Genomic DNA, 458,397 nt, shown 5'->3' with positions numbered 1-458,397 from the left:
GGTCGTCCGGGATTCCGGCCCTGATGCCGGGTGCTGCGGCCCTCGCGGTCCTGAGGTCGGCGCGCTCCGGTTCGGTCAGTTCCGAGCCGGGCAGATCGGCGGGACGGCTGCGGGCCTCGAGTTCGCTCAGGTACTGCGGCGGTTCGGTGGTCGGTTCGAAGCGCGGGATGTCGCGCTTCGGGGGTGCGGCCATCGCGGCATCGCGTTCCCGCGTCTTGCGCCGGTCATCGACGTATCCGTAGATGACCACAGTGACGCCGGCCACGAGGATGATCGCGATGCCCCACCAGTCCATGGCCCCAGTGTGCCCGCCTCGTTCTCCGGGCTCGTGGCCGACGGGATGCCGCGCACCGGCAGCCCGGACGGTAGAGTGAGCACGCGCTACGCGCCGGGCCTATAGCTCAATCGGCAGAGCAGCGGACTTTTAATCCGCGGGTTCTGGGTTCGATTCCCAGTGGGCCCACTCTAGTCAGAGGCATATCCGGGTCCTTGCCGACGCCCCTCCTTGAACCCGTTGCTAACACTTTGCTACGCGGAGCCTCCGAGAGCCCTCGCGAAGGCCGCCGCGGCCGCTGCGCCGCCGGACGGGATGGCATGGCTGTAGACCCTCAGCGTGAGGGACGGGTCGGCATGCCCAGCCGAGCCGCGATCACATGGACAGTGATACCGGCACGCAGCAGCGTGCAGGCCTGCGAGTGGCGGCAGCCATGCAACGTGAGCCGTGGAAGGCCGAAGGCGAGGCTGTGCGGGTACTTCAGTCGGCGCGCCACGCGCGTCGCGGAAGGCAGCTTATTGGTCATGGTCGGAGGCTAACCAGAGATGTCCGCCTGACAGGTGGACACGCCCACCCGCATTGTCCAGATGCGGCGCGTCCTCCGAGTGGTGATGCTGGGCATCTCGCTGTGCACAGATGCGCACAACGCCGGGCCCGCTGGCATACTCCCGCCAGGAGTACCCCCGAGGAGCAACAGCCATGGCACGAGTACAGACAGGCTGCCGCGACTGCACGCGGTGCATGAACAGCGCAGCGGGAGACGCTATGCGCAACACAGGCCGCACGCTTGCAGCCGTCGGCACGGTAGGTATGAGCGAACTGGCCAGAGGATTCACCCGCAACTGCGGGGTGTGTGGCCACAAGCTGTCTCTTCATCAGGCGGAGGACTACCGTTCCAAGCGACAACAGGCAGGACTTGGACCCGGCCAGCAGGCTTGGCAGCCGCAGTGGCAGGCACCCGCGGCACCGCCACAGTCTCCTCAGGCGCAGTGGCCACAAGTTCCCGGTCAAGCCCCCTACCCGTACCCGCAGCAAGCAGTTCCACCTCAGCAGCAGATACCGCCGCAGCAAGGGCCTCCGCCTGGCTGGTACCCCGACCAGCAGAATCCCGCGGTCAAGCGCTGGTGGGACGGCTACCGCTGGACTGAGCACACTCAGGGCTAGGCGGCCAGCGGCGAGCCGCCGGTGCCAGGTCACTCCTCGGCAGGACACTGAACCGTGGCGCTGTCCGATTGGCTCAACCTGCTGGGCGCGTTGGTGACTGCGCTAGGCCTGGTCGTGGTGGCCCCCGAGGCACTGGGCACAGTGGCCCGGCAGCTAATGGCGGGGGCTGCTCATCTCGCGCGGCGGGCGCGCGGCCAACTGGCCCGATGGTTCCCCTCTCTGGGCAAGAGCACCTCGGCCACCGTGGGCGCCGTAGCTGCCAGCCTGCTGGGTATCGCGAGTAATGCTCGGGGTCGCATCGGTCCCACTGATATCGGAGACCACGCTCAGCAACTCGACCAACTCAGGCGCGTGGTGGCGGCCATCTACGCCGAACTGGACGAACTGCACGCCGCGCACGAGCAGTTGAAGGCCGAGCAATCCGCTCGGCTCGACGCCCTGACAGCGGAACTAGCGGCGGTGCAGCAAGCCCTGCGAGAGCAGGAGGACGAGCAACGCAAGCTCAATGGCAAAGGCTTCCCGCTGGCCGCTCTCGGACTTCTACCAAGTTCGGTGCCTGTCGATGTGCTGAACGGGCCCACGGGTTGGGCAGTACTGGCCCTGCTCGGGGGTTTTGCCGTCGTGGGCGCCCGCTGGCTGGCGGAGGCGCGCGGGGACATCGCCAAGGGCTGGCGCGAGGCGGCGGCGTCTAGGTGATGACGTAGTACCCGTGCCCTCGTGGGCAGTAGATGGTCCAGTCGGGGCCGCGCCAGCAGCGCGAACAGTGCGCGGTCTTGCACCGCAGGCACCAACCGATGTCAGCGAACGCCTCGCAGGCTCGCACGGGGTCGAACGGCTCGAACAATCCCCGTAGCTCTGCGGCCTCCTGCGCTCCGCCCGGCAGCGGGTCGCACCTCGGGCCGTTCCCGCTTGCTACGCCGGTGTACAGCATGCGCCAGGGTCGGCGGCCATCCGAAGCCGACGCACGGCGTGCCGGTGTCGGACGAGGTGGTGCAGCGGGCAGTGAAATCGCTGCAGGCGTACGAGGAATACCTGGCGGTGATCCCCGGGGCATCCGGCGACGGCGGAGAAGGCGGCATGACCTGGAAGCCAAACGCAAGGGTCTCCTTGCTACGGACTTGCTGACGGACCCGAGGTCACCGGATAGCACGACCCGTCACCAGCCATCACCTGGGCACTCACTTGGATGAACTCCAGAGGACCAGAAAACACGTCCGGACATCGGATGAAACGCCGTTCTCAGACTTTTGATCCGCGGGTTCTGGGTTCGATTCCCAGTGGGCCCACCAGCAGTTTCAGGCTAATGACTAGGTGAAACACTCGAATCGCCCCATCGCACTGGTGGGCAGACGTGATCAGATATACGCAGTCCTGACGCACGCGAAACGCACACGGAACGCACGAAAACGAGGCTGCGATTGCCGATCGGCGGGACTTCGGGTACATCTGCAGGCTGCCTTCAGGCAGGTACCAGGTCATCTACATGGGGCCGGACCTGGCCCGGCACAAGGCGCCGTCGACGTTCGAGAACAGGGACCTGGGGTTGTCGGCTCCGCAACGAGCGGCCGATGATCGAGGACACGGCCGCCGACGAGGTGCGCTGGGTCTCGCCGGCGGAGCGGATCGAGGCCGCGCGCCGCAAAGCCGAGCCCGAGGTGACGTTCGGCGACTACGGCGAGCGGTGGATCGGTGAGTGGCGCAACTCGAAGGGCGAGCCGCTGCGGGCGCTGACCCGTAAGGACTACGAGCAGGTGCTCGTGACCCCCCCTTGTGCCCGCGGCGGCGTGTAGCGGAGATCTCTTCTTGGCAGCGGCTCTGCTGCTACGCCCTCGCTTCAGCGCGCATCCGACGCCAGTGAGCAACGACGTGCCACGCAGCGACGATGCAGGCTGCACCTCCAACAAGCACAAGACCGATCAAGAAGGCCATCGTGAACCGATCAAGCCCCGACCGATCGGCGACGACATCATGGACTATCAGGGTCGCCTGCGCCAGAAACGCGAGACCGATTCCGAGCAGCGTCCAACGGGCAAGAGCTCTACCAATCGCAGCTCCCGCGACAGCAACAAGTCCCAAGCTCAAGACGGCAAGCCCATACAATCCGTCGTAGGGCCCGGCATCCTCGTCCATAGTCATCGTCACAGCCCCAAAGAACCCCAATGCGGCCAACCCAAAGCCAAGGACGACCAGAAAAACACGTCCCCGAAACCCCTCATCAGGATCGTGCGCCGGCGACATGCGGCAAGGCTAGCCGCGACGCCTATGTGCGGCACAACCCAGGCTGCCCGACCCTCCCGACGCCCCGAAACGTGCGCTTCTGCCGATAGCAGTGCCCGGCAAGGGAGGCAGTCGGAGGCGGATCCAGCCGCAGTGGAGTCCAGCAGAGTGGTGTACGACGGGCCCTGAAACGGTGCAATGGTCACCGAACGCCCGGTGGGACCAGTGGCGGCTGCACTCGGCGGCATCCGCAACGGCCTAGTCGCGGACCAAACCGCGGGCACATTTGTCTGTGGGTCAATCGTGTCGTCCGCGGTTTCGGCCACTGCGTCGCGGCGCAGATTTGAGGATCGCGTGGGGTCAAAAGGCCGCTCGGCCGGTGCCTGGAATCCACCCGGATCCCGCCCTCCTCGCCAGGTAGCAAACTGGAACGGAAAGACTCGAGAGACGTTGCTCGTGATCGGCACAGCCCGTTGCCACCGCGTCCTGGATACGAGCCCTGGCCAGCCGCTGATCGCTGCCGGGCGCCTCCGGAACCCGGCGCAGCGACTCGCCGCGGCTACGACGGTCGCACCGGGTAGCGCAGATGTGTCACGCCGGAGCCGGCAGTCACCGTCGGATTGCCCAGGACGGCGGGCGCGCGGTCCAAGTGCTCGAAGAGGCGGATTCCTGAGCCGAGTAGCACGGCGGCGATGTCGATCGCGAGTTCGTCGAGGAGTCCGGCGTTCAGCAGCTGCTGGATGGTGTCGGCGCCGTGCACGGCAACCGCCTTCTCGCCGGCCGCCGCCTTGGCCTGCTGGACGGCGCTGCCGAGGCCGTCGGTGACGAAGTGGACGGTTGAGTCGGGCCGCGGCCACCCAGCGGGAATCCGGTGGGTGAGCACGAAGGCAGGACCCCAGGCGTGGTTGCGCCCCCAGCCTTGTCGAAGGTGCGGCGTCCAGTCAGGACGGCACCTACTCTCAACCCCGCACCCCGGAATCCCTCAGCTTTCGTTGTTGTCCTCGGCCGCCCGGTCGCCGAGCCTGGTCAGGGCATCAACGGTCGGCGAGTCGGGGTCGTCACGGAAGGCCGAGCCGGCCGGGGGAGCTTTCCCGGTCTGGGCCCGCGGGTCCCGGGCCGTCGATACGCTGACAACGCACCGGTCGAAGAACCGGGCTCGAGGTACCGGGGATCGGATCCCGGCCCGGGCAGGGGAACGTGGTGAGATTCCACACTGTGCCGCACCTGTGATGCGCCGCGAGCGACGAGTCAGACCGCCTGCACCTCGGTGATCCGCGAGCAAGGAGCGATGAGGACAATCGATGTTCGCCGTGCTTGAGCAGTTCCCGATGTTGTTCTTCGCCGTACTGCTGGTGCTTGGCGCGCTGCTGGGGCAGGTCCGCCTCGCCGGCGCCACGCTCGGACCGGCCGCCGTGCTGTTCGTCGCTCTCGGGCTGACGGCGTGGGGGATCACCCAGGGCGTGCAGCTGACCGTGCCCGAGGTGCTGGGGACGTTCGGGCTGATCCTGTTCACCTACACGGTGGGGATCATCTCGGGACCCAACTTCTTCGGCTCGCTGCGGCGCGGCTGGCCGGTGATGCTGACGACTGTCGGCTGCCTCGCCGTCGCGGCAGTGGTCGGCGGGCTCGCCGGCCGGGCGCTCGGCCTGCCGACCCCGGTGATCGCCGGGACCTTTGCCGGGGCGCTCACCAATACGCCGGCCCTGGCCGCTGCCGGTCAGGCAGCCGGGGACCCACAGCTGCCGGCGGTCGGATATTCGATCAGCTACCTGTGGGGCGTCGTCGGGATGCTGCTGGCGACGGCGTGGGCGCTGCGCCGGGGGGTGCGGGAGCCGACGACGGCGTCCCCGCGACTGGAGCAGCGGACCGTGCGAATCGATCGGGACGACCGGGTCACGGTCGGCGCGGTGCTCCGCGAGCGGGCCGGTGCGGTGACGGTGACCCGGGTCAAGCACCTGACCGGGCCGATGGTGGTGGCCTCGCCCGACGAATCGCTCGGCAAGGGGGACCTGATCAGCGTGATCGGACCCGGGGATGACCTCGACTCGGTGGCCGACGAACTCGGCCACACCTCGTCGGTGGACATCATCGGTGATCGCACCGACCTCGACTCCAATCGGGTGACGCTGTCCGTTTCCCGGTTCGCCGGCCACGGCATCGCCGCCCTCGGGCTCGGTGAACGCTTCGGCGGGCACGTCTCTCGGGTGCGACGGGGCGACATCGACATGATTCCGACCGCGGACCTCGTGCTGCAGTTGGGCGATCGGCTCCGGGTGGTGGCGCCGCGCGAGCAGATGTCGGCGATCCGCGCGTACCTCGGTGACTCCGAGCGAGGCTTCTCCGACATCAATCCGCTCGGCCTGGCGCTGGGCCTCGCCACCGGGATCGGCGTCGGGATGATCCCGGTCCCGTTGCCCACCGGCACGTTCACCCTCGGGTCCGCGGCAGGGACGCTGCTCGCCGGTCTGGTCTTCGCCCGGATCGGACGCGTCGGAGCCGTCCCGATCTCAATGTCCACCGCGGCCGCGCACGCCTTGTCCGCGCTCGGCATGCTGGTCTTTCTCGCCTACGCGGGCACCAAGGCGGGCGTGCTGTTCGTCGCTGCGATGTCGTCCAGTCTGGGTTGGAAGGTGGCATTGCTCGGCTTCGCGATTACGGTCGTGGCGGCCGCCGGACTGTTGATCGCCGGACGCCTGCAACGCACCGACTGGATCCAGCTCTCCGGTCAGCTGGGCGGGGCCCAGACCCAGCCCGCCCTACTGGCGTACGCGAACACCCGCAGCGGGTTCGACAACCGGGTGTCGCTGGGTTACGTCCTGGTGTACCCGGCCGCAATGGTCGGCAAGATCGTGCTCGCCCAGCTGCTGGTACTGCTGGCCTGATCGCCTCCGGTGCCGTGGTGGGGCCTCGGGCCCACTGCGTCTTCGACGTGTGTGGGGAAGGCCGGTCGCGCTCCCGTCGACTGCTGCTCGGCGAGGACGTTGGACGCCGGGGCTAGGCTCACCGAGACCTTCCGGACGAGCGCAGATCCACCCAACGAGAGGACCCCGATCATGCAGCGGATAGTTCCGAACCTCTGGTTCGACCACAACGCCGCCGAGGCGGCCGACTTCTACACCGCCGCCTTCCGCGACGCCCGGATCGTCGAGACGGTGCGCTACCCGTCCGAGGGGCTGCTCGACTTCCAGGCTGACCTCGCCGGCGAGGCGCTCACCGTCGAGTTCGAGATCGGCGGCTACCGGTTCATCGGCATCAACGCCGGCGCCGAGTTCCGGCCGAACCCGTCGGTGTCGTTCTTCGTGAACTTCGACCCGTCCGTCGACCCCGACGCCCGCGCGCACCTGGACGAGTTGTGGGGCAGGTTGTCCGAGGGCGGCAAGGCCCTGATGGAGCTGCAGGAGTATCCGTTCAGCCCGCACTACGGCTGGATCGAGGACCGCTACGGGGTGAGCTGGCAGCTGATGCTGACCAGCGCCGAAGGCGAGCCGCGTCCGTTCATCATTCCCAGCATCATGTTCGGCGACACGGTGCAGGGCCGCGCCGCCGAGGCGATGGCGTACTACACCTCGGTCTTCGACGGACGCGTCGGCTCGGTGGTCCCGTACCCGGCCGAAGCCGGTCCGATGGCCGGCGCCGTCATGTTCGGCGAGTTCCAGGTACTCGACCAGTGGTTCGCCACCATGGACGCCGCCGGCCAGGACTTCACCTTCACCTGCGGCGTCTCGCTGATGGTGCACTGCGACGGTCAGGACGAACTGGACCGCTACTGGGCGCAACTCAGCGCCGTCCCGGAGGCAGAGCAGTGCGGCTGGTGTGCCGACCGGTTCGGACTGTCCTGGCAGTTGGTCCCGGCGAATCTGGACGAGCTGATGGGCAAGCCGGACGCCTTCGCCACGCTGATGGGCATGAAGAAGATCGAGATCGCCGCGTTCGGCTGACGCCCCATGCTGTCGGGCGGGCCGCGATTCCACTCCTCGGACGCCGATTGCCGGAAAAGTATCCATCGCTACCTACGATCCCGTAGGGTTTGAGTCAACTGTTCTCGAGCGCCGCCCGGGTTTCCTCTGATTGAACGGTCCTGTCGTGAACGATCAACAGAGAGAGACTGCATGTCGGCCACTGATGCCCCTGCGCCCGTCCGCTCGAACCGCGCCGTTGCGGCTCGTGCCGAATGGGAGCGTCGCACCAATAGCTTCACCGAACTCGCCCAGCAGGTACGCACCGCCGGCCTCAACGCCCGGACGACCGGCTTCTATCTCACCCTGTTCGGCGTCCTGGTCGCCGCGCTGGCGGGCGCGCTCACCGGACTCGTCCTGCTCGGTGATTCGTGGTTCCAGCTGCTGATCGCTGTCGCGCTGGGCATCCTCTTCACCCAGTTCGCGTTCCTCGGCCATGAGGCGTCCCATCGCCAGATCTTCGCCACCGGCCCGGCCAACGACCGGTTCGGACGCCTGCTCGCGACCGGCTTCGTCGGGATCAGCTACGCCTGGTGGATGACCAAGCACACCCGGCACCACGGCAACCCGAACCAGATCGGACGCGACCCGGACATCGCTCCCGGCTGGGTGTCGTTCACCGAGGACGACGCCGTGCACGCGACCGGCTTCAATGCCTGGATCACCCGGCGACAAGGGTGGTTGTTCTACCCGCTGATGCTGCTGCTCGGCCTCGACCTGCACCAGGCCTCGATCCGGCGGCTGTTCCGGCCCGGCCGGCTCGAGGGTCGCGCCCTCGAACTGACGCTGATCAGTGTCAGGTTCGCGCTCTACCTCGCGCTGGTGTTCTGGGTGATGCCGGTCGGCCTGGCATTCGCCTTCCTCGGCGTCCAGCTCGGTGTGTTCGGCCTCTACATGGGCATCAGCTTCGCGCCTAACCACATCGGCATGCCGATCGTGCCGCACGGGGCGAAGCTCGACTTCCTGGACAAGCAGGTGATGACCTCGCGCAACGTCTCCGGTGGCTGGTGGGCGACCGCTCTGATGGGCGGGCTGAATTACCAGATCGAGCACCACCTGTTCCCCGGGATGCCGCGTCCGCATCTGCACCAGGCTCGCGTCCTGGTCCGGCAGCATTGCGCGCGCTACCGGGTCCCGTATGTGGAGAACGATCTGGCGGCGGCGCTGACCATCGTCGTGCGCTACATCAACGACGTCGGCTGGGCAGCCCGGCACAGCTTCAGTTGCCCGGCGGCGGCCAGCATGGGACGCGGCTGACCGGAGCCAGTAGGCATGGAAATGGGGACGGGCCGATCGGCCCGTCCCCATCTCACGTCTGGGTTCAGAGGTCAGAGCGCCCGGATGTTGGCGGCCTGCATGCCCTTCTGGCCACGCTCGGTGTCGAACTCGACCTGCTGGCCCTCGAAGAGATCCCGGCGTCCCCGGCCCTCGATCGCGGTGAAATGCGCGAAGACGTCGGCCGAGCCGTCGTCGGGGGCGATGAAGCCGAACCCCTTCTCGGAGTTGAACCATTTGACAGTGCCAGTGGCCATGTCGGTATTTCCTTCTTTGTTGCGCGGATCGCGGACGCGATCCTGGTGACCACCCCGACGGCGCCGGGATGGGAATCATGGATGGGTGGCGCGGCGGTTGCCGCACCGGGTGATCGAGGGCTTATCCGGTGAGCCGGGACGACCGGTTGGTCTGGCTCACCGACTCCGTGCGTGCCCGGAAAGCACGCCGGTGATCGGGCTGCCGATCCGCGCGAGGTTGGGGGTGGTTCGCGCGAGAAACCAGGCTACCACCGTTTGACCAGGCTCGATTCTCGTCGCGTCCGGCGAGTGTGCGATGATGGACGACAGGGCGCGACAATCGCAGCCCGGCATCGCACCACTTTCCGCACCGCGTCCGGCGCATTGACCGCCGACGAGCGCGAGCGGACCTTGGACCGTGGTGAATCCTTCTTCGAAAGCAGTCCTTTCGTGTCACGACATGAATCCGTCCCGGTGACCTTCGCGTCCCTGGGCGTTCCCACCGCGCTCATCGCTCCGCTGAGCGGACGCGGCATCACCGAACCCTTCCCGATCCAGCAGGCCACCCTGCCGGACACCCTTGCCGGCCGGGACGTCCTGGGCCGCGGCCGGACGGGTTCCGGCAAGACCCTGGCCTTCGCCCTGCCGCTGGTGGCCCGACTGGCCCGACTGGTGCCGTCGGCGTCCGGAATCGCCCCGCGGACACGTCCGGGCGCCCCGCGCGGACTGGTGCTGGCCCCGACCCGCGAGTTGGCGAACCAGATCCTGGAAACCCTGGAACCTCTGGCCAAGGCGGCCGGACTACGGGTGATGACCATCTTCGGCGGTGTCGGCCAGGGCCGTCAGGTGCAGCAATTGAAGGCCGGCGCCGACATCGTGGTCGCCACCCCCGGACGACTCGAGGACCTGATCGGTCAGGGCCACGCCCGGCTCGACGCCGTCGCCGTCACCGTGCTGGACGAGGCCGACCACATGGCCGACCTGGGCTTCCTGCCCGCGGTCACCCGCATTCTCGCCGGCACGCCGTCCGCCGGACAGCGGCTGTTGTTCTCGGCGACCCTCGACAACGGCATCGACAAGCTGGTCAACCGGTTCCTGAGCCGACCGCTGGTGCACAGCGTCGACGGGGCCGAGTCGCCGGTGACCGCGATGACCCACCACGTCTTCCTGGTGCCGGACGCGTCCCAGAAGCGGGCGATCGTCCGCGAGCTCGCGGCCGGCACGTCGCGTCGGCTGCTGTTCACCCGGACCAAGCACCAGGCCCGCCGGCTCGCCCGCGAACTGACCGCCGACGGCGTCCCGGCGGTCGAGCTGCACGGCAACCTGTCTCAGAACGCCCGCGAGCGGGGGCTCAAGGCGTTCGCCGACGGCCGCGTCCGCGTCATGGTCGCCACCGACATCGCGGCCCGCGGCATCCATGTCGACGAGGTCGACCTGGTCGTCCATGTCGATCCGCCGGCCGAGCACAAGGCCTACCTGCACCGCTCCGGCCGGACGGCACGGGCCGGCAACGACGGCGACGTGGTCACCCTGGTGCTGCCCGAGCAGCGCCGGGACTTCTCGGCACTCGCCCGAGCCGCCAAGATCACCGCGCAGCCGAAGCCGGTCCGCGCCGGTGACCGGCAGGTCGTGGCGGTGGCCGGTGAGGTGGCCGCGCCGGTGGCGGCGGGGGAGATCCCCAGCGAGGCCGCTCAGTTGGTCAAGGGCGAGTCGGCGCCGTCGGGGGGCGGCCGGTCCAGCCGTGGTGCTGGTTCCGGCGGACGCCGAGGCGGGGGCAATGCCTCCGGTGGCGGTCGCGGGCGTCGCGGCTCCGGTGCCGGTTCCCACCCCGAGGCCGGCGGCAGGCGTGGCGTCGCCCCAGCCGGGTCGTCGGTTAGCCGCGGGGACGCGGTGGTCAAGCTCTCCCGGCAGGGCAGCGGCGGCCGCCGCCGGCGTCCGGGATCGCGGTTGTCGGCCTGAGTCGGCCCGAGTCCCTGGTTGAGCCGTTCGCTGGTTGAGCTTGTCGAGACCTCGGACGGCATGGCCTGTGCGCCTACCGGTTGGGCAGCAACTAGACCGTGATCACGCTGACCAGGCCGAGGTCGGCCAGCACGGCGAAATCGTCGTCCTGGGTGACCACCGGCAGGTTGTTGGCAATGGCCGCGGCGGCTATCCACAGGTCGTTGACGTTGATCCGCCGGCCGGCCTGATGCACCTCGACCCGGAGCCGGGCCCACGCCGCGGCAGCGCTGGCGTCGATCACTACGGGATCGAGTCGGGAGACCTGCTCCAGCGTCCGCAGCCGGGCCGCACGATCGGCGACCGTCCGGGCGGCGAGAACGCCCGCCTCCAACTCGGCGAGCGTGACCACCGAGACCCGTAGTTCCTCGGGGATCCGATCAAGCGCCAGAGGCCGACCGCTCTCCGACGCGATGAAGAGGCTCGTATCGGCCAAGCCGACCGGTGTCGGCGTCACGACGGGTCACCGAGGTCGTCGGTGGTGTCGTCGGAGATCCAGGCGAGGTCAGCGCGTAGCCCCGGATCGGGTAGCGCACCGCTCCGTAGTCGTACCAACTCGGCCCGCGAGAGGGTGCTGGGCCGCAGGTCGAGTGGACGGGTGATGCGCGCCACCGGGCGACCGTTCAACGTGACGGTGACGTCGGTCCCCTCGGCCACCTGTCGGAGCACCGCGGCTGTGTGATTGCGGAGGTCTCGACTGGCGACAGTGGTCATGTGCGCAACTGTAGCAATCTGCGCACACCGGCCCGCTGGGCAGGCGCGGCGGGTATGTCCTATCGGGCGTTGAGACCGGCGAGCGCGTAGTGGCAGAACAGGTCCACCAGCTCCTCGGTCCGGGCGGACTCAGACGCCTCGGTCAGGCTGGGCAGTAGCCCGCGGAACATGCCCACCAGCAATCCGGCGTCCAGTTCGGGGTCGACCTGCGCGGGGACGGCGCCGGCCACCCGTGCTGCCCGCAACTGATCGGCGACGTAGGTCGTCCAGCCGCTGGCCGGGGCCGGGTCGAGCCGCGGGACGCGGTGCTCATCGAGCAGCCGGATCGCCGCCCGGGTCACCGGGTCGGACGCGTAGCGCCGCGCCACCTGCCCCGACACCCAGCGCAGCCTGGACAACGGCTCGGCCTCGACGTCCAGCGACGTCCTGCGGAGCAGCTCCCACGCCTCGAGTTCCTGGCGGACGACGGCCTCGGCCAGTTGCTCCTTGGTGGCGAAATGGAAGTGCACGGTCGCGCGGACCAGTCCGAGCCGAGCGGCGACATCGCCCAGGGTGGTCGCGGCGAACCCGTGCTCGTCGAACTCGGTCGCGGCCGCGATCAGCAGCGCACTGCGGGTTCGCTCCCGCTGTTCCGCACGTGCCATTCATCACCCCCTAGCCGGGGTCAGTTTAGGGGAGGGCGTCCGGGCATGGGACGGGCCCGCCCACCTGGGTGGACGGGCCCGTCTTTTGGGGGTGGCGGCTTCTACAGGACGCGGATGCCGGCTCCGTAGTAGCCCGACCAGCCCGAGTCGGCCCAGGCCCAGCTGTTGCCGTTGTACCAACCGGAGACGGCGTAGCGGCTGCCGTGCACGGCCCACGACTGGGTGTACTCGCCGGCGGTCGAGCGGGCGCTCGCCGAGGAGTAGTCGTACCAGGCGTGCAGGCTGTAGTACACGGTGGCCTGGGCGGGGGCCGCGGCGGCCACCGCGATCCCGGCGAGGGCGGACGCCAGGGCGCCGGCCCGGACCAGCTGCTTGCCGGACTTGCCGAGCTTGCCGCCCGTATCGGCCTTGGTGGGGGTGGTGATGGTCATGGTCGTTTCCTTCGTGGTTGTACCGGATTCCCCGAAGCGATGTGCACGTCGCCAATGGGCTGGAAGCGGATGGCCGATCCGTTTCACTGACTGGCTAGTCAGTCAGTGATTCGAAAGTAACGTCGGCCCCGGAAGGGGTCAAGCAGGTCTGCGGATATTGGTACGTGCAGAATTGCCTAGTATCAAACGGCGCTTTCGCGACTCATCTGTACCCGCGCGCGAAGGCCGCCGCCGTCCCTCGGGGTCAGTTGCAGCCGGCCGCCGTGGGCCCGCGCCACCGCGTCCACGATCGCCAGACCGAGCCCGTGCCCGGGAGCGGGCGAGCTGCGTTCGCCGCGCCGGAACGGCTCGATCAGTCCGGACGCCTCCGCCGCGGAGAAGCTGCGACCCGGGTTCTCGATGACCAGCTCGACGCCGGTCTCGGTGAGCCGCTGATCGACGCGGATGGTCTCGCCCACGGCGGTGTACTTGACGGCGTTCTCGATCAGGTTGGTCACCGCCCGGATCAGCATGGTTTGGTCGCCGGTCACCTCGGCGGCCATCAGCGAGACGTCGACCTGGAGGCTCTTGGCGGCGATCGCCTCGGCCTGCTCGGCCAGGACGCCGCGCACCACCTCGTCCAGTTCGACCGGGCCGGAGTCGGCCAGCCCCTGGCCGGCCCGGGCCAGCTGCAGCAGGGCCGCGATCAGTTGTTCGCTGTGCTGGTTGGCGGCGAGCGCTCGCCGCACATCGGGTACCACCGCGGGGTCGAACCGGCCCTGCAGCAACGGCGCCTCCAGTGCGGTGCGAGTGGCGGCCAACGGCGTCCGGAGTTCGTGGGACGCGTTGGCGACGAACCGCTCCTGGCGTTGGAAGCCGTCCTGCAGCCGCTCGAGCATCGCGTCGAAGGTGTCGCCGAGGGCGGTCATCTCATCGCGTGGCCCGGGCAGCGCGAGCCGGCGGGTGAGGTCGCTGGCGGAGATGTCGGACGCCAGCCGGGTCACCTCGCCGATCCGGGCGACCAGGCGTCCGGACAGCCACCAGGCCAGCGCGGCCGCAGCGACCGCCAGCGCCAGGACCAGCGCCAGCGAGCCGAGCATGGTGTTGCGCAGCACCTCGTCGCGGACGGTCGTCAGTTCGCCACTGGTCGCGACCCCCGGACGGGCGTCGCCCGACCCGGCACCGGACGGTGGGGTGGCGTTCCCGACCGAGACGGTGGAGGTGTGCAGCTGCTGGCTGAAGAAGCCGGCCATCATCGCGTACTGGGCGGCGAGCAGGACGATCCCGCCGACCACGAACGCGGTGGCGATCAGCCAGGTCAGCCTGCCCCTGAAGCTCATCACGAGGCCGCCAACCGGTAGCCGTGCCCGGCCACGGAGTCGATCAGGTCGGGCTGGCCGAGCTTGCGTCGCAGCCCGTAGACGACCACTTTCACCACCCCGCGAGTGCGTTCGTAGGGGTCCTCCCAGACCTCCTCGAGCAGGTCGTCGACGGTGACGAAGCCGCCGTCGGCCTGGGCCAGGCAGGCCAGCACGCCGAACTCCTTCGACGTCACCCGGACCGGACGCCCGCCGCGCTCGACCAGCCGGCGGGCGGTGTCGATGGTGAGATCGCCGACGGTCACCACCGGTGCCGGACGGGTCTCCTGGCGACGGGTCAGGGCACGCATCCGGGCCAGCAACTCGGTGAACGCGAAGGGTTTGGCCAGGTAATCGTCGGCGCCCAGGTCGAGCCCGGCGACGCGGTCGGCCAGGGTGCCGGCGGCGGTCAGCATCAATACCCGGGCCGGGTGTCGCAGCGCCATCAGGGTCCGGCAGACGGCGTCGCCGTCCAGCCCGGGCAGGTCGCGATCGAGCAGCACCAGTTCGACGTCCTGGCCGCCGAGCACCTCCAACGCGGCGTTGCCGTCGCCGGCCTCGCTGATCAGGTAGCCCTCGCGGCGCAGGGCCTCGACCAGGCTCTGCCGCAGGTTCGGGTCGTCCTCGACCACCAGGACACGCATGGCCACTCCTCGGGGGTAGTCGCGGGGTGTGCTGATCATCGTTGGTCGAGCTTGTCGAGACCTCTCCGGCAACGGGTTTCGACACGCTCAACCGCTATACCCCGCATTGATCAGCGCTCTAAGTATGCAGTTGGCGCGGTGAGAAACAGGTGAGGCGAATCATCACCGCGCCCTCACCCTCTGCTGCGTAGAAACGGTGTCAGTCGATCCGAGGAGGCCCCCATGCCACGAATCTCTCACCTGTTGCCGGTCCTGTCCGCGCTGCTGCTGACCGCCTGTGCGCCGGCTCCGAGCAACTCCGGAACCATAGGCGCGCCGGCGCCCTCGCCGGCGGCGAGCAGCCCCGCCGACCGCTTCGCCGCCTGCCTGACCGAGCACGGCGTCGAGGCGATCGTGCAGAACGGACGGGTGCTCACCAGGGCCGCCAAGGGCTCGCAGCCGCAGGTGGGCAATGCCCGCCCGCCGGGGGAGTCCGCGCCGTCCGCGTCCCCGGATGCCCGTCTTGCCGAAGCCGAGACCGCCTGCCGCAAAGCCGTCCCCGACTACCAGCCGCCCAATGACAACGATCCGACGAAGGGCTGATCCAATGTCCCACCGCACCCCCAGCTTCGTCCTGTCCGGCCTGGTCAGCGCACTGATTGTGGCCGTGCTCACCGGCTGCTCGGCTGCCCCAGCGCAACCGTCGGCGTCCACCGGCACCGGGCAACGGCTCGCCCCCAGCCTGGTCGCCCTGTTCCAGCAGACCCTTGAGCGGCAGAAGGCCCGGCTCAGCCCGTTCGAGAAGCAGGTACTCGAACGGGCGATCGCCAACGGCAAGATCGCCGCCGTCGATTATGAGGAAGCCTTCAGCCGGCGCACGGCCTGCATGAAGCAGGCCGGTTACAACGATCAGGTGACCAAACTGCCGACCGGGATCTACCAGATCACCCCGAACCCGCCGGCCGGCGCCGACCCGAAGGCCTGGATCGAGAAGTGGGCGGACACCGACAAGAAGTGCGCGTCCGGGAATCTGATCATCATCGAGTCCCTCTACCGCACCCAGCAGGGCAACGACGAGCTGCTGGCCGATCCGCTCGAGGTCGCCGCCCGCTGCCTGGTCAAAGAGGGGGTCGCGCCCGCCACGTTCACCGCCCGCAACCTTGAGGACTGGCTGACCAAGCAGAACCCGCCGCTGCCGTTCAATGCCAACGACCCCAAGGCCCAGGTGTGCTTCTCCAACGCCGGGATCGCGGTGGGGGTGCCGAAGTGAACGTCCGCAGGGCACGAAGGCTGGGCGGCGTCGGCGTCTTCATCGCCGCGGTCAGCCTGGCGGCGGGTGCCGTCGCCGGAGCCGCGGTGCGTCCCCAGGCAGCACCCGCCGACCTCGCCAAGCCGGTTCCGGTCACCTCGGCGCCGGTCACCGCCGAGAGCTTCGCCGACCCGCGGACGGTGCCGGTGCGGCTCGCGGTCGCGGCCGACCAGCCGATCGCGGCTGGGCGGTCCGGACGGCTCACCGAGACGCTCTGCCGGGTCGAGCGACCGATCCGCTCCGGACGGATCGTGGCCCGGATCGATGACCGTCCGGTGCTCGGGCTGGCCACCAGCCTGCCGCTCTACCGCAACCTGGCGTCCGGTTCGAAGGGACGCGACGTGCGCGCCGTGCAGCGGGAGCTGCGCCGGCTCGGTCACCGGGTCACCGTCGACGGACGCTACCGGGCCGGCACTCGCGCCGCCGTCCGCTCGATGCAGCGCAAGGCGGGAATCGCCAAACCAGACGGCCGGCTGCCGCTGAACAGCCTGGTCTGGCTGCCCGCCGCGCAGGTGACGCCCGCGAAATGCGATGCCCGCAAGGGCGACCAGTCGAACGCCGGCAGCACCCTGTTCACCGTTGCCGGACGGCTCACGTCGGTGAGCTTCACCCGTCCGGACGGACTGGTCCCCGGTGCGCGCACGCTGAGCCTGTACGGCGTGGAGGCGAAGGCCGGCCAGGGCGGGGTCGCCGACCGGAAGTTCCTGGACGCCGTCGCGGCGACCCCCGACTATCAGGCGTACGTGCTGGACGGGAAGAAGGCCGAGGTGACCGCGACGCTTCAGCTGGCCACGCCGGTGAACGCGTCCAAGGTGCCGCCGGGCGCGGTGTTCAGCTTGGCCGGCAACGCCGGCTGCGTCCAGTCCGGCGACCGGGCGATTCCGGTGACCATCGTGGGGGCCGGGCTCGGCGCGGTGCTGTTCACCACCTCTGAGACGCTCACCGAGGTCAACCTAGGCGCCGCGATCACCACCGACAGCTGCCGGCGGGCCGGATGACCGCGCCGGAGAGCCGGCTGAAAGGCGCCGGAGGACGGGCCGGTGGCCGGGCCGAGCCGGCCGGCGCGGGCGAGCCGGCGGAGATCGTGTGGGCGAGCACGCCGACGGCGGCCGAGGCGTCTGCGAGCCGGCCGACGGAGGTCGGGTCGGCGAAGGCCGAGGCGTCCGCGAGCACGCCGTCCGCGGCCGAGGCGTCCGCGAGCACGCCGTCCGCGGCCGAGGCGTCCGATCGCTGGGTGGAGGCGGCTGGCGTCACCCACCGGTTCCCGGGCACCCAACAGCTGTTCCCGCCGCTCGACTTCCGTTTCCTGCCCGGCGAGGTGATCGGGGTGTGCGGGCCGTCCGGTTGCGGCAAGTCGACCCTGCTGTCGATCCTGGCCGGCTGGGTGACGCCCGAGCAGGGCCGGCTCACCCTGCACGGGATCGAGCACATCGGCTGGGTGTTCCAGAATCCGCAGGGACTGCCCGCCCGGACCGCGCTCGACCACGTGGTGTTCCCGTTGCTGGCCCGCGGATCGTCACGCGCCGAGGCCGAGGACGAGGCACTGGCGATCATGGCGCTGTTCCGCATCGACCAGCTCGCGGCCAGGCGATTCGGCGACATCTCCGGTGGCGAGGCGCAGCGGCTGATGCTGGCCCGGGCCGTCGCCACCGGTTCGGACCTGCTGCTGGTCGACGAGCCGACCGCGCAACTCGACCTGGCCACCGCGGCGACGGTGAACCGGACGCTGGCCAACCTGGCCGCCGGTGGCAGCATCGTGGTGATCGCCACCCACGACCCGCAGACCCGGGCGTCCTGCACCCGGGTGCTCGACCTGGCGGCGAGGGTCGCGGCATGAGACTCGGCGGCATCGTCTCGGAAGCCTGGCGGAACCTGGTCTCGGGCACCGCGCGAGCCGGCTGGCTGGCGTTGTGTGCCGCGCTGGTCGTCGCCGGGGTCACCGTCGTTGACGTGTTCTTCGTCGCCGACCTGCAGGCCCGGGCCGCGCGGGTGCATGCGGCGGCAGCGGACGTCCGGGTGCTGACCGTCGACGGCCAACAGGTCGACCCGCAGGCCTGCCGGAACCTGAACCGGACGCCGAACACCACCGCCGGCGCGTTGCGGGCACGCGACCCGATCACCCTGTCCGGGGTGGACTCCTACCCGATCCCGGCATGGGAGGCAACCCCCGAGCTCGGCCGGATCCTCGGCGTCGCCGATCCCTCGGCTGCTGGGGTCTGGCTGTCCACCGAGTTGGCCGGACGCCTCGGCGTAGGTCCCGGCTCGACGCTGGCGACCAGGGAAGGCCCGATGCGGGTCGGCGGGGTCTTTCCCAGCCCCGATGACGGACGCGACACCCGGCTGGCCTACGCCCTGGTGGTGCCGACGACGGCACAGCGCGGCTTCGACGAATGCTGGGCGCGGGTCTGGCCGATGAACCCCGAGGTGGACGAGTTGTTGCGGACGACGACCTTCACACGTCCGGACGACACCAAGACGATCGTGCTGGGCCAGCTGAACAACAACTTCGGCAGCAGGTTCAGCCCGAGTACCGAGTTCGACGCCCGCAGTACCCGCTGGATCGGCTGGTGCGGGGTGGCGGCGGTGTTCCTGCTCGGCCTGGTCGCCGCCCGATCGCGGCGGCTGGAGTACGCCAGCGCCCTGCACGCCAGGCAGCGCAAGCTGGACCAGCTGGCCACCGCCGGGGTGGAAGCCCTGGCCTGGTCGGCGTGTGCGGTGCTGCTGGCCAAGGCCGCGATCGTCGGGGTCGCGCTTGCCATCGCACCGAGCGAAGCCCTGCTGGTCGCCGGACTCCCGGACCCGGTGATCGCCGCCATCCCGCTCGCCGCAACGGCCGGCATGCTGCTCGGGGTCGGCTTGGTCCGCGAACGACACCTGTTCCGCTACTTCAAGGAACGCTGACCCTCGCCGGTCGAGCTTGTCGTGGGTCGAGCTTGTCGAGACCCCGGCCGTGTGGGGAACCCTGTAGTCGTCGACAGGTTCACCTCCCGACCCCGGATGGACACCGTGGTGGCAGACTCGGCGCATGGCGGACGCGTCCACGATCACGCCGCGCGAGCGGGCGGTGCTCGACCTCGTCCGGCGACGGTGGACGAACGCCGAGATCGCCGCGGAACTGGTGCTCTCGGTGCGCACCGTGGAGACCCACGTCTCATCGCTGCTGCGTAAACTCGGCGCCGCCGACCGGCGGGCGCTCGCCCGGGACGACTCCGGTCCTCACCCCGCCCGCGGCGCAACGCCGACGACAGGGTCGGTGCTCCGGTTCGTCGAGGCCAGCGGCGGTGTCCGGCTGGCCGTCGCGGAGAGCGGGAGGCGGGCGTCCACCCTGGTGAAGACGGCGACCTGGCTGACCCAGGTGGACAAGGACACCGAGGCCAGCCCGATCTGGGGGCACTGGGTGCGCGAACTCGGCGCCCGCTACCGGTATGTGCGCTACGACCCGCGTGGCTGCGGACTGTCGGACCGGAACCTCGCCGGGTGTGACCTGACCGATCTCGACCTGTGGATCGACGACCTGCGGCGAGTGGTGGACACCCTCGGCGAGGGCCCGGTGGCGTTGCTCGGAGTGTCCCAGGGCGGTCCGGTGGCGCTCGGCTTCGCAGCCCGCTACCCGGACCGGGTCAGCCACCTGGTGCTGTACGGCACCTACGCCCGCGGCATGCGCTGCCGGGACGACCCGGTGCAACTCGCGGAGTCCGACGTCAAGGTCGGCATGGCCCGGGTGGGTTGGCAGATGGAGAGCGCGGAGTTCCGGGAGAACTTCGGACGCGCTTTCGTGCCCGACGCCGGACCCGACGAGATCGCCTGGTTCAACGACCAGCTGCGGGCTACCACCAGTCCCGAGAACGCGCCGCTGCTCGAGGGTGCCTTCCACGGCCTGGACGTCAGCGACCTGGCCCGCACCGTCACCGTGCCCACCCTGGTGTTGCACGCCACCGGTGACCGCGGCGTCCCGTTCGAAGAGGGACGGTTCCTGGCGGGCCTGATCCCGCACGCCCGGTTCGTCGCGTTGAACAGCCGCAACCATGTGCTCTTGCAGCGCGACATCGCCTTCGCCCAGTTCCTGGCCGAGGTGGAGAACTTCCTGCGGTGAGAGCGGGCGGTCGATGTCGTTATGTCCCAATCATTAGGACATCCGGCCCGGTGACGGGTGGGGATCGTCAGCGTCGAGGCGGTGGTACGCGGGACGGGGGTCGCGGCCCACTTGTCGAGGCGTCGATACGCGAATCCGTCAGGATCGCGGGGGAGCTTTCGCGGCGGCCGCACGGATCTCGGTGACCAGGGTCGGGTAGGGGTCGACCAGCGGCTCACGCTGCGCACGAATCGATTGCATCGTCTCCGCGAGCGGCGCACCCGCGGTGTAGAACCGGGCGCGCGTCTGGCCGTGCGGCTGCAGCAGACCCAGTTGAGCGAGCTGGGCAAGGTCGCGAGTGGCAGTCCGCTCCTCGACCGCGGTCCGCTTCAGATAGGACGGCCGGGTAACCCGCAGGCCGAGCAGCACGTCGAAAAGGGCCTCGGCAGCACGTTCCGGAAGGCTGTGCTTCGCTACCAGTGCGTCAACCTGCCCCCAGAGTCGCTCGGCTTCGGCGAATCGCCGCTGGAGGGTTTGGGCTTGCATGTGGTGTGCCCTGAGATTGAACTGGATCCATAGGCGCGTGTCGCGCTCGGGATGCCAACCGCCACCGCCTGTCGCGGCGAGCACGGCGTAGTAGTCGTCGGTGTTGTGGCCGAGCCATTCCTCGATGCTGCTGAACGTCGGCTCAAGTACCTGATCCTGCGCCAACACCATGGTCTGCAACCCTCGTGCCATCCGGCCGTTCCCGTCTCGGAACGGGTGGATCATCACCAGGTTGAGGTGCGCCATCGCGGCCCGCACCATGGCTTCCCCGTCCCCGTGCTTGAGATCGCCGATCAGCAGGCGGACCAGCCCAGGCACCTCCTCGGGGTCGGGGCCTTCATAGACGTCGCGTTCGGTTCGATCGTCCCGCACGTAGATGGAGGTGGGGCGGTAGCGGCCGGGGGACTTGGCGAGTTCGTGCTCGAGGAGCATGAAGTGCATCGACCGCAGCATGCTTTCGTCAATGGTGAAGCCCGGGTCTGCGGCGACGCTGAGCACATAGGTGAGCACGCGGCGGTAGCCGATGATTTCGGCCCAGGTTCGTTCATCCGCGGTCAACGGTGGTTGGTCCTCGACTGCGGCGGCGGCGTCCTGATCGCTGACGGTGTAGCCCTCGATGCTGTTGGAGCCCTGGATGGCTCGCGCCTGGGCCGTCCGGCGCAACCCCCCGTCCCATCGTTTGGGGACGCGCAACACCGAGGCCAGGCGTTCGCGGATCTGGCCTATCTCAGCGATGACCGCGAGGTCGTCGAGTCCCAGGTCGGCCTGCCGGAAGAGGGCTGCCATCACGATGTCCTTATGTCCGAATCATTAGGACATCCAGGCTAGGTGTTGCCAGGTGATGTCGCAATGATTGAGACATAAGGACATCGGTCTCCCGAGTCCGAGCTCCGGGACCGCCGGCGGAAGGATCGCGGCCGTGACGATGCTCCGTGGTGTCCACGGAGAGCCAGGTTCGGTACCCACCCCGGATGTGTGCCGCGCGGGGGCCGCGCGACAGTGAGGACACGTTCCGCACAGGAGGAGACCACCATGACACTCACCGAGCAACCCGCCCACAACGGCGTCGACGTCGAGACGCTGTTCGCCACCATCGACGCGGTGAAGGCCAACCCGCAGATCGCCGCATTCCGGTTCCGGGCCGACAACCAGTGGCTCAGCGGCACCAACAGCCGCACCACCATCTATACCTTCTATGGGGCGATGCAGGAGCTGACCCACGTCGAACCGCGCAGTTACGACGCCGACCATCCCGCGGTGCTGACCGGCAAGGACCGCGGGTCGACCCCGGTGGAGTTCCTGTTGCACGCACTGGCCGCCTGCCTGACGGCCGGCCTCGCCAACATCGCCGCCGCCCGCGGCGTCCGGCTCACCGAGGTGACCTCGACGGTCGAGGGCGACATCGACCTGATGGGGCTGCTCGGGCTCGACCCGGCGGTCCGCAACGGCTACCAGGGCATCCGGGTGTCGTTCCGGCTGCGCGGCGACGACCCCGACGCGCTGCGCCGGGCCTTCGACCAGTCGGTGGCACGCTCGGCCGTCCTCGACGTGCTCAGCAACGGCGTCCCGGTCGCCATCGACGTGGACGCCGGCTGAGCCGCCCGACGCGAGAAAGGGGACGCGATCATGTCTGGGGAACCGCTGATCGCCGCTGGTCGAGCCTGTCGAGACCGCTCTGACCTCGGGTTCCGACACGCTCGACCAGCGAGTCGCCGCATTGATCAGGGCCGTCCCGGCGGACCAGACGTGGACGTGGTGATCGTGGGCGCCCGGGCCGCTGGTGCGGCGACCGCGTTGCTGCTGGCCCGGGCCGGCCTGTCGGTGCTGGTGGTCGACCGCGAGCGTCCGGGCGCCGACACCCTGTCGACGCACGCCCTGATGCGCGGCGCGGTGGTGCAGTTGCACCGCTGGGGCCTGCTCGGGGACGTGATTCGTGCGGGCACGCCGGCGATCCGCGAAACCACCTTCCACTACGCCACCGAGTCGGTCTGGCTGCCGATCAAACCCGGCGGGGGTGTCGATGCCCTGTACGCGCCGCGCCGGACGGTACTCGACCCGATCTTGGTCGCGGCGGCCCAGGACGCGGGGGCCGTCGTCCGCTACGGCGCGGCGCTGGTCGGCGTCCGCACCGGCGGCGGCCGGGTGACCGGGGTGGAGGTCCGCGATCGTCACGGCCGGGTCGAGACGATCACGGCCGCGATGGTGATCGGTGCCGACGGACGCCGCTCGACGCTGGCGCGCCTAGTGTCCGCGCCGATCACCCACCACGCCGCCCACACCACAGCCTGCGCGTACGGGTACTACCGCGACCTGCCCTGCCGAGGCTACGAGTGGGCGTACCGGACGTCCGGCATGGCGGGACTGATTCCCACCAACGACGCGACGTGTGTGTTCGTCGCCCAGCGACCCGGACGCCTCGCGCGGCACCGGGCCGGACTCGAAGCGGCGGTGGCGGACGCGTCCCCGGACCTCGCCGAGCGGCTGCGCGCCGCCGAGCCGACCTCACCGGTCCGAACCTTCGTCGGCCAGCCGGGATATCTGCGCCAGCCGTGGGGACCGGGCTGGGCGCTTGTCGGCGACGCCGGCTCATGGAAGGACCCGATCAGCGCACACGGCTTGACCGACGCGCTGCGGGACGCCGAACTGCTGGCCGGCGCAGCCGTCCGGGTGCTGGCGGGGGAGGCGTCCGAGGCTGAGGCGTTCGGCCACTACCAGGCGACCCGCGACCGGCTCACCCTGCCGATCCTCACCGGCAGCGCCGAGATCGCGGCCTTGCAATGGGACGACGAGCGAATCAGGTTGCTGCTCCGCGAACTGAACCTGGCGATGAGCGACGAACTGCGAGTGATCGAGAAGTTCGGGGAGGTGCTGATCAATCAGGTCCCGGCTGCGGCGCACCCCGGCTAGCGATCGACGACCCATCATCTCTTGCGCTGTATGACCCGCTACGACCACACGATCCGGGGGCGGTGCCGCTTTGCGCCTTCCTGCATGGCCGCTATGGACGCCGCAGTAGGGCGCGGGCAGCAAGATCGGGGAGGGCCTTGTTGAGCCAGCCGGCTAATCCCTTGAGCACATCCATGGTCGGGTCCGCCCAGTGATATGCGGCCAGATCGAGCTGATCCCCCTGGACTCGCCAGCCGATCCCGTCCATGATCCGTGCGGCCAGGCTGCGCGATCGGTAGAGGTCATCTCCGGCGGCGGTGATGAGCAGCGCGACGAGGCCGGCGTCCTTCTCGTGCGGCTTCCCGAGCGGAATCCGGGACGCGATGTGTCGCAGCAGGGCGTCCGGGTCGTCGACGAGCTTGGCGCCGGCGGCGGTGATGGTGAGTTTCCCGCGAGCCTTCCGGAGCAGGCCGAGCGTGGTCGCCGATGACCGCAGGTGTAGCACGGGGATCGTCTGGTCCTCGCGATTGCCCTTGCCGATCCACTCGTCGTCCATCTCGAGGTCGCGATAGAGCGTGGTCACGATCGCGGGCGGCAAGTATCCGGCGCCGGTGAGGGTGATGCCGGATCCAACCGTCCGCAGCAGGTGCTGGTAGCGGTGGGTCAGTGCGGCGACCTCGGCCTCGGACGGCGGCGGGCCTTCCATCGCGCGTGCGACGAGCCTGGTCAGATCGGCATTGGCTGGTCCCATAACGCGGCGGAACAACTCGCCGATCTCCTCGCGCCACGCGTCCAGTGCGGGCAGATCGGGAGTGTCCAACAGTTCGTTGACCTCGTCGACGCTGAACAGCTCGGGGTCGTAGCCGTCGGGCAGCCAGTCCAGCTTGTGCGCGACCCATTCGGTGTCCATGCCCTCGGTGTCTCCCGCGAGCATGGCCAGCGCTTCCTCATAGCCGGGGACTCCGCCGACGTCCTCGGGCGGGCAGGCGCGGGCGCCAGCGATGCAGGTGGCGACTCGGTCGCCGTCCGTCCACGGTTCGACCTTCTCGAGCCGGATGGTGTGATCCCAGCCGTCGCCGAAGTCGTACTCGTAGTAGAGCCGATCCTTCGGCTTGCCGAGCACCTGGTCGAGGCGGACGTCGGCCTCGAGCGTGCCCTGCTCACCCTCCTCCAGATCGAACGGGGTCAAGAAGGGTGCGGTGCCGCGTTGGAGCGATCCCGGGCCCATGATGAAGTGGTGGAGGTGGCTGTCGGTCCAGCCCATGGCGACCTGGATGATGTCGTGCAGCTGACTCAACGTCAGGTCGCTGGCCAACCGCAGACGCCGCCAGATCGGCGGCTTGGCGCGATCCAGATCGATGCGGACGGTGAACCGAACTCGCTTGGTGCGCTTCGGGAGCAGCTTCGGCTGGCGCAGTGCGAAGGGATCGAATCCGAGGAGTCCGGGCGAGAATCCCGGCCCGGTGAGCGATCGGCTTGCTCCAGGGAACTGGATCACGTTGTCATCGGCTGGCATGCGAGACCTCCTCCGGCGAGCCTATCGACAGCCCGCCAGCCGTCTGCTCGGCGGCCCACGTCAATCGGTAGTCCAACCCAGCTTGACACGCCTGTGTAGACCACTACACACTAGTCCTCGTGCCGGGTGGGCCGAAGGTCGTCGGTTAACTCTGGAATTGTGTGTCCGAGGTTCGAGTCCTCGCTGGTGAAAGCCAGTAGCTCAGGTGGTAGAGCAACAATCTCCGGCGGCCACCACCATGACCACCTGGCACCCACAACAGAATTCGCGAGGTCGGGCGGGCCGAAGATCATCGGTTACCACTTCTAATGGGCGGGTTGCGGGTTCGAGTCCCGCCGTCATTCGTGGCGTAGCTCAATCGGCAGAGCAGCTTCCGGTGGTCACACCACGCCCGCCCGGCCTCGTCATGACAGCGGTAAGAGGATCTCCGTCGATCGAGCTTGTCGAGACCAGGTCCTTCGCGGGTTGAGCTCGTCGAAACCCGGTCGCCGGTCTTCGCTGGTCGAGCTTGTCGAGACCAATTCGTCGAACGGCCGCTGTCCCCGAAACCGCGACGCGGGGACGGGCCGGAGTGGATCGGTTACCTCTACCTTCTCAGGGATGGTCCAGGAGTGGACCAGCCCGGCGAATGCCGGGTCCCGTCCGGTCCGCACGCCACGCCCGTCCCCGCCCGCACACCGAAAGGAGGAACTGAAAATGGACATTCTGCGCATGCTGAACCTGCGCCGGACCCTGCAGAGCGAGGCCGCCGACCCCAAGCAGGTCGCGAACTCGGCAGGCGGCTACGTCTTCGAGTTGGACGACGCCGCGCGGCTGCGCCGGTTCCTCACCCTCGGTGTGGACGGCGGCACCTACTACGCCTCCGACCGTGCCCTGGCGATCGAGAACGCCGCGGTGCTGACCCGGATGGCGGCGTCCGACCCCGAGGGCCTGGTCGCCACCATCGTGGACGTCTCGACCCGCGATGCGGCGCCGAAGCAGAACCCGGCGCTGTTCGCGCTGGCCTACGCGGCGTCCGTGCCCAAGGCGGCTCCGGCGGCGCTGGCCGCGCTGCCGCAGGTGGCCCGGACCGGTACGCACCTGTTCCTGTTCGCCGGTTACGTCGAACAGTTCCGCGGCTGGGGCCGTGGCCTGCGGCGTGCGGTGGCCGGCTGGTACACGTCCAAGGACGCCGATCGGCTCGCCCACCAGGTGGTCAAGTACCGCCAGCGTGAGGGCTGGTCGCATCGGGACCTGCTGCGGCTGGCGCACCCGGCGACGTCCGTGCCGGCGTTGCGGGACACCTTCGAGTGGGTGGTCCGTGGCGCCGTCGGTGCCGAGGTTCCGGCTCTGGTCATGGGTTTCGCGGCGGCGCAGCAGGCATCCGATGCGGCGACCTGGGCACGGCTGGTCCGCGAGTACGGCCTCAGCTGGGAGATGCTGCCCGACCGCGCGCTCACCGAGCGCACGGTGTGGGACGCACTGCTGGACGCCGGCATGCCGCAGACGGCGCTGATGCGTCAGCTGCCGCGACTGACCGGTCTGGGCATGCTGCCGTTGCTGGGTGGCCGGACCCGTGAGGTGGCCGCGCAGTTGGCGGAAGCCGAGCGGCTCAAGCGGGCCCGGGTGCATCCGATGAATGTGCTGGTCGCCCAGCGCACCTACGCCTCGGGCCGTTCGGCCCGCGGTTCGGGGGCGTGGAAGCCGACCCGGCGGATCGTGGACGCCCTGGACGCGGCCTTCTACGCGGCGTTCGGTGCGGTCGAGCCGTCCGGTAAGCGGATGTTGCTGGCGGTGGACGTGTCCGGCTCGATGGGTGTGCCGATCTCTGGCATGCCGATCACGGCTCGTGAGGCGTCCGCGGCGCTGGCGTTGGTGCAGCTGGCGACCGAGCCGGAGTCGAGCGCGGTCGGTTTCTCGGGTTCGTTCGGCATCGGGGGCTACTCGAAGTTGAAGCCGTTGGCGATTTCGCCGCGGCAGCGGCTGGACGACGCCCTGCGGGTGATCGACGCGATGCCGTTCGGTCCGACGGATTGTGCGTTGCCGATGTTGTATGCGGCGGAGCAGGGTCTTGAGGTCGACGTGTTCGTGGTCTACACCGACAACGAGACCTGGTCCGGCAAGGTGCACCCGTACCAGGCGCTGCGGGCGTACCGGGAGAAGACTGGGATTGCGGCCAAGCTCGTGGTGGTCGGTATGACGGCGACTGGTTTCAGCATCGCTGATCCGGATGATGCGGGCATGCTCGACATCGCCGGGTTCGATGCGGCGGTGCCGAACCTGATCACGGAGTTCGCCCGTGGCTGATGCGCTGAAAGGAGGCGGTCCCCCTGCCAGGGGTGCCGCCTCTCGCGCGTCACGCGGCGGGGGAGTCTCGGACGCCCGTGCTGCGCGGGCGCGGGAGTTGCATCGCAAGGCTGCTGAGGCGGACGAGTTGGCGGCCCGGAAGCGGGCTGAGCGGGACGCGTTGATCCGGCGGCTGCGGGAGGAAGATCCGCAGCGGTGGAGCTACGGGGCATTGGCGGCCGCGATCGGGTGCAGTCGGGAGTTGATCGCGCTCGTAGTGAAGAGACGCTGAGTCCACCCTCCTTGAATCGATTCCGCTGCAGGCTCCGTCTCACACCATGTGGACCGGGGTCCGGCTCGCGCAGGTTGGTGACCTCGGTGTCCAGCGAGGGTCGGCCGGCACGCCGATTCCAACGCGGTCCCAGCACGATCCTCAGATCGGTCCCATGTATCAATCGTCACTCAATCCCTAAAGCGGCACCTGGCACATTGATCAGCTCAACCTGAAGTGCTTGCTAAGGGCAACCCGAAGACCGTACCTTTACGGCATGAATGATCCGTTCGCCAGCATCGAGGACGAAGCTCCACAGTCGCCTGCCGAACTTCGTGCCTCACTGCTCGGCGACGCTCGGCGTGGGTACGCCATGGTCCGCAAGATCTTTGTGCAGCAGGCGCGCGAGTCTGGATCGAGGCCGTCTGTTCTGGGTGAGATGGTCCAAGCCCGCCAGGAGACCGCATTGCGCCTAATGCTCCTGATGCTCGCACTGGAGCCGCTTGACGGGCTCACCCTGCCACCAGCTCGCTGGGCAGCGCTGCTCTCCGCGGAGGCCAAACCGTGCACGTCTGACCAGCTCAGCCGTGCCGTCCGTCAACTCGAGAGCCGACATCTGATCGTCCGCAAGGGCACCAGCCGCCTACCTGGATTTGTGCCGCTGCAGGAGGACGGGAGCGGCGCCGCCTATAGCCGCCCCAATTCTGTCAGCTCGAAGGGAGGAAAAGGATTCTTCATCGTGCCGGACGAATTCTGGAGCTCCGGGCTTGTCGACCGGCTACGCCTCCCGGGGGTCGCCATGTTCCTGATCTGCCTTCACGACACGCACCAGCGGCCGGCCTTTCAGGTGACGCTGGAGAAGATGCCCGCCTGGTACGGGATCAGCGAGCGAACCGCGGAACGCGGCTACCACGAGCTTGCCAACCATGGGATTCTGCTCACGCATCCGCAGACCGTCCCTGACCGGAAAGCACCCAATGGAATCCGGACGGTGCTGTGGCGAGCGCTGAGTGAGCCCTACAGCAAGGAGTCCAGGGAGTCGCTCCAGACGAAGACTCGCCAGCGCGTGCAGCAGTTATCAGGGACAAGTGGCGCAACCAGTGAGTCAATTCCGGTTCCAGGATTTACGGTCGATGCAGAGGACCGAAATGAGTAGTCACGGTCTGACCGCCTGGGTCGATGAGTCCGGATCCAACTCATCTCTGGACCCAAACACCTACATCATGGCGGCCGCAATCACCACAGCCGACCAGACGGAGATAGTGCGCGCCTCCATGGCCAGTCTGCTTCTGCCGGGTCAAGTCAAGCTCCATTGGCGCGACGAACGAGCGCGTAGGCAGCGTCAGATCGCGGAGGAGATCGCGGCCATGAGTGTCGAGCATATGGTCGTGGTCACATCGCCCCACGCCAATCGGAGTCTGCCTGAGCGTCGCCGCAGACTAACCCTGGAGGTCTTGTTGCCCGGACTGGCGGAACTCGGGGTCGATCAGGTCGTCTTCGAATCGAGGGGTGCAAGTGATGATCGGAGAGACCGGGTCATGTTAGACCACCTCAGGCAGCAGCAGATCGTCGATGCGTCTCTTCGGATCGACCATCGCGTCGGGCGAGGCGAACCTCTGCTGTGGGTACCCGATGCGCTGTGCGGCATTGTCAGCGCGAACCGCTGCGGCGACGCGACGCTAATCGAACTCGTCGCTCACTGCGTCAGGGTGATCCAGCACGCGCCCAGAACCTGACTCGGTGAGTCTGCTCCCTAGACAGCGCGAAACCCGGGCCCTGTCGTCCGGCAGGAAATCCCGGGTTCACTTCCAAGTCTCACCGCGGTGGACTGGCTACATCACCAATCATGCCAGGCCCCTTGTCATGTGACAAGGTCGGGCATGCCAGATGACTCGTCACATGACAAGGAGAGGACTCCCTGTCCCGGCCCGCAAGGGTGGGTGGGCCGGGCCACTGGTCACGGCGGAAGCATGCTTGGCGGGTGGATGACGACGGTGGTCGCAAGCACATTTGTCGAGCATCGGCAGCGCGCCGCAGCCTTGGGTGCGGCGTGAGTCGTTGACTTCGTCGGCGGATGGGGGGCACGGGTCTGCAGGGCCACCGGACCCCTGCGCCGAGAAGTAGCAGCGCGGAGATCGCAGGCCGGGACAATCCCGGCAAGGACGGTATGCCGATAGGGTGCGAGTCACCCCGCAGGAGAGGCAGATGGACGTATTTGCAGTCCGTGACCAGGTCATCGATGACTATCGGTCGTTCACCACGGCCTCCATCGACATCAAGGATCCGCGACTCAAGGAGTACTACCAGTCGGAGTTGGACCGAGATCGACAGTGGCCCGAGCCGTGGCTCTCGCTCAACCCTGCCTTCGAGGGAGGAGGTCGGATCGATGAGCTGGTCGGCCATGGCTTGCTTCACCCCGAGTGCGAGCGAGTCTTCCGCGTCAAGCGGCACGCCGACGAAGGGAGTGGACCGCTCCTCGACCTCCATCGCCATCAGAGGGAAGCGATCGAGGTTGCACGGTCCGGCAAGAGCTATGTTTTGACCACCGGGACAGGCTCCGGCAAGTCGCTTGCGTACATCGTCCCGATCGTCAACCACGTTCTCAGCCAGCCACGCACGCCGGGAGTAAAGGCGATCATTGTCTATCCGATGAATGCGCTAGCGAACTCGCAGAGAGGCGAGCTGGAGAAGTTCCTTCGCTACGGCTACGGCAACGGGCATGAACCGGTCACCTTCGCCCGTTACACCGGCCAAGAGACTATCGAAGATCGGACGAAGATCCTTGCCAATCCCCCGGACATCTTGCTGACCAACTATGTGATGCTCGAACTCGTTCTCACGAGACCCGAGGAACGCCGTCGCCTGGTGAAGGCAGCGAAGGGTCTGCAGTTCTTGGTCCTGGACGAGCTTCACACATATCGCGGTCGTCAGGGAGCCGACGTCGCGATGCTCGTGCGACGTGTGAGGGAGGCCTGCTCATCTCCCGATCTCCAATGCATCGGCACATCGGCGACGATGGCTTCCGGTGGCTCTCTGGCCGATCAGAAGCGTGTGGTTGCTGGGGTCGCCACGCGCATCTTTGGCTCAGAAGTCACGTCGGACCGTGTGATTGGGGAGACTCTCACGCGGGCTACCTCCGCTGGGGCTGGAAACGACATCGCTGGTCTTGCTGCCATGGTTCGGAGCGGCAAAGTACCCACCGAATATGTTGAACTCGCGGAATCCCCGTTGCCCTCGTGGATCGAGAGTACGTTCGGTCTGACCGAGGATGCGGAGACCGGTCAGATGGTGCGCCAGGTGCCCCGTAGGTTGCGGGAGGATGCCGCACCGCGCCTTTCAGTGCTCACGGACGTCCCTGTGCAGGACTGCGAACACGCGATCAGGGTTGCGCTCCTCACGGGGGCGAACGCGAAGCATCCACGGACGGGGAGGCCGCTGTTCGCATTCAGGCTTCACCAGTTCCTCTCCAAGGGAGACACCCTCTATGTCTCCTTGGAGCCGGAGGCTGCGCGCAAGATCACCTCGCACTATCAGGTCGCGGTCCCTGATGCCCCTGACAAATTGCTTTTCCCGCTCGCCTTCTGCCGTGAGTGTGGTCAGGAGTATGCAGTGGTGCGTAGGCAGGAGCGGTCCGGGGAGATTGCCTTCTTGCCGCGCAGTTCGCGTGATATCAGCGCCGACGATGCGGTCGATGGATACCTCTACATTTCGACTCAGTTTGAATGGCCAACTGATCCGGTTGCCGAGGGGCGACTCCCTGATTCCTGGATAGGTCCTAACAACGATCCCCTGCCCAATCGAATTCGCTATCTACCACAGAGGGTTCGTGTTGATACCAGCGGCCACGTAGTCGACGGCGCATTCGGCATCGCAGCGGCGTTTGTTCCGGGCCCGTTCACTTTCTGCCTCTCTTGTCAGGTTAGTTACGAGCAGACACGCGGTCGTGACTTCTCCAAGCTCGTAGCCTTGGACGCTGAGGGTCGAAGCTCTGCGATCTCCGTCCTCAGTTCGAGCGTTCTCCGAGCGCTGCGTGAAGTCCCGGAGTCCGAGTTGGACGCCGAAGCACGAAAGCTCCTCACTTTTGTCGACAATCGACAGGACGCGAGCCTTCAGGCCGGCCATCTGAATGACTTCGTACAGATCGCCCAATTGCGCGGTGCGCTCTGGCGAGCAATGGGCGACCAACCCAACGGTCTCACGCACGAGTCCGTCGGGCAGGAGGTAGTCAACGCATTGGGCCTCGCCTTTGATGACTATGCCGCCTCTCCTGATGCGGTCTACGCTGCACGGGCTCGCACCGAGCGCGCATTGCGTGATCTTGTCGAGTACCGGCTATATCTCGATTTGCAGCGCGGCTGGCGTATCACCATGCCCAACCTTGAGCAGACAGGGCTCCTGCGCGTCGACTATCTGGCCCTCCCTGAGATTGCGGCCGACCAGAGTCTGTGGGCGACTGCTCCTGAACCACTGCGCGATGCCCGCGATGGGCAACGGGAAGAGTTCTGCCGGATCGTTCTCGACGAGTTTCGCAAGGTGCTCGCGGTTGACGTCGACTGTCTGACCGAAGTCGGATTTGACCGGATCAAGAAGCAGTCCTCGCAGGAGCTCGTCGGTGTGTGGGCGATCCCGGCCAACGAGTTGTACACCATGCCGGGAACCGTCTACCCGTTCGCCAGCCAGCCTGGCAAGGGTCGGAGTGACCTGCATATGACAGGACGATCAGCGCTCGGTCGCTACTTCATGCGTCCCGGCCAGTTTCCCGGTTACGCCGGTTCGATCAATACTGACGATTCGCAGAGCATAATCCAGGCGATCCTTGCGGTGTTGAAGCGCGCCGGACTCCTCACCGAGGTACCTGGCAACTACGGCCGCACGGGCTATCGACTGCGTGCCTCGGCGATCTTCTGGAGAAGGGGTGATGGCAAGACCGCTGCTGCCGACCCCATCCGGAAGACCCACGACGCCGACACTGGCGGTCGGGTGAACACCTTCTTCCAGACGATGTATCAGCGCATCGCGCAGGAACTGCGCGGCCTATCCGCTCGCGAACATACCGCGCAGGTCGACCCAGCCGAACGCGAAGTTCGCGAGCGCGCCTTCCGGAAGGGCTCACTGCCCCTGCTCTATTGCTCGCCGACCATGGAACTCGGCGTTGACATCGCCAGCCTGAACGCGGTCGGTCTCCGCAACGTGCCCCCAACCCCTGCCAACTATGCGCAGCGCAGCGGACGAGCCGGCCGTTCGGGTCAGCCGGCGCTTGTGCTCACCTACTGTGCGACCGGCAACTCGCATGATCAGTACTACTTCCGACGCTCGCGCGAGATGGTTGCGGGGTCGGTCGCGCCGCCGCGTCTCGACTTGACCAATGAGGCGCTCCTGCGAAGCCATATCCACGCCATCTGGCTTGCCGAGACAGGAGAGAGCCTCGACTCCCGCATGACGCAGATCCTGGACGCGGAGGGCCAGCACCCGTCACTTGTTATGCGGCCCGAGCGAACAGTTGCGTTTGCCGATCCTGACGCCAAGCGCCGCGCGATCGAGCATGGCAAAGCCGTCATCGCTCCAATGCTGGCTGAACTGCGCCAGACGGCTTGGTGGCACGAAGACTGGGTCACAGACGTCGTGCATCAAGCGCCGCGCTGCATCGACGAGGCCTGCGAGCGATGGCGTCGCTTGTACTGGGCGGCGCTAGAGGATCAGGAGACTCAGAACCGCATCGTGCTTGAGAGTAACCTCTCGCCTGCAGCCAGAACGGCGGCGTCGATTCGACGCCGAGAGGCGGAGAATCAGCTGCGCTTGCTTCGCAATGAAGATGACCAGACTGGTCACTCCGATTTCTACACCTACCGCTACTTTGCCTCAGAGGGGTTCCTTCCTGGCTACAGTTTCCCGCGGCTTCCGCTCGCTGCATACATTCCTGCCGTCCGTGGCGGGACGACATCACGTGATGGAGGCGACTACCTTCAGCGTCCACGATTCCTGGCCATCTCGGAATTTGGGCCCGGGTCACTGATTTACCACGAAGGTGCTCGGTACGAGGTAAACCGTGTCCAGGTGCCGCTTTCATCGAGTGGTCAAACAGCCGTTGTCGACACGTCCGAAGCGCGGCGCTGCACCTCATGTGGTTACCATCACACCCGGCAACCAGGCCTCGACGTCTGCGAGAACTGCGGGGAGGAACTTGGGGCTGTCACCTATGGGCTCATGCAGTTGACCACGGTCTACACGCGCCGGCGCGAACGGATCTCTAGCGATGAGGAAGAGCGACGCCGTGCAGGCTTCGAACTGGAGACTTCCTACCGGTTCAGCGAGCACGGTGCCCGGGCGGGCAAACTGGTCGCCCACGTGAGTGATGGCTTGGGACCGATCGCGGAACTGGCATACGGGGACACGGCGCTGGTCCGCGTCACCAACCGCGGACGTCGCCGTCGCCGCGATATCAACGAGGTCGGCTTCTACCTCGACCCAGTTAAGGGTCAATGGCTCTCTGAACGCGGCGGTAGGGACCTCGTCGCAGACGATCCGGATGCGGTCTCCGATGATGTCCCGGGCGCACTGCGTGTGATCCCTTATGTCGAGGATCGTCGCAACATTTTGGTTGTGCGACTGGAGACTCAGCTGGCAGACGAAGATGCCACAACCCTGCAGTACGCGCTCGAGCGTGGAATTGAGGCGGCGTTCCAGCTCGAGGATTCTGAGTTGGTCAGCACACCCCTTCCGGACGATCAGCATCGCGGTCGGATGCTCTTCACGGAGTCTGCTGAGGGCGGGGCGGGCATCCTCCGACGCATTCAGGCCGAACCTGACGCCCTTGCGATCGCCGCACGGATGGCACTCGAGATTATGCATTTCGACCCCCGAACGGGCGAGGATATGAGCCGCACCACCACTGAGCGTGAGCGGTGTGAACGCGCCTGCTATGACTGCCTGCTGTCCTATGGGAATCAGTTTGAGCATGGCGTCATCGATAGGATGAGAGTCAGGGATCTCTTGGTCCACATGGCGGGCAGTCGCACCCAGACGTCGTCATCCGGCCTGTCCCGCAATTCCCATGTCGACGCGCTTCTCGCGCAATGTGATACCGAGCTTGAGCGCAATTGGCTGCAGACAGTCGTGAGTGGCGAGTATAAATTGCCGGACGCAGCGCAACCGTTCCTTGGTGACGCACAATGTTGCCCGGACTTCTTCTACCAAGATAGAGGTTTCGCTGTCTTCATCGATGGCCCGATCCACGAACGCTCAGACAAGACCAGCGAAGACCGAGCGGTAGAAGATAGGTTGCTTGAAGCCGGCTATGGCTTCGTCCGCTTCCGTGCGGGCGAGGACTGGCTCGAGACCATACGCGAGCACAGAGCGGTGTTCGGGAAGGGGCGGGACCTGTGACGGCGTTCGCTGTTGGAAGTCTGGTGGCGGCGCGTGGGCGTGAGTGGGTTGTACTTCCCGACAGCTCGGACGACTTCCTCGTGCTGCGACCGTTGGGCGGTTCTGACGATGACATCGCTGGAGTGTTGCCTGCGATCGAGTCGGTAACGCCCGCCTCGTTCCCACCACCGGCCGCGGACGATCTCGGCGATGATGCAAGCGCCAGGCTTCTGCGTAGCGCGCTTCAGATCGGCTTCCGTTCCAGCGCCGGGCCGTTCCGGTCCCTTGCGGGCATCGCCGTCGAACCCCGTGCCTACCAGTTGGTCCCTCTGTTGATGGCGCTACGCCAGGACGTTGTCCGGTTGCTGATCGCCGACGACGTTGGCATCGGAAAAACCGTCGAGGCGGGTCTGGTGGCGAGCGAACTCCTTGCGGCTGGCGATGCAAAAGGCCTTACGGTGCTCTGTAGTCCGGCGCTCGCTGAGCAGTGGGTCGATGAGCTACGGACAAAGTTCCAGCTGGAGGCCGAGTTGGTGCTCGCCAGCACCATCCGGCGTCTGGAGCGCCAGTGCCTCGCCGGAGAGTCGATCTTCGAGAGATTCCCAGTGACGGTGGTTTCCACCGACTTCATCAAGTCTGATCGGCGTCGCAATGAGTTCCTGCGCACATGCCTCGACTTGGTGATCGTCGACGAGGCGCACACATGTGTGGCCGACGGTGGCGCTGGCGGTCGCGCTCGGACGCAACGATACGATCTGGTCCAGGCCCTAGCCGCGGACGCTTCCCGCCACGTCATCCTTGTTACTGCCACACCCCACAGCGGCAAGGACGAGACTTTCCGCAACCTCATTGGGTTGCTACACCCCGACCTGCAGACAGTTGATCTCGAACAACCCCGCGGCCGTGAACTGCTCGCACGCCACTTCGTGCAGCGGCGTCGGGCCGACATTCGGCAGTACCTCGACGAGCAAACGCCCTTCCCAAAAGACCGGCTGTCCAGAGAAGTCGCCTACGAGATGTCCCCGGCCTACCGTGACCTCTCAAGTGATGTTCTCGCCTACGCGCGGGAGACCGTACGCAGCGCGCGGGGTGCTCGGGAGGTGCGGGTTAGTTGGTGGTCAGTGCTCGCGCTGCTGCGGGCACTTGCGTCCTCGCCTCGTGCTGCCGCCCAGACGCTCGCGACGCGCTCGGCAGCCCTCTTGGGTGCCGACAGTGCGGAGGCCGATGCGTTGGGACGCTCCACTGTGCTCGACCTCGCTGATGATGAGACGCTCGAGTCGGTCGACAGTACGCCTGGTGCGGACGCGAGCGAGCAGTCGGGAAGTGCGCAACGCCGACGTCTGCGTGACTTTCAGAAGCGGGTGGAACAGCTGGAAGGCGCGCAGGACCGTAAGCTCAAGGCGCTGACCGCCCAGGTGAAGACCCTTCTGGCCGACGGGTATGCACCACTCGTATTCTGCCGGTTCATCGACACTGCCGAGTACGTCGCTGAGCACCTCACCCGCGCGCTGGGCAGAGGCACCTCGGTCGCCTGTGTCACCGGCACGCTGCCGCCAAGCGAGCGTGTGGCGCGAATCGCAGCCCTTGCCGATGAAGCAGGCCAGCCGGTATTGGTTGCCACGGACTGCCTATCAGAGGGTGTCAACCTCCAGGATCGCTTTCAGGCCGTTGTGCATTACGACCTCGCCTGGAATCCAACGCGCCACGAGCAGCGCGAGGGGCGGGTTGACCGGTTCGGACAGAGATACGACGAGGTGCGGACAGTCACGCTCTATGGCAAGGACAACCAGATCGATGGCATCGTGCTCGATGTCCTTCTGCGTAAGCACGAAGCGATCCGCAAGGCAACGGGGGTTTCGGTCCCCGTACCCAATAACAGTGACGCAGTACTGGAGGCTCTGATGGAGGGCCTGATTCTTCGCGGCGCCGATCACGCCCAGGACACACTGGACTTCGACTACGAGCAGAAGGCCGTCAACCTCGACAAGGAATGGCGGTCGGCAGCCGAGCACGAAAGGCTGTCGCGCACCAAGTTCGCGCAGCGCGCCATCCATCCTGAGGAGGTGGCCGCCGAAGTCGAGGAGATCCGCGCCAATCTCGGCACGCACGCCGACGTGCGGGCCTTCGCCCGCGCGGCGCTCACAGCGCTGAGGGCAACTGTGCGCCCCCACGAGCGCGGGTTCACTGCTGATGTCACGCATGTGCCGAACGGGCTGCGGGACGCACTTCCGGTGCGAGCCAACAGCACTCTGGTCCTGCTTGAGGACTACCCAGTCGGGTGCGGTGAGAACGTGCTACACCGGACCGACCCGGCCGTCGAAGCTCTTGCGACCTACGTCCTCGAAGCCGCGCTCGACCCGAGGCTTCCGGAGACCGCGCGCCCTGCTCGCCGATGCGCCGTCGTCCGTACGGGCGACGTAGAAACGAGGACGGTGCTGCTATTGGTTCGATACCGGTTCCACCTCACCCTGCCGACGAGAGTTGGCGAGCGGAGGGCCGTTGCAGAGGATGTCGCCACGCTTGCCTTCACTGGCCTGGGAGAGGATCGGACGTGGCTGGCGCGCGACAGGGTCGCCGCGCTGCTGACAGCGCGCCCGACCGGCAACGTTGGTAATCCCGCACAGCAGGCCCATGCGGTTCTAGCGCAGGTGCCCACGCTGCAATCCCATCTGGACGCTCACGGTGAAGATCTCGCCGACAGCCTCCGGGCAGCGCATCGCCGGGTGCGTGCCGCCTCCGGAGCAGCGGTGCGCGGCCTCCGCGTCCGCGTGGAGTCGCCGGCAGACGTGCTGGGCGTCTACGTTTTCGTCCCGGTACCCAAGGGACCCACACATGGCTGAATCGTTCGTTGGTGTCCGTATTCAGGGCGGCCTGTTTCCGACGGAACTGTTGTCGCGGCTCTCCGCGGGCCTCCTCGACGGCCAGAAGTCCTCCGACTATCACCTGGCCACTGGCGAATCCGTCCGGGAGGCAGCCAACCGGGCGTGGGCTTACCTCACCGGTGTGTGGGCCGGCTATCGTCACGTGGCGGAGAAGCTGCCCGAGAGTGACCGCGGCACGACGGCGACCCGTGAACGGTGGCTGCTGCTCCTGCTGCGGGAACTCGACTACGGTCGTGTGCCCGCCACCGAGGCAGGCGGTCTGGTCGCCGAGGGAAAGTCCTTCCCCGTGTCCCACACCTGGGAGCACATCCCGATGCACCTTCTAGGCCATCGCATCGAACTCGATCGACGGTCGACCGGAGTTTCGGGCGCGGCGACCTCATCGCCGCAGTCGATGGTGCAGGAATTGCTGAACCGATCCGATCGACACCTCTGGGCGATTCTGTCCAACGGACTAACACTCCGGCTGCTGCGCGACTCCACGTCGCTTGTTGGATCGGCTTACGTCGAATTCGACCTCGAAGCGATCTTCGATGGGGATCTGTTCGCCGATTTCCTTCTGCTGTACATGCTCTGCCATCAGTCCCGATTCGAGGTGCGCGACCCCGAGAAGGGTGCAGCCTCCTGCTGGCTGGAGACCTGGCGCACCAGTTCGATGGAGGAAGGATCCCGAGCACTCAACCTGCTGCGAGACGGAGTGATCGAGGCGATCAAGCTGCTCGGCACAGACCTCCTCGGACACCCCGCCAACGCGGACTTGCGCCAGGGGCTGGCCGACGGGACTCTCCGAGAAGAGGACGTGAATCACGGCCTGCTGCGTATCGTCTATCGGCTCCTCTTCACGTTCGTCGCCGAAGACCGCGGCCTGCTCCTTGACCCGACGGCGACGATGGAGGCACGCAACCGGTACGACCAGTACTTCTCGACCAAGCGGCTACGTCGGATCGCGCAGCGCCGGGCTGGCGGTCGCCACCCTGACCAATGGCGCGCACTTAACATCATCTGGGACGGCCTTGGTGATGCCGAGGGACGCCCCGAGCTCGGCCTCGTAGGTATCGGCGGACTGTTTGAGCAGACCTCGTGGGACTTGTTCCGAAACTCCGAACTGAGTAACCGAGCGCTCCTGAAGGCGGTTCGGCACCTGAGCCTGGTGACCGAGCCCGGATCGAAGATGCGGCGCGCCGTTGACTACCGCAACCTCGGCGCTGAAGAGCTGGGCTCGATCTACGAGGCGCTGCTGGAGTTCGTCCCCTCCTGGGACGGTGGTGCGCGCAGCTACGATCTGCTGTCCGCCGCTGGCAACGACCGCAAGTCCACCGGTTCCTATTACACGCCGACCTCCCTTATCGATTGCCTGCTCGATTCGGCGCTTGACCCAGTACTCGATCGGGCCGAGCGAGAAGCCGATCCCGAGCAGGCATTCCTCTCGCTCACCGTCTGCGACCCGGCCTGCGGATCAGGGCACTTTCTTGTCGCCGCGGCCCGGCGCATCGCCAGGCGCGTGGCCTCGATCCGCACCGGAGACCCTGAACCACCCCCAGAGTGGGTGCGTGAGGCTCTGAGTGACGTTGTGGGCCGCTGCATCTATGGCGTCGATATCAACCCGCTCGCCGTCGAGCTTGCCAAGGTATCGCTGTGGTTGGAGACACTCGATCCTGGCCGTCCGCTGGCCCTCCTTGAGGGGCAGATCAAGGTAGGCAACGCGCTCATCGGGGCCACTCCCTCGCTCGTCCTGGACGGTGTGCCAGACACAGCCTTCGCGGCCATCGAGGGTGATGACAAAAAGCTCACAGCGGTGCTGAAGAAGCAAAACAAGAGTGAGCGCTCCGGTCAGGATGACCTTTTCGGAGCCGAGGCCGACGAGGGAGCCGGCGCGGTTGCTGGGCCTCTGGGCAGCCTGTTGCGATCGGGGAGTGCCTCGTCCCTAGCCGAGATCCAGGCGCGTCGCAGACGTCTTGAGACACTGGAACAAGACCCGGCTCTGCAGCAACAGAGGCTGGTGGCGGATGCCTGGTGTGCGGCGTTTGTCTGGCCCAAGACACCGGGTGGCCCGGACGCCGTCACCGAGTCCGGCCTGCGCGCACTGGAGCGTGGCGATCTTCTGTCGGATGCAACTATGCGGACCATCGTCGAGATCGCAGCCGACTACCGGTTCTTCCACTGGCACTTGGAATACCCGCATCTCTTTGCACCCAGTCCCAGTGAGGGGGGTTCGGGCTGGTCTGGTGGCTTCGACGTGGTGCTGGGCAACCCGCCCTGGGAGCGGGTGAAATTGCAGGAGCAGGAGTTCTTCGCCGTCAGAGACCCACAGGTTGCTGCTGCCCCTAACGCAGCATCGCGCAAGCGCCTGATCGCCAAGCTTGAAGAGACGAATCCGACGCTCTACGAGAACTACCTCGCAGCTCTGCGGCGTGCGAGCGGCGAATCGCAGCTCCTGCGAGTCTCGGGTCGGTACCCGCTGACCGGGCGGGGAGACATCAATACGTACTCGGTGTTTGCCGAAGCCGGTCGGAACTTGGTCGTGCCTAATGGTCGCATGGGGATGATCCTCCCAACAGGTATTGCCACGGACGCCACCACCCAGTACTTCTTCAAGGACCTGGTTCACCGGGGAAGCCTTGCGAGCCTATATGACTTCGAGAACCGGAAGCCCTTGTTCGACGGAGTGGACAGCCGCTTCAAATTCTGTCTGCTGACGCTGGCTGGAGGGGCTCTGCGTGAGAGTCGAGCCAAGTTTGCCTTCTTCGCCCGTGAGCCTTCGGATCTTCTCAAAGAGAATGCTCGCTTCGAGCTGACTCCAGAGGAGATTAAACTCCTGAACCCCAACACCGGCACCTGTCCGATCTTTCGCACGCGTCGCGACGCAGAAATCACGCTGGGCATCTATCGCCGAGTGCCCGTGCTCATCAATGAAAGCGACCCAATCGACGGTAACCCGTGGGGCATTAGCTTCATGCGCATGTTTGATATGTCCAATGACTCGCACCTCTTCCATACGCGGGAAGAGCTCGAAGAAGATGGCTGGACGCTCAACGGAAACGTCTTTGAGCGACCTATCGACGGGGGGGGGGTATCGCTGATGCTTCCGCTCTATGAGGCGAAAATGCTGCATTTGTACGACACGCGCTGGGCTACCTACGAGCCCGACGGCTCCACGAGACTCATGACCGAGGACGAGAAGTGTCGGAGGCTTGCTCCGTTGCCCCGTTACTGGGTGGTTGAGAAGGAGGTTGACGAGAAGCTGGCGGGAAGATGGGATCGTGGTTGGCTCCTGGGCTGGCGGGACGTCTGCCGTGCTACAGACGCTCGCACGGTGATCAGCACATCAGTTCCGCGTGCCGGCTACGGCGACAAGTGGTTGCTGGCGCTGCCTGCAGCGGGTCGGGCTGAGCTTCAAGCAGTCTGGTCATCCTTTGTTCTTGACTATGCGGCACGCCAGAAGATTGGTGGGACTGCGATGAAGTACTTCACGTTCATGCAACTTCCCATGCCGAGTCCCGACACCTTCGAGTCGATGGGGATGCCTTTCGATCGACCGTTCCGGAGCTGGCTCAGCGTCCGAGTTGATCGCCTCAACGCTTGGATCGCCGATGAGTTGGAACGAGCGCATGTCCGTGCTGAATTGGATGCAGCCACCTGTCACCTCTTCGGGCTTGATCGGGACGAGGTCGATTATATATTGGAGACCTTTCCGATCGCGAAGCGCAAGGATAGGGCCGTGCACGGCAATTTCCGCACGAAGGAGCTAATTTTGACTGCCTATGATGCTATGAGCACCGCGCAGCAATCTGGCCGGCAGTACCGCGCTCCGTGGGGAGATACTCGATGACCCAGCAGGTGGAGCGGATGCTGCCGCTCTATGAAGCAAAGATGGTGGGTGCCTTCAACCATCGCGCGGCAGACGTCGTCAAGAGTGTAACGGCTGTAAAACGGCAGAATCAGCCATCCTATCTCCCCGACGCTGCGCTCGCCGATCCGAATCGGCTCGCCTACCCAGCAAGTTGGGTTCACGAGGATGTGATCCCGGAGAATGCTCTTGCGTGCCGTCTAGGGTTCCTCAGGATCTCCAGTCCAACGAATGCGCGGACTCTGATCTCATCGATCCTGCCGAATGTGGCCGCCGGTGACTCTGTGTTCCTTATGAACTGTGAGGACGAGGAGGCTGCAATTCTCCTCGCTGCCCAGATGAATTCGTTTGCGCTAGACTATGTCGTCCGGCAGAAGCTGGCTGGCCTGAACCTAAACTTCTTCTATGTCGAGCAGTTTCCCTTTCTTGCTCCCGATGTCTTTAAGCGAAGGGCGCCATGGGCAGACATGTCACTCGATCATTGGATGATTGAACGAGTTCTTCCCCTAGTGCTGACCGCGGTTGACATGCAGGCTCTGGTCGTAGTGGTGGGTGGGGGCGTCGCTGCCTGGAATCTTGATTCGAGGCAGTTACTCTCCGCGGAGATCGATGCTGCGATGTTCCATCTTTTCACGCTGTCACGAATTGATGTGGACTATATTCTGGATACATTCCCTATCGTGAAACGCAAGGATGAGGCGGCGTTTGGTACGTTTCGAACCAAGGATTTGATCTTGCAGGTCTATGACGCCATGCAGACCGCTATCGATTCGGGAGAGACCTACGCGTCGCCGTTCGACCGCGAGTCGTCTGTCGCGCCCACCACAGAGTGGCGCGAGACCCGTTGAGTTAAGGATTAAGGAGGAGCCCGATGATTGAAGCCACCACGGAACCGGTACGCCGCGGCCTGCTGATTCGTGCCGCTCTCGCGGTGCTCGATCAGGCGGGCGGTCCGCTCAAGCGGGCAGAGGTCATGCGGCGGGTCGCCGAGTCAGTCGAGATGACGTCATACGAGTCGGCGCCCTTTCGAGATGACGAGCCCATGCCACGCTGGGAGAACCACCTCACCTGGGCGAGTACTGACATGCGCGCGGCCGGCTGGATCGACAAGACGTCCGTCGGGTGGGTACTGACCGACGGTGGTCGGGAAGCTCTGGCCTCACACCCGGATGGTGCTGGACTCGCGGAGGAGGCGGGGAGAGCCTATCGAGAGCTTGTGAATGCGCGTCGTAAGGATGCAGATCAGCCGCACTATCTCGCAACGGTCGAGGCTGCTCTCGAGTTCGTCGAACCCGGCCAATGGACCACATATTCGGACCTCGCCGGAGTTGCCGGTACCAACGCACAGACCGTCGGCAATGCGATGGCTGCCACGTCGGTCGACGGTGCGCACCGCGTCGTTGGGAAGGATGGACGACCCAGCACCGGATTCGTCTGGCCCGACGGTCGAGATATCACTCAACGCGAAGCCCTGGAAGCCGAAGGGGTCGAGTTCGACGCGACGGGCGCCGCCAGCGAGGAGCAGCACGTCCGTACTGAGGATCTGCGCGCGTTCCTGGAGGACGCGGGGGTACTCGTGCCGCTTCCGAAGCGCGCGTGGCTGGTGCGTGGGTCGTCGGTCGATGGGCACGATCTGATCCCCACCTGGCGCCGCGACGGATTTGCGTCGCTCCGAGCCGCCAAGTTGCGGGAGGTCGAGCCAAGCATCGGCCGCTCGGAGCTTCGCGACATTGTGTATGAGGACTATTCCCAGACGTCGTATGCAGCCAAAGCTGCGAAGCTGGACGAGTTCCATGCATTTCTGTCCCGCATGCAGCTGGGCGACGTGGTGTGCACAACGAGTCAGGGGCACCTCTACCTCGGCGTAACTACTGGTCAAGCTCAGTATGTGAAGTCAGCGGATGGCTTGTCGAACCTGCGGCGGTCGGTGGAGTGGCTCGGCGAAGGCATTGACTACGGAGATCTGCCAGGTGAAATCAAGGCCCGGCTTCAGATCCAGTACGACGTCGTTGAGATGACGCAACAGTTGGATGCGTTGGAGAGGCTGCTTGGGACAGACGCGTCCCTAGATGAGGCACCTGGTGATGTGCTGACTGCGACCGCCCCACCTCCGCGTGCCGAACTCCGTCTGCCTGCCGCGACCCAGGACCTCGCCGGCAAGCTGCATGTGGATCTGCCCTGGCTGGAGGACTGTATTGAGCTGCTCCGCGATCGTCCGCAACTCATCTTCTACGGCCCGCCTGGGACGGGGAAGACATACATCGCTCAGGCGCTCGCTTCACACCTCGCAGGCGACAACATCCGTCTGGTGCAGTTTCACCCCGCCTATTCGTATGAGGACTTCTTCGAGGGCTACCGGCCCGTGGAAGCGGGAGGATTCGCGCTGAAGCCGGGGCCATTGCGCAAGGTTGTGGACGCTGCTCGTGAGAACCCCTCGACGCCGTACGTGCTCATCATCGATGAGATCAATCGTGGCAACCTTGCCAAGATCTTCGGCGAACTGTATTTCCTACTCGAGTACCGGGACCAACAGGTTGACCTGCTGTATGCCACCGGTGACGATGTGGGTTTCTCTCTCCCTGAGAACGTCTTCATCATTGGGACAATGAACACCGCTGATCGGTCGATCGCGCTCGTGGACGCCGCGATGCGCCGACGCTTCGCGTTCGTCCCGCTGCATCCGTCAGAGCCGCCGACCCGCGACGTGCTACGACGCTGGCTGCTGGATACGAAGCGGGACCCGGTGATCGCGGACCTGCTCGACGAACTCAACGCCCGGATCGAAGACCCCGACTTCAAGATTGGGCCGTCATACTTCATGCGGTCAGCCGTGCACGCTGAGCGTGGACTTGAGCGGGCGTGGCGGACGGCGATTCTGCCGTTGCTGGAGGAACACCATTACGGCGATGGGGTCGACGTTCAGGGGCGCTACGGGCTGGCGACGATACGGTCTCGAGTGCAGGCGCGTGCGACCGCTTCTGAGGAGATGGCCGATGAGCAGCCCGCTGATCCTGCGTGAGGGTGCCACGGCGAAGCTGGTCGAACTTCCCCTCGATATAGCAGAGGCGCTCGTCAGTTCGGGGATCGTGCAGTTGGTTCGGAGCGAGCGCGCTAACTGGTGGGAAGCGTCGGCGCTGAAGCACATTGGTGTTGTAAGCGTCGGCGGCTGGCAGGTAGTGATCCAGCCGAAGATCGAGATCAGCCGGCTCGTGTTCCTGATGGGTTACGCGCGGAACCCGACCTTCTGGCGCAACGACCGCGTCCGCCTCGATGCGGAGTCGGAACTTCCCGAGGCGCTCGCTGACGCCTTCCTGCGTCTTACCCGGGCCGCGGTGGGGCAGGGCCTTCTTAAGGGCTACCGCACAGTCGAGGATTCTCTGCCTGTGCTGCGCGGCCGCATTCGTGAAGCCGACCAGCTACGACGTCGCTGGGGACGAAACCTGCCCTTAGAAGTGCGCTATGACGAGTTCACTGTCGACATCCCGGAGAACCAGCTGCTGCTTGCCGCTGCCGTAAGGCTCCTGCGGACTCCTGGTCTGCACCCGCGTCACCGCGCTGCTTTCCAGCGGCTCCGGACGCAACTCGCTGATGTGACGCTTCCAACGGCCGGCTTGCTGCCGAGGTGGGTCTACAGCCGACTGAATGCGCGGTACCAGCCCGCCCTCGAGCTAGCTTCGTTGATCCTGGCCGGCCAGTCCTTCGAGCAGAGGGTCGGGGACCTTCTGGTCACGGGCTATCTGTTCAATATGGCGACAATCTTTGAGGATTTCGTCGCTGTCGCACTAGCTGAGGTGCTCAAGTACCGCAGCGGCCATACTTGCCGATACCGCACCTACCTCGACGAGGGTGAGCAGGTGCCTGTCGTGCCAGATTTCGTCTGGTTTGAGGGAGGTCTCCCTCGGGTTGTCGTGGACGCCAAGTATAAAGCCGAGAGGCCTAGCGGTTTCCCCCAGGCTGATCTCTATCAGATGTTGGCCTATTGCACGGTCCTCGGTCTTCCAGCGGGTCACCTGGTGTATGCAAAGGGAAACGAGGTTGCCAAAGAGCACGTGATCCGTGGCTCGGGAGTCCGTGTGGTTGTGCACACGGTTGACCTCAGTCTGACACCCGACATCCTTCTCGAGTCCATGGCGGTTCTGGCCTCGAAGCTGAACCACAGAGTACCTATGCCAAAGCCTGTGCGTTGAGGCTACTTGGTCGATGAGTCGAAGGGCTCCTGGGTGCCGGCTGCCGCTTGGCTGGGAGTCGGCGATGGGGGAATCACCGTTACCACACGTACTTGAACATCAAGATAGCGAAGCGCATCGAACTGCTTCACCAGGTTTACTTTGGTGAACGTGAAGAGGGAGTCCACCGTGATGGGGTGATCTTTGCCAATCGCTAGAATGACGTCCTTGATTTCAGCATCCTTTAGCTTTCCGTGACTCTCCTCCTCGATCCTCTTTCGCCACGCAATACGCGCGTTCTCGTCACGAGAGAGAGCATCGGTCGAAACCAGTCCTTGTGCGAGCAGATGGCTGAGATCCGAAGATCTACGACCTCTCTTTACATGGACGAGCGTGCCGGGTGCGACGAATACATCGCACGGCTCGATCCCACCTCGGGAGTGAAGGGGTGTCTTGATCACCTTCTTGTCGAGGCAGTATCCCCCAATCGTCTCGGCCATGCGCTTGTTGTAGACGTCTTCATCCCTCGTCGCCCCAAGGGGGGAGCGATAGCGATGCCGGAGCTGCAAGAATCTCGCGGACGCGACCATCGATGCGTGCGAGGTACTGGTCGTCCATCCGGTACCAGCTTCCGTCGTGCAGGCAAAAGCGCTGACCTTCCTCCTCCACCTCGAACGCAAGCCAGCGACGCAATGGCACCGGTGTGGACACGAGCGTGTTGCGCTGGGGCTCCGCCTCGCCATGCAACTCGATCTTGACCGTCTTGAGAAGACCCAAGATCTTGTCGCGCGGGCTCTCGGCGAGCCAGTCAACGACATCGCCAATATCGGGCGCCTGCTCGAACACGAGCCGCCTGCGATCACCAAAACCAGTCACCTTGATACTCATCACTGGGCCGTAGACGTCAAGACGTTCGTGTGGCCAGGACACTCCCAACCGATGCGTTTCGGTCGATAGCAGGGCGTCGGCTAGCTTCTGGTCGAGTGTAGCCACGCGGCTGTCCTTGGGCTTCAGCGCGATGAGTTGCTCCAGACTCTCGAGACCGGGAAGCACTGACCGCTGTGACAGCGCTTCGAGGGCACTTAGATCTTGTATGAGGTCGTGGGCGGATTTCGCGAGCGGTAGATTCAGAGAATCGGCCGCACGGAGTTGGATGACTTTGCTGCCGACCGTGAGTTCGTCAATGACGGCCTTGGCTTCGATTCTGCTGACGACTTCACCGTACCCATCCACTCCCAGATCTCGGATGGTGCTGCCGTTCGGCATCGAACTTCGATCAACCCGTGCCCGATGGTCCAGAATGGTCTTGGTAAGTGACTTCACCTCGTTCGGGTGGGCGGAGCGAGCGACTATGCCTGATCCGAAGCCAAAGTCGATCTGCTCATGATCGAGGAAAGTGAACCCAGTGCCCCAGGTGAGTGCCCAGATGACATCGTGGGCATCCTGAATCAGGAGCGCCGCTCCCGGTGACCTGTTCTTGAGCGACAAGGTCTGGCCAGCGAGTTGTTGCAGATCCTTCACCCACGTCGCCACTCTCTTGGTTTCGCCTGCAACGAGCCGAGCGGGTCGTCCTTCGATTGAAAGGTCGGTGACAGCGAAGTCATCATCTGACTCGCGGCGCGATTCTGTTAGGGCCGCATCAAGAGTGGTTCCCTCCAGCATCCTGTACAGCGTCGTTCGCTTCGTTGTTGCTTGACTCATGCCCCTTGCTGGCACGATTGAGGCTCGTATATCGCGACGCCGCGCCAGTGAACTGAGGTGCTAGTGGCAGTGGATCTCTGCGTCATGCTTGTCGACTAGACTGGAAGAATCCTGGGATGCGTCGTGGTGGCCGAATTCTCTGGGCGCCAGCCGCGGCGACCGCGAAGCAGCTGCGCCGAACCCGTTTGGATCAAGGACGACAGAGTCTGATGAGTCCCGACTGACGCACACCCTGGAGCCGCAGTGGCGATGAGGGGCGCCGCACGCCGGTCGCGTCGGTGCGAGCAAGTGATATTCGAAGGCGCGACAGGGAGCGGGATCTGACCATCCGCCCGGGGACGAGGGTCAGGGGATTCGTCGAGGTGGGGTGACCGGCAGCGACTTCGGGAGTGCCTTGGGATGGTAGACGGCGACGACCTAGAACCGGCGTTCACCTCAACCAGGCAGGCCGAGTTCCCGCAGAAGGCTCGTGATGGCCTCATGCCCGGCACTATTCGTGTGCTCAGCCACGGCGGCCTGCAGCTGAACCAGGGCCTCTCGCACCGCCCGGTCATCCTCCGTCGCGTCCCGCTCGTATTCCGGATCAAGGAGGTACGCACCGCGTCCGTCGCCGAGACCTGGCACCGCCAGGCGACGCGGTCGAGCAGGATCTCGAGCAGTCGCGCCGCGGACGACACGTCGCTGTCCGCGTGGGCGAGGTGGTGGTAGGTCAGCTGTTCGTGCTTGCGATCGGGCGATTCGCGAAGCTCGATGGCGGTGCCGACCTTGGTGCTCTGGTGCTCGTCCACCGCGAGTTCCCGGACCTTGGCGACGGCCTCCGACATCGCGAGGAAGTCGGAATCGGCGAATCCGAAGCCGACGAACAGCAGGTGGCTGGTGAGCATCAGCGATTGAACCAGGCCGCGCAGCGCCCGGTGCTCGGTCTCCAGCCGTTCGTACTGATCGCGGGTGAGAACGATGGTGTCGGGTGCCTCGAGGTCGCCGTGCAGTTTCAGCAGCCACGGGTGCCCACCCACCGCGAGCTGGCGGGCCAGAACCTGAAGCGGTGGATCGACATGGATCACGGCCGCTGCGTTCTCCAGGCACGGGTCGTAGTTGGTCGTCACCATCGCTCTGGTGCGCAGGTCCGCCAGCAGGGCATGGCTGAGCGCGTGCTTGCGGGTGCGGAACCGTGCGGCGACCTTCTCGTTCAGGTCCTTGATGCCGAGATCCTGAGCCAGCTTCGGGTAGTCGGTGTCCGCATCGAAGGCCAACTCGCGTCCGGCGAGTTCGGTGAGGAGTTCCTTCCAGTCCGGGAAGCCGACGGGTTTGCTGACGCCGGCGCCGGCGAAGACCGACAGTTCTCCCCGTCCGGCCGCCTCGCCGAGTTGGTCGGCCAACGCCCGCTGCTCCTCCAAGAGTGCGGACCAGCCGTCGACTCCGGCGTCGTCCGCCAGTTTGCGTGCCCACTGGGCGCGGCGTAGTCGGAGGTCCGCTGGAGGACGAGTGCCACATCGATCGGGTGGGCGGCGACGAACTCGTGCAGGCGTCCGACGAGTTCGCGGACGACCTCGGCCCGCCGTCCGGGGAACTTGCCTTGACCGACACCCAGGATCGGGAGCGCCACCAGGGGCAGCGACCTGCCTCCGTGGCGGCGTGCCTTGGCGGCGGCAAGGGCCACCGCGCTGATCGAACGGTCCACCATCGCGGGGATGGTCTCCACACCCACGGTGTCCACCAGGACGCGCAGGCCGACGATGTCGTCCGGCATCCGGCTGCGCTTCTTGCCGGTTTCGTCCGGCTCGTTCGGCTGCGGGGTCGGATCGGGCAGGAACGCCAGGCCGTCGGTCAGGGTGACGCCTGCCGGTCGGAACCAGTCCCAGGACGGGCAAGGTTCGCTGCCTGGTTCGACGAACGGCCGCCAGCCGCCCGACACGTTGACGTTGCTGTCGCACGGAATCAGGAACGCGTCGGCCGCGATCCGGCTGAGGTCCGCCTGGACGACGAAGAGATGTCCCTGGAGTGTCATGGCGAGACACTACGGGTGGGAGGTCGAGGTCGCGCATGAGTCGTCGACGACTCCGGCATCAGCGGCCCACGAACGATGTCGAGGTCGTCGTCCTATCAGGCAGTATCAGCTACGCCGAAGTGGAGGGTCCGCATCACTGGTTGTCGGTGCCACCTGCGGTGCGACTGGGCGCCGTCCGTGTGGAAGATGCGTTCTGACTGGATTCCGCCCGTGGCTGCGGGCAGGCGGGGGCGCGACCCTCACGCTGTTCATGGACCGCTACCTCTCCTGCAGCAGGGGTTGGAGCCGGGAATGCTGGTCGGCCGCGGTCGCAGTCAGTGTCCGTCTGTGTACACTTAGAGCACTTAGCTACGGCCGAGAATCCGGGAGGCGACATGAGCAGTGCGCTGACGGAGGACGTCCAGATCCTCCGTTCGAGTCTGGCCAGCGACCAGCCCGAGATTGAGGTGACCCTGCGGCTCCCGCGTGAGAGCGCCGAGAAGGTGCTGGCGCTGCTGGATGCCGAGCAGACCACCGGCGCGGTCGTCGTCCAGGCCAAGCAGGAGTTCACCACGACCGAGGCCGCGAAGATCCTCGGTATGTCCCGGCCGACGCTGATGCGGATGATCGAGCGTCGCGGCATCGAGTTCCGCATGGTCGGCAAACACCACCGTATCCCGGCTACCTCAATCCAGAAGCTGCGTGAGTTCCTCGACGAGGACCACATGGCTGTGGTGGCCGAGTTGGCGAACAAGTACGGGAATGTCGATTGACGATCTCGGTCACGCTCGCTGATGCGAACATCCTGATCTCTCGGACTCTCCGCGACTACTTCGTGTACGCCGCGAAGTTGGGCGCGCTCGACATCCACTGGAGCGACACGATCCTCGGTGAGACCACGCGCAACCTCATCAAGCAGTTCGACTTCACCCAGTGGACGCCGAGGTCTTGGTCGAGCGGCTTGAGGCGTTTTTGCCATCAGCCCTGGTTGAAGTCAAGAGACGCGACGAGGCGCGGGTCGCCAAGGTGGAGATGGACGACAAGGACCGGCATGTCCTCGCCGCCGCGCTGGCTGCCACGCTCTACCACTTCCGTGACCGCGACGGGTTGGAGGTTGACCTCGTCCTGGAGTACGAGGATGGCAAGGTGTTCCTGCTCGAGGTCAAGGCCTCGTCGACCTACCGCGGGGAGCAGACGCGTGGAATACGTACGCTCGCCGACCGGGTCGGCGACAGGTTCCTCGGTGGTGCTGTGCTTGGCCTGTCGCAGGAGTCGCGATGGCTTGGGGACGGAATCTGTGGACTGCCCGTCTCCACGCTCTGGCAACATCCGTGATCGCACCCAAGTCCAGGGGCCGATGAACGGGCACGCGCAGGCCGTCCCTGATGGCTGCGATGGACAAGGCTCGCCTGCCTCACTGACTTACCTCGATGTCACTATCACCGGTGATAGTAAGCCGAAGACTCGCTCGCTTGCTCTGTGCGCGGGCGCATCAGGGCCTCCGAACGCTCGATCCGGCTCCGCGAACCGTTCGGGCAGTGTTCGCAAACGTTCGGGCTCAAGCTCGCGAACCCTCGGGGACGAGCATGGCTCGGACGAGGGAACTTGAAGACTATCCGAGCGAAACTTGCAGAATTTCGGACCGAGGTTTGCAGGCGTCCATAGCGCGTTGGCCGAGCTGACCGTCGCAGGCTCCACGCTGCTTCACAGCAGATGTGACTACATTCGTGGTCTATCCTGATGCAGTGACTACTGTGCCGATCCGTACCGCCAAGGCCCGACTGAGCGAGATCGTCGATCAGGCCATCAAGACCCACGACCAGGTGACCATCACCCGCAACGGTGTCCCGGCCGCGGTGCTGGTCAGTAGCGAGGAGTGGGAGGCACTCCAAGAGACCCTGTTCTGGCTCAGCAAGGGCGCCGAGCGTGATGTCCGTGAGGGAATTGCCGCGTATGAGGCGGGGGAGACGCTCAGCGAGGAACAGGTCCGTCGGCTGCTCGCCGGGGATGGTCAGTGACAGTGCGGGCTGTCGAAAGGCTTGGCACCTGACGTGCCCTATCGCGTCGAACTGTCGCCGAGTGCTGCTCGGGATGTGAACCGGATTCCCGCGAGGTATCCGGCAGCGATCGTTGAGTTCGTCTACGGTCCGTTGGCGGAGAATCCGCATCGTCTCGGCAGCGAACTACGTGGGGAACTCACGGGTTCGCGAAACGCCCGAAGGGGCTCCTATCGAGTTCTGTACACGATCATCGAGGACGACCGAGTGGTTGTGGTGCATCGCGTTGATCACCGCGCCACCACATATCGTCCGCGGGGATAGGTCTGGGTCGGTGCTGGGCGATTCCGGGCGGGAAGGCGGTGTCCACCGGCCGCTGAGTGGCCGTCCGTGCGATTCTTGGCGCACACCCCAAGGAGTTGCACCGTGGCGACCAGTATTCCCGACCAGCCGACGTTCGTGACGCCGTCCGAGCGCGCGGTGTGGCAGAAGGTCCGCGCCCAGCTCAGTGACGACTGCATTCTGCTCGCCAACTACCGGCTGAGCGATCAACACAAGGATCACGCGGCCGACCTGATCGTGCTGATGCCCGGCTCGGGGATCGTGGTCGTCGAGGTCAAGGGCAGCCACGTCTGGGTCGAGCCGGACGGCAGATGGATGATCGAGCGTGGCGGCGCGAAGCCGATCGACCCGGTCGGTCAGGCGCGCGGCGCCCTCTATGCCGTCCGGCGCTACGTCGAGACCGACCCGCGCTGGGGTTCGCGAACCCGGGTCCGGTGGAGTCACCACGTCGTACTGGCCCGGACGGCGCTGGCCGACGACTTCGCCACGCCGCAGTGTCCGCGCTGGATGGTCACCGGGCAGCAAGAGTTGGCCGATCTCGGTGGACGGCTCTGGGACGTCACCTCGCTGCACCGCACAGACGCCCGGCCGCCGTCCGCCGACGACGTCCAGTTGATCCGGGAGATCCTCGTCGGGCGGAACCTCCCGGGTCGTGACCTGGTGGCGATCGCCGAGGACCGTGCCGAGTACGCCGACAGGCTGACCATGGAGCAGGCCGAGCTGCTGCGGGTCACCCGGCTGCTCAACCGGGTCGAGATCCGCGGCGGAGCGGGCAGCGGCAAGACGGTGCTGGCGATCCGGCAGGCGTCCGACCTTGCCAGCGGCCGGATCAGCGGTCAGCGGCAGCGGGTCGCGGTGGTCTGCTACAGCTATGGACTGGCCCACCACCTGCGGCGGGCACTGCTTATCGGATCGAGGTCGAAGCGCCCCGCCTTCGTCGGAACCTTCGAGGACCTTGCCCGCAGCTGGGGCATCGACGTCGCCGGCTCCCGCGACGACTCCGACTATTGGGAGGCCCGGCTGCCGGCGCTGATGGCCGTGCGAGCCGGTGACCTCACCGATGCGCAGCGGTTCGACGCCGTCGTGGTCGACGAGGCCCAGGACTTCGCCGACGACTGGTGGACGCCGCTGGTGCGGGCGCTGCGCGACGAGGCGGCCGGCGGCGTCTACGCCTACAGCGACGAACGGCAGCGGGTGTTCGCCCGGTTCGGACGCCCACCGCTGGCCCTGGTGCCGCTGGTGCTCGACCACAACCTGCGCAACACCCGGCAGATCGCGTCCAGCTTCGTGTCGCTGGCGCCGTCCTCGATGGTGCTGCGGGGCGGCGACGGTCCCGAGGTGGAGTTCGTGGCCTCGTCCGTGGACGGCGCCATCGAAACCGCCGACGACCAGGTGGATCGGCTGCTCGATGAGGGCTGGGAGAGCAAGGACGTCGCGCTGCTCACCGTCGGCGCGCGGCACCCGGTGCAGAAGGAGCGGCAGGAGAGCCTCGGTTTCGCCGCCTACTGGGAGGATTTCTGGGGTGGGGACGACGTGTTCTACGGCCACGTCCTCGGCTTCAAAGGCATGGAGCGCCGCGCCGTCGTGCTCTGCCTCAACGAGGACGGCACTCGCGACCGCAGCAGAGAACGGCTCTACGTCGGGCTGTCCCGGGCGACCGACCGGCTGGTGGTGGTCGGCGATCCGGCAGTCATCGAGCGGGTGGGCGGCCGCGAGGTGCTGGAACGGCTGACCGATCGGCGCTGACCGGGTCCTTGGCTGCCGCGGGCGGACGTTGGCAGGCCCCGGAACCCGGGGAGAGCTCGGCGGTTGAGCAAGCTCGAGTCACGCTGGTGGGGTTCGTCTACCGTTCATCCATGAGCGCGCGGCACTCTCAGCGGGAGGAAGTCACCTACCGGCGCCGCTACGTGGGCACGGTCGAGTACCACCGCAGCCGCTACGGCCACGGCTACGCATCGATGGCCGTCTACCGGTTCGAGTGCGTGGGCGAGCGCAGCGGCCCGGACTACGTGCTGGTGCACGGCATCGGAGTGTCGGCCAAGGCGTACGGACCCACGGCAGTGGAACTGGTCGAGCACAGCGACGTGCTGTTGGTCGACCTGCCCGGCTACGGACGCTCGCCGCGCCCCGACATCGACATGACCATTGCCGACCACGCCAAGGTGCTGAGCGACTTTCTGGCCGACCGCAACCTCGATCATCCCTTGGTGGTGGGCCACTCGATGGGCACTCAGGTGGTTGCCGAACTGGCCGCTGACTACCCCGATCAGATCGACCACATCGCGCTGATCGCGCCGGTGATCGTCCCCGAAGCCCGCTCGCTGCCGGGCGCCGCGCGGCTGCTGCTGCGCAACGGACGGCTGGAGCCGCTCAGCGTCACCGCCATGGCCGTGCAGGACTACCTGTTCGGGGCCGGAATTCCGTACATGATGCAGCAGACCAAGCACCTGCTCGGTGCCCGCATCGAAGAACTGGCCGAACAGATCACCGCCAAGACCCTGGTCATTTGCGGTGACACCGACCCGATCGTGCCACTGGAGTGGGGGCAGTACCTCGCGGCGTCACTGCGGCACGGTTGGTACGAGACGGTGCCCGGTCCGCACGCCACGATGTTCGCGGCCCCGAAGCTGATCGCCGACCTGCTGTACGAGCACGGCCTCCGCTGATTTCGCGGTCGAACTCGGCGCGTGGCCCGACCAATCCGTCCGCCGCAAGCCTCCGAAAGGAAAGGGCTGATCAACGCGGGGTCTGGCTGGCAGAGCCTGTCGATACCCCCGGCCGAGACGTCTCGCCGTCGAGCTCGACCGACGATGTGCAGCGCTTCGCCAATTGCGGCGGGGCACACCCTCGGGCGCGTCCCGCGCTTTGCTGACACCTGCGTCTCGACAATCTCGACGAATAGCTACAGCCTGAATGTCCTGAGCGAACGGAGGAATCACATGGCCAGGTTGATCGCCATCATGTCCATGTCGCTGGACGGCTTCGTGGCCGACCCCGAGGACGGCGTGACCGAAGTCTTCGGCTGGCAATTCACCTCCGGCGACGTCGAGGTGAACACCGGCGGAGCGGACGCCATGACGCTGCGCATGTCGGCGCCGAGTGCAGCCCACTACCTCGGGCTGACGTCCGAACTCGGTGCCGTGCTGACCGGACGCCGGACCTTCGACAAGGCCGAAGGCTGGGGTGGCAACCACGCCTGGGGACCCGCCTTCGTACTCACCCACCACGTCCCGGACGGCTGGCCGCGCGCCGGCTCGGCGGTGCACTTCGTCACCGACGGGCTCGACAGCGCCGTCCAGCAGGCGAAGGACGCGGCCGGCGAGAAGGCGGTGGGAGTGCACGGCGCCGACACCATTCAGCAGTTGCTCAACGCCGGCCTGCTGGACGAGCTCGCGATCGATGTCGCCGCGGTGCTGCTCGGCTCGGGCGTCCGGCTTTTCGATCAGCTGGACGCCGCGCCGGTGCTCGGCGACCCGAGCGTCGTCCAGGGGGTCGGGGTGACACACCTGCGCTACCCGGTGTCGCGGGCGGAGCATCCCTCACCGGGAACCCGATGATGGACACGGCCGACCAGGTCGAGGCCTACCTTGCCAGCCAACCCGAACCCAAGCAGAGCGACCTGCGCCAGCTACACGGGCACGTGATCGCGGAGTTTCCGCTGGCCAGGCTGTGGTTCACCGACGGGACGAACGAGCAGGGAAAGGTGGTCGCCAACCCCAACATCGGCTACGGCGAGTACACGATCCGCTACGCCAACGGTTCCTCGCGGAACTTCTACCGGATCGGTCTGAGCGCCACCGCCACCGGCATCTCGGTCTACGTACTCGGCCTCGACGACAAGACCTACCTATCCCGCAGCTACGGCACCTCGATCGGCAAGGCGAGCGTCACCGGTTACTGCATCAGATTCGGGCGCATTGCCGACATCGATCTGCATACGCTGTATGCCGCCATCCGCGATGGTCTGGCCCGCGATCTGCCGGTCTGACCGGACAACCGCCGGTGCGCTGGACGACCGTCCATGTGGTTGAGTGAGGTAGATGATCAGCACCGAGTTCCCGAGGGATCTGTTCATCACCGCCGCGATCTTCGGCATCGCCGCCTTCGCCTGGGCAGGCTGGGGACAGGAGCGTCCACTGAAGGGCCTGCTCTGGCGATTGCTGCTGAGCCTCGTCCAACTCGGGGGAGCGGTGACCGGCGGTATCGGGATCACCCAGGCGATCCGGAACTGGGGCTCGCCGACCGCGATCGTTATCGGCGGACCGGCCTTCGTCGCCTACATCGTCACCTTCTGGCTGGAGATCGCGGCGATCATCGGGCTTGCGGTCTGGGCGACCCGGCGGCAGCGAAAGGACTTGTACGCACCGTTGGCGCTTGCGGTGGTGGGCGTCCACTTCATCCCGCTGGCGTGGGTCTTCGCCCAGCCGATCTATGCGTGGACGGGTGTGATCACGACCGTCATCGCGGTGGTCGCCTGGCGCATCTCGGACGCGCCGGCGGCGCGCAGCTTCTGGTGCGGTCTGATGGGCGGCGCGACCCTGCTGGTGGTCGGTGCGGCCTGTCTGCTCGCGGCCAGGTAGTGGGTGAGCCTCGGCGTCGGACGGGGTCTCGACAAGCTCGACCAGCGAAAGAGGTCTCGACAAGCTCGACCAGCGGATGCGGGGTCTCGACTAGCTCGACCAGCGACCGTCCACAAGCTCGACCGGCGAGAAGGGTCTCGACAAGCTCGACCAGCGGATGCGGGGGCTCGACCAGCGGAGCGAGCTCGACCAGCGGTGGACCTCAGCTTTGGGACTTGGCCAATCGATAGCCGACGCCGCGGACGGTCTCGATGAAGCGGGGGTGGGTCACCGAGTCGGAGAGTTTGCGGCGCAGGTTGGCGATGTGGCTCTCGATCGAGCGCCGGTCGGCCTCGACCACGTAGCTGTTCACGTCGTTGCGGGTGAAGGCGGCGAGTTCGTCCTTGGTGATCACCCGGCGGCTGCGCTGCATCACCGCCGAGAGCAGGTCGAACTCGGTCCGGGTGAGCTCGACGGGGCGTCCGTGGAGTTCGACCAGGCGCATCTCGGGATGCATCCGCAGTCCGTTGTGGTGCAGCCAGTCCTCGCCCGGCTCGGGGGCCTCCGGCGGCGGGGGAGGCGTGGCCGGGCGCTCCAGGTTGCGGCGCCGGATCATCGCCTCGACCCGGGCCCGCAGCTCGCGCGGCCGGAACGGCTTGGCGAGGTAGTCGTCGGCGCCGGAGTTGAGCCCGGTCAGGGTGTCGATCTCGTCGCGGCGGGCCGACAGCATGATCACGTAGGTCGAGGAGAAGTCGCGGATCCGCCGGACCACCTCGAAACCGTCGATGCCGGGCAGGTTCACGTCCAGCGTGGTGAGCATCGGCTGATGCTGGTGGATCAACTCCAGCCCCAGCACGCCGTCGGTGGCCACGTGGGTGTGAAAGCCGGCCTGAGTGAGGACGACCGCCACCAGGTCGGCGATCTCGGGATCGTCCTCAATGATCACTGCGCTGCGCTCTACCGGTGTGGCCTCAGTCACGACTGTTCCTTACTTCCGTTCCCCGTCGCGCGCGCGACGTAATAGGTCTGCACGTCGACCGCCTTCACCTCGAATTCGGCGACCCGGTTGAGGACGTGCTCCGCGGCCCGGGCCACCGACCGTTCGTGGTCGTTGTACCCGCACATATCGACGGCGTAGATCCCTTTGACCGCCGCCACTCGTTGTGCCAAGCATGTCATCATCCGGGCGAATACGGGGTAGCGCCGCATATCCGGCCGGACCAGGGAAACTCCGCTGTAGAAGATCGCTTTGCGACTCCATTCGTCGGGGTACTGATGCTGGTAGTACTCCGGGCTTATCCACGGCATCGTGGACAGGTCGTCGGTGAGGGTGGTCAGGCCGGCCAGGCCGCCGTCGGCGTCCAGGGCCACGTACTTCCAGATCCGCGGATCGTCGAGTTCGGCGGTGAACTCTGCCTCGGTGAGCACCTGGCGGGCGGCGGCGAGCACCCGCAGCGGGCCGAAGGACTCCTCATAGACCGGCCAGAAGCTGTCCATCAGGTCCGGACGCGGGTGCCGGGTGCAGACGATGCTGAAGTCCCCGTAGTCCCACGGGCCCTCGATGTTGCGTTCGATCGTCTCGATCATGCCGCACCCCAACCGGCGGTGCGGTAGGTCGCCACGACCACTGAGCAGGCCGGCTGTCCCCCGCAGCGCGCCGAACTGAGCACGATGTCCTCGAACGCGAAGGACTCGCTGCGCCCGTTGGCCATGTCGGTCAGGCTGGCGTTGATCATTGTTCGCACCTGCTCCTCGGCGTGCCCGGTGTGTTCGACGAACAGCCCGCGCCCGGAGCCGTCCGTCGCCCGCGACCAGCCGATGCCCGATACCGCGTCGTCACCGCGCTCGGTGGCGAAGGCTGCCGCGTAGACGCAGTAGAGCGCGTCGCCGAAGGTGCCGCGCAGTTGCTGCTCGGGTTTGCAGACGTCGATCACCGATGCCGGCGGAATGATCGAACTCAGCCGGATCAGGTTGTGGTCGGCGACGCCCGCTGAGCGCAGCGCGCTGTCGAATGCCGCCATCGAGGTGCGGCCCTTGCCGCTCCCGGCGGAGACCCGAATGGTGAAGAGACCCGCGGAGCTGGCTCCGGAGGCGTCTTGCTCGGTCAAATTGGTCACGCCTTTCTGTTGCACGACGGTCAACCTGCAATAACTCCCGAGGATGCCTGGACCGGCTCGGGCGGCGTCTGGGCCGGCATCTCCGCGGGCAGCTCGAACCGGAAGGTGGAGCCCTCGCCGAGGGTGCTCTCCACCCAGATCCGGCCGCCCATCCGCTCGATCAGGCCACGGCAGATCGCCAGGCCGAGGCCGGTGCCGCCCTTCTCGCGGGTGTCGCTGGAATCCACCTGACTGAACCGCCCGAAGATGGCTTCCAGCTTGTCCTGGGGGATGCCGCGTCCGGTGTCGCGGACCGCGAACTCGACCAGATCTCCGCGCTGCGCCGCCTCGACCACGACCAGATCGCCGGGGTCGCTGAACCTGATGGCGTTGCCGACGAGATTGATCAGCACCTGCACCAGCCGGTCGCGATCGGCGAGGACGCGACCGGTCGCCGAGCCCAGGGAGAGCTTGATCCGGGCCGCATCGGCCATTCCGGAGGTGGCCAGCACGGCCTCCTGGCAGGGCGCGGCGACTCCGTGCGGGCGGATCGCCAGCGGCAGCATGCCGGTGTCGAGGCGTTCGATCTCGAGGATGTCGTTGACCAGCCGGCCGAGCCGGACGCTGCCCGAGGTGGCGATGTCGATCATCTTCGCCGCCTTGACCGGGATCTCGCCGAAGGCGCCACCCGAGATCAGGCCGAGCGCACCGCGGATGGAGGTCAGCGGCGTCCGCAGCTCGTGGCTGACGAAGGAGATGAACTCCTGCTTCATCCGGTCCATCTCGCGGCGCTGGCTGACGTCGCGGAAGACCACCACGGCGCCGCTGATGATGCCGTTGTCGTCCTGCAGCGGGCTGGCGGTGGCCTCCACCATGATCGTGCTGCCGTCGCCCCGGACGTAGATGTCGTCCTCGCCGGACGCCGTCAGCCCCGACGCGGTGGCCTCGGTGATGTAGCAGCCCTCGATCGGGAACGGGGTGCCGTCCTCCTGCGGGGCATGGAAGAGGTCGTGCGCGTTGGCGCCGACCAGCTGGGCCTCGGAGCGTCCGAGCAGTTTCGCGGTCGCGCTGTTGACCATGGTGATGCGGCCGTCCCGGTCGACGCCGTAGATGCCGTCCGCCACCGAACTGAGCAGCAGTTCGCGCTGGGTGGTGATCTCGCGGAGTTCCTTGGTCCGTTCGAGGACGCGAATCTCCAGGGAGCGCCGCAGCTGTTCGATGTCCATCACCAAGACGATCTGCCGCGCGACCACGGTGAGGATGAGGAAGCCCCAGACCGAGCGGGTCACGGCGGTGTGCTCGCCGTTGTAGCCGACCATCATGTTGGCTGCCGCGGCGACCAGGAACACGGCGAAGAAGACCAGGGTGCTGCGCAGCGAGGACGACTCGGGCGCCTCGGTGAGCTTCGGGTTGCCGGAGTCGGGGTGCAGGGCGGCGAGCCCCGAGAACAGGTAGCCGCCCAGCCAGCCTAGATCCCACCAGCTGCCCAGCGCGGTCGTACTGCCCTGCGTGGTGTTCACCGCATAGGCCATGTCCGAGATCGAGTAGAGCAGCAGTGCGACGCCGACCAGCATCAGCGCCGTCCGGCTCTCGGCGCCGCTGCGGGCGATCAGCAGGATGGCGACGGTCGCCATCAGCAGGTCGAGGAACGGCAGCGCCAGGATCTGGAGCTGGCCGCTGAAGGTGCCGTCCTTGCCGGCCAGCAAGGTCGGGAAGATGGTGGCGCTGGCGATGAACAGCACCGATCCGCCGACGACCAGGCCGTCCATGATCAACCGCGCGACATCGGTGTTGCGCCGGCGCAGCGGCGGGAACAGGGTGAGCCCAACCAGGCAGACGAGCAGGCCGACCAGCAGGATCGGATCGACCAGGTCGGTCCAGTCCAAGCCGGCCGGGCCGGGGCCGGGCAGCAGGCTGATCGTGTTGGCGACCACCGCCGCGCAGATGCCGATCGAGATGAGCTGCCAGGCGCGTCGCCGCCGACCCTGGCTGGAGGCTGACCGGCGCAGCGTGATCGCCGCCGTACCGGCTCCGAAGATCATCAGGAACACCGTGGAGATGACGCCCCGGGTGGACTGGTCCGGGGTCGTCCGGATCAGCATCAGGAACACGAAGGCAAGCAGCGATCCGGCCGTGCACACGACGGCAAAGGGGCGTGACAACGTGGACTTCAACATGGAGGCGGCTCGCAGCAAGGGGGGTGACGCTCACTTAACGGGGCTTTGGCGAGTATAGGGCCGCTCCGGACCCGTTGTCACAACGGGAAGAAGGCGCCGGACGGGCCGCGCCGTCGCCGATTCCGGCGCTGGTTGCCGCGTCCCGGTTCACCCGGGCACGGCGCGGCACTACGATGACCCCCACCATCCCTGGAGGAGTTGTGATGCCCATTCCGTCCGACGCGAATCCCAGGCTGCTGCTTCTAGTGGACGACGACGACGACATCCGTGAGGTGGCCGCCGCTGCCCTCGAGCTGGTGGACGGGTTTCGCGTGGTCACGGCGACGAACGGCCTCGAAGGCGTCCGTCAGGCGCAGCGGCATCGTCCGGACGGCATTTTGATGGACGTGATGATGCCCGGCATGGACGGACTGGCAGACCGCCGAGCGGCTCAAGGCGGATCCGGCCACGGCCGGTATCCCGGTGATCCTGCTGACCGCCCGGGTCGACGGCGACGAGCCAGAGGAGAACATCGCCGGAGTGATCGCGAAGCCGTTCGATCCGATGGCCCTGGGCACCGAGGTGCGACGTCTGCTCGGGTGGCAGGCGTGAGTTCATCGGACGCGATGGCCGGCGCCTACCAGGCACTCGCGCAGCGGGCCTGGGACACCAACCGGGCGCGGCTGAAGGAGTTGACCGCGGTGCTGGACGCCTGGCGCGGCGCCGGCGTCCTCGGTGCGGAGGAACGCGACCGCGGACGGTCGGTGGCGCACAGCCTGCGCGGTTCGGCGGGCACTTTCGGTCACCACCAGGCGGCGGAGGCAGCAGACGAACTGCAGAAGCTGCTGCTCGCCGGGGCCACTCCGCGGTTGGACGACGTGACCGCCCTGGTTGAGCGGATCGACCTCGGGCTGGCCGAACCGCCCGACCTGGACCTCTGACTTTCTCGCAAGCGTGGCCGCCGGACGTGCGTGCGGCAGCCGCCCTGCGACCTCGCCATCAGCCGACCCGCCCGACGACGCTCAGACTGCGGCTTCCTCAGCCGGAGGCCAGCCAGGCCCGGGTCGACGATGCGGAGCGGGTGAGCTCGGCAAACAGCATCCCGGTGTCGGCTTGGTCGCGTCCCACAGCGAGTCGCAAAGCCGCCGCCCGCAGGCTGAGTTCGTCGGCCCCGACCATGTGGCTCGAGGTCTCCAGAGTGAGCAGCCGAGTGATGCACTCGTCCCGTCGGGCCCGCTGGATGGACTCGCCGATTTCGACGATGCGTTGGTCGAGCAGCGCCAGGTAGTTGGCCACGAAGCGGGCAACCGCCGCGTCGTCGCCCAGCTGCTCGCGCATCTCGTCCAAGGCGGAAAAAGCTGAGACACCCGGGGCCGTCGGCACGAAGTCGGGTTGCTTGCCGGCATCCTCCTGTGCCGGCAAGCAACTCACGACGCACCCCCGCGAGATGGTGGGACGGTGCGTCCGGGCTTCCCAGTGGCCCCCCGACCACTGAAAGAAACGACTGCCACCCCCATGTCAGTCCCTCCTTTCGCCCTCCGCGTTCCGATCCCCGATCACCTACGAGTCCCCGGGTGTGAGAACCATCCTGCGGTAGCTGTCTGCAGACGATCTGGAGGCAACCTCAAGATCGGCTCAAGATCGTCCTAGGCTCTTGATTCGAGTCCGGCTAACTACCGAGCGACCGATCGACCCGGAACGAGCCGACGGCCGGGCGACGCACCCCCACGTCGGCCCGGCCGCCGGCCGGCTGAACGGTCGACCGCAGGGCGGCCGGCTCGTTCTGCCGCACCGGCACGGGCCGACCGGCGAACCAGGATCCCCAAGCCGGGCCGTAGCTCCGGTGAGGGGAGAGCCGATCACCGATCGATGACCGCTCCGGTCCGCCATGTGGCTCCGAAAACCGCCTGACTAGGGGCGGCGCCGGTGCATGTAGGTACCCTGCCGAAGCTTGCTCAGGTCGGACTCGGCGATAACTGCAGATTCGCTGAAGATCCGCTGGAGGTTCGCTGGAGCCCCGTCCCGGCACGCGGATCCACACCAGGCCCTCCCTAACTAACTACCTGTGCCCTCCCGCATGTGGGAGGGCACAGGTAGTTAGGGAGGGCCCTGGGGCGAGGGGCCGACGGGTCAGCGCTGGGCGGGCTTGGTGGCGACCAGGACGCCGAGGGTGGCGTAACCGACCAGCAGGTGCAGCGGGGCGACGACCTGGGCGATGGCGGGGCCGAAGACGATCAGGGTTGGAATGGTCACCACGGCCCAGCTCTCGGCGACCAACGGCCAGAACCGGCGGACGCCCTGCCACTTGCCGGCGATCGCGATCCGGATGCCGATCAGGAACATGCCGAACATCGAGAACGGCCAGCACGCGTCCAGCAGCGCCCAGCCGGGCTGGCTCAGGTCACTGATCCCGAGGCCGTCCGCGGCGGTGGACCCGATCGCGAAGGTGAGCAGCACGGTCTCCACGATCAGCGCTGCCTTGGCGATCCGTCCGTTGCCGAGGGCGTTGGTCTGCCACAGCACCCAGAGCAGCGCGAGCACGCCGACCTGGAAGAAGCCGGAGCCGAAGGCGTAGCCGATCACGCCGGTCCGCGAACTCGGGTCGAGGTCGAACAGCACCATCGCGGCCGCCCAGGTAACGGCACCGGCGGTGAGCAGGTAGCCCTGCCGGCGGAACGGGTGGCGGGAGTCCGCGGTGGCCTCGGCCGGCGCGGGGGCGGTCAGGGTCAGGTCGGAGCGGGCGGGTGCCGGCTGCTGCGAGATGGTCATGGTGGTTTCCTCCGTTTGGTTTCGCCGGACTGGCCGGCTTTGCGATGAGGTAACCCTGCTGGGCCCACCGACCCGGCAGGCAGGGTGCGGCGTCCCGATCTGTGCGGGCGGAAAGTGCCCGTCACAACGGGACGCCGGTCCCGGGGCAGCGGGACGCGGCGGCGGAGATAATGCCGGGGTGCCCCTGCGGATGCCCCGGCTCAAGCCACTGCCGATCGCGCTGCTGATCGTCGCGCTCGTGCTGGTCGTGGTCACCGCGGTCTGCCACCTGCTCCGGTTCCGGGCCGGGGGCTCACTCGACCTGGTCAGCCCGACCGCGCCACTGGGCGTGGTGATGGCGGCCTGCGCGGCGGTCATCCTGTCCCGGCATCCCGGTCACCCGCTCGGCCGGATCCTGGCCGGCTTCGGGCTGCTCTGGGCCTTCGACGGCGCGCTCGAGGCCTGGTACGGGCTGGGCATCACTCCACCGTTCGGGACGCCGCCGGACGACCTGCTGGCCGGCACCGCGTTCGCCTACTGGTTCGTCGCCCGCGCCGGGGCATTCCTGCTGGTGGGGCTGCCCTTGCTGCTGGTGCTCTACCCGACCGGACGGCTGCTGGCCGGCGGTTGGCGCTGGCTCGGCGTCGTCACCATCGCGGCGTCCGCGGTGTTGCCGGTGACCCTGCTGGTGATGCCGGCCGCCGTCCTGGAACTGGGCGTGCCGCGTCCGCCGATCGCCGATCCGGACCTGCTCAGCCTGCCGATCCCCGCCGAGATCGGCTTCCCGATGCTGGTGGTCACCCGGCTGATCACGCTGGCGTCGGTGCTGCCCGGGCTGGCTCTGGTGGTGGTCCGGCACCGCGCGGCCACCGGCGTGGAGCGGCGGCAACTGCGCTGGCTGCTCTGGGCGGGTCTGGTCTGCCTTTTCCTGGCGGTGATCAGCCTGCTGGCACCCTCGGGCGCGCTGGCCAGCTACACACTGTTCGCGGCCGTCGCGGCCACCTCGATCTCGGTGACCGTCGGCATCTGTGCGCCCGACCGCTTCGACGTGGACGGCCTGGTCGCCGACACCATCGCCTGGGGCGCCATGGGAGCGATCGTGATCGGTGTCGACCTGGCCGTGGCCGCGCTGGTCACCCAGGCGCTCGGCGAGCATCTCGACCAGCGCGAGGTCACCATGGTGGTCCTGCTGCTCGCGGTGCTGCTGTACGCGCCGCTGCGCGGGCTGGTCTGGGTGCGGGTCCGGCGTTGGCTGCTCGGACGGCGCGGCGACCGCTACCAGGTGGTCTCCGCGCTGGCCGCCCGGCTGGAGTCGAGCGGCTCGGTGGCCGATCAGCTGCCCGCGCTGGTGGCGTCCGTGGCCGACTCGTTCCGGGTGCCCTACGTCGGCGTGGAGGTCTTCGCCCCGGACGGCGGACGGCTGCTCGCCGAGCATGGACGCCGTCCGGACGAGATCACCGAACTGCCGATCGCCTACTCGGGGCAGACCGTCGGACGACTGCTCCTGCCGGTCGGCGGCGGCTTGCGGGCGGTGCTCACCAGGGCCGACCAGGCATTGCTGATGGATGTCGTCCGGCAGGCGGCGATCGCCGTCCGGCTAGGGAGCCTGGCACAGGAGGTGCAGGCCAGCCGGGAGCGGCTGGTGCTCGCCCGCGAAGAGGATCGCCGGCGGATCCGGCGGGACCTGCACGACGGGCTGGGCCCGGCGCTGGGCGGCGTCGGGCTCCGGCTGGCGGCCGCCGAGTCGGCCGTCACGGCCGACCCGGACCGGGCCCGGCAGCTCATCGCCAGCTCCCGCGCCGACCTGCGGGACGCGGTGGTCGAGGTGCGCCGGCTGGTGCACGGGCTCCGGCCGCCGGCGCTGGACGACCTGGGCCTGCTGGCCGCCGTCGAGCAGCAGGCCGACCAACTTCGCTCCGCCGGTCCCGCGGTCGCCGTCCACGCCGAGGGGCTGGACGGGCTCCCGGCCGCCGTGGAGGTGGCCGCCTACCGGATCGTCGCCGAGTCGTTGACCAACGTGGCGCGGCACGCCGCGGCGGGCGCGGTCGGCGTCCGGCTGAGTCGCGAGGCTGATGCCCTGATCGTGGAGGTCACCGACGACGGGGTCGGGATATCGTCGGAGCGGACCGCCGGCGTCGGCTTGCTCTCGGTGCGCGAGCGGGCCGCCGAACTCGGCGGGGAGGCGACCATCGGATGCCCGGCCGGCGGTGGGACCGTGGTCCGAGCCGTGCTGCCGCTGACCGGAGGAGAGTCATGACCGAGCCGATCGCGGTGCTGATCGCCGATGACCATCCGATCTACCGCGACGGACTCGCCTCGCTGCTGGATCCGCTGCCCGGTATCGACGTGGTCGGCCGGGCCGCGGACGGCGTCGAAGCCGTCGAGCAGGCGTTGGCCAGGCGTCCGGATGTGATCATCATGGATCTGCAGATGCCCCGGCTGAACGGCATCGAGGCGACCCGGCGAGTGCTGGCCGAACTGCCCGCGACCGGGGTGCTGGTGATCACCATGGGCGAGGACGAGGGCACCGTGTTCAGCGCGATCACCGCCGGCGCTCGCGGCTACCTGCTCAAGGGAGCGGACGCCGACGAGGTGGTCCAGGCGATCCGGACGGTGCACGGCGGCGGCGTGGTCTTCGGTGCCTCGCTGGCGCAGCGGATCGCCCGGGTGTTCGCCTCCGGGCCGGCAGTCGCAGGCACACCGGCGGTGTTCCCCGAACTGACCGAGCGCGAGCGGGAGATTCTCGACCTGGTCGCCGCCGGGCTCTCCAACAGCGATATCGCCGCCAGGCTTTATCTCTCACCCAAGACGGTGCGCAACAACGTCTCGGCGATCCTGGCCAAATTGCAGGCGCGGGACCGGTCGGCCGCGATCGTGACCGCCCGGGAAGCCGGACTGGGACGTCCCCGCTGATTTCCGGCGAGGCAGGTTTCGTGATGATCGGGCCGCCGCCCCGTTCGCCGCTGTCGTTGCGCTTGTCGTGGCCCCCCATTCCGGCCGGCGGTTTGCTGAATCGGTAGCCGATTGATCTGTCGAGCAGGCATTCCCGAGTCCCGAGATCCGCGATAGCCTGCCCTCCTTACGGGCAACGAGTCGGCGCACCCCCCGGAGCCAATGGACGGCTACCGCGCCGGAGAGCGAGCGGGTGATGGCGACCGGAGCAACCAGGTCCACGATGCCGCGACGACGCCGTCCCTGGGTGGCGTCGGTGCTGGCCTTCGCCCTGCTCGTGGGTACCCAGCTGGCTCAGCCACTGACGGCATTCGCCGACGGTCCGACCACATTCAGCAACAGTGCGGCAATCGCCATTCCGGCGACCGGTTCGGCGAACCAGCTCGGGCCGGCGGGTCCCTATCCCTCGTCGCTGACCGTGGCCGGAATGACCGGTGCGGTCAGCAAGGTCACCGTCACGTTTCACAACCTCAGCCATGGCAGCCTGAACGATGTCGACGCACTCCTGGTGGCACCGTCCGGCGAGAATCTGGTGGTCCTTTCCGACGCGGCCAACGAGAACACCTTCACCGAGGCGTCCAATGCGACTTTGACCTTCGATGACTCGGCCGCCAGCCAGATTCCCGGTGCCGGAAGTGTGCCGACCGGCTCGTACCGTCCTACCAATCGCGCGTTCGGAGCGACCCCGGACACTTTCCCCGCTCCGGCGCCGGCGATCTCGAACGACACCACCCTCGCCGGCGCGTTCACCGGAATCAACGCCAACGGCAGCTGGCGGCTCTTCATCGTCGACGACACCTCCGGCGACCTCGGCCAGATGGCCGGCGGCTGGAGCCTGACCATCACCACCGAAACCGCGGCGGTCGCGACCACGACCACGGTCACCTCCTCGGACGCGACCTCGGCCACCGGCTCGCCGGTCACCTTCACCGCCGCCGTCCGTTCGGACGGCTCAGCCGTCACCGCGGGCACCGTCCAGTTCAGTGCCGACGGCACCAACCTGGGCGCCGCGGTGCCGCTGAACGGCAGCGGCAACGCCACCGTGACCACCTCGTCCCTGGCCGAGGGGAGCCACCTGATCCGGGCCACCTACAGCGGCGCCACCGGCCTGCTGACCAGTACCGGCACTGTGTCCCAACGGGTCGACAACACCACCACCGTCGAGGGGAACCTGTACTGCAACACCGGACCGATCACGGTGCCGAACGCCGGCGCGTCGACGCCCTACCCGTCCAACATCCGGGTGTCGGGGCTGGCCGGGAACGTGACCAAGGTCACCGCCGAGCTCAAAGGGGTTTCGCACACCACCCCGATCGACCTGGACATCCTGCTCTCCGGCCCGACCCCGAGCAAGAACCTGTTCCTGCTCAGCGACGGCGGCGGGCAGAACCCGGCCAGCAATGTGAACCTGACCTTCGACGACGCGGCGGCAGGCACAGTTTCGGCCACCTCACTCACTTCGGGCAGCTACCGGCCGACCCGGATCGCCGACGAGTCGACCGAGAACCTGCCCGCGCCGGCCCCGGCGCTGAGTTCGGCGACCACCCTGGCCACCTTCAATGGGGCCAGCGGCAACGGCATCTGGAGTCTGTGGGTGTTCGACGACGCCACCGGCGACAACGGCTCGATCTCGGGCGGCTGGTGCCTGCGGATCGTCGCCCAGGCACCGACCAGCACCACGCTGACCGCGGCGCCCAACCCGTCCAGCTTCGGCCAGAGCGTCACCCTGACCGCGACGGTGACCAGCGACGGCGACCCCGTCTCGGTGGGCACGGTGCAGTTCGCCGACGGTGGCACCCCGCTCGGCGCGCCGGTAGCGGTCGCATCCGACGGGACGGCGACCCTCACCACGACCGAGTTCAGCGCCGGCACCCATGCCCTCACCGCGAGCTACAGCGGCACCGACGAGTACGCGGACAGCAGCGGAAGCCGTAGCCAGGTGGTGACCAAGGCCGAGACCACCACCGCGCTGATCTCCAGCGCCAATCCGGCGCAGGTGGGGGCGGCGGTCACCTTCAGCGCGACCGTGACCCGCGACGGCAGCCCGGTCGGCGCCGGCTCGGTGACCTTCAGCGTGGATGGCGCCGCCCAGCCTGCCGTCGCCGTGGACGCCAGCGGTGTGGCGACGCTGACCACGTCCGCCCTCGCCGTGGGCACCCACGCCATCGAGGCGCGATACGGCGGCACCGCCAACCTCTCGGTCAGCGACGACGATCTGGACCAGGTCGTCTCCGCGCTCAGTTCGACGACCGTGGTGGTCTCGGCGCCGAACCCTTCGGTCTTCGGCTCGGACGCCACCTTCACCGCCACGGTCACCGCCGATGGAGCGCCGGTGACCTCGGGCACCGTGCAGTTCAGTGAGAACGGGACCAGCTACGGGCCGGCAATCCCGGTTGCCGCCGACGGCACCGCGCAACTCACCGCGAACATGCTTACGGCGGGCACCCACCCGATCACCGCGACCTTCTCAGGCAACGCGACCGTGGCCGGCGGCTCGGGCACCGTCGACCATGTGGTCACCGCGGCGCCGAGCACCGTGACGCTGGTCAGCAGCGCGTCCCCGGTCGACCTCGGTGATCCGGTCACCTTCACCGCAACCGTCCGCTCCGGCGCGACACCGCTCACCTCCGGAACCGTCAGCTTCGTGGTCGACGGCACCGAGATCGGCGTCGATGAGCTGGACGCGAGCGGTGCGGCGAGCTTCACCACGTCCGGCCTCGCCGCGGGAACCCACCAGGTGGTGGCGCGCTTCGAGGGCTCGGCCAATTATGCGCCGGCCGACTCGTTCGCGTTCACTCAAGCGGTGCGGCTGGTGGCCGAGGCGGGCGGTCCGTACACGGTGGCCGAGGGGGAGTCGCTCACCCTGGACGGCGGCGGGTCCTCGCCCGGCGTCAGCTACGCCTGGGACGTCAACGGCGACGGCACGTCCGACGCGGACGGGGCCAGCGTCACCTTGACCTGGGCGCAGCTGGAGGCGCTCGGCATCAATGACGGTCCGGCCACCCGCACGGTCACCCTGCGGGTCACCTCGGGAGCGGTCAGCCTGGACGGCACGGCTGCGCTCACCGTGGTGAACAGCAGCCCGGCGTCGGTGCTCACCGGTGGCCTGACGGCGACCGCGGGGGTGCCGTTCACCATCAAGGTCGGTGCCAACGATCCTTCGTCGGCCGACATGGCTGCGCTGTTCACCTACACCGTCGACTGGGGCGACGGCTCGCCGGTCGAATCGGTGGTGGGCCCGGCGGATCCTCCGGTCACCCATACCTACGCCGTGCCGGGAAGCTACCAGGCCAGCTTCACCGCCACCGACAAGGACGGTGGCACCGGCGCCCCGGCGTCGGTGACCGTCGTCGCGGCGACCGCGCCGCCCACCCCCACACCCACGCCGAGCCAGTCGCCGGTGCCGAGCCCGACCGCGACCAGTCCGGGCGACAATCTGCCGCAGACCGGGACGTCCGCGCAGCCGGCGGTGTTGCTGGGTGGGCTCGGGTTGCTGGCGGTGGGCGCGTTGGTCCTTGCCGGATCGATGATCCGGCGGCGGAGTCGACGGCCGTAACCGGCCTCTGCCCGGTCGAGCCCGACCCGCTGCCCGGGCCTGGCGAGCGAATGCTCGGCCACCGCGGCCACCGCGGACTCAACCCGCGCGGAGGCTCAGGTCGTGCGGGACGTCCGGGTCAGGTAGGCGAGGCCGCGCGGGCTGATCTCATAGCCGACCGGGTGGCTGATCGTCAGGCCGAGGTTCTTCAGCTTGCGGACGTCGATCTTGAACGGGTCGCGCTCCCGGCCCAGCTCGGCGGCCAGATCGGGAGCCCGGGTATGCGGACGGCGCCGGATCAGTTCGAGGGTGGCCAGCGTCCAGGCGCCGTGACTGCTGGCCCGGTCGAGCCGGTCCAGGCGCAGGTCGAGGGCGGCCACGTCCGCGTCGGTCAGGGTGTCGTCGCCGCGCAGCGCGATCCGGGGGTCCTCCCCGGCCCAGGACAACGTGACCCGGTAGGTCGGCCAGTCCGCTTCGCCGGCCAGCCGGCGAAGCACCGAGCCGGCGTCGGGGTGCCCGGCGCGAACCGCGTCCGCATCGCTGATCCGGTCGGGGTCGATCGTTTCCACGGCGTCCACCCGGACCACGCCGGCTGAGGTGCGGAACTCCGACCCGGGGCGGACGTCGGGACGCCGCCAGCGCCGGAAGGCCAGGGTCACCGTGCCCTCCCGGACGCCCGACGCGATCTTCGGGGGCAGCAACATCGGACTATTGTGGCCCCCGTCCGCCGGTCGCGCGAGGCGTCCGGGCCGGGTGAGGGGTTGTGTCGGTGGCGGCTGGTTGACTTCTGCCCAGTCGGCATCGCGCCGCAGATTGAGGGGGTTCGTGCGCTACGTTCATCGGTCTGCCGCGCGTACCGACGAGATCGGCGAGAGGAGGCCCGCCGGATGACCCCCACCAAATACCCGGCCTGGGTACACGAGCTGAGCGAGCGTGACCTGCTGGCGTTGTTCGGCGCCTCGACCCTGGCCCGCGGTCAGTCCTACGCCGACCAGGGCCGGGTCGGCAGCATCGGGGTCGGGTCGGCGCCGACCGGCAGCGTGATCCAGGCCCGGGTCCGCGGCTCGTCCTACCGGGTGTATCAGACGGTCGTGCGGCACGACGTCAGCAGCGGCGAGATCAGCACCAGCTGCAGCTGCCCGGTGCGGCAGCGCTGCAAGCACGCGGCGGCGCTGATCTGGCACATGCGGCTGGTCAACGTGCGGGCGCTCACCCCGGCCTGGCAGCGCGCGCTCACCGAGGTGGTGGCCGGCACGGCGAGCCACGACAACGGCGATCCGCTGGCGATCCAGGTGACCCGGTCGTCCGGCTCGGTGCTGCTGCGCCCGCTGCAATGGGGACGGTCCGGACGCTGGGTGAAGACCGGCATCAACTGGGAGAACCTGCAATACCCCTGGTCGGGGAAGTATCTGGAGCAGCAGCGGGAGGCGCTGGCCGGGCTGGCCCGGACCCGTGACCTGCGGACCAACTCCAGCTACTACTACTCGCGACGCTCCGACGAACTCGACCTCGGCGAGCTGGGCACACCGGCCTGGTACTGGTTGCGCCAGGTGCTGGCGGCCGGTGTCGAACTGGTTCCCGGACGCGACACGCCCCCGGTGCGGGTGGCCGAACCGGCCCGGTTGGCGGCGCGGCTGACCCGCGGTGAGACCGGTCTGCAGCTGCACACGGTCGCAGTCACGGGAGAACTGGAGCGGTCGGTGCCCTACGCCAACCTGCTCGGCGATCCCCCGCACGGTTTCGCGATCGATCACGAGCATGAGCTGCTGCTGGTGCCGTTCGTCGAACCGCTGACCAAGGGCCAGCAGGCGCTGCTGCTGCAGCACGCCCGGCTCGACATTCCGCAGGCCGACGTCCCGGCGTTCGCCACGCAGTTTTTGCCGCCGCTGCGTCGGCTGGTCGACCTCGAGGTCGCCGACGACATCGAGTTGCCGCAGGCGCGGCCGCCCCGGCTGCGGATCGCGGTGGACTTCCTGCCCGACCATCTGGCGACGCTGGCCTGGACGTTCCGCTATCAGGTGGGGGAGACCGACTTCGACGTCGACCTGGAGCCGATCGGCGCGCAGCCGGTGCAACGCGATCCGGACGCCGAGCGGCGGTTGCTCGACGCGCTGCCGTCCGGCCCGTGGCCGATGTCGCCGGTGAGCACCGACGACCGGCCGGTCGAGCGGGCCACCCTGCGCGGGCCGGCGACCGCACAACTGGCCGAACTTGGACTACCGGCACTGCGTGCGGCCGGCGTCCTGGTCGAGGTCACCGGGACGCCCGCGGACTACCGGCTGGCCACCGAGGCGCCCGAGGTGCAACTCGCGGTGTCCGACCCGGCCGACGGCGCGGACTGGTTCAACCTCGACGTCCGGGTCAGCATCGAGGGCGAACCGGTCGAGTACCGGGAGCTGTTCACCGCGCTGGCGACCGGTCAGACCCATCTGATCCTGCCGTCCGGCACCTGGTTCAGCCTTGAACGGCCCGAACTCGAGCAGTTGCGCGCGCTGATCGCCGAAGCCCGCGAGTTGGCGCCTGACGGCGATCCGCAGCTGCGGCTGCGCACCGAGCACGCCGGGCTCTGGGAGGAACTGGTCTCGCTCGGCGTGGTGGCCCAGCAGTCGGCCGAGTGGCAGCGATCGGTCTCGGCCCTGCTCAACCTGGAGGAGTTGCCGGACGTCGAACCGCCGGCCGGGTTGAAGGCGACCCTGCGGCCGTACCAGCTGCACGGGTTCCGCTGGCTGCACTTCCTCTACACGGCGCGGCTGGGCGGAATCCTGGCCGACGACATGGGGCTGGGTAAGACCATGCAGGCGCTGGCGCTGACCTGCGCGCTGAAGGAGGCCGGCGACCTGGACCGGCCGCTGCTGGTGGTGGCGCCGACGTCCGTGCTCGGCACCTGGGCGGCGGAGGCGGCCCGGTTCGCGCCCGGATTGTCGGTGCGGGTCGTCAGCCAGACGGCCAAGAAGCGCGCCGAGTCGATCGAAGAGCTGGCCGACGGCGCCGACCTGGTGGTGACCTCGTACACCCTGCTGCGGCTGGACGAGGACGAGTACACCGCGCAGCGCTGGTCCGCGGTGCTGCTCGACGAGGCGCAGTTCGTGAAGAACCGGCAGGCCCGCGGGCACCAGTCGGTGCGCAAGCTGTCCGCCCGGACCAAATTCGCCATCACCGGCACCCCGCTGGAGAACAACCTGATGGACCTGTGGTCGCTGCTGTCGATCGTGGCGCCCGGGTTGTTCGCCGATCCGGTGCTGTTCGCCGACCGGTACCGCAAGCCGATCGAGTCGGGATCGGAGCCCGAGGCGCTCGCCCGGCTGCACCGGCGCGTCCGGCCGCTGATGTTGCGACGGACCAAGGAGACGGTCGCCGCCGAGCTGCCCGAGAAGCAGGAGCAGGTGCTGTCGATCGAGTTGTCGGCGGCGCACCGGCGGCTCTACGACAAGCAGCTCGCGCTGGAACGCAAGAAGGTGCTGGGCCTGGTCGATGACCTGAAACGGAATCGGATCACGATTCTGGCGGCGCTGACCAGGCTGCGGCAGCTGGCCCTTTCTCCAGCGCTGGTGCTGCCCGATCAGGCGGCGGCCTCGGCCAAGATCGACACCCTGCTCGAACTCGTCACCGAGCTTGCCGCCGAGGGGCATCGCGCGCTGGTGTTCAGCCAGTTCACCGGCTATCTGGGCCTGGTCCGCAAGCGGCTGGACGACGAGGGCATCGGTTACGCCTACCTGGACGGCCGGACCCGCGACCGGGCGGCCCGGATCGAGCAGTTCCGGTCCGGCGACGACCCGGTCTTCCTGATCAGCCTCAAGGCGGGTGGCTTCGGGCTGACCCTCACCGAGGCCGACTACGTGTTCATCCTCGACCCGTGGTGGAACCCGGCCGCCGAACTGCAGGCGATCGACCGGACCCACCGGATCGGCCAGGACAAGCCGGTGATGGTCTACCGGATGGTCAGCGCGGACACCATCGAAGAGAAGGTGGTGGCCCTGCAGGAGCGCAAGCGCGACCTGTTCGCCAAGGTGGTCGGCGAGGCCGGTGACCTGGCCGCGCCGCTCAGCGCGGCGGATATCCGTGGCCTGCTCGAACCCTGATGGTGCCGCTTCGGCAGCAGCAGCGTGCGCCCGGGCGCCGGCACCCTGCCGAATCAGTCGGCTGGGAATAGCAGGTCGCTCAACGAGCGGGCCAACCAGTCCTGATATCGCTCGGGCGGCCAGCCGAGGCGGACGGTGAGCCGCTCGTAGTTCTCACTGCCGATCAGGACCCACAGGCTGTCGCCTAGCTCGCCCACGGGGACGTCGCTTCGGAGCCAATCCCGGGACGCCAGCACGGCGACGATCTCCCGGCACTGTCCGCGGATGAACCGGGCGAGCTCGGTGAGTTCAGCATCGACGACGGGGTCGTCGCCGGCGGCCGAGACGAAGGTGCGCCAGATCCGGAACGTGCTCGCATTGAAATCGGTCACTTGGCCGGACGCACGAGCGCAAATCTCGTCCGGGGTCGCCGCCTCGAAGATCTCGCGAGCCCTCGCGGTCGAGAAGAATCGGTTCTCGTCGGCCTCGCCGAACGTGCGCCAGTGAATCGCTGCACTCAACAGGCTCCGCTTCGAGCCCTGCGCCTGCACCGTCTCCACGGAGACTCCCGCCGATTGAGCGATCAGAGCGAGCGTGGTCCGAGTGAACCCCCTGGTGGCGAACAGCTCGGCGGCGGCCGCCAGCACCCGTTGCCGGGTCTGCGCCGCCTGTTCGGCCCGCAGGGTTGAGGAGTACTTCGCAGCGGCCATATTCGGACCCTTCGCTAATGGTTCATCACTGTGTTATGGTAGTGAACTGTTCGACACCGTATCGAACATCCTACGGGAGGAAGACTCGCATGAGCACTATCGTCATGGCCAGTGTGCCGATCTACGGACACGTCGCGCCGATGATCGGATTGGCCGGTCAACTCATCGAACGCGGACACCGGGTGCGATTCGTCACCGGCGGCCGCTTCGCCCCCCAGGTCGCAGCGATCGGGGCTGAGTTCATTGCACTGCCGGCCGACGCCGACTTCGACGACCGGCTTCTGAACGCCGGCCTGGACAAGTCCGTGCGACCCGACGGCATCGCGGGCTTGCGGTACGACGTGACGAACACCTTCCTCCGGCCCGGCCGCGCTCAATACGACGCGCTCGCCTCGACGATGTCGGAGCCGCTTGCCGCGGTTGTCGTCGACCCGACCTTTGTCGGCGCCGCCCTGCTGGCGGCAGCGCCGAAGGCGACGCGGCCGCCGGTGATCGTCGCCGGCGTACTGCCGCTGACCCTGGACTCCGACTACGTGCCGCCATTCGGTCTCGGGCTGTCGCCGCTCAGGTCTGGGGCAGGCGGCCTGGATCGAGCACGGAACCGAGTGCTTCGTCTCCTCGTGCAGCGCGGGGTCTTCGGCCCCGTGCAACGCGAGTACGACGTGCTGTTCAGTTCGGTGGTCGGGCGCCGCGCCCCGAGCTTCGTGATGAACTGGGTCAGCGGTGCCGACGCGATCATCCAGTTCTCGGTCCCGGCGTTCGAGTATCCGAGGCCGGACGCGACGGTACCGATCCGGTTTGCCGGACCGATGATCCGGTCGACCGCACACGAGCTTCCCTCCTGGTGGCGGGGCCTGGACTCGAGTCGTCCGCTGGTACTCGTCACTCAGGGGACCATCGCGAACCACGACCTGGACGAGCTGATCCGGCCGACAGTTTCGGCTCTCGCCGGATCGGAGGTGCAACTTGTCGTGACGACGGGCGGTCCTCCGGTGAGTCAACTCGGCGCGCTGCCCAGCAATGTGCGGGCGGCGGAGTTCCTGCCCTATGACCAACTGTTCCCGCGGGTGGACGCGTTCGTGACGAACGGCGGTTACGGAGGCGTCCATTTCGCTCTGGCCAACGGCGTCCCCTCGGTGGTGGCCGGCGCCGGCGAGGACAAGCCGGAGGTCGCTGCCCGGGTGGCGTGGTCTGGCGTGGGGGTGAACCTGCGCACCGGCCGGCCCCGACCGGCCGACATCGCACAGGCCGTCCGGAGGGTGCTCGACGAACCTGCCTACCGGCGCGCCGCCGGGGCAGCGGCCCGACAGATCAGCGAGGCGGACGGCGTGGATGCGCTGCTCGACGAGATCGAGCGACTGCGCAGCCATCCCGCCGGGACGGCGCAGCGACATCGCCGGTCGCAGGGCAGCCAAGCGCGAACGCAGTTCGAGCACCAGGGTCGGTCATGACCGGCACGGACACCGGCCCCACCTTCATCCGCTTGGGTGTCGACGAGCAAGGGGACGCGCGATTCGTCGACTGGCGGCCGACAATGCGGCCGGAGCACCCGGGACTGCACGAGCTGAGTGTCTCGGATCGACTGGACGCGTCGTCGGCGGTTGTCGTCCGAGGTCCGGCGGGCGGCGGTCACCCTACACAGCCCGAGTCGAGTCGCCAGCTCGTGGTCGTGCTTTCGGGCTCTTTCGACATCACCGCCACGGGGGAGACTAGGACGGTCACCGCCGGTGACGTCGTACTGGTCGAGGACACCCACGGACGCGGGCACTCCAGTGAGACCCACGACGGCGCGGTCGCACTCATGATTGCGCTGCATCCGGCGAGCAACGCCTGAACCTGTTCGCCGCAATGTCGGCGCGGCCGCTGGCCGCGCCGCTCAGCGCGGCGGATATCTGTGGCCTGCTCGAACCCTGACCTACGTCCGCCGCCTCGCACTTGGCCCGGAGCCACCGATCGGCGACGACTGCGCGACCCCAGCCGGGCGCACGGGCTGCGCCGGACACGCTCCCCGTACGGCCCCCTACCACTTCGCGCACCCGACTTGCCTTTGCACCTATCGGGTGCCGCTCGCTACGCCACCCATCGGTGGCTTGAGGCTCTAGTGATGCGGTGAACTGCCGGGCCAGGCTCGCTGAGACTCCGGGATGAGCGCCGGCAGCACGGTGGGGCTGCCACCGATCGAGGTCACCGTGACGCTCCCGTTCCCCCGCAGCCGAACCGTCGCCGACAGGGCCGCGGCCAGGTTCAGCCGCTGCCACGAGCCTGGGCCGCGGCCCTTCTTGTGCAGTGCCGTCGTGTCCAGCGCGTGACCGGAGTCGATTTCGGTCTGGGCGAGCACCGAGCGGCGTTGGGTGCTGGTCAGCGAGGGGAACGCCGTCCGCAGCAGATTCTCTGCTCCCGCCGGCACCGATGCCGACTGACCGCGGCGCTGAGTCGCGCTGAACCCGTAGCCGAGGCGTTCGGTGAACACCTTCACAGCGCTGCCGCGGTCGATGACGATCTGGGCGGTGCCCCGGGATGGCTTGGCGCCGCCGTAGGGATTGTTGGCGTACGGGGCGTCCGCGGCGATGCAGGCGGCGAGTGCGCGACCGCAGCCCGCTTCGAGGTAGGCCACCAACTCAGCCCGTGCCGGCGCCAGGACCTGGTCGCGGAACGACTTGTCCGACCAGCGCGCGGCGACCGCCGCCTGGCCGCCCATCCGGCCGCCGATCACGTCCAGCGGATAATGGACGCCGAGCACGATGCGGTTGTTGGCAGCCTCCGACGTGCGGGCGAGAATCGACGGGCCCAGTTCCGGCAGCAGGGTCGCCAGGGTCAGTCCGACCGCGTAGGCGGCCCTGGTGTGTCCGCTCGGGAAGGATCCGCTCAGGCACAGGCTCGTGCTGCCGTAGCCGGCGTCCAACCGCACGTCTGAGGTCGCGTAGGTCCTGGTCCGGTCCACGGTGCCGGGGACCCGGGTGATTCGCAGATTGCCCTTGGAGTCTGCCCAGGCCTTGCCCTTGCGCAGCTTCGTCAGCGATTTGGCGTTCACCTTGCTCGGCGCGCAGGATGCGGAGTCGCCGTTGGTCCGCTTGGCCGAGGGGGCGGTCTTCAGGAACGGACGCGGGTAGCTGAACGCCTTCTTCGCCGAGCCGGTGGTCAGGTAGTCGCCGACCAGCCCGTCGGTGGTGTTCAGCAGTCTGGAGACGAGCGGCAGCCTGCCGGTGAGGCGCCCCTGAACATAGAGCTCTCCGAGCCGCTTGCCCAGGCCGTCGGCGATGGTGATCGACTGGTCGTAACCCGAGCGGTCCTTCGCCAGGTACTCGGCGTCCTGTAGCGCGCGGAACCGCTGCGCGGGGGTCGCGTTCTGGTTGATCCAGCTGACCATCCGGTCATTCCAGGCCAGTTGGCCGCTGTTTCGGACCGTGCCCCTCAGCGTGCCGGACGGCCGCCACAAGTCACGGAAGCCGACCAGCAGGCCGGTCAGGCTCGGCTTCTCCCGGTCGCTCGCGTAGCCGGCCGCGTCGGCGGTACCGACCGGGGCGAGCAACGCGAGCCCGACGATGCCGGCCAGTAGCGCCGTGCATCGGGATCGAGCGCCGCGCCGGGGCGGTGTCATCGGCATCGGACCTCCTGCAGGTGTCTCAGGGTAACCCCGGGCCGCCCGGATCGCGCCATCTCTTCATCTTGGGATCAGGCTGCCCGTCCAAGAGCCTCGGACGAGGCGTCCGGGCTGCGACCACGTGGGCCGGCAGTGGCCGGCATGTCCCCGATCCCGCACCGGTGCTCGTATCCGAGACGTCAGGGCCGGTCGTCTGGACGGCCCCCAGCGATCGGGACACGGTGGGGGAGGAGAGGAGCGCACTGAATGAGCATGAGGACGGTCACTGTCGGCATGGGCCCGGTCACCCGCGATCAGGTGGTGGCGGTGGCGCGACGTGACGCGCGGGTGGAGCTCGCGGCAGACGCACGCACCGCTTTGACCGCGACCAGGGCCCGGATCGAGGCGCTCGCGGCGTCCGACCAGCCGGTGTACGGGGTCTCGACCGGCTTCGGCGCGCTGGCCACCCGGCACATCCCGGCCGGGCGCCGGGCCGATCTGCAGCGCAGCCTGATCCGCTCGCACGCCGCCGGCTCGGGTCCCGAGGTCGAGCGCGAAGTGGTCCGGGCGATGATGCTGCTGCGGCTGTCCACGCTGGCGACCGGGCGCACCGGCGTCCGTCCGATCGTGGCCGAGACCTACGCCGCGCTGCTGAACGCCGGCATCACGCCGGTCGTGCACGAGTACGGCTCGCTGGGCTGCTCAGGCGACCTGGCGCCGCTGGCGCACTGCGCGCTGACAGTGATGGGCGAAGGGTTCGTCCGGGACGCCGCGGGCGATCGGCGGCCGTCGTCCGAGGCGCTGGCCGAGGCCGGCATCGAGCCGGTCACCTTCGCCGAGAAGGAGGGGCTGGCGCTGATCAACGGCACCGACGGCATGCTCGGCCAGCTGATCCTGGCCGCCCACGATCTGGCCCGGCTGCTGCTCAGCGCCGACATCGCGGCCGCGATGAGTGTGGAGGCCCTGCTCGGGACGCCGCGGGTGTTCGCCCCCGACCTGCAGGCCCTGCGGCCGCAACCCGGCCAGGCGGTCGGTGCCAGGGTGATCAGCGCGATGCTCGACGGTTCGGGTATTACCGCTAGTCACGCGGACAATGCTGACCACGAGTACCCGATCGTGCAGGACGCCTATTCGCTGCGCTGCGCGCCCCAGGTCAGCGGCGCCGCGCGTGACACCCTGGCGCACTGTTGCTGGGTGGCCGACAACGAACTGGCCTCGGCGATTGACAATCCGGTGGTCACCCTGGACGGCCGGGTCGAGTCCAACGGCAACTTCCACGGAGCGCCGGTCGCCTACGCGCTGGACTTCCTGGCGATCCCGGTGGCCGATGTGGCGTCCATGAGCGAGCGCCGCACCGACCGGCTGCTGGACGTCAAGCGCAGCCACGGGCTGCCGCCGTTCCTGGCCGGCGACCCCGGCGTCGACTCCGGGCACATGATCCTGCAGTACAGCCAGGCCGGCATCGTCTCCGAACTGAAGCGCCTGGCCGTGCCCGCCTCGGTCGACTCGATCCCGAGTTCGGCGATGCAGGAGGACCATGTCTCAATGGGCTGGGCAGGGGCCCGCAAGCTGCGTCGCGCGCTGGACGGGCTGACCCGGGTGCTCGCCGGCGAGATCGTCAGTGCCGCCCGAGCCCTCGATCTGCGGGAGCACGCACCCGCCCCGGCGACCGCCGCCGTCCGCGACCGCGTCCGCGACGTGGTGGACGGCCCTGGTCCCGACCGCTTCCTCGCGCCCGAACTCGAGGCCGTGGTGGATCTGGTCCGTTCCGGCGCCCTGATCGAGGCGGCCGAGTCGGTCACCGGCCCGCTCGGCTGAAATCCGTACGCGGGGGACGGTTCTTTTCGTTCCATTTTCGGTACGCGGGGACGGTTCTTTTCGGTCACTTTCGGTTCGCGGGGACGGTTCTTTCGGTCACTTTTGGTACGCGCGGACAACTGTGGACCGAAAGAACCGTCCCCCCGGGTACCGGTTCGCGTGCCCGAGGTCTTAGCGCAGGCGACGGGTGATCTCCTTGGCGCCGGCGACCAAATGCCCGATCAGTTCGGACGGGTCGCGCAGGGCCATCCGGGACCGCCAGGTGCAGCTCAGCGCAGCCACCGGCTGGTCGTGCAGGTCGAAGACCGGGGCGCCCGCCGATCGAAGGCCGGCAGCGATCAACTCCACCTCCTCCGACCAGCCTTGCGCCTTCTCCAGCGCGAGCGCGGTCCGCAGGTCGTCGACCGAGCGCGGGCCGCGTCCGGTTCGAGAGACGAAATCGCCCGGACGCGAGTACAGGGCGTGCAGCTGCGCCGGGGGAAGGTGGGCGAGGATGGCCCGCCCGTTCGCGGTCAGGTGCGCCGGCAGTAGGACGCCTACGGCAGTGACCAAAGGGGGCTCGAGTTCACTTTGCCGGGGCGGGTGCTCCTTCAACAGGTAGAGCGTGCTGGCGCCGCGCAGAATGCCGAGATGGACGGTGATGCCGGCCGCGGCAGCCACCGAGCGCAGCACCGGCCGGGACATCCGTTCTAGCTGGTCGTGCATGGTGAATGCCGAAGTCAACCGGTAGGCGGCGGCGCCGAGGGCGTAGCCACGGGCCTCCGGCACATAGACGGTGAACCCCCGCTCGGTCAGCACCGTCAGAATGTGGTACATCGACGAACGAGGCAGGTCCAGGTCGCGGGCGATGGTGGACGCGGGCGCGGTACCGGTCCGCTCCGAGAGGTAGCTGAGGATGTCGAGGGCCCGGCCGACCGCCGGAGAGGTGCTCGATTCGGTGGCCATGAGCTCATCCTGCCGCCTCGCACCGCCTTCGTCCGGCTCGACCGGCACAACCTGCTTCACTCTCTGCTGTGTCTCGGATATAAGACCCGTGGCTGTCGACTGCTGAATCGCGACGCGCGGCGTCCGATCCTGGAGGGGAGAGGAGACCACCGATGACCACTTCCGGACCCCGTCCCGTCCGCGCCCCCCGAGGCCTTGAGTTGCGCGCCCGCGGCTGGCAGCAGGAGGCCGCGCTGCGCATGCTGATGAACAACCTCGACCCCGAGAACGCCGAACACCCCGACGACCTGGTGGTCTACGGCGGCACCGGACGTGCGGCGCGTTCCTGGGAGGCGTTCGACGCCATCGTCCGGACCCTCGAGACACTGGCCGACGATGAGACGCTGTTGGTGCAGTCCGGCAAGCCGGTGGGTGTGTTCCGCACCCACGAGTGGTCGCCGCGGGTGCTGATCGCCAACTCGAACCTGGTCGGCGACTGGGCCAACTGGGAGCATTTCCGCGAACTCGAAGCGGCCGGCCTGATGATGTATGGGCAGATGACCGCCGGGTCGTGGATCTACATCGGCAGCCAGGGCATCCTGCAGGGCACCTACGAGACCTTCGGCGCGGTCGGCCGGAAGCGCTTCGGCGGCACTCTCGCCGGCACCATCACGCTGACCGCCGGCCTGGGTGGCATGGGTGGCGCGCAGCCGCTCGCGGTCACCATGAACGACGGCGTCGCGATCTGCATCGACTGTGACGAGAGCCGCATCGACCGGCGGATCGAGCACCGCTACCTCGACGTCAAGGCGTCCGATCTGGACGACGCGATCGCCCAGGCCAACCAAGCCAAAGCCGACCGGCGTCCACTCTCGATCGGGTTGCTGGGCAATGCCGCCGACCTAGTGCCCGAGCTGCTCAGCCGGCATCGGGTCGGCGAGGTCACGATCGATGTGGTCACCGACCAGACCTCGGCGCACGACCCGCTGGCCTACCTGCCGCTGGGCTATGAGTTCGCCGAGATGAAGGACCGTGCGGCCGCCGATCCCGAGCAGTTCACCCGCGATGCACAAGCGGCGATGGCCGCTCATGTGGGGGCAATGGTCGGCTTCCAGGACGCCGGCGCCGAGGTCTTCGACTACGGCAACTCGATCCGCGACGAGGCCCGCAAGGGCGGCTTCGACCGGGCCTTCGAGTTCCCAGGCTTCGTGCCGGCCTACATTCGTCCGCTGTTCGAGGAGGGCCTCGGGCCGTTCCGCTGGGCGGCGCTGTCCGGCGACCCCGAGGACATCCGCTCCACCGACGCCGCGATTCTCGACCTTTTCCCCGAGAACGAGCACCTGAAGCGCTGGATCACCATGGCGCAGGAGCGGGTGTCCTTCCAGGGGCTGCCGGCCCGGATCTGCTGGCTCGGCTACGGCGAACGGCATCGTGCCGGCCTGAAGTTCAACGAGATGGTCGCCGCCGGCGAGATCGGCCCGATCGCGATCGGACGCGACCACCTCGATTCCGGCTCAGTCGCCTCGCCCTACCGGGAGACCGAAGCCATGCTCGACGGTACGGACGCGGTGGCCGACTGGCCGCTGCTGAACGCCCTGGTCAACACCGCGTCAGGGGCGTCCTGGGTGAGCATTCACCACGGCGGCGGGGTCGGCATGGGCCGCTCGATCCATGCCGGACAGGTCTGTGTGGCGGACGGCACCGAACTGGCCGCGCAGAAGCTGGAGCGGGTGCTGACCAACGATCCGGGCATGGGTGTCATCCGGCACGTGGACGCCGGGTATCAGCATGCGGCCGATGTCGCGCGCGAGCGGGGCGTCCGGATTCCGATGTGGGAGGACTGAGGTCGTGAGCCTGCTGATCGACAACATCGGCTCACTGGTCACGAACGACCCTTCTCACAGTGGGTTGTTGGGCGTCATCCCGGACGCGGCCGTCGTGGTTGACGACGGCAGGGTCGCCTGGGTCGGCGCCCGTCCCGAGGCACCGGACGCCGACGAAAGGATCGACGCGGGCGGCCGCGCGGTGCTGCCCGGCTTCGTGGAGAGCCACAGCCATCTGGTGTTCGCCGGCGAGCGGGCCGAGGAGTTCGCCGCCCGGATGGCGGGGCAGCGGTACGCCGCCGGCGGGATTCGCAGCACGCTCGCCGCCACTCGGTCGGCCTCGGACGCGGAGCTGTCGGCGAACGTGACGCGGCTGCTCGACGAGTATCTGCGGCAGGGCACGACGACCGTCGAGATCAAGTCCGGGTACGGCCAGAGTGTGGCCGACGAACACCGCAGCCTGGACGTCGCCCGTAGCCAGAGCCCGTTCACCACGTTGCTGGCGGCGCATGTCACACCGCCGGAGTTCGCGGGACGCGCCGACGACTACGTGGCGATGGTGATCGACGAGATGATCCCGGCGTGCGCGCCGCTGGCGTCCTGGATCGACGTCTTCTGCGAGCAGGGCGCCTTCGATGAGGACCAGTCCAGGGCCGTGCTGACCGCCGGGCAGCGGGCCGGTCTCGGCGTCCGGGTGCATGGAAATCAGCTGCATCAAGGGCCGGGCATCCAGCTCGCTGTTGAGCTGGGGGCCGCGTCGGTGGACCACGTCTGTCACACCGACGACGCAGACATCGAGGCGCTGGCGGCGTCCGAGACGGTGGCAACGCTGCTGCCGGCCGCCGACTTCTCCACCCGCAACAAGTACCCGGACGCCCGTCGGCTCTGGGACGCCGGCGTGACCGTGGCATTGGGCGCTGACTGCAACCCGGGGACGTCCTACACGACGTCGATGCCGTTCGTGATCGCCCTCGCCGTTCGCGACCTGCACCTGACCCCCGACGAGGCGGTCTGGGCGGCGACGGCCGGCGGAGCGCGAGCGCTGCAACGCAGCGACATCGGCGTGCTCAAGCCCGGTGCCGCCGCCGATCTGATCGTCCTGGACGCCTCAAGTCACCTGCACCTGGCCTACCGGCCCGGCGTCCCGCTCATCCGTTCGGTGATGCAGGCAGGGCGCTGGCGCTAACCTGCCCAGCCGGTAGGCGGGGACGGTTCTCTTGGTCACTTCGCGAAGCCGGTACGTGGGGACGGTTCTTTTGGTCACTTCGCGAAGCCGGTAGGCGGGGACGGTTCTCTTGGTCACTTCGCCGAGCCGGTACGCGGGGACGGTTCTTTTGGTCACTTCGGACGTCCGGCGCTGATGCGCGAGTTGCTGACCGACCTGTCCCGGGTCGGGTTACCGGGCACAGACCTCTCGGTTTACCGTCCGGCGGACCTGCCCGCGTGTCGAGCGACCGGGGCAGCTCAGCGCTTCTCGCAGGCGATGCCGTCCTTATCGCGATCAAGACCGCGGTTATGGCTCATCGCCTCTTTGTAGATCGCGGTGGACTTCTTGAAATTCGTGACCCGCTTGCCGCTGGTCTTGTCCCTCGCGCCGGACTTACCGACACCGTGGGGATACCTCTTGTTCAGCGCGGTGCAGTTCTTGTACAGCGCCTTCTTCGATGACTTCGCCTGCAGCAGCGCCACGGTGCCGACCGAGGGCGCAGCCTCCGCGACAACTGGGCTGGCGCCGACTGGCACCACCGCGAAAACGCAGCCGACCGCAACCAATGCAATTGCCTTACGCATGATTCGATTCCCCCCGGAATCCCCGTCCGACAAGCTCTTCGTCGGTACCCAGCCAGGTTAACTGCCACATCAGAGAGCGTTCCATCCGAAAACGTCACCCTTGGGAGTGACCCGAGCGCCCCCTGGGCTTGGTGACCGGGAGTACCGTCCCCGGTGACCAAGAGAACCGTCCCCGGTGACCAAGAGAACCGTCCCCGGTGACCGGGAGAACCGTCCCCGGTGACCGGGAGAACCGTCCCCGGTGACCGGGAGAACCGTCCCCGGTGACCGGGAGAACCGTCCCCGGTGACCGGGAGAACCGTCCCTGGTGACCGGGAGAACCGTCCCTGGTGACCATGGGAACCGTCCCCGGTGACCAAGGGAACCGTCCCCGGTGACCAAGAGAACCGTCCCTGGTGACCGGGGGAACCGTCCCTGGTGATCAAGGGAACCATCCCTGGTAATCGGGAGAACCGTCCCCGGTGACCAAGAGAACCGTCCCCGGTGACCGGGAGAACCGTCCCCGCGGTTCAGCGGGTGGGGGCCGGGGTGGGCTGCGCCTGACCAGTCGGCTGAGTCGGCTGGCCGGTCGCGCTGGGGGAGGCCATGGCGCGGGTGGTGCTGGTGGTCGTCCGGCGTCCGTTGCTGTTGGTGGGCAGGGCGGCGGTGTTGTCGGCCAGCACCACCAGGTCGCCGGCCTTGACCCCGCTGGTGATCTCGATCCAGCCGCCGCCGACGGCGCCGGTGGTGACCGGGGTGGTGGTCGCGTTCTCGGCTCTGGCCTCGGTGACCAGCTGGACGGTGCCCGCCCCGGTCCCGGTGGGGGTGACGGCCGAGACGGGCACCCGGACCACCGCGGTCGCGGTCGTCACCGGAATGCTCACCGACGCCCGCGCGCCTGAGGCGAGGAGGGCGTCCGGGTCCGAGACGGTCACGGTGGTGGAGTACGTGGGGGTGTCGCCGGCGGTGCCGCTGGTCTCGGTCGCGCTGATCGCGGTGATCGTGCCGTGCAGGGTGGTGGCGGATCCGGCCGGCGCGACAGTCACCTTCTGACCCGTCTTCACCAGGGTGCGGGTCTTCAGCGGCAACTCGAACGTCAGCCGCGCGTTCCCCTCGCCGACGACGGTGACCGAACCCCCACTCGCGGACGCCCCGGCAGCCAGAGTGACACTGCCGACGGTGCCCGAGATCGGGGCGACCAGTTCGGCGTCGGCCAAATCGTCCTGGGCGCCTTGCAGGTCTTGCTCAGCCTGCAGCAGCTTCGCCTTCGCCGACGCGACCTGCGCGGCGCTGACCTTCACGGTGCTGCTGGACGCGGTGGTCGAACGGCTCGATCCGGTCGATCCGCTCGGCCGGGACCCGCTGGCGACCAGCCGCTGCACCGTCTGCTGCAGCGTCCGGGTGGCGATCTGCACCTTCGCCCGGGCCTCGCCGCAGGCCTTCAACTCGGCCGCGGTCGGGTCGTTGCGCTCGATCACGTCCGCCTGATCCTTCACGGTCGCCGCCGGCGATGGGGTGGCAGAAGCGCTCGGCGTCGCCGTCGGGCTGGCGGTCGCGGTCGCGGTCGGCGTCGGGCTGGCGGTCGCAGTCGCGGACGGCGTCGCGCTGGCCGAGCGCGTGGGTGCGGGCGTCGGAGTGGTGGGGCTCGCGCCCAGGACCGGCTGGCAGGCCTTGCTCTCGGCCGCCACCGCGTCCGAGATCTGCCGGGTGATCGCCAGCAACGTGGCCGGGTCGATCGTCACCCCGGTGGATGCCTTCGTCACCCCGGCGGATGCCTTCGTCGTCGTCGCCGGCGCACTGGACGCAGACGCACTGGACGCCGACGCACTGGCGGAGGAGGACGATCGCGTGCTCGCACTGCTCGGATGCTCCGCCGAATACAGTGACGCCTTCGCCTGTGCGACAGAGGTCTCGGCCTGTAGCACGGCCAGCTGCAGCGGTCCCTTCTTCAGCACCGCCAGCACGTCGCCGGCCTCGACCGACTTGCCGACGGCTGCCGACACGCTGCTGACCGTGCCGTCGACGGCGAAGCTCGCCGTGGCGGTGTTCGTCCGGGCGATCGTTCCCGAGGTGGTGTAGGTCTGGGTGACGTCCCCGGTGCGGGCCACGGCCGTCACGTAACGCGGGCGTCCGGACGGCGAGGCGAACGCCACCCCGACGCCGACCGCGGCCACCACCACCAGCGCACAGCCGGCGATGATCACCGCCCGCAGCCGCTTGTTCCGGGCCATCATTCACTCCTCAATGCGTCGATCGGCGCCAACTTCGCGGCGCGGCTGGCGGGGTAGACGCCGGCGACCAGGCCGATCCCCAGAGAGACCGCGAGCGCGATCAGGGTGGCCGGCACCGACACCGACACCGCGATGCCGAGTGCCGGCGTGAGCAGCACCGCACCCAGCACGCCGATCGCGACGCCGAGCAGGCCGCCGAGCACGCCGAGAATGCCGGCTTCGACCAGGAACTGTTGCCGGATGACAGCCGGTGTCGCACCCAACGCCTTGCGCAGGCCGATCTCGCGCACGCGTTCGCTGACCGAGACCAACATGATGTTCATCACGCCGATGCCGCCGACCAGCAGCGAGATGCCGGCGATGCCGCCGAGCAGCAGGGTCAGCACTCCGGTGATCGAGGTGGCGGTCTGCACCAGGGACGCCTGGGTGCTGACCGAGAAGTCGGCGTTGTCGGAGGTCACCTGGTGGGTGGCCAGCAGGGCCGTGTGCACCTGTTGATAGGCGGCCGACAGGCTGTCGGCGTCACGTCCGGAGAGGTAGATCGCCGACACGCTGTTGGCGCTGCCCGAACTCGACAACCGTGCCGCGAAGGTGGTCAGCGGCACCACCACGGTGTCGTCCTCGTTGGCCGACAGCGACGACCCCGCCGAGGCCAGCACCCCGATCACGACGAAGGACTGGCCGTTGAGGCTGACGGACTGCCCGACCGGTGAGCCGTTCGGGAACAGCTGCTCGGCGGTGGTCGAGCCGATCACCGCGACCGGCTGGCCCTGGTCGAGTTCGGCGGCCGAGAAGAACCGGCCCGAGCCGACCTCGCGGGCACGCACCGTCTGCCAGGCCGGCACCGTCCCGGTGACCGTGGACGTCCAGGTGGTGGACGCCGACTGCAGCGAGCCGGACGTGGTCGACACCGGTGCGACGGCGGCGATGTCCGGCGCCACCGCCGGATCGGCGAGCATCGCCGCGTCTTGGGTGGTCAGGGTGGAGACCGCGCCGCCGCCACCGCGGAAGCCGCCGCTCGATGTGCTCTGACTAGGGGTGACGATGATCATGTTGGAGCCGAGCGCATTGATCTGCGAGGTGATCTGCTGCTGGGCGCCCTGGCCCAGGCCGACGGTCAGCATCACCGCGGCGATCCCGATCAGGATGCCGAGCATGGTCAGCAGCGACCGCATCCGGCGGGCGTTGAGCGCGGCGACCGCCGTCCGAAGAGTCTCGGTCCACTCCATCACCGGAGCGCCCCCTGGGTGTCGCGGCTGGCCAGGGCGTCAGTGGAACTGAGCAGTCCGTCGCGGATGAACACCCGGCGCCCGGCCCGTCCGGCGACCTCCTGCTCGTGGGTGATCATCACGATCGTCCGGCCGGCGGCGTTGAGTTCGGCGAACAGCTCCAGGATGTCGTCGGTGGAGTGCGAGTCCAGGTTGCCGGTGGGTTCGTCGGCGAGCAACAGCGCCGGATCGGTGACCAGCGCCCTGGCCACCGAGACCCGCTGCTGCTGGCCACCGGACAGCTCGCCCGGCCGGTGCTGGACGCGGTCGCCCAGACCGACCCGGGCCAACGCGGCCATCGCCCGTTCGTGCCGTTGCCCCGCGGGGACGCCGGCGTAGATCAACGGCAGCTCGACGTTGCGCAGTGCCGACAGGCTGGGCAGCAGGTTGAACTGCTGGAAGACGAACCCGATCTTGCGGTTCCGGACCTGCGCCAGCTGCTTCTCCGACATCGAACCGACGTCGGTGCCGTCCAGTTCGTAGCTGCCGGAGGTGGGGACGTCCAGGCAACCGATGATGTGCATCAGGGTCGACTTGCCGGAACCGGACGGCCCCATGATCGCCAGGTAGTCGCCCTCGGCGACAGCCAGGTCGATGCCGCGCAACGCCTCAACCTGGACGGCGCCGGTCGAATAGGTCTTGCGGACGCCGGTCATCGACAGCATCGGGGTCATCGCCCCTGCCTTCCCGTGCCGCCGCCGGGTGGTTGTCCGCCACCCCCGCCGAGTCCGCCGCCGCCGAACCCGCCCCCGAATCCTCCGCCCGGACCGCCCTGGCCCTGGGTGCCGGTGGTGCTGGTCCCGGTCGGCCGGACGAACGTGATCTGAACGCTGTCCCCGGCAGCCAGGCCCTTGGTGATCTCGGTTTCGGCGCCGAACACCCGTCCGACGGTGACCTCGACCGTGGACGCGGTGGTGCCGTCCAGCTTGGTGACGACCGCTTTGCCGTTCTCGGTCCGGATCGCCGCGGTCGGCACGGTGAGCACGTCCGGGTAGCTGCCGATGGTCACCACTCCGCTGGCGGTGGTCCCCGAGAACAGCCCGGTGTGGGTGCCGGACAGGTTCACCACCACCGGGAACGTCGCCGAGCCGTCGCTGGTCGAGGTGGCAACGATGCCGACCGAGGCGACCGTGCCCTTGATCGCCTCAGATGCCCCCGACGGCGTGACTTGGACCGCCTGGCCGGGCTTGAGACTGCCCAGGTCGGCGCTGCCGACCGACCCGGCCAGCTTCCAGCTGGCGGTCGAGATGACGCTGAACTGGGCGGTGCCGGCCGAGCCGGAGTTGCTGGACGAGGTCGATGAGCTGGAGTTGCCGGTGGTGGAGCGGTTCGACGAGGAGGTGGACGCCGAGCTGCCGGAGACGCTGTCGCCCTCCTCGGCGGTGACTGCTGCCACGGTGCCGGCGATCGGCGAACGCAGCACCGCCGCATTCAGATTCTGCTGTGCGCTGGTCAGGGACGCCCGCGCCGAGCGGACCTGGGCGTTGGCCGAGGCGATTGCCGCGGAGCTGCCGTCGTTGTCGACCACCTCGGTGTAGTTGGCCTGCGCGGTGGTCAGATTCGCCCGAGCGAGATCGACTGCGTTGACCAGCTCGGTGTCGTCGACTCGGGCCAGCTTCTGGTTCTTGGTGACCTTGTCGCCGGCCTTCACGTAGACGCGGGTGATGGTGCCCGACACGGCGAAGTTCACGTCCGATTGCTTGCGGGGGCTGAGCGTGCCGTCCACGGTGACCGTGCGGGTCTGGGTGCCGAGGGTGGCCTGGACGGTGCGGGTGATGGCCTGGGCCTGGTTGGTGCGCCCGGGGCGCATCAGCAGGTAGGCGCCGACGCCGCCCGCGATCAGCACCACCACCGCGACCGACAGCCACAGCCATTTGCGTCCTGACAGGCGAAGACGGCGCCGTTTCGTGGACGCCGTCGGCGTTTCAGTGGTCATAGTTCGGGGCATCTCCTCAAGCGGTGGCGCTCCAGAACCTAGGGCGCCAACCTGTGTGAAAGCTGTGCCCGGCTGTCCGCACGCTGTGCGGTTGATCCGGACGGTGTCCGATCGTCCGCCTCGTCGCCCGCGGCGTCCCAAACCCCCTCCCTAACTACCTGTGCCCTCCCGCAGGTGGGAGGGCACAGGTAGTTAGGGAGGGCCTTTCGGCGGCGGGCGGGGGAGCGGGACCAGAACCGGACGGCGGACGACGTCGGGCTGGACGGGCATATACTGACCGGCGATTCGTGCTCCGGGGTCGGTGTAAGTCCGAACCGGCGGTGACAGTCCGCGACCCGCTGCGTGCAGTGGTTGATCCGGTGGAATTCCGGAACCGACGGTGAAAGTCCGGATGGGAGGCAGCACGGACGGCGGTCGTCGACGACGTCCGTCGTCGTTGGCGCATTCTCCTGCGCCGACCCCGGAACGCGTGGACGCGGACCGGAGGAGACATGACACGGCTGAGCCCACAGCGGCGGCGCTTGCTCGCGCCCGCGCTGCTCGGCGTCGTCCTGCTCGCGCTCTGGGCACTCGCGGCCGCGTCCGCGTCCCCGATCCTGCTGCCCGGGCCGGGCCGGGTGCTGGGCCGGCTCCTCGAGGACGCCGTCACCGGCACGCTGTGGCCCTATCTTGCGGTGACTTTCGGCGAGGCACTCGGCGGGTGCCTGCTGGGCACCGCGGCGGCGCTGCCACTCGCGGTGGCGATCCATCGTTCGGTGTGGTTCTCCGATGCCGTCCAGCCGTTCCTGGGCGCCACCCAGGCCATCCCGGCGATCGCGCTGGCTCCGCTGCTGGTGCTTTGGGTCGGTTACGGGCTGGTCCCGGTGATCGCCCTCTGCGCCCTGATCGTGTTCTTCCCGATCCTGGTATCCGCCGTAGTCGGACTGCGAATGGTCGACCGCGAGGTGGTCGACGCCGCCCGCATTGACGGCGCCGGCAGTTTCGCCCTGCTGCGCCACGTCGAGGCCCCGCTGGCACTGCCGTCGCTGCTGGCGGGGTTCAAGAACGGTTTCGCGCTGAGCGTCACCGGGGCTGTGGTGGGCGAGATGGTGATGGGCGGCAGCGGCCTGGGCACCGTGCTCACCGTGCAGCGGGACGCCGTCGACACCGCCGGCATGTTCGCCACCATCGCCTGGCTCTGCCTGATCGCCGCCGGCGCCTATTCGTTGATCACCTGGTGGGAGCGCCGCTCCGCCATCGTCGAAGCCCTGACCTGAGGAGTTCTCATGCACCCCGAAGCACCCATTCCCAAAATCCCGGCACGCCTGCATCGCCGCACCCTGCTGGGCACCGCGTTCGCCCTCGGGCTGGCCGGCTGCGCGGCCCCGGCCGCACCGAGCGGTTCGCCCAGCGCTTCGGCGTCCGCCACCCCGCCCGCGCGGGCCACGATCGGGCTCAGCTACATCCCCAACGTGCAGTTCGCGCCGTTCTACGTGGCGCAGGCACAGAACCTGTTCGCCGGTGTCGGCGCCAGCGTGACCCTGCGGCATCACGGCGCCACCGAGGGACTGTTCACCGCGCTCACCTCGGGCAATGAGGACTTCCTGGTCGCCGCCGGCAGCGAGGCGATGCAGGCGCGCGCCGAGGGCGTGGACGTGATCGCGGTGGCCGCCTACTACAAGCAGTTCCCGGTGGAGGTCATGGTCCTCGGCAACTCGCCGATCCGCACTCTGGCCGATCTCAAGGGCCGCTCGTTGGGCGTACCGGGCCGCTACGGAGAATCCTGGCTGGCCGCCCGGGTGGCGCTCGCCACCGCCGGGCTCACCGAATCGGACGTGAAGATCGTCGAGGTCGGCTACACCCAGGTCGCGGCGCTGACCACCAAGAAGGTGGACGCCGTGGTGGGCTTCCGGACGAACGAGCTGGTGCAACTGCGCGCGGACGGAGCCCAGCCCCGCGCCCTGCCGGTGGCCACCGGAACCGTCCCGCTGGTCAGTACCTGCCTGCTCACCTCGTCCAGCTACGCCAAGGCGCACCCGGAGGTGGTCCGGCAGGTGGTCGCCGGCACCACCAAGGCGATCGAAGCGACGGCGTCCGACCAGAAGGCGGCGATCGACATCTCGGCCACCCAGATCCCGGGCTGGACGGCGTCCGCGCGGTCACAGAACGAGGCCGTCCTGGCCGCCACGGTCGAGTTGATGGCACTGACCGATGGACGCTTCCAGCCGGCCCTGGACGCCGGTCAATGGCAGGCGATGGCGGATTTCCTGGACCGCTCCAAGCTGATCGCGAAACCGGTGCCCGCGGCGGACGCGTTCACCAATGCGTACGGGGGCGCGTGACTCGCTTGCGGGAGTGAGCTCCCGGACGCGCAGCGGCGCGTCTGGCAAGACCCGGCCGTCCGATGGCAGGATGACCCCATGAAGGGCGCACCACCGAACGGATTCGTGCGCGCCCACACCGCATCCGCTTGTCCTGGGGACGGCCGGTTTCGCTGGTGACTTCTCGGGCAGTCACGGGCTACCTGGGCAGGGCCGATCCTGCCCGGGGGGCGAGCGCGACTGGATTGCGGCTCGGACTGGCCCGAGCGGTGGCGTTGACCTGTCTGGCGACCCTGGTGCCCGCCATGTTCATGGCCTTCACCCAGCTGCCGAACCTGCACCCGTTGTGGCTGGCCATCGTCGGTGGCGGGGTGATCGGGTTCACCCTGCTGATGCCCATCTACGCCTGGTCGCTGGGCGACGTCCGCTGGCTGTGCGGTGCCTACGCACTGGTCAACCTGGTGGGCATGGCCACCTGGGTGTGGGCGTGGACGAGTCCACGAACCGCCGTTCATGCGCCCTGGCTGTGGATGTGCCTGGGCGTCGCCGCGGTCTGCGCGGCACTGGCCACGACGGTGAAGATCGGGTTCGCCTACACGGCCGTGGCCGCGCTGATCTTCGGGGCCGTCCGGATGACCCGTTCCGGCGGTGATCGGGACGCGCTCGAGGCGGTCCAGGACGTTCTCACCCTGCTGGTGCTGCCCACCGCGCTGCTGTTGCTGATCCGCTTCTTCGCCCACGCCGTCGACGAGCTGGACGCGACCACCATCGATTCGCAGCGGGTCGAGGCCAATCACGCCATCGACCGGGCGCTTCAGCAACAGCGCACCGTACTGGACGGCATCATCCATGACCGGGTGATGACGACGCTGGTCGCGGCCGTGCAGACCGACCAGCCGCGCGGCGAGGTGGCCGACCTGGCCCGGACCGCTCTGGAGGCCTTGACGGACGCCGGCGCGCCCGCCGACGGTGAACAGCGGCTGACGGTGAGTCAGCTGGCCCGGCTGGTCGAGGACATGGTCGAGCCGGTCTGCCCGCAGGCGAGTGTGGTCGTCGATCCGACCGCGGAGGACTTCGAGCTGAGCGCGTCGGTGGCCAGCGCGTTGGGCCAGGCGGCCCGCGAAGCGGCGTTCAACGTAACCCGTCACGCCGAGGCCGAGACCGTCACCATCACCGTGTCGGCGCGCCGCGAACGCCGGGATCGGCAGGTCCGCGTCGACGTCCGCGACGACGGCAAGGGCTTCGACCTCGACGAGGTGCCGGACAACCGGTTCGGGATCAGGGTGTCGATGAACGAGCGGCTCAGTCGCATCGGGGGCGCGGTCGACATCATCTCCCGACCCGGCGAGGGCACCCTGGTCAGCCTGATCTGGGTGGGGCGCGAGTCGCAGACCGGAGAACCCATCTCGCGGCGGCGGGTGTCCGAGGCGTTGCGCTCGGTGCTTCGGGTCGAAGTCTTCCTGTTCCTGGTCTGGCTGATGGTCGGCGTTCAAGTGCTGGTCGGGTTGCTGTCGGCACTCACCGAACCTGTGGTGAACCCGCTCACGTTGGCTGCCCTGGCGCTGGCGTTGCCGGCCACCGGCCTGGCGCTGTGGCGTGCGGGGGTACGCCGACTCGGCGCCTGGCAGGCGATCCTGGTGGTGGCGTGCCTGGCCACCATTGCGCAGTTGGTGCATATGTCGGTCCCGGCGAGCGAGGCACTCGGCTACGGCCTGTGGCACAGCACGGTGGTGATGGTCTTGTTGATCACCGTGCTGGTGCGTGATCGCCGGGCGATCGCCTGGGTCGGGCTGGTCATCTTCCTCGCGCAGGCGATCCTGTGGACCTACGGCAGCCCGCTGGGTGGCTACGTCGTGCTCAAGGTGGGATTCGGGCCGTTGCTCTGGCTGGCGCTGGCAACGGTGGGTCTGGGCGGCGTCCGGTCGATCGGCGAGCAGCTGGTCCGGGTCCGCAGCGCGTCCCGGAAGAACACGCAAGCGATGGCCGAGAGCTTCTCCACCTTGGTGCTGCGTGAGGTGTGGCTGACCGAACTGCGCGAGCAGATCGGCCCGCTGCTGACCAACCTGGCCGACCCAACGCATCAGTTGAGCAACGAGGAACGTGACGCCTGCCGCGTCCTGGAGGGCCGGCTGCGGGACGCCCTGCGGGCCAGCAACCTCGTTTCACAAGGGGTGTCGGACGCGATCCAGGCCGCCCGCCGACGGGGTGTCGAGGTCGTGCTGGTCGACAACCGGGGCTCCAAGCTGCCCGAGACGGTGCGCCGTGAGACCCTGCGCCAACTCGAACAACTGGTTCGCGCGTCCACCAGCGGACGAATCGTCGCGCGGACGGCACCCGAGGGCTACGCGGACGCGGTCACCATTCTTCGCGTGGACGCCGAGCGTAACCTCACTACGATTGACGAGGCCGGCACAGTGACTGTGAGGAAGACATGACCGATACCGCCATCATCCGGACCGCGATCATCGACGATCACGAGGCGATCCGGCTCGGGGTGGGCGCGGCGCTGCAACACCATGCAGCAGGTCACGTGAGCGTGGTCAGTTCGCACGAAACCGTGGACGAGTTCCTGGCCGACGCCGTGGACGCCGACGTGGTGATGCTGGACCTCTCGCTGGGCGACGAATCCGACCCCAAGGACAATGTCGAGCGGCTGGCCGACGTGGGCTACCGCATTCTGGTCTATTCGATCGCCGACAACATCCGGCTGGTCCGCCGTGCCCTCGCCGGGGGAGCGGACGGCGTCTGCCGCAAAGCCGAACCCATCGCCCAAACCATCGAAGCCCTGGAATCGGTGGCCAACGGGCAGATGGTGTTGTCGCAGGAGATCCTGGCCGCGATCGAATCGGACACCACCTATGTCGCGGCCAGCCTCGGCCCGCGGGAGCGCCAGGTGTTGTCGCTGTATGTGGCCGGCCTGGAGATTCCCGAGGTCGCCCAACAGCTCTACATCACCGAGAACAGCGTCAAGGAATACCTGAAGCGCATCCGGGTCAAATACACCCAGGTGAACCGGCCGGCGAACAACAAACTGGAGTTGTTCCGGCGAGCGATCGAGGACGGGATCATCCCCCCGGTCGAACGCAGGAACTGACCGGGCTCAGTACCAGCCCGCGCCGCTCTTGAAGCCCCAGGCCGCGCACGGCGTCCCGTAGCGCTGCTTGATGTACTTCAGCCCCCATTTGATCTGGGTGGCGGGGTTGGTCTTCCAGTCGTCGCCCTCGGTGGCCATCTTGGTGCCGGGCAGCGACTGAGGGATGCCGTAGGCGCCCGAACTGGGGTTGGTGGCGTTCCACTTCCAGCCGGATTCCTGGGTGAAGATCTTGTTCAGGCAGCTGAACTGATCGGCGCCCCACTCGTACTTCTCCAGCATGATCTGCTTGGCGATGTCGCGCGGGTCGGTCTTCTTCGGGTCGTAGCCGATCTTCTTGACCTTGTCGGCGTAGCGGACCTTCTTCTCGGCGGCTGCTCGGTCCTTCAGGAATTGTGTCGCCTGTAGCGCGCGAGCCCGCGTGGCGATGTCGAGTTGCACCTTGCCGAGAGCGGCCTGGCGGTTGTTGAGCGCACGGGTCAGCTCGGGCAGCGCGGCGGGACGTTCGATGTCCCGGGAGGCCTGCTCGTCGCGGTCGGTCGGCGGGGCCGATGGGCTGGCGGTTTCGATCGGTGCCGGCGGGTCGGCGAGCGCCACGCCGGGGAATCCGGCGGTCAGGGCGAGGGTCGCGACGACCCCCAGCACGGGACGAACGAGTCTTGGCACCAGTCGAGGGTGCCACACGATTCCCGAACGGAGAAACTCGCGGGTGCGGTCCTCGGACAACGCTGAGCCAGTCTTGGGGTGGTCTTGAGGTTCGCACCGCGGGAGCGAGAAGGTCTCGACAAGCTCGACCGACGGAGCTGGCTGGGTTTCGACAGGCTCGGCCAGCGGCGGGCGGGAGGGGCCTCGAGACGCTCGACCAACGCGGACGAACTGGTCTCGACAACCTCGACCGGCAGGCTCCCGAGCTAGAGGCCGCGCAAGAAGTCCGGGTCGTCGTCGGGGGCTCGCGGACGGCGCGGCGGCGGCTGCTGGCGCCGGGGACGTCCAGCGATCAGCCAGGCGACGGCGCCGACACCCGGCAGCAGGATGATCAACGCCACCCACAGCCAGCGCGGCAGCACCCGGACGCGATCGGGGTCGGCCTGAGCGACCTCGACCAGGCAGTACACCACCAGCAAAGCCAGCAGAACCACCGGAAGAACTCGACCCATGGCACCAATCTACCCGCACCTGAGCGGCGGTTAGGGTGAGTGGGTGCGCATGCGGGTGATCGGTGGTCCGGCTGTCCCGGACGCCGTTGCCGGGGTCCTGGGGGACGAGGCGGCGATCGTCGTGGTCGCCGACGAGGCGTCCGTGCCGGAGTCCTGGAACCTCGGTGTCGGCCCGCTCGAATTCCAATCCGGGGTGCTGATCGGCACCTCAGGCTCGACCGGCGAGCCGAAGGGGGTCCTGCTCCCGGCCGCTGCGTTGCGGGCGTCCGCCGAGGCGACGCATCGCCGGCTGGGTGGTGCGGGGAACTGGGTGTGTCCACTGCCGCTGCACTATGTGGCCGGGTTCATGACTGCCGTCCGGGCGAACCTCGCCCGAGCGAGGGTGAGCGTGGTGCCGTCCGACCTCTCCGAACTGCCCATCCAGCAGGGACGCAACTACCTCTCGGTGGTGGCCGCGCAGTTGCACCGCGCCCTCGACGATCCGAGTGTCATGGCGGCGATGACCAGGTACGACGCCGTGCTGATCGGCGGTTCGGCGATCCCCGCGCCGCTGCTCAGCCGGGGACGCGACGCCGGGATCAACCTGGTTGCCACCTACGGCATGGCCGAGACCTGCGGCGGCTGCGTCTACGACGGGGTGCCGCTGGGCGGCGTCCGGGTCGGCATCGGCACCGACGAGCGGATCGAGATCGCCGGCGACTGCGTCTTCTCCGGCTACCGGCTCGACCCGGACGCCACCGCCGCAGCCCTGCGCAGCACTCCCGACGGCGTCCGGACCCTGCGGACGCAGGACCGGGGCAGTTGGTCAGACGGCCGGCTGCAGGTGCTCGGACGACTCGACGAGGTGGTCATCACCGGCGGCGTCAACGTCGACCTGGGCCGGGCGCAGCGGGCTGCCGACACGGTCTTCGGGCCGGGCGGGTTGGCGCTGTTCGGCGTCCCCGACGATCGCTGGGGCACCCTGATCGTCGCGCTCACCGAACTGCCGCTGACCGTGGACGACTGCCGCGCTCAACTGGCCGGACGCCTCGAGCCGTCCGCCTTTCCCCGCCGGCTGCGCCGGGTCGCTGGCCTGCCCCGAACGTCCACTGGCAAGATCGACCGGCGGAGCCTGCACCGGTTGTGGGCCGAAGGGAGCTGAGTGGCGACGGCGGGTCAATGGCTGGAAGGCGCCCGGGTACGGACCCTGCCGGCCGCGGTGTCCCCGGTGCTGGCCGGCAGCGGGATCGCCGCCTTCGAGGACGACTTCGGCGTGCTGGCGGCGTTGCTCTGCCTGGTGGTCGCCCTCGCGTTGCAGGTCGGTGTCAACTACGCCAACGACTACTCCGACGGCATCCGCGGCACCGACGCAGACCGGGTCGGACCGATGCGCCTGGTCGGTTCCGGGGTCGCCACCCCCACCAGCGTGAGAACTGCGGCGTTCGCGAGTTTCGGGGTCGCTGCCGTAGCCGGACTGGGTTTGGTGGTGCTCAGCCAGCTGTGGTGGCTGCTTGTGGTCGGGGTGGCCGCGATCGCCGCGGCCTGGTTCTACACCGGCGGGCGGCGTCCCTACGGCTATCTGGGGCTGGGGGAGCTCTTCGTCTTCGTCTTCTTCGGGCTGGTCGCCGTCGGGGGCACGGCGCTGGTCCAGGTCGGGCACACCACGGCGGCGACCTGGGCGGCGGCGGTCGCCATCGGCGCGCTGGCCTGCGCGATCCTGGTCGCCAACAACCTGCGCGACCTGCACGGTGACGCCGCCGTCGGCAAGCGGACGCTGGCGACTCGGCTCGGCGACCGGGGCACCCGGCTGTTCTTCGTCGGCCTGGTGCTGGTGTCGGTGGTCGCTGTGATTGTGCTGGCGTCGTTGACCACCTGGTGGGCACTGCTGGGGTTGCTCGGGGTGATCCTGCTGGCCGGGCCGGTGCGGCTGGTGCTTTCCGGGGCGACCGGGCGGGCGCTGATCGGAGTGCTGAAGCTGGTCGGTCTAGGGGAACTGGCGATGGCCGCCGGCCTCGCCCTCGGCCTGGCGATCGGGGGCTGAGTGGCCGGCGACGCACGGCTCGTCCACGAGTGGTGGACCTACGATTTGCCGCTGACCACGCGGTTCCGCGGCATCAACCGGCGGTCGGGGATGCTGATCCGAGGCGCCTCAGGCTGGGGCGAATGGAGCCCGTTCCCCGAGTACGCGCGGCCCGAGATCGACGCCTGGTTGCGGGCCGCGGTCGAGGCAGCGACGCTCGGCTGGCCGGACGCCGTCCGCTCCCGGGTGCCGGTGAACAGCATCGTCCCCGCGGTGGACGCCGAACGCGCCGGTGCGTTCGCGCTGTCCGGCGGCTGCCGAACGGCCAAGGTCAAGGTCGCCGAACGCGGCCAGACGCTCGCCGACGACCTGGCCCGGGTGGAGGCGGTGCAGGACGCCTTGGGGGCGTCCGGACGGGTGCGGATCGACGCCAACGGCGCCTGGAGCGTGGACGAAGCTGTCCGGGCGCTGCGTGAATTGGCGAGGTTCGACCTCGAGTACGCCGAGCAGCCGTGCGCGAGTGTCGAAGAACTGGCTGAGTTGCGGCTGCGGCTGGCGCGGTCGGGGATCGACGTGCCGGTGGCGGCTGATGAGTCCATTCGGCGCTCTGGCGATCCCGAGCAGGTCGCGGCGCTGAACGCCGCCGATGTGGCGGTGCTGAAGGTCCAGCCGCTGGGCGGCGTCCGGGCCTGTCTGGAGTTGGCGGAGCGGCTCGGGCTGCCGGTGGTGGTGTCGTCGGCGCTGGAAACCTCGGTCGGCATCGCGGGCGGCGTGGCGCTCGCCGCCGCGTTGCCGGAACTGCCGTACGCGTGCGGGCTGAACACCGTCGCGCTGCTCGCGGCTGATGTGACGGATCGGCCGCTGGTAGCGGTGGACGGCATGATCGAGGTGCGCCAGGTCGCGCCCAGCGGCAATGATTGGCGGGCAGCGGACGAACTGGACCAGTGGTGGCGCCGGCGGCTGTCCGAGACGGAAGAAGGAACCAGGTGAGTTCGTCGGTGTGCGCCGGCACGATCGTGGCGCAGCTGTGCGCGCAGGGCGTGACCGAGGCCGTGCTCGCGCCCGGATCGCGCAGCGCCCCGCTGGCGCTGGCGTTGGCCCAGGCCGAGGCCGACGGACGGCTGCGGCTGCACGTCCGCTTCGACGAGCGCAGCGCCGGCTTCCTGGCGCTCGGGCTGGCGAAGGCATCCGGACGCCCGGTGCCGGTGGTGACCACGTCCGGGACGGCGGTCGGCAACCTGATGCCGGCGGTGCTGGAGGCCCACCACGGCGGCGTTCCGCTGCTGGTGCTCAGCGCCGACCGGCCGGCATCCCTGGTCGGTTTCGGCGCCAACCAGACCACCGATCAGTCCCGGCTCTTCCAGCCGTTCGTCCGCTGGTCGGCGCGGGTGTCCTCGGAGGCTGCGGCGGCGTCCTGGGCTGCTCAGGCGGCCCGCGCCTGCCTGCTCGCCGCCGGGCTGGGCAGCCGGAACCCCGGACCGGTGCACCTGAACGTCGAACTGGACCAGCCGCTGGTGGGGGAGGTCGCGTTGCCGTCGCTCCGGCCGGTCACCCAGGAGCCGGCGGGTGCGGTGAACGCCGCGGCGCTCGCCCCAGGGCCGCGGACGGTGGTGATCTGCGGGGACGCGTCCGCAGAGGTCGGACGGCAGGCCGCCCGGTTCGCGTCCGGAGCCGGGCTGCCGTTGGTGGCCGAGCCGTCCAGCAACGCGCGGGTCGCCTCCTTGCGGACCGGGCGGCTGCTGCTTGGTTCTGCTCTCGCCGACGAACTCGAGCGAGTGGTGGTGTTCGGCCGGCCGACCCTGTCGCGTCCGGTGAACCGGCTGCTGGCCAGGGACGATGTCGAGATCGTCGTGGTCAGCCCCGGTCCCGAATGGCCGGACGCCGGCTGGCGGACGGCGCGGGTGGTGCCGGGGTTGTGCGCCGCCGGGTCGCTGGCGTCCGACGGCTGGCGGGACCGCTGGCAGGCCGCTGATCGTGCCCTGTCGGCGCAGGTCGACGAGGTGCTTGCCGGGCAGGACGTGCTGACCGGGCCGGCGGTGGCGTCCGCCGTCGTGGAATCGGTCGACGACGGCATGCTGATGCTCGGCAACAGCCAGCCGATCCGGGACGCCGACCTGGCCGAGGGCAGCGCTGCCCGGGTGTTCGCGAACCGGGGCCTGGCCGGCATCGACGGCACCATTTCGACCGCGGTCGGGATTGCGTGGGCATCCGAGCGGCCACTGACCCTGCTCTGCGGCGACCTGACCTTCCTGCATGATGGCAACGGGCTGGCCGCCGGGCTGGGCGAGCGCCGTCCGGATCTGCGGATCGTGGTCGCCGACGACTCCGGCGGCAGCATCTTCGCCACCCTCGAGTACGGCGACGCACGCTACGCCGCCGCTTTCGAACGGGTCTTCGCAACGCCCCCCGGCATCGACCCGGTCCGCCTCGCCGAAGCCCACGGCGTCCCGGTCCGCCGAGTGGGTGACCTCTCGGCGCTCAGCGACGCGCTGCGCCGTCCGATCAAGGGTCTGGACGTCGTGGTCGCCACCGTCGACCGGGCCGGCCGCCGCGCGCTCAACGACCAGCTCAACGCCCTCGCCGACCTGATCACCTGACTGGAGTGCCGCGTACCGCCTGGCATGCTCGGACACAGCGACGTCGCCCGTCGATCGGCAGGCGATCACCCCTGGAGGACGCCGTGAGCCGCACCCACGCTGACCGTCGGCCAGACGGCCCGATCCGTGACATCGAGATCCGGACGGCGTCCGAGCACGATCTCGACGGATTGCGCAGCGTCTACCGGCGGGCCTCGCTCTCCAACGCCAGCGACCGGGACGTGCTGCTCGCCAATCCGCAGTACCTGGAGTTCGACGGGTCGGCGCTCGGACGTGGGACGACCACGCTGGCGACAGTCGGCGGCACGATCGTCGGCTTCGTCACCGTCACCCACGACGACCCGGATGACCCGGAGGTCGACGATCTGTTCGTCGACCCGGACTGGCAACGCCACGGGATCGGACGCCTGCTGATGCGCTCCGCCGTCACGACGGCCCGCGCACAGGGGCACCGGGTGCTGGCGGTCACCGGCACTCCGCACGCGGAGGCGTTCTACCGCTCCGTCGGATTCGTCAAGATCGGGGAGGCCGCCACCGAGTTCGCTGTGGCACCCAGGTTCCGGCTGATGCTGGACAACTGAGCCCGCAACTCCCCAGCGGCGTCCGGACGCGGATCGGCTCAGTCGAGCGAACGCAGCCAGTGCCGCACATGCCAGGTGGCCTCGACATCGTCCTCGTTGTACTCCAGCACCCGCTGCCGGGCGGCGGCGCGCGACTCGGTCGTCTCGCCGCCGACCGCAGAGTCGAACCAGGTCTGGCTGTTGAGCCCGCCGGGTGCCTCGTCACGCCAGCGGAAGCCGGCGGCCCTGGTCGCGACGACCTTGAGCCCGAGGCCCTGGGTGCCGAAGAAGTGCGTGCGGATCAGGGTGAACAGGTCGACGAAGTGCAGCCGCGCCCAGGTCACTGCCCAGTCCAGTACCTCGTGCCCGCTCGCCGACGCCAGTCGCAGCAGGCGCACCACCTCGTAGTCGGAGTAGTGGTAGACGCGGGCGTCCACACCGCCCACCAAGTCGCGCAACCACCCCAATGCCTCCGTGGCAAGTTGCTGCTCAGCCGCGTCGTCCAGGGTCTCGAACGCACTGAAGTGCCGGTAGTAGTGCGAGCCGTCACGGGCGTCGCTGACCGCGAAGCCCCACAGGTAGACCCGGTCGTCGGCGGACGTTTCGATATCCAGGTCGATCTCGAGCGTCGCACCAGGGACGTCGATCGTCCCCTCGGTGACCCGGTCGAAGTCGACCCCGCGCTCCATCAGGACGGCGCGTCGCCGGGCCAGCCGCAGTCGGTCTTCGGCACCGAGCCGGTGGGTCACCCGGGGCAGGTAACCGGGCAACAGCGCATCGAGGTCCGCGGCGGCCAACTCGGCCACCGTCGCCACCCCGAGTTCGCGCAGCACCTGGATCTCGAACACGTCCAGCGGCGATTTGGAGATCCGCAGGCTGAGGTCGTCGTCGTCCAGTTGCGGACGGCACACGTCCCACCACTGGCACCAGCCGCACTCCCGGTTGGCCACCGGCAGCAGCGCCGGCGGGTCGCCGGGTTCCAGCGCGGACGCGACCTGGGCGATCTCGATCCGGAAGGTGTGCTCGACGTCGTAGCGAGCCAGCGCCGAGACCGGCTCCGGGGCCGTCACCACCCCGGAGGCGACCGGTTCGGACGGCGTCGCCCGCGGGCTTGGTGGCAGCACCGGTGCACCGAGGTCGACCCAGGACAGTACCCGGCCCAGCCCGGGCAGTTCGTCGGTGCCGACCACGGCGGCCAGCGGTGCGGCGGCAGCGTGCTCCAGCGCCTCCAGCATCCGCCGGTAGTGCGCCAGTTGCAGCAGGTCGTTCAGCCGCCAGGTGTGCCGGAACCGGTGACCCTCGAGCACCTCGCGGCGCAGCGGGTCCGTCAACGACGACCAGGTCAGCCGCGAACCGCCGCCACGCGGATCGGTGACCCGGTGCGATTTGATCTCGGCCGGGTGGTAGCCGCCGGCCGGGTCGCGCAGCAGCAGGTCGGGGCGTCCGCTGCGGTGGGCGTCGAAATCGCGGGGCAGCAGCGGCCCGATCAGCACCTCCACCCCGGACGCCATCGCTGCCAGCGCGGCCTGTTCCTGCTCGGCGCTGGTCCGCTCGGTCAGGGCGCGACAGTCCAGCACCGAGCCGGCGAAGCCGGACACCAGCTGCGCGAGCACGTCGGCCTGGAAGGCGATGCCGCCGTGGAACACCTCGCGCAAGCCCTCGTCCGCGACGGGCAGGCTGAATCCGGGGTGGAAGGCGTTGTGGGTCTTGACCGGACAGCTGCGGGCGGCGTAGGCGTCCAGGGCGAACATCAGGCGCGGCCGCGGTGCAGCGCGACGATGCCCCCGCTCAGGTTCTGCCACTCGACGTCGCGCCAGCCGGCCTGCGCCAGCGCGTCGGCCAGCGCCGGCTGGGTGTGCCAGGCCCGGATCGATTCGGCCAGGTATTCATACGCCACCGGGTTGGACGCCGACAGCCGCGCGACCAGGGGCAACACCCGCAGCGCCACGCCGTGGTAGGCGAGCCGCAGCCAGGCCGCGGTCGGGGTGGAGAACTCGCAGATCACCACCCGGCCGCCAGGTTTGGTCACCCGGCGCAGCTCGGCCAGGGCGGACGCAGTGTCTTCCACGTTGCGCAACCCGAACGAGATGGTGACGGCGTCGAACGCACCGTCGGCGAACGGCAGGGCCAGCGCGTCGGCGTTCACGAAGGCCAACTCGGGCTGCCGCTGCTTGCCGACCTGCAGCATGCCCAGGCTCAGGTCGGCGGGAACCACCAGCGCGCCGGCGTCGGCGAACGGCTTGGACGAGGTGCCCGTCCCGGCGGCCAGGTCGAGAATGCGCTCACCCGGCTCCGGAGCGACAGCGGCCACCGCAGCCCGCCGCCAGACCCGGTCCAACCCACCGGTGAGCAGGTCGTTCACCAGGTCGTACCGGGCCGCCACGCCGTCGAACATCTCGGCCACATCGGCCCGGCGCTTGGCCAGCGTCGCCTTCGCACCCCTCGGATCACCCACGGGCCATAGCCTGCCACGCCCCGCCGACACCACACGCGCAACGGACGCCGCTCCCGCCGGCCGGGTCGGCGCGGACGATTCGGGCGTCCTTGGCAACGTGGGGGAGAATCCTGCCCATGGCCAAACGCAGCACAGTGCTCAAGGTGGCCGGGCTCAGCAAATCGTTCGGCCCGGTGACCATCGTGGACAACTTCAACCTTGAGGTCCGCGAGGGCGAGGCGATCGCGCTGACCGGCCGCAACGGGGCCGGCAAGTCCACCATCCTGCGCTGCCTGGTCGGCGCCGACACCCCCGACGAGGGCACCGTCGAGGTCAACGGCGTCCGGATGAGCGAGACCAACCCGGCGATCCGGCGCGACGTGGCGACCGTCATCGACGACCTGGACTTCTTCCCCGACCTGTCGGTCGTCGAGCACCTCGACCTGCTGGCTCGCGCGCACGGCGTCCCCGATCCCGAGACGGCGGTCGACGAGGTGCTGCATGAGGTGCAGCTGGTCCCGCAGTCCGGGCAGCTGCCCGGCACCCTCTCGTCCGGACAACGCCGACGGCTGGCGTTGGCCACCGCGTTCGTCCGGCCGCGCAAGCTGCTGGTGCTCGACGAACCCGAACAGCGGCTCGACGTCGAGGGCGTCGACTGGCTGGCGGAGCGGCTGGCCGCCGAGCGTAACCGCGGGCTGGCGATCGTGCTGGCCAGCCACGAACCGAAGCTGGTCGATGTGGTCGCCACCCGGATCGTCCGGATCGGTGCGGACGTGGTGGCGGACGAGGTCGGCGCGTGAGCAAGAAGTCCCGCAAGCTGATCCGATCCGCGGCGGCACCCGCACCGACGCCCGCTGCCGAGGTGGCGCCGGCCCAACCGGAGCCGCCGCGGACCTTCTGGTTCCTCCCGGACGCCGCGCCCGAGCCGGTCGACGAACGCGACCTGCACACCGCGATGAAGCAGTGGCGGCACGGCCGCGCCACCCGGTCGATCGGCGAAGCCATCCAGAACGCCTACGTGGCCATCTTCAGCGTGCTGATGATCGGCGCGATGATCGCGAACCTCGTGCTCAAGGCCCAGTCGACGATGGCCAGCTGCGCCACCGACACCTGCATCTCGGCCCGCACCCTGGTGCCTTGGGCAACCTGGTTCGCGGTGCTCGGACTGGCGATCGGGGTGGCCCGGCTGTTCGGCCCGGTCCTGGTCTCGGCGGCTGAGGGCTTCTGGCTGATGGACGCCCCGATCGAGCGGGCCCGGCTGCTGTCCGGACGGCTCCGGCTGGCCACCGTGGCCACCGGCGTCCTTGCTGCGGTGCTTGGCGGGCTGACCGCCGCGTTGAGCGGATCCAGCCTCGTCGAGATCGGGCTCTGGGCGCTCGCGGACGGCCTCGGTGCCGCCGCGGTGACCGCTTTCGCCGCCGCTGAGCAGACCCGGGAACGCGCCGTCGTCACCCGTATCGTCCAGACCGTGCTGGCGACGCTGGCGCTGGCAACGCTGCTACTCACCGTCGCAGTCGCCGCGGGCTGGCTGCCGCTGGCCGTCCCCACCGGCGTGATCACCCTGGTGCCGGCCGCCGCCGCCGCGCTGGCCCTGGTGCTGCTGGTGGTCGAAGTGATCGCCGCCGGACGCCGGCTCAACCTGATCCGGCGGGCCCGGCTGACCTCCGGTGGCTCGCTGGTCGCCGGCATGCAGGGCGCCATGTATGCGCTCGACTTCGGTTTGATCCGCGACATCGTGGTCGAGCGGGCGGCCGTCGAACGCGGCCATGTCACCCCGACCGCCGGACGCGGCGAGGGACTGCAGGCGTTGCTCTGGCGCGACCTGCAGCGGCTGCGCCGATTCCCGCGTCCGCTGGTGGCGCTGGCGGCGTCCGTGGTCGCGCCGTACGCCATGGACGCCCTCGGCCTGACCACGGTGAACCCGTTCGTGTCGGGGTTGATCCTGGTCGCGGTCCTGGTCCCGTTCCTGTCGACGTTGCGGGTGCTGACCCGCACCGGCGGTCTGGCCCGGCTGTTCCCGTTCCGGACGTCCCAGGTGCGCACGACCGCGATGGTGGTACCGCTGTTCTTGGCACTGGCCTGGCAGATCGCGACGGTCCCCGCCTTCGTCGGCATCACCTCCGGTGGAGCCGAGCGTCCGGTTCTGGAGGGGGTGGCGATCGCCCTGGTCACCGGGCTGGCCGGTTGGCTGGGTGCCGTCCGCTGGGTGACGGCGAAGAAAGTGGATTTCAACACCCCGATGGTGGCGACCGAGTCGGGCGCGGTGCCGCCGGCGCTGATTCTCAACCTGTTCCGCGGCCTGGACATGGTCGCGCTGATCACTGCCCCGGTGATGCTCGGGGGCTCGCCGTTGTGGTCGTTCGCGCTGGCCGGGATCGCGTTCATCTTCCTGCGCGGCACGTTCAACATGGACGAGATGAAATCCCAGCAAGAGGTGCTGAACCGAGAGAAGGAAGCCGCCAAGAAGGCGTCCGGGCAGAAGATCAAGGTGCAGCGCCCGACCCGCTGAGGCGCCATCCGTCCACTTCGACCGACGTCGCCTGCGTTAGGGGACATTGCCTGCGTTCAAACACAGGCGATGGACCCGAAGGCAGGCGATGTGGTCGCTGGCGCGCCTAGGACGGCAAGCGTGGCCCTGGAGTCAGGCGCCCTTCGCTTTCGGCCGGCGAGGCCGAGGTAGTCGAAAACCTCGTTGGCGTCCTGGTATCCCCCCGCCGTTCCCGTTCCGGACGTCTCAGGTGCGCACGACCGCAATAGCGGTGCGCTGATTACTGCCGGCGATGCTCGGGGCTCGCCGTTGTGGTCGTTCGCACTGACCGGGATCGGCTCCGGTTGTCCGCAGGGATGGATTAGCATCTAGCTTGTCCAAACACCCCCGATTCGGACTTTCCGGGAGACAACAATGCCCCGCTCCCTGGCGCGCCTTTTCCTGCCCATTTGCATAGTCGCACTAGCGCTGTGCCCACCGATGTCCACGGCACGGGCGCAGAATGCCCCGCTGCCGCTGAAGCCGGCCGCTCCAGCCATGCCGATCGTGCAGGCCCACCGCGGAGGTTCTCCGGCCAACTCGCTGGCCGCGCTGGAAGCCTCGATCAGACTCGGCGTCGGTGAGCTGGAGATCGACGTCCGCCGCACGTTGGACGGCGTGCTCGTGCTCCACCACGATGCGACGACCGGGAAGACCTGTGGCAGTGCAGGGGTGAGCATCGCCGAGACCTCGTGGGCCGTCGTGTCGGGGATCCGCTGCGCCGGCCAACCGATCCCTGCTCTCGACAACGCGTTGTCGCTGGTCAGAGCGTCGCACCAGTCGCTGATGGTCGACATCAAGCGCGCTCCGGGGGAGACCGACAACAGCCTGGCGGACTTCACGCGCCAGGTGGTGACGGCGTTGAAGCGGCACGAGCTGGTCGAACGCACTCGGTTGTCCAGTTCGGAATGGACCGTGGTCGCACCGGCCGCTCACCATGCGCTGCCGTCGATCCGGGTGGCCGCCGGCGAGGTGAACCCGAGCCTGAAGCGAGTCAAGCTGGCCGCCGGCCTGGGGATCGCCGAGTACTCGATTCCGGCTGCTCGCGCCGACCTGTTCCTGGTGCGATTTCCCGCTCGCTACTCAGTGGGCGTGACGCTGTGGGGCATCGACAACGATCAGCGACTTCGCTATGCGGTTGATGCCGGCTCCCGCTACATCACCACCGACACACCGGAATCGGTGGTTCGGCTCCTGCGATCGACGACCGTTTCGCAACTACTGGCGCATCGACGGGTCACCACGACCAAACGGGCGGCAGTCACCGTATTGTCTGCCACGCTCAAACCCAATGCTCGCCGTTACCCCGTGGTGCTGGGCGGCGCGGTCCCGCTGGCGGCCCGCGAGCGGCTGGTGGACATCCAACTCAAAGTGGTGATTACCCAGGGCGACAAGAAGGGCCATCTTCGTATCGGCGGGCCCAACCTCGCCGTCCGCGACGATGTCGTCGTGAAGATGCCGAAAGGATCGAAAACCTTCACCCTTTCTCAGTCGGTGGGGGACAACAACCAGTTGAGGATCTACACCACGAGCGAGACGGCGAAGGTCAAGGTGCAGGTCGTCGGCTGGCGGACGCTGACCTTCTGAGTCGACGAATCGGGGTGATCGCGACCACCTCCGGCGCGCGCCGAGCGACCAGGAGCCGCGGGACGCAAGAAAGGTCGGCTTCGGCGCCGACCCTGTTGGGTCGGTGCGATCGCGGAGGTGCCGTCTCGACGGGGTCACAGGCTCAGTTCAGAGCCTCAAATTCAAAGCCCCAATGCTCCGAGCATGGGCAGCAGTTTCGCCTTCGTCTCGGCGAGTTCCTCCTCGGGGTCGGAACCCTCGACGATGCCGCAGCCGGCGAACAGGTCGATCCGGGAGGCGTCGGCGGCGTCCACCATGCCGCACCGGAGCGCGATCGCCCATTCACCGTCCCCGCGCGAGTCGATCCAGCCGACCGGCCCGGCGTAGCGGCCGCGGTCCAGGCCCTCGAGCTCGGCGATCGCGGCCCGGGCCACCGCGGTCGGCGTCCCACAGACGGCGGCGGACGGGTGCAGCGCCGCCGCCAGCCGGAGTGCGGACGCCTTCTTGTGGGCGACCGCGGTGACGTCGGTGGCCAGGTGAAGCACGTTGGGCAGTTCCAGCACGTAGGGCGATTCCGGCACGTTCATCCCCGAGCACAGCGGCGCCAGCGCCTCGGCGACCGACGCCACCGCGAGTTCGTGCTCGCCCAGGTTCTTCGACGACCGGGCGAGCGCGCCGGCCAGCTTCAGGTCGGTCTCCTCCGAGCCGCTGCGCCGGATCGTCCCGGCCAGCACCCGGGAGGTCGCCAGTCCACGTTCGCGCCGGACCAGCATCTCCGGGGACGCGCCGACCAGGCCGTCCACGCTGAACACCCAGCATCCCGGGTAGCCGTCGGTCAGGGTGGTCACCAGGTGCCGCACATCGATCGGTTCGGACGCCGTGGCGGTCACCGCACGGGCCAGCACCACCTTCTCCAGGCCGTTGCTCTCGATCCGGTGGACGGCCTCGGCGACCCGGCGCTGCCAGCGTTCCTCGTCCGCGACATCGGCGAGCACCCGGACGTCCTTCGGTGGGCGTGGGGACGGGGTCTCGACAAGCTCGACCAGCGGGGTCTCGACAAGCTCGACCAGCGGGGTCTCGACAAGCTCGACCAGCGGGGTCTCGACAAGCTCGACCGACGGGGCCTCGCTGACCACAGTCAGCCAGGCATGACCGTCCCGGCGTCCGACGATCACCCGGGGAACCACCAGCCGCGAGACGCCGGCGGTGTGTCCCGGATCGAAGGTGAACGAGCCGAACGCGACCGGCCCCGAGCCGGCCACGCCGGTCACCTCCGAGCTGTGCTCGACACCGGCCATGAACCGGCTCCACCAGTCGTCGGCCTCGGCCGGCCCGGCCACCTCGACCTCGGCGAATCGGCCGATTCCGACCATTCCCTCGCCGCGCCGCAGCCAAGCCACGGAGCCCTCGTCCACAAGGTATTTTGCCAACATTCCTGGATCGTTAATAGCGATGGTACGGGCGTAAGCGGGGGCCGCGGAGGGCGCTGGGATCACCCGCGCAGCTTAGTCACCGGCACCTCGCGGTCCGGAATGGCTGTCATGTCCTTTCGTGCCTAGACTGGCGGCGGCGCCCCTGGCGCAAGGACCCATATACGACGAGGAGTGGCATGTCCGAGGTACTGGCGGACGTCGTCGTCGTGGGGGCCGGACCGGCCGGGGCCACCACCGCGTGCTGGCTCGCGGACCGGGGTTTGAGCGTCGCGCTGCTCGAGAAGAGCAGCTTCCCGCGGGACAAGGTCTGCGGCGACGGCCTGACCCCGCGAGCCACCAAGCAACTGCTCCGGCTCGGCATCGACGTGTCCGAGGACGCCGGCTGGCTACACAACAGGGGCCTGCGGGTTTACGGCGGACGTGCCGAGCCGTTCCACATCCCGTGGCCGGAGCTGGCCGAGTTCCCGTCCTTCGGCCTGGTCCGCAAACGTGCCGATTTCGACGAGTTGCTGGCCAATCACGCGGTCGGTAAGGGCGCCACCCTCTACCAGCAGGCGAACGTCAACGGCGCGGTCATCGACGACCGCAGCGGTCGGATCACCGGCGTCACCACCAAGGACGGCCGTACCTTCCGGGCCCCGATCGTGGTCGCCGCCGACGGCAACTCCTCCCCGGTGGCCAAGGCGATGGGTCTGCTGAAGAACGCCAAGCGCCCGATGGGCGTCGCCTGCCGCACCTACTTCACCTCGCCGCGGCATGACGACGACTGGATGGAGTCCTGGCTCGAGCTATGGGACGGCAAGCCGGGGGAGTCCGACCTGCTGCCCGGCTACGGCTGGATCTTCGGGATGGGGGACGGCACCTGCAATGTCGGGCTGGGCACCGTGGCCAGCACCGCCACCTCGCAGAAACTGAACTACCGCGACCTGCTGCGCCGCTGGCTCGACAACACCCCGGCCGAGTGGGGCTTCAGCACCGACAACCAGGTCGGCGGGATCGCGTCCGCGGCCTTGCCGATGGCGTTCAACCGAAAGCCCGCTTACACCCGCGGGCTGGTTCTGGTCGGCGACTCCGGCGGCATGGTCTCGCCGTTCAACGGCGAGGGCATTCCGTACGCGATGGAGGCCGGTGAAGCTGCCGCCGAGGCGATCGCCCGAGCCCACGCCGAAGGGGTCGGGACGCCGGCCGCCGAGAAGGCCCTGGCCGGCTATCCGGCGCAGCTCGCCGACGAGTGGGGCGGCTACTTCCGGCTCGGCCAGACCTTCGTGAAGTTGATCGAGCATCCTCAGGTGATGCGGCTGTGTACCCGGCACGGACTGCCCCGGCCGGTTCTGATGCGATTCACCATCAAGTTGTTGGCCCACCTTTACGACACTCGAGAAGGTGATTGGATGGATCGCACGATCCACTCACTGACGAGGATGGTTCCCGCGGCATGACCGGACGGAGGCAAGGATGAGTCCCTACATCCCGATCCTGGGAATCATGGCGCTGGCCGCCGCATTCCTGGTGGTGTCGGTGGTCGCCAGCCTGCTGGTCGGGCCGCGCCGCTACAACCGGGCCAAGTACGACACCTACGAGTGCGGCATCGACGCCACTCCGGCGGCCGTCGGCGGTGGCCGGTTCCCGGTCAAGTACTACATCACCGCGATGATGTTCCTGGTCTTCGACGTCGAGGTGGCCTTCCTCTACCCCTGGGCGGTGGCCTTCGACAACCTGGGCGTCTTCGGCTTCGGGGCGATGATGATCTTCCTGGTCGTGCTCGGCGTCGCCTACTTCTACGAGATTCGCCGCGGCGGCCTGGAATGGGACTGAGCACGATGACGGCACGCGACGCGATCACCGCACGGGGGGTGCGACATGGGGCTTGAGGACAAGATTCCGCAGGGCGTCCTGCTGACCACGGTCGAGGGCATCTTCGGCTGGATGCGGCAGGCGTCGTTCTGGCCGGCCACCTTCGGCCTGGCCTGCTGCGCGATCGAGATGATGACCTACGGCGCGCCCCGTTTCGACGCCGGACGCTGGGGCCAGGAGGTGTTCCGGGCCTCACCGCGGCAGGCCGACCTGATGATCATCTCCGGCCGGGTCAGCCAGAAGATGGCACCGGTGCTGCGCCAGGTGTACGACCAGATGCCGAACCCGAAGTGGGTGATGGCGATGGGCGTCTGCGCCAGCTCCGGCGGCATGTTCAACAACTACGCGATCGTCCAGGGCGGCGACCACATCGTCCCGGTCGACATGTACGTGCCCGGCTGCCCGCCGCGTCCCGACATGTTGATCGACGCCATGTTCAAGCTGCGCAAGGACATCGTGATGAAGCGCCCGATCGGCGCCCACGAACTCGAAGAGATCGAGGCTCAGGAGCGGGCCGCGCTCGAGGCGATGGCGACGCACGAGATGAAGGGCCTGATGCGATGACCACCGACCGGCCCGATCCCGCGGGCAAGCCGGGCGAGCAGGTGCCCGGGGAGGAGAAGACCGTCGATTCCCACGTCGACGGTGCCGACTCCGCCCCCGGCGCCGGTCTCGAGCGCGAGGACGCCCAGCCCGACGAGGCCGTCGACGTCATCGCCCAGGTGGCGGCCGGTGCGCACGTCATCGAGACCCGCAAAGGGATGTGGTCGGACGGCTCCGGCGACACCTCCGGCTACGGCCGGCTGGTCCGGCTGGTCGAGCTGCCGAACGCCGGCCTGCCCAGCGAGGGCTGGTACACCCCGGCCACCGCCCGGCTGTTGCGGCTGGTGCCGGACTCGCTGGTCCGGGTGGTCTTCGACCGCGGCGAGCTGACCTTCCTCGTCGTCCGCGAGAAGCTCACCGAGGTGATGGGCCAGCTGCGCGACGACGCCCAGCTGCGGTTCGAGTTCTGCGCCAGCGTGTCCGGCGTCCACTACCCGACCGACAGCGGCGCCGAACTGCACGTCGCGTACCACCTGCAGTCGATGACCCATAATCGCCGGCTCCGGGTGGAGACCACGGCACCCGACGATGACCCGCACGTGCCCAGCGTGACGCCGATTTACCCGGCGGCCGACTGGCACGAGCGCGAGACCTGGGACATGTTCGGCATCGTCTTCGACGGCCACCCGCACCTGACCCGGATCCTGATGCCGGACGACTGGGTCGGGCATCCGCAGCGCAAGGACTATCCGCTGGGCGGTATCCCGGTGGAGTACAAGGGCGCCACCGTGCCGCCGCCCGACCAGCGGAGGAGCTACCGATGAGCACCACCGACTTCTACGCCCAGCCGGGCGAGGCCACCGAGGGCACCGTCTACACCGCGATGGGCGGCGACTGGGCCGACATCGCCGCCGAGCAGGCCGAGCGGTCCGACGAGATCCTGGTGATCAACATGGGGCCGCAGCACCCGTCCACCCACGGCGTGCTGAGGCTGATCCTGGAATGCGACGGCGAGAGCGTGCTGAGCATCCGGCCCGGCATCGGCTTCCTGCACACCGGTATCGAGAAGAACATGGAATACCGGACCTGGACGCAGGGCACCACCTTCGTCACCCGGATGGACTACGTCGCCCCGATCTACAACGAGGTGGCCTACTGCCTGGCGGTGGAGCGGCTGCTCGGCATCGAAGGCGACATCCCCGAGCGCGCCAACGTGATCCGGGTGCTGATGATGGAGCTGAACCGGATCTCGTCCCACCTGGTCTGCATCGGCACCGGCGGCATGGAGATCGGCGCCCTGACCGTGATGACGATCGGCTTCCGCGAGCGCGAGATGATCCTCGACTTCTTCGAGGCCGTCACCGGGCTGCGGATGAACCACGCCTACATCAGGCCCGGCGGCGTGGCCGTCGACCTGCCCGAGACCGGCATCGCGCAGTTGCGCGAGCTGATCGCCTGGCTGCACAAGCACCTGCCCGAGTACGCCGAGTTCTGCAACGAGAACCCGATCTTCAAGATGCGGATGATCGGCATCGGCCACCAGGACCTGGCCGCCTGCATGGCGCTCGGCGTCACCGGCCCGGTGCTGCGCTCGACCGGCTACAACTGGGACCTGCGCAAGCAGCAGCCGTACTGCGGCTACGAGACCTACGACTTCGAGTCGAAGGCCTGGAGCCCCGAGGACGGCTGGGAGTCCAGCGACAGCTACGCCCGGTTCCGGATCCGGCTTGACGAGATGTGGGAGAGCCTGAAGATCGTCGAGCAGTGCGCCGACCGGCTGGAGGCGTCCCGCGGCGAGCCGGTGATGGTGAACGATCCGAAGATCGCCTGGCCGGCGCAGCTGGCCGTCGGCCCGGACGGCCAGGGCAACAGCCACGAGCACATCAAGCACATCATGGGCGAGTCCATGGAGGCGTTGATCCACCATTTCAAGATCGTCACCGAAGGCTTCCGGGTGCCGCCCGGCCAGGCCTACGTGCCGATCGAGTCGCCGAAGGGCGAGATCGCCTGCCACGTGGTCTCCGACGGCGGCACCCGTCCGTTCCGGGTGCACATGCGCGACCCCGGGTTCAACCACCTGCAGTCGGTGCCGATCCAGTGCGAGGGCGGGATGATCTCCGACGTCGTGGTGGCGGTCGGTTCGCTGGATCCGGTGATGGGTGGTGTGGACCGATGAGCGGCCACGAATTCCAGTCCTGGTTCCCGGAATCGGGCGGCATCGACTACGAGGACGACTCGACCTCGATCAGCGACACCACGATGGACGAGTTGCGCTCGATCGCGGCCCGCTACCCGCAGGCCCGCTCGGCGTTGCTGCCGATGCTGCACCTGGTGCAGAGCGTGGACGGCCGGGTCAGCCCGGCCGGGGTGAAGGCGTGTGCCGAGATCCTCGGCATCACCACCGCCCAGGTCTCCGGCGTGGCCACCTTCTACACCATGTACCGGCGGCGTCCGGCCGGACGGCATCACGTCGGGGTGTGCACCACCGCGTTGTGCGCGGTGCTCGGTGGCGACCACCTGCTCGACCGGGTGAGCGAGCGGCTCGGCATCCATGAGGGCGAGACCACCGCCGACGGCACCTTCTCGCTGGAGCGGCTGGAGTGCAACGCAGCCTGCGACTTCGCCCCGGTGATGATGGTCAACTGGGAGTTCTTCGACAACATGACGCCCGAGAAGGCCGACGAACTGCTGGACGGCCTGGCCGCCGGCGAGGCCGTCCGGTCCCCGCGGGGGGCGACGCTGACCTCGTGGCGGGAGGCTGAGCGGGTGCTGGCCGGCTTCCCGGACGGCCGGGCCGACGAGGGGCCGACCGCGGGCGAGGCGTCCCTGCTGGGCCTGCGGGTGGCACGCGAACGCGGGTGGCGGGCGCCGGACGTGCCACCGCCGATCGCGACCGGCGACGAGTCCGGAGGTGACCGGTGACCGACCTGCTGACTCCCGTGTTGAGCGAGAACTGGGCCGACGAACGGGCCTGGAAGCTGACCAACTACGAACGCCGCGGCGGCTACCGGGCGTTGCGCAAGGCGCTCGGCCAGACCCCCGCCGAAGTGATGGGCGTGGTGAAGGACTCCGGCCTGCGCGGACGCGGCGGCGCCGGCTTCCCGACCGGCATGAAGTGGTCCTTCGTGCCGCAGGACAACCCGAACCCGAAGTACCTGGTGGTCAACGCCGACGAGTCCGAGCCGGGCACCTGCAAGGACATGCCGTTGATGCTGGCCAGTCCGCACACCCTGGTCGAGGGCGTGATCATCGCGTCCTACGCGATCGGTTGTTCCTACGCCTTCATCTACTGCCGCGGCGAGGTGCTGCACGTCATCCGGCGGCTGCAGCAGGCCGTCCGCGAGGCCTATTCGGCGGGCTATGCCGGCAAGAACATCCTGGGCAGCGGCTACGACCTCGAGGTCGTCGTGCACGCCGGCGCCGGCGCCTACATCTGCGGCGAAGAGACGGCGCTGCTCGACTCGCTCGAGGGACGCCGCGGCCAGCCCCGGCTGCGGCCGCCGTTCCCGGCGGTGGCCGGCCTGTACGCGTCCCCGACCGTGGTCAACAACGTCGAGTCGATCGCGTCGGTGCCCTCGATCATCGACCGCGGCGCGGCCTGGTTCGGCTCGATGGGCACCGAGAAGTCCAAGGGGATGACCCTCTACTCGTTGTCGGGCCACGTCCAGCGGCCGGGGCAATTCGAGGCCCCGCTAGGGGTGACGCTGCGCCAGCTGCTGGAACTCGCCGGCGGCATGCGGACGGGCCACGAACTCAAATTCTGGACGCCCGGCGGCAGCTCCACTCCGATCCTGACCGCCGAGCACCTCGATCTGCCGCTCGACTACGAGTCGATGGGCGCGGCCGGCACCATGCTCGGCACCAAGGCGCTGCAGTGCTTCGACGAGACCACCTCGGTGGTCCGGACCACGCTGCGCTGGATCGAGTTCTACAAGCACGAGTCCTGCGGCAAATGCACGCCCTGCCGCGAGGGCAACTGGTGGCTGGTCCAGATCCTGAAGAAATTCGAGGCCGGCCAGGCCGAGCCCGGTGACATCGAGAAGCTGCTCGACATCGCCGAGGACATCGGCGGCCGGTCGTTCTGCGCACTCGCCGACGGTGCGGTGGCCTGCCTGACCAGCGCGATCAAGCATTTCCGCGACGAGTTCGAGGAGGGCATGAAGACCCCCGCCTGGGAACTGTTCCCCTACCAGCGCAGCGCCGTGTTCAGCACCGGCGCCGCCGTGGAAGGAGCGCACGCATGACCGTCACCGCCAAGCCCGGCGAGGTCGTCGCCAGCGACCTGATCAGCGTCTTCATCGACGGCACCGAGGTGCAGGTGCCGAAGGGCACCCTGGCCATCCGGGCCGCCGAGATGATCGGGGTGGCGATCCCGCGGTTCTGCGACCACCCGCTGCTCGAACCGGTCGGCGCCTGCCGGCAGTGCCTGGTCGAGGTGCCCGACATGGGCAACGGCCGCGGCATGCCGAAGCCGCAGGCGTCCTGCACCCTGGAGTGCGCGCCGGGGATGAAGATCCTCACCCAGGAGACCTCGGCGGTGGCCGCCAAGGCCCAGATGGGGATGATCGAGTTCCTGCTGGTCAATCACCCGCTGGACTGCCCGATCTGCGACAAGGGCGGCGAGTGCCCGCTGCAGAACCAGGCGATGAGCACCGGACGCGGCGAGTCCCGCTACGAAGGCGTCAAGCGGACCTTCCCCAAGCCGGTCAGCATCTCGGCGCAGATCCTGCTCGACCGGGAGCGCTGCATCCTGTGCGCCCGCTGCACCCGGTTCTCCGAGCAGATCTCCGGCGACCCGTTCATCACCCTGGTCGAGCGCGGCGCGCTGCAGCAGGTCGGCTACTACGAGGATCACCCGTACAACTCCTACTTCTCCGGCAACGTCATCCAGATCTGCCCGGTGGGTGCGCTGACCAGCGCGTCCTACCGGTTCCAGAGCCGTCCGTTCGACCTGGTCAGCACGCCGACCACCTGTGAGCACTGCGCCGGCGGCTGCCAGTTGCGCACCGACCACCGGCACTTCCAGGTGAAGCGGCGGCTGGCCGGCGACGCCCCCGAGGTCAACGAGGAATGGAACTGCGACAAGGGCCGGTTCGCGTTCAAGTCCGGACGCGGCGCCGACCGGCTGACCCGTCCGCTGATCCGCGAGGACGGCGTGCTGCGGGTGGCGTCCTGGCCCGAGGCGATCGACGCCGCGGTGGCCGGGCTGCGCCGGGCCGGTAACCGGGTGGGCGTGCTCACCGGCGGCCGGCTGACCGTCGAGGACGCCTACGGCTACGCCAAATTCGCCCGCACCGTGCTGGGCACCAACAACATCGACTTCCGGTCGCGTCCGCACAGCGCCGAAGAGGCCGCCTTCCTGGCCGACCGGGTCGCCGGTCAGGTGCTGGACGCCGGACGGCTCAGCTACACCGCACTGCAGGACGCCAAGCAGGTGGTGCTGGTCGCCTTCGAGCCCGAGGATGAGGCCGCGATGGTCTTCCTGCGGCTGCGCAAGGCGGTCCGCAAGTACGGCACCAAGGTGGTCGCCCTGGCGCCGTTCGTCTCGGCCGGCTCACGCAAGCTCAGCGCCCAGGTGATCCCGACCGTGCCGGGCACCGAGGCCACCGTGCTGGCCTCGGTGGTGGCCGACGCCGAGACCATCGTGCTGATCGGCGACCGGGCCGCCACGGTGCCGGGACTGCTCACCGCGGCCGCCGAGTTCGCCGACACCACCGGTGCCCGGCTGGGCTGGATCCCGCGTCGCGCCGGTGACCGGGGCGCGATCGAAGCCGGCTGCCTGCCGAACCTGCTGCCCGGCGGCCGTCCGGTCGGCGAGGTCCGGGCCCGGGTCGACGTCCAGGCCGCGTGGGGGAGTGCGACGCTGCCCAGCACGTCCGGTTTGGACGCCGACGCTCAGCTCGCCGCGGCCCGCAAGGGCGGCCTGGCGCTGCTGGTCGGCGGCCTGGAGCCGTCCGACTTCGTCCATGCCGAGGACGCCCGGCAGGGTTTCGCCGAGGCGTCCTTCGTGATCAGCCTGGAGCAGCGGATCAGCGAGGTCACCGAACGGGCCGACGTGGTGTTCCCGATCGCGCTGATCGAAGAGCGGCCCGGTCACTTCCTGAACTGGGAGCATCGCCGCGGCCGGGTGAACACGGTGATCAAGCAGCCGAACCAGCCGATGACCGACCTGCGGGTGCTGGCCGCGCTGGCCGATGCGCTCGGGCGTCCGCTGGGCGTCCGGACGGCGCGGCAGGCCCTGGCCGAACTCGACGAGCTCGGCGGCTGGGACGGCACCCGGGTGCCGCTGGCCGCGGGCCGGGCGGCGTCCGAGGCCCACCCGCAGGAGCTCGGCGAGGGCGAGGTGGCGCTGGCCACCTGGCGGGAGATGATCGACGGCTCGCGCGCCAACGACGGCGAGCCCGCGCTGCAGGCGACGGCCCGGCCGGTGCTGGCCCGCACCTCACCCGAGCTGGCGGACGCGCACGGGCTGGACGGCTCGGTCACCATCAGCGCCGGTGACGGCTGGCTCACCCTGCCGTTGGAGATCGTGCCGGGGATGGCGTCCGACACCGTCTGGGTGCCCAGCCACGCACCGGGAACGCCGCTGTCGGAACTCGGCCTGGTGCACGGCGCCGGCGTCACCCTGAGTGATCCCGGCGACGCGCCGAGTGAAGAGTTCCGCAGTGAAGGAGGTGCGGCATGATCCCGCTCGATCTTTCCCTGTTCGGCACCGACCCGTGGTGGCTGGTGCTGATCAAGGTCGTGGTGCTGTTCGTGGTGCTGCTGGTCTGGACCATCTTCAACGTCTGGTACGAGCGCCGGCTGGTGGCCAAGATGCAGCACCGGATGGGCCCGATCATGAACGGCCCGTTCGGTCTGGGCCAGGCGGTCGCCGACGGCACCAAGCTGATCTTCAAAGAGGACTTCCGGCCCAAATCGGCTGACCGGATCCTGTTCACCCTGGCCCCGTTGATCGCCGGCACGGCCGCGTTCACTGCCTGGTCGGTGATCCCGTTCGGCGGCGAGGTGGAGATCTTCGGCGTCCGGACCCGGCTGCAGCTGACCGACCTGCCGATCTCGGTGCTGGTCATCCTCGCGGTCGCCTCGGTCGGCATCTACGGCTTCGTGCTGGCCGGCTGGTCGTCCAACTCGCCGTACTCGCTGCTCGGCGCGCTGCGCAGTTCGGCCCAGATGATCTCCTACGAGCTCAGCATGGGTCTGGCGCTGGTCGCGGTGTTCCTCTACAGCCGTTCGATGTCGACCTCCGAGATCGTCGGTGCTCAGGGCCAGTCGTTCGTCTTCTTCGGCCAGGACTGGGGACTGCAGAACTGGTACTTCCTGCAGCTGTTCCCGTCGTTCGCGATCTACGTGATCTCGATGGTCGGCGAGACCAACCGGGCGCCCTTCGACCTGCCCGAGTGCGAATCGGAACTGGTGTCGGGCTACCTCACCGAGTACTCCGGGTTCCGCTACGCCACCTACTTCCTGGCCGAGTACATCAACATGGCCACCGTCTCCGCGGTCGCCACCACCTTGTTCCTCGGCGGCTATCACGCACCGTGGCCGATCAATGCGCTGATCCCCGCGATGGACGTCGGCTGGTGGGGTCCGCTGTGGTTCATGCTCAAGGTGCAGCTGCTGATCTCGGTGTTCGTCTGGCTGCGCGGCACCCTGCCGCGGTTCCGCTACGACCAGTTCATGACCCTGGGCTGGAAATGGCTGATCCCGATTTCGCTGGTCTGGGTGATGCTGGTCGCCACCGTGCGGGTGGCCCGGGCCGAGAACTGGTTCTCCAGCCCGTGGGTGATCGGCAGCACCGTGGTGGTGGTGCTGGCCCTGTTCGCGCTGTGGTGGCTGCTCGACCGGGAACCCGAACCGGAACCGGTCGAGAGCCGTCCGTTCGACCCGTTCGCCGGCGGCTACCCGGTGCCGCCGATGCCCGGCCAGCGGCTGCCCGAGCAGGCCGACGTGCTCTCTGCCGAAGCGGAAAGGAGCGATGCCTGATGGCTTCCCTCGCAGACCAGTGGGCCGGTTTCGGCGTCACCTTCCGGACGATGTTCCGCAAGACCTTCACCCAGGGCTATCCCGAGAAGGGCAAGGTCAAGGTCACCGCGCCCAGGTTCCACGGCCGGCACCAGCTGAACCGCTGGCCGGACGGCCTGGAGAAGTGCGTCGGCTGCGAGCTGTGCGCCTGGGCCTGCCCGGCGGACGCGATCTACGTCGAGGGCGCCGACAACACCGAAGAGGGCCGGTTCTCGCCCGGTGAGCGGTACGGGTCGGTCTACCAGATCAACTACCTGCGCTGCATCCTGTGCGGCCTGTGCATCGAGGCCTGCCCGACCCGCGCGCTGACCATGACCAACGAGTTCAAGCTCGGGGACACCACCCGCGAGAAGATGATCTACACCAAGGAGCGGCTGCTGGCGCCGTTGCTGCCCGGGATGGAGGCGCCGCCGCATCCTCGCCGGCTCGGTCCCGACGAGCAGACCTACTTCCTCGGCCTGCCCAAGACCGGTACCCCCGACACCCGGACGCCGTCGGCGCAGGAGGCCCGATGAGCATCGTCTTCTGGATCTGCGCACCGCTGATGGTGCTCGGCGGGCTGGGGCTGATCCTGTTCCGCAAGGCGGTCTATTCGGCGCTGTCGATGGCGCTGACGATGGTCGGCCTGGCGGTGCTGTACGCGTCCCTGGACGCCCCGTTCCTGTTCGCCATCCAGATCATCGTCTATACCGGCGCGGTGCTGATGATGTTCCTGTTCGTGCTGATGCTGGTCGGCGTCGACACCCCGGACTCGATCGTCGAGACGATCAAGGGCCAGCGCTTGCTGTCGGCGCTCGGCGCGCTCGGCCTGCTGGGGCTGATGGTGTTCTCGATCGGCGGTGCGGTGACCGCCCCGGCCACCACGATGACCCCGGCGACCGCGAGTGCCGGCGGCAACGTGGAGGGGATCGCCCAACTGCTCTTCGGCCGCTACGTCTGGGTCTTCGAACTCACCTCGGCGCTGCTGATCACCGCCGCCGTCGGTGCGATGATCTTCGCCCACGCGCAACGCACCAAGCCCAAGCTGGGCCAGAAGGAGCAGGCGCAGCAGCGGATGAAGGCCTACGCCGCCAGCGGCAGCCACCCCGGCTCGCTGCCCAACTCCGGTGTCTTCGCGACCAGCAATTCGATCGCCACCCCGGCGCTGCTGCCCGACGGCAGCATCTCGGAGGATTCGGTCAGCCGCACCCTCACCGAGCGCGGCATCCAGCTGGACAGCGTGCAGTTCAAGCAGATCACCGCGGACGCCTTCGCGGCGGCCGAGCGGGTCCGCGACGAGGAGGACGAGGAGCTGTGATCGAGGAGTACCTCTACCTGGCGGTGATCCTGTTCGTGATCGGCGCCATCGGCGTGATGGTCCGGCGCAACGCCCTGGTGGCGTTCATGTCGGTCGAGCTGATGCTGAACGCGGCCAACCTGGCACTGGTCGCGTTCGCCTTCCAGCACGGCAGCTTCGACGGCCAGGTGGCCAGCTTCTTCGTGATGGTCGTGGCGGCCGCCGAGGTGGTCGTCGGGCTCGGGATCATCGTCAGCATCTACAAGACCCGCCGCTCGACCTCGGTCGACAACGCGAACCTGCTGAACCAGTGAGGCGTCGAATGCTCTGCACACCGATTGAGACCGGGCCCCGTTGGTTGAGCCTGTCGAAACCGCCCACCGGCGAGGTCTCGACAAGCTCGACCAACGATCACCGCGTCAAGGGAGGACGAGCGTGACCGCGATGGAGGTCGTCGATCCGGTCCTGGCGACCGGGCTGTTCAGCTACGCCTGGCTGATGATCGCGCTGCCGGCGCTGGGCGCACTGCTGCTGCTCGGCTTCGGACGCCTGGTCGGCAAGGCCGGGCCGTACCTGGCGGTGGCGATGATCACCGGCTCGTTCGTGGTCGCCGTGGCCCTGTTCGTCCAGCAGTTCGGCGCGGCCGCCGACCACCGGGCGGTCTCGGTGCCGCTGTACACCTGGTTCGCGACCGGCTCGTGGCAGGTCGAGGTCGGCCTGCTGGTCGACCAGCTGTCCATCCTGTTCGCACTGCTGATCACCGGCGTCGGCGGCCTGATCCACGTCTACTCGCTCGGCTACATGGCCCACGACGAGCGCAAACGCCGCTTCTTCGGCTACCTGAACCTGTTCGTCGCCGCCATGCTCACCCTGGTGCTGGCCGACAACTACCTGGTGCTGTTCGTCGGCTGGGAGGGCGTCGGCCTGGCGTCCTACCTGCTGATCGGGTTCTGGCAGCACAAGCCGTCCGCGGCAGCCGCCGCCAAGAAGGCGTTCGTGATGAACCGGGTCGGCGACCTGGGCATGATCCTGGCCATCTCGACGATGCTGGCGATGTTCGGGTCGTCCGCCTTCATCGACGTCAACCACGGCGCCGCGCATCTGGAGAGCCCGTGGGCCACCGTGATCGGCCTGCTGTTGCTGCTCGGCGCCTGCGGCAAGTCGGCGCAGGTGCCGCTGCAGGCCTGGCTGCTGGACGCGATGGAGGGCCCGACTCCGGTGTCGGCGCTGATCCACGCCGCCACCATGGTCACCGCGGGCGTCTACCTGGTGGTTCGCAGCCACGCGATCTTCGACCTCAGCCCGGACGCGCAGGCGGCGGTCGTCATCGTCGGTACCGTGACGCTGCTGGCCGGCGCCTGGATCGGCACCAGTAAGGACGACATCAAGAAGGTGCTGGCCGGTTCCACGATGAGCCAGATCGGCTACATGATGCTGGCCGCCGGGATCGGCCCGGCCGGCTACGCCTTCGCCATCTTCCACCTGCTCACCCACGGTGCGTTCAAGGCCAACATGTTCCTCGGCGCCGGCTCGGTGATGCACGGCATGAACGACGACGTCGACATGCGGCACTACGGTGCGCTTGCGAAGTACCTGCCGGTCACCTTCTGGACGTTCGCAATGGGTTACCTGGCGATCATCGGTTTCCCGCTCACCGCCGGCTACTTCTCCAAGGACCACATCATCGAAGCCGCCTTCGGCCGCAGCCCGCTGGTCGGCGCGCTGGCCCTGCTCGGCGCCGGCGTCACCGCGTTCTACATGACCCGGCTGATGCTGATGACCTTCGCCGGCCGCAAGCGCTGGCTGGACGGCGTCCACCCGCACGAATCGCCGGCGGTGATGACGGTGCCGCTTATCGTGCTGGGCGCGCTCAGCGTGGTCGCCGGTGCGGCGATGAACTGGTGGATCCAGGAGTGGCTCGAGCCGGTCACCGGCGCCCACCCGCACGAGGTCGCGCTGCTGCCGACGGTGGTGGGCTGGGCAACCATGCTGGTGGTGGCGGCCGGGGTCGCGATCGCCTGGCTGGTCTTCGGACGGCGTCCGATCCCGGCGGTGGCGCCCGAGGGCAACCCGCTGGCGGTGGCCGGCCGCAACGACCTGTTCGGCGACGACCTCAACGACGCGCTGGTGGTGCAGCCGGTGCTGGGCCTGTCCAGGGCCGCGGTGGCCACCGACGCCAAGGGCATCGACGGCTTCGTGCACACCATCAGCACCGCCATCGGCGGGCTGAGCGTGGGCGGACGCCGGGTGCAGAACGGCTATGTCCGCAGCTACGCGCTGACCATGGTGCTGGGCGTCCTGGTGGTCGGTGTCGTGTTGATCCTCGGCCTGGCGGGCTGAGGGAGGAGCTGAGATGAGTCTGCTTACCCTGCTGGGCGTGGTGCCGCTGCTCGGGGCGCTGCTGCTCGCGCTGCCGGTGCGTGGCGCGTCCCGCGTGATCGGCCTCGGCTTCTCGCTGGCCACCCTGGTCATCGCCGCGATGGTCACCGTGCAGTACCTGGGCGGGGCCGACCTGAGCGTGCGGCAGCCCTGGATCGCCGCCTTCGGGGCGTACTGGGCGCTCGGCCTGGACGGCATGGGCCTGTCCATGGTGCTGCTGACGGTCGTGCTGACCCCGCTGGTGCTGATCGCCGAATGGAAGGTCACCGGCCACGGCCGCTGGAACGCGCAGGGCTACGCCGCCATGGTGCTGGCGCTCGAGGGGACGGCGCTGGTCACCTTCCTGGCCGACGACGTGCTGCTGTTCTACGTGTTCTTCGAAGCCACGCTGATCCCGATGTACTTCCTGATCGGCGGCTTCGGCGGGGCGCATCGCCGGGCGGCGGCGCTGAAGTTCCTGATGTTCAACCTGGTCGGCGGGTTCATCCTGCTGGCCGCGGTGATCGGCCTGTTCGCCACCGCCGCCTCGCTGGGCGAGACGCCCAGGTACCTGCTGACCGACCTGGCCGGGTTGCCGATCCCGACCGAGACCGCCCGGCTGCTGATGGTCGGGTTCCTGATCGCCTTCGTGATCAAGGCGCCGATGGTGCCGGTGCACACCTGGCTGCCGTTCGCCGCCGAGCAGGCCACCCCCGGCTCGTCCACGCTGATGGTCGGCATCCTGGACAAGATCGGCACCTTCGCCATGATCAAGTTCTGCATCGGCATCTTCCCCGAGGCCAGCGCCTGGGTCGCCCCGGTGATGATCACGCTGTCGCTGATCTCGATCATCTACGGCGCCGCCGCCGCGATCGCCAGCAAGAACCTGCTGCGGCTGGTGTCGTACACCTCGGTCAGCCACTTCGGCTTCATGGTGCTCGGCATCTACGTGTTCACCACCCAGTCGATCAACGGCTCGATCTTCTTCATGGTCAACCACGGCTTCTCCACCGCGGCACTGTTCCTGACCGTCGGCTACTTGATCAAACGCCGCGGCTCGGCCGAGATCACCGATTTCGGCGGCGTCGAGAAGGTCACCCCGGTGCTGGCCGGGGCGTTCCTGCTGGCCGCGCTGTCGGCGCTGTCGCTGCCCGGCATGTCCACCTTCGTCAGCGAGTTCCTGGTGATCGCCGGCACCTGGTCGCGCACCCCGTGGATCGCCGCGGTCGCCGCCACCGGCATCGTGCTGGCCGCCACCTACGCCCTGCTGATGTACCAGCGGACGATGACCGGGCCGGTCACCGAGGCCACCGCGAAGCACTTCACCCGCGACCTGACCGGCGCTGAGCGCAGCGTGCTGATCCCGGTGGTGACGATCCTGCTGGTCTTCGGCGTCCTGCCCGGCCCGATCGTCAGCCTGGTCGAACCCACCGCGAGGGCGGCGATGGAACGGATGCAGCTGAGCGACCCGGTCGCACCGGCGAAGGGAGAGAAGTGATGACCGCCGTCATCGAGTGGCAGGCCCTCGCCCCGGTGCTGTCGGTGCTGGTGGCCGCGATCCTCGGCATCCTGATCGAGGCAGTGGTGCCCCGTGGGCAGCGGTTCGCCGCCCAGGTCATCCTGACCGTGGTCAGCATCGCCATTGCCGGCGGCTTCCTGGTGCTCAACTGGCGCGCCGGCCTGGGTGGGCCGGTGGCGATGGGCTCGATGATGCTGGACGGCCCCACCTACTTCATCTGGGGCGCTCTGCTGGTGCTGGGGCTGGCGTCCATCCTGATCTTCGCCGAGCGCCGGCTGAACGGCGGGGTGAGCGCCTTCGCGGCGTCGGTGGCCACTGTTCCGGGCAGCCGGGCCGAGGCGGACGCGTCCGCCGCCAAACTTGAGCACACCGAAGTCTTCCCGCTGGCCCTGTTCGCCCTCGGCGGCATGATGGTGTTCCCCGCGGCGTCCGACCTGATCACCATGTTCGTCGCGCTCGAGGTGCTCTCGCTGCCGCTCTACCTGATGTGCGGGATGGCCCGGCGGCGCCGGCTGCTCTCCCAGGAGGCGGCGCTGAAGTACTTCCTGCTCGGCGCGTTCAGCTCGGCCTTCTTCCTGTTCGGGGTGGCGCTGCTGTACGGCTTCGCCGGGTCGTTCGACCTGAAGGCGATCGCGGACGCGGTGCAGAACCCGACCATGGGCCGCGGCATCCTGATCGCCGGCATGGCCATGCTGGGCGTCGGCCTGCTGTTCAAGATCGGCGTCGTCCCGTTCCACAACTGGACGCCGGACGTCTACATGGGCGCCCCCACCCCGGTGACCGGTTTCATGGCGATCTGCACCAAGCTCGCCGCCGTCGGCGCCACCCTGCGGGTCTTCTACGTTGCGCTGTCCGGTGAGCGCTGGTCGTGGCAGCCGCTGCTGGCCGTGCTGATCATCGCCACCATGGTGGTCGGCGCGGTGTGGGGCCTGACCCAGACCGACATCAAGCGGACGCTGGCCTACAGCTCCATCGCGCATGCCGGCTTCATCATGACCGCGGTCGTCGGCGCGTCCACCGGTTCGGCGGCCAGCCCGCTGGACAGCGTCTCCGCGGCGATGTTCTACCTGGTGGTCTACGGACTGGCCACGATCGGCGCGTTCGCGGTGATCACCATGGTCCGCAACCCGTCCGGCGAGGCGAATGCGATCGACAGTTGGTCCGGGCTGGGTCGCAAGAGCCCGCTGCTGGCCGGTATCTTCGCGCTGTTCATGCTCAGCTTCACCGGCATCCCGCTGACCGGCGGCTTCATCGGCAAGTGGGCCGTCTTCGCCGCGGCTTGGCGCGGCGGGTTCGACTGGCTGGTCATCGTCGCGGTGGTGTTGAGCCTGGTGGCGGCGGTGTTCTACCTGCGGATCATCGTGGTGATGTTCTTCGGCGAGCCCGCCGAAGGCGTCATGGTCGGACGGGCCAGCGCCTTCACCTGGCTGCCGATCGCAGTCTCCGCGCTCGGTATCGCCGCGCTGGGGGTCTTCCCCGGCCCGGTCCTCGACCTGGCGACCATGGCCGGCACCTTCCTGCGCTGAACCCCGCGCCCGGTGGGCGAATCGGCCGGGACCGGCGGCGTCCGGGGCATGCCGTAAACTGAGCACGCCTGCCCAAAGTCTGAGCAAGGAGAAGTGTGACTCTCGAGATCGGCGTCGACTCCACGTTCACGCAGTCGGTCGCCGACCGGTTGCAGTCCATCGAGGATCGCCTGGCCGCCTCCGCTTTCGGCGACACGCCGTTCGTCACCGAGGCCGCCACCCACATCATCAACGCGGGCGGCAAGCGGCTCCGGCCGCTGCTGGTGGTGCTGGCGTCCCAGCTGTACGACGGTGCGGACGCCGATGCCGTCGAGCGGGCCGCGATGGTGGTCGAACTGACCCACGTCGCCAGCCTCTACCACGACGACGTGATGGACGAGGCCGACCTGCGCCGCGGCGCCGAGAGCGCCAATCACCGGTGGAGCAACTCGGTCGCCATCATGGTCGGCGACTTCCTGTTCGCCCGGGCGTCCTCGATCGTGGCCACCCTCGGCGTCGAGTACGTGGCCCTGCAGGCAGACACCTTCGCCCGGCTGGTCCAGGGCCAGATCGCCGAGACCCGCGGGCCGTCCGGCGGCGACGACCGGGTCGCCCACTACCTGCAGGTGGTGGCCGATAAGACCGGTTCGCTGATCGCCACGTCCGCCCGGTTCGGCGGCATGGTGGCTGGTGCTCCCGAGCCGGTGCAGCGCGCCCTGGCCGCGTTCGGCGAAGAGATCGGCGTCGTCTTCCAGCTCTCCGACGACATCATCGACATCGCCAGCGACAGCACCGGCAAGACCCCCGGCACCGACCTGCGCGAGGGAGTCTGGACGCTGCCCACGCTGCTGGTCCGGGCGTCCGCCGACCCCGCCGACGCCCGGCTGCGAGAGCTGATCGGACGCCGGATCGACGACCCCGGTGAACTCGCCGAGGCGCTCGCCCTGATGCGTGCGCACCCGGCCCTGGCCGCCGCCCGGGACGAGGTGGACCGCCGCGCCCAGCTCGCCAAGGAGCACCTGGCGGTACTGCCCGCATCGGCCGCCCGCGAGGCGATGTTCGAGTTGTGCGACCAGATCGTCTCTCGTTCGAGCTGATCGGTCCGTCCGGGTCCGTCGCGCTTGCCAGTCTTAGCGTCGGACGGCAGACTCGACCCGATAGCTACACCGAGATTCCCTGCTTGGAGCGCCCATGCCTCGTCCTCACGTCGTCATCATCGGTTCCGGGTTCGGTGGGCTGTTCTCGGCCCAAGCCCTCGCCAAGGCCGATGTCGATATCACCCTGATCAGCAAGACCACCGCACACCTGTTCCAGCCATTGCTCTACCAGGTGGCGACCGGCATCCTGTCCAGCGGCGAGATCGCCCCGGCGACCCGCGACATCCTGCGCAACCAGAAGAACGCCCGGGTGCTGCTCGGTGAGGTCAACCGGATCAACCTCGACTCCCGGATCGTCATCGGCGAGAAGCTCTCCAAGCAGATCATCCTGCGCTACGACTACCTGATCGTCGCCGCCGGAGCCGGGCAGTCGTACTTCGGCAACGACCACTTCTCCACCTTCGCCCCCGGGATGAAGACCATCGACGACGCGCTCGAACTGCGGGCCCGGATCTTCGGCGCCCTCGAGATGGCAGAGCTCAGCCAGGACGCCGCCGAGCGCCGCTCGCTGATGACCTTCGTGGTGGTCGGTGCCGGCCCCACCGGCGTCGAGCTGGCCGGCCAGATCGTCGAGTTGTGCCACAAGACGTTGCCCGAGTCGTTCCGCAACATCGACACCCGGCAGTGCCGGGTGCTGCTGCTGGACGGCGCCCCGGTGGTGCTGCCGCCTTTCGGCGCGAAGCTGTCCGCCGCCGCCAAGAAGGAGCTCGAACGGATCGGCGTCGAGATCAAGCTCGGCGCGATGGTGACCAACGTGGACGCCACCGGCCTTGACATCAAGTATCAGGACGGCAACACCGAACGGGTGGACGCGATCTGCAAGGTGTGGGCGGCCGGCGTCCAGGCGAGTCCGCTGGGCAAGACCCTGGCCGCGCAGTCCGGCGTCGAGGTGGACCGGGCCGGACGCGTGCCGGTGCAGCCCGACCTGACCCTGCCCGGGCGTCCCGAGGTGTTCGTGATCGGCGACATGATGAGCCTGGACCGCCTGCCCGGCGTCGCCCAGGTGGCCATCCAGGGCGGCAAGTACGCCGCCAAGAAGATCATCGGCGAACTCACCGGCAGCCCGGTCACCGAGAAGTTCAGCTACTTCGACAAGGGCTCGATGGCGGTGATCAGCCGGTTCGGAGCGGTCGCGAAGATCAACGACAAGGTCCAGTGGAGCGGCTTCATGGCCTGGCTGGCCTGGCTGGGCCTGCACCTGATCTACGTGGTCGGCTTCAAGAACCGGATCACCACCCTGCTGCACTGGGCGATCACCTTCCTCGGCAGCGGGCGCTCCGAGCGGGTCACCACCGAACAGCAGCTGGTCGGCCGGCTCGCGGTCAAGCAGCTCGGCCCGGCCTTCGAGCCCACCATCAGCGGCATCCTCGACCCCAAGAAGATCGAGCACTAACCCTTTCGCCGTCTCGCCTGGTCGAGCCTGTCAAGACCCGTTGGTCGAGCTTGTCGAGACCTGCTGCGGTCGCGTCTTGGTGGTTGCGTTCCGTTCCGCGGAGTGGGCTGCACCCCGTCCCGCCCAAGGGCGCTGCTCGTCCTACTCTGCTGTTCGTCTGCGGATCCCGGCAGGGGACGAGCGTCGCCTCACGCCCGACCCACCCGGACGGGGTGCAGCCCACTCCGCTTTCAGCGTTTGCGTTCCTGCGTTGGTCGGCCGGGATACCGCTGGTCGAGCTTGTGGAGACGTGGACCGTGGGGACGGTTCTTTCGGTCACTTTTCGGACCGGGGGGACGGTTCTTTCGGTCACCCCTCGGAGTTGCCCACACCGTCTCGACTCGCTCAGATCGGGTTGGGGACGCCGCGGCCGCTGACCACGATGCCGCCAGCGGGCGGGATGTCGACGGTGAGTTCGCTGGGGCGTCCGATGTGGCTGCCTTGGGCGATCGTGATCCGTCCGGACGCCGGCGCCGCACTCAGCGCCCGCAGGTAGCCGCCGACCGCGGCGGCTGCGGCTCCGGTCGCCGGATCCTCGGTGATGCTGCCCACCGGGAACAGGTTGCGCGCGTGCCATTGTCCGGCGGTCTCGCTGTGCAGCACCGTGATAGTCGCCGGCCAGCCGTAGCCGTCCAGGATCGCGCGGGCCTGGGACGGCTCGAAGCCGAAGCTGTCGAAGACGTCCCGCTCGGCCAGTACCACCACCGGGTGCCAGTTGCCGGCGTAGACCTGCAGCGGCGGGAACCCCGGATCGAGGGCGTCCGTGCCGACACCGATGAGATCGAGCACGTCGGCGAGCATCGGTTCGGTCAAGGGCGCAGTTTCCGGTTCGACGCTGGTGAATGAGGCCAGTAGCCCCTGCTCGTCGAGCCGGGTGTCGATCGAGACCCGGCCGACCGGGGTGTCGAACTCGATCGGGCCCGGCTGCTCGACGGTGGCGATCGCCAACGCGGTCGCGATGGTGGCGTGGCCACAGAACGGTATCTCGGCCAGCGGGGTGAAGTAGCGGACGGTACGGACGCCGTCCGCGCCGCGTCCGGTGACGAAGGCGGTTTCGCTGTAGCCCAGGTCGGCGGCGATCCGCAGCATTGCCGCTTCGTCGAGGCCGGAGGCGTTGCGGACCACCCCGGCAGGGTTGCCGCCCCGGGGGTCGGTGGTGAAGGCGGCCCAACGTTCGATCAGCACGCCGTCAGCCTAAACCGCCCGAGAGGTGCCGAGACTCGTGAGATGGCGCGCAATCGTCGGCTCCGGCACGGCGTCAAAGCGTGACGACGGGCAGGATCGCGCGCCATTCCGCGGCGGGCCAGCACCGCTGAACGGTTGGCGTGCGTTGCAGTCGGACGCCGTGACAGGATGACGGCCATGCTGGACGCCGCTACCTACTCCGCGTTGTCGGCGCTGGAGATCACCCGGGAGGTGAACGCCGGGCAACTGTCCGCCGTCGAGGTGGCTGCCGCGGCCCTGGAGTTGGCCGAGCAGCGTGGCCCCCGCTACGGGGCATTCAGCAGCCTGACCCCCGATCGGGCGATGGCGGACGCCGAACGCACCGATGCCCGGATCGCGACTGGCACCCGACTGCCGCTGGCCGGCGTCCCGTGCCCGATCAAGGACCTCAATCAGGTGGCGGACGAGCCCTGGGAGGCCGGCAGCGCGGCGCTGCGGGGCAACCGGGCCAGCGCCGACGACCCGATCGTCGGCTGGTTCGGAGCGGCCGGCACCACCATGATCGGGAAGACGACGGTGCCCGAGTTCGGGCTGCCCTGCTATACCGAGCCCGACACCGGACCGGCCAGCGGTGACGCCGTGGGATCCGACCCGCTCGGCCGGCGGTTCCAGCGGGGGAGCGGCGGCCGCGGTCGCCGCCGGGATCGTGCCGATCGCGCACGCCTCGGACGGCGGCGGCTCGATCCGCGTCCCGGCGTCCGCCTGCGGGTTGGTCGGGCTGAAGGTCAGCCGCGGGCTGATCTCGCCCGGCAACCGGCCGCCCGGACCCGGGCTGGGCACCGACGGCGTCGTGACCCGCACCGTCCGGGACACAGCACTCGCCCTGGACGTGCTGGCCGGCCCCCGCCCGGGCGACACCTACTGGGCGCCGCTGGCGCCCGGCGGCTATCTGGCAGCCTGCGATCGGGCGCCCGAGCGGCTGCGGATCGGGCTGCTCACCACCCCGGTGATCGCCGAGGCGGACGTCCACCCGGCCTGTATCGAGGCAGCGACCTCGGCGGCGCACCGGCTGGAGGGTCTCGGTCACGAGATCGCCGAGGCGCCGGTCCCGTTCGCGGCCGAGCAGTGGCAGGCGTTCGCGGCGGTGTGGGCGGTCGGTGCGCTCGGCATCCCGCTGCCGCCGGAGGCCGACGGCGCGCTGACCCCGCTCACCCGCTGGCTGCGCGACGAAGGCAGGGCGACCACCGGACTCGAGTACGCCCAGGCGTTGGCCGGCATCCAGCTGCTCACCAAGCAGGTCGCCGAAGCCTGGGACGCCTTCGACATCGTGCTCACTCCCACCATGGCACAGCCGCCCGCGCCGCTCGGCAGCCTGCGCGACGACGCCGACCCGGCCGCCGACTTCGCCGCCCAGACCCGGTTCACGCCGTGGACGTCGCTCTACAACCTGACCGGACGTCCCGCGATCAGCCTGCCGCTACACACCGCACGCGTCGACGGACCCGACTCGCCGGAACTCCCGATCGGGGTGATGCTCGGCGCCCGGTTCGGTGCCGAAGACCTGCTGCTAGGCCTGTCTGCCACCCTCGAAGCGGACGCCCCCTGGGCCACGATCCGCTGATGATCCGGCGCAGGCCTCAGCGCCGCCACGTCCGAGGACTGCCCGGCTCGCGTGGACATTCCGTGGTCTTCTCGGTGGCGCTGGCTTGGTCCCGATCCCGGCCCGCCAATCTGATCAACACGAAATGTCTGCACTCGTTGGGCAACTCCACGCTCAGCGCGGCGGCCGAGCCTCGACGAGTGTGGACATTTCGTGTTGGCGGTTCCGGCCTGCGGGGACCGACGCCATGGTCCACGGCCGCCCGGGGAACTGAGCAGGCCGTGGCCGACTACCAGATCTTCACCTGCAGCTCGGGCGCCAGCCACAGCGCGTCGTCGCCGGACACCCCGAACGCGTCGTAGAACTCGGGGAGGTTGCGCACCACCTGGTTGCAGCGGAACTCGTCGGGCGAGTGCGGATCGTTGGTCAGCTGGGTGATCAGTGCCTCCGGCCGCGACTGGTGCTGCCAGGCCCGCGCCCAGGACAGGAACAGCCGCTGCGGCCCGGTCAGGCCGTCGATCGGTGCCGGGTCGTCGTCGCCGACGGCGAGCCGCCAGGCCTGATAGGCGATGGCGAGCCCGCCCAGGTCGCCGATGTTCTCACCGATGGTGAGGGCTCCATTGACGTGGTGACCAGGGGTTTCGGCCGGGGTGAGGGCGTCGTACTGCTCGATCAGCGCCTTGGTCCGCTCTTCGAACGCCGCGCGGTCCTCGGCGGTCCACCAGTCGCGCAGCCGGCCGTCCCCGTCGCAGGTGGAGCCCTGATCGTCGAAGCCGTGACCGATCTCGTGGCCGATGATGGCGCCGATGGCGCCGTAGTTGACCGCGGCGTCCGCGTTCTCGTCGAAGAACGGCGGCTGCAGGATGGCGGCCGGGAAAACGATCTCGTTTCGCAACGGGTGGTAGTAGGCATTGACGGTCTGCGGGGTCATCAGCCACTCGTGCCGATTCACCGGACCGCCGAGCTTCGACCACTCGAAGTCCCGCTCGAAAGCCGCCGAGCGAAGCACGTTGCCGAGCAGGTCGTCGGCGGCCACCTCGAGCCCGGAGTAGTCGCGCCACTCGTCCGGGTAGCCGATCTTGGGGATGAACTTGCCCAGCTTGTCGAGCGCCTGGGTGCGGGTGGCCTCGGTCATCCAGTCCAGGGCGCCGATCGAGTGCCGGTAGGCCTCGACCAGGGTGGCAACCAACTCGTCCATCCGCTGCTTCGCGACCGGCGAGAAATGCCGCTCGACGTACAGCTTGCCGACCGCCTCGCCCAGGCAGCGCTCGACCAGGGTGAGGCCGCGCTTCCAGCGCTCGCGGTTGACCGGGATGCCGTTCAGCGTCGTGCCATAGAAGCCGAACCGGGCCTGGACGAACGCCTCCGGCAGGTACGGTGACAGCGCCGACAGCAGGTGGAACCGGGCCCAGGACCGCCAGGCCGGCACCGCTCGGAACCCAGCAGTTCGACCAGTCCGACGGCATAGGACGGCTGGGCGTCGACCAGCTGCTCAAGCTCGCCGATGCCGGCGGCGCGAAGCATCCGCAACCAGTCGATGCGCTCCGCGAACGGCTCCGGACGGGTCGGGTTGTACATCTGCCGCAGGTCGCGGGTACGCACCTTGTCCCAGTGCCGGGCGGCGATCTCGGTCTCCAACTCGACGATCGCGTCGGCCTCGGACGCGTCCAGCCCGGCCAGCGTGAGGGTCTCGGCGACGTGCGCCCGGTAGGCCGTGAGGATGTCGGCGAACCGCTCGTCGCGGTAGTACTCCTCGTCGGGCAGCCCGAGCCCGGACTGGCCGACGAACAGCGTGTAGCGACTCGGGTCGCCCGGATCGGATTCGACCTCGACGCCGAGCGGGGCACCGGTCTGCCGTCGCACACTGCGGCCGAAGTAGTCCAGAAGCGCCTCGACACTGTCGATCGCGTCGATCTCGGCGAGCAGTGGCCGGACGCCGTTCAGCCCGTGTCGCTCCACCGTGTCGGTGTCCATGAAGGACGCGTACAGGTCCTGCACCTTGGCCGGTTCGGTTCCCGGCGTGGAGCCCGAGAGACCGGTGATGATCTCGCGCACCGCCTCGTCCGCCGCGTCCCGGAGGATCTGCGCGGCCCCGTACGAGGGCTTGTCGTCCGGGATCGGCGTGCGGGCCTGCCAGCGTCCGTTGACGTGCCGGAACAGGTCGTCCTGGGGCCGGACGGCGGGGTCGAGATCGAAGTCAGTCACCCGAGCGATCCTATGGCCCGCGGACCGATGGCAGGTTCGCTGGCCGAAGCCCGGGAACCACCCGCGCGGGGGTTGTGCGGGGCTCGCCGGCCGGGAATGCTACACACAGACCCGATCCCGAGAGGTGCACCATGACTGAGCAGCAGCCCGAGCGCGACACCGACGTCGACGAGGCCGGCACGACCGAGCAGGAGTACGGAAACCTCACGGTCGAGGACGATCCGCAAGGGACCACCGATCCCGCCGATCTCGCCGACACCGCCGGCCCCGACGACGACGGCGGACGCGAAAACCCCTGATCGTCACACGACTCGAGCCCGCCGAGGTAACTCGGCGGGCTCGTGCTGTGTGGCCCGGGACCGAGACACGAGTCCGCGCGAGGCTGTGGATAACTCCGTCTGCATCGGCTTCGCGTCGTAGCATGGCGCAATCGGCTGCAGGTCGGCGGAGGGGAGCATCATGGCCGTGACGAAGAGTCGCTCAACCGAGCAGATCGAGCGACACCTGGTCGCGATCGCGGCTGCCCAGCGGATGGCGGGTGAAGAGCCCACCGCTGAGGACATGGAGGCCGCCCGTCGGGTGCTGGCCGGCGAGGCGACGGCGGATGAGGTGATCGTCGAACGGTTCGAGCAGATCGACAGGAAGTACGGGATCGTTCGCCAGCCACAGTGAGTGACGATGGCTGATCAGTACACCTACCCGGGCAGTCATGTCCTGGTGAACCTGCCCGGCTACACCCGTGCCGATGCCTGGAAGGAGGCGGAAGTCGCGCACGTGTCGGTGCGGCTCGCCGCATTCGTCGAGCACCCGATTGCGGGCGACTTCGATCTCGCTCATCTGCAGGCGATCCACGCCGCTCTGGTGCGTGGCTTCTACAGCTGGGGTGGCCAACTGCGCACCACCGACACCGGCCCGGGCGGTACCGGCATCGCCCACTGCCGGCCCGAGTTCATCCGGGCTGAGGCCGACCGCGTTTTCACTGCGCTCGCCGAGGCCGACCGACTACGTGCACGTGACCGGGACACGTTCTCCCGGGGGCTCGCCTGGACATGGGGTGAGCTGACCGTCATCCATCCGTTTCGCGACGTCAACACCCGCACCCAGTTCACCTTCTTCAACCAGGTGGCGCTCCATGCGGGCTGGCTGATCGACTGGACGATGATCGATCCGTACCTGTTCGGGTACGCCCGCACGGTCGCGATCGTCAGTGACGAGCGAGGCATCGACGCTCTGCTCTTCCCTGCATTGAAACCCCTGATCGGCGGGGTTGCGCCAACCGAGCCGCTGCGACAGGGAGTCGATCGGTTCGTGGCCGGCCGAGCGGCCTGGACGCGTCCGGAGCTTGACCGCGCACTGATCGCCGCCATCGAGCGAAGGGACGCCTCATCCTGAGCCGATAGGGGAGGCATCCGCGCATTCTCGAACTGCCCGCACGTCCGTCATGGATGCTCTCCGCGGTCGCCTGGCGCACTGCTGGCACGATTTCGAGATCGTCACATGGTGGACGTGAAGAAGCACGATTTCGCGCTATAACCCGAAATCGTGGTGCTAACTCTGCATCCTGTGAAGATGCCGAGATCGTGACGGGTGGACAGCCTGAACCAGGGGTGGTGAGTCGCCCGAACCAGTGGTGGGCGGACAGCTGTCCGTGACCGGGTCGACACACTCGACCAGCCACCGCTCAGCGGACCGTCCAGGTGTCCGATCCGTTGATCAGGCCCTGCAACGCGCTCATCCGCTCGGACGGCTCGGGCATCCGCACTTGGTCCCGGGCGCCGTCGTCGAAGGTCGGCCGCTCGACGGACCGGAAGATGCCGATCGGCGACTGCTGCAGGACGCCGGTGTCGGTGAGCCGGGAGAGCGCGAACGCCGCGGTCGGGTCGTCCGCATGCGCGTCGTGGACGACCACCTGGGCCGGGTCGGCGTCCGCGGTGTCCACCACGGCGACCGAGCCGTCGGCGCGCCGGATCACCGAGCGGGAGCCGTCCGGGCCGAAGGTGACCGGCTGGCCGTGCACCAGCCGGATCACACCGGGCGCCTTGGGGCCCTTGAGCTCAAGGAAGGCGTCGTCGTTGAAGATCGGGCAGTTCTGGTAGATCTCCACCAGGGACGCCCCGCGGTAGCCGATCGCGGCGGTCAGCACCTCGGTCAGGTGTGCCCGGTCGGAATCGATGGTCCGGGCGACGAAACCGGCCTCGGCGCCGAGCGCCAGCGAGATCGGGTTGAACGGGTAGTCCACCGAGCCGACCGGGGTCGACTTGGTCACCTTGCCGATCTCGGACGTCGGCGAGTACTGACCCTTGGTGAGCCCGTAGATGCGGTTGTTGAACAGCATGATGGTGATGTTCACATTGCGCCGCAGGGCGTGGATCAGGTGGTTGCCGCCGATGCTCAGCGCGTCCCCGTCGCCGGTGACCACCCAGACCGCCAGGTCCGGACGCGACACCGCCACACCGGTGGCGATGGCCGGCGCCCGGCCGTGGATCGAGTGCATGCCGTAGGAGTCCACGTAGTACGGGAACCGCGACGAGCAGCCGATGCCCGAGACGATCACGGTGTTCTCGCGGCGGATGCCGAGCTGCGGCATCAGTCCCTGGAACGCGGCCAGCACGGCGTAGTCGCCGCAGCCGGGGCACCAGCGGACCTCCTGGTCGGAGGTGAAGTCCTTGCGGTTCAGCGGGGTCAGTGCCAGCGGGACGCCGGCCAACCCGGAGACGGTCGCGGTCATCGTCCGTCCTTTCCGTCAATGATGGCGATCAGGTCCTCGGCCAGCTCCGACAGCGAGATCGGCAGGCCGCGGACGCGGGAGTAGCTTTCGCAGTCGACCAGGTACTTCGCGCGCAGGATGAACGCCAGCTGGCCCAGGTTCATCTCGGGCACGATCACCCGGTCATAGCTGCGCAGGATGTCGCCCAGGTCGGACGGCAGCGGGTTCAGGTGCCGCAGGTGCACGGTGGCGACGCTCCGGCCGCTCAGCCGGACGCGGCGGGCGGCCGCCGAGATCGGACCGTAGCTCGACCCCCAGCCGACCACGAGCACCCGGGCGTCGCCGCTCGGGTCCTCCACCTCGAGCGGGGGCAGGTCGGCGGCGATGCCGTCGATCTTCGCCTGCCGCAGCCGGACCATGTACTCGTGGTTATCGGGATCGTAGGAGACGTTGCCGGTGTTGGCGGCCTTCTCGATGCCACCGATCCGGTGCTCCAGGCCCGCGGTGCCGGGCACCGCCAGCGGCCGGGCCAGCTTCTCGTCGCGGGCGTAGGGCAGGAACGGCCCATCGGCCGGCGGCTCGGTGACGAAGCCGGGGTCGATCGCGGGCAGGTCGGCCAGGTTCGGCACCGCCCACGGCTCCGCGCCGTTGCCCAGGTAGCCGTCCGAGAAGCAGGATCACCGGGGTGCGGTAGGTCAGTGCGATCCGGGTCGCCTCCAGGGCGGCGTCGAAGCAGTCGCCGGGCGACTGGGCGGCGATCACCGGCAGCGGGGCCTCGCCGTGGCGACCGTAGATCGCCTGGAACAGGTCGGCCTGCTCGGTCTTGGTCGGCATCCCGGTCGCGGGACCGGCGCGCTGGACGTCGCAGATCACCAGCGGCAGCTCGAGCATCACCGCCAGCGAGATGGTCTCCATCTTCAGCGCCATACCCGGCCCGGACGTGCTGGTCACCCCGAGCGCGCCCGCGTAGGAGGCGCCCAGTGCGGCGCCGATGGCGGCGATCTCGTCCTCGGCCTGGAAGGTGGTGACGCCGTGGTCCTTGGCCCGCGACAGCAGGTGCAGCACATCGGACGCCGGGGTGATCGGGTAGGCGCCCAGGAACAGCGGCAGCCCGGCCTTGGCGGCACCGGCCATCAGGCCGTAGGACAGGGCGGTGTTGCCGGTGATCTGCCGGTAGGTGCCGGCCGGGGTCGGGGCCGGCGCGACCTGGTAGCGGGCGGTGAACACTTCGGTGGTCTCGCCGTACGCGTGCCCGGCCTTGAAGGCGGCGATGTTGGCGTCGCGGATCTCGGGCTTGCTGGCGAATTTGCGGGCCAGGAAGTCCAGCGTGCCCTGCTCGCCGCGGCTGTACAGCCAGGTCAGCAGGCCGAGCGCGAACATGTTCTTGGTGCGCGCGGCGTCCTTGCGGCCGAGGCCGAACGGCGCCACCGCGGCGACCGCGAGCCCGGTCAGGTCGAGGGCGTGCACCTCGTAGCCCTCCAGCGTGCCGTCCTCCAGCGGGTTCGTGGTGTAGCCCACCTTGGTCAGGTTGCGGTTGGTGAAGTCGGCGGTGTCGGCCAGGATCACTGCCCCCCGGGGCAGGTCGGCGAGGTTCGCCTTCAGTGCTGCCGGGTTCATCGTGACCAGCACGTCCGGACGATCGCCGGGGGTGCGGATGTCGAAGTCGGCGAAGTGCACCTGGAAGCTGGACACGCCCGCGACGGTTCCCGCAGGGGCGCGGATCTCGGCCGGGAAGTTGGGCAGGGTGGAAAAGTCGTTGCCCAGCTGGGCGGTGTCCGAGGTGAACCGGTCGCCGGTCAGCTGCATGCCGTCGCCGGAGTCACCGGCGAAACGGATGACGACCCGGTCGACGCTGCGAACCTCGCTCATGCGGGTTTCGCCCTCCCCTTCTTGTGACAATCCGAGCCAGCTTACTGGTTGGTCGAGCAGGTCAGTCATTCACGGCTTTCGGTCGGGAAAGGGTCAGTGGTTCGGTCAGGGCGGCTCGCCAGCGGCTCACGATCAGCTCCACCAGCAGGGGGTGGACGCCGATCGGCTCGCTCACCGCGTCCGCGCCGGCGTCCTCGATCTGTTCGCTGAACCGGCCCGGGGCCAGCAGATAGGACGCGATCGCGATCCGGTCGTGGCCGGCGGCGCGCAGGGTGGCCACCGCGTCCGGCACGGTCGGGGAGGACGCCGTGACGAAGCCCGCCAGGGCGGGACGTCGCACCGTCCGGGACAGAGTGCGGGTGACAGCCTGCACCTCGGCGACGGCCCGCGGCCGCAGCGACCCGGCGCCGGCCACCACCAGCGCGTCGAACTCGCCGACGGCGTCCAGCCGGTCGAGGACGGCGGGCAGCACATCCGCGCCGACCAGCGGGGTCGCGGTGGCTCGTCCACCCGCGGTGGCGATCGCGGCGGGGATGTCGGAGGTGACGTGGTAGCCCGCGGTCAGGAACGCCGGCACGACGATCGCCTCGCCCCGCCCCGCGACGGCGAGCTCACGCAACGTGTCGGTCAGCGTGGGGGTGTGGATGTCCACCCAGCCGAGCCGGACGTCGGCGCCGCTGGCCTGGGCGACCGCCTCGGCCAGCTCCAGCGAGACCCGGGTACCGAGCGCCGAACGGGTGCCGTGCACGGCCAGCACCAACGGCCGATCGAGGGAGCCCACTAGATCGACCAGTTCAGGGTGGCGGCGTCGAAGTCCTCGGCGCTCAGCTGATCATTACCGGCGTGGGAGCGGATCATGCCGGCGGCCAGGGTGCTGCCCATCTGCGGGTCGATCAGCAGGAACGCGCCGGTGCGCCGCGAGTCGGCGTAGTCCTCGGCGACGATCGGGGCGGCCAGCCGGATGCTCACCCGGCCGATGTCGTTCAGGGTCAGCGCCTCGGCCTCGACCGGGGTCAGGGTGTCCAGGTCGAGCCGGCCCTTGATCTCCTTCACGATGCCCTGCACGGTGCGGGTGGTGTGCTTGAGCAGCACCTTCGAGCCCGGCCGCAGCGCCCGGTCGGACAGCCAGCAGACCAACCCGTCGACGTCCTGGGTGGGCGTCGGGGCGTCCGCTGCCGAGGCGATCAGCTCGCCGCGGGTGATATCCACCTCGTCGGCCAGCCGCAGCGTCACCGACATCGGCGCGAATGCCTCGTCCAGCTCCTCACCGGCCGCGTCGATGCCGACCACCGTGGTGGTCCGGCCCAGCGGCAGCACGCTCACCTGATCGCCGACCCGGACCACGCCCGAGGCGATCTGGCCGGCGTAGCCGCGGTACTCGACGTGCTTGGGGTCGCGCGCGGCGGCTTGCGGACGGATGGTCAGCTGCACCGGGAACCGGAAGGCTTCGGCCTCGACCGGGGTGCCGGACGGCAGTTCCTCCAACAGGTCCAGCAGGCTCGGCCCGTCGTACCAGGGGGTCTGCTCGGAACGCTCCACGATGTTGTCGCCGAGCAGCGCCGACACCGGCACGCAGCGGACGTCGTCGATGCCCAGCCCGGCGGCCACCTCGGCGATCTCGGCGGCGACGGCCGCGAACCGCTCGGCGTCGAAGTCGACCAGGTCGATCTTGTTCACCGCGAACACCAGGTGCGGCACCCGCAGCAGCGCGGCGACGGCTAGGTGCCGACGGGTCTGCTCAAGCACGCCCTTGCGGACGTCGACCAGCAGCACCAGCACATCGGCGGTGGACGAACCGGTCACCGTGTTGCGGGTGTACTGGACGTGCCCGGGGCAGTCGGCCAGCACGAAGGTGCGCTTGGCGGTGGCGAAGTAGCGGTAGGCGACGTCGATGGTGATGCCCTGCTCGCGTTCGGCGCGCAGGCCGTCGGTGAGCAGCGCCAGGTCGACGATGCCGAGTCCCTTCTCCTTGCTGACCCGCTCGACGGCGGCCAGCTGGTCGCTCAGCACCGACTTCGAGTCGTGCAACAGCCGTCCGACCAGGGTGGACTTGCCGTCGTCCACGCTGCCCGCGGTGGCCATCCGCAGCAGCGTCCCGGTGGTCGAGCTTGTCGCTCCGTTGGTCGAGCTTGCCGGTCCGTTGGTCGAGCTTGTCGAGACCCGGCTTTCGTTGGCCGAGCTTGTCGAGACCTGGGTGCCGTCCACAACTGCGCTGCTCATCAGAAGTAGCCCTCCTTCTTGCGGTCCTCCATGGCGGCCTCGGTGAGCCGGTCGTCGGCGCGGGTGGCGCCGCGTTCGGTGATCCGGGTGGCGGCCACCTCGGCCAGCACGTCGGCCACGTCGCCGGCGTCCGATTCGACGGCGCCGGTACAGGACATGTCGCCGACCGTGCGGTAGCGCACGGTCTTGGTCACCACCTGCTCGGACGGCTTCGGCTGCGAGAACTCGCCGACGGCCAGCCACATGCCGTCGCGGTGGAACACCTCACGGGAGTGCGCATAGTAGAGCGCGGGCAGCTCGATGTTCTCGGCCTCGATGTAACGCCAGACGTCCAACTCGGTCCAGTTGCTCAGCGGGAACACCCGGACGTGCTCGCCGGCGCGATGCCGCGGGTTGTACAGGTTCCACAGTTCGGGGCGCTGGTTGCGCGGATCCCACTGCCCGAACTCGTCGCGCAGGCTGACCACCCGCTCCTTGGCCCGGGCTTTCTCCTCGTCGCGGCGTCCGCCACCGAAGACGGCGTCGAAGCGGCCCTCGGCGATGGCGTCCAGCAGCGGCTGGGTCTGCAGCGGGTTGCGGGTGCCGTCAGAGCGCTCGATCAGCCGTCCGTCGTCGATGTAGTCCTGCACCTTGGCCACGATCAGCCGGGCGCCCAGCGACTCGGCGACGGAGTCGCGGAACTCGAGCACCTCGGCGAAGTTGTGCCCGGTGTCGACATGCAGCAGCGGGAACGGCAGCGGTGCCGGCCAGAACGCCTTCGCAGCCAGGTGCAGCATCACCACCGAGTCCTTGCCGCCGGAGAACAGCAGCACCGGACGCTCCAGTTCGCTGACCGTCTCGCGGATGATGTGGATCGCCTCGGACTCCAGCTCGCGCAGTTGGCTGAGCCGCCGCGCGCCCCCGTCGGTCGATCTTCCGCTGGTCGAGCTTGTCGAGACCTCGGCTTCGTCGGTCGAGCTTGTCGAGACCTCTGACTGGGTTTCGACAAGCTCAACCCGCGACGAGGCGGTTTCGGCGGGCTCAACCAGCGACGACCCGGTCAGGTTCAGGCTCTGCAGTGCGGTCACGAAGGGGGCCTCCACGATCTCGGCGGTCTCGGACGGCTGCACGTGCAGGCCGCATTCGGTCTTGTTCAGCCCCGCCCAGCGGCCGGCGCGGGGATCCTCGCCGGGCGCCACCGGACGGGTGCACGGCGCGCAGCCGATCGACGGGTAGCCCTGGGTGAGCAGCGGGTTGGTGGGCACCTGGTGGGTGCTGGCGTAGTCGAGCAACTCGTCGAAGCTCCAGGCGGCGATCGGGTTGATCTTCACCATCTGGTGACCCTCGTCCCACTCCACGAACGCCGTGTTCGCGCGCAGCACGTTGTCCTCGCGGCGGACGCCGGTGACCCAGGCCTCGTAGCCGGCGAGGGCGGCGTTGATCGGCTCGACCTTGCGCATCCCGCAGCAGAGCGCCGGATCGCGGTCGTGCAGCCGGGCGCCGTAGGCGGCGTCCTGCTCGACGACGGTCAGCTTCGGCAGCACATCGACGATGTGCACCGGCGCGGCGGCGGCCAGGGCGTCCCGCGTCGCGACGGTCTCGGGAAAGTGGTAACCGGTCTCCAGGAAGAGCACGTCCACACCGGGCAGGTGCTGGGCGACCAGGTGCGGCACCACCGTGTCGCCGGCCATCGAGCAGGCCACGGCCACCCGTCCGGCGAAGTGCTCAGCGACCCAGGCTGCGGCGTCGTCGGCCGTCCAGTCGGCCGAGCGGGCCTGCGCGTCGGCGACCAGCGCCCGCAACTCGGCGGTGCCGCGCCGGCTGACCGCGACCTCCGCTGTCACCGCAGGGCCTCCTCGTCGCTGCGCTTCACCCAGGTCGAGAAGGTCTCGCCGTCGGCGGCGTCGTCGGCGAACCGGCGCACCACCCGCTCGACGTACTCGGGAAGGTCCTCGGCGCTCACCTTCAACCCGCGGACGGTGCGGCCCAGCCCGGCGTCCTCGCGCTCGGACGTCGCCAGCCCACCACCCAGGTGCACCTGGAAGCCGAACTCGGGCTCGCCGTCCGCACCGGTCAGGATCTGGCCCTTGAGGCCGATGTCGGCGGTCTGGATCCGGGCGCACGAGTTCGGGCAGCCGTTCAGGTTGAGGGTGATCGGCAGTTCGAGCTTGACGTCGCTCAGCCGGCGCTCCAGTTCGTCGATGGTCGCGGTTGCGGTGTCCTTGGTGTCGACGAAGGCCAGCTTGCAGAACTGGATGCCGGTGCAGGCCATCGTGTTGCGGCGGAACGGGCTGGGGTCGGCGTGCAGGCCCAGTTCGCGCAGGGCGTCCACCACGGTGGTGACCTCGTCGCCCGGCACGTCGAGCATCAGGATCTTCTGGTGCGGGGTGAACCTCAGCCGCTGCGAGCCGGCCGCCTCGGCGACGTCCGCGACGCGGTTGAGAATGCTGCCCGAGACCCGTCCGACGGTGGGGGCGAAGCCGATGTACTGCCGTCCGTCCTTCTGCGCGTGGACGCCGACGTGGTCGCCGGCGTACGGCGCGGGAGCGGGCGCGGGACCGTCCGGCAACGCGTAGCCGAGGTACTCGTCCTGCAGCACCTGGCGGAACTTCTCCGGACCCCACTCGGCCAGCAGGAACTTCAGCCGGGCCTTGTTGCGCAGCCGGCGGTAGCCGTAGTCGCGGAAGATCCGGACGACGCCGTGCCACACCTCGGGCGCCTGCTCGGCGGTGACGAAGGTGCCCAGCCGCTCGGCCAGCCGGGGCGCCACGCTCAGCCCGCCGCCGACCCATAGGTCGTAGCCGGGGCCCAGTTCAGGGTGTACGACGCCGACCAGCGAGATGTCGTTGATCTCGTGCACCACGTCCAGGCTGGGGTGGCCGGTGACCGCGGACTTGAATTTGCGGGGCAGGTTCGAGATGTCCGGATCGCCGATGAAGCGTTCGACGATCTGCTCGATCACCGGGGTCGGGTCGATGATCTCGTCGGCGGCGATGCCGGCGACGGGGGAGCCCAGCACCACTCGCGGGCAGTCGCCGCAGGCCTCGGTGGTGATCAGCCCCACGCCCTCCAGGCGGCGCCAGATCTCCGGCATGTCCTCGACCCGGATCCAGTGCAGCTGAATGTTCTGCCGGTCGGAGATGTCGGCGGTGTCGCGTCCGAAGTCGACGCTGATGCCAGCGATGGTGCGCAGCTGCTCGGTAGTGACCGCGCCGCCGTCGATCCGGACCCGCAGCATGAAGTACTTGTCCGAGAGCTCGTCGGGGCCGAGCGAAGCCGTCCGGCTGCCGGAGATGTCCTGGCGGCGCTGGGTGTACAGACCCATCCAGCGGAACCGGCCGTGCAGGTCGTCGACCGGGATCGAGTCGAACCCCTGCTTGGAGTAGATCTGCTCGATCCGGGCCCGCACGTTGAGCGGGTTGTCCTCGGCCTTGAACTCTTCGTTGTGGTTCAGCGGCGCGGTGCCGTCCACCAGCCACTGGCCGTTGCTGCGGCCCTCGCGGGGCGGCCGGACCCTGGCGGGCGCGGTTGTGCTCATGAGAAGAACTCCTGGTAGTGGGGGATCCGGGGCGCCGCCCCGGATCGGGGAGAAAGGCTCAGGCGCAACACATCGCGCTGCCCTGCACGCGCTGCAGGTCGACGTGACGGCGCGTCACGAGCAGAGCAGTCCGAAGCATGCCGTGAAACTACACACTCGGATGGCGACCAGCCGCATCGGCTAGCCGGAAGTCACTCAATAGTACTACTTAATGAGGAGTTGGTAGCGCGGCATCGGCGGGTGCGGCTGTTGGTGGTTCTGGTTGGACGACCGTGTGTGCTGCGGGACGATCGCGCTACTCACTCCCGCGGCGCTCGCTGCGCGTGAGTTCCCTGGCGTTCTTGTTCCAACCTGTTCCCTGGCGTTCTGTTCCAACCTGACCGCCTCGACTACGCGTTCCAGCTCAGACAGTGGAGCTTCGAGGTCGATGAGGTCCGGCAGCAGTCCCATCGGGTCATCTTCGAGTCGTTCGGGTGTGCACAGCCCGACGCCCTTCCGCTTGGCGAGCGATCGAGCTACTCCGGCTGCGCGGCCGACATCGCCGATCGCATAGTCGGCACTGGTCTCGACTCGGAAGGCGGAACTATTGCCAGGAACGCGGCTTGCTGCCGAGTGCTTTCGCGACACCTGATAGCCGAGCACCTTCAATAATAGTTCCGCTGCCCGGTCGGCAATGAGCGAGAGTGCCGCGTCCTGATCGGTAGGGCTCAATTCACTCCAAAGCTCGCATGCTTCGGCGACCCCCCGGGAATGCCATCACTGGGACGCGTGTCGCAGATGCTCTTCACCCTTCCTGTCTACGGACCGTCAATCCCACTGATCCATGGAGCTTCTTACGTAGTATCGCCACCCGAATCTCCAGGGCGCCGAGCAACACTTCCAAGTTGGGTTTCGCGGTTGTTCGAAAGCTCCAACTGTGGCCATCTGGCGTGTCTGTTTTGATCAGCATGAACGCCCACGATGCCTTCTCCTCGGAGTCGAGCGGGTGGACCTTCATGCCGTCGAGGATAGGTATAGTTCCCCCTCGAACTTTCCGGCTTGATTTTTGAAATCGATCTCGAATGTACTACCGCTGAAGTCGCAGGCAACGCTAGAGTACTCCACCTCGCCGGTCAGGCTGCTGCAACTCTGGGTGACCAAGAAGTCCCTCATGTGAGCGTAGCTGGGATGGCGTAAATCGACTGAGGCGCGGTCTCCCGAATCGCAATTCGCGTCGAAGTAGTCCCCTGCTCTCAGAGTTGGAACTTTCTTCGTAAGGTACTCGGAACCAGCTATCAGTGCGGCCTTCCCGGAGGTGCTGCAACCCGGCGGCCCGTTGTAAGCGGATCGCGTGAACGCAAAGAACAAAGCGATGACCACAGTCGTCGACAACGAGATAGCGACGATAGCATTCCCCTCGCGTTCATGTGCGCAGCCTACCAGAACGTATGAAAGCGTACTCGTCTCGCAGCACAGTGGCTTTCGGAGTGTTGCGTGCGCGGAGAACGCCACGCCCTCGAATGTTGTGCTCGAGGCATTCCGCAATCCACCCTCCTAAGGGCTGCCACGCGTGGCTGAGCTCTCGGGCTAGACCACGATGGCTATGTGCTCGGCCGGGCGCCCATGACTTCGCAGCGACCTCCGCTGTCATCGTCGCGGTACGCCACCTTCATCCGGTCTCACGGTCACAAAGCCGTCCGTCCAGCCTCGCTCGTCGAGGTGCTCCTCAACAATCAGCCACCGGACGTCGCCGGCCAGCGTGACAACGCGTCGAAGAGCGACCTCTGCCTCCGTCCTGCTGAGGAATACGCCCCGTAGGTAGCCGGGCGCCTCGAGTAGGGCATCTAGCTCTGCAGGATCGAAGTACAGCGCGAACACGACTCCACTGGTCGACGTAGTGTCCCTATCGGATCTCGACACCGGGGGCCTCCAATAGCTTCCCCAGCTGGAGTTGGACTATCTCGAAATCATTTGGAAACTGAGAGAAGCCTGGTAGGGGCATGGCGTCATCCCGTGCTTGCTGGGCAAGGTGTTGGCTGGTGAAATATCCTAGGATTTTGTCGTCACCACCGAGGGCCAGATCCGGATCGTCGTGATGGTGCAAGAGTAGCCAGATGGTGCGACAATCAGTGATTGTGTCACATTCTAATCTCATCGTCGACGCTCCAAGTGCTTCTTCAGCTTGCTGTAGCCACTTCCGGGACCCCTTCGAGGGCTTGGACATAGGATGCGCAGCAGGGCCCTTTCAACTGTTTCGCCTTTAGTGCGCGGATACCGCGGAGAGGTTACGCCATCAACTTCTGCGGTCGCGTGCTACGCCCAAGGATTGGGATGAGTGTGCCGGGCCGCAGACAGCACCATGTCGCCTGACCGCAGTTGGATCGCCGCCACCCAAGTGTCCGAACCGTCGACATACACAGTTGCCTTCCGGAAGGGGTGCCCATCTGTCGCGTCTGCTTGGGTCTGCCACAACGTCTCCGAACGCTCACGGCGGATTTAAGAGTTTGTGTCGCCCTTCGCTGTAGTACTTCACCTTCGACACATCAGACATCGCGCCCTCCAGATCGCGAGCGAGGGTGAGCCCAAGTGCATCGAGCGAATCAATGTGAGTGGCCAGGCGCTCTCGCTCGACCCTCACGACAGGAATGATTGGCTGGTATGCGTCATTCCACTCCAGGATTCTACTGGAAAGCGATGCAGAAACTTCGAGATCGGCCAGGTCTAGCTGCTCCCCAGTAAACTCGTCCTGAATGGACGGCCGAAGATGGTCGGCCGAGAAAATCAGATACTTGCACTTTGCGGTACACCTAGTTTGGTGAAGTTTGTTCCATCTCGCGCCTGTTGCCATCCTTTGTAAGCCTTCCCCTCGAAGTCGGTTCCATTTGGTCCGCGAGCTTCGTCCGCAGTCGGTCGGAACGTATAGAAGCGTATCCCATCGCACAGCAGTGTAGTTCACAGAGTCTTGCGCGTGGGAAGAACGTCGAGCCCTCCCCTCGTTGTTTATGTCTGCTCTCGTGTCGGGGTTGTTTTAAGGGAGGAATCGGAGCGCCGCATCCAGGATTTCAGCCAGTGGGGAAGTCTCTATCCTAGGGATTCCGAGACACTCAGTTCTTATCTGAAAGCGAAGTCTCTCAGTCGGCGTGCAAGTGGGTCCGGCGCGGGCTCTGCGTGGCTGCTCACCGAGATTTCAATGGGTGCCGTGGGATGCGGTAAGGATCAGGGGTTTACCGCTGGCTGTCGAAGGCGGTATCGACTCCGTCGAGAAGCGTCGATGATCTCAATCTCTCGAATGGCTGCGTCGATCGAAGAATGCACACCGATGTCGCCGTCATCATCGAGTACAACTGGCGGGAGCGGCAACTTATCCATCAATTCGATCCCGCCATCGCTCACCAGTCGTCTATTTGGCCCACTGGATGAGGCATTCCTAATTCCCTTCATCTCGTGATTCACGGCTCAATCGGTTTCGGCGGTGAGTGATGCGAGTCGGCTTGCGAAACAAATCAGAGCATCAGCGAGCTCGATGACGTAGGCAAGCCGCCCATCGGCGCGCTGGCAATCGGCCTCAAGCATTGCAGTCCCCAGCACCACCCACCGCTGGTTGGTCTCGCCGAGATGGACGGATCCGTCAATTTGAATTTCCGTCACGTCGACAAACCTGAATCGATAGCTGGCATGATTGACCACGGTCACGGCGATTTCAAAGGGCTTGTCCTGGGATGAACGCAATTCGACTCAATGCGACTTCACTGTCATAGTCCTCGGCGTCCCACTCTCGACCCTCCGTCAGCTGCCAGCCGTAGGTGAGGCGCTGGGGCTACATTCGAATGACCGGGGAACCAGCGGCTCTCGTGGCTCGGCATTGATCAGATCCTCCTGCGAGCGTTACCGAGCGTGGCCTTTCCGCGACGGAGAAGGCGGAGTGCTGTTCTGGCGTGCTTGCCAGTCATCCGCTCCACCGTCTCCTCTGAGGTCCCTTGTTGGTGACGCGTATCCTATGTACGTGTGGCCCACCCTGTCCATGCCCATTTCCGAAGCAGTAGCGAGTGGTACATTTATTGGATCGGTGCACAGCGTTTCTGTCGTTGGTTCTTGACTTGAGCCGAGCTATCTGTGGGGCCTCCCGCGCCGTCTTCGCTGCGCGCCAGGTCGACGCGGCGGGTGCGATCACGTTGCTCGCCCAGCGTTTGACAGCCAGAGCGGCGACTCGCACGGCCCAGGTTCCGATGCGGGCGCAGAAGAGGCGGCAGGCCGTAATCAGAATCGGGATGAACCAGAAGGCGCGGCCGTCCAAGTCGAGCTTGTTGATGGGGTCCGGTGGATAGGTGAATGCGTTGTCGTTGCCGCCATCAACTGGGTCGATGGAGAGGAATCGTCCGGTGGTCGGGTTGTAGAGCCGGGCGCCCATGAGGGTGAGTCCGCCTACGGTGTCGCTGTGAACCGACCCAGGTTCTTTGCCGCTTCTATGCGGGTTGCGGCTCTTTGGTGAGGGTCGCGTAGTAGGTCGCCTCGTATTCGTCGGGGTTGACCATTCCGAGGCTACCGTGAAGCCTGCGGTTGTTGTACCAGTCGACCCAGCCGGCGGTCGCGTACTCGACGTCCGCGATGGTCTTGTACGGGCCGTCGTGGAAGATCGTCGTACGCACGCACTCGGCCTTGTAGAGGCCGTTGATCGTCTCCATCAGGGCGTTATCGTAGGCGTCGCCGACCGATCCGATCGACGGTGCGATCTGCTCCAGCGCGAGGTGCTCGGTCAGCACAATCGATGTGTATTGAGAGCCCGCATCGCTGTGATGCCGGAGCTGCTTCGGGCCTACAGGGTGGCCTTGCCGGTCGCGTTCCCACAGCGCCATTCGCAGCGGGATCATGACCAGATCGACGTGCTTGGTGGTCTGCGCGTGCCAGGCCACGATGCGTTGGGAGAACACGTCGAGGATGAACGCGACATACACCCAGCCCGCCCACGTTCTGACGTATGTGAAGTCGGTGACCCAGGTGTGATCCGGCCGCGGGGCGGTGAAGTCCCGGTTCAGCAAGTCCCCGGCGCGGATCCCGTCCTTCGCCTGGATCGTCGTGCGGATCGCCTTCGCACGCGTCACCCCGGACAGGCCCAGGGCCCGCATCGCACGATCCACGGCGCCGCGTGAGGCGTCAGCGATCGCGGTGCGTCGGATGAACGCGGTCATCTTCTTGCGCCCATACAGGCCCTCCGGCGTCATCTTCCGACGCTCCACCCCCTCGGCATCGATGACCGTGGTCCAGGTCGCGTCACGGACGGCGTCGACGACCTGCGCGTCGGTGACGGTCCGGATCGATATGCGGCCTTGCCGCCACGCCCGATAGGTGCGCGCGGCGACCTTCACGCCCTGCTCTCGCAGAACGCGGATGATCGACTCGACCGCGTGCCCCTCGGCCCTCGTCCGATCGATGAAACCCATGATCAACGGTTGCGGGGGTCGAGTTCCCCCACGAAGAAAGTCGTCGCCGCTTTCAAGATCGCCACGTCCTCGCGCAGCTTCCGATTCTCCGACTTGAGGCGGCGGATCTCGGCATGTTCCTCGCTGGTCTGCCCGTCCCGGTCACCGGCGTCGATATCGGCCTGCACCACCCACCGCCGCAGCGACTCCGCCCCGACGCCTTCCTGGCGGGCGACGGCCGCGATGGCCTTCGCGTTCGAGGGGTACTCGGCCCGGTGCTCGCGCACGAGCCGGACAACGCGCTCACGCAACGCAGCATCAATCTTCCTCGGCATGAGGAACATCCAATCAACTCAAAAGGATGCGGCACCAAACCTGGGTCGGTTCATAGGTGAATGCCTCTGTGATGCCCCCGCGCGTGGTCGAGGTGATCGCTCCGGTGGTCGCGTGATAGCTGGTCGTGCCGCTGATGGTGGTGTGATCGGTCAGGGCAGTGCTGCTGGAGGCCTCGCGGCCCTGGTAGTCGAACGCGGTGATCGTGGCCCTGGCCCATGTGGAGGCGGTCTCCTCGATCCTCGTGGCGGCGCCGAACACGCTGTAACCGGTCGTGGCGGTTGTCGGCACCGGATGGCCGGTGGATGGGTCGCCGGCGGCCTTCACGACGCAGCTGTTACCGTCCCACTCCGGCTTCGACCGGCAGCTGCTGACCGACGCGGAAGTGTCGGCGGTGTAGTAGACGGTCTTGATGGAGTAGGGGTCGTTGGCGCTTCCGTCGGTGATCGCCGTGCCGCCGGGGGTGCGGCTCTCGATCACCCGCCCGATAGAGTCGTACCGGGTGATACTGGTGGACCAGCCGGAACCGTCCTGATGGAGTGTCCGAGTTGGCGTCTTAAGTAACCACCCGGAGGCGTCGCCAGACACTATGGGGTCGTAACGATAGCGAACCTTCTTGGTGTCCCAGGTGTTGCCGTCGCCCTTGGGCAGGATCCGGTCGGTGACTGCAGTGCGCTCTTCGACGGCGAGTTGGTAGCCGCCGTCCGGCACCCCTGTGGTCGGGCGGCCGGGCATCAGGCTTGCACTGGACTCGTCGTCATAATCGGTGCTGGTCACGGTCCGCGCCACCACCGTGGCCCCGTCCTCCAGCACCACCTCGCGCATCGGTGTGTAGGTCTCCTCCACTCGCGTGCCCGCCGTGTTGAACACGGTCAGCGTGGCGTACTTGTCCGCGGAGGTTGCCGGCTCCGGTTCGGTGAGAGCCAAGGCGCGGCCTTCCGCAGACAAGCTCCAGGTGGTGTTGCCTTGGGCGTCGTAGCGGGTGGAGTCGATCAGCCACTGACCCGCGCCGTAGCTGGCGGTATTGGTCGTCCGCCCGGCTTGGGAGAAGTAGGAGATGGTGGCATAAGGCCAATCAGCCTCGCCGGATGCGCCGGACAGAACGCGGTCAGGTTCAAACACGGCCGTCGCTCCGGTTGGGGCATCGGCGGCCAACTGCCCCCATCCCGCAACCGCGTTCGTGGTGAGGTCGGGCAGTCCGGCACCGGACAGCGGCAAGCCGTAAGCGACGGTCCAGGTCGCGTCGCCGCTGCCCACAGCCGGGTCGAGGGCACGCTTGACGGTCGCCAACCGGCCTTCACCGTCGTAGCCGAAACGCCAGGGCACCAAACTGGGATCGGTGACCTTGGTGACCACTGACTTGGAGTTGATGGTGGTGTACTCGTACAGCGTCTTGCGCCCGATGCCGGCATCGCCGGAGGCGTTCGGTTCCCAGGTTTCGGTGAGGCGGCCCTGGGCGTCGTAGCCGTAAGCCGCGACATCGATGGTCGCCATAGCCGCCGACGAGGTCGGCTTCCCGTCACTACCCGGCTTGGGGTCCCAGGCCCGGTACTGCACTTTGGTGAGCCGCGAGCCCCCGTTGATGGTGGTGTAGGTGAACTTCAGGGCGCGGCAGCCCTTGTTCTGCGTGGCGGCGGTGCAGGTGACGCCCGAGGGGGCGGGGGCGAGGATCCAGGTGATCAGGCCGTTGCTGTCGCGGATGAACTGGACGGTCGAGTTGTCCTCGGGCTCGATCGTCTTGTGCGTTGACCAGACCCCGGCGGTGGTGCGCTGGAACTCGGTGATCGTCCCGTCGTCCTCGGTCAACGTCAGCGTGTGACTGATGCCGGTGCCGCCTCCGGTGGCCAACGTGAGCGTGTCCAGGTTGAGCGCGGTCTCACCGACCCCTTTGTAAGTGCCTGTCTTCAACGCCCCTTTGGTGCCGGTGGAGTGCGCGTACACATCGGACTCGCCCTCCGGGGAGGTGAGGATGAGCGTGCCGTCGATGGCGGTGTTGTCCGTCACCACATAGCCTGCGACGCCGGCGCCTTCGCCGGCGAAGTCGGCAGTCCAACCTGGGCCGAAGACGCCGGCCGGGCCCGCAGGGTCACCGGTGAGGGTCCCGTGGGTGCGGCCGACCGTCAGGTTCCCGCCGGTGCCGGGGACGTCGACATCGGTCTCCGACACCTGATACTCGCCGGTGAACAGGGCCAGTGTTCCGGCCCCCACCTCTTGGGTGGGGTAGGAGCCGCCGAAAGCGTGCGGGATCAGGATGATGCGCTGCAAAGGCGAGGGCATCTCGACACTGCCCGGGTAGGTGAACACCACCCGCACCTGCACCGTCGACGGCACACTGATGCCGGTCTCCTTCGACGGCGTCCAGGTGAGCGGCGGTATCTGCGACATCGGAGTGGAGGCTTGCAGGCTGCCGGTCCAGGTCGCGCCGGTCGACTTCAGTTGCAGCTTGGTCGCGGTCGTCCAGCCTGTGCTGGTGTCACCCTCAACATCGGGGGCGTATCGCCACTCCACTCGCGCACCGGTTGCGCCACTGCCGGCCAACGCCTGCACCGGGAAGGTCGACGTGGAGCGGTCGTCCAGCATCGGCTGCGTTATCGCGGCCGTACCGATACCGAAGGAGAAGGTCGTCCAAGCCGAGGCCAGCCCGGACCGGTTGCGGGCACGGGCCTCGATCTTCACCACGCCCGTCTCCGGCACTGGGATCGCAGCGGTTGTGCCGGAGCCGCTGCTGGCGATCACGGCCGGCTGATCCTCGACGGTGCCGGCCTGAGTGCGGCGCCACTCGAAGTCGGCGACCCCGGTGGCCGTGAAGGTGCAGGTCGTTGTCGGCGCGACCCGGGTGGCATGCCAGGAGTTGGCGGCGTAGCCCGCGCAGCTGATCGAAGGAGCCGATGGTGCAGTGATGTCGACTCCGAGAGTGCGCCACGGCGACCACTCTCCGGCGAGGCCGTGCTCGTCGGTGGCGCGGGCACGCACGACGTATGTCTGTCCGTCGGTCAGTGCTGTGGGCGGCTTGCAGCTCGCCGTGGCACCCGCCGCCACCTGTCCGGTCGTGCATGAGGCTGCCACGGTCGGCGCATCGGTCGATGTCCGAACCTCGAAGGCGTAGGTCACCTTCGAGGCTTCCGCATCGGTTGCCGAGGTGGAGAATGTCGGGGTTGCCGTCGAAGTCCACAGCCCGCCGTCGAAAGTGCGCGAAGCGTTCACCGACACCAAGGCGGCCTGCTGGGGTGCGCTGTTGTAGGTGATCTTCAGATAAGGGACGCGGCCGGCGCTGTTGCACGACGTATGTGTCGGGTCATACTCAAGTGAGCAGAAGCGCCGTTCGTAGGATGGGTCTGTCTTCTTGTCGTTGGGCACATTCAACTGCACGCCGTAGTTGGCGAACCCGCCGCCCGAAGGGCCGTCGGCCCAGGCCTGCACCATGCTCTTCAGATTGGCGTCGACGAACCCGTTCGGGCTCGAGCAACCCTCGCCGCCAACGTTCTTCGTGAGCGAGGACGATGTGCCCGTCGTGGTATCGATCGCGGGCTTGTTCGAGTAGACGGTCGTCGCTTGGTCCCAAGCGCCCACCAACGGATGAATGTTCATCAGCTTCGACGTCGAGCACGACCCGGCGGCGTACTGGTACAGGAACATCGATGCCGCCAGTACCTTCCGGCCGGCGATCGCGCCGGTCGGCCATTGCATGAAACCAAGACCCTGGTTCGGGTTCGGGCTGCCGGCAACCTTGCCGACCACGACCCGATAGGAGACGGTATCCACCGCCGTGTCACCCAGGCGCACCCAGGTGTCCTGCGACGGCAACAACGGTGTGAGGTCCGGGTCGATGGTGATCGGATACACGACGTCGGGGTCGTCCACCAACGACCGTGGCGTGGTCAGTGTCAGATCCTGATCGGTGCGCTGGCCCTTGGCCGCCGTCTGATCAAGGCTGGCCTCGACCCGCACCACCTCGATGGGATCGCCGAACGGGTCGAGCCGAGCGTCCCAGGCCGTCAGCGTGGACGTCTGACCCGCACGCTTCGAGCCATCCGTGAAGAACAGCTGCCCTTCTTCCGTACGGCTCAGCTTGACCCCGTCGGTGCGCACCTGGATCGTGAACTCCGGCGCCGCAGCCTTGGCCGAGTTGATCCGGATCCTTGTCGATACCCCCAATGCGGTGGCAGTCACCAAGAGATCGACACCGTCCGAAACCGCATATGTGGCGGTCGCGCCGTCCACGGTGGGCGTCGGCAGGGCGTCCGGCCATGACCACACCGTCGACCCGCCGCCCGGCAAGTCCAGCCGGGCGAATTCCCGCGACCCGCCGCCATCTATCAGCACCGTTGAGGGTGACGCCTTCGGCGCAAATCCTCCGCCCTTTCGGGATACCAGCGTGTAGTCGACATCCGTCCACTTTCCTTCCACGTCCTTTACCCACACAGGTGCCGCATGCGCCTCTTGTTCAGATGTTCCGTCGGGATTGATCAACACCCGCACGGTCTCGCTGCGCTGCGAGAGATCCTCCACAGCGACGTTGAGTACTCGCGCGGTGACGGCTGCCGACACCAGATCGGGTCGATCCGGCACTCCGTCACCGTCGGAGTCGGCCGCTTTCACCGCTTCCTCCGACGGGGAGGGTGGCGGGGTCTCCGCGCGTGCCATCGGGCTCTCAGTGCCGAAACACAGAGCGATCGACACCGCGGCGGAGACTACACATGTCGCCCAGCGCGGCAATGGGACCCCGGACGCCGAAATAGGCAAACGCAACATGAGGGGCGAAAATCCTAGGCAGGGCACCAGGAGCGACGAAACTGCCCGGGGCTTACGACACGACGCGCTATGTATAACAGGATTCAGGTGCCGGCCGGAAGTGCGGGAGGGCAACTGGCCGAGCCCGACGATGGGTTGACGGGGGGGCCTGCTTGCTGGTCGGGCTGCTCACCGAACCGCGGCCCGACAGGCCAGACCATTAGGCTGACCCAGACGATGTCGCGGACGAAGGATTGCTCGAGTGGGTGAGGTGGACCAGGTCGCAGCCGGGCCACGGCTGCGTCGTCCCACCCGCCAGACCGTCAAAGGCTACTGGACGGATGTCGTCAACGCCTGGCGGGTTCCGGCGGTCAAGCGCGGCCTGCTTGCGACGTCCCTGCTCTTCGTCGGCTCGCTGACCCCTGCCTATCTGCCTCAGAACAGTCCGTGGTGGGAGCCGATCCGCGCGCTCGGCTGGGACACCTGGCCGGCGAAGGTGATCGGCACCGCGCTGGTGGTGACGGCCGTGGTGTTGCTGGTCAGCGCCTGGTTCCGGCTGCGTCCGGGGTTGTACCTCGACTTCAAGCACTGGGCGGTGGGCCTGATCTGGAGCCTGCCGCTGCTGCTCGCGCCGCCGATCTTCAGCCATGACGCGTACTCCTACGCGGCCCAGGGCTGGCTGCTGCACAACGGGCTGAATCCGTACGAGACGCCGGTCAGCGTGCTGCCTGGCGCGTTCGCCGACCAGGTGTCCTGGGTCTGGCGGTACACCGCAGCCCCGTACGGTCCGCTGAGCCTGCAGATCTCGCATCTCATGGTCGTGCTGGGTGGGCTGAATCCCTACTACTCGACACTGTTGATGCGTATTCCGGCGCTGATCGGGGTCGTTCTGATCGTCTACTTCCTGCCCCGGCTGGCGGTCAGGCTAGGTGCGGACGCCCAACTCGCCGCCTGGTTCTCGACCATCAACCCGCTGCTGATCATCGACCTGGTCGGCGGCATGCACAACGACGCGCTGATGATCGGGCTGATCATCGCCGCGCTCTACCTCACCCACCGCCGGCCCGAGTTGTTCTGGCTGGGGGCGATTGTGATCGGGGTGGCGGCCGCGGTGAAGCAGCCGGCGCTGCTGGCCGCCTATCCGGTGGCGCTGATCGGGCTGCCCTGGCAGTGGAACACCCAGCACGTGCTGAACAAGATCGCGCGGGCAGCGATCGCTTCGGTGATCGCGGTGGCCACCTTCGCGGCGATCTCGGTGGCGACCGGACTGAACTTCGGCTGGATGAACGCCATTGACGTCCCCGGCCGGGTGGTGACCCTCGCTCCGCTGTCGCTGCTCGGCGAGGGGATCCGGCTGCTCTGCGTGATGGCCGGACGCCCCGAGCTGGGCACCCAGATCGCCGGCGGCCTGCTGGTGGCCGGGGTGGTGGCGTCCGCGGTGATCGTGGCCTACCTGGCGGTGACGGTGGCGCGGCGGCGTCCGGTCACTTTCCTGTCCTGGTCGTACCTGGTGGTCGCCTTGCTCGGGCCGGCCATGCACTCCTGGTATCTGCTCTGGGGAGGGTTGCTGCTGCCGCTGACCCGTCCGACCGAACGGGTGCAGCGGGTCGCGGTGGTGGTGACCAGCGTGCTGCTCGGTTACGGCGCCGGGAACCTGGCCTGGCGCAACGACACCGGCATCGCACTCGGGCTGGCCGGCCTGGCGCTGATCATCACCCTGCTGGTCCGCTACCTCGACGAACACCGCGGGACGGGAGACCACCGATGAGCGACGATGTCCGATTCGAGATCGCGGACGGGGTGGGCCACGTCACCCTCGACCGGCCGCGGCAGATCAACGCGCTGACCCTGCCGATGCTGGCCGAGATCGGCGACCGGCTGGCCGACTGGGTGGACGCCGACGCGGTCGAGCGGGTGCACCTGAGCGGTGCCGGCGAGCGCGGGTTCTGCTCCGGCGCCGACGTCCGGGCGGTGCGCACCGATCTGGCCGAGCGTGGCGAGGTCGCCGCCGAGGTGTTCTTCACCATCGAGTACGCGGTGGACGCGCTGATCGCGAACTATCCCAAGCCGGTCCGGGCGGATCTCTTCGGCATCACCATGGGCGGCGGGATGGGCCTGGCCGCTCATTGCGACGAGCGGGTGGTGCGGCCCGACAGCCGGCTGGCGATGCCCGAGACCATCATCGGCCTCTTCCCCGACGTCGGGGTGCTCTGGGAGCTCTCCCGCGCGCCCGGCGAACTCGGCACCCACCTCGCGCTCACCGGCAGTGGCGTGGGCGCCGCGGACGCCGTCCTGCTCGGCCTGGCCGACCGGGTGGTCGGCGATGTCTCGCCGGCGGTTCTCCCGGGGCAGCGGGAGTGGATCGACGCGTGCTACGTCGGCGACGACCCGCTCGCCATCGTCCAACGGCTCGAGGAGCATCCGGACGCCGAGGCCAACGAGACCGCCGCGGTGCTGCGCCAACGTTGCCCGTTCGCGGTAGCCGTCAGCCTCGCCGCGATCCGCCGGGCGGCCACCTTGCCCGATGTGGCGGCCGTGCTGGGCCAGGATCTCGCCCTGGCCGTCCCGATGGTGCTGCGTCCGGACTTCTCCGAAGGCGTCCGCGCCCAGGTGGTCGACAAGGACCGCAACCCGACCTGGGCTCCCGAGCGACTGGAGGATGTCGACCCCGCCGAGGTCGCAGCGCTGTTCCGCGACCTCGGCTGACGAGGCCAGTCGACGTGGTGCGCTCGGCGGGGATGCCGGACCCCGGGCGCACGATCTCGGCATCGTGACACGGTGCCCGGCCAGATGCATGATTTCGCGCTGGAGACCGAAATCCTGCGCGCAACGCGCCACCCTGACACGATGCCGAGATCGTGGAGCCACAGGACACCGACCGGACGACGGCCCGCCAGGCTTCGGACAGGTTCAACCTGCGGTGAAGAGCGTAGTCAGGAACGGGTTCTTGAAGAGGCCGGCGGCGTCCAGGCCGTTCAGGGTCGTGGTCTCCCAGGCCCAGTCGTCGGACGCCGACCGCCCGTCGCTGAGGGTGCTGCGGATGTGCGCCAGGAAGTCGGCGGACGTCCAGGCGCCGCCGTCGGCGGTGTAGGCCCAGCCCTTCGACCACTCGGGTAGCAGTCGGCCGGCGGTTCCACTGAAGCGGCCCAGCAGCCAGCTCTCCAACTCGGCGTAGAACTGATCGGCGCCCGGCGTCCCCGGAATGGTCAGGACGTCGAACCAGACCGCGACGTCCCAGCCGTTGGCCCGGTCGGTGCCGTCCTGGCTGAGCGCCGAGATCACCGGGCTCTCCGCGCCGGCGACACCAACCGTCGCCGGGTCGTCCAGCGCCGTGACTCGCAACTCCAGCGCCGAGTTGACCGGATAGCTGCCCCGGGCGGCATAACTGGTCAGCATCGAGGTGTAGTTGGCCACCAGGTCGTGCACGGCCTGCTGCACGTCGGACCGGCGCAGGTGGATCGCGTAGCCGTTCGCGGTCACCCGCAAGGTGGTCGCCTGGATGTAGAGAAGACTGTTCTTGGACGGCCCCCAGATGTCCCGCGACACCGGATACGAACCGGAGATGCCGAGCCAGTTCTTGCCGTCCAGGCCGTTGGCGGTCACCCGGGCGGCCATCTGGCCCACCGACGGGGTCAGTGACGGGTCGCCGTCGACCAGCGAGGTGATCAGGTCCTGCAAACCGTCCGGCACCACGTCCGCGAACGGGTAGTTGAACGGCGTGCTCACCGCGATCGAACCGGACGGCTGGGTCGGGGCCACCTGCCAGGTGTGCAGCCACGGGTTGTCGCTGAACGGATACCAGATCACCTCGACCCGGCCGAGCCGTCCGAGGAAATCGGCGAACGAGTTCGCCGGCACCGGGTCGGACGCGCTGGGCGCCGCGAAGATCGTGGCGGAGGGCAGGTCGGTGATGCTGAGGCAGCGCAGGTTGTAGTTGTCCACCACCTGCAGCGTCGCCTCCAGCACCAGGGCCCGTCCGACGTGGGCGAGCACCGCCTTCGTCGTAGCGTCGCCGCGCTCCATGGTCCGTGCCGCATACCGGGTGCCCGGGTTCGCCGGGTCGGTGCAGACCAGCGTCAGGTCGACCACCTGGTTGCTCAGCGAGCCGTAGCTGGCCGCGAAGGCGTCCGTCGGTGGGCAGGGGATCGCCGTGCCGTGCGCCCCGATCGCCAGGACGCCGCCGACGGTCAGGTCACCGGGCGCCGGCGTGTGCGGGAACGAGTACCCCGGAGCGGTGCCGGTGCCCCCCGGTTGCTGCTCCAGGAAGGTCAGCAGCTCCAGCATGGTGGCACCGGCACCCACCCGGACCCGGGTCGGCAGGCCGTCGCCGGCCGGCAGCAGTTCCATGCCGGCGAAGCCCTTGGTCAGGTCGACCAGCAGCACCCGCTCACCCGGCGACCCGGTCGGTGTCACGGTCAGCGGCGACCAGCCGTGCATCACGCCGCGGGGTCGTAGCTGATAGGCGTTGTCCTGGGCCCAGTTGCAGACCAGCGCCACGTCGTCCGCGGTCAGCGGCGCGCAGGTGAGCATGCCGGGCCGGACGATCTGGCGGTCCCAGTTCTGGTACGGCAGCAGGTTCAGCGGCACCTGGGCGGGGAAGCCCGGCAGGTCGGGCCGCGCGGTCGGCGGATCGAGCGCACCCGCGGTCACCGTCCAGTCCCAGATGGTGCCGTGCACGGTGTAGTGCTGGGTGCGGCCGTTCATCGTCAGCTGGACGGCTTCGGGTTCCGGCGGCGGGCTGTGCCGGGCGTCTCCGGAGACCACCACCAGCGGTCGGATGGTGGCCCCCTCGTGGAACGGCAGGCCGGCGAGTTCGACCGTCGCGGACTGGCCGAGCAGCAGCCGGCTGGACGGGCTCTCCCGGAAGGCGCCGGCGCTGGCGCTGAAGCCCAGAGCCACCCCGGCCGAGTTGGTGAGTGCGATGCGTTGGGCCTGAATCATGGTCGTGAGCCGCGCTCAGAGGTAGCTGATCACGTAGTTGATGGCGGCGTTCCGGGGACGCGTCTCGGCGCCGCCGGTGGCGGACGTCTGAGCACCGGTGGTGCTGTTCTCCGCGTACACCCCCGGGGTCTCCGCGCCGCCGAGGTTGATGATGTGATAGTCGCCGCCGGCGCTGGCGTAGGTGTGGGTGTGGCTCTGCAGGCCGCCGGGCTGCATCGAGCCGACCGCGTCCCCGCTGTTGCCCGGGATCGCCAGGGACGGCTGTGGCGCCGTCCGGGTGGCCGCGTTCGGGTCTACCCCGGCGCCGCCGTCGGTGCCGCGATGGAAGATGCCGCGGTAGTCGGGGATGCAGAAGGTGGTTTTGGTGCCGCCGTAGCAGGTGCCGATGACTTTCTGCAGCGCCTGGTACTGAGGATCGGTATTGCCCAGCGCGCGTCCGTCGCAGGGCAGGTAACCCTGGGCGATCAGCGCGGCTTCGGAGGTCGGGGTGAGCGAGCCGGCGTAGGGGAGCACGGAGCCCACCGGGTACAGCGAGGACATGGGGGTTCTCCTTCGCGGTCAGGCCGTGACGGCCTTGATCAGGTAATTGACATTGATGTTGATCGGACGGCTCTCGGTCAGGCCACCGTTGGCGGCGGTGGTCCAGGTGACCCCGGCGTTGGTCTCGGCGTGATCGCCGATGGCCGTCGCCGCGCAACTCCAGTAGTCGTTGTTGTAGGTGTAGTTGTGGCTGTGGGCGGCGAAGGTGGTCGGTTGCAGCGAGCCGACCTGGTTGCCGGAGTTGCCCGGGTACGGCAGCGACGGCTGCGGCGCCGTCCGGGTCAGGTAGTCCGGGTCGGCGACGGGCAGGCCGGGCACGGGCTGGCCGACCACGCCGCGCAGGAACCGGCCGCGCAGGTCGGGCAGCCGGAAACTCGCCTGGTCGTCGGCGCCGAACATGTTCGACACGGTCGCGTACAGGTTCGGGTAGCTGGCGGCCGGCTGCTTGCCGCCGGTGCAGGGCAGCCAGCCGGCGCCGGCCAGAGAGGGCGCCCAGGTGGCCAGGTCGCCGGCGAACGGCATCACCGCACCGACCGGAACGACGTCCGGTGAGTTGACCGCCTTGATGATGAAGTCGACGTACTGGTTCACCGGCCGGGTCTCGGTGGCGCCGACGGACGAGGTGGTCGATGTGGTCGAGCCGGACAGGCACTCGTGCCCCAGGGTGTGGGTGCTCTTCAGGTAGCTGTTGTAGTAGTTGTAGCCATGGGTGTGCGCCTCCATCGAGTCCGGCTGCACCGAGCCGACGTTGTTGCCGCTGTTGCCGACGTTGGGCAGGTCGGGCCGCGGAGCAGTCCGGGTGGCGGCGCCGGGGTCGCGCTGGTTGGGGTCGCTGCCGTCCAGGCCGCGCAGGAACAGGCCTTTGTACTCGGGCACCGCGAACCCTGAGGCGTTTCCGCCGTAGCTGTTGGCGAGCACCGCGAACAGGTCCGGGAACTGGGCGTTCGGGTACACAGAGCCGTCGCACAGGATCCAGCCTGCGGTGATCAGGTTCAGCACGCCGGCACCGTCGGTGCGTCCGGCGTACATCAGCACGGTGCCTACGGGGGTCGAGGCAGTCATCGGGTCTCCTTCGAGGGACTTGGGGTGGTCAGATGGTCGGAGGTGTGGGGACGGCGACCGTCACCGGCCAGTAGCTCTGCGGGCATCGCTTGGGATCGGCCGGCGCGAGGTTGGCGCCCTGGCACGGGCCGGTCCCGGTCGGGCAGAAGGTGGTGCCGTCGGTCGGCGCCAGGGTGGTCGCCGCCGTCCAGGTGATCGGCTGGATCGGCACATCGATCGAACCCAGCGAGTAGTGCGAGACGATCTTCAGCAGCCCGCCGGACGGCGGTGGCGCGTCCGCGGCGACGGCCGCGTTGGTCAGGTTGGCGCCGTCCAGGTTGCTGCCGGTGAAGTCGGCGCCCTGCAGCGCGGCACCGACGAAGGAGAACCCCTTGGTGTGCAGCTTGCCCAGCAGCGTGCCCTGGAAACCGGCCCCGGCCAGGCAGGCGCCGTCGAACGACACCCCCACCAGGTCCTTCTCGGCGACCCCGCTGAAGTCGAGCTCTGGCAGGAACGCGTTCGCGAAGTCCGCCTCACGCAGGCTGGCCCCGGCGACGGTCGCGGCCTTGCCGAACAGGAACGCGTAGGCGAAGGTGACCCCTTGGGCGTTGGCGTTGCTGAAGTCAGCGTCGAACAGGTAGCTGTAGGCGAAGTTGGCAGGCCCGGACGACGCGGTCGCCTCCAACGGCGACAGCACCGCCCCGTGGAACACCGCTCCGTTGAGGTACGAGCCGGTCAGGTTGGCGTTGCACAGTGACGCCCCGGTGAAGTCGGCCTTGGCCAGGTTCCACTGGATCATGTTGACGAAGTCGAGAATCGTGCCGCGGGCGTTGATCTGCGGCGGCTTCGCCGGCGGCGCCGGGAATTTGTTGATCACCGCGCGGGTCAGGTTGAGCCAGCGCCAGTCCGCGCCGAGCGAGGGGTAGTTGACGGTAGCGCCGGTGAAGGTGATCCAGGCGTCGTCCGCGGCCCCCAACGGCGGCACCAGCGTGGTCGCCGTCAGGTCGCAGCCGACGAACAACGCGTGCCCGAACGTCTTCCCGGTCAGGTTCGTGCCGGCCAGCCGGCAGCGGGAGAAGTCGAACGGCATCGCGGTGACGTTCAGGCAGCTGAAGTCCACCCAGGACAGGTCGGAGCCGTTGGGCACGTTCCAGCCGCCGGGCGGGGTGTAGGTCCAGGCCGGGTTGGTCTGCGCCGACTGCCAAGGCGCCAGGTAGGGCGCGGAATAGCCGGTGCTGGTGGCGACGACCACCCCGCCGCCGCCGTCGGTGGCGAGATTGATCAGGGCGTACCAGAGGTGGTCGGCGGGGTTCTGCCAGAGGAAGGTCAGGTTGGGGCCGAGCCGGAACAGCCCGAACTGTGCGGCCTGTGCCTGGCCGGCGCCGGTGGCGTAGAAGACGGTCCGGGTGCTGCCGGCGACCTGCTCGGACTGGGCGATGACGTACTGGCCGTTGGCCAGCGACTGCAGCAGGAAGCCCTGGCCGGCGGTGCCGGGCGGCAGCTTGTCGGTGTAGGCGTTGAACACCTGCGCGGTGGCCGAGGACGCGTTGGGCACACTGTCCAGACGTCCGTCGGTGTTGACGGAGGTCCAGCCCGTGACCGCCCCGGCGGGCGGTTGCGGGGCGCCCAGATAGGTGGAGAAGCCGAATTGGGAGATGCTCAGGATGTCCATGGCAGTTCCGTTCAGGACGTGGGGCAGAGTCGTTCAGGACGTGGGGCAGAGTCGTTCAGGACGTGGCGAACAGCTGGGTGGCGAACAGGACGCCGGCGGAACTCATCGCGCCGAAGGCGGTGGCGGTGATGCCGGGCTTCAGGTCGGCCAGCGTGGCCGTGACGCCGTTGAGCCGGACGATGGTGCTGGCGTCGGTGGTCACCGTCAGGATCGTCTGCGGTGACTCCTGCAGCGCCAGGGAAGGCGCGTTGATGCTGAGGATGCTGCCCCGGTACGCCTTCACCGGAGGCACCCACAGGCTCACGCTCGGTTCGGGGGTTGCGTCGCCTTCAAGCACCTCGTAGTTGAGCGAGTAGACGTCCCGGATGATGTCGACCGCGATCGCGGCCGCGGCGAAGTGGTCGGTGCGGGCCAGGAACGAGCCGTCCGGCCGGTACAGGTCCAGGTGGTAGTCGTCCGGCGACCTGCCCAGCCCCTCGTAGGAGAGCACGTAGAGGTAGCCCTGGGGTTCGACCGCGACGTCCAGCCAGACCGTCTGTGCGGTGGCGTTGGCGAGCGGCATGGTGGCCTGCTTGGTGCCCGAGCCGGTCGGGTCGAAGCAGGGCAGCGGGTTGCCGCTGGTGTCGAACGCCTGGATCCGGCAGGTGCCCTGCTCAAGCACGAAGATCTGACCCTGCATGCCGAAGGTGATCGCCCGCGGCACCGAGACCAGGCCGACCCGGGTGCCGGGGCCGGCGAACATGCAGGCCTTCGGCGCCGTCTCGTTCGGCCCGCCGGCGGCCGGTACCTGCAGCACATAGAGCTTGCTGTGGTTGACGTCGAAGCTGATCCCGGCGACGTAATCGTTGAAGCCGGCCAGCCGGTCCATCGGGAACGGGAACCGTCCCCAGCTCAGCGACGGGTCCGGGTTCAGGTTCGGCGGCTGGCTGCCGCCGGATTGGGTCCAGACCAGCGACAGCCGGCGCAGATGCGCCTCTTCGCCGAGGTTGGTCGCCGGGTTGCCGTCCAGGTAGAAGTTGAGCCCGGAGCCGTCGTAGGCGCCGGTGCGCTGGTAGGCCAGCGCCGGTGTGACGACGATTCCGGACGCCGCCGCGTACGCGCTCTGCGGGTGCTGCAGCAGGGAGACGTTCTCGACGGTGAACTGGCTGGCGTCCCTCTGATAGCTGTAGCCGAGCATCCCGGCGCTCTGGCTGATGGTCAGGCCGCCCAGCCGGGTCAGTTCGGTGTCGGTGGCGACGGTCGCGGTGGGCTGGACCGCCGGTGGTTCGCTGGTGGTGCCCAGCCACTGCCGGACGCCGCCGCTCAACACGGTCTTCTCGGTGAACTGGTACACCGAGAACTGGTCCAGCGGGGGAGCGTTGTTGGTCACCGTCACACTCACCGTCCGCGTTGCCGGGTTCGGACCGGTGCCGTCCCCCTTGGCGTCGATCCAGGCACTCTGGCCCTGCCCGGCCTGCCAGCCGGTGGGTGAATACATGAAGACGCTGACCTGGATCTGGCCGCCTGCGGGCAGGCTCGAGAACGACAGCTGCAGCGGCTCGCTCCAGGTGGTGGCCGGCATCGCGAAGGTGGTCACCGCTGGGGTCGCGTTCGACGAGAATGCAATTGAGACTTGATAGGTGCCGCCGATCGCCTCCGGTGGGAACTCGTGCATGGCCTCGTCCGGGTTCATCGTCAGGGCCAGGTCGAAGGTGCGGGCGATGTCGGTGGTGAACACGAAGGGTGAGTCGACCACCTCGACGATGGTCTGGCTGAGTTGGGCGACGGTGATCGCGCCGTTGAAGATCAGCGAGGCGATGTCGAGGAAGGGGATCGACTCGACCACCGCGCCGACCGCGATCTGCGCCATCAGGATCACCCCGTAGGCACAGCCGGTCTGCAGCAGGTCCGGCAGCAGGCTCTCGGCCAGGAATTTGCCGATCGCCTCGGCGTCCTGCTGGATCATCGTGTCGGCGTTGAGCTTGGTGTTCATCACCACGCCGACGATGGTCTTGGCCAGGTTGAACATGGTGCCCTTGTGGTTCCAGACGCTCTCGGTGAGCGCCGCGCTGTCGACGGTGGCGGCGTCGTACATCAGCAGGATCATCGGCAGCGCCAGCTCGAACACCGCGGTGAACGAGATCCCCAGCGCGCAGACGTCCTGGTCGTAGGGTCCGCGGCCCAGCCCGCCCCACATGATCCGGACGACGTTGGCGTCCTTGGGCAGGTAGTCGACGGTGAGCGTGCTCGGCGCCGCAGGCACCGGGATGCCGCAGATGGTGCCGGTCGGGCTCACCCAGCTGAGGAACTTCTTGGTGTGGTCGGGTTCGATGAACCCCATCCCGGACCAGATCGGTTCCTTCACGTTGCAGAAGTCGCCCGGCCACTTGGTGTTGACGTAGTAGTGGATCAGGTGGCCCGGCTGGCTGGGGTCGGGTTTGGTGACCTCGGTGTCGCTGGCGCCCAGGTCGATCGGCACCAGGGTCTGCGCCGAACCCTCACCGGAGTATTTGAGGAACTGCACGTAGGCGGACAGGTGCCGCAGCCAGTGATTGGTGCAGTCGAGGGTGAGCTGCCCGGCGTAGTCGGGGTTGTCGGTGTCCTTGCTCATGTCCACCTTCAGCGAGGACGCGTCCACGCTCAGCCCACTGCCCGGCGACAGGTTGGTCACCGTCCAGGTGACGTCGTCGTCGCCGAGGCTCTTCGCCTCCGTGGCCGGGCTGGCGGCGCGCCGCGGTGGTGGCCCCGCTGGTGTGGCGCCGTAGTCGGTGGACGCGACGGCGCTCTGCACGTTCCAGGTGATGCCCTCCAGCTCTTCGGCGTTCTTGGCGGCGGCCAGCGCGGCGCCGAGCGAGCCCGAGAGTGCGGGCTGCAGGGCGTCGATGTTCAGCCGCTGCGAGTACACCCAGTCACCCGGCTGGGAGCCCGAATCGGTGGGCTGCGACGATCGCATCGTCAGCAACCGCTCGATCAGCGGATCGCGTCCCTCACGCCACAGCAGCGGGTCGTTCGCGAGCGATTCGGGCGTCGGCGGCGACGGGTAGAGCAGGTGTTCGGTCGGGCTGAGCATCACCGCGTACGGATCGCTGATCCAGCTTCTCGCCCTGGATCGCGAGTTCGCCGAGTTGCTGGGCGAGGTCGCCGGCGTTCGGGCGGATGCAGGTGTCGAGGATGTAGCTCGGCACGGTGAAGTCCTGCTGGGCGGAGAGGTTCGCCAGGTTGTTGTGCAGGAACAGCAGCGCGCAGGCCAGATCCTCGGTGTCGTTCAGGGGGTCGTCCGCGCCCGGGATCGAGATCGCGAAGGTGACCAGTTGGTTGTAGGTCTGGGTGCCCGGACCCTTCGGCCCGTCGACGGCCACCGGCGTCCGAACCGCTTGGATCACCACACCGTCGGTGGGGCTACTGGCGACGTTACGGACGAAGTGGGTGATCCGGTGCCGAGCGGCGGTGAGCCGGCGATCCCCGCTGACAGCGGCGGCCAGGCTTGCCGCGGTGTGCTTCTGGATGGGGTAGACCCGGCCCCGCTTGTGGAAGGTGTAGCTGCGGTCGGGGTCGAGGTGGGACAGGTCGAATTGATACGTGAGGCTCACGATTCATCGCATTCCGGGGTGCCGCATGATCGCGACCTCGCGGCCGCGGTCATGGAAGGATGGGCGCATTTCTGCAGGCGGTTGTCCGGTCCGCCAGTCGCTTGGAGTCAGGGGGTGGAGCGACTTTTCTTGGCATTCCTTCAGGTATTCGGAATGGCGCGAGACGAGCATGCTCCCGGTCATGGGCGGGCGTCAATACTCCGTCCGAAAGTGACGAGGCCCCGGTCAGCCAGCTGCCTCGTTCCGCCGACCGTTCACGGTTGTGGTGAGGGGTGATGCCGGTTCGCCGGCCTCCATCTCGTGCGGTGGGCGCATTGCCAACTCATTCGCCGGCGAACCGACGAGGGGCCGATATTTCCTTGGGCTAAGTTTGCGATGGCCGATCAGCTCGGCGCGGCCAGTCCGTGGTGTGTCGGGACAATAATGCAGCGTCCGATGATTTCGCCGCATTCTTAGCTCCGATAGAATCTCGTCGGGTGGAACCGGCGTGTTCGTGATCGGCGGGAATCAGCAGCGATAGTCGACGACGACGGGCGAGTGGTCGCTCATCCGCTGCTCATAAGTGGGCTCGCGGTCGGTGCCGCCGGTGATCGCGGCGGCCGCCAGCGCCGGGCTGGCCAGCTGGTAGTCGATCCGCCAGCCGGTGTCCTTGACAAAGGCCTGGCCGCGCCACGTCCACCACGAGTTCGGTCCCTGCCGGTCGCCGTGCAGCCGGCGGACGACGTCCACCAGGGTTCGCGGCGACAACGTCTTGTCCATCCAGGCCCGTTCGTCGGGCAGGAAGCCGGGGTTGCGCTGATTGGCCCGCCAGTTGGTCAGATCGAGCCGGGTGTGGGCGATGTTGAGGTCGCCCATCACCAGGAACTCGCGCCCCTGTCGCGCGGCCCCTCGCCGTGCCCGGGTCAGGTAGGCGCCCAGTGAAGCGAGGAAACGCATCTTGCGTTGGTGCTTCTCCGGGTCGGCGTCCGGTCCCTCCCAGGACGCGCCCTTCGGCACATACAGCGATCCGACGGTCAGCGGCGGTCCGGACGGCGGCTCCAGATCGACCTCCAGGTAGCGGCCCTCATGATCGAAGGCGCGGTTGCCGAAACCCATCCGCACCGCGGACGGCGTCCAGCGGGACAGCACCCCGACCCCGTTGCGGCCGGCCAGCAGCCCCGGATGGTAAGTGAGCCGATGCTCCGGCCAGGCGTCGCTGGGCACCTCGTCGTGCGGGCAGCGGACCTCCTGGACGGCGACGATGTCGGGCTCCCGCCGCGCCAGCCAGTCGCCGAACCCGCGCCGGACGCAGGCCCTGATCCCGTTGACGTTGGCGCTGGCGATCCGCAGGGTGGTGCTCACTGGTGCCACGCTAGCGGGGGTCTGCGACGATGGCCGGCATGGTGTCGGTGTCCTTCCTCGGCTTGTGGACCAATGACCTGCCCGGCATGCGACGGCTCTATGTGGACGGCTACGGACTGGACGTGATCCGCGAGACGTCCAGCAGCGTCTGGTTCGCGCTCGACGACCGGGCCGAACTCCACCTGTACGCGACCTCGGACGACTACCACGCCTTCTTCGGCACCGCACCGGTGCCCGGACTGTTCGTCGACGACTTCAACGCGACGGCGGCGGCACTGGACCGGCTCGGCGTCGAGTGGCTCACCGAGATCGACAGCGCCGACGACCGTCAGTGGCGCCACTACCGGGCCGCCGACGGCAACGTCTACGAGGTGATGGGTCCGCGCCTCGAGCGACGTCCCGGCTGAAGGTCGCGGTTCGCGCCGGCGGGTGCGACCGATTGGCCCGCGGCGGAAACTGGTCGATACTGCCGCCATGGCCACGCTCAGCTACGGAATGATCAGTTCACTCGACGGCTACGTCACCGGCGCCGACAGCAACTTCGCGTGGGCCGAACCGGACGCCGAGGTGCACCAGTTCGTCAACGACCGGGATCGAGGGATCGGCACCTACCTCTACGGACGCCGGATGTGGGAGACCATGAAGGTCTGGGGCGAGGACGACTGGCTGGCTGGCGAACCGGACGTCGTCCAGGACTACGCACAGCTGTGGCGCGATGCCGACAAGGTGGTCTTCTCCAGCACGCTGTCCTCGGTCGAGGAGCCACGGACGCGGCTCGAGCACAGCCTCGATCTCGACGCCATCCGCCGGCTGAAGGAGAGCGCGGACGCCGACCTCACCGTGGCCGGCCCCACCCTGGCCGCCCAGCTGCTGCGCGCCGGCCTGATCGACGAACTCACCATCTACCTGGCCCCCGCGGTGATCGGCAGCGGGGTCCGGTTGCTGCCGGAGGTGACGCTCACCCTGGAGTTGCTCGAGGAACAGCGCTTCGCGTCCGGCTTCGTCTTCCTGCGCTACGCCGTCCGGAACTGATGCCGGCTACCGCTGGTTGAGCTTGTCGAAACCGCCATCGTTGGTTGAGCTTGTCGAAGCCCGCTCGCCGGTTGAGCTTGTCGAACCTCGCGAGGCGACCAGCGCCAGCGCCCTCCTACCGGTAGTTGGCGAACTGGACCGGGAAGTCGTAATCGGCACCCTTGATCAGTTGCTGGCAGGCCTGCAGGTCGTCGCGCTTCTTGCTGAACACCCGCAGTTCGTCGCCCTGGATCTGAGTGCGGACGCCCTTCGGGCCTGAGTCGCGGATCAGCTTGGCGATCTTGCGGGCGTCGTCGCCCGAGATGCCCTGCTGCATGGTGGCGGTCAGCTTCCAGATCTTGCCGCTGATCCGCGGCTCGCCGGGCTTCAACGCCTTCAGATCGATCTTGCGCCGGACCAGCATGGTCTGCAGCACGTCGAGGATTGCCTTCACCCGCTCCTCGCCGGACGCCTCCATGTCGACCACGTCGTCGGCCACCTTGATCGCGGCGTCGGTACCCCGGAAGTCGTACCGGTTGCGGATCTCCTTAGCGGTCATGTTGACCGCGTTCTCCAGCTCCTGCTGGTCGAATTTGCTCACCACGTCGAAGGAGCTATCGCCTGCCATCGTCCGTCCTCATCTCTGCTTCGTCCCGATTGGTCCGCCCGCCGACAGTGTTGCTATGTTTGTCCTCGCCCACCAGCACGGCAGGTTGCCCGAGCGGCCAAAGGGAGCGGTCTGTAAAACCGTCGGCATCGCCTACGTAGGTTCGAATCCTACACCTGCCACCCGCGCGAAGTGGTCTCTGATAAGCCTGGATGGCGAGTTCGAGGCCACTTCTTCGGGTTCGGGCCTACTCTTGTTTCCATGATTGTGGAGCGAAGCGAGCTGCACGAGCTCGTCGACGCACTGCCCGCCGACCAAGTCGTTCGCGTGCTCGCCGACCTTCGTCGGTTGCTGCCCAGTCCTGCCACCGAGCCGGTCTGGCCACCGGTGTTCTTCGGCATGGGGGCCGATAAAGAAGGGCGTACCGATCTCTCGATGAGCGTGGATGAGATCCTCGCTGGCGGGTTCGGTTCGCCCCGTTCATGATCCTCTGCGACTCCGGCCCGCTCATCGCTCTCGCCGAGCGGCTTGATGTCCGCGAGGTCGCGACGCTCGATCAGCGCCACTTTCGAGTGGTTAGACCCAATCATGTGAATGCGTTGACGCTGCTGCCAGAGGCTCGCTGAGCGGCAGGCCTACCGCGCCGTGGCTTCGGTCTGTCCGATCGTGGCGAGCAATGGACGGCGGCAACGTGGGCTCATCGCTTCATCGGGCGCAGGGCCGGGGTGGCAGGTATGGAACGTCGGGAGGACAACGCACTGACGCGTGCCGAGCACGCGCCAGGCGACAATGTCGCCGGACTGCGACCGCATTGCGACATCGCGGCCACCCTCGGGACCTGCCCGGCCAATAGCGTGGACCCGTCAGTTCACGAAGGGATCACCATGACGAACCAGCGCCCCCGGCTCGCCCCAGTCCTCGCCGCCGCACTCGCGCTGCTGCTGAGCGCCGGCTGCAGCGTGGCGGTCACCGGGGAGTCGCCGTCCGCCTCACCGGCCACGACCCAGCCAGCCGCTCCGCCGTCCACGGCTGTGCCGTCGGCGAGCAAGGACGCCGTCCCGGCCGGTGCGATCGCCGTGGACACTCTGGTCACCCGCGCAACTAGGGACGCCGTGCGCACCACCGCGACCATCAAGGGCGACGCCGCCGGCACCCGCCACGACTCGGCGCTCTCGCTCTGGGCAGGCTGCGAGGGCACCCCGGACGAGGTCGTCTTCGGGGTCGGCGGTCACACCGTCTTCCAGGGCCAACTGGGGCTGCGGACGTCCGTCCCCGACGACATCGTGATCGAGGTCTTGATCCTGGCCGGCGGCGACCCCGTCCAGAACATCCGGCTGGACGGCAGCAACCCGACTCCGGCGCTGGTCCCGATCCGCTTCCTGCTCGACGGCAAGAAGACGGTCACCACCCAGACCAAGGTGGTCCGCGGCACCTGCGCCGACTCCGCCGACTCCTACGCGGTGCTGGTGGACGGCTATGTCTCCTGACCGCGCCCGGCTGCTGCTGGTCGACGACGACCCCGGCATCACCTCCGGGCTCAGTCCCATCCTGGAACGCGACGGCTTCGCGGTGACCATCGCCGAGGACGGCGCTGCTGCGCTCGCGACGGTGGCCGCCGGTGGCGTCGACATCGTGGTGCTGGACGTGATGATGCCCGGCCTGGACGGACGCGAAACCCTGCGCCGGCTGCGCCGCGACGGACACACCGTCCCGGTGGTGCTGCTCACCTCGGTGGGGGAGGCAGCGGAACGGGCCCGGGCACTGGACGAGGGAGCCGACGACTACTTGAACAAACCGTTCGACGCCGGTGAGTTGATCTCCCGGGTCCGCGCTGTGCTGCGCCGGAGTTCGGCCGGGAGACCCAGCCTGGCCAGCGCGTCCGTGCTCACCGCGGGCGAACTCACCGTGGATCGCTCTGCCCGCCGCGTCAGGCTGGCCGGACGCGAGGTCGCTCTCACCCCCAAGGCGTTCGCCCTGCTCGACCACCTGATCACCCACCCGGACGAGGTGGTCTCCAAACCGCGGCTGCTCGAGGTGGTCTGGGGCTATGACGACCCGGTCGGCACCCGCGCCATCGATCACCGGATCTCCGAACTGCGCCGGGTGCTGGCCGACGATCCGGCCCATCCGCGCTGGATCCGCACCGTGCCCGGCGTCGGCTACGCCTTCGTCGCCCCGGTCAGCCAGGCCCCGGTCAGCCAGGCCCCGGTCGGCCCGGCCCCGGTCGGCCCGGCCCCGATCAATCCGGGCAGCCGATGACCCCCGCGAACCGGGTCGCGGCGGCGGTCGCCGCGGTCGGACTGCTCAGTTCCCTGATCGTGTGGCTGGTGGTGCCGCAGACCCGGGTGGTCTTCGCCGTCGCGCCCGCGCTGCTGATGGCGCTGCTCACCGTACTGATCGCCGGCACCGCGCTCGCCTTCGGACGCCTCGCCCGCGGAAGGGCGCGCCTGCAGGCCCTGGGTGACCAGCGCGTGGCCATGGCCGCCCAGGAGGTCGAGTCCCGGCTGGGCGCCGAACGTGGACGGCTGCTCGGCCGGATCGACCACGAGCTGAAGAATCCGGTGATGGCCACCAACCTGGCCCTGGACGCGTTGCGTGCCGCCCCACCGGGCAGCCCGCAGGCCACAGACGCCGTCGAGGTGATCGCCACCCAGTCGGCCCGGCTGGGCGCGCTGCTCACCTCGCTGCGCAAGATCGCCGATGTCGAGCACCGCGACCTGGACATCGAACCGGTCGATCTCGGCGAACTGCTCACCGCCGTCCGGGACGCCTGCTCGACCACCCCGTCCGGGCGCCAGCGGCAGTGGTCGCTCAACCTGCCGCAGGCACCGTGGCCGCTGCCCGCCATCGCCGGCGATCCCGACCTGCTCTACCTGGCGCTCTACAACCTGACCGACAACGCCGTGAAGTACTCCAGGCCGGGCGACCGGATCGAGATCAGGGCCGCCGAATCCGAGGGCGGCATCGGCATCGTGGTCGCCGACACCGGCGCCGGCATCCCGGCCGAGGAAGTGCCTGACGTCTTCGACGAGCTGTCCCGGGCGTCCACCGCGCGCGGCATTCCCGGCCAGGGCCTCGGCCTGGCCCTGGTCCGCTCGGTCGCCGGACGGCACGGCGGCCGCGTCCACCTCGACTCCCGGATCGGCGTCGGCACGTCGGTGTCGCTCTGGCTGCCCGTCCGACCCCCCACCCAGAACCCCGAAAGGAAGGCCTGATGTCCACGTCCCGCCTGCTGGTCGGCGCCGCCGCCGGCGCCCTGATTCTGACCGGCTGCTCGGTCAGCGTCAGCGCGTCGCCCTCGGCCACACCGACGGTCGAGACCCCTGTCTCCACCGAACCGATGCCACCGCCCAGCTCCAGCAGCACCGGACCCACGGCGGAGAACGCCGTACCCGGCTACGCCGTCGGCGCCGCACCGCCGGTGCCGCTGTTCAGCCTGCCGGACATCTCCCGGGTGTCCAGCGCCGGCAAGGAACTGCGCGACAAGCTCAAGGTCGAGATCAAGGACGTTCCGGGCGTCAAGGTCACCGCCGTCCGGTGCGGCAAGGACGGCGAGTACAGCAACGCCGACTCCGGCCTGGTGCTCTACGGCGACGGCTCCGGCTCGTACGTCGGGGCCGACGGCAGCTACACCCGCGGCCGGGACGGCTCCGAGACCTCGGTCAGCGACCGTGAGTCGATCACCCGCAACGGCAAAGGCGGCGGCACCTACGTCAGCGGCAAGGTGTCGATCAGCAACAACGGGGACGGCTCCGGCACCTTCGTGGACTCGGCAATCTCGGTCACCATCGACGGCAAGGGCGGCGGAACCTACGTCAGCGCGGCCGAGTCGATCAGCAATGACGGCGACGGCTCCGGCACGTACGTGAGCGGCAAAGTGTCGATCAGTAACAACGGTGACGGTTCCGGGACCTACGTGGACGGCCAGGTGTCGATCAGCAACGACGGCCGGGGGAGTGCTTCCGTGGTCGGGCCGAGCTTCTCCGGGACGGTGCTGGCCGACCCGCTGGCGCCGGTGCCGCCGCTGGGCAAATTCCCGCCGGTGCAGCAGCTGCTGCCCAAGGTCGACATCTGCGGTTTCGTGATCACCCTGGCCGACGGGGTGCTGTTCGACTTCGACAAGGACAACATCCGTTCCGACGCGTCGGCCACCCTGGACCAGGTCGCCAAGGCGCTCACCAAGGTGGGCAACCACCAGATCCGGATCAGCGGGCACACCGATGCCATCGGCACCGACACCTACAACCAGGATCTGTCCGAGCGGCGGGCGTCCTCGGTGGAGCAGGCGCTCCGGCAGCGGGGCGTGTCGGCACCGATGACGGCCAAGGGCCACGGCGAGTCCCGTCCGGTCGCACCGAACGAACTCAAGGGCAAGGACAACCCGGCCGGTCGCCAGCTCAACCGCCGGGTGGAGATCTTCGTCCGCGGCTGAGTGCTGGCCCCGCGCGCCACTCCGCCCCAGACGAACCCGTCGGCCCGGCCCGCCCGCACCCCGCGCTCCCCGAACTATTCAGGGCTCGCCGAACTCGGCGGTGGGCTCTAGTGGTCGTCGCAACACGTGGTGTGGGAGGTGTTGTGGTGCGGAGGCCGGGACGGCCGGTGGGTGGCCGGCTGGGAGGCGGTGTTCGGATCGGTTCTGGGAGGCGTTGCGGGCCGGGGAGACGGTGAGGGACGCGGCCCGCGCCGGCCGTCCGCGCGACCTCCCGGATGTCGCAGCGGCTAGCGGGAACGCCCCCTACACTGACCGCATGCTGATGCAGCGTGGCTTACCCCTGCCCGCGCCGGAGCTTCCGGCCGGGATCACCCTCCGTCCTCAGGTGCCCTCGGACGCTGAGGCGCTGGGCGCGCTGTACTGGGACTCCTACCCCAAGGGTGCGGCGGCGGTCGATCTCGAGGACGCCGTGGAGGAGATGGAGGGCGTCTTCGCAGGTGAGTACGGCACCCCGGTCGACGCGGCGTCCCTGGTCGTCGCAGACGCCGACGGGAACCTGCTCGGCTGCATCCAGACCGTCACCAGCCCGCCCTGGGAAGGCATTCCCGCGGTGCCGTTCGTGATCGAACTCTTCGTCCACCCCGAGCACCGGCGGCGCGGGCTGGGCACCGTGCTGCTGCTCTCGGCCGCCCAGGCCTGTCACGACAGCGGCTGGGAGAGCATGGCCCTGAACGTCCAGGAAGAGACCGCCGCCGACGCGTCCCAGCTCTACCAGCGGTTCGGGTTCGTCGAGATCACCCCGGTCGGCGCGGGCGAGAGCCCCTCGATTTGAGGGCGGCGCGAAACCTCGTGTAGTGTTTCACGCGGTTCAGGCCCCTATAGCTCAGTCGGCAGAGCGTCTCCATGGTAAGGAGAAGGTCTGCGGTTCGATTCCGCATGGGGGCTCTGCGTTTGGGGTTGATGGAACAAACCGCCCATCGTGCCCGTTGGGTACTCCGAACGGGCGGCGGGATAGCTCAGGCGGTAGAGCAAGCGGCTCATAATCGCTGTGTCGCGGGTTCGAGTCCCGCTCCCGCTACCAAGAACCAGCAACTGCACGACGAGAGAGAGCAACGGCCATGGCCAAGAAGCAGTCGGAGATCCGTCCGAAGATCACCTTGGCGTGCACCGAGTGCAAGGAGCGCAACTACATCACCAAGAAGAACCGGCGCAACGACCCGGATCGTCTTGAGCTGAAGAAGTTCTGCCCCAAGTGCCACCTGCACACCGCGCACCGCGAGACCCGCTGAGCGTAGCCACGCCTACCAGGCCGCCCGTCTGACGGGCGGCCTTTTGGCGTGCCGCGATGTTCGTCGATGAACGGCGCGGCACGTACTTCCCCTCTGGTCGGGGGTCGGCCCCTTGGGTGACTCGCCCGGACGCGGTGCCCAGCGAAGTTGTCCGGCCTCGTCCGCTGCGGCCGGCGATCCCTCGGTATGCCCGGCTGACCGCCCCGCGAGACGCATTGCCTCCCTGCGTGCGTGGTCGGAGATCCAGTCCGCGCCGCCCGGCCAGGGAGTGGCGAGGTCGAGATCGCTCACCGATGGTGAAAAGGACTTGCGGATTTCGGGTTGCGACACGAGATCGGCGAGGTTTCCCCCATCGGACGGCGATGTCGAGATCGCCGACCCCCGGCGACCGTGCGAGCCAACCCCTCGGCGACCGTGCGAGCCAAGCCCCCGGCGACCCGGCACCGGCACACGCACTACCCTGTCGCCATGATCAGCGAGATCCACGTCGGGCGGAGTTACCCGCCCACGGCGCCGTACGTCGTCAGCGCCGCCAAGGTGGCCGAGTTCGCCACCGCGCTGGGCGATGCCGGCAATCCGGCCTACTCGAGCCCGGACGCCGTCGCACCGCCCACCTTCGCCGCGGTGCTCTCCTCGGCAGCCTGGGGAGCGATGTTCGACGACCCGGAACTCGAGCTCTCGCTGAGCAGCACCGTGCACACCGACCAGCGGTTCAGGTGGCGGCGTCCGCTGCGGGTGGGGGACGCCGTGACCGCCACGCTGACCATCGAGCGGGTCCGGGCTCGCGGCACCAGCGCCTTCATCTCGATCACCGTCGCATTGGACGCCGACGGCGAGCGGGTCTGCGACGCCGCGTCCACGCTGCTGCACAGCTGGCCCGACCAGGAGGCGGCATGACCCAGATCGAGGCCGGCACCGCCTTGCCCAGCATCACCGCCACCCTCACCCGCGAGACGCTGGTCCGCTACGCGGGGGCGTCCACCGACTTCAACCCGATCCACTACTCCGACGCCGCCGCTGTCGCGCTCGGCCTGCCGGGGGTGATCGCCCACGGCATGCTCACCATGGGCACCGCGCTCCGGGTGGTCACCGACTGGTGCGGCGACCCCTCCCGAGTGCTCAGCTACTACGTCCGATTCGTCAAGTCGATCACGGTCGAGGACACCATCGAAGGAGCCACGGTCACCTTCGGCGGCACGGTCAGCAAGGTTGAGGACGGCGTCGCCACCGTCACCATCGACGCTCTCTTCAACGGCACCAAGGTGCTCGGCGGCGCCAAGGCGGAGGTGCGCGTTGACTGACCTGCTCGCCGGCAGCACCACCCGTCTCGCCGACCACACCACGCTGCGGGTCGGCGGACCGGCCCGCACCTGGATCGAAGCCACCACCGAGGCCGAGTTGGTCGACGCGGTCCGGACGGCGGACGCGGCCGGCGAACCGGCGCTGGTCCTCGGCGGCGGCTCCAACGTCCTGGTCTCCGACGACGGCTTCGACGGAACCGTGGTACACGTCGCCACTCGCGGGATCACCCTGGCCGGCGGCTCCTGCACCATCGACGAACCCGGCGCGGCGATGTGCGGGGGAGCGGTGATCGAGGTCGCCGCCGGTGAGAACTGGGACGACTTCGTCGCCCACGCCATCGCCCAGGAGTGGCGCGGCATCGAGGCGTTGTCCGGCATCCCCGGCAGCGTCGGCGCCACCCCGATCCAGAACGTCGGCGCCTACGGCCAGGAGGTCGCCGACTGGCTGTGGTCGGTGCGCACCTGGGACCGCCGGGCCAACGCCTTCCGCACTTTCGCGGTGGGCGACTGCGGCCTCGGCTATCGGACGTCGCGGTTCAAGGCCGAACCCGGTCGCTACCTGGTGCTCAGCGTCACCTTCCAGTTCCGCCAGGGCACCATGTCGGCACCGCTGCGGTTCGGCGAGTTGAGCCGGCGGCTCGAGACCGACGCCCGCGGACGCGCCCCGATGACCGATGTCCGGGACGCCGTGCTCGAGTTGCGGCGCGGCAAGGGCATGGTGCTGGACGCCGCCGACCACGACACCTGGAGCGCCGGCTCGTTCTTCACCAACCCGATCCTGGACGCCGACCAGGCCGCCGGCCTGCCCGAAGCGGCGCCCCGCTTCCCGGGCCCGGACGGCCGGGTCAAGACCAGTGCTGCTTGGCTGATCGAAGCGGCGGGCTTCCACAAGGGCTTCGGCTCGCCGCCGGCGACGTTGTCGACCAAGCACACGCTGGCGCTCACCAACCGTGGCGGAGCCAGCAGCGACGACCTGGTCGCACTGGCCGGCGAGGTCCGCGACGGCGTCCGGAAGGCGTTCGGGATCACGCTGGTCCCCGAGCCCGTGCTCGTCGGAGTCGCCTTAGACTGAGGGCCATGTCCCTCTTCAGCGCTATTCCGCTTGCCCCGCGCGACCCGATCCTGGGTCTCACCGAGGCGTTCGTCGCCGACACCAACCCGAGCAAGGTCAATCTCGGCGTCGGCGTCTACCAGGACGCCACCGGCAAGCTCCCGCTGCTGGAGTGCATCCGGCGTGCCGAGCAACGGCTGGCCGAAGATCCCAAGCCGCGCGGCTACCTGCCGATCGACGGCCTGCCCGGCTACACCAAGGCGGTCCGCGAGTTGGTATTCGGCGCCGACTCGCTCGCCGTCGCGCAGGGCCGGGTGGTCACCGTCCAGGCCCTCGGCGGCACCGGAGCGCTGAAGATCGGTGCCGACTTCCTGCGTCGCTTCGCCCCGGACGCGAAGGTGCTGATCTCGGATCCGTCCTGGGAGAACCACGAGGCGCTGTTCACCCGGGCCGGCTTCACCGTCGAGACCTACCGTTACTTCGACGCCGCGGCGAACGGCGTCGACATCGAGGGCATGCTGGCCGACCTGACGGCCGCGCCGTCCGGAACGATCGTGGTGCTGCACGCCTGCTGCCACAACCCGACCGGCTACGACCTCACCGCGCAGCAGTGGGAGCGGGTGATCGAGACGGTCACCGCGGCCGGGCTGATCCCGTTCCTCGACATGGCCTACCAGGGCTTCTCCGAGTCGCTGGACGCCGACGGCGCCGTCGTCCGACGGTTCGCGGACACCGGTCTGCCGGTGCTGGTCTCCACCTCGTTCTCCAAGAGCCTCAGCCTCTACGGCGAGCGGGTCGGCGCACTGTCGGTTGTCTGCGCGGACGCCGAGGAGGCCGTCCGGCTGCTGTCCCAGGACAAGATCGTGATCCGGACCAACTTCTCCAACCCGCCCACCCACGGCGCACAGCTGGCCGCCACGGTGCTCACCGATCCCGAGCTGCGCACCTTGTGGGAGGCGGAACTGGGGGAGATGCGCGACCGGATCAAGGCCATGCGGCAGCGCCTGGTGGATGGCTTGGAGGCGGCCGGCATCGCCGACATGGGGTTCATCGCCACCCAGGTCGGCATGTTCAGCTACTCGGGCCTGACCAAGCAGCAGATGGTCGCGCTGCGCGAACAGCACGGGGTCTACGGCACCGACAAGGGCCGGATCTGTGTCGCGGCGCTCAACGAGGGCAACGTCGAGCACGTATGCGCGGCGATCGCCGCCGTCCGGCAGGCCTGAGCCGGGTCGCGGCGGGTGGCCGGTTCGACTCGACTCGGCAAGCCCGCTAGAATCCTTGTCTTGGTGGCCTCACCTCAGTTGGCCCATGCCCACAACGCTCACAAGGCGCTGGGAATGGTGCTCACAAGGCGTCCGGACCGGCGGGGCCGGGCCACCGCGAAGGGCAATAGCTCAATTGGCAGAGCAGCGGTCTCCAAAACCGCAGGTTGGGGGTTCAAGTCCCTCTTGCCCTGCTGGGACACCCGAGTGCGAAGGATGATGTGTGGCGGACAAGGACAATGCCGACGGCGACAACGGCGTTCCGGCTGCCCAGGATCCGGCCCTCGAGGTAGCGCGGACGGCGGCGAGCAGCCGCCCGGTTCGTAAGTCGGCACCGGCGGAAGCCGCGGACGGCAAGAAGGACCACGCGACTCCCAAGCAGCGCTCGGGCGGCACCGCCCGGGCGAAGAAGCGCACCACCCCGGCCGGATTCGTTCGCGAATCCGCTGGCGAACTGCGCAAGGTGGTCTGGCCGACGGCGACCCAGCTGCGGCAGTACTTCGTCGTGGTGCTGGTCTTCGTCCTGCTGGTGATCCTCTACGTCAGCGCGCTCGACCTGCTGTTCGGCTGGGGTCTGCTGCAGATCTTCGGCTGAGCCCGAGAAGTCAACGAGAGAAGCAAATCTGTGTCTGATACGCATGCCACCAACGAGCCCGAGTTCGAGATCGACCTCGGGCCGGCCGATGCCGCCGCACCGTCGGACGACTTCGAGTTGGACCTGAGCATCGACTCCTCCGACGAGGCCGACGACGGCCTCTCGATCGACCTCAGCGAACCCGAGCCCGAGCCGTCCGCCGACGATGAAGCGGACGCCGGCGACGAGGCCGTCCTGGAGGCGCTGCACCAGCAGCTGCGCGGCCAGATCGGTGACTGGTACGTGATTCACACCTACTCCGGCATGGAGAACCGGGTGAAGCAGAACCTCGATTCCCGGGTGAAGACGCTCGGCATGGAGGAGTACATCTTCGAGACCGTGGTGCCCACCGAAGAGGTCGTCGAGACCCGCAGCGGCACCCGCAAGACGGTCACCCGGACGGTGCTGCCGGGCTACGTGCTGGTGCGGATGGAGCTGACCGACGGCTCCTGGGCCGCCGTCCGGCACACCCCGTCGGTGACCGGCTTCGTCGCCCACGCCAACGCGCCGGTTCCGCTTTCGCTCGACGAGGTGCACAAGATGCTGGCCCCGGCCGCGCTGGCCAAGGCCGCCGCCGCGGCGTCCGGCCCGAAGAAGCGGACCCGCAAGGTCGAGGTCGCCGACTTCAAGGTCGGCGACTCCGTCATGGTCGTCAACGGCCCCTTCTCCGGGGTGCATGCGACGATCACCGAGATCAACGCGAACAGCCAGCGGCTCAAGGCCCTGGTGGAGATCCTGGGTCGGGAGACCCCGGTCGACCTTACGTTCAACCAGATCGCCAAGGTTTAGTTCGCGCACCGTTACACAACCAGTTAAGGACCCACACACATGCCTCCCAAGAAGAAGGTAGCGGCCATCGTCAAGGTCGCCCTGAACGCGGGCGCGGCGACCCCGGCTCCGCCGGTCGGCACCGCGCTCGGCCCGCACGGCGTCAACATCATGGAGTTCTGCAAGCGGTACAACGCAGAAACCGAAGCCATGCGCGGCAACGTGATCCCGGTCGAGATCACCATTTACGAAGACCGCACGTTCACGTTCGTCACCAAGACCCCGCCGGCCGCCGAGCTGATCAAGAAGGCCGCCGGCGTCAAGAGCGGCTCCGCGCGCCCGCACACCGACAAGGTCGGCAGCATCACCGCCGCCCAGGTCCGTGAGATCGCCACCACCAAGCTGCCCGACCTGAACGCCAACGACATCGAGGCCGCCGCCAAGATCGTCGAGGGCACCGCCCGCTCGATGGGCATCACCGTCGCCGGCTGACGCCAACCACCGCCGGTCGAGCTTGTCGAGACCGGCACCCCGTTGGTCGAGCGTGTCGAGACCTCGGAACTGAACACCCAACCCAGCGGCAGGACCCACGTCCGGACCGCGCCTGGCAGATCGGCCACACGAGGCCGACATCACAAGGAGACCAGTAATGAAGCGAAGCAAGGCTTACCGCGCCGCCGCCGACAAGCGCGACGCGGAGCAGGCGTACACCCCGGAGGAGGCCCTGGCGATCGTCAAGACCAACGCCAGCGCCAAGTTCGACGAGACAGTCGAGGTCGCGATGCGGCTCGGCGTCGACCCGCGGAAGGCGGACCAGATGGTCCGCGGCACCGTGAACCTTCCCAACGGCACCGGCAAGACGGCAAGGGTCCTCGTCTTCGCCACCGGTGAGAAGGCCGCGGACGCCACCGCCGCAGGCGCCGACGAGGTCGGTGCCGACGAGCTGATCGAGAAGATCACCGGCGGTTACCTCGACTTCGACGCCGTCGTCGCCACCCCGGACATGATGGGCAAGGTCGGACGCCTGGGCCGGGTCCTCGGTCCGCGCGGCCTGATGCCGAACCCGAAGACCGGCACCGTCACGATGGATGTGGCCAAGGCCGTCACCGACATCAAGGGCGGCAAGATCGAGTTCCGCGTCGACCGGCACGCAAACCTGTGCTTCATCGTCGGCAAGGCCTCGTTCAGCCCCGAGCAGCTGAGCCAGAACTACTTCGCCGCCCTGGACGAGGTGCTGCGGCTCAAGCCGTCCTCGTCCAAGGGCCGGTACCTGAAGAAGGTCACCGTGTCGTCCACGATGAGCCCCGGCGTCGGTGTTGACCCGACCCGGACCAAGCCCGCCGAGGTCTGAGCGCGATCCACACCCGGCAACGGCCCGGCGTCCCCCATGGGATGCCGGGCCGTTCCGCGCCCCCCGGCCCGAGCGCGGAGCGACCGGCGGCCGATTTGGCCGGGCCGGACGCCGTGGCATAGACTGAGCGGAGCCGAAGACCGCTGGTGACACCACTCGGTGTCCTAAGGATCAACGATCGCCCGCGCAGGTACTCCAGAACAGCTCGTCACGAGTTCGCCCCGGGTAGCCCTGCGCGCCGGGGTTTTTCCATGTCCGAGGCAGATCAACGGAAGTGGGAAGGAGACTCATGGCGAGCGCCGATAAGGCCGCAGCCGTTGCGGAGCTGAAGGACAGCTTCACCAACGCGGCTGCCGCTGTACTGACCGAGTACCGCGGTCTCACCGTGAAGAGCCTGCAGGAGTTGCGCAGGTCCTTGGGTGAGAACGCCACCTATGCCGTTGCGAAGAACACGCTGACCACGATCGCTGCCCGCGAGGCGGGCATCGAGGGCCTGGAGGCGCAGCTCTCCGGTCCCACCGCGATCGCGTTCATCTCCGGGGACGTCGCCGACGTCGCCAAGGGACTGCGTGACTTCGCGAAGGCGAACCCGCATCTGGTCATCAAGGGTGGCGTCATGGACGGTCGTGTCCTGGACGCCGAAGGGGTCAAGAAGCTGGCTGACCTGGAGTCCCGCGAGGTGCTCCTGGCGAAGCTGGCCGGCGCGATGAACGGCAACCTGGCGAAGGCCGCGGGCCTGTTCGCCGCCCCGCTCAGCCAGGCCGCTCGCGTCCTGGCCGCCCTGTCCGAGCAGAAGCAGGCCGGGGACGCCCCGGCAACCGATGCAGCGCCCGCTGCGGAGGCCACCGAAGACGCGGCTGACGCTGCATCGAAGTAAGAACGAAAGGACCATCATCATGGCGAAGATCAGCACCGACGACCTCCTTGACGCCTTCAAGGAGATGACCCTGATTGAGCTCTCCGAGTTCGTGAAGCAGTTCGAGGACACCTTCGGCGTGACCGCCGCCGCTCCGGTGGCCGCGGCCGCCGCGCCGGCCGCCGCCGGTGGTGGCGAGGCCGCCGAGGAGGAAGAGGTCAGCAACGAGGTCGACGTGATCCTCGAGTCCGTCGGCGACAAGAAGATCCAGGTCATCAAGGAGGTGCGCGCGCTCACCAGCCTGGGCCTCAAGGAGGCCAAGGACCTGGTCGAGGCCGCTCCGAAGGCCGTCCTGGAGAAGGTCGCTCGCGACGTTGCGGCCAAGGCGAAGGAGGCCCTGGAGGCCGCCGGCGCCGCCGTCTCGGTCAAGTGAACTGAGACACCGCTCAGCTGACACCTGCGGCGGCGGAACCCCGATCGGGTTCCGCCGCCGCAAGTCGTTGTGAGCGCAGTCGCCACCATGCAGCAATCGGCGGCGGAGTTAAACTCCGCCGCCGATCTCTGTGTCTTCTCGGGGGGTGGGTTGGGCTGGCTTGTAAGGGTCAGCGATGCCCGAGCCGGGAGCTGACGGGCCAATCACCGAAGCCACCCCATGCGTGGTTGGAGGTCTGCGCAGCAACCGGCACAATGCCGATTGCGAGGAGCGCCGCGACGGCAACCACGGACTTGCGGATCATCTTGTTCATGGTGTGTTGTCCCCCGGTAGATCGACGAGGATGTTGTTGACAAAAGCTATCGAGACTTGACGGACATGTCAACTAATCGTCAGACTGGGGTGCGAAAGTCCGGAGGAGGTGTGTCTTGACCACTTCGCTGAGCCACGATGGGTTCGGCGCGCGACTCCGAGCGACGCGCAAGAAGGTCGGCATGTCGCAGGCGGAGCTTGGCGGGAAGCGCTACACCGGCAGCTACATCTCCCACCTCGAGAGTGGGCGCCGCGCGGCATCGCACGACGTGATCGAATTCTTGTCGATGCGCCTGGGAGTCACCGCCGACGAGCTGGGGATGGACCCGTCCATTCCGGAGACGATCGACAGCCTCGACAACAATCGTGCGCTGGAGCATCTGCTGGTTGCCGAACGCGCCTGGTACGACCGGGACTGGGCGACCGCCGGCGAGCTGGCGACGCGGGCGGCGGCATCGGCGCTGAGCGCAGGGCAGCCGGAGCGGCATTGGCAGGCGCTGTACGTGCAGGCCCAGGCGGCCCTGGCCGAAGGTGACTTCGCTGACGCGATCCATTTCGCGGAGCGGCTGGCCAGTCACCAGGTGGCGGCTGCGTCGCCAACGCTGCGAGCTCAGGCTTTGTGCTTGTCCGCGACCGCCCACCGCGTCGGCGACGAGCTTCCGATGGCACTGGTGCACGCTGGCCAGGCGGTGGTGCTCGCCGCCGAAGCACCCGCGATCGTGATGGCGGACGCGCTGATGTGCTTGATCAGCGCCGCGCTCGAGGCGGGCCGTCCGACTGCTGAGACCGACCGGCTCAGGAACCGGCTTGAAGAGGTCTCGCTGCAGATCGAGTCGGCCCACGCGCGCGGGGTCGTCTACTGGGCGTTGGGCACTGCGGCCTTCAAGTCCGATCATGTCGCCAAGGGCCTCGAACTGCACGATCTGGCCTTGGAGCTGCTCAGCCCGCGTCGCGACCTGCGGATGTGGCTACGGCTCAACCGGTCGGCGGCCAACTGCCGGCTGGACGCCGGGATCGTCGAGGGGGTTCGTGAGCTGCTCGAGGTGGCCAGGGGCGGGCTCAACCTGATCGGCAGCGCGTTCGACGTCTTCGAGTTGCGGCTCGCTGAGGCGAAGTTGACGCTCCAAGAGGGACGCCCGCGCGAGGCGCGCGAGTTGGCGATCGCGTTGCTGGCCGACCCGGCCTTGCGCCCCGCGGTGATCAGCAACGGCAAGGGCGAGGAGTTGCTCGCCGAGATCGAGTTGGATCTCGGCAGCGTCAGCGCTGCCCGGGCGGCGTTCATCCGTGCGGCCGGCCGGTACGGCGAGCAGGAGCAGTTCCGGCAGGCGAGCCAGTGCTGGCAGCGGGCTGTCTCCCTTGAGGGACTGTACGACCAGAATATGGACGCGGCGCCAGCAGACATTTGACAACACTGTCAAGTCGTGGTGGGATTACTGCATCGACGGCACAACCCCCCGATAGTGCGGTCGATGGGCACTGCTGATCGGTGTTCGCCTTGTGAGTTTCCTCCCGTTGCCCGAGGCGAGCACCGATTCAGTGCGTTCTGGGGCAATCTCACCCGCGAACGCCTGGTGCGCCGCTGTCAGGCCTTGACAGCTCCGTGTCGCATCGGCGCCGAGTCCCGGTCACACCGCCATCGCGGTCCCAGTCCGTTCACCTCGAGGTCGGCACCGAGCCGTGCCGCGGCGTCGCCGGACCCGGCCAGGTCACCTTGCGGAAACCGGACGGAGCCCCGACAACCGAGAAACCCCGCGGGGGAGCCGAACTTGGCCGCACGATCGTCCGGTCACGCGGCCGGATCCGGCCAAGCGCGGTTCCCGGCTTCGCCACCGTGGCTTCGACCCGACGAACCGACTTGCGAAGCGGCCGCTGGTGGACTATCGTGCTTGTTTGCCCATCGCTCACCTACGACCCGTGATTTGACGCGGGCCGTTCTGCGTGCAAAGAACCGGCTCACACCGGGTTTCTTGGAAGGACCATCACCTTGGCCGTCTCGCGCTCTGCGTCGAAGAACACCAATGTCGTCTCCGCTTCCGGACGGATCTCATTCGCCAAGATCGCCGAACCCCTCGAGGTCCCGAATCTGCTCGACCTGCAGATCGAGTCCTTCGACTGGCTGGTCGGCAACCAGACCTGGCGCAACCGGGTGGCGGCTGCCCTCGCCGAGGGTCGCACCGACGTCAACACCAAGTCCGGCCTGGAAGAGATCTTCGAGGAGATCTCGCCGATCGAGGACCTGTCGCAGACCATGTCGCTGTCGTTCCGCGACAACCGCTTCGAAGACCCGAAGCACTCCGTCGAAGAGTGCAAGGACCGCGACGTCACCTACGCGGCGCCGCTGTTCGTGACCGCCGAGTTCATGAACAACGACACCGGCGAGATCAAGAGCCAGACCGTGTTCATGGGCGACTTCCCGCTGATGACCGACAAGGGCACCTTCATCATCAACGGCACCGAGCGCGTCGTCGTCTCGCAGCTGGTCCGCTCGCCGGGTGTCTACTTCGAGCAGACCCCGGACAAGACCTCCGACAAGGACATCTTCACCTGCAAGATGATTCCGAGCCGGGGTGCCTGGCTTGAGTTTGAGGTGGACAAGCGCGACATGGTCGGCGTCCGGCTCGACCGCAAGCGCAAGCAGAACGTCACGGTGCTGCTCAAGGCGCTGGGCTGGACGAACGAGCAGATTCTGGCCGAGTTCGGCGAGTACGAGTCGATGCGGCTCACCCTGGAGAAGGATCACACCGCGAACACCGACGAGGCGCTGCTGGACATCTACCGCAAGCTGCGTCCGGGCGAGCCGCCGACCCGCGAGGCCGCGCAGGCGATGTTGGAGAACTACTACTTCAACCCGAAGCGCTACGACCTGGCCAAGGTCGGCCGGTACAAGATCAACAAGAAGCTGGGCCTCACCGAGCCGTTCGACAAGCAGGTGCTGACCGTCGACGACATCGTCGCGGCGATCCGCTACGTGGTGGCGTTGCACGAGGGACGCGAGCAGCTCGGCGACCTGATCGTCGAGACCGATGACATCGACCACTTCGGCAACCGCCGGCTGCGGACCGTGGGCGAGCTGATCCAGAACCAGCTCCGGATCGGCCTGGGACGGCTCGAGCGCACCGTGCGCGACCGGATGACCACCCAGGACATCGAGGCGATCACGCCGCAGACCCTGATCAACATCCGTCCGGTGTCGGCGGCGCTGAAGGAGTTCTTCGGCACCTCGCAGCTGTCCCAGTTCATGGACCAGACCAACCCGGTCGCCGGCCTGACCCACAAGCGCCGGCTCTCGGCACTGGGCCCGGGGGGCCTCTCCCGTGACCGGGCGGGCATGGAGGTCCGTGACGTCCACCACAGCCACTACGGCCGGATGTGCCCGATCGAGACCCCGGAAGGCCCGAACATCGGCCTGATCGGCTCGCTCGCCTCCTTCGCCCGGGTGAACGCGTTCGGCTTCATCGAGACCCCGTACCGCAAGGTGATCGACGGCCGGGTCGCCGACCAGGTGGACTACCTGACCGCCGACGAGGAGGACCGTTACGTCATCGCGCAGGCCAACGCCTCGCTGGACGCCGACGGCAACTTCGCCGAGGACCGGGTGCTGGTCCGGACCAAGCACGGCGACGCCGACGAGGTGGCCCCGGCCGACGTCCAGTACATGGACGTCTCGCCGCGCCAGATGGTCTCGGTGGCGACCGCGCTGATCCCGTTCCTCGAGCACGACGACGCGTCCCGGGCCCTGATGGGTGCGAACATGCAGCGCCAGGCGGTGCCGCTGATCCGCAACGAGGCGCCGTTCGTCGGCACCGGCATGGAGTACCGCGGTGCGGTCGACGCCGGGGACGTCACGGTGGCCGAGAAGGCCGGCGTGGTCACCTCGGTGAGCGCCGACATCATCGACGTGGCCAACGACGACGGCAGCTACCGCAGCTACCGGCTGGCGAAGTTCACTCGGTCGAACCAGGCCACCTGCATCAACCAGCGGCCGCTGGTCGCCGAGGGCGAGCGGGTCGAGGTCGGTTCGCCGCTGGCCGACGGTGCCTGCACCGACAACGGTGAGATGGCGCTGGGCCGCAACCTGCTGGTCGCGTTCATGCCGTGGGAGGGTCACAACTACGAGGATGCGATCATCCTCAGCCAGCGCCTGGTGCAGGACGACGTGCTCACCTCGATCCACATCGAGGAGCACGAGATCGACGCGCGTGACACCAAGCTGGGCGCCGAGGAGATCACCCGGGACATCCCGAACATCGGCGATGACATGCTGGCCAACCTGGACGAGCGCGGCATCATCCGGATCGGTGCCGAGGTCGGCACCGGCGACATCCTGGTCGGCAAGGTCACCCCGAAGGGCGAGACCGAGCTCACCCCGGAAGAGCGGCTGCTTCGCGCCATCTTCGGCGAGAAGGCCCGCGAGGTGCGCGACACGTCCATGAAGGTGCCGCACGGCGAGACCGGCACGGTGATCGGCGTCCGGGTCTTCGACCGCGAAGAGGGCGACGAGCTGCCCCCGGGCGTCAACCAGCTGGTCCGGGTCTACGTGGCCCAGAAGCGGAAGATCTCCGACGGCGACAAGCTCGCCGGACGGCACGGCAACAAGGGCGTGATCTCCAAGATCCTGCCGGTCGAGGACATGCCGTTCCTGGAGGACGGCACGCCCGTCGACATCGTGCTGAACCCGCTCGGTGTGCCGTCCCGGATGAACGTCGGCCAGGTGCTGGAGACGCATCTGGGCTGGGTCGCCAAGACCGGCTGGGACATCGACGGCGTCGACGAGCCGTGGGCCAACCGGCTCAAGGAGGTCGGCCTGGGCCGGGTGGAGGGCGATGCCCGACTGGCCACCCCGGTCTTCGACGGTGCCAACGAGCACGAGATCGCCGGCCTGCTCGAGCACGGCCTGCCGCAGCGGGACGGGATGAACCTGGTCGACGCCGGTGGCAAGGCGCAGCTGTTCGACGGACGTTCCGGCGAGCCGTACCCGGAGCGGGTCGGTGTCGGCTACATCTACATGCTGAAGCTGCACCACCTGGTGGACGACAAGATCCACGCCCGCTCGACCGGTCCGTACTCGATGATCACCCAGCAGCCGCTGGGCGGCAAGGCGCAGTTCGGTGGCCAGCGGTTCGGTGAGATGGAGGTGTGGGCGCTGGAGGCCTACGGTGCCGCCTGGGCGCTGCAGGAGCTGCTCACCATCAAGTCCGACGACGTGCCGGGCCGGGTCAAGGTCTACGAGGCGATCGTCAAGGGTGAGAACATCCCCGAGCCGGGCATCCCCGAGTCGTTCAAGGTGCTGGTCAAGGAGATGAAGTCGCTCTGCCTGAACGTCGAGGTGCTCTCCTCCGACGGCACTGTGGTCGAGCTTCGTGATTCCGAGGACGACTTCCGCTCCGCCGAGGAGTTCGGAATCGACCTGTCCCGCCGTCCGGGTGCCGACTCGTTCGCCGCCCTCGACGAGGTCTGAGTTCACGCTCAGTCGCAACCAACTCAGATCAAGTTTTCGAAAGAAGAGAGAAAACACACGTGCTTGACGTCAACTTCTACGACGAACTGCGCATCGGTCTGGCCACCGCGGACCAGATCCGCGAGTGGAGCCACGGCGAGGTCAAGAAGCCCGAGACGATCAACTACCGCACCCTGAAGCCCGAGCGTGATGGGCTGTTCTGCGAGAAGATCTTCGGCCCCACCCGCGACTGGGAGTGCTACTGCGGCAAGTACAAGCGGGTGCGCTTCAAGGGCATCATCTGTGAGCGCTGTGGTGTCGAGGTGACCCGCAGCAACGTCCGCCGCGAGCGGATGGGTCACATCGAGCTGGCCGCCCCGGTCACCCACATCTGGTACTTCAAGGGCGTCCCGAGCCGGCTGGGCTACCTGCTGGACATCGCCCCGAAGGACCTGGAGAAGGTCATCTACTTCGCCGCGTACATGATCACCGCGGTGGACGTGGATGCGCGCCACCGCGACCAGCAGTCGCTGGAGGCCAAGGTCGAGGTCGAGCGCAAGCAGATGGAGCAGCGCCGCGACAACGACGTGAACACCCGGATGGCCAAGCTCGAGGAAGACCTGGGGCAGTTGGAGGCCGAGGGTGCCAAGGCCGACATCAAGAAGAAGGTCCGCGACGGTGCCGAGCGTGAGCTGAAGCTGGTCCGTGACCGCGCGCAGCGTGAGATCGACCGGCTGGACGCGGTCTGGACCCGGTTCAAGAACCTCAAGGTCCAAGACCTCGAGGGTGACGAGATCCTCTACCGCGAGATGAAGACCCGCTTCGGCAAGTACTTCGAGGGCTACATGGGGGCCGAGGCGATCAAGAACCGCCTGGCCACCTTCGACCTGCAGGCCGAGTCCGAGTCGCTGCGCGAGACCATCGCCACCGGCAAGGGCCAGCGCAAGACCCGTGCGCTGAAGCGGCTCAAGGTCGTCTCGGCGTTCCTGAACACCGTCAACAGCCCGTCCGGCATGGTGCTGGACGCCGTCCCGGTCATCCCGCCGGACCTGCGTCCGATGGTGCAGCTGGACGGCGGGCGGTTCGCGACGTCCGACCTCAACGACCTGTACCGCCGGGTGATCAACCGGAACAACCGGCTCAAGCGCCTGCTCGACCTGGGCGCGCCCGAGATCATCGTCAACAACGAGAAGCGGATGCTGCAGGAGGCCGTCGACTCGCTGTTCGACAACGGACGCCGCGGCCGTCCGGTGACCGGGCCGGGCAACCGTCCGCTGAAGTCCATCTCGGACATGCTCAAGGGCAAGCAGGGCCGGTTCCGGCAGAACCTGCTCGGCAAGCGCGTCGACTACTCGGGCCGTTCGGTCATCGTGGTCGGCCCGCAGCTGAAGCTGCACCAGTGCGGCCTGCCCAAGGCGATGGCGCTGGAACTGTTCAAGCCGTTCGTGATGAAGCGGCTGGACGACCTGAACCTGGCGCAGAACATCAAGAGCGCCAAGCGGATGGTCGACCGGCAGCGTCCGGTGGTGTGGGACGTGCTCGAAGAGGTCATCTCCGAACACCCGGTGCTGCTCAACCGCGCACCTACCCTGCACCGCCTCGGCATCCAGGCGTTCGAGCCGCAGCTGATCGAGGGCAAGGCGATCCAGATCCACCCGCTGGTCTGCACCGCCTTCAACGCCGACTTCGACGGCGACCAGATGGCCGTGCACCTGCCGCTGTCCGCGGAGGCGCAGGCCGAGGCCCGGATCCTGATGCTGTCCACCAACAACATCCTGAAGCCGGCCGACGGTCGTCCCGTCACCATGCCCACCCAGGACATGGTGATCGGCCACTACTTCCTCACCATGGAGCAGCCGGCCGGCCTCGGTGCCGGCCGGGTCTTCGGCTCGGTGGCCGAGGCGATCATGGCCTTCGATCGCGGCGAGCTGGCGATCGGCGCTCCGTGCACCATCCGGTTCCGCGGCATCGTGGCTCCCGAGGGCGAGGAGGCACGTGCCGATGGCAGCTTCCTGCTGGCCACCACGCTGGGCCGGGCGCTGTTCAACGAGGCGCTGCCGGCCGACTACGCGTTCGTGAACGTCGAGGTGGGCAAGAAGAAGCTGGGCCAGATCGTCAACGACCTGGCCGAGCGCTACCCGAAGATCGAGGTGGCGGCCACGCTGGACCGGTTGAAGGACCTCGGCTTCGGTTGGGCCACCCGCTCCGGCGTCACGGTGTCCATCTCGGACGTCCAGACCCCGCCGAACAAGCCCGAGATCCTGGCGTCCTACGACGCCAAGGCGGCCAAGATCACCAAGCAGTACGAACGCGGCAAGGTGACCGAGGAGGAGCGTCACCAGGAGCTGATCCAGCTGTGGACCGACGCAACCGCGGAACTCACCGCGGCGATGGAGGCCAACTTCACCCGGGACAACCCGATCTTCATGATGGTGCACTCCGGCGCGCGAGGGAACATGACCCAGATGCGTCAGATCGCCGCCATGCGAGGCCTGGTGGCCAACCCGAAGGGCGAGATCATCGCCCGGCCGATCAAGTCCAACTTCCGTGAGGGCTTGAGCGTGCTGGAGTACTTCATCTCCACCCACGGTGGCCGGAAGGGTCAGGCCGACACCGCGCTGCGGACCGCCGACTCGGGTTACCTGACCCGGCGGCTGGTCGACGTCTCCCAGGACGTCATCATCCGCGAGGAGGACTGTGGCACCGAGCGTGGCCTGACCAAGGTGATCTCGGCACCGGGACGCAACGGCAAGCCGGTCGCGGAGCGCAACGTCGAGACTGCGGTCTACGCCCGTACCCTCGCCTCGGACATCACCAATGCCGACGGCAAGGTGCTGCTGCAGGCCGGTGTCGACCTGGGTGATGTGAACATCCGCAAGCTGATCAAGCACGGGGTCACCGAGGTCAAGGTGCGTTCGGTGCTGACCTGTGAGGCGAAGTCCGGGACCTGCGCGATGTGCTACGGCCGTTCGCTGGCCACCGGCAAGCTGGTCGATGTCGGCGAGGCGGTCGGTATCGTCGCCGCGCAGTCCATCGGCGAGCCCGGCACGCAGCTGACCATGCGTACCTTCCACACCGGTGGTGTGGCCGGCGACGACATCACCCAGGGTCTGCCGCGTGTGGTGGAGTTGTTCGAGGCCCGTCAGCCCAAGGGCAAGGCGCCGATCGCCGAGGCGGCCGGCCGGATCCGGATCGAGGACGGCGAGCGCAACCGCAAGCTGATCATCGTCCGCGACGACGGCGAGGAGGACCTGGAGTACCTGCTGCCGCGACGCGTCCGGCTGGAGTGGGAGGACAGCAACGGCATCCGGCACTCGACCGCCGACGGTGACCACGTCGCCGCCGGAGCGCAGCTCTACGCCGGCACGCCCGATCCGCAGGATGTCCTGCGGGTGAGCGGCCTGCGCAAGGTCCAGGAGCACCTGGTCGAAGAGGTGCAGGCCGTGTACCGGACGCAGGGCGCGCCGATCCACGACAAGCACATCGAGATCATCATCCGGCAGATGCTGCGGCGGATCACCGTCATCGAGTCCGGTGACACCACGATGCTGCCGGGTGAGCTGGTCGACCGGAACACCTTCGAGACCCAGAACCGTCAGATGGTCACCGAGAGCCGGACGCCGGCTCAGGGCCGTCCGGTGCTGATGGGGATCACCAAGGCGTCCCTGGCGACCGAGTCCTGGCTGTCGGCGGCGTCCTTCCAGGAGACCACCAAGGTGCTCACCGACGCGGCGATCCACGCCAAGTCGGACAGCCTGGTCGGCCTGAAGGAGAACGTCATCCTGGGCAAGCTGATCCCGGCCGGCACCGGCCTGGAGCGGTACCGGAACATCCGGGTCGAACCGACCGCGGAGGCCCGGGCGGCAGCCTACGAGCTCAGCTATGACCCGTACGACTACGACATGGCCGGCAGCGGCATGAACGTGTCGCTGGACGAGTTCGACATCGGCGACCTGCGCTGAACTGATCGCTGACGGACGGCCCCGGGGAGTTTCCCCGGGGCCGTCCGCCGTTGTCAGACCCGGATAAACCCCTCCCTAACTACCTGTGCCCTCCCACCTGCGGGAGGGCACAGGTAGTTAGGGAGGGCCTGGCGGGCACCCGATAGGGTGGCCGTCGTGGTTCCGGTGGTGCTGGTCAGTCGCAGGTGGCTGGTCTGGGGGCCACTGCTCGTCGTCTGGCAGGTCGGTGCCGCCTGGGCGGTCGACCAGTGGTCGTCCTGGGAGTGGCTGCGGGCGATCTCGGCCGTGCTCGCCTGGCTGGTCTGCCTGGGGGTCGTGCTGTGGGGATTCGGCAGTGCGGTGATCTTCAGCCGGCGGGGATTCTGGGTGCCGTTCGACGGACGCGGTCGCTGGGACGAGGTGGTTGCCCGCGAGGACCTCGCCCTCACGCTGCGGGTGGGTGCCAAGTACGGCATGGATCGCGTCGTACACTTCGACCGGGTCGATGACTGGCCGGCGACCCAGCGGATCCTGGACGAGCGCCTCCCGAGCGACCTGCCGGGCATCGAGACGACCGAGCCGCACGAGCAATGGCGCCAAGGGCTCGAGGAGCACGCCGACGACCTGCTCCGGCGGATCGCGCGCGAAGTGACGCCGCCGGCGTCCGAACGAACGTGGCTTCGGCCCGAGGACCGGCCATTCGCCGTTCATCAACTCCAGCTCAGTTTCGAACCGGTGGGCGGCAGCACGGTCGAAATCCGGCTGGGTGAGGAGTGGTTCCCGCAGATCCGGGTGGACGGCTGCTACGCCTACGCCCCGGAGCTCGATGAGGACGACGATGACGCGGTCGAGGCGGCCGATGATGTGATGGCCGAGGCGGCAGCGATCCTGGTGTCGATCTTTCGCGGTGCCCACCGCACGCAACTGCCGGCCTGGCGGATCAATGACGAGCGGGGCAAGACGTGGGACTTCTATCCGCGTCCGCCGCTCTGATGACCGGGAGCCGCCCGCCCCCGCTGGCATCGCCTGCCTCCGGGTCATCGCCTGCGCTCCGGTGCCGGCGACATGCCTCTCGCGCGGGCGATGTGCGCGAGGCCGGAGCCCGGCGCCGTCCCCTTAAGGTGTGCTCATGAAGATCGTTGCGCACAGCGACCACGCCGGGGTCGAGCTCCGGCTCGAGATGATCGAGCAGGCGCGGGAGCTGGGCCACCACGTGGACGACCTTGGCCCGGCGCTGGGCGAGAAGGTCGACTACCCCTATGCCGGCGCCGTGGTCGGGCACAAGGTCGCCTCGGGTGAGTACGACCTGGGCATTCTCGTCTGCGGCACCGGGGTCGGCATCTCCCTGGCCGCCAACAAGGTCGCCGGCGCGCGGGCGGTGGTCTGCTCCGAGCCGTACACCGCACGGCTGTCCCGCCAGCACAACGCGTCCAACATCGTCGCCGTGGGTGAGCGGGTGGTCGGCCCGGGGGAGGCGAGGATGATCGTTGAGGCATTTCTCAGCACCGAGCCGGCGGGCGGACGCCACGCGCAGCGGGTCGAGATGCTGAAAGCATTGGACGACCCGTCGATCGACCTGGAGCAGCTGAGGCAGATGGGTCCGGCCTGCGCCGGGTGAGCCGCCCACTCATCGGATAGTGCCGTAACTGCGGTGCTATCGTCCTGCCCGTGACGCAGTTGCGGATAGCTGAGGCGGCGGCCCTGCTCGGAGTGAGTGATGACACGGTTCGCCGCTGGGCCGATCAGGGGCGCCTCAGCCTCGATCAGGACGCCTCGGGACGCCAAGTGGTCGCCGGCGCCGAACTGGCCTCGCTGGCCCAGGAAGTGGCCGGCACGGCGGACGCCCTCGACCCGTCGGTCGGCCATCGTTCGGCCCGCAACCACTTCACCGGCCTGGTCACTGCGATCACCTCCGATCTGGTGATGTCCCAGGTCGAGCTGCAGTGCGGTCCGTTCCGGGTGGTCTCGCTGATCTCCACCGAAGCCGTCCGGGAATTGCGGCTCGAGGTCGGCTCGCTTGCGACCGCCGTCATCAAGGCAACCAACGTGGGAGTGGAGGCATTCCGATGAACAGACTTAAGGAAGCGCTGATCAAGCATATTCCGGCTGCGGCGCACCCGGCGAGCGATCGACGACCTCCATCTCTTGCGCCGTGTGACCCGATACGCCCACACGATCTGGGCGCCGTCGCTCATCTCGCCGGGCACGTCCTCGCTCGGAACAGCATTGGTCAGCACTTCCTTAAGTGGCTGGTCGCCGCACTGGCGCTGACCCTGGGCCTTTCCGGCTGTACCGCGGCCGGCCCGAGCGAGCAGAAACTCACTGTCTTCGCCGCCGCCTCCCTGACCAAGGTGTTCACCGGGCTTGGGACGGCGTTCGAGAAGTCCCACCCCGGGGTCAAGGTGGTGTTCACTTTCGACGGCTCGTCCGGGCTGGTCGATCAGCTGAAGGGCGGTGCGAAGGCTGATGTGTTCGCGTCCGCCGACGAGAAGAACATGACCAACGCCGTGGACGCCAAGCTGACCACCGGCACGCCCGTCGTCTTCGCCCGCAACGTGTTGACCTTGGTGACCGCGCCCGGCAACCCGAAGAAGATCACCGGCCTGGACGATTCGCTGACCGGGAAGAAGCTCGTGGTCTGCGCGGTGGGCGTGCCCTGCGGCACCGCCACCGATCAGTTGGCGAAGAAGTTGGGTGTGGTACTGAAGCCGGTCTCGGAGGAGACCAAGGTGACAGATGTGCTCGCCAAGGTGGCGTCCTCGGGTGAGGCGGACGCCGGCGTCGTGTACGTCACGGACGCCAAGACCGCCGGGGACAAGGTCACCGCGGTGGCTATCAAAGGGGCCGATCAGGTCGTCAACAATTACCCGATCTCGGTCCTCGCCAACGCCCCGCAACCCGCGTTGGCTACGGAGTTCGTCGCCCTGGTCAGCTCCCAGACGGGCAAGGACGCGCTCAGCGCGGCGGGGTTCGTCACGCCGTGACCCGTCCGGTGCCCCGCTGGATCGGGGCACTCGCGATCGCCGGCGGCCTGCTGATGGCAGTGCCGCTGCTGGGTCTGCTGCTGCGGGTGCCGTGGTCGCACGTCCCGGGCCTGCTGACTGGCTCCGCCGCCCAGGACGCCCTCGCCCTGAGCCTGCGCACCTGTCTGGCCAGCACCGTGCTCTGCCTGGTGCTCGGCCTTCCGGTGGCGTTGGTGTTGTCCAGGTTGCGCGGCCGTTGGGTGACGGTCGGGCGGGTGATCGCGACCGTGCCGATGGTGCTGCCGCCGGTGGTCGCCGGCCTTGCCCTGCTGGTCACCTTCGGACGCCGCGGGCTGGTCGGCCAGGTGCTCAGCGTCGCCGGCATCGAGATCGGCTTCACCACGCTGGCGGTGGTGATCTCGCAGACGTTCGTGGCGATGCCGTTCCTGGTGGTGGCCGTCGAGGGTGCGTTGCGCAGCATCGACCCGGACGCCGAACTGGTGGCGGCCACCCTGGGTGCGGGGCCGTCCCGGGTGCTGTGGCAGGTGACCGTTCCGGCGCTGCGGCCGGCCATCGTCTCCGGCGCCAGCCTGTCCGCGGCTCGTGCGCTGGGGGAGTTCGGGGCGACGATCACCTTCGCCGGCTCGCTGCAGGGCACCACCCGGACGCTGCCGCTGGAGATCTATCTGCAGCGCGAGGTCGACACCGACACCGCGTTGGCGCTGGCCGCGGTGCTGATCGTGCTGGCTGCCGCGCTGGTGCTGGTGACCACGCTGGTGAATCGAGAGCGGACGGCATGACCGGCCTGGAGATCGAAATGGACCTGCCCGAGCGCGGGGTCCGGCTGGCGCTGAGCGTGGCGCCGGGGGAGACCTGTGCGCTGATCGGGCCGAACGGGGCCGGGAAATCATCGGTGCTCGAATCCGTCATCGGGGTGCTGGCGTCTGCCGCCGGCCAGATCCGGCTGGACGGACGGCTGCTCGCCGGCCCGGGCGTGAGAGTGCCGGTGCATCGCCGACGGGTCGGCTGGCTGGCCCAGCGTCCGCTGCTGTTCGACCACTTGGACGTGCGGGACAACGTCGCGTTCGGCCTGGTCGCCAACGGCCGGCCGCGGCAGGCGGCCCGGCAGCGTGCACTCGAGGAACTCCGCCTGGTCGGGGCGGGCGACCTGGCGAAACGCCGGCCCGCTCAACTCTCCGGCGGCCAGGCCCAGCGGGTGGCCATCGCTCGCGCGTTGGCCGCTGAGCCGGACGCCCTGCTGCTCGACGAGCCGCTGGCCGCCATCGACGTCCAAGGGGCCGCCGAGATTCGGCAGGTGCTCGCCGAGCGGCTGCAGGCGCTGAAGCTGCCGGTGCTGCTGGTCACCCATGACCTGATCGACCTGTGGCGGCTGGCCGACCGGGTGGTGGTGCTGGACGGTGGCCGGATCGTCGAGCAGGGCAGCCTGGCTGAGGTGATGCGGCGTCCGCGCAACGAGTTCCCGGCCAGCTTGGGTGGGCGGAACCTGATCGCGGGACGCGCCGCGGGCGGAGAGTCGCTGGAAGCCGGCGGTCTGATGGTGCACGGATTACCCGACGCACCGCTGCGCTTCGGGGCACAGACGCTGGCACTGATCGACCCGGCCGCCATCGCCGTCCACCGGCAGTATCCCGAGGGCAGCCCGCGCAATGTCTGGCCGGCCCAGGTGGTCAGCATTGAGCCGCGCGGGGACGCTGCTCGGCTGGTCTGCGCGGCGTCCGGACAGTCGGTGATCGTCGACCTGACCGTAGCCGCAGTCGCCGAGTTGGCGCTGGCCCCAGGCGTCCCGGTCTGGCTCTCGGTCAAGGCCAGCCAGGTGCTGCTCTACCCCCGCTGACAGCAATTGCTCGCCTGAATAGTGCGGCGAGCGCGGGGTGCCGGGCCGCTTTTGCGCTCTCGGACGGCAGCCGGTAACCTTGGTGGTTGTGTTCGGGCGACCGGACCATCGTGTGTGTGCCCGCCGCGACGACTGCTCGTCAGCGGCGACGCGACACCCCACAGCGAATCACGTTCGCCAGGACGTGCCTTCAACCACGACGGAAAGTGATACCAGCCGGTGCCCACCATCCAGCAGTTGGTCCGCAAGGGCCGCACTGACAAGGTCAGCAAGAACAAGACGCCTGCGCTCAAGGGTTCTCCCCAGCGCCGTGGCGTGTGCACGCGTGTGTACACCACCACCCCGAAGAAGCCGAACTCCGCGCTCCGCAAGGTGGCCCGCGTCCGGCTGTCCTCGGGCGTCGAGGTGACCGCGTACATTCCCGGCGTCGGCCACAACTTGCAGGAGCACTCGATGGTGCTGGTCCGCGGCGGTCGTGTGAAGGACCTGCCCGGCGTCCGCTACAAGATCATCCGCGGCTCGCTCGACACCCAGGGTGTCAAGAACCGCAAGCAGGCTCGCAGCCGTTACGGCGCGAAGAAGGAGAAGTAATGCCACGCAAGGGCCCCGCGCCGAAGCGCCCGGTCGTCGTCGATCCGGTCTACGGCTCGCCGCTGGTCTCCCAGCTGGTCAGCAAGATCCTGCTGGACGGCAAGAAGACCACCGCCCAGAACATCGTCTACTCCGCTCTTGAGGGCACCCGGGCCAAGACCGGCGTTGACCCCGTGCAGACCCTCAAGAAGGCCCTGGACAACATTCGCCCCGCCGTCGAGGTGAAGAGCCGCCGGGTCGGTGGCGCCACCTACCAGGTGCCGATCGAGGTCAAGGCGCCGCGTGCCACCACGCTGGCGATGCGCTGGTTGGTCACCTTCTCTCGCGCTCGCCGTGAGAAGACGATGACCGAGCGGCTGATGAACGAGCTGCTGGACGCGTCCAACGGCCTGGGTGCGTCGGTGAAGCGGCGCGAGGACACGCACAAGATGGCCGAGGCCAACCGCGCCTTCGCCCACTACCGCTGGTGATCTGAGGCCTTCCACCTGAGGTCACCGCCTCGGGGGAAGGCTTCTCGCCTGCCCGCCCACAACCCAGAACCAGAGATCGAGGAAGTCACAAACGTGGCCATCAACGTGAACACCGACCTGGCCAAGGTGCGCAACATCGGCATCATGGCCCACATCGACGCGGGCAAGACCACCACCACCGAGCGCATTCTGTTCTACACCGGCATCACCTACAAGATCGGTGAGGTGCACGACGGCGCCGCGACGATGGACTGGATGGAGCAGGAGCAGGAGCGCGGCATCACCATCACGTCCGCCGCGACGACCTGTTTCTGGAAAGACCACCAGATCAACATCATCGACACCCCGGGCCACGTCGACTTCACCGTCGAGGTGGAGCGTTCGCTGCGCGTCCTGGACGGCGCTGTCGCCGTGTTCGACGGCGTCGCCGGCGTCGAGCCGCAGTCCCAGACCGTGTGGCGGCAGGCCACCAAGTACGGCGTCCCGCGGATCTGCTACGTGAACAAGCTGGACCGGACCGGCGCGTCCTTCGACTTCTGCGTGAAGACGATCCGCGAGCGGCTGAACGCGACCGCCGCCGTCCTGCAGCTGCCGATCGGCTCCGAGGCCAACTTCATCGGTGTGGTCGACCTGGTCGGTCAGCGCGCGCTGACCTGGCGCGGCGAGACCAAGATCGGTGAGGACTACGAGGTCGAGGAGATCCCGGCCGACCTGGCCGACGCCGCCGCGGCCGCCCGCGAGGAGCTCGTCCAGGTTCTCGCCGACCACGACGACGACTTCGCCGAGCTGTGGCTCGAGGCCGAGGAGACCGGCGAGGAGCTGACCGCCGAGCAGATCAAGCCGGCGATCCGCCGCGCCGTCCTGGCCAACAAGATCACCGCGGTCATCTGTGGCACCTCGTTCAAGAACAAGGGTGTCCAGCCGATGCTGGACGCGGTCGTCGACTACCTGCCCTCGCCGCTGGACATCCCGGCCATCGACGGCTTCAAGCCGGGCGACGAGGAAGTGAAGATCGAGCGGCACCCGTCCAACGAGGACCCGCTGAGCGTGCTGGCGTTCAAGATCGCCGCTGACCCGCACCTGGGCAAGCTGACCTTCGTCCGGATCTACTCCGGCGTGCTGAAGGCCGGCACGCAGGTGCTGAACAGCACCAAGGGCAAGAAGGAACGGATCGGCAAGATCTACCAGATGCACGCCAACAAGCGTGAAGAGATCGAGTCGGTCGGCGCGGGCATGATCGTCGCGGTGATGGGCCTGAAGGACACCACCACCGGCGACACCCTGTGCGATCCGCAGAACCCGGTCGTGCTGGAGTCGATGGACTTCCCCAACCCGGTCATCGAGCAGGCCATCGAGCCGAAGTCGAAGTCCGACCAGGAGAAGCTGTCGGTCGCCATCCAGCGGCTGGCCGAGGAGGACCCGACCTTCCGCGTCCACACCGACGAGGAGACCGGTCAGACCATCATCGCCGGCATGGGCGAGCTGCACCTGGAGATCCTGATCGACCGGATGAAGCGAGAGTTCCGGGTCGAGGCCAACATCGGCAAGCCGCAGGTGGCCTACCGCGAGACGCTGCGGCGTCCGGTCGAGAAGGTCGAGTACACCCACAAGAAGCAGTCCGGTGGCTCCGGTCAGTACGCCAAGGTGCTGATCAACCTCGAGCCGCTCGAGCCGGGTTCGGGCTACGAGTACGTCAACGCGATCACCGGCGGCCGCATCCCGCGCGAGTACATCCCGGCCGTCGACAAGGGCGTTCAGGAGGCGATGGCCTTCGGTCCGCTGGCCGGCTACCCGGTCGAGGACATCAAGGTCACCCTGGTGGACGGCGCCTACCACGACGTCGACTCCTCGGAACTGGCGTTCAAGATCGCCGGTTCGATGGTCTTCAAGGAGGCCGCCCGCAAGGCCGACCCGGCCCTGCTCGAGCCGCTGATGGCGGTCGAGGTGACCACGCCCGACGACTACCTGGGCACCGTGATCGGCGACATCAACAGCCGCCGCGGCCAGGTCCAGGGCATGGAGGAGCAGCACGGCAACCAGGTCGTCCGGGCGCTGGTGCCGCTGAGTGAGATGTTCGGCTACGTCGGCGACCTGCGGTCGAAGACCTCGGGCCAGGCGTCCTACTCGATGGAGTTCAGCCAGTACGGCGAAACTCCGAAGACGGTGGCCGACGAGATCATCGCGAAGGGTCGCGGCGGGGCCTGAGTTTGACTCTCCCGCGACCGTAGACAAGACTTGGACGGTCCGCGCCCAGGCGTGGAACGTGACCAGGGACATACACCCAACCCATACGACGCCGCGCGAACCGCGCGTGGCGACATCCAGAAGGAGCCTCAGTGGCAAAGGCCAAGTTCGAGCGGACCAAGCCGCACTGCAACATCGGCACCATCGGACACATCGACCACGGCAAGACCACTCTGACCGCGGCGATCACGAAGGTGCTGCACGACAAGTACCCCGAGCTGAACGCGGTTTCGGCCTTCGACCAGATCGACAAGGCGCCGGAAGAGCGGCAGCGCGGCATCACCATCTCGATCGCGCACGTCGAGTACCAGACCGAGGCTCGTCACTACGCTCACGTGGACTGCCCGGGTCACGCTGACTACGTGAAGAACATGATCACCGGTGCCGCCCAGATGGACGGCGCGATCCTGGTCGTGGCCGCCACCGACGGCCCGATGCCGCAGACCCGCGAGCACGTCCTGCTGGCTCGTCAGGTCGGCGTCCCGGCGATCGTCGTCGCGCTGAACAAGTGCGACATGGTCGACGACGAGGAGCTCATCGAGCTCGTCGAGATGGAGGTCCGCGAGCTGCTGGACGCCCAGGAGTTCGACGGCGACAACGCTCCGGTCGTGCGGGTGGCCGCGTTCCCGGCCATGCAGGGCGACGAGAAGTGGGCCGAGTCGATCCTCGAGCTGATGAACGCCGTCGACGAGTACATCCCGCAGCCCGAGCGCGAGACCGAGAAGCCGTTCCTGATGCCGATTGAGGACGTGTTCACCATCACCGGTCGTGGCACCGTGGTGACCGGCCGGATCGAGCGCGGCATCGTCAAGACCGGCGAGACCGTCGACATCATCGGCATCGCCGAGAAGAAGCAGACCACCACCATCACCGGTGTGGAGATGTTCCGCAAGATCCTCGACGAGGGTCGCGCCGGCGAGAACGTCGGCCTGCTGCTGCGCGGCACCAAGAAGGACGACGTCGAGCGCGGCATGGTCGTGATCAAGCCGGGTTCGACCACCCCGCACACCGACTTCGAGTCGAACGTCTACGTGCTGACCAAGGAAGAGGGTGGCCGTCACAAGCCGTTCTTCTCCAACTACAGCCCGCAGTTCTACTTCCGTACCACCGACGTGACCGGTGTTGTTCAGCTGCCCGAGGGCACCGACATGGTGATGCCCGGTGACAACACCGACATGACCGTGCACCTGAACAAGCCGATCGCCATGGAGGACGGCCTGAAGTTCGCCATCCGCGAGGGCGGCCGCACCGTCGGCGCCGGCCGCGTCACCAAGATCCTGAAGTGATCTGACGCACATTCGCTGGCGCAGGCCCCCCGCCCGGTCCGGGCGGGGGGCCTGCGCCGTTGCCGGCCGCTCGCGTGCCGGTGGCTAGGGGAGGTGACTATCAACGAATCATCTACTACAATATGTCGTAGATGATCGATCGATGATCGCGGAGCCGGCGATGACCTCGCCGGGCCGCCCGTGAACTGCCCTCAGAAGGAGAACTTCACATGATCAAGACGTCCGGCGCAGCTCGGTTCGTGGCGATTCTCTGCATCGTCTTCGGCCTGGTGGCCATCGGTGGCGGAGTTGCCACCTGGGCGATGGTGACCACGCAGCTGTCCGCCGAGAACATCACCGTGCCGAAGGACTCCCCGCTGACCCCGGGCGCCAAGGTGCAGGACCCGATCACCGCCTACGCGCAGGCCGAGATCATCAACCACCACGCGCTGACCGCCAGCGGCGGCAAGACCTACGCCGAACTGGGCGCCATGATCGCCGAGGCCAAGACCGCCGGCGACACCGCCAAGGTCGACGAGTTGACCATCGCCCGGACGACGATGATGAACGCGTCCTTCCTCCGCGCGTCGCTGTTCACCTCGGTGCTCGCCTACGGCGTCTCGCTGCTGGTGATCGGGCTCGGGGTGATGTTCCTGCTGCTCGGCTGGGCGTTCGGTTCGCTGGCCCGGCCGAAGGTGATCGGCGCACCGGCCGATGCGGCCTGAATGAGCCGCGGTCAGGCCTGAGCTGGACCGTCGCTCAGTACTGCACCGCTTGAAAAGGTGACCGGGGAGATTTGTCTCCCCGGTCACCTTTGTTTCATGCCGGGACTGTTCGGAGCGGACGTCAGGCCCGGCGCAGGTGCGTCCCGGTGCTGGGCGATCTCGATCGGGTCCCTCAGCGAGCACTTCCGGGGACGGTGAGCGCGGTCCGTTCCGGGCGGGACGTCCCGGCTGGTCCGTCGAGGGCGACCGGTGGTGGAGCGAAGCGGCCGATCAGCAGGCTGGCGATCGCGCTGAGGGCAATGCAGCCGGCGGCCAGGTAGCCCATCCCGGGCGGCGTATCCCAGTTCAGGCCGCTGATGCTGCCGATCATCGCGTACTCCAGGACGGCTCGCAGCTGGCTGGTCGCGGCGACGCCGAGGAGAAGGAGCGCAGCGCGCCAGCGGAAAGTGCCGTAACTGGTGCTCGCGGGAGGGCGGCGGCCGGCTCCGGTACGGTCGGCGTGATCGAGGGGCGCGGCCAGGAAGACGATCACCACGAACGCCGGGATGGCGAGGAGTTCGGTCATCGACGACGCGGCCTCGGCCCACGGCTGCGGTTGGGCCGTCGGGTCGGCGATCAGCCAGAGGGTGTCGGCGGCCATCGCGAGCGGTGGCAGGACGGGCAATGCGATCGCCCAGCGAACCCGCGGTCGCCAGGGCAGGAGGATGCTGACCACCGTCCAGGCCAGCGCCATCAACGCCAACCCGGCCAACCTGAGGCCGTCCGCGGCCGGGCTTCGTTCGGCGACCTCGGGGATGAACGGGAACGCCGGGGAAGTGTCCATCCGGGTCAAGCACGCGTCCTGGATCAGCTCGGGGGTGATCGCGTCGCCCGCGCACGGCAGCCAATGCAGCTGGGTGGCGGCGCCCGCCGCGATCGCGGCCAGCAGCAGCAGGCATTCGGCGAGGCCGAACACCCAGCGTCCCACCGGTGCCGGGTCGCGATCGAGCGGGTGCTGGTGGATGGCCCGGACCGAGCGGGCGACCAGACCGGGACGCCCGCACCGGTCGACAGCCTGGCGGGCGGCCTCGGCGTCGGGAGTTCCGGCAACGACGAGCATCGTCGTGGTCTCGCGGAGATGGTCCTCGATTTCGGCGACGACGTCGCCGGCCTCTGGCATCGTGCCGAGTTCGTGGCGCAGCGCACGGCAATAATCGTCGATCGGATCGGTCATCGACGGTCCCCGGTGATCGCGGCCACCGCGGCGCTGAAGCTGGCCCAAGCCTGTCGCTCGTCGGCCAGCTGCCGGGTGCCGCTCGGGGTGAGCCGGTAGGACTTGCGCCGGCGTCGGTTCACCTCGCTCCAGCTGGCGGTGATCAGGCCGGCCTTCTCGAGCCGGTGCAACGCGGGATACAGGGTGCCCTCGGGGACGTCGATGACCTCATCGCTGCGCGTCCTTAGCTGGTCGATGATCGCGTAGCCGTGCAAGGGATTGTCGGCGAGTATCGACAGGATCAGGTAGTCAAGGTGGCCCTTGAGTGCGTCGCCCCTCATGCCTAGGAAATCTAGGCATACGCAGTCCGGGTGTCAATCCTTCGGTCAGGGAGTGCGGCGATGTCGAGATCGCCACCCGATGGAGGCTTGGCTGCGCGATTTCGAGTCAGGACGCGAGATCGGCGAAGTTTCTCACCATCGGGCCGCGATGTCGAGATCGCCGCACCCCGGGACGCGGTGTCGAGATCGCTGCACGCCGGGACGCGGTGACGGTCGATCCGGCAGTCAGGGCTTGCCCCCTCGATCGACCGGGGGTCAGTTCTGGGAGAAGGAGACCCCGACCAGTTCCTCGGTGGCCTGCCAGAGTGCGGTGAGGGCCTTGGCGGAGCGGGCCGGACGGGGCAGGGCTGCTTTGCCGACCGGCCCGGAGGTGCCGAACAGGCCGATCGGGCCGTAATAGCCGCCCGCCGCTGCCTGGCGGCTGGCGGCGCAGAACACCACCGGCTGGGCGCCGTCCGCGGCCGACTGCATCAGCCCGGTGGCGCGACCGAGGAACCCGCCTGCCCCGGCCGTCGAGCTGTTCGCGAATAGGCCGGTGGACGACCAGCCGGGATGCGCGGCATGGGCATTGAGGCCCCACTCGCCGGCCGTGCTGTGCCGTTGCAGTTCGCGGGCGAACATCACCATGGCGAGCTTGCTGGCCGCATAGGTACCTCGCCGCGACCACCGGCGCTCGAAGTCCAGGTCGTCGGGCCGGATCCGGCCGTGATCAGCCACCAGCGAGCCGACCGTGACCACCCGGGCCCGGCTCGCCCGGCGCAGTGGCTCCAGCAGCCGTCCGGTCAGGGCGAAGTGACCGAAGTAGTTGCTGGCCATCACCAGCTCGTGGCCATCGACGCTCACGTCGCGTCGCCGGGTCGCGCCGATGCCGGCGTTGAGGACCAGGATGTCCACCCGGACGTCGACGTAACGGTCGGCGAAACGCTCGACGGAGGCCAGGTCAGCGGTGTCCAGCTCGGCAACGGTGTGGCTGCCCTCGGGATGCTCGGCCCGGAGTTCCGCGGCGACCGCGGCACCTTTGTCGACGTCCCGCACGGCAAGCACCACGTCGGCACCCGCCAGGCCCAGTGCCCGGGCGGTGGCCTTTCCGATGCCGCTGCTGGCGCCGGTGACGATCGCCAGGCGTCCTTTGCGGGACGGAATGGTGAGCGGCGTGAGCCGGTCCTTCATCGGTTCCTCCTGAGTCGAGCCGACGTCTATGGCGCCTGGTCCGTCAGCAGGAGCCTATTGCCACCGGCGCCGACGAACCCGGCGACACGTCATGACGCGCTGCCCGGAGCCACGCCGCCCGACTCCAATGCTTCCCGGACCATGGCGGCCAGGACGGAGACGTCCACCGCGACGCTGGTGTCGATCTCCAGCAGCGGGCCGACCCCGAGCGGTTCGACCGGGCGTCCCCACAGTTCATCGGCCGAGCGATCCGAGTCGAGGTGCCGTGGGTCGCGCACGCGGGCGCGGTAGCGGGATCGCACCACCTGGAGCGGAGCATGGCAGCGCAGTTCCAGCACGGGCCCGGGCAGCGCCCGGACCAGATCGCGGGCGTAGTCGAACCAGGTGCTGTCGATGACCGCGGCCGGGCATCCTCGGGCGAGCCGGAGCACGGCCTCGACCGCGGCACGACCCAGTCGTCGGGATTCCGCGACGCTGGTCGGCGCGCCGAGCGCGTCCATCAGGGCTTCCTTGACCTCGTCCTTGGCCAAATAGGCGCAATCCAGGACCTCGGCGAGCGCGCGGGCCACCGTCGTCTTGCCAGACCCAGGCCAGCCGCCGACGAGCACGTACCCTCGCATGCCGCCTCCGGCGCCGGTCAGCCTCGCCGGCGTTGGATCGCCGCCCACTCGTCGCGCAGCCCGACCGTGCGATGAAACAGCCGCGGCTGCGCGGCATCGTGGGCGAAGTAGCCGAGCCGTTCGAACTGGACGACCTCGCCGGGCGCGGTCTCGGCCAGCGCGGCCTCCAGCCGGCAGTCGGTGAGCAGCTCCCGGGAGGCCGGGTTCAGGTCGTCCAGCGGCTCACCGGTCCGCTCGCCGGGCACGGACGCCGAGAACAACCGGTCGTAGAGGGCGACCGTTCCGGCGACGGCGTGCGCCGCCGACACCCAGTGCATGGTCGACTTCACCTTGCGGCCGTCCGGGGCGTTGCCGCCGCGGCTGGCCGGGTCGTAGGTGGCGTTCACCTGCACGATCGCGCCGGAGTCGTCCTTGACCACCTCGGTGGCGGTGACCAGGTAGGCACCGCGCAGCCGCACCTCGCGTCCGGGGGAGAGCCGGAAGAACTTCGGCGGGGGTACCTCGGCGAAGTCGTCTGCCTCGATCCACAGTTCGCCGGTGAAGGCGACGCTGCGGACGCCGTCCGCGGGATTCTCGGGATTGTTGGCCACCTCGAAATACTCGACCTGGCCTTCGGGCCAGTTGGTCAGCACCAGTTTGAGCGGCTTCAGCACCGCCATCCGGCGTTGCGCGGTGGCGTTCAGGTCGCGCCGCACGTAGCTCTCCAGCGCCTCGATCGACTGCCGGCTGTTGGTCCGGGTGGTGCCGATGTCGCGACAGAACGCCCGGATCGCCGCCGCCGGGTAGCCGCGCCGGCGCAGCGCGCGCAGCGTCGGCATCCGTGGGTCGTCCCAGCCGTCCACCACCCCGGTGTCGACCAGGGTCTTCAGCCGCCGCTTCGAGGTCACCGTGTGGGTGAACTCGAGCCGGGCGAACTCGATCTGCTTCGGCTGGTCGGACGGCAGTGGCAGCTGACCCAGATACCAGTCGTAGAGCGCCCGGTGGGTGTCGAACTCCAGGGTGCAGATCGAATGGGTGACCCCCTCGATCGCATCGGACTGGCCGTGTGCCCAGTCGTAGGTGGGGTAGATGTCCCAGGCGTCGCCGGTGCGGTGGTGATCGGCGTGCCGGATCCGGTACATCACCGGGTCGCGCAGCTGCATGTTCTCGTGCTGCATGTCGATCTTGGCCCGCAGCACCCGCGAGCCGTCCGGGAACTCGCCGGAGCGCATCCGGCGGAGCAGGTCGAGATTCTCCGCGACGCTGCGGCTGCGGTACGTGCTCTCGACGCCCGGCTTGCCGAAGCCGCCGCGCTGCGCCGAGATGGTCTCGATGTCGGAGTCGTCGACATAGGCCAGACCCTGCTCGACCAGGTGCTCGGCCCAGGCGTAGAGCTGCTCGAAGTAGTCCGACGCGTGCAGCACACTCGTCGGCGTGTAGCCCAGCCACTCGATGTCGGCGACGATCGAATCGACGTACTCGATCTCCTCGGTGTCCGGGTTGGTGTCGTCCAGCCGTAGGTTGCAGACCCCGCCGAAATCCTCGGCGATGCCGAAGTCGACCACGATCGCCTTGGCGTGACCGATGTGCAGGTAGCCGTTCGGCTCCGGCGGGAACCGGGTCTGGACGCGTCCGCCGAAGGTTCCCTGCTCGTTGTCCCGCCGGACGATGTCGCGGATGAAGTCGTTGGCGGCAGGCTCGGCGGTCATGGGCGCAAACCTATCAATCGGACGCCCCGGGCCCGGTCCCGGGGGAGGTGCCGAGACCGGCGCCAGGTGGGGGCGGAGTGACCCGGCGGCCGGCCGAGTCACCCGGGGCCGCCTTCCTAGACTGGGTGCCGTGAGCCTTCCGAGTCCGCGCTTCCGCTCGCGCCCGAGCCGGGACGGCGACGGATGACCCTGCTGGAGCGATTCTGGGACGGCCTCGCCGGCGTGCAGCAGCCGCCGTCGGCGTCCGCGATCTGGTGGACGGCGCTGGCTGCGGCCGTGGTGGTGGTGTTCCGTCCGGCCTGGCGGGTCGCCCGGCACCTGGTCACCATCGTCCACGAGGGCGGCCACGCGATCGCCGCCGTGCTGAGCGGACGCCGGCTGCGCGGGATCCGGCTGCACTCGGACTCCTCCGGGGTCACCTTGAGCCACGGTCGTCCGCGTGGGCCGGGGATGTTCGTGACCCTGATCGCCGGCTACCTGGCGCCGGGGCTGTTCGGCCTGCTCGCCGCGGTCCTGCTGTGGCAACAGCACGCGCTGGCGGTGCTCTGGGTGACGCTGTTGCTGCTCACCCTGATGCTGGTGCAGATCCGGAATTTCCGCGGGCTCTACTCGATGCTGGTCGCGGGGGCGGCTGTATTCGCGGTGTCCTGGTGGGGGACCGAGCAGGTGCAGTCGCTGGCCGGCTATGGCCTCACCTGGTTCCTGCTGCTGGCCGGCCCGGTCGGGGTGATCGAACTGCAGCGGGCCAGGCTGGCGCACCGCGCTCCGGGTAGTGACGCCGATCAACTGGCCGGGCTGACCAAGTTGCCGGCGGTGCTCTGGGTGGTGTTGCTGTTCCTGGCCGAGCTGGTCATGCTGCTCGTGGGTGCCTGGCTGATCCGGCCCGAGTAGCCGCCAGCACCGGGGGTCGGGTTGAGTTTAATAGTCGAGAGGACTAATATCGTGGTTGTCCTCGAAGCGAGGGCTTCACCTAACCAGGAAGAAAGTACTCAGACCTGATGTCTGCCCTGCAGATCGAAAACCGCCCGTCCGATGCCGCCAACGAGTCGAGCAGCTACGGCCTGGCCGACCTCCGAGCCGACGTGCTCGCCGACCATGGCGCGACCGTTGCCCTGCGTGCCGCAGTGGGCATCCTGGTCGCGGTGGCCGTGGTCATCCTGATCGCCGGCGTCGCCACCCAGTCCGTGCTGGCGATCATCGGTGGCGGCTTCGCCACCGTCGTGACCGCTGCCGCGCTGGTTTCGCTCTACGGCGCGTCCGTCGAGCCGGTCCGCCGCTGACGACTCCGGGGCTGCGCTAGCGGTCCCGCTGTCGCGACGCCGAGAAAACGCCACCGACAAGGGGCGACACCTTTGAGTGTCGCCCCTTTCGGCATGCCCGGACCGTGCAGACCCGATGAGGGTTCGGGCTGGCGGCCAGTACTCGCCGCCCTGGACGCCGAGCAGCTCGCCGGCCTCGCCCCGCAGTGACCTGCCGCGACGGCAGCTGACCATCCGTCCACTCCGGTCGCCGATGGGGCAGCATGAGCGGCGTGAACGAGATCGCACGGGCGTTGGGGTTGAACCTGCTCGGGTCGGTAGCGGCCCGGCTGCCGGCACGGGTCGGGACGGCGGTGCAGCTCGGGCTGATCGTGATCGGCTCGCTGCTGCCGCTCTGGCCGTTGTCGCAGGGCTGGATCAGGCTGCAGGACCTGCTCGCCTACAGCTGCCTGTGGCTGGCGATGTCGGTGCTGACCACGCTGATCCGGTTGCGCACCCTCGCCGTCCAGACCGACACCACCAGGTTCTTCGCCCTGCACTACGCGATCATGATCGGCATCCTCAGCCTGGTCTGCGGGGTGTGGTCGGTGATCCTGCTGTTCCTCGCCGGCCCCAGCGGGGGCTGGATCGCACTGCTGCCGATGGGGGTCGCGATGCTGCTGGCGAACGCCTGGTCGCTGGCCGACGGGTGGTTCCTGCGCGATGGCCGGCGGCTGGCCAGGGTCTGGCAGGTGGTGCTGCCCGGGTACCTGCGCTTCCTGCCGGTGCTGTTCGGCACGGTCGGCGGCGCCATCCTGATCCTCGGCGAGCAACCCGTCGAGTATCGGCTCATCGCCGCGGCGTCCCTGGTGATCGTCCTGACCGCGATCGACGTCACCTTGGCGGTCCTGTCCTTCCGGCTGATCAGGTGGCCGACGACAGGGTCAAGCTGACCACCGTGGCGGCTCGTCCGGTGGCGCTAGCCGCGGGCGATCCGGGCGAAGTCGTCGAACGGAATCTCCCGAACCAAGGGATCGGCGTGCCGGTGGACGATCTGCCAACGGTCGCCGTCCCGGCGGAAGACGATGGTGACCCGCAGCGACCAGTCCTGGTCGGGGTAGCCGCCGACCTCGCCGTGCTGTCGTTCCACGGCGACCAGCACCACGAGGTCACCCGAGACATAGGTCTGATGCACGTCGAGGACCGCCTCGCCTGAGGCGAAGAAGCGGCTCAGTTCGTCCAAAGCCTCGTCGGTGCGATGGATGCGGTGGCCATACATGGTGTCGCCGCCGTACGGCGGCATCAGCGTGTAGTCGTCCGGATGGTCGAAAGGGGCGAAGTAGCGGCGGGCATCGCCACGAATATAGGCCGATGCGGCATCGCGCATCCGGTCGATGAGTTCGCGGAGTTGGCTGTCGCTGATGCCGCCGTCGCGCTCAGTGCTCATATCGGTCAAGTACCTCGCGGGCGCCCGGACGGACATCGACGGCCGGTCGTTTTCGCCTCCTGGGGTGCGTCGTCGCCCCGCGTCCGCGCCCGTTAGGCTGGACGGGCTATGACCCAGACTCCCGCTCGCCTGCGCGTCGCGCCCTCACCCACCGGGGACCCACACGTCGGCACCGCCTACATGTCCCTGTTCAACAAGGCCTACGCCGAGGCCACCGGCGGCGCCTTCGTGCTGCGGATCGAGGACACCGACCGCGTCCGCTACGTGGCCGACTCCGAGCAGCAGATCTTCGACACGCTGCGCTGGGTCGGACTGCCCTGGAACGAGGGGCCGGACGTCGGCGGCCCGTATGCGCCCTACCGGCAGTCGGAGCGGCTGGACACCTACCGGCCGTTCGTCGAGAAGCTGCTGGCGAGTGGTCACGCCTACTACTGCTGGTGCTCGACCGAGCGATTGGCGGGGCTGCGGGCCGAGCAGCAGGCGTCCAAGGCGTCGGTGACCGGCTACGACCGGCTCTGTTTGGGCAAGACCCGCGAGGAGCGGGCCGTGTTGTCGGGCTTCAGCGAGACACCGGTGGTGCGGATGCTGATCCCCGACGATGCGCCACTGACCTTTACCGACGTGATCCGCGGCGAGGTGAACGCGCCGCGTCCGGACGATCAGGTGATCCTCAAGGCCGACGGCTTCCCGACCTACCACTTGGCGGTCGTTGTCGACGATCACCTGATGGGGATCACCCATGTGGTCCGCGGCGAGGAGTGGATCAGCTCCACCCCGAAGCACATCCTGCTGTACGAGTTCCTGGGTTTGACCCCGCCGGCGTTCGCGCACATGCCGCTGCTGCGGAACACCGACAAGTCGAAGATCTCCAAGCGGAAGAACCCGGCCGCCCGGCTGGTCTGGTTCCGCGAGCAGGGCTACCTGCCTGAGGCGCTGCGGAACTTCCTGCAGCTGCTCGCCTACCCGCCGGTCGGCGACTCCGAGGTGGCGACCTTCGACGAGTTCGTGGCCGGCTTCGACTGGGCCAAGGTGAACACCGTCGGACCGATCTTCGACCTGAAGAAGCTGGACTGGCTCAACGGCGAATACATCCGCGCACTGGCACCGGTCGAGCTGGCCGTCCGGATCGTCGAGCATCTGGAGTTCACCGGTGAGTGGGCGGAGGCGACCGACGCGCAGCGGGAGTTGCTGCGACGCGCCACCCCGCTGATCCAGGAGCGGCTCGGGGTGCTGTCCGAGGCGCTGCCCAAGCTGGCGTTCCTGTTCACCGCGGACGCCGACCTGGTGGTCGCCGACGACGCCAGGGCGCAGCTGGGTGCGAACGCCGCCGAGGTGCTGGACGCGTCCATCGCCGCGCTGGAAGCGCTGGAGCCGTTCGCGGCGGACGAGATCCAGGCGGCTTTGCGGGCCGCGCTGGTGGACGGCCTCGGCCTGAAGCCGCGATTCGCGTTCGGTCCGGTCCGGGTCGGCATCACCGGTTCGCGGGTGTCGCCGCCGCTGTTCGAGTCGATGGAACTGCTCAGCCGCGAGTCGAGCCTGACCCGCCTGCGGGCGTTGCGGGCGACGCTGTGAGCGTCGTCGCGATCTTCGGCGGCCGCTCGGAGATCGGTCTCGAGATCGCTGCCCGGCTTTCTGCCGGGAACGTGGTGGTGCTGGCGTCCCGTCCCGGCGGTGAGCGGCCTGAGGTGGCCGGCGCCGAGCGGGTGCTGCACGTCGACTTCGACGCCGACGACGTCGCCGAGCATGGCGCTGCGGTCGGGGCGATCGAGGCCGAGACCGGTCCGATCGACATCGCGGTGCTCACCTTCGGCGTCCTCGGCAACCAGAAGCTCGCCGAGGCCGACTCGGCCGAGGTGGTGCGCATCGTGCACACCGACTTCACCGCGCAGGCGTCGCTGCTGACCGTGCTGGCGAACCGGATGCGGGGTCGGGGTGCCGGGACGCTGGTGGCGTTCTCGTCGGTGGCCGGGCAGCGGGTGCGGCGTCCGAACTATGTCTACGGCTCGGCCAAGGCGGGGCTGGACGGCTTCGCCTCCGGCATGGCGGACGCCCTCCACGGCTCCGGCGTCGACCTGGTCATCGCCCGTCCCGGCTTCGTGATCGGCCGGATGACCGAGGGGATGTCGCCGGCGCCCTTCTCGTCGACCCCCGATCAGGTCGCCGCGGCGGTGGTGAAGAGGATCCGCGAGGGCGGGCCCGTCGAGGTCTGGATTCCCTGGCAGCTGCGGGTGTTGTGTTTCGTGGCGCGTTTCGTGCCCCGGGCGATCTGGCGGCGGATGCCGCGATGACCTGCTCGTTCGCCTGGGACGACGCCGGACTGCCCGCCTGGGGCACGGCGCCCCGGGCGAACTTCTGGCTGGCGCTCGACCAGAACGGTCCGTGGGGAGCCCGGGCGTTCACCCAATCGAGGCTCGATCCGGCCATCGGCGCCGCGATCGAGGCCGAGGTGCTGGCCGCCGGCGGCCGGCCGCTGCTGATCCGTCGCCCGTCCAGTCATGTCGATCGTCCGGAAGACCCCGAGCGGCAGGTGTACCTCGCGGGCGGTCTGGACGGCAGGCCGTGGCTGCTCGGCGGCACCATCACTACCCCCGAAGAGGTGCTGCAGCTACCCTTCGACCGGTTGGCTGCGGGTGATCCGGACGCGCTGGTCGCCGAGTTCGGCTGGCTGAAACGGCTGGAGGGCGGCGTCCTGCTGGTCTGCGCCAACGGCAAACGCGACCTGTGTTGCGCCGTGCGGGGGCGTCCGATCACCCTCGAACTGGAGCGGCAGTATCCCGGCCGGGTGTGGGAGTGCACCCACACCGGCGGTCACCGGTTCGCGCCCACCGGGCTGCTGCTGCCGTCCGGACAATCGCTGGCCCGGCTGACTCCCGAGACCGGGCTCGCCGCGCTGCGGGCCGCGGACGCCGGGCTGCTGGCGTCCGCAACCTTCGGACCCTGGCACGACCGCGGACGCGGGCACCTCGAGCCGGCCTGCGCGGTTGCGGAGGCATGGGTCCGGGAGCTGACCGGTGAGACCGACCCGGCGGCGCTTGCTGCCGCCGAGTCGGGGGACGCCGGGATCGAGGTGAGGCATGACGACGGCCGCAGCTGGCTGGTCCGGCTGGCGATCGAGGACCATCCCGAGCAGCTGCCCGAATCGTGTGGCAAGGCGGCGGTTGCCGCGCGTTCCTGGACGGTCGTCGACGCGTCCCTGGTCGAGCGTGCCGAGGCCGCGGTCACCTGACTCGCACCGCTCGGGCGCCGTTTCGTGGCTCGTTGATGCGGTCGCCGTTCCATAGCTCGTCATCTGGCGACCGATTTCGCAGTCGTTCTCGGCTGGACGGCGCGACGATCCCAGAATCGGTCGCTGATTCGCGAGCGGGTTGAGCGGCGCTGGCTCTGGCCTGCTCAGCTGATCGCGCGCATCCGGTTGTTCCGGGCGTCGTGCGTGAGTTCGGCGAGACCGAGTGCCTCGAGCAGCGGCGGCAGGTACATGCCGAACCGGCCCCGGTAGCCGTTACGCAGCCCGTACCAGCCGCCAACCGGGTTCGACTCCGACCGTCCCCAGGCCTCGACAGTGCCCTCGGCTGCGGGCTTCTTCTCGTCGGCGGCACCGAGCGGAACCCAGTCGTCCTGCTCGACGAGCCAGGCGTGCAGGTCCTCGATCGCGCGCACCTGGTACTTCAGCGTGGTCGAGCCGACCACGCAGACCAGGGTCGGCGGATCCGCGTCCGCGTCGCGATACATCAGGTACGAACTGGAACCCGGCGGCGTGGCCAGCTGCCAGGGATCGTCCTTGGTGCCGGTTCCATCGGCCATGCTGTGCCTCCCACGTTGACCATCCGGGCGTTCTGAGTGTAGGCACCGCCGCGGCGCTCCGGTAGGGTCCCGGCTACCCCCGTCGGATGTGAGGTTTGGCATGAGTCGTTTCTGCTTGGTCGGTGTTGCGGTGCTCGCCGCGATGGCCGGCTGCACCCAGGTGACGACGCCGTCCCAGCCGGTCAGCCCGCCGCCCACGCCGTCCGCGTCGCTGCCGGCGCAGCCATCGGCGTCCCCCTCGGCCAGCACGGTGATCCCGGCCAAGGCCCGGGACGAGATCGCTCGCGATGTTCTGCGCGACCACAAGCGGGTCGGTTCTACCGGACGTGCAGACCTCGGGAAGGGTCCGTGGGTTGCGCAGGGGGCCTGCGACGGCCCGGTCGGTCTCTCGGTCAGCTATCAGACGAGGGTCGACGGGGTGTCCGCCGGGGGTGGCTCGATCAACTGTTCCACCGGGAAGACCTACACCAACAGCGTGCTGCCGAGCATGAAGGGCACTCATCAGGTCGAGATCGTCTTCGGTGCCGAGGTCGAGGACACGACGATCGCCTACGTGCGGATCATTCCCGAAGGATCCCAGTAGCGACCCGTCCTCCAGCGGCGCACCCTCACCATGGGCTCGACATCGGGGCGAACCGGGTGCTCAATGGAGCAATGAAGTCCTCGCCGGTGCGGATCGTCACCGCCGCCGCTCTGTTCGACGGGCACGACGCCGCGATCACGGTGATTCGGCGGGTGTTGCAGGCGCGAGGGGCCGAGGTCGTCCATCTCGGTCATGACCGCTCGGTCGACGACGTGGTGGCAGCGGTCGTCGACGAGGACGCACACGGGGTCGGGGTGTCGTCCTACCAGGGCGGGCACCTGGAGTACTTCGGCTATCTGGTGGACCGGCTCGCCGAGCTGGGTTCGGACGCCAAGGTCTTCGGCGGCGGGGGCGGGGTGATCGTCGCCGATGAGATCGAGGCGCTGGCCGCGAAGGGCGTCACCATCTACAGTCCGGCCGCCGGGCAGCGGCTCGGACTGCTCGGGATGGCCGACGAGGTGATCGCCGCCTGCCGTGAGGTGCAACGGTCTCGACACTCTCGGCCAGCGGGCGCTGAGTCCGGCGCGGGTGAATCTGGTTCGGGTGAATCTGGACCGGGGGGACGGTTCTTTCGGTCCAGTTTGCCCGGAAATGGACCGAAAGAACCGTCCCCGCGTACCGGTTTGCCGCGGGCGATCAGTGTCTTGGCCGAGGGCGGACAGCTTGATCTGCCGGACGGCCGGCCACCCGTGCTGGGCATCACCGGGACGGGCGGCTCGGGCAAGTCGTCACTGACCGACGAGCTGTTGTTGCGGTTCCGGCGGCGGGCCCCGGAGTTGCGAATCGCGGTGCTGGCGATCGACCCGACGGCGCGGCGCGGTGGTGCGCTGCTGGGGGACCGGATCCGGATGAACGCACTGGACCGGGTGTACTTCCGTTCGCTGGCCACCCGGGGTGCGGCCGGTGGTATCCCGAAGGGGCTGGACGAGATGATCCGGTCCTGCGGCGGTGCTGGCTATGACCTGGTGATCGTCGAGACTCCGGGGATGGGGCAGGGGGACGCCTCGATCGCCGACCATGCCGATGTTGTGCTGTACGTGATGACTCCCGAATACGGGGCGTCCACCCAGCTGGAGAAGATCGCGGCCCTCGAGGTGGCCGACCTGGTCGCGATCAACAAATACGACCGGCGCGGTGCGGAGGACGCCCGGCGCGATGTCGGACGCCAATTGATCCGCAACCGGGGAGCCTTCGGCGAGTCCTGGAAGGACCAGCCGGTGATCGGGACCATCGCGTCCCGGGTCAACGACGACGGGGTGAACCGGCTGTTCGAGCGGCTGCGGGTGTTGCTGGCCGCGGCTGGGGTCTCGACAAGCTCGACCAACGGTGAGGACTCGGCCGGCGGTGGTCGTGCGGCCGGTGACGGCGCGATCATTCCGCGTGGCAAGGAGCGATACCTCGCCGATGTTGCGGACACTGTCCGCGGGTATCACGCCGCCACCGCCACTCTGGTCGGGGCGGTGCGCCGCCAGGAGCAAGTCGAGGCCGTCGCCGCGCTGCTCGACGACCCGACGCCGCTCGCGGGCCTGCGCGCCGAACTCCCCGCAGCGGCGTCCGAGCTGTTGAACGTTTGGCGCACCCAACTCGAAACCGAGCAGCCCACCGCGGAGACGCTGTCCGGGCTGACGCTGCCGAAGGTGGCGCTCCCGCCCGACGATGAGCCGGGTGCCCTGATCCGTTACCTGCGCAAGGAGAACCGTCCGGGCAGCTTCCCGTTCACCGCCGGGGTGTTCCCGCTGAAGCGGTCGGGGGAGCGGCCGACCAGGATGTTCGCCGGTGAGGGGGACGCCGCGCGCACCAATCGGCGCTTCCACCTGCTCGCCGCGGGGCAGCCGTCCACTCGGTTGTCGACCGCTTTCGACTCGGTCACCCTGTACGGACGCGATCCCGCCCGGCAGCCCGACATCTACGGCAAGGTCGGCACCTCGGGGGTGTCCATCGCGACCCTGGACGACATGCGCGACTTGTTCGCCGGCTTCGACCTGGCCGACGACGCGACCTCGGTGTCGATGACCATCAACGGACCGGCACCGACCATTCTGGCGATGTTCCTGAATGCCGCGATCGACCAGGCCGGCGATCCGGAGGTGGTGCGGAAGGTACGCGGCACCGTCCAGGCCGACATCCTCAAAGAGGACCAGGGACAGAACACCTGCCTGTTCTCGATCGACTTCTCACTACGGGCGATGGCCGATGTGCAGGAGTGGTTCATCGAGCATGGCGTGAAGCGGTTCTACTCGGCGTCGATCAGCGGTTACCACATCGCCGAGGCCGGGGCGAACCCGATCACCCAGCTGGCGCTGACCCTGGCCAACGGGTTCACCTACGTCGAGGCGTACCTGGCCCGCGGCATGGCGATCGACGATTTCGCGCCCAACCTGTCGTTCTTCTTCTCCAACGGCATGGACGCCGAATACACGGTGATCGGACGGGTCGCCCGCCGGATCTGGGCGATCGCGCTGCGTGACCGGTACGGCGCAGGCGAGCGGGCGCAGAAGCTGAAGTACCACATCCAGACCTCGGGCCGGTCGTTGCATGCCGCCGAGATGGAGTTCAACGACATCCGGACGACGCTGCAGGCTCTGTGCGCGTTCTACGACAGCGCCAACAGCCTGCACACCAACGCGTACGACGAGGCGGTCACCACGCCGTCCCCGGCGTCGGTGCGGCGTGCCTTGGCGATTCAGCTGATCATCGATACCGAATGGGGGCTGGCTTCGGTGGACAACCCGTTACAGGGGTCGTACCTGATCGAGCAGCTCACCGACCTGGTCGAGGAGGCGGTGCTGGCCGAGTTCGAGCGGATCGCCGACCGCGGCGGCGTCCTGGGTGCGATGGAGACCGGCTATCAGCGTGGCCTGATCCAGGACGAGTCGATGCTCTACGAGGCGCGCAAACACGACGGCACCCTGCCGATCATCGGCGTGAACACCTTCCTCGACCCGGACGCCTCGGAATCCGCGCCCACCGTGCTGGCCCGCGGTACGACGGACGAGAAGGAGTCGCAACTCGCCCGGCTGGCCGACTTCCACGCCCGGCACGCCGACGAGTCCCCGGCCGCCCTCGCCCGGCTGAAGGAGGTGGCGCTGACCGGCGGCAACGTCTTCGACGAACTGATGCGCACCGTCCGGGTCGCGTCCCTGGGCCAGATCACCGAGGCCTTCTTCGAAGTCGGTGGACGATACCGCCGCACCATGTGACCCCGGGGACGGTTCTTCTGGTCACCGGGGACGGTTCCCTTGGTCACCGGGGACGGTTCTTCTGGTCACTGTGACCGCACGATGTCACCGCGGGGACGGTTCTCCCGGTCACTGTGGACCGCACGATGTGACCGCGGGGACGGTTCTTCTGGACGCTGGGCGGCCGGCGTCAAGGACCTGCGGCCCAGGCGTTCGAGAGATCAGTGAAACCCTTCTCCGGCCCGGGTAGCCGGATCGAGCCCCGCCCAGGGTCAGCCCGATGGTCACCTGCCGGGAGACTGCTTCAGCGACGGCGCGAGGCCCGCGACGACTGTCAGCGCCCACAGCGGCGTGGTCACGAATGAGGAGCCCAACACCAGCATGACTGCTGCGCCGACGGCGACCAGCGCGAACGCCCACAACGGGATAGCCCCAGCCCGCCACAACGTGAATCCCGCCGCCGGCCAGAAGAGCAGCTGGCCGATCAGGTACGGCAGGAAGACCACCAGGCCGAAGAGGTTCTGCTCGGTCAGCAAGGTGAGTGCGACGGCCGCGTCGCGATCGGGTAGCGCCACCAGGATCTGGTTCCAGGCGAAGTAGCCCATCAGGTGCACGAAGTGGCCGGTCACCAGGCAGATCCCGGTCACCAGTGCGACCATCGACCAGCCGGGCACTCGCTCGCGCGTCCGTTCGCGGACGGCCGCAACTGCCGGGATAGCCAGGATGGCGGCGGCCAGCGCCAGCCATGACGCGACCTGGTACAGGCCGAGGTTCGCCTCGATCGCCGCCAGCAGTGACGCGGACTGCTCGGCTCCGCTCTCGCCGATGATCCCGGTCTCGGAGCCAGCGTGCTCGGCGGTCATCCGGGCCAGATCGGCCGCGGCGAGTATCAGGGGCGCCAGCAGCATGCATCCTGCGGCGACGCTGCGCCGCCGGGTCGAAAGAGTGGACGTGGCGGTCATGGTTCCTCCTCGGTCGTGCCGGCGTCGACTCGCCGGCGACTCCACGATCGGCCGCAGCGGGGCCGGCGCGGAACCGCCGGCGGAATGATCCCGTTCGCCGATCGGACGTCCGGCCGTCCCGGAAAGCAGGATCCCGGGTCCATCGTGAGGGGGATCACTTCGGGGGTGCGGCGGTCTAGCCTCGCGCTATGAAGGCTCGGCCCACCATCGAGGAGGCGGTCCTGGCGTTGGCCGGGATCGGGTGGGTGACCGCGCTGCTGTGGAGCCGTCCTGTCGCCGCCGGGACGATCGGAGTCGTCTCGGGGTTCGCACTGCTGGTGTCGCGCCGGCACCCTGTCACCGCGGCTGCCGTCGTACTGGCCGGGTGTCTGCTGGCGGCCGCGCTCGGCGTGCCGTCCGAGAACCCGGCCCTACTGCTGCCGGTGGCGGTCGTCGTCTACGGCCTGGGTCGCTGGTCGGGCAGGACGCCGGTGGTGCTCGCGTTGCTCGGGCTTCTCGCCTCCCTCGCCTGGGCGGACGCCCTGTCGCTTTCAACGCTGATCTTCGGCATCGTCCTCTACGGCTGCTTCTGGGGCTTCGGCCGACTGGTGGCGGCGAAGACGCAACGGGCGAGCGCGGCGCGGCGGCGCGCGGCCACCGTGGGAAGCCAGGATCCGCTGGCGGTGGCTGGTGCCGTGGTCGCCGAGGAACGCGCCCGGCTAGCGAGCGAGATCGCCGGGATGGTCGGTGAGACGATCCGTGCGATGCTCGCCGATGCCGCATCGGCCGGTCCCGAGCTCGACGCGGCGGCGATCGAGCGGATCCGTGTCCGCGGCACTGGCGCAATCACCGAGTTGCGGCAGATGCTCGGCCTGCTGCGCCACCCCCAGTCCGAAGCCCGGCCATCCGCTCAACCTGGGACGCCCGGCCCCGGCTGGAGTTGGTACGTCGTGGCGCAGATACTGGCGACGCTCGGCCTGGTGGAGTTGCTCACCCTCGATCCGGGGCCATCCGTCGCCGTGTTCGTGCTGCTCACGCTGGTGCCGCTGAGCGTCGCATTGCGGCGGCGAGCGCTGATGACGGCATTGCTGCTCAGCGCCGGCGCACTCGCGCTCGCGGTGTCGATCGGGCCGACGCGGCTGGGTATCGCGGTGCCGGTAGCGCTGGCGATCCTCTCCTGGTCGGCCGGCGTCGAGGGGAGGCGACCGGTCTGGCTCGGCTGGCTGCTGATGGTGCTGGCCGGGGTGCTGCTGGTGCTGCTCGCGGACCCCGACAATGCGGCCATGCTGGCCGTGGTCACGGTGCTGCCGGCGTGGGCGGGCCACGCCTGGAGCGAGGAGGACCGGGAGCAGCGTTCTGCGCAGCACTCGACCGCGCAGGCCCAGTCCGTGCTCGACCGTGCGGTTGCGGACGCGGTGAGGAACGAACGGCTGCGAGTGGCCCGCGACCTGCACGACGTGACCAGCCATGCACTGGGGGTGATGGTGTTGCAGGCGGGGGCGGTGAGTGCCCAGCGGGTCGCCGATCCTGCCCGGGCGCGGGCGAGCCTCGCCGTGATCGGGGATACCGGACGCCGTGCCCTGGACGACCTGGACCGGCTGATCGGGCTGATCGACCAAGGCGTGCTGGGCGTTGCGGTCGCCCAGGAGGCGACCGACCTTCCGGGCCGGCTCGTGGCGCTGGCCGAGCGCATCCGGCAGGCGGGTGTCCGGGTGGTGCTGCGGATCGAACGGCCGCCGGCCGACCCGGCTGTTGCCCAGGTCTGCTACCGCGTCGTGCAGGAGGCTCTGACCAACGCCGTTCGGCACGCGTCCGGCAGCTCGGTGCGGGTGGTGGTCGAGGGTTCACCGGGAGAGTGCTCGGTCGTCGTGCGGGACGACGGCAGAGCTGCCGCGGCTCCGGCAGCGGGCGACGGCAGCGGCCTGGGGTTGATCGGTGCTGCGGAGCGGGTCAGGGCCGTAGGTGGCGAGTTTCATGCCGGACCGGACGCCGACGCGGGCTGGGCGGTCCGGGTTCGGCTACCGTCGGCGGCGGCTGCGGTCGGAGACAGCATCTCCACGACGGGAGTCGACCGGTGATCACCGTCGTCCTGGCCGACGATCAGGCTCTGATTCGGGGAGGTCTGCGCGCCATTCTGGACGCCGAGCCCGACATCGACGTGGTGGCCGAGGCGGCGGACGGACGCGAGGCGTCCCGCGCCGCACGGGAGCACGGCGCCGACATCGTGCTGATGGATATCGAGATGCCACAGGTCAACGGCGTCGAGGGCATCCGGCTGACTGCCGCCGCGCGTCCGGAGACCAAGGTGCTGGTGCTGACCACCTTCGATCTCGATGAGTACGTGTTCGCCGCCCTGAAGGCCGGAGCCAGCGGGTTCCTGCTCAAGACCGTTTCCCCCGCTGATCTGGCGGAGGCGATCCGGGCCTGCCACGGTGGGCAGTTGCTGTTCGCTCCGGAGGTGACGCGCCGGCTGGTGGACGCGTTCGTCAGGCGGCGTCCTGCGACCAGCGGTGTGCCGGAGACCTTGCAGTGCTTGACCGCCCGCGAACTGGACGTGTTCCTCGCGCTCGCGAAGGGCTTGTCGAACGCCGAGATCGGTGGCCGCCTCTATCTGGGGGAGGCGACGGTCAAGACCCATGTCACCCGGATCCTGGCCAAGCTGGGGCTGCGCGACCGAGTCCAGGCGGTGGTACTGGCCTACGAGTGCGGCGCCGCTTGAGGAGGACCGTCACGGTCCTGAGGACCGCCGTTCAGTGGGTCTGTTCGTGGGCGTGTGCCAGGCTGGACCCATGACCCCCGACGACCTGGTGCGCTTGCGCCGGGCTCGCGACCGGATGGACCGGGACTTCGCCGAGCCGCTGGACGTCCCGCAGCTGGCCCGCGAGTCGCTGATGTCGGTCGGGCACTTCCAGCGCTCGTTCAAGGAGGCGTTCGGCGAAACCCCGTACGCCTGGTTGATGACCCGCCGGATCGAACGCGCCATGGCGCTGTTCCGCAACACCGACAAGTCGGTCACCGACGTCTGTATGGAAGTGGGCTGTACCTCGCTCGGCTCGTTCAGCAGCCGGTTCACCGAACTGGTGGGGGAGACTCCCAGCGCCTACCGGAACCGCTCTCACGACGAGCTGCGCGGCATCCCGAGTTGCATCGTGAAGCAGGTCACCCGGCCGAGTCGCAACTGATCACTTTTCGAGAAGCCGTGGCAGGGGCGTCCGTCTAGCGTCGAGGACATGACAGCACTGCAGAGCCTGACGCTCGCGAACACCTTCGTCCACACCACCGACCCCGATCGCTCGCTCGCGTTCTACCGCGACGTCCTGGGCTTCACAGTGAGCACGGACGTGACCAACGGCGACTTCCGCTGGGTCACCCTGACCACACCGACGCAGCCCGAACTCGAGCTCACCCTGGACCAGATCGGCCCGGGTGCCATGCCGATGACCGATGCCGACCGCGCCGCGTTGACTGAACTGCTGGCCAAAGGACTGCTGACCGCGCTGATCTTCGACTGCGACGATGTGGACGCCGTCTACGAGACGGTCCGGGCGTCCGGGGCCGACGTGCTGCAGGAACCGGCCGACCAGTTCTACGGCGTCCGGGACTGTGCCTTCCGTGACCCCGACGGCAACATGGTCCGGTTCAAGACCGACCTGGCTCAGGGCTGAGCCATGTGCCTGCCGCCCTGGGTGGCTAGGGCATTCGCCGAACAGGATCGCACCAGGGTGGCCGCCCGCCGAGCCGAGCTCGCGGCGATCCGACACACCACCATGGACCCAGTCAACCGAACAGAGGAGAGCCGCAATGGCCCGAACAACCGACAGCAAATCCGGGTTCACGCCTGAGGAACGCGCCGCGATGAAGGAGCACGCTGCCGAACTGCGTGCCGCCAAACGCCGTGATGGGAAGAAGGAACTCGAAGCGCAGGCCTGCCTGGACAAGATCGCCGAGATGCCGCACGCGGACCGCGTGATCGCCGAACGGATCCACGCCCTGGTCACGGCCAATGCACCCGGCCTGGAGGCCAAGACCTGGTACGGCATGCCGGCCTACGCCCGTGACGGGCAGGTGATCTGCTTCTTCCAGCCGGCCAGCAAATTCAAGGCCCGCTACGGCACCTTCGGCTTCAACGACGGCGCGCTGCTGGACGACGGCGCCGTCTGGGCGACCAGCTTCGCAGTTACCGAGCTGACCGATGCCGATCAGGCGCTGCTGGGTGAGCTGATCCGCAGGGCGGTCGCGGAGTCCTGAATCATGGCAGGGTGCTGACTGTGATCGAGCAGTACCTGAGCATCGCAGCACCGGTCGAGGCCGAGATCGAGGATCGGCGCTCTCGTTTCCTGGCCCGCCTCGAACCGGCGTCCGACGAGGCGGCTGCCCGGGCGGTGATCGAGGCGGTCCGCAGGCGTCATCACACGGCGGGCCATCACTGCTCGGCGTTCATTCTTGGCCCGGACGGCGCCGTCGAGCGCAGCAGTGACGACGGCGAGCCCGCCGGGACCGCGGGGGCGCCGATGCTCGAGGTGCTCCGTGGACGCGACCTGCGCGATGTCGTGGCCGTGGTCACCCGCTGGTTCGGCGGCACCCTGTTGGGTGCGGGCGGGCTGGTCCGGGCCTACTCGGACGCAGTGTCGGCGGCGTCCGCTGCTGCTGAGTTGGTCCGCTACCAGCTGGTCGACGTCGTGGAACTGGGCGTGGACTATGCGATCGCCGGACGGGTCGAGGCGTCCCTGCGCGACCGTGGAGTCCGGGTGGCTGAGGTTCGGCATGGTCTGCAGGCGACCCTGGTCCTTACCGTCCCGCCGGCAGACCGCGACGCGGTGGCGTCCGTGATCTCCGAGTTGACCGGTGGCCAGGGGCGTCCGGTGCCGGTCGGCACCCGCTGGGTCCAGAACTGAACGAGCGGCGTCCGATGCTCCCGAGATGCTCAGGGTGGACCGAAAGAACCGTCCCCGAGCGTGCGAATCGCGCACGCGAAGAACCGTCCCCGAACGTGCGAATCGCGCACGCGAAGAACCGTCCCCGAACGTGCGAATCGCGCACGCGAAGAACCGTCCCCGAACGTTCGAGAATCGAAAGGGGGGAGGGCCGTCCCCGCTCAGGCGCGGTCGGTGTGGCCGAGCGAGCGTTCCGGCGCCACCAGGTCGCGGACGCGGCGCTTCAACTCGGCGATCTCGGGGAAACCGCCGTCGGTCTTGCGGTTCCACACCGTCACCTCGTCAACCGCAACCCGGAACATGCCGCCGTGGGACGGAATCAGCGTCACCCCGCCCAGATCGTCGGCGAAGGTCTGCAACAGCTCGCCCTGATACCAACTCGCGCGCAATTGCCAGCGGCAGTCGATGCAATAGCGGATGGTCACCACGGGCTTGGACACCCGGCCATTGTCGCGCGCCCGCACGCGCTCTGGCACGGCAAGGCCCTCCCTAACTACCTGTGCCCTCCCACCGGTGGGAGGGCACAGGTAGTTAGGGAGGGGGTTAGCGATCGACCCGGACGCCGGCGGCGCGCAGTTCGGCCACCACGTCCGGGACGTTGCCGGGCGCGACGGCTGCGGTCAGGTCGAGCAGCACCCGGGTCCGGAAGCCGGCTCGGGCGGAATCCAGGGCGGTGGCGCGCACGCAGTAGTCGGTGGCGATGCCGCAGACGTCCACCTCGGACGCCCCACGCGCCGTCAGCCAGTCGCCCAGTGTCACCCCCGAGGCGTCCGCGCCCTCGAAGCCGGAATAGGCCGCGGCGTATTCGCCCTTGTCGAAGACCGCATCGAAGCCTCGCCACACCAGGTTCGGATGGAACTCGGCACCCGGCGTCCCGGCCACGCAATGCGGCGGCCACGAGTCGATGTAGTCGGGGTGGTCGGAGAAATGCGGGCCTGGATCGATGTGATGATCGCGGGTCGCCACCACCAGGTCATACCCGGACGCCCCGGCCAGCAGTTCCGAGATCGCGGACGCCGTCGCGGCGCCGCCGGTCACCGCCAGCGAGCCGCCCTCGCAGAAGTCGTTCTGGACGTCGACGACGATCAGCGCCCGGCTCATGCCTCGCTCCTCGCGTACGGGTTGTCGGTGACCTGGCCGTCGGCGTCCAGCATCAGGGTGGGGATCGCCGCCTCGCCCTTGGACATCTTCAACGCCGACAGCGGCAGTTCGGTCCGGGAGCGGGCGTGCCGCTCTTGCGCCACCTTCAAGCTCTCGGCACCGACGATCTCGCCGTCGCGGACCAGTTCGACCAGCAGCGGCCGGTCGTTGCCGTCGCTCTGGGGCGCCGAGCCGATGCCGATCACCTCGGCCTCGGCCTTGCCCCGGGCGTCCAGCCGGCGGAGCGCGTACTTGCGGCCGCCGATGCTGGTCTTGTTGACGCTCTTCTTCGCCACCGGCAGCAGCGGCGCGTCCGGTTCGTCGGTGTCGGCCCGGGCGACCAGCTTGTAGACGAAGCCGCAGGTCGGCGCGCCCGAGCCGGTGACCAGCGAGGTGCCGACGCCGAAGCCGTCCACCGGGGCACCGCGCAGGGCCGCGATCTGCCACTCGTCCAGGTCCGAGGTGACCAGGATCCGGGTATGGCCGGCGCCGAGCGAGTCCAAGAGACGGCGCACCTCACTGGCCAGCTCGGCCAGGTCGCCGGAATCGAGCCGGATCGCCCCCAGCCGTCCCCGGGTCAGCTCGATGCCGGTGCGCACCGCGGTCTCGATGTCGTAGGTGTCGACCAGCAGGGTGGTGTCCTCGCCGAGCGCGCCGATCTGTGCCTCGAAGGCCTCCCGTTCGGACGCGTGCAGCAAGGTGAAGCTGTGCGCCGCCGTCCCCCTGGTCGGGACGCCGTAGCGCCGGCCCGCCTCCAGATTGGACGTGGTGGCGAAGCCGGCCACATAGGCGGCCCGGGCCGCGGCCACCGCGGCGATCTCGTTGGTGCGTCGCGAACCCATCTCGATGCACGGCCGGTCGCCGGCCATCGCCGTCATCCTGGACGCCGCGGACGCCACCGCCGAGTCGTAGTTGTAGATGCTGAGCAGCACCGTCTCCAGGATCACCGCCTCGGCGAAAGAGCCCTCGACGATCATCAGCGGCGATCCGGGGAAGTAGATCTCGCCCTCGGGATAACCCCAGATCGATCCGGTGAACCGGTAGCCGGCCAGCCATTCGGCCAGCGGCTGGTCGACGATCTGCTGCTCCAGCAGGAACGACACGGTGGCATCGTCGAAGGTGAACGCCTCGATCGCCTCCAGCGCCCGGCCGACGCCGGCGACCACGCCGTAGCGGCGTCCGGTGGGCAGCCGGCGGGGGAACAGTTCGAAGACCGAGCGCCGGAACGCGGCGCCCGAACGCATCGCCGCGCGGACCATCGTCAGTTCGTAATGGTCGGTCAGCAGCGCCGTCGAGTTGAGCATGGGCGTCAGCGTAACGGCGCCCGGACGGCGGCGTCCGGAGGGTCCGGCTCGGCGCCGGTCTGACAGAATGCCGCCATGGTTGTCGCGTCCACTCAGCCGGCGGTGCCCGAGGGCGGAACCGTTCTGGCCGAGCGTCCGCAGGAGGCGCCGATCGAGCTCACCTCGTGGGTCACCATCGTCTGGGACGACCCGGTCAACCTGATGAGCTACGTCACCCACGTCTTCGTCACCTACTTCGGCTACTCCAAATCGAAGGCCACCAAACTGATGCTGCAGGTGCACCACGAAGGCAAGGCGGTGGTGTCCTCCGGCACCCGCGAGGCGATGGAGGCCGACGTGAACGCGATGCACGCCTACGGGTTGTGGGCGAGCGTGGAGCGTGCCGAATGAGCCGGTTCCGGCGCTCCGGCGGCCAGCTGCTGATCACCCTCGCCGACTACGAGGAGGCGGTGCTCGAGTCGATGGTCGAGCAGCTGATCGTGCTGCTCGAGGGCGAGGACATGGACGCCACCAGCGACGATCCGTTCGCCCAGTGGGAGGCCGACATGGCCGCACCCAGCGACCTGGACGCGTCCGACCCGGTGATCGCCCGACTGTTCCCACCGGCCTACCGCGACGACGACTCCGCCGAGAAGGAGTTCCGCAGGTTCACCCAGAACGCCCAGCGCCGCACCAAGATCGAGCAGGCCCGGGTCGTCCTGGAGGCCCTGCTCGAAACTAACGCCGGACGCGACCCGGCGCTCGTCCGCGCCGGCGACGTGGACGCCTGGCTGAAGACCATTGCCGCGATCCGGCTGACCCTGTCGGTGCGCCTCGGCATCGAAACCGCCGACGACGTCGACGAACTGGAGGAGCTCGACTCCGACGAGCCGCGCGGCGTCCTTTACGGCATGTACGAGTGGTTGGGCTACTTCCTCGAAGGCCTGATCGACAAGCTGCACTGATCTGATCACCCAACCGCTCCCCGAACTAGTTACCGCTCGCCGAATTCAGCGAGCCCTAGGTAGTTCGGCGAGCGCGGGGTACGGCGGCCCGAGGTCAGGGTCCACGATGTGAAACCGGTGAGACCGGCCGCCGGGAGGAATCCCGGTTCGCCCGCGGCATCAGCAGCCCTTTCTTAGGGTAGGCATAGCTGACCTGGACGATGTCGAGGCCCGGACCAGCACCGGTGATCAGCTCGCCGGACCGATCCCTCGACCCATCGATGGACGAGTCGCATGAACGTCATCTCGCTGGCGGAGGCCCCACTGGCTGTTCCGCTCACCCTTTCCGCCGTCCCCGACGAGCATGCCTGGCGGCTCAGCCGGTTGGGTCTGCGTCCCGGAGCCGCCTTCGCGGTCATCCGGGCCAGCGCCGGAGGCGGCCGGATCGTCTCGGTGGCCGGTGCCCGGGTCGCACTCGGCGCGGCGCTGCTGCGCGGAGTCCGGGCGGAGATGGCGCGATGACCGCCGTCAAGCCCCCGGTGACCACCTGCCACTGCGCCGTCGCCAATACGGCGGCCGGTCCGGGCGCCGCCATCGTCGCCCTGGCCGGTGCGCCCAACTCGGGCAAGTCGACGCTGTTCAATGCGCTCACCGGGGCCCGCACCACCGTCGGCAACTGGCCCGGCACCACGGTCGAGGTGGCTCGCGGCGTCTGGCACCAGCGCACCCTGATCGATCTGCCCGGCGCCTACTCGCTGGAGCCGCTGTCGCCGGACGAGGCGCTGACCCGCGACCTGCTGGTGGCCGACCCCGACGACCGGCCGGACGTGGTGATCGTGGTCGCCGACGCGGCGAACCTGGCCCGCAGCCTGTACCTGGTCAGCGAGGTACGCGAGCAGCCGCAACGGGTGATCGTCGCCCTCACCATGTTGGACGTCGCCGAACGCCGGGGCATCGACGTCCACCCGGCCGCGCTGGCTGAGGCGCTGGGCTGCCCGGTGGTGGCGCTCGACCCGCGCCGCCGCTCGGGGCTGACGGCCCTGGACGACGCCGTTGCGACCGCGCTCACCGCAGCCGAGCCCGCCGCCCGTCCCCATCGCTGTTGCGGCGACGCGCTGGCCAAGGCGGACGAGCGCTTCGGTTGGGTGGCCGCGGCGGTGGAGGCGGGGGTGACGGACGCCGGCGACGACCGGGTGTCGTTCTCGGACCGTTTCGATCGGGTGGCCACCGCGCCGGTACTTGGCCCGCTGCTCTTCCTGGGTGTGATGTGGGTGGTGTTCCAGGTCACCACCACGGTCGCGGCGCCGCTGCAGGACTTCTTCGACACGTTCTTCTCGGGACCGGTCACCGACGCCGCCCTCGCCGGCTTCGCAGCCGTCGCACTGACCGGCACCTGGCTGGAGGGGCTGATCGTCGATGGCCTGATCGCCGGGGTCGGCATGGTGCTCACCTTCGTTCCGCTGATGGCGCTGATGTTCGTGCTGCTGGCGCTGCTGGAGGACTCCGGCTACCTGGCCCGGGCCGCGGTGGTCACCGACCGGCTGATGCGGGCCATCGGCCTGCCCGGCAAGGCCTTCCTGCCGCTGGTGGTCGGCTTCGGCTGCAACGTTCCGGCGATCAGCGCCACCCGGATTCTCGGCGACAGCCGGCAGCGGCTGCTGACCGTGCTGCTGGTGCCGTTCACCTCGTGCACCGCCCGGCTGACCGTGTTCGTGCTGCTCGGCACCGTGTTCTTCGGACAGTGGGCGGGCACCGTGGTGTTCGCGATGTACGTGGCGTCGATCCTGCTGGTGGTCGGCGTCGGCCTGCTGCTGCGCCGAACCCTGTGGCGGGCGATGGGTACCGAACCGCTGGTGATCGACCTGCCGCCCTACCAGCTGCCGACGCTGCGGCTAACCGCCTCCGTCGCCTGGACCCGGCTGGCCGGCTTCCTGCGCACCGCGTCCGGGATCATCGTGGTCACAGTGTGCGCGGTCTGGCTGCTGCAGTCGGTGCCGGCCCACGGCAACGCCGCCTTCGGCGAGGTTGCGGTGGAGGATTCGGTCTACGGCGTGGCGGCGCAAGCGATCACGCCGGTGTTCGCCCCGGCCGGCTTCGCCCAGTGGCAGACAACTTCGGCGCTGGTGGTCGGCTTCGTCGCCAAAGAGGCGGTGATCTCGTCCTGGGCGCAGACCTATGCACTGGAGGAACCTGAGGAGGGTGGCGATCCGGGCTCGCTGGGCGAGCGGATCATGGCCGACTTCACCGAGTCGTCCCACGGCCACCCGATCCCGGCCGCGCTCGCGTTCATGGTCTTCCTGATGGCCTACACGCCGTGCGTCGCCACGCTGGCCGCGCAATGGCGCGAGATCGGCGGCCGCTGGACGCTCTTCGGCATCGCCGTGCAGCTGGCGGTGGCCTGGGGCCTGGCCGTGTTGATCTTCCAGGCGGGGAGTCTGTGGTGGTGACCGGGCCGCTGACCACCGTATTGGACGCCTTGGCCGGCGGCGCCGGCTCGCTGAGCGAGATTCGCCGGCGGACCGGCCTGCGGGCCGACGTGGTACGGGCCGCTGCCGACCATCTGCTCCGGGCGGGACTGGTCCGGGACTGCCCGCTGACCGGATGTCCCGGACGAGGCTGCGGCGGCTGCCCGATCGCGGACTGTCACCCGGGCGGGGGGTGACCTCGCCGAGAAGTCCGTGCGATAGTCGGATCGCCGACGGCCTCGCGCCGCGTGTCCCATCCGTACCCCCAGGAGCAGGACGTGCCCCAGTCCAGATCCATGCCCAAGTCGCTGATCCGGCTGCTGCTCGCCTTCCTGTTGCTGCTCGGCTTGGTCGGACTCGGCACCACCGTCGAGATCACGGCGACCAACAGCTACCGTCCGGTGCCGCCCCCGTTGCCGCAGACCGGATCGGACGCCCAACTGGCGATGCTGCTGGGGGGCGCGGCACTGGTGCTGCTGGGCGGACTGGTGGTGCTGCTGGTGCGCAGACGGCGCGGGTAGGTAAGGCGCCGATCATCGGGCCCGCGACCAGCCGGGTAGCCCGCGGGGCTACCAGATCGCCCCGACCTCGTGGACGAAGCCACCCATCAGGCGGCTGCCGATGCCCTGGAATTTCTCCGGATTCCCGGTGGTCAGGAATCGCCGGGTGGCCTCGCGTGGGGCGTGGTGCAGCAGGCCGAGACTGTTCAGCGTCGTCCAGGTCGACTTCGCGCACTCGTCCGCCGACGACACCAGGGTGACGGTGTCGCCGAGGACGTAGTTGATCACGCCGGTGAGCAGCGGGTAGTGCGTGCAGCCCAGAATCAGGGTGTCGATGCCGGCCAGTCGCAACGGCTCGAGATAGTCGTGGGCGATGGCTTCCAGATCGGCTCCGCCGGTGACGCCGGCCTCGACGAAGTCGACGAAGAGCGGACATGCCGAGGTGAACAGCTCGACGTCGGGGACGGCGGCCAAGGCATCGTCATAGGAGCGGGAATGCGCGGTCGCGCTGGTGCAGATCACGCCGATCCGGCCGCTGCGGCTCACCAGGACGGCCCGTCGCGCGGCTGGCAGCACCACGTCGATGACTGGGACGTCGTAGCGTTCCCGGGCGTCCCGCAGCACCGCCGAGGACGCCGAGTTGCAGGCGATGACCAGGGCTTTCACCTCCCGGTCGACGAGCCGGTCGAGGCATTCGAGGGCGAACTCGCGGACCTCCGGCAGGCTCTTGGTCCCGTACGGCGCGCGGGCGGTGTCGCCGAGGTAGACGACGTCCTCGTTGGGCATCTGGTCGACCACCGACCTGGCCACGGTGAGCCCGCCGAAGCCGGAATCGAAGATGCCGATCGGGCCCTCAGTGCTGCTCACGTCGTCCGACTCTAGTGGGCGCCCGTCCCGGGCGTGCCCGTGGCAGGCTGGAGCGGTGACCGGAGAGCACCGCTACGCGCTGACGACCACCTGGACCGGCAACCGCGGCCACGGGACGACGGGGTACCGCGGCTACGACCGCGCGGTCAGCGTCGAGGTCGAGGGCAAGCCGGTGCTGCTGGGGTCGGCCGATCGTCCGTTCCGCGGCGACCCGGCCAGGTGGAACCCGGAGGATCTGTTGCTGGCCGCGCTGTCGCAATGCCACCTGTTGTCCTACCTGCACGCCTGCGTCACCCGTGATGTGGTGGTCACCGACTACGTCGACCTGGCGTCCGGCGTGATGGTGACCGAAGGCAATGGCGGCGCCTTCCGCGAGGTCGTGTTGCGTCCGCGGGTGGTGGTGGCCGAGGCGTCCATGGTGGACGCGGCGACCGCCGCTCACCACGACGCGCACCAGTGGTGCTTCATCGCCAACTCGGTGAACTTCGCGGTCCGGGTGGTGCCGACGGTGGTGCCGGCGAGCTGACATCGTTGGCCGAGCGTGTCGAGAACTCTCCGGCAACGGGTTTCGACGAGCTCAACCGGTGAAACCAGGCGTTGACCGGCCGTTCTCCAACCGTCAGCCGGGCAATTGCAGCAGCACGGTCGTCCAACCGGGACCGGCCGGGCGCACCTCGAGCACGACCGGGTTCAGCCGGGCCAGGGACCGCGGCAACCGGACCGGCAGCTCGGCGGGCACCAACGGGCCGTCGTGGATCCACAGCAGGTGGGTGGCGCCGGCGAGCCGCTGCCGCACCGTGGCCGGCGAGTTGGCAGTGGTGTAGACGGATCGGGCGGCAGGGTCGAGCCGGCGCAGCGGGTTCTCGCCGAGCAGGCCGGGTTCGACGGCGGCCAGCGTTCCGCTGACACTGGCCGCGGAGATCGCCGCGCGCACACCCGGGTGCCGCACCCGGGCGTCGGCAAGTGCGGTGCGGACTCCGGCCAGGTTCTCGCCGTGCCCGACGCTGACCCGGACCCGTACCTGAGCAGGCAGTGCGATCGTCACCTGCAACACGAGCAGGGCGCAGATGGGCATGATGAAGGCGGCTCGAAGCGCCAGCGAGCCCGGTCCGGCCGCTCCGGACGAGCCTGGCCCGGACGCGAGAGCAGTGGCCAAGCGGACCACGACCGCGGCGATCGCCACGACACCGAGCGCGGCGAGCGCAGCCAGCGGTGGCAGGAACGCCACCCAGTAGCGAATCCGGAACAGGTTGGTCCGGACCGCTCCGACGCCGATCGCGAGCGCCAGCGGCACCACCAGCCAGATCACCAGGCTGAGCGGGAAGTCGCGACGTCCGCCGGGACGGCTCAGCGCGCCGACCAGCGCCAACCCCACCACGACGACCGAGGCCAGGATCAACGGGGTCAGCGAGATGCCCCGCAACACCTCGCCAGGCACGGTGAACCAGGTGACCGCGCGCTCCGAGTCCGCGCCGATCGGGCCGGTGCCATGCCCGAGCGACGCGATGACCTGGGCGCCGACCAGCGCACCGGCGACCAGCAGCACGACCACCACGGACGCGGTCCGCCGGAACCGGTCGCGTCGATCGCCCGGCGCGAGCGCCGCGGCAAGCAGATGAGCCGGCCACTGGCACAGGCCGAACGTGTGGATGGCTCCGACCGCGGCCAGGCCCGCGGCGTGTGCACACGCCGCACCGGGGCGGACGCGGAACCCCGACGCCGCCGGGCGCAAGTGCCGATCGCTGACCAGCCAGGCGACCGTCGCGGCGAGCAGCATCAGTGCGTACGGACGGGCCTCCTGGGCGTACCGGATGAATCCGGGAAAGCTGAGCAGCAGCACGGCCGCGATGGTGCCGGCAAGCCGTCCGGCATTGCGGGCGACCAGGGCGTAGAGGACCGGAACCGTCGCAGTGGCAGCAGCTGCCGACAGCAGCCGTACGACGACCAGCGTCGGCACGGCGGGGGCGAGGTGCGACCAGATGGTCGTCCACGCCTTCGCCAGGTAGTAATACGGCACCAGTGGTGCGTCCCGGCTCTGCCACAGCACCGCCAGCTCGGTCCACGACCGCTGCACCGCCAGATAAGTGGCCCCCTCATCGCTCCACGGCCACGGCGTCTGGATGCCGATGCTGGTCACCACGGCCGCTGCCAGCACCAGCGCGGTGACGACGAGGATGCCCGTACGCGGACGGTCGCGCCACGACATCGTGGCAACCGGAGTGGCCTGCTCCTGCGCCCGATCGATGGTCACGTGAGCCATCGTGCGTGGGCGGGGCCTGGAATCCAGCGGTCCTTCATCTGGCTTTCATCTGCCCCGACTAGCCTCGTTGCGAGCAGGGAGGGTCGACATCCGGGTCTTGATCGTTGAGGACGAGCGCAGGATCGCCGCCTACGTCAAACGTGGCCTCGAAGAACACGGCTACGCGGTGGACGCCGTCCACACCGGTCAGGATGCGCTCTACTGGGCCCGATCGACGCCCTACGACCTGATCCTGCTCGACATCCTGCTGCCGCCGCCGAATGGGCTGGTGGTGTGCCGGCAGTTGCGCCAGCAGGGCTCCGGGGTGCCGATCCTGATGCTGACCGCGCGCGGCACCGTCGACGAGCGCGTCTCCGGTTTGGACGCCGGCGCCGACGACTACCTGGTCAAACCGTTCTCGCTGAAGGAATTGCTGGCCCGGATGCGGGCGCTCACCCGGCGCTCGGACGGCGGCGACGGCCTGCCCGTGCTCAGGGTGGCCGACCTGACCATGGACACCACCAGCCGGAGGGTGGGCCGAGCCGGCCAGGAGATCACCCTCACCGCCAAGGAGTACGCCGTCCTGGAGTGCTTCCTGCGCGAGCCCGATCGGGTGCTGACCCGCGAGGCGATCGCCGAGCACGTCTGGAACTACGACGTCCACCACGAGTCGAACGTGGTCGACGTCTACATCCGCAACCTGCGCCGCAAGATCGATGACGGGCACGACCTGAAGCTGCTGCATACCGTTCGCGGCGCGGGCTACCGGCTCACCGCCAAGGGGCCGCCGCCGTGACCCTCCGCGCCCGGTTCGGCCTCTGGGTGGGCCTGATGATGCTGCTCACTCTCGCCGCGTTCGGCGGGTTCGTCTACTTCTCGGTGTCGCATTGGCTGTTCGCCAACCTGGACGACTCGCTGCGGTCCGGGGCGAGCCAGCTGATCGCCACCGCGGACATCGACGGCGGTCAGTTCCAGGTCTCCGACGACCCGGTCACCCTCGACCCGGCGCTGACCGAGGACCTGCGCTCGCACGGGTTGAGCATCCAGATCTTCGGCACCACCGGCAAGCAGCTCCAGGCGATCGGCCACGACGTCCGGCTGCCGCTGGAGCCGGCGAGCCTGGACGAGGCACTCGCCGGGCGGTCGAGCTTCGCCACCCGAGCGGACCCGCAGGGCGGGGGATCGATTCGCACCCTGACCCAGCCGATGACCATCGACAGTCGTGTGGTCGCGGTGGTTCAGATGGCGCAGAGCATGCGGGCCGTGGAATCGCTGCGGGAACGACTGCTGCTGAGCCTGCTGCTGGGCGCGCCGATCATCGTCGCCGCCGGGGTGATCGGCGGCTACTATCTGGCCGGCCGGGCGCTCCGTCCGATCGACCAGATGGCGGCCACCGCCCGCCGGATCTCGGCACACGACCTCACCGAGCGCCTCGGCCTGCCGCCCACCCGGGACGAGGTGGGGCGGCTGGCCGGCACCTTCGACGACATGCTGGGCCGCCTCGACGACGCCTTCCAGCGCGAGCGGCGATTCAGTCACGACGCTGCTCACGAGTTGCGGACGCCGTTGGCGGCGATGCAGTCCATCATCAGCGTGATTGCCGAACGGCGGCGCAGCCCCGCCGAGTACGAGGCGGCGCTGGCCGACCTGGCCGACGAGACCGACAAGCTCCGGACGCTCACCGAGGACCTGCTGCGACTGGCCCGGGCCGAGGCGTCCGGACCGCTGTGGGAGACGGTCGACCTCGGCGAGCTGGTGCCGGACGTGGTGGACAGCCTGCGGCCGCTCACCGATGCCGACCGGGTCGCACTGACCTGCACGGCCGAGGGTGAGGTGAAGGTGATCGGCGACACCGACGCGCTGATCCGGCTGCTGGTGAACCTGGTCGACAATGCGATCAAGTACACCGCGTCCGGGACCATCGAGGTGACTGCGCGCGGGCTGCCGGAGGTGGTCGAGATCGAGGTGCGCGACACCGGTGAGGGCATCGCTGCCGAGCACCTGCCCCACGTCTTCGAGCGCTTCTACCGGGCCGAGGAGTCCAGGACGACCTCCGGCACCGGCCTGGGGCTGGCGATCTGTCGTGAGATCGCGCACACCCATGCCGGTGAGGTCGACGTCCGGAGCGAGCCGGGTGCGGGCTCGGTTTTCATCGTGCGGCTGGCGCGCGATCCGCGTCCGGACTGAGTCCGTCCTTTCTTCATCGGGGTTTCATCGGCCGCTCCTAGCGTCAGCCGGGCACTGCTCCCACACCGAGAGGTAACCCCGATGACCATCAATCCCGCGGCCCGGCAGGCCCAGGACGCCACCGCCCGCTTCCTGAACAAGGTTCCGGTGATCACCGCGACCTTCTGGCTGATCAAGGTGCTGTCCACCACGGTCGGCGAGACGTTCGCCGACTTCCTCACCGTCCAGGTGGGCCTCGGCCCGCTGCTGACCGGCGCGGCGATGCTCGCGGTCCTGGTCGTGACGCTGATCGCCCAGCTCAGGGCGCCACGCTACGTGCCGTGGCTGTACTGGCTGACCGTGGTCGAGGTGAGCATCGTCGGCACTCAGCTGACCGACTTCTTCACCGACCAGCTCGGTGTCAGTCTGTACCTGAGCACGGCGGTGTTCGCGGTGGCGCTCGCCCTGGTCTTCGTGGTCTGGTGGCAACAGGAGCGGACCCTGGCGATCACCGCGATCGACACGCCGAAGCGGGAGCGCTTCTACTGGGCCGCGATCCTGGTCACCTTCGCGCTGGGGACGGCAGGCGGCGATCTCGCCAACGAGGCGCTGTCATTGGGCTTCCGCACCGGCTCGGTCGTCTTCGGCGGGTTGATCGTGCTGGTCTGGGTGATGAACCGCCTCGGCATGAACGGCGTGACCGCGTTCTGGATCGCCTACGTGCTGACCCGACCGCTCGGGGCCTCGCTGGGGGATCTGCTCACCCAGGAGAGCAGCTACGGCGGGGTCGGGCTCGGTGCCGGCCTGACCAGTGCGCTGTTCCTCACCGTGATCGTGGTGCTGGTCGCCCGCGAGCAGGTGAACGTGAATCGGCACGGCGTCCGCGAGAAGGGGGACGTGCCGGTGATTCATCCGCGTCGCGACTACGCCTGGGCGGCCGGAGGCACGCTCGGCGTGGTGCTCGCCTCGGTGGTGCTGACCTCGGCCGCCGCGAACAACACGGTCGCGATTCCGGCGCCCAGCGTGGTGGCGACCTCATCGACCGGCGCGTCCGGGATCGAGGCGGACGCCACCTCGCCGCTGGGCGACCTGCGTCCGTTCGTGGCCATCGTCAGCCAGCTGAAGGTGTCGCTGCGAAGTGGCGACTTCCCGGGCATCACGGCACGGGCCAAGGACCTCGAGGTGGCCTGGGACAGCGCGGAGGCCGCCATCAAGCCCGCTTCGCCCGCTGACTGGCACGCCTTGGACAGCGCGATCGATCAGCTGCTGACGGCGGTCCGGGCAACCGCGCCCTCGGTGACCGCGATCGACTCGGCGATCACCGGCTTCCGGGACACGGTGAGCGCCATCGACCAGAAGCAGTAGCGGCGTGCCGAACATCCGCGGCCAGGACGCGCGGCCGGGATCGCTCGCCCACCCGAAGGGGCGGTTGCCCAGGCCAGGGACGCCAACGAAACTGGCCGGCATGTTCGATCTCGAAGCCATCGACCGCGCAGCCGAGAAGTTGACCACCTCCGAGGGCGGCTTCCGCGCGCAGGAACAGCAGCCTCCCGGTCTCACCTCGGCCATGGATCCGGTGCCGGATCACGGCGAGGAACACTGGGTCGGCCGGGACCGGCTGTCCGGGCTGCGGGCACTGATCACCGGCGGCGACTCCGGCATCGGGCGCGCGGTCGCCATCGCCTTCGCCCGTGAGGGCTGCGATGTGGCCCTGAGCTACCTGCCCGAGGAGCAGGCGGACGCCGAGGACACCGCGTCCTGGGTGGAGAGGGCGGGACGCAGGTGCGTGCTGCTGCCCGGCGACCTCACCGAGGAGTCCACCGCGCGTCAGGTGGTCGACGACGCCGCGGCGAAGCTCGGCGGACTCGACATCATGGTGAACAACGCCGGCTTCCAGTGGGCCCGGCGCGAGTCGGGCCTGGCCGACCTGACCAGCCAGGAACTGGACCAGGTGTTCACGACCAACCTGTACGCCCTGTTCTGGATGACCCAGCAGGCGCTGCCGCACCTGAGCTCCGGTTCCAGCATCATCAACGTCAGTTCGATCCAGGCCTACGACCCGTCCACGGCGTTGATCGACTACGCCGCCACCAAGGCCGCGATCAACAACTTCACCGTGAACCTCGCTTCCGAGCTCGGGCCGAAGGGCATCCGGGTCAACGCGGTCGCGCCCGGGCCGATCTGGACGCCGCTGCAGCCGGCCACCAAGCCCGGCGAGAGCATGCCGTCCTTCGGCTCGGACACCCCGCTCGGCCGGGCCGGTCAGCCGTCCGAGCTGGCCGGGGCGTTCGTCTTCCTGGCCAGCCCGCTGGAGGCGTCCTACGTCTCCGGGACGGTGATCGGGGTGACCGGCGGCAAGCCGGTCTTCTGACTTTGACACCGCCCCGGCGGCCGGATGGGATGGTCCCATGACCTACACCCGCACCGACGGACGCCGACCGGACCAGCTGCGTCCGGTCACCATCACCCGCAATTGGCTCGACCACGCGGAGGGTTCGGTGCTGGTCGAGTTCGGCCGGACGCGGGTGCTGGTCGCGGCGTCCGTCACCCAGGGCGTGCCGCGCTGGCGCAAGGGGTCGGGGCTGGGCTGGGTGACCAGCGAGTACGCGATGCTGCCGCGGGCCACCCACAGCCGCAGCGACCGCGAGTCGGTGAAGGGCCGGATCGGCGGCCGGACGCACGAGATCTCCCGGCTGATCGGACGCTCACTTCGCGCCGTGATCGACTACAAGGCGCTCGGCGAGAACACCATCGTGCTCGACTGCGACGTGCTGCAGGCCGACGGCGGCACCCGGACGGCGGCGATCACCGGCGCCTACGTCGCCCTCGCCGACGCCGTCAGCTGGCTGCGTGAGCGCGGCGCCCTGGCCGGTGAGCCGCTGACCGGGTCGGTCGCCGCGGTCTCGGTGGGCATCCTCGAGGGCACCGCGCTGCTCGACCTGCCCTACGTCGAGGACTCGGCGGCCGAGGTCGACCTGAACGTGGTGACCACCGGTGACGGACGCTTCATCGAGGTGCAGGGCACCGCCGAGGGCCGTCCGTTCGACCGCGCCCAGCTGGACGCGCTGCTCGACCTCGGCGTCGCCGGCACCGCCGAGCTGACCCGGCTGCAGCAGCAGGCCCTGACCCGATGAACGCTCGGCCCAGGAAGGTCGTGCTTGCTACGCACAATGCGAAGAAGCTGACCGAGTTGCGCCGGCTGGTCGCTGAGCAGGGCGTGGATGTCGAGGTGCTCGGGCTGGACGATGTCACCGGCTACCCGGAGCCGGCCGAGACCGAGCGCAGCTTCGAGGGCAACGCCCTGCTCAAGGCGCGGGCCTGCGTCGCCGCGACCGGGTTGCCGGCGCTGGCCGACGACTCCGGCATCGCCGTCGACCTGCTGAACGGGATGCCCGGCGTCCGCTCAGCGCGCTGGGCGGGCAAGGGCGCAACCGATCAACAGAACCTCGACCTGCTGATCGCCCAGCTGGCCGACACCGATCCGGCCGAGCGCACCGCCCGGTTCGTCTGCGCCGTCGCCTACCTGGACGCCGCCGGCACCGAACACGTCGTCCGCGAAACCATGGAGGGCACCCTGGTGTCGGAGCCCCGCGGCGGCAATGGCTTCGGTTACGATCCGATCTTCGTGGCCGTGGGGAACACCCGCACCAACGCGGAGTTGTCGGCGGCCGAGAAGGACCCGATCAGCCATCGCGGCAAGGCCGTCCGGGCCATGCTGGCCTGGCTCGCGGAGCAGCGGTTCGATGGCCGGGGGAAGGACTAGCGGTGCGGCAGTATCAGGATCTGCTTCGGCTGGTGCGCGACACCGGGGTGACCAAGGGCGATCGCACCGGCACCGGCACCCGCAGCATCTTCGGTCACCAGCTGCGCTTCGACCTGCGCGAGGGCTTCCCACTGGTGACCACCAAACGGGTGCACACCCGGTCGGTGTTCGGCGAGCTGCTGTGGTTCCTGCGCGGCGACACCAACCTGGCCTGGCTGCATGCCAACGGCATCACCATCTGGGACGAGTGGGCCGACGCCAACGGCGATCTGGGCCCGGTCTACGGTCACCAGTGGCGCTCGTGGCCCACCCCGGACGGCCGGCAGATCGACCAACTCGCCCAGGTGATCCAGGGGATCAAGGCCAACCCGGATTCGCGTCGGCACATCGTCTCGGCCTGGAACGTCGCCGACGTGGACGCGATGGCGCTGCCGCCCTGCCATGCACTGTTCCAGTTCTACGTCGCCGACGGACGGCTGTCGTGCCAGCTGTACCAGCGCTCGGCCGACATCTTCCTCGGCGTGCCGTTCAACATCGCCTCCTACGCCCTGCTCACCCATATGGTCGCCCAGGTCACCGGGCTCGAGGTGGGCGACTTCGTGCACACCTTCGGCGATGCCCACCTGTACCTGAACCACCTGGAGCAGGCCGATCTGCAGTTGAGCCGCGAACCGCGTCCGCTGCCCACCCTGCGGCTCAACCCGGACGTCACCGCGATCGACGCGTTCACCCTGGCCGACATCGAGGTGCTTGGCTACGACCCGCATCCGGGCATCAAGGCCCCGATCGCGGTCTAGGGAAACGCTGAACGATGGCGCGGCGGAGGCTTCTGCTGGGTCGGTGCAGATCCGGCCTCGAGCGGCTGACCGTGCACGAGTTCCAGTTCGGCGACGCCCGCGTCCGAGTCTACGAAGAGTGGGCGATGCGGCCCGAGCTGGCCGAGTCGCCGGCCGTCCCGACCTTCGCGTTGGTGCACGGACTAGGCATTTCGTCGCGATTCTTCGTCCCTTTGGCGCATGACCTGGCACCGCACGGACGGGTGCTGTTGTTCGACCTGCCCGGCTTCCACGACCTGCCCAGGCCGCGGCACCGGATGTCGATCGTCGATTTCGCGGACGTGGTGAAGCGCGCCCTGGACGAGTTGGAGGTGATCGATCCGCTGCTGGTCGGGCACTCGATGGGCGCCCAAGTGGTGGCCGAGATCCTCGCTCAGTACCCGTCCTACAGCAGCGCCGCGATGCTGGTGGGTCCGGTCGTGGTCGCCGACGAGCGCAGATTGCCGGAGGTGCTGCGACGCTTCCTCCAGGCGGCCCGGTACGAGTCGCCGGGCAACACGCTGTCGGCGCTGGCCGCTTATGCGCGCGCCGGCGTCCGGTGGATCGGGGACACCATGCCGAAGGTGATCGCCTACCCGATCGAGACCCGGTTGCCGCTGTCCCGAGCCCGGCTGCTGCTGGTCAGCGGCGAGCACGACCGGGTGAGCCCGCTGGCCTGGCGGACCCGGCTGGCGTCCGAGGTGACCGGCGCGCAGGTGCTCACCGTTCCGGGCGCCGCTCACGGCGTCGTCCACGACAGCCACCAGGTGCTGGCCGGCGAGTTGCTCGCCCTGGCCGGGATCGGCACCGGATGAATCGCTGGCTCGGTGGGTTCGCCGATTGGGTCTACGGGATCGGCTGGTGGTTGCGGGCGTTCAGCCGTTCCGGGGCGCCGGACGCCTTCCGCGAGCCTGGTCCCGACCCCGACCACCACACGCCGATCGTGCTGTTGCCCGGGATCTGGGAACGCTGGCCGTATCTGGTGCCGCTGGCCAGGTCGTTGAACGCCGCTGGTCACCCGGTGCATCTGATCGCCGCCCTGGGCGCCAACGGTGCAGCGCTGCCGGTGGGTGCGCGGACCGTGGCCGACTACCTGCGCGAGCAGCAACTGGAGCGGGTGGTGCTGGTCGCGCACTCCAAAGGCGGGCTGATCGGCAAGCTGGTGATGCTCGACCCGGACGTCGCCGGCCGGATCGTCGGCATGGTGGCGCTCAGTACGCCTTTCGGCGGGTCGTCGCTGTCCTGGCCGATCTTCGGCCGGACGCCGCTGGGGGTCTTCGCCCCCCGCGGCCGGGCGATCACCGACCTGAGCGCCCAGCTCGAGGTGAACGCCCGGATCATCTCCGTGCAACCCACCCACGACCAGGTCATCCCCGAGGGCAGCAGGCTTTCCGGTGCGCGCAATATCAACCTGGCCGCGGCCGGGCATTTCCGTCCGCTGCGGGACGCCGAGGTACACCGCGTGATCCACGACCTGGTGCACGAGGTGGGGAAGTAGGCTCAGCGGGTGCGGATCATTGGCATCGCGATCGTCGGCTCCAACGGCGTGATCGGCGACGGCGAGCGCCAGCCGTTCGAGATCGCCGAGGACTGGGCGCGGTACAAGCGGGTCACCCACGGCCACCCGATGATCATGGGACGCGGCACCCACGACGCGATCGGGCGCTGGCTGCCGGGGCGCACCACCATCGTCGTCACCAGCGACCCGGCGCGCATTGCGCTTCCCGGTGACGGCCGCGCGATCGGCTATGCGGTGGCCTCGCTGGACGGGGCGCTGGAGCTTGCCCGGTCGCTTGACGACGAGATCTATATCGCGGGTGGCGGCACCATCTATCGCCAGGCCTGGCCCGAGCTCACTGAACTGGACCTTACCGAGGTGGACGCCGAGGCGGACGGCACCGTGTTCTTCCCGCCGATCCACCCCGCCGAGTGGCGGGAGGTCAGCCGCGAGCCGCGGGACGGCTTCGCCTTCGTCCGCTATCGCCGGCGGGACGCCGACTCAGCCTGATGCGCACCCACGCCAGTGTCCTGCATCTCGATCTGGACGCCTTCTTCGCCGCCGTCGAGCAGCGGGACAAGCCGTCCCTGCGCGGCAAGCCGGTGATCGTCGGCGGCATCGGGCAGCGCGGGGTGGTGGCGACGGCGTCCTATGAAGCGCGGGTGTTCGGCGTCCATTCGGCGATGCCGACCCATGAGGCGCGGCGCCGGTGTCCGCACGCCGCCTTCCTGTCCGGGCGGATCGGCGCCTATCGCAAGGCGTCCGGGATCGTGATGGGGTTGCTGCGGGAGCTGTCCCCGCTGGTCGAGCCGCTGAGCTTGGACGAGGCGTTCGTCGACCTGGCGGTCGGGGACCGGTCGCTGGAGCCGGAGGCGGTGCTGGCCGAGGTGGCCCGGCTTCGGCAGCGGCTGACCGAAGAGACCGGCGGGCTGACCGGGTCGGTCGGCATCGGGTCGTCGAAGTTCATCGCCAAGGTGGCTACCGAACTGGCCAAGCCGGACGGCGTCCGGCTGATAATCCCCGGTACCGAGGTGGAGACCATCGCCCCGCTGCCCGCGCGGGCGATCCCGGGCGTTGGGCCGGTCACCATGGAGAAGCTGGCGCGACTAGGGGTGACGACGGTTGCCGACCTGCAACGGCTGTCGACCCGCGAACTGCTGCGCGAACTGGGCCGGGCACAGGGGGAGTGGATCGGTGCGCTCGCCTTCGCCCGTGACGACCGCCCGGTCGAACCCGACCGCGAGACCAAGTCGATCTCGGTCGAGGACACCTTCGAGACCGATGTCACCGACCGGACCCGGCTTGACGAGATCGCCACCCGGGACGCCACCACGGTCGCCCGACGGCTCTCGGCCGCGCACCTATTCGCCCGCACCATCACCATCAAGGCCCGCTACCCGGACTTCACCACGCTCTCTCGCTCCCGCACCCTGGACGGCGCCACCGACGACCCCGAGGTGATCGGCGCCGTCGCCCGTGCCCTACTCGACGGGGTGGACGTCCCCCGCGGCCTGCGACTGTTCGGCGTAGGAGTTGCCGGCCTCACCGAGGTCGCCCAAGAAGCCCTGTTCGAACCGTCGCTGCTCGACTCCCCAGCACCGGTCGAGCTTGTCGAGACCCCCGTATCGTCGGTCGAGCTTGTCGAGACCCCCGCATCGTCGGTCGAGCTTGTCGAGACCACTGCCGAGCGGGAGCCCGGTTTCGACAAGCTCAGCCAGCAACCCGTGCCGTCGGTCGAGGCTGTCGAGACCGGCGCGGAGCGAGAGCCTGGTTACGGGGAGCTCGACCCGCGGTCCGTGCCGTTGGTCGAGCTTGTCGAGACCCCGTCCTCGTCCGCGGAAGCCGCTCTGGGCGGCCTCAGTCAGCGGACCGCGCCCTACCGCCCAGGAGCCGATGTCGTCCACGATGAGCACGGACCGGGCTGGGTCTGGGGATCCGGACTCGGCCGAGTCACCGTCCGGTTCGAGACCGCGCAGACCGGTCCGGGACCCGTCCGCACCTTCGCGATCGACGATCCCGCATTGCGCCCGGGCGACGACTGAGGGCTGGGGTTATCGGCCACCTCACGGCGTGGGCCCGGGCAGCGTGACCCGGGTTTCAACGCCGGTGAGAAGTTCATCGGGGCGGAGGTCTCGGGGTTTCCACCACCACACGTCGCCGTGCTGAAAACCCGCGCTGGTGTCATTGGGCTCATCGAACAACTCGAAGAGAATCTGCTCGAAGAACCGGGACAATTGGTTGGGGTCGTCGACGATCGGAATCTGCGCCCCCAGAACCTCGGACGAGGCAAGTGGGCGATAGACGACCTGGAAAACGGGTTCGCCGTCGGAGTCCGCGCCCACGTGCGCGTCAATGATCGTCGCCGGTGGGGGAGTCGGTCTGCTGAATCGGAGCCACTCACGCTGCAGACATGCCACCAGAAACTCGCGATCCGTCGGACTCGTCACGAGCACCTCCTTGTTAGCGTCGCTATCGCGTGGCAGGACCGCAACCACTCATCAACCAGAGAGGCAGCTGGTGGAGCAGCGATACGCGTTTTCCGTAGTCATAGCCATCTTTGCGACGCTCGTTGGCCCGTCCCCGGAGTCGGTGGCCGCACCGCCACCGAAAGGCTACCCGTCCGCGACGGTCGTCCGAATTGTGTTCAACCCCAAACTGGCCATCAGCATCCCACTTCGTCGCGGCTTCTACGACGCCGATGCTGACGCCGGATTCGGCTGGGACAAGCTCTGGAACAAGCACAACATCTGGGACGCCAACGCGTTCAAGGCTCTCGGCGCCTCTCCCACGCAAACTTGGCGAGGACGGAGAGTCACGCTCAAAACGTGGGCTGGCAAGATGTCCTGCGGGCTGTTCGGGTGCAAGGTCACCAAGCAAGTGGAGTTGAACGTCGGTGTGGCGCCCTATTACCAGAAGAGCTACACCTACACGTACAAGAAAAAGAAGCACACGGTACCGATCGCGACCAATAAATCCATCTACGGTGTGGTAACCGCATTCTGCGTGGGTACCGTGCGATGCCCGAACTGGGTGACCTTCTCGCTGACGAACCCGGGTCAGCACAATCCGTACCGCGTCACTCCAGTGTCCTCGCCAAGTGGCTCCGGCCGGACCGGTCTGCTGCGTAGCCCAGGCTCAACGAAGGACGAGATCCTCGTCTACTCCTATCAACCGCTGCCGGCCACGCTCGATCCGGACCGTGCCGCGATCGTTGCACGGAGCGGGCTGCCAGTCAGCGAGATCGTGCGCGGGTAGGGGCGTCATGCTCACGATCCGGTTGCCAGGTGACCAGCACCGCAGACTGACAACCGACGCTCCCTTTAAGTTGCCTCGGAAGGGCGTCAGGCAGCGTCAACGTGCCAGCGCAGCAGTCGGGCGGCCGTGCTCTGGCGCTCTACACTGAGCGTGCCGTCACCCCGGGCGGCATGCCGGAGTGGTGAAATTGGCAGACACGCAGGATTTAGGTTCCTGTGCCTTCGGGCGTGAGGGTTCAAGTCCCTTCTCCGGCACTTCTGAAAACGGGTCTGACTACGGTAAATGTGTTCGCAACTATTCGCCAAGCACGTTTCGTGCAATATACGTGCAACAGTGAAGGAGCCTGTGGCGGGAATCTGGGCCGCGAAGGGATCTCGTGCAACATCGTTGGGCGGCCGTGGGTTCGGGTGATGATTTTGGGTATGGCGGCCCACCTGAAGCTCGGGCTGTGCCGGCGTGTTGGGCCTGAGGTCGTGCCCGCAGGGCCTCGACCTCGGGGGATGTGGTGATGGCCTGCTGCGAGCGACGAAGCCGTAGCGGTCGACCCGCTCGGCGGCCGTTGCCCAGCCTGCGTCAGTTCCTGGCGGTTGGGATCCGTCGGAAGAGTCGGTTCAGGTCCGATGCCCTTCACCCGGATCAGTCTCCGGCCACTGCGGTAGGCCGGCAGGTCGCCGGCGGCGATGCGTCGGCGGATTGTCTTTGTGCTCGGGCCGAGGATGTCGGCCTCCTGGGTGATGCTCAGCACCGGGCGTCGCCGATGGTGTCAGGAGCCCTCCTCTGGCAAGTGAAGGCTGTGGTTCCCTAGGCGGATCCAGACTTGGCTTGTGACATGCGGTGCTACCGAACGGGCATTCAAGGGCCTTGATCGGTTGAAGGGAGTGGTTATGCGAACCGCTCCTGGCGCGGGGTCACACCGAGCATTCCGACTTAGGGGAAGTCAAGAAGAAGGATGCGACTTAGCGTGACGATGTGCTTGCCGAAGAAGTTTGAGGCCGTGGGGTCGTTCCCAATCTCCACTGTTCCTGGAAGCTCGATCGAACACGGCCCGGCAACGACGCCCCGCCGCTGGCAGGCCGCCATTTCCGTCCCGTCGCGGTACCCAGCTCAGCCGTGATGCGGTCGAGTATCGCCTTCGCACTACGCCGCGACTGCGGCACCAGGCTGCCATCGCTGCAAGGCAAGACGGTCATCGCGCATGTGCTGCGGCACACCACCGCGATGCAGCTGCTGCAGGCTGGCGTCGGTACCAGCGTGATCGCGCTCTGGGCCTTCCTCACCACCGTCGACAGCAAGGTCGTCACCGTTACGTCCACTGGCGCAAGAAGGTCAGAAAGTGGCGTGGTGCAGACCGCCAGCAGTGTCGTGGTCGACTTGACGACTGGATGTCCGGAGCGGGCCAGGCAACGGCGCGGGAGATGCGGAGGCCCGTGCGCGCGATGATGGGTTGCCGTGGAGGCGCGGACGGGCTTTTGATTGCTCATCAGCAGCGTTGGTCTGCCGCGGTTGCTGTCCAAGACCCGCGACCATGACGGCGTGGATCACATGAAGCACGTCGGTGTTTGGTGGTAGAGGGTTGTCGTGGCGAACCCCGACCCAGAGCCTGTCAGCGCAACTGGGACTGCGCTCCGTGGCGACTGGTGACTGGTCGCGACCGAGCCATCGGGGCCGTGGCTGCGAGCGACGGCCATTGAGCCGGGGCCGATCGCGCTTGGTGCGCGCTGGCACTACCTGCGTGCGCGTTCGCGGCCGTCTTCGAGAGCCTGTGGGGGCGGAGGTTGCCGGGAGTCGCCGAAGATGTACGCCTCGACCCGGCGGCCGATCCGCTACTGATCGCTCAGCTGCTGGCCCGCCAGGATCAAGCACAGCGGACAGGGCTTACGTCCGACCTGAATGGGTCCGGGCATCTGCCCCGCGACCCGGACCCGTCTCTGTCTAGCGCGGATCTCCCTGGGCTGTACGCCGACGCCACGGACCCCGCGCTGGCTGCAAGTTGCCGACCGCTGACCCGCGAGCAGGCCTCGCGCTGCTCGACGGCATCAGCCCAGACATCGCCCTGCTGTTGATCGCTGAGGTGCCTGGGCGCCACGGACGTGTCGGTTCGCTTGCCAGCGCGCCGTACTCCGAGCCAGTCCTCGGGCAGCACGAACTGACCACCGATGAACTCGCCCTGATCGACGCCTATTCCGAGCGTTGGCCAACCGAGGCAGCCGCCGACGCAGCAGCGCCACTTTCGCACCTACTGCCGCCCGAGATCGCAGAACCTCCAGCTGGCACCCCGCTGCAGTTGGTCCCGCTGGAACGCCTGTGGTCGTTGCCCTGGTCGGCGCTGCTGGTGAGCGGCGGCTACCTTGGCGCGGCGTGCATCTGCTGCTCAGTCCGTCGCTGACCCTCGCGCGACCATCTGGACGACCACCCGGACCCGCCCGCTCACCGAGCACGGCCCGGCACCCGGTCTTGGGCACGACCTGGAGATGGCGCCGGACCGGCTCCTGACGCCGGCGGGGCTGCTGGCCGGCACTCCGTCGACGTCCGTGGCGCTGGTCGCATGCTGGACGCCCAAGTGCCTGGACCGACCACGGGAGAGCCACTACGCGGCGCCGCCGAGGGTTGACGGGCATGCAATGTCACGACAGCCTGGATCACGTAATCAACGCACCGCAAGGAGTGACGTGCCCTACAAGGTCGTGATGCAGTACGACGACGGGTCTTCCGAGATCGACGACGAGGTCTTCGACACCGAGGAAGAGGCACAGGCATATGGGCTGGTGTGCGTCAGCAACTACAGCACGGGCGCCGAAGTGCTTCACCTGTCGAACCCAGGGGACTACCCCCTCAACGAGGACGAGGAGGTCGACTTCGAGGTAGTCGAGGTGGACGACTAGCCATCCCGCGCCAGGCGACCGGGACATCGATGTGTACCAGTTCTCGCTGTGGGCACCCCGCCCACAATATCCGGACTGTGCGACACCGGCAGGTCACCAACTCACGCCTGCCATCGACCTGTTTGGACGATGTTAACTGTGGCTCGCCGACTGTGGCTGGGTAGGTTCCGTGGCACACCGACCGCACGGAAGCCCTAGCCGGATCGAGAGATGACCAGGAATCGAAACTGACGAGGCCGTTCGACCCCGACCAACTACCGCCGATGACCACTAGCTCGCTGGCTGTTGCTAGTACAGGCCTTAGTTCCCGTGGATCCGAGGTGGAGGTCGGGGCCGGTACGCGTTCAACCAGCGCGTCTCGTGATTGGCTTGCTCGCGTCCGCCTTCGGCCGATCGCCTGCCCGCCATTCGGAGGGAGTCAGCGAACCTCGCGAAGGCTTCGCGGGCAAATTCCTGCTGTTTACCTTCAGACACTTTGACTCCGAAGGTGTCAGTTCCCGCAGATGCTGGCGGGCTTTCGGCGATGGCGGGAGGGTGCGCGAAACCTCTCCCTGCGCAGCAGGTGTCGGTGCAGCAGGCACAAGTGCTCCGGTGATGACGACGGCCGACGAGCGGGAGCACTCGGCGATCCGACCGGGCAACCCCAGCCGACCCGCTGGCGCGCTCGGAGAGCTGGCCGAGCATCTCAAGACGCCTATCACATCGGTAGGAGTGCTCGTCGCGGAACGATCCGGTGGTCGGCAACTCGACATCCACGGTATCGGTCGGTCAGAAACAGATGAGGCTATTCACGCTGGTTCTATGCGCGTCAAGGGCGATCCACGGATGTTCTGGCGGTCTTGGGGTGGCGGCTGGCACAGCGGGCCAGTTGGTATCGGGCGCTGCTACAGCCTGGGTCGGTCAAGTCCGTCGGGGTGTTGTACGGGGTTGATCCCTCGGTTGGGCGTGTCGGTTAGGCCGTGTGGGCTTGTAGTTCGAGGTTGGTACTCACCTCCTCGGTGTGCTGAGTGTCGACGGCTTGGGCGCGCGCCAGGACGTCGAGTCCGAGGTAGCGGCGGCCTTCGGTCCACTCGTCGTGCTGTTCGGCGAGCAGGCGCCGACGAGCCGGATGATGCTGGCTCGGTCGGGAAGATCCCGACCACGTCGGTGCGGCGACGGATCTCGCGGTTGAGGCGTTCGTTGGGGTTGTTCGACCAGATCTGCCGCCAGACCTCCTTGGGGAACGGCGTGAACGCCGGGATGTCAGCGCGGGCGTCTTCGAGGTGGGTGGCGACGAGGGGAAGCTTGTGGGTGAGGGCGTCGACGACGCGGTCGAACTGGGGGTGCACGGCGTCGGCGTCGGGCTGGTCGTAGATCGAGTGCAGCAGCGCCTTGACCCACGGCCACGACCACTTCGGCGTCGTCGACATCAGGTTCGCTGCGTAGTGCGTGTGGGCTGTGACGATCGAAGCAACGATGGCAGGTGCATCTCATGGTGCTTGCGAAGGTCCGACCGCCAGACGCCACGAACCTACCTCGGTGGAACCTGACCCACAGTGTTGACACATCGTCCTTGCATGCCGCAATCTCTTTTTCGGGAGGCGAAGGAGTATGTGATGTTGGCTACGCGTCTGGGTGTCCGAAGCCGAGCCCACTCAGGGCTAGTTTGGGAGGGCATCTCAGCGTCGGGATCACTTTCTGGGCCAGCGATAGAGCCGATCAGATGAACCGAGCGAGTCTTGCGCAGCGCAGAGAAGCTGTTTCGGATCAGGAGTTTGTAGACACTGCTCAAGCCTGGATTCGGTCTGGTCATTCTTTCTCAGCCGCTGTGGTGCATGAGCTTCACGTAAGGGGCTTCACTGTGGTGCGGCTTGATGTGGCGATGCAGGTAGCTAGCCCCGAGCCCGGGAATCATCTGACACACGAGATGAACGGCGAGTACCGACTCACGGTCGCGAGTTCGCTTTCGACTGGCACCAGCACCACCATCAGATGGGGGGGGCCAAACTGCCATGAGGCATTCGTGGTGCCGGTCGAGGGCCACATGAGCATCGTTGGCCATCATGACGGCCAGTGGGTCGAGGTGGATCGAGTGTCTTTCTCGGCACGGGCACTCAGCCATGCGAGAGAGTCTGAACAGCCCGGGGATGTGACCCCCGGTGCACTTAGGGCGGTCGAGCTGGTGGTTCAGGCGATGCACGACGTTGGCACCCGGACGGACACCGCTTCAACCTCAACTGTTGTAACACGCGTTGGGGCGACAACCTCGAACGAGCACCTAGAGGGGTCGAGTCGTTCCGGGTCGATCAGCGGTCAGATTGAGGCACCGGGATTGACCAGCTTCGGCGGAACCGGCCAGCGACAGCGCTCCGAGACTGACTCGTCCCGACAGACCGGCCCTCAACTAACCGTCCAAAAGAGTGCGACTCAGGGCACCTCGATCACTCACCCTGAGCCCAGCAGCATCCTCCGTGTGTTCAGCAACCCAGGGGGGTTCGTGCGCGACGGACATGGAGACTGGCGGCCGCGGGAGATGCTGCGACTGTCCGATGTGTCGCCAACCATCCATGAAGACGCGGGCTTCAAATCGCCTGATGGTGAGCAGTACGCCGAGCAAGGCGGGGATGTGAGGCCTAGCAAGGATCGATCAGACGAAGCTGCCGCGTTGGCCAAGGACACCACCCTTGGGGCTGAACGCGGCGCGCATGGTCGCTTTGGTTCCCGTTCACAGAGTCATCAGTCCGACGCTTCCGGTGGGGATCCTCTTGCAAGCGTGCGAGGTCCAGGAGGTGTGATTTACGAGCTACGCGGACGTCCCCACAGCGCCGGATTCGGACTTCGGCGTCACCTTGACGGCGATGACCGGAACAGGCGGTCGGCTCCTGTGCATCGAAGCCAAGGTGGTAGCAGCCCGTCAAGTGCAGCCTTCGGAACTGGCGAACATTTCGAAGCCACGCCTCGTCGAGACCCGGATCAACTGGTGTTTGCGGAGTCTGGTGAGGACACCGAGGTCGGATCCGCCGGGGACAAGTCAGTTCCAGGATCTGGTGAGGACACCGAGGTCGGATCCGCCGGGGACAAGTCAGTTCCAGGATCTGGTGAGGACACCGAGGTCGGATCCGCCGGGGACAAGTCAGTTCCAGGATCTGGTGAGGACACCGAGGTCGGATCCGCCGGGGACAAGTCAGTTCCAGGATCTGGTGAGGACACCGAGGTCGGATCCGCCGGGGACAAGTCAGTTCCAGGATCTGGTGAGGACACCGAGGTCGGATCCGCCGGGGACAAGTCAGTTCCAGGATCTGGTGAGGACACCGAGGTCGGATCCGCCGGGGACAAGTCAGTTCCAGGATCTGGTGAGGACACCGAGGTCGGATCCGCCGGGGACAAGTCACTTCCAGGATCTGGTGAGGACACCAACACGGGTAAGGATGTTCCGTTAAGTCAGAAAATCGACGACGACGCTGGACAAGAACCCGTCTTAACTGATTTTGCTGATGACCAGCAGAGCGAGGCAACAGCGAGGGCATCAGCCAAGCTGGACGACGATGCGGCTAACGAGACGAACACGACGAATGAACATCACGACCACACCGCATCCTCAGACGGTGGGGCGCCTTCTGACGCGAGCGCCACAGTTCAGGCGATGCAGTCGGACGAGCACAGCCAGATAATGATGCCTCAACTCCCAGCCGATCATGACGGATAAGGACGTGTCACCGCCGCCTGATCTCGTGGCCCAGGTGAAGGCTCACTACGATAACGATCGGCTCACAGAGGCCAGCGACGCCTTAGATCAGGCATCTGCATCAGGTTTGGCCCCTGCCTCCGTTGCCTACTGGCGCGGGATGATCCTGTCGGCAGGGGGACACGTTGACGATGCCAGGGAACATTTTGATTCTGCACACCGTCTCGACCCACACTTCTCAAAGCCTCTATATGCTCTGGGTCGACTTGCCGAACTGCGTGGGAACGCAGTCGACGCGATGTACTGGTACCAGCGATGCCTGCTGGAGGAACCCACCCACGGCGGAGCGCAGAACGGTGTCCGACGGCTCGGTGCGCCAATGGAACCTAGCCCTCGCCAAGCCGAGCCAAATGTCGAGGCGCTCACTCCGCGGGGCATCGCCGCACCGTCGCCCCCGTCTCAGGCGGATGGGGCTAGCGACTTCATCAACCCGCGCGAAGTTTGGCTGGACCGACATCGGGCTTGGCGGTCTCACCGGTCAGCGCAGAGTTCGATCCTTCTGGCCGGTCTAGCTGCGGTTGCCACCTCGACGTCTCCTCAGTTCGGAGAGTGGCTGGTGACATGGACGAAGGAGACGCTTGGAGCACAGGAAGCGGGGTTGTTGATCATTGCGCTTGGCAATCTGATGTACGACCAACCAGCGTTGCCCGCCATCCTTCTCCTACCCATCGCGAGCTGCCTAGCTATTCTCGCGACGATTTCCAGCCGACGGACACGCTACGTCGTAACTGACGTGAGCGTACGCACTCAAGCAGGCGTACTTGTTCCTCTCGACGTGCAGATGTACTACTACGAGGTGGTAAACGTCATCTTCGACCGGCCCTTCCCGACGGTGCTACTCAACACGGGGCGCATCACCGTGGTGAGTGAACGAGCGGAGGCCCTCGTGCTTTGGGGAACCGGGTCCACAACCAAGATGTCCGAATTGGCGGAAGACATACTGGCGGCAGCAGCTGCCGTCCGCGGCGATGTGAAGAAGACTTTTCGGTAGAAGGAACAACTTATGGGATCCCAGTTCGAAATGCCGGGACCTGCTGCGAGTAAGGGATCGATGGTGCCAGGCGACACACACCCCGCGGTGGCAGTGCCTCTCATACTGGTTGTTGCGTTGTGCATCTCTGGTTGGTTCGGACTCGGGCCGTTGGACCGCACGAGCGACCGGGTAATCGCGACTGCAAGAGGTCCGTGGACGATCGAGACGAAGCCGGTACGCCTCAAGGTCTTCGCAGTGAACAGAATGTCGGATGGGACAATCGTGGCAGACACTGCCATAGATGTACTTGACGATGTAGCCGGAAACTTTGGAATCGAAGCGATCGACGAGACAGGCACCCACTTCACCGTGATGGACAATCCGTTTGAGCATTGGCAGCCCACGCGCGGCGACTCCATCCGCCGTGAGATTCGATTCCAGCGATCCCCTGGTCCCTTAGGTTACGAGAAGTTCACCTTGGTGCTAGACCCCGGGCTAGCCAAGACCCAGTCGGTCCAAGTTCCTCTCCCGCAGTGCAATCCAACGTGGCGGTGCTGACGGCCGGCCACCTCTAACGCTCCGCACTGAAAGTTCTGGACCTCTTTGATGGTCCGAAGTTGAGTCATGCTCACCGAAGCGCACGAGGCGATCCCCATGCAAGGACGGCTTGCGGCATCCCTATGCGTCGCGGCCCTCACAGCGTTTGTCGTAGAGGCTCCAGCCCTGCCGAAGGATCTCGTAGGAGGCAATGAACGGTTGCGCAATCGACTTCACGCTGCCCCTGGCTGCGAATTCGATCAGGCCTGTGAGCCGGTCGGTCATGACGGGTTCGGAACGCATGAACATGGACCAGCCAAGGACGTGCGCGTCGCCGCTTAGTTGCATCCAGAGCAGACGCACTTCGGCACGGCGCTGGGGGTCTTGATAGACGTCCGCGGCCGCCGCGGGGATGACGTCATTGGTGAGGTTGAGCGGGATCGGTGTCGTGCGGGCTTGGGATACTTGGAGGCGCCGAGTCGCGATCCACGCAAGTTGGTCGTCTAGTGCCGTGGCGTCTGACGCGCTGAGTTTCGGGGCGTAGTTCTTGGTGGCGTCGTGATACTGAGCGCTCCGGCGATATGCCTCGTCTATGACGCTCAGTCCGCGGTTGCGGCGGGTGGGAGCATCGCCAGGCGCCAGAATCCAGACGGCTTGGCAGGCTCCGACCAAGGCGCTGCGAAGGGCCGTAAAGTGCGCGCTTGGGTACAGGTTCCCGCGATGGATCGCGTCGGTTGCCAGCCTCAGGCTCTCGCCTGAAATGGCTAGGCTAGTCCGCACGACTTCGCTGATTCGGTGATACGGGAAGACGCTGTCATCTGCACTCAGATCACTGCCGCACTCTGGCGGCTCCGTCCGCTGAACACGTAGGCGCCAGCGGTCCAGCGCTGGCCCGCACTCCAAGATGGCGGCTAGGTGGGCGCGGTCGTCATCACTGAGCATCCCTGCATTGTGTCAACGCAAGGACGATGCTCGGTGCGCGTTCGGTCTCCTACTAGCACTACTACGACACTCGTACTCGCTGGACAACGGCCGCCGAGGAGACGGTGAGTCGGGCAGGGACTGTACTTTCAACGGTGTAACTCCTATCGAGGAGGAGCCCGATGAGTAAGCAGCTGGAAGGGGTCCCAGTGGCCGTGGTGGAGGAGGTCGAGCCGAGCGTGGCGGCGACAGTGACGGCGCCGGCGGTGCCGGTGGTGGATCGGGGGCTGATCGCGCAGCTCGTGGGTGAGGCGTAACGCCAGGGCCTCCCGGTTGATGGTGAGGTGGAGTGTTCGAAAAAGTAGAGGTGCGGCATAAATCCCGCACCTTTACTTTTTCGGGAACACTCCAGTCCTGCAGTTGCGCCATTCGTCGTGGGTGAAGGTTTGCGCGCTCGCCTGTCTTGCCAGAAGGGCAAGGGCGCGGTCGACTTCGTCGGCTGCTTGTTCGAGGTCGTCGGGATCGTTGATGCGGATGGCAGAGAGAGCCCGGTTTACCGGGTCGACCGTCGGCCAGACCTCTGTCTTCTCCACCGTCGACTTCTGGTGGGGCTCAGTAAGGGCTTGTTAGCCCTTGGGGTGGTGTACTTCCGCCTCAGGCGATCCACCGACGCTCGACGGTCGCCGTCCTCGGGCTGGTTGGCGAGCAGCGCCGCGACGACAGCCGCCGGGATTGCGGAAGGGCGCCGTTGTCCGTCGAATATCCGCAGCGACTCGATCACCTGCACCGCCCGGCGGAGCCCGCGTTTCATCCGCTGCCAGTTCTCAACGAAGGCGCGGTAGTAGGTCGAAGCCGCGCTGGCTCGGGAGCTTGGCGAGCCAGTCCGCTGGCCCTCACGTGCCAGCCGCGCGGGCTATGCCGAGGGAGGGATCATCAGCGGGACGCCGGCGCGAGCAGCGGCTTTGGCTAGCCGGTCGTCGAGGGTGGCCAAAGGCAGACCCGCTCGTTCGGCCAGGAGTAGGTAGGACGCGTCGTATGAACTCAGCTCGTGAGTTCGGCCCAATGCCACCAGGCTGGCAACGTCGGCACTGGTCTCGTCGACGTCGATGGGCAGTTGGGCAAGCAGGCGCACGAATCGGTTGATCTGGGCCTCGTTGACTCGGCCGCGACGGTGGGCGACCAAAAGGACGTTCGCCACCTCCAGCGGCCAGATCGCCGGCACGAGGGCCCGCTCCGACCGAAGCCGGTCGAGAACGGCCTCGGTGGCCTCCGTCGCCTCGTCCTCGAAGCACCACGCCATCGTGGCGCTTGCATCGACCACGAACACGGTCAGCGTCGCCCTTCTTGGATCATGGTGCGGACCGACTCTTCCCCTCGGCGGACGCCCACGCGCGCCGCACGAAGGGCCTCGATCACCACATCGGCTGGTTCCGCCTCGGACTTCACCGGGACGAGGCGGGCGACCGCGCGGCCGTGCTTGGTGATCGTGATGGACTCGCCTCGCTCGACCTCGTCCAGCAGGCGCGGCAGATGCGTCTTCGCCTCGTAGGCGCCGACATGCTCAGCGGTCATATATTCAGACTAGTCGCAGACCGGTCTGATCGCAATCAGGCTCGGCTCGGACCCTTCCACAGGTTGATCCCGCCTTCGACCGCGTGGGCGTCGATGGCGTCCAGTTCGTCCTCGGTGAAGTCCAGGTTGGCGACCGCGCCGACACTGTTCTCCAGTTGGGTGACGCTGGACGCGCCGATCAGCGCCGAGGTGACCCGGGAATCCCGCAAAATCCAGGCCAGCGCCAGTTGCGCCAGCGTCTGACCACGACTCTGGGCCAGGTCGTTCAGCGCCCGGATGTGGGTCAGGTTCTGCTCGGTCAACAGGTCGGGGGACAGCGACTTGCCTTGCGCCGCCCGCGATCCGTCCGGGACGCCGTCCAGGTACTTGTCGGTGAGCATGCCCTGGGCCAGCGGCGAGAAGGCGATGCAGCCGACGCCTTCGTCGCCGAGGACGTCGAGCAGGTCCTCCTCGACCCATCGGTTGAGCATCGAATAGGACGGCTGGTGGATCAGCAGGGGAGTGCCCAGATCCCGCAGGATCGCGACGGCTTCCCGCGTCCGAGCGCCGGAGTAGGACGAGATGCCGACGTAACGTGCCTTGCCCGAGCGGACCGCCGAGTCCAGCGCACCCATCGTCTCTTCCAGCGGAGTGTCCGGGTCGAAGCGGTGGTGGTAGAAGATGTCGACGTAGTCCAGCCCCATCCGCTGCAGGGACGCGTCCAGCGAGCCGAGCAGATACTTGCGGGAACCGAGGTCGCCGTACGGGCCGGGCCAGAAATCCCAGCCGGCCTTGGACGAGATCACCAGTTCATCCCGATAGCGGGCGAAGTCCTCGCGTAGGTGCCGGCCGAAGTTGGTCTCCGCCGATCCGTAGGGCGGGCCGTAGTTGTTGGCGAGGTCGAAGTGGGTGATGCCCAGGTCGAAGGCCCGCCGCAGGATCGAACGTTGCCGGTCGAATGGGACGTCGTCGCCGAAGTTGTGCCACAGGCCGAGCGAGATCGCGGGCAACAGCAACCCGCTGCGGCCGGTCCGGCGGTAGGGCATCCGTCCGTCGTAGCGGTCGGCGTCGGGTACGAACATGGGCTGCAGCGGCATCGAGCACTCCTCTTTGGTCTCGACGATCCTACTCAGCGGGCTGCTGCCCGCACCGGGGGACGACCGGAATTCAACGATCCGGATCGGGGCGGAACAGACCAGCCTGATCCGGATCCTTAATCGCCGGGAGAGACCAGATCCTATTCAGCGCCCCATCCCGCCGTGGCGAGCGGAGATGTCGGCGTAGGCGTGCTCCAGCATCCGGGTCAGCACCTCGACGTCCACGCCGTCCAGCCGCTTCACGTACAGGCAGGACTTACCGTTGCGGTGCGGACCGAGGTTGGCCAGTTCGTGGGCGTAGATCGAGAGCCCGTTGACGAAGTAGATAGCCAGTTCCCTGCTGCGCGGCGAGAACCCGAGGGTGCACATGTCACCCTCGCGTCCGGTGTCGTAGCGATAGTGATAGCTGTCGAAGCCGATGATGCTGGAACCCCACATCACCGGCTGGTGCCCGCTGATCCGGGTCATCAAAGAGATCAGCCGGCGGCTGTCCGCCTGCTGCTGGAGATCGTCGAGGTGCTCGACGAACGCGTCGACCGAGGCGTCGGTCGGCGCGGTGCCGTTGCTCGCTGCCATTGCCCAAGGGTAATGCGCGAGCTGCCCAGGCAGGTGGGTTACGCTGACCCGATGCCGCCCGAGCTCACCATCGCCCAGGAGCGCCCGGTCCACTCCGGGCCGCGCTCGGGCCGTACCGGAGTCTGGCTACGGGTCTTGATCGGGGTCGCGGTGGTCGCCGCACTGATCGGCGTCCGGGTTCTCGCCCAACCCTCGTGGACGGAGTGGCTGCCGGCGGCGGCGCGGGACTTCGTCACGCTTTCGGTGAGCGTTCTGGTCGAGTCGTTGCCGTTCGTCTTCCTCGGCATCGGCATCTCGATCGTGGTGCAGGTGTGGCTGCCGGACCGGGTCTGGCAACTGCTGCCGCGCAACCCGATCGCCCGGCGGATGGTGCTCTCGCTACTCGGCGTCGTCTTCCCGGTCTGCGAGTGCGGCAACGTGCCGATGGCGCGCGGTTTGATGATGCGCGGGCTCGGCGTGGGGGAGTCGCTGACCTTTCTGATGGCTGCCCCGATCCTCAACCCGGTGACCATCGTCACCACCTACCAGGCGTTCGGTTTCGACGACGGAATTCTGCTCGGACGGGTCGCCGGCGCCTTCGTGATCGCCAACCTGGTCGGCTGGCTGTTCTCCCGCCATCCCGACCCGGACCGGCTGCTGACGCCGGGCTTCCGGGCCGCCTGCGCCGACGACCACAGCGAGTCGCAGGGACGCTGGCGGCGCAGCGCGGACGCCTTCGCCACCGAGACCGGGGCGATGATCCCGGCCCTGGTGGCCGGATCCTTCGTCGCCGGGGCGATCCAGGTCGGCGTGCCACGCGACTGGCTGATCGCTATCGGCGGCAACCCGGTGATCTCGGTCGGCGTGCTGATGGTGCTGGCCTTCGTGGTGTCGGTCTGCTCCAACGTGGACGCCTTCTTCATCCTTTCGCTGAGCGCCGCGTTCGCGCCCGGCGCGGTGGTCGCCTTCCTGGTCTTCGGCGCGATGATCGACATCAAGATGCTCGCCCTGCTGCGCACCACCTTCACCACCCGCGCGCTGGCCCTGCTGACCGGCGTGGTCGGGTTGTCCACCCTCGTGATCGGATTGGAGCTGAACCTTGTCGCATGACCATGACCATGACCACGGCTCACCCGGCGCGGCGGGCGGGTTTCCCTGGGGCCTGCTGCTGGGCCTGATCGGTGCTGTCGCCATCTGCTGGCTGGGCGTCACCGGCCGGCTCAACCTGTACATCCACCCGCGCTACAACCTGTTCACCATCGTGATGGCCGCACTGGCCGTGCTGGCGGCCGTGGCGGCCTGGGCGATCCGCGGCCGCAGCACCGCCGGCGGCCGGAGCTGGGCCGCGGTGCTGGCCGCGGCCGCGATGGTGGTCGCACTGCTGATCGTCCCGCCCTCGACGCTGACCGCCTCGTCGGCCCAGCAGCGTTCGCCGAACACCGGGACGGACGCCGATGCGACCCGGCTGGCCGGCGCCGACCCGTCCACCTTCAAGCTCCGCGACTGGGCCGTCCTGGTCGCCGATCCCGACAGCCTCGCGAAGTACTCCGGGCAGCAGGTCAAGCTGAGCGGGTTCGTGACGCCCACCGAGGACAAGCGCGACGGCATCTTTTACCTGGGCAGGTTCGTGGTGACCTGCTGCACGGTCGACGCGCGCCCGGTGGTGGTGGGCATCGTCAAGCCCGAGTGGGCGAAGTCGTACAAGCCCGACCAGTGGCTGGAGGTGACCGGACGCTTGGTGCCGATCGAGAACGCCCCCGGCGGCGCGGTGCTGGTGGTTCAGCCGTCCGGGATCAAGCCGATCCAGGCACCCGACGTGCCCTACGAGTACTGAGGACGAACCTCGATGACGACAGCAGACGGCGGAGCCAGGTTCTGGCGCTCGAGCCTGATCGTGTGCGCCGTGCTGGCACTGGTCGCGCTCGGCCTGGGTGCCGCCGGCCTGGTGCGGACGCCGGGCCTGGTCTCGGCCAGCATCGCGGCCGACCGCGCGGTCAACCTCGGTGGTGAGCGGCTCGTGCTGAAGGGACGGCTGCCGTTGGCCCCGGTCGAAGCTGGCCAGGTGAGCGTGACGCCGGCGGTGCCGTTCACCGTGCAGACCAAGGAGAGCGCTGTCACCGTACGGTTCTCCGGGCCGCTCGCTTACGGCACCGAGTACCGCGTGTCGGTCGCCGGCGTCCGCAGCCAGTACACCAATACGGTCGCCGACTGGAACCATGTGTTCCGCACCCCGCGGGCCACCCTCTACACCTTGATCGCGCACCGCGGCGCCGGAGCCGACATGGACACCGTCGTCACCAACGCCAAGGGCGAGCAGACCGTTCTGCTGTCCGCACCCGGCATCGAGGACTACGTGGTGACTCGCGAGCACCTGATCGCGATCAGCCGCGCCGACGCCGACACCTCCGCCCTGGTGGCGGCGAGCCGTCGGGACGGAGCGATGGTCGAGGTGAAAGCGCCGGCGGTGCCGATGGTGACCGGGTTGGGCGTCGCCGCGGACGGCTCCAAGTACGGCTACCTGGCCACCGGTGAGGACGGCGGCCGCAACTACGCCAGCACGCTCTTCATCGCCGACGCCAGCAATCTGGGCGCGCCTCCGGCCGAGGTCTCGTCCGGCGGCGCGCCACTCTCGGTGCAGGACTGGCAGTTCGTGCCCGGCGCCAATGCGGTCGTCGTGGTCACTCCTCAGGAACAGGCTTTCCTGATCTATCTGGACGGCGACACCCCACCGGTGCCGCTCGGCAGTCTCGCCCAGCTGGTCCGCTTCCTGCCCGGCAGCTCCACGCTGATGGCCGAAGGCGCCGGCAAGCAGCTGCTGCTCGACCTGGCCACCGGTCTCAGCTCGGAGGTCGAGAACACCCCGGACCCGGACAAGAAGACCTTCGTCGGGCGTCGCAGCTTCGTCTCGGTCGGCGACTACCTGGTGGAGTTCAACACCTTCCGGAAGATCGGGAGCGGACAGGGCGGAGTGTCGACCCAGCTGGTCCACGTCACCCGGGCCGGCCGCACCGACCTGCTCACCGTGAAGGACGGCGACGGCCACCTGTTGAACAGCGGAATCTCACCCAACGGCCAGTTCGGCTGGGCGGTGGTGCTGGATCCGGACGCTCCGCTCACCGATCTGTTCTCGGGGGCGTCCGACAATGCCCGGACGCTGATCTTCGACCTCGCCACCGGTAAACAGGTGGCCGCCGAGCCGGGTTCGGCGCCGGCCTGGGCGCCCTGACCGACCTGCCCGGACGCCCCTGGTCCGATGCTCCACGATCTCAACGACTCACCGCAGAAGAAGAAGGCTGTCCTGTGACCGACACCACCCCCGAACCGTTCCGGCTGACTCCGCAATCGCGGCGCATCTTCACCGGCCTGCTGCTGGGCATGCTGGTGGCGTCGGTCTCGCAGACCATCGTCGGGCCGGCGATGCCGCGGATCGTCGCCGAACTCGGCGGGATGGAGCACTACTCGTGGGTGGCCACCGCCGCCATGCTGGTGTCGGCGATCTCCGTGCCGATCGTCGGCAAGCTCTCCGACCTGTTCGGACGCCGCCCCTTCTACCTGGGCGGGCTGGCCATCTTCGTGCTGGGCTCGATCCTGGCCGGGACTGCCCAGTCCTTCTGGTGGCTGGTCGCAGCCCGCGCCGTCCAGGGCCTCGGCATGGGAATCTTGATGCCGCTGTCGCAGACGATCGTCGGCGACATCATTCCCCCTCGTCAACGGGGAAAGTACCAGGGCTATATGGGCGTGGTGTTCGGCGTCACCAGTGTGGCCGGGCCCCTGCTCGGCGGGTTGATCACCGACGCGCTCGGCTGGCGTTGGTTGTTCTTCATCGCCATCCCGGTGGGCCTGGTCGCCATCGTGGTGATCGCCCGGTTCCTGGTGTTGCCGCATGAGCGGCGCAAGGCGGTGATCGACTACTGGGGAATCGCGACCATGTCGGCCGGCATCACCGCGGTGCTGTTGGCGGCGTCCCTGGGTGGCACCAGCTACCCCTGGGGCTCGCCGCTGATCATCGCTCTCCTGGTGGGCGGCGTGTTGCTGTTGGCTGTCTTCGTCCTGATCGAGTTGCGGGTGCCAGAGCCGGTGGTGCCGCTGCAGCTGTTCCGCTCGTCCATCTTCACCTTCGCCAACCTGGGCGCCTTCGGGATGTCGATGGTGATGTTCGGCTCGATCATCTACGTGCCGGTCTACGCCCAGGGCGTCCTGGCGGTGAACGCCTCGACGTCGGGTCTGATCACGCTGCCGCTGATGCTCGGCCTGGTCTTCGTCGGCATGGGTGCGGGCCTGCTGATCACCCGGTTCGGACGCTACAAGGAGATCATGCTGGTGGGCGCGGTCTTGCTTGGTGTCGGCGTGCTCGTGCTGGCCCGGCTCTCTGCCCACTCGTCGGTGTGGGAGGTGGTCGCCGGCGTCGGCCTGATCGGCGTCGGCCTGGGCGCGCTCTCCCAGCAGTACACCCTGGTGGTGCAGAACGCCGTCGCCCGACGCGACCTCGGGGTGGCCACCGCTGCTTTGCAGTTCTTCCGCAACGTTGGTGCCACGATCGGCACCGCGATCTTCGGCACTGTGCTGAGTGCCGGGCTCGACGCGGCGATCTTCGCCAACCTGCCTCCCGAACTCGTCCAGTCGATGCCGCACGGCACCATCAACGCCGGCTCGGTGCTCGATCCGAGTGTCATCGGCGCGTTGCCGGTCGAAGTGGTCGCCGCCGTCCGGATCGCGCTGGCACAGCAGATCTCGATGATCTTCGTGGTCTGCTTGCCGATCGTCGCACTGGTCCTGGTCTGCACTCTGCTGATCAAGCCGATGGAGCTGCGGGACACCGTCAACACCCCCGAGGACGCCGGCCGCGAGCTGCTCGACACGATGGCGCAGCAGTCGGGTGACGTCGCGCCGGTGTTGTCCGGGCCCGGATCGGGGGAGCGCACCCGGGAACGCCTGCTCGGGCTGCAGCTGGCCATCGTCGCCGAGAGCGCGAACCGGGACGACCGGCCACTGCTCAAGCGGGCGGTCAGCGAGCTGGGTTCGGGCGACTTCTCCCGCGGGCTCACCCTGCTCTACTGCACCGCCGAGATGCTCACCTCCGACGACCCGGAGGTGGCCGAGGCCGGCGAGCGGTACGCCTGCGAACTGACCAGCCGGATCAACGCCGGCGGGGTGTCGATGAGCGAGGAGTTGCGCCGCCAGATCGCGCTGGCAGCGGCGCAGTCGCCACGGCGGGAGATTCTCGCCGAGGTCGAGCAGCCGGTGGCCGCGCGGCATGAGGCGGTCGACATGGCGAAGCTGCGCAGCGCGGCCGGCGAGTTGATGGCCGCCCTGGTCGCCGACATCGCCGTCGAGCGCCGGGGCTGACCCATGCCCCGCGCTCGCCCTATTACTTAGGGCGAGCGGCTGTGCGGGGACGCGGGCCGGGCCGCGGGGGACCTTCAGCCCTCCAGCGCGGGAATCTCCAACTCGCGGCGCAGCTTGGCGACGTGACCGGTCGCCTTGACGTTGTACTGGGCGACGTCGACGATGCCCTGACCGGCGTCGTCCACGCTGACCACGAAGGTCGACCGGATGACGCCCTCGATCTCTTTGCCGTACAGCACCTTGCGGCCGAACGCCCCGTACGCCTTCAGCACCTGCTTGTCAGGGTCGGCGAGCAGGGGAAAGGCGAGGTCCTGCTGCTGCCGGAACTTCGCCAGCTTCTCGACGCTGTCCGGCGAGATGCCCACCACGTCGTACCCGGCGGCGGCGATCTCGGCCAGCGCCGCCGAGAAGTCCACCGCCTGCGTGGTGCAGCCGGGAGTCATCGCCGCGGGGTAGAAGTAGACGATCACCCGACCGCCGGCGTAGTCGGCCAGCGAGACCGGGTTCCCGTCTGGGTCGGGCAGGGTGAAGGCGGGCGCGATGTCGCCCACGGACAGCTTCGGCATGGCGTCACTCTAGAGCGTACGGACGCCGTCCGCCGGGCCGCGAGACGGACTTTCGGGGGTGCCTGGCCCACCGCGGGAAGGCATAAGGTGGGGTCCGACCGAGGTAACCGAGGCAAGGGATGATCCGTGGCCGACAGCACCACTCGCAGCAAGCAGGACATCGAGACCGAGATCACGGCTGCCCGGCAGCGGCTGGCGGACAACGTCGCCGGACTGATCAATCAGGTGCATCCGAAGGCAGTCCTGCAGCGCAGCATCGACGACGCCCGCGGGTTCGCGGCCACCGAGTTCGCCAGTGCGAAGGCCCAGGTGATCGACGAGAACGGCCAACTCCGGACTGAGCGCGTGTTGCTGCTGGGCGGCGCGATCGCGGGCATGGTGACGTTCGTTTTGTTGGTTCGCGGCATCCTGAAGAACGCCCGCCGAGGCTGACCGGCGGGCCGAAACCACACCCTCGTTGCGACTGGGTTGGCTTTGCCGTTGGCCGGTGTGACTTCGGGCCGGACGCTCAGATGTCAACTGTTGATAACAGATGGGCGCGCCCGTGGCGCGGAGCCGTGCTACGTGGTTAAAGTCCTGCCAGGTCTCGCTGTTGAGACCAGGCCCCGAGGCAGGGGCCGTCCCCCAATGAAGTGAGGATTGAATGACTCAAGCACGCACCATGCGAGCGGTCGCCGCCGCGGTTTCGGTCGGCGCATTGCTGGCGACTGCAGCCTGCTCGTCCGGGACGCCCGCGGCACCCGCCTCGTCCGGGGCGGGAACTTCGACCGCCAACTGGGACGAGTTCGGCCCGATCACCTACGTCGCCGGCAAGGACGTCTCCGGCAACCGCAAGAAGGAGATCGCCGAGTGGAATGCGGCGAACCCGAACGAGAAGGTGACCTTCCTCGAGCTGTCCGACAACGCTGACGAGCAGCGCGCGCAGATGATCCAGCGCGGTCAGGCCAAGTCGGGCGAGTACTCGATCCTGTCCGTCGACGTGGTCTGGACGTCGGAGTTCGCCGCCAACGGCTGGCTCGAAGCCCTGCCTGCCGACAAGTTCAAGACCGAGGGCTACCTGAAGGCGGCCGTCGACTCGGCCACCTACTTCAACAAGCTGTACGCCATGCCGGAGAGCTCGGACGGCGCACTGCTGTTCTACCGCAAGGATCTGCTCAGCAAGGCGGGCATCGACAAGCCGCCGACAACGATGGCCGAGATGAAGACCATCTGCGACAAGGTCCTGCCGGACAACCCGGGCATGTCCTGCTTCGGCGGTCAGTTCGACAAGTACGAGGGCCTGACCTGCAACGTCGCCGAGGCGATCAACAGCGCGGGCGGCAGCTTCCTGACGCCCGAGGGCAAGCCGTCGGTGAACACCGCCCAGGCGGTCGCCGGCCTGCAGTGGATCGTGGACAGCTTCAAGAGCGGCTTCATTCCCGAGAACGCCATCACCTGGAAGGAAGAGCCGACCCGGTTCGCGTTCCAGGACAGCAAGATCCTGTTCATGCGGAACTGGTCTGGTACCGGCGGCAGCATGGACAAGGACACGAAGGTCACCGGCAAGTACGCCACCGCTCCGCTGGCCGGCGTCTCGGGTCCGGGCGTGTCCACCCTGGGTGGCCACAGCTTCGGCATCTCCACGTTCACCAAGAACAAGGGGACCGCGATGAAGTTCATCAACTGGATGAGCACCAAGGACATGCAGATCGCCCGCATGAAGGCGACCTCGAACGCCCCGGTGATCCAGGCGATCTACGACGATCCGGCACTGCAGAAGCAGTTCCCCTACCTGAAGGACCTCGGAGCGGGTATCGCCAACGCGCAGCCGCGTCCCAAGGCCGTCAAGTACGGCGACGTGACCCAGGCGATCCAGGACGCCAGCTACGCCGCGCTGAAGGGTCAGAAGGATCCCAAGACCGCACTCGATGAGCTGCAGGCCAAGCTGGAGACCCTGACCAAGTAGCCACATCCGCGGAATCCGGGGTGGGCGGAGAGATTCGCCCACCCCGGGTTCCCGCGATACGAAAGGAGGGCCTAACGTGGCTACGGCTCAAGCAACTGAAAAGAAGGCGAAGAAGAATCCGCTCAGCGATGGGCAAGGCAGCCTGGCGGCCGCCCTGATCTCACCCACACTTGCGGTGATCCTGTTCGTCGTCGGCATTCCGATCCTGATGTCGCTGCGCGAGGCGGTGTACCGCAAGAACGACGGCATCGACCCGAACACCGGCCAGGTGGCGAGCGGCGAGACCTTCGTCGGCCTGCAGAACTTCACCGACATCTTCGCCAACCCGCAGTCCGTCCCCGGTGTATTCGGAATCATGGACCGGTTGGTCAACGCCTTCCTCAACACCACCTTCTTCACCATCGTCTGCGTGCTGCTCGAAACGGTGCTCGGCGTCGCGATGGCGTTGATCATGGCGAAGGCTTTCCGGGGCAAGGGTCTGGTCCGGGCGGCCATTCTGGTGCCCTGGGCGATCCCGACCATCGTGTCGGCGAAGATGTGGGGACTCATCTTCGACTCCAACGGTGTGATGAATAAGGTCACCGGCCAGGACACCCTGTGGCTGGCAGACGGTCCACAGTCGCAATGGGCGATCATCATGGCGGACGTCTGGAAGACGGCACCATTCATCGGTTTGCTGACCCTGGCAGGCCTGCAGACCATCCCGGCCGAGGTTTACGAGGCCGCCAAGGTGGACGGGGCTTCGGCGTGGCAGCAGTTCACCCGGATCACCTTGCCGATGGTGAAGCCGGCGCTGGTTGTCGCGGTACTGTTCCGCACCCTTGACACCATGCGCATGTTCGATCTGCCCGCCGGCATGATCGGCTTCGGCAAATACTCCGTAGAAACAGTGTCCCTGCTCGCCTATCAAGAGAACAACAACCTCAGATATGGGGCAGCGGCGGCCTATTCGATCATCCTGTTCCTCTACATCGTGTTCGTGGCGTTCCTGTTCGTGAAGCTGCTCGGTGCCGATGTCGTCGGCGACGATGAGCTGGCCGCGGTGCGGGCCCAGCGGAAGCGGCAGAAGGCCGCGGCGAAGGCCGCCGGGCAGAAGCCGACGCTCGCCAAGACCACCGTCACCTCGGGGAGTTCGGCAACATGACGACGACGACTACAACAGCAAGCGGCCTGTCCCAGGCCGAACTGCAAAAGCTGAACAAGCCGAAGCGGGACGCAAAGTTCTGGGCTGGCAGCATTGCCGGCATCGTCGGCATGGCGTTCATCATCATCTACTGCCTGTTGCCGTTCTACTGGATGATCGTGTCCTCGCTGCGTCGTCCCTCTGACGGCAACAGCACTGATTTCCTGCCCAATCCGATGTCGTTGGACAATTACGGCGCGGTGTTCGGTCAGGAGAACCAGTTCGGCCAGGCCCTGATCAACAGCCTCATCGTGTCGCTGACCACGACGCTGCTGACGCTGGTGTTCGGCATTCTGACGGCCTACGCACTTGCCCGGTTGCGGTTCGCCGCCAAGGGTGCGGTGCTGAGCATCATCATCGGCTGTTCGATGTTCCCCGGTATCACGTTGTTGATTCCGCTGTTCAAGCTGTTCAGCGGCAACTACCCGGGCATGGAGTGGCTGAACTGGATGAACACCTACCAGGCGCTGATCATCCCGACACTGTCGTTCGCCCTGCCGCTGTGCGTGTGGAACCTCACCGCGTTCTTCCGGCAGCCTGCCGGTCGAACTGGAGCACGCGGCCATGGTGGACGGCTGCACGCCCGGCCAGGCGTTCGTGAAGGTGATCCTTCCGCTGGCCGCGCCCGGCGTGTTCACCACCGCGATCATCACCTTCATCGCGGTGTGGAACGACTACATGATCGCGTTGCAGTTCGGTACCCGTCCGGAGATGTACACCTCGATCGTCGCGGTGTCGAAGTTCACCGGCCCGATTCCGTACGTGACGCCGTGGGGCGCCATCATGGCGGCCGGCGTGGTGATCACCCTGCCGCTGCTGGTCGGCGTGCTGATCTTCCAGCGTCGCATCGTCGCCGGCTTGACCGCGGGCGGCGTGAAGTAGTCCAGGCTTCGGCCTGCGAGGGGCGTCCGGTCACCCGGGCGCCCCTCGTGCGTTTCCCGGCCCGAGCGGCGATGGCGGGCAGTACCCTGACCGCATGCGAGTAGCCATGGCCAACGACCATGCCGGAACGGCACTGAAGAACGAGATCGCGGCCTGGCTGCGATCCGAAGGCCACGAGGTGATCGACTTCGGGGCCCACGACGAGCAGGCCTGTGACCTGCCCGACCACGTCTATCCGGCGGCGCTGGCCGTTGCCCGTGGCGAGTGCGAGCGCGGCATCTTCGTGGACGGCGTCGGCTACGGTTCGGCGATGATCGCCAACAAGCTGCCGGGAGTGTTCGCGGCGGTGGCGCAGGATCCGTTCTGCGCGTGGCTGGCACGCTCGCACTCGGACTCCAACGTGTTGTGCATCGGCGGCAAGATCATCGGCTCGGCGCTGGCGATGGAGGTGGCCAAGTCGTGGATGACCACCGACTGGCTGGGCAGCACCGACGAGAAGTATGCCCGCCGGGTGGCGAAGGTGGTCGAGATCGCTGAGCGGCACGTTCGTCCGCTCTGACGCTCCGTTTGGCCGAGCCCGAGCCCGCTGGTTGAGCTTGTCGAGACCCCGGCCCGCCCGATTCGAGCAAGTCTGTCCAACCAGAAAGGCCCCGCCGAAGCGGGGCCTTTCGTTGGTGCGCCGCCAGGGACTCGAACCCCGAACCCGCTAGTTAAGAGCCAGCTGCTCTGCCAGTTGAGCTAGCGGCGCGCGGTCAGTAACTATACCGAACCGGTTCCCAGAGGTGAAATCGGCGGGTCTCAGCGACGAGCGTTCTGCTTGCGGACGTGAGCGACCCGCTGGCGGTGCAGCTCGTCGATCTCTGGGCGCTCCAACGGTTCGAGTTCGCGATCGAGGGCGAGTGACAGCACGTGGTCGGCCAGGGCGGCGTTGCGGGCCAGCACCGGGCCGTGCGGGTAGGTGCCGATCACCCGTCCCTGGACGGCGCCCTCGGTGCCGTCGTTGGCGTTGCCGACGCCGATCTCGACCGAGGCCAGCGGGGTGGCGCCGGCACCGAGCCGGGTGAAGCCGCCGTGATTCTCGAAGCCGGTGAGCAGTCGCTCGGTGCCGTCCGGAGCGGTCCACCGGGTGAGGATCTCGCCGACCGCCCGCTCGGTGCCGCGGCGGGTCTCCACATCGAGCAGTCCGAGGCCGTCGATCACCTCGTCCCGCTCGCCGATGGTGAAGGTGTTGCCGCAGATCTGGTAGCCGGCACAGACCGCGAACAGGACGGCTCCGGCGTCCAGGCCGCGGAAGAGGTTGCCGTCGGCCTTGAGCGCGTTCACCGCGGAGACCTGGGCGGCGTCCTCACCGCCGCCGAGCAGGTAGACCGAACCGGTCGCCGGGACCGGGTCACCGGGCTCGACCGGGGTGAGAGTCGCCTCGATGCCGCGCCACTGCAGCCGCTTCAGCAGCACCATGGCGTTGCCGCGGTCGCCGTAGATGCCCAGCAGCGACTGGTAGACCAGGACGATCTCGACCGGCGCGCTCATCGCAGTCCCGCCATCTTGAGCAGTTTCTGGAACGGGGTGTAGGTGGCGATCAGGTCGACCGGGGCCTGGGGGATCGAACCGTTCACCCCCGGATCGGAGGACCGCTGATCGTGCACTGTGGTCAGCGCCGCGGCGAGGTCGGGCACCACCTGATGCTCGACCTGAGCGTAGCTGAGCCGGACGGCCAGATCCTGGGCCCGCGGTCCGGTGGCGACCACCGTGCGGCCCTGAAGCTGTTCGTACTCGACGTCCCACAGCCACGAGACGTCCTTGCCGTCGGCGGCCACCGAATCGATGGCCAGGATCACCGGGTCGGACGTCGCCAGCGGCAGCGCCTCCGCCCAGCCGGCCGGGTTCTTGGCCAGCAGCAGCCGGGCGGTGGTGCCGTGCAGGGTCGCCGTCGCGAACCGCCCCGCTGGTGCGGTGACGGTGCGCATGCCGTGCAGGGCGGCGTCCAGTTCCACCCCCAACTCGGTCGCGGCGGCCAGCGCGCAGGCCGCGTTCGAGACGTTGAACGAACCCGGCACCCGCAGCGCCGGCGTGACCCGGTCACCGTGCGGGGTGACGATCTCGGCGCCGTCCACCAGCCAGGACGCCGCCGGCTGGGTGAGGTCGCAACCCGGGCAGTCCCAGCGCCCGTCCGAGGTGGCCAGCACCGTTCCGCAGGCCGGGCAGAGCGCCGCATCGGCCGTCCACAAGGTCGCGGTGTCGACCCAGACCACGTTCGCCGCCGTGCCCGCCGACCACACCACCAGCGGGTCGGCGGCATTGGCGACCACCGTCGGTCCATCGTGCCCGGCGCGCTGCAGGGCCGCGCGCCAGGACCGGCCCAGGGACTTGATCTCATGGTTGCGGTCGAGTTGGTCGCGGCTGAAGTTCAGCAGCACCAGCACCTCGGGGCGTCCGTAGGCGATCATGTCCGAGACCACCCGCTCATCGGTCTCGAGGACGGCGATGTCGGCGAGCCGGGCCTGGCTGAGTGCTGAGGCGATCCCGTAGTGCAGGTTGGCGCCGTCGGCATTGGTCACCAGGCGGCGGGTCTCGGCGCCGAGCCCGGAGCGGACCGCGGCGGCCAGCAGATGGGTGGTCGTGGTCTTGCCGTTGGTGCCCGACACACTGGCCACCCGGCGTCCGCGCAACAGCAGCTTGAACGCGTCCGGCGCGATCCGGGTAAGCACCTGGCCGCGGATGGACGCCCCCGAGCCGCGGTTGGCCAAGCGGGAGCCCAGCGCGGCGAGGTTTCCGGCCGCGACCGCGGCGCGGAGTCGGAGTCGGTCGGGCAGGCGCATGACGGCCGGGTCGGCGCGGTGCGCCAGGTTTGCGGCAGGCATGCGCCCTATTGTGCCGTCTGCGCCGACTGCGGCGGCACCGACACGTAGTCCGGGAGCTTCGCCGTCCGTCCGGCACCGGACGAGGTGCGCCGGATCCGGCGTCCGATCCAGGGCCCGGCGTGCTCGCGCGCCCAGGTCACCTGCCAATCCAGCCACTCGCGCCGTGACTTCGGTGGCAGCGGCGGAACCGGGTCGTCCCAGCCGGGACGTGGCTCCAGCCCGACCGCGACCAATGCGGCCTGGGCGACCCGCTCATGGCCGAGGCTGTTGAAGTGCAGCCGGTCGTCGTACCAGAGCTGCCAATCCTTCAGGCTGCGCATGCCCCAGACGTCGATGACGGACGCGCCGTGCCTGCGGGCGATGCTCCAGACGTTCGAGTTGAAGACGCCCGTGCGTGAGCGGGTGAGTTCGAGGACGGGGGAGCCCTTGGCGTCGATCCCGGTGCCGAGCAGGACGTCGATGCCGGCTTCGCGCAGCCGGATCACCGTCCGTTCGAGCTCGTCGGTGATCGCGTCCACGTCGGCGCGGGCGCGGAGGATGTCGTTGCCGCCGCCCCACAGGCTGACCAGATCGGGTTTCAGGGCCAGCGCCGGTTCCAGTTGCTCGGCCAGGATCGGGTGCAGCAGCCGGCCGCGGATGGCGAGATTCGCGTACTGGACCGGCTCGCCGGCAGCGTCGGCCAGGTGTTGCGCGAACCGGTCCGCCCAGCCGCGCGGGCTGCCGTCCGGGTAGGGATCGACCAGACCCTCGCTGAGTGAATCACCGATCGCCACGTAGTGGCGCCAGTGGTGGGTGTGCTCGGCCATGACGTACCTGCCAGAATTGCGTGGGTCTATCGCGGACCTGCGGAATGCTACTCCACGCATCGGGCATGACATTCGTCATGGCTGACCGGTGACGATGCCAGCTCAGCCGATGATCGGCGACACTGCTCGACGGGCGACCCGGCCGGAAGGCTGGACGCATGACCACAACGACCCTTCCGGTCACACCCGGCCAGGACACCACGAGCGACGACGCGATCGTCGTCACCGGCGTCCGCCGCCGCTATGTGACTCGCAGCCGGCTCAACCTCCTCACCGGACGCCGCGACCCGACCGGCTACTTCGAAGCCGTCCGGGGTGTCGACCTGCGGGTCGGACGCGGTGAGTTGTTCGCCCTGCTCGGAACCAACGGCGCCGGCAAGACGTCCACGGTCGAACTCGTCGAAGGGCTGGCGCGACCCAGCGACGGCAGCATCAGGGTGCTCGGCCGCGACCCGGTCGCCGAGCGCACTCTGGTCCGGCACCGGACCGGAGTCGTGCTGCAGAGCTCCGGCTTCCCGCCCAGCCTCACCGTCGCCGAGATGGCGCGGCTGTGGCACGGCACCCTGAGCCGTCCGTCGGACGTCGCCACCGTGCTGCACGCGGTTGGCCTCGACGGACGCGCCGATGTCGAGACGGCGAAGCTCTCCGGCGGTGAACGTCGCCGGCTCGACATCGCGCTGGCGGTGATGGGCAACCCGGAGGTGCTGGTGCTCGACGAGCCGACCACCGGTCTCGACCCCGAGTCGCGGCGGGCGATCTGGGCACTGGTGCAGGGGCTGGTCGAGGCCGGCACCGCGGTGCTGCTCACCACCCACTACCTGGAGGAAGCCGAACAGCTCGCCGACCGGATCGCGATCATGCACGGCGGGGTGATCGCCCGCGAAGGCGCCCTGGCCGACATCGTCGCGGACGCCCCCGCCCGGATCAGCTTCGACCGGCCGTCCGGGTTGGCGCTGACCGACCTGGACCTCGGCGCCGCCCGGATCACCGCGTCCGACCAGGTGCTGATCGAAACCGCCACTCTGCAACCCACCCTGCGCGCCGTCCTGGACTGGGCCGGCGACATCCCGCTGCGCCGCCTGGACGCCCGGTCCGCCTCGCTGGAACAGGTCTTCCTCGCCATCGCCGACACCAAGGAGCAGTCATGACCACCCTGAGCACCACTCGTCCGGCCGGCACCGACGGCCGCGGCCCGGCATCGCGCCGGTTCCTGGCCCTGGTCAGGGCCGAGACGACCATCCTGCTGCGCAACCGCACAGCGATCTTCACCGCCGTCGCGATGCCGTTCCTGGTCGGCGTCGCCTTCTCGGGAATGAGTCAGGACCGGGCCGGCCTCGGCGTCTTGCTGACCCTGGTGCTGGTCGGCACCGCCTTGATGTTCGTCATCTACTACACGATGGTCACCTCGCTGGTCGGACGCCGCGAGCAGCTGGTGCTGAAGCGGATGCTCGTCGGTGAGCCGACCCGGTTGGAGATCCTGCTGGCGCCCGCGGTGCCGCTGTGGGCGCTGTTCGCCGTCCAATCGCTGATCGCGATCGGCGGGGCGATGGCGCTGGGGACGCCGATCCGGCACCCCTGGGCGCTGCTGCTGGCGCTGGTCGGCGGTGCCGCGACCTGGACGGCGCTCGCCGTGGTCAGCGCCGCCTACACCCGCACCGTCGAATCCGCCCAGCTCACCACGCTGCCGCTGATCCTGATCTCGCTGCTGCTGTCCGGCTTCTCGGTACCGCTGGAGTGGCTGCCCGAACCAGCGGCCCGGATCGCGCACCTGCTGCCGATGACCCCGGTCGTCGACCTGCTGACCTTCGGCTACACCGGTGCCGGGGTCGATGGACGGATACCGACCGCGGTGGCCGATGTGGCCCTGGCGACGGGCGGCATGATGCTGCCACTGCTGGTCTGGACGGCAGCCTCGGTCGCGCTGGGCTTGCGCCGGTTCCGGTGGGATTCCAGGTCGTGAACTTTGTTGTCGGACCCAGTGGTTAGGGTCTGTTGCGACGAGGAGGATCGATGACGAGCACCGCGCAGGGCGTCCGGCGGACCGAACGCTACGTCTACAACTCGCTGCACTGGGGCTTCCCGATGCTGCCGGTGGTGGGTCCGCTGGTGCTTTTCGGCGACGCTCCGCTGGGGTCGTGGGTGCTCTGGATGGTGGTGCTGATCGTGGCGACCGGGGCCGGGCTGGTGGTGCTGCACACCCGGCTGCGCGACGCCGAGTTGCTGCCGGCCAGCCGCTGGGACCTGGTCCGGGTAAGTCGGCTCGGGCCGTTCCGGGCCACCTGGATCGCGTCCAGCCTGGTCAGCGCCGCCCTCGCGGGCTTCGTGGTTCCCGCCGGTCCGGTGATCATGATCCTGGTCAGCGCGATGATCGGCGGGGTGCTGGCGATGCCGATGCTGGGCCGGCCGGAAGCACGTCCGGTGCTGGTCGCGGCCACCGGCATCGCGCTGGGCCAGCTCGCGGTATGGGTCGGTCCAGTTTCGAGCGGGGAGGCCAGCATGGGTGGGTTCTTCACCGCGTACTGGTCGGCTTTCGCGACCGCCGTCCTGCTCGGCTACGCCGCGATGTTCCGCAATGTGCTGACCACCACCCGGGCGCTGGAGCGGGCGCGCGCCGATACCACCAGGCTGGCGGTCGCCGAAGAGCGGCTCCGGTTCTCCCGCGACCTGCACGACGTGTTCGGGCGCACTTTGTCCACGGTGGCGCTGAATGCCGAACTGGCCGCCGAGCAGGCCCGCCGCGGGCGTCCCGAGGCGGCCGCGACGATGGACGAGGTGCGCGCCATCGCCACCGACGCCCTCGGCGAGGTGCGCGACGTGGTGCGCGGCTACCGCGAGACCGACCTGACCAGTGAGATCGCCGGCGCCCGGTCGCTGCTGGAGGCGTCCGGGATCGTGGTGACGACGGTTGTCGACGGGGCCGCGGCGCTGCCTGCGCCGGTCACCCGCGCCTTCGCCTGGGCCGTGCGGGAAGGCACCACGAACATCCTGCGGCACGCGGACGCCACCCGCGCCCGGATCGCGATCGTCGCCGAGCCGGCCGCGGCCCGCCTGGTCGTCGGCAACGACCGGCCCCACCCGGCGTCCGCAGTACCGGGTTCGGGGCTGGCCGGACTCGGCGAACGGCTCGCCGAGGTGGGCGGACGGCTGTCGATCGACCACGACCCGGCATCCTTCACGCTCACCGCGGAAGTCCCCGCCACCGCGCTGGCCCGGCTGCGGGAAGCGGCCGGCGAGCGAAGCGGGCCGGCATGATCCGGGTGGTCCTCGCCGAGGACGAGCACCTGATCCGGGAGGCGCTGGCCGCCCTGCTGGGCCTGGCCGACGACCTCAGCGTGGTCGGCCAGGCGGCCTCCGGCGACGAGGCGCTGGCGATGATCCGCCGGCTCACCCCGGACGTCGCGGTGCTCGACCTGCAGATGCCGGGTGCGTCCGGGATCGAGGTGGCCGCTGCGGTGGCGTCCGAACTGCCCGGCTGCGCGTGCGTCATCGTGACCAGCCACGGCCTGCCCGGCTACCTGAAGCAGGCGTTGGCGCAGGGAGTGCGCGGGTTCGTGCCGAAGACCACCAGCGGCGCGCGGCTGGCCGAGGTGATCCGGACGGTGCACGCCGGCGGTCGCTACGTCGATCCGACGCTGGCGGCGGACGCGATCGCCGCCGGCGATTCGCCGCTGACCCCGCGGGAGAGCGATGTGCTGCTGGCGGCCGACGGCGGTGCTCCGGTGGAAGAGATCGCAGCCCGGGTGCACCTGTCGCCGGGCACGGTCCGCAACTATCTCAGCTCGGCGATCGGCAAACTGGGCGCCGGAACCCGGCACGAAGCCGTCCGGATCGCTCGGGAGCGGGGCTGGATCTGACCCTCGATCCACCATCGTCGACCGAGGCCAAGCCGTCGGTGCTGGGCGGTAGGTTGACGACGTGACCAGCAGTGACTCAGCATCCGGCTACTCCGAGCGGCTGAGGGTGCCCGCGGCCTACTGGGGGATCGGGCTGTTCTTCGGCCTCACCTTCGTCACCGCGGTGTCGTTCATGCTGGGCGACCTGATCCTGGTGCTGAGCACGGTCGCGGTGATCGGGCTGGTCGCCTGGACGCTGCTGGCCTGGGGCGCGCTGCGGATCGTGGTCGACGCCGAAGGAATCCGGGTCGGCCGCAGCCTGCTGGAGTGGCGCTACGTCGGCACCGCCGTGATCGCCGACCGGGCGCTCCGCGGCCGGGTGCTGGCCCGCGAGGACGCGTTCCTGGCGTTGCGGCCCTACACCAACGGGCTGGTGCTGATCGGCGTGGCCGACGAAGCGGACCCGCATCTGTGCTGGCTGGTGTCCACTCGGCACCCCCAGGAACTGCTGCGCGCGATCGAGGACAACCGGCCCTCGGGCGTCGCCGAGACGACGGAGCGCTCCCTACTAGACTCCGGCGAGTGACCCCGCCCGAGAACGTCCAGGTGCTGTTGCGGCGGTTGGACGACTCCGTCCCGGTGCCGCGCTACGCCCACCCCGGCGACGCCGGCGCCGACCTGGCCACCGCCGAGGACGTGACGGTGGAGCCCGGTCAGCGGGTGCTGGTCCGGACCGGTGTGGCAGTGGCGATTCCGCAGGGCTGGGTGGGTCTGGTGCATCCGCGATCGGGGCTGGCCGCCCGGCACGGCCTGACCATCGTGAACGCACCCGGCACCGTCGACGCCGGTTACCGGGGCGAGATCAAGGTGTGCCTGCTGAACACCGATACCCACGCCGGCGTCCGGTTGCGGCGCGGCGACCTGATCGCGCAGTTGGTCTTGCAGCGGGTCGCCCAGGCCGAGTTCGTCGAGGTCGACGAGTTGCCGTCCAGCGATCGCGGGACGGGCGGGCACGGGTCCACCGGGGGTATTAAGGAGTGGCTGGACGCCGCCGAATCGATGAAGGAGAAGTCGTGATCTTTCGCCGCAAAGCCAAGGCTGAGCCGGTCGCCGAGCCGGAGGAGAACCTCCTCGATCCTGAGGTGACCGACCCTGAGCCGGTCGACGGCGAGGCGGACGCGGCTGACGTCGACGCGGCGGATCCCGTCGGCACCGCGGAGGTCACCGAAGTCGACGACGAGGCTGTCGTCGACGAGGCTGCGGACGACCAAGCAGAGCCGGACGCAGACGACGACGAACTGCCCGCCGAGCTCGCCGACGCCGACGAGAGCGACGAGGAGGACGCCGCCGACGAGGACGAAGTCGCCGACGATACCGACTGGCGCGCGGACGGCCCTTTCGATCACGACGAGGTCGACCTCAGCGCCGACGAGGTGGACCGGCTCGACCTCGGCTCGCTGATCCTGACCCCGTGGGAGGGCATGAACCTGCAGTTGCACGTCGACGAGGCGTCCCAGCAGGTGATCGCCGTGCTCGCGGTCTGGGAGCAGACCGGTCTTGAGCTGGCCCTGCTGGCCGCGCCGACCAGCGGCGGCCTGGCCGACGAACTGCTGGAGGACCTGACCGAGGAGGCCCAGCAGGCCGGCGGCAGCGCCACCACGGCGGTCGGTCCGTTCGGACCTGAGCTGCGGCGGGTGCTGCCGGCTGAGGGCCCGGCCGGCGAACAGCTGTTCCAGGTCAGCCGGACCTGGTTCGCCGAAGGTCCCCGCTGGCTGCTCCGCGGCACCCTGCTCGGCGAGGGCGGGCTGACCGAGGACGACGAGGGCGCCTCCGCCCCGTTCGTGGAGTTCTTCCGCAACGTGGTGGTGCGCCGCGGCGACGGCCCGATGGTGCCCGGTGAAGTGATCATGATGGCCATGCCGACGGTGTCGCAGGCCTGATCGTGGCCGGCAATCCGCTCGCTCGCGCGCTGCGCTGGTTCGGACGTCCCAGCGACGAACTCGACTCTGAAGAGGCCGTCCGGGCCGCCCAGGAAGCGGGTGCGCAGACCGTCGCCGAGTGCACCGACCGGCAGCGCGCCACCCTGCGTGGCCGGATCGCGGTGCTCACCCTGCGGCCCCGCAGCGGCACCCCCTGGCTCGAGGCCGAGCTTGAGGACGGCTCCGGCAGCATCACCCTGATCTGGATGGGCCGCCGCGAGATTCCCGGGCTGACCGCGGGCCGTGAGCTCAAGGTCACCGGCCGGGTGTCCTGGGTGGACGGCCGGCGCCGGATGTACAACCCGTACTACGAACTGCTCTGAACCACCGGGAGCCCGCTCAACAACCCCTGCCTGACTAGGCCCTCCCTAACTACCTGTGCCCTCCCACCTGTGGGAGGGCACAGGTAGTTAGGGAGGGGTTCAGGGTGCTCGGGGCGGCGGAGGGCCTACCGAGCGGGGTCGAGGCCGACGGGGGACGCGCTAGCTGCGGGCTTCGACCAGCGCGGCGCGGTCCCGGGGGCTGAGGTAGTGCGCCAACTCGGACTCGAAGTCGGGATCGACCACGAACAGCAATTCGTCGGCGGCCTCGACGGCACCGTCCCGCTCGGGTGCGCGCGCCGTCCCGTCCCGGATGATCGCGACCAGCACGGCGTCGCCCGGCAGCGTCAGATCGGCCACCCGGACGCCGACCCGCGGGCTGGTCTCGGGCAGCGTCATCTCGACCAGGTTCGTGTGGCCGCCGCGGAAGCTGAACAGCCGGACCAGGTCGCCCACCGTCACCGCCTCTTCGACCAGGGCGCACATCAACCGCGGGGTGGAGACCGCGACGTCAACCCCCCACAGGTCGTCGAACATCCATTCGTTGCCCGGGTGGTTCACCCGCGCCACTGTCCGCGGGACGCCGAACTCGGTCTTGGCCAGCAGCGAGTGCACCAGGTTCGCCTTGTCGTCGCCGGTGGCGGCGATCGCGACGTCGCAGGTCTCCAGTTCGGCTTCCTCCAGCGACGCCAACTCACAGGCGTCGGCGAGCAGCCATTCGGCGTCCGGCACGCTGGCGGTCTTGATCGCCTCGGGCTGCCGGTCGATCAGCAGCACCTCGTGGCCGTTGCCGATCAGTTCCCGGGCGATCGACCGCCCGACGTTGCCGGCTCCGGCGATGACCACGCGCATGTCCGCTCCTCTCAGTGCCGTGCGGGCGGGACGCCGAACAGCTTCTCGACGTCGGCCTCGCGGTCGTTGTGGACGGCGACATAGAGCAGGTCGCCGTCCTGGAAGATCGTCGATTCGGACGGCACCTGGCCGACCCCGAACCGGGTCAGGAAGGGGATCGGGCAGTGCGCGGCGGCCGCCATCGCCCCGATGGTGGTGCCGACCCAGCCCGCGTCCACATGCATCTCGGACAACCGCACGGTGCCGGACGGGTCCCGCCACTCGGGCTCGGCGCCTTCGGGCAGCAGCCGGCGCAGCACCTGGTCGGACGCCCATCGCACCGTCGCCACCGACGGGATGCCTAGCCGCTCGTACACCTCGGCACGACCCTCGTCGTAGATCCGGGCGACCACGTTGTGCACCCCGAAGGTCTCGCGCACCACCCGGGCGGCGAGGATGTTGGAGTTGTCACCGCTGGAGACGGCGGCGAAGCCGTCCGCACGCTCGATGCCGGCCTTGATCAGCACACCGCGGTCGAACCCCATCCCCTTGACGGTCTTGCCCTGGAAGGTCGGCCCGAGCCGGCGGAAGGCGTCCTGCAGGGCGTCGATCACCGCCACGGAATGCCCGCGGCGCTCGAGGCTGCGAGCCAGTGAGGAGCCCACCCGGCCGCAACCCATGATCACGATGTGCACGACCGCGCCTCCTGCCTGGACGACCTAGTGGACGACCGATTTGCCCGCCGCTCAGTATAGGGAGGTCGCCCGGCGACCGGAGTTGCGGAGCGCGGCGACGATATCGGGAGGTCGCCACGCGATCCGAGCCGAGGCGCACCTCGCCGATCTGAGATTGCGACGGCGGGACCGATCGCGGCCAAGGCGGCATATAGTCAGCGGACGTGAGCATCACCGGTGCCGTCAAACGGCTGCTGGTCGGGCGGAAGCTGGCCAGCGGGCAACTCGGCGAGACCCTGCTACCCAAGCGGATCGCGCTGCCGGTCTTCGCCTCGGACGCGCTGAGTTCGGTCGCCTACGCGCCGGACGAGATCCTGCTGACCCTGTCGATGGCCGGTATCGCCGGCTTCGCCTACTCGTGGCCGATCGCGGTCGCGGTGGCGTTCGTGATGCTGATCGTGGTGCTGTCCTACCGGCAGAACGTGCACGCCTACCCCTCCGGCGGCGGCGACTACGAGGTGGCCACGGTCAACTTCGGTCCGACCGCGGGACTGACCGTGGCGTCCGCGCTGCTGGTCGACTATGTGCTGACGGTGGCGGTCTCGACCTCGTCCGGCGTCCAGAACGCCAAAGCGCTGCTGCCCTGGATCGAGGGCCACGAGGGACTGGTGGCGGCCGGGCTGATCGTGCTGCTGATGAGCATGAACCTGCGCGGCGTCCGGGAATCGGGGACCTTCTTCGCCATCCCCACTTACGGCTTCATGCTCGCCGTGCTCGGGATGACCGGCTGGGGGCTGTACCGGATCTTCGCCAACGGCGAGAACCTGGAGGCGCCGAGCAAGCATCTGGAGGTCGTCGGCGCCGCCGCCTACGACCCGTTCGTCGGCTTCGCCATGGTCGCGCTGCTGGCGCGGGCGTTCTCGTCCGGCTGCGCCGCGCTGACCGGGATCGAGGCGATCAGCAACGGCGTCCCGGCCTTCCGTGAGCCGAAGAGCCGCAATGCGGCCACCACGCTGGCGCTGTTGGCCTCGGTGGCGGTGTCGATGCTGGGCGGCATCATTCTGCTGGCGAACCTGACCGGGCTGAAACTGGTCGACCCGGACGGCCACAGCCACTTCCTGGAGAACGGCCAGGTCGTCGAACGGGAGGTCGGCACCGCGATGGGGCAGCTGGCGTCCACCGTCTTCGACAACTTCGCACCTGGCCTCTACTTCGTGATCATCGTGACCTTCGTGATCCTGTTCCTGGCCGCGAACACCGCGTTCAACGGCTTCCCGGTGCTCGGCTCGATCCTGGCCAAGGACGGCTTCCTGCCCAAGGCGCTGTACACCCGCGGCGACCGGCTCGCCTTCAGCAACGGCATCCTGCTGCTGGCCGCGGCCGCGATCGGCCTGGTGCTGGCCTTCAACGCCTCGGTGACCGCGCTGATCAACCTCTACGTGGTGGGCGTCTTCGTCTCGTTCACGGTCAGCCAGGCGGGCATGCTGCGGCATTGGACGCGGCACCTGCAGACCGAGACCGATCCGCGGGTGCGCCGGCAGATGCAGCGCTCGCGGATCGTGAACGCGATCGGGTTGAGCTGCACCGGGATCGTGTTGTGCATCGTGCTGGCGGTGAAATTCCTGCTCGGCGCCTGGATCGCGATCCTGGCGATGGCCGTGCTGTTCGTGATGATGCGGTCCATCCGCACCCACTACCGCAAGGTGGAGGCCGAGATCGCCGTCGAACCCGGCGAGAGCAACGTGCTGCCGAGCCGGGTGCGGGCGGTGATCGTAGTCAGCGGGATCAACAAGCCGACGGTGCGGGCGGTGAACTTCGCCAAGGCCACCCGGCCGAGTTCGATCGAGGCGGTCACCGTCTCGGTCGATCCCGAGGAGACCAAGGAACTGCTCGACGAGTGGCACGCCGAGGACCTGGGCGTGCCGCTGCGGGTGATCGACTCGCCGTACCGCGAGGTGACCTCGCCGGTGCTGGCCTTCGTCAAGGGGGTGCGGACCGGCAGCCCGCGCGACGTGGTGTGCGTCTACATTCCCGAGTACGTGGTGGGGCATTGGTGGGAGCAGATCCTGCACAACCAGACCGCGCTGATCCTCAAGGCCCGGCTGAACTTCATGCAGGGGGTGATGGTTACCTCGGTGCCGTACCTGCTGGCCTCGTCCCGGTTCGCCATCGACCGCGCCAAGCGGGACAACCCGGCGGCTTGGCGGCGTCCGGGCACTGGTGCGGTGCGGTCGGGTCAGCATCTCAGGTCGGAGTGACGTGCAGGTCGGGGAGTTGACCGGGACCGTCGAGGTCGGGCCGGTCGCCCACGGCGGGCATTGCGTGGCCCGGCTGGACGGGCAGGTGGTTTTCGTCCGGCATGCCTTGCCCGGCGAGCGCGTCCGGTTGCGGATCACCGAGGTGACCAGGCGTTTCGCCAGGGCGGACGTCGTCGAGGTGCTGGACGCCGCACCGGATCGGGTCGTCGCGCCCTGCCCGGTCGCCGGTCGCTGTGGCGGCTGCGACCTGCAGCACGTCGCGCCGTCCTTTCAGCTGGAGTGGAAGCGGCGGGTGCTGGCCGAGCAGCTGCAGCGACTGGCCGGGATCGACTGGGACGGCGTGGTCGAGCCGGTCGAGCCGCTGCTTGGGTCACGCTGTCGGATGCGGTTCGTGACCGGCACCGATGGACGGCTCGGGTTGCGGGCACACCGGTCGCATCAGGTGGTGCCGTTGCCGGCGGGCGGCTGCCCGCTGGCCGACCCGGCGATGCCGTCCGATCCGGGGACGACGGGTGCCGCCTTGATCGGCCCGGCCGATTCGGGGCAGGCCCGTCAGATGGCGCGCTCGTCCGGGGCGGCCGCGTCGCGCACGGCGTCCGAGGTCGTGAATGGCGCGCCATCTGACGGCACCGAGCTGCTCGGCGTGGTCAGCCGGGAGGGCGGACGGCTGTTCCCGCCCGACACCGACGTCACGGTCACTCAAGTGGTCGGGCAGCGGGTCTTCACCGTGGCCGCCAACGGCTTCTGGCAGGCGCACACCTCGGCGCCCGAGGTGCTCACTGCCGCCGTACTGGACGGCCTGGGTCCACAACCGGGGGAGCGGGCTTTCGATCTCTACTGCGGGGTCGGGGTCTTCGCCGGTCCGCTGGTTGATGCCGGCTGCCGGGTCTGGGGCGTCGAGGGCAATAGGGCGGCGGTCCGGCACGCGAAACGGAACGTGCCCGAGGCGTCCTTCTTCGCCGGTGACGTCGGGCGCACCCTGCGCCGGCTGCCCGGACGCGCCGACCTGGTCGTCCTCGACCCGCCCCGCACCGGTGCCGGAAGCGCCGTGATGACCGCGATCGCCCGGACGCGGCCGCGGGCGATCGCCTACGTCGCCTGCGACCCGGCGGCGCTGGCCCGCGACCTCGGCATCGCCGGCGAACTCGGCTACGAGGCGTCCTCGATCAGGGCGTTCGATCTTTTCGGGATGACCCAGCACCTCGAAGCTGTCGCGATCCTGCACGTCCCCTGAGCGTGAGTGGTACGCGGGGACGGTTCTCCCGGTCACTTTGGTAGGCGGGGACGGTTCTCCCGGTCACTTTGGTAGGCGGGGACGGTTCTCCCGGTCACTTTGGTAGGCGGGGACGGTTCTCCCGGTCACTTTGGTAGGCGGGGACGGTTCTCCCGGTCACTTTGGTACGCGGGGACGGTTCTCCCGGTCACTTCTCGTCGATTGCGAACCGGATGCGGGCGGAGGTGAACCGGGAAGAACCGTCCCCGCGTACCAGCGCAGCAGTGGATATGGACCGAAAAGAACCGTCCCCGCGTACCGCTGCGGCAGTGCCGGCCCCGTCCCGGCGGGTCTAGGCTTTGCCGCAGGCAAGCGACCGCGCTAATATCTCGACATCGAGATACTTTCGGACGGCGATCCAAGGAGGCACGCATGAGCAAGAACAGTTTCGGCGCCAGGACCACCTTGGAAGTCGGCGGAACCGACTACGAGATCTTCGACCTGCACCAGGTACCGGGTTCTGACACCCTGCCGTTCAGCCTGAAGGTGCTGCTGGAGAACCTGCTGCGCACCGAGGACGGCGCCAACATCACCGCCGACGACATCCGCGCGCTGGGGGAGTGGGAGCCGTCCGACGAACCCAATCGTGAGATCCAGTTCACCCCGGCCCGGGTGATCATGCAGGACTTCACCGGCGTCCCCTGTGTGGTCGACCTGGCCACCATGCGCGAGGCGATCGCCGAACTGGGCGGTGACGCCAAGAAAGTGAACCCGCTCTCGCCGGCCGAGATGGTGATCGACCACTCCGTCGTGGCCGACCTGTTCGGCACCCCGGACGCCTTCGCCCGCAACGTCGAACTCGAGTACCAGCGCAACCGTGAGCGCTACCAGTTCCTGCGCTGGGGTCAGGGCGCCTTCGACGACTTCGTGGTCGTCCCGCCCGGCACCGGCATCGTCCACCAGGTCAACATCGAGCACCTGGCCAGGGTGATCTTCCCGCGCGAGGTGGGCGGTGTGCTGCAGGCCTACCCCGACACCTGTGTGGGCACCGACAGCCACACCACCATGGTCAACGGCCTGGGTGTGGTGGGCTGGGGCGTCGGCGGCATCGAGGCCGAGGCGGCCATGCTCGGCCAGCCGGTGTCGATGCTGATCCCGCGGGTGGTCGGCTTCAAGCTGTCCGGCAAGCTGCCCGAGGGCACCACCGCCACCGACCTGGTGCTGACCATCACCGAGATGCTGCGCCAGCACAAGGTGGTCGGCAAATTCGTCGAGTTCTACGGCCCAGGCGTCTCCGAGGTGCCGCTGGCCAACCGGGCCACCATCGGCAACATGAGCCCCGAGTACGGCTCGACCATCGCGATCTTCCCGATCGACTCCAAGACCACCGACTACCTGCGGTTGACCGGACGCGACGAGCAGCAGATCGCGCTGGTCGAGGCGTACGCCAAGGCGCAGGGACTCTGGCACGCCGACGACGCCGAGCCGCGCTATTCCGAGTACTTGGAGCTCGATCTGGGCACCATCGTCCCTTCGATCGCCGGGCCGAAGCGTCCCCAGGACCGGGTGCTGCTGGCCGAGGCCAAGGAGGGCTTCAACGAGGCATTGCGCGACTACGTGGGCGACGACGAAACCGGCTACGACGAGGCGGTGGCCGAGACCTTCCCGGCTTCGGACGCCCCCAGCCACGCCGGCGCGGACGAGTCGCCCGAGCCGCATCACTACGGGGCGGCGGCATCCGCCTCACCGGGACGTCCCTCGCACGTCACGCCGGTCACCCTGGCCGACGGCACCAGCTTCTCGATCGATCACGGCGCGGTCACCATCGCGGCGATCACGTCCTGCACCAACACGTCCAACCCGAGCGTGATGATCGGCGCCGGACTGCTGGCCAAGAAGGCCGTCGAGAAGGGCCTGAGCCGCAAGCCGTGGGTCAAGACGTCCCTGGCGCCCGGGTCGAAGGTGGTCACCGACTACTACGCGCGCTCGGGTTTGGACACCTACCTGGCCAAGCTCGACTTCGACCTGGTCGGCTACGGCTGCACCACCTGCATCGGCAACTCCGGCCCGCTGATCCCGGAGGTATCGGCGGCGGTGAACGAATCCGACCTGGCGGTCACCTCGGTGCTGTCCGGCAACCGCAACTTCGAGGGACGGATCAACCCCGACGTCAAGATGAACTACCTGGCCAGCCCGCCGTTGGTGGTCGCCTACGCGCTGGCCGGACGGATGGACATCGACCTGCTCAACGAGCCGCTGGGCGAGGGTTCGGACGGCGAGCCGGTCTACCTGCGCGACATCTGGCCCTCCACCGAAGAGGTGGAGCAGGTGGTCAGCAGCTCGATCTCGGCGGACATGTTCTCCAGCCGCTACGCCGACGTGTTCGCCGGCGACGACACCTGGCGCTCGCTGCCGACCCCGACCGGTGAGGTCTTCGAGTGGGACGCCGACTCGACCTATGTGCGCAAGCCGCCGTACTTCGAGAACATGCCGGCCGAGCCGGCGCCGGTCTCGGACGTGGCGGACGCCCGGGTGCTGCTCAAGCTGGGCGACTCGGTGACCACCGACCACATCTCGCCGGCCGGTTCGATCAAGGCCGACAGCCCGGCCGGGAAGTACCTCACCGAGCACGGCGTCGAGCGCAAGGACTTCAACTCCTACGGCTCGCGGCGCGGCAACCACGAGGTGATGATCCGCGGCACGTTCGCGAACATCCGGCTGCGCAACCAGCTGGCGCCGGGCACCGAGGGCGGCTTCACCCGCGATTTCACGGTGGACGACGCCCCGGTGACCACGGTCTACGACGCGGCCCAGAACTATGCCGCGGCCGGCGTCCCGTTGGTGGTGCTGTCCGGCAAGGAGTACGGCTCGGGTTCGTCGCGGGACTGGGCGGCCAAGGGCACCGCGCTGCTGGGCGTCAAGGTGGTCATCGCCGAGAGCTACGAGCGGATCCACCGGTCGAACCTGATCGGCATGGGCGTGCTGCCGCTGCAGTTCCCCGAGGGTGAGAACGCCGAATCGCTGGGCCTGACCGGTGAGGAGACGTTCACCTTCACCGGCATCGAGGAGCTCAACGACGGCACGACGCCGAAGACCGTGCATGTGAAGGCCGACGACAAGGAGTTCGACGCCATCGTCCGGATCGACACCCCGGGCGAGGCCGACTACTACCGCAACGGCGGCATCATGCAGTACGTGCTGCGCAGCCTGCTCAAGGCCTGACTTGGCCAAGCGGTTGGACAAGGCGGAACGCGCCCGCCGGGAGCGCGAGATCGCGGCGCGTGCGGCGACCGTGGGCAAGCCACGTCCGACGGCCCCGAAGCAGGCGCGTCCCCTCGCCCGGCCGAAGGCGAAGCCCGCGGGTGTCGTCCGTGCCGCCCAGCGCGGGATCGGCTCCGAGTTGGCCGAACGGGCCGCGTGGTCGATGCTGGCGGCGCTGGCCGCGGTGGTGGGGGCCGGCCTTGCGCTGGCCCTCGGCGGCGCGCTGCTGCCGGTGCTGTGCCCCGGCGACAACGGCAGTTGCGGGCTGGGCTGGATGGTGCTGATCGGTATGGCCGGCTACCTGCTGGCGATGCTTCCGGCGTCCGCGATCGGCCGGCTGGGGATCTGGTTCTGGGTGGCGTACCTGGCCGGCTACTCGCCGCTGATGATGATTGCCGCGGTCGGTGAGTGGTGGTGGTGGACGGCGCTGGTGCTGTTGCCACCGGTCGCGGCCATCGCCAGTGCACCGCTGGGGCACGAGAAATTGCCCGCCCAGCAACGCTTCGGTCTGCTCGGCCTGGCCGCGGTGGGTCTCGCCCTTGTCGTCTGGTGGTACGGATTCGCCGCCGCCTGAGCCGTTCTGTTGTTCAAGACGTCCTTGGTTTAGGCGAGCCCAACCACCGTTGGTCGAGCTTGTCGAGACCTCCTCAGCGTGGACGGCGTCCCGACTCCTCGTCATCCCGGGCTTGCCCCGGGATCTCCGACCGGGCGAAGCGGCAGCGACTGGCGGGAGCCGACCCATCTCGATCTCGGGGTCGCTTCGTGGGTGCCCATAGGGTCACTGCGCATGAAGCGAGACGTGCTGGCTGAGCTGTACCCGCCACTGGGGCTCACCGTGACGGCGGACGGAGTCGATGCGACGAGCTTTGCCAAGCTCCGGGTGGTGAGTTCTGGGTCTTACCTGCGGCTGGACGCGCAGGGGCGCGGTATCGGCACGCTGATGCGGCAGATGATCTTGGTGTTGGCTTTCGATCATCTTGGCGCGCTGAGGGCAGAATCGAGCGCCGCCGTCGACAACAAGGCGTCGTTGGCCGTTTCCCGTCACTGCGGCTATCGACTGGACGGCGTTCAGGTGGCGATGAACGGTGAGCGGCGAATCGAACTGCAGCGTGTCGCGGTGACGCCCGGCACCTTCATCCGTCCACGGGCTGAGGTCAGCGTCAGCGGGCTGACCTCCGAACTGAGACGACAGTTGGCCGTCGGCGAATAGTCCCGAGTGGTCCAAGGACTTTGTGAGCCTGAACTGAGATCCCGGCTTCCGGGGATGCCCGCGCGAACTGGGTCTCGATCTCGGGATCGTGCCAGGATTTCGCGCTGGCCACACGATTTCGCGCTGCAACCCGAAATCGTGTGGTTAGGCCGTCACTTCGTGACGATGTCGAGATCGTGACGAGCTGCCTCAGCCAGCGGTGAGTGCTGGAGAAGCTGAGACGGATGCGGTGCCGTCCCGGGGCCGCTAGCGTGTCCTCACCAACAAAGCTTCGGGAGCTCGCACCAGATGGCGGGCTGAGAGGGCGGAGTGCTGAGCGCGGGTCCGCCGACCGACTGAACCTGTCCGGGTAATGCCGGCGTAGGGAGGTTGCGCCCCATGGCGACGTCCGATCCGACCATCGTGTCCACCACAAGCCAGCGCGTCGTCACCGACGAGCGCGTCGAGGCGCCGGTGGTGCTCACCGACAGCCCACCGCGTCCGCTGCGGTTCTTCGACCAGTTCGCGATGTGGGCGAACCTCGGCATCAGCCTGTTCGGACCGCTGACGGGCGCGCTGATCGCGGCCACCACCGGCTCGGTCTGGACGGCGATCGCCGCCATCGTGCTCGGCTGCGGCATCGGTGCGGCCCTGCTCGGCACCTCGGCGGTCTTCGGCGCGACCACCGGCGTGCCGGCGATGGTGTCGCTGCGCGGGCTGCTCGGACGCCGTGCCTCGGTCGTGCCCACGCTGCTCAACATCGGCCAGAACATCGGCTGGGCGACCATGGAGATCATCGTCATCGCGACCGCCGCGACCGCCATCGTCGGGGACGCCTGGCGCTGGCCGTTCGTGCTGCTGGCCGGCGCGGTGGCGACCGCGATGGCCGTCCGGCCGCTGGGCAGCGTCCGACTGCTGCGCAAGGTGATGGTCTGGCTGGTGCTGGTGGCCTCGGTGGTGCTGTTCGTCCAGGTGCTGATCCGGCCGGCCGGCGAGATCAGCCAGGACGCCGTGCTCGGCTTCTGGCCCGCGGTCGACCTGGCGGTCGCCGGAGTGGTCTCGTTCGCACCGCTGGCGGCCGACTACAGCCGGCACTCGCGCACCCGCCGGGCCGCCTTCTGGGGCTCGGCGCTGGGCTACGGACTGGCCGCCGTCGCCTACTACACGCTCGGGGTTCTCGCCGTGGCCCACCTGGGTGCGACCGACGTCCTGGGTGCGCTGATCGCGCTGCCGGCCGGTGCGGTGGCGCTCAGCATCCTGCTGATCGACGAGGTGGACGAGGCGTTCGCCAACGTCTACTCGACGACGATGTCGATCCAGAACCTGGCGCCGAATCTCGACCGGCGGGTGGTCGCGGTCGCTGTCGGCGTGCTGGCGACGCTGCTGGCCGGCCTGCTCGACTTCGGCCAGTACCAGTCCTTTCTGTTCCTGATCGGATCGGTGTTCGTGCCGCTGTTCGCCGTAGCCGCGGCCGATTTCCTGATCGTGAGCAAGGGACGCTGGGACGTCAGCGAGTCCTCCCGGCTGCGTTGGGCGCCGGTCGTGGCGTGGGCCGGCGGATTCGTCGTCTATCAGCTGATCAACCCGGGGATGGTTCCCGGATGGTCGTCCTCCTGGGTGGAGCTGGCCTCGGCGATCGGGTTCGTGGCGCCGTCCTGGCTGGGGTCGTCGGTCGCTGCGATCGGTGTTCTCGGCCCTGCTGATGGTGCTGCTGGGACGCCGTCGGTAGTGCCCCGGCCACCAACCTTCGCCCGCTGCGCGACGCCCGGACGGCGACTCGCTGCGTCTCCTCAGTCGCCAGACAACCCGGTATGACTCCTTCGTCGGGCTTGCGAGGCATCCGACCGGGCGCCGCTCGCCAGGCGAACGTTGGTGGCCGGAGCACTGTCCGCCGCGGCACGACGCCAGAGTGCATCCGATGGCGCGACCTGGTTCATTCCTCGGCCCTGCTGCGACGAGTCCTGCGGCGCAGGTGGGCGTCGGCCGGCATCAGCCCGATGCCCACGAGACTCGACGCATATCGCACATTTCGTATACGGAAAGATGTGTTTCGTATACACTAATCCTGTGAGCGATCGCCTTCTGCATGGCAAGCCGGTAACCGACGAGCAGATTCAGGCCTGGGCTGATGAGGCCGAAGCCGGCTACGACCTGTCCAAGCTCCCAAAGCCGCGTCGTGGGCGCCCGTCGTTGGGTGATGGGCCCGGCGTGGTCGTGCCCGTCCGACTCGATGCGGCGACACTTGCCGCATTGACCGCGCGAGCCGAGGCCGAGGGGATCGCGACCCGCTCCGACGCGATTCGGGCTGCAGTGCGCGAGTGGACGCACGTTGCCTGAGCTGCACCGTTCTGCCCGCAAGCACTACCGCCGTGACCGGCTCGACGATGCCGCTGTCCTCTACGCGGCCGCTCACGTGCTGTATTCACGCCCGCTCGATGACGATGATCCCGCCGCTGGCTAATGCTCGGCTCCGACCCGGCGGGGCGTCTCCTTGAACTCGTTGCGCTGACCTTTGATGATGGCCACGAGTTGATCATTCACGCCATGAAGGCTCGCCCGAAGTACCTCGACGAAATCTGATCGGTATCACGTCGGGAAATCGGACGCTTCTATTCCGGATCCCCGGCTGGGCGTCCCTGGGCGGAGCACCCCGCAGATAGGACGTGGCCTGTAAGGCGGAGCCTTTCGGATGTCGCACTCCCGGCGCCCGGATCGGGGTTACGTTGATCCGGTGCGCAATCCCACGCTGACCCGGCAGATCCTCGGTCTCGCCGTCCCGGCGTTCTTCGCGCTGGTCGCGGAACCGATGTTCCTGCTGGTGGACTCGGCGATCATCGGGCACCTCGGGACGCCGCAACTCGCCGGTCTCGGAGTGGCCGGGTCGGTGCTGGCCACCGCCGTCGGGGTGTTCGTGTTCCTCGCCTACGGCACCACCGCCACGGTGGCGCGGGCACTCGGCGCCGGTGCCACCGACCGGGTGATCTCGGCGGGAATGGACGGCACGGTGCTCGCCGCCGTGCTCGGCGTGCTGGCCGCCATCGGCGTGGCGCTTGGTGCCGAGCCGTTGTGTGCGGCGCTCGGTGCCGACGGCGAGGTGCTGCAGCACGCGAGTGTTTACCTGCGGATCTCGGCTCTGGGGCTGCCCGCGATGCTCGTCGTCCTGGCGATCACCGGGGCGCTGCGCGGCGTCCAGGACACCCGGACGCCGCTGATCGTCTCGGTGGCCGGCTTCACCCTGAACGCGGTGCTCAACGTCGCGCTGGTCTACGGCCTCGGCTGGGGCATCGCCGGGTCGGCCTGGGGGACCGTCATCGCCCAGTGCGCGATGGCGTCCGCCCTGGTCGCGGTCTGGTTCGTGAGGCTCCGGGCGTCCGGCGCCACACTGCGGCTGCATCCCGGTGGGGTGCTGGCCGCCGCGGTGAACGGCGTCCCGCTGATCGTCCGGACGCTGGCGTTGCGCGCCGTGCTGCTGCTGACCACCTGGGTCGCCGCGTCCTTGGGGGAGGTGCCGCTGGCAGCCCATCAGGTCGCCTTCACGGTGTGGACCCTGCTCGCCTTCGCCCTGGACGCGCTCGCCATCGCCGGCCAGGCGCTCACCGGCAAGGGCCTCGGCGCGGCGGACGTCGCGGGCGTCCGGGAGGCGACGGCGACCATGGTCCGGTGGGGGATCGTCGGCGGCGCGGTGGTCGGTCTGGTGGTCGCGGCGTCCGGCCCGCTGGTGGCGCCACTGTTCTCGGCGGACTCGCAGGTTCAGGCGGCGGTGATCGCGGCGCTGATCGTCGTCGGCGTCGGCCAACCCGTCTCCGGCTACGTGTTCGTTCTGGACGGCGTGCTGATCGGCGCCGGCGACGCCCGCTGGCTGGCCGTCGGGATGGTGCTGGTGCTGCTCGGCTACCTGCCGGTCGTCGCGGTACTGCGGCTCAACGCGGACGCCCTGGCCGCGCAGGGTCCGGTGGTAGCGACCGTCGCTCTCTGGTTCGGCTTCACCGCTTTCATGGCGATCCGGGCGCTGATGCTGCGGCTGCGGGAGCGGGGTGACGCCTGGCTGGTCACCGGCGCGGGCTGACCCTGCGGCCGGTCGAGCTTGCCGGGCCTCATTCCTGGGATGGTCTCGACAAGGTCGACCGACGGGGGCCGCACCATCCAGCTCCGCCTCTGGACGAAGGTCATCGGGTCGTCTACAATCGAACAAAAGTTCGATAATGACAGGAGGCGGCGATGCGAGCAGAACATCCCTGGCCGCGGGCCGAGCGACGAGAGCCCAACGGCTTCGCGCCGCCCGGTTGGCCCGAGCGTGTCCGTCCGCCGGGGGCCCCGGACTGGGAGTTGACCGCTGTGGAGTTCCTGCTGGACTGCTGTCCCGCCGACTACCGCCGGTACCGGCTGCTGCGGCGGCACCCGGTGGTGCTGGCCCGGTTCGCCGCGGTTTTCGTCGAGGCTCACGAACGGGCGAGTCGGGACGGGCTTGCCGAGGTCAGGGTTGACTTGACCGGCCACGTCGAGCCGGAGGTGATTGCCGGTGCTGTCGAGGTCTGGTCGCAGCAACTGGCGCACCTGGCCCGGATGCGCCGTGAGGTGGGGATGGTCGAAGACGCGTTGCGCGGACGGCGTTTCGTTCCGACGATGGGGGCGCTGTCCCCGACACGGTGACCGGGTTGGGACCGGTGCGGGATCGGCTCAGGCGCTGCCCAGGTCGAACTCGTTGCCCTCCGGGTCGAGCATCCGTACCCAACGGATCGAGTCGCCGATCGCGCCGTCCCCGATCCGCTGCGCACCGAGTGCGACCAGTCGGTCCACCTCTGCGGCGAGGTCGGGCACGTGCAGATCCAGGTGCATCCGGTTCTTGCCCTGTTTGGGTTCCGACACGCCCTGGATCAGCATCATCGGTCCCCTCCCGCCCTCAGCAGGGGTGAGGACGGCGTACTGCTCGACGCTGTCCAGCCGCCGGTAGCGCAACGCCTCGCACCAGAACGGCGCCAGCGCGTCCGGGTCGACCGAGTCCAGCACGATGACGATCTCGACGTCCGGTGTGGTCATCTGTTCCTCCTGGTGGCGCGGCCGTTGGCTCAGCCTGCCGGTTGCGCGGCCCGGTGCCAAGAGGACTTCTTCGCGCGCCCCGGGCGCCGCACCCGCACGTCCGAATACTCCCTCGGCGCGGGCGAACGTAGACTCATGGCCATGCCGTTGCTCGATCGGATCACCCAACCCGCCGACCTGCGCGACCTCAAGCCCGCGGAGTTGGAGCAGTTGGCCGGCGAGATCCGGGCCTTCCTGATCGAACACGTCTCGCGCACCGGCGGCCATCTCGGCCCGAACCTCGGAGCGGTCGAGCTGACCATCGCGCTGCACCGGGTGTTCGACTCGCCGCGCGACCCGATCATCTTCGACACCGGCCACCAGAGCTATGTGCACAAGATCCTGACCGGACGCCAGGCCGGCTTCGACACGCTGCGGCAGCCCGGCGGCATGTCCGGGTACCCGAGCCGGGCGGAGTCCGAACACGACTGGGTGGAGAGTTCGCACGCGTCCTCGTCGCTGTCCTGGGCGGAGGGCTTGGCCAAGGGTTTTGCGCTGCGCGAGGTGGACGACCGCACGGTGGTCGCGGTGGTCGGCGACGGCTCGCTGACCGGCGGGATGACCTGGGAGGCGCTGAACAACATCGCCGTCGAACCCGAGTTGCGGCTGGTGATCGTGGTCAACGACAACGGCCGCTCCTACACCCCGACCATCGGCGGCTTGGCGAACCGGCTGCGCGGCCTGGGTCAGCAGCTCTCCGCGATCCGCACCGACCGCCGCTACGAACGCACCCTGGCCACCATCAAGCGCTGGGTCAGCCGGACGCCGGTGGTCGGCGAGCCGACCTACGAAGTGATGCACGGCCTCAAGGCGGGCATGAAGGACATGCTCGCCCCGCAGGGCATGTACTCCGACCTCGGCATCAAATACCTCGGCCCGATCGACGGCCACGACCTCGGTGCGCTCGAACGGGCGCTGGAGCAGGCCCGGCGCTTCGCGGGTGGGCCGGTGATCGTGCACTGCCTGACCCAGAAGGGACGCGGGTTCGCGGCCGCCGAGGCCCACGAGGAGGACCGATTCCACGCCGTCGGACCGATCGACCACGTCACCGGCACGCCGCTGGGCACCTCCGCGCCGCGCACCTGGACGGACGCCTTCGGTGAGCAGCTGGCCCGGATCGGCGCCACCGACGACTCGGTGGTGGCGATAACCGCCGCGATGCTGCACCCCACCGGGCTGACCCGGTTCGCCCGGCACTTCCCGCACCGCACCTTCGATGTCGGCATCGCCGAACAGCACGCGGTGACGTCCGCGGCCGGGCTGGCCAGGGCCGGACTGCACCCGGTGGTCGCGCTGTACTCGACCTTCCTGAACCGGGCGTTCGATCAGGTGCTGATGGACGTCGCCCTGCACGGCGAGGGGGTGACCTTCGTCCTCGACCGGGCCGGAATCACCGGGGCGGACGGCCCCAGCCACCACGGCATGTGGGATCTCGGCCTGCTCGGGTTGGTGCCCGGGCTGCGGCTGGCCGCGCCGCGCGACGAGCAGCGGCTACAGGAGGCGTTGGAACTCGCGGTCGACATCGACGACGGACCCAGCGTGCTGCGGTTCTCCAAGGATCCGCTGCCGGCGCCGCTGCCGGCGGTTAGGGCCGAAGGCGACGTCGACGTGCTCTTCGAGGACGGCGACCCACGGGTGCTGGTGATCGGCTGGGGGCAGTTCGCCGGCATCGCCGTCGAGGTCGGCAGCCGGCTCGCCCAGCAGGGCATCGGCGTCCGCGTCGTCGATCCGGTGTGGGCGCTGCCGGTGAGCGCCGACCTGGTTCGGTTGGCGGGGGCGCATCAACTCGTGGTCACCATCGAGGACGGCGGCCTGGCCGGCGGGCTGGGCTCCCGGCTGGCCCAGGAATGCCGGCTGGCCGGAGTGTCGGCGGACGTCCGGGAGTTCGGCATCCCGCAGCGGTTCATCGACCAGGGCACCCGGCCGGGCATCCTGGCCGACCTCGGCCTGACCGCCCAGCAGATCGCCCGGTTCGCCACCGAGGCGGTGCTGTCCGGCGAAGCTCAGCCGTCCATCGCTGCCGAGACCGGGCCGCACGCCTGAGCTGGTGCTCGCCCTCGCTGTCCGGGTGGACTCCGGGCTGCGCGGTTAGTCACACCTAGCCAGGCGGCTGACGCATCGCATTCAGTCGATGCCTGGCATCCCATCACGCCGGCCATCGGGCAGGCGTCCCGGGGTGATTGGCGATCTCGACATCGCGTCCGGATAGAGGGAAACCTCGCCGATCTCGTGTCGTGACTCGAAACTCGTGAGGTTTCCCTCGAGCGGCGGGCGATCTCGACATCGCCAGCCCTTGGGTAGTACTGACCAAAGCGATTTCCCAAGGCGTACCGAGAGAGCAAGCGGCTAGCCGAACACCGGACGCGACGGCGCCAGCGCGATGGCCAGACAGCCGATCACTGCGGTGAGGAACAGCGGCGTGCCGAGCAGGAAATCGCCGAGGTCGGCGAAGACCGCGATGTCCTGGCTGGACCCGCTGCTCCGGGTGAGTGCGACATAGGCGGCCGACGTCACTGCAAGCAGGGAGTTCGCGCAGTACAGCAGCACCCGGCCCGGGACCGGCCATTTGGGCGTCCCCTCCTGGGTGATGTCGCCCTCGGTCAGCAGCCGCAAGACCAGGCCGAACAGCACCGCGCCGATGCCGGTGAAGCCGAGCGCGGCACTGACCGGATCATCCAGAATCGAGCGGTGCGGGAAGACCAGGCACAACACGATGGCCGAGCTCAGCGCCGCCGAACGGAGCACCGTCAGCCGGCCGGTCAGCGCGGTCACGCCGGCGGTCAGCAGCAACAATGCCAGCAGCAGCATCGACATCTGATCGACGTCGTTGTCGGTCCAGCTCTGGATGCCGAACGATCGCAGCAGGTTGAACGCGGTGAGAGCGGTCAGGCAACTGAGGAACATCGCCGCCCAGGGCCGTCCGCGGCGGGCGAGCCGAAGGGTCAGCAGCAGCCCGGCCAGCGCGATGACCAGCCGGCTGATCGACAACGCGCGGTCCGTCCCGGCCAGCGTCAGGAAGCCGTCGGTGGACGCGAACAGCCACTCCGGACCGGCGAACCGCCCGATCTCGCGCAGCACCAACAGCGGCGGCGAGACCAGCAGCTGGGCGACCAGGGTGATCGCGATCAGGTAGTTCAGCCGGGTCGAGTCCTCGTCCAGGTCGCTCCAGGACGGCGCGCGGCCGGCGATGCCGAGCACCAGCGCGATCAGCGATCCGGCCAGCACCAGACAGGCTGCCGAGCCGATCCAGCCGTCCGTCCCCGACTCCTGGTCCGGGACCGCGGCGACGAGCTGGGCGACGGCGGCGGCGACCAGGATGATGCCGGCGCCGCGCAGCGCACCCTTGGGCAGCGAGCGCAGGCTGGAGGCCACTGCGGCGAATGACGCTCCGACCGCGATCTGGGCCAGTGCCGCGCCGGCGACGAGGAAAGCCGGGACCGCCAGCGGCCCCATGAAGCCGAGCGCACCTTCGGCCAGGGTGCCGCGGATGTCGACGTTGAAGCCACGCAGGCTCGAGCTGCTGGCCACCGGGGCGAAGAAGGCGACACCGATCGCGAGGGCGATCACCACGAACTCCCACCAGGCGAAGGCCGAGCGCCAGCGGGCGATGGTGATCACCAGGAGCACCAGGACGCTGACCAGGCCCGGCAGCAGGCTGAGCGGGTCGGAGATCGCGGTGACGCTCATCGACAGCAGCACCGCGATCGTGACCATCAGTGAGATCAGCTTCACCCACCAGGGCAGATGCAGCGCGGCGGTCTGCAGCAGCGCCAACGACAACAACGCACCGGCGACGCACAACCAGGCGCCGAGGTCGGGCAGCGTGAAGCCCTGCGAGGTGATCAGCAGCACATCGGCCGCGCGCAGCGGACCGGCGAAGACCACGGCCGCCCCGACCGCCACGTAGAGGGTGAGGGACGCGGCCACGATGGCGGCCAGGCCGGTGGGCCAGCCCGCGGAACGCGGGCGCCCCTCCTGGACGGGCTGGACGATGGTGAGCCAGACCAGGTCCCGCAGCACGGCGGCCAGCCCGCTCAACGTCCTCACTGTCGCACCTTCCGATAGACGAAGTCGCCGAAGAACATCACCGGCGAACCCTCGATCGCTGCCAGCATCGCGCCGGGCGAGGCCAACAGGTCCGGCTCCTGGGTGACCTGAGACGCCAGCTCAGTTCCGGTCAGGTCGTAGAGCTTGATGCTGGTGCGGTCGGTGAACACCACGCGGTCGCCGACCACCAGCAGATCGGTCACCCGGAACGGCGCCGCCCACAACGTCCGGCCGTCGTCGGGCGCCAAAGCCAACACCTGGTCGGACTGCCGGATGAGCACCCGGTCGCCGGCTGGAGTCATCGACCAGCGGCCGCCCGGGACCGGCCGCCGCCAGAGCAGGCTGCCGTCGTTCAACCGGTAGCCACGGACGAACCGGTCCTGACGGGATGCGACCACCACCACTGCGCCGAGGACGGCGAAGCTCTCCGGCTGGTCGAGTTGCAGGGTGTCCTTCACGGTGCCGTCGGCGGCGAAGGTGACCAGGTTGCCCGCCTGATCGAGCACGGTCACGGAGTCACCGGTGACCGATGGCGTCAGGCGGATCTCGTTCGGAGTCGAACCGGTCCAGGCGATGCGGCCGGTGGCGAGGTCGAACGCGGTCACCGATCCGTCCAGGGCTGTCACCACCGCCAGGCCGGCCAGGCGGGTGATCGGGACGGCGCTGACGTCGTTCAGCGCGGCCTGCCACAGGAACTGGCCGTCGGCGCCGTAACCGACCACCCGGCGTTCGGTGGTTGTCACCACCATCACCGAGCCGGCGCCCAGCATCGAGGTGATGGTGCCGCCCGGGTGGGCGGTCCAGCGCGGGTCGGCGCTCTCGTCGCCGTCGGCCGCGCGGGCAATCACGTCACGCGCCACCTCGCCCGGATAGGCCACCAGTCCGTTCGAAAGCACCGCGGGACGCACTGTGTATCGCACCGACCGCAGCAGCCGGCGCCGTTCGAAGGACCATCCGCCGTCCAGCGTCGGCGGCGACGGAACGGACGGCGTCAGGCTGCCCACCCAGCGCGGCGGCCGGTCGACGGCCACCCGCTCGATGCCGTCCCGGCGGCTGGCCGTGATGCCGCGCCCGGGGCACCAGGTCAACTCGCTCGTGGTCACCGGCTCGCGGGCGATGGTCAGCCGGCTGGCGGCGACGACGCAACCGTTCTCGACCTGCCGATTGGTGACTTCGGCGTGGTAGGGCAGGGTTCTGGTCACTGTCAGGCCGGTGGTCCCGCGCTGGATGGTGCCGGTGGTCGTCCAGGACTGGTCGGTACCGCCACGGAGCAGCGCCAGGCCCGGGGTAAAGGCGGTGAAGCTCGTCGGTCCGCTCTCCACCCGCAGTTCCAGCCCGTCGGTTCCCACCGCGAACAGGTAGCTGGCGCGATTCGCCACTCGGCCGGACGGGTCAGCGGTGACCGAGTTCATCCGCGTCCAGGTGGTGGCGGTCAGAGTTTCCAGATCGGGCCCGGCCAGCAGGAAGGCGGCAGGTCCACCGGTCAGCGGGGCCAGGCCGCCGAGCGTCGCCCACTCCTGCACCTCGTCGGGCGCGTTGGCGCTGCCGAGCACCACCCTGCCCCCCGAGGGCGGCAGATAGCGCATCACCGGGAAGCCTTGGCCGCTGTTCGGACGTCCGATCACCGCTGCGGAAGTCACCAGCGCCAACACGACAGTGATGCTCAGCAGCGAGGCGATCCAGGACCGTCGCCGCTCGGGAGGAGGTGGTGGCGGCTGGTTACCGAACACACCGCTCGGCCAGTGGCCCGGATCTGACACCCGCTCACTATAAGAGGTTCCGCAGCCCTACCTGTGGAACCTCTGAGCAGAGAGTGGCCGGCCCTCATGCACCGGACGGTCAGGACGCGGTGAGCCGCTCGAGGATCAGCGGAACCAGCAACTCGCGCTGCCAGGGCCGCACCAACTCGGCCGCCAGCGCGGCGTCCACGTCCTCCGCGGTCAGCTCGGGAGGCTCCCAGAGCAGCCGGCGCAGGGCGTCCGGGCTGATCAGGTTCTCCACCGGCAGGTCGAGTTGCTGGGCGCGCTCAACCACCGCGGGCCGGACGGCGTCCCAGCGTGCGGCGGCCTCGGGATTGCGCATCTCCCAGGTGCGGGTCGGCGGCGGTCCGTCCGGTGCGAGTTGGCGGGCCGGCAACTGTTCCCGGGTCAGCGCCGCCACCCGGTCCAGCGCGGCCAGCCAGCGGGCGCGGTAGCGCGACGGGGAGCGCCAGGCGAACTCGGGCACCGCGGCCAGATCGGCGGGGCCGAGACGCCGCACCTCGGCGGGATTGGCCCGGGCCGCCAGCGCGCTGATCGCCCGGTCGGGTAGCACCTTGCCGGGCGCGCGGTCCATTGAGGACGCCAACTGGTCGCGCACCTGCCACAGTTCCCGGACCACGGCCAGTGCCCGCGGCGTCCGGACGGCGTGCAGGCCGGAGGTGCGCCGCCACGGATCGGTCCGGGCGGGGGCCGGAACCCCGGCCCGCTCGACCAGATGGGCGAACTCCTGGGCTGCCCATTCGGCCTTGCCGGCGGCCTGTAGCCGGTCATCCAGCCAGTCCCGCAGCTCGGCCAGCAACTCCACGTCGAGAGCCGCATAGTTGAGCCATTCCTGTGGCAGCGGACGCCGGGACCAGTCCGCCGCCGAATGCTCCTTGCGCAGGGTGAGCCCGAACGCCTCCTCGATCAGGGTGCCGAGCGCGACCCGCGGCATCCCCAGCAGCCGGGCGGCCAGTTCGGTGTCGAACAGCCGGCGGGGCAGCAGCTTGACCTCGGCCAGGCAGGGCAGGTCCTGGGTGGCGGCGTGCAGCACCCACTCGGCGTCCGCCAGCGCGTCGGCCAGGTCGCTGAAGTCGGCCGGCTGGTCCTCGGAGGTGAATGGGATCGGGTCGAGCAGGAAGGTGCCGGCGCCGGCGCGGCGCAGCTGGATCAGGTAGGCCCGGGCCGAATAGCGGAAACCCTGGGCACGCTCGGTGTCGATGCCGACCGGGCCGGTACCGGCGACCAGCGCGGCGGTGGCCGCGGCCAGTCCCTCGGGGTTGTCGGTGACGTCCGGGACGCCGTCCGCGGGCGTCTCCAGGACGACCAGGTCGTCGGCGGGCTGCTCGGTCACCGGCGCCGCCGCGCCGACATCACCACCACGCCCTCAGGCAGCGGGGGCAGGCCAGCGGTGGTGCACAACAGCTCTGACCAGCTCATCAGGTGCCGGGTGATGTCGTCCGCGGAGGTCACCAGCGGCGTCCAGGAGGCGCGGATCTCGATTTCGGCGCGCGGCGGATCGGCCTCCATCGCACCGAAGGCGCGGGACGACACGGCGGTCACGGTGCCGCTCGGCGCGGTGTAGCCGGCGTGGTAGCGGTCCAGTGCGTCGGTCAGCCAGGACCAGCCGACCTCGGTGAGCAGCGGGTCGACGACCATTTCGGCGTCCACCTCAGCGCGGGCGTAGGTGACGCAGCGGAAATCGCCGTCCCAGGAGGCGTTGCCGGCCGGGTCGTGCAGCAGCACCAGGCGTCCGTTGCCGAGATCCTCGCCGCCGGAGACAACCTCGGCGGACACCGCGACCGCGTGCGGGGCGATCCGCTGCGGCGCGGGGATCTCTTCGATCACCAGTTCGGGGCGCCAGTGCATGGCCTGCAGCGCAGCCACCGCGTCGTCGAACAACCCGGGACTACCCGCCATGGTCTTTCGCGCTCCTCCCACGCAGGCGAATCTAGCCGTGGGATCGCCGACCGCCCGGTGGACGCGCCGGGCGGACGTCAGCTCGACACTCAGCTCGATGCGGGCCGCTCAGGCTCAAGCACCAGCGAGATCGAGTTGATGCAGTAGCGCTTGTCGGTGGGGGTGTCGTAGCCCTCGCCGGTGAAAACGTGCCCCAGATGCGAGTCGCAGGTGGCGCAGCGGACCTCGGTGCGGACCTGCCACAGCGAGCGGTCCTCGATGTAGCGGACGCTCTCCAACTCGGGGGCGAAGAACGACGGCCAGCCGCAGTGCGACTCGAATTTGGTGTCGCTGGTGAACAGCTTCGCGCCGCACGCCCGGCAGTGATAGGTGCCCGGCGTGGTGGTGTCGGTGTACTCGCCGGTGAACGCGCGTTCGGTGCCGGCCTCGCGCAGCACGTGGTACTCCGCGGGGGTGAGCATGGCGCGCCACTGCTCCGGCGTCCGGAACTGCTTCGGATCGAGCTCCATGCGGGATCTCCTCGGATCGTGGGTGACGGCCCAAGGGTAGTCCGCGCGCCGCAACGTGAAGGGTGTCAGATCGGGCACTGCTAGCGGTGCCCGATCTGACACCCTTCAGGGTCGGGTCGTGGACCACTAGCCTGTGCGGATGGTCAGCAACCCCGCCGCCGTCGTGGAAGCCGCCGGACGCCAGGTGCGCGTCACCAGTCCGGACCGCGTCGTCTACGACCCCACCGAGGCCACGCCGGCGATCACCAAGCTGGCGGTCTGCGAGTACTACGCCGCGGTCGGCGACGCCCTGATGCGAGCGATGGGTGAGCGACCGACAGCGATGGAGCGCTGGCCGGACGGCTGGCGCGAGGGCATGCGGCTGGCGACCAGTACGCAGGACCGGGACGCCGACGGCTTCTATCAGAAGCGGCTGCCGAGGGGTGCCCCCGACTATGTGGAGTCGGTCCGGATCACCTTTCCCAGCGGACGCCCCGCCGACGAGCTGTGCCCGACCGAACCGGCGGCGTTCGTCTGGGCGGCGCAGATGGGCACGCTGACCTTCCACCCCTGGCCCGTGCGGCGTCCGGACGTCGACCACCCCGACGAACTGCGGCTCGACCTGGACCCGCAGCCGGGCACCGGCTTCGCCGACGCACAGCGGGTGGCCGATGTTGCCCGCGAACTGCTGGTCGAACTCGGCTTGCGCGGCTATCCGAAGACGTCCGGCAACCGCGGCATCCACATCTACCTGCGGATCCGGCCCGACTACAGCTTCGAGGAGGTCCGGCACGCCGCGATCGGCTTCGGCCGCGAGCTCGAGCGCCGCGACGCCGGTGTCACCACCGCCTGGTGGAAGGAGGAGCGCGGTCAGCGGATCTTCATCGACTTCAACCAGAACAACCGGGACCGGACCATCGCCGGCGCCTGGAGCCTGCGGGCCCGGCCCGGCGCGCCGGTCAGCACCCCGATGACCTGGGAGCAGCTGGCCGAGGTGAGGGATCCCCGCGACTTCAACCTGACGTCGGTGCCGGACTTCCTGTCCGACGGCGATCCGTGGGCCGAGATGGACGATGAGGCGTTCTCGCTCGAGCCGCTGCTCAACCTGTGGGAGACCCTTCCCGGCGGCGAGCTGAACTTCCCGCCCGACTACCCGAAGATGCCCGGCGAACCGCCGCGGGTGCAGCCGTCCAAGAAGGTTGCGGCGCACTGGGACGATCAGGGCAACCGGATCGAGAAGTAGCCCCGGCAGTGCTCAGGCCCGCCCGCGGTGGGTTTCGAACCACTCGGCGACGTACTCCACCAGCGGACGCATCGGGATCAGCCGGGCCTGCGCGTCGCCGACCCGGCCTACCCGGACCAGTCCGGTGTCGGCGGCGAAGGCGTCCGTGACCTCGACGAAATCGTGGTCGTGGACGTCCAGTTCCTCCCAGGTCACCCACTCGCGCCGGCCGTCGACCAGCATGGCCACGCCGTTGGGGATGGTCCGCTTGCCGGGATAGCCGGCGCGGTGTTCGGCCAGGTGCAGGGCCGTGATCTTGGCCGCCGTCACGCCCAGCAGCAGGATCCAGGCGTCGAGCCCGACCATGGCGCCGAGCGGCGAGTCCTCGCCGGCCGGCGACTCCAGCGGGTGCCGCGCGGTCACACGTGCGGCGTCGGGTCCGGCGGCGCTGACGGAGCGGTGCGGGTGCGGGCTGCGCAGCGCGTCCGGACTGGTGCGGAACAGTTCGGCGATCGCACCCATGGTCTGACTGGGCGTGGTCGCCGGGTCGTAGAGCGGCAGGTGGTCGCGGATCGTGGGCCACCATTGCGCCGGCGCCTCCTGCAGCATCTCCGGGTCGCACAGCTGCCACGACTGCGTCGGCATCACCAGTGTCCCGTCAGGACCGACGGCCTCGCGGAGCGCCGCCAGCACCGTCTGGGTGCCGCCGATCACCCAGCCGAGCGAGCGCAGCGAGGTATGGACCATCACCGTGGCGCCGGCCGGCAGGCCGAGGTCGTGCAGGTCCGCGACCAACTGCTGACCAGTGACCGGAGTCGCGCCGGGGGAGAGTTCGGGCACGAGTGTGCCTTCCGTGCGGTGGATTCGTTGGGGGAGTTCAGGGACGGGTGATGCGCCGGATGCCCTCGATCATCTGGGCCACCGCGGCCGGGTCGCGGTCGAGGGTGCGATGGACGGCGAGGCCTTCGATCAGGGCGTCCAGCAGCCGCGCCGTGAGCGGGTCGAAGTGCTTCTCGAGCGCCGTCCGGGAGGCGGCCATCCAACGCTCGGTGATGTCCCGGAAGGCCGGGTTGCGGGCGGCCAAGGTGTAGAGCTCGTAGGTCACCACCTGCTCGTCGGAGCCGCTCGGCGGGATGTCGGTGATGATGCCTTCGACGACCGCGTTGAGCGCCTCGGCGGGGGTTCCGGTGCGCGCCATCCGCTCGGCGAACCGCTGCGCCCCGCGGTCGGCGAACCGGCTGAAGGCCTCGTGCAGCAGTTCGTCCATGCCCGCGAAGTGGTAGGTCATCGACCCGAGCGGGACGCCGGCCGCGGCGGCCACCTTGCGGTGTGAGGTGCCGGCCACCCCCTGGGCGGCGATGACGTCGAGGGCGGCGTCGATGATCCGGTCCCGGCGGCCCCGGTCGGGCTGACCGCTCGCCCTGGTGCTGTCGGCCACCACGTTCAGATCTCCCGGATGACCCGGGCGGGGTTGCCGACCGCGACCACGTTGGCGGGGACGTCCTTGGTGACCACCGAGCCGGCACCGATCACGCTGTTGTCGCCGATCGTCACGCCCGGGCAGACGATGACGCCGCCGCCCAGCCAGACGTTGTCGCCGATGGCGATCGGCTGCGCGGCCTCCAGCTTGTCCCGGCGCGGCTGCGGATCGACAGGATGGGTCGGGGTGAGCAGCTGCACGTTCGGACCGATCATGCAGTCCTCGCCGATGGTGATCGGCACCACGTCGAGCGCGGTCAGGTTGTAATTGACGAAGCTGCGGGCCCCGAGGTGGATGTTCTCGCCGTAGTCGACGAACAGCGGCGGCTTGACGAAGGCGCCCTCGCCGAGGGTGCCCAGCAGTTCCTCCAGCAGTGGACGCGCGGCTGCCTCGTCCGCGACCGCGGCCCGGTGGTAGGCGTCGGCGAGTTGGACGGCCCGCTGCGCGATCCGGTTGCTCTCGGGATCGGTGCCGCCGATGTAGAGGTCGCCGGCGAGCATCCGCTGCCGATGGCTACGGGGGTCGCCCTCGAAGTAATCCGTCACGTGTACGAGCGTACCAGTTTGGTGTACGATCGTACAGTTCTGCCGTCCAGGAAACGAAGAGGGATCATGCCCGATGACACCGTGACCGGGGTGGAGGCAGCGCTCCTCGGCCCGCTCAGCCGAGTCCAGATCGATGCTTGGGTGGCGCGGGCGGCGCGGCTGCTCACCGGCCGCTCGGTCGCCCGGACGGTGTTGCGGGCCGGCCGCATCGACGCCGTCTACGGTGTGCAGACCGACGAGGGCCAGCGACTGCTGGTGAAGGTGCACCGGCCACCCGTCGACCTCGGCGTCCGGCGTGCCGTCGCCGGCGCACAGCGGGTGCTGGCCGACGCGGGGTTTCCGTGTCCCCGGCCGGTCGCCGGCCCGGCGAGCCTGGACGGCAAGGTCGTCAGCGTCGAAACGCTGCTCGACGGTGGCCATCCTTCGAGCGGCCGGGAGCCCGGCGCCCGACGCGCGACTGCGGCCGGGTTGGCCGAGCATCTCGCCATCCTGCGCGAGGTCCCGGGCCTGGCGCGCTCGATCGGCTCGCCACCGGCGTGGTGCGACTATCTGAACGGACCGTGGCCGACGCCGCACGACAGCGTCTTCGACTTCACCAGGACGCCCGCCGGCTACGAATGGCTCGATGACTTCGCCCGACGGGCATCTGCGGTGCTGATTCGGGACCGGTCCCGGGCGGGCCGGGAGGTCGTGGTCGGCCACGCCGACTGGTACTGCGGCAACCTGCAGTTCGACGGCGGCCGGCTGGTGGCCGCGTTCGACTGGGACCTGATGGCCGACACGGCGCCGGTCGTCGCCGGGCTGTCCGCCGGCGGGTACATCGCCGACGGCGCGCCCACCCCGGACGAGGTCGCCGGCTACCTCGACGACTTCGAAGGGGCGTGGACCGGTCGTTTCGCCACTCAGGACCGGCGTGTCGCGCAGGCTGCCGCGGCCTGGATGATCGCCTTCAACGCCCGCTGTGACCTCGACAACCGGGCTCGCGGCATCGGCGACGGCGCCGCGCTGGAGGCGGTCCGGGCTTATGGCGCGGAGTATCTCCGGTAGCTCTGAGGCCAAACCGTCGGGATCCTGGCTTGGTCGCCACGCCGTCCGCCATCTGTTGAACCACGACAATAATCCGAACAGGGAATAAAAGGGTGGATACTGGGGTGCGATGGGGCTCAACTCACCTGTACGATCGTACAGGTGAGGATCTCAGAAGCTCGCCGTTGGCGGCTGTCGTTGTTCGCGTTCATGTTCATCGTCGGTGTGGCGATGGCGTCCTGGGTGACCCGGACGCCGGCGGTGCGGGACGCCGTCGGAGCGTCCACCGCCCAGATGGGAATGATCCTGCTCGGCGTCTCCGCGGGGTCGATGGCCGGCGTGCTGTCGTCGGCGCGGCTGGTCAGCCGGATCGGTACCCGTCCGGTCATCCTGCTGGGTGGCGCCTCGGTGATCGCCGGACTCGCGGTGATCGGAATCGGAACCGCGTCCGGTCTGGCACCGGGCGTCTTCGTCGGATTCATGCTGTTCGGCTTCGGTGGGCGGAGTGGGTGAGGTTGCCCTCAACGTCGACGGCGCCGAGGTGGAGAAGCGGCTGGCCCGCTCGGTGCTGCCTGCCCTGCACGGAAGCTTCAGCCTGGGCTCGCTGGTCGGTGCGCTTCTCGGCATCCTGTTCACGGCGACGAGCTTTCCGGTGGTCTGGCACCTGACCGGCTGCGCGGTGGCGATGGCCGTGCTCGCACTCTGGGCGCGCCGCTGGCTCCCGGACGGCGTCGGACGCGGCGTCTCCGGACCCTCAGCGGCGGAGGCCGAGCGAAGCGCGTCCAGTGTGTGGCGTGATCCCGCTCTGGTGTTGCTCGGCGTCGTGCTGCTCGCCCTCGCGCTGGCCGAGGGTTCGGCGGGTGACTGGCTGCCGCTGATCATGGTCGACGGTCTCGATCTGTCCCAAACCCAGGGTTCCGTGGTCTTCGCCGCGTTCGCCGCCGTGATGACGATCGGCAGGTTCGCCGGCCACTCCCTCATCGTGCGGCTCGGCAAGCAGGGCGTGCTGTTGGCCAGCGTCGTCACCGCGGCGCTCGGGATCGCGCTGGTCGCCCTGGTCGAGCAGCCGGCGATCGTCGTGGCCGGGGTGGCGCTGTGGGGGTTGGGCGCGTCGCTCGGTTTCCCGGTCGCGATCTCCATCGCCGGCGACGATCCCGACCGCCCCGCCGAACGCGTCGGTGCCGTCGCCACCGCGGGGTATGTCGCCTTCCTGGTCGGGCCTCCGGGGCTCGGCTTCCTCGGCGAGCACTATGGGCTGCGGGCGGCCATCCTGGTGGTCGTCGCCCTGCTCGCGCTGGCCGCCGTCGCCGGCATCGCCCGCGCTCGCAGCTTCTCCGCCGGAACCCCCGGTGCCGCCCACGAGCGGGACGCCGAGCGCGTCCTGGAAGGAGTCAACCAATGAACCTCGACGAACAGCGCGCACTGATCCTGTCCGGCGCCGTGTACAACGACCTGACCGACGAACTCGTCCAGGCCCGCGAACGTACGGTGCTTGCCACCGACCGGTACAACGCCAGCTTCGGGCAGCCGGCCGTCGTCCGCGAGGCTTTGCTGCGCGACCTGCTCGGGCACGCCGGGGCGGGGGCCTACTTCGAACCCACCTTCCGCTGCGAGTTCGGCTACAACATCTCGGTCGGCGACGGCTTCTACGCCAACTTCGACTGCGTCATGCTGGACGGCGGCGGGATCACCATCGGCGACCACGTCCTGCTCGGACCCAGGGTGGGCATCTACACCACCAACCACGCGCTCGACCCGGCCGAGCGCGTCGCCGGGGCCTGCATCGCCAGACCGGTCGTGATCGGCGACGACGTCTGGATCGGCGGCGGCGTCACGATCAACCCCGGCGTCACCATTGGCGCCGGATCCGTCATCGGCTCCGGCAGCGTCGTCACTCACGACGTCCCTGCCCGTACCGTTGCCGCCGGCGTCCCGGCCCGGGCGCTCCGCGCCATCACCGACGCCGATCGCACCGGCTTCCCGATGTCCGCCGGAGCGCCGGACGCAGCGGTGTGACTCATGACGTATCGGAACCGGCCACGCCGATCGGCGCGCACCCGGATCGCGTCCGCGGCGCAGGACGGCAGGCTGCGGTGGGACGCCAGAGGCCTGGCCGTCTTGATCGGGAAGGTGAAGGTGCCCGCTCGAGTACCGTCTCGTCGTGGGCATGTTCGACTGGTATGAACCGGAAGCGGCCCACGCCTGCCCGGAATGCGATGCGGAACTCAGCGGATGGCAGGGCACGAGCGGTCCGTGCGCACTCCTCGTGTACCGGCAAGGACGGCGATACCCAGTCGACCAGCGGGTCGACCCCGAGGCGCGACTCTTGGCATTGCGTCAAGCGGCCTTCGACTTACCGGCGGCCTTCCAGATCCACACGTTCTGCGCAAATGGGCACCCAGCGGCGCTGCAGTGCGGCTGCGACGACCACCGCTGGGTCAGCTGCGTTCCTTCAGCGTTGCGCTGAGTCCGAGGCGAACCATCTCGACCCCGAGCCATCGTTAGTCCTTGTGCGGTCGCCAGTGTTGCGCTGAGTCGAAGGGGTCCTATGGCGTCGAGCAGCAGTCGTCGGCGCAGGAGTCGTCCGGCTGCTGCTCGCCGGTGAGGACGGCGGCGGGCGCCGCGCAGCAGGCGTCGCCCCGCCAGGCTTCGACGCCCTCCCGGACGGCGAACGCGGCGATCACCAGGGCCGCCGCGGAGTCGGCCCACGTCCAGCCGAGCAGGATGTTCAGTAGCAGTCCGACCAGCAGCGCCGCCGACAGATAGCTGCAGATCAGGGTTTGCTTGGAGTCGGCGACCGCGGACGCCGAGCCGAGTTCGCGACCGGTGCGGCGCTCGAACCAGCTGAGGAACGGCATCACCAGCAGGCTCAGCGCTGCCAGGGCGATGCCCACGGGGGAGTGTTCCGGCTCGCGCAGGCCGGCCAGCGAGAGCAGGGCGTCCACCGACACGTAGCCGGCCAGGCCGAAGAACGACACCGCGATGACTCGCAGCGCGACCCTCTCGCGCCGCTCGGGATCGGGTACCGAGAACTGCCAGGCGACGGCTGCCGCCGACAGCACCTCGACGATCGAGTCGAGGCCGAACCCGACCAGCGCGGCCGACGAGGCCACACCGCCGGCGATCAGCGCGACGATCGCCTCCACGACGTTCCAAGCGATGGTGATCGCGACAACGATCCGGATCCGTCGTCGCAGCACGGTGGTACGCGGCGAGGTACCAGCGATGGTCACTGCGTCGCACCACAGTCGGCGCAACAGCCGGGCACCGTGCAGCTGGCGTCGGTACAGGGTGAGCCCTCGTCGACGGCCAGGGTCACGCTCACCAGCGCCGACAATGCCCGGGACAAGTGGGGATCGGCGATCTCGTAGCGGGTCCGGCGCCCCTCCGGCACGGCGACGACGATCCCGCACCCGCGCAGGCAGGCCAGGTGGTTGGACACGTTCGTCCGGGTCAGCTCCAGTTCCTCGGCGAGCCGGGCCGGGTAACCGGGGTGGTCCAGCAGGGCCAGCAGGATGCGGGAACGGGTGGCGTCGGCCATCGCGCGGCCGAGCCGGCTCATCACGTCCACCCGAGAAGCAATGGTCAGCATGTGCTGACCATACAGCAAAGACTGACCTATGCGTCCATCTGCGCCGGAGTACACATGCGTTCGGCTTCTTGCTCACCCCGCGCCGGGAGGTGACCAAGAGAACCGTCCCCACGGTCACCGGGTGACCAAGAGAACCGTCCCCACGGTCACCGGGTGACCAAGAGAACCGTCCCCACGGTCACCGGGTGACCAAGAGAACCGTCCCCACGGTCACTGGGGACGGTTCTTCCGGTCACCGGGGACGGGTTGCGCGGGTGGCCCAGGGCTTCAGCCGACCGTGAAGCGAGCGCGTTGCTGCGTCTCGGTCCGCGAGGATGGGCCGACCCGCAGTTCGAATGCTCCCGGCTCCACCACCCGGACGCCGCGGGCGTCCACGATGGTCAGCTCGCTGACGGGATCTCGATCTGCACCGCCGTCGACTCCCCGGCTGCCAGGTCGACCTGCCGGTACGCCTTGAGTTCCTGATCGGCCCAGCTGGCCGAGGTGACCAGATCGCTGATGTAGGCCTGCACGGTCTCGCGCGCGGGCCGTCCGCCGGTATTGCTCAGTCGCACCTCGGCCACCAGGGTGTCGGACGCCGTGAGCCGGTCAGCGCGCAGCCGCAGGTCCCAGTATTCGACGGTGGTGTAGGAGAGTCCCTCGCCGAAGGCGAAGGCCGGGGACTGGGTCAGATCGGCGTACCGATCGCCGTGCTGGCCGCGCACCTGGTTGTAGTAACTGGGCTGCTGACCGACGTGCCGGGCGAACGAGATCGGCAGCCGTCCGGACGGCTCGATCTGGCCGAGCAGCAACTCGGCGATCGCCCGGCCGCCCTGCATGCCGGGGATCGCCACCCAGACCAGTGCCGCGGCGTCCAGGGCCGAGGGCGGCAGCACCAGCGGTTTGGACGCCATCAGCACCACCACCACCGGGGTACCGGTGGCGGCGAGCGCATCCAGCAACGCGATCTGGCCGCCGACGAGTTCGAGGGTGGCGGTCGAGCGGCCTTCGCCGACCAGCGGGATGCAGTCGCCGACCACCGCGACGACGACATCGGCCGATTCGGCTGCCTCGACTGCTTCGGCGATCGCGTCCGGATCGGGCGGGCCGGCCACCACCAGCGGCATCCGCGGCTGTCCGTCGGGATAAGTCGGGCCGTCTGGGTGCGGCAGGAAGTGGGCGATGTCGGTTCCGCGGACGTGCGTCACCGTCCAGCCGTCCGGCTCCAGCGTGCGCAGCCCGTCGAGCACCGTGGTGATCATCGACCGGGGTTGGCTGTCGATCCAGTTGGCCTGCCCCGACCCCCCGGCCCAGTCGCCGAGCTGGGTCTGGGCGTCGTCGGCAAGCGGCCCGACCACCGCAACTCGCTTCGGCGACGCCGACGAGAGCGGCAGCACCCCGTCGTTGCGCAGCAGCACCAGCGAGCGACGCGCCACTTCGAGGTTCAACGCCACATGGGCGTCCGACCCGATCGTCAGCCGGATCCGGTCCAGGTCGGGCTGGCGTGGGTCCTCGAACAGGCCGAGTTCGAACTTCAGGGTCAGGATGCGGGCCACGGCCCGGTCGAGTTCGGCCTCGCTGAGCAGGCCGGACGCGACGGCGTCCGAGGCGCCCTCGAAGAAGCCGGGCGTGGTCATGATCAGGTCGTTGCCGGCGCGTACCGCGGCGGCGGACGCGTGGGCGTAGTCGGGCTGGACCTTCTGTTCCCAGACCATCCGCCCGACGTTGTCCCAGTCGGTGACCAGGGTGCCGGTGTAGCCCCATTCGCCGCGCAGCACGTCGGTGAGGATCCAGTCGTTGACGGTGATCGGGACGCCGTCCATGGTCTGGTAGCCCAGCATGAAGGTGCGGCAGCCTTCCCGGGCCACCCGTTCGAACGGCGGCAGGAACCAGGACCGGAGCTTGCGCTGGGAGATGTCGGCTTCGCTGGCGTCCCGGCCGCCCTGGGTTTCGGAGTAGCCGGCGAAGTGCTTGGCGGTGGCCAGGATCGCGGTCGGGTCGTCGAGTCCGGAGCCCTGGTAGCCGCGCACCATCGCCGAGGCCAGTTCGCCGATCAGGAAGGGGTCCTCGCCGAAGGTCTCGTCGACCCGTCCCCAGCGCAGGTCGCGGGCGATGCACAGCACCGGCGAGAACGTCCAGTGCACCCCGGTCGGTGCGACCTCGACGGCGGTCGCCCGGGCGACCTGTTCGAGCAGTTCCGGATTCCAGGACGCCGCCATGCCGAGCTGGGTCGGATAGATGGTCGCGCCCTCGAAGAACGAGTGGCCGTGGATGCAGTCCTCGCCGATTAGCAGCGGGATCCGCAGCCGCGTCCGTCCAACCAGCGAGTGCGCCAGTTCCAAGCGCTCGGGGGAGGCGTGCAACAGCGATCCGACGCCGACCCGCAGCAGGTGATCGGCGACGTCCTCGCGGGCGTCGAGCTGCATCATCTGACCGACCTTCTCGGCCAGCGTCATCCGGCTCAGCAGATCGGTTACCCGGTCGGCGACCGGGCGAGACGGATCGCGAAAGGGCAGGTCGGTGTCGGTCTCGGTCTCGGTCATGGAGTGCTCCTCGGCCCCGGGGACGGCGAATGGACAACGCCGCCGACGATAGCCCAGTCGAGTCTGGGCGGCCGGGCCGAGGCTTGGCAGATCACCGCCCCGCGCAAGACGATGGGGTGATGACCGCCGCCGAGTCCCGCACCCAACTCAGAGCCGCGGTGTTCACCCGCGACGTCCACGGCCTGTTGCGCCTGCTGGAGGGCGATGGGTGGCCGTCCGATGCCCTGCAACTGATCGGGGACGGCCTGATCGACGCCCTGCGATCGGGGGTGGGCGAGGCTGCGGATCCTGCGCGGCGCTGCGTCGCCGAGTTGCGGGCTCGGGGTTGGGACGGCGATCACGTCCTCGCCGAGGCGCTTGAGGTCGCGCTCGGGACGGACCCGGTCCACAGGCTGCGACCAGTGCCGGTCGATCTGGAGGACATTGCGACCGCGCTCGACGGCGGCTTCCCCGACGAAACGGAGATCGACCTGATTACAGGGGATCTCCGGTTCGGTCCGGACGCCGATATCGACGACGAAGACGACGGGCAGGAGCGCGAGTGGCTGCCCATCGAGGCCTGGGGCTCCACGGACGGCTACCGCGACCTGCAGGCGTTCATCGCGCAACTCGACGACGACGAGGTCGCCGACCGGCTGAGTGCGGCGATCGACGGACGCGGGGCGTTCCGCAGGTTCAAGGACACCATCGCCCGATGGCCGGACCTGCGGGCGACCTGGTTCGCGTTCAGCGAGGAGCGGCAGCGCGGGCGGGCCCGGGACTGGCTGGCCGACGAGGGATTCACCCCGGTCCGCGAGCGCATGCTGGGCTCAGCCGGCCAGTAGCGACTGCCCGCCGTCGATCCAGACCTCGGTGCCGGTGATGTGCGAGGCGGCGCCCGAGCCGAGGAAGCAGATCAGGTCCGCGACCTGGTCGGCGCTGGCTGGCCGCTTGCCGGCGAGTGGGATCTGGCCCTCGGGAAACTCCACCGGCAGCCGCAGCCCGTCGGTGTGGCGCCGCTCGGTGTTGTCGTCGATCTCGGTCTCGACGCTGCCCGGACAGATCACATTCACCCGGACGGCGTGCCGGGCCAGCTCAACGGCGATCGACTTGGCGAAGGCGACCTGAGCGGCCTTGCTGGCCGAGTAGGCGCTGGCCCCGCTGTTGCTGAACATCCGGGTGCCGTTGACCGAGGCGGTGATCACCACCGACCCGCCGCCGGACGCCTTCAACAGCGGTAAGGCGTGCTTGACGGTCAGGAAGGTGCCGCCGAGGTTGACGGTGAGGGTCTGCTGCCATTCCTGCCAGGTGAGCTCCTCCAGCGGTGCCCAGACCCCGTTGATACCGGCGTTGGCGACCACCAGGTCGACCCGGCCGAGGCGCTCGCGAAGCTGGTCGAACATGCCCTCGACGGCGTCCGGATCGGCGACATCGGCGGCGAAGCCGACAGCTTTGCCGTCCGCCCGGGTGATCCGGTCGACGATCTCGTCGGTGCTGCCCGGACGGTGGCCGACGACGGCCACCGTGGCGCCCAGGCCGGCCAGTCGCAGCGCGGTCGCCGCGCCGATCCCCGAGTTGGCCCCGGTGACCACTGCGATCCTGTCGTGATAGTCCATGGTCACCGTTGGGTCCCTTCCTCGGTGTTGCCGGCGGCCGTCCTCAGCCCAGTGCCAGCAATAGTTGCTCGTTGAACGCCGGAAGGTCGTCCGGCTTGCGGCTGGTGATCAGATTGCCATCGACCACCACCTGCTCGTCCACCCATTGCCCGCCGGCGTTGCGAATGTCGGTCTGCAGGCTGGGCCACGAGGTGACCCGCTTGCCGCGGACGGCGTCGGCCTCGACCAGGACCCAGGGCGCGTGGCAGATGGCGGCGACCGGCTTGCCGGAGGCGACGAAGTCGCGAACGAAGCCCACCGCGTGTTCGTCGGTGCGCAGCGCGTCCGGATTCGCGACGCCGCCGGGCAGCACCAGGGCGGCGTAGTCGCCCACCTGGGCGTCGGCGACCACCACGTCCACGGGGCGGGTGCTACTGGCATCGAGATGCTGGAACAACTGCACGGTGCCGGCGTCCGGCGAGATCAGGACGGGGGTGTGGCCCGCGCGTTCGAGCATCTTCCAGGGCTCGGTGAGTTCCACTTCTTCGATCCCCTCGGCCGCGACCAGGAAGGCGATCGACTGCTGTGATGTGACAACACTCATGTCCCCACCCTGCGTGGCCGATCGCGCCCGGACAACACCCGAGTGGATGGGCCGGCCGGACCGGGTTGCCTTTAGCCGGAACGGGAGGACGGCCGGGGCGGCTGGATCGGCCCGCCTACCCTGGATCTCGTGGACAACGTGATCGCGGGAATCCTTGCCCTTGTCATCGGCCTATTGGTGGCCTTCGCCGGCTACCGAGCGCTGCGCGCGATGATCGCGCTGCTGGGTGCCGTTCTCGGCCTCGGACTTGGTGCGGCGGTCGCCGGCCAGCTGCCGCTGGAGGGGACGTCCCACACGATCGTCACCTGGGTGGTGGCGATCGTCGCCGCGTTGCTCTGCGGCTGGCTGGCCTACGCCTTCTATCGGGTCGCGGTGCTGCTGGGGCTGGCGGCCATCGGCTTCTCGATCGGGGCCGGCGCGACGGTGGCGCTCGGTGTCCGCGGGGACTGGGTGGCGTGGCTGGCCGGTGCCGCCCTCGCGGTGGTGCTGGTGGTGATCGGCCTGGTGGCCGACCTGCCGGCGGTGCTGTTGATCGTGCTGACCGGCCTGGCCGGGGCGAATCTGGCGGTCACCGGGGTGATGCTGCTGACCGGCGTGGCGCACGTGGCCGGTACCGCTGCCGGTCAGCCGGCGGCGGCCGGCTGGTGGTGGGGCGTGGCCGCCCTCGTCCTGGCGCTGGTGGCGATCGGCGTCCAGCTGCGCTCGCTCGGACGTTCGCGGGCACCGATGCGGGCACAGTGGGGTGCTCGCGCTGCTCGCTGACGCCTCGGCGAGGTGCTTGCGACCTGAACCGTGCGGTCGGCAGACTCTGGTGCGCGGCTGCCCGGGCGCTTATGGTCAGGGGAACCTGAGCCCCACCTGAAAGGTTTCCCCGATGCGTACTCAACGTCGAGTTCGTGCAGCCGGACTGCTCAGCATCGCCATGGCTGCCACCACCCTGTCCAGCGCGCCGGTGCTGGCCGCACCCGCGTCCAACCCGGCGCCGGTCGCGGTCACGGCCGGCGCGCCGGTCAGCAAGGAGCCGGCAGCTCGCGGCTGGAAGGATCGCTGCCCCCAGCTGAAGCTTGCCGCGAACTGGTACGGCAACAATGCCGCCCTGATCCAGCGAGCGATCGATCGGGCCGGCCGATGCAGTTGGCCCCGCGGCTGGGTGCCCCAGGTGCGCCCGTACGCTGTTTTCGACTGGGACAACACCGTGATCAAGAACGACATCTCCGACCAGACCATCTTCTGGATGCTGCGGCACAACAAGATCCTGCAGCCGCCCGGCCGGGACTGGCGCAAGACCAGCCGGTTCATGACCGACGCCGGTGCCGAGGCGCTGCGTCAGGCCTGCGGGTCGCTGGCCAGGCCGGGTCGTCCGCTGCCGACCCGCACCAACGTCCGTTGTGCCGATGAGTTGCTGTCGGTGCGCAAGACGCAGAAGACCACGACCGGCGCGGCCGTCTTCGCCGGCGCGAACGAGCGCTACATGGAGGCCAGCTACGCCTGGGTGGGGCAGATCATGCAGGGCTACACCCCGGCCCAGGTGCGGCGGATCGCGGCGAAGGCCCGGACGGCCGCGCTGAAGGCCCCGATCGGCGCCACCCAGAAGGTCGGCTCGAGCACCGAGACCGCCTGGATCAGGTACTACCCCGAGATGCGTGACCTCATCCACACCCTGAAGAAGGCCGGCATCGAGCCGTGGATCGTGTCGGCGTCCCCGAAGGAGTTCGCAGACGTCTGGGGGCCGGGGGTGGGCGTCGACTCGCGGCACACCATCGGCATCGAGCAGCTGCTGTTGCCCAACGGCAAGCTCAGCGGGCACCTACGTGGTTGCGGAGGTCTGCCGGACGGCTCGGACGCGATCATGACCTACATCGACGGCAAGCGCTGCTTCATCAACCAGACCATCCTCGGGGTGACGGGCGAGAAGGCGCTGCAGCCGATGCCGGCCAGCCTGCGGCCGACGCTCGCCGGCGGCGACGCCACCACGGACGTCTCGATGGTGCGGGACGCGGTCGGCGTCCACGTTGTCCTGAACCGGAACAAGGACGAACTGATGTGCCACGCCTACGACAACGCCGACGGCCGCTGGGCGATCAACCCGATGTTCATCCAGCCGCTGCCGCAGCGGAAGAGCCTCTACCCGTGCTCGACGACCGCGTACGTCGACGCGCACGGCAACCACGGCCCGGCCCGCCGCGACGACGGCTCGATCATTCCGGACCAGGCCGACACAGTCTTCGGAACCCCCTGACCGTCAGGGATTCGCCGATCATCGCTGGACGAGCTTGTCGAGACCCCTCTGACGCGGAGATTCGCCGGAATCGCCCATCCCACCCTCCGCGCGAAGCCGTGGCCAGTCGCTGGCAACGGGTTTCAACCGGCTCAACCAGCGAAAGCCGCGTTGATCGCCGCGTCCTCGGCCGGACGCCGGGTCAGCGGGGCAGCGGCACGGTCAGCAGTCGCTGCAGGTGGCTGCGGATCGCACCCGCCATGTCGAGGGCGGGATCGAGCAGCCACTGCACCTGCAGGCCGTCCATCAGTGCGACGATCGCGTGGGCCTGCTGCTCGGGGTCGATGTCGGCGGCGAGAACACCCGCTTCTCGAGCCCGCAGGAGTGAGCGCCGGGCGCCCTCGACGGTGCGGCGGTAGCGCTCGATGAAGTAGTCGCGGGCGGGGTGCTCGCCGGCCGCCGCCTCTGCCGACAGGACGGCGAACAGTGCGACCAGATGCGGTTGGGAGACGTTGTAACGGGCCAGGTCGATCAGTGCGGTCAACGCTGCGACACCGGTCTGGTCCGCCTGAGCAGAGGCGAACCGGGCGCCGTCCTCGGCGTCCCGGCGTTGCAGGACGGCCTCGAGCAGCGCCTCCTTGGAGCCGAAGTGGTGCAACAGGCCGGTCCGCGAGATGCCGGCCGCCTGGGCCAGTTCGAGGACGGTGGCGTGCCGGTAGCCGACCCGGGCGAACAGCTCGGTGGCGGCGGTGAGGATCTGCTCGCGGCGCAGCCGTCCGGTCGCGTAACCGTCCTGATGGCTTGCCATGCCGTCCCGCTCTCCTTTGGGTCGCCGCCGGCCCGCCCGGTAAACCCCTCCCTAACTACCTGTGCCCTCCCACATGCGGGAGGGCACAGGTAGTTAGGGAGGGCCTAGCGCGGCGGGCGCCGTCCATGACCCCGTGGGCCACCTGCGATGAAACTCGACACAAGTGTACATATTGACCTAGGCTGGCGTCGAACAATTTCTCGGCCACGCGTCGCTGGTGGCGTCCGTATGTCTTCCCGGAGGAACTCGTGACCCAGGTCGCATCCACATCACTGGCAGCCAAGTCGGCGCGCAACGGCGACCTGCTGGTCTTCGGCGTCAACGGGTTCGTCTTCGCCTCGTGGATGGCGCGCGTCCCCGACGTCAAACAGCTGCTCGACATAACCGCCGGACAGCTCAGCCTGCTGCTGCTGGCCATCTCGGTCGGCTCGCTGTGCGGGCTGCCGATGGCCGGTCGGATCGCCCACCGCTTCGGCGCGACCACCACGGTCCGGCTGGGTGCGTTGCTCACCCTGCCCGGCATCGTGCTGGCGGCGGTGGCGGTCGAACTGCACGCGCCGCTGCTACTGATCGCGCCGACCATGGTGGTGCTCGGCCTGGGCATCGGCGTCTGGGACGTCGCCCAGAACCTCGAGGGCACCATCATCGAGCGAGCCCTGGGCCGGGCGATCATGCCCTGGTTCCACGCCATGTTCAGCGGCGGCACCGTAGTAGGCGCCCTGATCGGTGCGGGGATGACCTGGCTGCGGGTGCCGGTCGGCGTCCATCTGCCCGCCGCGGCGGTGGTCACCCTGGCCGCGGTCTGGTGGGGCACCGGCAAATTCCTGCCGGCCTTCGACGAGGACGCCGGCGAGACCGCGTCCGGGGCGTCGAAGGGGCGCTCGGCGTGGTCCGAACCGCGCACCCTGCTGATCGGCCTGATGGTGCTGGCCGCCGCGTTCACCGAGGGTGTCGCCAACGACTGGCTGGCGCTCGCCTTCGTCGAGGGCCACGGCCTGGACAACTCCATGGGGGTGGTGGCGCTGGCCGTCTTCCTCGCCTTCATGACCGGCGGCCGCATCCTCGGGGCACAGTTGCTCGACCGGTACGGACGGGTCACGGTACTGCGGGTGTTGTTCGCCGCCGCGGTGCTGGGTTGCGCGATGGTCGTCTTCGGGACGCCGTGGCTGGCCTTCATCGGTGCCGCGGTCTGGGGCGTCGGTGCCAGCCTGGGCTTCCCGGTCGGCATGTCGGCCGCCGCGGACGACCCGGCGCGAGCCGCCGTCCGGCTCAGCGTGGTGTCGACCGTCGGCTACGGCGCCTTCCTGACCGGACCGGTGCTGATCGGCTTCCTCGGCGACCACTTCGGGGTGCTGCGCGCGCTGCTGGTGGTGGGCGCGGTCTGCCTGGCCGCGATCCTGGTGGTGCCGTTCGCCCGGCCGCTGCCGGCGTCCGAGCCCGAGACCGAGCGCTGACACTTCGGGCTGCCGTGGACCGAGGGACGGTTCTTCTCGTTCCGAAATCGAACGTCGGGGACGGTTCTTTCGGTCCAAAGTGACCGAAAGAACCGTCCCCGCGTACCGGTCGACCGTCCAAGTGACCGAAAGAACCGTCCCCGCGTACCGGTCAGCCTTCCAAGTGGACCGAAGGAGCCATCCCCGCGGTCAGACGGTCTCGATGGCCCGGACGAGGGCGGCGTAGGTCGCCTCAATCCGGTCTTCTTCGCTGGCCAGCACCACGGCGTCCGGACGCCGCTCCAGCACCTCGAGCAGCCGGTCGTAGAAGGTGCCCAGCAGCTCCCGGCCCCCGGACGCGGCCACGCTGGCCCGGTTGTGGCGTCCCCAGTCGGTGTCGTCGACCCGTCGTTCGAACCGGCCCAGCGCAGCCTCCCGGCCGGCCATCAGGACGACTTCGACGAACCGCGCGCCGGCGTCCCGGGCGATCTGTTCGAACGCCTCGATCTCGGCGAGCCGGCCGCGGAACTGCGGCACGATCACGTCCCGACCGCCGGCCAGGTGGGTCGCGGCCATCGCCAGCGCGAGCGGGCGGACCACCTGATGGGTATCGGTGTCGGCGTCGTCCCAGCCGCCGATCAGCGGGTGCAGCCGGTCGAGGTCGAGGTTGAGCACCCCGGTGTGCCGCTGCGAGTAGAGCGCGGCCAGCGTGGACTTGCCGATGCCCGGCGGTCCGTTCAGGTGAATCAGGCGGGGCATCGCCCCACCGTAACGCCTCGCCCGGCGACCGGTCAGACCAGCATCAGCAGCGTGCCGGCCACGATCAGCACCAGCCCGATCGTGGAGCGCCGGGTCAGCCGCTCACCGAGAAACAGCCAGGCGAAGGCGACGGTCAGCACGATGCTGGTCTTGTCGATCGGCACCACCACGCTGGCGGGCCCCTCCTGCAGGGCGCGGAAGTAGCACAGCCAGGACGCCCCGGTGGCCACCCCGGAAAGCACGATGAACACCAGGTCGCGACGCGGCATGCCGCGCAGCCGGCGATGCTCGCCGGTGACGAATGCCACCAGCCAGGCCATCACCAGGACGACGCCGGTCCGGATCGCGGTGCCCAGGTTCGACTCGACCTCGGTGATGCCGATCTTGCCGAGAATGGCGGTCAGCGCCGCGAACACCGCCGAGCCGAAGGCGTAGAACATCCAGCCTGGTCCCCTCGCCACCGAGCCCGAGTCCGAAATCGGACGCGGCCGCCGGTCGATCATCAGGTAGGTGCCGCCGGTGATCACCGCGATCCCGGCCAGCCGGGTGGCCAGATCGTCGGTCTCGCCGAGCAACACGATCGCGAAGAGCACGGTCAGCACGATGCTGGACTTGTCGATCGGCGTCACCTGGTTCACGTCGGCGAGCTGCAGCGCGCGGAAGTAGCACAGCCAGGACGCCCCGGTCGCCAGCCCGGACAGCACCAGGAAGCCGATGGTGCCACCGGACAGGCTGCCGATGGTGCCCTGCGAGCCGACCACGAAAACCACCAGCCAGGCGAAACCGAGCACTACCACCGTCCGGATCGCGGTGGCCAGGTTGGACGGCGTGTGCCGGATGCCGACCTTGGCCAGGATCGCGGTCAGGCCGGCGAACACCGCGGAACCCGCGGCGTACAGCACCCACATCGCAGCACGTCCCTTCGGTGACATTCCCGCTTGCCAGCAGCGTAGGCCCTGGACGCGACCGGGCCGGGTCCGCCCGCCGTCCATGAACTCGCCACGCGATGAAATACCGATTCCGCGCTCGATCGATCCGAGCGCCACTCTGAACCGCTCCGGCGACAATCGAGCGCGGAAACTGGTATTTCATCACGCCGCGAAAACATCCGAGCAGACCGGACGTGGGCGGGGTGCGGAACGCCGAGGTCGTTCAGGGTGCGGGCTGAGTCCCGAGCAGCCCGTGCACGGCGAGCTCGAGCGCGTCCCGGCGCTCCTCGGGGGTCAGGTACGTGGCGGCGACGGCAAGCGCGATCGACTCACCCGCCCGGTAGCGATCAAGGACCCGCGGGTCGATGTACGAGCTGCGGGCGACCGCCGGGGTGTTGCCGAGGTAGGTCGCCACCTCACCCACCGCCGTCCGGACCAGCCGCTTGACCGCGGTCGCGCTGAGGCCGGTCCGGGGCGAGCCGGCCAGCGTGGCGGCGAACAGCACGGTGCCGTGCCAGGTGCGGAAGTCCTTCGCGGTGAACTCGCCGCCGAACAACTCGGCCAGATAGCCGTTGACCAGCGCCGAGTTGAGATCGACCCAGCCGGCGCCATGCCGGTAGGCGAGCAGCCGATCGCCGCCGTGCCGACGTCGCATCACCTGCAGTGCGTCGATCACGGCGGCGTCCTCGATCGCCAGCCGGTGCTCGACCCCGGACTTGCCGACGAACCGGAAAGCCAGCCCGCCGCCCTGGCCCCGGACGTGCCGGCGCAGCAGCGTGGTCAGGCCGAACGAGCCGTTGGCGTCGGCGTAGCAGTCGTTGCCGATCCGGAAGCACCCCAGGTCGAGCAGCCGGACGGCGGTCGCGGCCGCCCGCTGCAGCGTCATGCCGGTACCGGCCAGGTCGGCGTCCACCTGCTGCCGGACGGCGGGCAACAGCAGGGCGGCACGGGCCACCCGGTCGAACTTGGCCCGGTCGCGCAGCTCGCGCCAGTGCGGGTGGTAGAGGTACTGGCGGCGGCCGGCGGCGTCCACCCCGGTCGCCTGCAGATGCCCTTGCGGCAGTGGGCAGATCCAGACCTCGCGCCAGGCCGGCGGGATCACCAGCGCCCGCACCCGCTCGACCTGCTCCGAGGTGAGCGGACGCCGGTGCTCGTCGAGATAGCGGAAACCGCGCCCGGAGCGCAGCCGCGTCCAGCCGGGCGAGTCGGCGGAGACCCTGCGCAGGCGTGGCATGCCCCGGGACTGTACCTCGCGATGTGCGGAACCGCACCGACCCCGAAGGGGGTGACTGGGTCGCGGCGCCGGCGCTACGGTTGCGCCGCGGTGCGCGGGGGCCGACCCCCGGAAAGCGAGGTGGGACGTTGTCGATCGGACGCCGCCTGATGGCCAGGGTCGCCTGCCTCGCGATCGCCGGCAGCCTGACCTTTGCGGGTTGCAGCGGCGGTACGGACGCCGAGGTGCGGGCGGTGCAGGATGCCCGCTCGGCCGTCGTGGTCGCCCGGAACGCCACCCGGCTGCTGGTCGACGGTCGCGCCACCGGGCCCTACACCCAGGTCGTGCTCTCCGACACCCTGGACGCCGTGGGCGACGCCGAGCAGCAGTTGCGCGAGGCGTCCGGCATCGAACCGGGACGGCTCGGCCGCGCCCGGGGCGTCCTGCAGGCGGCCGAGGCGGTCATCGACGAGCTCGACGACGCCGGCGCGGACCGGTTGGGGGAGAGCGAACTGCATCGGCTGGACGACCTGGTGGGCCAGCTGGATGCGGCGTTGAAGGAACTGCGCCGATGAAGCGCCTGTTTGCCGTCGCCCTCGGTGTGCTGACCGCGATCGGCGGCTTCCTCGACATCGGCGATCTGGTGACGAACGCCGTTGTCGGCTCACGGTTCGGCTGGTCCCTGGCCTGGGTGGTGGTGGTCGGCGTGGTGGGTATCTGCGTGTTCGCCCAGATGGCCGGACGGGTCGCCGCGGTCAGCGGACGAGCCACCTTCGAACTGATCCGGGAACGGCTCGGCCCGCGGATGGGCCTGGCCAACCTGGCGGCGTCCTTCCTGATCAACCTGCTCACCCTGACCGCCGAGGTGGGCGGCATCGCGCTGGCGCTGCAACTCGCCAGCAGCGTGAATTACCTGCTTTGGGTGCCAGTCGCCGCGGTCGCGGTCTGGCTGGTGATCTGGCGAGTCGGCTTCGAGGTGATGGAGAACGTCACCGGGCTGGTCGGCCTGCTGCTGATCGGGTTCGCCGTCGCCTTCTTCCTGCTCGGCCCGGACTGGTCGCAACTCGGCCAGCAGCTGATCCAGGCCGCCCCGAACAGCGAGTCGCCGGCCACCTACTGGTTCTACGCCGTTGCCCTGTTCGGTGCCGCGCTGACTCCGTACGAGGTGTTCTTCTTCTCCTCCGGCGCCGTCGAGGAGGGCTGGTCGAGCGCCGATCTGGCCCAGTCCCGGCTCAACGTGCTGGTCGGCTTCCCGCTCGGCGGACTGCTGTCGCTGGCCATCGCCGGCTGCGCCGCGCTCACCCTGCTGCCGCTCGGGGTCGAGGTGACCACCCTCAGCCAGGTGGTGCTGCCGGTCGCCGAGGCGGGCGGCAAGCTGCTGCTGGTCGCCATCATCCTGGGCATCGTGGCGGCCACCTTCGGTGCCGCGCTGGAGACCACGCTGTCGGCCGGCTACACGCTGGCGCAGTTCTTCGGCTGGAGCTGGGGCAAATTCCGGGCGCCGGCGCAGGCGGCCCGCTTCCACGTCACCATGATCGTCTGCCTGCTGATCGGGCTGGCGGTGCTGGCCACCGGTGTCGACCCGGTGCTGGTCACCGAGATCTCGGTGGTGTTCTCCGCGGTGGCGCTGCCGCTGACCTACCTGCCGATCCTGATCGTCGCCAACGACCCCGACTACATGGGCTCGCAGGTGAACGGACGCGCGCTCAACCTGGTCGGCCAGGCCTATTTCGTGCTGATCCTGGTCGCCTCGGTGGCCGCGATCCCGCTGATGATCGTGACGGGAGTTGGCCGATGACAAGCCCGGACGCGTTGCCGAGCCCGCCCCGCCCGGACGGCGTGCTGCTGGATGCCCGGCTCAGCCTGCTCGACCGGCAGGTGGTCGACGTCCACGGCGACCCGGTCGGGGTGGTCGACGACCTGGAACTGGACGACGTCGACGCACCGATCGATCCGGCTGCCGAGGCGCCGGCCGTCCGGTCGCTGGTGCATGGCCCGGTCGTGCTGGAGCGGATCTTCGGCGGGCGACGTCCGGACGCCCACCTGCTGCGGATCGACTGGGCGGCGATCGCGAAGCTCGGTTCGGCGATCGAGCTTGCCGTGCCGGCGTCCGGCCTGCCCCGACCGTGGCTCGAGGTGTGGCTGCGCGATCGGGTGATCGCCCGGATCCCGGGGGGCCGTCATGTTCCTCGGTGATCTGTTGGCCACCCCGGTGTCGCAGGCCGGGCGCCCGCTCGGCTACGTCGCCGATGTCCGGCTGTCGGTGCCGCGGCACACCCCGGGCCAGCGGGTCGGCACCCCCCGGGTGTACGGCATCGTGGTCTGTCCCCGCCGCACCGGCTCGTTCATGGGTTTCGAGCGCACCCGGGCGTCCGAGCCGCGGCTGCTGGCCGCCTTCTTCCGGTGGCGGGCGCGGGGCAGCTTCCTGGTGCTCTGGCCGGACGTCGCCGTGGTCGCCGCCACCGGGGTCGAGTTGCGTCCGGACGCCCGGAGCTGGTCGCCGACGCTGGACTCCTGAGCGGGCACCGGCCTAGACGTACGGACGCCGCCGGCGCCGCCGGACCAGGGCCAGGGGCAGCACCAGCCACAACAGGAAGAACACGGTCAGCGAACCGATGCCGGTCAGCACCCCGGCGGTCAGTCCGGCGACGACGCCGACCACCAGGGTGGCGACCAGCCCAGTGGTGAGAGCCAGGCAGACCAGGCCGGCCTTGGCCATGAAGGTGCCCAGGTTGACCAGCATGTCCTTCTCGTGGCGGCGGAACAGCAGCCGGTGTGCGGTCACCGGCGCCAGCACCAAGCCGGTCGACAGGGCGGCGAGCAGCACCGCGGCGAGGAAGACACCGACCAGTACCGGGTCGATCTCGCCGAACCGGTTCTGGAACGGCAGGATCAGCAGGAACCCGCTGAGCAGCTGAATGCCGGTCTGGGTGACCCGCAGCTCCTGCAGCAGTTCCGCCCAGTTCCGGTCCAGCCGTTCCGCCGGCGTCTCGTTGCGTTCGGACGCCCCCGGCAGCGGCGGGACGTCGTCGTCGCGCTCCGGCTGCTTCATGCCCTCAAGGTACGCCGCCGGGACCGCGGCGACGAGGCCGGAACCCGAGAACGCCGGCGCCGGTCAGGGCCGCAGCAGCACCTTGATCGCGCGCCGGGAGTCCATCGCGGCGTACGCCTCGGCGACCTCGGCCAGCGGCAGTTCCAGGTCGAACACCGGCCCCGGGTCGATCGCGCCGGTCCAGACCAGGTCCAGCAGTTCCGGCAGGTAGGCCCGGCAGTGCGCCGGACCGCCCTTGACGCCGACGTTGCGCCAGAACAGGTCGTTGACCGGCAGATCGCCGTGCGGGACGCCGACCAGGCCGATGTTGCCGCCGTCGCGGACGCAGCCGATGGCCTGCAGACGGGATCCCTCGGTGCCCACGCACTCCAGCACGCAGTCGGCGCCGATCCCGCCGGTGAGGTCCCAGACCGCGTCGGCGCCGACCTCGTCCCGTTCGGCCACGATGTGGGTGGCGCCGAACCGGCGGGCCAGCGCCTGCCGGTCGGCGTGCCGGCTCATCGCGATGATGGTCGGTGCACCCAGCTGCGCGGCGGCCAGGACGGCGCACAGCCCGACCGCGCCGTCCCCGACCACCGCGACGCTGGTCTCCGGACCGACGCCGGCGCTGACCGCGGCGTGCCAGCCGGTGCACATCACGTCCGAGAGCGCCAGGATCGCCGGCAACTGCTCATCGTTGGGGACGCCGGGAGTGGCGATCAGGGTGCCGTCCGCAAACGGGATCCGGATCTTCTCGGCCTGGCATCCGGCGTAGTGAGCGGCATTGACGCAGTTCGCCTGGGCACCCTTGCGGCAGACCGGGCAGGTGTTGTCGCCCGGGTTGAAGCCGCCGACCACGAAGTCGCCGGGCTTGATGCCGGTGACCGCGTCCCCGACCTGCTCGACGACGCCGCAGAACTCGTGCCCGATCGGCGTCGGCTTCGGCACCGGCGCGATGCCGCGGTAGCGCCACAGGTCCGACCCGCAGACGCAGGCGGCCACGGTGCGCACCACGGCGTCCGTCGGCTCTTCGATGACCGGATCGGCGCGTTCCTCGTAGCGGACGTCGCCGGGTGCGTGAATCACTGCTCCATACATGGCTCTAGTTCACTACATCGCCACGAATCTCTTCACCAGCCGGCGGCGAGCCGTGCGGCGTCCGCCCTGGACGAGACGCCGAGCTTGGAAAGGATGGCGGCCACATGATGCTCCACGGTCTTGGGCGAGAGCACCAGCTGGGCCGCGATCGCGCCGGTGGACATGCCGGCCGCCACCAGGCGGAGCACCTCGAGTTGTCGATCGGTGAGCCCGGACGGATTCTCCCGGGTGCGGCGCCCGCGGCCCCGCGGAACGGTGGCCACGCCGAGGGCACGCAGCCGGGAGCGAGCGAACGGCAGACCCGCGGACGCGCCGGTCCGGTCGAAGATCGTCATCGCCGCCCGGACGTCGTCGACCGAGGATGATCCGAGCAGCACCAGGGCCTGCGCATGCGGTTCGCCCAGCGCCTCCCAGCACGCGGCCGCCTCGGCCGTCCGGCCGGCGAGTTCGAGCGCGTACGGCTCGGGCAGGCCGTCCGGCACCACGTCCAGCAGCCCAGCACGACTGCGCCAGACCGCCAGCGCGCCGACGTCCCACCCGCTGCCGTGGCGCAGGGCCAGCCGGTAGCAGTCCGCGGTCGCCGCATCCACCGCTGCCGGGTCGGCATCCAGCCATGCCCGCTCGGCCCGGACGCAGGCCATCGGACGGATCCGCTGCAGCTCGGCGGTGGCCAGCGCGACCCGCCAACCCTGTTCGACCACCTCGGACGCGTCGGCGTCCCCGCACCGGACGGCGATGCCGGCCCGGACCAGGGTGGCCGGTGCCGGGTGGGCGTCGGGGGTCAGTTCGATAGCCGTCCGGGCGGCCGGGTAGTCGGCGCGGGCCAGGGCCAGCATCGCCCGCATCGCCTGGAGGTAGGCGGCGAAGAGCGACAGCTCGCGTTCCTCGGCGAACGCGATCGCCACCTCGATGAGTTCTCCGGCGTGGTCCAGTCGATGCTGGTCGAGCGCGTTCCAGGCGGCGTTGATCATCGCCCTGCCTGCCGGGTCGTCGAATCCCTGCGCGGCCGCCCGGGCGGCAGTGGACTGCAGCACGGCCAGCCCGGCGTCCAGGTCGGCGCGGGCCAGCGCACTGCCGATGTTGACCTCAGCCTCGGCGAGGGTCTCGCGATCGCCCAGCGTCCGGGCGATCGCGGCCGCCCGCTGGCCGAGCGCGATCGCCTCGCTGTCGCGCTGTGCGAGCATCGCCAGCTGGGACTGGTTGCTGAGTGCCATGGCCAGTTCGGGGCCGGGCGTTGCGCCGTCCGAACCGGTGAGGATCTGGATCGCCTCGTCGCCGGCCGCCTCCGCGCCGTCCCGGTCGCCGCTGGTCCAGCGGATCCGGGAGAGCCAGCGGAGGGTCTCGCCGAGCCGGCGCGGATCGCCGAGCTGGCGGCGCAGTTCCAGCGCCCGGGTGCGGGCGGCGCCGGCCGTGTCGTTGCGGCCGGCCGCGTACGCCTGCGTCGAGTAGGCGTCCCAGGCGTCCGCCCGATCCGACGCCTCCAGCAGCTCCTGGTGGCCCAGCACCAGCGCGTAGAGGTCGGACGCCTCGCGGTGCGCACGCGTCCGGGCCGCCAGTTCCGCGGCCCGCAGGCCGTGCCGGACCAAGGCGACGGCGTCTCCGGCCTGCCAGGCGTGGTGGGCCAACCTGGCCTCCGGCGCCCCGATTGCCACCAGGGCCGACAGCACGGCCGCGTTGTGCCGGCGGCGGCTCTGGGTGGTCAGCGACTGCTCGATCACCCGGCGCGCCAACTCGTGCCGGAACCGGATGTCGTCCTGGTCGGCGACCAGCAGGCCCTGCACCTCGCCGGCGGCGGTGTCGGCGGCGGCACCGAGGCACGCCTCGATCAGCCATGCCTCGCACCGGCCGGGCAGCACGCTGACCAGTTCCGCCGTCGTCCGGGCTGCCTGGCCGAGGCGGGCGAACCGGCCGAGCACCGCCTCGCGCACGCTCGCCGGGGTCTGGCCGCCGGCCGCGGCGAGCACCTCGGAGACGAAGAACGGGTTGCCCCCGGTGATCCGCAGCACTGCCTCCGGGTCGGCGTCCGATCCCGCCAGGGCGGTGACCGCATCAAGGCTCAACCGGGCCAGGCCGATCCGCCGGCAGTGCGAGCTCGGCACCGCGGCGAGGGTGCGGTGCAGCGGATGACCGGCCGCCAACTCGTCATCGCGAAAGGTCAGCACCAGCAGCAGCGGCAGGACCCGGACCCGCCGCGCCAGGTAGGTCAGCACGTCCAGGGTGGCCTCGTCGGCCCAGTGGACGTCCTCGACGACGCAGATCGTCGGCTCGGTCGCCACCAGTTCGGCGAGCTGCAGGCCGGGGTGGTCGGACGGCTCGAAGCGGCGTCCCGGCACGCCGTCCCACAGCTCGAGGATCGCGCCCAGCGGACGGGGGACCAGCAGGTCGTCACACCGTCCGATCAGCACCCGAAGCCCGGCCGGCAGGGCCCGCAGGAAGTCCGTCAGCAGGCTGGACTTACCGATTCCCGCCTCGCCGTGGACCAGGACGACCTGGCCGTGGCCGCGGCGCAGTTCGCCGACCACCGCGTCCAACTCCGCCCGAGGGCCGGAGCGCTCCAGCAGCGCCATGGCCCCATCATGCTCCGGTCGGCGTGGTAGGCGGGTCAGACCCCACGACCAGTGCCCGTCGCACGACGCCCCAGGCTCCGACGGAGCGATCGGAACGGTACCCAAGGGAGTTGACGGGACGCGTCGCGCCGTCTCGTCCTGACTGTGGACAGCGGTGGCTATGCGCGTGATCAGCAACAACGCCGTGGCCCGGTTGCTCTGGGACCTGCGCGACGGACGTCCCTAGCAGCGCGCGTTCGGTAGCCCGCGGGGAAAGCAGCGTTATCAGCCGGGCCGGTCACCCGAGGTGCGTTCCACGCGCCGAAACGAGCGTTCTGCCAGTCCGGGGTCGATTCGAATACGCTCGTTTCTCCGCGAGCACAGCACCTCCGGGCAGCCGGCGTCTTGATAACGCGCATCTTGGCGCGCGGCGGTCAACCGAGCCGCGGCGGATGCACATTTAGCGGGTGGCGGACCCACCGGGTTGATCGGGTGAGCGGGCCAGGGTGGTGCTGACGACCAGGCAGGCCAGCGCGAGAACCGCGCCGACGCCCAGGCTGATCTGCATGCCGAGCAGGAAGCCGGTGTCGGAGGCGACGAGGACGCCGAACAGCGCGACCGCGAGTGCGCCGCCGATCTGTCGGAAGGTGTTCGACACGGCGCTGGCGACCCCGGCCTGGCCGTCCGGGGCGTATTCGAGAACGATGCCGGCCAACGGCGGCATGGCCACCGACCCACCGGAGCCGATCAGGATCAGGCAGACCGCGACCACGATCACTGAGCCGGACGGCGCGAACACCGCCAGACCGCCCAGCCCGACGACCAGCGACGTCATGCCGAGAACGACCGGGAAGCGCGGGCCGTACCGGTTGGCGAGCGGCCCGCTGAACAGGTTGCCGAAGAACGACAGGACGGCACTGGGCAGGAAGGCCAGTCCCGCCAGCGCGGGCGCGATGTGCAACTGCTGCTGCAGGTACAGGCTGGCCACGAAGACACTGCCGAACCAGGCGAAGATGAAGGTGAACCCGCCGAACATCGCCACCCGCATCGGCCCGGCGTGGAACAGCCCCAGCGGCATCATCGGGTACGCGACCCTGGCCTGCACCAGCACGAACGCCACCAGCGCGACCACCCCGACCACCAGCAGGCCGACGATCAGCGGATCCCCGTAGCCGATCGCTCCGCCCTCGATCAAGGCGAAGATGATCGAGCCGAGCGCGACCAGGGCCAGGACCTGACCGGCCCAGTCGAACGGGACGGCGGTGCGGGGTGAGCGCCGCACCCGCGAGCCGAGCACCAGCATGCCGGCGCAGACCGGCACGTTGACGGCGAAGATCAGCCGCCAGTCCCAGCTGGACAGCACCCCGCCGAGCACCGGGCCGGCCGCCGAGGCCACCGCGCCGCCGGCGGCCCACACGCCGAGAGCCTTGGCCCGGCGGCTGGGCTCGGGGAAGGCCTCCCGGATCAGCGTCATCGAAGCGGGCAGCATCAACGCGGCCGTCACCCCTTGGGCACAACGCGCCACGATCAGCGCCACCACCGACGGCGCGACCGCGCACAGCAACGAGGCGACCCCGAACAGTGCGATGCCGAGCACGTAGGCACGTTTCGCGCCGATCCGGTCGGAGAGGTTGCCGAAGCACAACAGCAGCGCCGCGAAGAACAAGGTGTAGCCGTCGAGCACCCACTGCTGGGTGCTGGTACCGCCGCCGAGGCTCCGGTCGATGCTGGGCAGGGCGAGATTCACGATGCTGACGTCGAGGGTGATCAGGAAGAATCCCAACGACGCCAGGATCAGCGCGGCCTTTGGGCCGCTGCTGGAGGCCTGCGCCGGCGTGGCCGTGGTCACCCGCGCGCTCACCGTCCGACCAGGCCGAGGTGGTGCTCGTTGTAGCGCGCACCCTGGACGCCGAGACGTCCGGCCAGGGTGTCGAGGTCGGCGCGTTCGTCGGCGGACAGCGGCACCGTGGTGGCGTCCGCGTTCTCCTGGACGCGGCTGGCACGCCGGGTGCCGGGGATCGGCACGATCCGCGGTTGCGGGGCGAGCAGCCAGGCCAGCGCGACCTGCCCGGCGGTGGCGCCTTTGGCCTGGGCCAGCTGCGCGACATGGTCGACCAGGACCTGATTGGCGGCCCGGTTCTCTGCCGAGAACCGCGGGATGGTGGCCCGGACGTCCCCGTCGGCGAACGTGGTGTCGGGATGCACGGCTCCGGTGAAGAAGCCCTTGCCGAGCGGACTGAACGGGACGAACCCGATGCCCAGTTCGGCCAGGGTGGGCAGCACGTCGGCCTCAGGGTCACGCGTCCACAGCGAGTACTCGCTCTGCACCGCCGTCACCGGGAATACCGCGTGGGCCCGCCGGATCGTCTGTGCGGACGGCTCCGACAAGCCGAAATGCCTGACCTTGCCGGCCGCGACCAGTTCGCCGACGGTGCCGGCGACGTCCTCGATCGGTACCTCGGGATCGACCCGGTGCTGGTAGAACAGGTCGATCGCCTCGGTGCGCAGCCGGCGCAGTGACGCGTCGGCGACCCGGCGGATCTGCTCGGGCCTGCTGTCCAGGCCGACGCTGCTGCCGCCCTCGATCCGCCAACCGAATTTGGTGGCGATGACGACTTGGTCGCGCAGCGGCTGCAACGCCTCGCCGACGAGTTCTTCGTTGACATACGGGCCGTAGACCTCGGCGGTGTCGAAGAAGGTGACGCCGGCCGCCGCGGCGCCGCGCAACACGCCAATCATCTCGTCGCGGCTGCCCGGGTTGGGACCGTAACTCTGCGACATGCCCATGCAGCCCAGCCCGACCGCCGACACCTCAAGGCCCTGACCCAGGGTTCTGGTGTGCATCTCAGGCCTCCGCGGCCGCGCGGTAGTCGTCGTCGCCGACGTGCTCGAGCCAGGTGGTGGTGGCGGCCGGGTCGTCGCCGTTCTCCAGCATGGCCAGGTGCTCCATGAAGTCGGACGGGGTGGCGCCATGCCAGTGCTCCTCACCCGGCGGCGTGTAGACGGTCTGCCCCGGGGTGGCCCGGATCACCGTGCCGTCCCGGGTGCCGATCAGGGCCATGCCCTCGGTGACGTGCAGGGTCTGGCCGCGGGCATGCGAATGCCAGGCGGTGTGCGCGCCGGGGGCGAACCGGACCAGCGCGACAGTCATCCGCTGGTCGGGCTGCTGCGGGGTGGCGATGGCGTCGACCCAGACGTCGCCGGTGAACTGCTCGGGCGGATTCTTCACCGTCGGGTTCTTCGGCATCAGCTTCATGGTCGGGTCTCCTTGTCGAGATCGATGGGGACGGCAACGCTTGCGTCCGGCTGGCTCGCGGCCCAGCTGGCCAGCAGGTCGAGCCGCTGTTGGCTGTCCGAGCCGGGATCGGCGGTATAGATCAGGAACGACAGGCCGGGTTCCGCGGTCAGTTCCAGGCCCTCGTAGGTCAGCGTCAGGTCACCGACCAGATGGTGGTGGAAGAGCTTCGTGCCGGCACCGTGCCGGCGGACGTTGTGCGCACCCCACCGCAGCCGGAACGAGTCGCTGAGCGTGCTGAGCTCGCCGACCAGGTCGTGCAGCTGCCGGTCGTGCGGGTCGCGTCCGGCGCCGGTGCGCAGGATCGCGACGGTGACGTCGGCGGCGGCGTCCCATTCGGGATAGAAGTCGCGGGCGCGTTCGTCGAGGAACTGGAACCTGGCCAGGTTGCCGCGTCCGGGGCCGTGGAGCACCTGGTCGTAGAAGGCGCGGCCCAGCGGATTGGTGGCCAGGATGTCCATCCGGCCGTTGCGGACGAAGGCGGGGCCGCCGGTGATCGCGTCCAGCGCCTGCTGCAGTCCGGGGCGGACGGCCCAGCGCCGCGTCGTCCGGCGTCGCACCACTGGTGGCGCGTGACCGGCGGCCCGAGCCAGGTCGAAGAGGTGCTCCCGCTCCGCGTCGTCCAGCTGCAGCGCCCTGGCGATCGCGTCCAGGACGCCGTCCGAGGCGCCGGCCAGTTGCCCGCGTTCGAGCTTGGCGTAGTACTCGACGCTGACGTCGGCCAGCGCGGCCACCTCGCTGCGCCGAAGCCCCGGGACGCGGCGGTTACCGCCTGCCGGCAGCCCGGCCCGCTCGGGGCTGAGCCTGGCGCGCCGGCTGATCAGGAAGTCGCGCACCTCGTGTCGGGTGTCCATGACACCGACGCTACGACCTCTGGCGCTCGGACGGGACGCCCTGTCGGTACACCCCTCGGCGGAGCCTGCGTGAGCCTGCCCACTCCGCCCGCCGACCGTCCCGAGTCGCGACCCGTTATAGCGAGCGAGATAGTCGTAACTGATGGGTATGACGACGATGATCGCCATGGGCGCGGCTCCGAGCGGTTCAGCCCTGCTGCGAGGCGGCCTGCGCGGACGCCTCGTCGGTCGGGACGTCGGCCGCCCGTTTGGCGGACCGGCGCGCCTCGCGCTTGGTGCGCCGGTTCTGCCGCCAGTTCTCCAGCAGGTCGTAGAGCACCGGCACCAGGATCAGCGTCAGCAGCGTGGAGGAGACCAGGCCGCCGATCACCACGATCGCCAGCGGCTTGGAGATGAACACGCCGCCACCGGTCAGGCCCAGGGCCATCGGCACCAGCGCGAAGATGGTGGCCAGCGCGGTCATCACGATCGGTCGGACGCGCAGCCGTGCGCCGGCGGCGATCGACTGTTCGATGTTGGAGCCCGATTTCCGTTTCTGGTTGATCAGATCGATCAGCACGATCGCGTTGGTGACCACGATGCCGATCAGCATCAGCAGGCCGATCATGCTCGGAATGCCCAACGCGGTGTCGGTGATCAGCGACAACCCGAGCGCACCGGTGGCAGCGAACGGGATCGAGACCAGCAGGATCATCGGCTGCAGCAGCGACCCGAAGGTCGCCACCATGATCAGGTACACCACGGCCACCGCGACCACCATCGCCAGCCCGAGCTGGGCGAACGACTCCTGCTGCTGCTGGGACACCCCGCCGATCCGCACGGTCACGCCCTGCGGCAGGTCGAGGGACGCGATCCCCTGGGTCAGCGCGGCGGTGGTGGCACCCAGGTCGGACGACTCGGAGCTGCCCGAGATCGTCGCGGCCCGGACGCCGTTCACCCGGGTGATGCTGGCCGGGGCCTGCACCATCGTCACCTTGGCCACCTGGCGCAGCCGCACCGGGTCGGCCGTAGCGTCGGCGGCCGCCTTGCTGGCGTCCTGGATCGACTGCTGCTTGTCCTGGGCCTCGAGGGACGCAGTGCGCTGCTCGCGCAGGGCGTCCAGCTGCTTGTCGACCTGAGTCACCCCGGACTTGGCCTGGGCCTGGGCGGCACCCAGCTGTGCCACCTGCGCCGCCGCGGCGGACAGCTGCTGGCTCAGCGTGTAGATGCTGGCCGGCAGGGGAGCGCAGATCGGGTTCGCCGGCTGAGTGGGGCAGACCGCCGCCAGCTGCTTCCGTGCGGCGTCCAGTTGTTTCTGCAGCGAGGCCAGCCTGGACTTCGCGCTGCTCAGCTGCTTGTTCAGCGCGCTCTGCGACTTCGCCGCCTGGCTGCGGCTCTTCTTCAGCGCCGCCACCTGGTCGTTGTAAGCCTTGGTGGCGTCGCGCTTGCCCTCAGCGGACAGCTTGTCGGAACGTGTCTGGACCTTATCGGCGGCATCCGACTTGGCGTCGCCGTTCATCACCTGGGTGACCGGCAGCTTGATCTCGCGAAGCTCGTCGATGCTCTGCACCGGCTTGCGGGAGCGCAGATAGACGTTGAGGGTGGTGTCGCCCTCGGCCAGGGTCCCGATCAGCTGCCCGCGCACCGACCGGGCGACCGCCTGCCCGATCGACGACTGGGTCATGCCCAGGTCGGCCGCTTTGGAGTCGTTCACGGTGACTTTGAGCATGTCCCGCGCCGTGGACATGTCACTGGTGACGTTGGTCAGCCCGGGGATGCCGGCCATCATCGCCGTCACCTTGTCGTTGGCGGCGCTCAGCTGGTCGGGGTTCGAGCTTTCGACGTACACGACCACGCCCGACGACGTGTTGCCGGCACCGAGGGCGACCTCGACCTCGCCGACGTCCGGGCCGAGCTCGGCGATCTGGCGGCGCAGCCGGTCCGCGGTCTCGGCGCCGTTCGATCCGGCCTTCAGCGGGACGGTGAAGTTGGCCTTGTTGGTGTCGCTGGGCGGCGCCAGGAAGACTGCCGACGAGGCGCCACCGATCGTCGTCGAATAGGTCTGGACGGCGGGGTCGGCCGCCAGCACCTGCTCGACCCGGGCCGCGGCCTTATCGGTCTGGGAGAGGCTGGTGCCGGCCGGCAACTCCTGGGTGATCGCCAGGCTCTCGTTGCCGGCGTCCCCGATGAAGTCGGTCTTCAACCGGGGCACCAGCGCGATGGTGCCGACGAAGATGCCGAAGGCGATCAGCAGGGTGATCCAGCGGTGCGCCAGGGTCCAGTTCAAGACCGGCAGGTAGGACTTCTGCAGCCAGGTGTCGGTCTCCTCGTTGGGCACCTCGCCTCGGGACGGCGTGGCCTGCGGCTTCATGAACCAGGACGCGAACACCGGAATGATGGTCAGCGACACCACCAGGGACGCCAGCAGCGCCACCACCGCGGCCACCGCGAACGGACGGAAGATCTCCCCGGCCTGACCGCCGACCAGCCCGATCGGCAGGAACACCGCGACCGTGGTCAACGTCGAGGAGGTGACCGCGCCGGCCACCTCGCGGACGGCGTTGATGATCGACTTTCCGCCGACCTCGCCGTAGCTCTGGTGGCGCTTGATGTTCTCGATCACCACGATCGAGTCGTCCACCACCCGTCCGATCGCCACCGTGAGGGCCGCCAGGGTGAGGATGTTCAGCGTGAAGCCGCCCACCCACAGGGCAATCAGCGCGATCAGCAGCGACAGCGGAATCGAGATCGCGGTGATCAGCGTGGGCCGTAGCGAGCGCAGGAACAGCAGGATCACGAAAACCGCCATCGCCAGGCCGATCCCACCCTCGACGGTCAGGTCGTGCACCGACTGCTCGATGTAGGGCGCCTGGTCGAAGACGGTGACGAAGCGGGCGTTGCTGCCGAGCGCCCGCTCCAGCTCCGGCAGCTTGTCTGCGATCTCATGGGCAACGGTGACGGTGTTCGCGTCCGGGGTCTTGGTGATCGACAAGGTGAGCGACGCCCGGCCGTCCACTCGGGAGATGCTGGTCTTCTCGACCGGTTGCTCGGCGACGGTAGCCAACTCGCCCAGCCGGACCGGGCCGTCCGTGCCCTGGACCCGCAGGTCGGCGATCTGCTTGGACGACGAATAGGTGGTGCCGGTCTGCACGTCGAGATTGGCGGTGCCGGTGTGCATGGTGCCCGAAGGGATCGCCGTCGAGTTGGCAGCGAACATCTGGGCGATGGTGGCCGGGTCGACGCCGTACTGCTCCAGCTTGGCCTGCTGGTAGGTGATGACGACCTCGTGCTCCTCCTTGCCCGAGACCGCCACGTCGCGGACGCCGGCGAGCGCTTTCAGCTCGGGCGCGACGGTGTCGGTGACCTTCTGGGAGAGAGTGTTCAGGTCTTCGTCGGAGGACAGCGCGAGCAGCGCGACCGGAATGTCGTCGGTGCCGCCGGTGACCACCCGCGGGTCGACGTTGGCCGGCAGGGACGCCGCGATCGAGTCGATCGCACTGCGCAGTTTGTTGGCCATGTCGTCCGCGGCCAGTCCGTAGTCCCACTGCACGGAGACCTGGGAAACGCCGCTGGAACTGGTTGAGGTGACGTTGGTGACGCCGTCCACGCTCTTCACGGCGCTCTCGATCGGCTTCGACACCTGTGCCTCGACCACGTCGGGGGCGGCGCCGGAATACACGCTCACCACGCTGCCGCGCGGCACGTCGATGGAAGGGATCAGTTCCTGTTTCAGCGCGCCGGTGGAGTAGACCCCCAAGCCGATGGTGAGCAGGCTGAGCAGCAGCACCACAGTGCGGTGGGCAAGGCTGAGCTTGGTCAGGCGGAGCACGGATTCCCCTTCGTCGGCCCCCGAGCGGGGTAGTGACCGACCGGCCACGTCGGTTAGCATAGCTCTAACTATTCGTACCGAAGAAAGCGATTCCTGTGCGGCCACCCCAGGCATTCGGGCTCGACGACGAGCGGGCGACGCTGGCTGCCGAACTGGTCGAGTTGAACATGCAGGTGCATGACCGGGCCATCGGGCTGGTCGGTCCGATGCCGCTGCCGCCCGACCTGACCATGCAGCAGTTCCGGGTGCTCGGCCAGGTGGTCCGCCGGCCGGGCAGCTCGGGCAACGAGCTCGGCGCGTTGCTCGGGGTGAGCGCCCCGACCGCGAGCGGCCTGATCGACCGCTTGGTCGACAAGGGACTTATCGCCCGCAGCGACGATGCCGACGACCGACGCGTCCGGCGCCTGCACCCGACCGAGGCCGGCCGCGACGTGATGCGGCAGATGGACTCGATGTTCGAACGCGCGCTCGGGGTGGTGCTGGGGGTGCTCTCGGTGGCAGACCTCGAACTGCTCTGCACCAGCGCGCGGACGATGCTGACCGCACTGGAACGGGTGGGCGCACCCGCTGCGGCAGCGGTCTCCGCGGAACCGACTTGATGATGATGTGAATCCAGGCACCGACTACGGTGCCCAGATTCGACAGTGTCTTTGTCGCCTACCGGGCCAGCGGACGCGACCGGTCGAGGGTGACGAGCTTCTCGGGGTTGTTCACCATCAGGATCTGGGTGATCCGGCCGTCCACGACCACCACCTGGATGGCGGACGTCACCTGCTCGCCTGTCCGGGTGAGCCAGCCCGGGCCGCCGTTGAGGCTGGCGTGCTCCACCCGGGAGGCGACCGAGCCGTCCGCGGCGGCCGCCTTGGCCACGATCCCGAGCAGGAAGCGGGCCACCGGGTCCGCGCCCTCGATCGGACGCCGCGCCGAGCTGACCACACCGCCGCCGTCGGTCAGCAGCACCACCTCCGGCGCGAGGACGTCCATCAACCCCTGCAGGTTCCCGCTGAGCACGCTGCTCTCGAACTCGGTCCGGACCCGTCCGGCGGTGGCTTCGTCGGCGGCGAACCGTGGACGCCGTGCCTCGACGTGCTGACGGGCCCGGTGGGCCACCTGGCGGACGGCGGCCGCGGTGCTGCCCACCGCCTGGGCGATCTCGTCGTGGCTGTAGCCGAACACCTCGCGCAACACGAAGACGGCTCGCTCCCGCGGGGTCAGCGACTCCAGCACCACCAGCAGCGCGAGGGAGACCGATTCGGCCAGCACCACGTCGTCGGCGACGTCCGGGGCGGTGAGCAGCGGCTCGGGCAGCCATGGTCCGACGTAGTCCTCGCGCCGGCGAGCCAGGGTGCGCAACCGGTTCAGCGACAACCGGGTGACCACCTGGGCCAGGTAGGCGCGGGGATGCTCGACCGGCCCCGGCGGACGTCCCGCCCAGCGCAGGTAGGCCTCCTGCACCATGTCCTCGGCGTCGGCGGCCGAACCCAGCAGTTCGTAGGCCAACGTGAACAGCAGCGTCCGATGCCGGCCGAACACCGCGACGTCATCGTCGTTCATGCCTCGGACGGTAGCTGACAGCTGGCCGAGAAGCCCTGGGACACCAGGCCCAGCGCCGAGTTGAACCGGGAGCGTTCGTTCTCGATCGCCACCATCATCGCGAGCTCGACCAGGCCGTCCTCGCCGAGGGCGGACCGCAGCGGCGCGACCATCTCATCGGTGACCTCCACCGGCGTTCGGGTGGCGGCGACGGCGAACTCGATCACCTGCTTCTCCAGCTCGGTCAGGTTGCCGGCCGCGCGCCAGTTCGGCACCGAGCGGAGCTTCTCCAGGTCCAGGCCCTCGGCGTGTGCGACGTGGTAGCCGAAGTCGATGCACCAGGTGCAGCCGATCTCGGCGGAGACCGCCATCAGTGCCAGGGCCTTCAGGCCGGCGTCCAGCCTGTCGAACCTGGCCACCCGGCGCTCGTGGGCGAAAGTGGCGAACAGCACCCGGCGGTTGAGCGCCATCGCGTGGGCGTTGTCGAGCGGCCGGCCGTACAGCCGTCGGCACAGCCAGGTGACCAGCCGTCCGATCGGGTCGGCCGGGGGATCGATCGGCACCCGGGCGAGCCGGCGGCGGGCCTCCCATTCGGTTCCCGGCCCGGGATCGATCGAACGACGTCGAGGGTCGGTGTGCTGTGTTGTGCTCATACCCCTTGGACACCGCGCGTCAGCCGGTTGTGACAGGACCGCCCGAAGTCAGTCCAGCATCGACAGCCGGGGGACCGACGGCGCCGGATCGCTCGGCAGCCGGCTGTAGGCCACCACGTCCAGCCGCTCACCGTCGATCAGCAGCTTGCTGCGCTCCAAGCCCTCCTGGACGAAGCCGGCCGCCCGGGCGACGGCACCCGAGGCCGGGTTGTTGACCCGGTGGCCGAGTTCCAGCCGGTGCAGCCCGCCCTGGGTGAGCGCCCAGTCGGCGACGGTGGCGGCCGCCCGGGACGTCCAGCCGCGACCCCGGAAGCGGGCGTGCATCCAGTACCAGAACCAGCCGTTCCGGTTGCCGATGTCGACGGTGACGCCGACCACCCCGACCACGCGCTCGTGGTGGACGACGGCGAACGCCAGGTGCGGCCCGGCCGCTTCTGTCAGCCGCTCGACATAGGCGAGCGCACCCTGGGCGTCGGTCACCGCTCCCTGCCTGGCCATGTCGGACGCCGCGACGAAGGCGGCGAGCACGTCCGGGGCGTCGCTGGTTCGCAGTCGGCGCAGTTCCGGCTCGCTCATGTCCTGTCACGCTACGCCGTCGCCCAAGGCGTTCCCGAACTGCCCAGCAGTAGCGCGTTTGCGAACCTGCGCGGCCCGACCGCTACGCTGGTGACCCTTGCGGATGTAGCTCAATGGCAGAGCCCCAGCCTTCCAAGCTGGTCATGCGGGTTCGATTCCCGTCATCCGCTCCGGTTCCGACCGCACTGAAACACCACCGATCACAGGAGCATCACGTTGCCCAGCACCGTCGAGCAACTCAGCCCGTCCCGGGCGAAGCTGACCGTCGAGATTCCCTTCGCCGACCTTCAGCCGCACCTCACCAAGGCCTACCGCGAGATCGCCCAGAGCGTGAACATCCCCGGCTTCCGCAAGGGCAAGGTGCCGTCCGCGGTGATCGACCAGCGGTTCGGACGCGGCGTCGTACTGCAGGAGGCGATCAACGCCGCACTGCCCACCGCCTACGGCGAGGCGGTCGAGTCCAACAAGCTGACTCCACTGGGTGACCCCGAGGTCGAGATCACCAAACTCGAGGACGGCGACCTGGTCGAGTTCGTCGCCGAGGTCGACGTACGGCCCGAGATCACCCTGCCCTCATTCGACAGCCTGGCCGTCACCGTGCCGGTGCTGGCTGAGACCGAGGCCGAGGTGGACAGCCGGATCGAGCTGATGCGCGAGCGGTTCGCCACCACCACCGAGGTCGACCGGGAGGCCGCCGACGGCGATGTGCTGACCATCGACCTGGCCGGCAGCCGCGACGGCGAGGCACTGCCGGACGCCACCGCCGAAGGCATCACCTACAAGATCGGTTCCGGCGGCATGCTGGACGGCCTCGACGAGGCCGTCACCGGCCTGTCCGCGGGGGAGTCCGCCGACTTCACCTCGACCCTGGTCGGCGGCGCACTGGCCGGCCAGGAGGCCGACATCCACGTCACCGTCGCCAAGGTCTCCGAGCAGCAACTGCCCGACCTGGACGACGAGTTCGCCCAGCTGGTGTCGGAGTTCGACACCGTCGAGGAGATGCGGGCCGACCTGACCACCGGCGTCGAGCAGATGCTTCGCGCCGACCAGCTCAACACCGCGCGCGACAAGGTGCTCGAGGACCTGGTCGAGGCGGTCGAGTTCGAACTTCCGGCGAAGCTGCTGGCCGCCGAGATCGAGGGCCGGCACAACCAGATCGAGGAACAGCTCAAGGGCGCCGGGCTCACCCTCGAGCGCTACCTGGAGACCGCCGACGACGAGGACGCCGACACCCCCGAGGAGTTCTGGAAGGTCGTCGACTCCCGCACCGAGCAGAGCGTCCGGGCGCAGATCCTGCTGGACGCGATCGCCGATCAGCACGAAGTCGGCGTCGAGCAGCACGAGCTGACCGACATGATCGTGCGCAAGGCGCAGTCGTCCGGCTCGACGCCCGAGCAGGAACTCCAGCACATGATGGAGCACAACCACATGTCCGCCTGGATGCAGGAGATCCGCCGCAACAAGGCGCTCGGCCTGATCCTCGCCCAGGCCACGGTGACCGACGCCGACGGCGCCCCCGTCCAGGTCGCCCCGGCAGCCCCGGAGGCCGACGCCGAGGACGACGGCGAAGAAGCTCCGGCCGAAGCCTGATCCTGGTTCGCCCGACGGGGCCCCACGCTGGTTCGTGGGGCCCCGTCGGCGCTGTTCCGGTACGCGGGGACGGTTCTCCTTCGGTCCACCGCTGGTCCGATCGTCCGATCGGGGACGGTTCTTTCGGTCACCTTCGGGTGGACGCGGGGACGGTTCTTTCGGTCACCTTCGGGTGGACGCGCGGTCTGCCGTCAGCGAACAGTCCCGGGATGACCTTAGTTTTGTCAGCGCCGTTGGATAGGTTCGCAGCGTGAACGACAAGCGACACCTATCCACGCTGGACATCGCACCGCTGCGAGCCGCCGGCGGCCTCAGCCCGGCCGGCATGAACGACTCGGTCTACCAGTCACTGCTGGCTAACCGGATCATCTTCCTCGGCTCCGAGGTGCGCGATGAGAACGCCAACGCCATCTGCGCGCAGATGCTGCTGCTGAACGCCGAAGACCCGCGCTCGGACATCTACCTCTACATCAACTCCCCGGGCGGCTCGGTCGACTCCGGCATGGCGATCTTCGACACCATGCAGTGGATCAGCAACGACGTCGCGACGGTGGCGATGGGGCTGGCGGCATCGATGGGGCAGTTCCTGCTCAGCGCCGGCGAGAAGGGCAAGCGGTTCGCTCTGCCGCACAGCCGGATCATGATGCACCAGCCGTCCGGCGGCCTGGGCGGTACCGCGTCCGACATCCGGATCCAGGCCGAGCAGTCGCTGCACATCAAGAAGACGATGTCGAGCCTGATCGCCGAGCACACCGGGCAGAGCGTCGAGCAGATTGAGGCCGACTCCGACCGCGACCGCTGGTTCACCGCCGAGCAGGCGCTCGAGTACGGGTTCATCGACCACGTCTATGAGCGCGCCGCCCAGATCAGCACGAACTCCCCGAACCAGTGAGGACCGCCATGACCACGCCCGTGATGCCCGGTGGCCTGGCCCCGGCCGGACCGTCGATGGACTACTACATTCCGCAGTGGGAAGAGCGCACCAGCTACGGCATCCGGCGCGTCGACCCCTACACGAAGCTCTTCGAGGACCGGATCATCTTCCTCGGCACCCCGATCAGCGACGACATCGCCAACGCGGTGATGGCGCAGCTGCTCTGCCTGCAGTCGATGGATCCCGAGCGCCCGATCAGCATCTACATCAACTCGCCCGGCGGCTCGTTCACCGCGCTGACGGCGATCTACGACACGATGCGTTACATCAAGCCGGACGTGCAGACAGTCTGCCTGGGGCAGGCCGCCTCGGCGGCGGCGGTGCTGCTCGCCGCGGGCACCAAGGGCAAGCGGTTGGCGCTGCCGAACAGCCGGATCCTGATCCACCAGCCGGCCACCGAGGGCGGCTACGGGCAGTCGTCCGACCTGGAGATCCAGGCCCGCGAGATCCTGCGGATCCGCTCGCTGATGGAGAGCATGCTCGCCGAATCCACCGGCCAGGAGGTCGAGAAGGTGTCCCGCGACATCGAGCGCGACAAGTACCTGACCGCTGAGGAGGCCGTCGAGTACGGCATCGTGGACGCGATCCTCACCTCACTCAAGGACGCCGAGGTCTGACCTGCCGCGCCGGGCTGCCTCCTTGCGGAAGTCGCCCGGCGGGCTAGGGTGGCCCTCACGGGAAGGAGGCACGGCGTGGCACGAATCGGGGAGACCTCGGAACTGCTCAAATGCTCGTTCTGCGGAAAGAGCCAGAAGCAGGTCAAGAAGCTGATCGCGGGTCCGGGTGTGTACATCTGCGACGAGTGCATCGACCTGTGCAACGAGATCATTGAGGAGGAGTTCTCCGAGGCGGCCGATGTCGGGTTGCTCGACGACCTGCCGAAGCCTCGCGAGATCTGCACGTTTCTCGACTCGTACGTGATCGGCCAAGAGGTCGCCAAGAAGGCGCTCAGCGTCGCGGTCTACAACCACTACAAGCGGGTGCAGGCCCAGGCCGCCAGCCCGTCCGGGCGTCGGTCCACCGAGGAAGAGAACGTCGAACTCGGCAAATCCAATATTCTGCTGATCGGCCCGACCGGGTGCGGAAAGACCTACCTCGCACAGACGCTCGCGCGGATGCTGAACGTGCCGTTCGCGATGGCCGACGCGACCGCGCTGACCGAAGCCGGCTACGTCGGCGAAGACGTTGAGAACATTCTGCTCAAACTCATTCAGGCCGCGGATTTCGATGTAAGGAAGGCTGAGAGCGGCATCATCTACATCGATGAGATCGACAAGGTCGCCCGCAAGAGTGAGAACCCGTCGATCACCCGCGACGTGTCGGGCGAGGGCGTCCAGCAGGCGTTGCTGAAGATCCTCGAGGGGACGACGGCGTCCGTGCCGCCCCAGGGTGGCCGCAAGCACCCGCACCAGGACTTCATCCAGATCGACACCACGAACATCCTGTTCATCGTCGGCGGCGCGTTCGCCGGGCTGGAAGAGATCATCAACGCCCGGATCGGCAAGCGTCCGCTCGGCTTCAACAACGACGCCGCCATCCGCAAGCCGGCCTCCGCGAACCAGTTCGAGGACGTCCGGCCCGAAGACCTGCACCGCTACGGACTGATTCCGGAGTTCATCGGCCGGCTGCCGATGATCTCCACCGTCGCCTCACTCGACGCCGCGGCCCTGGTCCGCATCCTGGTCGAGCCGAAGAACGCCCTGATCAAGCAGTTCCGCAAGCTGTTCGAGATGGACGGCGTCGACCTGCAGTTCACCGACGAGGCGATCGGCGCGGTCGCCGAGATGGCGCTGCAGCGAGGCATCGGTGCCCGCGGGTTGCGCTCGATCCTGGAAGAGATCCTGCTCAACGTGATGTACCACGTGCCCAGTGACGACGATGTGGCCCGGGTGCTGGTCACCGACGAGGTGGTCCGCGACGGGGTGGCACCCACCTTGCTCACCCGGGCGCAGGTGGCTCGCAGCGACCGGCGCGAGAAGAGCGCCTGAGTTCGAGCGCCGGTCCGGCGCAGAGCCCGGACCTACTCGGGAGCCGGGCTCGCCGGGCTGGACGGATAGGTGTTCACCAGTCCGTGCAAACGGGCCAGGCTGACCGCCACCAGACGGTCGTGCACTCCGAGTTTGCGGTAGATGTTGCCCAGGTGCTTGTGCACAGTCCGAGGCGAGAGTTGCAGCCGCGAGGCGATCGAGGTGGCCAGCAGCCCCTCGGCCAGCAAGGTCAGCACTTGCAGCTCGCGGTGGGTCATGTGGCTGTCGTCCAGCGTGCTCCGAACCCACGACTGGGCCTGCTGGGCGCGGACCGTGCGGGCAGCATGTGGCCAGAAGGCCAGCAACGCTTCACGCGCCCGCTCCAGCACCAGCCACTCGGTGGCCCCGAACGGGCGCGACCCGAGGAAGGCGAGCAGTCGTCCGGAGGCGGGCCGGACCGGGTCGTCGGGGTCGCCACGCTCGATCCGCAGCGACGCGACGTGACCCACCCCGTCCAGGTAGTCGATGCCGACCTCGTCCTCGGTGGTGCTCGGCGGCCGGCTCATCAGTTCGTCCGCGAGGGCCAAACCGGACGCCGTCTCAGGCCAACAGCAGACCAGCTGGACGCCGCCGTCCGGTTCCAGGGCGAGGGTGACCGCGGCCTCGGCGCGCAATGCGACGGTGAGGTGTTGGATCACGACCCGGTCGGCAGAGTGGTGGTCGCTGAGGGCGCGCATCGCCTCGCACAGCATGGCCAGCACCGCCGTCGCGGGCTCGACCAGCGGTGTGCCTCCCTCGTCCAGCGCCACGTGGGCGTCCCTTCGGGTGATCGTGTACGAATCAACCATCGGCGGCTCCTCCCCCTCGCATAGCAGGAGCCGTCCTGAACCCTCGGAGATACGGTGGCATAACTGCTTATTGCTCATCAAGAGCATTGCGGCAGCTGCGCCCGGCTCTCGCTGCCCACGGTCACGCGTTCGTCTTGATACCCCCTTACCGACCCCCATATATTGACCCGAGACCGCAGGCATACCCGATAGCCTTGTCGTGTCACCACCCAGGTCCTCTGGGCCATAACGTACAAAGGAGTCCATTCATGGCCACCCGTGAAGTTGCTATCGGTTCGTCCGTCGGCCTGCACGCTCGCCCCGCGTCCATCTTCGTTCAGGCCGCCACGGCCACCGGCCTCCCGGTCACCATCGCCAAGGCCGGCGGCAACCCGGTCGACGCGCGCAGCATTCTCGGTGTGATGGCGCTGGGCGCCAAGAACGGCGAGGTCGTCACGTTGTCGGCTGAGGGCGACGGCGCGGACGCCGCGCTCGATTCGCTGGCCGCGCTGCTCGAGCGGGATCTGGACGCCGAATGAGTGATCTGCACTCGACCCTGAGCGGTATCGGAGTCAGTGCTGGTGTCGCGGTCGGTCCGCTGGTCATTGTCAGCCCACCGCCGTCCCCGCCTGCGGGCGAGGCCGCCGTTACGGACGCTGCGGCCGCGTCCGCGCAGGTGCGGGACACGCTGAAAGCGGTGGCGGACGGCTACCTGGCGAAGGCGGCCAACGCCGATGCGCACGCCAAGCCGATCCTGGAGGCCGGTGCCATGATGGCCGGCGATCCGGGACTGGCCGGTGCGATCGACACCCAGCTGCAGAGCGGCACCAAGGGCATCACCACCGCAGTCACCGCCGCTGTCGACGAGTACTGCGCGATGTTCGAGTCGCTCGGTGGCTACATGGCCGAGCGGGTCACCGACCTGCGCGACGTCCGGGACCGGACCGTGGCGCGATTGCTCGGCCACCCCGAGCCCGGCGTCCCCAGCCTGACCGTGCCCAGCGTGCTGGCCGCGGTCGACCTGGCGCCGGCCGAGACCGCCACGTTGTCGGTCGACACCTGCCTGGGCATCATCACCTCGGCCGGCGGTCCGACCAGTCACACCGCGATCCTGGCGGCCCAGTTGGGGATTCCCGCGATCGTGCAGGCGGCCGGCATCCTCGATGTGCCGTTCGGGACCACGGTGGCCCTGGACGGCGGTGTCGGCGAGATCATCGTCGACCCGAGCGAGGCCGAGCAGCAGGCCCTGGCCGACCGGAAGGCGCGTCGTGAGCGGGCGCTCGCGGCAGGCTCCGGCAAGGGCATGACCCGCGACGGCCACCCCGTCCAGCTCCTGGCCAACATCGGCACTGTCGGCGACGCCCGCAAGGCCGCCGGCCAGGATGTCGAGGGGGCCGGCCTGTTCCGGTCCGAGTTCCTCTTCCTGGACCGCGACACCGCGCCGACCGTGGAGGAGCAGACCGCCACCTACACCGAGATCCTGGAGGCGTTCGGCGACCGCAAGGTCGTCGTCCGGACCCTGGATGCCGGCGCCGACAAGCCGTTGGCGTTCGCCGACCTGGGCCACGAGGAGAACCCGGCGCTCGGACGCCGGGGCATCCGGCTCGGTGCGGTCCGCCTCGACCTGCTCGAGGATCAGCTGCAGGCGCTCGCCAATGCCCAGAAGGCAACCGGCGGGCAGCTGTGGGTGATGGCGCCGATGATCGCCACCCGGCAGGAGGCCCGCTGGTTCGCCGAGAAGGTGCGCGCTGTCGGGTTGCCCAAGGTCGGGGTGATGATCGAGGTTCCGGCGGCCGCGCTGCGCTCGTTCGACGTGCTCAGCGAGGTCGACTTCGCCAGCCTCGGTACCAATGACCTCGGTCAGTACACGATGGCTGCCGACCGGATGCAGGGTGAGCTGGCCGAACTGCTGAACCCGTGGCAGCCGGCTCTGCTCGATGTCATCTACTACGCCTGCGACGGTGGCGCCAAGACCGGGCATCCGGTCGGCGTCTGCGGCGAGTCGGGCGGCGATCCGCTGATGGCTTTGGTGCTGACCGGCCTGGGGGTCACCAGCTTGTCGATGGCGCCCAGCAAGGTCCGGGCCGTGCGAACGGCACTCGCTCTGCACGACTACGCCCAGTGTCAGCAGATGGCCGCTGCCGCGCGGGCGTCCGTGGGTCCCAAGGAGGCGCGCGACGTCGTGATCAGCATGGCTGATCCGATCATGCTCGACCTGCTCTGATCGGCACGACACACACGGCGAGGGCCGGCAACCGTCACGGTTGCCGGCCCTCGTCTGTGCTGACCCGCTGCCAGCCGTCAAGGCCCTCCCTAACTACCTGTGCCCTCTCACCTGCGGGAGGGCACAGATAGTTAGGGAGGGGTTTATCGGACGGCTACTTGCCGACGCCCTTCAGGCTGCCCTTGACGCCGCCCTTGGCAGTTCCGGCGAGGCAGAGCACCTGGCGGTCCGCTGCCGCCCAGGACTCCTCCAGCGGGTAGAGGTAGTACATGTCGTAGCTGGAATCCTTGGTGGCGACGCCGATGAAGGTGTGGAACTCCGCGGAGCAGAACTTGGTCGCCTGCTTGCTGACTTCGGCCTCGCCGGGGAAGCTGTTGCCGGTGAGATTGGTCGCGGCGTACGCCTCGAAGTAATGCGGGTCGGCGCACGGGACCACCTGCAGGGACTCGATGTCGCCGTCCTTCATCGGTCCGGTGCAGTCGCCGACGACGATCTTGAACGGGTCCACCGATGCGGTGGCGGTGACTTGCCCGGCGCTGTTCCGGGGGGCGTCCGTCGAGCATCCGGTCACTGCGAGACCGCAGACGGCGGCGATCAGCAGCGCGGCGGCGCGCCTCACGAGGCGACCAGGGTGACGTCGACGCGGAGCGGGGCGTCGCCGGCCCCCAGCGTGATCGGGGCGACGATCCTGCCCACGGCGCGCAGGTCGCCCAGCACCGGCAGTAGCCGGTCCAGGGACTGCTGCGGTCCGGTCACCGTCGCGGCGGAGGCCTCGGTCTTCATCGACACCTTCGCGGTCGACTTGGCGCCGCGGATGCCCATCAGCACCTCGGCGACGTCGCCCAGTAGCGCCGGGTCGCCCCCGGACGGAATCTCCTCGGCCACCGGCCAGCGGCTGACGTGCACCGAGCCGGACTGCCACCACGACCAGACCTCTTCGGTGACGTACGGCATGAACGGGGCGAACAGCCGAAGCTGAATGCTGAGCGCCAGCTGCAGTGCCGCCCGGGCGGACGCCGCGGCGTCCGGGCCCTGGGCGCCGTAGGCGCGCTCTTTGACCAGCTCGAGGTAGTCGTCGCAGAACGACCAGAAGAACCGTTCGGCCACCTCCAGCGCGGTGCTGTAGTCGAACGCCTCGAAGACGTCCGTGGCGCGCACCACGACCTGGCGCAGCCCGGCGAGCATGGACAGGTCGACGGCCTCGGTGATCGCCTCCGGACCGACCGGCCCGTCACCCATGCCGAGGACGAATTTGGACGCGTTGAGCACCTTCATCGCGAGCCGGCGGCCGACCTTCATGCCGGTCTCGTCGAACGGCGAGTCCATGCCCGGACGCGCCATCGCGGCCCGCCAGCGGACGGCGTCCGAACCGTAGCGCTGCAGGATGTCGGTCGGCACGATGGTGTTGCCCAGCGACTTGCTCATCTTCTTCCGGTCGGGGTCGACCACGAAGCCGGAGATGCCCACCGTCTTCCAGGGCGCCGCATGCTCTTCGAAGTGGGCCCGCACCACCCGGCCGAACACCCAGGTGCGGATGATCTCGTGCGCCTCGGGGGCGAAGTCCATCGGGAAGCTCAGCCGCCACAGTTCGGGATCGGTGTCCCATCCGCAGACGATCTGGGGGGTCAGCGACGAGGTCGCCCAGGTGTCCATGATGTCCGGGTCGCCGATGAAGCCGCCGGGCTCACCGCGCTGCTCTGCGGCGTAGCCGGGCGGGACGTCCGAGGACGGGTCGACCGGCAGGGTGTCCGGCGCGGCGAAGATCGGACGGGTGTGGTCGGCCTCGCCGTCGGCGTCCACCGGGTACCAGACCGGGAAGGGCACGCCGAAGTAGCGCTGCCGGCTGATCAGCCAGTCGCCGTTCAGCCCGTTCACCCAGTTGGCGTAGCGGTGCCGCATGTGGTCGGGCACCCAGTTCAGCTCTTCGCCGCGCGCCAGCAGTGCCTGCTTCAGATCGTCGTCGCGGCCGCCGTTGCGGATGTACCACTGACGGCTGGAGACGATCTCGAGCGGCTTGTCGCCCTTCTCGTAGAAATTCGCCTTGCGGGTGGTCTGGGTCGGCTCGCCGTCCAGGTCGCCGGACTCGCGCAGCAGAGCCACCATCGCGGCGCGGGCCGAGAAGGGGGTCTTGCCGGCCAGCTCGGCGTACGGTTCGGTGTTGACCAGCCAGGCCGGGGTCTCCCGGGCGAGGCGTCCGTCGCGCAGGATCACGGTGCGCATCGGCAGCTGCAGTTCGCGCCACCACTGCACGTCGGTGGCGTCGCCGAAGGTGCAGCACATCGCGATGCCGGCGCCCTTGTCGGGCTCGGCGGCGGGGTGGGCCAACACCGGGATCTCGACGCCGAAAACCGGCGAGGACACGGTCGTGCCGAACAGGTGGGTGTAACGCGAGTCGTCGGGGTGGGCGATCAGGGCGCACACGCTCGGCAGCAACTCGGGCCGGGTGGTCTCGATGTAGACCTTCTCGCCGCCGGGGCGGTGGAAGGCCACCCGGTGGTAGTGCCCGGGATAGTCGCGGGCCTCCTGCTCGGCCTGGGCGACCGCGGTCTGGAAGGTGACGTCCCACACCGTCGGAGCCTCGGCCAGGTAGGCCTCGCCGCGCTCGCAGTTGCGCAGGAATGCCTTCTGCGAGATCCGGATCGACTCGTTCGAGATGGTCGCGTACAGGTGGTTGTCCCAGTCCACGCTCAGCCCCAGCGTCCGCCACAGGTTCTCGAAGGCGCGCTCGTCCACCTGGGTGAGCTGATGGCAGAGCTCGATGAAGTTCTTCCGGCTGATCGACACCTGGCGCTTGGGGTCGGGCTTGGCGGGCGGGGTGAAGTCCGGGTCGTACGGCGTCGACGGGTCACAGCGGACGCCGTAGAAGTTCTGCACCCGGCGCTCGGTGGGCAGCCCGTTGTCGTCCCAACCCATCGGGTAGAGGACGTGCTTGCCCTGCATCCGCTGGTAGCGGGCCACCAGGTCGGTGTGGGTGTAGCTGAACACGTGCCCGACGTGCAGCGATCCGGACACCGTCGGCGGGGGAGTGTCGATCGAGAACACCTGCTCGCGTGTCTCGGGCCGGACGAAGGTGTAGGTGCCGTCAGCGGCCCACTTCGCCGCCCACTTGGCCTCCAGGCCCTCCAGCGCCGGACGATCGGGCACCGCTACGACCGCGTCCGGGTGCGGGGTCGCAGCGGGCACGGTCGGACGCGATGTCAGGGTCATGGGCTGCATCTTACGAAAGGCCGCGGTGCAGCAACCAATCGGGCTCGGTCAGAACCAGAGCAGGGCGACGATCGCCAGCAGGGCACCGACGACGACGCCGGCGATGCCGAGAATTCTGGTCCGCCGGAGCCGGGCGGCCGCGAGACTCCGGCCAGGGCGTCCGCGCTCAGCCATTGCCCTTGGTCGACAGGATCTGCGTGCGGAAGGCGTCCGGCGTCTGCTTGAAGACGGTGTTGTTGTCGAGGGTGGTGCCGTTCACCCTGATGGTCGGGGTCGCGCTCACCTTGTCGGCGGCGGCCGCCTCGTTGGCTCCCTGGACGAAGCCCTGGGTGCTGCGGCTGTCGTAGCAGCCCTGGAAGCCGCTCAACGCATCGCCGGTGATGCCGGCCGTGGCCGGGAAGTCCACCCGCAGCTGCTGGGTGGTGTAACCCTGGCCCTCGGTCGCCGGCTGGCCGGCGAAGATCGCGTTGTGATAGGCGGAGTACTTGCCGGCATTGTCGGCGCAGGCGGCCGCAACGCCGGCTTTGAGCGAGGAATCGTTGCGCAGGTTGTTGTCCAGGAAGGTCATCGTCCGGTAGATCAGCTGGATCTCGCCCTTGCCCGCCATGTCGTCCAGGGTGCTGCCGAACATGCTCTCGAACTGCTTGCAGATCGGGCACTGGTAGTCGAGGAAGATCTCCACCTTGGGGGCCCCCGCCGCGGCTTTGCCGGGATTCACCACGATGCCGTTGCGATCGGCGGTTGCGTTGACCGGAGTCGCCGCCGAACCGGTGCTGCCGCCCTTGTTCAGCTGGCTGACGAAGACGGTGCCGAACACGCCGAGGACGACGACCGCGAGCACGATCGCGCCGACGATGACGATCCGCTGCGTGCGCTTGGCTCGGGCCTGGGCCTGCTGTTTGCGGCGAAGGGCTTCGCGACGACTCTCGCTCATGCTGTGGACTCCTCGAGTTCTGCTTCTTTGAGTGTGTCGGTGGGGTCGCCGAACAGCCGGGTGTCGGCGGACAGCGGAGAGCGGGGGAACAAGCCCGCCCAGACTCCGCAGGCCATCAGGCCGATGTCGCGGGCGATGTCCCAGGGGTACTGGGCGATGCCGTTCTCGACCTCGCCGCCGCCGCCGAAGCAGCCGCAGTCGATCGAGATGCCGTGCGCCCATACCCATGAGATACCGACCACGAAGGCGGCCATCACGGCGACGCCCAGCCAGGCCGCGATCCGGGTGAACAGGCCGGCGACCAGCATCAGCCCGATCACCACCTCGATCACTGGCAGCACGTAGCCGACCGGCCGGGTCAGGTCGAAGGGCAGCAACTGGTAGGCCCGGACGGCCTGAACGGACGCCTCCGGCCACGGCAGTTTGATCGCGCCGGCCACGATCAGCGTCCAGCCCAGGATCTGCCGCGCGGCGAAGCTCACCCACCGCACCCAGCGGCGTCCGGCGAAGGTGAGCGGCATGCCGCGAAGTATAGCCGCCGTCAAACGGTCAACTATCTGGCTAGCCGGCCCCACCGATCGCCTGACTATTCAGGGCTCGCTGAACTCGGCGAGCCCCAAATAGTTCGGCGAGCGCGGGAAAGCGAAGCGGGGCGGCGGCGGCACTAGGCTGAGGCCACCATGCCGGAAACACATCACGAGATCGTCCAGCGGCTGATCTCCCGTTGGCCCGAACACCGGATCGCCCCCGGAACCGCCCGGGTGGAGGCGCTGTGCGAACTGCTCGGATCACCGCAGCATGCCTACCCGGTGATCCAGATCGCCGGCACCAACGGCAAGGGCAGCACCGCGATCATGATCGACGCCCTGCTGCGGGCGCTGGGCCTGCGCACCGGCCGCTACACCAGCCCGCACCTGATCGACCTGACCGAACGGATCGCCATCGACGGCGAGCCGATGACACCGGCGGCCTTCGACGAACTCGTCGCCCATACCCAGCCGCTGATCGACATCATCGACGGCCGGGCGATCGACGGCGTCCGGCTGACCTTCTTCGAACTGATGACCGGGCTCGCCTATGAGGCGTTCGCCGAGGCCCCGGTGGACGTCGCCGTGGTCGAGGTCGGCCTCGGCGGGGTCACCGACGCCACCAACGTGATGGACGCCCAGGTCGCGGTGATCTGCCCGATCGACTACGACCACACCCACCTGCTCGGCGACACCCTGGCCGAGATCGCCGGCGAGAAGGCCGGCATCATCAAGCCGGGGTCGCAGGTAGTGCTCGCCGCCCAGCATCCGGAAGCGGCAGCGGTGCTGATCGAGCGGTGCGCGGACGTCGGCGCGAAGGTCTACCGCGAAGGGGTCGAGTTCGGGCTGCTGGAACGGACGCCGGCCGTCGGTGGCCAGGTGCTGCGGATCGACACCGCCGGCGGACCCGTGGGCGATCTGGTGCTGCCTCTGTTCGGTGCCCACATGGCGCGCAACGCCGCGCTGGCGGTCGCCGCCGTGGAGGCGTTCCTCGGCGGCAAGCCGCTGGCTCCCGACATCATCGCCGAGGGTCTCGCGGACGTGGTGGCGCCGGCCCGGCTCGAGGTCGTCCGGCGCTCGCCCACGGTGGTGCTGGACACCTGCCACAACCCGCACGGCGCCGCGGCCACGATGGCCGCGCTCACTGAGGCCTTCACGTTCACGCCGCTGATCGGGGTGGTCGCGATGATGGCCGACAAGGACGTGACCGGCCTGCTCGAGGTGTTCGCCGACGAGATGACCACGCTGGTCTGCACCACGGTGGCGGGAACCAGTCGGGCACTACCGGCCGAGGCGCTGGCCGAACGGGCCGCCGAGATCGTCGGCGCCGATCGGGTCCGGGTGGCTGCGACCATGGCGGAGGCGATCGAGGTTGCGGTGGCGCTCGCCGATGAGGCCGGACCGGGCGCCGGCGTCCTGATCGCCGGATCGGTGATCGCAGCGGGCCAAGCGCGCGCCCTGCTGGTCAGGGAGGGCGAGCGGTGAAACTGGTGCCGACCAACCCGATGAACCGGGTGCTGATGACCATCCTGATCTTCGAGGCAATCTGCTGCGGGCTGGCGATCCCCGGCATGATCCAGGTTGCGGACGCCCCGGTCGGGCTGGCTTTCGGCCTGGGCGGCACCGCGCTGCTGCTCTGTCTGGCGGCCGCCGGCACCTTGCGGCGTCCGTTCGGACCGGTGCTCGGCTGGATCGCGCAGGTCGCGTGCGTGGCGCTCGGATTCGCGGTCACGATGATGTTCGCGGTTGGGGCGATGTTCGTGCTGTTGTACGTGATCAGCTTCGTCCTCGGACGCCGGCTGGAGGCCGCCAAGACCATCGGCTAGTCCCGTTGATCAGCGCGACCATGGCGAGCTTGAGTTCGACGAAACCCGTTGCCAGACGAGGTCTCGACAGACTCGCCCACGATGATCGGCGCGCCCTTGGCGGCGCGGGTCCGGTGCACCCGGCCGGGGGTGCGCGGAGAATCGGCAGTTATGGCGAGGCGTGGATAGCCTGCGTCGCAATCCCGCGGCGAAGTGAGCTCTTTCGGCTGGTCCGGCCCGGCTCAATACGCTCCTTTCTCCGCGGGGAGCTGCGGAGGCCCGAATCATCCCGCTCAATACGCGCGAATTCCGGCGGGACGCGACGCAGCCGCCGGGATGCTTGTGATCAGCAGGGAGTTGGCGCGGGTGCGCGCCGCGACCGACGAAGAGACCAGCGCTCCCTGGAGGGCGGGCGCGAGCCACTAGGCTGGGCGATCATGAGCGAGCGTACTTTCGTGATCATCAAGCCGGACGCCGTGCGTCGCGGGCTGGTCGGAGCCGTGTTGTCCCGCTACGAGACGAAGGGGTTGCGGATCGTCACCCTGGAGCAACGGCGGATCGACGCCGACCTGGCCGACCGGCACTACGCCGAGCATGTCGAACAGCCCTGGTACCCACCGTTGCGCGAGTTCATCACCTCCGGGCCACTGGTGGCCCTGGTGCTCGAGGGGGACGCCGCCATCGACGCCGTCCGGGGCCTCAACGGGGCGACCGACGGACGCCGTGCCACGCCCGGTTCGATCCGCGGGGACTACTCATTGTCGAACCGCGAGAACCTCGTCCACGCGTCCGATTCGCCGGAATCGTCGGCCCGCGAGATCGGGTTGTGGTTTCCGGGTCTGTCATGACCGGCGCTCCCTTCTCGCCCCATCCCGAGCATCGGATGCCACCACCGCCAGGTCCGGGTAGCACCGGCTCCGGGCCCTCAGCCGCCGCGCCGCCGGCCGGTCCGTCCGCTTGGGCGCCTGGCGCCGGCCACCTTGCCTCGGTCCCGCCGGGCGGGCCGCATCCCTGGCTGCCAGCGGCGCCGGCACCGAGGCCTTCGGTGCTACCGGTCGAGCCTCGCGAGTATCACGAGTTCCTGCGGACGCCGAGTCTGCGCTGGTGGCGTCCGCTGCTGGCGCTGCTGATGGCCGCCGCGCTGTTCTTCGCGGTCAGCACGCTGTTCACGCTGCCGGCGATGGCCTACGACTTGTCGACCGGTCGGACCACGCTGGACAACTACACCTCGATGTCGACCTTCGTGATGACGCCGGCGTTCTTCTTGGCCAACAACCTGGCCCTGGCGGCCTGCGTCCCGATCGCCGGGCTCACCCAGTGGGCCTGCTTCGGGCAGCGTCCGCGCTGGTTGTCGTCGGTGACCGGCGCCTTCCGCTGGAGTTGGTTCGGTGAATGCCTGCTCTGGATCATGCCGGTCTTCGTGCTCAGCCTGCTGCTGGACGTCATCTTCGGTGGGCTGCCGGATCAGTTGCGTATCGGCCCTGACACGGTGTTCATGGTGGCCGCGATCCTGCTCACCACGCCGCTGCAGGCCGCCGGCGAGGAGTACCTGCTGCGCGGGCTGGGTCAGCGCGCGGTGGCGTCCTGGCTGCCGGGGCTCGCCGGGCTGGCGGTGAGCACCGCGGTCACCGCGGTGGTGTTCATGCTGCTGCACGGTGCGGGCGATCCGTGGTTGAACGCCTTCTATCTGGTGTTCGCGGTGGTCGGATCGGTACTCGCCTGGCGGACCGGCGGCATCGAGGCGGCGGTGGCACTGCACGTGGTGAACAACGTGGTCTCGATGACCTTGCTGCCGTTCACCGACTTCTCCGATATGTTCAACCGCGGCGCGGGCGCAGGAAGCCCGGTGGTGCTGGTGCAGATGGCCATCCTGGCCGGTGCGCTGGCCATCGTGTTGTGGCGGGCGCGGGTCCGGAACGTCACTGTGCGAACCGCGCCGGGGGCGTCCGTCGTTCTCGAAGCAGCGCAACCGCCGGCGTCCCCGATGCCGGTCGTCTGGAGGCACCATCATGGAAACCAAGCCGATTGAACCGGTCAGCCGCGCCGAGGGGTTGTCCTGGCTGGTGTCGCGGATCCGGCCCCGGGCCGGCCGGACGATGGTGGCGATCGACGGCGTGGACGGCGCGGGCAAGACCACCTTCGCGGGCGATCTCGCGGCCGAACTCACCGACTCCGGCCTGACGGTGATCCGGATCAGCCTGGACAATTTCCTGAACCCGGCTGAGGTGCGGCATGCCCAGGGCCGGACGTCCCCAGAGGGTTTCATCGCCGACACCTACGACTACGAGCGGTTCGTTGACGATGTCCTGGAACCGCTGGGCAGCGAGGGCTGCGGACGGTACCGGTCGAAGTCCTACGACTTCGGCACCGAGACCCCGCTCACCCCGCCGTGGCAGGTGGCGCCGGACGCGGCGGTCGTCGTGGTGGACGGCCTGTTCCTGCACCGTGACCGGCTGCGCAACGCCCGTGGCCGCAAGGTGTGGGATCTGTCGGTCTGGCTGGATGTACCGGCGGAGGAGTCGGTGCGCCGACTCGCCGAGCGGGACGGGTCGCCGTCCGACGTCGACGATCCGCGGATCCGGCGCTACGTCGAGGGCCAGCGGCTTTACATCGAGCGGTACCGGCCGGCCGAGCGTGCCGACCTGGTCATCGACAACTCTCGCTAGCACGTCTGGGGACGGTTCTTTTCGTTCGACTTTCGCACGTCCGGGGACGGTTCTCGAGGTGCGGGCCTCGCACGTCCGGGGACGGTTCTCGAGGTGCGGGCCTCGCACGTCCGGGGACGGTTCTTTTCGTTCGTCTTTCGCACGTCTGGGGACGGTCCAGCATCGCCTGCCCTTCGACAGCGCACGTCCGGGGACGGTTCTTTTCGTTCGTCTTTCGCACGTCTGGGGACGGTCCAGCATCGCCTGCCCTTCGACAGCGCCCGACGGATGAGAGAACCGTCCCCGGGCAACCGAAAGTGGAACGAAAAGAACCGTCCCCGGGCAACCGAAAGTGGAACGAAAAGAACCGTCCCCGGACGGCGCGGAGATCCGTTTGTCCGCGCTGGACTCGACGGAGAGGGAGCCGCCACAGGCCGCTCGGGTGATCCGGTCCCGCGCCGGACCGATAGACTGACCAACCCCCGCCCGCGATCCGGCCCCTTCGGTGTCGAGAGAGGGAGCCCGTGATCAGCAGCATCGTCATCGCCCATCTGGTGGTGTCGTTGTGCGCGCCCTGGCTCGCCCGCCGGATCGGTGCGAACGGCTACCTGGTGATGGCGCTGGTCCCGGCCGTCGGCTTCGGTTGGCTGCTCGGCCTGGGTCCGCTGATCACCGCCGGCGGCAGCTACGTCGAGTCGATGCCGTGGATCCCGCAGCTCGGCGTCGAGATCCACTACCAGGTGGGGCTGCTGCAGTGGCTGCTGGCGCTGATCGTCACCGGCATCGGCGCCCTGGTGCTGCTCTACTGCCGCTGGTACTTCGAAGCCGGCGCGAACCCGCGGACGATGGGGATCCTGACCGCCTTCGCGGCGGCCATGCTCGGCCTGGTCACCGTCGACGACCTGGTCATGCTCTACGTGTTCTGGGAGTTGACCACGGTCTTCTCCTACCTGCTGATCGGCTACGACCCGACCCGGCGGGCGAACCGTTCCGCCGCGATCACCGCCCTGATCGTCACCACCACCGGCGGTCTGGCGATGCTGGTCGGGATCGTCGCGCTCGGCGTCCAGGCCGGCACCTTCAGCCTGTCGGCGATCCTTGCCAATCCGCCGACCGGGGCGGTGGCAACCACCGCCGCGCTGCTGATGCTGGTCGGGGCGCTGAGCAAATCCGCGCTGGTGCCGTTCCACTTCTGGCTGCCGGGTGCGATGGCCGCCCCGACGCCGATCTCGGCCTACCTGCACGCCGCCGCCATGGTGAAGGCCGGGGTCTACCTGGTCGCCGCGATGGCGCCGGCATTCGCCGCCGTCCCGGGCTGGCGGCCAGCGGTCGGGCTGCTCGGCGCCGCCACGATGATCCTGGGCGGTTGGCGGGCGCTGCGGCAGAACGACATCAAGCTACTGCTCGCCTACGGCACGGTCAGCCAACTGGGCTTCATGGTGCTGCTCAGCGGCTTCGGCACCCGCGCCACCATGCTGGCTGGCATCGCGATGCTGATCGGCCACGCCCTGTTCAAGGCCACCCTGTTCCTGATCGTCGGCGTCGTCGACCATTCCACCGGCACCCGGGACCTGACCCGGCTCACCGGGGTGGCCCGCCGGCTGCCGCTGGTCGCGGTGGTGGGCGGGGTTGCGGCGGCGTCCATGGCCGGGCTGCCGCCGACCCTGGGCTTCATCGCCAAGGAGTCGGCGTTCGAGTCGCTGACCTACCTGACCGGCGCGGACGCCGACGGCACCGGCCTGACGCCGCTGATCGCGGTGCTGCTGGTCGCGTCGGTGGTGATCGGCTCGGTCCTGACGGTCGCCTACTCGCTGCGCTGGTGGTGGGGGGCGTTCGCCGACAAGACCAACGTGGACGTCCTCGACATCCACCCGCCGGCGGCCGGCTTCGTGCTGCCCCCGATCGTGCTGGGGACGGCGTGCCTGGCCGGCGGCTTCCTGGGCGCGCCGCTGACCGCCCTGCTCGAGCCGTACGCGACCAGCCTCGGCACCGGTCACGACAGCCATGGCCTGGCGCTGTGGCACGGCTTCACGGTGCCACTGTGGCTGTCCCTGCTGGCGATCGGGCTGGGCGGGCTGCTGTTCTGGCAGCGGGACGCGATGACCCGCGTCCAGGCCACCTTCCCGAAGGTGCTCGGCGCCGACGAGCTGTACACCCTGGCGATGAAGCGGGTGGACACCATCGCCGTCGAGGTGACCGCCCGCACCCAGCGCGGCTCACTGGCCAGCTACACCTCGATCGTGCTGGCCGTCGTGGTGGTGCTGGCCGGCGGGTCGCTGCTGTTCACCACCCACTGGCCGGCCTCGGCGCGTCCCTTCGACTACCTGCCACAGGTCCTGGTCGGTGCCGGGATGATCACCGCCGGCGTACTCGCGGCCACCTCGCGCGGACGGGTCCGGGCCCTGCTGCTGGTGGGCGCCACCGGCTATGGGACGGCGATCCTGTTCCTGCTGCACGGCGGACCCGACCTGGCCCTGACCCAGGTGCTGGTCGAGACCGTGTCGCTGATCGTCTTCGTGCTGGTGCTGCGCCGGCTGCCGAAGTACTTCACCAATCGTCCGCTGCAGTCCACCCGCTGGCTGCGGGTGGTGCTGGCCGCGCTGGTCGGCGGCACCGTGGCGCTGCTGGCGCTGGTCGCCGCCGGGGCACGGGTGGCGGTGCCGGTCTCGGTGGACTACTACGAGGCCGCATACAGCTTCGGCTACGGCAAGAACATCGTCAACGTCACCCTGGTCGACACCCGGGCTTGGGACACCATCGGCGAGATCTCGGTGCTGGTGATCGCGGCGACCGGGGTGGCCAGCCTGATCTTCCTGCGCTCGCGGGTGCAGCGCGTCCGGCCCCGCGAGGGGGACGCCGCGTTCGGCGCCCGCGGACTGTGGCTGCGGGCCAGTGGCGCGCTCGATCCGGGCTCCCGGTCGCTGATCTTCGAGGTGATCACCCGGATCATGTTCACCGTGATGATGGTGGTCTCGCTCTACCTACTGATCGCCGGCCACAACGCGCCGGGCGGCGGCTTCGCCGGGGGGCTGGTCGCCGGCATCGCGCTGATGATCCGCTACCTGGCCGCCGGACGCCGCGAACTCGACGACGCCGCCCCGTTCGACGCCGGACGGCTGCTCGGCCTGGGACTGGCCGTCTCGGTGCTCAGCGCCATCATCCCGGCGCTGCTCGGCGGCAAGATCTTCCAGAGCTACGACCTGAAGATCGTGATTCCCGGCTGGGAGTATCTGCAGACGCCGTGGGGGCCGTGGACGCTGTTCGGCGAGATGCACCTGGTCAGCTCGACGGTCTTCGACGTCGGCGTCTACCTGATCGTGATCGGCGTGGTGCTCGACCTGACCCGGACGCTCGGCGCCGGCATCGACATCCAGTCCGAACAGGACCAGGCCCCGGTGCCGCAGCCGGAGTCGACCCGCGCGCGGCCGGCGCTGCCGTCCGAGGAGGAGCAGATCATCCGCTACACCACCGGCGGGGGACGGGGGCACTACACATGAGCCCGAACGTCACTTTGGCCATCATCGCCGGGGCACTGGTCGCCTGCGGGGTCTACCTGATCACCGAGCGCTCGCTGAGCCGCATCCTGATGGGCGTGATGGTGGCCGGCAACGGCGTCAACCTGCTGTTCCTGGTCGCCTCCGGCGCCGCCGGAGGGCCGCCGCTGATCGGCGTCACGCCGAAGGACAAGATGGCCGACCCGCTGCCGCAGGCGATGGTGCTGACCGCGATCGTGATCGCCCTGGCCACCGCCGCCTTCCTGGTCACGATGGCCTACCGCTCCTTCCAGCTGAACGGCCACGACGAGGTCGCCGACGACGTCGAGGACGCCCGGATCCGCGAGCTGGCCGAGGCCGACGAGGCGTCCGACAGCTTCGAGGAGATCAAGTTCAGCGACACCGGGGCGGACGTGGTGAGCGAATGAACAACCTGTTGCCGCTGCCGGTGCTGCTGCCGATGTTCGGCGCCGCCCTCACCCTGCTGCTCGGACGCCGTCCGCGGGTCCAGCGGGCGGTCTCGATCGTCACCCTGGCCGGGGTGTGCGCGGTCGCCGGGTCGCTGATCTGGATCACCGACAGCTACGGCGTCCAGGCCCTGTGGGTGGGCGCGTGGGCGCCGCTGGGGATCGTCCTGGTCGCCGACCGGCTGGCCGCGCTGATGCTGACGGTGGCCTCCCTGGTGACCCTCGGGGTGCTGATCTACGCCACCGGCCAGGACGAGGAGGAGGTGCACCGGGAGACCCCGGTGTCGATCTTCCACCCCACCTTCCTGCTGCTCTCGGCAGGGGTCTCGGACGCCTTCCTGGCCGGCGACCTGTTCAACCTCTTCGTCGGCTTCGAGATCCTGCTGTTCGCGTCGTACGTGCTGATCACTATGGGCGGCACCGGCGAGCGGATCAGCGCCGGCTCGATCTACGTGGTGATCAACCTGGTCAGTTCGCTGCTGTTCCTGACCGCACTGTCGATCAGCTACGGCGCCACCGGCACGGTCAACATGGCGCAACTCAGCCTGCGGTTCGCCGAACTGCCCGGCGACGTGACGATCGGCATCCAGCTGTTGTTGCTGGTGGTGTTCGCGATCAAGGCCGCCGTGTTCCCGCTCTCGTTCTGGCTGCCCGACTCCTACCCGACGGCTCCGGCCCCGGTGACCGCGGTGTTCGCCGGCCTGCTCACCAAGGTCGGCGTGTACGCCATCCTGCGCACCCAGACCGCGATCTTCCCCGACAGCCCACTGACCGACCTGCTCGGCTGGGCGGCGCTGGCCACCATGGTGATCGGCATCCTGGGCGCCATCGCCCAGTCCGAGATCAAGCGGCTGCTGTCGTTCACCCTGGTCTCGCACATCGGCTACATGATCTTCGGGATCGCGCTGGCGACGCCGTCCAGCCTGGGCGGTGCGATCTTCTACACCGCGCACCACATCACCGTGCAGGCGGCGTTGTTCCTGGTCGCGGGGCTGATCGAGCGGGTCGGCGGGTCCACCTCGATGGACCGGCTGGGCGGGCTGGCCAGCACCGCGCCGGTGATGGGCGTGCTGTTCTTCATCCCGGCGATGAACCTGGCCGGCATCCCGCCGCTGTCCGGTTTCGTCGGCAAGCTCGGCCTGCTGATGTCCGGCGTCGAAGCCGGGACGCCGCTGGCCTGGGCGCTGGTCGCCGGCAGCGTGCTGACCAGCCTGCTCACCCTGTATGCGGTGGCGAAGGTGTGGAACCGGGCGTTCTGGGGGACGCCGGTGCTCGGCCCGCAGGCGCCCGGCGAGTTCGAGGTGGACGATGACGGCCGCAGCGGCCGGATGCCTGGCGTGATGGTCGGCGCCACCGCCGCGCTGGTCGGACTGGGTCTGACGCTGACCGTGGTGGCCGGGCCGCTCTATGAGTACGTGGAGCGGGCGGCCGCGGGCCTGCTCGGCAGCTCCTACCTGGAGGCCGTCCTGTCGGGGGTGGTGCGATGAGGAAGTCGTCGAGCCGGCGCCGGTTGCGCTGGCGGCTGCAGTGGCGGGCGATCCTGGCGCTGACCGGCATCTGGGTGATCCTGTGGGGCAACTACTCACTGGTCGACATCCTGGTGGGCGCGGTGCTGGCCTGGCTGGTCACCGTCACCTTTCCGCTGCCGCCGATCCGCTATCACGGACGCCCGCGTCCGCTCGGGATCCTGCGGCTCACCGCCACCACGCTGCGCGACCTCGCGGTGGCGTCCTGGCGGCTGACTCTGGGCGCGTTCGCCCGGCGGATCGACTTCCACCCGGCGGTGATCCGGGTGCCGCTGCGGGCCAATCAGGACCTCTACCAGGTGGAGACGGCCGAGATCATTTCGATCGTCCCCGGCTCGATCGTGATCGATGCGCGGCGTTCGACCCGGATGCTCTACCTGCACCTGGTGGATGTCTCCGGCCCGGACGGCGTCGAGCAGTCCCGGCGCGAGGCGCTGAAGGTGGAACGACGCGTGCTGGAGGCGATCGGCAGCAGGTCCGAACTGGCGGCGCTGAGCCGTCGCGAGGACGAGGACCGGCAGCGCGAGACCGGCTTCGGCAGCGACGGGCTGAACCGTCCGGGCGAGGTCGGTTCCGGCGGCGAGGGCGGCTCCGGCGAGGAGGCGAGATGACGCAGGTGCTGATCTGGATCGCGGTGGCGATGGTCGCCGCGGCCGCCGCGATGACCCTATGGCGGCTGACCCGCGGGCCGTCCACCCTGGACCGGATCGTCAGCGCGGACGTGCTGGTCTCGATCGTGCTGATGTCGATCTGCCTGCTGATGGTGGTGTCGGGGGACACCAGTTCGCTGTCGATCCTCTTGGTGCTGGCCATGGTGGCCTTCACCGGCGGCGTCAGCGTGGCCCGGATGCTGGCCCCCGGTGCGGCCGACCGGCAGCGCTACCGTCGCGACGGCGGGGAGGACGGCGAATGACTCTCGACGAGGTGTTCGACCTGATCGGAGCCCTGTTCCTGGTCGGCGGGGCGTTCTTCTGCCTCGGCGGGGCGCTCGGCCTGGTCCGTTTCCCGGACATCCTGGCCCGGATGCACGCTGCCACCAAACCCCAGGTCTTCGGCCTGCTGCTGGCGCTGCTGGGCGTCGGATTCTCGGTGCGCGAGGTCAAGGTGTGGCTCAGCCTGCTGGTGGTGATCCTGCTGCAGATCCTGACCGCCCCGGTGGCCGGTCACCTGATCGGACGCGTCGCCTACCGCTCCGGTGAATGGGAACCGGACGATCTGGTGGTGGACGAGCTCGCCGAGGATCTGCGCCGGGCCGGTTTCGCCCGCAACGAGGAGTTCCGCCCCGAGCGGGATTCCGACCGCCCGACCCGCTCGTCCGGCTGACCGGGGACGGCTCGTCCGGCTGACCGGGGACGGTTCTTTTCGTTCGATTTTCGCCGTTCGGGGGACGGTTCTTTTCGTTCGAGTTTCGCACGCCGGAGAACCGTCCCCGGAGGTGCGAGAGCCGAACGAAAAGAACCGTCCCCAAAAGTGCGAGCGCCGAACGAAAAGAACCGTCCCCAAAAGTGCGAAGGTGGAACGAAAAGAACCGTCCCCGGACGTGCGAGCCTGAGGACTCACTCCCAGGCCGCGGGCAACTCCTCGACGACGTAGCAGACCCGGCTGACGGTGCCGTCCGGGGCGGTCAGTTCGACGCGCCAGGCGTCCGCGAACTGATCGACGCCGGGCAACATCGGGATGGTTCCGCTCATCACCACGGTTCCCGGACGCAGCAGGCCGGCCTCGCCGATCCGTCCGATCCAGTAGTCGGGGGAGAGCAGCAGTGCCGGCGACCCGTCCTGGATGAGCTCTTCGACGCCGTCGTTGGTCACCCAGGCGCGCAACGTGAACGCGTCGAAGCTTTCCCGCACGTCTCCCCAGCGCCAGGCCAGGTCACCGAGGAAGTCGGGTGCCGACTGCTTGCTCCAGGCCACCCCGTGCACCTCGAGGGCGCGGTCGGTGTGGTCGCAGGCGGCGGTCACCAGGTAGTCGTCGGCGGAGGTGGCACCGGCCGGAATCAGCAGCGCCCATTCGGCTTCGCCGGAGGTGCGGCCGTGCGGCACCTGGACCTGGTCGGCCTGGACGGCGAGCGTGCTGGCGAGCGGGTACAGGGTCGGGATCGAGGTCGGTCCGGGGATGCCCAGTTCGGCGAGTTCGTCGATGTGGTGCTGCGCCTGCGCGATATCGCGACCGGCGTAGCCGCCGTTGAGGGCGTAGCCGATGTCGACGGTCGAGGTGCCACCCCGCGCCAGTGTGAAGCTGAGTGTCGCCATGTTTCCTCCTGGTATCGATCTCGCTGAATGCTTGCGTACCCGGTCTGTATACAACGAGTATGAAGCAACGACAAGGGAGAGGGACAGATGACCGAGACCGCCCCCCAGACCGACACCGAACGGCGCAACCTGCGTAAGGCGTTCGTCGCCAGCCTGTCCGGCACCGCCCTGGAGTGGTATGACTTCGCACTCTTCGGCGCCGTCACCGGCAGTGTGTTCAGCAAGCTGTTCTTCGACGGGTCCGATCCCGGCATGGACATGATCAAAGCGTTCCTCACCTATGGTGCCGGCTACATCGCGCGTCCGATCGGCGGGGTGTTCTTCGGACGACTCGGCGACGTCATCGGCCGCAAGAAGGTGCTGGTCTGGACGCTGCTGCTGATCGGCGTCGCCACCTTCGCGATCGGCCTGCTGCCCACCTATCAGACCGCCGGCATCTGGGCGCCGATCATGCTGGTCGTGCTGCGCTTCGCCCAGGGCGTCGGAGTCGGCGGCGAGTGGGGCGGCGCGGTGCTGCTGTCCTCGGAGTTCGCCCGGCCGGGCACCCGCGGGCTGTGGGCGTCCGCGGCGCAGACCGGCGTCCCGCTGGGCAGCTTCCTGGCCAACCTGCTGCTGGTGGTGATGACCTTGTCGATGTCGCCCGAGGCGTTCCTGTCCTGGGGCTGGCGGGTCGCGTTCATGCTCTCGCTGGGGCTGGTCGGGTTCGGGCTGTGGATCCGCCACCAACTCGAGGAGACGCCGGTCTTCCAGAAGATCATGGAGCGCGGCGAAGCACCCGAGGCCCCGGTCTCGGAGGTCTTCCGCACCCAGGGACGCGCGCTGCTGGGCGCCATCCTGGTCCGCTTCGGTCCCGACGTCCTGTACGCCTTCTTCGCCGTCTACGTGATCACCTGGCTGCAGACCGGGCCGAACCCGCTGACCAACCAGCAGGCACTCACCGCCACCATGACGGCCGGGTTCATCCAGGTCTTCACCATGCCGTTCGCGGGCTGGCTGTCGGACCGGATCGACCGCCGGCTGCTCTACGCCATCGCCACCGTGCTCGGCGCGATCTGGACCTTCGTCTTCATCGGGCTCGAACAGCAACGCTCGTTCGGCTGGGCGATCGTCGGTGTCGTGGTCGGTCTGCTGTGCCACTCGTTCATGTACGCGCCCCAGGCGGCACACATTGCCGAGCAGTTCCACGCCCGGCTGCGCTACACCGGCAGCTCGCTGGCCTACACCTTCGCCGGCATCTTCGCCGGTGGCCTGGCCCCGACCATGTTCGCCCTGTTCTGGGCCAACGGGCAGAACAGCTGGGCGATCGCGGGCTACATCGCGGCCGCCGCTGTGATCACCCTGATCGGGCTGGCGATGGGCCGGGCCGTGGTGGACGAGGTGGACGAGGCGCTGCTGGAGGACGCGTCCGCGTGAGCCGTGCGGCCGACCGCTCAGCCTCGGGAGTGCCTGGTCACGGTACGCAACAGGTGGGCACGCAGCGCGTGTTCCACCGCTGCCTCGTCGCCGGACGCCAGCGCGTCGACGATCCGCTGGTGCTCCTCGATCACCTGGCGCCGGCCGTCCGGGTCGCGTTCCAGGGCGGCGACGCCGATCACCACATGGCGTACCCGGACCGCCTCGTACATCTGGGTGATCACCGGGTTGCCGCCGGCCGCCACCAGTTCGGCGTGGAATTCGCGATCCAGGGCGATGAACTCCGGGGCCGGGGAGTCCGCGGGGAGATCGCGCTGTCGCTGCAGGGCGGCTTGCATCCGGTCGAGCGGCACCGCCAGGTTGCGCATCGCCTCGCGGGCCGCCCAGACCTCGATCACCGAGCGGGCCTGCAGGATGTGATGCACCTCCTCGGCGGACAGCGCCGGAACGAAGGCTCCCCGGTTCGGGATCAGCTGCACCAATCCCTGCGCCGACAGCAGCAGCAAAGCCTCGCGCACCGGCGTCCGGGAGACTCCGATCCGGCTGGCCAGGGTGCCCTCGTCGATGAAGGTGCCTACTGTGGACGGGTCGGTCAGCAGCGCGGTGAGCAGGTGCTGGTAGGCGGTCTCCCGGCCCGTCCGCGGCGTCATGAGGCATGTATACCGGAGAGGATGGAATGACCACAGCACTACGGCTGGCCGCTTGCCAGTTCGCGGCCGGCACCGATTGGGCCGCCAACCTGGAACGCATCAGGTCCGATGCCCGGACGGCGGCCGAGCACGGCGCTCAGGTCGCGGTCTTTCCCGAGGCCGCGATGGCCCGGTTCGGCAGCGATCTGGCGGCGGTGAGCCAGCCGCTCGACGGTCCGTTCGCGGACGGCGTCCGCGCGATCGCCGAGCAGACCGGTTTGCTACTGGTCGCCGGCATGTTCACCCCGGCCGACGACGGCCGGGTGCGTAACACCTTGCTGGTCACCGGGGCGGGGGTGGAGACCCACTACGACAAGATTCACCTGTTCGACGCCTTCGGCTCCCGGGAGTCCGACACGGTCGCGGCCGGCAGCTCGCTGGTCACCTTCTCGGCGTTCGGCACCACGTTCGGGTTGGCCACCTGTTTCGATCTCCGGTTCGCGTCCCAGTTCGCCGAGCTGGGACGACTCGGCGCCGAAGTCGTACTGGTGCCGGCGTCCTGGGGCGAGGGTCCGGGCAAGGCCGAACAGTGGGATCTGCTGGTCCGGGCCCGGGCGACGGACGCCCAGGCCTGGCTGCTGGCCTGCGATCAGGCGTGGAGCCCGCCCGCCGGGACGGACCCGCTCGGGATCGGGCGCAGTGCCTGCGTCGACCCGCTGGGCGTCGTCAGGGCTCGGTTGGCGGCCGGCGAGGGTGTGCTGGTTGCCGAGGTCGCGCCGGGCCTGGCGGGGGAGATCCGTACCCGGGTGCCGGTGCTATCCGCCGACGCCTGAGGGCAGCGAGCGCCACCAGGGCGGTGCCGATCAATGCTGGTCGAGCCTCTCGAGACGCTCTGGCAACGGGTTCCGACACGCTCAACCACGAGACCGCGGCTTGGTCAGCGCTTCCCGAGGCTCCCGGTCCGGCCGCCGAGCCCGCCGACTGGCCTGAGCGGCTGTGCGCCTCCGGCGGCGGTGTGCCTCAGCGGCCGTCAGCTGGACGGCTGCAGCCGTAGGATCCGCGATTCCCAGGGAGCCAGTCGGGACTCGCCGCCGCCGGGATGGGTGCCGAGGACGACGCCGGCGCCATCCAGCGCGGGCAGCTGTTCGGACGGGATCTCGGCCGGGGCTGAGGAGCAGTTGGCCAGGACCAGCAAGGTGTCGTCGCCCAGGGTCCGGGTGAAGGCCCACAGTTGCTGGTGGTCGGGGAGGAGCAGCTGGAAGCGACCCTCCCGGACGGTCTGGTCGTCGTGACGGAGCCGGATCAGCCGCTGGAAATGACCGAACACCGAATCGGGGTCACGGCGGGCTGACTGGGCGTTGATCTCGCGATGGTTGGGGTTGACCGGAATCCACGGCGTCCCGGTGGTGAAGCCGGCGTGGTCGGTGTCGTCCCATTGGACGGGGGTACGGGCGTGATCGCGGCCCTTGGCGGCCAGTGACCGCAGCACCTGTTCTTCGGCGACGCCGCCGGCGGTGGCCAGCGCGTGGTAGTTGAGCGATTCGACGTCGAGGTAGTGCCCGATCTCGGTGAGGGGCGCGTTGGTCATGCCGAACTCCTCGCCCTGATAGATGTACGGCGTCCCCTTGTGCAGGTGCAGCACCGTGGCCAGGGTCTTGGCCGAGTTGACCCGGTGCTCGGGTGAGTCGTCGCCGAACCGGGAGACCGCCCGGGGCTGGTCGTGGTTGTCGTAGTACAGCGAGTTCCAACCGGCTTCGGCCAGGCCTTCCTGCCACTGGGCGAGGTTGCCCTTGAGCACCGGTAGCGGCAGATCCGCCAGATCCCACTTGCTCCACGACGACTGGTCGAGGTTGACGTGTTCGAAGGTGAACACCATGTTCAACTCATGCCGGGCGGGATCGGTCACTCGCTGTGCGACCTCGATGGTCGCGCCCGGCATCTCGCCGACGGTGAGCAGGTTGTGCTCGTCGAGGCCTACCTCGCGGTTCATCTCGGCCAGGAACTCGTCCAGCCGGGGGCCGTTGGCGACCCGGCGGAGGCTGCCCTGACCCAGATCGAGGGGATTGCCGGTGGTCAGCTCGGCGGGCTTGGAGATGAGGTTGATCACGTCCATCCGGAAGCCGTCGACGCCGCGGTCGACCCACCAGCGCATCATCGCGTAGACCGCCTGCCGGACGTCCGGATTCTCCCAGTTCAGGTCGGGCTGGCCGGGGCTGAAGATCCCCAGGTAGTATTCGCCGCTGGTCGGGTCGTAGGTCCACGCCGACGGCGCGAACGCGGCCGGGTTGTCGTCCGGTTCGGCGCCGGGCGCACCGGCTGTGCCGCCGGGTCGGGCCGGACGCCAGAAGTACCAGTCCCGCTTCGCCGAGCCAGGATCACGGGACTCGATGAACCACGGGTGCTGGTCGGAGGTGTGGTTGACCACCAGGTCCATCACCAATTTGATGCCGCGCCGATGTGCTTGCGCGAGCAACTCGTCCAGGTCGGCCAGAGTGCCGAACAGCGGGTCGATGTCGCGGTAGTCGCTGATGTCGTAGCCGTTGTCGACCTGCGGGGACCGGTACACCGGCGAGAGCCAGAGCACGTCCACCCCGAGCTCGGCCAGATAGTCGAGCCGATCGATGATGCCGCGAAGGTCGCCGATGCCGTCGCCGTTGGAGTCCTGGAACGACCTGGGGTAGATCTGATACACCACCGCCGAGCGCCACCACTGGTCGGGGCGGGAGGGTGTCGATTCGACCGGGCTGTTCATCGAGTTCCTTTCGGCAAGGTGCGCGGGTGACACGCCGCAAGCGCAGGCGTCCGGCGGTGAGGGGCGCGACGCCGAACCGACTCGTGCAGGGCGGGATGGTCAGCCTACTCGATCGGCGTCCGGCTGTGGGGCGAGGGCTTGGCCCACCGCGCCGCTCCGATCCGGGGCGGCACCCCGCTGGCACAGGTTCCGCCGCGGTGGCTGACCCCGCTCGACCGGACCGGGCGAACTGCCGTCCGACCACTCCGGCCGAACCCTTGACGAGCCGTTGGGGGACACCTATATTCCCGTTTGTCCAGCAACTAGATTTACCAGATCGGTCTGCTGGTGCGTTTCCAACGGAGGAACCCCTGTGCCAGCACCCCAGCCGCCCTCACATCTCGGGCAGGCCCGGCGGCGTCGGCAACGACGTCACGCCGGATCACCAGGCACGAGTTGCCTCCACCCCTTGTCGTCGATGAGTGGCCGGGTCTGCGCGGACCCTGCCTTATCGCGAATTTCCGTCCATCACCAGTGAGGAACCAACATGGCCACAGTCTCTTTCCGAAAAGCAACGTTGCAGTATCCAACGCTCGACCGACCGACCATCAACAAGCTTGACCTCGAGGTTGAGGACGGCGAGTTCGTCTGTGTCGTCGGCCCGTCGGGCTGTGGCAAGAGCACCACGATCCGGATGCTCGCCGGCCTGGAGTACATCACCGGCGGACGGGTCTACATCGGCGGTGAGGACGTCTCGGCCGTCCCGCCCCGCGACCGCGATATCGCGATGGTCTTCCAGAACTACGCGCTGTACCCGCACATGACGGTGGCCGACAACATCGGCTTCCACCTGATGCTGCAGAAGACCCCGAAGGAGGAGATCCGCAAGCGCGTCGAGGAGGCCGCGTCGCTGCTCGACCTCGGCCAGTACCTCGACCGCAAGCCGGCCAACCTGTCCGGCGGCCAGCGCCAGCGGGTCGCCATGGGCCGCGCCATCGTCCGGCATCCCAAGGTGTTCCTGATGGACGAGCCGCTGTCGAATCTCGACGCCAAGCTGCGCGTCCAGACCCGCACCCAGATCGCGAAGATCCAGCGCCGCCTCGGCGTCACCACCATGTACGTCACCCACGACCAGGTCGAAGCGATGACCATGGCCGACCGGATCGCGGTGCTGAAGGACGGCCTGCTGCAGCAGTACGCGTCGCCCTCGGACATGTACCACCGCCCGGCCAACGTCTTCGTCGCCGGGTTCATCGGCTCGCCGTCGATGAACCTGCTCGAGTTCGACGTGACCGGCGAGGGCGAGATCGCCTACGGCAACTTCGGCATCCAGCTCGGCCCGGCGCAGCGCGCCGCGTTGACCGGCAAGCGGGTCGTGGTCGGCAGCCGTCCCGAGGGCTACTACGTGCTCGACCATGGCGATCCCGGCGTCCACGCGATCATCGACGTCGTGGAGGACCTGGGCAACGACGTCTACCTCTACCTGAGCACCGAAGAGGCCGAGCCGCGGGCGATCACCGTGCGGCGTCCGGCCGGCTCGGTGCACAAGCCGGGCGAGGGCATCACCCTGCGTCCGTCCCGGGCCGCGATGCACGTATTCGACCAGGCCACCGGTCTGCGGCTGCCCGACTACGACGGCGACGGCCCCCTGCCGGGTAAGGAAATCTGAGGTGGCAGGCGGATTCACTCGCAGGTCGTTCCTGCGTGGGGCCGGCGCGGCCGCCTTGGTCGCGGCCAGCGGTGCCACCCTCTCGGCGTGCGGCAACGGCGCTCACGGTGTGCCGATCCGGTTTTCCGCGACCAAGCGCGAGACGGTCAAGTACTGGAACGACATGGTCGCCAAGTTCAACTCGAGCCAATCGGCGTACCTGATCCAACGCGAACTCAGCACCAACCTGGTGGCCGACTTCGTCCGGGACACGCCGGTCCCGATCGGTCTGGCCGGCTTCGACATCAAATTCGGCAGCTACGTGCAGCGCGGCGTCCTTGCCGACCAGCGCAGCAATCCCGTGGTGGAGAGGATTCGTCCGGACGCGATCGAGTTCTCTCAGCAGTTCGGCACCTACAAGGACCACATCAGTTCGGTGCCCTACTCGATCGCCGGCCAGGGCGTGATCTTCAACCGGGAGCTGTTCGACAAGGCGGGCGCCACGATTCCCACCACGTGGACCGCGTTCAAGGACACCTGCGAGTTGCTCAAGTCCAAGGGGATCACCCCGCTGATCGGTACCTTCAGCGACCTGTGGACCATGGAACAGGGCATGTTCAACTACGGCGTCGGCGGCATGGTCAACGTGTCGGAGTTCTTCAAGAAGCTCAACGCGCTCGGCACTGAAACGTCGCCGAACGCCGAAGTCTCCTTCACGAAGGACTTCCGCGAGCCGCTGCTACGGATCAAGGAACTGCTGCCTTACTACAACGCGGACGCCAAGAACATCGCCTACGACCAGGGCAACCGCGATTTCGCCGCCGGCAAGGCCGCGATGATGATGCAGGGACCATGGGCCTACGCAGGCATCCTGACCGGTAACCCCAACTTCAAGGGTGGCATCTTCCCGCTTCCGATGACCGACAATGCCAGCGATACCAGGGTCACCGCGAACCTCGACCTGACCGCGTTCATGCCGGCCTCAGGCAAGGGTGCCACGCGTGAGGGCGCCACGAAGTTCCTGGACTACATCATGCAGCCCGAGGTCATGCACAACTACAACACCGAGACCCTCGCCTTCTCGCCCGACAAAGACGCGCCTCGGCAAGAGAATCCGTTGGTCTCGGACCTCAACGATTACATGTTCAGCGGGAAGTACGTGCAGGGTCCCGGCCTGTACATTCCGACCGCGATCCCCAAGACAACGTATCTGCAGGAGTTCATCTACGGCGGCGATGTCGACGTGTTCACCGGCAAGCTCGATCGAGACTGGAAGCGGCTGGCCATTCGGCTGGCCGCCTGAGCCGACAAGGAAGGAGTTTCACTATGTCGACTACTCAACCCACTGTGGCGGCTCAAGCAACCCAGGCCCTCGACACCATCCCCGATGGCCAGGCTGATCCGGGCCTGCCGCGCAAGAAGCCGACCCTGACCCACTACCTGATGGTGCTGCCCGCACTGCTCGGGTTCGCCGGCTTCATCGTCGTACCTGCGATCCAGGGTGCCTTCTATAGCTTCACCAACTACGCGGGTTACGGTGAATGGCACTTCATCGGCTGGACGAACTATGTCGCGATGTTCCAGGATCCCAACGTCGGCGACGCCTACAAGTTCACCCTGCTCTACGCGATCGTAGCCACCATCCTGATGAACGTGGCATCCCTGCTGCTGGCCGTGGTGCTCAACTCGAAGACCCGTTGGCCGAATCTGTGGAAGGGCATCTACTTCATCCCGATGGTGCTGTCGGGACTGGTGGTCTCGTACTGCTTCCAGTACTTGATGAACCAGTCGATCCCCAAGATCATCACCTGGGGCCCGCTCGGCGAGGGTCTGCTGACGAATGCGCAATGGGCCTGGATGGGCATCGTGTTCGTGACCATCTGGGCAGGTTTCCCGGGCACCGTCATCATCTACCTGGCCGGCCTGTCCTCGATCGGAGCGGACGTCTACGAGGCCGGTGACCTGGACGGCGCGACGCCCGTCACCGCATTCCGGCATCTCACGCTGCCGCTGCTTGCGCCGTTCGTCATCATCAACACGGTGCTTGGCCTCAAGGGTTACCTCAACGCCTATGACATCATCATCGGCCTGACCAACGGTGGCCCCAGTGGTGCCACCACATCGATCGCAATGGGCATCACCAAGACCGTCGAATCCAGCGATGTCGCCTACGGCAGCGCCAACGCGATGATCTTCTTCGTGGTCACCATCCTGCTGTCGCTGCTGCAACTCGGAATCGTCAAGCTGATGGGGAGGAAGTCATGACCAGCGTCACCGCAGGAACCGAAATCGAGGAGGGTCCGGCGCTCAAGCCGCCGCGGCCCTACAACCTGACCACAACGACGATTCTCGCCATCGGATCGTTGGTCGTCCTGGTGCCGCTCTACTTCATCTTGTCGATGTCGCTCAAGAAGGGCCTCAACAGCGATGCCGGCGCCGGGTTCGCTTTTCCGTTCAATCCGGCGTTCGAGAACTATGCCCAAGCCTGGGAGATGGTCAATGCCCCGGTGGCCTTCACCTGGAGCGTGGTGATCAGTGCGATCGCGGTCGTCGGGAACATTCTCATCCCGTCCATGTTCGCCTGGGCCGTGGTGCGCAACTGGGAGCACAAGCTGTTCCGGTTCAGCTTCATCGCCCTGCTGGCCGGCATGTTCATCCCGTTCGTGGTGCTGGTCCTGCCCCAGATCAAGCTGATGGCATGGCTGGGTCTGGCGAATCCCTGGGGAGTCGCGATCCTGCACATCATGTTCGGGCTCGCATTCAACTCGCTGATGTTCTCTGCGTACATCCGGAACCTGCCGGTGGAGTTGGAGGAGAGCGCCGCCCTGGACGGTGCCACCACCTTCCAGATCTTCCGCAAGGTGGTCTTCCCACTGCTCACCCCGATGGCCGCGACGGTCGGCATCTTCGCGTTCCTCGGGTCGTGGAACGACTACATGATGCCGTCGCTGATCATCGCCGACGTCACCCAGCAGACGCTGCCGGTGGTGCAGGCGTCCTACCGTGATGCCCTGACCCTCGACATCAACGTGGCGTTCGCGTCCTACGCCCTGGCCATGATCCCGGCGATCGTCGGGTACCTGATCGGCCAGCGCTGGATCATCGCGGGCGTCATGCGGGGTGCCATCAAGTAGTTCGCCGAACGACGCTGGGGGTGGACGTCTCGCGTGGGCGTCCACCCCCCTTGGTTTCGGCCGCGGACCCACGCTGGTCGCGCCACTAGATCTAGCGCTCGTTGAAAATTGCGGCCGGATAGGATGCCGCTGGTCCGGATCGACGGCCGAGAGGGGGAACGCGACGGATGAACATCGCCGATGGCCACAATTTGCGTCACCGCGCGAGCACTGCCGCCGTCCTCGACTTCGCCTGGGACGCCGGGGTCTTCCGCGCCGATCATGTGATCGCGGCCCTGAGCCTGACCCGATCGACCGCGCTGGCCGCGCTGGACACGCTGATCGAGGTGGGCCTGGTCAGCGAGCTCGCCACCGCCGGCCCCGACGAGGGCTACCGGATCGGACGCCCGGCGCGTCGCTTCGAGCTGCGCGCCGACGCCGGCGTGCTCGTCGGGATCGATGCCGGCGACCGGCAGTTCACCGCCACCGCCACCGATCTGGCCGGGCGGATTCTGGCGCGTGAGCAGATCGAGACGCGCACCTTCTTCGACGCCGCAGCGGCGGGCACGCCGACCGTGGACCCACGGGAGCGGCCGGCCGCGGCGCTGCGAGCCATCGACGCGGTGCTCGCCGCCGCCGGTATGACGCGCCGGCAGGTGATCGGCGTCGGGGTCGGCATCCCGGCACCGGTCGATGGCGACGGCCGCTCGCCGGCCCATCGGCGGGGCTTCTGGCAACACATGAACAGCGGGCTGCACGATGCGCTGTCGGCCGAGTTCCCGGCGGTCCGGGTCGAGAACGACGCGGCCCTTGCCGCTCTCGCGGAAGGGACGCTGGGCGAGGCTCGCGGGCAGGACGACTTCATGGCCATCCTGGTCGGACGGCGGCTCGGCTCCGGCGTCTTCCTTGACGGACGGCTGGTCCGCGGCGCGCACGGTGGCGTGGGTGAACTCGAAGGACTCGTCTACGTCGCTGAGATCGGCAACACCTTCGGCATCGGGCTCCGGGTCGAGAACTGGCTCCGAAACGCCCACGAGCAGAAACTCATCCCCGCCGGTCATCCCTGGGCAGGGCTCGCCGGCGCCGGCCTGACCGCGGAGGCCGCCCTCGCGGCGGCGAGCCTGGAGGATCCGGTGACCCGCCCGTTGCTGGAGGAACTGGGCACCAAGCTCGGCCGCATCTGCAGCGTGGTGGCACGTTTCTACGACCCCGGGCTGATCGTCGTCTGCGGCGCGATGTCCGGCTCGCTCGGCGACGTGATCGCGATCGCCCGCCGCCAGGTGGGGGCCGAATCGGAGTTGCCGCCGCCGCTCATCGTGGCCTCGCAGTTCGGCGCCGACGTGGTGTCGCTGGGGGCGGTCTCGGCGGCGCGGGAGGCTGCCCAGACAGTTGCCCTGGGACTGTTCACCGGGCGTCACCAGGACAGATCCTCGACGCCGTGAACCAGCCGGGCCGCTGATCTTGTGGCCGTTCGGCATCGGGGCCAGTAGCGTGCGGCCATGACCGACGGCGCAGTGCCGCGCTGGGCCCGTTTCGCGCCCGGCCTGCACACGCTGCTGCACTACGACCGTTCCTGGCTGCGTGGGGACCTGCTGGCCGGGATCACGGTGGCCGCCTACCTGATTCCGCAGGTGATGGCCTATGCCGAGATCGCCGGTCTGCCACCGATAGCCGGGCTGTGGGCCATCCTCGCGCCGCTCGCGGTGTATGCGCTGCTCGGGTCGTCGCGACAGCTGTCCATCGGGCCTGAATCGACCACCGCGCTGATGACCGCGGCGGGTGTCGGTGCGCTGCTCGGGGCCGCCGGCGGGATCGATCGGTGGTCCGAGGTGGCCGCTCTGATGGCAGTGGCCGTGGGCCTGATCTGCCTGCTCGGCTGGGTCTTCCGGCTCGGTTTCCTGGCGAACCTTTTGTCGCGTCCGGTCCTGGTCGGCTACATGGCCGGGATCGCGGTGCTGATGATCACCAGTCAGTTCGGCAAGGTGACGAAGCTGACCATCGCCGGCGATCAGCCGTGGCAGCAGGTGTTCTCGCTGGTGTCGCAGCTCGGCGGCGCGCACCTGCCCACGGTGCTGCTGGCGGGGTGTGTGGGTGCGGGCCTGGTCGGCTTCCGGCACTGGTTGCCGACCTGGCCGGGGCCGCTGATCTGCATGCTCGCGGCCGCCGGCTGCGTCCGGTGGTTCGGTCTGGACGCCGCGGGGATCCGGCTGATCGGCGACGTCCCCCAGGGCCTGCCGGCGCCGCGGGTGCCCGCCCTGGATGACCTGGCCGTGCTCACCCTGCTGCCGTACGCGCTGGGCATCGCCGTGGTGGGTTACACCGACAACGTGCTCACGGCGCGAGCGTTCGCGACCAGACGCAAGGAGCGGGTGGACAGCAATCAGGAGTTGCTGGCGCTGGGTGCCGCCAATCTGGTCAACGGGTTCACCAACGGCTTCCCGGTGAGTTCCTCCGGCAGCCGGACGGCGATCGGGGACGCGATCGGCAGCCGCAGCCAGCTGTACTCGCTGGTCTGCCTGGCCCTGGTGATCGCGGCGCTGCTGGTGCTCGGGCCGGTGCTCGCCTGGTTCCCGACCGCCGCGCTCGGGGCGTTGGTGATCTACGCCGCGATCCGGCTGATCGATGTCGCCGAGTTGCGCCGGATCGCCCACTTTCGGCGCAGCGAGTTGCTGCTGGCGATCGCGACCACGCTCGGCGTCCTGACCTTCGACGTGCTGGGCGGGATCGGGCTGGCGGTGGGGCTTTCGGTGCTCGACCTGATCCGGCGGATCGTCAGCCCCCACGACGGCATCCTGGGCTTCGTCCCGGGGTTGGCCGGCATGCACGACGTCGACGACCACCGCGGCGCGGTGCAGTTGCCCGGGCTGGTGGTCTATCGCTACGACTCACCGCTGTTCTTCGCCAACGCCGACGACTTCCTGACCCGCGCGACCGCCGCCGCCGACGCTGCCGAGCCGGCCTGCCGCTGGTTCGTGCTGAACGCCGAGGCCAACGTCGAGGTGGACCTGACCAGCGTGGACGCGATGGAGACGCTGCGGGAGCAACTGACCGCGCGTGGCGTGACCTTCGCGCTCGCCCGGGTGAAATTCGAGTTGCGCGAGGAACTGACCGCGGCCGGCTTCGCCCAGCGGGTCGGCGCCGACCTGATCTTTCCGACCCTGCCCACCGCCGTTGCGGCCTACGCCGAGTGGTACCGGGACGAGTACGGTCACCCACCGCCGGGGATTCCGTTGCCCGCACGATAGGGAAACGCTGATCATCGCTGGTCGAGCTTGTCGAGACCCCTCTGACGCGGGGAGTCGCCGGAATCGCCCCATCCCGCCATCCCCGCGCCAAGCCGCGTCAGCCGCTGGCGACGGGTTTCGACTGGCTCAACCGACGAAACGACGCAGCGGCTCCGCACTTCCTTCGTCCCCTTCGGTCTCCCCGGCCGCGTGGTCGCGGTACGGGTCGTCCGCGGTCGCTCTCGGACCGTGTGGCATAATCACCTCCAGGACGAGCCTGCACAGCGGGCTCATTCGATCCGGCTCAGTCGAGGTGACAGCTCGCTGACACAGCCGACCCGACCGCGACGGCGACGACCGCGGGGGTTGATGGCTGACGGATCCAGTCCACAGGCTTTGCCACTTCGGTGGCCACACACCGCGCGGCGCCCCCTCGCCGCTGAAGGAGAGCACATGCTCGACACCGACTCACCCGCAGCCGACGACACCACCACCCCGGCGCAGCCACGACGGCGCCGCGCGGCCAGCCGCCCCGCCGGACCGCCGGTCGACCGGACCCGGCAGCCTGCCGCCACCGACCAGGCGCTGGAGCCATCCCTCGAAGCGGCTGCCCTGGATGCGGCCGGGCCGGCCGAGGTCGTCCACGAGGACACAGCGGCCGAGCCGGCCGAGGCCGTCCACGACGAGCCGGAGGCCGACGAGGACGCAGCAGCCGAGCCGGCCGAGGAGCCGCAGGTTTCCGGCCCGGACGACAGCGCAACGGAGCAGCCGCTCGTCGACGACCCGGCCATCGAGGCCGAAACCGCTGCCGACGATGCCGCGACCGGGGCCGACTCGCCGCCGGCGGCGTCCGCACCTGAGCCTGAGCCCGTGGGCGAGGCTGAGGCTGAGCCCGTCGACCTGGTGCCGGAGGCCACCGAGGAGGCCGATCAGAACCGGTCGGTGATCACCGAGGTGACGGTCGAGGCCGCTGCGGCAGAACCCGAGCAGCAGCCGCTCAGTCTCGGCGACCTGCCCACGCTGGACGAACTTGCCCCTCGCACCTCGGAGCCCCGCGGACGCCGCCGGCGCCGGTCGCCCGAGCCCTCGGGTTCGCCGGCCGCGGCGGAGGCCTCCGCAGCCGACCCGGTGGCCGAAAGCCTCGACGCGCTGAGCCGCAGCCGTGGTCGCCGGCGAACCAGGAAGAGCGAGTCCGAGGCGGCGGCGGCGCTGGACGAACTGGTCGCCGCTCTTGGCGGGCACCGCGCCGAGGAGCCCGAGGCTGGGACCGTCGAAGACCAGGCCGACCCCGAGGTGGCAGTCGCCGCCGAGGATTCGCTGCCGACCGAGATCGAGGTCGGCTCCGGCGAGGAGCCCGAGGACGAGGCGCAGGCCGAGCCCGACGCGGACGGCGACGACCAGGTCGATGCCGCTGACGAGGCCGGCGACGACGATGCCACCGATGACGACTCGGGCGAGGGCCCGCGTCGCCGCCGCCGCCGTCGTGGCGGACGCCGGCGCCGCCGTGGCGGTGCGCTGGAATCGGCCGACGAGGACGACAACGACGCCGCCGAGGCCGAGGCCGCGGTGGACGGCGAGGCTGAGGCCGACACTGAGGACGCCGCCGAGGCGTCCGACACCGAGTCCGACGCGGCGATCGAGATCGTCGAGGGCGGCACCTCGACCCGTCGGCGTCGGCGCCGCCGGCGCCGCGGCGAGGACACCACCGGCTCCGATGACGATCCCACCGACGTGGTGGTACGGGTCCGCCAGCCGCGCCGTTCGAAGGGCAACGACGAGGTGACCGGGATCGACGGCTCGACCCGGATGGAGGCCAAACGGCAACGCCGTCGCGAGGGCCGGGCCGCCGGACGCCGCCGGGCACCGATCCTCTCCGAGGCCGAGTTCCTGGCCCGCCGGGAAGCGGTGGACCGCACCATGTTGGTCCGGCAGGCCGACGACTACGCCCAGATCGCGGTGCTCGAGGACGGCGTCCTGGTCGAGCACTACGTCGACCGGGCGTCCGCGACGTCGATGATCGGCAACGTGTACCTCGGCAAGGTGCAGAACGTGCTGCCCTCGATGGAGGCCGCCTTCATCGACATCGGACGCGGCCGCAACGCCGTGTTGTACGCCGGCGAGGTGGACTGGGACGCCTTCGGCGTCACCGGCGGCGACCGCAAGATGGAGAAGGTGTTCAAGTCCGGGCAGAGCGTGCTGGTCCAGGTCAGCAAGGACCCGGTCGGCGCCAAGGGCGCCAGGCTCACCGCACACGTCTCCATCCCGGGCCGCTACGTGGTCTACTCGCCGAGCGGTCAGTTGTCCGGCATCTCCCGCAAGCTGCCCGAGGGCGAGCGGGCCCGGCTGAAGGGCATCCTCGACGAGCTGGTCGGCGACCGCGCCTCGGTGATCGTCCGGACGGCCGCCGAGGGCGCGTCCGAGGACGAGCTGGTCCGCGACGTCAACCGGCTGAAGGCGCAGTGGGAGGTCATCGAGAAGAAGGTCAAGGCCGGCAAATCGCCGACCCAGCTGTACGCCGAGCCCGACCTGACCGTCCGGATCGTCCGGGACCTGTTCACCGAGGACTTCGGCCAGCTGATCGTGGACGGCAACGGCAAGGGCGAGGACGCCTGGGACACCGTCGACGCCTACGTCAGCCATGTCGCTCCGCACCTGAAGGAGCGGCTGGTGCACTGGGACCGGTCCGAGTCCGGCGACCTGTTCGCCGCGCACCGGCTCGACGAGCAGATCGCCAAGGCGCTGGAACGCAAGGTGTTCCTGCCCTCGGGCGGCTCGCTGATCATCGACCGCACCGAGGCGATGACCGTCATCGACGTCAACACCGGCAAATTCACCGGTACCTCCGGAAACCTGGAGGCCACCGTGACGTCGAACAACCTGGAGGCGGCCGAAGAGATCGTCCGCCAGCTGCGGCTGCGCGATATCGGCGGCATCATCGTGGTCGACTTCATCGACATGGTGCTGCCGGCCAACCGCGAACTGCTGCTGCGCCGGCTGGTCGAATGCCTCGGACGCGACCGCACCCGGCACCAGGTCGCCGAGGTGACCTCGCTCGGACTGGTGCAGATGACCCGCAAGAAGATCGGCACCGGCCTGGCCGAGGCGTTCACCGTCACCTGCGAAACCTGCCACGGCCGCGGCTACCACCGGCATGAGACCCCGGTGGACACCCAGGCTCAGGCCGACGGCGGCGAACGCGAGCCCGGACGCCGCCGGCGCCACTGAGCCGTCGTCATTCCACCGCTCGCCTAACCATTTCGGGCTCGCTGAATTCAGCGAGCCTGAATAGTTGGGCGAGCGTTCGGCGGATCTGCGCGACACCCGCTGGATGACGGGCGCCGGACGTCGGAGCCGGTCGTATGGTTCTCCGTTGGAAGGAGACACCCCCGATGACCGCTACCGCCACCACTTCAGCTCCGCTCAACACCCCGGCACGGGTGATCACCGCCAGTCTGGTCGGCACCACCATCGAGTTCTACGACTTCTACGTGTACGCCACCGCCGCCGTCCTGGTCTTCCCGCAGCTGTTCTTCCCGACCGGCAATCCGACCACGGCGCTGATCGCGTCGTTCGGCGTCTTCGGGGCGGCCATGGTTGCCCGCCCGGTCGGCGCCATCGTCTTCGGTCACCTCGGTGACAAGCGCGGACGCAAGACCACCCTGGTGATCAGCCTGCTCACCATGGGCATCGCCACCTTCCTGATCGGCCTGCTGCCCACCTACGCCTCGGCCGGCTTGTTCGCGCCGCTGCTGCTGCTGATCCTGCGGCTGGCCCAGGGCTTCGCCCTCGGCGGCGAATGGTCCGGCGCGGCGCTGGTGGCCACCGAGAACGCGCCGGCCGGCAAGCGTGCCTGGTACGGGACGTTCCCCCAGGTGGGCGCCCCGCTCGGATTCATCATCGCCAACGGGATCTTCCTCACCATCAACGCCGCGCTGCCGCCGGCCGCGGGGGCGCTGCAATCCGAGGCCTTCCTCACCTGGGGCTGGCGGGTGCCGTTCCTGTTCTCGGCGGTGATGGTGATCGTCGGGCTGTGGGTGCGGCTCAAGCTGGTCGAGTCCGAGGCGTTCACGGCCGCCGAGAAGCGGGGCGCGATCCGCAAGCTGCCGCTCGGTACGACGTTCCGGTTCCACTGGCGCGAGGTGGTGCTGGGCACCTTCATCATGCTGGCCACCTATGTTCTCTTCTACCTGATGAGCAGCTTCACCCTCACCTTCGGCACCGCGAAAGCGGCCGGCGGCGGACTGGGCATCGGGTACACCCAGTTCGTGCTGATGCAGATCCTGGGGGTGGTCTTCTTCGGCATCTTCACCCTGCTGTCCGGACCGCTCGCCGACTCGATCGGACGCCGCAAGCTGCTGCTCGGCGTCACCGCGGCGATCGTCGTCTTCGGGGTCTGCTTCCCGCTGTTCTTCCGCGCACAGGGCGACCCGCTCTTCACCGGCGCGATGACCCAGGCAGGTCTGATCATCGGCTTCACCCTGATGGGCGCCACCTTCGGCCCGATGGGTGGCTTGCTGCCCGAGCTGTTCCCGACCAACGTCCGCTACACCGGCTCGGCGATCTCGTACAACGTGTCCAGCATCCTGGGTGCCGCGGTGGCCCCGATCATCGCGGTCGCGCTGTGGACCTGGGCGGCCGGCAGCACTTGGCCGGTCGGCATCTACCTCGCCGGCGCCGGCGTGCTGACCCTGATCGCGCTGCTGCTCACCCGCGAGACCAAGGACACCGACTATTCCGCGGCGTCGATCGAGGACGAGTTGGACGCGGGTGCCCGCGAGTCGGCACTGATCTAGCAAGCGCTGACCAATCGTGGTCGAGCGTGTCGAGATCTCCCTGGGACGGGATTCGACAGGCTCGACCAGCGCGCGACTCAGTGCACCAGCAGGCTGACCGCATGGATGGCCATGCCGGCCAGGCAGCCGACCACGGTGCCGTTGATCCGGATGAACTGCAGGTCGCGTCCGATGTGCAGCTCGATCCGGCGGGCCGCCTGGCGGCCGTCCCAGCGCTCGATGGTGTGGCTGATCACCGTGGACAGCTCCGCGCCGTAGGTGCGGACGACGAACGCGGCGGCGTCCGCGACCCGCGCGTTCACCCGGTTCCGCAGGGCCTCGTCCCGCTGCAGGGACTCGCCGAGGCGCTGGACGGCTCGGACGGCCCGCTGCTTCAGCTCGGACGCCTCGGCGGCGAGCGCGGCGTCCAGTGACGACTGCACGGTGCGCCACAGCCGGGCCACGGTCTCGGCGGTCTGCGGATGGCCGAGCAGCCGGTTCTTCAGCTTCTCGGCGCGCTCGGCGACCCCGGGGTTGTGCTGCAGGTCGTCGGCCACCTGCCGCAGTAGGTCGTCCAGTGCGGCGCGGGTCGGATGGTCGCGGTCGCTGCGGATCGCCCACAGCCACTCCATCGCCTGGTCGTAGGTCCAGCGGACCACTCGCCGATTGATGAACCCGGGCGCCCACTTGGGTGCCCGCTCGCCGACGATCCCGTTGAAGACGTCCGGATGCCGGCGCAGCCAGTCGTGCACCTCGCCGACGACCAGGTCGACCAGCCCGTGGTGGGCGCCGTCGTGGACTATCGCGTCCAGCAGGTCGCCCATGGTGCCGGCCAGCGGTTCCGATTCGAGTCGGGGCACGATGACGTCGGCCACCAGATGAGTGACGTCGTCGTCGGTGATCCGGCTCAACGCGACCCTGGCCAGCCGGGAGCCCTCGGCAACCACCCGGGTCGCATGGGTCTGGTCCTGCAGCCAATGCCCCATCCGGGTGCCGACATCGGTGGCGGCGACCCGTTCCCGGACGATCTCCTCGGTGAGGAAGTTCTCGGTGACGAAGGACTGCAGGTTCCGGGCGATGTCGTTCTTGCGGCGCGGGATGATCGCGGTGTGCGGGACGGGCAGCCCCAGCGGATGCCGGAAGAGCGCGGTGACCGCGAACCAGTCGGCCAGCGCGCCCACCATCGCAGCCTCGGCGCCGGCGTTGACGAACCCCCAGCCCGCCTGGTCGGCGACTCGCAGGGTGCTCAGATAGACCACCGCGGCCAGCAGCAGCAGCGACAGCGCGACCAGCTTCATCCGCCGGAGCCGCGACTCGCGATCGGCGTCGGTGAGGGTCAGCGGGTGGGTCACCGGGCCAGGATTACACGGCCGGACGGCTCCCGGCGGGACCGACCTGCGGTGGGGTGATCGCTGGTCGAGCGTGTCGAGACCACTGGACGGTCCGCGGGCCGACCGGTTTGGGTTCTCGCCGGCCGAGCGTGTCGAGACCCCGGACAGCAGCCCGGGCACCGGTTGGGTTCTCGCTGGTCGAGCGTGTCGAGACCCCGGACGGCACGGGGACGGGCGTCCGACACGCTCAATCCCGCGGTTGGCAGTCGGAATTGGTCCGAACTTGTGGTCGCCGGTCCGTACAGTGTGGGCGGAGACGATCACCCCAGGAGCATGATGTCCGACCCCACGTACAATCCGTCGCCCTACCAGAGCCAGGGCAACGGTCCGACGCAGCCGCAGCCCAGCTACACCCCGTACCCACAGCAACCGCAGGGCCCCTCGTACGCGGCGAATCCGCAGGGGTACCCGCCGCAGCCGAACCCGTACGGCGCCCAGTTGAGCCCCTACCATTCGCCGGGCAACCCGTATGCGCCGCAGGCGCTGGCGCCCTACGGCATCGATCCGCTCACCGGAGTGCCGTACTCGGACAAGAGCAAGCTCGTCGCCGGTCTGTTGCAGATCTTCCTCGGCGGCCTGGGCATCGGCCGGTTCTACCTGGGCAACATCGGCATGGCGATCGCGCAGATCGTGGTCACCTTCGTGACCTTCGGCGTTGGCGCACTGTGGCCGTTGATCGACGGCATCGTGCTGCTCGCGGGTAGGCCCCGCGACGTCGCCGGACGCCCGCTGCGGCCCTGACGCCGAGCCTCAGCGATCCTCGACCGCGATCCGCAGGGCGCGGGCGAGAAGTGGTCCGAGGCGGGACGCCTGGTCCTCGGCGAGAATCGCACCGGCCAGGCTCTGGGCGCCCTCCAGGCGATTCAGCCGGCCCACGTCCAGGCCGCGCAGATCGAGATGTTCAGCCTTGTGGTTACGGACATCGAGGTCTTCGATCACGCACTCCTGCAGGGCGACCCGCGCGGTGGTCGCGGCGGCCAGGTCGAGGGTGCCGATCCGGCAGCCGGAGAGCCGGACATCCGACAGCTTGGCTTCGCGTAGGTTCAGGTAACCGATCCGGACGCCGTCCAGGCAGACGTTGTTCCACTGGGAGCCGGACGCGTCCAGGACACCGATGCTCCCGCCGCTGACCGCCACCCCGCGCCAGTTGGACCGGGCGGCGTCCCAATCGATCACCGCCGGACCGGCGACTTCTACCTCACTCAGCCGCAACCGCGGTGAATGCAGCCGGTCCGTGGGCAGCCCGACGAGCCGGGAATCGGAGATCTCGGCGCCGGTCGCGGACGCCTCAGCGACGCTCCAGGACAGCAGCGCCTCCGCGTACGGCTCGCCATCGGCATCCGCACCCGCCTCGACGCCGCTCAACGCCGGCAGTTGCGGGGGAGCGACGCGTGGGGCGTCCGATCTGCTCATGGCACGTTGCGGCGCAGTTCGTCCAGCCACAGCGCCGCCGAGACATCGGACGGCATCCGCCAGTCCCCGCGCGGCGACAGCGAACCGCCGCGCACCACCTTCGGACCGTTCGGCATCGCCGACCGCTTGAACTGGGCGAAGCCGAAGAACCGGCGCAGGAACACCTCCAGCCACTTCTTGATCGTCGCCAGGTCATAGCCGACGCGTTTCTCGTCGGGGAAACCCGCCGGCCACTCGCCCCGGGCGGCGTCCGACCAGGCATGCATGGCCAGGAAGGCGATCGTCGACGGCGCGGTGCCGTGCCGCAGCACCTGGTAGAGGGTGAAGTCCTGCAGGTTGTAGGGCCCGATGGACGCCTCGGTCGACTGCGGCTTCTCGCCCGGCGTGGTGGGCACCAGCTCGGGGGTGATCTCGGTGTCCAGGATGGCGTCGAGCACCTGGCCGACTTCGGCGTCGAACTGGCCGGACGCGACCACCCAGCGGATCAGGTGCTGCATCAGCGTCTTCGGCACGCCGCCGTTGACGTTGTAGTGACTCATCTGGTCGCCGACGCCGTAGGTGCACCAGCCCAGCGCCAGTTCGGACAGGTCGCCGGTGCCGAGCACGATGCCGCCGCGCTGGTTGGCCAGCCGGAACAGGTAGTCGGTGCGCAGCCCGGCCTGCACGTTCTCGAAGGTGATGTCGTAGACCGGCTCGCCGTCGGCGAACGGGTGGTCCATCTCGGCCAGCATGGTTCGGGCGGTGCCGGTGATATCGAGGGTGGCGAAGGTGACGCCCAGCGATTCGGCGAGCCGGGTGGCGTTGTTCCTGGTGTGGTCGGACGTCGCGAAGCCCGGCATGGTGAACGCCAGGATGTCGGTGCGGGGGCGTCCGAGCCGGTCCATCGCCCGGGCCGCCACGATCAGCGCATGGGTCGAGTCCAGGCCGCCCGAGACGCCGATCACGATCTTCGGCTGGCCGATCGCCCGCAGCCGCTGCTCCAGCCCGCTGACCTGGATGCTGTACGCCTCGTAGCAGTCCTGGGCGAGCCGGGCCGGGTCGGACGGCACGAACGGGAAGCGGGCGACGTCCCTTCTCAGCCCCAGGTCACCGGACGGCGCGCCGAGCGTGAAGCCGACCCAGCGGAAGCCGTCCACCCGGTCGGCGTGGGCCCGCCGGTTGTCGTCGAAGGTGCCCATCCGGAGCCGTTCCTGGTGCAGCCGGCCGAGGTGGACATCGGCGATGGAGGCCCGCGGGCCGTCGGGAAAACGCTCGGATTCGGCCAGCAGGGCGCCGTTCTCGTAGATCATCGTCTGCCCGTCCCAGGACAGGTCGGTGGACGATTCCCCCTCGCCCGCGGCCGCGTAGACGTAGGCGGCCAGGCAGCGCGACGAGTTCGCCGCGCACAACTGGTGCCGCTCGACCGATTTGGCGACGGTGATCGGCGAACCGGACAGATTGGCCAGCACGGTGGCGCCGGCCAGCGCGGCCTCGGCGCTGGGCGGGATCGGCACCCACATGTCCTCGCAGATCTCCACGTGCAGCACGAAATGCGGGACGTCGTCGGCGGCGAACAGCAGGTCCGGTCCGAACGGGACGTCCACCCCGGCCACCCGGATCTCACCGGTGACGTCATCGCCCGGAGCGATCTGCCGGCGTTCGTAGAACTCCCGGTAGGTGGGCAGGTACGACTTCGGCACCACGCCCAGGATCGTGCCGCGGTGGATGACGATCGCGCAGTTGTAGATCCGGTGCAGGCTGCGCAGGGGTGCGCCGACGACCAGCACGGTGCCGAGGTCTGTGGACCCCTCTACGACGGACGCCACGGCGGCCTCCGCGGCGTCCAGCACCACGTCCTGGAGCAGCAGATCCTCGATCGAGTAGCCGGCCAAGCACAGCTCGGGGAAGACGGCCACAGCGACGCCGTCGGCGTCCAGTTGACGGGCTTGTTCCAGGACCGCGGCCGCGTTGACCTCGGGTTGCACCATCGCGATCGGCAGCGTGACGGCCGCCACCCGGGCGAAACCGTGGGCGTACAGATTGTGGAAGTCCATTCCGCTCCTTCTCGCGTCCGGGCCAGGTTCAGCATGTCAGATGGGATCGCCCGGTTCCCCCACTGACTCAGCGTCCGCCGTCCATCGGCCTTCGGCCGCGATTCTCCTGCCGGGACGCGACCAGGCGTCCGTGTTTGAATAGGCGCGTGGGCACCACCGACGACCGCACAGCCGGGCTGGCGGCTCGGGCTCGGGAGGTGGGCTTCGAACAATCCTCGACGCTGGCTGTCGGTCGGTTGCTGAGCGTTCTCGCTGCGAGCAAGCCCGGCGGGCGAATGCTCGAGCTGGGCACCGGTGTGGGCCTGGGTGTCGTGCATCTGCTTCGCGGCATGTCCGCGACGGCCACACTGGTCACAGTCGAACTGGATCCGGTTCTTTCGGGTATCGCCCAGGGCGAGATCGACGATCCAAGGGTCGAGTTCGTCGTCGCGGACGGCGGCGAATGGCTGGCCGCTCCGGCGCGAGCCGGCGAGTCGTTCGACCTCGTGTTCGCCGACACCTGGCCCGGCAAGTTCAGCGACCGCGACAAGGCGCTGGCACTGGTCGCGCCGGGCGGGTTGTACGTCGTTGACGACCTGGTACCCCAGCCGTCGTGGCCACCCGACCATCAGGCCAGAGTCGACGTCTTGACAAACGAACTCGGCGAACTCGACGGGTGGACGACGGTCAGGATCGACGACGCGACGGGCGTCATGATCTGCACCCGACTCCGGTGACCCAGTCATCCGAGGTGCAGGAGCCAGGGTCGAATTGCGGTCCCATCGAGCTGCCTGGGCTGCCGGCTACCAACGGCCGGCGAAGCTCGCCGCGCAACTGCCCGGTGAGGACGTCCCATCGAGTTGCCTGGGCCGCCGACTACCAACGGGAGGCACGCCGGGGCCCGGCCTGAGCCACGAAACCGACCTGATTGGCGACGGCTGCCAGGCGGGTCTGTTCGTCGTCGAGGTTGACCACGACCGCGTGGTCCCCGGCGAGCCTCGTCGCCAGCGTGCTCTTGTCGGCCTGGCGTGCGCCTTCGATGATCAAAACGGGAAGTGCCGCAAGTACTCAGCTGCGCGCGGTGCGGCGTGGCGTTCGAGCAGGGGTCTCCACGCAGCCACACCCAACGCGCAACTCGCCGTTTTGCGACCACGAACTCGCCGTTTTGCGGCCCCATCGGGATCCGTTCGACCGCCTTCTAGCGGCGCAATCCATGGTCGAGGGAACGCCATTGGTGACCAATGACCCGATCCTCCGCACCCTGCCTGGACTCCAAACGCGCTGGTGAGGCGTATCGCTGGTTGAGCTCGTCGAAACCCCTTGCCAGTGGGGTCTCGACAAGCTCGACCAGCGAGAGGTCAGCGCTTCCTCAGCTCAGGCTCCCGCCGGCCCTCCAGTGGCTACCCAGGCGCCTGGGGGAGTGTCGGGGACGTCCTCGTCGGTCTCGTGGGTCTGGTAGAGCACGAGCCCGCGAGCCTGGTAGTTGGTCAACGCGGCGGGGCCGTCCAGGGTGCAGGTGTGCACCCAGACCCGCGCTGCGGGTGGCAGCCCATGGCGCACCGGTAGCGACCAGGCGGCGGCGATGCCGTGTTCGAGCATCGGGCCGCCGAGACGGCGTCCGAGGGCGTACTCGGCGAGTCCGAAATAGCGGATCTCGACGTGGCTGCCGTCCGATTCGACGACCGGCTGCAACTGGACGTAACCCAGCGGAACCCCCTCGCCGTAGAGGATCCAGAACTCGGTGCCGGGCACCGACAACTCGTCCAGCCACTGCTTACGGGACCAGCCGAGCCGGTCGTTCCAGTTCCAGTTGCCGCCCACGAGCGCGTAGAGGAACCGGGCGTATTCGGGGGTGATGCCGTCGGCTCGCTCAAACCCGACGCCTTCAGGCCACGGACGCGGCGCGTCCGGGCTGGGTTTGACCATCTGCAACGACCAGGTGGTGACTCTCATGGCACAAGTCTCGCGCCTGAGGGTCGGTTCGTCCGGTGCCGTCCGGTTCGGTGCGCGGGACGATCAGTCCCCGCCACCGCCGCCGAAGTCGCCACCGCCGAAGCCGCCCCAATCGCCACCGCCGAAGCCGCCGCCCCAGTCGCCACCGCCGTCGGACACTGACGAGAAGTCGCCGTCGAAGCCGCCCGAGTCGCCGAATGCGCTGCCGGCGTCCGCGCCGAGGGAGTCGATGGCGCCGGCGTCGAACATGCCGCCCGCGTCCCCGAAGGCGTCGCCGAGCGAGCCGATGTCGCCCACCCCATCGATGCCGTCGAGGGCCGAGAACATCGCCAACGAGAACATCGCGTCACTCAACCCCCAGCCCATCACGCCTAGCCAGACGAGATCGAAGTCGTCGTCGTAGCCGTCGTCGCGGGCCTGGGCGGCCAGGTCGCCGAAGACCTTCACCCAGTGCGCCGCGACCCCCAGCATGATCGCCCAGGGCAGGTACTTGGAGAAGATGCCGGCCGCCTCCTCGTAGGAGAACTGCTCCTTCTCGGCGGTCTCCAGGTAGCGCTTGAAGCCCAAGGTCTGGACGCGCAGAGCGGTGCCCTCGGCGGTCCGCACCGGACGCTGCCCGGTCCGGCTGCCGATCAGCACACCGCCGAGCGCGGCCAAGCCGCCGGCCGCCATCAGGCCGAAGCTACTGGTGCCGAAACCGGCCAGGAGCAGCAGTCCGGCGACGATCCAGACCAGCCGGACGGGCTGCATGCCGGTCACCTGACGGAAGTAGCCCAGCTCGTAGGAGTCATTGGCCAGCGCGTACTGATGATCGCCGATGGCGTGATTGCCCTGCCGCGGCAACTCCGAGAGGCGCACGTCGGAGCCCTGGATGAACAGGTCGTGCAGCAGCGTGCGCTCGGCCGGATCCAGCGGATCGGCCGGCGCCCGGTCGGCGACCCGAAGCTCCCAGTCCTTACCGCCGCGGGAGCGGGGGCTTTCCACCACCGTGACGCTGAGGTGCCCGCGGGCGGCGAGATCGATGATGGTCGCCATCACGTCGCGGGTCTCCGGCTTGCCGTCGACCACGGTGCCGGCCAGCCCCGGACGAATGCCGCGGGGCGGGTTGAAGGCCACCGCGATCTCGCCGGAGTACTCCGGTCCGGACGGCACCGGAACCCGCGTCTCCGGCTGGCCGCCTACGGGGGTCAATCCAGGGATCACGCCGGCGAACATCTCGTCGGCGAACTTCTGTCGCTGCGCCCGCCAGGCCCACACCAGCAATACCACCACGCCGAGCGCGGCCACGATCGAGAGCACGGTCATGCCTCCATAGTGGCAGGTGCCGCGGCATGGTCGGTCGCGGCACAATGCCGCCATGTCCGTGCTGACCGTCGAGACGCCGCTGGGGCCGTCCAGGCTCACCGTGCACCCCGCCGCCGAGCCGCGGGCTGTGCTGGTCCTCGGCCACGGGGCCGGTGGCGGAATCGGTGCGTTCGACCTCGTCGCGCTGGCCGTGGAACTGCCCCGGCGGGGGATCGCCGTGGTGCTCCACGAGCAGCCCTGGCGGGTTGCCGGCAAGCGGATCGCCGTCCGTCCACCGATGTTGGACGAGGGCTGGCGTCCGGCGCTGGACGTGGTGCTCGCGCTGTTCCCCGGGCTCTCGTTGTGGGTGGGCGGCCGCAGCGCCGGCGCCCGGGTCGCCTGCCGGTGCTTCGATGAACGCCAGGCCGGGGTGGTCTGCCTGGCCTTCCCGCTGCATCCGCCGGGCAAGCCCGAGGCGTCCCGGATCGCCGAACTCGCCGGGGTCGCCGGACCGGTGCTGGTCGTGCAGGGGGAGCGGGACCCGTTCGGTTCGCCCGACGACGTCCGGACGGCGGCCGAGCAAGCCGGGGGAGCACAGCCTCAAATCGTCGCGGTGCCCGGGGTGCATTCCTTCAACCGCGGCGCGGTGCCGCGAGTCGTGGCCGCGGTCGCTGGGTTCCTGACCTGACCATCCCGAAAATCCACTGGTCGATTGCTCAGAAGGGCGCGACACGCCGGGGCGGCGCGATCGACCAGTGGTTTTTCGGGATGACGCTGGCTCACCCCCGCTGGCTGAGCCTCGCCAGGGCTAGCGTGGCCTCGATCAGCGTGATCATTTCGGCAGGTTCGTTCGTGGCCGAGGCCGGCAGCACGAGGACCCGCCAGCCCGCCGCGGCCATCCGAGACCAACGCCACCGGTCACGGGCGAACGCTTCGGGCTTGCTGTGGAACTCCTGCCCGTCGATCTCGACGATCACCCGAAGCTGCGGGAAGGCGATGTCCGCGAAGTAGGTGTGGCCGAATACCTTGACCCGGTGATTGGTGGTCCAGCCGTCGATGCCAGCGGCCCGCAGTGCTCGATGGGCCGCGCGTTCGGCCTCTGACCAGGGCTGATCCCGGGAGTCGATGAGCAACGTGCGGCGATGTAGGTTGCCACGCCTGCCCGTCGTGAGTGCGAGTGCCTGCCACAGCATGGGCAAAGTCACCTGGCGTAGCCTGAGGGCCTCATCGATTACCCGACCACCCATGCTCGGCAGCAGGTCGAGAACCGAGAGAGCCGGGCTGGCGATGCGCACCGGTCCGCGTTCGACGACGAGTTCGGGTGGGACGATGCGGTGCTGAATGCGGTACTGCCGCCAGGCGAGCGACCGCGAGCCCACCGCGACGTCCACCTGGTCGACGTGGCATTCCGGCCACCACAACAGTCGCGCGGCTGCGGCGCCGACCACCACGCAGTCCGGCTGGTAGCGGGCGGCGGCGAGTGCGAGCGTCTCCAGATCGGGCGCGGGTGCGGTGTACACGCCAGGAAGCGCGGCGATCAGTTCACCGGTCTCGAGACAGTGGTCGATTTGACGGCGCAGTTCGCGGTGGTCCCGGCGGCGCAGGACGCGGTGACTGGCGAGGGTTTCGGAAAGTATGGTCTTCACACCCTAGAAGGCACAATTTCGGCCCCGTTTGTGAGCGCCGGCGGAAAATCCCGGCAGATCTTTCCCCGCCTCACCCGCCGCACGCTGGGGGCAACCGCCGATCGACGCCGAGGAATGCAGCTCTGACGAGGCGGATTCGGCACCCGGTCAGGAGGGTGTCGGGCCTTGCCTCACCAGCCTGCGCCATAGCACTGGAAGGTGGACAACAGATCCGGGTGCTTCGCCGTTGCGGCGGCCAGAGCGTCCGCGGGCGGCAGGCCACGGGCCAGTTCGGCATGCATGTCGGGCAGGATCGCCGCAGCGACTTCGTCCGACACGCTCGCCGGGGACGCGATCACGCAGCGCGCCCCCGCATGCAGCCAGGCCGTGGTCAGGCCGAGCAGTTCGTCCCCGCGTCGGATCGTGGTGGCCCCGACCTCGCAGGCGGACAGAATGACCGTCTCGGGTACTTGCGGCAGTTGGTCGAGGTCGTAGCCGTACCACGGCCCGTCCACCAGTTCGAGGTTCGAGAACAGCGGGTTGTCGACCACGTGGTGGCCGTGGGCGGCCAGGTGCAGCAGGTCGACCCGTCCGGCGAGCTCGCTGACCGCCGAGGCGGTGGCTGCCGCACCGGTCAGCGGGGCCGCACCCGGCCAGTGGGACGCCGCGACCTCCACCTCGTGCTCGGCCCTGGCCAGCCGGGGGCCGGCGACCAGGCCGGCGGTCGCGAACTCGTGGGCGGAGGCCCCCCTGGCCACCCATTCCGACGCGCTTCGGGGGATCGTCACCGCACGCGTGCTCAACGTCGGCATCAGCGTCCAGGCGACGCCGGAGAAGATCCCGGTGGGATTGACCACCACCCGGCGAGTGCCGAGCCGCTCACGGACGGGATCGAAAAGCACGCGATCAAGCCCGGCCAGCCGCTCCCGCAGGCCAGCAAGCACACTATCGGCGATCATCGGGGGCAGGTCGGCCGCGGCCATGTCGAGGTCGGCGGGCAGCCCGGACAACGCGGCCCGGATGTCATCAGTGGGTGCGATCCGCAGCAGATCCGCGGAGTCGGCGGCAACCACCAACATCCAGGCCCAGCCATCGGTCGCAAGCGGTGCGATCAAGGTGGCCTCAACACGGGCCAGCTCTGCCTGGAGTCGATCGAGGCCGACGATGGACTGCACCGTCGCCGACCCGCGATCGGTCCAGGATCGCCTCCGGACACGGTCGAGAAGTTCGGCCTGGCGCTCCGCCTCGGCAGTTCCCGGTTCGGGACGCCGTTGAGCGAGCACCCGCAACTCGGTGAGATCGGCGGACGCCTCGGGATCCGCCGGAGGACGCAGCGGAACGATCCGGGTCGACACGGCGTCCAGCCACTCCACCCACTCGTAGACCAGCTGCGGCCGGCCGGTGCCGACGGCCAGCGCCAGCCCGCGCTCGGCCAGCCGTTCGCCGTGACTCACCGTCGCGGTCTGCAGGTCGAGGCTGCCGAAGGTGGACTGCCACTGGTGCAGCTCATCCAAGCCTGCCCGGAGGATGGCCAACGCCTCGCGGGGCGAGCGCCGCCCCAGCGCACGCACCTCGTAGGAGAGCAGCCGGGTCTGCAGACCGGCGTCCGCGGGCACCCGCAGGCGGGGCGTGGCGGCGCCGGCGGCAATCCCGGCCTTGGCCGCATAGACCCGCAGCCAGACGGCATCGCGACCCATGCCCTGCCGCGCAAGCCGGTCCGCGATCCGCCGGGCCACCCGATGATCGCCGCGGCCGCTCTCGATCCGGCCCGCCTGCTCCACGGCCTCGCAGTGCAGGGCCCACGCCGGGACGCCCAACTGCCGGAACCGACGGGCCGCCCGGCGCGCCCAACGGATGGCGAGCGCTGGGTCATCGACGACCCAGGTGCGAGCCAGGACGAGCTCCGCCTCGGCTTGGGCTCGTCGCCATCCCTTGCGGCCCAGCAGTTCGGCGGCCTGTTGCAGGTTGCGCCGACCCTCATCATGCATCCCCGCCGCCAGCAACGCCTCCCCGCGATCCTGATCTGAAACCGCCGCACTCTCCAGCGAGATCGGGCGCATCACGACGGCGGCCGCGTCCATCAGGCGAACGGCTCGTACCAGCTCTCCGTCCATCATGGCCGCGTACCCCAGGTTGTGCCGGGTCTTTGCCGCAAGCACCTCGGCTCCGGCATTGTCGAGCGCCGAGGAAGCAGCCTCGTAGTCCGCGATCGCCGCCCGGATGGAGCCCTGCTGAAGGTGCATGTTCCCGCGGTTCATTCGCGCCCGACCTGTTTCCTCGGGGCTGTCGGCGAGCAGCGGGATGGCCTGTGCGAAGTCTGCGAGCGACTGACGTGGTTCACCGAGCCGGGTGTGGATCAGTGCGCGCTGCGCAAGCAGCTTGCCCACCTCGACATCCGGCAGGGACTCGCGACGACTCAAGGCCTCATCGACGTGTGTCAGGCCCGCCCTGGGGTCACCGAGTTCTGCCTCCACGAACGCCAGCGTTCCCTGGATGATCGCCCGGACGAGGTCGGTGTCGGCGCGCGCCAAGGCCTTCAGCAGCAGCGCACGAGCCTGGTTGAAGCGCCATGCGGTGTTGGCGGCCCGAGCGCGCTCATGCAGTTCAAGGGCCGTCAACACCCCCTCATGGTGCCACGATGTCTGAGACCTCAGACACAGCCTGCCATGCTCGCTTCGTGACGCTGGCGCGGTGCGCCTCTTCATCGGCGGGCATCGTGGACGCCAGACGCTGGGCGATCCGACCCGCGACGAGCGGCGCCGAGAACGACGTCCCGCTCCAGACTGCGAACTGCCCGGTGAAGTCGTCCGGGTCGATGTTCTCGCGAATGTGGCCGTCGTACCTGATCCGGGCCTGGGGCAAGTAGCCGCCCTGGAAGGCTGGGATGGTACTCATCACCGAGGCGCCGGAGGCCCAGGCCCGAACCCACGGACCGGTGTTGCTGAACAGCGCCTCGGTCGAGTTCGGATTGAGCGCGCCGACGGAGACGATCGGAAGCCGGAACGAATCGACCATCTCGGGGACACCCGGGCCCGGACGCCAGGGGCCGAGTGCCGCGGGGTACTGCGGGCGTGCCGTCGACTCGTTGCCGGCGGCGCAGACCACGGTCACCCCCATCACGCCGAGCGAGCCGAGCAGGCCGCCCAGCAGGTGCTCGGTCAGGGTGTCGTCGCTGGATTCGTGGAAGAAGCCGAGCGACAGGCTGAGCACGTCGACGCGCAGGCCGCCTGCTTCGCGATCGAAATACTTGCGGACCAGATCGACCAGGCCGATGAGCGCTGTGAGCACGCGCGTCTCGGGAACCGGACCTTCGGATTCGACGATCCGCCACGAGAAGATGTCGGCATCCGGGCAGGCCTGGTGGATCAATCCGGCGATGAACGTCCCGTGGCCCGAGTTCGTGTCGAGTTCGCCGTCGAGAGCTCCGGCCAGGTCCCCGCCGACCTCGGGGTCGGAGTTCGGATCGAGCGGGATCAAGCTCGGCGTGTCCTCGGTCACCACGGCGTCCAGCCAGGGATGTTTGCCGACGCCGGTGTCCATGATCGCCACATGTGGCCGCACTGCGCACTTCTCGTGGCGATTCGGCGGATGCCCGATGAATGCGACCGGCTGGCGTCCACCGGAGCCCTGCCGCGCATAGCTGGACGGTGCCCCGTGCGGGTCGAACATCGGGTGGGGGTCGAACATCGGGTGTGGATCGAACATCGGGTGCGGGTCGAACATGGGGTGCGGGTCGAACATGGGGTGCGGGTCGAACATCGGCGAGGTCATCATCAGGTGGTCCAGGCCGACCCCGACCAGCGCCTTCACCCCAGCCTCGGCGCGGGCCAGTTGCAGCAGCACCCAGGCGTCCGGAGAGGACGCGGCGACGCCCGGCGAGACGCCGAGCAGCAGCCGGGCCATCCCGAGCGTGATCCGCTTCGCCGGATCATTCGGATCGGGTGTCGTCACCCGGGGAGAGTCGAAAGTCTCATCGACCCGAACCGTCCAGCCCTTCAGCCCGCCGACCTTCTGCAGGATCGGTAGCACGGCTTCGAGCCGATCCAGGGCGACCAACAGCGACGTCCCGACGTAGACCGTGGGTCGTGGCGTGATCCCTTCGACCTGCATCGCGGTGCCCGGGTCGAGCACCCGGCCGGACAGTGGTTCGATCAGCGATCGTGGCGGCACCACCGGGTCCCGGTCCATCGGATCGCGACGAGGAGGTGGGGCCACTTCCGCTTCTCATCCGGCTGCTCGTCGGCGGGGGTGCTGTAGTCACTCACGGGGGGTCCTTCGGTCGGGATCAGATTTCGAAGAGCGTGGTGCGAAAGGCGTCGGAGTCGCCGCCGGCCAGGTCGAGGCGGGTCAGCCCCGGCGGCACCGCGGCGAACTCGAAGCGGCCGTGCGCACCGACCGGACAGGTGTGACTGCCCTGCTCCTGCCACAGCGAGGCGGTCAGTTCGACCAGTTCGCCCTTGGCGTCCGCGGTGCGGGTGACCCAGCCGTCGATCCGCCGGTGACCGGCGTCGGCGGGGCTGATCCGCAACAGCACGGTGACGCCGGCGGCGGTGAACTCCATCACGAGCTTCTGGTCGTCGCCGCTGCGGACGCCGGCCAGCTGCTGGGAGCGGTGCACCATGGTGAGCAGCTCGTATTCCAGGTCGAGATCGTCCACGGCCAGGGCGACCAGGACGCGTTCGGTCAGCCCGGACGGCGGCGGGTCGAGTTCGTCGTACATGCGTTTGATGGCGACCAACAGGGGGTCACGTTCCTCGGCGTTCACAGTTGGCCACCTTTCTCCAGCGAGCTGCGCAGTTTGTCGAGGCAGCGGCGCCGGGTCGGGCCAATGCTGCCGATGGGCATTCCCAGGTTCTGGGCGAGGCCCGCATAGTCGGGTCGGTCGTCGTAGGCGACGATGCGCAGCAGCCGCTGGCACCGCTCGTCGAGCGTCCGTACGTGGGTCCAGAGCGCCGATCCGGCCAGCTCTTCCAGGGCGCTGGTCTCGGCCGCCACCGACGGGGGCAGCCCAGCGGCCAGCTGGGTGTCCTCGACCGCGGTCGCCTTGCCGTCGGAGGTCTTGGTCCGCCACGCCGTACGCCGGGCGGTGGTCAGCAGCCACCCCCCGATCGCCGCCGCCTGAGTCACCTGGTGACCGTTGCGAACCAATGCCAGCCAGGTGTTCTGGACGGCGTCCTCGGCCGCTGCCTGACTCAACCCGTACGCGCGCACCGTGTGCCACAGCACCGGTGTCATCAGCCGGACGAGCTCATCGAGGGCGGCCGACTCGCCGCCCTGCCAGCGCTCGAAGCAGGCGGCAGCCCGAACCCAGACGGAAGCTTCCGTCGCGTCCGAACGGCCCGCCACATCCGATGCAGCCATCAGCGTCCCTGTTCCCACATGCGTCATGAGACGCACGCTGTCCCGTTGATACCGCGCAGCGTGAAATCGCTGCTCACCGCTAGAGGTGTGGTCAGAACCTATCGCGTCGAGGCTTGGTGCGGGCAGGGCAGACTGGCTGCATGAGCGAGACTGAACGGACACTGCTGCCCTCGATCAGCTCCCGGGCCTGGGAACACCCCGCCGACCGCGGCGCCCTGGTGGCGCTTCGCAAGCTGCGCGGCTTCGACATCATCCTCAAGCAGTTGTCGGCCTTCCTCAACGAGCGCGCCGTGCGGATGCTGCTGCTCGGCTCCGCGGTGCGAGCCGATGAGCGACAGTTCGCCCGGGTTCATCGGCTGTACCGCGAGGCCGGCGAGGTGCTGGACGCGGGGGTGCTGCCGGAGTTGTTCATCCGGGCGGATCCGACCATCAACGCGATGGCGATCGGTCTGGACAAGCCGGTGATCGTGCTGAACTCCGGTCTGGTCGACGTGATGGACGACGACGAGTTGCGCTTCGTGCTGGGCCACGAACTCGGCCATGTGCTGAGCGGACATGCCGTCTATCGGACGCTGCTCGGCGCGCTGCTGGCGCTGTCCGGCACGGTGTTCGCGCTGCCGCTCGGCGCGCTCGGCGTCCGGGCGGTGATCGCGGCATTGCTGGAGTGGCAGCGCAAGTCGGAGTTGTCGGCCGACCGGGCCGGCCTGCTCGCCGGGCAGCAGAGCGAGGTCGCGCTCCGGGCGCATATGAAGATGGCCTCCGGTGGCCGGATCGATGAACTGGACTCCGAGGCGTTCCTTGCCCAGGCCGACGACTATCACGCCAATGACGATGTCCGCGATCTGTTGCTCCGGGTGCTGCTCGTCGAGAGCCAGACCCACCCGTTCGCGGTGGTCCGGGCCGGTGAGCTGGACCGCTGGGTGAAGTCGGGGGAGTACCAGGCGATCCTCGACGGCAGCTACCCGCGGCGCGAGGACGACGCCGGTGCCAGCATCTCCGCCGAGGCTGCGGCGGCGGCGCGGCACTACTCCGAGGAGTTCGGACGCCTCGACGAAAGCCTGGGACGCGTGTTCGCCGACCTCGGCCACGGGCTCGGGCAGGCGCGGGACTGGCTGGCCGACCGGCTGCGCGACCTCTCCGAGCCGCGTCGCCGCGACGACCGTGATCGCGGTGACGGTGATCGTGGCAAGCGGTCGGGTCCGCAGGGCTGGTGATCCCGGCAGCTGGTCGATCGTCGAGCACCGATTTCCGCGCTCGATTCGCACTCAAACGTCAAAGCCGGGCTCATTCTGCGATCGAGTGCGGATATCAGTATTTCTGGTGTCGATGAAATTTGTGGAGATCAGGCCAGGGAGCTGTGGAAGTCAGGCCAGGGAGCGGGCCAGGAAGTCCAGGGTGCGGGTCCAGGCCAGCGCGGATGCCTGCGGATGGAAGAACATCGGGTGGGTGTTGTCGAAGGCATGGTCCGCGCCCTCGTAGGTGTGGAACTCCACCTCGCCGGCACTACCGCTGAGTGCTTCGTGAACCTGCTCGACGACGGCGGGCGGGAAGAAGCTGTCGGCCAGCCCCCAATGATGCAGGCTCGGGCAGTCGATCTTCGGCGCCAGTTCGAGCAGGCTCGGGATCGCCGAGCCGTAGTAGGCCACCAGGGCGTCCGGAGGATTGTGGGCGGCCACCTGAAAGCCCAGCCCGCCGCCGAAGCAGAAGCCGAGGATCGCCACCTTCCCAGTCACCTCGGACGCCGCGCGGAGCGCGTCCAGGGTCGCGGAGGCGTCCGCTGTGGTCTGCTCCCAGTTCAGCCGCTGGGATGCGCCGATGCCTTCCTGAAGGTAGCTGGGACTGCTCTCGTCGAAAGTCATCCGGCCTTGCCGGAAGTACAGCTCCGGCGCCAGGACGACGTAGCCGGCATCGGCCAGGTCGGCACAGCGCTGCTCGATGTAGGGACTGACGCCGAAGATCTCCTGCAGCACCAGAACTCCCGGGCCGCCGCCGGAGGCGGGCAGCCAACGGTGCACGGGAAGGTTTCCGTCCGCACGGACCACGTCGATGACATCGCTCACCCGGCTCATCCTGCCGCAGCCCGGAGCCCGGTGGCTGCACCGAACCGGGGGAGTGTGAATCCTGGTGTCGAGTCGTGCACGGTCCTACGATGGCCGCGACAAGTCGATCAACACCTGGATGAACAGGAGCGCCGCATGGCAGGGAAATTCGAGGTCTACCAGGACGCCTCCGGCAAGTACCGGTTCCGGCTCAAGGCGGGCAATGGCGAGGTGGTCGCCACCGGACAGGCCTACACCAGCCTGTCCGGCGCCAAGGACGGCTGCGCCGCGGTGCAGCGGGCCGCAGCGGGCGCGTCCGTGGTCGAGGTGTCGGACTGAGGAGCGACGCAACCAGGGGCACGCCCGAACGATGAGGAAGTCGTCGGGCGTCCCGGGAAGGGGCTCGAGCGGACTCGACCGATGACGATCGAGTGCTCGGTTTGACCCTGTTCGGGATGGACACGTAGTCTTGACCCTCGGTGCCCGCGGGCCTGTCGGCAGTTCGGTTTCGTTCCGGACCGCCCGTCCGGGTAGGCACTGCATTCATCGAGATCGAAGAGAGTGGGTCAGGCGTGTACGCGATCGTGCGCAGCGGCGGACGCCAGCACAAGGTTGCAGTCGGCGACGTCCTGGATATCGACCGGGTCGATGCGGCGGTGGGTGACAGCGTGGCGCTGACCCCGCTGATGCTCGTCGACGGTGAGTCCATCACCACCGAGGCGAAGAAGCTGGCCAAGGTCAGCGTCAGCGCCGAGGTGCTGGGTGAGATCAAGGGCAAGAAGATCCGCATCCTGAAGTACAAGAACAAGACCGGGTACAAGAAGCGCCAGGGACACCGGCAGAAGTACACCCAGGTCAAGGTCACCGGAATCGAAGGCTGAGGTAGCACGCGATGGCACACAAGAAGGGCGCATCCAGCTCGCGCAACGGGCGCGACTCCAACTCCCAGCGGCTCGGCGTGAAGCGCTTCGGCGGCCAGGCCGTCAACGCCGGCGAGATCCTGGTCCGTCAGCGCGGCACCCACTTCCACCCCGGTGAAGGCGTCGGACGCGGCGGCGACGACACGCTCTTCGCGCTGCGTCCCGGTGTCGTCGAGTTCGGCACCCGGCGCGGCCGCAAGGTCGTGAACGTGGCGCTCGCCGAGTGACGCTGCGGTAACCGATTTCGAAAGGGCGGCCCCGGACGGGGCCGCCCTTTCGCGCGCCATCGGTCGCCCGGGCCGCCGGGACGCAAGACTGCTCCCCGGGGTTCCTACGCCGCCGCGTCCGGAGCGGTCCGCCGGTGGCACCTGGGCCAGTGCGGCCGATGTGCGAGGATGGCGGAAATCCACACTCGTTGGAGGCACCGGTGCCACTGAGATTGAGGCGTGGCATCACCCTGATGGCCACCGCGGCCACCCTGTTGCTGACCGGCTGCACGGTGGCCGGCACCGTGGAGGTGCGCTCGAGCGACGAGGTGGTCGTCGATCTCACCTTCCGCAACGACTCGCTGACCGACTACCGCTGCGAGCCCGAGTTCTTCCGGGACATCTCGCTCACCGTCGAAGCCCGCACCGACGACCGGGGCGAGGCACTTTGCGCGGTCCGGGGTGTCGTCCATCCGGAACGGCTCCGGCAGTTCCTGAACGTGACTCACGCCGGCGAGTTCGTGGCCGTCTCGGTCAACCCGCTGGGCGTCGCCCCGGGCGGGGAGCAGTCCGCGGAGGTCTCGCGATCGTCGATCGGCGGACTCGACGTCACCGTCCGGTTTCCCGGCCAGGTGCTGACCACCACCGGTGAGGCGGACGGCAGCACCGCGCGGTTCCGCGATCCGAAGCAGCTGGTCAGGCCGTACGGGCTGGCCGCGGAGGCACTCAATCATGCTGGGCCGTCCTGGTCGGTGGTCGGGCCGCTGGCCGGTTGCCTGGTTGGAGTGGCCGGCACGCTGCTGTGGCTGACAGCTCGGCGGCGTCGGCACTCGCTCGCCGAGCCGCCGGCCGGCGCTGCATCCGACCAGATCGACGGGGCCGACCCGGAGGGGATCGCCGAGTCGGTATCGGCGCCGGACGCGCCGGCCGACAGCAGTCCGGATGGCCCGGGAGGGGCACGTCGAGAACCGGCGCCGGTCGAGCCGCCGGCAGACCGGGCCGGTCCGCTGTCCGCGCGTCGGCGTCCGGACGATTCGATCTGGGCGCCGCCGGTCGATCCCTGACCGGCCCGCCGAACCGGGCCGCAGGACGGCCCGCGCATGCGCCTGCCCGGCGGCTGTGGGAACATGAGAGACGGTCCCCACGCCCAATCGCCCTAATCCGGAAGTCTTGCCATGGCCATTCCCTCGTTCGTCGACTCCGCGACCCTGACGGTCGCCGGAGGCAACGGCGGGCACGGTTGCGCGTCCATTCACCGGGAGAAGTTCAAGCCCCTCGGCGGCCCGGACGGCGGAAACGGCGGTCATGGCGGCTCGGTCATCCTGCGGGTCGACCCCGGGCTGACCACTCTGGTCGAGTACCACCGGCAATCCCAGCGACGCGCCCCCAACGGCCAGCCCGGCAAGGGCGATCACGCCAACGGCGGCAACGGCGACGATGTCGTGTTGGTGGTGCCGGACGGCACCGTGGTCAGTGACGCCGACAGCGGCGAGATCCTGGCCGACCTGGTCGGCACCGACGCCGAGGTGGTGGTGGCCGCCGGGGGACGTGGCGGGCTGGGTAACGCGGCGCTGGCGTCCGCCAACCGCAAGGCACCCGGTTTCGCACTGCTCGGCGAAGAGGGCGAATCGCGCCGGATCACCCTGGAACTCAAGGTGCTCGCCGATGTCGGGCTGGTCGGCTTCCCGAGCGCCGGCAAATCCTCGCTGATCGCCGCGATCAGCCGGGCGCGTCCGAAGATCGCCGACTACCCGTTCACCACGCTGGTGCCGAATCTCGGCGTCGTGGTCGCCGGCGAGGTCACCTTCACCGTCGCCGACGTGCCCGGGCTGATCGAGGGGGCGTCCGAGGGCCGAGGTCTCGGTCATGACTTCCTGCGGCACATCGAGCGTTGTCAGGCGATCGTTCACGTCATCGACTGCGCCACCTACGAGCCGGGACGCGACCCGCTCACCGACCTGGACGTGATCGAGGGCGAACTCGCGGCGCACGGCGGGCTCGAGGACCGGCCGCGGATGGTCGCGCTGAACAAGGTGGACGTCGGCGACGCGGCCGAGCTGGCCGAGATGGTCCGGGCCGATGTCGAGGCCCGTGGGCTGCCGGTGTTCGCGGTGTCCACCAAGACCGGCGAGGGACTGCGCGCGCTCACCTTCGCAATGGCCGACCTGGTCGTCCGCCGCCGGGCCTCCGCGCCCAAGCCGGAGCCGAAACGGATCGTGATCCGGCCGGCGCCTGTCGCCGGCGGGCCGGAGTTCAGCATCCGGCGGCAGGGCGACGGCGAGGGCGGCTTCGTCTGGCGGGTCCGTGGCGAGAAGCCCGAGCGCTGGGTGCGGCAGACCGATTTCGGCAACGGCGAGGCGGTCGGGTACCTGGCCGACCGGTTCGCCCGGCTGGGCATCGAGGACGAGTTGCTGGCCCAGGGTGCCCGGGCCGGGGACGCGGTGGCGATCGGCTCGGGCGAGCATCCGGTGGTGTTCGACTTCGCCCCGCAGGTCGAGATCGGTGCCGAGTTGCTGTCCCGGCGCGGCGAGGACCAGCGGCTGTTCACCGAGCGCGAATCGGTGAAGCGGCGGCGCCGCCTGGACGCCGAATACCACGCTGCCAAGGACGCCGAACGGCTCACCCGGGCAGCGCAGGACGGCTATCACGACGACGGCCCGGACGGCGGGTCGGTGACCGGCGAGGCCGAGGCGGACCGGTGAGCCTGCGCCAGCAGATCGCGGACGCCCAGCGGATCGTGGTGAAGATCGGCTCGTCGTCGCTGACCGGACGCCGCGGGCTGGACGCCGACCGGATGCAGCGGCTGGTGGCGAGCCTGGCCGCTCTCCGCGCGGATGGCCGGGACGTGGTGCTGGTCTCATCCGGGGCGGTTGCGGCCGGGATGCCGGCGCTCGGGATGACCCGGCGTCCCCGTGATCTGGCCAGCCAGCAAGCGGCCGCCTCGGTGGGCCAAGGGCTGCTGATCGAACGCTACGACGCGCTGTTCGCAGCCCATTCGCTCGTGGTCGGGCAGGTGCTGCTGACCGTCGACGACCTCACTCGGCAAGCCCACTACCGCAACGCCCTGCGCACCTTCACCCGGCTGCTGCAACTCGGCGCCGTCCCGGTGGTCAACGAGAATGACACCGTCGCCACCCACGAGATCCGGTTCGGCGACAACGACCGGCTGGCCGCGCTGGTGGCGCACCTGGTCCGGGCGGACGCGTTGGTGCTGCTGTCCGACGTGGACGCGCTCTACACCCGGCATCCGGCCGAGCCCGGTGCCGAACGGATCGCCGAGGTGGCCGACGTGGACGAGCTCGACGTGGACACCTCGCGGATCGGGTCGGCGGTCGGCACCGGCGGCATGGCGACGAAGCTGCAGGCGGCCCGGATCGCCACCGCCGGCGGGATCGCGGTGGTGCTGGCGCACGCCGACGACCACGCGGCGGCGCTGGCCGGCGACGATGTCGGCACCGTGTTCCGGCCGACCGGGAAGAAGCGCTCCCGGCGACTGATGTGGCTGGCCTACGCCTCGCAGGCCAAGGGCGACCTGGTCCTGGACGCCGGCGCCGTCCGGGCGGTGCTGGAACGCAAGGCCTCGCTGTTGCCGGCCGGGGTGACCGCGGTGCGCGGCGACTTCCTGGCCGGTGAGCCGGTCCGGCTGCTCGGCCCCGACGGCGCGGTGGTGGCCCGCGGCATCGTCAACTACGACGCGTCCGATCTGCCCGGGATCCTCGGCAAGAGCACCCACCGCCTGGTCGAGGAGCGCGGGCCTGAGTTCGACCGCGAAGTCGTCCATCGGGACGCCCTGATCGTCAAACTGCGATCCGGCCGCTGACCTCTCCCGCCGCCGTCGAGCGTGTCCTGTTCGGTTGGTCGAGCGTGTCCCCTGTTCCGGTGGTCGAGCATGACCCCTGATCCGTTGGTCGAGCTTGTCGAGACCCTTGATGGTTTCGACAAGCTCAACCAGCGGTCGTGGGTTTCGACATGCTCAGCCGGTGGGACCGGGCCGCCAGAGTGACAGGCCGTCGGGCAACAGCGGAGGCACCAGCGAACGGATCAACGCGGCGAGGTCGCGCTGGCGCTGCTCGGTCAGCCGCTCGGACGGCATCGTGATCGAGAGTGCGGCGACCGCGTTCGTTCCCCGCATGATCGCGACGCCCAGACAGGCCACCCCCGGTTCGTTCTCTTCGATCTCGATCGAGAAGCCGCGGCTGCGGGCTGCGGCGAGGGCGGTGAACAATTGGTCGCGGCTCAGTCCGCTCTGGTGCAGGTAGACGCTGAGCTGTTCGTCCGGGACGGTGCGTGCGGCCAGCAGGGCTCGTCCCATCGCCGAGCGGGCGGCTGAGGTGCGGCGTCCGATCTCGGAGAACACGCGGATCGCCCGCTCCGGCTCGACCTTGTCCAGGTACAGCACCTGATCGCCGATCAGGACGCCCAGGTGGACGAGTTCGTCGGCCGCCCGAGAGAGGGCGACCAGCGCCGGATGCAGCGACTGGGCGAGGCTGCGCGGGGTGAGGAAGCGCTCGCCCAGGGTCATGGCCGTCGGGCCCAGCCGGTAGTCGCCGCTCGCTTCGGACTGGGCGGCGAACCCGTGCGCGCGCATTGTCGAGAGCGCGCGATACGCGGTGGATTTGTTCACGCCGGTGGCGGCCGACAAGTCGGCCAGCGTCACGCCGTCCGGCCCCGCTTCTGCGAGTGCGGCCAGCAGAACCAGCGCACGGTCGATAGCCTCGACCCGCGGACCCTCCGTCATGGGCCTGATCATGCCCTTCCGTTTTGCTCAACGCAACGTTCAGGTCAATGATAGAAATACCGCTTGTCATTGTGCCACGAACGGTGCGAGGATGTTTCAGACATCAAACCGTGAGTTTCAATGGGTGAAACGGAGCTGGTGTGTCCGACCTTCTCGATGACGTTCTCGTTCGTCGCATCGTTCCTGTCGTCGTGGTGCGCGACGCGGCCCGCGCGGCGGGGCTGGCCGAGGCTCTGGTCGCCGGCGACCTGCCGGTGGCCGAGGTGACATTGCGCACTCCGGCCGCCCCGGACGCGATCGCGACGATGGCGAAGAACCCTGAGCTGCTGGTCGGCGCCGGCACCGTGCTCACCCCGGAACAGGTCGACCTGGCGGTGGACGCCGGGGCCCGGTTCCTGGTCAGCCCGGGCTTCAGCGCGGCAACCGTGGCTCGAGCGAAGGAACGCGGCGTCCCGATGGTGCCCGGAACCGTGACGCCGAGCGAGGTGATCGCTGCCCTGGACGCCGGGCTGACCACGTTGAAGTTCTTCCCGGCGGCCAATTACCGGCGGTGCCGACACGGTGCAGGCATTCGCCTCGGTGTTCGCCGGCGTCCGGTTCGTGCCGACCGGGGGAGTGTCCGCGGCGAACCTGGGCGACTACCTCGCGTTGCCGAACGTGCCGGCCGTCGGCGGGTCCTGGATGGTGCCTGCCGGGGTCGTCGACGCCGGCGACTTCGCCACCGTCGAACGTCTCAGCGCCGAGGCCGTGGCCGCCGCGGCGTCCGTGAGCTGAACCCCGATCGATCGCGAAGGAGCGCACCGGATGACCAACCAGCTGGCCCTGCGAGCCGCCGAGGACTGCCGCTACGACGCCCTCGCGCTCGGTGAGGTGATGCTTCGGCTCGATCCGGGGGAGTCCCGGATCCGGACGGCACGCGGCTTCACCGCGTGGGAGGGCGGCGGCGAGTACAACGTGGTGCGCGGCCTGAGCCGGGTCTTCGGTCAACGGGCCGGGGTCGTCACCGCACTGGTCGACGACGAGGTCGGGCACCTGGTCGAGTCGCTGATCCTGGCCGGGGGTGTCGACACCGCACTGATCCACTGGGCCGATTCCGATGGCGTGGGCCGCACCGTGCGCAACGGGCTGAACTTCACCGAACGCGGGTTCGGCGTCCGGGGCGCCAAGGGCGTCAATGACCGGGGCCACACCGCGATCGCCCAACTCGGGCCCGCCGACGTCGACTTCGAGCACATCTTCGGGAAACTGGGCGTCCGATGGCTGCACACCGGCGGCATCTACGCGGCGCTGAGCGAGACCACGGCCGAGACCGCGCTGGCCGCGATGAAAGCGGCCAAGAAACACGGCACAGTCGTCTCCTACGACCTCAACTACCGGCCCAGCCTGTGGAAGAGCATCGGGGGCCAGGCCCGGGCCCGGGAGGTCAACCGCGAACTGGCGAGGTATGTCGACGTGATGATCGGCAACGAGGAGGACTTCACCGCGTCCCTCGGTTTCGAGATCGAAGGGGTGGACGAGAACCTGACCGAGCTGCCGATCGACGGGTTCGCCCGGATGATCGAACAGGTCGCTGCCGAGTACCCGAACTTCGCCGTGATCGCCACCACGCTGCGGGCCGTGCATTCGGCGTCCGACAACGACTGGAGCGCGCTGGCCTGGTCGCCCTCATCGGGGCTGGTGCAGGCCGCCGACCGCAAGCATCTGGAGATCCTGGACCGGGTCGGTGGCGGCGACTCGTTCGCGTCCGGGCTGTGTTACGGCCTGATCAGCGGGGCGGACCTGCAGACGGCCGTCGAATACGGTGCCGCGCACGGTGCGCTGGCGATGACCACCCCCGGCGATACCACCATGGCCACCAAGGCCGAGGTGCTCAAGCTCGCCGCCGGCGGCGGCGCCCGGGTGGATCGGTAGCGCCATGTCCGATCTGATCGAACGCGTCGAGGTGCTGGTCTCGCGACCCGCCCGGAACTACGTCACGCTGCGGCTGACCACCCGGGACGGGATCGTCGGCCTCGGCGACGCCACCGTGAACGGACGCGAACTGGCGGTGGCCTCCTACCTGCGCGACCACGTCGGCCCGCTGCTGATCGGACGCGACCCCGGCCGGATCGAGGACGTCTGGCAGTACCTCTACCGCGGCGTCTACTGGCGCCGCGGACCGATCGGGATGGCCGCGATCGGGGCGGTGGACGTGGCGCTGTGGGACATTCTCGGCAAGCGGACCGGGCAGCCGTTGTACGCCCTGCTGGGCGGACGGGTCCGGGACCGGCTGGCCACCTACCGGCACGCGCTCGGCTGGGACCTGCCCGCACTGCTGGAGCAGGTGGATGCCCACCGCGAGGCCGGCTTCGACAACATCCGGGTGCAGACCGGGGTCCCGGGCCTCGACATCGTCTACGGGATCTCCTCCGGCCCGGTCTACGAGCCGGCCGGACGCGGTGCGGCGCCGGTGGAGGAGACCTGGGACACCGACTCCTACCTGCGGCACATCCCCGGCGTGCTGGCGGCCGTCCGCGAGCATGTCGGCGACAGCGTCGGCCTGCTGCACGACGTCCATCACCGGCTGACCCCGATCCAGGCGGCCCGGCTCGGCAAGGCGGTCGAACCGGTCGGCATGTACTGGCTCGAGGACGTCACCCCGGCCGAGGACCAGGAGGCGCTGCGGCTGGTCCGCCAGCACACCACCACGCCGCTGGCGATCGGCGAGGTGTTCAACACCGTCTGGGACTGCCAGCAGCTGATCAGCAACCGGCTGATCGACTACATCAGGGTCGCCGTGGTGCACGCGGGCGGGATCAGTCACCTGCGCAAGATCTTCGCGCTCGCCGAGGTGCACGGCGTCCAGGCCGCGCCGCACGGCCCCTCCGACGTCTCGCCGGTCTCACTGGCGGCGTCCATCCACCTCGGCATCGCCACTCACAACTTCGCCATCCAGGAATACATGGGCTACCCCGACCTCGTGCACGAGGCCTTTCCGCACGCCTGGCACGTGGCCGAGGGACATCTGCAGCCCGGCGACGAGCCAGGTCTCGGCGTCAGCATCGACGACGACCTGCACAACCCGGAAGACTACGAACCCGCCTACCTGCCCGTGGCCCGCCGCCGCGACGGCACTCTCACAGATTGGTGATCGACGATGGCCGAACGACTGTCCAAGGCAACCTTCTCCGGCTCGGTGCTGGGGGTGAGCGCGCCGCCCAACCCGGGCATACTGCACCTGGGAATCGGGAACTTCCACCGGGCGCACGCCGCGGTGTACACAGCCAAGGCGATGGCCGCCCAGGGCGGTGACTGGGGCATCGTGGCGGTCGCGAACCGCTCCCGCCGGGTGGTCGACGCCCTCGCCGGCCAGGACTACCACTACTCGATCCTCGAGCTCTCCAGCGCCGGTGAGCGGGTGGATGTGATGGACGTCCACCGCAAGACCCTGGTGGCCGCCGAACAGACCGCCGAACTGATGGCCCAGATCGCCCACCCCGACATCAAGATCGTCACCATGACCATCTCCGAGAACGGTTACTGCCGCAACGCGGTGACCGGCGACCTCGACATCGACGGCGACCTGATCGCTGCCGATCTGGCCAACCCGGACGCCCCGCGCACCAGCATCGGCCAGCTCGGCGGGGCGCTGATCCGGCGCTACCAGGGCGACGCCGGACCGCTCACCATCCTTTCCTGCGACAACCTGGTCTCCGCCGGGCACACCGCGCACGCAATGGTCAGCCAGTACCTGCAGGCCACCGCCACGCCGGAGGGCTTCCACGAGTGGTTCACCGCGCAGGTCACCTTCCCGAACGCGATGGTCGACCGGATCGTCCCGGGCATGACGGACGGCACCCGGTCCAAGGTCGAGCAGCTGCTCGGTCTCTCCGACGCCGTCCCGGTGCCCGCCGAACGGTTCAGCATGTGGGTGATCGAGGACCGGTTCGCAGCCGGGCGTCCGGCCTGGGAGGAGGCCGGTGCGATCTTCTCCGACGAGGTGGAGGCCTACGAGCTGGTCAAGTTGCGGCTGCTGAACGGCTCGCATTCGCTGATCTCCTACCTGGGCGGCCTGGACGGCCGGGAGACTATCCCGGCCAGCTTCGAGCAGGACTTCGTCCGGGAGTGCGTCACCGAACTGCTGAACACCGAGTACCTGCCCAGCATCGCGCTGCCGTCCGGCTTCGATCCGCAGGCCTACATCGCGCAGCTGTTCGACCGGTGGAGCAACCATGCGCTCGGCGATGCCACCGCGCGGGTCGGCTCGGACGGCTCGCTGAAGCTGCTGCAACGGGTGCCGGATCCGGCGCTGCGGATGCTCGATCTGGGCGAGGTGCCGCAGCAGCTGGCGCTGATGGTGGCCGGCTGGATCGCCTGCGTCTGCCCGCCGGACGGTTTCGATCCTGGTCCGGTCGCGGCGGCCATGATCGAGCCGGCCAAGGACCGGCTGGCCGCGGCCGTCGCCGGTGCCGGATCGACCCGCGCCCACGTCGAGGCGATCGTGCGCGGCGGCTTCTTCCCCGAGGCGCTCGCCGAGCGGGACGAGTTCACCGAGCGGGTCGCCGACTTCGTCCGGATCATCACCACCTCCGGCGTCCGGGACGCCGCCCGCGCCGCCTTGGACGCGGCCCGAGCCTGACACCGTCCACATCCTTCTGAAAGGGACTGTCGATGAAGACACTGAAGATCAACTCCGCCGAGAACATCACCATCGAGGACGTCCCGGTCCCCGAGCCGGGTGCGGGCGAGGTGCGGGTCCGGATGCATTACGGCGGCATCTGCGGCTCGGACCTGCATTACTACTTCGAGGGCCGCAACGGCGCCTTCGTGGTCACCGAGCCGCTGGTGCCCGGCCATGAGATGTCCGGCGTGGTCGACCTCGACCCCTCCGGGCGGTGGCCCGCCGGAACCCGGGTGACGATCGCGCCGGCGACCTACGGCACCTCCGAGCCGGGCATCGCGGACCGGCCCTACCTGTGGCCGAACGGCAGCTACTTCGGTTCGGCGTCCACCAAGCCGCACACCCAGGGCGGGATGAGCGAATACCGGGTGGTGCAGGACTTCATGATCCGCGAGCTGCCCGAGGGCCTCGGGCTGAAGGAGGCGTCGCTGGCCGAACCGCTGGCGGTGGCGCTGCATGCGATGGTGATGGCCGGCGGCGTCGAGGGCAAAAAGGTGCTGGTCACCGGGTCCGGCCCGATTGGGCTGTGCGTGGCGGCCGCGGCCGTGGTAAAGGGGGCCGCCGAGGTGACCGCCACCGACGTCCTGGACGGGCCGCTGTCCCGGGCCAAGTCGCTCGGCGTCCATCACACCCTGAATGTCCGCGAGCAGGAGATCCCGGCCCTGGCCTACGACGTGGTGTTCGAGTGCTCGGGGGTGGGTCCGGCGATCAGCCCGGCGCTGGCCGCGGCCCGGCGGGGCGGCACGGTCGCCCAGGTCGGCATGCTGCCCGACCGCGAGATCGGGGTGAACCTGGCGCCGTTCGTCTCCAAGGAGGTCACCTACGTCGGCTGCTTCCGGTTCAACGACGAGATCGGTGAGGCGATCGAGCTGCTCGCCGCGCACCCACAACTGGCCGGCGTGATCACCCATGTGATCGATGCCGACGACATCGTCGAGGCCTTCCAGACCGCCCGCAACAGCCAGGAGTCGGGCAAGGTCGTCGTCTCGCTCTGGCTCGACGACCAGGACTAGTCCACGAAAGAACGGGTGGACGCCGGTTGCCGCCGACGTCCACCCCCATCCGAATACCCCTCGAGGCCCTAACCAGGAAAGAGCAGCAGATGACAACAGAGAATACCGCCGCAGGCGGACCGCCCAGTTCCGGTACCGTCGCCGAACGAAGCACCAAAGACCTTGCCAAGGCCGCCGTTTCCGGGTGGCTCGGCACAGCCCTGGAGTTCATGGATTTCCAGCTCTACTCACTCGCCGCGGCGCTGGTGTTCAAGGACATCTTCTTCCCCAGCGACGCTCCCGGCATGGCGATCATCCTGGCCATGGCCACCTACGCGACCGGCTACCTGAGCCGTCCGCTCGGCGCCTGGTACTTCGGACGGCTCGGCGACCGGGTCGGCCGGACCAAGGTGCTGTTCTACACGATCGCGCTGATGGGCATTGCGACCACCGCGATCGGGCTGTTGCCCACCTATCACCAGGTCGGCATCCTGGCGCCGATCCTGCTGGTCTTCCTGCGGCTCTGCCAGGGCTTCGGCGCCGGTGCCGAGATCGCCGGCTCGTCGGTGATGCTGACCGAGTACGCGCCGCGCCGCAAGCGCGGTCTGGTCGGCTCGCTGGTGGCGCTCGGCACCAACTCCGGCACCCTCGGTGCCTCGGCGATCTGGGGCGTCCTGGTCGCAACCATGTCGACCCAGACGGTGATCGAGTGGGGCTGGCGAATCCCGTTCATCGCGTCCTCGCTGATCATGCTGTTCGCGGTCTGGTTGCGCCGCAACCTGAAGGAGTCCCCGGTCTTCGAGGGCCGCGCGGACGTGGTTGAGGGCGAGGCGTTGAGCCGGGATGAACTGGCGCAGAAGGTGGCCGAGACTCAGGACAACGTGCTCGCTGCCGGGCTGCACGAGCGCAAGGGGCGTGCCTTCGCCGAAGGCTTCTTCCTCCGCTTCGGCCAGGCCGGCAACTCGGGCATGGTGCAGACCTACCTGATCAGCTACATCACCGCGGTACTGCTGCTGGCGCCCGGCGTGGGCACCGGTGTGGTGATCACCTCGTCGCTGGTCGGCTTCGCCACAGTTCCGATCATCGGCTGGCTGAGCGACCAGGTCGGCCGCAAGCTGATGTACATCGTGATGTCGTCGATCGCGCTGGTGCTGGCCGGTCCGATGATCTGGATGATCGCCACCAAGAACGTCAACAGCGTCTTCGCCGGCTACATCATCATTCACCAGACCTCGGTGCTCGCACTGGCGTCGCTGGAAAACAACACCATGTCGGAGCTGTTCGGCGCCCGCGCCCGGCTCACCCAGTTGGCGCTGGCCAAGGAGCTCGCCGCGATCGTGGCCACCGGCATCGGTCCGGTCGTCGCGGCCGCGCTGGTGGTCGGCACCGGCGGATCCTGGTGGCCGATCGCGATCATGATCGGCTTCTTCTCGATCTGCTCGCTGGGCGCGGCGATCGTGATGCCGGAGACCGCCGGACGCGACCTGACCGTGCTCAACGACGCGCGTCCGGGTGAGGCGATCATCGGACCGTTCGCCCGTCGCGAGCGGCAGCGGCTCGGGCTGCCGAAGCCGGAGGACGTCCGCTAGTCAATGCTGGGCGAGCTTGTCGAGGCCCCGGGCTGCCGTGGCGCTGACCAGGGGTTTCGACAGGCTCAACCGACCTGCAGTAGCACGCTGGTCGAGCTTGTCGAGACCCGGGCGACGTGGTGCTGACGAGGGGTTTCGACCGGCTCAACCGACGAGGAGAACGAACATGAAGATGGGTTTCCGCTGGTACGGCGAGGGCAACGACACGGTGTCGCTGGACGACATCCGCCAGATCCCCGGCGTGGAGACGATCGTCTGGAGCCTGCATCACAAGCAGGCCGGAGAGGTCTGGGAGGATGCCGAGATCGCGGCAGAGATGGCCCGGATCACCGATCTCTCGGCCGCGCACGCCGCTCGCGGCGTGACCAAGCGGCTGGACGCCGAGGTGGTCGAATCGGTGAACGTCCACGAGTCGATCAAGCTGGGGCGCACAGTGTTCGGGATGAGTCGCGACGAGGCGATCGCCAACTACATCACCACCCTGGAGCGGCTCGGCCGGGCGGGCGTGAAAGTGGTCTGCTACAACTTCATGCCGGTCTTCGACTGGCTGCGCACCGACCCGTGGCATCCGCTGCCGGACGGTTCGACCGCGCTCTACTTCGAGAAGGCGGTCGTCGACCAGATGACCCCCGAGAAGCTGATTGCCGACATGGAGGCCAACTCGGGCGGGCTGACGCTGCCCGGCTGGGAGCCGGAACGGCTGGCCGGCTTCAGCGAGTTGAACGAGGCTTACGCCGGCGTCACCCATGAGGACATGTACCGCTGCTACAGGTACTTCCTGGACGCGTTGATCCCGACCTGTGAGCAGTACGACGTCAAGCTGGGGGTGCACCCGGACGACCCGCCGTTCGACCTGTTCGGCTGGCCGCGGGTGGTCTCCACCATGGAGGATCTGGGCACCGTGCTGGCCCTGAACGACAGCCCGTACAACGGGCTCACCCTGTGCCTGGGATCGTTCTCAGCCAACCCCGACCAGGCGCCGCGGGCGGTCGAGGCCGTGCGGACGTACCTGGACCGGATTCACTTCTCTCACGTCCGCAATGTCAAGCACTACCCGAACGGCGACTTCTCCGAGGTCGGCCACCGGGCCTGCGAGGGCGATGTGGACACCGTCGGCATCATGACGGCCTACGCCGAGGCCGGCTACACCGGCTACATCCGCCCCGATCACGGCCGCCACCTGTGGAACGAGAACACCACCAATAAGCCGCGCCCCGGTTACGGGTTGTACGACCGCGCCCTGGGCATCCAGTACCTCCTCGGCGTCTGGGACGCGGTCAACCACCGCCCCTGACGTTGTCCGAGCCGTGGTGACCAAAGGAACCGTCCCCTCGGTCACTCCGGGTGACCAATAGAACCGTCCCCTCGGTCACCGGGGACGGTTCTTCTGGTCACCGGGGACGGTTCTTCTGGTCACCGGGGACGGTTCTTCTGGTCACCGGGGACGGTTCTCTTGGTCACCCGAGATGGGCCTTCCGGGGTGCGGCGCCGGTATCCTGCGGCGGTGACTTTCATCGATCAGGCCAGGGCGGCCAAGCGGGCCAGCATCGCCTTGGCCACCCTGAACCGGGCCGCCAAGGACGCCGCGCTGCACGCCATGGCGGACGCCCTGGCCGACGCCGAGGACGCGGTACTTGAAGCCAACCAGCGCGACATCGACCGGGCCCGGGACAACAGCACGTCCGATGCGCTGATCGACCGGCTGCGGCTCAACCCGCAGCGGGTGGACGGGATGGTCGGCGGCCTGCGTGACCTGGCCGGCCTGCCCGACCCAGTGGGTGACGTGGTGCGCGGCTGGACGAATGCCAACGGCGTCCAGGTGCGTCAGGTGCGGGTGCCGTTCGGTGTGGTCGGCATCATCTACGAGGCCCGTCCGAACGTCACCGCGGACGCCGCGGGCATCTGCGTCAAGTCGGGCAACGCCGCGCTGCTGCGCGGCTCGTCGTCCGCGCTGGAGTCGAACCGGGCCGTGGTAACCGCGCTGCGTGCCGGGCTGGAGGCATCCGGGCTACCGGCGGACGCCGTCCAATTCGTCGAGGGTGGACGCGAGGTCACCGACGAGATGATGGCGGCCCGCGGCCTGGTCGACGTGCTGATCCCGCGCGGCGGAGCCGGGCTGATCAACGCGGTGGTGAACGGCAGCAAGGTGCCGGTGATCGAGACCGGCACCGGCAACTGCCACATCTTCGTGGACGCCACTGCCGACCAGGCGATGGCGCTGGACATTCTGCTCAACGCGAAGGTGCAGCGCCCGAGCGTCTGCAATGCCGCCGAGACCCTGCTGGTGCACGCTGCGATCGCCGACGAGTTCCTGCCTGGGGCGCTGTCCGCGCTGGCCGGACAAGGGGTGACGGTGCACGGAACGGACGCCGTCCGGGCGTATTCGGACGCGGTGGTGCCCGCCGGACCGGACGAGTTCGACGGAGAGTACCTGTCCCTCGACCTAGCTGCCGACGTTGTCGACTCGGTCGCCTCCGCCATCGACCACATCCGCGCGCACAGCACCGGGCACTCCGAAACCATCATCACCAACGACCGGAGCTCTGCCGACCGGTTCACCGCGCAAGTGGACGCGGCCGCGGTGCTGGTCAACGCGTCCTCGCGATTCGTTGACGGCGGTGAGTTCGGCTTCGGCGCCGAGATCGGCATCTCCACCCAGAAGCTGCACGCGCGCGGCCCGATGGGGCTGGCCGAGATGACCTCGTCGAAGTACATCGTCACCGGAGACGGCCAGACCCGCGGCTGACCGCGGCGCGCCCGGTTGTGCTGCACTCGGGCGATGCCGGTACGCCTGACCCGCGACCTGAATGCCGAGGGAATGGACTCGGGCACGATCCGGCGAATGGTTCGCGACCAGGAGCTGTTCCGGACCCGGCGCGGCGCCTTCGCCGTCCAATTGGACGAGGGTGCCCGCCGCCATCTGCAGCTGATCCAGGCCACCGTGCCGAGACTTGGCCCTGACAACGTGCTCAGTCACATTTCGGCGGCTGTGCTGCACGGACTACCGGTGGACGCCCGGCTGCTCGACCGGGTGACGGTGACGCAGCCCAGCCGCGGTGCCAGCAGCATCGGTCGCTACACGCACCGTTATCGGACGCCGCTGCCCGAACAAGACGTAGAGGTCGTCGATGGGCTCAGCCGCACCATGCTGGCGCGCACCGTGTTCGATCTCGGACGCGGCATCGACCTCGGCTTCTCGGGTGAATCGCTCAGCCGCGTGACGCTGTGGCGGTTGGGACTGCCCGCACCGGAGCTCCAGATCGAGATCGCGGTGCGCGGGCACGGGAAGACCAAGTACGCGAATCTGCTGCGTCCCGGCGAGACGGCGGCGGACGTGGTGATGCGCGAAAAGCGCCGCGAGGCGAACCTGCGGGCCGCCGGCTGGAGAGTCGTCCGGTGGACCTATGCCGACGTCCTGAATCCGGAGCGGCTGGACGGCCTGGTCCGGCCGGACTGCTGACCGGCGGCTGGCGTCCATGACCTCGACATCGCGGCCTTTCGGCGTCACCGCAACGGTTCGAATCCGTGCGAACCCGCCAATCGGTTGCGAGGTCTGTGGGCTGCCGATCGCCGGACGCACACGGCGCGGCTCCCCGGCCGGACAGTGGCCCCGGCAGCCGCGGCCCGTTAGGATCCCGCGCATGGGCTTTCTACTGGAGACGGCGGTGCACCACGACCCGTACCAGCCGTACATCGTCGGCGGGGCGATCTTCGTGTTGCTGATGATCGGGCTGCGGGTGGTCTTCGGCGTGGGTAAGAGCCGCCCGCACAGCTAATGACCAATACCGGGATCGCCTGGGCCGACGACGGTTCCAGGCATCGCCGCTTGGGCGTGATGGGTGGCACGTTCGACCCGATCCATCATGGCCACCTGGTCGCCGCCAGCGAGGTGGCGGCGAAATTCGCTCTCGACGAGGTCGTCTTCGTGCCGACCGGGCAGCCCTGGCAGAAGGCGCATCGCAATGTGTCGGTGGCCGAGGACCGGTACCTGATGACCACCATCGCGACGGCGTCCAACCCGCGATTCTCGGTGAGCAGGGTCGACATCGACCGTCCGGGCTCCACCTACACCCTCGACACGCTCCGCGATCTGCGGCGCCACTACGGGGAAGACGTCGACCTGTTCTTCATTACCGGCGCGGACGCGTTGAGCCAGATCCTGACCTGGCACGGCGTCCTGGAGCTGTTCGAACTGGCCCACTTCGTCGGCGTGACCCGGCCAGGGACCACGCTGGGGGAGCACGACATCGCTCATCTGCCGCCGGACAAGGTGACCCTGCTGGAGGTGCCGGCGCTGGCGATCTCGTCGACCGACTGCCGCAACCGCGTCCGGGACCAGCTGCCGATCTGGTACCTGGTTCCGGACGGTATCGTCCAGTACATCGCCAAACGAGGCCTCTACCGCTAGACCTGGGAGTCAGATGACTGCAACAGACCACGCGATCGCACTCACCCGGATCGCCGCACGGGCGGCGGCCGACAAGCTGGGCAGCGATCTGGTGGCCTTCGATGTGTCCGAACCGCTGGCGATCACCGACATCTTCCTGATCGTCAGCGCGTCCAACGAGCGCCAGGTCGGCGCCATCGTGGACGCCGTCGAAGAAGCTCTGCTGGCCGAGGCAGTCAAGCCGGCCCGGCGCGAGGGGCACGGTGAGAACCGCTGGGTGCTGCTCGACTTCATCGATCTGGTGGTGCACGTCATGCACACCGAGGAGCGGGCGCTGTACGCGTTGGAGCGGCTGTGGCGGGACTGCCCGCTGATCGAGTTGGACGTGGACGACCGTGGCGACGTGGCCGCAGCCGGACGACGCGACAGCGCACCTACCGGCTCGTGACCGCGTCCCGCGTCATCCTGTGGCGCCATGGCGAGACCGCCTGGAACGCGCAGGGCCGCTATCAGGGGCAGGCCGACGTCCCGCTGAACGATCGTGGTCTCGCGCAGGCAGCGGCGGCCGCGGTGCGGATCGCGGGCTTGCGCCCCGACCGGATCGTCTCGTCGGATCTCGGACGCGCCGCAACCACCGCACGGGAACTGGCCAGCTGCACCGGGTTGACGGTCGAACTGGAACCTCGGCTGCAGGAGATCAACGTCGGCGACTGGGCGGGCCTGACCAACGACGAGGTGTTCGCCGCGCACCCGGATTTCGCGGCGGCACTCCGGGCGGGACGCGATGCGCAGCGCTCGGCGTCCGGTGAGACCGGCGCCCAGGCGGGAGCGCGGGTGGCCGAGGCGCTGCTCGACATCGCCGAGGGCAGCCCGGACGGCTCCACCGTCGTCGCCGTCGGCCACGGCTTCGCGCTGCGGGTGGCGATGGTCTTCCTGCTCGGCCTCGACTACGCGCACAACCTCACCCTGGGCGGGCTGTGGAACGCATCCTGGTCGGTGCTGCAGCCCGGTGGTGAGAGCTGGCGGCTGCTGTCCTACAACAATGTCGCCGACCCGGTCTGACCGGCGGTCCGCACCGACGCCGTCAGGCCCTCCCTAACTACCTGTGCCCTCCCACATGCGGGAGGGCACAGGTAGTTAGGGAGGGGTTTGCGCGCGACGGCTAGCAGCCACGGGCCGACTCGAACCGACGCCGCCGAATCACGGCGAGCGCCGCGACGGCCGCCCCCGTGCCCGCGGCGATCCACGCCCAGGCCGGCAGCCGGGGTTCGGCCGAGGTCGGCTGCCCGGAGTCGTCCGAGCCGTCCAGACCCACGGTGCCGGCGCCACCGTCCACGGTGATCAGATCGCCGGTGGCGATCCGCTTGGTGGCGTTCCCGGTGCCGAGCACCGCGGGAATGCCGTACTCGCGGGCCACGATCGAGCCGTGGCTCAACACCCCGCCGATGTCGGTGACCACCCCGGACGCCAGCGCGAACAGCGGCGTGTAGGCGGGCGTGGTGATCGAGGCGACCAGGATCTCGCCCGGCTGGAAGGCGGCGAAGTCGTCCGGTCCGGAGAGCACCCGGGCGGCTGCGGTGACCCTGCCACCCGAGCCGCCGGTGCCTTTGAGCACCGGCCCGGTCTGGTCGCCACGGGCCGGCATCATGGCGTCCATCGTCGCCATCAACCGGGACACCGGCAGGTACTGCGGCGGTGTGGCCAGCTTCCGTCCGCGCCATTCCCGGCGGCGCTGCTCGATAGCGTCGCCGTGGTCGTCCAGTTCCTGCGCCCCGGCGTCCAGACCGGACGTGGCGGCGTCCACCTCGGCGGCGGTCAGCCAGAACACGTCGTCCGATTGGCCGATCGCACCGGCCCGGGTGAGCCGTCCGCCGAGTTCGCGGAGCAGCCGGCGGATAGTCGGCCAGGCCAGGCCCATCGCGGCCAGCGCGTCCTCACGGATCGGCGCCCACTGCTGGGCGGCGGACAGGCTTCGTCGCGCGGCCTTGCGGCGCACCGGGTCGAGCCGCGCCATCAAATCGGTGGTGATTCGCTCGCGGCGCTCGATGGTCTCGCGCTGCCGTCGCTGCGGGTCGGCGCTGCGGCCGGCGAGCGCATGCCTGAGCGCTTCGACCACGGGAGTCGGGTCGTCCGCCGGTACCGGATTGGCGAAGTCAAGGTTGTAGATGGTGTGCCCGAACTCGCTCAGATGTGACTCAAGCCGGCCGCGGAACTCACGCCAGTCCGTGGCGGACACCCCGTCGGGTTCAGCGCTGAGCACGTCGCGGGCCGGCAGGCCGTCCAGCGCGTCCGCCAGCCCCGGGACGCCGCGGCCCCAGTCAGCGAGCGCGGACAGTGACTTCTCGGCCCGCAGCGGAGTGGAGTCGAAACCGAGCAGGAAGTCGGTGGCCTGCGGATCGCCGTTGCGGCGCAGCACCGCGTTGTACAGGCCGGTCCAGGTCAGCTCGGTGGTGGCCGCCATCGGGATCACCATCTGCACGTTGCTGTAGTAGATGCACCCGGCGGCCAGCAGGTCACGCACTCCGGCGATCAGCTCGGACGCCGTCAGTGCGGCCGGGTCATGGTCGACCCAGCCGGCAACTGCCGCCCGATAGTCGGGAAGGGCCTGATCGCGCCAGCGGTCCAGGACGAAGCCCTTCCGGGTGAGCAGCCGGACGGCGGTCGGGGTGAGGCCCCACATCCGGTTGAGCAACCCTCGGCTGTAGTCGTAGTAGACGTAGCCGTTGATCGTCGGGAAGTCGATGTCGAGGCCGACGAGCGCGGGGTTCAGGCTTGTCATCAGCCGGTTCAGGCCGACCGGTACGGCCACTCGGATCAGGTCGGCGAACAGGGGCGTGAGCGGGTCGGGCAGCTGTTCGACGATGCTGGCGCGGAAGTACATGCTGTCCGCGCGGGGCAGTGACCACTCGGTCGGCAGGTCGCCGACCGGTTCGGGCAGGGCGGTGATCGGTCGGGCCTGCACCACCTGGAAGGTGCCGTCGGCCAGCGTCCACTCGATGTCCTGAGGGCGTCCGAAGTGCTGCTGGACCTTCGCGCCCAACGCGGCCAACTCGAGCACTTGGGCGTCGGTGAGCGTGGCGCGGCGCAGCTGGGACGCCGGGGTCGCCACCTGCTCGGAACCGATGTCGGTGCGGACCGTCATCACCTTCTTCTCGGCGATTCGCCGGGACGCGATCGGGTCGGGGGCGGTGCGGTCGACGACGTACTCGTCTGGCTCGACCTGGCCGCCGACGACCGCTTCGCCCAACCCCCAGGCGGCGGTGATCACGGTCTGCTCACGGCGTCCGTTGCCGGGGTTGGCGGTGAACATCACCCCGGCCACCTCGGCTGGAACCAGCCGCTGCACCACGACGGCGATGCTCAGGCGTGCAGCGCCGTCGTGACTGGCCCGCTCGCGGTAGGCGACCGCGCGTTCGTTCCACAGCGATGCCCAGCAACGCCGGACGGAGTCCAGCACCCGGTCGGTGCCGGTGATGTTGAGGTAGGTGTCCTGCTGGCCGGCGAAGCTGGCGTCCGGAAGGTCTTCGGCAGTCGCGGACGAGCGGACGGCGACCGGACCCTCGCCGAGGGAGCGATAGCCCTCGGCCACCGCCCCAGCGACCTCAGCGGGCAGGGCGGCGTCGCGGAACAGAGCCTGGACGGCGTCGGGGGAGTCGGCGGTGGCGAGGCGGGCGTCCAGGTCGTTCGCGGCGACGAAGGCGTCATAGGCGGCGGTGGTGACGACGAAGCCGTCCGGTACCGGGAAGCCGGCACGGAGCAGATCGCCGAGGTTAGCGCCCTTGCCGCCGGCTATTTCGAGGGCGGTGGCGGAGAGTTCGCCCAGCGGGCGGACCAGAGCTGAGTGACACTCGGTCATACCCGAAGTCTAGGAGCCGCGCTCGCGGTCTCTGGCTGCAGCGCACCCACCCAACCGCCGGTGGAGCGCTGCGGCGAGAAGGATCGGATAGGTTCGCTCAGATGATCGAGCAGCCGGCGGCGGTGGAGCAGACCTACGTGCCAGTGGGACCGGACGAGGCGAGGATCCTGGCGAGGTTCGGCATCAGTGCGTCCGCGCTGCTCGGCAGCGGCGGCGAGGCGCGGATCTTCGCGCTGGACGACGAACGGGTGCTGCGGGTCCAGGCTCCGGGGGAAGCGGAGCCCGACCGGGAGTTGGCCGACCTGCTTGATTCGTGGACCGGCATCGACCTCGGGTTCGGCCTGCCCGTGGTGCTGAGCCAGGCACGTCTGGGATCGCAGAACTACAGCATCGAACGCCGGCTGCCCGGCGTCCCGCTGGCGCAGTGGCTGGCCGGCACAGCTGACGATGAGCGACGGCGGAGGGGACTGTTGAGTCTCCTGGACGCCGCCGGACGGCTGCGGGAGTTGCCGCTGCGGCGCGCCGGATTCGGCCGCGTCCTGGGCGACCCGCGGGGGTTCGGCTCGCTGACCGAGTTGCTGGTCGCCCAGATCGAGGTCGGCCTCCGGTTCAGCGACGGGCTGCTCGCCCACGCCGTCTCCGATCTGGACGGCCGGGTCGGCGATCTGCTGGCGCGGCTCAGTGCGCGGCGGGTTGTTCCCGCGTACTGTCATGGCGACCTGGCGCCGGCGAACGTGATGGTGGACGCCGATGGGCAGGTGACGGCGGTGCTCGACTTCAGCGTCCACGCGCTGGCCGCGGATCCCGTCCTGGACCAGGTCGGCGCGGTCGCGTTTCTGGAGATGACCCCTTATCGGGGCAATGTTGCCGACGCGTCCTGGCTTCAGGACCAACTGATCGGACGCCTCGGCGCTGAGGCCTGGTTGATCAATGCCTATCGCCGTTTCTACGCGCTCTACTACGCGATGGACCACGCGTTGATCCCCTGGTGCGCCGAACAACTGCTGGCCCCCGAGGTGGAGCCGAGCGAAGGCTGCTGATTCGCGCGGCGGACACCGATCGGCTAGAGTTCTTGCTCGTGCCCGGCTCTCCGGGCCACCCGTTCGCGGGGCTATGGCGCAGTTGGTAGCGCGCTTCCATGGCATGGAAGAGGTCAGGGGTTCGAATCCCCTTAGCTCCACAATTGAAGACGTACTAGAACCCTGACATCGTTCGATGCGGGCTCAGGTGCGAGGGCGATGCAGGGCTCCGCGAGCCGGATCGTCGAGGTCGCTCGGGATCGGTTCGAGCGCGCGCCCGGGTCTGGACGTGTCCAGTGATCTCGATCGGTGCTCGGAGCGGACGCGGCCGCTGGCCTTTGCCGCGCACCACGGACGCCTTCCGTGCCGCTACGCCTTGTTCTCGGTCGACTGGTCGATGACGTAGAACACCGAGCCACCAGGCTCGCGGTACGAGGCGAGGAAGCCGCCCGGGATCGCGGCGGGTGCGAGCAGCACCTCGAGTCCGCCGGGCCGGTTCGCGTGGAAGTCGGCGACGAGGTCGACCGAGAACAGTGGGCCGGACGCCGCCTCAGGATCGACGTCGAGCATGACGTTGACGTTGCCGTCCGGCGCCGAAAGCCCGGCGGTCGTCTCGCCCTCGCGCCACAGCTCGTTGAACCCGAAGCTGTCGCGGTAGAGGGCGAGCGTCGCAGGCAGATCCGAGGTCGGGACGTAGAAGAACTCGAGCTTCATCGGGGACTCCCTCCGTGTCGTAACTAGATTGACCGACAGCATAACGGCATTATGGACGCATGCGCGAGTGGATTCCGATCTCCACCTCTCCCAAGGGGCGGCTCGCGCTCGCCGCGGTGCAGACTTTTGGCGGCCGGGCGTTCGACGAGGTGACGGTCGGTGAACTCGCAGCGGCCGCCGATGTCACGACGGGTGCGATCTACCACCATTTCGGCAGCAAGCTCGGGCTCTACGAGTTCGTACGCGAGGACGTCGAGCGGCGGCTGCTCGATCGCATGGAGGGCGCGCTCGCCGCGGGCTCCGCCGGCGACGCGTCCGCGAGGGTCCGGGGTGCGCTGGTCGTCGGCTTCGACTTCGCCGTGCGCGAGCGGTTCCTGCACCTTCTCGGCGCGCCGCCCGCGGGCGCCGAAGACCGCCTCGTCGCGCTGCTCGCCGCGACGACGTCGTCGCCGGTGCTCGGTCGCGTGCTCGCCGCGGGCTGGCGCGCCGCGCTCGCCGCAGTCGCCTACGGTGCCGATCCCGACGAGTCCCGCGCGGCGCTCCGCGCGCTCGACCTGCGGCTCGCCGCTTGACCCCCGAGCAGCCGCCGCGGCCGGCGGCCAGTCACCCTTCGGCGAGCGACCCACCCGACCGGTTCACCCTGGCCCTGATGAGAATGAGTTGCACGCGCGATCAGGGCTCACGTACGCGCGTGCGAAGGCCTCCGCGCCCGCGATCGCGCGGAGGCGGGCGCCGCGTGCCGACGGCCGGATGCCGGTGAACATGGCGCGATCGAGGTCGGCACCCATCACCAGGAAGGCGAAATGCTGGGCCGCCAACTGCGGCGACGCTGGGCGCAGCGAGCCCGCCCGCATCATCGATTCGAGGAGGTCGGCGAGCGCCGCCATGACTGCCTCGGGGGCGCGCGAACGGTACTCGGTGACCAGGTCGGGGAAGCGATGCGACTCCATCACGAGAAGCCGTCGAAGCGATAACGGCAGCCCGAGCAGTGTGGTCTCGGCGAGCCGGCGGCCGATGTCGATCAGATCCGCCACCGACGCCTCCGTTAGCCGGACTTCCTCTGCAAGGGACGCGGCGAACGCGTCCGCGACCTCGATAGCCGAGAAGATGGTCGCCCGGAACAGGCTCTCCTTATCGGAGTAGAGGTTGTAGATGGTCCGTTTGGCGATCCCCGCCTTCTCGGCGATGCGATCCGTGGTCGCAGCCTGATAGCCGCTCTCCAGAAACACTTCGCGCGCGGCGTCGAGAATCAGGGCGCGGGATCGGACGATCCGCGGATCCTCTTTGTTCGCTGTCACATCGTCTCCCTTTGCTTGCGGTGCTGCGCATCGTACGTCTACTCTCACCCAGAGTGCACTAATGCACTTAAGAGTGCAGGAGGAGCTCATGGTGGACAATCTTGGTTTCGACCGCGGCGCAGCCGTGACACGCAGTCTTCTCGGCTGGGGCGTGGTCGCCGGACCCTTCTACCTCGTGGTCGGGTTGGTCCTCGCCATCACCCGGCCGGGGTTCGACGTGACCCGGCACGCGCTCTCGTTGCTGATGCTTGGCGATCTGGGCTGGCTGCAGCGGACGAACCTCACCCTGACTGGCCTGATGGCGATCGTCGCGGCGTACGGCATCGTCCGCGCGGTGCGGAGCGGGCGGGGGCTGGCGATGGCGGTGCTGACGATCAGCTACGGCGCGGGCCTGATCCTCAGCGCCGTCTTCCCTCCCGACCCGGTCGCTGGGTTCCCACCAGGATCGATCGCCGGCGTCGTCAGCCTCAGCGGAGTCCTTCACCTCGTGTTCGGGGCCGTCGGCTTCGCCGCCGTGGCTGCTGCCGCCTTCGCGCACGCCGGCTGGAGTCGCACAATCGGTGCGAAGGGACGAGCCAGGGTCAGCACGATCCTCGGCGTCGTCGTCCTCATCGGCTTCTTCGCCGGCGCCGCACTGTCCAGCGGACCGGCCGGAGTGGCATTGCTGTGGATCGCCGTCCTCGCCCAGTTCGCCTGGCTCGCGCTCGCCTGCTCGCAGATCTACGCCTGGTCGCCGCACCCGATCCGGTCGCGGCGCGAGGCGTGACGAGTCTGCGGCAGGGGCGTGGCTTCCAGCGCGACCGCCTCGGTCGCTGGCCGGTCCCCGCGGCTACCGGGGGCGCATCAACTGAGCGACGATAGCGATGAACTCGGGGCGTAGCTCATCGATCGCAGCTGAGCCTTCCTGGACGGCGTGGCCGAGCAGGCCGTCGGCGAGGATGCCGAGCCAGGTCGCGATCCGCGCCGCGGGGAGGTCGGTCCGCATCGTTGCCTGGGCCTGGCCGAAGGCGACCACCTCGGTCAGGCCGTCGCGCACCAGGGCGCTCTCAGCCTTCAGTGCGGCCGCGACCCCGGGGTGGTCGGGGACCGCGCCGAGAACCGAGTCGAATCCGGCCAGGTCGTCGTCGGACGCCTCCCGCAGGACGTGTTCGCACCACAGGTCGAGTGCCTCTCGGGCGTCCCGCGCCGCCGTCCCGCGAATCCGGGCGAAGGCCTCGCGGGTGTGCTCGACGCCGGTCTCGAGGATGGCGACCAGGACGTCGGCCTTGGTGGGGAAGTAGTGGAAGAAGGTTCCCGAGGACACGCCGGCGCCCGCGCAGATCTTCGCGGTGCTGGTGCGGTCGTACCCTCCCTTGGCCATGCAGCTGTACGCGGCCTCGACGATCGCGTCCCGCCGTCCACTCTGCTTCTCGGTGCTCATCGGCTTCCCACCTCCGCTGGCGATCGTAGAGTATTCACTCTAGAGTGAACGCTCTAGAGTGCGTACTCTAATGGAATGTCGAACACATCCCAACGGTCGGCGGTTCCGGATCAGGGCAGCCGGCCCATCGCAGAAGGTCGCAATGCCTGGTCGCTGACTAGGCCGCGGTTGCTGGCGTCGCTGGTCCTCGGGGCGATCGTCATCGGGTTGGTCTACAAAGGTCCGCCGGTCGACGAGATCGCCGGGATCCATCTCTGGTTCGGCCTCCGGGGACCCATCTCCGGCGACCCGTGGAAGTGGATCGGGGTCGGTCTGCTGCTGGTGATCGTGTTCGGCGTGGAGCGACTCGGGCTCGCTTCGCTGCTGATCCGGCGTCCGAGCTGGGCCGATGTCGAATGGGCGCTGTACATCTTCGGGGGTGCGATGGCCTGGGCGTGGCTGGCCGACATGATCGCGCCGCAGACCGACAATGCGGGCATCGACGTCGTGCTGCGGTTGGGCGTGCTGGGCATTGTGATCCTGACCGTGACCGCGGCGATCACCGAGGAAGTCGTCTATCGGGGCTTCCTGGCCGAACGGCTGGGTGCCCTGTTCGGCGCCCGCCGGTGGGCGCCATGGGTGGGTGCCGGGCTCAGTCTGGCGATCTTCGTTGCCCCGCACCTGGCCTTCTTCGGGCCGTCCTGGCTGCTGCACCAGTTCCCGACCGCTCTGGCGATCGCGGTGATCGCCGTAGTGCGGCGCAATCTGGTGATCGCCATGATGGTGCATCTGCTGACGAACCTGCCGATCCTGTACCTGCTGCTGTAGCAGTTTCCCTACGGTGGGGAGATGAGGTACGTCGGGAGGAAGCCGGTGCCGCCGCTCGATCAGTTCGTCGACGACGTCTATGTGCTCCGGCGTGCCCCGCTGTCGATCGATCGACACGACGGTCTGAGCGTGGCGACGCCCTGCAGCCATGCTCCAGGTACTGGAGGACGAACTCCGCGCGAGGCTGAGCGAAGCGTCGCGGGCCGGGCTGGCGCTGGTCAGCCGCCCCGGGGGCAACTGGAGCAGGCCTGGGCGCGGCATCGGGCGCCGACCTGGCCGAACGGGCCGGTGTAAGCGGGCAACCGGTTGGCCTTGCCTGTGCGGCACGTATTGGCGTGGGTCCGAGGCGGTTGGCCAGAATCTACCGCTTCGCGCACCTGATCCGAGGCTCGCGCGTCGTTGGCTGCCGGCTGCTCGGACAGACCCATAGTCTGCGCGGACAGACCGCATCCGTACCGTCCGCAGAGAGGTCCAGCCGACGGCCCTACTCGGCGCTCGCAGTTTCCTACGCCGGCCGGCGGGCGGGAGCCTAGGATCGGCGAGTGGCAACCACACTCAACAACGTCGGCATCGTCGTCGAGGATCTGTCGGCGGCGATCGACTTCTTCACCGAACTCGGGCTCGAGGTGGAGGGCCGCGGAATGATCGAAGGAGAGTGGGCCGGACGGGTCACCGGGCTCGGCGACCAGCGGGTCGAGGTGGCGATGCTGCGCACGCCGGACGGCCATGGCCGGCTGGAGTTGTCGAGGTTCCTCGACCCCGAGGTGGTCTCCGATCACCGACGGGCACCGGTCAACTCGCTCGGCTACCTCCGGGTGATGTTCCAGGTCGACGACATCGACGACACCGTCGACCGGTTGACCGCCAATGGCGCGGAGTTGGTCAGCAGCGAGGTCGTCCAGTACGAGGACGTGTATCGGCTCTGTTACCTGCGCGGGCCGGAAGGAATCCTGGTCGGCATCGCCGAGGCGCTCGGCTAGTCACAGGCCCCAGACCGCCAGCTCGTTGCCGGCCGGGTCAGCGAGGTGGAAGCGGCGGCCACCGGGAACTCGTAGTGGCCGTCGAGCATCCCGCCGGCTTTCGACCACGGATCGCAGTGAGGCATCGAGGTCGTCGGAGTACGGGATGACCAGTGGATTTGCCGGGCCGGACGCCGCCAACCCACCCGTCTCGGCATCGTCCGGGCGCGGCCCTCGGACGCCGGCGTCCGGGAGTCCGGACCTCCGACGCGACCGATCACGACCGCGCCGGTGAGTCGACGATTGACATCAGCGACAGTTTCTATAGACTCTATATTAACTAGAGGCGATCGGCCGTTCCCCATTCGTGTCGATGAACTCGCGGACGACTCATCGTCCAGCGCGTGCCTCACCTTGGAGTATCCGCTCGGCGTCGTTGCTGCGCGGGTTTGGTACCTGGAGGTTGTGGTTGTCGGCGCGGCACGAGATCACGAAACACTTGGTGAACACCTACGCGCAGGCCGATAAGGCGGGGAAGGGCAAGCTGCTGGACTCGCTCACCCAAACGACGGGATGGACACGAGATCACGCCCGGAGGGCGATCCGCCAGGCGGAGACTCAGCAGAGCGCCGGCCCACGGCGGCGCAAGCCGAAGTCGAGGAAGTACTCCGATGACGCGATGGCGGTATTGCACGAGGTCTGGTGGCTGGCTGGCCAGCCATCCGGCAAGTACTTGGCGGCGGTGATGGAGGACATCCTGAACCGGCTGATCCGCTTCGCCGAGCTCGACCGCGTCGACGCGCGGCTCACCCCCGACGTGCTGGATGAAGTGCGGGCCATGTCGCCGGCGACGATCGACCGCTACCTCAAGCCGTATCGAGCCGGCGCCCGTTCAGAAGGCATCGCCCTTGTGAAGCCGGGCCAGATCCTCCGGCCCGCAGTTCATACCTACTCCGCCGCGGGCGAGCAGTGCTGTGCTGGCTCCCTGGAGTTGAACGCGGTCGCCCACTGCGGCGGCGAGGTTCGCGGTGACTTTCTGTGGACCGTGACGGTGACCGAGCCGACGACCGGCTGGACGCTGCTGCGGACGGCTTCCAACGGGTCGGTCCGGAATGTGGCCGCCGCGATGGACTGGATTGTCGAGAGCGTGCCCCTGCCCGTGGCGGGCGTGGTGGTCGGGAAGGGCAACGAGTTCATCCGCCGAGCGGTGGCTCACTGGGGCACGGAGCGGCGAATCGCAGTACTGCAGGGTCCGGATCAGTGTGACAGGCACACGGTCAGCGAACAGGCCGACGCGGAACGGGGCAAGGGCCATGCGTTCCGCGTTCGCTACCGGTCCGAGGCCGAGCGACTCTTGCTCGACCGACTATGGGAACTCAGCGCCGCCCGCCGCAACCACCTCTTGCCCTGTGTGAAGGCAACGGGGTGGGTCGAGTCCAGCACCGGGCGCCGGCGGACCTACGACAGACTGCGCACCCCCTACCAGCGGTTGCTTGAGCAACCGAGCCTTGCACCCACGGTCCGTGCCCGCCTCCACCATGAGCACGAGCAGTTGAACCCTGCCCAGATCACTCGTGACATCGAACGCATTCAGCTCGAACTTCAGGGCCACCGCGAGCCGGGTAGGGATCTGCCCGCCTGAGAACTGTCCGCGGTTTCGCTGCCGATGGCTCGCGGTACGACTCCGAAGCGGGCCGGCGCCGTCAGATCTGCCCCGGGCTCGCCGGCCGCAGGTGGTCAACGGCCGGCGGACCCTGACCGGGATGGGATGAAGCTCAGCGGATCCGCCTGTAACAGGCGGCGTGCCTGCTCAACGGCGCCGAGCGCCACGACGTCACCGCCCAAGGTGCTGGCGATGATGTCGGGTACCGGCGGAGGGCAATGGGCATGCAGTTGCCGTCGTGCGGCACGCAGAGCCGGCTCGATGGCGGGTGCGATAGCTCCCGCTACGACAATCGTGGTGACGTCGAGCAGGCTGCCCAGGATCATCGCGACCCGCGCCAGTCGCCTGCCGAGCCGGGCCACGATCTCCTGGGCTCCGGGAGCGCCCTGCTCTGCGGCGTGGAAGACCCAGGCGGCGTCGACTGCTCCGGATGGCTGTGGCAGGACGCCCTGGCGGGTCGTGCGCTCATCGGCGAGCAGTTCGAGCGCCCAGGTGCGCGCCAAGGCGGCGAGGCCGTCGGGGGATCCCGCGCCCACGACGATGCCCATCGCGCGCAACTCGCCGGCACCGCCGTGGGCTCCGCGCAGGAGGCGTCCGTCGACGATCAGGCCTGCGCCGAACCTCTCGCCGGACAGCAGCGCGGCGATGTTCTCGCCGGCGCTCAGGCACGTTCGCTCAGCGATCACAGCCAGGTTGGCGTCGTTCTCGACAATGACCTTTCCGGGCAGCACGTCTGGGAAGCCCGGATTCATAGCCGTCCAGAAGCCTTTGTCATCGACCGGAGACCGACCATCGGCGTCCACGGGTGCAGGTACTCCGGCAACGCTGATCAGCACCTCGTCGGCGCTCGCGCCCACTCCCGCCAGCAGATCGGCGATCAGAGTCGATGTCGTTGACAGGCGCTCCCGCCCCGACGCCGAGGCCGCCCGTAGAAGCGACTCGCGAGTGCCCAATGGCCGGCCGTGCAGATCTGTCAGTACAGCTCGCAGCCGGTGCTCGCCGGCGTCGAGTCCGAGCAGAAGTCCGGCGTCGGGAGGCACTCGATAGCGCCGCGACGGTCGTCCCCTACGGCCGGCCGGGGCAACGTCGGGGACTTCCTCGAGCCAGCCGCCCGCCGTCAGGTCGGCGCACACTCCAAGGACGGTCGCCCGGGTCAGGGCGGTGGCGCTCATCACGTCTCCGGTGCTGAACTCCTCGGCATCGAGCGCATAGCGAAGCACCGCATCCCCGTTGATCCGCCGCATCACCCGGGGCGAACTGGCAGAGTTGACCGGCACAAAGCCGACCCTACTAGGAACGATGGAGCAAGCGGAGACCGTCGTGACATTCGACCGGTGCCGCGCCGAGGCTGTGCGGCACTTCCTGCTGGCGAACATTATTTGATGAGGCACGCTTTCGTATTCGCGAACATCTTTTCGTGAGTCATGCTGCATCGTCGCCGGGCACGAATCCTGAGGCATGCGCGCGAGGGCGTGAATCATGTTCCGACCGCGCAGTGCGTGCCCACGGCAGTGCCGCTATCTGGTCGATCGTGGTATCGCGGACGCCATTCTCTGAGGCAAGTGCGACCCTTTCTCTTCGTGTAACGGCATGGTAACGTTCGCCGCGATCTGGACCAACGATGCCGAGGAGACCTGCATGACGACCCTGACCAGGGACAAGATTGCAACAGCCGATATACCGATTGAGCCCGAGGACAGTAGAAAGCCGCTGCTCAGCACGCAGACGATCCTCCTGATGAATCTTGGCGGCTTTGGTACATCATTCGCGTTCGGGCTGCAACAGACCGCGATCAATCCACTGTTCGCAATGATGGGTGCTGACGGGCATTCGCTGCCTATTCTGAACCTGGCCGGTCCGATGACCGGCCTGCTTGTCCAGCCGATGATCGGCGTGCTGAGCGACCGCACCTGGCATCCAAAGTTCGGCCAGCGCCGACCCTACATCGTCGCCGGCTGCATTCTCGCAGCGCTCTGCCTGTTCTTGTTCCCGTTCGTTTCAGCCATCTGGATGGCGGTCGTCCTGCTCTGGGCGATGGACGCCGGCAACAACACCGCCGCCGAGCCCTACAAGGCACTGATCGCCGGCAAACTGCGGTTGTCGCAGCGCACCCAGGGCTTCCTGCTCCAAGCCATGCTCGGCGCAGCAGGCGGGATCGTGGCCAACGTGGCCCTGTTCGGCTTCCAGCAGCTGGTCCACGGGAGCTCGGCGGCCGGCATTCCCAACTGGGTTCCGGCGGTGTTCTGGACCGGTGCTGCGTGCGCGCTGATCACCGTGATGATCTCGGCGGTCTACACCAAGGAGATTCCGCCGACCGACGAGGAACTGGCCGCGATGAGGAGCCAGGGGTCCAGTCCGGTCGCCATCGTGACCGAGATCGCGAGTGCGGTCAAGGAAATGCCGATGGGTATGCACAAGCTCGGTCTGGTCTACGCCTTTCAGTGGTACGGCCTGTTCATTTGGTGGCAGTTCGCCTCGCTGGCCATCGGAAAGTCCGTCTTCAATGCCGAGCCCGGCGGGTCCGGCTATGAAGAGGCCGTCGGCTGGACCGGCCTGGCCAATGCGTGGGGCTCGATCGTCCAACTCCTGGTGTCACTGGCCCTAATTCCGATCGCGGTGCGCTTCGGCGCGAAGCGTGTCCATTCGGCCTGTCTGCTGGTCGCGGGGGTAGGTTTCTCGATCTTCCCGCACGTTGCCGACCGGTACCTTATGTTCCTGCCGCTGATCGGCTATGGCGTCGCGATGGCAAGTATCGCTTCGCTACCATATGTGATGGCTACCTCGATGGTTCCCAAGGCCCGGATCGGCGTCTACCTCGGCATCCTGAACATGATGATCGTGGTGCCGCAGTTGGTGCAGACGCTGACCTTCGGCTGGATCTACGAACATCTGCTCGGCAACGATCCGGGCAACGCGATGACGTTCTGCGGCGTGTTGTTCGCACTCGGTGGGATCGCCGCGATGTGGGTGAATGCGCCGCCGGCAGACGAAGAGTCGCCGATCATGCCGCTGGGTTCCCCACGTCGAATCACGTCGGTCTACCGACGAGTGATCGTCGGTTCGGACGGCACACCGGCGTCGCTGGCAACGGTTGGCCATGCCGCCGGATTGGCGGCGGCTGCCGAGGCACGATTGGTCGTGGTGTCCGCCTATAATCCGGATCTCTCCGCCGGGCTCGGCAGACCTGGCGCGCACGAGCACCGCGATCTCTACGGCGAAGCCGCAGCACGAGCCGCGGTCGAGGCATCGGTCCGCGAACTCACCAAACAGCGCTTCAAGCGGATCGAAACCCATACGATCGCCGCCAGCCCGGCCCAAGCCGTCCTGGAGGCGGCGGGCAGAGATCCCGACAATCTGATCGTGGTGGGCAACCGCGGTTTGGGCGCGGCCAGTGGTGAGGCGCTGGGCGCCGTCCCCCGAGAGATCGTCAAGCAGGCGGTGTGCAACGTGATGATCGTGCAGACCAACGACGACGGCTCGGTGATATCAGGTGGCGGGGGCCAAAGGCCGGCCTGATACCGGCTGTTCGCCGGGTGGCGCGACCGCCACCCGGCGAATGCCGCCACCCCGACCAATCGCACAGACACTGAGGAGATGAACGATGAAGTGGAAGAACCTCGTTGTAGGGGTCGACGGGTCCGCCAGCAGCCGAGCAGCTTTGCAGTGGGCCTATGACGTGGCACTGGCGCAGAACGCGGAACTCACCACCCTGATGACCTGGCGGCCGGTGCCGCCGCCGCCCAGTGGGTCCGCGTCCACCTACAACCCGGAGTACGACGACACCGACCAGGCGGCCGTCGCCGAGAAGGAACTGCTCGAAATCATCCGCGACGAGTTGGGCGACGACCCAGCGGTACTCATCCGGCCGAAGGTGCTCGCGGGGCGCGCGGCGAAGGCGCTGATCGATGCCTCCCAAGACGCCGATCTGCTGGTCGTCGGCAGCCGGGGGATCGGGGGGTTCGCCGGCATGCTCCTGGGATCTGTCAGTCAGCATGTCGCGGCCCATGCGGTCTGCACCGTCGTCGTCGTCCGCTCGCCGAGCGGTGACGAGTCGGCAACGGTCGCGGATGGGTTGTCATCGTCGGACGACCCAAGCTGAATCGGGCGAGTCAGCACGCAGTGCACGTCCTGACGGCGAACCAGGTGGCGCCCGTTCCTGCCGGGACGGGCGCGACACCTGGCCCTGTTACCGATCGGGTGTCGTCACCCGGGCGACGTGCAGTGCGAGGTAGGAGATCTCGTCGGCGGTGAGCGCCGAGCCGAGCCGCAACTCCAGGACGCCGGACAGCCGGACGGCGACGTCGGCGGCATCGGGGAAGCTCTCCCGGATCGCCTGGCCGACCGGGGTCGGCGCGGAGTTGAGCTGCTTGTGGTTGTGGATCCGGACGAAAAGGTAGCGCAGGTGGGTGATGAACCGCCCGACGCTGACGCTGCCCGGGTCCAGGGTGATTCCATAAGCCTGTTCGATGACCGTGACAAGCTGCTGGATCACTCCGGTCATCCGGTACGTGTACGACAGGTCGCCGGTCGCGAAACCGGCGTTGACCAGGTGCAATGCCAGACCGACGGCCTCGCTGTCGGGAAGTCGGACGTCGCTGCGGGCGTTGATCTCGATGAGCAGCGCCTCGGCTTGGCGGTACTCGTCGGTGTACAGGTGTTGCACCTCGGCGAGCAGGGGATAGGCGATGTCCATGCCCAGGTTGACCCGGCGGATCGCGAAGCTCACGTGGTCTGCCAGGGCGATGACGACGGCCGGGTTCCGGCTGACCGAGTCCAGCCCGACGGCGCTGATCGACTGGCTGACCAGGTGGATGTGCTCGGGTGGGATGCCGGCGAGCAGTTCGGCTAGGTGATCCGGATCGCGGCCGTCGGCAGGGACGAAGACCCGGACGATCTTGCTGCCGTCCACTCGCTGTCCCGGCTTGGCCTGAAAACCGAGGCCGCGGCCGGTCAGGATGACTTCGCGTCCGGTCTCATCAAGGGCGAGTACCAGGTTGTTGTTGAAGACGCGGACAATCTCCATGGGTTCGGACCGGTGGCCGCCCCCTCGCGGGGACGGCCACCGGTCACTCCTCTCAGGCCTCGATGTCGATGACCGGATCGCCCAGGGAGACCTCGCCCGGGGCAGCCGGCGTGACCGACTTCAAGGTGGCCGTGTTGATCACCACGACCATCGTGGTGGTGTCGTAGCCGGCCGCCTTGACGGCGTCCAGATCGACGGTGGCCATCAGGTCGCCGACCTCGACGCGCTGGTCCTTGGCCACGTCGAGGTGGAAGCCCTTGCCCTCCAGCTGGACGGTGTCGATGCCGACGTGCACCAGCACCTCGACGCCGTCGTCGGTCTTGATCCCAAAGGCGTGGCCGCTCTCGGGAACCGTCATCAGCACGCCGGCCACCGGGGCGGTGACGTGACCGTCCGAGGGGACGATGCCGACGCCGTCACCGAGCGCCTTGGAAGCGAACACCTTGTCGTTGACCTCGGTGAGCGCGACCAGTTGGCCGGCGACCGGGGCGGCGACCGTCCGGGTGGCGACCATGGTGGCGACGCCACCGGCAGCGGCCGGAGCGGTAGTCACGGTGACAGCGGACGCCGCCGGGGCGGCGGTCGCGGCAGCGGCGGCCTGCTCGGCCTCGAACTCAGCCTTCTGCTCGGGGGTGCGGTAGTCGCTGGCGATGACCAGGAGCATCGACACCACGAAGGCGGCGGCGATCGAGATGGCGTAGACCCCCATCGGGGTGAAGACCGGGATGGTGAGCAGCGAGGTGAACGCGAAGGCGCCGGTCTTGACGGTGCCGAACATCCAGCCGAGGATGCCGATGGTCACGCCACCGACCGCACAGCCGATCAGCATGCGCGGGTAGATCCGCTTGTAGCGCAGGTGAATGCCGTACAGGGACGGTTCCGAAATGCCGCCCAGCAAGCCTGCGGCGAGAGCGCCGATCGCGGTCTGCCGCACCTCGTTGTCCTTGACTCTGCTGGCGACGACGAGGACGCCGGCGGTGGCACCGAAGCAGGCGAAGTTCCAGGTACCCATCGGACCCTGGATGAAGTCCTGATGCCCCGTCGCTGCGCTGCTGATGTTGGCCAGCATCAGCGCATTGAGCGGCCAGTGCAGGCCCAACGGCACCAGGAACGGGTAGATCATCGGGATCAGAACGGCGAACAGCAACGGCACCGTGTTGTTCAGCCAAGCCAGCCCGGCACCCAGGCCGGTGCCCAGCCACATGCTGATCGGGCCGATGATGAAGCCGGTGATGGGGATCATGATCAGCAGGCAGAAGAACGGCACGAAGACCATCTGCACGTTTGCCGGGAAGATCTTCTGCAGCAGCTTGTACAGCTGGGCCAGCACCGCGACCATGATCAGCGGCACGAACACTTGGCCGCCGTAGCCGTTCAACTGCATCGGCAGGCCGAAGATCTGCGCGATGCACTGGTCGGTGCCCAGAGTGGCGTTCGTGGTGCAGACGGTGTCCGCCGCCTTGCTGAGCGACAGGAACTCGGGGGTGAACAGCGCGGCCATGATGGAGGCACCGATCCACGGATCGACCTTCAGTGCCTTGGAGGCGTTGTAGGCGACCATGATCGGCAGGAAGTACAGCACCGAGCGCCACATGGAGTCCCAGAACACCCAGGTGGCACCGGCGGCGGTCAGCCGGTCGACGCCCTGGAACGGGACGAGGTGCACGGCGTCCAGGACGGCGGCGATCGCGATGATCAGCGACGAACCGAGCAGCACGCCGAGCAGTGGCCGGAACGAGTTCGACAGGTACTCGAAGAACGCGTCCAGCCAGGCCACCTTGCCCCGGGCCTTGGCCCGCTCGGCGGCCTTGATGTCGGCGTCGCTGGAGGCCGCCGGCTTCGCGCCGCCCTTCATCGACGGCAGGTTGGTGATGTCGGCGTAGACCGACGCGACCGCGCCGCCGATGACCACCTGATAGCGGTCACCGCTTTGCGGTACGGCACCCATGACGCCGGGAATGGCCTCCAGCGCCTTGGTGTCGACCTGGCCGGCGTCCTTGAGTTCGAAGCGCAGCCGGGTCGCACAGTGGGTGAGACTTGTGATGTTGCCGGGACCGCCGATCTTCTCGACGATCTGCTCGGCCGTAGTGGACGCCATTGTCGTTCCTATCTACTAACTCGGGGAATCTATTCGGAAACAAAAAACGACCCGAGTTGCACCGCTAGATGCAGCTCAGGTCTTGCCCCTAGGCGGGTAACAACCCTCGTGGCGAGCGTGTTGCTCTGAAGGCACAGTAGCACCCGGGGCCCCGGCTCGCAGCAACTTCAGCCGGACACCTCGGCGATGTCGTGAACCCCTCCCTAACTACCTGTGCCCTCCCGCAGGTGGGAGGGCACAGGTAGTTAGGCAGGGCCCTGGCGAGTCGGCCGATCCCGCACGGCGGTGCTGCTCAGCGATCGGGTGGTGGCGGCGGAATCGAACCCAGATCGGGGACGTCGCCGGGCCAGATCAGCAGCACTCGGCAGGGCGCGTGATCGACCACGAAGCGGGTGTGCTTGCCGAGGCTGTGCGGTCCCAGTCGGCCGCGGTCGCCGTCCCGGCCGAGGATCAGATAGTCGGCGTCGCCGGCCGCCGCGGTGACGATGCGTTCGGGAAAGCCGGACTCGAGCCGCACCGTGGCGTCGGCGCCGAGCCGCTGCCGCGCTGCGCGCAGCATGTCCTCGGCGGCGTCCCGGCTGAGCTGGTCAAGCTCCTCGGTGGCTTTCCGCCGCGGTCCGCGTCCCATCAACGAACCGAACCCCGGATCGGGTGGCCCGGGGGACTCCTCCCGGACGCAGATCAGGGTCACCTCGCACGGGCGGCCTCCGGCGAGGTCGCGGGCGGCGTCCACACAGGCCGGCCAGGTGCCCTCTCGTACCCAGATCGTGATTCTCATGCCACACCTCCGACGGTCAGCGAAACCCACAGTGCCAGGACTCCCACGACGATGGCGATGGGGGTGGCCAGCAGGCCGAGCAGGGTGAACTCCTGGATCGGCGTTCTCGTGATCGTGGGCCTGGACGATCCGCCGCCACAGCAGGGTGGCCAGTGATCCGACGTAGGTCAGGTTGGGCCCGACGTTGACGCCGATCAGCACGGCCAGCACCGCCCCGGCGCCGGACTCCGCCGCGAACGGCAACAACACCAGCACCGCCGGCAGGTTGTTGACCAGGTTGGCCAGCAGCGCGGCCAGCCCCGCCCACAGCAACAGCGCCGCCAGCGACTGCCCGGACGGGACGATCCGGCCGATCGCCTCACCCAGCCCGCCCTCGACGACCGCGGTCACCACGATGCCCAGCGACAGCACGAAACCGAGGAACCCCAGGTTGATGAAGCCCGGGATGTCCCTGGCGGTGACCTGCTTGAGCCTCAGCGCCCGTACCAGCAGCACCAGCGCACCGGCCAGCGCCACCCATGCCGCCTCGACCTGGAACAGGGACGCGACCACGAAGCCGGCCAGGGTGAGCGCCAGCACGATCGCCGAGAACCGGGGCAGCGGCGGAACCTCGGGCGGCTCTGGATTGCTCGCCGGGATGGACAGGTCGGAGGCGAAGAACTGGCGGAAGGCCAGGTATTCGACGACCAGGACGGCGAGCCAGGGCAGCGCCATCAGGCCGGCGAACGATACGAAGGTCAGGCCGGCCGCCGACAGCGCCAGCAGGTTCGTCAGGTTAGACACCGGCAGCAACAGCGAGCCGGCGTTGGCCAGATGGGTGCACGCGTAGGCATGCGGTTTGGGCCGGACCCCCATCCGGGACGCGGTGGCGAAGACCACCGGCGTCAGCAGCACCACCGTGGCGTCCAGCGAGAGCACGGCCGTCACCGCGGCGGCCAGGACGAACACGAAGACCAGCAGCCGGTGGGCGTCGCCGCGACTCTTGGCGGCCATCAGGGCGCCGGCGTAGCGGAACAGGCCGTCGGCGTCGCACAACTCGCTGATCACCAGCACCGCGGCCAGGAAGGCGACCACCGGGAACAGATGTGCGATCTCGGCCCAGGCCTGGTCCCAGCCGAGCGCGCCGGTGAGCAGCACGATCACTGCGGCCGGGACGGCGGCGACCGCCTCAGGCAGGCCACGCGGCCGGACGACGGCGAAGCCGAGGACCACCGCCAGCATTGCGATCGAGATCACTTCGCCCACGGGCGTTCACCCTAGTAGTGCCGCTTCGGAGTGGTTCTCACCCGAGCGGGCGGGTCGCCCGGGCGGGGGTTCAGCCGCGGCGCAAGGACGCGGGACCGCCCGGCACGCCGATCCGGACGCCGGTGTCGGCGAGGCCGCCGTTCGCCACCGCGTAGACGGCGAGACAGCGGTCGGCGTACAGCTGGGCCACGATCCGCCGGGAGTCCCGGCTGAACACCACGCCCTGGGCTGCCGCACCGGTGGCCACCTCGCCCACCCGGCGCAGCTCGCCGTCGTTGTTCGCGAACAGCACCAGGGAGCCGGTGGCGCTGTGGCCCGGATGATCGGACGGCAGCTGGCTGCCGGCCATGCACAAGGCGGCGACCCAGGCGCCGTCGGGAGAGATCGCGACGCCCTCGGGTACCGACGGCACGGCTGCGTGTGCGACCGCCCGGAACGGCACCGAGGACGTGTCGACCAGGGTGATCAGGTCTGCGTCGCCCGCGCTGACCCCGTTGCGAGACTCCTTGCCGGCGTAGCCGACGGCGCCGATCACGGCCCAGTGCCCGTCCGCGTCGTTGTCCACGACATAGGGACTGACTCCGGTGGCGATCCGGTGCGGACGCAGTGCAGCCCCGTCCCCGGTCAGGTCGACCACCACCGCACCCTGTTCGTCGCGCAACGACACGATCGCCGCGCTGCCATCGGCGATCAGTCCGACTCCGGCGAGCCTGCCGTCGGAGAGGGTGAGCCGCTGGCGTTCGGTGACGGTGCCGTCCTGGACGCCGAAGACGATCAGCGTGCCGCTCACCGTGGTGACCAGCAGCCGGCCGCCGTCCGGGGTGAAGGCGACCGCTTGCGGGTGGCTGCCGAGCTCGATGACGTCCACCGCCGGGTGTTCGCCGTCGAACCGCACGAGCTGCAGCACGTCGTGGAACACCAAAGCGGCCGCGGCGCGATCGTAGGAGGTGGGCGCCGCGACGGCGGCGAGCCGTCCGTCGGGGGAGAGCGCCACGGCTTGCGGCGGCCCGACGATCGAGGTCCGGACGTCAACGGTGGCCAGCACGGCGGGCGGGTCGGCGTCCAGGTCGATCAGGCTGAGCGTGTCGGGACCGGTGCCGGCCGGGAACACGTCCCGGCCGGCGTCGCGGACCAGTTTGGCGTCATTGGCGCTGACGAACAGTTCCACCTCGGGCACACGCCTCAATAGCCCAGCGCCGGATCGACCACGTTGTGCAACGGCCGGCCGGCCAGATAGAGCCGGAGGTTGTCGCAGAAGATCTCACAGATCCGCTCGTCCTCGCGGCTGTCCAGACCACCCGAGTGTGGGCTGACAAGCACGTTCTCCAGATCCCACAACGGCGAGTCGGAGGGCAGCGGCTCGACCGCGAAGACGTCCAGGGCAGCGAAACCGACCTGTCCCGAGCGCAGCGCGTCGACCAGCGCGTCCTCGTCGATGACGGTGCCACGGCCCACGTTGACGATGGTCACCCCCGGCTTGGCCTTGGCCAGCAGCGCGGCGTTGACCAGCTTCTCGGTCTGCGGGGTGCCCGGCAGCGTGAGCACGATGTGGTCGGCGCGGCCGATGATGCTCTCCAGGTCATCCAGCGCGTGCACCTCGTCGACGTTATCGACCTCGCTGACTCGGCGCTTCACACCCAGCGTGGTCATGCCCAGCGCCTTGCAGCGCTTGGCCACCTGTTGGCCGATTCCGCCGAGGCCGGCGATCAGCACCGTGCTGCCCTCGATCGGACGCCCGACGACCCGGGTCGGCCACTCGTGCGCCCGCTGCTGACGCTGCAGCCGCGGGAGTTCCTTGCAGCCGCAGATCAGCCCGAAGATCGCCCATTCGGCCAGCGGAATGCCGTGCGCGCCGGCCGAGGTGGTGAACACGATCCGCTGCAACGCCTCCTCCGGCAACCCCGCGGCGACGACCTGGCCACCGCCGCCGGCGGCCATTGTCATCACCCAGCGCAGGTCGGGATTGGCGGCGACGGTGCGGGCCAGCGCGGGCGGTTGGACGTCCGGGATGCCGTAGAGCACTTCGGCCGAGTCGACCAGCTCGTCGAAGCGGGACTGCTGCTCCGGCGTCCGGCTGAACGACGGATCGCCGGCGAAGTCGGCCGGATGCCGCATCGGTGGCAGCAACTCCTGGTCGACCACCACCTCGACCCGTGGGTCGACGGCGGCGACCCGATCGCACAGTTCGGGGGCAAGCGGGGTGGCGACGACCACCCGCACCTTGTCCTGATCAGGCATGCACAGTCTCCTGTCCGGCGTCGTTGAGGTCCGTCAGACTACGGCCCCTGGTCTCCGGGGTGACGAACGACGAGAAGAACGAGATGAGGGCCAGAACCGCCGAGTAGATCGCGATCACCCACCAGGCGTTGCCGGTCGTGGCAAGCAGTGCCGCACCGACCAGGGGGGCGATACCGCCGGCGATGACGGCCGAGAACTCGCGTGCGGTCGCCACACCGGTGAACCGGTGGGAGTTGCCGAAGAGTTCGGGCAGCAGGGCGCACTGCGGGCCGAGCATCGACTGCACACCGATGCCGATGCCGACGCCCATCACCACGAGCACCAGCCAGGTCTGGCCGAGGGTGAGCAGCCAGAAGCCGGGGAAGGCGAAGACCGCGGTGAACAGGGCGCCCCAGCGATAGACCGGCACCCGGCCGACCCGGTCCGAGAGCGCGCCGAAGAAGACGACGGTGACGATCGAGATCGCGGCCGCGACGACGGCACCCCAGGTGCCGATCAATGCCTGACCCTTATAGGCGGGAAGGCTGGCGACGTAGGCCAGCAGCAGCGCCGAATAGATCGAGGAGTTGCCGTTCTCGCCCATCCGCAGACCGATGCCGACCAGGATGTTGCGCCTCGACGTGGCGATCGCCTGCCCGACGGACTGCTTGACCGGAGCGTCGCGGTGCGCCTCGGCCTCTTCGAGGGCCTCGAAGGCCGGGGACTCCTTGAGCCGCATCCGGATCACGACGGCGACGATGATCAGTACAGCGCCGAGCAGGAAGGGCACTCGCCAGAGCCAGCCGAAGAGAACCTCGCGATTGGCCATGCCCAGTAGCGCGAACGTGCCGGCGCCCAGCAGGGTGCCGATCTGGATGCCGACGAAGGGAAGGGCGGCGAAGAAGCCGCGTCGCTTCGGAGGTGCGAACTCGGAGATCAGCACCGTCGCGCCGGCCTGCTCGGCACCGGCGCCGAGACCTTGGGCGACCCGCAATGCGACCAGCAGGATGGCGCCCCAGATGCCGGCAACCTCATACGTGGGCAGCATGCCGATCAGCATCGACGAGCCACCCATCAAGGCGATGGTGATGATCAGCACCACCTTCCGGCCGATCTTGTCGCCCATCGCGCCGAAGATCAGGCCGCCGATGGGACGTGCGGCGAAACCGACCGCGTAGGTGCCGAAGGCAGCGATCGTGCCACCGGCGGGGCCGAGCGGCTTGAAGAAGAGTTCGCCGAAAATCAGTGCGCTGGCGAGCCCATAGATGTAGAAGTCGTAGTACTCCAGGGCGGACCCGACCGAGGAGGCCAGGGTAGCGCGGCGTAGTTGGACGGGATCGACGGTTGGCTCTGGGCTTGATGGCCGTACGGCTGAGGGTTGAGACACTGAGAGCTCCTTTGTTCTCTATGCGTGATCCCATCATGCTCCATAGAGTGAACAACGGTCAATAGAGCGAACAAAGTCGTGCGCTGTCCCTCGACGAGCTCGCCGAGCTGAGGGCCAACATGCGTTCGGCCAGTGCGCGGCGCGGTACGCGGGGAGGGCTCTTGGTGCCGCTGGGCGAGCGCTGCGGTACAGCTGGCACGAAGGGACGGTTCTTTCGCACCACCGTGCTGCGCGAGTGGAACGGAAGAACCGTCCCCGCGTACCGCTCGGCTAGCCGGCCGCCATCGGGTTGCCGAGCAGCATCGCGATCCGGGTGAGCTCGTCCACCATCAGTCGGCGGGTGTCCTCGTTCCAGTCGGACTTGTGCTTGGTGACGCTGATAGCCAGGACGGGTGCCCGAACGCCGCGGGTGGGCACCACCACCGCCACGCCCACCACGCTGTCCGCCGACTCCTCGTCGTCGATCGCATAGCCGCGGGCTCGGGCCAGGCGGACGTCCTTGAGCAGCCGCGCGACGGTCCGCCGGGAACGGGCGGTCATCCGGGGCAGTTCGTCGATGCCGTAGTAGAGCCGCTCGATCTCGGAGTCGTCCAGCCGGGCCAGCAAGGCCTTCCCCTGCGCGCACGAGGACGCCGGCAGCCGGTCGCCGATATTGGTCGTCAGCCGGATCGCCGGATGGCCCTCGTAGCGCGCCAGGCAGAGGGTGTCGATGCCGGCAGCGGTGGACAGCCGGAGGGTCTCGGAGCGGAACAGCGGCGACTCCAGGCAGGCCCGGTGGAATTCGCTGACCTGGTCGAGCCGGGCGAGGTAGGAGCCGCCGAGCTCGACCACCTTGCGACCCAGTGAGTAGCCGAGGTCGTCGCGGCGGACCAGGCCGCCCAGCTCCAAGGCGGTGCAAATCGTGCTGGTCGAGGACTTGGGCACGCCGAGGTCGCGGCTCAGGTCCGCCAAGGTCATCGTGCCGGACTCGCTGGCGGCGATGGCGTCCAGCACGGCGACCGCGCGACTGACAGCCGGGGCGGCGCCAGGGGGAGTGACGTCGGTACCGCCACGTACGGGAGACATGCCCGCACCCTAGCCGTTGTTCGCCTGATTGAACATGGTCCAGTGGGCTGTATGGCTGTGCCGAGCTGGGTCGCGGTTCGACCGCTCTGTGGGCTCGGCGACCGGTGGGTGGTGCGACCCGGCGTCCAGGTGAGCAATACTCCCCGCCATGGGACGCGACATCGAAGCCACGACGTACACCCGGGAGCAGCGGCAGCGGTACCGCGAGAAGGTGCAGCACTGCCTGGACGTGTTCGAGCAGATGCTCGCCGCCGACAGTTTCGAGTTCGATGAGCCGCTCACCGGGATGGAGATCGAGCTCAACCTGGTCGGCACCGACTATCTGCCCCGGATGCGCAACGCCGATGTGCTGGCCGCCATCGCCGATCCGGACTATCAGACCGAACTCGGCCGGTTCAACATCGAGTTCAACGTGCCGCCGGGCGCGCTGGCCGGTGACGCCCTGGTACGGCTTGAGGCGTCGCTGCGCGCGTCCATCAACGAGGCGGAACGCCGTTCGGCGGCGCTCGGGACGCACATCATCATGACCGGCATCCTGCCGACCGTGATGCCGGAGACCTTCGAGGGCGACTGGATGAGTGAGAACGTCCGGTACGCGGCGATCAACGACGCCGTGCTGGCCGCCCGCGGCGAGGACATTCATATCGACATCGAGGGTCCGGGCGGCGAGACGCTGACCCGCTACATCGATTCGGTGGCACCGGAATCGGCGTGCACCTCGATGCAATTGCATCTTCAGGTGCGGCCGGACGAATTTGCCGATCACTGGAATGCCGCGCAGGTACTCGCCGGCCCGCAGTTGGCGCTGGCCGCGAACTCGCCATTCCTGATGGGGCGGCAGCTCTGGGCGGAGACCCGGATCGTGCTGTTCGGGCAGGCCACCGACACCCGGCCGATCGAGTACGCCAATCAGGGCGTCCGGCCGCGGGTGTGGTTCGGCGAGCGCTGGATCACCTCGATCTTCGACCTGTTCGAGGAGAACGCCCGCTGGTTCCCGGCGCTGCTGCCCGAGCTGGATCCGGAGGATCCGCAGGCGGTCTTCGACGGCGGCGGGACGCCGCAGCTGGCCGAGATGCGGCTGCACAACGGCACCATCTACCGGTGGAACCGGCCGATCTACGACGTGGCCGGTGGAACGCCGCACCTGCGACTGGAGAACCGGGTGCTGCCGGCCGGCCCGACCGTGGTGGACACCCTGGCCAACGCCGCGTTCTACTACGGCACCTTGCGGACTCTTGCGGCGGAGGACCGGCCGCTGTGGTCGCGGATGGCCTTCTCGACGGCGCGGGAGAACTTCCTGCAGGGATCGCGGCTCGGGATCGACGCCGACCTTTTCTGGCCCGGTGTCGGGGAACTGCCCGCATCGGAGTTGATCCTGCGCCATCTGCTGCCGCTCGCCCATCAGGGCCTGGACGCCTGGGGAGTCGACGCCGCGGTCCGGGACCGGCTGCTCGGCGTGGTCGAGGGCCGCTGCAAGACCGGCACCAACGGTGCGCAGTGGCAGGTCGAGGCCGTCCGGGCACTGGAGGCGGGGGGCGTCCCGCGGGTGGAGGCGTTGCGCCGGATGGTCGCGGCCTACGCCGAGCGGATGCACACCAACGCACCGGTCCACACCTGGGAAATGGTCTAACTCTGGTTGAGAAAAGTTAAGAGAAGGTATTCTTAGGAGCCCTATTTCCTTCCTATTTGTTACGCTCCGCTGGTTGGTTGCGAGGAAGGTGGGGGGATGGCCACGCCGCCACATAATGATGTTTGCGATAATTCTGATGCTGCGCCGCGTCGAGTCGACGCGTCGTCCGCGGTCGTCAGGGGACGCGCCCGGAGGGTTCAGCGCGAGCGCATCGGGCTGCGCACCTACCTGGTGAACGCGGTTGCCATCGGGATCGCGGTGCTGGTCGCACCCGCGCTGACCACCTCGTCGGCGACGGTGGCCGTGCCGCGGACCGTCCCGACGGCGGTGGCGACGCCCGCCGCGGCCGCCGAGCCGGCGCCGGCGCCCACCGAGGAGCCCCGCACCGGACGGGATCGCGACGCCGTCCGCGACTCCCTCGAGCATGACGACACGTTCGCCCCGCCGCCGCCGCCCGGCGGCTCGGTCACAGCCAACGGCACCGACTTCGTCTCGCCGGTGCCCGGTCCGATCACCGGTGGCTTCGGGCAGCGCTTCCACCCGATCCTGCACTACTGGCGCATGCACAACGGTGTCGATATGCATGCCTCGTGCGGCACCGTCGTCGTCGCCGCCTACCGGGGCACCGTGGTGCAGGCCGGGGTCAACGGCGGTTACGGCAACCTGATCGTCGTCGATCACGGCCGGTACAAGGGCAAGCAGGTGATCAGCAAGTACGCGCACCTCTCCCGGATCGGGGTCCGGGTGGGCGACAAGGTGGCGACCGGTCAGGGCATCGCGTTGTCCGGCACCACCGGTTTGTCGACCGGGTGCCATCTGCACTTCGAGATCAAGGAGAACGGCGGCTACGTCGACCCGGCCCCCTACCTCACCGGCAAGTCGTCCCCGCGTCCGACGGGTCCGATCAAGGACCTCGGCAAGCCCGACGGGCACGGTCCGTCGGCGACGCCCAGCCCGACGCCGACCAGGTCAGTGACCGCCTCGCCGAAGCCGAAGCCGTCCGCGACACCCTCGAAGTCCGCCACGCCGGCCCCGACGACGACGAGCCCCAGCGCGACGCCGACACCCACCACCAGCCCGACGCCCACGCCGACACCGACACCGACGCCGAGTCCGACCCGGACGCCGGCGTCCACACCGAGTACGACGGCGCGTCAGACCGAGTCGTCCCGGCCGGATCCGACCCGGTCGGCGAAGGCCGACACCTCGCCGGCGCCGAAGGACTCCGAGCGGGAGTCGACGCCGGCAGCCCCCTCGCCTTCCGCCTCGCCGACCCCGTAGGCTCTCGGCCCGATGGGCGGGCTGATATCTCGGTGGCGCCGGCGCCGGCTGTTCGCCGCGCCGACGCTCGGTCGCCGTCCGGTGCCCCGGTGGGCCTGGACGCCCTTCGCCGCCCTGGCCGGCGTCCTGACCGTGCTCGCCGCCGTCCGCGCCCTCGGGCTGGCCGGTCCCGGCTGGTACCTGTGGCTGACCGATCCTCGCCAGCCGATCGTGCCCGGCGTGTTCCTCGGGTCGATCCTCGCCGCGGCGGCACTGTACGCACGCTCGCGCAGCGCCCGCGGACGGGTGGTCGGGGTGCTCAGCGTGTCGGCGTTCGCGCTCGGCGCCGTCGTTCTCGGGCTGGTCTCCTATCTGCACTGCGGGGTGGACGGCCCGCCGTTCTTCGAGCAGCTGATCTGGGTGCTGTCGGGCAACGGCGCCGAGCCGTGGGGCGCCGCGCCGGGGTGCCCGGCGCAACCTCCGCTGGCGCATCACCTGGCCCGGCTGTGCGCTCTGTGGGGGGCGCTGGCCAGTGTGGTAGGCGTCGTGGTGGCCATGTTGCGGCGCCAACTGGACCGGTGGCTGGCGGCCTGGTCGAATCGATCGGTGGTGGTCCTCGGCGCCTCTGCGCAGGCGGCGACGATGGTGCGTGCGGTCGCCGCCCACCGGGCTGCCGGTTCGGCGCTCCTGGTCGTCGACCACACCGGCGACGAGGCGTTCAGTGCGACCGTGCGCGCACTCGGCGGCCGGGTGCTGGCCGCCGAGGCGCTCGACGCCGACCTGCTGCGCAGCCTGCTGACCCGGCAGGGGCGGATCGCCGTCGAATCGGTGCACATCATCGAGGAGCGGGTGCCGGAGGCGCTCGCCACTTTTGCCCAGGTCGCCGAGGTGCTGGACGCAGCCGTGCCCGACCCGGCACTGGTCGGCCGGGTGCAGGTACGGATCGACGACCCCTGGGCAGCGGAGAACTGGCGCCGGGACATCACCGGCACCGAGCGTTCCTGGCTGGCCGACGCACTCTCAGCCACCGAGCAGACGGCTCGGGCGATCGTGGCCAGGGTCGAGCTGTTCGGGGCCCGGCGACTCGTCGTGGCCGGCGAAGGCGATCTGGCTGCCGCCGTGCTGGCCGAAGTAGCCCGGGTCGAACGCGAACGGCGGGCGCTGCACGACGCAGCGTCCGCGCAGCCGCTCAGCGTGGTGGTGGTCGGGACGGGAGCTGCCGGGCTCGCGGCGGAGCATTCGGCGCACCAGGCACGTTTCGGCAACGACCGCGGGATCGCCGAACTGCGGGTGATCGCCGAGCCGGCTCAGGACGCGGTGCTGATCGCGGCGGCCGGCGAACCTGACACGGCGCTCGTGATCGCCGAATCCGGGCCGGGGCTGACCCGGCCCACCCGGCTGGCCGGTCAGCTGCCCGAGGTGACGATCCTGGCGGTCGACCCGGCGAGCGCCGAACTGCCCGGTCAGCCGTTGGTCGGGCGCCTGATCAGCTTCGGCGTGGGCCTACTCACCGGGGACGAACCACCCCAGGACCACTGGACGCGGATCGCCCGGCTGCTGCACGCGGCCTACCTGGCTGAACTCGGCGACGGCGCCGGCACTCGGCCATCGTCGCGGCAGTGGGCTGAGCTGCCGACGTTCTACCGGCGCAGCAATCTTCGCCAGGTGCACAGCCTGTTCGCCGGCGTCGCTCAGCTGGGCCGGTCGTGGGCCGCCGAGGGTTCGGGCGAGGAACTGGACGCGGCCGAGATCGACTTCCTCAGCCGACTCGAGCACGAATCCTGGCGGAGCTTGTACCTGGCCAACGGCTGGCGGCCCGGTCCCGTCCGCGACGATGCCCGGCTGGTCCACGACTGGCTGATCGATTGGGACGCCCTGCCGCCGGCCGCCCGCGTGCGGACCAGCGCCGGCGTGCGGCGTTCGCTTGCGCTGCTCGACACCGCCGGCTACCGCTCGCGGCGGCGGACGGCGCTGCTGCCGTTCCGCCGGCGCGGTGAGGTGCGCGCCGTCCGGCTGGCCGAAGCCCGCCGCTGGTACACCGAGTCCGGTGCCGAGATGGCGGCCACGGCGGGCGACTGGCTGGTCACCGATCCGGGCACCGGACGGCAGTGGACCTCCGACGACAGAGCCTTCGTGGCCGGCCACGAGCGACTGGCGGCGGATCGCTACCAGCGCACCGGCGTGGTCCGGGCCCGGCCGGCGCATCTGGGCGAGCAGGTGGTCACGCTGGAAGGCCCGTCGGTCGCGCGGCCCGGCGACTGGCTGGTCGAGGGAGCGGTGCGGGAACGCTGGCTGGTTCCCGCGGAACGTTTCCGCGAGGCGTACGAACCGGTCTAGTCTCAAGGTGGCGGACCGCCCGGTGTCGTGGCCGACGAGCGGGCTTGTTTGCGGTTCCCGCCCGGGGGCGCACGCCGCTGGCTAACGTATTCCCCATGTCTACCTCCACGAGTACTCGCACCAAACTCTCAGTGATCGGCGCGGGCGCGGTCGGTTCGTCCCTCGCCTACGCAGCGTTGATCCGCGGCTCAGCGGACGAGATCGCGCTCTACGACCTGGACGAGAAGAAGGTCGACGCCGAGGTCCGCGACCTCGGTCACGGGACCCAGTTCACCCGTTCGTCCGATGTGATCGGCGGCAATTCCATCGAGGTCGTCAAGGACTCACAGGTGGTGATCATCACCGCCGGCGCCAAGCAGAAGCCCGGCCAGACCCGGCTCGACCTGGCCGCCACCAACGTCAACATCCTCAAATCGCTGATGCCGAAGCTGCTCGAGCAGGCGCCCAACGCCCTCTACGTCCTGGTCACCAATCCGTGCGACGTGCTCACCGTGGTCGCCCAGAAGATCAGCGGGCTGCCGACCGGCCGGGTGTTCTCCTCCGGCACCATGCTCGACACGTCACGGCTGCGGTTCGCGATCGCCAAGGTGGCGCGGGTGCTGCCCGCCCACGTGCACGCCACGATCATGGGTGAGCACGGCGACAGCGAGTTCCCGGTCTGGTCGAGCGCCAAGATCAGCAGCATCCCGATCCGCGATTGGGTGGACTCGACCGGCAAGCGAATGTTCGACGAGATCCTGCTGGCCCAGCTGGGCGACGAGGCGATGCACGCTGCCTACACGGTGATCGAGGGCAAGGGCGCCACCAACTACGCGATCGGCCTGACCGGTGCCCGGCTCACCGAGGCGCTGCTCAGCAGCGAGCGGTCGGTCTTTCCGCTCTCCAGCGTGCTGGACGGCTTCCACGGGCTGCACGGCGTCGCCTTGTCGGTGCCCAGCCTGGTCTCCAGCCGCGGTATCGAGCGGGTGCTCGACGTGCCGATGGACGCCCAGGAGATCACCATGCTGAAGCGGTCGGCGGCCACCCTCAAGGAGTCGCTGGCCGCGCTCGGCTTCTGAGCCGACGCGGCACTGCCGACACCGGTGGAACTCGTCGGACCCCGTCGTGAGCGCGCTGACCAGGGATTTCGATGAGTGCACCGGTGTCGCGGGACCGGCACCGCGGGACTGAGTCGTCGCCGGCACCCGGGCTATTTGAGCGGCGTGGTGCGCGCAGCGACGTCCTCGGCCAGCTCCAGGGCGGCCTCGCGTTGCCCCTGGTCGCTGCCGCCGAGGCCGAGCACCCGCACGTAGTAATGGGCGTCGACGGCGACCAGCGCGGTGGTCGTCGAGTCCTCGCCGGTGACGCCGGAGCGCTTGTCGCCGGAGTAGTTCTCGGTCTGGCTGAGTTGCTGCAGCTCCTTGCTCAGCGCCGAGCCTTTGGGGTCGTGGACGACCTGGACCGAGAGCAGCCCGCCGCCGTCCTCGCCCTGAAGTGCGCATTCCCCGACCCGTTGGCCCGCCCGGAAGGTGGACAGCTCGCGCAGGCCGGAGATCGGCTGGTCGACCACGGACTCGGCCTTCGCGGCGTCCACCCGCTCGTCGCAGAGCTGGCCACGGGTGCCCACCAGTGACGGTCCGGGGTCGGGATCGGTCGCGCAGCCGGTCAGCAGGATCGCCAGGAGTGCTGCCGCGGCGACCGGACGCGGCCAGTTCCGTCCGGCGCGCCGGCGTCCGGCATGGCGGTTGGCGAGGGGGGCGACCATGGCTCGACATTACCCCGAGGAGGGGTTCGGACGGCGCCGTGACGACAGGTGGTCGGTCGCTGAGCGGCCGGCGCTCGGGCCGAACCAGGTCCGGTGGTTGGACTGCTTCGCGCGGCCGGTAGGCTGACCCCGACGCCCTACAGATTGGACGCCGATGCTGCCGTTGTCCGGACCAGGTTTCTCCCTGTTCGAGCAGAACATCCCGCTCGCCATCGCCATCGTGGTCGGCTCTTCCGTCGCCTACGCGGGCGGATCGACCATGCAGCATGTGGCCGTCGGGAGGCTGGTCGACAAGGGTGCCGACAATCGGGCGATGAACCTGCGGCAGCTGTGGCGGCTGATCCGGACCCCGCTGTGGCTGCTCGGCCTGTTCACCATCTTCATCGGTGCGTCGGCGCACATCGTCGCGCTGATGATGGCACCGGTCACCGTCGTTCAGCCGGTCGGCATTCTCGCGGTGCCCTGGGCTGTGCTGATGGCGTCGCGGATCCACCGGCACACGATCACCCGTGCGATGTGGCTCGCCGTCGCGACGACGATCGGCGGAATCGTGGTGTTCACGCTGCTCTCCGCGCGGGCGGCGTCCGAACACACGGTGCTCGACCCGGTCGCGATCGCGATCGGCTGTTCGGTGATCTGCGTGATCGGCACCTGCCTCGGCCTGCTCGGCTGGAAGGGCCCGGTGCAGCTGCGTTGCCTGATGTGGGCCTCCGGCGGCTCGTTCTTCTACGGCCTGTCGGCCGGCATGGTGAAAGCCACCTCCGAGGTGGTCAAGCAGGACGGCTTCCACGGCATGCCGATCTTCTGGGTGGTCGCCCCGTTCCTGGTGCTCTCCTACGGCGTCGGCGGGTTCATGGTGCAGCAGGCGCTGGCCAACGGGCCGGCCGAGATCACGGTCGGCTCGATGACCACCACCGATCCGATCGTGGCGGTGACATTCGGGCTGGTCGTCCTCGGCGAGGGGGTCCGGATCACCCCGCTCGCCGGCGCGGGTATGGCCCTAGCTGGGGTGTTCGCGGTTTGGGGGGTGGTGTTGCTGTCGAAGCACCACCCGGACGCCGCGCGCCCGAAGTCTCCGCTGCCCGCATCTTCCCAGGTGGCCGCGGGCTGAGCGGTCCCGCTCGGCCGACTGCTGCCGATCGAGTGTTCTCGCATCGCTCGACCACGCTGCCTTCGCTTCGTTGATCGCGGTGCGACGGCCCGGGCTCAGCCCTTGACGGCGAGGGCGGACATCTGCCGCCCGGCACCGTTGGCCAGAATGATCGTGGCGTCGCCCCGGGACATCGGAAAGAACACGTAGCCGGTCGATGGCCGCGCGGGCGAAGCGGTGCCCGTCCTGATGTCCGGCTCGCGGGGGCTGCTGGCCGGGCTGACCACCTGCGCGGACGCGTTGGAGAACGCCATGAAGCTGAAGCTGATCGAACCGTCGTCGGAGTAGATCCGCAGTTCGACGATCAGGCCCTCGTCGATCCAGTTCGACGAGAGGATCTCCCAGCGGCCCTTCTGCCGGTCGTCCGGGGTGTTGAACGGGTGTCCCGGACCGGCGGACGTCGCGGCGGGGGTGGGGCTGGCGCTGGCGCTGGGCTGGGCGACGGGAAGTGAGCGAACGTAGAGGCCACCGGCGATCACCAGGACGAGCGTGACCAGGGCCGCGATCGTGATCAGCAGCGGCGTCCGGTTGGACGGCGGGGCGAACTCGCCGATCGAGACATGCGCGGGCGGCTGCTCGCCCAGAGCACGCCGGGGGTCGAAGCCCGGCGGGGTCTGGCCCCCGGGCTGTGGATCGGCGTTCGCTGGATAACCACTCGGTGGGTACCCGTGGGGTGGCTGGGCCGGGTACCGGTGGGCATCCGGTGGCGGATACCCTGCCGCGGGCGGCACTGAGTTGGGCGGCGTCGAGTTGGGCGGCCATGGGGGAACACCCCAGGGCTGGTTCGGACCTGGGCCTTGGGGCGGCGGCCCGGCGGGCCATCCGCTGCCGGGTGTGCTGGTCATCGTCACTCAGGCTACCCGTCCTCGGGTTTTCCACAGATTCGGTGTCCGCGCGAGCGATTTTGACCATTCTCGGATTCGCGGGCCGTCACTGAGGGCATGACTGCTGATACCTCACCGCCCATCGCGCGGGTGCGCGACCTACCCGACCTGCTCGGCGTGATTCCCCACCTCCTCGGCTTCCATCCCGAGGAATCGATGATCCTGATCGTGGTCGACGGGGGCCAGATTCAACTGACCGCGCGCACCGATCTCGCCGATCTTCGCGGGGCCGGCCATCTCGAATTGCTCATTGACCGGATGCTGCTCCGGTGGCCGGCGGGCGCGATGTGGTTGGTCGCCTACACCTCCCAGGAGGCGGCGGGCTGGCGACTACTGCGCCGAGCCCGCCGACATCTGGGGGAGTCCTTGTTCGGCGACCCGATCTGCGTTCTCGGGCGCCGGCTACCGGGTGGGGGATGCCGACGGCCCGGTCTTCCGGCATGATCCGACGGCCAGCCAGACTGCCGCCGCGGCCACGGTGCACGGGCTCCAGGCGCGGCCCAGTCGTGACGCACTGGCCGCTCTGGTGCGCGGCGATCCCGATGCCGCGGCACTCGCCGAGCAGGTCTGGATGCGGGTTCTCGAGCGGGTGCTGACCGTCCAGCCGGCCGATCGGCCCGACGAGCTGATGAAGGCCTTGGGCCGGGGGCTTCGGAATCCCACCGGCATGTCGCGCGACGATCTGGCCTGGCTCGGGTTGCTGATCAACGATCCGTTCGCCCGCGACCGCGCGGTGCTCTCGCTGGAACCGTCTGATGCGGAGGGCTGGGTCGAGCTCTGGTCGCGCGTGGTGCGGGCATGTCCGCACGGCACCCAGGACAACCCCTTGGCCGTCCTCGGCCTCGCGGCCTGGGTGAACGGCGACGGAGCGCTGCAGTCGGTGTGCCTGGAGGAGATGGACGCACTGGGCATCCGGCCCGGCCTGAAGAACCTGCTGGAGAACCTCAGCGCCGCCGTGGTGCCGCCCAGCGAGTGGCCCGGGCTGCGCGAGTCATTGCGTGAACTGATCGAGGAAGCCGATGACGAGGTTCCGGACGAGGTGGCGTGACGGCAGGCGCAGGCGATCTGGGGTCGCGGGCGGAGACTGGCGAGGAGGGCGTGATGGGGTGGAGTCGAGGTGCCGACGACCTCTCCGAGGTGGTGAGACAACGGCTGCAGGCACTGCTGGCGGAGATCCCGCCGCGGCGGGCGGCTGACAGCGAAGGGGTTGCCGGACCCGGCCTGGCCGACCCGGCTGCTGAGCCTGCGCCGGGTGCGGGGCCACCTTCGGGTGGCAACCGCAGCGCGGCGCACACGACCGATCCTGGCCGGCGCGCGGCGCACAGCGGACGTGACGGCGTGCGAGACGCCGTGGCTGACGAGAGCCCGGAACCCGATCCGTCGGTCGCTGCCCGCTTGCCCGGGCAACTGGTCAGGCTCGCACCCCAACTGGGCCAGTTCATCCGGGAGCACCTGATCGTGGTCGGCGTGGTGGTGCTGACGGGGGTGCTCTGGGGCGGCTACAACCTGCTCCAGGCGCGCACCACCCCGGTTGCGGTGGCCGCGCAGCCGAGCGTCGCGGTGAGCGGCGTCCCGGCGTCCTCAAGCCCGACCCCTACCTCGACCGCACGGCTGCTGGTGCATGTGCTCGGCGAGGTGCGCCGTCCCGGGGTGGTCACTCTGGCCGAGGGCGCCCGGGTCCGAGATGCGCTGGCCGCCGCGGGTGGCCTGACCTCGCGAGCCAAACCGGGAGACCTCAACCTCGCCGCACCGGTCGTCGACGGTTCGCAACTGGTGATCGGACGCCGTGGCAGCCGGGTGTCGGAAACCGGCACGAGTCCGGTGGGAGGGGCCGGCGGCACGGCAAAGGTCGACCTCAACGCCGCCACGGCCGAGCAACTGGACGCGTTGCCCGGGGTCGGGCCGGTGACCGCCCAGAAGATCCTGGCGTGGCGGGCAGCGCACCAACGCTTCCGCTCCGTCACCGAGTTGCAGGAGGTCGACGGGATCGGTCCGAAGAGCTATGCCGAGATCGCGCCACTCGTCCGGGTTTGACGCAGGCGGCACCGACCTGGCGACCAGACCGCCCGACCTCCGGCTGGTGCCGGTGGCGATCGCAGCCTGGGCGGGCATGTGGGCGGCCACCGCAGGCGGATCCGGCTGGCTGCTGGTCGTCGGAGTCACTGCGGCGATCGCGGTCGCGGTCGCCGCCGGACGGCGCCGTCGATCGTGGGCAGCCGCTGCGGTGGCGGTGGTGTTGCTGGGCTGTCTTGGCACCGGCTGGGCGCGGGAATGGTGGCGGGCGAACGACCCGCTGGTCCGCCTGGCCGATCAGCAGGCCGTGGGCATCGCTGAGTTGACCGTCGTCGGTACCCCCCGTGGGGGAGAACGCACCGGCGTCCGGCCCGCCTGGTGGTCGAGCGCTGCTCGCCTGGACGGCCTGGACGCACGCGGCGAGCGGCTGCGCAGCGGTGCGCCGGTGCAGATCAGCGCCAGCGGAGACGCGGTCAGCGGGTGGGCCACCGTGGTACCGGGGAGCCGGGTGCGGGTCACTGTGCGGTTGGCTCCGGCCGAGCCCGGGGACAGCGTGTTCGTATGGGTGCGGGCCTGGGAACCACCGGTCGTCGTGGCACCTGCGGCGGGGACGGATGCCGCGATCGAGCGGGTCCGGGCCGGGCTGCGGCAGAGTGCGGCGCATCTCGATCCGGAACCGCGGGCGCTGGTGCCCGCGCTGGTGGTCGGCGACACATCCGGAATGCCGTCCGACCTGGTCGACCGGTTCAAGGTCGTCGGGCTGACGCACTTAACCGCCGTCTCGGGCGCCAATCTGACGCTGCTGTTGGCGTTCCTGGGGACGTTGGCGCGGTGGTGCGGGGTGACCGGCTGGTGGTTGCGTGGCCTGCTCGGGCTGGGGGTGGTCGGTTTCGTGCTGCTGTGCCATGCGGAGCCGAGCGTCGTTCGCGCCGCGGCGATGGGGGTGGTCGGGCTGGTGGCGCTGGGGGCGGGTGGCAGCGGTGGCCGGGCGGTGCGGGCGCTGTGTGTGGCGGTGGTGGTGATCGTTCTCGTTGATCCGGTGATGGCGCGGTCGGCAGGTTTCGCGCTGTCGGTGCTGGCGAGTGCGGGAATCGTGGCCTGGTCGCGGGCCTGGACGGACGCCTTGGCGCGGCGGCTGCCCCGCGGGCTGGCCGAGGGTCTGGCTACTCCGCTGGCGGCGCAGCTGGCCACCCAGCCGCTGGTCACTCTGCTGTCGGGTCAGGTCAGTCTGGTGGGGCTGGTGGCGAATCTGGCCGCCGGTCCGCTGGTGGGGCCGGCCACGGTGCTGGGATTCCTGGCGGCGGCGTTCGCCGTGCCGTTGGGCCCGGTGGCCACGCTGTTCGCGACCGGTGCGGGCTGGTGTGCGCAGAGTCTGTGCTGGATCGCGCGGCTCGGTGAGTTGTTCCCGGCGGCGGCGGTCCCGTGGCCGGCCACCGTGCTCGGGGTGGGCTTGGTGCTGGCCGGCTGCGTCGGGTTGGTGCTGGTGATGCCGCGGCTGCTTCATCGGGGCTGGCCGGCCGCGGTCGCGGGGCTGCTGCTGATCGTGGCGTTGCTGCGTCCGCCGAGTCCGCCGGGCTGGCCGCCACCGGACTGGTCGGTGGTGTTCTGCGATGTCGGGCAGGGCGACGCGACGTTGCTCCGGGTCGGGCCGCGGGCGGCCGCACTGGTGGATGCCGGGCCGGATCCGTCGCGGCTGCGGGCGTGTCTGGACGGCCTTGGTGTCGAGTCGGTGCCGTTGGTGGTGCTGACTCATTTTCATGCCGATCACATCACCGGGATCACGACGGCTCTGGACGGACGCCACACGACGACGGTGGCGGTGTCGGCGGCGACCAGCCCGGCCGGTGGCCGGGCGTTGGTCGAGCAGGCGGCGTCGGGGATCGGGTTGACCACGGTCGGCCCGGGCAGTGGTCTGCGGGTGGGTGAGTTGAGCATCGAGGTGCTGGCCACCAGGCCGACCACGGTCACCGCCGGCGCCGGCGTCGACGAGGGCGAGTCCTCGGCGGAGAACGATGGTTCGCTGGTGATGCGCGCGCGGGTGGGCGGACTACGGGTGTTGCTGCCAGGAGACGTCCAAGAGGACGGGCAGCGCGCCGCACTGGCCACCGGGGCCGACCTGTCCGCCGATGTGCTGCTGGTGCCGCATCACGGTTCGGGTCGTCAGCTGCCGGAGTTTCTGGCCGCCAGCCGGGCCGCTGTCGCGGTGTTCAGCGTCGGACTGGACAACGACTACGGGCATCCGGCGGTCCGGACCCAGCGCGCCGTTCAGGGTCTCGGCATGCAGCTGGCGCGGACCGACCAGCACGGATCGATCGCGGTGAGCGGCTCGCCCGGTGCCCTGGTGCTCACCACCCAACGGTGAGCCGGACCGGTCGGGACGGGTGTCGGTGCCAGCTGGCATGCTGAGGGCCATGACCGCTTCGTTCGCGACCGTGACCCTGATTCAGGGCCCCGAAGGGCTGCTCGCCGAGCGCGCGGTACGGCAGTTGGTCGACGAAGCGGTCCGCCAGCGCCCGGACGCCACGATCAGCCGAGTGCCGGCTTCCGGGCTCGACCGTGGCACCCTCGCCGAGATCACCGCGGGTTCGTTGTTCTCGGCCGCCAGTGTCGTTGTCGTCGAGCAACTGGCCGAACTTCCGGCGAATCTCGCCGACGATGTGGTCGCACTGGCGACTGCGCCCGAGCCCGACCTGGCCCTGATCCTGGTCCACGAAGGTGGCGTGAAGGGGAAGGCGCTGCTCGACCGCCTGCGGAAGGCGAAGGTCGAGCAGGTCGATGCGCCGATGGTCAAGGCATGGGAGCTGCCCCAGTTCGTCTCCGCCGAGGTGCGCAGGCAGGGCGGGCGGATAGACCGCCCGACCGCGGAAGCTCTGGTGAATGCCGTCGGCAGCGACTTGCGCAGCGTTGCCGGGGCCGTCGCCCAGCTATTGGCTGACACCGAAGAGCAGGTGATCACCCGCGCCGATGTCGGCCGCTACTTCGCCGGACGCGCCGAGGTCAGCGGCTTCGCGGTCGCCGATCACTGCCTTGACGGTGACCGGGAGGCGGCTCTCGGCAGCCTGCGGTGGGCGCTGGAGACCGGGGTCGCGCCGGTCCTGCTGACCAGTGCGATCGCCGCGGCGCTGCGCAACCTCGGCAAGTATCTCGGCGCCCGGGAGGAACGGCTGCGGGACGCCGACCTGGCGCGCCGGGTCGGCGTCCCGCCATGGAAGCTGAAGGATCTGGCCAGGCAGGCGCGGGGCTGGAACGCGCCGGCGGTAGCGGCCGCGATCCAGTTCGCAGCCACCGCGGACGCTCAGGTGAAGGGTGCCTCCGGCGACCCCGGCTTTGCGCTGGACATGCTTGTCTTGGGCGTGATCGAACGCCGTAGGGACAGTCGCCGATCGCCCGCCGGGTGTCCCTGAGTGTCGGCGATCTGCCGCCGAATCGGGCCTGGACAAGGCGAAACCCGTCCGGCGGCGGGGGGACGACCGCACGGACGGGTTTCGCGTGTGGGGGAAGATTGGCGCGTCCCCCAGTCTGGAGATCTCAGCGCTTCACTGAGATGTGCACGTGGTCGAAGTGGTTCGCGGTGGCACCGCCGCGGTTCGCCATCTTGCGCCAGTGCGGGCTCTGGGTGGTCCAGATCTTCTGCCGGAAGATCACGTAGTGGATGCCGTACTTCTTGGCGTTCTTCCGGTTCGCGAAGTACTTGGCAATCGACCAGCCGAGCGCGGAGTTCTTCTTCCACTTCGGGATCATCACGTCGATCGCGCGGCCGGCCGGATGATCGCCGGAGTACTTGCTTCCCGCGCGCCAGCCGCCGATGGACTTGACCGAGCGCCACTTGTCCCGCACCTTGTTGGCGACTCGCTTCGCCTTCTTGCTGAGGCGCTTGTAGTTGTGCACCTTCGCCTTCGGCTTGACCGAGGTCGTCGCGGCCGCCGGAGCGGCGGATGCAGCGCTGGGCGCGGGCTTGGCGCTGGCCGGCAGTGCCACACCGAAGGAGCCGACGGCGAGGGCCAGCGTCGAGGTGGCTGAGGCCGCCCAGATGGCCAGTCTTCTTCTGCTGATCCCCATGTCGTCTCCGTCGTCCGTGACTCGTCTGCGAGCCGGTTCGGTGGTGGCGTTGTCCGCCAGAGGCGAACTGTCTGAGGAATCTAATCACATTCTCAGATTCGAGGCAATTTGCTCAGCCACGCTCAGGAAGCGTGTGGGCCGACTGGTGCGAGCGGACCTCGTGTCCCAGTATCACGGCGCGCGGAAACGCCGCCCGGACGAGCCGGGCGGCGCTGGCGGGGTCAGCTCAGAGAGCGGCAGCCTGGGCGGCGATGGCCGACTTGCGGTTGGCGGCCTGGTTGCGGTGGATGACGCCCTTCGAGGCGGCCTTATCGAGGGCGCGGCAGGCGGCCTGGGCGAGGGTTTGCGCCTTCTCGGCGTCGCCGGCGTCCGCAGCCTCACGGAACTTGCGCACGTGGGTGCGCAGCGTCGACTTCACGGCCTTGTTGCGCTGACGAGCCTTCTCGTTCGTCTTGATGCGCTTCATCTGGGACTTGATGTTCGCCACAGGGCATGCCTCTTCGGTACTGGTTTGCTCACGGGATGCGCCCGCAGCGGACGCGACCACTCACATTATCAAAGTGGGCTCGCAGACGGCAAAGCGAGCCGGCTGGGACCGGGCCGGGCACAGGTGTCCGTGCGCGTCCGGACGTTCGCGCCGCGCTCGGTAGAGTAACCCTTCGGACCAGAGCACAGGACAGGTGAATGAGCGGACCCCGCCCCGGCGCCACGCCCCCGGAGAGCATCCGGAATTTCTGCATCATCGCGCACATCGACCACGGCAAATCGACCCTGGCCGACCGGATGTTGCAGTCCACCGGCGTCGTCGACGCCCGCTCGATGCGCGCCCAGTACCTGGACCGGATGGACATCGAGCGCGAACGCGGCATCACCATCAAGTCGCAGGCGGTCCGGATGCCGTGGCGGGTGGACGGCGCCGATCACGTCCTGAACATGATCGACACCCCTGGTCACGTCGACTTCACCTACGAGGTGTCCCGGTCGCTGGCCGCCTGCGAGGGGGCGATCCTGCTGATCGACGCCGCCCAGGGCATCGAGGCGCAGACCCTGGCCAACCTGTATCTGGCATTGGACGCCGACCTGCACATCATCCCGGTGCTGAACAAGATCGACCTGCCCAGTGCCCAGCCCGAGAAGTTCGCGGCCGAGATCGCCCACCTGGTCGGCTGCGACCCCGACGACGTCTTCCGCGTGTCGGCGAAGACCGGCGAGGGCGTCGGTGAGCTGCTGGACGCCATCGTGGAACAGATTCCCGCCCCGGTCGGCGACCCGGCAGCCCCGGCGCGGGCGTTGATCTTCGACTCGGTGTACGACACGTACCGTGGCGTGGTCACCTACGTCCGGGTGGTCGACGGCGCGCTGGCGCACCGGGACCGGATCCTGATGATGTCCACCAAGGCCACCCATGAGGTGCTCGAGCTGGGCGTGATCAGCCCGGAGCCGGTGCCGGCCAAGGGCCTCGGCGTCGGCGAGGTGGGCTACCTGATCACCGGTGTGAAGGACGTCCGGCAGTCGCGGGTCGGCGACACCGTCACCCTGACGTCTCGGCCGGCGACGCAGAACCTGGGCGGCTACCGGCAGCCCAACCCGATGGTCTATGCCGGCCTGTACCCGATCGACGGAGCCGACTTCCCCGAGCTGCGCGAGGCACTCGACAAGCTGCAGCTCAACGACGCGGCGCTCACTTACGAGCCCGAGACGTCCGGGGCGCTGGGCTTCGGCTTCCGGGTCGGCTTCCTCGGCCTGCTGCACATGGAGATCGTCCGCGAGCGGCTGGAGCGCGAGTTCAACCTCGACCTGATCTCGACCGCGCCGAACGTGGTCTACCGGGTGGTGATGGAGGACGGCTCCGGGCACGTGGTGACCAACCCGTCCGAGTACCCCGAGGGCAAGGTGGCCGAGGTCTGGGAGCCGGTGGTGAAGGCGACCATCCTGACCCCGACCGACTACATCGGCACGATCCTGGAGCTGTGCCAGGCCCGCCGCGGCGTCCAGACCGGGATGGACTACCTCAGCGAGGACCGGGTCGAGATCCGCTACCAGTTGCCGCTGGCCGAGATCGTCTTCGACTTCTTCGACGCGCTGAAGTCGCGGACGAAGGGCTACGCCTCGCTGGACTACGACGAGGCCGGCGAGCAGGTCGCCAAGCTGGTCAAGGTCGACATCCTGCTGCACGGCGAGCCGGTGGACGCCTTCAGCGCGATCGTGCACAGCGACGCCGCCTATTCCTACGGCGTCGCGATGTCGAAGAAACTCAAGGAGCTGATCCCGCGGCAGCAGTTCGAGGTGCCGATCCAGGCGGCGATCGGCTCCCGGGTGATCGCCCGCGAGACCGTCCGGGCGATCCGCAAGGACGTCCTGGCCAAGTGCTATGGCGGCGACATCACCCGCAAGCGCAAGCTGCTCGAGAAGCAGAAGGAGGGCAAGAAGCGGATGAAGATGGTCGGCCGCGTCGAGGTCCCCCAAGAGGCGTTCGTCGCCGCGCTGTCCACCGGGGAGACGTCCAAGAAGTAGCGCAACCCCGCCCGACAAGGCCCTGCCTAACTACCTGTGCCCTCCCACCTGCGGGAGGGCACAGGTAGTTAGGCAGGGCCCTGGCGGATCGCGCGGCTCGATCAGGCGGCGAGGTCGCCGATGTAGAACCGGGTCAGGGCGCTCTCGGGACGGTCCTGCCCGCCGTGCTGGCGGTTGAAGGCGGCGCTGGCGTCGGTGCCGCACAGCGCGGTGATCCGGTCGGCGCCACCGGGGTGCTGGCTGACCCAGTCGGTGAGGTTGTAGACACCGCCATTGACCGCCGCCCAGCAATCGGTCGCGGTCTTGTGCTGCTTGACCTGGTCGAGGGTGTAGCTCTTGGTGGTGCTTGCCGACGGGGACGCCGTCCCGGTTGAGCGCGCCGTCGGCGTCGCTGAACCCGAGGGCGCCGCCGCGGACGGACTCGGGGACGCGGCCGTGCTGCCGCCCCACACCGCGGTCGCTCCGCTGTGACCGACCAGCACGGTGAGCACCACGGACGCCGCGGACGCCACCGCGGTCAGGGCTCCGAGCACTTTGATCAGCACCGACTGGCGCTCCTTGCCGCGCTGCAGGAAGTACCAGACAGCCGAGAGCACGAGCGTGGGAATGGCAACCCGCGGCAGCAACTCGCCCCATGCCATATGGGCGGCCGGCGTCCCGACCTTTTCGGCGAGCACTTGGCCCGAGGCGGCCGCCACCAGGGTGGAGGCCGAGCCGGCGAGCAGGATGAGAAGCGCCAGTCCGGCGTAGCGCCGCCGCAACGGGGCGATCAGCACGCAGGCGATCATGCCGAGGGCACCGAGTGGCAGCAACACCACGACGGCGTGGACAACCAGGGGGTGCAGGGGGAGTCCAAAGACGTCGTACATGGTCAGCTCCTTGGGTCACGGGGGCGGCGGCGGCAAAAGGTTGACACGTCAACAATAACGCCTGATCGGGCGCAGCCATAGAGCCCCGAAGCTGTGAGTCAGCCGTGAATGCGGGACGCCGTCCGCCGCCGATGGCCGAACCAGGCGGCCAGCACGCCGCCGATCGCCCCGCCCAGGTGGGCCTGCCAGGAAACACCGACCTGGGTCGGGAAGACGCCCCAGAGGATGCCGCCGTACACCAGGAAGATCACCACCGCCAGCAGGATCTGCTTGCCGTCCCGGCCGAAGATGCCGCGGGTGAGCAGGTAGGTCAACCAGCCGAAGATCAGTCCGCTGGCGCCGATGGTGACCGTGTTGGGCGGGCTCAACAGCCAGGCGAAGACGCCACTGGTGACCACCGACCACAGTGTCGAGAGCAGTGCGCGCACCGCGCCGCCCAGGATCACCAGGAAGCCGAGGACGGCAAACGGCACCGTGTTCGCGCTCAGGTGCGCCCAGTCCACATGGAGCCAGGGGGCGACGAAGACCGAGGGCAGCGAACTCAGCTGCCAGGCGTGGATGCCGAGCGCGTCCAGGGAGCCGCGGGTGATCTGATCGGCCAGCTCGATCAGCCACAGCAGCGCGACCGCGACGCCGATCACCAGGCCGGCCCGCCGGGGTGCCACGGGTGCGTTCGCCCGCA

General features: G+C 68.8%; 414 protein-coding genes, 9 tRNA genes, 10 pseudogenes and 2 riboswitches (1 of these 435 only partly in view). Of the genes and pseudogenes, 272 read left to right on the top strand and 161 right to left on the bottom strand.

All coding sequences use genetic code 11. The features are described from left to right. Positions 1-295 carry the 5' portion of a hypothetical protein gene (locus QM711_RS15215; protein WP_415100800.1) on the bottom strand. 407 nt of this gene lie to the left of the window's left edge, so the window shows 295 of its 702 coding nt (coding positions 1-295); its start codon is at positions 293-295; its stop codon lies off the left edge, out of view. 95 nt (positions 296-390) lie between these two features. On the opposite strand from QM711_RS15215, the gene QM711_RS15210 reads away from it, so the two are divergent. Beyond that, positions 391-463: transfer RNA gene (locus QM711_RS15210), tRNA-Lys, on the top strand. Positions 464-608: 145 nt separating this feature from the next. Here QM711_RS15210 and QM711_RS15205 read toward each other — a convergent pair. Then, positions 609-800: a hypothetical protein gene (locus tag QM711_RS15205; RefSeq protein WP_415100798.1), complete on the bottom strand. Its 192-nt coding sequence runs from the start codon at positions 798-800 to the stop codon at positions 609-611. Positions 801-910: 110 nt separating this feature from the next. On the opposite strand from QM711_RS15205, the gene QM711_RS15200 reads away from it, so the two are divergent. The 3 genes from QM711_RS15200 to QM711_RS15190 all read left to right on the top strand — a co-directional run bounded on the left by QM711_RS15200 (position 911) and on the right by QM711_RS15190 (position 3,228). After that, on the top strand, positions 911-1,438 hold the full coding sequence (locus QM711_RS15200) for a DUF2510 domain-containing protein (protein ID WP_415100796.1): 528 nt from the start codon (positions 911-913) through the stop codon (positions 1,436-1,438). 54 nt (positions 1,439-1,492) lie between these two features. Next, positions 1,493-2,134 carry a hypothetical protein gene (locus QM711_RS15195; RefSeq protein ID WP_415100794.1) on the top strand — a complete coding sequence of 214 codons (642 nt, stop codon included), beginning with the start codon at positions 1,493-1,495 and terminating at the stop codon, positions 2,132-2,134. Positions 2,135-3,006: 872 nt separating this feature from the next. Beyond that, positions 3,007-3,228, top strand: coding sequence for a hypothetical protein (locus QM711_RS15190; RefSeq protein WP_415100792.1), 222 nt, complete (start codon positions 3,007-3,009; stop codon positions 3,226-3,228). A gap of 31 nt (positions 3,229-3,259) precedes the next feature. Here the strand turns inward: QM711_RS15190 and QM711_RS15185 are convergent, their stop codons facing one another. Beyond that, the gene (locus tag QM711_RS15185) at positions 3,260-3,676 is read right to left on the bottom strand and encodes a hypothetical protein (RefSeq protein ID WP_415100790.1); all 417 of its coding nucleotides are present in this window, start codon (positions 3,674-3,676) and stop codon (positions 3,260-3,262) included. A gap of 538 nt (positions 3,677-4,214) precedes the next feature. Continuing rightward, positions 4,215-4,538, bottom strand: coding sequence for a dihydrofolate reductase family protein (locus QM711_RS15180; RefSeq protein ID WP_415100788.1), 324 nt, complete (start codon positions 4,536-4,538; stop codon positions 4,215-4,217). Positions 4,539-4,956: 418 nt separating this feature from the next. On the opposite strand from QM711_RS15180, the gene QM711_RS15175 reads away from it, so the two are divergent. The 3 genes from QM711_RS15175 (at position 4,957) to QM711_RS15165 (ending at position 8,868) form a co-directional block, all read left to right on the top strand. Next, on the top strand, positions 4,957-6,537 hold the full coding sequence (locus QM711_RS15175; protein ID WP_415100786.1) for an aspartate:alanine exchanger family transporter: 1,581 nt from the start codon (positions 4,957-4,959) through the stop codon (positions 6,535-6,537). Positions 6,538-6,708: 171 nt separating this feature from the next. Beyond that, the gene (locus QM711_RS15170) at positions 6,709-7,593 is read left to right on the top strand and encodes a VOC family protein (protein WP_415100784.1); all 885 of its coding nucleotides are present in this window, start codon (positions 6,709-6,711) and stop codon (positions 7,591-7,593) included. Between the two features lie 171 nt (positions 7,594-7,764). Beyond that, positions 7,765-8,868, top strand: a complete 1,104-nt coding sequence (locus QM711_RS15165) for a fatty acid desaturase family protein (RefSeq protein WP_415100782.1) — start codon at positions 7,765-7,767, stop codon at positions 8,866-8,868. Positions 8,869-8,939: 71 nt separating this feature from the next. Here QM711_RS15165 and QM711_RS15160 read toward each other — a convergent pair whose 3' ends face one another. Then, a complete protein-coding gene (locus QM711_RS15160; RefSeq protein ID WP_298130278.1) occupies positions 8,940-9,143 on the bottom strand; it encodes a cold-shock protein in 204 nt (67 codons plus the stop codon). Between the two features lie 429 nt (positions 9,144-9,572). Between QM711_RS15160 and QM711_RS15155 the strand changes: the two genes are divergently transcribed. Beyond that, positions 9,573-11,081, top strand: coding sequence for a DEAD/DEAH box helicase (locus QM711_RS15155; protein ID WP_415100780.1), 1,509 nt, complete (start codon positions 9,573-9,575; stop codon positions 11,079-11,081). A gap of 91 nt (positions 11,082-11,172) precedes the next feature. On the opposite strand, the gene QM711_RS15150 is transcribed toward QM711_RS15155, so the two are convergent. The 6 genes from QM711_RS15150 to QM711_RS15125 form a co-directional block, all read right to left on the bottom strand. Next, complete coding sequence (locus QM711_RS15150) at positions 11,173-11,577, bottom strand: PIN domain-containing protein (RefSeq protein ID WP_415100778.1); 405 nt, start codon at positions 11,575-11,577, stop codon at positions 11,173-11,175. Beyond that, a complete protein-coding gene (locus QM711_RS15145) occupies positions 11,574-11,834 on the bottom strand; it encodes a type II toxin-antitoxin system Phd/YefM family antitoxin (protein WP_415100776.1) in 261 nt (86 codons plus the stop codon). Before QM711_RS15145 ends, QM711_RS15150 begins: the two co-directional genes overlap by 4 nt. 59 nt (positions 11,835-11,893) lie before the next feature. Next, positions 11,894-12,478 (bottom strand): TetR family transcriptional regulator, encoded by a 585-nt coding sequence (locus tag QM711_RS15140; protein WP_415100774.1) that lies wholly within the window; start codon positions 12,476-12,478, stop codon positions 11,894-11,896. A 101-nt stretch (positions 12,479-12,579) separates the two neighbouring features. Continuing rightward, positions 12,580-12,909, bottom strand: coding sequence for a hypothetical protein (locus QM711_RS15135; protein WP_415100772.1), 330 nt, complete (start codon positions 12,907-12,909; stop codon positions 12,580-12,582). Between the two features lie 182 nt (positions 12,910-13,091). Beyond that, complete coding sequence (locus QM711_RS15130) at positions 13,092-14,228, bottom strand: sensor histidine kinase (RefSeq protein WP_415100770.1); 1,137 nt, start codon at positions 14,226-14,228, stop codon at positions 13,092-13,094. Further along, the gene (locus tag QM711_RS15125) at positions 14,228-14,890 is read right to left on the bottom strand and encodes a response regulator transcription factor (protein ID WP_415100768.1); all 663 of its coding nucleotides are present in this window, start codon (positions 14,888-14,890) and stop codon (positions 14,228-14,230) included. The genes QM711_RS15130 and QM711_RS15125 overlap by 1 nt, the downstream gene beginning before the upstream one ends. Positions 14,891-15,112: 222 nt before the next feature. Between QM711_RS15125 and QM711_RS15120 the strand changes: the two genes are divergently transcribed. The 6 genes from QM711_RS15120 to QM711_RS15095 all read left to right on the top strand — a co-directional run bounded on the left by QM711_RS15120 (position 15,113) and on the right by QM711_RS15095 (position 20,271). After that, positions 15,113-15,472, top strand: a complete 360-nt coding sequence (locus tag QM711_RS15120) for a hypothetical protein (RefSeq protein ID WP_415100766.1) — start codon at positions 15,113-15,115, stop codon at positions 15,470-15,472. A gap of 4 nt (positions 15,473-15,476) precedes the next feature. Next, positions 15,477-16,139 carry a hypothetical protein gene (locus tag QM711_RS15115; RefSeq protein WP_415100764.1) on the top strand — a complete coding sequence of 221 codons (663 nt, stop codon included), beginning with the start codon at positions 15,477-15,479 and terminating at the stop codon, positions 16,137-16,139. Continuing rightward, positions 16,136-17,176, top strand: coding sequence for a peptidoglycan-binding domain-containing protein (locus tag QM711_RS15110; RefSeq protein WP_415100762.1), 1,041 nt, complete (start codon positions 16,136-16,138; stop codon positions 17,174-17,176). Before QM711_RS15115 ends, QM711_RS15110 begins: the two co-directional genes overlap by 4 nt. Beyond that, positions 17,173-18,015 carry an ATP-binding cassette domain-containing protein gene (locus QM711_RS15105; protein ID WP_415100760.1) on the top strand — a complete coding sequence of 281 codons (843 nt, stop codon included), beginning with the start codon at positions 17,173-17,175 and terminating at the stop codon, positions 18,013-18,015. The genes QM711_RS15110 and QM711_RS15105 overlap by 4 nt, the downstream gene beginning before the upstream one ends. Next, on the top strand, positions 18,012-19,079 hold the full coding sequence (locus QM711_RS15100) for a hypothetical protein (protein ID WP_415100758.1): 1,068 nt from the start codon (positions 18,012-18,014) through the stop codon (positions 19,077-19,079). Before QM711_RS15105 ends, QM711_RS15100 begins: the two co-directional genes overlap by 4 nt. Before the next feature lie 124 nt (positions 19,080-19,203). After that, the gene (locus tag QM711_RS15095) at positions 19,204-20,271 is read left to right on the top strand and encodes an alpha/beta fold hydrolase (RefSeq protein ID WP_415100756.1); all 1,068 of its coding nucleotides are present in this window, start codon (positions 19,204-19,206) and stop codon (positions 20,269-20,271) included. A gap of 138 nt (positions 20,272-20,409) precedes the next feature. Here the strand turns inward: QM711_RS15095 and QM711_RS15090 are convergent, their stop codons facing one another. Then, on the bottom strand, positions 20,410-21,582 hold the full coding sequence (locus QM711_RS15090; protein ID WP_415100754.1) for a Fic family protein: 1,173 nt from the start codon (positions 21,580-21,582) through the stop codon (positions 20,410-20,412). A 246-nt stretch (positions 21,583-21,828) separates the two neighbouring features. Between QM711_RS15090 and QM711_RS15085 the strand changes: the two genes are divergently transcribed. Both QM711_RS15085 and QM711_RS15080 read left to right on the top strand, forming a co-directional pair. Continuing rightward, the gene (locus QM711_RS15085; protein WP_415100752.1) at positions 21,829-22,392 is read left to right on the top strand and encodes an OsmC family protein; all 564 of its coding nucleotides are present in this window, start codon (positions 21,829-21,831) and stop codon (positions 22,390-22,392) included. 150 nt (positions 22,393-22,542) lie between these two features. Further along, entirely contained in the window at positions 22,543-23,703 is a 1,161-nt protein-coding gene (locus QM711_RS15080; protein ID WP_415100750.1) for an NAD(P)/FAD-dependent oxidoreductase, read from the top strand. Positions 23,704-23,794: 91 nt separating this feature from the next. Here the strand turns inward: QM711_RS15080 and QM711_RS15075 are convergent, their stop codons facing one another. Continuing rightward, on the bottom strand, positions 23,795-25,198 hold the full coding sequence (locus QM711_RS15075; RefSeq protein ID WP_415100748.1) for a plasmid pRiA4b ORF-3 family protein: 1,404 nt from the start codon (positions 25,196-25,198) through the stop codon (positions 23,795-23,797). Positions 25,199-25,894: 696 nt separating this feature from the next. Between QM711_RS15075 and QM711_RS15070 the strand changes: the two genes are divergently transcribed. The 9 genes from QM711_RS15070 (at position 25,895) to QM711_RS15030 (ending at position 46,012) form a co-directional block, all read left to right on the top strand. Further along, the gene (locus tag QM711_RS15070) at positions 25,895-27,484 is read left to right on the top strand and encodes a TROVE domain-containing protein (protein ID WP_415100746.1); all 1,590 of its coding nucleotides are present in this window, start codon (positions 25,895-25,897) and stop codon (positions 27,482-27,484) included. Positions 27,485-28,011: 527 nt separating this feature from the next. Continuing rightward, entirely contained in the window at positions 28,012-28,890 is an 879-nt protein-coding gene (locus QM711_RS15065; protein ID WP_415100744.1) for a hypothetical protein, read from the top strand. After that, positions 28,868-29,470 (top strand): hypothetical protein, encoded by a 603-nt coding sequence (locus tag QM711_RS15060; protein WP_415100742.1) that lies wholly within the window; start codon positions 28,868-28,870, stop codon positions 29,468-29,470. Before QM711_RS15065 ends, QM711_RS15060 begins: the two co-directional genes overlap by 23 nt. 469 nt (positions 29,471-29,939) lie before the next feature. Continuing rightward, a complete protein-coding gene (locus tag QM711_RS15055; protein WP_415100740.1) occupies positions 29,940-35,117 on the top strand; it encodes a DEAD/DEAH box helicase in 5,178 nt (1,725 codons plus the stop codon). Beyond that, positions 35,114-37,936 carry a helicase-related protein gene (locus QM711_RS15050; protein ID WP_415100738.1) on the top strand — a complete coding sequence of 941 codons (2,823 nt, stop codon included), beginning with the start codon at positions 35,114-35,116 and terminating at the stop codon, positions 37,934-37,936. The genes QM711_RS15055 and QM711_RS15050 overlap by 4 nt, the downstream gene beginning before the upstream one ends. Next, on the top strand, positions 37,929-41,807 hold the full coding sequence (locus QM711_RS15045) for an Eco57I restriction-modification methylase domain-containing protein (protein WP_415100736.1): 3,879 nt from the start codon (positions 37,929-37,931) through the stop codon (positions 41,805-41,807). Before QM711_RS15050 ends, QM711_RS15045 begins: the two co-directional genes overlap by 8 nt. Then, positions 41,804-42,673, top strand: a complete 870-nt coding sequence (locus QM711_RS15040) for a hypothetical protein (protein ID WP_415100734.1) — start codon at positions 41,804-41,806, stop codon at positions 42,671-42,673. The genes QM711_RS15045 and QM711_RS15040 overlap by 4 nt, the downstream gene beginning before the upstream one ends. A 23-nt stretch (positions 42,674-42,696) precedes the next feature. Further along, positions 42,697-44,844, top strand: a complete 2,148-nt coding sequence (locus QM711_RS15035) for an AAA family ATPase (protein WP_415100732.1) — start codon at positions 42,697-42,699, stop codon at positions 44,842-44,844. Then, the gene (locus tag QM711_RS15030) at positions 44,819-46,012 is read left to right on the top strand and encodes an McrC family protein (RefSeq protein WP_415100730.1); all 1,194 of its coding nucleotides are present in this window, start codon (positions 44,819-44,821) and stop codon (positions 46,010-46,012) included. Before QM711_RS15035 ends, QM711_RS15030 begins: the two co-directional genes overlap by 26 nt. Positions 46,013-46,014: 2 nt before the next feature. On the opposite strand, the gene QM711_RS15025 is transcribed toward QM711_RS15030, so the two are convergent. The 4 genes from QM711_RS15025 to QM711_RS15010 form a co-directional block, all read right to left on the bottom strand. After that, positions 46,015-46,491, bottom strand: a complete 477-nt coding sequence (locus tag QM711_RS15025) for a DUF6119 family protein (protein WP_415100728.1) — start codon at positions 46,489-46,491, stop codon at positions 46,015-46,017. A 19-nt stretch (positions 46,492-46,510) separates the two neighbouring features. After that, complete coding sequence (locus QM711_RS15020; RefSeq protein WP_415100726.1) at positions 46,511-47,653, bottom strand: DUF6119 family protein; 1,143 nt, start codon at positions 47,651-47,653, stop codon at positions 46,511-46,513. A 134-nt stretch (positions 47,654-47,787) separates the two neighbouring features. Further along, a complete protein-coding gene (locus tag QM711_RS15015; RefSeq protein ID WP_415100946.1) occupies positions 47,788-48,801 on the bottom strand; it encodes an SIR2 family NAD-dependent protein deacylase in 1,014 nt (337 codons plus the stop codon). Between the two features lie 80 nt (positions 48,802-48,881). Next, complete coding sequence (locus QM711_RS15010; RefSeq protein ID WP_415100724.1) at positions 48,882-49,700, bottom strand: hypothetical protein; 819 nt, start codon at positions 49,698-49,700, stop codon at positions 48,882-48,884. Positions 49,701-50,074: 374 nt separating this feature from the next. On the opposite strand from QM711_RS15010, the gene QM711_RS15005 reads away from it, so the two are divergent. The 9 genes from QM711_RS15005 (at position 50,075) to QM711_RS14965 (ending at position 56,598) form a co-directional block, all read left to right on the top strand. Further along, the gene (locus QM711_RS15005; RefSeq protein ID WP_415100722.1) at positions 50,075-50,452 is read left to right on the top strand and encodes a helix-turn-helix domain-containing protein; all 378 of its coding nucleotides are present in this window, start codon (positions 50,075-50,077) and stop codon (positions 50,450-50,452) included. Positions 50,453-50,612: 160 nt separating this feature from the next. Then, positions 50,613-51,014 carry a DUF4143 domain-containing protein gene (locus tag QM711_RS15000; RefSeq protein ID WP_415100720.1) on the top strand — a complete coding sequence of 134 codons (402 nt, stop codon included), beginning with the start codon at positions 50,613-50,615 and terminating at the stop codon, positions 51,012-51,014. A gap of 410 nt (positions 51,015-51,424) precedes the next feature. Then, complete coding sequence (locus QM711_RS14995; RefSeq protein ID WP_415100718.1) at positions 51,425-51,697, top strand: type II toxin-antitoxin system Phd/YefM family antitoxin; 273 nt, start codon at positions 51,425-51,427, stop codon at positions 51,695-51,697. Between the two features lie 33 nt (positions 51,698-51,730). Further along, a complete protein-coding gene (locus QM711_RS14990) occupies positions 51,731-52,000 on the top strand; it encodes a type II toxin-antitoxin system RelE family toxin (RefSeq protein ID WP_415100716.1) in 270 nt (89 codons plus the stop codon). Positions 52,001-52,102: 102 nt separating this feature from the next. Further along, the gene (locus tag QM711_RS14985) at positions 52,103-53,764 is read left to right on the top strand and encodes an NERD domain-containing protein (RefSeq protein ID WP_415100714.1); all 1,662 of its coding nucleotides are present in this window, start codon (positions 52,103-52,105) and stop codon (positions 53,762-53,764) included. A gap of 110 nt (positions 53,765-53,874) precedes the next feature. Further along, on the top strand, positions 53,875-54,684 hold the full coding sequence (locus QM711_RS14980) for an alpha/beta fold hydrolase (RefSeq protein ID WP_415100712.1): 810 nt from the start codon (positions 53,875-53,877) through the stop codon (positions 54,682-54,684). 273 nt (positions 54,685-54,957) lie between these two features. Next, on the top strand, positions 54,958-55,575 hold the full coding sequence (locus QM711_RS14975) for a dihydrofolate reductase family protein (RefSeq protein WP_415100710.1): 618 nt from the start codon (positions 54,958-54,960) through the stop codon (positions 55,573-55,575). Continuing rightward, positions 55,575-56,006 (top strand): hypothetical protein, encoded by a 432-nt coding sequence (locus QM711_RS14970; protein WP_415100708.1) that lies wholly within the window; start codon positions 55,575-55,577, stop codon positions 56,004-56,006. The genes QM711_RS14975 and QM711_RS14970 overlap by 1 nt, the downstream gene beginning before the upstream one ends. A 52-nt stretch (positions 56,007-56,058) precedes the next feature. Beyond that, positions 56,059-56,598: a hypothetical protein gene (locus QM711_RS14965; RefSeq protein WP_415100706.1), complete on the top strand. Its 540-nt coding sequence runs from the start codon at positions 56,059-56,061 to the stop codon at positions 56,596-56,598. A gap of 202 nt (positions 56,599-56,800) precedes the next feature. On the opposite strand, the gene QM711_RS14960 is transcribed toward QM711_RS14965, so the two are convergent. The 4 genes from QM711_RS14960 to QM711_RS14945 are packed head-to-tail and all read right to left on the bottom strand — an operon-like array spanning position 56,801 to position 60,850. Beyond that, complete coding sequence (locus QM711_RS14960; protein ID WP_415100704.1) at positions 56,801-57,556, bottom strand: response regulator transcription factor; 756 nt, start codon at positions 57,554-57,556, stop codon at positions 56,801-56,803. Beyond that, complete coding sequence (locus QM711_RS14955; protein WP_415100702.1) at positions 57,553-58,164, bottom strand: hypothetical protein; 612 nt, start codon at positions 58,162-58,164, stop codon at positions 57,553-57,555. Before QM711_RS14955 ends, QM711_RS14960 begins: the two co-directional genes overlap by 4 nt. Then, on the bottom strand, positions 58,161-58,694 hold the full coding sequence (locus QM711_RS14950; RefSeq protein ID WP_415100700.1) for a pyruvoyl-dependent arginine decarboxylase: 534 nt from the start codon (positions 58,692-58,694) through the stop codon (positions 58,161-58,163). The genes QM711_RS14955 and QM711_RS14950 overlap by 4 nt, the downstream gene beginning before the upstream one ends. Before the next feature lie 20 nt (positions 58,695-58,714). Next, complete coding sequence (locus QM711_RS14945) at positions 58,715-60,850, bottom strand: sensor histidine kinase (RefSeq protein WP_415100698.1); 2,136 nt, start codon at positions 60,848-60,850, stop codon at positions 58,715-58,717. Positions 60,851-61,023: 173 nt separating this feature from the next. Here QM711_RS14945 and QM711_RS14940 point away from each other — a divergent pair. The 3 genes and pseudogenes from QM711_RS14940 to QM711_RS14930 all read left to right on the top strand — a co-directional run. After that, a pseudogene (locus QM711_RS14940) lies at positions 61,024-61,203 on the top strand (hypothetical protein); the annotation flags it as partial. A 109-nt stretch (positions 61,204-61,312) separates the two neighbouring features. Next, positions 61,313-61,441: a hypothetical protein gene (locus QM711_RS14935; protein ID WP_415100952.1), complete on the top strand. Its 129-nt coding sequence runs from the start codon at positions 61,313-61,315 to the stop codon at positions 61,439-61,441. Then, complete coding sequence (locus QM711_RS14930; protein ID WP_415100944.1) at positions 61,438-61,770, top strand: Hpt domain-containing protein; 333 nt, start codon at positions 61,438-61,440, stop codon at positions 61,768-61,770. Before QM711_RS14935 ends, QM711_RS14930 begins: the two co-directional genes overlap by 4 nt. A 97-nt stretch (positions 61,771-61,867) precedes the next feature. Here QM711_RS14930 and QM711_RS14925 read toward each other — a convergent pair whose 3' ends face one another. Continuing rightward, positions 61,868-62,260 carry a hypothetical protein gene (locus QM711_RS14925; RefSeq protein ID WP_415100696.1) on the bottom strand — a complete coding sequence of 131 codons (393 nt, stop codon included), beginning with the start codon at positions 62,258-62,260 and terminating at the stop codon, positions 61,868-61,870. Positions 62,261-62,959: 699 nt separating this feature from the next. Further along, positions 62,960-63,598 carry a hypothetical protein gene (locus tag QM711_RS14920; protein WP_415100694.1) on the bottom strand — a complete coding sequence of 213 codons (639 nt, stop codon included), beginning with the start codon at positions 63,596-63,598 and terminating at the stop codon, positions 62,960-62,962. A gap of 178 nt (positions 63,599-63,776) precedes the next feature. Here QM711_RS14920 and QM711_RS14915 point away from each other — a divergent pair, with 178 nt between their 5' ends. The 3 genes from QM711_RS14915 (at position 63,777) to QM711_RS14905 (ending at position 70,085) form a co-directional block, all read left to right on the top strand. Then, entirely contained in the window at positions 63,777-65,834 is a 2,058-nt protein-coding gene (locus QM711_RS14915) for a sensor histidine kinase (protein WP_415100692.1), read from the top strand. Then, positions 65,831-66,490 carry a response regulator gene (locus tag QM711_RS14910; RefSeq protein ID WP_415100690.1) on the top strand — a complete coding sequence of 220 codons (660 nt, stop codon included), beginning with the start codon at positions 65,831-65,833 and terminating at the stop codon, positions 66,488-66,490. Before QM711_RS14915 ends, QM711_RS14910 begins: the two co-directional genes overlap by 4 nt. 235 nt (positions 66,491-66,725) lie before the next feature. Continuing rightward, on the top strand, positions 66,726-70,085 hold the full coding sequence (locus QM711_RS14905) for a beta strand repeat-containing protein (RefSeq protein WP_415100688.1): 3,360 nt from the start codon (positions 66,726-66,728) through the stop codon (positions 70,083-70,085). A 95-nt stretch (positions 70,086-70,180) separates the two neighbouring features. Here QM711_RS14905 and QM711_RS14900 read toward each other — a convergent pair whose 3' ends face one another. Further along, the gene (locus tag QM711_RS14900) at positions 70,181-70,768 is read right to left on the bottom strand and encodes a hypothetical protein (protein ID WP_415100686.1); all 588 of its coding nucleotides are present in this window, start codon (positions 70,766-70,768) and stop codon (positions 70,181-70,183) included. A gap of 183 nt (positions 70,769-70,951) precedes the next feature. Between QM711_RS14900 and QM711_RS14895 the strand changes: the two genes are divergently transcribed. Then, positions 70,952-74,143: an SNF2-related protein gene (locus tag QM711_RS14895; protein ID WP_415100684.1), complete on the top strand. Its 3,192-nt coding sequence runs from the start codon at positions 70,952-70,954 to the stop codon at positions 74,141-74,143. Between the two features lie 53 nt (positions 74,144-74,196). On the opposite strand, the gene QM711_RS14890 is transcribed toward QM711_RS14895, so the two are convergent. Next, entirely contained in the window at positions 74,197-74,832 is a 636-nt protein-coding gene (locus tag QM711_RS14890) for a TetR/AcrR family transcriptional regulator (RefSeq protein ID WP_415100682.1), read from the bottom strand. Positions 74,833-74,921: 89 nt separating this feature from the next. Here QM711_RS14890 and QM711_RS14885 point away from each other — a divergent pair, with 89 nt between their 5' ends. Beyond that, positions 74,922-76,283 (top strand): glycosyltransferase, encoded by a 1,362-nt coding sequence (locus QM711_RS14885; RefSeq protein WP_415100680.1) that lies wholly within the window; start codon positions 74,922-74,924, stop codon positions 76,281-76,283. Beyond that, positions 76,280-76,666, top strand: a complete 387-nt coding sequence (locus QM711_RS14880) for a cupin domain-containing protein (protein ID WP_415100678.1) — start codon at positions 76,280-76,282, stop codon at positions 76,664-76,666. The genes QM711_RS14885 and QM711_RS14880 overlap by 4 nt, the downstream gene beginning before the upstream one ends. A gap of 264 nt (positions 76,667-76,930) precedes the next feature. Here the strand turns inward: QM711_RS14880 and QM711_RS14875 are convergent, their stop codons facing one another. Next, entirely contained in the window at positions 76,931-78,436 is a 1,506-nt protein-coding gene (locus QM711_RS14875) for an acid phosphatase (protein ID WP_415100676.1), read from the bottom strand. A gap of 243 nt (positions 78,437-78,679) precedes the next feature. On the opposite strand from QM711_RS14875, the gene hutH reads away from it, so the two are divergent. Beyond that, complete coding sequence (gene hutH / locus QM711_RS14870) at positions 78,680-80,230, top strand: histidine ammonia-lyase (protein ID WP_415100674.1); 1,551 nt, start codon at positions 78,680-78,682, stop codon at positions 80,228-80,230. Between the two features lie 171 nt (positions 80,231-80,401). Here hutH and QM711_RS14865 read toward each other — a convergent pair whose 3' ends face one another. Further along, complete coding sequence (locus tag QM711_RS14865) at positions 80,402-81,175, bottom strand: IclR family transcriptional regulator (RefSeq protein ID WP_415100672.1); 774 nt, start codon at positions 81,173-81,175, stop codon at positions 80,402-80,404. 152 nt (positions 81,176-81,327) lie between these two features. Here QM711_RS14865 and hutU point away from each other — a divergent pair, with 152 nt between their 5' ends. Beyond that, complete coding sequence (hutU, locus tag QM711_RS14860; RefSeq protein ID WP_415100670.1) at positions 81,328-82,998, top strand: urocanate hydratase; 1,671 nt, start codon at positions 81,328-81,330, stop codon at positions 82,996-82,998. A 4-nt stretch (positions 82,999-83,002) separates the two neighbouring features. Continuing rightward, on the top strand, positions 83,003-84,163 hold the full coding sequence (gene hutI / locus QM711_RS14855; RefSeq protein ID WP_415100668.1) for an imidazolonepropionase: 1,161 nt from the start codon (positions 83,003-83,005) through the stop codon (positions 84,161-84,163). Between the two features lie 278 nt (positions 84,164-84,441). Here the strand turns inward: hutI and QM711_RS14850 are convergent, their stop codons facing one another. From QM711_RS14850 to QM711_RS14830, 5 genes are all read right to left on the bottom strand, one after another. Continuing rightward, on the bottom strand, positions 84,442-84,768 hold the full coding sequence (locus QM711_RS14850; protein WP_415100666.1) for an excalibur calcium-binding domain-containing protein: 327 nt from the start codon (positions 84,766-84,768) through the stop codon (positions 84,442-84,444). A gap of 509 nt (positions 84,769-85,277) precedes the next feature. Next, complete coding sequence (locus QM711_RS14845) at positions 85,278-86,978, bottom strand: HlyD family efflux transporter periplasmic adaptor subunit (protein WP_415100664.1); 1,701 nt, start codon at positions 86,976-86,978, stop codon at positions 85,278-85,280. Next, a complete protein-coding gene (locus tag QM711_RS14840) occupies positions 86,978-88,207 on the bottom strand; it encodes an ABC transporter permease (RefSeq protein ID WP_415100662.1) in 1,230 nt (409 codons plus the stop codon). Before QM711_RS14840 ends, QM711_RS14845 begins: the two co-directional genes overlap by 1 nt. Continuing rightward, positions 88,207-88,920 (bottom strand): ABC transporter ATP-binding protein, encoded by a 714-nt coding sequence (locus QM711_RS14835; RefSeq protein WP_415100660.1) that lies wholly within the window; start codon positions 88,918-88,920, stop codon positions 88,207-88,209. The genes QM711_RS14840 and QM711_RS14835 overlap by 1 nt, the downstream gene beginning before the upstream one ends. Then, a complete protein-coding gene (locus QM711_RS14830; protein WP_415100658.1) occupies positions 88,917-90,182 on the bottom strand; it encodes an efflux RND transporter periplasmic adaptor subunit in 1,266 nt (421 codons plus the stop codon). Before QM711_RS14830 ends, QM711_RS14835 begins: the two co-directional genes overlap by 4 nt. A 283-nt stretch (positions 90,183-90,465) precedes the next feature. Beyond that, positions 90,466-90,591, top strand: a riboswitch (FMN riboswitch). Between the two features lie 82 nt (positions 90,592-90,673). Between QM711_RS14830 and QM711_RS14825 the strand changes: the two genes are divergently transcribed. From QM711_RS14825 to QM711_RS14810, 4 genes are all read left to right on the top strand, one after another. Then, positions 90,674-91,438 (top strand): ABC transporter permease, encoded by a 765-nt coding sequence (locus QM711_RS14825; protein WP_415100656.1) that lies wholly within the window; start codon positions 90,674-90,676, stop codon positions 91,436-91,438. 9 nt (positions 91,439-91,447) lie between these two features. Then, on the top strand, positions 91,448-92,503 hold the full coding sequence (locus QM711_RS14820) for an ABC transporter substrate-binding protein (protein WP_415100654.1): 1,056 nt from the start codon (positions 91,448-91,450) through the stop codon (positions 92,501-92,503). 155 nt (positions 92,504-92,658) lie between these two features. Then, positions 92,659-94,917, top strand: a complete 2,259-nt coding sequence (locus QM711_RS14815; RefSeq protein ID WP_415100652.1) for a sensor histidine kinase — start codon at positions 92,659-92,661, stop codon at positions 94,915-94,917. Beyond that, positions 94,914-95,576, top strand: a complete 663-nt coding sequence (locus QM711_RS14810) for a LuxR C-terminal-related transcriptional regulator (protein ID WP_415100650.1) — start codon at positions 94,914-94,916, stop codon at positions 95,574-95,576. The genes QM711_RS14815 and QM711_RS14810 overlap by 4 nt, the downstream gene beginning before the upstream one ends. Positions 95,577-95,582: 6 nt before the next feature. Here the strand turns inward: QM711_RS14810 and QM711_RS14805 are convergent, their stop codons facing one another. Further along, positions 95,583-96,239, bottom strand: coding sequence for a transglycosylase SLT domain-containing protein (locus tag QM711_RS14805; RefSeq protein WP_415100648.1), 657 nt, complete (start codon positions 96,237-96,239; stop codon positions 95,583-95,585). A gap of 245 nt (positions 96,240-96,484) precedes the next feature. Next, on the bottom strand, positions 96,485-96,730 hold the full coding sequence (locus QM711_RS14800; protein WP_415100646.1) for a PLDc N-terminal domain-containing protein: 246 nt from the start codon (positions 96,728-96,730) through the stop codon (positions 96,485-96,487). 49 nt (positions 96,731-96,779) lie between these two features. Here QM711_RS14800 and QM711_RS14795 point away from each other — a divergent pair, with 49 nt between their 5' ends. The 5 genes from QM711_RS14795 to QM711_RS14775 all read left to right on the top strand — a co-directional run bounded on the left by QM711_RS14795 (position 96,780) and on the right by QM711_RS14775 (position 101,907). Further along, a complete protein-coding gene (locus tag QM711_RS14795) occupies positions 96,780-97,871 on the top strand; it encodes an AMP-binding protein (RefSeq protein ID WP_415100942.1) in 1,092 nt (363 codons plus the stop codon). Next, entirely contained in the window at positions 97,872-98,750 is an 879-nt protein-coding gene (locus tag QM711_RS14790; protein ID WP_415100644.1) for a 1,4-dihydroxy-2-naphthoate polyprenyltransferase, read from the top strand. After that, positions 98,751-99,719, top strand: a complete 969-nt coding sequence (locus QM711_RS14785) for an o-succinylbenzoate synthase (protein ID WP_415100640.1) — start codon at positions 98,751-98,753, stop codon at positions 99,717-99,719. Next, the gene (gene menD / locus QM711_RS14780; RefSeq protein ID WP_415100638.1) at positions 99,716-101,326 is read left to right on the top strand and encodes a 2-succinyl-5-enolpyruvyl-6-hydroxy-3-cyclohexene-1-carboxylic-acid synthase; all 1,611 of its coding nucleotides are present in this window, start codon (positions 99,716-99,718) and stop codon (positions 101,324-101,326) included. The genes QM711_RS14785 and menD overlap by 4 nt, the downstream gene beginning before the upstream one ends. A gap of 83 nt (positions 101,327-101,409) precedes the next feature. Beyond that, a complete protein-coding gene (locus tag QM711_RS14775; RefSeq protein WP_415100636.1) occupies positions 101,410-101,907 on the top strand; it encodes a GNAT family N-acetyltransferase in 498 nt (165 codons plus the stop codon). A 38-nt stretch (positions 101,908-101,945) separates the two neighbouring features. Here QM711_RS14775 and QM711_RS14770 read toward each other — a convergent pair whose 3' ends face one another. Then, on the bottom strand, positions 101,946-103,637 hold the full coding sequence (locus tag QM711_RS14770) for a TM0106 family RecB-like putative nuclease (RefSeq protein ID WP_415100634.1): 1,692 nt from the start codon (positions 103,635-103,637) through the stop codon (positions 101,946-101,948). Next, complete coding sequence (locus QM711_RS14765) at positions 103,637-104,341, bottom strand: demethylmenaquinone methyltransferase (RefSeq protein ID WP_415100632.1); 705 nt, start codon at positions 104,339-104,341, stop codon at positions 103,637-103,639. Before QM711_RS14765 ends, QM711_RS14770 begins: the two co-directional genes overlap by 1 nt. A 116-nt stretch (positions 104,342-104,457) precedes the next feature. Here QM711_RS14765 and QM711_RS14760 point away from each other — a divergent pair, with 116 nt between their 5' ends. From QM711_RS14760 to QM711_RS14750, 3 genes are all read left to right on the top strand, one after another. Then, on the top strand, positions 104,458-105,120 hold the full coding sequence (locus QM711_RS14760; RefSeq protein WP_415100630.1) for an ABC transporter ATP-binding protein: 663 nt from the start codon (positions 104,458-104,460) through the stop codon (positions 105,118-105,120). Continuing rightward, complete coding sequence (locus QM711_RS14755; protein ID WP_415100628.1) at positions 105,117-106,829, top strand: DUF6297 family protein; 1,713 nt, start codon at positions 105,117-105,119, stop codon at positions 106,827-106,829. The genes QM711_RS14760 and QM711_RS14755 overlap by 4 nt, the downstream gene beginning before the upstream one ends. A 393-nt stretch (positions 106,830-107,222) precedes the next feature. Next, positions 107,223-108,434 carry a glycerophosphodiester phosphodiesterase gene (locus QM711_RS14750; RefSeq protein WP_415100626.1) on the top strand — a complete coding sequence of 404 codons (1,212 nt, stop codon included), beginning with the start codon at positions 107,223-107,225 and terminating at the stop codon, positions 108,432-108,434. 161 nt (positions 108,435-108,595) lie between these two features. Here the strand turns inward: QM711_RS14750 and QM711_RS14745 are convergent, their stop codons facing one another. Next, entirely contained in the window at positions 108,596-109,846 is a 1,251-nt protein-coding gene (locus QM711_RS14745) for an isochorismate synthase (protein WP_415100624.1), read from the bottom strand. A 176-nt stretch (positions 109,847-110,022) separates the two neighbouring features. On the opposite strand from QM711_RS14745, the gene QM711_RS14740 reads away from it, so the two are divergent. The 17 genes from QM711_RS14740 (at position 110,023) to QM711_RS14660 (ending at position 129,476) form a co-directional block, all read left to right on the top strand. Continuing rightward, positions 110,023-111,285: a geranylgeranyl reductase family protein gene (locus QM711_RS14740; RefSeq protein ID WP_415100622.1), complete on the top strand. Its 1,263-nt coding sequence runs from the start codon at positions 110,023-110,025 to the stop codon at positions 111,283-111,285. 16 nt (positions 111,286-111,301) lie between these two features. After that, positions 111,302-111,661 carry an NADH-quinone oxidoreductase subunit A gene (locus QM711_RS14735; RefSeq protein WP_415100620.1) on the top strand — a complete coding sequence of 120 codons (360 nt, stop codon included), beginning with the start codon at positions 111,302-111,304 and terminating at the stop codon, positions 111,659-111,661. A 45-nt stretch (positions 111,662-111,706) separates the two neighbouring features. Continuing rightward, entirely contained in the window at positions 111,707-112,264 is a 558-nt protein-coding gene (locus QM711_RS14730; RefSeq protein ID WP_415100618.1) for an NADH-quinone oxidoreductase subunit B, read from the top strand. Further along, complete coding sequence (locus tag QM711_RS14725; RefSeq protein ID WP_415100616.1) at positions 112,261-113,067, top strand: NADH-quinone oxidoreductase subunit C; 807 nt, start codon at positions 112,261-112,263, stop codon at positions 113,065-113,067. Before QM711_RS14730 ends, QM711_RS14725 begins: the two co-directional genes overlap by 4 nt. Further along, complete coding sequence (locus QM711_RS14720) at positions 113,064-114,419, top strand: NADH-quinone oxidoreductase subunit D (RefSeq protein ID WP_415100614.1); 1,356 nt, start codon at positions 113,064-113,066, stop codon at positions 114,417-114,419. Before QM711_RS14725 ends, QM711_RS14720 begins: the two co-directional genes overlap by 4 nt. Continuing rightward, on the top strand, positions 114,416-115,165 hold the full coding sequence (gene nuoE / locus QM711_RS14715) for an NADH-quinone oxidoreductase subunit NuoE (RefSeq protein WP_415100612.1): 750 nt from the start codon (positions 114,416-114,418) through the stop codon (positions 115,163-115,165). The genes QM711_RS14720 and nuoE overlap by 4 nt, the downstream gene beginning before the upstream one ends. After that, positions 115,162-116,487 carry an NADH-quinone oxidoreductase subunit NuoF gene (gene nuoF / locus QM711_RS14710; RefSeq protein ID WP_415100610.1) on the top strand — a complete coding sequence of 442 codons (1,326 nt, stop codon included), beginning with the start codon at positions 115,162-115,164 and terminating at the stop codon, positions 116,485-116,487. Before nuoE ends, nuoF begins: the two co-directional genes overlap by 4 nt. Further along, on the top strand, positions 116,484-118,928 hold the full coding sequence (locus QM711_RS14705; protein WP_415100608.1) for an NADH-quinone oxidoreductase subunit G: 2,445 nt from the start codon (positions 116,484-116,486) through the stop codon (positions 118,926-118,928). The genes nuoF and QM711_RS14705 overlap by 4 nt, the downstream gene beginning before the upstream one ends. Next, positions 118,925-120,229 carry an NADH-quinone oxidoreductase subunit NuoH gene (nuoH, locus tag QM711_RS14700; RefSeq protein ID WP_415100606.1) on the top strand — a complete coding sequence of 435 codons (1,305 nt, stop codon included), beginning with the start codon at positions 118,925-118,927 and terminating at the stop codon, positions 120,227-120,229. The genes QM711_RS14705 and nuoH overlap by 4 nt, the downstream gene beginning before the upstream one ends. Beyond that, positions 120,229-120,783 carry an NADH-quinone oxidoreductase subunit NuoI gene (nuoI, locus tag QM711_RS14695; protein WP_415100604.1) on the top strand — a complete coding sequence of 185 codons (555 nt, stop codon included), beginning with the start codon at positions 120,229-120,231 and terminating at the stop codon, positions 120,781-120,783. Before nuoH ends, nuoI begins: the two co-directional genes overlap by 1 nt. Further along, positions 120,780-121,565 carry an NADH-quinone oxidoreductase subunit J gene (locus QM711_RS14690; RefSeq protein WP_415100602.1) on the top strand — a complete coding sequence of 262 codons (786 nt, stop codon included), beginning with the start codon at positions 120,780-120,782 and terminating at the stop codon, positions 121,563-121,565. The genes nuoI and QM711_RS14690 overlap by 4 nt, the downstream gene beginning before the upstream one ends. Next, positions 121,562-121,858 carry an NADH-quinone oxidoreductase subunit NuoK gene (nuoK, locus tag QM711_RS14685; RefSeq protein ID WP_415100600.1) on the top strand — a complete coding sequence of 99 codons (297 nt, stop codon included), beginning with the start codon at positions 121,562-121,564 and terminating at the stop codon, positions 121,856-121,858. The genes QM711_RS14690 and nuoK overlap by 4 nt, the downstream gene beginning before the upstream one ends. 130 nt (positions 121,859-121,988) lie before the next feature. Continuing rightward, positions 121,989-123,884, top strand: coding sequence for an NADH-quinone oxidoreductase subunit L (gene nuoL / locus QM711_RS14680; RefSeq protein ID WP_415100940.1), 1,896 nt, complete (start codon positions 121,989-121,991; stop codon positions 123,882-123,884). A 13-nt stretch (positions 123,885-123,897) separates the two neighbouring features. Then, on the top strand, positions 123,898-125,400 hold the full coding sequence (locus QM711_RS14675) for an NADH-quinone oxidoreductase subunit M (RefSeq protein ID WP_415100598.1): 1,503 nt from the start codon (positions 123,898-123,900) through the stop codon (positions 125,398-125,400). After that, positions 125,400-126,947, top strand: coding sequence for an NADH-quinone oxidoreductase subunit NuoN (nuoN, locus tag QM711_RS14670; RefSeq protein ID WP_415100596.1), 1,548 nt, complete (start codon positions 125,400-125,402; stop codon positions 126,945-126,947). Before QM711_RS14675 ends, nuoN begins: the two co-directional genes overlap by 1 nt. A gap of 95 nt (positions 126,948-127,042) precedes the next feature. Continuing rightward, positions 127,043-128,023 carry a polyprenyl synthetase family protein gene (locus tag QM711_RS14665; protein WP_415100594.1) on the top strand — a complete coding sequence of 327 codons (981 nt, stop codon included), beginning with the start codon at positions 127,043-127,045 and terminating at the stop codon, positions 128,021-128,023. A gap of 94 nt (positions 128,024-128,117) precedes the next feature. Further along, the gene (locus QM711_RS14660) at positions 128,118-129,476 is read left to right on the top strand and encodes an NAD(P)/FAD-dependent oxidoreductase (protein WP_415100592.1); all 1,359 of its coding nucleotides are present in this window, start codon (positions 128,118-128,120) and stop codon (positions 129,474-129,476) included. 384 nt (positions 129,477-129,860) lie between these two features. On the opposite strand, the gene QM711_RS14655 is transcribed toward QM711_RS14660, so the two are convergent. After that, positions 129,861-130,700: a PhzF family phenazine biosynthesis protein gene (locus tag QM711_RS14655; RefSeq protein WP_415100590.1), complete on the bottom strand. Its 840-nt coding sequence runs from the start codon at positions 130,698-130,700 to the stop codon at positions 129,861-129,863. A 168-nt stretch (positions 130,701-130,868) separates the two neighbouring features. Here QM711_RS14655 and QM711_RS14650 point away from each other — a divergent pair. Together QM711_RS14650 and QM711_RS14645 are read left to right on the top strand one after the other, a co-directional pair. Beyond that, a pseudogene (locus QM711_RS14650) lies at positions 130,869-131,231 on the top strand (amidase family protein); the annotation flags it as partial. Positions 131,232-131,310: 79 nt separating this feature from the next. Beyond that, entirely contained in the window at positions 131,311-132,300 is a 990-nt protein-coding gene (locus QM711_RS14645) for an amidase (RefSeq protein ID WP_415100588.1), read from the top strand. A gap of 268 nt (positions 132,301-132,568) precedes the next feature. Here QM711_RS14645 and QM711_RS14640 read toward each other — a convergent pair. Next, positions 132,569-134,484, bottom strand: a pseudogene (locus tag QM711_RS14640) (M13 family metallopeptidase). A 131-nt stretch (positions 134,485-134,615) separates the two neighbouring features. Here QM711_RS14640 and QM711_RS14635 point away from each other — a divergent pair. The 3 genes from QM711_RS14635 to QM711_RS14625 all read left to right on the top strand — a co-directional run bounded on the left by QM711_RS14635 (position 134,616) and on the right by QM711_RS14625 (position 135,876). Then, positions 134,616-134,783, top strand: a complete 168-nt coding sequence (locus tag QM711_RS14635; RefSeq protein ID WP_415100586.1) for a hypothetical protein — start codon at positions 134,616-134,618, stop codon at positions 134,781-134,783. Between the two features lie 160 nt (positions 134,784-134,943). Next, positions 134,944-135,156, top strand: coding sequence for a hypothetical protein (locus tag QM711_RS14630; RefSeq protein WP_415100584.1), 213 nt, complete (start codon positions 134,944-134,946; stop codon positions 135,154-135,156). Positions 135,157-135,162: 6 nt separating this feature from the next. Next, a complete protein-coding gene (locus QM711_RS14625; RefSeq protein WP_415100582.1) occupies positions 135,163-135,876 on the top strand; it encodes a Fic/DOC family protein in 714 nt (237 codons plus the stop codon). Positions 135,877-136,165: 289 nt separating this feature from the next. Here QM711_RS14625 and QM711_RS14620 read toward each other — a convergent pair whose 3' ends face one another. The 15 genes and pseudogenes from QM711_RS14620 to QM711_RS14550 all read right to left on the bottom strand — a co-directional run bounded on the left by QM711_RS14620 (position 136,166) and on the right by QM711_RS14550 (position 155,206). Further along, on the bottom strand, positions 136,166-137,212 hold the full coding sequence (locus tag QM711_RS14620; protein ID WP_415100580.1) for a 2-oxoacid:ferredoxin oxidoreductase subunit beta: 1,047 nt from the start codon (positions 137,210-137,212) through the stop codon (positions 136,166-136,168). Next, a pseudogene (locus QM711_RS14615) lies at positions 137,209-139,060 on the bottom strand (2-oxoacid:acceptor oxidoreductase subunit alpha). The gene QM711_RS14620 and the pseudogene QM711_RS14615 overlap by 4 nt, the downstream one beginning before the upstream one ends. A 61-nt stretch (positions 139,061-139,121) precedes the next feature. Next, positions 139,122-139,841 carry a sirohydrochlorin chelatase gene (locus QM711_RS14610; RefSeq protein WP_415100578.1) on the bottom strand — a complete coding sequence of 240 codons (720 nt, stop codon included), beginning with the start codon at positions 139,839-139,841 and terminating at the stop codon, positions 139,122-139,124. Then, on the bottom strand, positions 139,841-141,142 hold the full coding sequence (locus QM711_RS14605; RefSeq protein ID WP_415100938.1) for a sulfate adenylyltransferase subunit 1: 1,302 nt from the start codon (positions 141,140-141,142) through the stop codon (positions 139,841-139,843). The genes QM711_RS14610 and QM711_RS14605 overlap by 1 nt, the downstream gene beginning before the upstream one ends. A 137-nt stretch (positions 141,143-141,279) precedes the next feature. Next, positions 141,280-142,347: a sulfate adenylyltransferase subunit CysD gene (gene cysD / locus QM711_RS14600; protein ID WP_415100936.1), complete on the bottom strand. Its 1,068-nt coding sequence runs from the start codon at positions 142,345-142,347 to the stop codon at positions 141,280-141,282. Between the two features lie 42 nt (positions 142,348-142,389). Beyond that, a pseudogene (locus QM711_RS14595) lies at positions 142,390-143,103 on the bottom strand (phosphoadenylyl-sulfate reductase); the annotation flags it as partial. Further along, positions 143,100-144,797: a nitrite/sulfite reductase gene (locus QM711_RS14590; protein ID WP_415100576.1), complete on the bottom strand. Its 1,698-nt coding sequence runs from the start codon at positions 144,795-144,797 to the stop codon at positions 143,100-143,102. The pseudogene QM711_RS14595 and the gene QM711_RS14590, both read right to left, overlap by 4 nt. Positions 144,798-145,001: 204 nt before the next feature. After that, positions 145,002-145,508, bottom strand: a complete 507-nt coding sequence (locus QM711_RS14585; RefSeq protein ID WP_415100574.1) for a hypothetical protein — start codon at positions 145,506-145,508, stop codon at positions 145,002-145,004. 73 nt (positions 145,509-145,581) lie between these two features. Beyond that, positions 145,582-145,794, bottom strand: coding sequence for a hypothetical protein (locus tag QM711_RS14580; protein ID WP_415100572.1), 213 nt, complete (start codon positions 145,792-145,794; stop codon positions 145,582-145,584). Positions 145,795-146,423: 629 nt separating this feature from the next. Then, positions 146,424-146,654, bottom strand: coding sequence for a hypothetical protein (locus QM711_RS14575; RefSeq protein WP_415100570.1), 231 nt, complete (start codon positions 146,652-146,654; stop codon positions 146,424-146,426). 607 nt (positions 146,655-147,261) lie between these two features. Further along, positions 147,262-147,624 carry a hypothetical protein gene (locus QM711_RS14570; protein WP_415100568.1) on the bottom strand — a complete coding sequence of 121 codons (363 nt, stop codon included), beginning with the start codon at positions 147,622-147,624 and terminating at the stop codon, positions 147,262-147,264. A 608-nt stretch (positions 147,625-148,232) separates the two neighbouring features. Continuing rightward, positions 148,233-148,505 (bottom strand): hypothetical protein, encoded by a 273-nt coding sequence (locus QM711_RS14565; protein WP_415100567.1) that lies wholly within the window; start codon positions 148,503-148,505, stop codon positions 148,233-148,235. A gap of 217 nt (positions 148,506-148,722) precedes the next feature. Beyond that, positions 148,723-149,196: pseudogene (locus QM711_RS14560) on the bottom strand (RHS repeat-associated core domain-containing protein); the annotation flags it as partial. A 43-nt stretch (positions 149,197-149,239) separates the two neighbouring features. Continuing rightward, positions 149,240-150,528 (bottom strand): IS3 family transposase gene (locus QM711_RS14555; protein WP_415095858.1). Its coding sequence is split into 2 segments (ribosomal slippage): positions 149,240-150,255 and positions 150,255-150,528, totalling 1,290 coding nucleotides; the frame shifts between segments, so codons are not numbered across the junction. A 13-nt stretch (positions 150,529-150,541) separates the two neighbouring features. Then, the gene (locus tag QM711_RS14550) at positions 150,542-155,206 is read right to left on the bottom strand and encodes a DNRLRE domain-containing protein (RefSeq protein WP_415100565.1); all 4,665 of its coding nucleotides are present in this window, start codon (positions 155,204-155,206) and stop codon (positions 150,542-150,544) included. A 313-nt stretch (positions 155,207-155,519) separates the two neighbouring features. Between QM711_RS14550 and mptB the strand changes: the two genes are divergently transcribed. Then, positions 155,520-157,025 (top strand): polyprenol phosphomannose-dependent alpha 1,6 mannosyltransferase MptB, encoded by a 1,506-nt coding sequence (gene mptB / locus QM711_RS14545; protein ID WP_415100563.1) that lies wholly within the window; start codon positions 155,520-155,522, stop codon positions 157,023-157,025. After that, positions 157,022-157,963, top strand: a complete 942-nt coding sequence (locus QM711_RS14540) for an enoyl-CoA hydratase/isomerase family protein (protein ID WP_415100561.1) — start codon at positions 157,022-157,024, stop codon at positions 157,961-157,963. Before mptB ends, QM711_RS14540 begins: the two co-directional genes overlap by 4 nt. A 204-nt stretch (positions 157,964-158,167) precedes the next feature. Here the strand turns inward: QM711_RS14540 and QM711_RS14535 are convergent, their stop codons facing one another. The 7 genes from QM711_RS14535 to QM711_RS14505 form a co-directional block, all read right to left on the bottom strand. Further along, positions 158,168-160,198 carry a cholesterol oxidase substrate-binding domain-containing protein gene (locus QM711_RS14535; protein ID WP_415100559.1) on the bottom strand — a complete coding sequence of 677 codons (2,031 nt, stop codon included), beginning with the start codon at positions 160,196-160,198 and terminating at the stop codon, positions 158,168-158,170. A gap of 15 nt (positions 160,199-160,213) precedes the next feature. Beyond that, a complete protein-coding gene (locus QM711_RS14530; protein WP_415100557.1) occupies positions 160,214-160,738 on the bottom strand; it encodes a phage tail protein in 525 nt (174 codons plus the stop codon). 18 nt (positions 160,739-160,756) lie between these two features. Then, positions 160,757-161,800, bottom strand: coding sequence for a phage tail protein (locus QM711_RS14525; protein WP_415100555.1), 1,044 nt, complete (start codon positions 161,798-161,800; stop codon positions 160,757-160,759). 28 nt (positions 161,801-161,828) lie between these two features. After that, the gene (locus QM711_RS14520; RefSeq protein ID WP_415100553.1) at positions 161,829-163,451 is read right to left on the bottom strand and encodes a pentapeptide repeat-containing protein; all 1,623 of its coding nucleotides are present in this window, start codon (positions 163,449-163,451) and stop codon (positions 161,829-161,831) included. Between the two features lie 55 nt (positions 163,452-163,506). After that, positions 163,507-166,500, bottom strand: a complete 2,994-nt coding sequence (locus tag QM711_RS14515) for a hypothetical protein (RefSeq protein WP_415100551.1) — start codon at positions 166,498-166,500, stop codon at positions 163,507-163,509. After that, positions 166,418-167,020, bottom strand: coding sequence for a hypothetical protein (locus QM711_RS14510; protein WP_415100549.1), 603 nt, complete (start codon positions 167,018-167,020; stop codon positions 166,418-166,420). The genes QM711_RS14515 and QM711_RS14510 overlap by 83 nt, the downstream gene beginning before the upstream one ends. A 507-nt stretch (positions 167,021-167,527) precedes the next feature. After that, on the bottom strand, positions 167,528-168,361 hold the full coding sequence (locus tag QM711_RS14505) for an exodeoxyribonuclease III (RefSeq protein WP_415100547.1): 834 nt from the start codon (positions 168,359-168,361) through the stop codon (positions 167,528-167,530). A gap of 38 nt (positions 168,362-168,399) precedes the next feature. On the opposite strand from QM711_RS14505, the gene QM711_RS14500 reads away from it, so the two are divergent. Both QM711_RS14500 and QM711_RS14495 read left to right on the top strand, forming a co-directional pair. Further along, positions 168,400-168,768 (top strand): VOC family protein, encoded by a 369-nt coding sequence (locus QM711_RS14500; RefSeq protein WP_415100545.1) that lies wholly within the window; start codon positions 168,400-168,402, stop codon positions 168,766-168,768. A gap of 67 nt (positions 168,769-168,835) precedes the next feature. Beyond that, a complete protein-coding gene (locus QM711_RS14495; RefSeq protein WP_415100543.1) occupies positions 168,836-169,393 on the top strand; it encodes a dihydrofolate reductase family protein in 558 nt (185 codons plus the stop codon). A 115-nt stretch (positions 169,394-169,508) separates the two neighbouring features. Here the strand turns inward: QM711_RS14495 and QM711_RS14490 are convergent, their stop codons facing one another. After that, entirely contained in the window at positions 169,509-170,000 is a 492-nt protein-coding gene (locus QM711_RS14490) for a YajQ family cyclic di-GMP-binding protein (protein WP_415100541.1), read from the bottom strand. Positions 170,001-170,079: 79 nt separating this feature from the next. Here QM711_RS14490 and QM711_RS14485 point away from each other — a divergent pair. From QM711_RS14485 to rplL, 21 genes are all read left to right on the top strand, one after another. Continuing rightward, positions 170,080-170,161 (top strand) — tRNA-Tyr (locus QM711_RS14485). A gap of 79 nt (positions 170,162-170,240) precedes the next feature. Beyond that, positions 170,241-170,465 carry a hypothetical protein gene (locus QM711_RS14480; RefSeq protein WP_415100539.1) on the top strand — a complete coding sequence of 75 codons (225 nt, stop codon included), beginning with the start codon at positions 170,241-170,243 and terminating at the stop codon, positions 170,463-170,465. A gap of 398 nt (positions 170,466-170,863) precedes the next feature. Next, positions 170,864-171,466, top strand: coding sequence for a hypothetical protein (locus QM711_RS14475; protein ID WP_415100537.1), 603 nt, complete (start codon positions 170,864-170,866; stop codon positions 171,464-171,466). Beyond that, complete coding sequence (locus QM711_RS14470; RefSeq protein ID WP_415100535.1) at positions 171,456-172,238, top strand: response regulator transcription factor; 783 nt, start codon at positions 171,456-171,458, stop codon at positions 172,236-172,238. The genes QM711_RS14475 and QM711_RS14470 overlap by 11 nt, the downstream gene beginning before the upstream one ends. After that, positions 172,235-173,194: a sensor histidine kinase gene (locus tag QM711_RS14465; RefSeq protein ID WP_415100533.1), complete on the top strand. Its 960-nt coding sequence runs from the start codon at positions 172,235-172,237 to the stop codon at positions 173,192-173,194. Before QM711_RS14470 ends, QM711_RS14465 begins: the two co-directional genes overlap by 4 nt. After that, positions 173,194-174,411 carry an OmpA family protein gene (locus tag QM711_RS14460; RefSeq protein ID WP_415100531.1) on the top strand — a complete coding sequence of 406 codons (1,218 nt, stop codon included), beginning with the start codon at positions 173,194-173,196 and terminating at the stop codon, positions 174,409-174,411. The genes QM711_RS14465 and QM711_RS14460 overlap by 1 nt, the downstream gene beginning before the upstream one ends. Before the next feature lie 316 nt (positions 174,412-174,727). Next, positions 174,728-175,243: a GNAT family N-acetyltransferase gene (locus tag QM711_RS14455; protein ID WP_415100529.1), complete on the top strand. Its 516-nt coding sequence runs from the start codon at positions 174,728-174,730 to the stop codon at positions 175,241-175,243. 40 nt (positions 175,244-175,283) lie between these two features. Next, positions 175,284-175,356 (top strand) — tRNA-Thr (locus tag QM711_RS14450). Positions 175,357-175,416: 60 nt separating this feature from the next. Beyond that, positions 175,417-175,492 (top strand) — tRNA-Met (locus QM711_RS14445). A gap of 37 nt (positions 175,493-175,529) precedes the next feature. Beyond that, positions 175,530-175,700 (top strand): 50S ribosomal protein L33, encoded by a 171-nt coding sequence (rpmG, locus tag QM711_RS14440; protein ID WP_105184661.1) that lies wholly within the window; start codon positions 175,530-175,532, stop codon positions 175,698-175,700. Positions 175,701-176,168: 468 nt separating this feature from the next. After that, complete coding sequence (locus tag QM711_RS14435) at positions 176,169-176,597, top strand: MaoC family dehydratase N-terminal domain-containing protein (protein ID WP_415100527.1); 429 nt, start codon at positions 176,169-176,171, stop codon at positions 176,595-176,597. Then, positions 176,594-177,001: a MaoC/PaaZ C-terminal domain-containing protein gene (locus QM711_RS14430; protein ID WP_415100525.1), complete on the top strand. Its 408-nt coding sequence runs from the start codon at positions 176,594-176,596 to the stop codon at positions 176,999-177,001. The genes QM711_RS14435 and QM711_RS14430 overlap by 4 nt, the downstream gene beginning before the upstream one ends. Beyond that, positions 176,994-178,073: a UDP-N-acetylmuramate dehydrogenase gene (locus QM711_RS14425; protein WP_415100523.1), complete on the top strand. Its 1,080-nt coding sequence runs from the start codon at positions 176,994-176,996 to the stop codon at positions 178,071-178,073. Before QM711_RS14430 ends, QM711_RS14425 begins: the two co-directional genes overlap by 8 nt. A gap of 5 nt (positions 178,074-178,078) precedes the next feature. Then, complete coding sequence (locus QM711_RS14420) at positions 178,079-179,278, top strand: aromatic amino acid transaminase (RefSeq protein ID WP_415100521.1); 1,200 nt, start codon at positions 178,079-178,081, stop codon at positions 179,276-179,278. A gap of 160 nt (positions 179,279-179,438) precedes the next feature. Next, positions 179,439-179,511, top strand: a tRNA-Trp gene (locus QM711_RS14415). Between the two features lie 29 nt (positions 179,512-179,540). After that, on the top strand, positions 179,541-179,912 hold the full coding sequence (secE, locus tag QM711_RS14410) for a preprotein translocase subunit SecE (RefSeq protein ID WP_415100519.1): 372 nt from the start codon (positions 179,541-179,543) through the stop codon (positions 179,910-179,912). A gap of 30 nt (positions 179,913-179,942) precedes the next feature. Further along, the gene (gene nusG, locus QM711_RS14405) at positions 179,943-180,740 is read left to right on the top strand and encodes a transcription termination/antitermination protein NusG (protein ID WP_415100517.1); all 798 of its coding nucleotides are present in this window, start codon (positions 179,943-179,945) and stop codon (positions 180,738-180,740) included. A 39-nt stretch (positions 180,741-180,779) separates the two neighbouring features. Next, on the top strand, positions 180,780-181,211 hold the full coding sequence (rplK, locus tag QM711_RS14400; RefSeq protein ID WP_415100515.1) for a 50S ribosomal protein L11: 432 nt from the start codon (positions 180,780-180,782) through the stop codon (positions 181,209-181,211). 157 nt (positions 181,212-181,368) lie between these two features. After that, positions 181,369-182,070: a 50S ribosomal protein L1 gene (gene rplA, locus QM711_RS14395; protein WP_415100513.1), complete on the top strand. Its 702-nt coding sequence runs from the start codon at positions 181,369-181,371 to the stop codon at positions 182,068-182,070. A gap of 289 nt (positions 182,071-182,359) precedes the next feature. After that, positions 182,360-182,947 (top strand): 50S ribosomal protein L10, encoded by a 588-nt coding sequence (rplJ, locus tag QM711_RS14390; protein WP_415100511.1) that lies wholly within the window; start codon positions 182,360-182,362, stop codon positions 182,945-182,947. Between the two features lie 19 nt (positions 182,948-182,966). Beyond that, on the top strand, positions 182,967-183,359 hold the full coding sequence (gene rplL / locus QM711_RS14385; RefSeq protein WP_415100509.1) for a 50S ribosomal protein L7/L12: 393 nt from the start codon (positions 182,967-182,969) through the stop codon (positions 183,357-183,359). A 169-nt stretch (positions 183,360-183,528) separates the two neighbouring features. Here rplL and QM711_RS14380 read toward each other — a convergent pair whose 3' ends face one another. Continuing rightward, entirely contained in the window at positions 183,529-183,672 is a 144-nt protein-coding gene (locus tag QM711_RS14380) for a hypothetical protein (RefSeq protein WP_415100507.1), read from the bottom strand. Positions 183,673-183,787: 115 nt separating this feature from the next. Here QM711_RS14380 and QM711_RS14375 point away from each other — a divergent pair, with 115 nt between their 5' ends. The 14 genes from QM711_RS14375 (at position 183,788) to QM711_RS14310 (ending at position 203,162) form a co-directional block, all read left to right on the top strand. Further along, the gene (locus QM711_RS14375) at positions 183,788-185,077 is read left to right on the top strand and encodes a helix-turn-helix domain-containing protein (RefSeq protein ID WP_415100505.1); all 1,290 of its coding nucleotides are present in this window, start codon (positions 183,788-183,790) and stop codon (positions 185,075-185,077) included. 578 nt (positions 185,078-185,655) lie between these two features. After that, positions 185,656-189,129 (top strand): DNA-directed RNA polymerase subunit beta, encoded by a 3,474-nt coding sequence (rpoB, locus tag QM711_RS14370; protein WP_415100503.1) that lies wholly within the window; start codon positions 185,656-185,658, stop codon positions 189,127-189,129. A gap of 59 nt (positions 189,130-189,188) precedes the next feature. Next, positions 189,189-193,070, top strand: a complete 3,882-nt coding sequence (locus QM711_RS14365; RefSeq protein WP_415100501.1) for a DNA-directed RNA polymerase subunit beta' — start codon at positions 189,189-189,191, stop codon at positions 193,068-193,070. A gap of 156 nt (positions 193,071-193,226) precedes the next feature. Beyond that, complete coding sequence (locus QM711_RS14360) at positions 193,227-194,042, top strand: hypothetical protein (RefSeq protein WP_415100499.1); 816 nt, start codon at positions 193,227-193,229, stop codon at positions 194,040-194,042. 136 nt (positions 194,043-194,178) lie between these two features. Beyond that, positions 194,179-194,667, top strand: coding sequence for a ribose 5-phosphate isomerase B (rpiB, locus tag QM711_RS14355; RefSeq protein ID WP_415100497.1), 489 nt, complete (start codon positions 194,179-194,181; stop codon positions 194,665-194,667). A 50-nt stretch (positions 194,668-194,717) separates the two neighbouring features. Next, positions 194,718-195,119 carry a TOBE domain-containing protein gene (locus QM711_RS14350; RefSeq protein WP_415100495.1) on the top strand — a complete coding sequence of 134 codons (402 nt, stop codon included), beginning with the start codon at positions 194,718-194,720 and terminating at the stop codon, positions 195,117-195,119. After that, positions 195,116-196,033 (top strand): molybdate ABC transporter substrate-binding protein, encoded by a 918-nt coding sequence (modA, locus tag QM711_RS14345; protein ID WP_415100493.1) that lies wholly within the window; start codon positions 195,116-195,118, stop codon positions 196,031-196,033. Before QM711_RS14350 ends, modA begins: the two co-directional genes overlap by 4 nt. Continuing rightward, complete coding sequence (locus QM711_RS14340) at positions 196,030-196,812, top strand: ABC transporter permease (protein WP_415100491.1); 783 nt, start codon at positions 196,030-196,032, stop codon at positions 196,810-196,812. Before modA ends, QM711_RS14340 begins: the two co-directional genes overlap by 4 nt. After that, complete coding sequence (locus QM711_RS14335; protein ID WP_415100489.1) at positions 196,809-197,867, top strand: ABC transporter ATP-binding protein; 1,059 nt, start codon at positions 196,809-196,811, stop codon at positions 197,865-197,867. The genes QM711_RS14340 and QM711_RS14335 overlap by 4 nt, the downstream gene beginning before the upstream one ends. A 219-nt stretch (positions 197,868-198,086) precedes the next feature. Beyond that, positions 198,087-198,458, top strand: a complete 372-nt coding sequence (gene rpsL / locus QM711_RS14330; RefSeq protein WP_020488528.1) for a 30S ribosomal protein S12 — start codon at positions 198,087-198,089, stop codon at positions 198,456-198,458. Next, on the top strand, positions 198,458-198,928 hold the full coding sequence (gene rpsG / locus QM711_RS14325) for a 30S ribosomal protein S7 (RefSeq protein WP_415100487.1): 471 nt from the start codon (positions 198,458-198,460) through the stop codon (positions 198,926-198,928). The genes rpsL and rpsG overlap by 1 nt, the downstream gene beginning before the upstream one ends. Positions 198,929-199,021: 93 nt before the next feature. Then, complete coding sequence (fusA, locus tag QM711_RS14320; RefSeq protein ID WP_415100485.1) at positions 199,022-201,133, top strand: elongation factor G; 2,112 nt, start codon at positions 199,022-199,024, stop codon at positions 201,131-201,133. 131 nt (positions 201,134-201,264) lie between these two features. Then, positions 201,265-202,458 (top strand): elongation factor Tu, encoded by a 1,194-nt coding sequence (tuf, locus tag QM711_RS14315; protein ID WP_415100483.1) that lies wholly within the window; start codon positions 201,265-201,267, stop codon positions 202,456-202,458. A 209-nt stretch (positions 202,459-202,667) separates the two neighbouring features. Further along, positions 202,668-203,162, top strand: a complete 495-nt coding sequence (locus tag QM711_RS14310; RefSeq protein ID WP_415100481.1) for an aromatic ring-opening dioxygenase LigA — start codon at positions 202,668-202,670, stop codon at positions 203,160-203,162. 172 nt (positions 203,163-203,334) lie between these two features. Here QM711_RS14310 and QM711_RS14305 read toward each other — a convergent pair whose 3' ends face one another. From QM711_RS14305 to QM711_RS14285, 5 genes are all read right to left on the bottom strand, one after another. Further along, the gene (locus QM711_RS14305; RefSeq protein WP_415100479.1) at positions 203,335-204,375 is read right to left on the bottom strand and encodes a hypothetical protein; all 1,041 of its coding nucleotides are present in this window, start codon (positions 204,373-204,375) and stop codon (positions 203,335-203,337) included. After that, on the bottom strand, positions 204,372-204,695 hold the full coding sequence (locus QM711_RS14300; protein WP_415100477.1) for a PadR family transcriptional regulator: 324 nt from the start codon (positions 204,693-204,695) through the stop codon (positions 204,372-204,374). Before QM711_RS14300 ends, QM711_RS14305 begins: the two co-directional genes overlap by 4 nt. A 255-nt stretch (positions 204,696-204,950) precedes the next feature. Next, positions 204,951-205,865, bottom strand: coding sequence for an SDR family NAD(P)-dependent oxidoreductase (locus QM711_RS14295; RefSeq protein ID WP_415100475.1), 915 nt, complete (start codon positions 205,863-205,865; stop codon positions 204,951-204,953). A gap of 89 nt (positions 205,866-205,954) precedes the next feature. Beyond that, complete coding sequence (locus tag QM711_RS14290) at positions 205,955-206,485, bottom strand: AAA family ATPase (protein ID WP_415100473.1); 531 nt, start codon at positions 206,483-206,485, stop codon at positions 205,955-205,957. 17 nt (positions 206,486-206,502) lie between these two features. Next, positions 206,503-208,173 (bottom strand): glutamine--tRNA ligase/YqeY domain fusion protein, encoded by a 1,671-nt coding sequence (locus QM711_RS14285; RefSeq protein ID WP_415100471.1) that lies wholly within the window; start codon positions 208,171-208,173, stop codon positions 206,503-206,505. A gap of 183 nt (positions 208,174-208,356) precedes the next feature. Between QM711_RS14285 and QM711_RS14280 the strand changes: the two genes are divergently transcribed. The 3 genes from QM711_RS14280 to QM711_RS14270 all read left to right on the top strand — a co-directional run bounded on the left by QM711_RS14280 (position 208,357) and on the right by QM711_RS14270 (position 210,364). Continuing rightward, positions 208,357-209,064 (top strand): M50 family metallopeptidase, encoded by a 708-nt coding sequence (locus tag QM711_RS14280; protein ID WP_415100469.1) that lies wholly within the window; start codon positions 208,357-208,359, stop codon positions 209,062-209,064. A 107-nt stretch (positions 209,065-209,171) separates the two neighbouring features. Beyond that, on the top strand, positions 209,172-209,453 hold the full coding sequence (locus tag QM711_RS14275) for a hypothetical protein (protein ID WP_415100467.1): 282 nt from the start codon (positions 209,172-209,174) through the stop codon (positions 209,451-209,453). Between the two features lie 251 nt (positions 209,454-209,704). After that, the gene (locus QM711_RS14270; protein ID WP_415100465.1) at positions 209,705-210,364 is read left to right on the top strand and encodes a DUF6498-containing protein; all 660 of its coding nucleotides are present in this window, start codon (positions 209,705-209,707) and stop codon (positions 210,362-210,364) included. Between the two features lie 26 nt (positions 210,365-210,390). Here QM711_RS14270 and QM711_RS14265 read toward each other — a convergent pair whose 3' ends face one another. After that, on the bottom strand, positions 210,391-210,858 hold the full coding sequence (locus QM711_RS14265) for a YybH family protein (protein WP_415100463.1): 468 nt from the start codon (positions 210,856-210,858) through the stop codon (positions 210,391-210,393). Between the two features lie 180 nt (positions 210,859-211,038). On the opposite strand from QM711_RS14265, the gene gltX reads away from it, so the two are divergent. From gltX to QM711_RS14250, 3 genes are read left to right on the top strand one after another with little or no spacing between them, the layout of a single operon-like run. Beyond that, positions 211,039-212,430 carry a glutamate--tRNA ligase gene (gene gltX, locus QM711_RS14260; protein WP_415100934.1) on the top strand — a complete coding sequence of 464 codons (1,392 nt, stop codon included), beginning with the start codon at positions 211,039-211,041 and terminating at the stop codon, positions 212,428-212,430. Further along, positions 212,427-213,146 (top strand): SDR family NAD(P)-dependent oxidoreductase, encoded by a 720-nt coding sequence (locus tag QM711_RS14255; RefSeq protein ID WP_415100461.1) that lies wholly within the window; start codon positions 212,427-212,429, stop codon positions 213,144-213,146. Before gltX ends, QM711_RS14255 begins: the two co-directional genes overlap by 4 nt. Beyond that, positions 213,143-214,084: a sucrase ferredoxin gene (locus QM711_RS14250; protein WP_415100459.1), complete on the top strand. Its 942-nt coding sequence runs from the start codon at positions 213,143-213,145 to the stop codon at positions 214,082-214,084. Before QM711_RS14255 ends, QM711_RS14250 begins: the two co-directional genes overlap by 4 nt. A gap of 164 nt (positions 214,085-214,248) precedes the next feature. Here QM711_RS14250 and QM711_RS14245 read toward each other — a convergent pair whose 3' ends face one another. Beyond that, positions 214,249-214,659: a DUF6855 family protein gene (locus QM711_RS14245; RefSeq protein WP_415100457.1), complete on the bottom strand. Its 411-nt coding sequence runs from the start codon at positions 214,657-214,659 to the stop codon at positions 214,249-214,251. Positions 214,660-214,759: 100 nt separating this feature from the next. On the opposite strand from QM711_RS14245, the gene QM711_RS14240 reads away from it, so the two are divergent. Continuing rightward, complete coding sequence (locus QM711_RS14240) at positions 214,760-215,242, top strand: hypothetical protein (protein ID WP_415100455.1); 483 nt, start codon at positions 214,760-214,762, stop codon at positions 215,240-215,242. A gap of 71 nt (positions 215,243-215,313) precedes the next feature. Beyond that, the gene (gene icmF / locus QM711_RS14235) at positions 215,314-218,442 is read left to right on the top strand and encodes a fused isobutyryl-CoA mutase/GTPase IcmF (RefSeq protein WP_415100453.1); all 3,129 of its coding nucleotides are present in this window, start codon (positions 215,314-215,316) and stop codon (positions 218,440-218,442) included. A gap of 263 nt (positions 218,443-218,705) precedes the next feature. Here the strand turns inward: icmF and QM711_RS14230 are convergent, their stop codons facing one another. Then, positions 218,706-219,383: a hypothetical protein gene (locus QM711_RS14230; RefSeq protein WP_415100451.1), complete on the bottom strand. Its 678-nt coding sequence runs from the start codon at positions 219,381-219,383 to the stop codon at positions 218,706-218,708. Positions 219,384-219,571: 188 nt separating this feature from the next. Between QM711_RS14230 and QM711_RS14225 the strand changes: the two genes are divergently transcribed. From QM711_RS14225 to QM711_RS14200, 6 genes are all read left to right on the top strand, one after another. Further along, entirely contained in the window at positions 219,572-221,440 is a 1,869-nt protein-coding gene (locus QM711_RS14225) for a sensor histidine kinase (RefSeq protein WP_415100449.1), read from the top strand. Then, positions 221,437-222,081, top strand: coding sequence for a response regulator (locus tag QM711_RS14220; RefSeq protein ID WP_415100447.1), 645 nt, complete (start codon positions 221,437-221,439; stop codon positions 222,079-222,081). Before QM711_RS14225 ends, QM711_RS14220 begins: the two co-directional genes overlap by 4 nt. A 70-nt stretch (positions 222,082-222,151) precedes the next feature. Continuing rightward, the gene (locus tag QM711_RS14215; protein ID WP_415100445.1) at positions 222,152-222,544 is read left to right on the top strand and encodes a helix-turn-helix transcriptional regulator; all 393 of its coding nucleotides are present in this window, start codon (positions 222,152-222,154) and stop codon (positions 222,542-222,544) included. A gap of 48 nt (positions 222,545-222,592) precedes the next feature. Then, a complete protein-coding gene (locus QM711_RS14210; protein WP_415100443.1) occupies positions 222,593-223,027 on the top strand; it encodes a VOC family protein in 435 nt (144 codons plus the stop codon). Positions 223,028-223,163: 136 nt separating this feature from the next. Next, positions 223,164-223,610, top strand: a complete 447-nt coding sequence (locus tag QM711_RS14205) for an iron chaperone (RefSeq protein ID WP_415100441.1) — start codon at positions 223,164-223,166, stop codon at positions 223,608-223,610. An 11-nt stretch (positions 223,611-223,621) separates the two neighbouring features. Further along, the gene (locus tag QM711_RS14200) at positions 223,622-224,257 is read left to right on the top strand and encodes an IMPACT family protein (RefSeq protein ID WP_415100439.1); all 636 of its coding nucleotides are present in this window, start codon (positions 223,622-223,624) and stop codon (positions 224,255-224,257) included. 200 nt (positions 224,258-224,457) lie between these two features. On the opposite strand, the gene QM711_RS14195 is transcribed toward QM711_RS14200, so the two are convergent. From QM711_RS14195 to QM711_RS14185, 3 genes are all read right to left on the bottom strand, one after another. Continuing rightward, positions 224,458-224,736, bottom strand: coding sequence for a SelT/SelW/SelH family protein (locus QM711_RS14195; RefSeq protein WP_415100437.1), 279 nt, complete (start codon positions 224,734-224,736; stop codon positions 224,458-224,460). Between the two features lie 103 nt (positions 224,737-224,839). Continuing rightward, positions 224,840-225,397: a nicotinamidase gene (locus QM711_RS14190; RefSeq protein ID WP_415100435.1), complete on the bottom strand. Its 558-nt coding sequence runs from the start codon at positions 225,395-225,397 to the stop codon at positions 224,840-224,842. Then, a complete protein-coding gene (locus tag QM711_RS14185; RefSeq protein ID WP_415100433.1) occupies positions 225,394-226,740 on the bottom strand; it encodes a nicotinate phosphoribosyltransferase in 1,347 nt (448 codons plus the stop codon). Before QM711_RS14185 ends, QM711_RS14190 begins: the two co-directional genes overlap by 4 nt. A gap of 75 nt (positions 226,741-226,815) precedes the next feature. On the opposite strand from QM711_RS14185, the gene clpS reads away from it, so the two are divergent. From clpS to QM711_RS14155, 6 genes are all read left to right on the top strand, one after another. Next, positions 226,816-227,130 (top strand): ATP-dependent Clp protease adapter ClpS, encoded by a 315-nt coding sequence (clpS, locus tag QM711_RS14180; protein WP_415100431.1) that lies wholly within the window; start codon positions 226,816-226,818, stop codon positions 227,128-227,130. Beyond that, the gene (locus QM711_RS14175; RefSeq protein WP_415100429.1) at positions 227,127-227,684 is read left to right on the top strand and encodes a DUF2017 family protein; all 558 of its coding nucleotides are present in this window, start codon (positions 227,127-227,129) and stop codon (positions 227,682-227,684) included. Before clpS ends, QM711_RS14175 begins: the two co-directional genes overlap by 4 nt. Before the next feature lie 273 nt (positions 227,685-227,957). Continuing rightward, positions 227,958-228,185: a FeoA domain-containing protein gene (locus tag QM711_RS14170; protein WP_415100427.1), complete on the top strand. Its 228-nt coding sequence runs from the start codon at positions 227,958-227,960 to the stop codon at positions 228,183-228,185. Next, entirely contained in the window at positions 228,182-230,110 is a 1,929-nt protein-coding gene (gene feoB / locus QM711_RS14165; protein ID WP_415100425.1) for a ferrous iron transport protein B, read from the top strand. The genes QM711_RS14170 and feoB overlap by 4 nt, the downstream gene beginning before the upstream one ends. Continuing rightward, complete coding sequence (locus tag QM711_RS14160; RefSeq protein ID WP_415100423.1) at positions 230,107-230,325, top strand: hypothetical protein; 219 nt, start codon at positions 230,107-230,109, stop codon at positions 230,323-230,325. The genes feoB and QM711_RS14160 overlap by 4 nt, the downstream gene beginning before the upstream one ends. Positions 230,326-230,406: 81 nt before the next feature. Then, positions 230,407-230,649, top strand: coding sequence for an LPXTG cell wall anchor domain-containing protein (locus QM711_RS14155; protein ID WP_415100421.1), 243 nt, complete (start codon positions 230,407-230,409; stop codon positions 230,647-230,649). A gap of 48 nt (positions 230,650-230,697) precedes the next feature. Here the strand turns inward: QM711_RS14155 and murI are convergent, their stop codons facing one another. After that, positions 230,698-231,495: a glutamate racemase gene (murI, locus tag QM711_RS14150; protein WP_415100419.1), complete on the bottom strand. Its 798-nt coding sequence runs from the start codon at positions 231,493-231,495 to the stop codon at positions 230,698-230,700. 55 nt (positions 231,496-231,550) lie between these two features. Here murI and QM711_RS14145 point away from each other — a divergent pair, with 55 nt between their 5' ends. Further along, on the top strand, positions 231,551-232,021 hold the full coding sequence (locus tag QM711_RS14145; protein ID WP_415100417.1) for an OsmC family protein: 471 nt from the start codon (positions 231,551-231,553) through the stop codon (positions 232,019-232,021). A gap of 93 nt (positions 232,022-232,114) precedes the next feature. Here the strand turns inward: QM711_RS14145 and QM711_RS14140 are convergent, their stop codons facing one another. Then, the gene (locus QM711_RS14140) at positions 232,115-233,746 is read right to left on the bottom strand and encodes a hypothetical protein (RefSeq protein ID WP_415100415.1); all 1,632 of its coding nucleotides are present in this window, start codon (positions 233,744-233,746) and stop codon (positions 232,115-232,117) included. Positions 233,747-233,852: 106 nt separating this feature from the next. On the opposite strand from QM711_RS14140, the gene QM711_RS14135 reads away from it, so the two are divergent. The 11 genes from QM711_RS14135 (at position 233,853) to QM711_RS14085 (ending at position 244,018) form a co-directional block, all read left to right on the top strand. Next, positions 233,853-234,530, top strand: a complete 678-nt coding sequence (locus QM711_RS14135) for a response regulator (protein WP_415100413.1) — start codon at positions 233,853-233,855, stop codon at positions 234,528-234,530. Continuing rightward, complete coding sequence (locus tag QM711_RS14130) at positions 234,527-235,921, top strand: sensor histidine kinase (RefSeq protein ID WP_415100411.1); 1,395 nt, start codon at positions 234,527-234,529, stop codon at positions 235,919-235,921. The genes QM711_RS14135 and QM711_RS14130 overlap by 4 nt, the downstream gene beginning before the upstream one ends. Before the next feature lie 81 nt (positions 235,922-236,002). After that, positions 236,003-237,265 (top strand): hypothetical protein, encoded by a 1,263-nt coding sequence (locus QM711_RS14125; protein WP_415100409.1) that lies wholly within the window; start codon positions 236,003-236,005, stop codon positions 237,263-237,265. Between the two features lie 100 nt (positions 237,266-237,365). Next, positions 237,366-238,271, top strand: coding sequence for an SDR family oxidoreductase (locus tag QM711_RS14120; RefSeq protein ID WP_415100407.1), 906 nt, complete (start codon positions 237,366-237,368; stop codon positions 238,269-238,271). A 37-nt stretch (positions 238,272-238,308) separates the two neighbouring features. After that, positions 238,309-239,034, top strand: coding sequence for a ribonuclease PH (rph, locus tag QM711_RS14115; protein ID WP_415100405.1), 726 nt, complete (start codon positions 238,309-238,311; stop codon positions 239,032-239,034). Next, positions 239,031-239,663 (top strand): RdgB/HAM1 family non-canonical purine NTP pyrophosphatase, encoded by a 633-nt coding sequence (gene rdgB, locus QM711_RS14110; RefSeq protein ID WP_415100403.1) that lies wholly within the window; start codon positions 239,031-239,033, stop codon positions 239,661-239,663. Before rph ends, rdgB begins: the two co-directional genes overlap by 4 nt. Before the next feature lie 2 nt (positions 239,664-239,665). Beyond that, positions 239,666-240,460, top strand: a complete 795-nt coding sequence (locus tag QM711_RS14105) for a thymidylate synthase (RefSeq protein ID WP_415100401.1) — start codon at positions 239,666-239,668, stop codon at positions 240,458-240,460. 71 nt (positions 240,461-240,531) lie between these two features. After that, positions 240,532-241,293, top strand: a complete 762-nt coding sequence (locus QM711_RS14100) for an alpha/beta fold hydrolase (RefSeq protein WP_415100398.1) — start codon at positions 240,532-240,534, stop codon at positions 241,291-241,293. Continuing rightward, positions 241,290-241,976 (top strand): esterase/lipase family protein, encoded by a 687-nt coding sequence (locus QM711_RS14095; protein ID WP_415100396.1) that lies wholly within the window; start codon positions 241,290-241,292, stop codon positions 241,974-241,976. Before QM711_RS14100 ends, QM711_RS14095 begins: the two co-directional genes overlap by 4 nt. A gap of 9 nt (positions 241,977-241,985) precedes the next feature. Further along, positions 241,986-242,486: a dihydrofolate reductase gene (locus tag QM711_RS14090; RefSeq protein WP_415100394.1), complete on the top strand. Its 501-nt coding sequence runs from the start codon at positions 241,986-241,988 to the stop codon at positions 242,484-242,486. Continuing rightward, positions 242,486-244,018 (top strand): DNA polymerase IV, encoded by a 1,533-nt coding sequence (locus QM711_RS14085; RefSeq protein WP_415100392.1) that lies wholly within the window; start codon positions 242,486-242,488, stop codon positions 244,016-244,018. The genes QM711_RS14090 and QM711_RS14085 overlap by 1 nt, the downstream gene beginning before the upstream one ends. A 21-nt stretch (positions 244,019-244,039) precedes the next feature. Here QM711_RS14085 and QM711_RS14080 read toward each other — a convergent pair whose 3' ends face one another. Continuing rightward, complete coding sequence (locus tag QM711_RS14080) at positions 244,040-244,423, bottom strand: hypothetical protein (RefSeq protein ID WP_415100390.1); 384 nt, start codon at positions 244,421-244,423, stop codon at positions 244,040-244,042. A 70-nt stretch (positions 244,424-244,493) separates the two neighbouring features. Here QM711_RS14080 and QM711_RS14075 point away from each other — a divergent pair, with 70 nt between their 5' ends. From QM711_RS14075 to QM711_RS14060, 4 genes are all read left to right on the top strand, one after another. Then, entirely contained in the window at positions 244,494-245,231 is a 738-nt protein-coding gene (locus tag QM711_RS14075; protein ID WP_415100388.1) for a hypothetical protein, read from the top strand. Positions 245,232-245,403: 172 nt separating this feature from the next. Next, a tRNA-Leu gene (locus QM711_RS14070) sits at positions 245,404-245,485 on the top strand. A 1,736-nt stretch (positions 245,486-247,221) separates the two neighbouring features. Then, positions 247,222-247,617, top strand: a complete 396-nt coding sequence (locus tag QM711_RS14065) for a hypothetical protein (RefSeq protein WP_415100386.1) — start codon at positions 247,222-247,224, stop codon at positions 247,615-247,617. A gap of 283 nt (positions 247,618-247,900) precedes the next feature. Then, entirely contained in the window at positions 247,901-248,113 is a 213-nt protein-coding gene (locus QM711_RS14060) for a hypothetical protein (RefSeq protein WP_415100384.1), read from the top strand. A 952-nt stretch (positions 248,114-249,065) separates the two neighbouring features. Here QM711_RS14060 and QM711_RS14055 read toward each other — a convergent pair. Next, positions 249,066-249,543, bottom strand: a pseudogene (locus QM711_RS14055) (transposase); the annotation flags it as partial. Between the two features lie 1,529 nt (positions 249,544-251,072). Here QM711_RS14055 and QM711_RS14050 point away from each other — a divergent pair. Beyond that, positions 251,073-251,798: a hypothetical protein gene (locus QM711_RS14050; protein ID WP_415100382.1), complete on the top strand. Its 726-nt coding sequence runs from the start codon at positions 251,073-251,075 to the stop codon at positions 251,796-251,798. After that, a complete protein-coding gene (locus QM711_RS14045; protein WP_415100380.1) occupies positions 251,788-252,828 on the top strand; it encodes a tetratricopeptide repeat protein in 1,041 nt (346 codons plus the stop codon). Before QM711_RS14050 ends, QM711_RS14045 begins: the two co-directional genes overlap by 11 nt. Before the next feature lie 660 nt (positions 252,829-253,488). Here the strand turns inward: QM711_RS14045 and QM711_RS14040 are convergent. Next, positions 253,489-254,289: a hypothetical protein gene (locus QM711_RS14040; protein ID WP_415100378.1), complete on the bottom strand. Its 801-nt coding sequence runs from the start codon at positions 254,287-254,289 to the stop codon at positions 253,489-253,491. Positions 254,290-254,450: 161 nt separating this feature from the next. On the opposite strand from QM711_RS14040, the gene QM711_RS14035 reads away from it, so the two are divergent. Then, entirely contained in the window at positions 254,451-254,585 is a 135-nt protein-coding gene (locus QM711_RS14035) for a hypothetical protein (protein WP_415100376.1), read from the top strand. Between the two features lie 72 nt (positions 254,586-254,657). On the opposite strand, the gene QM711_RS14030 is transcribed toward QM711_RS14035, so the two are convergent. The 5 genes from QM711_RS14030 to QM711_RS14010 form a co-directional block, all read right to left on the bottom strand. Further along, positions 254,658-254,861, bottom strand: a complete 204-nt coding sequence (locus QM711_RS14030) for a hypothetical protein (protein WP_415100374.1) — start codon at positions 254,859-254,861, stop codon at positions 254,658-254,660. A 320-nt stretch (positions 254,862-255,181) separates the two neighbouring features. Further along, positions 255,182-255,595 (bottom strand): type II toxin-antitoxin system VapC family toxin, encoded by a 414-nt coding sequence (locus tag QM711_RS14025; RefSeq protein ID WP_415100372.1) that lies wholly within the window; start codon positions 255,593-255,595, stop codon positions 255,182-255,184. A 2-nt stretch (positions 255,596-255,597) separates the two neighbouring features. Then, the gene (locus tag QM711_RS14020; protein WP_415100370.1) at positions 255,598-255,840 is read right to left on the bottom strand and encodes a type II toxin-antitoxin system Phd/YefM family antitoxin; all 243 of its coding nucleotides are present in this window, start codon (positions 255,838-255,840) and stop codon (positions 255,598-255,600) included. Between the two features lie 35 nt (positions 255,841-255,875). Beyond that, positions 255,876-256,916, bottom strand: a complete 1,041-nt coding sequence (gene mgrA, locus QM711_RS14015) for an L-glyceraldehyde 3-phosphate reductase (RefSeq protein WP_415100368.1) — start codon at positions 256,914-256,916, stop codon at positions 255,876-255,878. 144 nt (positions 256,917-257,060) lie between these two features. After that, entirely contained in the window at positions 257,061-257,492 is a 432-nt protein-coding gene (locus QM711_RS14010) for a DUF1801 domain-containing protein (protein ID WP_415100366.1), read from the bottom strand. A 51-nt stretch (positions 257,493-257,543) separates the two neighbouring features. On the opposite strand from QM711_RS14010, the gene QM711_RS14005 reads away from it, so the two are divergent. The 4 genes from QM711_RS14005 to QM711_RS13990 all read left to right on the top strand — a co-directional run bounded on the left by QM711_RS14005 (position 257,544) and on the right by QM711_RS13990 (position 262,817). Next, positions 257,544-258,581, top strand: a complete 1,038-nt coding sequence (locus QM711_RS14005; RefSeq protein WP_415100364.1) for a permease — start codon at positions 257,544-257,546, stop codon at positions 258,579-258,581. Further along, positions 258,571-259,305, top strand: a complete 735-nt coding sequence (locus QM711_RS14000; protein WP_415100362.1) for a TIGR03943 family putative permease subunit — start codon at positions 258,571-258,573, stop codon at positions 259,303-259,305. Before QM711_RS14005 ends, QM711_RS14000 begins: the two co-directional genes overlap by 11 nt. A gap of 12 nt (positions 259,306-259,317) precedes the next feature. Then, the gene (locus QM711_RS13995; RefSeq protein ID WP_415100360.1) at positions 259,318-260,697 is read left to right on the top strand and encodes a hypothetical protein; all 1,380 of its coding nucleotides are present in this window, start codon (positions 259,318-259,320) and stop codon (positions 260,695-260,697) included. Between the two features lie 74 nt (positions 260,698-260,771). Next, entirely contained in the window at positions 260,772-262,817 is a 2,046-nt protein-coding gene (locus tag QM711_RS13990) for an MDR family MFS transporter (protein ID WP_415100358.1), read from the top strand. Between the two features lie 74 nt (positions 262,818-262,891). Here the strand turns inward: QM711_RS13990 and bcp are convergent, their stop codons facing one another. Next, positions 262,892-263,383, bottom strand: a complete 492-nt coding sequence (gene bcp, locus QM711_RS13985; RefSeq protein WP_415100356.1) for a thioredoxin-dependent thiol peroxidase — start codon at positions 263,381-263,383, stop codon at positions 262,892-262,894. Positions 263,384-263,509: 126 nt separating this feature from the next. Here bcp and QM711_RS13980 point away from each other — a divergent pair, with 126 nt between their 5' ends. The 5 genes and pseudogenes from QM711_RS13980 (at position 263,510) to QM711_RS13960 (ending at position 267,952) form a co-directional block, all read left to right on the top strand. Further along, positions 263,510-263,815 (top strand): DUF3618 domain-containing protein, encoded by a 306-nt coding sequence (locus tag QM711_RS13980; RefSeq protein ID WP_415100354.1) that lies wholly within the window; start codon positions 263,510-263,512, stop codon positions 263,813-263,815. Between the two features lie 211 nt (positions 263,816-264,026). Then, positions 264,027-265,328 (top strand): ABC transporter substrate-binding protein, encoded by a 1,302-nt coding sequence (locus tag QM711_RS13975; RefSeq protein WP_415100352.1) that lies wholly within the window; start codon positions 264,027-264,029, stop codon positions 265,326-265,328. A 76-nt stretch (positions 265,329-265,404) separates the two neighbouring features. Continuing rightward, complete coding sequence (locus QM711_RS13970; RefSeq protein WP_415100350.1) at positions 265,405-266,472, top strand: carbohydrate ABC transporter permease; 1,068 nt, start codon at positions 265,405-265,407, stop codon at positions 266,470-266,472. Beyond that, positions 266,469-267,393: pseudogene (locus QM711_RS13965) on the top strand (carbohydrate ABC transporter permease). Before QM711_RS13970 ends, QM711_RS13965 begins: the two are co-directional and overlap by 4 nt. Positions 267,394-267,487: 94 nt before the next feature. Then, positions 267,488-267,952 (top strand): RpiB/LacA/LacB family sugar-phosphate isomerase, encoded by a 465-nt coding sequence (locus QM711_RS13960; RefSeq protein WP_415100348.1) that lies wholly within the window; start codon positions 267,488-267,490, stop codon positions 267,950-267,952. A gap of 113 nt (positions 267,953-268,065) precedes the next feature. On the opposite strand, the gene QM711_RS13955 is transcribed toward QM711_RS13960, so the two are convergent. The 4 genes from QM711_RS13955 to QM711_RS13940 form a co-directional block, all read right to left on the bottom strand. Next, positions 268,066-268,141: transfer RNA gene (locus QM711_RS13955), tRNA-Lys, on the bottom strand. Positions 268,142-268,191: 50 nt separating this feature from the next. Beyond that, on the bottom strand, positions 268,192-268,923 hold the full coding sequence (locus QM711_RS13950; protein ID WP_415100346.1) for a type 1 glutamine amidotransferase: 732 nt from the start codon (positions 268,921-268,923) through the stop codon (positions 268,192-268,194). Next, positions 268,920-270,254, bottom strand: a complete 1,335-nt coding sequence (locus QM711_RS13945) for a MurT ligase domain-containing protein (protein WP_415100344.1) — start codon at positions 270,252-270,254, stop codon at positions 268,920-268,922. Before QM711_RS13945 ends, QM711_RS13950 begins: the two co-directional genes overlap by 4 nt. A gap of 5 nt (positions 270,255-270,259) precedes the next feature. Next, on the bottom strand, positions 270,260-271,060 hold the full coding sequence (locus tag QM711_RS13940; protein ID WP_415100342.1) for an SGNH/GDSL hydrolase family protein: 801 nt from the start codon (positions 271,058-271,060) through the stop codon (positions 270,260-270,262). 158 nt (positions 271,061-271,218) lie between these two features. Between QM711_RS13940 and QM711_RS13935 the strand changes: the two genes are divergently transcribed. The 8 genes from QM711_RS13935 (at position 271,219) to QM711_RS13900 (ending at position 277,195) form a co-directional block, all read left to right on the top strand. After that, positions 271,219-272,208 (top strand): ABC transporter ATP-binding protein, encoded by a 990-nt coding sequence (locus tag QM711_RS13935; RefSeq protein WP_415100340.1) that lies wholly within the window; start codon positions 271,219-271,221, stop codon positions 272,206-272,208. Then, a complete protein-coding gene (locus QM711_RS13930; RefSeq protein WP_415100338.1) occupies positions 272,205-273,020 on the top strand; it encodes an ABC transporter permease in 816 nt (271 codons plus the stop codon). The genes QM711_RS13935 and QM711_RS13930 overlap by 4 nt, the downstream gene beginning before the upstream one ends. Before the next feature lie 50 nt (positions 273,021-273,070). Continuing rightward, on the top strand, positions 273,071-274,312 hold the full coding sequence (locus tag QM711_RS13925) for a sensor histidine kinase (RefSeq protein WP_415100336.1): 1,242 nt from the start codon (positions 273,071-273,073) through the stop codon (positions 274,310-274,312). Then, positions 274,309-274,914, top strand: coding sequence for a response regulator transcription factor (locus QM711_RS13920; protein WP_415100334.1), 606 nt, complete (start codon positions 274,309-274,311; stop codon positions 274,912-274,914). Before QM711_RS13925 ends, QM711_RS13920 begins: the two co-directional genes overlap by 4 nt. Before the next feature lie 61 nt (positions 274,915-274,975). Then, positions 274,976-275,479 (top strand): DUF3093 domain-containing protein, encoded by a 504-nt coding sequence (locus QM711_RS13915; RefSeq protein ID WP_415100332.1) that lies wholly within the window; start codon positions 274,976-274,978, stop codon positions 275,477-275,479. Then, positions 275,476-275,970, top strand: coding sequence for a dUTP diphosphatase (dut, locus tag QM711_RS13910; RefSeq protein ID WP_415100330.1), 495 nt, complete (start codon positions 275,476-275,478; stop codon positions 275,968-275,970). The genes QM711_RS13915 and dut overlap by 4 nt, the downstream gene beginning before the upstream one ends. Next, entirely contained in the window at positions 275,967-276,833 is an 867-nt protein-coding gene (locus tag QM711_RS13905; protein ID WP_415100328.1) for a DUF3710 domain-containing protein, read from the top strand. The genes dut and QM711_RS13905 overlap by 4 nt, the downstream gene beginning before the upstream one ends. Before the next feature lie 29 nt (positions 276,834-276,862). Then, positions 276,863-277,195 (top strand): OB-fold nucleic acid binding domain-containing protein, encoded by a 333-nt coding sequence (locus QM711_RS13900; RefSeq protein ID WP_415100932.1) that lies wholly within the window; start codon positions 276,863-276,865, stop codon positions 277,193-277,195. Positions 277,196-277,354: 159 nt separating this feature from the next. Here QM711_RS13900 and QM711_RS13895 read toward each other — a convergent pair whose 3' ends face one another. Both QM711_RS13895 and QM711_RS13890 read right to left on the bottom strand, forming a co-directional pair. Then, positions 277,355-278,044 (bottom strand): potassium channel family protein, encoded by a 690-nt coding sequence (locus tag QM711_RS13895; protein ID WP_415100326.1) that lies wholly within the window; start codon positions 278,042-278,044, stop codon positions 277,355-277,357. Positions 278,045-278,055: 11 nt separating this feature from the next. Further along, positions 278,056-278,703, bottom strand: coding sequence for a potassium channel family protein (locus QM711_RS13890; protein ID WP_415100930.1), 648 nt, complete (start codon positions 278,701-278,703; stop codon positions 278,056-278,058). A gap of 218 nt (positions 278,704-278,921) precedes the next feature. Between QM711_RS13890 and QM711_RS13885 the strand changes: the two genes are divergently transcribed. From QM711_RS13885 to QM711_RS13845, 9 genes are all read left to right on the top strand, one after another. Further along, a complete protein-coding gene (locus QM711_RS13885; protein ID WP_415100324.1) occupies positions 278,922-280,955 on the top strand; it encodes an APC family permease in 2,034 nt (677 codons plus the stop codon). 16 nt (positions 280,956-280,971) lie between these two features. Beyond that, positions 280,972-282,189 carry a class I SAM-dependent RNA methyltransferase gene (locus QM711_RS13880; protein WP_415100322.1) on the top strand — a complete coding sequence of 406 codons (1,218 nt, stop codon included), beginning with the start codon at positions 280,972-280,974 and terminating at the stop codon, positions 282,187-282,189. 411 nt (positions 282,190-282,600) lie between these two features. Beyond that, positions 282,601-285,390, top strand: coding sequence for an aconitate hydratase (locus QM711_RS13875; protein WP_415100320.1), 2,790 nt, complete (start codon positions 282,601-282,603; stop codon positions 285,388-285,390). Between the two features lies 1 nt (position 285,391). Continuing rightward, complete coding sequence (locus QM711_RS13870; protein ID WP_415100318.1) at positions 285,392-286,003, top strand: hypothetical protein; 612 nt, start codon at positions 285,392-285,394, stop codon at positions 286,001-286,003. A gap of 213 nt (positions 286,004-286,216) precedes the next feature. Beyond that, positions 286,217-286,639: a GNAT family N-acetyltransferase gene (locus tag QM711_RS13865; RefSeq protein WP_415100316.1), complete on the top strand. Its 423-nt coding sequence runs from the start codon at positions 286,217-286,219 to the stop codon at positions 286,637-286,639. Positions 286,640-286,900: 261 nt separating this feature from the next. Continuing rightward, positions 286,901-287,023, top strand: a riboswitch (TPP riboswitch). After that, a complete protein-coding gene (locus QM711_RS13860; protein WP_415100314.1) occupies positions 287,018-288,433 on the top strand; it encodes a purine-cytosine permease family protein in 1,416 nt (471 codons plus the stop codon). (Overlaps the previous riboswitch by 6 nt.) Positions 288,434-288,685: 252 nt before the next feature. Next, positions 288,686-288,955: a ribbon-helix-helix protein, CopG family gene (locus QM711_RS13855; protein ID WP_415100312.1), complete on the top strand. Its 270-nt coding sequence runs from the start codon at positions 288,686-288,688 to the stop codon at positions 288,953-288,955. Between the two features lie 394 nt (positions 288,956-289,349). Next, the gene (locus QM711_RS13850) at positions 289,350-290,684 is read left to right on the top strand and encodes an MATE family efflux transporter (protein WP_415100310.1); all 1,335 of its coding nucleotides are present in this window, start codon (positions 289,350-289,352) and stop codon (positions 290,682-290,684) included. A gap of 152 nt (positions 290,685-290,836) precedes the next feature. After that, positions 290,837-291,268: a hypothetical protein gene (locus QM711_RS13845; protein ID WP_415100308.1), complete on the top strand. Its 432-nt coding sequence runs from the start codon at positions 290,837-290,839 to the stop codon at positions 291,266-291,268. Between the two features lie 27 nt (positions 291,269-291,295). On the opposite strand, the gene QM711_RS13840 is transcribed toward QM711_RS13845, so the two are convergent. Beyond that, positions 291,296-291,655 (bottom strand): VOC family protein, encoded by a 360-nt coding sequence (locus tag QM711_RS13840; RefSeq protein ID WP_415100306.1) that lies wholly within the window; start codon positions 291,653-291,655, stop codon positions 291,296-291,298. A gap of 141 nt (positions 291,656-291,796) precedes the next feature. Between QM711_RS13840 and dxs the strand changes: the two genes are divergently transcribed. Then, the gene (gene dxs, locus QM711_RS13835) at positions 291,797-293,737 is read left to right on the top strand and encodes a 1-deoxy-D-xylulose-5-phosphate synthase (RefSeq protein ID WP_415100304.1); all 1,941 of its coding nucleotides are present in this window, start codon (positions 291,797-291,799) and stop codon (positions 293,735-293,737) included. Positions 293,738-294,040: 303 nt separating this feature from the next. Here the strand turns inward: dxs and QM711_RS13830 are convergent, their stop codons facing one another. The 5 genes from QM711_RS13830 to msrB form a co-directional block, all read right to left on the bottom strand. Then, positions 294,041-295,741: a hypothetical protein gene (locus tag QM711_RS13830; RefSeq protein WP_415100302.1), complete on the bottom strand. Its 1,701-nt coding sequence runs from the start codon at positions 295,739-295,741 to the stop codon at positions 294,041-294,043. Next, positions 295,738-297,501, bottom strand: coding sequence for a PQQ-binding-like beta-propeller repeat protein (locus tag QM711_RS13825; RefSeq protein WP_415100300.1), 1,764 nt, complete (start codon positions 297,499-297,501; stop codon positions 295,738-295,740). Before QM711_RS13825 ends, QM711_RS13830 begins: the two co-directional genes overlap by 4 nt. 79 nt (positions 297,502-297,580) lie before the next feature. After that, a complete protein-coding gene (locus tag QM711_RS13820) occupies positions 297,581-298,834 on the bottom strand; it encodes an HRDC domain-containing protein (protein ID WP_415100297.1) in 1,254 nt (417 codons plus the stop codon). Further along, positions 298,831-299,421 (bottom strand): DUF3000 domain-containing protein, encoded by a 591-nt coding sequence (locus QM711_RS13815; protein ID WP_415100295.1) that lies wholly within the window; start codon positions 299,419-299,421, stop codon positions 298,831-298,833. The genes QM711_RS13820 and QM711_RS13815 overlap by 4 nt, the downstream gene beginning before the upstream one ends. A 68-nt stretch (positions 299,422-299,489) precedes the next feature. Further along, complete coding sequence (gene msrB / locus QM711_RS13810; protein WP_415100293.1) at positions 299,490-299,909, bottom strand: peptide-methionine (R)-S-oxide reductase MsrB; 420 nt, start codon at positions 299,907-299,909, stop codon at positions 299,490-299,492. 139 nt (positions 299,910-300,048) lie between these two features. Between msrB and QM711_RS13805 the strand changes: the two genes are divergently transcribed. Continuing rightward, positions 300,049-301,131, top strand: a complete 1,083-nt coding sequence (locus QM711_RS13805) for a DNA polymerase domain-containing protein (RefSeq protein WP_415100291.1) — start codon at positions 300,049-300,051, stop codon at positions 301,129-301,131. Positions 301,132-301,143: 12 nt separating this feature from the next. On the opposite strand, the gene QM711_RS13800 is transcribed toward QM711_RS13805, so the two are convergent. From QM711_RS13800 to QM711_RS13790, 3 genes are read right to left on the bottom strand one after another with little or no spacing between them, the layout of a single operon-like run. After that, positions 301,144-301,950 carry an aminoglycoside N(3)-acetyltransferase gene (locus tag QM711_RS13800; protein ID WP_415100289.1) on the bottom strand — a complete coding sequence of 269 codons (807 nt, stop codon included), beginning with the start codon at positions 301,948-301,950 and terminating at the stop codon, positions 301,144-301,146. A 37-nt stretch (positions 301,951-301,987) separates the two neighbouring features. Continuing rightward, on the bottom strand, positions 301,988-302,551 hold the full coding sequence (locus QM711_RS13795) for a TetR/AcrR family transcriptional regulator (protein WP_415100287.1): 564 nt from the start codon (positions 302,549-302,551) through the stop codon (positions 301,988-301,990). A gap of 2 nt (positions 302,552-302,553) precedes the next feature. Beyond that, positions 302,554-303,135 (bottom strand): sugar O-acetyltransferase, encoded by a 582-nt coding sequence (locus QM711_RS13790; RefSeq protein WP_415100285.1) that lies wholly within the window; start codon positions 303,133-303,135, stop codon positions 302,554-302,556. A 66-nt stretch (positions 303,136-303,201) separates the two neighbouring features. On the opposite strand from QM711_RS13790, the gene QM711_RS13785 reads away from it, so the two are divergent. From QM711_RS13785 to QM711_RS13765, 5 genes are all read left to right on the top strand, one after another. Next, entirely contained in the window at positions 303,202-304,182 is a 981-nt protein-coding gene (locus QM711_RS13785; protein ID WP_415100283.1) for a phosphotransferase, read from the top strand. 141 nt (positions 304,183-304,323) lie between these two features. Beyond that, positions 304,324-304,674, top strand: a complete 351-nt coding sequence (locus QM711_RS13780; RefSeq protein ID WP_415100281.1) for a hypothetical protein — start codon at positions 304,324-304,326, stop codon at positions 304,672-304,674. Beyond that, a complete protein-coding gene (locus tag QM711_RS13775; protein WP_415100279.1) occupies positions 304,667-305,563 on the top strand; it encodes an MFS transporter in 897 nt (298 codons plus the stop codon). The genes QM711_RS13780 and QM711_RS13775 overlap by 8 nt, the downstream gene beginning before the upstream one ends. Further along, on the top strand, positions 305,560-306,177 hold the full coding sequence (locus tag QM711_RS13770) for a sugar O-acetyltransferase (protein ID WP_415100277.1): 618 nt from the start codon (positions 305,560-305,562) through the stop codon (positions 306,175-306,177). The genes QM711_RS13775 and QM711_RS13770 overlap by 4 nt, the downstream gene beginning before the upstream one ends. A gap of 145 nt (positions 306,178-306,322) precedes the next feature. Then, positions 306,323-306,628 (top strand): hypothetical protein, encoded by a 306-nt coding sequence (locus QM711_RS13765; RefSeq protein ID WP_415100275.1) that lies wholly within the window; start codon positions 306,323-306,325, stop codon positions 306,626-306,628. Positions 306,629-306,707: 79 nt separating this feature from the next. On the opposite strand, the gene QM711_RS13760 is transcribed toward QM711_RS13765, so the two are convergent. The 3 genes from QM711_RS13760 to QM711_RS13750 all read right to left on the bottom strand — a co-directional run bounded on the left by QM711_RS13760 (position 306,708) and on the right by QM711_RS13750 (position 310,275). After that, on the bottom strand, positions 306,708-307,394 hold the full coding sequence (locus QM711_RS13760; RefSeq protein WP_415100273.1) for a cation transporter: 687 nt from the start codon (positions 307,392-307,394) through the stop codon (positions 306,708-306,710). Further along, the gene (gene cmtR, locus QM711_RS13755; RefSeq protein WP_415100271.1) at positions 307,391-307,753 is read right to left on the bottom strand and encodes a Cd(II)/Pb(II)-sensing metalloregulatory transcriptional regulator CmtR; all 363 of its coding nucleotides are present in this window, start codon (positions 307,751-307,753) and stop codon (positions 307,391-307,393) included. Before cmtR ends, QM711_RS13760 begins: the two co-directional genes overlap by 4 nt. 380 nt (positions 307,754-308,133) lie before the next feature. Beyond that, on the bottom strand, positions 308,134-310,275 hold the full coding sequence (locus tag QM711_RS13750) for a glycoside hydrolase family 3 N-terminal domain-containing protein (protein ID WP_415100269.1): 2,142 nt from the start codon (positions 310,273-310,275) through the stop codon (positions 308,134-308,136). A 119-nt stretch (positions 310,276-310,394) separates the two neighbouring features. Between QM711_RS13750 and QM711_RS13745 the strand changes: the two genes are divergently transcribed. Further along, positions 310,395-311,099 carry a UPF0158 family protein gene (locus QM711_RS13745; protein ID WP_415100267.1) on the top strand — a complete coding sequence of 235 codons (705 nt, stop codon included), beginning with the start codon at positions 310,395-310,397 and terminating at the stop codon, positions 311,097-311,099. Here the strand turns inward: QM711_RS13745 and QM711_RS13740 are convergent. Then, positions 311,085-311,870, bottom strand: coding sequence for an SDR family oxidoreductase (locus QM711_RS13740; protein ID WP_415100928.1), 786 nt, complete (start codon positions 311,868-311,870; stop codon positions 311,085-311,087). The two genes, QM711_RS13745 and QM711_RS13740, sit on opposite strands and share 15 nt — an antisense overlap. Positions 311,871-311,913: 43 nt before the next feature. Continuing rightward, positions 311,914-312,453, bottom strand: a complete 540-nt coding sequence (locus tag QM711_RS13735) for a type 1 glutamine amidotransferase domain-containing protein (protein ID WP_415100265.1) — start codon at positions 312,451-312,453, stop codon at positions 311,914-311,916. A gap of 129 nt (positions 312,454-312,582) precedes the next feature. Between QM711_RS13735 and QM711_RS13730 the strand changes: the two genes are divergently transcribed. Both QM711_RS13730 and QM711_RS13725 read left to right on the top strand, forming a co-directional pair. Then, the gene (locus QM711_RS13730; protein ID WP_415100263.1) at positions 312,583-313,215 is read left to right on the top strand and encodes a DUF4203 domain-containing protein; all 633 of its coding nucleotides are present in this window, start codon (positions 312,583-312,585) and stop codon (positions 313,213-313,215) included. A 112-nt stretch (positions 313,216-313,327) separates the two neighbouring features. Next, on the top strand, positions 313,328-314,692 hold the full coding sequence (locus tag QM711_RS13725; protein ID WP_415100261.1) for a haloacid dehalogenase-like hydrolase: 1,365 nt from the start codon (positions 313,328-313,330) through the stop codon (positions 314,690-314,692). Positions 314,693-314,873: 181 nt separating this feature from the next. Here QM711_RS13725 and QM711_RS13720 read toward each other — a convergent pair whose 3' ends face one another. Then, positions 314,874-315,479, bottom strand: coding sequence for a TetR/AcrR family transcriptional regulator (locus tag QM711_RS13720; protein ID WP_415100259.1), 606 nt, complete (start codon positions 315,477-315,479; stop codon positions 314,874-314,876). A gap of 248 nt (positions 315,480-315,727) precedes the next feature. Between QM711_RS13720 and QM711_RS13715 the strand changes: the two genes are divergently transcribed. Further along, the gene (locus QM711_RS13715) at positions 315,728-316,933 is read left to right on the top strand and encodes an MFS transporter (RefSeq protein WP_415100257.1); all 1,206 of its coding nucleotides are present in this window, start codon (positions 315,728-315,730) and stop codon (positions 316,931-316,933) included. Between the two features lie 189 nt (positions 316,934-317,122). Here QM711_RS13715 and QM711_RS13710 read toward each other — a convergent pair whose 3' ends face one another. The 3 genes from QM711_RS13710 to QM711_RS13700 all read right to left on the bottom strand — a co-directional run bounded on the left by QM711_RS13710 (position 317,123) and on the right by QM711_RS13700 (position 319,834). Next, positions 317,123-317,671: an AAA family ATPase gene (locus QM711_RS13710; protein ID WP_415100255.1), complete on the bottom strand. Its 549-nt coding sequence runs from the start codon at positions 317,669-317,671 to the stop codon at positions 317,123-317,125. 32 nt (positions 317,672-317,703) lie between these two features. Next, the gene (locus QM711_RS13705) at positions 317,704-318,603 is read right to left on the bottom strand and encodes an EamA family transporter (RefSeq protein ID WP_415100253.1); all 900 of its coding nucleotides are present in this window, start codon (positions 318,601-318,603) and stop codon (positions 317,704-317,706) included. Positions 318,604-318,823: 220 nt separating this feature from the next. Continuing rightward, complete coding sequence (locus tag QM711_RS13700; RefSeq protein WP_415100251.1) at positions 318,824-319,834, bottom strand: DNA topoisomerase IB; 1,011 nt, start codon at positions 319,832-319,834, stop codon at positions 318,824-318,826. 128 nt (positions 319,835-319,962) lie between these two features. On the opposite strand from QM711_RS13700, the gene QM711_RS13695 reads away from it, so the two are divergent. Genes QM711_RS13695 through QM711_RS13680 form a run of 4 tightly spaced genes read left to right on the top strand, consistent with a single transcriptional unit; the run spans position 319,963 to position 322,331 of the window. Beyond that, positions 319,963-320,388 (top strand): hypothetical protein, encoded by a 426-nt coding sequence (locus QM711_RS13695; RefSeq protein WP_415100249.1) that lies wholly within the window; start codon positions 319,963-319,965, stop codon positions 320,386-320,388. Continuing rightward, a complete protein-coding gene (locus QM711_RS13690) occupies positions 320,385-321,611 on the top strand; it encodes an Nramp family divalent metal transporter (RefSeq protein ID WP_415100247.1) in 1,227 nt (408 codons plus the stop codon). The genes QM711_RS13695 and QM711_RS13690 overlap by 4 nt, the downstream gene beginning before the upstream one ends. Further along, complete coding sequence (locus QM711_RS13685) at positions 321,608-322,009, top strand: hypothetical protein (protein WP_415100245.1); 402 nt, start codon at positions 321,608-321,610, stop codon at positions 322,007-322,009. The genes QM711_RS13690 and QM711_RS13685 overlap by 4 nt, the downstream gene beginning before the upstream one ends. Continuing rightward, positions 321,996-322,331, top strand: a complete 336-nt coding sequence (locus QM711_RS13680) for a hypothetical protein (protein WP_415100243.1) — start codon at positions 321,996-321,998, stop codon at positions 322,329-322,331. Before QM711_RS13685 ends, QM711_RS13680 begins: the two co-directional genes overlap by 14 nt. A gap of 12 nt (positions 322,332-322,343) precedes the next feature. Here QM711_RS13680 and QM711_RS13675 read toward each other — a convergent pair whose 3' ends face one another. From QM711_RS13675 to QM711_RS13640, 8 genes are all read right to left on the bottom strand, one after another. After that, positions 322,344-322,865 (bottom strand): DUF6328 family protein, encoded by a 522-nt coding sequence (locus QM711_RS13675; RefSeq protein WP_415100241.1) that lies wholly within the window; start codon positions 322,863-322,865, stop codon positions 322,344-322,346. 63 nt (positions 322,866-322,928) lie between these two features. Beyond that, positions 322,929-323,942: a zinc-dependent alcohol dehydrogenase family protein gene (locus QM711_RS13670; protein WP_415100239.1), complete on the bottom strand. Its 1,014-nt coding sequence runs from the start codon at positions 323,940-323,942 to the stop codon at positions 322,929-322,931. Positions 323,943-323,974: 32 nt separating this feature from the next. Further along, positions 323,975-326,509 (bottom strand): ATP-binding protein, encoded by a 2,535-nt coding sequence (locus QM711_RS13665; RefSeq protein WP_415100237.1) that lies wholly within the window; start codon positions 326,507-326,509, stop codon positions 323,975-323,977. A 439-nt stretch (positions 326,510-326,948) separates the two neighbouring features. After that, positions 326,949-328,337 carry an MFS transporter gene (locus tag QM711_RS13660; RefSeq protein ID WP_415100235.1) on the bottom strand — a complete coding sequence of 463 codons (1,389 nt, stop codon included), beginning with the start codon at positions 328,335-328,337 and terminating at the stop codon, positions 326,949-326,951. A gap of 8 nt (positions 328,338-328,345) precedes the next feature. Next, on the bottom strand, positions 328,346-329,332 hold the full coding sequence (locus QM711_RS13655) for an aldo/keto reductase (protein ID WP_415100233.1): 987 nt from the start codon (positions 329,330-329,332) through the stop codon (positions 328,346-328,348). A gap of 1 nt (position 329,333) precedes the next feature. Then, positions 329,334-329,744: a cupin domain-containing protein gene (locus tag QM711_RS13650; protein WP_415100231.1), complete on the bottom strand. Its 411-nt coding sequence runs from the start codon at positions 329,742-329,744 to the stop codon at positions 329,334-329,336. After that, the gene (locus QM711_RS13645) at positions 329,741-330,637 is read right to left on the bottom strand and encodes a helix-turn-helix transcriptional regulator (RefSeq protein ID WP_415100229.1); all 897 of its coding nucleotides are present in this window, start codon (positions 330,635-330,637) and stop codon (positions 329,741-329,743) included. The genes QM711_RS13650 and QM711_RS13645 overlap by 4 nt, the downstream gene beginning before the upstream one ends. A gap of 187 nt (positions 330,638-330,824) precedes the next feature. Next, positions 330,825-334,445, bottom strand: a complete 3,621-nt coding sequence (locus QM711_RS13640) for an efflux RND transporter permease subunit (protein ID WP_415100227.1) — start codon at positions 334,443-334,445, stop codon at positions 330,825-330,827. A 95-nt stretch (positions 334,446-334,540) separates the two neighbouring features. On the opposite strand from QM711_RS13640, the gene QM711_RS13635 reads away from it, so the two are divergent. After that, positions 334,541-335,044, top strand: coding sequence for a MarR family winged helix-turn-helix transcriptional regulator (locus tag QM711_RS13635; RefSeq protein WP_415100225.1), 504 nt, complete (start codon positions 334,541-334,543; stop codon positions 335,042-335,044). Positions 335,045-335,102: 58 nt separating this feature from the next. On the opposite strand, the gene QM711_RS13630 is transcribed toward QM711_RS13635, so the two are convergent. Genes QM711_RS13630 through QM711_RS13620 form a run of 3 tightly spaced genes read right to left on the bottom strand, consistent with a single transcriptional unit; the run spans position 335,103 to position 337,207 of the window. After that, positions 335,103-335,999 (bottom strand): RNA polymerase sigma-70 factor, encoded by an 897-nt coding sequence (locus tag QM711_RS13630; RefSeq protein ID WP_415100223.1) that lies wholly within the window; start codon positions 335,997-335,999, stop codon positions 335,103-335,105. Beyond that, positions 335,996-336,631, bottom strand: a complete 636-nt coding sequence (locus QM711_RS13625; protein ID WP_415100221.1) for a carboxymuconolactone decarboxylase family protein — start codon at positions 336,629-336,631, stop codon at positions 335,996-335,998. The genes QM711_RS13630 and QM711_RS13625 overlap by 4 nt, the downstream gene beginning before the upstream one ends. A 48-nt stretch (positions 336,632-336,679) precedes the next feature. Further along, a complete protein-coding gene (locus tag QM711_RS13620; protein ID WP_415100219.1) occupies positions 336,680-337,207 on the bottom strand; it encodes a GNAT family N-acetyltransferase in 528 nt (175 codons plus the stop codon). 99 nt (positions 337,208-337,306) lie between these two features. Between QM711_RS13620 and QM711_RS13615 the strand changes: the two genes are divergently transcribed. From QM711_RS13615 to clpX, 5 genes are all read left to right on the top strand, one after another. Further along, positions 337,307-337,377 (top strand) — tRNA-Gly (locus QM711_RS13615). Positions 337,378-337,423: 46 nt separating this feature from the next. Next, entirely contained in the window at positions 337,424-338,797 is a 1,374-nt protein-coding gene (gene tig, locus QM711_RS13610; RefSeq protein WP_415100217.1) for a trigger factor, read from the top strand. A gap of 325 nt (positions 338,798-339,122) precedes the next feature. Next, positions 339,123-339,689, top strand: coding sequence for an ATP-dependent Clp protease proteolytic subunit (locus QM711_RS13605; RefSeq protein ID WP_415100926.1), 567 nt, complete (start codon positions 339,123-339,125; stop codon positions 339,687-339,689). 8 nt (positions 339,690-339,697) lie between these two features. Continuing rightward, positions 339,698-340,348: an ATP-dependent Clp protease proteolytic subunit gene (locus tag QM711_RS13600; protein ID WP_415100215.1), complete on the top strand. Its 651-nt coding sequence runs from the start codon at positions 339,698-339,700 to the stop codon at positions 340,346-340,348. Between the two features lie 75 nt (positions 340,349-340,423). Beyond that, positions 340,424-341,719 carry an ATP-dependent Clp protease ATP-binding subunit ClpX gene (clpX, locus tag QM711_RS13595; protein ID WP_415100213.1) on the top strand — a complete coding sequence of 432 codons (1,296 nt, stop codon included), beginning with the start codon at positions 340,424-340,426 and terminating at the stop codon, positions 341,717-341,719. 32 nt (positions 341,720-341,751) lie between these two features. Here clpX and QM711_RS13590 read toward each other — a convergent pair whose 3' ends face one another. Continuing rightward, positions 341,752-342,546 carry a LuxR C-terminal-related transcriptional regulator gene (locus tag QM711_RS13590; RefSeq protein WP_415100211.1) on the bottom strand — a complete coding sequence of 265 codons (795 nt, stop codon included), beginning with the start codon at positions 342,544-342,546 and terminating at the stop codon, positions 341,752-341,754. A gap of 248 nt (positions 342,547-342,794) precedes the next feature. On the opposite strand from QM711_RS13590, the gene QM711_RS13585 reads away from it, so the two are divergent. Together QM711_RS13585 and ptsP are read left to right on the top strand one after the other, a co-directional pair. Then, positions 342,795-343,064 (top strand): HPr family phosphocarrier protein, encoded by a 270-nt coding sequence (locus QM711_RS13585; RefSeq protein ID WP_415100209.1) that lies wholly within the window; start codon positions 342,795-342,797, stop codon positions 343,062-343,064. Then, on the top strand, positions 343,061-344,749 hold the full coding sequence (ptsP, locus tag QM711_RS13580; protein WP_415100207.1) for a phosphoenolpyruvate--protein phosphotransferase: 1,689 nt from the start codon (positions 343,061-343,063) through the stop codon (positions 344,747-344,749). The genes QM711_RS13585 and ptsP overlap by 4 nt, the downstream gene beginning before the upstream one ends. Before the next feature lie 154 nt (positions 344,750-344,903). Here ptsP and QM711_RS13575 read toward each other — a convergent pair whose 3' ends face one another. The 5 genes from QM711_RS13575 to QM711_RS13555 are packed head-to-tail and all read right to left on the bottom strand — an operon-like array spanning position 344,904 to position 349,411. Beyond that, entirely contained in the window at positions 344,904-345,368 is a 465-nt protein-coding gene (locus QM711_RS13575; protein WP_415100205.1) for a septum formation family protein, read from the bottom strand. Continuing rightward, positions 345,365-347,950, bottom strand: a complete 2,586-nt coding sequence (valS, locus tag QM711_RS13570) for a valine--tRNA ligase (protein ID WP_415100924.1) — start codon at positions 347,948-347,950, stop codon at positions 345,365-345,367. The genes QM711_RS13575 and valS overlap by 4 nt, the downstream gene beginning before the upstream one ends. Positions 347,951-348,004: 54 nt before the next feature. Next, complete coding sequence (locus tag QM711_RS13565; RefSeq protein ID WP_415100203.1) at positions 348,005-348,130, bottom strand: hypothetical protein; 126 nt, start codon at positions 348,128-348,130, stop codon at positions 348,005-348,007. After that, on the bottom strand, positions 348,123-348,890 hold the full coding sequence (locus tag QM711_RS13560) for a DsbA family protein (RefSeq protein ID WP_415100201.1): 768 nt from the start codon (positions 348,888-348,890) through the stop codon (positions 348,123-348,125). Before QM711_RS13560 ends, QM711_RS13565 begins: the two co-directional genes overlap by 8 nt. Beyond that, positions 348,887-349,411 (bottom strand): MauE/DoxX family redox-associated membrane protein, encoded by a 525-nt coding sequence (locus tag QM711_RS13555; protein ID WP_415100199.1) that lies wholly within the window; start codon positions 349,409-349,411, stop codon positions 348,887-348,889. Before QM711_RS13555 ends, QM711_RS13560 begins: the two co-directional genes overlap by 4 nt. 159 nt (positions 349,412-349,570) lie before the next feature. Between QM711_RS13555 and QM711_RS13550 the strand changes: the two genes are divergently transcribed. From QM711_RS13550 to mnhG, 11 genes are all read left to right on the top strand, one after another. Next, the gene (locus QM711_RS13550) at positions 349,571-350,902 is read left to right on the top strand and encodes a bifunctional folylpolyglutamate synthase/dihydrofolate synthase (RefSeq protein WP_415100197.1); all 1,332 of its coding nucleotides are present in this window, start codon (positions 349,571-349,573) and stop codon (positions 350,900-350,902) included. Next, positions 350,899-351,243: a DUF4233 domain-containing protein gene (locus tag QM711_RS13545; protein WP_415100195.1), complete on the top strand. Its 345-nt coding sequence runs from the start codon at positions 350,899-350,901 to the stop codon at positions 351,241-351,243. The genes QM711_RS13550 and QM711_RS13545 overlap by 4 nt, the downstream gene beginning before the upstream one ends. Before the next feature lie 416 nt (positions 351,244-351,659). After that, positions 351,660-352,070 carry a nucleoside-diphosphate kinase gene (gene ndk / locus QM711_RS13540; RefSeq protein ID WP_415100193.1) on the top strand — a complete coding sequence of 137 codons (411 nt, stop codon included), beginning with the start codon at positions 351,660-351,662 and terminating at the stop codon, positions 352,068-352,070. Positions 352,071-352,267: 197 nt separating this feature from the next. Continuing rightward, positions 352,268-353,251: a lysostaphin resistance A-like protein gene (locus QM711_RS13535; protein ID WP_415100191.1), complete on the top strand. Its 984-nt coding sequence runs from the start codon at positions 352,268-352,270 to the stop codon at positions 353,249-353,251. Beyond that, a complete protein-coding gene (locus tag QM711_RS13530) occupies positions 353,232-353,888 on the top strand; it encodes a uridine kinase (RefSeq protein ID WP_415100189.1) in 657 nt (218 codons plus the stop codon). Before QM711_RS13535 ends, QM711_RS13530 begins: the two co-directional genes overlap by 20 nt. A gap of 503 nt (positions 353,889-354,391) precedes the next feature. Continuing rightward, on the top strand, positions 354,392-357,364 hold the full coding sequence (locus tag QM711_RS13525) for a Na+/H+ antiporter subunit A (protein ID WP_415100187.1): 2,973 nt from the start codon (positions 354,392-354,394) through the stop codon (positions 357,362-357,364). Next, positions 357,361-357,789 carry a Na(+)/H(+) antiporter subunit C gene (locus QM711_RS13520; protein WP_415100185.1) on the top strand — a complete coding sequence of 143 codons (429 nt, stop codon included), beginning with the start codon at positions 357,361-357,363 and terminating at the stop codon, positions 357,787-357,789. Before QM711_RS13525 ends, QM711_RS13520 begins: the two co-directional genes overlap by 4 nt. Beyond that, positions 357,786-359,315: a Na+/H+ antiporter subunit D gene (locus QM711_RS13515; RefSeq protein ID WP_415100183.1), complete on the top strand. Its 1,530-nt coding sequence runs from the start codon at positions 357,786-357,788 to the stop codon at positions 359,313-359,315. Before QM711_RS13520 ends, QM711_RS13515 begins: the two co-directional genes overlap by 4 nt. Further along, positions 359,312-359,965, top strand: coding sequence for a Na+/H+ antiporter subunit E (locus QM711_RS13510; protein WP_415100181.1), 654 nt, complete (start codon positions 359,312-359,314; stop codon positions 359,963-359,965). Before QM711_RS13515 ends, QM711_RS13510 begins: the two co-directional genes overlap by 4 nt. Continuing rightward, entirely contained in the window at positions 359,962-360,267 is a 306-nt protein-coding gene (locus QM711_RS13505) for a monovalent cation/H+ antiporter complex subunit F (RefSeq protein ID WP_415100179.1), read from the top strand. The genes QM711_RS13510 and QM711_RS13505 overlap by 4 nt, the downstream gene beginning before the upstream one ends. Continuing rightward, positions 360,264-360,677 (top strand): monovalent cation/H(+) antiporter subunit G, encoded by a 414-nt coding sequence (mnhG, locus tag QM711_RS13500; RefSeq protein WP_415100177.1) that lies wholly within the window; start codon positions 360,264-360,266, stop codon positions 360,675-360,677. The genes QM711_RS13505 and mnhG overlap by 4 nt, the downstream gene beginning before the upstream one ends. Before the next feature lie 233 nt (positions 360,678-360,910). Here the strand turns inward: mnhG and QM711_RS13495 are convergent, their stop codons facing one another. Further along, a complete protein-coding gene (locus tag QM711_RS13495; RefSeq protein WP_415100175.1) occupies positions 360,911-361,606 on the bottom strand; it encodes a DUF2848 family protein in 696 nt (231 codons plus the stop codon). Positions 361,607-361,693: 87 nt separating this feature from the next. Here QM711_RS13495 and QM711_RS13490 point away from each other — a divergent pair, with 87 nt between their 5' ends. Next, positions 361,694-363,019, top strand: a complete 1,326-nt coding sequence (locus QM711_RS13490) for an MFS transporter (protein WP_415100173.1) — start codon at positions 361,694-361,696, stop codon at positions 363,017-363,019. Positions 363,020-363,036: 17 nt separating this feature from the next. On the opposite strand, the gene QM711_RS13485 is transcribed toward QM711_RS13490, so the two are convergent. Further along, positions 363,037-363,669, bottom strand: a complete 633-nt coding sequence (locus QM711_RS13485; protein WP_415100171.1) for a GntR family transcriptional regulator — start codon at positions 363,667-363,669, stop codon at positions 363,037-363,039. A 26-nt stretch (positions 363,670-363,695) separates the two neighbouring features. Between QM711_RS13485 and QM711_RS13480 the strand changes: the two genes are divergently transcribed. After that, positions 363,696-364,481, top strand: coding sequence for a carbon-nitrogen hydrolase family protein (locus QM711_RS13480; RefSeq protein ID WP_415100169.1), 786 nt, complete (start codon positions 363,696-363,698; stop codon positions 364,479-364,481). Positions 364,482-364,678: 197 nt separating this feature from the next. Here the strand turns inward: QM711_RS13480 and QM711_RS13475 are convergent, their stop codons facing one another. Next, positions 364,679-366,400, bottom strand: coding sequence for a glycoside hydrolase family 13 protein (locus tag QM711_RS13475; RefSeq protein WP_415100167.1), 1,722 nt, complete (start codon positions 366,398-366,400; stop codon positions 364,679-364,681). A gap of 526 nt (positions 366,401-366,926) precedes the next feature. On the opposite strand from QM711_RS13475, the gene QM711_RS13470 reads away from it, so the two are divergent. From QM711_RS13470 to QM711_RS13435, 8 genes are all read left to right on the top strand, one after another. Next, complete coding sequence (locus QM711_RS13470) at positions 366,927-368,048, top strand: ABC transporter ATP-binding protein (protein WP_415100165.1); 1,122 nt, start codon at positions 366,927-366,929, stop codon at positions 368,046-368,048. Between the two features lies 1 nt (position 368,049). Beyond that, positions 368,050-369,330, top strand: coding sequence for an ABC transporter substrate-binding protein (locus tag QM711_RS13465; protein ID WP_415100163.1), 1,281 nt, complete (start codon positions 368,050-368,052; stop codon positions 369,328-369,330). A 23-nt stretch (positions 369,331-369,353) separates the two neighbouring features. Further along, positions 369,354-370,292, top strand: coding sequence for a carbohydrate ABC transporter permease (locus QM711_RS13460; RefSeq protein ID WP_415100161.1), 939 nt, complete (start codon positions 369,354-369,356; stop codon positions 370,290-370,292). Then, the gene (locus QM711_RS13455; protein ID WP_415100159.1) at positions 370,289-371,161 is read left to right on the top strand and encodes a carbohydrate ABC transporter permease; all 873 of its coding nucleotides are present in this window, start codon (positions 370,289-370,291) and stop codon (positions 371,159-371,161) included. Before QM711_RS13460 ends, QM711_RS13455 begins: the two co-directional genes overlap by 4 nt. 167 nt (positions 371,162-371,328) lie before the next feature. Beyond that, entirely contained in the window at positions 371,329-372,582 is a 1,254-nt protein-coding gene (locus QM711_RS13450; RefSeq protein WP_415100157.1) for an ROK family protein, read from the top strand. A gap of 57 nt (positions 372,583-372,639) precedes the next feature. Further along, positions 372,640-374,385 carry a SulP family inorganic anion transporter gene (locus QM711_RS13445; protein WP_415100155.1) on the top strand — a complete coding sequence of 582 codons (1,746 nt, stop codon included), beginning with the start codon at positions 372,640-372,642 and terminating at the stop codon, positions 374,383-374,385. Between the two features lie 432 nt (positions 374,386-374,817). After that, positions 374,818-377,589 carry an Rne/Rng family ribonuclease gene (locus tag QM711_RS13440; protein ID WP_415100153.1) on the top strand — a complete coding sequence of 924 codons (2,772 nt, stop codon included), beginning with the start codon at positions 374,818-374,820 and terminating at the stop codon, positions 377,587-377,589. A 164-nt stretch (positions 377,590-377,753) separates the two neighbouring features. Then, the gene (locus tag QM711_RS13435) at positions 377,754-379,157 is read left to right on the top strand and encodes an MFS transporter (RefSeq protein WP_415100151.1); all 1,404 of its coding nucleotides are present in this window, start codon (positions 377,754-377,756) and stop codon (positions 379,155-379,157) included. Positions 379,158-379,234: 77 nt separating this feature from the next. Here the strand turns inward: QM711_RS13435 and QM711_RS13430 are convergent, their stop codons facing one another. After that, a complete protein-coding gene (locus tag QM711_RS13430; protein WP_415100149.1) occupies positions 379,235-380,488 on the bottom strand; it encodes a DUF445 domain-containing protein in 1,254 nt (417 codons plus the stop codon). Positions 380,489-380,803: 315 nt separating this feature from the next. Here QM711_RS13430 and QM711_RS13425 point away from each other — a divergent pair, with 315 nt between their 5' ends. After that, positions 380,804-381,268 (top strand): NINE protein, encoded by a 465-nt coding sequence (locus QM711_RS13425; protein WP_415100147.1) that lies wholly within the window; start codon positions 380,804-380,806, stop codon positions 381,266-381,268. Positions 381,269-381,277: 9 nt separating this feature from the next. On the opposite strand, the gene QM711_RS13420 is transcribed toward QM711_RS13425, so the two are convergent. Together QM711_RS13420 and QM711_RS13415 are read right to left on the bottom strand one after the other, a co-directional pair. Then, entirely contained in the window at positions 381,278-381,940 is a 663-nt protein-coding gene (locus QM711_RS13420) for a hypothetical protein (protein WP_415100145.1), read from the bottom strand. After that, the gene (locus QM711_RS13415) at positions 381,937-383,973 is read right to left on the bottom strand and encodes an NAD(+) synthase (RefSeq protein WP_415100143.1); all 2,037 of its coding nucleotides are present in this window, start codon (positions 383,971-383,973) and stop codon (positions 381,937-381,939) included. The genes QM711_RS13420 and QM711_RS13415 overlap by 4 nt, the downstream gene beginning before the upstream one ends. Before the next feature lie 146 nt (positions 383,974-384,119). Between QM711_RS13415 and QM711_RS13410 the strand changes: the two genes are divergently transcribed. Then, on the top strand, positions 384,120-384,689 hold the full coding sequence (locus QM711_RS13410) for an O-methyltransferase (RefSeq protein WP_415100141.1): 570 nt from the start codon (positions 384,120-384,122) through the stop codon (positions 384,687-384,689). 139 nt (positions 384,690-384,828) lie between these two features. Here the strand turns inward: QM711_RS13410 and QM711_RS13405 are convergent, their stop codons facing one another. From QM711_RS13405 to QM711_RS13395, 3 genes are all read right to left on the bottom strand, one after another. Beyond that, entirely contained in the window at positions 384,829-384,999 is a 171-nt protein-coding gene (locus tag QM711_RS13405; RefSeq protein WP_415100139.1) for a hypothetical protein, read from the bottom strand. Positions 385,000-385,326: 327 nt separating this feature from the next. Continuing rightward, positions 385,327-385,905, bottom strand: coding sequence for a GNAT family N-acetyltransferase (locus QM711_RS13400; protein WP_415100137.1), 579 nt, complete (start codon positions 385,903-385,905; stop codon positions 385,327-385,329). A gap of 63 nt (positions 385,906-385,968) precedes the next feature. Next, entirely contained in the window at positions 385,969-387,210 is a 1,242-nt protein-coding gene (locus tag QM711_RS13395) for a DUF2207 family protein (RefSeq protein ID WP_415100135.1), read from the bottom strand. Positions 387,211-387,262: 52 nt separating this feature from the next. Here QM711_RS13395 and QM711_RS13390 point away from each other — a divergent pair, with 52 nt between their 5' ends. After that, positions 387,263-387,877: an alpha/beta family hydrolase gene (locus QM711_RS13390; protein WP_415100133.1), complete on the top strand. Its 615-nt coding sequence runs from the start codon at positions 387,263-387,265 to the stop codon at positions 387,875-387,877. 91 nt (positions 387,878-387,968) lie between these two features. Here the strand turns inward: QM711_RS13390 and QM711_RS13385 are convergent, their stop codons facing one another. The 5 genes from QM711_RS13385 to QM711_RS13365 all read right to left on the bottom strand — a co-directional run bounded on the left by QM711_RS13385 (position 387,969) and on the right by QM711_RS13365 (position 394,175). Next, entirely contained in the window at positions 387,969-388,835 is an 867-nt protein-coding gene (locus QM711_RS13385) for a DUF559 domain-containing protein (RefSeq protein ID WP_415100131.1), read from the bottom strand. 170 nt (positions 388,836-389,005) lie between these two features. Next, positions 389,006-391,435 (bottom strand): CHAT domain-containing protein, encoded by a 2,430-nt coding sequence (locus tag QM711_RS13380; RefSeq protein ID WP_415100129.1) that lies wholly within the window; start codon positions 391,433-391,435, stop codon positions 389,006-389,008. 4 nt (positions 391,436-391,439) lie between these two features. Next, positions 391,440-393,029, bottom strand: a complete 1,590-nt coding sequence (locus QM711_RS13375; protein ID WP_415100127.1) for a S8 family peptidase — start codon at positions 393,027-393,029, stop codon at positions 391,440-391,442. A gap of 70 nt (positions 393,030-393,099) precedes the next feature. After that, positions 393,100-393,579: a hypothetical protein gene (locus QM711_RS13370; RefSeq protein ID WP_415100125.1), complete on the bottom strand. Its 480-nt coding sequence runs from the start codon at positions 393,577-393,579 to the stop codon at positions 393,100-393,102. Beyond that, entirely contained in the window at positions 393,576-394,175 is a 600-nt protein-coding gene (locus QM711_RS13365; protein ID WP_415100123.1) for an RNA polymerase sigma factor, read from the bottom strand. Before QM711_RS13365 ends, QM711_RS13370 begins: the two co-directional genes overlap by 4 nt. A gap of 140 nt (positions 394,176-394,315) precedes the next feature. Between QM711_RS13365 and QM711_RS13360 the strand changes: the two genes are divergently transcribed. After that, positions 394,316-395,389, top strand: a complete 1,074-nt coding sequence (locus tag QM711_RS13360) for a M48 family metallopeptidase (protein ID WP_415100121.1) — start codon at positions 394,316-394,318, stop codon at positions 395,387-395,389. Positions 395,390-395,539: 150 nt separating this feature from the next. Here QM711_RS13360 and QM711_RS13355 read toward each other — a convergent pair whose 3' ends face one another. Beyond that, a complete protein-coding gene (locus QM711_RS13355) occupies positions 395,540-396,244 on the bottom strand; it encodes a dienelactone hydrolase family protein (RefSeq protein ID WP_415100119.1) in 705 nt (234 codons plus the stop codon). A 126-nt stretch (positions 396,245-396,370) separates the two neighbouring features. On the opposite strand from QM711_RS13355, the gene QM711_RS13350 reads away from it, so the two are divergent. From QM711_RS13350 to proB, 6 genes are all read left to right on the top strand, one after another. Next, the gene (locus QM711_RS13350) at positions 396,371-396,553 is read left to right on the top strand and encodes a YegP family protein (RefSeq protein WP_415100117.1); all 183 of its coding nucleotides are present in this window, start codon (positions 396,371-396,373) and stop codon (positions 396,551-396,553) included. Positions 396,554-396,786: 233 nt separating this feature from the next. After that, the gene (gene rplU / locus QM711_RS13345; RefSeq protein WP_415100115.1) at positions 396,787-397,095 is read left to right on the top strand and encodes a 50S ribosomal protein L21; all 309 of its coding nucleotides are present in this window, start codon (positions 396,787-396,789) and stop codon (positions 397,093-397,095) included. Between the two features lie 11 nt (positions 397,096-397,106). Next, on the top strand, positions 397,107-397,361 hold the full coding sequence (gene rpmA / locus QM711_RS13340) for a 50S ribosomal protein L27 (protein WP_415100113.1): 255 nt from the start codon (positions 397,107-397,109) through the stop codon (positions 397,359-397,361). A 200-nt stretch (positions 397,362-397,561) separates the two neighbouring features. Next, entirely contained in the window at positions 397,562-398,404 is an 843-nt protein-coding gene (locus QM711_RS13335; protein ID WP_415100111.1) for a hypothetical protein, read from the top strand. Between the two features lie 111 nt (positions 398,405-398,515). Next, positions 398,516-400,042 carry a GTPase ObgE gene (obgE, locus tag QM711_RS13330; RefSeq protein WP_415100109.1) on the top strand — a complete coding sequence of 509 codons (1,527 nt, stop codon included), beginning with the start codon at positions 398,516-398,518 and terminating at the stop codon, positions 400,040-400,042. Beyond that, positions 400,039-401,160: a glutamate 5-kinase gene (proB, locus tag QM711_RS13325; RefSeq protein WP_415100107.1), complete on the top strand. Its 1,122-nt coding sequence runs from the start codon at positions 400,039-400,041 to the stop codon at positions 401,158-401,160. The genes obgE and proB overlap by 4 nt, the downstream gene beginning before the upstream one ends. A gap of 153 nt (positions 401,161-401,313) precedes the next feature. Here the strand turns inward: proB and QM711_RS13320 are convergent, their stop codons facing one another. Further along, complete coding sequence (locus QM711_RS13320; protein ID WP_415100105.1) at positions 401,314-402,078, bottom strand: IclR family transcriptional regulator; 765 nt, start codon at positions 402,076-402,078, stop codon at positions 401,314-401,316. A 140-nt stretch (positions 402,079-402,218) separates the two neighbouring features. Here QM711_RS13320 and QM711_RS13315 point away from each other — a divergent pair. From QM711_RS13315 to QM711_RS13250, 14 genes and pseudogenes are all read left to right on the top strand, one after another. Continuing rightward, a pseudogene (locus QM711_RS13315) lies at positions 402,219-402,560 on the top strand (bifunctional 4-hydroxy-2-oxoglutarate aldolase/2-dehydro-3-deoxy-phosphogluconate aldolase); the annotation flags it as partial. Between the two features lie 79 nt (positions 402,561-402,639). Further along, positions 402,640-402,852, top strand: coding sequence for an aldolase (locus QM711_RS13310; RefSeq protein WP_415100103.1), 213 nt, complete (start codon positions 402,640-402,642; stop codon positions 402,850-402,852). A 30-nt stretch (positions 402,853-402,882) separates the two neighbouring features. Further along, a complete protein-coding gene (locus QM711_RS13305; RefSeq protein WP_415100101.1) occupies positions 402,883-403,989 on the top strand; it encodes a sugar kinase in 1,107 nt (368 codons plus the stop codon). 4 nt (positions 403,990-403,993) lie between these two features. After that, positions 403,994-405,208: a D-mannonate dehydratase ManD gene (gene manD / locus QM711_RS13300; protein ID WP_415100099.1), complete on the top strand. Its 1,215-nt coding sequence runs from the start codon at positions 403,994-403,996 to the stop codon at positions 405,206-405,208. A gap of 6 nt (positions 405,209-405,214) precedes the next feature. Continuing rightward, on the top strand, positions 405,215-406,696 hold the full coding sequence (locus QM711_RS13295) for a mannitol dehydrogenase family protein (protein ID WP_415100097.1): 1,482 nt from the start codon (positions 405,215-405,217) through the stop codon (positions 406,694-406,696). A 32-nt stretch (positions 406,697-406,728) separates the two neighbouring features. Next, a complete protein-coding gene (locus QM711_RS13290) occupies positions 406,729-407,751 on the top strand; it encodes an L-idonate 5-dehydrogenase (RefSeq protein WP_415100095.1) in 1,023 nt (340 codons plus the stop codon). Between the two features lie 89 nt (positions 407,752-407,840). Then, positions 407,841-409,319, top strand: coding sequence for an MFS transporter (locus QM711_RS13285; RefSeq protein WP_415100093.1), 1,479 nt, complete (start codon positions 407,841-407,843; stop codon positions 409,317-409,319). 166 nt (positions 409,320-409,485) lie between these two features. Continuing rightward, positions 409,486-410,613, top strand: a complete 1,128-nt coding sequence (locus QM711_RS13280) for a mannonate dehydratase (protein WP_415100091.1) — start codon at positions 409,486-409,488, stop codon at positions 410,611-410,613. A gap of 210 nt (positions 410,614-410,823) precedes the next feature. Then, on the top strand, positions 410,824-412,065 hold the full coding sequence (locus QM711_RS13275; protein ID WP_415100089.1) for a glutamate-5-semialdehyde dehydrogenase: 1,242 nt from the start codon (positions 410,824-410,826) through the stop codon (positions 412,063-412,065). A gap of 33 nt (positions 412,066-412,098) precedes the next feature. Next, on the top strand, positions 412,099-412,779 hold the full coding sequence (locus QM711_RS13270; protein ID WP_415100087.1) for a hypothetical protein: 681 nt from the start codon (positions 412,099-412,101) through the stop codon (positions 412,777-412,779). A 181-nt stretch (positions 412,780-412,960) separates the two neighbouring features. Then, positions 412,961-413,095 carry a hypothetical protein gene (locus QM711_RS13265; protein ID WP_415100085.1) on the top strand — a complete coding sequence of 45 codons (135 nt, stop codon included), beginning with the start codon at positions 412,961-412,963 and terminating at the stop codon, positions 413,093-413,095. Continuing rightward, a complete protein-coding gene (gene nadD, locus QM711_RS13260; protein ID WP_415100083.1) occupies positions 413,095-413,727 on the top strand; it encodes a nicotinate-nucleotide adenylyltransferase in 633 nt (210 codons plus the stop codon). The genes QM711_RS13265 and nadD overlap by 1 nt, the downstream gene beginning before the upstream one ends. Before the next feature lie 13 nt (positions 413,728-413,740). Continuing rightward, a complete protein-coding gene (gene rsfS / locus QM711_RS13255; RefSeq protein ID WP_415100081.1) occupies positions 413,741-414,154 on the top strand; it encodes a ribosome silencing factor in 414 nt (137 codons plus the stop codon). Further along, positions 414,151-414,768 (top strand): histidine phosphatase family protein, encoded by a 618-nt coding sequence (locus QM711_RS13250; RefSeq protein ID WP_415100079.1) that lies wholly within the window; start codon positions 414,151-414,153, stop codon positions 414,766-414,768. Before rsfS ends, QM711_RS13250 begins: the two co-directional genes overlap by 4 nt. Positions 414,769-414,868: 100 nt before the next feature. Here the strand turns inward: QM711_RS13250 and QM711_RS13245 are convergent, their stop codons facing one another. Then, positions 414,869-417,562, bottom strand: a complete 2,694-nt coding sequence (locus tag QM711_RS13245; RefSeq protein ID WP_415100077.1) for a PEP/pyruvate-binding domain-containing protein — start codon at positions 417,560-417,562, stop codon at positions 414,869-414,871. A gap of 101 nt (positions 417,563-417,663) precedes the next feature. Here QM711_RS13245 and QM711_RS13240 point away from each other — a divergent pair, with 101 nt between their 5' ends. Further along, positions 417,664-418,602 (top strand): phosphotransferase family protein, encoded by a 939-nt coding sequence (locus tag QM711_RS13240; RefSeq protein ID WP_415100075.1) that lies wholly within the window; start codon positions 417,664-417,666, stop codon positions 418,600-418,602. Between the two features lie 67 nt (positions 418,603-418,669). Further along, positions 418,670-418,742 (top strand) — tRNA-Ala (locus QM711_RS13235). A gap of 208 nt (positions 418,743-418,950) precedes the next feature. Here QM711_RS13235 and QM711_RS13230 read toward each other — a convergent pair. Continuing rightward, positions 418,951-419,295 carry a VOC family protein gene (locus QM711_RS13230; RefSeq protein WP_415100073.1) on the bottom strand — a complete coding sequence of 115 codons (345 nt, stop codon included), beginning with the start codon at positions 419,293-419,295 and terminating at the stop codon, positions 418,951-418,953. A 59-nt stretch (positions 419,296-419,354) separates the two neighbouring features. Here QM711_RS13230 and QM711_RS13225 point away from each other — a divergent pair, with 59 nt between their 5' ends. After that, on the top strand, positions 419,355-419,867 hold the full coding sequence (locus QM711_RS13225) for a helix-turn-helix domain-containing protein (protein WP_415100071.1): 513 nt from the start codon (positions 419,355-419,357) through the stop codon (positions 419,865-419,867). 63 nt (positions 419,868-419,930) lie between these two features. Here the strand turns inward: QM711_RS13225 and QM711_RS13220 are convergent, their stop codons facing one another. Next, the gene (locus QM711_RS13220) at positions 419,931-420,593 is read right to left on the bottom strand and encodes a TetR/AcrR family transcriptional regulator (RefSeq protein WP_415100069.1); all 663 of its coding nucleotides are present in this window, start codon (positions 420,591-420,593) and stop codon (positions 419,931-419,933) included. Between the two features lie 88 nt (positions 420,594-420,681). Here QM711_RS13220 and QM711_RS13215 point away from each other — a divergent pair, with 88 nt between their 5' ends. Further along, on the top strand, positions 420,682-421,359 hold the full coding sequence (locus QM711_RS13215) for a DUF998 domain-containing protein (protein ID WP_415100067.1): 678 nt from the start codon (positions 420,682-420,684) through the stop codon (positions 421,357-421,359). Positions 421,360-421,422: 63 nt separating this feature from the next. Here QM711_RS13215 and QM711_RS13210 read toward each other — a convergent pair whose 3' ends face one another. Then, positions 421,423-422,013: a TetR/AcrR family transcriptional regulator gene (locus QM711_RS13210; RefSeq protein ID WP_415100065.1), complete on the bottom strand. Its 591-nt coding sequence runs from the start codon at positions 422,011-422,013 to the stop codon at positions 421,423-421,425. Between the two features lie 75 nt (positions 422,014-422,088). On the opposite strand from QM711_RS13210, the gene QM711_RS13205 reads away from it, so the two are divergent. From QM711_RS13205 to QM711_RS13195, 3 genes are all read left to right on the top strand, one after another. Next, positions 422,089-422,820, top strand: coding sequence for a lysostaphin resistance A-like protein (locus QM711_RS13205; RefSeq protein WP_415100063.1), 732 nt, complete (start codon positions 422,089-422,091; stop codon positions 422,818-422,820). A 542-nt stretch (positions 422,821-423,362) separates the two neighbouring features. Further along, positions 423,363-423,800, top strand: coding sequence for a VOC family protein (locus QM711_RS13200; protein ID WP_415100061.1), 438 nt, complete (start codon positions 423,363-423,365; stop codon positions 423,798-423,800). A gap of 481 nt (positions 423,801-424,281) precedes the next feature. Next, complete coding sequence (locus tag QM711_RS13195) at positions 424,282-425,421, top strand: integrase (protein WP_415100059.1); 1,140 nt, start codon at positions 424,282-424,284, stop codon at positions 425,419-425,421. Positions 425,422-425,516: 95 nt separating this feature from the next. Here QM711_RS13195 and QM711_RS13190 read toward each other — a convergent pair whose 3' ends face one another. Next, on the bottom strand, positions 425,517-426,923 hold the full coding sequence (locus QM711_RS13190; protein ID WP_415100057.1) for an ROK family protein: 1,407 nt from the start codon (positions 426,921-426,923) through the stop codon (positions 425,517-425,519). 109 nt (positions 426,924-427,032) lie between these two features. On the opposite strand from QM711_RS13190, the gene QM711_RS13185 reads away from it, so the two are divergent. Both QM711_RS13185 and QM711_RS13180 read left to right on the top strand, forming a co-directional pair. After that, complete coding sequence (locus tag QM711_RS13185; RefSeq protein ID WP_415100055.1) at positions 427,033-428,958, top strand: universal stress protein; 1,926 nt, start codon at positions 427,033-427,035, stop codon at positions 428,956-428,958. An 85-nt stretch (positions 428,959-429,043) separates the two neighbouring features. Next, a complete protein-coding gene (locus QM711_RS13180) occupies positions 429,044-429,541 on the top strand; it encodes a universal stress protein (protein ID WP_415100053.1) in 498 nt (165 codons plus the stop codon). An 87-nt stretch (positions 429,542-429,628) separates the two neighbouring features. On the opposite strand, the gene QM711_RS13175 is transcribed toward QM711_RS13180, so the two are convergent. The 8 genes and pseudogenes from QM711_RS13175 to QM711_RS13140 form a co-directional block, all read right to left on the bottom strand. After that, positions 429,629-430,465 (bottom strand): PRD domain-containing protein, encoded by an 837-nt coding sequence (locus QM711_RS13175; RefSeq protein WP_415100051.1) that lies wholly within the window; start codon positions 430,463-430,465, stop codon positions 429,629-429,631. 52 nt (positions 430,466-430,517) lie between these two features. Continuing rightward, entirely contained in the window at positions 430,518-432,563 is a 2,046-nt protein-coding gene (locus tag QM711_RS13170; protein WP_415100049.1) for a glucose PTS transporter subunit IIA, read from the bottom strand. A 292-nt stretch (positions 432,564-432,855) separates the two neighbouring features. Next, the gene (locus QM711_RS13165) at positions 432,856-433,341 is read right to left on the bottom strand and encodes a universal stress protein (protein WP_415100922.1); all 486 of its coding nucleotides are present in this window, start codon (positions 433,339-433,341) and stop codon (positions 432,856-432,858) included. Positions 433,342-433,386: 45 nt separating this feature from the next. Continuing rightward, positions 433,387-434,562: pseudogene (locus tag QM711_RS13160) on the bottom strand (SLC13 family permease); the annotation flags it as partial. Positions 434,563-434,656: 94 nt separating this feature from the next. Beyond that, entirely contained in the window at positions 434,657-435,754 is a 1,098-nt protein-coding gene (locus QM711_RS13155) for a hypothetical protein (RefSeq protein WP_415100047.1), read from the bottom strand. Between the two features lie 14 nt (positions 435,755-435,768). Continuing rightward, positions 435,769-436,824: a D-2-hydroxyacid dehydrogenase gene (locus tag QM711_RS13150; RefSeq protein WP_415100045.1), complete on the bottom strand. Its 1,056-nt coding sequence runs from the start codon at positions 436,822-436,824 to the stop codon at positions 435,769-435,771. Then, complete coding sequence (locus QM711_RS13145; RefSeq protein ID WP_415100043.1) at positions 436,817-438,190, bottom strand: MFS transporter; 1,374 nt, start codon at positions 438,188-438,190, stop codon at positions 436,817-436,819. Before QM711_RS13145 ends, QM711_RS13150 begins: the two co-directional genes overlap by 8 nt. Positions 438,191-438,460: 270 nt before the next feature. Beyond that, positions 438,461-439,255 carry an IclR family transcriptional regulator gene (locus tag QM711_RS13140; RefSeq protein ID WP_415100041.1) on the bottom strand — a complete coding sequence of 265 codons (795 nt, stop codon included), beginning with the start codon at positions 439,253-439,255 and terminating at the stop codon, positions 438,461-438,463. Positions 439,256-439,403: 148 nt separating this feature from the next. On the opposite strand from QM711_RS13140, the gene QM711_RS13135 reads away from it, so the two are divergent. The 4 genes from QM711_RS13135 to QM711_RS13120 all read left to right on the top strand — a co-directional run bounded on the left by QM711_RS13135 (position 439,404) and on the right by QM711_RS13120 (position 445,540). Next, the gene (locus QM711_RS13135) at positions 439,404-440,885 is read left to right on the top strand and encodes a glutamate-cysteine ligase family protein (RefSeq protein ID WP_415100039.1); all 1,482 of its coding nucleotides are present in this window, start codon (positions 439,404-439,406) and stop codon (positions 440,883-440,885) included. Positions 440,886-440,981: 96 nt separating this feature from the next. Continuing rightward, positions 440,982-442,166 carry a M23 family metallopeptidase gene (locus QM711_RS13130; protein ID WP_415100037.1) on the top strand — a complete coding sequence of 395 codons (1,185 nt, stop codon included), beginning with the start codon at positions 440,982-440,984 and terminating at the stop codon, positions 442,164-442,166. 12 nt (positions 442,167-442,178) lie between these two features. Continuing rightward, the gene (locus tag QM711_RS13125; protein ID WP_415100035.1) at positions 442,179-444,482 is read left to right on the top strand and encodes a hypothetical protein; all 2,304 of its coding nucleotides are present in this window, start codon (positions 442,179-442,181) and stop codon (positions 444,480-444,482) included. Between the two features lie 95 nt (positions 444,483-444,577). Then, positions 444,578-445,540: an L-lactate dehydrogenase gene (locus tag QM711_RS13120; RefSeq protein ID WP_415100033.1), complete on the top strand. Its 963-nt coding sequence runs from the start codon at positions 444,578-444,580 to the stop codon at positions 445,538-445,540. 131 nt (positions 445,541-445,671) lie between these two features. On the opposite strand, the gene QM711_RS13115 is transcribed toward QM711_RS13120, so the two are convergent. Further along, a complete protein-coding gene (locus tag QM711_RS13115) occupies positions 445,672-446,226 on the bottom strand; it encodes a hypothetical protein (protein WP_415100031.1) in 555 nt (184 codons plus the stop codon). A 154-nt stretch (positions 446,227-446,380) separates the two neighbouring features. On the opposite strand from QM711_RS13115, the gene QM711_RS13110 reads away from it, so the two are divergent. Then, on the top strand, positions 446,381-447,337 hold the full coding sequence (locus tag QM711_RS13110; protein WP_415100029.1) for a DMT family transporter: 957 nt from the start codon (positions 446,381-446,383) through the stop codon (positions 447,335-447,337). A gap of 95 nt (positions 447,338-447,432) precedes the next feature. Here the strand turns inward: QM711_RS13110 and QM711_RS13105 are convergent, their stop codons facing one another. Then, positions 447,433-448,221 carry a hypothetical protein gene (locus tag QM711_RS13105; protein WP_415100027.1) on the bottom strand — a complete coding sequence of 263 codons (789 nt, stop codon included), beginning with the start codon at positions 448,219-448,221 and terminating at the stop codon, positions 447,433-447,435. A gap of 96 nt (positions 448,222-448,317) precedes the next feature. Here QM711_RS13105 and QM711_RS13100 point away from each other — a divergent pair, with 96 nt between their 5' ends. The 5 genes from QM711_RS13100 to holA are packed head-to-tail and all read left to right on the top strand — an operon-like array spanning position 448,318 to position 453,677. Further along, positions 448,318-448,704 carry a DUF4192 family protein gene (locus QM711_RS13100; RefSeq protein ID WP_415100025.1) on the top strand — a complete coding sequence of 129 codons (387 nt, stop codon included), beginning with the start codon at positions 448,318-448,320 and terminating at the stop codon, positions 448,702-448,704. Next, entirely contained in the window at positions 448,670-449,308 is a 639-nt protein-coding gene (locus QM711_RS13095) for a DUF4192 family protein (protein WP_415100023.1), read from the top strand. Before QM711_RS13100 ends, QM711_RS13095 begins: the two co-directional genes overlap by 35 nt. Next, positions 449,305-450,294, top strand: a complete 990-nt coding sequence (locus QM711_RS13090) for a helix-hairpin-helix domain-containing protein (RefSeq protein WP_415100021.1) — start codon at positions 449,305-449,307, stop codon at positions 450,292-450,294. Before QM711_RS13095 ends, QM711_RS13090 begins: the two co-directional genes overlap by 4 nt. Positions 450,295-450,346: 52 nt before the next feature. After that, on the top strand, positions 450,347-452,635 hold the full coding sequence (locus QM711_RS13085; protein ID WP_415100019.1) for a ComEC/Rec2 family competence protein: 2,289 nt from the start codon (positions 450,347-450,349) through the stop codon (positions 452,633-452,635). Positions 452,636-452,684: 49 nt separating this feature from the next. Further along, positions 452,685-453,677: a DNA polymerase III subunit delta gene (holA, locus tag QM711_RS13080; protein WP_415100017.1), complete on the top strand. Its 993-nt coding sequence runs from the start codon at positions 452,685-452,687 to the stop codon at positions 453,675-453,677. Between the two features lie 124 nt (positions 453,678-453,801). Here the strand turns inward: holA and QM711_RS13075 are convergent, their stop codons facing one another. Both QM711_RS13075 and rpsT read right to left on the bottom strand, forming a co-directional pair. Continuing rightward, positions 453,802-454,332 (bottom strand): hypothetical protein, encoded by a 531-nt coding sequence (locus QM711_RS13075; RefSeq protein WP_415100015.1) that lies wholly within the window; start codon positions 454,330-454,332, stop codon positions 453,802-453,804. A gap of 226 nt (positions 454,333-454,558) precedes the next feature. Continuing rightward, the gene (rpsT, locus tag QM711_RS13070) at positions 454,559-454,819 is read right to left on the bottom strand and encodes a 30S ribosomal protein S20 (protein ID WP_415100013.1); all 261 of its coding nucleotides are present in this window, start codon (positions 454,817-454,819) and stop codon (positions 454,559-454,561) included. A gap of 197 nt (positions 454,820-455,016) precedes the next feature. On the opposite strand from rpsT, the gene lepA reads away from it, so the two are divergent. Further along, positions 455,017-456,846 (top strand): translation elongation factor 4, encoded by a 1,830-nt coding sequence (lepA, locus tag QM711_RS13065; RefSeq protein ID WP_415100011.1) that lies wholly within the window; start codon positions 455,017-455,019, stop codon positions 456,844-456,846. Between the two features lie 101 nt (positions 456,847-456,947). Here lepA and QM711_RS13060 read toward each other — a convergent pair whose 3' ends face one another. Both QM711_RS13060 and QM711_RS13055 read right to left on the bottom strand, forming a co-directional pair. Further along, the gene (locus QM711_RS13060) at positions 456,948-457,715 is read right to left on the bottom strand and encodes a cytochrome b5 domain-containing protein (RefSeq protein WP_415100009.1); all 768 of its coding nucleotides are present in this window, start codon (positions 457,713-457,715) and stop codon (positions 456,948-456,950) included. Between the two features lie 98 nt (positions 457,716-457,813). After that, positions 457,814-458,353 carry a rhomboid family intramembrane serine protease gene (locus QM711_RS13055; RefSeq protein ID WP_415100920.1) on the bottom strand — a complete coding sequence of 180 codons (540 nt, stop codon included), beginning with the start codon at positions 458,351-458,353 and terminating at the stop codon, positions 457,814-457,816. Positions 458,354-458,397 lie beyond the last annotated feature (44 nt).

The organism is Micropruina sp. (assembly GCF_047602385.1).
Classification (GTDB): domain Bacteria; phylum Actinomycetota; class Actinomycetes; order Propionibacteriales; family Propionibacteriaceae; genus Micropruina.
This window is presented reverse-complemented; position numbering and strand designations above follow the sequence as displayed.

Coding starts and splice junctions, on each gene's coding strand:
- QM711_RS15205 (WP_415100798.1), bottom strand. CDS start 800: ATGACCAATAAGCTGCCTTCCGCGACGCGCGTGGCGCGCCGACTGAAG.
- QM711_RS15200 (WP_415100796.1), top strand. CDS start 911: ATGCGCACAACGCCGGGCCCGCTGGCATACTCCCGCCAGGAGTACCCC.
- QM711_RS15190 (WP_415100792.1), top strand. CDS start 3,007: ATGATCGAGGACACGGCCGCCGACGAGGTGCGCTGGGTCTCGCCGGCG.
- QM711_RS15185 (WP_415100790.1), bottom strand. CDS start 3,676: ATGTCGCCGGCGCACGATCCTGATGAGGGGTTTCGGGGACGTGTTTTT.
- QM711_RS15175 (WP_415100786.1), top strand. CDS start 4,957: ATGTTCGCCGTGCTTGAGCAGTTCCCGATGTTGTTCTTCGCCGTACTG.
- QM711_RS15170 (WP_415100784.1), top strand. CDS start 6,709: ATGCAGCGGATAGTTCCGAACCTCTGGTTCGACCACAACGCCGCCGAG.
- QM711_RS15165 (WP_415100782.1), top strand. CDS start 7,765: ATGTCGGCCACTGATGCCCCTGCGCCCGTCCGCTCGAACCGCGCCGTT.
- QM711_RS15160 (WP_298130278.1), bottom strand. CDS start 9,143: ATGGCCACTGGCACTGTCAAATGGTTCAACTCCGAGAAGGGGTTCGGC.
- QM711_RS15145 (WP_415100776.1), bottom strand. CDS start 11,834: ATGACCACTGTCGCCAGTCGAGACCTCCGCAATCACACAGCCGCGGTG.
- QM711_RS15140 (WP_415100774.1), bottom strand. CDS start 12,478: ATGGCACGTGCGGAACAGCGGGAGCGAACCCGCAGTGCGCTGCTGATC.
- QM711_RS15135 (WP_415100772.1), bottom strand. CDS start 12,909: ATGACCATCACCACCCCCACCAAGGCCGATACGGGCGGCAAGCTCGGC.
- QM711_RS15130 (WP_415100770.1), bottom strand. CDS start 14,228: ATGAGCTTCAGGGGCAGGCTGACCTGGCTGATCGCCACCGCGTTCGTG.
- QM711_RS15125 (WP_415100768.1), bottom strand. CDS start 14,890: ATGCGTGTCCTGGTGGTCGAGGACGACCCGAACCTGCGGCAGAGCCTG.
- QM711_RS15120 (WP_415100766.1), top strand. CDS start 15,113: ATGCCACGAATCTCTCACCTGTTGCCGGTCCTGTCCGCGCTGCTGCTG.
- QM711_RS15115 (WP_415100764.1), top strand. CDS start 15,477: ATGTCCCACCGCACCCCCAGCTTCGTCCTGTCCGGCCTGGTCAGCGCA.
- QM711_RS15105 (WP_415100760.1), top strand. CDS start 17,173: ATGACCGCGCCGGAGAGCCGGCTGAAAGGCGCCGGAGGACGGGCCGGT.
- QM711_RS15100 (WP_415100758.1), top strand. CDS start 18,012: ATGAGACTCGGCGGCATCGTCTCGGAAGCCTGGCGGAACCTGGTCTCG.
- QM711_RS15095 (WP_415100756.1), top strand. CDS start 19,204: ATGGCGGACGCGTCCACGATCACGCCGCGCGAGCGGGCGGTGCTCGAC.
- QM711_RS15090 (WP_415100754.1), bottom strand. CDS start 21,582: ATGGCAGCCCTCTTCCGGCAGGCCGACCTGGGACTCGACGACCTCGCG.
- QM711_RS15085 (WP_415100752.1), top strand. CDS start 21,829: ATGACACTCACCGAGCAACCCGCCCACAACGGCGTCGACGTCGAGACG.
- QM711_RS15075 (WP_415100748.1), bottom strand. CDS start 25,198: ATGCCAGCCGATGACAACGTGATCCAGTTCCCTGGAGCAAGCCGATCG.
- QM711_RS15070 (WP_415100746.1), top strand. CDS start 25,895: ATGGACATTCTGCGCATGCTGAACCTGCGCCGGACCCTGCAGAGCGAG.
- QM711_RS15065 (WP_415100744.1), top strand. CDS start 28,012: ATGAATGATCCGTTCGCCAGCATCGAGGACGAAGCTCCACAGTCGCCT.
- QM711_RS15060 (WP_415100742.1), top strand. CDS start 28,868: ATGCAGAGGACCGAAATGAGTAGTCACGGTCTGACCGCCTGGGTCGAT.
- QM711_RS15055 (WP_415100740.1), top strand. CDS start 29,940: ATGGACGTATTTGCAGTCCGTGACCAGGTCATCGATGACTATCGGTCG.
- QM711_RS15045 (WP_415100736.1), top strand. CDS start 37,929: ATGGCTGAATCGTTCGTTGGTGTCCGTATTCAGGGCGGCCTGTTTCCG.
- QM711_RS15040 (WP_415100734.1), top strand. CDS start 41,804: ATGACCCAGCAGGTGGAGCGGATGCTGCCGCTCTATGAAGCAAAGATG.
- QM711_RS15035 (WP_415100732.1), top strand. CDS start 42,697: ATGATTGAAGCCACCACGGAACCGGTACGCCGCGGCCTGCTGATTCGT.
- QM711_RS15030 (WP_415100730.1), top strand. CDS start 44,819: ATGAGCAGCCCGCTGATCCTGCGTGAGGGTGCCACGGCGAAGCTGGTC.
- QM711_RS15025 (WP_415100728.1), bottom strand. CDS start 46,491: ATGGCCGAGACGATTGGGGGATACTGCCTCGACAAGAAGGTGATCAAG.
- QM711_RS15020 (WP_415100726.1), bottom strand. CDS start 47,653: ATGCTGGAGGGAACCACTCTTGATGCGGCCCTAACAGAATCGCGCCGC.
- QM711_RS15015 (WP_415100946.1), bottom strand. CDS start 48,801: ATGGTGACGACCAACTACGACCCGTGCCTGGAGAACGCAGCGGCCGTG.
- QM711_RS15010 (WP_415100724.1), bottom strand. CDS start 49,700: ATGACACTCCAGGGACATCTCTTCGTCGTCCAGGCGGACCTCAGCCGG.
- QM711_RS15005 (WP_415100722.1), top strand. CDS start 50,075: ATGAGCAGTGCGCTGACGGAGGACGTCCAGATCCTCCGTTCGAGTCTG.
- QM711_RS14980 (WP_415100712.1), top strand. CDS start 53,875: ATGAGCGCGCGGCACTCTCAGCGGGAGGAAGTCACCTACCGGCGCCGC.
- QM711_RS14975 (WP_415100710.1), top strand. CDS start 54,958: ATGGCCAGGTTGATCGCCATCATGTCCATGTCGCTGGACGGCTTCGTG.
- QM711_RS14970 (WP_415100708.1), top strand. CDS start 55,575: ATGGACACGGCCGACCAGGTCGAGGCCTACCTTGCCAGCCAACCCGAA.
- QM711_RS14965 (WP_415100706.1), top strand. CDS start 56,059: ATGATCAGCACCGAGTTCCCGAGGGATCTGTTCATCACCGCCGCGATC.
- QM711_RS14955 (WP_415100702.1), bottom strand. CDS start 58,164: ATGATCGAGACGATCGAACGCAACATCGAGGGCCCGTGGGACTACGGG.
- QM711_RS14945 (WP_415100698.1), bottom strand. CDS start 60,850: ATGTTGAAGTCCACGTTGTCACGCCCCTTTGCCGTCGTGTGCACGGCC.
- QM711_RS14920 (WP_415100694.1), bottom strand. CDS start 63,598: ATGACCATCTCGCAGCAGCCGGCACCCGCCCGCTCCGACCTGACCCTG.
- QM711_RS14910 (WP_415100690.1), top strand. CDS start 65,831: ATGACCGAGCCGATCGCGGTGCTGATCGCCGATGACCATCCGATCTAC.
- QM711_RS14905 (WP_415100688.1), top strand. CDS start 66,726: ATGGCGACCGGAGCAACCAGGTCCACGATGCCGCGACGACGCCGTCCC.
- QM711_RS14900 (WP_415100686.1), bottom strand. CDS start 70,768: ATGTTGCTGCCCCCGAAGATCGCGTCGGGCGTCCGGGAGGGCACGGTG.
- QM711_RS14895 (WP_415100684.1), top strand. CDS start 70,952: ATGACCCCCACCAAATACCCGGCCTGGGTACACGAGCTGAGCGAGCGT.
- QM711_RS14890 (WP_415100682.1), bottom strand. CDS start 74,832: ATGGCCGCTGCGAAGTACTCCTCAACCCTGCGGGCCGAACAGGCGGCG.
- QM711_RS14885 (WP_415100680.1), top strand. CDS start 74,922: ATGAGCACTATCGTCATGGCCAGTGTGCCGATCTACGGACACGTCGCG.
- QM711_RS14880 (WP_415100678.1), top strand. CDS start 76,280: ATGACCGGCACGGACACCGGCCCCACCTTCATCCGCTTGGGTGTCGAC.
- QM711_RS14875 (WP_415100676.1), bottom strand. CDS start 78,436: ATGCCGATGACACCGCCCCGGCGCGGCGCTCGATCCCGATGCACGGCG.
- hutH (WP_415100674.1), top strand. CDS start 78,680: ATGAGCATGAGGACGGTCACTGTCGGCATGGGCCCGGTCACCCGCGAT.
- QM711_RS14865 (WP_415100672.1), bottom strand. CDS start 81,175: ATGGCCACCGAATCGAGCACCTCTCCGGCGGTCGGCCGGGCCCTCGAC.
- hutU (WP_415100670.1), top strand. CDS start 81,328: ATGACCACTTCCGGACCCCGTCCCGTCCGCGCCCCCCGAGGCCTTGAG.
- QM711_RS14850 (WP_415100666.1), bottom strand. CDS start 84,768: ATGCGTAAGGCAATTGCATTGGTTGCGGTCGGCTGCGTTTTCGCGGTG.
- QM711_RS14845 (WP_415100664.1), bottom strand. CDS start 86,978: ATGGCCCGGAACAAGCGGCTGCGGGCGGTGATCATCGCCGGCTGTGCG.
- QM711_RS14840 (WP_415100662.1), bottom strand. CDS start 88,207: ATGGAGTGGACCGAGACTCTTCGGACGGCGGTCGCCGCGCTCAACGCC.
- QM711_RS14835 (WP_415100660.1), bottom strand. CDS start 88,920: ATGACCCCGATGCTGTCGATGACCGGCGTCCGCAAGACCTATTCGACC.
- QM711_RS14830 (WP_415100658.1), bottom strand. CDS start 90,182: ATGACCACTGAAACGCCGACGGCGTCCACGAAACGGCGCCGTCTTCGC.
- QM711_RS14825 (WP_415100656.1), top strand. CDS start 90,674: ATGACACGGCTGAGCCCACAGCGGCGGCGCTTGCTCGCGCCCGCGCTG.
- QM711_RS14820 (WP_415100654.1), top strand. CDS start 91,448: ATGCACCCCGAAGCACCCATTCCCAAAATCCCGGCACGCCTGCATCGC.
- QM711_RS14810 (WP_415100650.1), top strand. CDS start 94,914: ATGACCGATACCGCCATCATCCGGACCGCGATCATCGACGATCACGAG.
- QM711_RS14800 (WP_415100646.1), bottom strand. CDS start 96,730: ATGGGTCGAGTTCTTCCGGTGGTTCTGCTGGCTTTGCTGGTGGTGTAC.
- QM711_RS14795 (WP_415100942.1), top strand. CDS start 96,780: ATGCGGGTGATCGGTGGTCCGGCTGTCCCGGACGCCGTTGCCGGGGTC.
- QM711_RS14770 (WP_415100634.1), bottom strand. CDS start 103,637: ATGTTCGCCCTGGACGCCTACGCCGCCCGCAGCTGTCCGGTCAAGACC.
- QM711_RS14760 (WP_415100630.1), top strand. CDS start 104,458: ATGGCCAAACGCAGCACAGTGCTCAAGGTGGCCGGGCTCAGCAAATCG.
- QM711_RS14750 (WP_415100626.1), top strand. CDS start 107,223: ATGCCCCGCTCCCTGGCGCGCCTTTTCCTGCCCATTTGCATAGTCGCA.
- QM711_RS14745 (WP_415100624.1), bottom strand. CDS start 109,846: ATGTTGGCAAAATACCTTGTGGACGAGGGCTCCGTGGCTTGGCTGCGG.
- QM711_RS14740 (WP_415100622.1), top strand. CDS start 110,023: ATGTCCGAGGTACTGGCGGACGTCGTCGTCGTGGGGGCCGGACCGGCC.
- QM711_RS14735 (WP_415100620.1), top strand. CDS start 111,302: ATGAGTCCCTACATCCCGATCCTGGGAATCATGGCGCTGGCCGCCGCA.
- QM711_RS14730 (WP_415100618.1), top strand. CDS start 111,707: ATGGGGCTTGAGGACAAGATTCCGCAGGGCGTCCTGCTGACCACGGTC.
- QM711_RS14725 (WP_415100616.1), top strand. CDS start 112,261: ATGACCACCGACCGGCCCGATCCCGCGGGCAAGCCGGGCGAGCAGGTG.
- QM711_RS14720 (WP_415100614.1), top strand. CDS start 113,064: ATGAGCACCACCGACTTCTACGCCCAGCCGGGCGAGGCCACCGAGGGC.
- nuoE (WP_415100612.1), top strand. CDS start 114,416: ATGAGCGGCCACGAATTCCAGTCCTGGTTCCCGGAATCGGGCGGCATC.
- QM711_RS14705 (WP_415100608.1), top strand. CDS start 116,484: ATGACCGTCACCGCCAAGCCCGGCGAGGTCGTCGCCAGCGACCTGATC.
- nuoH (WP_415100606.1), top strand. CDS start 118,925: ATGATCCCGCTCGATCTTTCCCTGTTCGGCACCGACCCGTGGTGGCTG.
- nuoI (WP_415100604.1), top strand. CDS start 120,229: ATGGCTTCCCTCGCAGACCAGTGGGCCGGTTTCGGCGTCACCTTCCGG.
- QM711_RS14690 (WP_415100602.1), top strand. CDS start 120,780: ATGAGCATCGTCTTCTGGATCTGCGCACCGCTGATGGTGCTCGGCGGG.
- nuoL (WP_415100940.1), top strand. CDS start 121,989: ATGGAGGTCGTCGATCCGGTCCTGGCGACCGGGCTGTTCAGCTACGCC.
- QM711_RS14675 (WP_415100598.1), top strand. CDS start 123,898: ATGAGTCTGCTTACCCTGCTGGGCGTGGTGCCGCTGCTCGGGGCGCTG.
- nuoN (WP_415100596.1), top strand. CDS start 125,400: ATGACCGCCGTCATCGAGTGGCAGGCCCTCGCCCCGGTGCTGTCGGTG.
- QM711_RS14660 (WP_415100592.1), top strand. CDS start 128,118: ATGCCTCGTCCTCACGTCGTCATCATCGGTTCCGGGTTCGGTGGGCTG.
- QM711_RS14635 (WP_415100586.1), top strand. CDS start 134,616: ATGACTGAGCAGCAGCCCGAGCGCGACACCGACGTCGACGAGGCCGGC.
- QM711_RS14630 (WP_415100584.1), top strand. CDS start 134,944: ATGGCCGTGACGAAGAGTCGCTCAACCGAGCAGATCGAGCGACACCTG.
- QM711_RS14625 (WP_415100582.1), top strand. CDS start 135,163: ATGGCTGATCAGTACACCTACCCGGGCAGTCATGTCCTGGTGAACCTG.
- QM711_RS14620 (WP_415100580.1), bottom strand. CDS start 137,212: ATGACCGCGACCGTCTCCGGGTTGGCCGGCGTCCCGCTGGCACTGACC.
- QM711_RS14605 (WP_415100938.1), bottom strand. CDS start 141,142: ATGGCCACCGCGGGCAGCGTGGACGACGGCAAGTCCACCCTGGTCGGA.
- QM711_RS14590 (WP_415100576.1), bottom strand. CDS start 144,797: ATGAGCACAACCGCGCCCGCCAGGGTCCGGCCGCCCCGCGAGGGCCGC.
- QM711_RS14580 (WP_415100572.1), bottom strand. CDS start 145,794: ATGAAGGTCCACCCGCTCGACTCCGAGGAGAAGGCATCGTGGGCGTTC.
- QM711_RS14570 (WP_415100568.1), bottom strand. CDS start 147,624: ATGGCAACAGGCGCGAGATGGAACAAACTTCACCAAACTAGGTGTACC.
- QM711_RS14540 (WP_415100561.1), top strand. CDS start 157,022: ATGAGCGACGATGTCCGATTCGAGATCGCGGACGGGGTGGGCCACGTC.
- QM711_RS14535 (WP_415100559.1), bottom strand. CDS start 160,198: ATGATTCAGGCCCAACGCATCGCACTCACCAACTCGGCCGGGGTGGCT.
- QM711_RS14530 (WP_415100557.1), bottom strand. CDS start 160,738: ATGTCCTCGCTGTACCCGGTGGGCTCCGTGCTCCCCTACGCCGGCTCG.
- QM711_RS14525 (WP_415100555.1), bottom strand. CDS start 161,800: ATGACTGCCTCGACCCCCGTAGGCACCGTGCTGATGTACGCCGGACGC.
- QM711_RS14520 (WP_415100553.1), bottom strand. CDS start 163,451: ATGGACATCCTGAGCATCTCCCAATTCGGCTTCTCCACCTATCTGGGC.
- QM711_RS14515 (WP_415100551.1), bottom strand. CDS start 166,500: ATGCTCAGCCCGACCGAACACCTGCTCTACCCGTCGCCGCCGACGCCC.
- QM711_RS14500 (WP_415100545.1), top strand. CDS start 168,400: ATGGTGTCGGTGTCCTTCCTCGGCTTGTGGACCAATGACCTGCCCGGC.
- QM711_RS14495 (WP_415100543.1), top strand. CDS start 168,836: ATGGCCACGCTCAGCTACGGAATGATCAGTTCACTCGACGGCTACGTC.
- QM711_RS14490 (WP_415100541.1), bottom strand. CDS start 170,000: ATGGCAGGCGATAGCTCCTTCGACGTGGTGAGCAAATTCGACCAGCAG.
- QM711_RS14480 (WP_415100539.1), top strand. CDS start 170,241: ATGATTGTGGAGCGAAGCGAGCTGCACGAGCTCGTCGACGCACTGCCC.
- QM711_RS14475 (WP_415100537.1), top strand. CDS start 170,864: ATGACGAACCAGCGCCCCCGGCTCGCCCCAGTCCTCGCCGCCGCACTC.
- QM711_RS14470 (WP_415100535.1), top strand. CDS start 171,456: ATGTCTCCTGACCGCGCCCGGCTGCTGCTGGTCGACGACGACCCCGGC.
- QM711_RS14465 (WP_415100533.1), top strand. CDS start 172,235: ATGACCCCCGCGAACCGGGTCGCGGCGGCGGTCGCCGCGGTCGGACTG.
- QM711_RS14460 (WP_415100531.1), top strand. CDS start 173,194: ATGTCCACGTCCCGCCTGCTGGTCGGCGCCGCCGCCGGCGCCCTGATT.
- QM711_RS14455 (WP_415100529.1), top strand. CDS start 174,728: ATGCTGATGCAGCGTGGCTTACCCCTGCCCGCGCCGGAGCTTCCGGCC.
- rpmG (WP_105184661.1), top strand. CDS start 175,530: ATGGCCAAGAAGCAGTCGGAGATCCGTCCGAAGATCACCTTGGCGTGC.
- QM711_RS14435 (WP_415100527.1), top strand. CDS start 176,169: ATGATCAGCGAGATCCACGTCGGGCGGAGTTACCCGCCCACGGCGCCG.
- QM711_RS14430 (WP_415100525.1), top strand. CDS start 176,594: ATGACCCAGATCGAGGCCGGCACCGCCTTGCCCAGCATCACCGCCACC.
- QM711_RS14420 (WP_415100521.1), top strand. CDS start 178,079: ATGTCCCTCTTCAGCGCTATTCCGCTTGCCCCGCGCGACCCGATCCTG.
- rplK (WP_415100515.1), top strand. CDS start 180,780: ATGCCTCCCAAGAAGAAGGTAGCGGCCATCGTCAAGGTCGCCCTGAAC.
- rplA (WP_415100513.1), top strand. CDS start 181,369: ATGAAGCGAAGCAAGGCTTACCGCGCCGCCGCCGACAAGCGCGACGCG.
- rplJ (WP_415100511.1), top strand. CDS start 182,360: ATGGCGAGCGCCGATAAGGCCGCAGCCGTTGCGGAGCTGAAGGACAGC.
- rplL (WP_415100509.1), top strand. CDS start 182,967: ATGGCGAAGATCAGCACCGACGACCTCCTTGACGCCTTCAAGGAGATG.
- QM711_RS14380 (WP_415100507.1), bottom strand. CDS start 183,672: ATGAACAAGATGATCCGCAAGTCCGTGGTTGCCGTCGCGGCGCTCCTC.
- rpiB (WP_415100497.1), top strand. CDS start 194,179: ATGAAGATCGTTGCGCACAGCGACCACGCCGGGGTCGAGCTCCGGCTC.
- modA (WP_415100493.1), top strand. CDS start 195,116: ATGAACAGACTTAAGGAAGCGCTGATCAAGCATATTCCGGCTGCGGCG.
- QM711_RS14335 (WP_415100489.1), top strand. CDS start 196,809: ATGACCGGCCTGGAGATCGAAATGGACCTGCCCGAGCGCGGGGTCCGG.
- rpsG (WP_415100487.1), top strand. CDS start 198,458: ATGCCACGCAAGGGCCCCGCGCCGAAGCGCCCGGTCGTCGTCGATCCG.
- QM711_RS14310 (WP_415100481.1), top strand. CDS start 202,668: ATGATCAAGACGTCCGGCGCAGCTCGGTTCGTGGCGATTCTCTGCATC.
- QM711_RS14305 (WP_415100479.1), bottom strand. CDS start 204,375: ATGACCGATCCGATCGACGATTATTGCCGTGCGCTGCGCCACGAACTC.
- QM711_RS14300 (WP_415100477.1), bottom strand. CDS start 204,695: ATGAGGGGCGACGCACTCAAGGGCCACCTTGACTACCTGATCCTGTCG.
- QM711_RS14295 (WP_415100475.1), bottom strand. CDS start 205,865: ATGAAGGACCGGCTCACGCCGCTCACCATTCCGTCCCGCAAAGGACGC.
- QM711_RS14290 (WP_415100473.1), bottom strand. CDS start 206,485: ATGCGAGGGTACGTGCTCGTCGGCGGCTGGCCTGGGTCTGGCAAGACG.
- QM711_RS14285 (WP_415100471.1), bottom strand. CDS start 208,173: ATGACCGCCGAGCCTGCCGCCAACGACTTCATCCGCGACATCGTCCGG.
- QM711_RS14280 (WP_415100469.1), top strand. CDS start 208,357: ATGACCCTGCTGGAGCGATTCTGGGACGGCCTCGCCGGCGTGCAGCAG.
- QM711_RS14275 (WP_415100467.1), top strand. CDS start 209,172: ATGTCTGCCCTGCAGATCGAAAACCGCCCGTCCGATGCCGCCAACGAG.
- QM711_RS14265 (WP_415100463.1), bottom strand. CDS start 210,858: ATGAGCACTGAGCGCGACGGCGGCATCAGCGACAGCCAACTCCGCGAA.
- gltX (WP_415100934.1), top strand. CDS start 211,039: ATGTCCCTGTTCAACAAGGCCTACGCCGAGGCCACCGGCGGCGCCTTC.
- QM711_RS14250 (WP_415100459.1), top strand. CDS start 213,143: ATGACCTGCTCGTTCGCCTGGGACGACGCCGGACTGCCCGCCTGGGGC.
- QM711_RS14245 (WP_415100457.1), bottom strand. CDS start 214,659: ATGGCCGATGGAACCGGCACCAAGGACGATCCCTGGCAGCTGGCCACG.
- QM711_RS14240 (WP_415100455.1), top strand. CDS start 214,760: ATGAGTCGTTTCTGCTTGGTCGGTGTTGCGGTGCTCGCCGCGATGGCC.
- icmF (WP_415100453.1), top strand. CDS start 215,314: ATGAAGTCCTCGCCGGTGCGGATCGTCACCGCCGCCGCTCTGTTCGAC.
- QM711_RS14230 (WP_415100451.1), bottom strand. CDS start 219,383: ATGACCGCCACGTCCACTCTTTCGACCCGGCGGCGCAGCGTCGCCGCA.
- QM711_RS14225 (WP_415100449.1), top strand. CDS start 219,572: ATGAAGGCTCGGCCCACCATCGAGGAGGCGGTCCTGGCGTTGGCCGGG.
- QM711_RS14215 (WP_415100445.1), top strand. CDS start 222,152: ATGACCCCCGACGACCTGGTGCGCTTGCGCCGGGCTCGCGACCGGATG.
- QM711_RS14210 (WP_415100443.1), top strand. CDS start 222,593: ATGACAGCACTGCAGAGCCTGACGCTCGCGAACACCTTCGTCCACACC.
- QM711_RS14205 (WP_415100441.1), top strand. CDS start 223,164: ATGGCCCGAACAACCGACAGCAAATCCGGGTTCACGCCTGAGGAACGC.
- QM711_RS14190 (WP_415100435.1), bottom strand. CDS start 225,397: ATGAGCCGGGCGCTGATCGTCGTCGACGTCCAGAACGACTTCTGCGAG.
- QM711_RS14185 (WP_415100433.1), bottom strand. CDS start 226,740: ATGCTCAACTCGACGGCGCTGCTGACCGACCATTACGAACTGACGATG.
- clpS (WP_415100431.1), top strand. CDS start 226,816: ATGGTTGTCGCGTCCACTCAGCCGGCGGTGCCCGAGGGCGGAACCGTT.
- QM711_RS14175 (WP_415100429.1), top strand. CDS start 227,127: ATGAGCCGGTTCCGGCGCTCCGGCGGCCAGCTGCTGATCACCCTCGCC.
- QM711_RS14170 (WP_415100427.1), top strand. CDS start 227,958: ATGAACGTCATCTCGCTGGCGGAGGCCCCACTGGCTGTTCCGCTCACC.
- feoB (WP_415100425.1), top strand. CDS start 228,182: ATGACCGCCGTCAAGCCCCCGGTGACCACCTGCCACTGCGCCGTCGCC.
- QM711_RS14125 (WP_415100409.1), top strand. CDS start 236,003: ATGACCATCAATCCCGCGGCCCGGCAGGCCCAGGACGCCACCGCCCGC.
- QM711_RS14120 (WP_415100407.1), top strand. CDS start 237,366: ATGTTCGATCTCGAAGCCATCGACCGCGCAGCCGAGAAGTTGACCACC.
- rph (WP_415100405.1), top strand. CDS start 238,309: ATGACCTACACCCGCACCGACGGACGCCGACCGGACCAGCTGCGTCCG.
- rdgB (WP_415100403.1), top strand. CDS start 239,031: ATGAACGCTCGGCCCAGGAAGGTCGTGCTTGCTACGCACAATGCGAAG.
- QM711_RS14095 (WP_415100396.1), top strand. CDS start 241,290: ATGAATCGCTGGCTCGGTGGGTTCGCCGATTGGGTCTACGGGATCGGC.
- QM711_RS14085 (WP_415100392.1), top strand. CDS start 242,486: ATGCGCACCCACGCCAGTGTCCTGCATCTCGATCTGGACGCCTTCTTC.
- QM711_RS14045 (WP_415100380.1), top strand. CDS start 251,788: ATGACGGATAAGGACGTGTCACCGCCGCCTGATCTCGTGGCCCAGGTG.
- QM711_RS14040 (WP_415100378.1), bottom strand. CDS start 254,289: ATGCTCAGTGATGACGACCGCGCCCACCTAGCCGCCATCTTGGAGTGC.
- QM711_RS14035 (WP_415100376.1), top strand. CDS start 254,451: ATGAGTAAGCAGCTGGAAGGGGTCCCAGTGGCCGTGGTGGAGGAGGTC.
- QM711_RS14020 (WP_415100370.1), bottom strand. CDS start 255,840: ATGACCGCTGAGCATGTCGGCGCCTACGAGGCGAAGACGCATCTGCCG.
- mgrA (WP_415100368.1), bottom strand. CDS start 256,916: ATGCCGCTGCAGCCCATGTTCGTACCCGACGCCGACCGCTACGACGGA.
- QM711_RS14010 (WP_415100366.1), bottom strand. CDS start 257,492: ATGGCAGCGAGCAACGGCACCGCGCCGACCGACGCCTCGGTCGACGCG.
- QM711_RS14005 (WP_415100364.1), top strand. CDS start 257,544: ATGCCGCCCGAGCTCACCATCGCCCAGGAGCGCCCGGTCCACTCCGGG.
- QM711_RS13995 (WP_415100360.1), top strand. CDS start 259,318: ATGACGACAGCAGACGGCGGAGCCAGGTTCTGGCGCTCGAGCCTGATC.
- bcp (WP_415100356.1), bottom strand. CDS start 263,383: ATGCCGAAGCTGTCCGTGGGCGACATCGCGCCCGCCTTCACCCTGCCC.
- QM711_RS13975 (WP_415100352.1), top strand. CDS start 264,027: ATGACTCAAGCACGCACCATGCGAGCGGTCGCCGCCGCGGTTTCGGTC.
- QM711_RS13960 (WP_415100348.1), top strand. CDS start 267,488: ATGCGAGTAGCCATGGCCAACGACCATGCCGGAACGGCACTGAAGAAC.
- QM711_RS13950 (WP_415100346.1), bottom strand. CDS start 268,923: ATGAGCGCGCCGGTCGAGATCGTCCTGGTCTACCAGTCGCTGCTGGGC.
- QM711_RS13945 (WP_415100344.1), bottom strand. CDS start 270,254: ATGCCTGCCGCAAACCTGGCGCACCGCGCCGACCCGGCCGTCATGCGC.
- QM711_RS13940 (WP_415100342.1), bottom strand. CDS start 271,060: ATGGCCGAGCACACCCACCACTGGCGCCACTACGTGGCGATCGGTGAT.
- QM711_RS13935 (WP_415100340.1), top strand. CDS start 271,219: ATGACCACAACGACCCTTCCGGTCACACCCGGCCAGGACACCACGAGC.
- QM711_RS13930 (WP_415100338.1), top strand. CDS start 272,205: ATGACCACCCTGAGCACCACTCGTCCGGCCGGCACCGACGGCCGCGGC.
- QM711_RS13925 (WP_415100336.1), top strand. CDS start 273,071: ATGACGAGCACCGCGCAGGGCGTCCGGCGGACCGAACGCTACGTCTAC.
- QM711_RS13920 (WP_415100334.1), top strand. CDS start 274,309: ATGATCCGGGTGGTCCTCGCCGAGGACGAGCACCTGATCCGGGAGGCG.
- QM711_RS13895 (WP_415100326.1), bottom strand. CDS start 278,044: ATGCGCGTGGTCATCGCCGGAGCCGGCAACGTCGGGCGGTCGATCGCC.
- QM711_RS13890 (WP_415100930.1), bottom strand. CDS start 278,703: ATGGGTTGCGGCCGGGTGGGCTCCTCACTGGCTCGCAGCCTCGAGCGC.
- QM711_RS13875 (WP_415100320.1), top strand. CDS start 282,601: ATGAGCAAGAACAGTTTCGGCGCCAGGACCACCTTGGAAGTCGGCGGA.
- QM711_RS13865 (WP_415100316.1), top strand. CDS start 286,217: ATGAAGCGAGACGTGCTGGCTGAGCTGTACCCGCCACTGGGGCTCACC.
- QM711_RS13860 (WP_415100314.1), top strand. CDS start 287,018: ATGGCGACGTCCGATCCGACCATCGTGTCCACCACAAGCCAGCGCGTC.
- QM711_RS13845 (WP_415100308.1), top strand. CDS start 290,837: ATGCGAGCAGAACATCCCTGGCCGCGGGCCGAGCGACGAGAGCCCAAC.
- QM711_RS13840 (WP_415100306.1), bottom strand. CDS start 291,655: ATGACCACACCGGACGTCGAGATCGTCATCGTGCTGGACTCGGTCGAC.
- dxs (WP_415100304.1), top strand. CDS start 291,797: ATGCCGTTGCTCGATCGGATCACCCAACCCGCCGACCTGCGCGACCTC.
- msrB (WP_415100293.1), bottom strand. CDS start 299,909: ATGGAGCTCGATCCGAAGCAGTTCCGGACGCCGGAGCAGTGGCGCGCC.
- QM711_RS13805 (WP_415100291.1), top strand. CDS start 300,049: ATGGTCAGCAACCCCGCCGCCGTCGTGGAAGCCGCCGGACGCCAGGTG.
- QM711_RS13785 (WP_415100283.1), top strand. CDS start 303,202: ATGCCCGATGACACCGTGACCGGGGTGGAGGCAGCGCTCCTCGGCCCG.
- QM711_RS13770 (WP_415100277.1), top strand. CDS start 305,560: ATGAACCTCGACGAACAGCGCGCACTGATCCTGTCCGGCGCCGTGTAC.
- cmtR (WP_415100271.1), bottom strand. CDS start 307,753: ATGCTGACCATTGCTTCTCGGGTGGACGTGATGAGCCGGCTCGGCCGC.
- QM711_RS13750 (WP_415100269.1), bottom strand. CDS start 310,275: ATGACCGAGACCGAGACCGACACCGACCTGCCCTTTCGCGATCCGTCT.
- QM711_RS13745 (WP_415100267.1), top strand. CDS start 310,395: ATGACCGCCGCCGAGTCCCGCACCCAACTCAGAGCCGCGGTGTTCACC.
- QM711_RS13740 (WP_415100928.1), bottom strand. CDS start 311,870: ATGGACTATCACGACAGGATCGCAGTGGTCACCGGGGCCAACTCGGGG.
- QM711_RS13735 (WP_415100265.1), bottom strand. CDS start 312,453: ATGAGTGTTGTCACATCACAGCAGTCGATCGCCTTCCTGGTCGCGGCC.
- QM711_RS13725 (WP_415100261.1), top strand. CDS start 313,328: ATGCGTACTCAACGTCGAGTTCGTGCAGCCGGACTGCTCAGCATCGCC.
- QM711_RS13720 (WP_415100259.1), bottom strand. CDS start 315,479: ATGGCAAGCCATCAGGACGGTTACGCGACCGGACGGCTGCGCCGCGAG.
- QM711_RS13710 (WP_415100255.1), bottom strand. CDS start 317,671: ATGCCCCGCCTGATTCACCTGAACGGACCGCCGGGCATCGGCAAGTCC.
- QM711_RS13705 (WP_415100253.1), bottom strand. CDS start 318,603: ATGTCACCGAAGGGACGTGCTGCGATGTGGGTGCTGTACGCCGCGGGT.
- QM711_RS13700 (WP_415100251.1), bottom strand. CDS start 319,834: ATGCCACGCCTGCGCAGGGTCTCCGCCGACTCGCCCGGCTGGACGCGG.
- QM711_RS13690 (WP_415100247.1), top strand. CDS start 320,385: ATGAAGCGCCTGTTTGCCGTCGCCCTCGGTGTGCTGACCGCGATCGGC.
- QM711_RS13685 (WP_415100245.1), top strand. CDS start 321,608: ATGACAAGCCCGGACGCGTTGCCGAGCCCGCCCCGCCCGGACGGCGTG.
- QM711_RS13680 (WP_415100243.1), top strand. CDS start 321,996: ATGTTCCTCGGTGATCTGTTGGCCACCCCGGTGTCGCAGGCCGGGCGC.
- QM711_RS13675 (WP_415100241.1), bottom strand. CDS start 322,865: ATGAAGCAGCCGGAGCGCGACGACGACGTCCCGCCGCTGCCGGGGGCG.
- QM711_RS13670 (WP_415100239.1), bottom strand. CDS start 323,942: ATGTATGGAGCAGTGATTCACGCACCCGGCGACGTCCGCTACGAGGAA.
- QM711_RS13665 (WP_415100237.1), bottom strand. CDS start 326,509: ATGGCGCTGCTGGAGCGCTCCGGCCCTCGGGCGGAGTTGGACGCGGTG.
- QM711_RS13655 (WP_415100233.1), bottom strand. CDS start 329,332: ATGCACACCAGAACCCTGGGTCAGGGCCTTGAGGTGTCGGCGGTCGGG.
- QM711_RS13650 (WP_415100231.1), bottom strand. CDS start 329,744: ATGAAGCTGATGCCGAAGAACCCGACGGTGAAGAATCCGCCCGAGCAG.
- QM711_RS13645 (WP_415100229.1), bottom strand. CDS start 330,637: ATGGACACCCGACACGAGGTGCGCGACTTCCTGATCAGCCGGCGCGCC.
- QM711_RS13630 (WP_415100223.1), bottom strand. CDS start 335,999: ATGAACGACGATGACGTCGCGGTGTTCGGCCGGCATCGGACGCTGCTG.
- QM711_RS13625 (WP_415100221.1), bottom strand. CDS start 336,631: ATGAGCACAACACAGCACACCGACCCTCGACGTCGTTCGATCGATCCC.
- QM711_RS13620 (WP_415100219.1), bottom strand. CDS start 337,207: ATGAGCGAGCCGGAACTGCGCCGACTGCGAACCAGCGACGCCCCGGAC.
- QM711_RS13605 (WP_415100926.1), top strand. CDS start 339,123: ATGAACGACTCGGTCTACCAGTCACTGCTGGCTAACCGGATCATCTTC.
- QM711_RS13600 (WP_415100215.1), top strand. CDS start 339,698: ATGACCACGCCCGTGATGCCCGGTGGCCTGGCCCCGGCCGGACCGTCG.
- QM711_RS13590 (WP_415100211.1), bottom strand. CDS start 342,546: ATGGTTGATTCGTACACGATCACCCGAAGGGACGCCCACGTGGCGCTG.
- QM711_RS13585 (WP_415100209.1), top strand. CDS start 342,795: ATGGCCACCCGTGAAGTTGCTATCGGTTCGTCCGTCGGCCTGCACGCT.
- ptsP (WP_415100207.1), top strand. CDS start 343,061: ATGAGTGATCTGCACTCGACCCTGAGCGGTATCGGAGTCAGTGCTGGT.
- QM711_RS13565 (WP_415100203.1), bottom strand. CDS start 348,130: ATGGCTGAGCGCGGACGCCCTGGCCGGAGTCTCGCGGCCGCCCGGCTC.
- QM711_RS13560 (WP_415100201.1), bottom strand. CDS start 348,890: ATGAGCGAGAGTCGTCGCGAAGCCCTTCGCCGCAAACAGCAGGCCCAG.
- QM711_RS13555 (WP_415100199.1), bottom strand. CDS start 349,411: ATGCCGCTCACCTTCGCCGGACGCCGCTGGGTGCGGTGGGTGAGCTTC.
- QM711_RS13550 (WP_415100197.1), top strand. CDS start 349,571: ATGCCGGAAACACATCACGAGATCGTCCAGCGGCTGATCTCCCGTTGG.
- ndk (WP_415100193.1), top strand. CDS start 351,660: ATGAGCGAGCGTACTTTCGTGATCATCAAGCCGGACGCCGTGCGTCGC.
- QM711_RS13530 (WP_415100189.1), top strand. CDS start 353,232: ATGGAAACCAAGCCGATTGAACCGGTCAGCCGCGCCGAGGGGTTGTCC.
- QM711_RS13520 (WP_415100185.1), top strand. CDS start 357,361: ATGAGCCCGAACGTCACTTTGGCCATCATCGCCGGGGCACTGGTCGCC.
- QM711_RS13515 (WP_415100183.1), top strand. CDS start 357,786: ATGAACAACCTGTTGCCGCTGCCGGTGCTGCTGCCGATGTTCGGCGCC.
- QM711_RS13510 (WP_415100181.1), top strand. CDS start 359,312: ATGAGGAAGTCGTCGAGCCGGCGCCGGTTGCGCTGGCGGCTGCAGTGG.
- QM711_RS13505 (WP_415100179.1), top strand. CDS start 359,962: ATGACGCAGGTGCTGATCTGGATCGCGGTGGCGATGGTCGCCGCGGCC.
- mnhG (WP_415100177.1), top strand. CDS start 360,264: ATGACTCTCGACGAGGTGTTCGACCTGATCGGAGCCCTGTTCCTGGTC.
- QM711_RS13495 (WP_415100175.1), bottom strand. CDS start 361,606: ATGGCGACACTCAGCTTCACACTGGCGCGGGGTGGCACCTCGACCGTC.
- QM711_RS13490 (WP_415100173.1), top strand. CDS start 361,694: ATGACCGAGACCGCCCCCCAGACCGACACCGAACGGCGCAACCTGCGT.
- QM711_RS13485 (WP_415100171.1), bottom strand. CDS start 363,669: ATGACGCCGCGGACGGGCCGGGAGACCGCCTACCAGCACCTGCTCACC.
- QM711_RS13480 (WP_415100169.1), top strand. CDS start 363,696: ATGACCACAGCACTACGGCTGGCCGCTTGCCAGTTCGCGGCCGGCACC.
- QM711_RS13475 (WP_415100167.1), bottom strand. CDS start 366,400: ATGAACAGCCCGGTCGAATCGACACCCTCCCGCCCCGACCAGTGGTGG.
- QM711_RS13470 (WP_415100165.1), top strand. CDS start 366,927: ATGGCCACAGTCTCTTTCCGAAAAGCAACGTTGCAGTATCCAACGCTC.
- QM711_RS13460 (WP_415100161.1), top strand. CDS start 369,354: ATGTCGACTACTCAACCCACTGTGGCGGCTCAAGCAACCCAGGCCCTC.
- QM711_RS13455 (WP_415100159.1), top strand. CDS start 370,289: ATGACCAGCGTCACCGCAGGAACCGAAATCGAGGAGGGTCCGGCGCTC.
- QM711_RS13450 (WP_415100157.1), top strand. CDS start 371,329: ATGAACATCGCCGATGGCCACAATTTGCGTCACCGCGCGAGCACTGCC.
- QM711_RS13445 (WP_415100155.1), top strand. CDS start 372,640: ATGACCGACGGCGCAGTGCCGCGCTGGGCCCGTTTCGCGCCCGGCCTG.
- QM711_RS13440 (WP_415100153.1), top strand. CDS start 374,818: ATGCTCGACACCGACTCACCCGCAGCCGACGACACCACCACCCCGGCG.
- QM711_RS13435 (WP_415100151.1), top strand. CDS start 377,754: ATGACCGCTACCGCCACCACTTCAGCTCCGCTCAACACCCCGGCACGG.
- QM711_RS13425 (WP_415100147.1), top strand. CDS start 380,804: ATGTCCGACCCCACGTACAATCCGTCGCCCTACCAGAGCCAGGGCAAC.
- QM711_RS13420 (WP_415100145.1), bottom strand. CDS start 381,940: ATGAGCAGATCGGACGCCCCACGCGTCGCTCCCCCGCAACTGCCGGCG.
- QM711_RS13415 (WP_415100143.1), bottom strand. CDS start 383,973: ATGGACTTCCACAATCTGTACGCCCACGGTTTCGCCCGGGTGGCGGCC.
- QM711_RS13400 (WP_415100137.1), bottom strand. CDS start 385,905: ATGAGAGTCACCACCTGGTCGTTGCAGATGGTCAAACCCAGCCCGGAC.
- QM711_RS13395 (WP_415100135.1), bottom strand. CDS start 387,210: ATGACCGTGCTCTCGATCGTGGCCGCGCTCGGCGTGGTGGTATTGCTG.
- QM711_RS13390 (WP_415100133.1), top strand. CDS start 387,263: ATGTCCGTGCTGACCGTCGAGACGCCGCTGGGGCCGTCCAGGCTCACC.
- QM711_RS13365 (WP_415100123.1), bottom strand. CDS start 394,175: ATGGCTGCATCGGATGTGGCGGGCCGTTCGGACGCGACGGAAGCTTCC.
- QM711_RS13360 (WP_415100121.1), top strand. CDS start 394,316: ATGAGCGAGACTGAACGGACACTGCTGCCCTCGATCAGCTCCCGGGCC.
- QM711_RS13355 (WP_415100119.1), bottom strand. CDS start 396,244: ATGAGCCGGGTGAGCGATGTCATCGACGTGGTCCGTGCGGACGGAAAC.
- QM711_RS13350 (WP_415100117.1), top strand. CDS start 396,371: ATGGCAGGGAAATTCGAGGTCTACCAGGACGCCTCCGGCAAGTACCGG.
- rpmA (WP_415100113.1), top strand. CDS start 397,107: ATGGCACACAAGAAGGGCGCATCCAGCTCGCGCAACGGGCGCGACTCC.
- obgE (WP_415100109.1), top strand. CDS start 398,516: ATGGCCATTCCCTCGTTCGTCGACTCCGCGACCCTGACGGTCGCCGGA.
- QM711_RS13320 (WP_415100105.1), bottom strand. CDS start 402,078: ATGACGGAGGGTCCGCGGGTCGAGGCTATCGACCGTGCGCTGGTTCTG.
- QM711_RS13305 (WP_415100101.1), top strand. CDS start 402,883: ATGACCAACCAGCTGGCCCTGCGAGCCGCCGAGGACTGCCGCTACGAC.
- manD (WP_415100099.1), top strand. CDS start 403,994: ATGTCCGATCTGATCGAACGCGTCGAGGTGCTGGTCTCGCGACCCGCC.
- QM711_RS13295 (WP_415100097.1), top strand. CDS start 405,215: ATGGCCGAACGACTGTCCAAGGCAACCTTCTCCGGCTCGGTGCTGGGG.
- QM711_RS13290 (WP_415100095.1), top strand. CDS start 406,729: ATGAAGACACTGAAGATCAACTCCGCCGAGAACATCACCATCGAGGAC.
- QM711_RS13285 (WP_415100093.1), top strand. CDS start 407,841: ATGACAACAGAGAATACCGCCGCAGGCGGACCGCCCAGTTCCGGTACC.
- QM711_RS13280 (WP_415100091.1), top strand. CDS start 409,486: ATGAAGATGGGTTTCCGCTGGTACGGCGAGGGCAACGACACGGTGTCG.
- QM711_RS13270 (WP_415100087.1), top strand. CDS start 412,099: ATGCCGGTACGCCTGACCCGCGACCTGAATGCCGAGGGAATGGACTCG.
- QM711_RS13265 (WP_415100085.1), top strand. CDS start 412,961: ATGGGCTTTCTACTGGAGACGGCGGTGCACCACGACCCGTACCAGCCG.
- nadD (WP_415100083.1), top strand. CDS start 413,095: ATGACCAATACCGGGATCGCCTGGGCCGACGACGGTTCCAGGCATCGC.
- rsfS (WP_415100081.1), top strand. CDS start 413,741: ATGACTGCAACAGACCACGCGATCGCACTCACCCGGATCGCCGCACGG.
- QM711_RS13245 (WP_415100077.1), bottom strand. CDS start 417,562: ATGACCGAGTGTCACTCAGCTCTGGTCCGCCCGCTGGGCGAACTCTCC.
- QM711_RS13240 (WP_415100075.1), top strand. CDS start 417,664: ATGATCGAGCAGCCGGCGGCGGTGGAGCAGACCTACGTGCCAGTGGGA.
- QM711_RS13230 (WP_415100073.1), bottom strand. CDS start 419,295: ATGAAGCTCGAGTTCTTCTACGTCCCGACCTCGGATCTGCCTGCGACG.
- QM711_RS13225 (WP_415100071.1), top strand. CDS start 419,355: ATGCGCGAGTGGATTCCGATCTCCACCTCTCCCAAGGGGCGGCTCGCG.
- QM711_RS13215 (WP_415100067.1), top strand. CDS start 420,682: ATGGTGGACAATCTTGGTTTCGACCGCGGCGCAGCCGTGACACGCAGT.
- QM711_RS13210 (WP_415100065.1), bottom strand. CDS start 422,013: ATGAGCACCGAGAAGCAGAGTGGACGGCGGGACGCGATCGTCGAGGCC.
- QM711_RS13205 (WP_415100063.1), top strand. CDS start 422,089: ATGTCGAACACATCCCAACGGTCGGCGGTTCCGGATCAGGGCAGCCGG.
- QM711_RS13190 (WP_415100057.1), bottom strand. CDS start 426,923: ATGATTCACGCCCTCGCGCGCATGCCTCAGGATTCGTGCCCGGCGACG.
- QM711_RS13185 (WP_415100055.1), top strand. CDS start 427,033: ATGGTAACGTTCGCCGCGATCTGGACCAACGATGCCGAGGAGACCTGC.
- QM711_RS13180 (WP_415100053.1), top strand. CDS start 429,044: ATGAAGTGGAAGAACCTCGTTGTAGGGGTCGACGGGTCCGCCAGCAGC.
- QM711_RS13175 (WP_415100051.1), bottom strand. CDS start 430,465: ATGGAGATTGTCCGCGTCTTCAACAACAACCTGGTACTCGCCCTTGAT.
- QM711_RS13170 (WP_415100049.1), bottom strand. CDS start 432,563: ATGGCGTCCACTACGGCCGAGCAGATCGTCGAGAAGATCGGCGGTCCC.
- QM711_RS13165 (WP_415100922.1), bottom strand. CDS start 433,341: ATGAGAATCACGATCTGGGTACGAGAGGGCACCTGGCCGGCCTGTGTG.
- QM711_RS13150 (WP_415100045.1), bottom strand. CDS start 436,824: ATGCCTGATCAGGACAAGGTGCGGGTGGTCGTCGCCACCCCGCTTGCC.
- QM711_RS13140 (WP_415100041.1), bottom strand. CDS start 439,255: ATGTCTCCCGTACGTGGCGGTACCGACGTCACTCCCCCTGGCGCCGCC.
- QM711_RS13135 (WP_415100039.1), top strand. CDS start 439,404: ATGGGACGCGACATCGAAGCCACGACGTACACCCGGGAGCAGCGGCAG.
- QM711_RS13130 (WP_415100037.1), top strand. CDS start 440,982: ATGGCCACGCCGCCACATAATGATGTTTGCGATAATTCTGATGCTGCG.
- QM711_RS13125 (WP_415100035.1), top strand. CDS start 442,179: ATGGGCGGGCTGATATCTCGGTGGCGCCGGCGCCGGCTGTTCGCCGCG.
- QM711_RS13120 (WP_415100033.1), top strand. CDS start 444,578: ATGTCTACCTCCACGAGTACTCGCACCAAACTCTCAGTGATCGGCGCG.
- QM711_RS13115 (WP_415100031.1), bottom strand. CDS start 446,226: ATGGTCGCCCCCCTCGCCAACCGCCATGCCGGACGCCGGCGCGCCGGA.
- QM711_RS13110 (WP_415100029.1), top strand. CDS start 446,381: ATGCTGCCGTTGTCCGGACCAGGTTTCTCCCTGTTCGAGCAGAACATC.
- QM711_RS13105 (WP_415100027.1), bottom strand. CDS start 448,221: ATGACCAGCACACCCGGCAGCGGATGGCCCGCCGGGCCGCCGCCCCAA.
- QM711_RS13100 (WP_415100025.1), top strand. CDS start 448,318: ATGACTGCTGATACCTCACCGCCCATCGCGCGGGTGCGCGACCTACCC.
- holA (WP_415100017.1), top strand. CDS start 452,685: ATGACCGCTTCGTTCGCGACCGTGACCCTGATTCAGGGCCCCGAAGGG.
- QM711_RS13075 (WP_415100015.1), bottom strand. CDS start 454,332: ATGGGGATCAGCAGAAGAAGACTGGCCATCTGGGCGGCCTCAGCCACC.
- lepA (WP_415100011.1), top strand. CDS start 455,017: ATGAGCGGACCCCGCCCCGGCGCCACGCCCCCGGAGAGCATCCGGAAT.
- QM711_RS13060 (WP_415100009.1), bottom strand. CDS start 457,715: ATGTACGACGTCTTTGGACTCCCCCTGCACCCCCTGGTTGTCCACGCC.